371 protein-coding genes, 6 tRNA genes, 3 rRNA genes, 7 pseudogenes and 1 riboswitch (2 of these 388 only partly in view) are annotated in these 461,373 nt (G+C 69.5%); of the genes and pseudogenes, 136 read left to right on the forward strand and 251 right to left on the reverse strand.

Annotated elements, in window-relative coordinates; genetic code table 11:
- Together OHB49_RS12700 and OHB49_RS12705 are read left to right on the forward strand one after the other, a co-directional pair.
- On the forward strand, positions 1-674 hold the 3' portion of the coding sequence (locus OHB49_RS12700; protein ID WP_329160320.1) for a RecQ family ATP-dependent DNA helicase. It extends 1,498 nt beyond the left edge of the window; the window shows 674 of its 2,172 coding nt (coding positions 1,499-2,172); its start codon lies off the left edge, out of view; it ends in the stop codon at positions 672-674.
- Positions 675-891: 217 nt separating this feature from the next.
- Positions 892-1,515 carry a hypothetical protein gene (locus OHB49_RS12705; RefSeq protein WP_329160321.1) on the forward strand — a complete coding sequence of 208 codons (624 nt, stop codon included), beginning with the start codon at positions 892-894 and terminating at the stop codon, positions 1,513-1,515.
- Positions 1,516-1,581: 66 nt separating this feature from the next.
- On the opposite strand, the gene OHB49_RS12710 is transcribed toward OHB49_RS12705, so the two are convergent.
- The 3 genes from OHB49_RS12710 to OHB49_RS12720 all read right to left on the reverse strand — a co-directional run bounded on the left by OHB49_RS12710 (position 1,582) and on the right by OHB49_RS12720 (position 3,716).
- On the reverse strand, positions 1,582-2,202 hold the full coding sequence (locus OHB49_RS12710) for a hypothetical protein (RefSeq protein WP_329160322.1): 621 nt from the start codon (positions 2,200-2,202) through the stop codon (positions 1,582-1,584).
- A 60-nt stretch (positions 2,203-2,262) separates the two neighbouring features.
- Positions 2,263-2,973 (reverse strand): ribonuclease HII, encoded by a 711-nt coding sequence (locus tag OHB49_RS12715; protein ID WP_329160323.1) that lies wholly within the window; start codon positions 2,971-2,973, stop codon positions 2,263-2,265.
- A 116-nt stretch (positions 2,974-3,089) separates the two neighbouring features.
- A complete protein-coding gene (locus tag OHB49_RS12720; protein WP_329160324.1) occupies positions 3,090-3,716 on the reverse strand; it encodes a TetR/AcrR family transcriptional regulator in 627 nt (208 codons plus the stop codon).
- Between the two features lie 251 nt (positions 3,717-3,967).
- Between OHB49_RS12720 and OHB49_RS12725 the strand changes: the two genes are divergently transcribed.
- On the forward strand, positions 3,968-5,521 hold the full coding sequence (locus OHB49_RS12725) for an MFS transporter (protein WP_329160325.1): 1,554 nt from the start codon (positions 3,968-3,970) through the stop codon (positions 5,519-5,521).
- Between the two features lie 174 nt (positions 5,522-5,695).
- On the opposite strand, the gene OHB49_RS12730 is transcribed toward OHB49_RS12725, so the two are convergent.
- From OHB49_RS12730 to OHB49_RS12745, 4 genes are all read right to left on the reverse strand, one after another.
- Positions 5,696-7,477: a DUF4153 domain-containing protein gene (locus OHB49_RS12730; RefSeq protein ID WP_329160327.1), complete on the reverse strand. Its 1,782-nt coding sequence runs from the start codon at positions 7,475-7,477 to the stop codon at positions 5,696-5,698.
- Positions 7,478-7,660: 183 nt separating this feature from the next.
- Positions 7,661-8,572 carry an ADP-ribosylglycohydrolase family protein gene (locus tag OHB49_RS12735; protein ID WP_329160329.1) on the reverse strand — a complete coding sequence of 304 codons (912 nt, stop codon included), beginning with the start codon at positions 8,570-8,572 and terminating at the stop codon, positions 7,661-7,663.
- Positions 8,573-8,584: 12 nt separating this feature from the next.
- A complete protein-coding gene (locus tag OHB49_RS12740) occupies positions 8,585-9,244 on the reverse strand; it encodes a histidine phosphatase family protein (RefSeq protein WP_329160330.1) in 660 nt (219 codons plus the stop codon).
- Between the two features lie 152 nt (positions 9,245-9,396).
- Positions 9,397-10,002: a YdbC family protein gene (locus OHB49_RS12745; protein WP_052189799.1), complete on the reverse strand. Its 606-nt coding sequence runs from the start codon at positions 10,000-10,002 to the stop codon at positions 9,397-9,399.
- Positions 10,003-10,082: 80 nt separating this feature from the next.
- Here OHB49_RS12745 and OHB49_RS12750 point away from each other — a divergent pair, with 80 nt between their 5' ends.
- Positions 10,083-11,063, forward strand: coding sequence for a DUF1152 domain-containing protein (locus OHB49_RS12750; protein WP_329160333.1), 981 nt, complete (start codon positions 10,083-10,085; stop codon positions 11,061-11,063).
- A 128-nt stretch (positions 11,064-11,191) separates the two neighbouring features.
- On the forward strand, positions 11,192-11,728 hold the full coding sequence (locus tag OHB49_RS12755; protein WP_329160335.1) for a TerD family protein: 537 nt from the start codon (positions 11,192-11,194) through the stop codon (positions 11,726-11,728).
- Between the two features lie 206 nt (positions 11,729-11,934).
- Here OHB49_RS12755 and OHB49_RS12760 read toward each other — a convergent pair whose 3' ends face one another.
- Together OHB49_RS12760 and nrdR are read right to left on the reverse strand one after the other, a co-directional pair.
- A complete protein-coding gene (locus OHB49_RS12760; protein WP_329160338.1) occupies positions 11,935-14,838 on the reverse strand; it encodes a vitamin B12-dependent ribonucleotide reductase in 2,904 nt (967 codons plus the stop codon).
- 160 nt (positions 14,839-14,998) lie between these two features.
- A complete protein-coding gene (nrdR, locus tag OHB49_RS12765) occupies positions 14,999-15,511 on the reverse strand; it encodes a transcriptional regulator NrdR (protein ID WP_030974103.1) in 513 nt (170 codons plus the stop codon).
- A 541-nt stretch (positions 15,512-16,052) separates the two neighbouring features.
- Between nrdR and lexA the strand changes: the two genes are divergently transcribed.
- Positions 16,053-16,847, forward strand: coding sequence for a transcriptional repressor LexA (lexA, locus tag OHB49_RS12770; RefSeq protein ID WP_030974105.1), 795 nt, complete (start codon positions 16,053-16,055; stop codon positions 16,845-16,847).
- Between the two features lie 136 nt (positions 16,848-16,983).
- Here the strand turns inward: lexA and OHB49_RS12775 are convergent, their stop codons facing one another.
- From OHB49_RS12775 to OHB49_RS12795, 5 genes are read right to left on the reverse strand one after another with little or no spacing between them, the layout of a single operon-like run.
- Positions 16,984-18,954 (reverse strand): ATP-dependent DNA helicase, encoded by a 1,971-nt coding sequence (locus OHB49_RS12775; RefSeq protein WP_030974107.1) that lies wholly within the window; start codon positions 18,952-18,954, stop codon positions 16,984-16,986.
- Positions 18,955-19,004: 50 nt separating this feature from the next.
- Complete coding sequence (locus tag OHB49_RS12780) at positions 19,005-20,864, reverse strand: IucA/IucC family protein (protein WP_329160341.1); 1,860 nt, start codon at positions 20,862-20,864, stop codon at positions 19,005-19,007.
- A 60-nt stretch (positions 20,865-20,924) separates the two neighbouring features.
- Positions 20,925-21,806, reverse strand: a complete 882-nt coding sequence (locus tag OHB49_RS12785; RefSeq protein WP_329160343.1) for a GNAT family N-acetyltransferase — start codon at positions 21,804-21,806, stop codon at positions 20,925-20,927.
- A gap of 45 nt (positions 21,807-21,851) precedes the next feature.
- Positions 21,852-23,747 (reverse strand): IucA/IucC family protein, encoded by a 1,896-nt coding sequence (locus tag OHB49_RS12790; protein WP_329160344.1) that lies wholly within the window; start codon positions 23,745-23,747, stop codon positions 21,852-21,854.
- A 29-nt stretch (positions 23,748-23,776) separates the two neighbouring features.
- Positions 23,777-25,168: a diaminobutyrate--2-oxoglutarate transaminase family protein gene (locus OHB49_RS12795; RefSeq protein WP_329160345.1), complete on the reverse strand. Its 1,392-nt coding sequence runs from the start codon at positions 25,166-25,168 to the stop codon at positions 23,777-23,779.
- Between the two features lie 354 nt (positions 25,169-25,522).
- Here OHB49_RS12795 and OHB49_RS12800 point away from each other — a divergent pair, with 354 nt between their 5' ends.
- Positions 25,523-26,746 (forward strand): trypsin-like serine peptidase, encoded by a 1,224-nt coding sequence (locus tag OHB49_RS12800; protein ID WP_052189801.1) that lies wholly within the window; start codon positions 25,523-25,525, stop codon positions 26,744-26,746.
- Positions 26,747-27,006: 260 nt separating this feature from the next.
- Positions 27,007-28,179: a trypsin-like serine peptidase gene (locus OHB49_RS12805; protein ID WP_329160348.1), complete on the forward strand. Its 1,173-nt coding sequence runs from the start codon at positions 27,007-27,009 to the stop codon at positions 28,177-28,179.
- A gap of 78 nt (positions 28,180-28,257) precedes the next feature.
- On the opposite strand, the gene hflX is transcribed toward OHB49_RS12805, so the two are convergent.
- The 6 genes from hflX to miaA form a co-directional block, all read right to left on the reverse strand.
- Positions 28,258-29,778 carry a GTPase HflX gene (hflX, locus tag OHB49_RS12810; RefSeq protein ID WP_030974119.1) on the reverse strand — a complete coding sequence of 507 codons (1,521 nt, stop codon included), beginning with the start codon at positions 29,776-29,778 and terminating at the stop codon, positions 28,258-28,260.
- A 144-nt stretch (positions 29,779-29,922) separates the two neighbouring features.
- Complete coding sequence (locus OHB49_RS12815) at positions 29,923-31,374, reverse strand: M1 family metallopeptidase (protein WP_329160350.1); 1,452 nt, start codon at positions 31,372-31,374, stop codon at positions 29,923-29,925.
- Between the two features lie 102 nt (positions 31,375-31,476).
- Positions 31,477-33,642 carry a RelA/SpoT family protein gene (locus OHB49_RS12820; protein ID WP_329160351.1) on the reverse strand — a complete coding sequence of 722 codons (2,166 nt, stop codon included), beginning with the start codon at positions 33,640-33,642 and terminating at the stop codon, positions 31,477-31,479.
- A 142-nt stretch (positions 33,643-33,784) separates the two neighbouring features.
- Positions 33,785-34,657: a diaminopimelate epimerase gene (dapF, locus tag OHB49_RS12825; protein WP_329160353.1), complete on the reverse strand. Its 873-nt coding sequence runs from the start codon at positions 34,655-34,657 to the stop codon at positions 33,785-33,787.
- A gap of 118 nt (positions 34,658-34,775) precedes the next feature.
- A complete protein-coding gene (locus OHB49_RS12830) occupies positions 34,776-35,213 on the reverse strand; it encodes a hypothetical protein (protein ID WP_093777337.1) in 438 nt (145 codons plus the stop codon).
- 107 nt (positions 35,214-35,320) lie between these two features.
- Positions 35,321-36,259, reverse strand: coding sequence for a tRNA (adenosine(37)-N6)-dimethylallyltransferase MiaA (gene miaA / locus OHB49_RS12835; protein WP_030974127.1), 939 nt, complete (start codon positions 36,257-36,259; stop codon positions 35,321-35,323).
- Positions 36,260-36,583: 324 nt separating this feature from the next.
- On the opposite strand from miaA, the gene OHB49_RS12840 reads away from it, so the two are divergent.
- Positions 36,584-36,811: an antitoxin gene (locus tag OHB49_RS12840; RefSeq protein ID WP_329160355.1), complete on the forward strand. Its 228-nt coding sequence runs from the start codon at positions 36,584-36,586 to the stop codon at positions 36,809-36,811.
- 98 nt (positions 36,812-36,909) lie between these two features.
- Here OHB49_RS12840 and OHB49_RS12845 read toward each other — a convergent pair whose 3' ends face one another.
- Entirely contained in the window at positions 36,910-37,632 is a 723-nt protein-coding gene (locus tag OHB49_RS12845; RefSeq protein ID WP_329160357.1) for a class III extradiol dioxygenase subunit B-like domain-containing protein, read from the reverse strand.
- Between the two features lie 122 nt (positions 37,633-37,754).
- Entirely contained in the window at positions 37,755-39,257 is a 1,503-nt protein-coding gene (gene miaB, locus OHB49_RS12850) for a tRNA (N6-isopentenyl adenosine(37)-C2)-methylthiotransferase MiaB (RefSeq protein ID WP_329160358.1), read from the reverse strand.
- Between the two features lie 97 nt (positions 39,258-39,354).
- Here miaB and OHB49_RS12855 point away from each other — a divergent pair, with 97 nt between their 5' ends.
- Positions 39,355-40,353 carry a TAXI family TRAP transporter solute-binding subunit gene (locus OHB49_RS12855; RefSeq protein WP_030974136.1) on the forward strand — a complete coding sequence of 333 codons (999 nt, stop codon included), beginning with the start codon at positions 39,355-39,357 and terminating at the stop codon, positions 40,351-40,353.
- 156 nt (positions 40,354-40,509) lie between these two features.
- On the opposite strand, the gene OHB49_RS12860 is transcribed toward OHB49_RS12855, so the two are convergent.
- Together OHB49_RS12860 and OHB49_RS12865 are read right to left on the reverse strand one after the other, a co-directional pair.
- Positions 40,510-41,904, reverse strand: coding sequence for a sensor histidine kinase (locus tag OHB49_RS12860; RefSeq protein WP_329160360.1), 1,395 nt, complete (start codon positions 41,902-41,904; stop codon positions 40,510-40,512).
- Positions 41,905-41,919: 15 nt separating this feature from the next.
- Positions 41,920-42,612 (reverse strand): response regulator transcription factor, encoded by a 693-nt coding sequence (locus tag OHB49_RS12865; protein WP_329160362.1) that lies wholly within the window; start codon positions 42,610-42,612, stop codon positions 41,920-41,922.
- A gap of 349 nt (positions 42,613-42,961) precedes the next feature.
- On the opposite strand from OHB49_RS12865, the gene OHB49_RS12870 reads away from it, so the two are divergent.
- From OHB49_RS12870 to OHB49_RS12905, 8 genes are all read left to right on the forward strand, one after another.
- Complete coding sequence (locus OHB49_RS12870; RefSeq protein ID WP_030974142.1) at positions 42,962-43,747, forward strand: amino acid ABC transporter ATP-binding protein; 786 nt, start codon at positions 42,962-42,964, stop codon at positions 43,745-43,747.
- A gap of 51 nt (positions 43,748-43,798) precedes the next feature.
- A complete protein-coding gene (locus tag OHB49_RS12875) occupies positions 43,799-44,641 on the forward strand; it encodes a glutamate ABC transporter substrate-binding protein (RefSeq protein ID WP_329160365.1) in 843 nt (280 codons plus the stop codon).
- A gap of 75 nt (positions 44,642-44,716) precedes the next feature.
- A complete protein-coding gene (locus tag OHB49_RS12880; protein WP_030974146.1) occupies positions 44,717-45,382 on the forward strand; it encodes an amino acid ABC transporter permease in 666 nt (221 codons plus the stop codon).
- Positions 45,379-46,290 carry an amino acid ABC transporter permease gene (locus OHB49_RS12885; protein ID WP_329160366.1) on the forward strand — a complete coding sequence of 304 codons (912 nt, stop codon included), beginning with the start codon at positions 45,379-45,381 and terminating at the stop codon, positions 46,288-46,290. Before OHB49_RS12880 ends, OHB49_RS12885 begins: the two co-directional genes overlap by 4 nt.
- 183 nt (positions 46,291-46,473) lie before the next feature.
- Positions 46,474-48,090, forward strand: coding sequence for an FAD-dependent monooxygenase (locus OHB49_RS12890; protein ID WP_329160367.1), 1,617 nt, complete (start codon positions 46,474-46,476; stop codon positions 48,088-48,090).
- Between the two features lie 47 nt (positions 48,091-48,137).
- Positions 48,138-48,209, forward strand: a complete 72-nt coding sequence (locus OHB49_RS12895) for a putative leader peptide (protein WP_309544753.1) — start codon at positions 48,138-48,140, stop codon at positions 48,207-48,209.
- 73 nt (positions 48,210-48,282) lie between these two features.
- Positions 48,283-48,846 (forward strand): cysteine dioxygenase, encoded by a 564-nt coding sequence (locus tag OHB49_RS12900; RefSeq protein WP_329160369.1) that lies wholly within the window; start codon positions 48,283-48,285, stop codon positions 48,844-48,846.
- Positions 48,843-49,250 (forward strand): rhodanese-like domain-containing protein, encoded by a 408-nt coding sequence (locus OHB49_RS12905; protein ID WP_329160370.1) that lies wholly within the window; start codon positions 48,843-48,845, stop codon positions 49,248-49,250. The genes OHB49_RS12900 and OHB49_RS12905 overlap by 4 nt, the downstream gene beginning before the upstream one ends.
- Before the next feature lie 62 nt (positions 49,251-49,312).
- On the opposite strand, the gene OHB49_RS12910 is transcribed toward OHB49_RS12905, so the two are convergent.
- Together OHB49_RS12910 and OHB49_RS12915 are read right to left on the reverse strand one after the other, a co-directional pair.
- The gene (locus OHB49_RS12910) at positions 49,313-51,856 is read right to left on the reverse strand and encodes an FtsX-like permease family protein (protein ID WP_329160371.1); all 2,544 of its coding nucleotides are present in this window, start codon (positions 51,854-51,856) and stop codon (positions 49,313-49,315) included.
- Entirely contained in the window at positions 51,853-52,491 is a 639-nt protein-coding gene (locus tag OHB49_RS12915) for a helix-turn-helix domain-containing protein (RefSeq protein WP_329160372.1), read from the reverse strand. The genes OHB49_RS12910 and OHB49_RS12915 overlap by 4 nt, the downstream gene beginning before the upstream one ends.
- A gap of 205 nt (positions 52,492-52,696) precedes the next feature.
- Between OHB49_RS12915 and OHB49_RS12920 the strand changes: the two genes are divergently transcribed.
- On the forward strand, positions 52,697-53,335 hold the full coding sequence (locus OHB49_RS12920; RefSeq protein ID WP_329160374.1) for a DUF6197 family protein: 639 nt from the start codon (positions 52,697-52,699) through the stop codon (positions 53,333-53,335).
- Positions 53,336-53,450: 115 nt separating this feature from the next.
- On the opposite strand, the gene recX is transcribed toward OHB49_RS12920, so the two are convergent.
- Together recX and recA are read right to left on the reverse strand one after the other, a co-directional pair.
- Positions 53,451-54,128 carry a recombination regulator RecX gene (gene recX, locus OHB49_RS12925; protein ID WP_030974161.1) on the reverse strand — a complete coding sequence of 226 codons (678 nt, stop codon included), beginning with the start codon at positions 54,126-54,128 and terminating at the stop codon, positions 53,451-53,453.
- A 3-nt stretch (positions 54,129-54,131) separates the two neighbouring features.
- The gene (gene recA / locus OHB49_RS12930; RefSeq protein ID WP_030927082.1) at positions 54,132-55,265 is read right to left on the reverse strand and encodes a recombinase RecA; all 1,134 of its coding nucleotides are present in this window, start codon (positions 55,263-55,265) and stop codon (positions 54,132-54,134) included.
- Between the two features lie 267 nt (positions 55,266-55,532).
- Here recA and OHB49_RS12935 point away from each other — a divergent pair, with 267 nt between their 5' ends.
- Complete coding sequence (locus OHB49_RS12935) at positions 55,533-56,441, forward strand: SDR family oxidoreductase (protein ID WP_329160378.1); 909 nt, start codon at positions 55,533-55,535, stop codon at positions 56,439-56,441.
- A gap of 86 nt (positions 56,442-56,527) precedes the next feature.
- Here OHB49_RS12935 and OHB49_RS12940 read toward each other — a convergent pair whose 3' ends face one another.
- Both OHB49_RS12940 and OHB49_RS12945 read right to left on the reverse strand, forming a co-directional pair.
- Positions 56,528-57,700 carry an AI-2E family transporter gene (locus OHB49_RS12940; RefSeq protein ID WP_329166459.1) on the reverse strand — a complete coding sequence of 391 codons (1,173 nt, stop codon included), beginning with the start codon at positions 57,698-57,700 and terminating at the stop codon, positions 56,528-56,530.
- A gap of 183 nt (positions 57,701-57,883) precedes the next feature.
- Positions 57,884-58,078 carry a DUF3046 domain-containing protein gene (locus tag OHB49_RS12945; RefSeq protein WP_030974167.1) on the reverse strand — a complete coding sequence of 65 codons (195 nt, stop codon included), beginning with the start codon at positions 58,076-58,078 and terminating at the stop codon, positions 57,884-57,886.
- A gap of 79 nt (positions 58,079-58,157) precedes the next feature.
- Between OHB49_RS12945 and OHB49_RS12950 the strand changes: the two genes are divergently transcribed.
- The gene (locus tag OHB49_RS12950; protein WP_329160380.1) at positions 58,158-59,072 is read left to right on the forward strand and encodes a hypothetical protein; all 915 of its coding nucleotides are present in this window, start codon (positions 58,158-58,160) and stop codon (positions 59,070-59,072) included.
- A 114-nt stretch (positions 59,073-59,186) separates the two neighbouring features.
- On the opposite strand, the gene OHB49_RS12955 is transcribed toward OHB49_RS12950, so the two are convergent.
- The gene (locus tag OHB49_RS12955; RefSeq protein WP_329160382.1) at positions 59,187-60,461 is read right to left on the reverse strand and encodes a PucR family transcriptional regulator; all 1,275 of its coding nucleotides are present in this window, start codon (positions 60,459-60,461) and stop codon (positions 59,187-59,189) included.
- Between the two features lie 150 nt (positions 60,462-60,611).
- On the opposite strand from OHB49_RS12955, the gene OHB49_RS12960 reads away from it, so the two are divergent.
- Positions 60,612-61,907, forward strand: coding sequence for an alkyl sulfatase dimerization domain-containing protein (locus OHB49_RS12960; protein ID WP_329160384.1), 1,296 nt, complete (start codon positions 60,612-60,614; stop codon positions 61,905-61,907).
- A 100-nt stretch (positions 61,908-62,007) separates the two neighbouring features.
- Positions 62,008-63,354, forward strand: coding sequence for an MFS transporter (locus tag OHB49_RS12965; protein ID WP_329160385.1), 1,347 nt, complete (start codon positions 62,008-62,010; stop codon positions 63,352-63,354).
- A 99-nt stretch (positions 63,355-63,453) separates the two neighbouring features.
- On the opposite strand, the gene OHB49_RS12970 is transcribed toward OHB49_RS12965, so the two are convergent.
- From OHB49_RS12970 to OHB49_RS12980, 3 genes are read right to left on the reverse strand one after another with little or no spacing between them, the layout of a single operon-like run.
- A complete protein-coding gene (locus tag OHB49_RS12970; RefSeq protein WP_030927072.1) occupies positions 63,454-63,759 on the reverse strand; it encodes an AzlD domain-containing protein in 306 nt (101 codons plus the stop codon).
- Complete coding sequence (locus OHB49_RS12975; RefSeq protein ID WP_030974174.1) at positions 63,756-64,538, reverse strand: AzlC family ABC transporter permease; 783 nt, start codon at positions 64,536-64,538, stop codon at positions 63,756-63,758. Before OHB49_RS12975 ends, OHB49_RS12970 begins: the two co-directional genes overlap by 4 nt.
- Positions 64,539-64,548: 10 nt before the next feature.
- Positions 64,549-65,430 carry an AraC family transcriptional regulator gene (locus tag OHB49_RS12980; RefSeq protein ID WP_329160389.1) on the reverse strand — a complete coding sequence of 294 codons (882 nt, stop codon included), beginning with the start codon at positions 65,428-65,430 and terminating at the stop codon, positions 64,549-64,551.
- Positions 65,431-65,499: 69 nt separating this feature from the next.
- Here OHB49_RS12980 and OHB49_RS12985 point away from each other — a divergent pair, with 69 nt between their 5' ends.
- The 3 genes from OHB49_RS12985 (at position 65,500) to OHB49_RS12995 (ending at position 71,915) form a co-directional block, all read left to right on the forward strand.
- The gene (locus OHB49_RS12985; protein WP_329160391.1) at positions 65,500-70,191 is read left to right on the forward strand and encodes an Lhr family helicase; all 4,692 of its coding nucleotides are present in this window, start codon (positions 65,500-65,502) and stop codon (positions 70,189-70,191) included.
- A gap of 122 nt (positions 70,192-70,313) precedes the next feature.
- On the forward strand, positions 70,314-71,114 hold the full coding sequence (locus OHB49_RS12990; protein ID WP_329160393.1) for a DNA-formamidopyrimidine glycosylase family protein: 801 nt from the start codon (positions 70,314-70,316) through the stop codon (positions 71,112-71,114).
- 36 nt (positions 71,115-71,150) lie between these two features.
- Entirely contained in the window at positions 71,151-71,915 is a 765-nt protein-coding gene (locus OHB49_RS12995) for an SDR family NAD(P)-dependent oxidoreductase (RefSeq protein WP_329160395.1), read from the forward strand.
- A gap of 166 nt (positions 71,916-72,081) precedes the next feature.
- On the opposite strand, the pseudogene OHB49_RS45840 reads toward OHB49_RS12995, so the two are convergent.
- The 9 genes and pseudogenes from OHB49_RS45840 to OHB49_RS13040 form a co-directional block, all read right to left on the reverse strand.
- Positions 72,082-72,324 (reverse strand): annotated as a pseudogene (locus tag OHB49_RS45840) (hypothetical protein); the annotation flags it as partial.
- Between the two features lie 305 nt (positions 72,325-72,629).
- Positions 72,630-73,013 (reverse strand): helix-turn-helix domain-containing protein, encoded by a 384-nt coding sequence (locus OHB49_RS13005; protein WP_030927058.1) that lies wholly within the window; start codon positions 73,011-73,013, stop codon positions 72,630-72,632.
- A 109-nt stretch (positions 73,014-73,122) separates the two neighbouring features.
- Positions 73,123-73,632: a CinA family protein gene (locus tag OHB49_RS13010; RefSeq protein WP_329160396.1), complete on the reverse strand. Its 510-nt coding sequence runs from the start codon at positions 73,630-73,632 to the stop codon at positions 73,123-73,125.
- On the reverse strand, positions 73,629-74,348 hold the full coding sequence (pgsA, locus tag OHB49_RS13015) for a CDP-diacylglycerol--glycerol-3-phosphate 3-phosphatidyltransferase (RefSeq protein WP_030974183.1): 720 nt from the start codon (positions 74,346-74,348) through the stop codon (positions 73,629-73,631). Before pgsA ends, OHB49_RS13010 begins: the two co-directional genes overlap by 4 nt.
- Positions 74,345-75,823 carry a 30S ribosomal protein S12 methylthiotransferase RimO gene (gene rimO, locus OHB49_RS13020; RefSeq protein WP_329160398.1) on the reverse strand — a complete coding sequence of 493 codons (1,479 nt, stop codon included), beginning with the start codon at positions 75,821-75,823 and terminating at the stop codon, positions 74,345-74,347. The genes pgsA and rimO overlap by 4 nt, the downstream gene beginning before the upstream one ends.
- A gap of 121 nt (positions 75,824-75,944) precedes the next feature.
- Positions 75,945-76,745 (reverse strand): helix-turn-helix domain-containing protein, encoded by an 801-nt coding sequence (locus tag OHB49_RS13025; protein WP_030974187.1) that lies wholly within the window; start codon positions 76,743-76,745, stop codon positions 75,945-75,947.
- 219 nt (positions 76,746-76,964) lie between these two features.
- Complete coding sequence (locus OHB49_RS13030; protein ID WP_329160400.1) at positions 76,965-79,751, reverse strand: DNA translocase FtsK; 2,787 nt, start codon at positions 79,749-79,751, stop codon at positions 76,965-76,967.
- Between the two features lie 168 nt (positions 79,752-79,919).
- Positions 79,920-80,597, reverse strand: a complete 678-nt coding sequence (locus OHB49_RS13035) for a response regulator (protein WP_313939502.1) — start codon at positions 80,595-80,597, stop codon at positions 79,920-79,922.
- A 244-nt stretch (positions 80,598-80,841) separates the two neighbouring features.
- Positions 80,842-86,262 (reverse strand): HAMP domain-containing protein, encoded by a 5,421-nt coding sequence (locus tag OHB49_RS13040; RefSeq protein WP_030974193.1) that lies wholly within the window; start codon positions 86,260-86,262, stop codon positions 80,842-80,844.
- A gap of 403 nt (positions 86,263-86,665) precedes the next feature.
- On the opposite strand from OHB49_RS13040, the gene OHB49_RS13045 reads away from it, so the two are divergent.
- Positions 86,666-89,293 (forward strand): SpoIIE family protein phosphatase, encoded by a 2,628-nt coding sequence (locus OHB49_RS13045; RefSeq protein ID WP_234432897.1) that lies wholly within the window; start codon positions 86,666-86,668, stop codon positions 89,291-89,293.
- A 130-nt stretch (positions 89,294-89,423) separates the two neighbouring features.
- Here the strand turns inward: OHB49_RS13045 and OHB49_RS13050 are convergent.
- The 7 genes from OHB49_RS13050 to thyX all read right to left on the reverse strand — a co-directional run bounded on the left by OHB49_RS13050 (position 89,424) and on the right by thyX (position 99,070).
- Positions 89,424-89,496: transfer RNA gene (locus OHB49_RS13050), tRNA-Thr, on the reverse strand.
- Positions 89,497-89,701: 205 nt separating this feature from the next.
- A 5S ribosomal RNA gene (gene rrf, locus OHB49_RS13055) occupies positions 89,702-89,818 on the reverse strand.
- A 79-nt stretch (positions 89,819-89,897) separates the two neighbouring features.
- Positions 89,898-93,022: ribosomal RNA gene (locus OHB49_RS13060) — 23S ribosomal RNA — on the reverse strand.
- A 296-nt stretch (positions 93,023-93,318) separates the two neighbouring features.
- Positions 93,319-94,844, reverse strand: a 16S ribosomal RNA gene (locus OHB49_RS13065).
- Together the 16S, 23S and 5S rRNA genes with 1 tRNA gene alongside form the textbook arrangement of a ribosomal RNA operon.
- Before the next feature lie 621 nt (positions 94,845-95,465).
- Positions 95,466-97,151 carry a ribonuclease J gene (locus tag OHB49_RS13070; protein ID WP_327127083.1) on the reverse strand — a complete coding sequence of 562 codons (1,686 nt, stop codon included), beginning with the start codon at positions 97,149-97,151 and terminating at the stop codon, positions 95,466-95,468.
- A 129-nt stretch (positions 97,152-97,280) separates the two neighbouring features.
- A complete protein-coding gene (gene dapA / locus OHB49_RS13075; RefSeq protein WP_329160406.1) occupies positions 97,281-98,180 on the reverse strand; it encodes a 4-hydroxy-tetrahydrodipicolinate synthase in 900 nt (299 codons plus the stop codon).
- A gap of 152 nt (positions 98,181-98,332) precedes the next feature.
- Positions 98,333-99,070: an FAD-dependent thymidylate synthase gene (gene thyX / locus OHB49_RS13080; protein ID WP_329160409.1), complete on the reverse strand. Its 738-nt coding sequence runs from the start codon at positions 99,068-99,070 to the stop codon at positions 98,333-98,335.
- A gap of 186 nt (positions 99,071-99,256) precedes the next feature.
- Here thyX and OHB49_RS13085 point away from each other — a divergent pair, with 186 nt between their 5' ends.
- Complete coding sequence (locus OHB49_RS13085) at positions 99,257-99,496, forward strand: hypothetical protein (protein ID WP_329160411.1); 240 nt, start codon at positions 99,257-99,259, stop codon at positions 99,494-99,496.
- Positions 99,497-99,590: 94 nt separating this feature from the next.
- Entirely contained in the window at positions 99,591-100,142 is a 552-nt protein-coding gene (locus OHB49_RS13090) for a hypothetical protein (RefSeq protein WP_313939496.1), read from the forward strand.
- 263 nt (positions 100,143-100,405) lie between these two features.
- Here the strand turns inward: OHB49_RS13090 and OHB49_RS13095 are convergent, their stop codons facing one another.
- The 6 genes from OHB49_RS13095 to eccD form a co-directional block, all read right to left on the reverse strand.
- Positions 100,406-100,900: a tetratricopeptide repeat protein gene (locus tag OHB49_RS13095; protein ID WP_030979824.1), complete on the reverse strand. Its 495-nt coding sequence runs from the start codon at positions 100,898-100,900 to the stop codon at positions 100,406-100,408.
- 14 nt (positions 100,901-100,914) lie between these two features.
- Positions 100,915-101,667 (reverse strand): 4-hydroxy-tetrahydrodipicolinate reductase, encoded by a 753-nt coding sequence (gene dapB / locus OHB49_RS13100; RefSeq protein WP_030979823.1) that lies wholly within the window; start codon positions 101,665-101,667, stop codon positions 100,915-100,917.
- Between the two features lie 23 nt (positions 101,668-101,690).
- Positions 101,691-103,070, reverse strand: a complete 1,380-nt coding sequence (locus OHB49_RS13105) for a M16 family metallopeptidase (RefSeq protein ID WP_030979822.1) — start codon at positions 103,068-103,070, stop codon at positions 101,691-101,693.
- Entirely contained in the window at positions 103,067-105,280 is a 2,214-nt protein-coding gene (locus tag OHB49_RS13110; protein WP_030933195.1) for a polyribonucleotide nucleotidyltransferase, read from the reverse strand. Before OHB49_RS13110 ends, OHB49_RS13105 begins: the two co-directional genes overlap by 4 nt.
- 334 nt (positions 105,281-105,614) lie before the next feature.
- A complete protein-coding gene (rpsO, locus tag OHB49_RS13115; RefSeq protein WP_018551846.1) occupies positions 105,615-105,905 on the reverse strand; it encodes a 30S ribosomal protein S15 in 291 nt (96 codons plus the stop codon).
- A gap of 240 nt (positions 105,906-106,145) precedes the next feature.
- Positions 106,146-107,627 (reverse strand): type VII secretion integral membrane protein EccD, encoded by a 1,482-nt coding sequence (eccD, locus tag OHB49_RS13120; protein WP_329160412.1) that lies wholly within the window; start codon positions 107,625-107,627, stop codon positions 106,146-106,148.
- 187 nt (positions 107,628-107,814) lie between these two features.
- On the opposite strand from eccD, the gene eccCa reads away from it, so the two are divergent.
- Positions 107,815-111,774, forward strand: a complete 3,960-nt coding sequence (gene eccCa, locus OHB49_RS13125) for a type VII secretion protein EccCa (RefSeq protein WP_329160415.1) — start codon at positions 107,815-107,817, stop codon at positions 111,772-111,774.
- Positions 111,775-112,011: 237 nt separating this feature from the next.
- Positions 112,012-112,245, forward strand: coding sequence for a DUF397 domain-containing protein (locus tag OHB49_RS13130; protein WP_030979819.1), 234 nt, complete (start codon positions 112,012-112,014; stop codon positions 112,243-112,245).
- A gap of 69 nt (positions 112,246-112,314) precedes the next feature.
- Here the strand turns inward: OHB49_RS13130 and OHB49_RS13135 are convergent, their stop codons facing one another.
- The 4 genes from OHB49_RS13135 to eccB form a co-directional block, all read right to left on the reverse strand.
- The gene (locus tag OHB49_RS13135) at positions 112,315-112,620 is read right to left on the reverse strand and encodes a WXG100 family type VII secretion target (protein ID WP_030979818.1); all 306 of its coding nucleotides are present in this window, start codon (positions 112,618-112,620) and stop codon (positions 112,315-112,317) included.
- Positions 112,621-112,672: 52 nt separating this feature from the next.
- Positions 112,673-113,023, reverse strand: a complete 351-nt coding sequence (locus OHB49_RS13140; protein WP_030979817.1) for a WXG100 family type VII secretion target — start codon at positions 113,021-113,023, stop codon at positions 112,673-112,675.
- A gap of 260 nt (positions 113,024-113,283) precedes the next feature.
- Positions 113,284-114,507 (reverse strand): type VII secretion-associated serine protease mycosin, encoded by a 1,224-nt coding sequence (mycP, locus tag OHB49_RS13145; protein WP_329160419.1) that lies wholly within the window; start codon positions 114,505-114,507, stop codon positions 113,284-113,286.
- A gap of 46 nt (positions 114,508-114,553) precedes the next feature.
- Complete coding sequence (gene eccB, locus OHB49_RS13150) at positions 114,554-116,104, reverse strand: type VII secretion protein EccB (protein WP_329160421.1); 1,551 nt, start codon at positions 116,102-116,104, stop codon at positions 114,554-114,556.
- Positions 116,105-116,333: 229 nt separating this feature from the next.
- On the opposite strand from eccB, the gene eccE reads away from it, so the two are divergent.
- The 8 genes from eccE to OHB49_RS13190 all read left to right on the forward strand — a co-directional run bounded on the left by eccE (position 116,334) and on the right by OHB49_RS13190 (position 127,729).
- Positions 116,334-117,695, forward strand: coding sequence for a type VII secretion protein EccE (gene eccE, locus OHB49_RS13155; protein ID WP_329160423.1), 1,362 nt, complete (start codon positions 116,334-116,336; stop codon positions 117,693-117,695).
- A complete protein-coding gene (locus OHB49_RS13160) occupies positions 117,695-118,417 on the forward strand; it encodes a hypothetical protein (RefSeq protein WP_329160425.1) in 723 nt (240 codons plus the stop codon). Before eccE ends, OHB49_RS13160 begins: the two co-directional genes overlap by 1 nt.
- Positions 118,418-118,753: 336 nt before the next feature.
- A complete protein-coding gene (locus tag OHB49_RS13165; RefSeq protein WP_329160427.1) occupies positions 118,754-121,522 on the forward strand; it encodes an SCO5717 family growth-regulating ATPase in 2,769 nt (922 codons plus the stop codon).
- Between the two features lie 197 nt (positions 121,523-121,719).
- Positions 121,720-123,600, forward strand: a complete 1,881-nt coding sequence (locus OHB49_RS13170) for an ABC transporter substrate-binding protein (protein ID WP_329160429.1) — start codon at positions 121,720-121,722, stop codon at positions 123,598-123,600.
- A 97-nt stretch (positions 123,601-123,697) separates the two neighbouring features.
- Entirely contained in the window at positions 123,698-124,780 is a 1,083-nt protein-coding gene (locus OHB49_RS13175) for an ABC transporter permease (protein ID WP_030979810.1), read from the forward strand.
- Positions 124,777-125,712: an ABC transporter permease gene (locus OHB49_RS13180; RefSeq protein WP_329160431.1), complete on the forward strand. Its 936-nt coding sequence runs from the start codon at positions 124,777-124,779 to the stop codon at positions 125,710-125,712. Before OHB49_RS13175 ends, OHB49_RS13180 begins: the two co-directional genes overlap by 4 nt.
- A complete protein-coding gene (locus tag OHB49_RS13185; RefSeq protein WP_329160432.1) occupies positions 125,709-126,737 on the forward strand; it encodes an ABC transporter ATP-binding protein in 1,029 nt (342 codons plus the stop codon). Before OHB49_RS13180 ends, OHB49_RS13185 begins: the two co-directional genes overlap by 4 nt.
- The gene (locus tag OHB49_RS13190; protein ID WP_030979807.1) at positions 126,734-127,729 is read left to right on the forward strand and encodes an oligopeptide/dipeptide ABC transporter ATP-binding protein; all 996 of its coding nucleotides are present in this window, start codon (positions 126,734-126,736) and stop codon (positions 127,727-127,729) included. The genes OHB49_RS13185 and OHB49_RS13190 overlap by 4 nt, the downstream gene beginning before the upstream one ends.
- Before the next feature lie 81 nt (positions 127,730-127,810).
- On the opposite strand, the gene OHB49_RS13195 is transcribed toward OHB49_RS13190, so the two are convergent.
- The gene (locus tag OHB49_RS13195; RefSeq protein WP_329160433.1) at positions 127,811-128,407 is read right to left on the reverse strand and encodes a MarR family winged helix-turn-helix transcriptional regulator; all 597 of its coding nucleotides are present in this window, start codon (positions 128,405-128,407) and stop codon (positions 127,811-127,813) included.
- 229 nt (positions 128,408-128,636) lie between these two features.
- Here OHB49_RS13195 and OHB49_RS13200 point away from each other — a divergent pair, with 229 nt between their 5' ends.
- The 4 genes from OHB49_RS13200 to OHB49_RS13215 all read left to right on the forward strand — a co-directional run bounded on the left by OHB49_RS13200 (position 128,637) and on the right by OHB49_RS13215 (position 133,840).
- Entirely contained in the window at positions 128,637-129,458 is an 822-nt protein-coding gene (locus OHB49_RS13200; RefSeq protein WP_329160434.1) for an FAD binding domain-containing protein, read from the forward strand.
- Positions 129,455-129,988, forward strand: coding sequence for a (2Fe-2S)-binding protein (locus tag OHB49_RS13205; RefSeq protein WP_329160435.1), 534 nt, complete (start codon positions 129,455-129,457; stop codon positions 129,986-129,988). The genes OHB49_RS13200 and OHB49_RS13205 overlap by 4 nt, the downstream gene beginning before the upstream one ends.
- Positions 129,985-132,285: a xanthine dehydrogenase family protein molybdopterin-binding subunit gene (locus OHB49_RS13210; RefSeq protein ID WP_329160437.1), complete on the forward strand. Its 2,301-nt coding sequence runs from the start codon at positions 129,985-129,987 to the stop codon at positions 132,283-132,285. Before OHB49_RS13205 ends, OHB49_RS13210 begins: the two co-directional genes overlap by 4 nt.
- A 190-nt stretch (positions 132,286-132,475) precedes the next feature.
- The gene (locus OHB49_RS13215; RefSeq protein WP_329160438.1) at positions 132,476-133,840 is read left to right on the forward strand and encodes an MFS transporter; all 1,365 of its coding nucleotides are present in this window, start codon (positions 132,476-132,478) and stop codon (positions 133,838-133,840) included.
- 77 nt (positions 133,841-133,917) lie between these two features.
- Here the strand turns inward: OHB49_RS13215 and OHB49_RS13220 are convergent, their stop codons facing one another.
- From OHB49_RS13220 to rimP, 9 genes are all read right to left on the reverse strand, one after another.
- Entirely contained in the window at positions 133,918-134,871 is a 954-nt protein-coding gene (locus OHB49_RS13220; protein ID WP_329160439.1) for a bifunctional riboflavin kinase/FAD synthetase, read from the reverse strand.
- Between the two features lie 43 nt (positions 134,872-134,914).
- On the reverse strand, positions 134,915-138,814 hold the full coding sequence (locus OHB49_RS13225; RefSeq protein WP_329160440.1) for a serine protease: 3,900 nt from the start codon (positions 138,812-138,814) through the stop codon (positions 134,915-134,917).
- Between the two features lie 222 nt (positions 138,815-139,036).
- Positions 139,037-139,936 carry a tRNA pseudouridine(55) synthase TruB gene (truB, locus tag OHB49_RS13230; RefSeq protein ID WP_030933272.1) on the reverse strand — a complete coding sequence of 300 codons (900 nt, stop codon included), beginning with the start codon at positions 139,934-139,936 and terminating at the stop codon, positions 139,037-139,039.
- On the reverse strand, positions 139,933-140,397 hold the full coding sequence (rbfA, locus tag OHB49_RS13235) for a 30S ribosome-binding factor RbfA (RefSeq protein WP_030933275.1): 465 nt from the start codon (positions 140,395-140,397) through the stop codon (positions 139,933-139,935). The genes truB and rbfA overlap by 4 nt, the downstream gene beginning before the upstream one ends.
- A 100-nt stretch (positions 140,398-140,497) precedes the next feature.
- Positions 140,498-140,791 (reverse strand): DUF503 domain-containing protein, encoded by a 294-nt coding sequence (locus OHB49_RS13240; RefSeq protein ID WP_326606046.1) that lies wholly within the window; start codon positions 140,789-140,791, stop codon positions 140,498-140,500.
- 137 nt (positions 140,792-140,928) lie between these two features.
- Positions 140,929-144,042 carry a translation initiation factor IF-2 gene (infB, locus tag OHB49_RS13245; protein ID WP_329160441.1) on the reverse strand — a complete coding sequence of 1,038 codons (3,114 nt, stop codon included), beginning with the start codon at positions 144,040-144,042 and terminating at the stop codon, positions 140,929-140,931.
- Between the two features lie 149 nt (positions 144,043-144,191).
- A complete protein-coding gene (locus tag OHB49_RS13250; RefSeq protein ID WP_078853069.1) occupies positions 144,192-144,470 on the reverse strand; it encodes a YlxR family protein in 279 nt (92 codons plus the stop codon).
- Between the two features lie 221 nt (positions 144,471-144,691).
- Positions 144,692-145,732, reverse strand: a complete 1,041-nt coding sequence (gene nusA / locus OHB49_RS13255) for a transcription termination factor NusA (protein ID WP_030979797.1) — start codon at positions 145,730-145,732, stop codon at positions 144,692-144,694.
- A gap of 2 nt (positions 145,733-145,734) precedes the next feature.
- Positions 145,735-146,241 carry a ribosome maturation factor RimP gene (gene rimP / locus OHB49_RS13260; RefSeq protein WP_329160442.1) on the reverse strand — a complete coding sequence of 169 codons (507 nt, stop codon included), beginning with the start codon at positions 146,239-146,241 and terminating at the stop codon, positions 145,735-145,737.
- Positions 146,242-146,418: 177 nt separating this feature from the next.
- On the opposite strand from rimP, the gene OHB49_RS13265 reads away from it, so the two are divergent.
- From OHB49_RS13265 to OHB49_RS13275, 3 genes are read left to right on the forward strand one after another with little or no spacing between them, the layout of a single operon-like run.
- Positions 146,419-146,934 (forward strand): hypothetical protein, encoded by a 516-nt coding sequence (locus OHB49_RS13265; RefSeq protein ID WP_030979795.1) that lies wholly within the window; start codon positions 146,419-146,421, stop codon positions 146,932-146,934.
- Positions 146,931-147,440, forward strand: coding sequence for a ferritin-like domain-containing protein (locus OHB49_RS13270; protein WP_329160443.1), 510 nt, complete (start codon positions 146,931-146,933; stop codon positions 147,438-147,440). The genes OHB49_RS13265 and OHB49_RS13270 overlap by 4 nt, the downstream gene beginning before the upstream one ends.
- Before the next feature lie 29 nt (positions 147,441-147,469).
- The gene (locus OHB49_RS13275; protein ID WP_329160444.1) at positions 147,470-148,375 is read left to right on the forward strand and encodes an aminoglycoside phosphotransferase family protein; all 906 of its coding nucleotides are present in this window, start codon (positions 147,470-147,472) and stop codon (positions 148,373-148,375) included.
- 88 nt (positions 148,376-148,463) lie between these two features.
- Here the strand turns inward: OHB49_RS13275 and OHB49_RS13280 are convergent, their stop codons facing one another.
- The 10 genes from OHB49_RS13280 to OHB49_RS13325 all read right to left on the reverse strand — a co-directional run bounded on the left by OHB49_RS13280 (position 148,464) and on the right by OHB49_RS13325 (position 160,949).
- Positions 148,464-150,164, reverse strand: coding sequence for a proline--tRNA ligase (locus tag OHB49_RS13280; RefSeq protein ID WP_313939472.1), 1,701 nt, complete (start codon positions 150,162-150,164; stop codon positions 148,464-148,466).
- Positions 150,165-150,243: 79 nt separating this feature from the next.
- Entirely contained in the window at positions 150,244-150,813 is a 570-nt protein-coding gene (locus OHB49_RS13285; RefSeq protein WP_329160445.1) for a GNAT family N-acetyltransferase, read from the reverse strand.
- A gap of 118 nt (positions 150,814-150,931) precedes the next feature.
- Entirely contained in the window at positions 150,932-151,777 is an 846-nt protein-coding gene (locus tag OHB49_RS13290; RefSeq protein ID WP_329160446.1) for a GNAT family N-acetyltransferase, read from the reverse strand.
- A gap of 174 nt (positions 151,778-151,951) precedes the next feature.
- On the reverse strand, positions 151,952-153,106 hold the full coding sequence (gene ispG / locus OHB49_RS13295; RefSeq protein WP_329160447.1) for a flavodoxin-dependent (E)-4-hydroxy-3-methylbut-2-enyl-diphosphate synthase: 1,155 nt from the start codon (positions 153,104-153,106) through the stop codon (positions 151,952-151,954).
- Between the two features lie 208 nt (positions 153,107-153,314).
- Positions 153,315-154,625: a M50 family metallopeptidase gene (locus OHB49_RS13300; RefSeq protein ID WP_329160448.1), complete on the reverse strand. Its 1,311-nt coding sequence runs from the start codon at positions 154,623-154,625 to the stop codon at positions 153,315-153,317.
- Positions 154,622-155,875, reverse strand: a complete 1,254-nt coding sequence (gene dxr, locus OHB49_RS13305) for a 1-deoxy-D-xylulose-5-phosphate reductoisomerase (RefSeq protein ID WP_329160449.1) — start codon at positions 155,873-155,875, stop codon at positions 154,622-154,624. Before dxr ends, OHB49_RS13300 begins: the two co-directional genes overlap by 4 nt.
- Positions 155,876-156,098: 223 nt before the next feature.
- Positions 156,099-156,971: a hypothetical protein gene (locus OHB49_RS13310; RefSeq protein ID WP_329160450.1), complete on the reverse strand. Its 873-nt coding sequence runs from the start codon at positions 156,969-156,971 to the stop codon at positions 156,099-156,101.
- Between the two features lie 29 nt (positions 156,972-157,000).
- Positions 157,001-157,585, reverse strand: coding sequence for an LppU/SCO3897 family protein (locus OHB49_RS13315; RefSeq protein ID WP_329160451.1), 585 nt, complete (start codon positions 157,583-157,585; stop codon positions 157,001-157,003).
- A 79-nt stretch (positions 157,586-157,664) separates the two neighbouring features.
- Positions 157,665-158,912 (reverse strand): 3-phosphoshikimate 1-carboxyvinyltransferase, encoded by a 1,248-nt coding sequence (gene aroA, locus OHB49_RS13320; protein WP_329160452.1) that lies wholly within the window; start codon positions 158,910-158,912, stop codon positions 157,665-157,667.
- 90 nt (positions 158,913-159,002) lie between these two features.
- Entirely contained in the window at positions 159,003-160,949 is a 1,947-nt protein-coding gene (locus OHB49_RS13325) for an acyl-CoA dehydrogenase family protein (protein WP_030980514.1), read from the reverse strand.
- A gap of 720 nt (positions 160,950-161,669) precedes the next feature.
- Between OHB49_RS13325 and OHB49_RS13330 the strand changes: the two genes are divergently transcribed.
- On the forward strand, positions 161,670-162,722 hold the full coding sequence (locus tag OHB49_RS13330; RefSeq protein ID WP_329160454.1) for an alpha/beta hydrolase: 1,053 nt from the start codon (positions 161,670-161,672) through the stop codon (positions 162,720-162,722).
- Between the two features lie 261 nt (positions 162,723-162,983).
- On the opposite strand, the gene OHB49_RS13335 is transcribed toward OHB49_RS13330, so the two are convergent.
- The 3 genes from OHB49_RS13335 to OHB49_RS13345 all read right to left on the reverse strand — a co-directional run bounded on the left by OHB49_RS13335 (position 162,984) and on the right by OHB49_RS13345 (position 169,989).
- Positions 162,984-164,333 (reverse strand): PP2C family protein-serine/threonine phosphatase, encoded by a 1,350-nt coding sequence (locus OHB49_RS13335; protein WP_329160456.1) that lies wholly within the window; start codon positions 164,331-164,333, stop codon positions 162,984-162,986.
- Positions 164,334-164,854: 521 nt separating this feature from the next.
- Positions 164,855-166,537, reverse strand: coding sequence for an acetolactate synthase AlsS (gene alsS / locus OHB49_RS13340; protein WP_329160458.1), 1,683 nt, complete (start codon positions 166,535-166,537; stop codon positions 164,855-164,857).
- A 686-nt stretch (positions 166,538-167,223) separates the two neighbouring features.
- The gene (locus OHB49_RS13345; RefSeq protein ID WP_329160460.1) at positions 167,224-169,989 is read right to left on the reverse strand and encodes a helix-turn-helix transcriptional regulator; all 2,766 of its coding nucleotides are present in this window, start codon (positions 169,987-169,989) and stop codon (positions 167,224-167,226) included.
- A gap of 133 nt (positions 169,990-170,122) precedes the next feature.
- Here OHB49_RS13345 and OHB49_RS13350 point away from each other — a divergent pair, with 133 nt between their 5' ends.
- Positions 170,123-170,545, forward strand: a complete 423-nt coding sequence (locus tag OHB49_RS13350; RefSeq protein ID WP_329166460.1) for a transposase — start codon at positions 170,123-170,125, stop codon at positions 170,543-170,545.
- Here the strand turns inward: OHB49_RS13350 and OHB49_RS13355 are convergent.
- The 3 genes from OHB49_RS13355 to OHB49_RS13365 form a co-directional block, all read right to left on the reverse strand.
- Complete coding sequence (locus OHB49_RS13355; RefSeq protein WP_329160462.1) at positions 170,506-171,951, reverse strand: aldehyde dehydrogenase family protein; 1,446 nt, start codon at positions 171,949-171,951, stop codon at positions 170,506-170,508. The genes OHB49_RS13350 and OHB49_RS13355 overlap by 40 nt on opposite strands.
- Positions 171,952-172,147: 196 nt before the next feature.
- Positions 172,148-173,719, reverse strand: a complete 1,572-nt coding sequence (locus OHB49_RS13360) for a PucR family transcriptional regulator (RefSeq protein WP_329160464.1) — start codon at positions 173,717-173,719, stop codon at positions 172,148-172,150.
- 172 nt (positions 173,720-173,891) lie between these two features.
- Entirely contained in the window at positions 173,892-176,321 is a 2,430-nt protein-coding gene (locus tag OHB49_RS13365) for an ATP/GTP-binding protein (RefSeq protein ID WP_329160465.1), read from the reverse strand.
- 257 nt (positions 176,322-176,578) lie between these two features.
- Here OHB49_RS13365 and gabT point away from each other — a divergent pair, with 257 nt between their 5' ends.
- Positions 176,579-177,919 (forward strand): 4-aminobutyrate--2-oxoglutarate transaminase, encoded by a 1,341-nt coding sequence (gene gabT / locus OHB49_RS13370; RefSeq protein ID WP_030978901.1) that lies wholly within the window; start codon positions 176,579-176,581, stop codon positions 177,917-177,919.
- A 123-nt stretch (positions 177,920-178,042) separates the two neighbouring features.
- A pseudogene (locus OHB49_RS13375) lies at positions 178,043-178,255 on the forward strand (phosphatase PAP2 family protein); the annotation flags it as partial.
- Positions 178,256-178,338: 83 nt separating this feature from the next.
- Here the strand turns inward: OHB49_RS13375 and OHB49_RS13380 are convergent.
- From OHB49_RS13380 to OHB49_RS13390, 3 genes and pseudogenes are all read right to left on the reverse strand, one after another.
- A complete protein-coding gene (locus OHB49_RS13380; RefSeq protein WP_329166830.1) occupies positions 178,339-178,770 on the reverse strand; it encodes a hypothetical protein in 432 nt (143 codons plus the stop codon).
- Positions 178,771-178,775: 5 nt separating this feature from the next.
- Complete coding sequence (locus OHB49_RS13385) at positions 178,776-179,255, reverse strand: recombinase family protein (protein ID WP_329166462.1); 480 nt, start codon at positions 179,253-179,255, stop codon at positions 178,776-178,778.
- A gap of 51 nt (positions 179,256-179,306) precedes the next feature.
- Positions 179,307-179,669: pseudogene (locus OHB49_RS13390) on the reverse strand (recombinase family protein); the annotation flags it as partial.
- Between the two features lie 204 nt (positions 179,670-179,873).
- On the opposite strand from OHB49_RS13390, the gene OHB49_RS13395 reads away from it, so the two are divergent.
- The gene (locus tag OHB49_RS13395; protein WP_329160466.1) at positions 179,874-180,446 is read left to right on the forward strand and encodes a phosphatase PAP2 family protein; all 573 of its coding nucleotides are present in this window, start codon (positions 179,874-179,876) and stop codon (positions 180,444-180,446) included.
- On the opposite strand, the gene OHB49_RS13400 is transcribed toward OHB49_RS13395, so the two are convergent.
- The 8 genes from OHB49_RS13400 to OHB49_RS13435 all read right to left on the reverse strand — a co-directional run bounded on the left by OHB49_RS13400 (position 180,431) and on the right by OHB49_RS13435 (position 190,225).
- A complete protein-coding gene (locus tag OHB49_RS13400; protein WP_329160468.1) occupies positions 180,431-182,254 on the reverse strand; it encodes a chitinase in 1,824 nt (607 codons plus the stop codon). The two genes, OHB49_RS13395 and OHB49_RS13400, sit on opposite strands and share 16 nt — an antisense overlap.
- A 136-nt stretch (positions 182,255-182,390) precedes the next feature.
- Positions 182,391-182,897 (reverse strand): hypothetical protein, encoded by a 507-nt coding sequence (locus OHB49_RS13405; protein WP_329160470.1) that lies wholly within the window; start codon positions 182,895-182,897, stop codon positions 182,391-182,393.
- 139 nt (positions 182,898-183,036) lie between these two features.
- A complete protein-coding gene (locus tag OHB49_RS13410; RefSeq protein ID WP_329160472.1) occupies positions 183,037-184,452 on the reverse strand; it encodes an NAD(P)/FAD-dependent oxidoreductase in 1,416 nt (471 codons plus the stop codon).
- A gap of 23 nt (positions 184,453-184,475) precedes the next feature.
- Positions 184,476-185,279: an ABC transporter permease gene (locus OHB49_RS13415; protein ID WP_313939428.1), complete on the reverse strand. Its 804-nt coding sequence runs from the start codon at positions 185,277-185,279 to the stop codon at positions 184,476-184,478.
- Positions 185,279-186,211, reverse strand: coding sequence for an ABC transporter permease (locus OHB49_RS13420; RefSeq protein WP_030978894.1), 933 nt, complete (start codon positions 186,209-186,211; stop codon positions 185,279-185,281). The genes OHB49_RS13415 and OHB49_RS13420 overlap by 1 nt, the downstream gene beginning before the upstream one ends.
- Positions 186,208-187,359, reverse strand: a complete 1,152-nt coding sequence (locus OHB49_RS13425; protein ID WP_329160476.1) for an ABC transporter ATP-binding protein — start codon at positions 187,357-187,359, stop codon at positions 186,208-186,210. Before OHB49_RS13425 ends, OHB49_RS13420 begins: the two co-directional genes overlap by 4 nt.
- A gap of 58 nt (positions 187,360-187,417) precedes the next feature.
- Positions 187,418-188,668 carry a polyamine ABC transporter substrate-binding protein gene (locus OHB49_RS13430; RefSeq protein ID WP_329160478.1) on the reverse strand — a complete coding sequence of 417 codons (1,251 nt, stop codon included), beginning with the start codon at positions 188,666-188,668 and terminating at the stop codon, positions 187,418-187,420.
- 42 nt (positions 188,669-188,710) lie between these two features.
- Complete coding sequence (locus OHB49_RS13435) at positions 188,711-190,225, reverse strand: gamma-aminobutyraldehyde dehydrogenase (protein ID WP_329160480.1); 1,515 nt, start codon at positions 190,223-190,225, stop codon at positions 188,711-188,713.
- Between the two features lie 215 nt (positions 190,226-190,440).
- Here OHB49_RS13435 and OHB49_RS13440 point away from each other — a divergent pair, with 215 nt between their 5' ends.
- Positions 190,441-190,980: an NADAR family protein gene (locus tag OHB49_RS13440; RefSeq protein WP_443079656.1), complete on the forward strand. Its 540-nt coding sequence runs from the start codon at positions 190,441-190,443 to the stop codon at positions 190,978-190,980.
- Positions 190,981-191,062: 82 nt separating this feature from the next.
- Here OHB49_RS13440 and OHB49_RS13445 read toward each other — a convergent pair whose 3' ends face one another.
- On the reverse strand, positions 191,063-191,758 hold the full coding sequence (locus OHB49_RS13445) for a DUF4190 domain-containing protein (RefSeq protein WP_329160483.1): 696 nt from the start codon (positions 191,756-191,758) through the stop codon (positions 191,063-191,065).
- 133 nt (positions 191,759-191,891) lie between these two features.
- Here OHB49_RS13445 and OHB49_RS13450 point away from each other — a divergent pair, with 133 nt between their 5' ends.
- The 6 genes from OHB49_RS13450 to OHB49_RS13475 all read left to right on the forward strand — a co-directional run bounded on the left by OHB49_RS13450 (position 191,892) and on the right by OHB49_RS13475 (position 197,746).
- Positions 191,892-192,926, forward strand: a complete 1,035-nt coding sequence (locus tag OHB49_RS13450; RefSeq protein ID WP_329160484.1) for an adenosine deaminase — start codon at positions 191,892-191,894, stop codon at positions 192,924-192,926.
- Positions 192,927-192,949: 23 nt separating this feature from the next.
- Positions 192,950-193,654 carry a glycerophosphodiester phosphodiesterase gene (locus tag OHB49_RS13455; RefSeq protein WP_329160485.1) on the forward strand — a complete coding sequence of 235 codons (705 nt, stop codon included), beginning with the start codon at positions 192,950-192,952 and terminating at the stop codon, positions 193,652-193,654.
- A gap of 64 nt (positions 193,655-193,718) precedes the next feature.
- Positions 193,719-194,534, forward strand: a complete 816-nt coding sequence (locus tag OHB49_RS13460) for an SAM-dependent methyltransferase (RefSeq protein ID WP_392751130.1) — start codon at positions 193,719-193,721, stop codon at positions 194,532-194,534.
- Positions 194,535-194,547: 13 nt separating this feature from the next.
- Entirely contained in the window at positions 194,548-195,753 is a 1,206-nt protein-coding gene (locus tag OHB49_RS13465; protein ID WP_329160487.1) for a sensor histidine kinase, read from the forward strand.
- Entirely contained in the window at positions 195,750-196,478 is a 729-nt protein-coding gene (locus tag OHB49_RS13470) for a response regulator transcription factor (RefSeq protein WP_329160489.1), read from the forward strand. The genes OHB49_RS13465 and OHB49_RS13470 overlap by 4 nt, the downstream gene beginning before the upstream one ends.
- Before the next feature lie 74 nt (positions 196,479-196,552).
- The gene (locus tag OHB49_RS13475) at positions 196,553-197,746 is read left to right on the forward strand and encodes a serine hydrolase domain-containing protein (RefSeq protein ID WP_329160491.1); all 1,194 of its coding nucleotides are present in this window, start codon (positions 196,553-196,555) and stop codon (positions 197,744-197,746) included.
- Between the two features lies 1 nt (position 197,747).
- On the opposite strand, the gene OHB49_RS13480 is transcribed toward OHB49_RS13475, so the two are convergent.
- The 3 genes from OHB49_RS13480 to OHB49_RS13490 form a co-directional block, all read right to left on the reverse strand.
- Entirely contained in the window at positions 197,748-198,293 is a 546-nt protein-coding gene (locus OHB49_RS13480) for a hypothetical protein (RefSeq protein ID WP_329160493.1), read from the reverse strand.
- 54 nt (positions 198,294-198,347) lie between these two features.
- Entirely contained in the window at positions 198,348-199,511 is a 1,164-nt protein-coding gene (locus OHB49_RS13485; RefSeq protein WP_329166465.1) for a polyamine ABC transporter substrate-binding protein, read from the reverse strand.
- A 179-nt stretch (positions 199,512-199,690) separates the two neighbouring features.
- The gene (locus tag OHB49_RS13490) at positions 199,691-201,130 is read right to left on the reverse strand and encodes a gamma-aminobutyraldehyde dehydrogenase (protein ID WP_030978871.1); all 1,440 of its coding nucleotides are present in this window, start codon (positions 201,128-201,130) and stop codon (positions 199,691-199,693) included.
- A gap of 178 nt (positions 201,131-201,308) precedes the next feature.
- Between OHB49_RS13490 and OHB49_RS13495 the strand changes: the two genes are divergently transcribed.
- From OHB49_RS13495 to OHB49_RS13515, 5 genes are all read left to right on the forward strand, one after another.
- A complete protein-coding gene (locus tag OHB49_RS13495; protein WP_030978870.1) occupies positions 201,309-201,800 on the forward strand; it encodes an Lrp/AsnC family transcriptional regulator in 492 nt (163 codons plus the stop codon).
- The gene (locus OHB49_RS13500) at positions 201,785-203,164 is read left to right on the forward strand and encodes an aspartate aminotransferase family protein (protein ID WP_329160497.1); all 1,380 of its coding nucleotides are present in this window, start codon (positions 201,785-201,787) and stop codon (positions 203,162-203,164) included. The genes OHB49_RS13495 and OHB49_RS13500 overlap by 16 nt, the downstream gene beginning before the upstream one ends.
- A gap of 280 nt (positions 203,165-203,444) precedes the next feature.
- The gene (locus OHB49_RS13505) at positions 203,445-204,182 is read left to right on the forward strand and encodes an ABC transporter ATP-binding protein (RefSeq protein ID WP_030978866.1); all 738 of its coding nucleotides are present in this window, start codon (positions 203,445-203,447) and stop codon (positions 204,180-204,182) included.
- Complete coding sequence (locus OHB49_RS13510) at positions 204,164-205,348, forward strand: hypothetical protein (protein WP_030978864.1); 1,185 nt, start codon at positions 204,164-204,166, stop codon at positions 205,346-205,348. Before OHB49_RS13505 ends, OHB49_RS13510 begins: the two co-directional genes overlap by 19 nt.
- Before the next feature lie 217 nt (positions 205,349-205,565).
- The gene (locus OHB49_RS13515) at positions 205,566-206,684 is read left to right on the forward strand and encodes an LOG family protein (RefSeq protein WP_329160500.1); all 1,119 of its coding nucleotides are present in this window, start codon (positions 205,566-205,568) and stop codon (positions 206,682-206,684) included.
- Between the two features lie 25 nt (positions 206,685-206,709).
- On the opposite strand, the gene OHB49_RS13520 is transcribed toward OHB49_RS13515, so the two are convergent.
- The 5 genes from OHB49_RS13520 to rlmN all read right to left on the reverse strand — a co-directional run bounded on the left by OHB49_RS13520 (position 206,710) and on the right by rlmN (position 212,549).
- A complete protein-coding gene (locus OHB49_RS13520; protein ID WP_093778696.1) occupies positions 206,710-207,162 on the reverse strand; it encodes an SRPBCC family protein in 453 nt (150 codons plus the stop codon).
- A gap of 146 nt (positions 207,163-207,308) precedes the next feature.
- The gene (locus OHB49_RS13525) at positions 207,309-208,334 is read right to left on the reverse strand and encodes an ABC transporter ATP-binding protein (RefSeq protein ID WP_329160503.1); all 1,026 of its coding nucleotides are present in this window, start codon (positions 208,332-208,334) and stop codon (positions 207,309-207,311) included.
- A 22-nt stretch (positions 208,335-208,356) separates the two neighbouring features.
- Positions 208,357-209,970: an ABC transporter permease gene (locus OHB49_RS13530; protein ID WP_329166466.1), complete on the reverse strand. Its 1,614-nt coding sequence runs from the start codon at positions 209,968-209,970 to the stop codon at positions 208,357-208,359.
- A 116-nt stretch (positions 209,971-210,086) separates the two neighbouring features.
- Positions 210,087-211,217 carry a thiamine ABC transporter substrate-binding protein gene (locus OHB49_RS13535; RefSeq protein WP_329160505.1) on the reverse strand — a complete coding sequence of 377 codons (1,131 nt, stop codon included), beginning with the start codon at positions 211,215-211,217 and terminating at the stop codon, positions 210,087-210,089.
- Between the two features lie 225 nt (positions 211,218-211,442).
- Positions 211,443-212,549, reverse strand: a complete 1,107-nt coding sequence (gene rlmN / locus OHB49_RS13540) for a 23S rRNA (adenine(2503)-C(2))-methyltransferase RlmN (protein ID WP_329160506.1) — start codon at positions 212,547-212,549, stop codon at positions 211,443-211,445.
- A 207-nt stretch (positions 212,550-212,756) separates the two neighbouring features.
- Between rlmN and OHB49_RS13545 the strand changes: the two genes are divergently transcribed.
- Together OHB49_RS13545 and OHB49_RS13550 are read left to right on the forward strand one after the other, a co-directional pair.
- Entirely contained in the window at positions 212,757-213,098 is a 342-nt protein-coding gene (locus OHB49_RS13545) for a DUF6233 domain-containing protein (protein WP_326605987.1), read from the forward strand.
- Between the two features lie 38 nt (positions 213,099-213,136).
- Positions 213,137-213,358 (forward strand): hypothetical protein, encoded by a 222-nt coding sequence (locus OHB49_RS13550; protein ID WP_329160507.1) that lies wholly within the window; start codon positions 213,137-213,139, stop codon positions 213,356-213,358.
- 187 nt (positions 213,359-213,545) lie between these two features.
- Here the strand turns inward: OHB49_RS13550 and OHB49_RS13555 are convergent, their stop codons facing one another.
- From OHB49_RS13555 to rpsB, 5 genes are all read right to left on the reverse strand, one after another.
- A complete protein-coding gene (locus OHB49_RS13555; protein ID WP_329160508.1) occupies positions 213,546-214,634 on the reverse strand; it encodes a phosphatidate cytidylyltransferase in 1,089 nt (362 codons plus the stop codon).
- On the reverse strand, positions 214,634-215,191 hold the full coding sequence (gene frr / locus OHB49_RS13560; RefSeq protein WP_030928366.1) for a ribosome recycling factor: 558 nt from the start codon (positions 215,189-215,191) through the stop codon (positions 214,634-214,636). Before frr ends, OHB49_RS13555 begins: the two co-directional genes overlap by 1 nt.
- A gap of 181 nt (positions 215,192-215,372) precedes the next feature.
- The gene (gene pyrH, locus OHB49_RS13565; protein ID WP_030928369.1) at positions 215,373-216,149 is read right to left on the reverse strand and encodes a UMP kinase; all 777 of its coding nucleotides are present in this window, start codon (positions 216,147-216,149) and stop codon (positions 215,373-215,375) included.
- Between the two features lie 160 nt (positions 216,150-216,309).
- Positions 216,310-217,146, reverse strand: coding sequence for a translation elongation factor Ts (tsf, locus tag OHB49_RS13570; RefSeq protein WP_329160510.1), 837 nt, complete (start codon positions 217,144-217,146; stop codon positions 216,310-216,312).
- Positions 217,147-217,248: 102 nt separating this feature from the next.
- On the reverse strand, positions 217,249-218,190 hold the full coding sequence (gene rpsB / locus OHB49_RS13575; protein ID WP_329160512.1) for a 30S ribosomal protein S2: 942 nt from the start codon (positions 218,188-218,190) through the stop codon (positions 217,249-217,251).
- A 359-nt stretch (positions 218,191-218,549) separates the two neighbouring features.
- Here rpsB and OHB49_RS13580 point away from each other — a divergent pair.
- Positions 218,550-218,930, forward strand: a pseudogene (locus OHB49_RS13580) (peptidoglycan DD-metalloendopeptidase family protein); the annotation flags it as partial.
- A gap of 212 nt (positions 218,931-219,142) precedes the next feature.
- On the opposite strand, the gene OHB49_RS13585 reads toward OHB49_RS13580, so the two are convergent.
- The 24 genes and pseudogenes from OHB49_RS13585 to proS all read right to left on the reverse strand — a co-directional run bounded on the left by OHB49_RS13585 (position 219,143) and on the right by proS (position 240,368).
- On the reverse strand, positions 219,143-219,700 hold the full coding sequence (locus OHB49_RS13585) for a TetR/AcrR family transcriptional regulator (protein WP_329166467.1): 558 nt from the start codon (positions 219,698-219,700) through the stop codon (positions 219,143-219,145).
- A gap of 93 nt (positions 219,701-219,793) precedes the next feature.
- Positions 219,794-220,630, reverse strand: a complete 837-nt coding sequence (gene whiG, locus OHB49_RS13590; protein WP_030978833.1) for an RNA polymerase sigma factor WhiG — start codon at positions 220,628-220,630, stop codon at positions 219,794-219,796.
- 242 nt (positions 220,631-220,872) lie between these two features.
- Complete coding sequence (gene dprA / locus OHB49_RS13595; protein ID WP_443079522.1) at positions 220,873-222,153, reverse strand: DNA-processing protein DprA; 1,281 nt, start codon at positions 222,151-222,153, stop codon at positions 220,873-220,875.
- Positions 222,150-222,665 (reverse strand): annotated as a pseudogene (locus tag OHB49_RS13600) (ATP-binding protein); the annotation flags it as partial. The gene dprA and the pseudogene OHB49_RS13600, both read right to left, overlap by 4 nt.
- 322 nt (positions 222,666-222,987) lie before the next feature.
- Complete coding sequence (locus OHB49_RS13605) at positions 222,988-223,299, reverse strand: hypothetical protein (RefSeq protein WP_329160513.1); 312 nt, start codon at positions 223,297-223,299, stop codon at positions 222,988-222,990.
- 84 nt (positions 223,300-223,383) lie between these two features.
- On the reverse strand, positions 223,384-223,851 hold the full coding sequence (locus OHB49_RS13610) for a hypothetical protein (RefSeq protein WP_329160514.1): 468 nt from the start codon (positions 223,849-223,851) through the stop codon (positions 223,384-223,386).
- Positions 223,848-225,956, reverse strand: a complete 2,109-nt coding sequence (locus OHB49_RS13615) for a hypothetical protein (protein ID WP_329160515.1) — start codon at positions 225,954-225,956, stop codon at positions 223,848-223,850. Before OHB49_RS13615 ends, OHB49_RS13610 begins: the two co-directional genes overlap by 4 nt.
- Positions 225,953-227,836, reverse strand: coding sequence for a hypothetical protein (locus OHB49_RS13620; RefSeq protein WP_329160516.1), 1,884 nt, complete (start codon positions 227,834-227,836; stop codon positions 225,953-225,955). Before OHB49_RS13620 ends, OHB49_RS13615 begins: the two co-directional genes overlap by 4 nt.
- Positions 227,833-229,317 carry a site-specific integrase gene (locus tag OHB49_RS13625; protein ID WP_329160517.1) on the reverse strand — a complete coding sequence of 495 codons (1,485 nt, stop codon included), beginning with the start codon at positions 229,315-229,317 and terminating at the stop codon, positions 227,833-227,835. Before OHB49_RS13625 ends, OHB49_RS13620 begins: the two co-directional genes overlap by 4 nt.
- Before the next feature lie 71 nt (positions 229,318-229,388).
- Positions 229,389-230,504 (reverse strand): annotated as a pseudogene (locus OHB49_RS13630) (YifB family Mg chelatase-like AAA ATPase); the annotation flags it as partial.
- Entirely contained in the window at positions 230,504-230,863 is a 360-nt protein-coding gene (locus OHB49_RS13635) for a YraN family protein (protein ID WP_030978826.1), read from the reverse strand. The pseudogene OHB49_RS13630 and the gene OHB49_RS13635, both read right to left, overlap by 1 nt.
- A 130-nt stretch (positions 230,864-230,993) precedes the next feature.
- Complete coding sequence (locus OHB49_RS13640; RefSeq protein ID WP_003965949.1) at positions 230,994-231,302, reverse strand: DUF2469 domain-containing protein; 309 nt, start codon at positions 231,300-231,302, stop codon at positions 230,994-230,996.
- Between the two features lie 64 nt (positions 231,303-231,366).
- A complete protein-coding gene (locus OHB49_RS13645) occupies positions 231,367-231,855 on the reverse strand; it encodes an NUDIX hydrolase (protein ID WP_030978824.1) in 489 nt (162 codons plus the stop codon).
- A complete protein-coding gene (lepB, locus tag OHB49_RS13650; RefSeq protein ID WP_329160518.1) occupies positions 231,845-232,597 on the reverse strand; it encodes a signal peptidase I in 753 nt (250 codons plus the stop codon). Before lepB (OHB49_RS13650) ends, OHB49_RS13645 begins: the two co-directional genes overlap by 11 nt.
- Before the next feature lie 50 nt (positions 232,598-232,647).
- Positions 232,648-233,544: a signal peptidase I gene (gene lepB, locus OHB49_RS13655; protein ID WP_313941691.1), complete on the reverse strand. Its 897-nt coding sequence runs from the start codon at positions 233,542-233,544 to the stop codon at positions 232,648-232,650.
- A complete protein-coding gene (gene lepB / locus OHB49_RS13660) occupies positions 233,477-234,520 on the reverse strand; it encodes a signal peptidase I (protein ID WP_030978813.1) in 1,044 nt (347 codons plus the stop codon). Before lepB (OHB49_RS13660) ends, lepB (OHB49_RS13655) begins: the two co-directional genes overlap by 68 nt.
- A complete protein-coding gene (lepB, locus tag OHB49_RS13665; RefSeq protein WP_030978811.1) occupies positions 234,513-235,280 on the reverse strand; it encodes a signal peptidase I in 768 nt (255 codons plus the stop codon). The genes lepB (OHB49_RS13660) and lepB (OHB49_RS13665) overlap by 8 nt, the downstream gene beginning before the upstream one ends.
- A gap of 45 nt (positions 235,281-235,325) precedes the next feature.
- Positions 235,326-235,676 carry a 50S ribosomal protein L19 gene (rplS, locus tag OHB49_RS13670; protein ID WP_030928567.1) on the reverse strand — a complete coding sequence of 117 codons (351 nt, stop codon included), beginning with the start codon at positions 235,674-235,676 and terminating at the stop codon, positions 235,326-235,328.
- Between the two features lie 128 nt (positions 235,677-235,804).
- Entirely contained in the window at positions 235,805-236,626 is an 822-nt protein-coding gene (gene trmD, locus OHB49_RS13675) for a tRNA (guanosine(37)-N1)-methyltransferase TrmD (RefSeq protein ID WP_329160519.1), read from the reverse strand.
- Positions 236,626-237,195: a ribosome maturation factor RimM gene (gene rimM / locus OHB49_RS13680; RefSeq protein ID WP_093778612.1), complete on the reverse strand. Its 570-nt coding sequence runs from the start codon at positions 237,193-237,195 to the stop codon at positions 236,626-236,628. The genes trmD and rimM overlap by 1 nt, the downstream gene beginning before the upstream one ends.
- Before the next feature lie 79 nt (positions 237,196-237,274).
- Positions 237,275-237,514 (reverse strand): RNA-binding protein, encoded by a 240-nt coding sequence (locus tag OHB49_RS13685; RefSeq protein WP_005311361.1) that lies wholly within the window; start codon positions 237,512-237,514, stop codon positions 237,275-237,277.
- A gap of 2 nt (positions 237,515-237,516) precedes the next feature.
- Entirely contained in the window at positions 237,517-237,960 is a 444-nt protein-coding gene (gene rpsP / locus OHB49_RS13690) for a 30S ribosomal protein S16 (RefSeq protein ID WP_030928571.1), read from the reverse strand.
- A gap of 157 nt (positions 237,961-238,117) precedes the next feature.
- Positions 238,118-238,711, reverse strand: a complete 594-nt coding sequence (locus OHB49_RS13695) for a hypothetical protein (protein ID WP_030928573.1) — start codon at positions 238,709-238,711, stop codon at positions 238,118-238,120.
- Positions 238,712-238,952: 241 nt separating this feature from the next.
- The gene (gene proS, locus OHB49_RS13700) at positions 238,953-240,368 is read right to left on the reverse strand and encodes a proline--tRNA ligase (protein ID WP_329160523.1); all 1,416 of its coding nucleotides are present in this window, start codon (positions 240,366-240,368) and stop codon (positions 238,953-238,955) included.
- Positions 240,369-240,614: 246 nt separating this feature from the next.
- On the opposite strand from proS, the gene OHB49_RS13705 reads away from it, so the two are divergent.
- Complete coding sequence (locus OHB49_RS13705) at positions 240,615-241,475, forward strand: methyltransferase domain-containing protein (protein ID WP_030978801.1); 861 nt, start codon at positions 240,615-240,617, stop codon at positions 241,473-241,475.
- Between the two features lie 65 nt (positions 241,476-241,540).
- Here OHB49_RS13705 and ftsH read toward each other — a convergent pair whose 3' ends face one another.
- Positions 241,541-243,454 (reverse strand): ATP-dependent zinc metalloprotease FtsH, encoded by a 1,914-nt coding sequence (gene ftsH, locus OHB49_RS13710; RefSeq protein ID WP_329160525.1) that lies wholly within the window; start codon positions 243,452-243,454, stop codon positions 241,541-241,543.
- 143 nt (positions 243,455-243,597) lie between these two features.
- On the opposite strand from ftsH, the gene yhfZ reads away from it, so the two are divergent.
- From yhfZ to OHB49_RS13750, 8 genes are all read left to right on the forward strand, one after another.
- Complete coding sequence (gene yhfZ, locus OHB49_RS13715; RefSeq protein ID WP_030978799.1) at positions 243,598-244,536, forward strand: GntR family transcriptional regulator YhfZ; 939 nt, start codon at positions 243,598-243,600, stop codon at positions 244,534-244,536.
- A gap of 96 nt (positions 244,537-244,632) precedes the next feature.
- On the forward strand, positions 244,633-245,019 hold the full coding sequence (locus OHB49_RS13720; RefSeq protein ID WP_329160526.1) for a PRD domain-containing protein: 387 nt from the start codon (positions 244,633-244,635) through the stop codon (positions 245,017-245,019).
- A gap of 37 nt (positions 245,020-245,056) precedes the next feature.
- Positions 245,057-245,413: a DUF2620 domain-containing protein gene (locus OHB49_RS13725; RefSeq protein ID WP_030978796.1), complete on the forward strand. Its 357-nt coding sequence runs from the start codon at positions 245,057-245,059 to the stop codon at positions 245,411-245,413.
- A gap of 47 nt (positions 245,414-245,460) precedes the next feature.
- Positions 245,461-246,795, forward strand: a complete 1,335-nt coding sequence (locus OHB49_RS13730) for a YhfT family protein (RefSeq protein WP_329160528.1) — start codon at positions 245,461-245,463, stop codon at positions 246,793-246,795.
- Between the two features lie 36 nt (positions 246,796-246,831).
- A complete protein-coding gene (locus OHB49_RS13735) occupies positions 246,832-247,791 on the forward strand; it encodes a phosphotriesterase family protein (protein ID WP_329160529.1) in 960 nt (319 codons plus the stop codon).
- Positions 247,792-247,793: 2 nt separating this feature from the next.
- Positions 247,794-248,930 (forward strand): aminotransferase class V-fold PLP-dependent enzyme, encoded by a 1,137-nt coding sequence (locus OHB49_RS13740; RefSeq protein ID WP_329160530.1) that lies wholly within the window; start codon positions 247,794-247,796, stop codon positions 248,928-248,930.
- Positions 248,931-248,932: 2 nt separating this feature from the next.
- Entirely contained in the window at positions 248,933-250,096 is a 1,164-nt protein-coding gene (locus OHB49_RS13745) for an alanine racemase (protein WP_329160532.1), read from the forward strand.
- A 10-nt stretch (positions 250,097-250,106) separates the two neighbouring features.
- A complete protein-coding gene (locus OHB49_RS13750; protein ID WP_329160534.1) occupies positions 250,107-251,348 on the forward strand; it encodes a phosphopentomutase in 1,242 nt (413 codons plus the stop codon).
- Between the two features lie 77 nt (positions 251,349-251,425).
- Here OHB49_RS13750 and ffh read toward each other — a convergent pair whose 3' ends face one another.
- The 5 genes from ffh to nsdA all read right to left on the reverse strand — a co-directional run bounded on the left by ffh (position 251,426) and on the right by nsdA (position 259,133).
- Positions 251,426-252,976, reverse strand: coding sequence for a signal recognition particle protein (gene ffh, locus OHB49_RS13755; protein WP_329160535.1), 1,551 nt, complete (start codon positions 252,974-252,976; stop codon positions 251,426-251,428).
- Between the two features lie 134 nt (positions 252,977-253,110).
- Positions 253,111-255,564, reverse strand: coding sequence for a [protein-PII] uridylyltransferase (locus OHB49_RS13760; protein ID WP_329160537.1), 2,454 nt, complete (start codon positions 255,562-255,564; stop codon positions 253,111-253,113).
- A gap of 31 nt (positions 255,565-255,595) precedes the next feature.
- The gene (locus tag OHB49_RS13765; protein WP_030978780.1) at positions 255,596-255,934 is read right to left on the reverse strand and encodes a P-II family nitrogen regulator; all 339 of its coding nucleotides are present in this window, start codon (positions 255,932-255,934) and stop codon (positions 255,596-255,598) included.
- On the reverse strand, positions 255,931-257,289 hold the full coding sequence (locus OHB49_RS13770; protein WP_329160538.1) for an ammonium transporter: 1,359 nt from the start codon (positions 257,287-257,289) through the stop codon (positions 255,931-255,933). The genes OHB49_RS13765 and OHB49_RS13770 overlap by 4 nt, the downstream gene beginning before the upstream one ends.
- Positions 257,290-257,657: 368 nt before the next feature.
- Positions 257,658-259,133, reverse strand: coding sequence for a transcriptional repressor NsdA (gene nsdA, locus OHB49_RS13775; protein WP_329160539.1), 1,476 nt, complete (start codon positions 259,131-259,133; stop codon positions 257,658-257,660).
- A 424-nt stretch (positions 259,134-259,557) separates the two neighbouring features.
- On the opposite strand from nsdA, the gene OHB49_RS13780 reads away from it, so the two are divergent.
- On the forward strand, positions 259,558-260,259 hold the full coding sequence (locus tag OHB49_RS13780; protein ID WP_329160540.1) for a bifunctional DNA primase/polymerase: 702 nt from the start codon (positions 259,558-259,560) through the stop codon (positions 260,257-260,259).
- Between the two features lie 33 nt (positions 260,260-260,292).
- Here OHB49_RS13780 and ftsY read toward each other — a convergent pair whose 3' ends face one another.
- Positions 260,293-261,507: a signal recognition particle-docking protein FtsY gene (ftsY, locus tag OHB49_RS13785; protein ID WP_030978772.1), complete on the reverse strand. Its 1,215-nt coding sequence runs from the start codon at positions 261,505-261,507 to the stop codon at positions 260,293-260,295.
- Positions 261,508-261,616: 109 nt separating this feature from the next.
- Here ftsY and OHB49_RS13790 point away from each other — a divergent pair, with 109 nt between their 5' ends.
- Both OHB49_RS13790 and OHB49_RS13795 read left to right on the forward strand, forming a co-directional pair.
- Positions 261,617-262,987 carry a purine-cytosine permease family protein gene (locus OHB49_RS13790; protein WP_329160542.1) on the forward strand — a complete coding sequence of 457 codons (1,371 nt, stop codon included), beginning with the start codon at positions 261,617-261,619 and terminating at the stop codon, positions 262,985-262,987.
- An 82-nt stretch (positions 262,988-263,069) separates the two neighbouring features.
- Positions 263,070-264,029 (forward strand): LLM class flavin-dependent oxidoreductase, encoded by a 960-nt coding sequence (locus tag OHB49_RS13795; RefSeq protein ID WP_329160545.1) that lies wholly within the window; start codon positions 263,070-263,072, stop codon positions 264,027-264,029.
- Between the two features lie 75 nt (positions 264,030-264,104).
- On the opposite strand, the gene OHB49_RS13800 is transcribed toward OHB49_RS13795, so the two are convergent.
- The 4 genes from OHB49_RS13800 to OHB49_RS13815 all read right to left on the reverse strand — a co-directional run bounded on the left by OHB49_RS13800 (position 264,105) and on the right by OHB49_RS13815 (position 270,608).
- On the reverse strand, positions 264,105-265,523 hold the full coding sequence (locus OHB49_RS13800; RefSeq protein WP_329160547.1) for a sugar porter family MFS transporter: 1,419 nt from the start codon (positions 265,521-265,523) through the stop codon (positions 264,105-264,107).
- A 234-nt stretch (positions 265,524-265,757) separates the two neighbouring features.
- On the reverse strand, positions 265,758-269,378 hold the full coding sequence (gene smc / locus OHB49_RS13805) for a chromosome segregation protein SMC (protein ID WP_329160549.1): 3,621 nt from the start codon (positions 269,376-269,378) through the stop codon (positions 265,758-265,760).
- A 296-nt stretch (positions 269,379-269,674) separates the two neighbouring features.
- Positions 269,675-269,887, reverse strand: coding sequence for a hypothetical protein (locus tag OHB49_RS13810; RefSeq protein ID WP_018551753.1), 213 nt, complete (start codon positions 269,885-269,887; stop codon positions 269,675-269,677).
- Positions 269,888-270,326: 439 nt separating this feature from the next.
- Positions 270,327-270,608, reverse strand: a complete 282-nt coding sequence (locus OHB49_RS13815; protein WP_329160551.1) for an acylphosphatase — start codon at positions 270,606-270,608, stop codon at positions 270,327-270,329.
- Positions 270,609-270,753: 145 nt separating this feature from the next.
- Here OHB49_RS13815 and OHB49_RS13820 point away from each other — a divergent pair, with 145 nt between their 5' ends.
- Both OHB49_RS13820 and OHB49_RS13825 read left to right on the forward strand, forming a co-directional pair.
- Positions 270,754-271,704 (forward strand): CAP domain-containing protein, encoded by a 951-nt coding sequence (locus tag OHB49_RS13820; protein WP_030978760.1) that lies wholly within the window; start codon positions 270,754-270,756, stop codon positions 271,702-271,704.
- 97 nt (positions 271,705-271,801) lie between these two features.
- Positions 271,802-272,200, forward strand: a complete 399-nt coding sequence (locus OHB49_RS13825; RefSeq protein WP_329160553.1) for a winged helix-turn-helix transcriptional regulator — start codon at positions 271,802-271,804, stop codon at positions 272,198-272,200.
- A gap of 22 nt (positions 272,201-272,222) precedes the next feature.
- On the opposite strand, the gene mutM is transcribed toward OHB49_RS13825, so the two are convergent.
- The 8 genes from mutM to recG form a co-directional block, all read right to left on the reverse strand.
- The gene (gene mutM / locus OHB49_RS13830; RefSeq protein ID WP_030978756.1) at positions 272,223-273,077 is read right to left on the reverse strand and encodes a bifunctional DNA-formamidopyrimidine glycosylase/DNA-(apurinic or apyrimidinic site) lyase; all 855 of its coding nucleotides are present in this window, start codon (positions 273,075-273,077) and stop codon (positions 272,223-272,225) included.
- Between the two features lie 101 nt (positions 273,078-273,178).
- On the reverse strand, positions 273,179-274,006 hold the full coding sequence (gene rnc, locus OHB49_RS13835) for a ribonuclease III (RefSeq protein WP_030978754.1): 828 nt from the start codon (positions 274,004-274,006) through the stop codon (positions 273,179-273,181).
- A gap of 19 nt (positions 274,007-274,025) precedes the next feature.
- The gene (gene rpmF, locus OHB49_RS13840; protein WP_003965982.1) at positions 274,026-274,199 is read right to left on the reverse strand and encodes a 50S ribosomal protein L32; all 174 of its coding nucleotides are present in this window, start codon (positions 274,197-274,199) and stop codon (positions 274,026-274,028) included.
- Between the two features lie 2 nt (positions 274,200-274,201).
- The gene (locus OHB49_RS13845) at positions 274,202-274,870 is read right to left on the reverse strand and encodes a YceD family protein (RefSeq protein ID WP_030978751.1); all 669 of its coding nucleotides are present in this window, start codon (positions 274,868-274,870) and stop codon (positions 274,202-274,204) included.
- A 154-nt stretch (positions 274,871-275,024) separates the two neighbouring features.
- Positions 275,025-276,119, reverse strand: coding sequence for an ATP synthase F0 subunit B (locus tag OHB49_RS13850; protein WP_329160555.1), 1,095 nt, complete (start codon positions 276,117-276,119; stop codon positions 275,025-275,027).
- 98 nt (positions 276,120-276,217) lie between these two features.
- A complete protein-coding gene (coaD, locus tag OHB49_RS13855) occupies positions 276,218-276,697 on the reverse strand; it encodes a pantetheine-phosphate adenylyltransferase (RefSeq protein WP_199822945.1) in 480 nt (159 codons plus the stop codon).
- Between the two features lie 26 nt (positions 276,698-276,723).
- Positions 276,724-277,308: a 16S rRNA (guanine(966)-N(2))-methyltransferase RsmD gene (gene rsmD, locus OHB49_RS13860; RefSeq protein ID WP_030978747.1), complete on the reverse strand. Its 585-nt coding sequence runs from the start codon at positions 277,306-277,308 to the stop codon at positions 276,724-276,726.
- A gap of 185 nt (positions 277,309-277,493) precedes the next feature.
- Positions 277,494-279,704 carry an ATP-dependent DNA helicase RecG gene (gene recG / locus OHB49_RS13865; RefSeq protein ID WP_329160558.1) on the reverse strand — a complete coding sequence of 737 codons (2,211 nt, stop codon included), beginning with the start codon at positions 279,702-279,704 and terminating at the stop codon, positions 277,494-277,496.
- Here recG and OHB49_RS13870 point away from each other — a divergent pair.
- Positions 279,704-279,871, forward strand: coding sequence for a hypothetical protein (locus OHB49_RS13870; RefSeq protein ID WP_158711277.1), 168 nt, complete (start codon positions 279,704-279,706; stop codon positions 279,869-279,871). The genes recG and OHB49_RS13870 overlap by 1 nt on opposite strands.
- A 145-nt stretch (positions 279,872-280,016) precedes the next feature.
- Here the strand turns inward: OHB49_RS13870 and OHB49_RS13875 are convergent, their stop codons facing one another.
- A complete protein-coding gene (locus OHB49_RS13875) occupies positions 280,017-281,654 on the reverse strand; it encodes a DAK2 domain-containing protein (protein WP_329160561.1) in 1,638 nt (545 codons plus the stop codon).
- Between the two features lie 258 nt (positions 281,655-281,912).
- Here OHB49_RS13875 and rpmB point away from each other — a divergent pair, with 258 nt between their 5' ends.
- A complete protein-coding gene (gene rpmB / locus OHB49_RS13880) occupies positions 281,913-282,098 on the forward strand; it encodes a 50S ribosomal protein L28 (RefSeq protein WP_030928661.1) in 186 nt (61 codons plus the stop codon).
- 83 nt (positions 282,099-282,181) lie between these two features.
- Here rpmB and thiD read toward each other — a convergent pair whose 3' ends face one another.
- Complete coding sequence (gene thiD, locus OHB49_RS13885) at positions 282,182-282,994, reverse strand: bifunctional hydroxymethylpyrimidine kinase/phosphomethylpyrimidine kinase (protein WP_030978742.1); 813 nt, start codon at positions 282,992-282,994, stop codon at positions 282,182-282,184.
- Between the two features lie 42 nt (positions 282,995-283,036).
- The gene (locus tag OHB49_RS13890) at positions 283,037-284,008 is read right to left on the reverse strand and encodes a thiamine-phosphate kinase (RefSeq protein ID WP_030978740.1); all 972 of its coding nucleotides are present in this window, start codon (positions 284,006-284,008) and stop codon (positions 283,037-283,039) included.
- Positions 284,009-284,326: 318 nt separating this feature from the next.
- On the opposite strand from OHB49_RS13890, the gene OHB49_RS13895 reads away from it, so the two are divergent.
- Together OHB49_RS13895 and OHB49_RS13900 are read left to right on the forward strand one after the other, a co-directional pair.
- Positions 284,327-284,560, forward strand: coding sequence for an Lrp/AsnC family transcriptional regulator (locus OHB49_RS13895; protein WP_030928667.1), 234 nt, complete (start codon positions 284,327-284,329; stop codon positions 284,558-284,560).
- Positions 284,561-284,580: 20 nt separating this feature from the next.
- Positions 284,581-285,069, forward strand: a complete 489-nt coding sequence (locus OHB49_RS13900; RefSeq protein WP_030978738.1) for a DUF3515 domain-containing protein — start codon at positions 284,581-284,583, stop codon at positions 285,067-285,069.
- A 58-nt stretch (positions 285,070-285,127) separates the two neighbouring features.
- Here OHB49_RS13900 and OHB49_RS13905 read toward each other — a convergent pair whose 3' ends face one another.
- The 3 genes from OHB49_RS13905 to OHB49_RS13915 all read right to left on the reverse strand — a co-directional run bounded on the left by OHB49_RS13905 (position 285,128) and on the right by OHB49_RS13915 (position 288,118).
- On the reverse strand, positions 285,128-286,285 hold the full coding sequence (locus OHB49_RS13905) for a D-alanine--D-alanine ligase family protein (RefSeq protein ID WP_030928671.1): 1,158 nt from the start codon (positions 286,283-286,285) through the stop codon (positions 285,128-285,130).
- Between the two features lie 73 nt (positions 286,286-286,358).
- On the reverse strand, positions 286,359-287,369 hold the full coding sequence (locus OHB49_RS13910) for an NAD(P)H-dependent glycerol-3-phosphate dehydrogenase (protein WP_030978735.1): 1,011 nt from the start codon (positions 287,367-287,369) through the stop codon (positions 286,359-286,361).
- Positions 287,366-288,118: a lysophospholipid acyltransferase family protein gene (locus OHB49_RS13915; RefSeq protein WP_329160567.1), complete on the reverse strand. Its 753-nt coding sequence runs from the start codon at positions 288,116-288,118 to the stop codon at positions 287,366-287,368. The genes OHB49_RS13910 and OHB49_RS13915 overlap by 4 nt, the downstream gene beginning before the upstream one ends.
- A gap of 151 nt (positions 288,119-288,269) precedes the next feature.
- On the opposite strand from OHB49_RS13915, the gene cofC reads away from it, so the two are divergent.
- Positions 288,270-288,953 (forward strand): 2-phospho-L-lactate guanylyltransferase, encoded by a 684-nt coding sequence (gene cofC / locus OHB49_RS13920; protein WP_030978731.1) that lies wholly within the window; start codon positions 288,270-288,272, stop codon positions 288,951-288,953.
- A 10-nt stretch (positions 288,954-288,963) separates the two neighbouring features.
- The gene (locus OHB49_RS13925) at positions 288,964-289,167 is read left to right on the forward strand and encodes a hypothetical protein (RefSeq protein ID WP_030928676.1); all 204 of its coding nucleotides are present in this window, start codon (positions 288,964-288,966) and stop codon (positions 289,165-289,167) included.
- A gap of 119 nt (positions 289,168-289,286) precedes the next feature.
- Here OHB49_RS13925 and OHB49_RS13930 read toward each other — a convergent pair whose 3' ends face one another.
- The 4 genes from OHB49_RS13930 to leuC form a co-directional block, all read right to left on the reverse strand.
- On the reverse strand, positions 289,287-289,952 hold the full coding sequence (locus OHB49_RS13930; RefSeq protein WP_329160569.1) for an HU family DNA-binding protein: 666 nt from the start codon (positions 289,950-289,952) through the stop codon (positions 289,287-289,289).
- Positions 289,953-290,095: 143 nt separating this feature from the next.
- Entirely contained in the window at positions 290,096-290,323 is a 228-nt protein-coding gene (locus tag OHB49_RS13935) for a hypothetical protein (RefSeq protein ID WP_030978727.1), read from the reverse strand.
- Between the two features lie 104 nt (positions 290,324-290,427).
- Positions 290,428-291,021 carry a 3-isopropylmalate dehydratase small subunit gene (gene leuD, locus OHB49_RS13940; protein ID WP_030978725.1) on the reverse strand — a complete coding sequence of 198 codons (594 nt, stop codon included), beginning with the start codon at positions 291,019-291,021 and terminating at the stop codon, positions 290,428-290,430.
- Positions 291,022-291,026: 5 nt separating this feature from the next.
- Positions 291,027-292,451 (reverse strand): 3-isopropylmalate dehydratase large subunit, encoded by a 1,425-nt coding sequence (leuC, locus tag OHB49_RS13945; RefSeq protein WP_329160570.1) that lies wholly within the window; start codon positions 292,449-292,451, stop codon positions 291,027-291,029.
- A 174-nt stretch (positions 292,452-292,625) separates the two neighbouring features.
- Between leuC and ndgR the strand changes: the two genes are divergently transcribed.
- A complete protein-coding gene (gene ndgR / locus OHB49_RS13950) occupies positions 292,626-293,342 on the forward strand; it encodes an IclR family transcriptional regulator NdgR (protein WP_030928691.1) in 717 nt (238 codons plus the stop codon).
- 55 nt (positions 293,343-293,397) lie between these two features.
- Here the strand turns inward: ndgR and OHB49_RS13955 are convergent, their stop codons facing one another.
- Positions 293,398-293,904: a DUF4188 domain-containing protein gene (locus OHB49_RS13955; protein WP_313939361.1), complete on the reverse strand. Its 507-nt coding sequence runs from the start codon at positions 293,902-293,904 to the stop codon at positions 293,398-293,400.
- Between the two features lie 99 nt (positions 293,905-294,003).
- Between OHB49_RS13955 and OHB49_RS13960 the strand changes: the two genes are divergently transcribed.
- On the forward strand, positions 294,004-294,645 hold the full coding sequence (locus OHB49_RS13960) for a MerR family transcriptional regulator (protein WP_329160572.1): 642 nt from the start codon (positions 294,004-294,006) through the stop codon (positions 294,643-294,645).
- Between the two features lie 90 nt (positions 294,646-294,735).
- Here the strand turns inward: OHB49_RS13960 and OHB49_RS13965 are convergent.
- The 9 genes from OHB49_RS13965 to OHB49_RS14005 form a co-directional block, all read right to left on the reverse strand.
- A tRNA-Glu gene (locus OHB49_RS13965) sits at positions 294,736-294,808 on the reverse strand.
- 24 nt (positions 294,809-294,832) lie between these two features.
- Positions 294,833-294,904 (reverse strand) — tRNA-Gln (locus tag OHB49_RS13970).
- 12 nt (positions 294,905-294,916) lie between these two features.
- A tRNA-Glu gene (locus OHB49_RS13975) sits at positions 294,917-294,989 on the reverse strand.
- A gap of 60 nt (positions 294,990-295,049) precedes the next feature.
- A tRNA-Glu gene (locus tag OHB49_RS13980) sits at positions 295,050-295,122 on the reverse strand.
- Between the two features lie 24 nt (positions 295,123-295,146).
- A tRNA-Gln gene (locus OHB49_RS13985) sits at positions 295,147-295,218 on the reverse strand.
- Between the two features lie 87 nt (positions 295,219-295,305).
- Positions 295,306-296,025: an HAD family hydrolase gene (locus OHB49_RS13990; protein ID WP_329160574.1), complete on the reverse strand. Its 720-nt coding sequence runs from the start codon at positions 296,023-296,025 to the stop codon at positions 295,306-295,308.
- 96 nt (positions 296,026-296,121) lie between these two features.
- Complete coding sequence (gene gltX, locus OHB49_RS13995; RefSeq protein WP_329160577.1) at positions 296,122-297,633, reverse strand: glutamate--tRNA ligase; 1,512 nt, start codon at positions 297,631-297,633, stop codon at positions 296,122-296,124.
- A complete protein-coding gene (locus tag OHB49_RS14000) occupies positions 297,626-298,411 on the reverse strand; it encodes a fumarylacetoacetate hydrolase family protein (protein WP_030978713.1) in 786 nt (261 codons plus the stop codon). Before OHB49_RS14000 ends, gltX begins: the two co-directional genes overlap by 8 nt.
- 82 nt (positions 298,412-298,493) lie before the next feature.
- The gene (locus tag OHB49_RS14005; protein WP_030978711.1) at positions 298,494-298,682 is read right to left on the reverse strand and encodes a hypothetical protein; all 189 of its coding nucleotides are present in this window, start codon (positions 298,680-298,682) and stop codon (positions 298,494-298,496) included.
- A 579-nt stretch (positions 298,683-299,261) separates the two neighbouring features.
- Here OHB49_RS14005 and OHB49_RS14010 point away from each other — a divergent pair.
- The 8 genes from OHB49_RS14010 to OHB49_RS14045 all read left to right on the forward strand — a co-directional run bounded on the left by OHB49_RS14010 (position 299,262) and on the right by OHB49_RS14045 (position 309,795).
- Complete coding sequence (locus tag OHB49_RS14010; protein ID WP_329160581.1) at positions 299,262-302,990, forward strand: nitrate- and nitrite sensing domain-containing protein; 3,729 nt, start codon at positions 299,262-299,264, stop codon at positions 302,988-302,990.
- 9 nt (positions 302,991-302,999) lie between these two features.
- A complete protein-coding gene (locus OHB49_RS14015) occupies positions 303,000-303,413 on the forward strand; it encodes a roadblock/LC7 domain-containing protein (RefSeq protein WP_024495006.1) in 414 nt (137 codons plus the stop codon).
- 134 nt (positions 303,414-303,547) lie between these two features.
- Positions 303,548-303,955 (forward strand): DUF742 domain-containing protein, encoded by a 408-nt coding sequence (locus OHB49_RS14020; RefSeq protein ID WP_030978706.1) that lies wholly within the window; start codon positions 303,548-303,550, stop codon positions 303,953-303,955.
- A complete protein-coding gene (locus OHB49_RS14025) occupies positions 303,936-304,517 on the forward strand; it encodes a GTP-binding protein (RefSeq protein ID WP_073738725.1) in 582 nt (193 codons plus the stop codon). Before OHB49_RS14020 ends, OHB49_RS14025 begins: the two co-directional genes overlap by 20 nt.
- 360 nt (positions 304,518-304,877) lie before the next feature.
- Positions 304,878-308,054, forward strand: a complete 3,177-nt coding sequence (locus OHB49_RS14030) for a sensor histidine kinase (protein WP_329160582.1) — start codon at positions 304,878-304,880, stop codon at positions 308,052-308,054.
- 10 nt (positions 308,055-308,064) lie between these two features.
- Positions 308,065-308,478, forward strand: coding sequence for a roadblock/LC7 domain-containing protein (locus OHB49_RS14035; protein ID WP_030980891.1), 414 nt, complete (start codon positions 308,065-308,067; stop codon positions 308,476-308,478).
- A gap of 89 nt (positions 308,479-308,567) precedes the next feature.
- Positions 308,568-309,233 carry a DUF742 domain-containing protein gene (locus OHB49_RS14040; protein WP_030980890.1) on the forward strand — a complete coding sequence of 222 codons (666 nt, stop codon included), beginning with the start codon at positions 308,568-308,570 and terminating at the stop codon, positions 309,231-309,233.
- Positions 309,214-309,795, forward strand: a complete 582-nt coding sequence (locus OHB49_RS14045) for a GTP-binding protein (protein ID WP_014048542.1) — start codon at positions 309,214-309,216, stop codon at positions 309,793-309,795. The genes OHB49_RS14040 and OHB49_RS14045 overlap by 20 nt, the downstream gene beginning before the upstream one ends.
- Before the next feature lie 85 nt (positions 309,796-309,880).
- Here the strand turns inward: OHB49_RS14045 and OHB49_RS14050 are convergent, their stop codons facing one another.
- From OHB49_RS14050 to OHB49_RS14060, 3 genes are all read right to left on the reverse strand, one after another.
- Positions 309,881-310,087, reverse strand: a complete 207-nt coding sequence (locus OHB49_RS14050) for an acyl-CoA carboxylase subunit epsilon (protein ID WP_093772301.1) — start codon at positions 310,085-310,087, stop codon at positions 309,881-309,883.
- Between the two features lie 63 nt (positions 310,088-310,150).
- Positions 310,151-311,734, reverse strand: coding sequence for an acyl-CoA carboxylase subunit beta (locus OHB49_RS14055; protein WP_030928728.1), 1,584 nt, complete (start codon positions 311,732-311,734; stop codon positions 310,151-310,153).
- A 528-nt stretch (positions 311,735-312,262) separates the two neighbouring features.
- Positions 312,263-316,135 (reverse strand): endo-alpha-N-acetylgalactosaminidase family protein, encoded by a 3,873-nt coding sequence (locus OHB49_RS14060; RefSeq protein WP_329160584.1) that lies wholly within the window; start codon positions 316,133-316,135, stop codon positions 312,263-312,265.
- A gap of 348 nt (positions 316,136-316,483) precedes the next feature.
- On the opposite strand from OHB49_RS14060, the gene OHB49_RS14065 reads away from it, so the two are divergent.
- On the forward strand, positions 316,484-317,710 hold the full coding sequence (locus OHB49_RS14065; protein ID WP_329160586.1) for a glycoside hydrolase family 64 protein: 1,227 nt from the start codon (positions 316,484-316,486) through the stop codon (positions 317,708-317,710).
- Between the two features lie 70 nt (positions 317,711-317,780).
- Here OHB49_RS14065 and OHB49_RS14070 read toward each other — a convergent pair whose 3' ends face one another.
- Positions 317,781-318,305 carry a hypothetical protein gene (locus OHB49_RS14070; protein ID WP_030971215.1) on the reverse strand — a complete coding sequence of 175 codons (525 nt, stop codon included), beginning with the start codon at positions 318,303-318,305 and terminating at the stop codon, positions 317,781-317,783.
- A 238-nt stretch (positions 318,306-318,543) separates the two neighbouring features.
- On the opposite strand from OHB49_RS14070, the gene OHB49_RS14075 reads away from it, so the two are divergent.
- The 6 genes from OHB49_RS14075 to OHB49_RS14100 all read left to right on the forward strand — a co-directional run bounded on the left by OHB49_RS14075 (position 318,544) and on the right by OHB49_RS14100 (position 323,224).
- Positions 318,544-319,161 (forward strand): YceI family protein, encoded by a 618-nt coding sequence (locus tag OHB49_RS14075; protein WP_030971217.1) that lies wholly within the window; start codon positions 318,544-318,546, stop codon positions 319,159-319,161.
- A 130-nt stretch (positions 319,162-319,291) separates the two neighbouring features.
- Complete coding sequence (locus OHB49_RS14080) at positions 319,292-319,945, forward strand: class I SAM-dependent DNA methyltransferase (RefSeq protein WP_030971219.1); 654 nt, start codon at positions 319,292-319,294, stop codon at positions 319,943-319,945.
- A gap of 373 nt (positions 319,946-320,318) precedes the next feature.
- A complete protein-coding gene (locus OHB49_RS14085; RefSeq protein WP_329160590.1) occupies positions 320,319-321,680 on the forward strand; it encodes an SGNH/GDSL hydrolase family protein in 1,362 nt (453 codons plus the stop codon).
- Positions 321,681-321,827: 147 nt separating this feature from the next.
- The gene (locus OHB49_RS14090; RefSeq protein WP_329160593.1) at positions 321,828-321,953 is read left to right on the forward strand and encodes a hypothetical protein; all 126 of its coding nucleotides are present in this window, start codon (positions 321,828-321,830) and stop codon (positions 321,951-321,953) included.
- Positions 321,954-322,000: 47 nt separating this feature from the next.
- Complete coding sequence (locus OHB49_RS14095; protein ID WP_329160595.1) at positions 322,001-322,900, forward strand: aldo/keto reductase; 900 nt, start codon at positions 322,001-322,003, stop codon at positions 322,898-322,900.
- A 150-nt stretch (positions 322,901-323,050) separates the two neighbouring features.
- Positions 323,051-323,224, forward strand: a complete 174-nt coding sequence (locus OHB49_RS14100; protein ID WP_158711173.1) for a hypothetical protein — start codon at positions 323,051-323,053, stop codon at positions 323,222-323,224.
- Positions 323,225-323,399: 175 nt separating this feature from the next.
- Here OHB49_RS14100 and OHB49_RS14105 read toward each other — a convergent pair whose 3' ends face one another.
- The 9 genes from OHB49_RS14105 to OHB49_RS14145 all read right to left on the reverse strand — a co-directional run bounded on the left by OHB49_RS14105 (position 323,400) and on the right by OHB49_RS14145 (position 336,414).
- Entirely contained in the window at positions 323,400-324,770 is a 1,371-nt protein-coding gene (locus OHB49_RS14105) for a hypothetical protein (RefSeq protein ID WP_329160599.1), read from the reverse strand.
- A 62-nt stretch (positions 324,771-324,832) separates the two neighbouring features.
- The gene (locus tag OHB49_RS14110; RefSeq protein ID WP_329160601.1) at positions 324,833-327,946 is read right to left on the reverse strand and encodes a glycoside hydrolase family 3 protein; all 3,114 of its coding nucleotides are present in this window, start codon (positions 327,944-327,946) and stop codon (positions 324,833-324,835) included.
- A gap of 153 nt (positions 327,947-328,099) precedes the next feature.
- Complete coding sequence (locus tag OHB49_RS14115; protein ID WP_329160604.1) at positions 328,100-329,518, reverse strand: GH1 family beta-glucosidase; 1,419 nt, start codon at positions 329,516-329,518, stop codon at positions 328,100-328,102.
- 28 nt (positions 329,519-329,546) lie between these two features.
- Entirely contained in the window at positions 329,547-330,560 is a 1,014-nt protein-coding gene (locus OHB49_RS14120; protein ID WP_329160606.1) for an ABC transporter ATP-binding protein, read from the reverse strand.
- Positions 330,557-331,531, reverse strand: a complete 975-nt coding sequence (locus OHB49_RS14125; RefSeq protein ID WP_329160608.1) for an ABC transporter permease — start codon at positions 331,529-331,531, stop codon at positions 330,557-330,559. Before OHB49_RS14125 ends, OHB49_RS14120 begins: the two co-directional genes overlap by 4 nt.
- A 3-nt stretch (positions 331,532-331,534) precedes the next feature.
- The gene (locus tag OHB49_RS14130; protein ID WP_329160610.1) at positions 331,535-332,515 is read right to left on the reverse strand and encodes an ABC transporter permease; all 981 of its coding nucleotides are present in this window, start codon (positions 332,513-332,515) and stop codon (positions 331,535-331,537) included.
- Entirely contained in the window at positions 332,512-333,549 is a 1,038-nt protein-coding gene (locus OHB49_RS14135) for an ABC transporter ATP-binding protein (RefSeq protein WP_329160612.1), read from the reverse strand. The genes OHB49_RS14130 and OHB49_RS14135 overlap by 4 nt, the downstream gene beginning before the upstream one ends.
- A gap of 20 nt (positions 333,550-333,569) precedes the next feature.
- Entirely contained in the window at positions 333,570-335,246 is a 1,677-nt protein-coding gene (locus OHB49_RS14140; RefSeq protein ID WP_329160614.1) for an ABC transporter substrate-binding protein, read from the reverse strand.
- Positions 335,247-335,439: 193 nt separating this feature from the next.
- Entirely contained in the window at positions 335,440-336,414 is a 975-nt protein-coding gene (locus OHB49_RS14145) for a LacI family DNA-binding transcriptional regulator (RefSeq protein ID WP_030971241.1), read from the reverse strand.
- Between the two features lie 292 nt (positions 336,415-336,706).
- On the opposite strand from OHB49_RS14145, the gene OHB49_RS14150 reads away from it, so the two are divergent.
- The gene (locus tag OHB49_RS14150; RefSeq protein WP_329160616.1) at positions 336,707-338,575 is read left to right on the forward strand and encodes a lectin; all 1,869 of its coding nucleotides are present in this window, start codon (positions 336,707-336,709) and stop codon (positions 338,573-338,575) included.
- A gap of 73 nt (positions 338,576-338,648) precedes the next feature.
- Here OHB49_RS14150 and cimA read toward each other — a convergent pair whose 3' ends face one another.
- Together cimA and OHB49_RS14160 are read right to left on the reverse strand one after the other, a co-directional pair.
- Positions 338,649-340,256, reverse strand: coding sequence for a citramalate synthase (cimA, locus tag OHB49_RS14155; RefSeq protein WP_329160618.1), 1,608 nt, complete (start codon positions 340,254-340,256; stop codon positions 338,649-338,651).
- Positions 340,257-340,534: 278 nt separating this feature from the next.
- The gene (locus tag OHB49_RS14160) at positions 340,535-341,872 is read right to left on the reverse strand and encodes an MFS transporter (protein WP_329160619.1); all 1,338 of its coding nucleotides are present in this window, start codon (positions 341,870-341,872) and stop codon (positions 340,535-340,537) included.
- A gap of 170 nt (positions 341,873-342,042) precedes the next feature.
- Here OHB49_RS14160 and OHB49_RS14165 point away from each other — a divergent pair, with 170 nt between their 5' ends.
- A complete protein-coding gene (locus OHB49_RS14165) occupies positions 342,043-342,876 on the forward strand; it encodes a hypothetical protein (protein WP_329160621.1) in 834 nt (277 codons plus the stop codon).
- A 14-nt stretch (positions 342,877-342,890) separates the two neighbouring features.
- Here the strand turns inward: OHB49_RS14165 and OHB49_RS14170 are convergent, their stop codons facing one another.
- The 6 genes from OHB49_RS14170 to OHB49_RS14195 all read right to left on the reverse strand — a co-directional run bounded on the left by OHB49_RS14170 (position 342,891) and on the right by OHB49_RS14195 (position 349,673).
- Positions 342,891-343,490 (reverse strand): TetR/AcrR family transcriptional regulator, encoded by a 600-nt coding sequence (locus OHB49_RS14170; RefSeq protein ID WP_329160623.1) that lies wholly within the window; start codon positions 343,488-343,490, stop codon positions 342,891-342,893.
- A 97-nt stretch (positions 343,491-343,587) separates the two neighbouring features.
- Positions 343,588-344,607 (reverse strand): agmatine deiminase family protein, encoded by a 1,020-nt coding sequence (locus OHB49_RS14175; RefSeq protein WP_329160625.1) that lies wholly within the window; start codon positions 344,605-344,607, stop codon positions 343,588-343,590.
- A 19-nt stretch (positions 344,608-344,626) separates the two neighbouring features.
- Positions 344,627-346,309, reverse strand: coding sequence for an urease subunit alpha (locus OHB49_RS14180; protein ID WP_329160627.1), 1,683 nt, complete (start codon positions 346,307-346,309; stop codon positions 344,627-344,629).
- Positions 346,309-347,004, reverse strand: a complete 696-nt coding sequence (ureA, locus tag OHB49_RS14185) for an urease subunit gamma (RefSeq protein ID WP_329160629.1) — start codon at positions 347,002-347,004, stop codon at positions 346,309-346,311. Before ureA ends, OHB49_RS14180 begins: the two co-directional genes overlap by 1 nt.
- 298 nt (positions 347,005-347,302) lie before the next feature.
- Positions 347,303-348,391, reverse strand: coding sequence for a branched-chain amino acid aminotransferase (locus OHB49_RS14190; RefSeq protein WP_030971257.1), 1,089 nt, complete (start codon positions 348,389-348,391; stop codon positions 347,303-347,305).
- Positions 348,392-348,632: 241 nt separating this feature from the next.
- Positions 348,633-349,673 (reverse strand): 3-isopropylmalate dehydrogenase, encoded by a 1,041-nt coding sequence (locus tag OHB49_RS14195; protein WP_030971259.1) that lies wholly within the window; start codon positions 349,671-349,673, stop codon positions 348,633-348,635.
- A 128-nt stretch (positions 349,674-349,801) separates the two neighbouring features.
- Here OHB49_RS14195 and OHB49_RS14200 point away from each other — a divergent pair, with 128 nt between their 5' ends.
- Positions 349,802-351,364, forward strand: coding sequence for a purple acid phosphatase family protein (locus OHB49_RS14200; RefSeq protein WP_329160633.1), 1,563 nt, complete (start codon positions 349,802-349,804; stop codon positions 351,362-351,364).
- A gap of 17 nt (positions 351,365-351,381) precedes the next feature.
- Here the strand turns inward: OHB49_RS14200 and OHB49_RS14205 are convergent, their stop codons facing one another.
- Positions 351,382-351,510 carry a hypothetical protein gene (locus OHB49_RS14205; protein ID WP_093772350.1) on the reverse strand — a complete coding sequence of 43 codons (129 nt, stop codon included), beginning with the start codon at positions 351,508-351,510 and terminating at the stop codon, positions 351,382-351,384.
- 298 nt (positions 351,511-351,808) lie between these two features.
- A pseudogene (locus tag OHB49_RS14210) lies at positions 351,809-351,988 on the reverse strand (LysR family transcriptional regulator); the annotation flags it as partial.
- A 282-nt stretch (positions 351,989-352,270) separates the two neighbouring features.
- Between OHB49_RS14210 and OHB49_RS14220 the strand changes: the two are divergent.
- A complete protein-coding gene (locus OHB49_RS14220) occupies positions 352,271-354,304 on the forward strand; it encodes a phosphocholine-specific phospholipase C (protein WP_329160635.1) in 2,034 nt (677 codons plus the stop codon).
- A 130-nt stretch (positions 354,305-354,434) separates the two neighbouring features.
- On the opposite strand, the gene OHB49_RS14225 is transcribed toward OHB49_RS14220, so the two are convergent.
- Complete coding sequence (locus tag OHB49_RS14225) at positions 354,435-354,980, reverse strand: GNAT family N-acetyltransferase (RefSeq protein WP_329160637.1); 546 nt, start codon at positions 354,978-354,980, stop codon at positions 354,435-354,437.
- A 100-nt stretch (positions 354,981-355,080) separates the two neighbouring features.
- On the opposite strand from OHB49_RS14225, the gene OHB49_RS14230 reads away from it, so the two are divergent.
- Positions 355,081-355,311 carry a hypothetical protein gene (locus OHB49_RS14230; protein ID WP_329160639.1) on the forward strand — a complete coding sequence of 77 codons (231 nt, stop codon included), beginning with the start codon at positions 355,081-355,083 and terminating at the stop codon, positions 355,309-355,311.
- Positions 355,312-355,322: 11 nt separating this feature from the next.
- Positions 355,323-355,625 (forward strand): hypothetical protein, encoded by a 303-nt coding sequence (locus OHB49_RS14235; protein WP_443079523.1) that lies wholly within the window; start codon positions 355,323-355,325, stop codon positions 355,623-355,625.
- A 131-nt stretch (positions 355,626-355,756) separates the two neighbouring features.
- Here the strand turns inward: OHB49_RS14235 and pruA are convergent, their stop codons facing one another.
- Positions 355,757-357,388, reverse strand: coding sequence for an L-glutamate gamma-semialdehyde dehydrogenase (gene pruA, locus OHB49_RS14240; RefSeq protein ID WP_329160640.1), 1,632 nt, complete (start codon positions 357,386-357,388; stop codon positions 355,757-355,759).
- A gap of 51 nt (positions 357,389-357,439) precedes the next feature.
- Positions 357,440-358,366, reverse strand: a complete 927-nt coding sequence (locus tag OHB49_RS14245; protein ID WP_267001528.1) for a proline dehydrogenase family protein — start codon at positions 358,364-358,366, stop codon at positions 357,440-357,442.
- 182 nt (positions 358,367-358,548) lie between these two features.
- Here OHB49_RS14245 and OHB49_RS14250 point away from each other — a divergent pair, with 182 nt between their 5' ends.
- Positions 358,549-359,697: a PucR family transcriptional regulator gene (locus OHB49_RS14250; protein ID WP_329160641.1), complete on the forward strand. Its 1,149-nt coding sequence runs from the start codon at positions 358,549-358,551 to the stop codon at positions 359,695-359,697.
- A 55-nt stretch (positions 359,698-359,752) separates the two neighbouring features.
- Here OHB49_RS14250 and OHB49_RS14255 read toward each other — a convergent pair whose 3' ends face one another.
- Positions 359,753-360,235, reverse strand: coding sequence for a carboxymuconolactone decarboxylase family protein (locus tag OHB49_RS14255; protein ID WP_329160642.1), 483 nt, complete (start codon positions 360,233-360,235; stop codon positions 359,753-359,755).
- Between the two features lie 47 nt (positions 360,236-360,282).
- On the opposite strand from OHB49_RS14255, the gene pdxR reads away from it, so the two are divergent.
- Positions 360,283-361,710: a MocR-like pyridoxine biosynthesis transcription factor PdxR gene (pdxR, locus tag OHB49_RS14260; RefSeq protein WP_329160643.1), complete on the forward strand. Its 1,428-nt coding sequence runs from the start codon at positions 360,283-360,285 to the stop codon at positions 361,708-361,710.
- Positions 361,711-361,781: 71 nt separating this feature from the next.
- Here the strand turns inward: pdxR and OHB49_RS14265 are convergent, their stop codons facing one another.
- The 7 genes from OHB49_RS14265 to OHB49_RS14295 all read right to left on the reverse strand — a co-directional run bounded on the left by OHB49_RS14265 (position 361,782) and on the right by OHB49_RS14295 (position 372,107).
- Positions 361,782-362,369 (reverse strand): TetR/AcrR family transcriptional regulator, encoded by a 588-nt coding sequence (locus OHB49_RS14265; protein ID WP_327126898.1) that lies wholly within the window; start codon positions 362,367-362,369, stop codon positions 361,782-361,784.
- Between the two features lie 83 nt (positions 362,370-362,452).
- Positions 362,453-364,045: a phosphoglycerate dehydrogenase gene (serA, locus tag OHB49_RS14270; RefSeq protein WP_030971280.1), complete on the reverse strand. Its 1,593-nt coding sequence runs from the start codon at positions 364,043-364,045 to the stop codon at positions 362,453-362,455.
- A 273-nt stretch (positions 364,046-364,318) separates the two neighbouring features.
- Positions 364,319-365,320 (reverse strand): ketol-acid reductoisomerase, encoded by a 1,002-nt coding sequence (ilvC, locus tag OHB49_RS14275; RefSeq protein WP_030971282.1) that lies wholly within the window; start codon positions 365,318-365,320, stop codon positions 364,319-364,321.
- A 102-nt stretch (positions 365,321-365,422) separates the two neighbouring features.
- Positions 365,423-365,950: an acetolactate synthase small subunit gene (gene ilvN / locus OHB49_RS14280; RefSeq protein ID WP_030928848.1), complete on the reverse strand. Its 528-nt coding sequence runs from the start codon at positions 365,948-365,950 to the stop codon at positions 365,423-365,425.
- 22 nt (positions 365,951-365,972) lie between these two features.
- Positions 365,973-367,829, reverse strand: a complete 1,857-nt coding sequence (locus OHB49_RS14285) for an acetolactate synthase large subunit (RefSeq protein ID WP_329160649.1) — start codon at positions 367,827-367,829, stop codon at positions 365,973-365,975.
- A 206-nt stretch (positions 367,830-368,035) separates the two neighbouring features.
- Positions 368,036-370,873 (reverse strand): putative bifunctional diguanylate cyclase/phosphodiesterase, encoded by a 2,838-nt coding sequence (locus OHB49_RS14290; protein ID WP_030971286.1) that lies wholly within the window; start codon positions 370,871-370,873, stop codon positions 368,036-368,038.
- 283 nt (positions 370,874-371,156) lie between these two features.
- Complete coding sequence (locus OHB49_RS14295) at positions 371,157-372,107, reverse strand: 2-hydroxyacid dehydrogenase (RefSeq protein WP_329160651.1); 951 nt, start codon at positions 372,105-372,107, stop codon at positions 371,157-371,159.
- Between the two features lie 133 nt (positions 372,108-372,240).
- Here OHB49_RS14295 and OHB49_RS14300 point away from each other — a divergent pair, with 133 nt between their 5' ends.
- The 3 genes from OHB49_RS14300 (at position 372,241) to OHB49_RS14310 (ending at position 374,814) form a co-directional block, all read left to right on the forward strand.
- Positions 372,241-373,197, forward strand: coding sequence for an aldo/keto reductase (locus OHB49_RS14300; protein WP_329166471.1), 957 nt, complete (start codon positions 372,241-372,243; stop codon positions 373,195-373,197).
- A gap of 87 nt (positions 373,198-373,284) precedes the next feature.
- Entirely contained in the window at positions 373,285-374,535 is a 1,251-nt protein-coding gene (locus OHB49_RS14305; RefSeq protein WP_443079524.1) for a PQQ-dependent sugar dehydrogenase, read from the forward strand.
- A gap of 12 nt (positions 374,536-374,547) precedes the next feature.
- Positions 374,548-374,814: a DUF6191 domain-containing protein gene (locus OHB49_RS14310; protein WP_037852177.1), complete on the forward strand. Its 267-nt coding sequence runs from the start codon at positions 374,548-374,550 to the stop codon at positions 374,812-374,814.
- Positions 374,815-374,878: 64 nt separating this feature from the next.
- Here OHB49_RS14310 and OHB49_RS14315 read toward each other — a convergent pair whose 3' ends face one another.
- The 16 genes from OHB49_RS14315 to OHB49_RS14390 all read right to left on the reverse strand — a co-directional run bounded on the left by OHB49_RS14315 (position 374,879) and on the right by OHB49_RS14390 (position 396,685).
- Entirely contained in the window at positions 374,879-378,013 is a 3,135-nt protein-coding gene (locus OHB49_RS14315) for a helix-turn-helix transcriptional regulator (protein ID WP_329166473.1), read from the reverse strand.
- 58 nt (positions 378,014-378,071) lie between these two features.
- Positions 378,072-378,245 carry a hypothetical protein gene (locus OHB49_RS14320; protein WP_199919181.1) on the reverse strand — a complete coding sequence of 58 codons (174 nt, stop codon included), beginning with the start codon at positions 378,243-378,245 and terminating at the stop codon, positions 378,072-378,074.
- A 256-nt stretch (positions 378,246-378,501) separates the two neighbouring features.
- Entirely contained in the window at positions 378,502-379,125 is a 624-nt protein-coding gene (locus tag OHB49_RS14325; RefSeq protein WP_329160655.1) for a hypothetical protein, read from the reverse strand.
- An 85-nt stretch (positions 379,126-379,210) separates the two neighbouring features.
- Positions 379,211-379,765 (reverse strand): GNAT family N-acetyltransferase, encoded by a 555-nt coding sequence (locus tag OHB49_RS14330; protein ID WP_030971306.1) that lies wholly within the window; start codon positions 379,763-379,765, stop codon positions 379,211-379,213.
- Positions 379,766-379,844: 79 nt separating this feature from the next.
- Positions 379,845-382,064 carry an MMPL family transporter gene (locus OHB49_RS14335; protein ID WP_329160659.1) on the reverse strand — a complete coding sequence of 740 codons (2,220 nt, stop codon included), beginning with the start codon at positions 382,062-382,064 and terminating at the stop codon, positions 379,845-379,847.
- A 231-nt stretch (positions 382,065-382,295) separates the two neighbouring features.
- Positions 382,296-384,404, reverse strand: coding sequence for a phosphocholine-specific phospholipase C (locus tag OHB49_RS14340; protein ID WP_329160661.1), 2,109 nt, complete (start codon positions 384,402-384,404; stop codon positions 382,296-382,298).
- A gap of 141 nt (positions 384,405-384,545) precedes the next feature.
- Entirely contained in the window at positions 384,546-385,835 is a 1,290-nt protein-coding gene (locus tag OHB49_RS14345) for an SLC13 family permease (RefSeq protein WP_199919182.1), read from the reverse strand.
- A 78-nt stretch (positions 385,836-385,913) separates the two neighbouring features.
- On the reverse strand, positions 385,914-387,422 hold the full coding sequence (gatB, locus tag OHB49_RS14350) for an Asp-tRNA(Asn)/Glu-tRNA(Gln) amidotransferase subunit GatB (protein ID WP_329160665.1): 1,509 nt from the start codon (positions 387,420-387,422) through the stop codon (positions 385,914-385,916).
- Positions 387,423-387,438: 16 nt separating this feature from the next.
- Positions 387,439-387,678: a hypothetical protein gene (locus tag OHB49_RS14355; RefSeq protein ID WP_030930926.1), complete on the reverse strand. Its 240-nt coding sequence runs from the start codon at positions 387,676-387,678 to the stop codon at positions 387,439-387,441.
- Positions 387,675-389,177 carry an Asp-tRNA(Asn)/Glu-tRNA(Gln) amidotransferase subunit GatA gene (gene gatA / locus OHB49_RS14360; RefSeq protein WP_030971311.1) on the reverse strand — a complete coding sequence of 501 codons (1,503 nt, stop codon included), beginning with the start codon at positions 389,175-389,177 and terminating at the stop codon, positions 387,675-387,677. The genes OHB49_RS14355 and gatA overlap by 4 nt, the downstream gene beginning before the upstream one ends.
- A gap of 5 nt (positions 389,178-389,182) precedes the next feature.
- Positions 389,183-389,479 carry an Asp-tRNA(Asn)/Glu-tRNA(Gln) amidotransferase subunit GatC gene (gene gatC, locus OHB49_RS14365; RefSeq protein ID WP_015036350.1) on the reverse strand — a complete coding sequence of 99 codons (297 nt, stop codon included), beginning with the start codon at positions 389,477-389,479 and terminating at the stop codon, positions 389,183-389,185.
- A gap of 169 nt (positions 389,480-389,648) precedes the next feature.
- The gene (locus OHB49_RS14370) at positions 389,649-391,829 is read right to left on the reverse strand and encodes a putative bifunctional diguanylate cyclase/phosphodiesterase (protein ID WP_030971313.1); all 2,181 of its coding nucleotides are present in this window, start codon (positions 391,827-391,829) and stop codon (positions 389,649-389,651) included.
- A 257-nt stretch (positions 391,830-392,086) separates the two neighbouring features.
- Positions 392,087-394,282 carry an NAD-dependent DNA ligase LigA gene (ligA, locus tag OHB49_RS14375; protein ID WP_030971315.1) on the reverse strand — a complete coding sequence of 732 codons (2,196 nt, stop codon included), beginning with the start codon at positions 394,280-394,282 and terminating at the stop codon, positions 392,087-392,089.
- 30 nt (positions 394,283-394,312) lie between these two features.
- Positions 394,313-395,338 carry a methionine synthase gene (locus OHB49_RS14380; RefSeq protein WP_329160669.1) on the reverse strand — a complete coding sequence of 342 codons (1,026 nt, stop codon included), beginning with the start codon at positions 395,336-395,338 and terminating at the stop codon, positions 394,313-394,315.
- 90 nt (positions 395,339-395,428) lie between these two features.
- On the reverse strand, positions 395,429-396,118 hold the full coding sequence (locus OHB49_RS14385; protein WP_030971319.1) for an SDR family oxidoreductase: 690 nt from the start codon (positions 396,116-396,118) through the stop codon (positions 395,429-395,431).
- A gap of 27 nt (positions 396,119-396,145) precedes the next feature.
- Positions 396,146-396,685 (reverse strand): TIGR00730 family Rossman fold protein, encoded by a 540-nt coding sequence (locus OHB49_RS14390; RefSeq protein WP_030971321.1) that lies wholly within the window; start codon positions 396,683-396,685, stop codon positions 396,146-396,148.
- A gap of 89 nt (positions 396,686-396,774) precedes the next feature.
- Between OHB49_RS14390 and OHB49_RS14395 the strand changes: the two genes are divergently transcribed.
- Both OHB49_RS14395 and OHB49_RS14400 read left to right on the forward strand, forming a co-directional pair.
- On the forward strand, positions 396,775-397,110 hold the full coding sequence (locus tag OHB49_RS14395; RefSeq protein WP_329160674.1) for a DUF427 domain-containing protein: 336 nt from the start codon (positions 396,775-396,777) through the stop codon (positions 397,108-397,110).
- Positions 397,111-397,206: 96 nt separating this feature from the next.
- A complete protein-coding gene (locus OHB49_RS14400; protein ID WP_030971332.1) occupies positions 397,207-398,007 on the forward strand; it encodes an alpha/beta fold hydrolase in 801 nt (266 codons plus the stop codon).
- 57 nt (positions 398,008-398,064) lie between these two features.
- On the opposite strand, the gene mnmA is transcribed toward OHB49_RS14400, so the two are convergent.
- A complete protein-coding gene (gene mnmA / locus OHB49_RS14405; protein ID WP_030971334.1) occupies positions 398,065-399,201 on the reverse strand; it encodes a tRNA 2-thiouridine(34) synthase MnmA in 1,137 nt (378 codons plus the stop codon).
- A gap of 61 nt (positions 399,202-399,262) precedes the next feature.
- Here mnmA and OHB49_RS14410 point away from each other — a divergent pair, with 61 nt between their 5' ends.
- Positions 399,263-399,943 (forward strand): N-acetylmuramoyl-L-alanine amidase, encoded by a 681-nt coding sequence (locus tag OHB49_RS14410; RefSeq protein ID WP_329160678.1) that lies wholly within the window; start codon positions 399,263-399,265, stop codon positions 399,941-399,943.
- A 21-nt stretch (positions 399,944-399,964) separates the two neighbouring features.
- Here OHB49_RS14410 and OHB49_RS14415 read toward each other — a convergent pair whose 3' ends face one another.
- The 3 genes from OHB49_RS14415 to OHB49_RS14425 form a co-directional block, all read right to left on the reverse strand.
- Entirely contained in the window at positions 399,965-401,134 is a 1,170-nt protein-coding gene (locus tag OHB49_RS14415) for a cysteine desulfurase family protein (protein WP_030971338.1), read from the reverse strand.
- Positions 401,135-401,289: 155 nt separating this feature from the next.
- Positions 401,290-401,622 carry a DUF4190 domain-containing protein gene (locus OHB49_RS14420; protein ID WP_329160680.1) on the reverse strand — a complete coding sequence of 111 codons (333 nt, stop codon included), beginning with the start codon at positions 401,620-401,622 and terminating at the stop codon, positions 401,290-401,292.
- 57 nt (positions 401,623-401,679) lie between these two features.
- Positions 401,680-401,871 (reverse strand): hypothetical protein, encoded by a 192-nt coding sequence (locus tag OHB49_RS14425; RefSeq protein WP_158711174.1) that lies wholly within the window; start codon positions 401,869-401,871, stop codon positions 401,680-401,682.
- A gap of 113 nt (positions 401,872-401,984) precedes the next feature.
- Between OHB49_RS14425 and OHB49_RS14430 the strand changes: the two genes are divergently transcribed.
- Positions 401,985-402,614, forward strand: coding sequence for a TetR family transcriptional regulator (locus OHB49_RS14430; protein WP_329160681.1), 630 nt, complete (start codon positions 401,985-401,987; stop codon positions 402,612-402,614).
- A gap of 272 nt (positions 402,615-402,886) precedes the next feature.
- Here OHB49_RS14430 and OHB49_RS14435 read toward each other — a convergent pair whose 3' ends face one another.
- The 10 genes from OHB49_RS14435 to OHB49_RS14480 form a co-directional block, all read right to left on the reverse strand.
- Positions 402,887-403,732, reverse strand: a complete 846-nt coding sequence (locus tag OHB49_RS14435) for a thioesterase family protein (RefSeq protein WP_030971345.1) — start codon at positions 403,730-403,732, stop codon at positions 402,887-402,889.
- A gap of 88 nt (positions 403,733-403,820) precedes the next feature.
- Positions 403,821-404,492: a trimeric intracellular cation channel family protein gene (locus OHB49_RS14440; RefSeq protein WP_030971347.1), complete on the reverse strand. Its 672-nt coding sequence runs from the start codon at positions 404,490-404,492 to the stop codon at positions 403,821-403,823.
- Positions 404,493-404,510: 18 nt separating this feature from the next.
- Positions 404,511-405,887 (reverse strand): ABC transporter ATP-binding protein, encoded by a 1,377-nt coding sequence (locus tag OHB49_RS14445; RefSeq protein WP_443079657.1) that lies wholly within the window; start codon positions 405,885-405,887, stop codon positions 404,511-404,513.
- Positions 405,888-405,934: 47 nt separating this feature from the next.
- Complete coding sequence (locus OHB49_RS14450) at positions 405,935-407,023, reverse strand: ABC transporter ATP-binding protein (protein WP_313939288.1); 1,089 nt, start codon at positions 407,021-407,023, stop codon at positions 405,935-405,937.
- Entirely contained in the window at positions 407,020-408,030 is a 1,011-nt protein-coding gene (locus tag OHB49_RS14455) for an ABC transporter permease (RefSeq protein WP_030971355.1), read from the reverse strand. The genes OHB49_RS14450 and OHB49_RS14455 overlap by 4 nt, the downstream gene beginning before the upstream one ends.
- Positions 408,031-408,175: 145 nt before the next feature.
- Complete coding sequence (locus OHB49_RS14460) at positions 408,176-409,927, reverse strand: ABC transporter substrate-binding protein (RefSeq protein WP_030971357.1); 1,752 nt, start codon at positions 409,925-409,927, stop codon at positions 408,176-408,178.
- A 57-nt stretch (positions 409,928-409,984) separates the two neighbouring features.
- Positions 409,985-410,983: an ABC transporter permease gene (locus tag OHB49_RS14465; protein WP_030971359.1), complete on the reverse strand. Its 999-nt coding sequence runs from the start codon at positions 410,981-410,983 to the stop codon at positions 409,985-409,987.
- A 500-nt stretch (positions 410,984-411,483) separates the two neighbouring features.
- Positions 411,484-412,266, reverse strand: a complete 783-nt coding sequence (locus tag OHB49_RS14470) for an enhanced serine sensitivity protein SseB C-terminal domain-containing protein (RefSeq protein ID WP_329160687.1) — start codon at positions 412,264-412,266, stop codon at positions 411,484-411,486.
- A 186-nt stretch (positions 412,267-412,452) separates the two neighbouring features.
- Positions 412,453-413,223, reverse strand: a complete 771-nt coding sequence (locus OHB49_RS14475; protein ID WP_030971362.1) for an enhanced serine sensitivity protein SseB — start codon at positions 413,221-413,223, stop codon at positions 412,453-412,455.
- Between the two features lie 80 nt (positions 413,224-413,303).
- A complete protein-coding gene (locus tag OHB49_RS14480; protein ID WP_030971364.1) occupies positions 413,304-413,984 on the reverse strand; it encodes an AAA family ATPase in 681 nt (226 codons plus the stop codon).
- 158 nt (positions 413,985-414,142) lie between these two features.
- A riboswitch (glycine riboswitch) is annotated at positions 414,143-414,240 on the forward strand.
- Between the two features lie 141 nt (positions 414,241-414,381).
- On the opposite strand from OHB49_RS14480, the gene gcvT reads away from it, so the two are divergent.
- The 7 genes from gcvT (at position 414,382) to OHB49_RS14515 (ending at position 423,971) form a co-directional block, all read left to right on the forward strand.
- Positions 414,382-415,497, forward strand: coding sequence for a glycine cleavage system aminomethyltransferase GcvT (gcvT, locus tag OHB49_RS14485; RefSeq protein ID WP_329160689.1), 1,116 nt, complete (start codon positions 414,382-414,384; stop codon positions 415,495-415,497).
- A 69-nt stretch (positions 415,498-415,566) separates the two neighbouring features.
- Positions 415,567-415,944, forward strand: a complete 378-nt coding sequence (gene gcvH, locus OHB49_RS14490; RefSeq protein ID WP_030931004.1) for a glycine cleavage system protein GcvH — start codon at positions 415,567-415,569, stop codon at positions 415,942-415,944.
- A gap of 20 nt (positions 415,945-415,964) precedes the next feature.
- Positions 415,965-417,224 carry a serine hydroxymethyltransferase gene (glyA, locus tag OHB49_RS14495; protein WP_030971368.1) on the forward strand — a complete coding sequence of 420 codons (1,260 nt, stop codon included), beginning with the start codon at positions 415,965-415,967 and terminating at the stop codon, positions 417,222-417,224.
- Between the two features lie 156 nt (positions 417,225-417,380).
- Positions 417,381-418,763, forward strand: coding sequence for an L-serine ammonia-lyase (locus OHB49_RS14500; protein WP_030931010.1), 1,383 nt, complete (start codon positions 417,381-417,383; stop codon positions 418,761-418,763).
- A gap of 315 nt (positions 418,764-419,078) precedes the next feature.
- Positions 419,079-421,478 carry a SpoIIE family protein phosphatase gene (locus OHB49_RS14505; RefSeq protein ID WP_329160692.1) on the forward strand — a complete coding sequence of 800 codons (2,400 nt, stop codon included), beginning with the start codon at positions 419,079-419,081 and terminating at the stop codon, positions 421,476-421,478.
- A 184-nt stretch (positions 421,479-421,662) separates the two neighbouring features.
- On the forward strand, positions 421,663-422,544 hold the full coding sequence (locus tag OHB49_RS14510) for a peptidase S1 (protein ID WP_329160694.1): 882 nt from the start codon (positions 421,663-421,665) through the stop codon (positions 422,542-422,544).
- Positions 422,545-423,101: 557 nt separating this feature from the next.
- Entirely contained in the window at positions 423,102-423,971 is an 870-nt protein-coding gene (locus tag OHB49_RS14515) for a terpene synthase family protein (protein WP_420706673.1), read from the forward strand.
- Positions 423,972-424,245: 274 nt separating this feature from the next.
- Here OHB49_RS14515 and OHB49_RS14520 read toward each other — a convergent pair whose 3' ends face one another.
- Positions 424,246-424,461, reverse strand: coding sequence for an EF-hand domain-containing protein (locus OHB49_RS14520; protein ID WP_018102550.1), 216 nt, complete (start codon positions 424,459-424,461; stop codon positions 424,246-424,248).
- 140 nt (positions 424,462-424,601) lie between these two features.
- Here OHB49_RS14520 and OHB49_RS14525 point away from each other — a divergent pair, with 140 nt between their 5' ends.
- On the forward strand, positions 424,602-425,243 hold the full coding sequence (locus OHB49_RS14525) for a GNAT family N-acetyltransferase (RefSeq protein WP_329160695.1): 642 nt from the start codon (positions 424,602-424,604) through the stop codon (positions 425,241-425,243).
- A 49-nt stretch (positions 425,244-425,292) separates the two neighbouring features.
- Here OHB49_RS14525 and OHB49_RS14530 read toward each other — a convergent pair whose 3' ends face one another.
- The 6 genes from OHB49_RS14530 to OHB49_RS14555 form a co-directional block, all read right to left on the reverse strand.
- Entirely contained in the window at positions 425,293-426,492 is a 1,200-nt protein-coding gene (locus OHB49_RS14530) for a YncE family protein (RefSeq protein WP_329160697.1), read from the reverse strand.
- A complete protein-coding gene (locus OHB49_RS14535) occupies positions 426,492-427,328 on the reverse strand; it encodes a polysaccharide deacetylase family protein (RefSeq protein WP_329160699.1) in 837 nt (278 codons plus the stop codon). Before OHB49_RS14535 ends, OHB49_RS14530 begins: the two co-directional genes overlap by 1 nt.
- A 423-nt stretch (positions 427,329-427,751) precedes the next feature.
- On the reverse strand, positions 427,752-428,267 hold the full coding sequence (locus OHB49_RS14540) for an ATP-binding protein (protein WP_329160700.1): 516 nt from the start codon (positions 428,265-428,267) through the stop codon (positions 427,752-427,754).
- Between the two features lie 251 nt (positions 428,268-428,518).
- A complete protein-coding gene (locus tag OHB49_RS14545; RefSeq protein ID WP_093772437.1) occupies positions 428,519-429,286 on the reverse strand; it encodes an enoyl-CoA hydratase/isomerase family protein in 768 nt (255 codons plus the stop codon).
- Positions 429,287-429,373: 87 nt separating this feature from the next.
- On the reverse strand, positions 429,374-430,627 hold the full coding sequence (locus OHB49_RS14550; RefSeq protein ID WP_030971387.1) for a L,D-transpeptidase: 1,254 nt from the start codon (positions 430,625-430,627) through the stop codon (positions 429,374-429,376).
- A 233-nt stretch (positions 430,628-430,860) separates the two neighbouring features.
- Positions 430,861-432,120, reverse strand: a complete 1,260-nt coding sequence (locus tag OHB49_RS14555; RefSeq protein WP_329160705.1) for a L,D-transpeptidase — start codon at positions 432,118-432,120, stop codon at positions 430,861-430,863.
- A 152-nt stretch (positions 432,121-432,272) separates the two neighbouring features.
- On the opposite strand from OHB49_RS14555, the gene glgX reads away from it, so the two are divergent.
- Positions 432,273-434,540 (forward strand): glycogen debranching protein GlgX, encoded by a 2,268-nt coding sequence (glgX, locus tag OHB49_RS14560; RefSeq protein ID WP_329160707.1) that lies wholly within the window; start codon positions 432,273-432,275, stop codon positions 434,538-434,540.
- A 38-nt stretch (positions 434,541-434,578) separates the two neighbouring features.
- Here glgX and OHB49_RS14565 read toward each other — a convergent pair whose 3' ends face one another.
- From OHB49_RS14565 to OHB49_RS14580, 4 genes are read right to left on the reverse strand one after another with little or no spacing between them, the layout of a single operon-like run.
- Entirely contained in the window at positions 434,579-435,229 is a 651-nt protein-coding gene (locus OHB49_RS14565; protein WP_030971393.1) for a response regulator, read from the reverse strand.
- Between the two features lie 52 nt (positions 435,230-435,281).
- Positions 435,282-436,565: a sensor histidine kinase gene (locus tag OHB49_RS14570; protein ID WP_329160710.1), complete on the reverse strand. Its 1,284-nt coding sequence runs from the start codon at positions 436,563-436,565 to the stop codon at positions 435,282-435,284.
- Between the two features lie 30 nt (positions 436,566-436,595).
- Positions 436,596-437,375 carry an ABC transporter permease gene (locus OHB49_RS14575; protein ID WP_030971396.1) on the reverse strand — a complete coding sequence of 260 codons (780 nt, stop codon included), beginning with the start codon at positions 437,373-437,375 and terminating at the stop codon, positions 436,596-436,598.
- Position 437,376: 1 nt separating this feature from the next.
- Positions 437,377-438,309 carry an ABC transporter ATP-binding protein gene (locus OHB49_RS14580; protein WP_329160714.1) on the reverse strand — a complete coding sequence of 311 codons (933 nt, stop codon included), beginning with the start codon at positions 438,307-438,309 and terminating at the stop codon, positions 437,377-437,379.
- A gap of 142 nt (positions 438,310-438,451) precedes the next feature.
- Here OHB49_RS14580 and OHB49_RS14585 point away from each other — a divergent pair, with 142 nt between their 5' ends.
- The 5 genes from OHB49_RS14585 to OHB49_RS14605 all read left to right on the forward strand — a co-directional run bounded on the left by OHB49_RS14585 (position 438,452) and on the right by OHB49_RS14605 (position 448,606).
- The gene (locus tag OHB49_RS14585) at positions 438,452-440,368 is read left to right on the forward strand and encodes an ABC transporter ATP-binding protein (protein ID WP_329160716.1); all 1,917 of its coding nucleotides are present in this window, start codon (positions 438,452-438,454) and stop codon (positions 440,366-440,368) included.
- A 158-nt stretch (positions 440,369-440,526) separates the two neighbouring features.
- Positions 440,527-442,455, forward strand: a complete 1,929-nt coding sequence (locus tag OHB49_RS14590) for an ABC transporter ATP-binding protein (RefSeq protein ID WP_443079658.1) — start codon at positions 440,527-440,529, stop codon at positions 442,453-442,455.
- A gap of 61 nt (positions 442,456-442,516) precedes the next feature.
- A complete protein-coding gene (locus tag OHB49_RS14595; RefSeq protein ID WP_329160720.1) occupies positions 442,517-444,307 on the forward strand; it encodes an ABC transporter ATP-binding protein in 1,791 nt (596 codons plus the stop codon).
- Complete coding sequence (locus OHB49_RS14600) at positions 444,304-446,112, forward strand: ABC transporter ATP-binding protein (RefSeq protein WP_329160722.1); 1,809 nt, start codon at positions 444,304-444,306, stop codon at positions 446,110-446,112. Before OHB49_RS14595 ends, OHB49_RS14600 begins: the two co-directional genes overlap by 4 nt.
- Before the next feature lie 469 nt (positions 446,113-446,581).
- Entirely contained in the window at positions 446,582-448,606 is a 2,025-nt protein-coding gene (locus OHB49_RS14605; protein ID WP_329160723.1) for a M4 family metallopeptidase, read from the forward strand.
- 109 nt (positions 448,607-448,715) lie between these two features.
- On the opposite strand, the gene OHB49_RS14610 is transcribed toward OHB49_RS14605, so the two are convergent.
- Positions 448,716-449,948 carry an alginate lyase family protein gene (locus OHB49_RS14610; protein ID WP_329160725.1) on the reverse strand — a complete coding sequence of 411 codons (1,233 nt, stop codon included), beginning with the start codon at positions 449,946-449,948 and terminating at the stop codon, positions 448,716-448,718.
- A 202-nt stretch (positions 449,949-450,150) separates the two neighbouring features.
- Complete coding sequence (glgP, locus tag OHB49_RS14615) at positions 450,151-452,754, reverse strand: alpha-glucan family phosphorylase (RefSeq protein ID WP_329160727.1); 2,604 nt, start codon at positions 452,752-452,754, stop codon at positions 450,151-450,153.
- A gap of 872 nt (positions 452,755-453,626) precedes the next feature.
- On the opposite strand from glgP, the gene OHB49_RS14620 reads away from it, so the two are divergent.
- The 4 genes from OHB49_RS14620 to glgB form a co-directional block, all read left to right on the forward strand.
- Positions 453,627-455,693, forward strand: a complete 2,067-nt coding sequence (locus OHB49_RS14620) for an alpha-1,4-glucan--maltose-1-phosphate maltosyltransferase (protein WP_329160729.1) — start codon at positions 453,627-453,629, stop codon at positions 455,691-455,693.
- Entirely contained in the window at positions 455,690-457,396 is a 1,707-nt protein-coding gene (treS, locus tag OHB49_RS14625) for a maltose alpha-D-glucosyltransferase (protein WP_030971416.1), read from the forward strand. Before OHB49_RS14620 ends, treS begins: the two co-directional genes overlap by 4 nt.
- A gap of 331 nt (positions 457,397-457,727) precedes the next feature.
- Positions 457,728-459,146 carry a maltokinase N-terminal cap-like domain-containing protein gene (locus OHB49_RS14630; RefSeq protein WP_030971418.1) on the forward strand — a complete coding sequence of 473 codons (1,419 nt, stop codon included), beginning with the start codon at positions 457,728-457,730 and terminating at the stop codon, positions 459,144-459,146.
- Positions 459,147-459,245: 99 nt separating this feature from the next.
- Positions 459,246-461,373 carry the 5' portion of a 1,4-alpha-glucan branching enzyme gene (gene glgB, locus OHB49_RS14635; protein ID WP_329160733.1) on the forward strand. The gene runs 320 nt beyond the window's last position, so 2,128 of the gene's 2,448 nt are visible here — the first part of the coding sequence; its start codon is at positions 459,246-459,248; the stop codon falls past the right edge of the window.

Consider the following 461,373-nt stretch of genomic DNA (forward strand, 5'->3'; position numbering starts at 1 on the left):
CGGCCGCTCTGGACACCGCCCGAGGCGAGCTCGGCAGGCCCGGTGTGGAGGTGGAGCCCCGCAAGATGTGGCCGACCGGTCTCGCCGCGGTGGGCGTCGATCTCAAGGGCCGTATCCCGGCGGGCGAACTGTCCTTCTCGGGGCGCGCCCTCGGCCGGCTCTCCGACATCGGCTGGGGCAACCGGCTGCGTCCGATGCTCGCGGCGCAGACGCAGGACGCCCCGGTACCCGACGATGTGGCGAGCGCGGTGGTGACAGTACTGGTCGACTGGGCCAAGGCGCCGGGTGGCTGGGCATCCGGCACCGCCGATGCCGCACCCCGGCCCGTCGGCGTCGTCACGGTCGCCTCGCACAGCAGGCCACAGCTCATCCAGTCACTCGGCAGCCGTATCGCCGAGGTCGGCCGGATGCCACTGCTCGGCAGCGTCACCTACGCGCCAGGAGCGGCCGAGGTACGGATCTCCCGGACCAACAGTGCGCAGCGGGTGCGGGCTCTGCACGAGGCGCTCGTCGTGGAGCCGGAGCTGGCCGAGGCGTTGGCGTCGGCGGGGGGCCCGGTACTGCTCGTGGACGATCTCTCGGACACCGGCTGGACGCTTGCCGTGGCATCCCGGCTGCTGCGCCGGGCAGGGGCGGAGGGAGTGTTTCCGCTGGTCCTCGCTGTTCAGGCGTGAGACGGGGCGTCACCCGTCCACGATCTGGGCAGGGATATCCGTGTCATTCCGGCTGATTCCCGTCAGCCTCGCCAATTGCTCGTTGCCGCCTGCCGATACGCCAGCGAGAATTGAACTCGCTCCCCGCACGGTCCTTTCGCGGCCCGGAAGGGCTGTGCCGCGGTGCGCCCCCACCCGACCCTGCCCGCACCGTGGGCGCGTATGCGAAGGGAGGACCGTGACCTTCGGATTCGCTCCGTCCGCAGCCACTTCGGTGTCCGCCGACTCCGCCAACCGCCTTGCCAGAATGCTCGAACCGGCCGAATGGGCCGCTGCGGGCATACCGTTGCTGCGCAGCCCGCGCGAGGTCGTCAGCGGACTGCACGCCCGGCACCGGCCGACTCCAACAACTGCCGTCGTCGCCGTACTCGACCATGAGGAACGCCTCACGGCCAGCGCGTCGTTCACCCGCCGCTCCGTAGCCGCGGACGGCTGGGAGTTCCGTAACGCGCTGCTGGCGCATCTGCGCCGGGTCATCCCGCACGATCTGCGACGCCGCACGCCCGTCCGGACTGCGGTACTGCTCTACTGCCGCGAGGGGGACGAGCGATGGACGGAGGAGGACGGGGCGTGGATGTGGGGTCTGCGAGACGCCTGCACGCTGCACGGCCTTCGGTGCGGCGCGTACATCACGCTGACCCATGGCGGGTGGCAGGTGCTGGGCGAGGGCCGCGGTGGCCGTCGGCCCAACTCCACGTCAGCGCCTTCGTCTCTCGCCGACACGGTGGGTGATCGCGACCCGTTCCCGCTGCGCACCGGTGGCGGGGCGACGGAGGCACTGCGCCGTACCGCGGCCCGCTGACCCGAGCCGTCGGCCCGGCCGCCCCGTCGGGCAGCCGGGTCACCACGGTCGTACGTGCCTAACGGCTCAGACGCCGACGCCGAGCACGGTGTTGATCTGCTGCGGGTCACCGCAGACGATCAGCAGCGCCCCGGCGCGCTTCTGCGCGAGGAGCAGCGCACGGGCGGCGGCGTCATCGGCTGCTCCGTTGACCGCGACGATCACCACGGGACGGGCCTGCACCCGGTCCGCGCCCTCGGCACCGGCGAAGAAGACATCCTCACCGGCCTCGTGCTGGGCCCAGTAGGCGGCCTCTCCGAAGGACAGCTCGTGCGCGGCCCACGGGTGATGTTCGCCGGTGGTGAGCACCAGGATGTCGCCCGGTGCGCGTCCGGAGTCGAGCAGCAGATCGACTGCCTCGTCGGCGGCGTCGAGCGCACCGCCGGCCGAGGCCGGGATCAGCTGGATCTGCGGCACCGAACGGTTCTCCGAGCGGGCCGCCGGGGACTGACCGGCGGTGGGGTGCGGGCGCTGCGCCGGGGGCGCGGGCCTCGCGGGACCGGGCCCCGGACGACCGGGGCGCGGCGTGGCCGCGGAACGCGGACCGGGTACGGGACGGGGGGTCGGCGCGGTACGGCCTGTGGCCGAAGTGACGCGGGGACCCTGGGCGCTCTCGTGAATCTGAGGCTCCTCGGGGATGAGAGGCATGGGTGGTTGTCTATCAAATGCCGACGCGATGAGCATCAGCGGGTGGGCACAAATGCGCGATCAGAAGTCGAAGCCGAGCTGGCCCCCGCTTTCCAGTGCGGCCGCCTCGGCGGAGAAGCGGACCTTCTTCAGGTGCTGCCACTTGGGCAGCGCGTCGAGGTAGGACCACGAGAGGCGGTGGTGGGGCGTGGGTCCCAGCGCCTCCAGAGCGGCCCTGTGCACGGGAGACGGGTAGCCGGCGTTGGCACCGAAGGCGAAGGGGGCGTACTCCCCGGTTTCCGCACCCAGTTCGGCCATCATCGCGTCCCTGTGGACCTTCGCGATCACCGAGGCGGCCGCGACCGCGACACAGGACTGGTCGCCCTTGATGACGGTTCGGACCGTCCAGGGCTCGCCCAGGTAGTCGTGTTTGCCATCGAGTATCACCGCGTCGGGGCGCACAGGCAGCGCTTCGAGGGCGCGGACAGCGGCGAGGCGCAGGGCCGCGGTCATCCCGAGGTCGTCGATCTCCTGCGGCGAGGCGTCTCCGAGACCGTAGGCGGTGACCCAGCCCTCGAGCAGCGGCGCCAGCTCGGCGCGGCGCTTGGGGCTGATCAGCTTGGAGTCGGTGAGTCCGGCAGGAGGCTTGCGGAGGCCGGTGACGGCCGCACATACGGTGACCGGTCCCGCCCACGCTCCGCGTCCGACCTCGTCGACACCGGCGACGGTCTTGGCACCGGTGGTAGCGCGCAGTGAGCGCTCGACAGTGTGCGTGGGTGGTTCGTACGGCATGGCGCCAGCCAGCGTACGCCGACGAGAAGTCCGAGAACACCCCGGGGCGCCGGACCGTTGTGCCGTCCGCGACGCCTCCACCGGGATGCTCACGGCCCGGCCGCCGGCCGTCGCGTTCAGTTGCCGGAGGAGCGGAACAGCGGCACCACGACCTGATCGATCATTTCGGCGAGCTCCCTGTCCGTCCATTCGCTGCCGCACACCTTGCTGCGGTACATCATCATCGCGGGGATCACCTCGAAGGACAGCTCGCTCGTGGCATCGGAGCGGACGTCGCCGCGCGCGATCCCTCGGCCTACCACTTCCCGTAGGAGCTCGGTCGAGGGCTGGATCACCCCTTTGAGGATCACCGACTGGAACCGCTCGGCGGAGCTTGCGTCGCACTCGTGAAGTACGGAACGCAGCGCGCATCCGGGCTTGGAAAGCATTGCGTCGCGCAGCCGTCGGCAGAGCTGGTAGAGATCTTCGCGAACGCTGCCGAAGTCGGGCGCCTCGCCGAGGGCCGGCAGTGCCGTCTGCAGTGCGTCGACCACCAGGTCCTCCTTCGAGGGCCATCGCCGGTAGACCGCCGCCTTCCCTGTCTGGGCCCTGGCGGCGATGCCCTCCATCGTCAGCCCGTTCCAGCCCACCGTGCTCAGCTGTTCCAGCGCGGCATCGAGGATCGCGCGTTCCAGTACGGGCCCGCGGCGGCGCGGTGATGCCATCGACGGCCGAGCGGCGGCCGCCGAGCGCGAAGTAACCATCAGCTTTTCTCCATCGAAACAGGTCGGACGGTGGGGCCCGTCGGGACGGTGAGGCGGATCCAGACGTCGGGGCGGACCAAGACACATCGGAACCGATCGTCGCCAGACCGAGCAGACCCGGACCGAGCGATTCCGCCGGCATCCCGGCAACGGCAGCTTCAGTGAACGCTTGCGTTCACTGACGGGGACTCACTACCGTTGACGAGACAGTGAACGCTTCCGTTCACTAATTCACTTGTGGGGGATCCATAGTGACAACCTCTCAGTTAGAAGCACAGAGTCCGCCGGGCGCGGCCCGACGGCAGGGGCGACGAGGGATCGCCCTCGCGGTCATCGCCGCATGTCAATTGATGGTTGTGCTCGATGCCACGATCGTCAACATCGCGCTTCCGCACGTCCAGGACGCGCTCAGCTTCTCCACCACCGATCTGTCCTGGGTCCTCAGCGCCTACACGCTCACCTTCGGCGGACTGCTTCTCCTCGGCGGCAGGGCCGGTGACATCCTCGGCCGACGCCGGGTCTTCATAGCCGGAATCCTGGTCTTCACCCTTGCTTCCCTGCTGGGTGGACTGGCCCAGGAGCCCTGGCAATTGCTCGCGGCCCGGGCCCTCCAGGGCGTGGGTGGAGCCATCGCCTCACCGACATCACTCGCCCTGATCACCACCACGTTTCCCGAAGGTCCCGAGCGGAACCGCGCGTTCGGAGTCTTTGCCGCAGTTTCGGCGGGCGGCGGCGCGATCGGCCTGCTGACCGGCGGAATGCTCACCGAATGGCTCGACTGGCGATGGGTCTTCTTCGTCAACGTACCGATCGGTGTGCTGATCGCGGTCCTGGCACCCATGTACATCAACGAGTCCGAGAGGCATCCCGGCCGCTTCGACGTCTCGGGCGCACTGACCTCGACCCTCGGCATGGCCTCGCTGGTGTACGGATTCATCCGGGCTTCCGAGGAGGGCTGGCGGGACTCCCTCACCGTGGGGTCCTTCGGCGCCGCGGTGGTACTCCTCGCCGCATTCGTACTCATCGAGATGCGGGCGAAGGAACCGATCACCCCACTGCGGATGTTCGCCGACCGCAACCGGTCGGGGACGTACCTCATCATGCTCAGCCTGGCCGCCGCCATGGTCGGCATGTTCTTCTTCATCGTCCTGTTCGTACAGAACGTGCTGGGCTACAGCCCCATCGAGTCGGGTCTGGCCTTCCTGCCTGTGACCGTGGCCATCATCACGGGCGCAGGCCTGTCGCAGCGACTGCTCCCGGTGCTGGGCCCCAAGCCGTTCATGATCACCGGTTCGACACTCACCGGAATCGGCCTCTTCTGGCAGACATTCATCTCGTCCGACAGCTCCTATGTGAGCGGGGTGCTGGGGCCGATGCTCCTGTTCGGCTTCGGTATGGGCCTCAACTTCGTCACGCTGACCCTGACCGCTGTCTCCGGGGTCGCGCAGCACGAGGCCGGTGCGGCGTCCGGACTGCTCAATGCCAGCCAGCAGGTGGGTGGTTCGCTGGGGCTGTCCATCCTGGTGACGGTCTTCGGCACGGCGAGCCGCAACGAGGCGGAGAAGCAACTTCCGTCGTTCATGGCGCAGGCGACGCCGGAACAGAAGGCGAAATTCGCCGAGACGCACGAGTTGCCCGCACCCTGGGGACACGAGGTGCTCACACAAGGCATTTCGACGGCGTTCACGGCAGCGGTGGCGATGGCCGCACTCGCCCTGCTGACTGCGGTGTTGGTGATCCGGGTACGCAGGAGCGATTTGGATGCGTTGAGCGGCAAGGCGTCCGCGGGTGGTCCTGGAGCCTAGCGTCGCAGGCCGGTGCGGGCACCGGTTAACCGGGCGGCGCGCAGGTGAAGCACGCGCGTCGGCGCAGGTGCAGGCCGTCCACGGGGTGCGGCCTGCACCTGCCCGGATCGCCGGGTACGGCTCAGCAATCCGGATCAGTACGGGTCGTAGGGGCGTCATCCGTAGGCGGCGTAATCAGTACGGGTCGTACGTATCGTCTTCGTAACCGCCTCGATCACCGCCGTCCTCACCGCTTCCAAGACCCTCGCAGTCCGTCACGAGAGCGTTCGCGCTCCGGTTCTCCAGAATGTCGCGTGCCCGCGCCTCGCCCCAGCTGGTGGCGTACCAAGGAGCGTCGGACACGCGCAGCGTGCGCTGGATCTCGCCGAGAGCACAGGACCGCAGCGGTTCGGGCAGTGTGTCGAGGGCCGGTACGGCGTCGGCCGAGAGGCCACGGAGGTAGTCGATGTCGATCGCGTGATCGTTGCGGTAGCGCTGAACATTCTGTTCCGCGATCAGCCCGTCGGGCGAGACCAGACCGAACACGAGCACACCGACGGCCGCGCTCGCCGCCACGGCGCGCGGCAGCAGCCGGGCGCCGAACACGCCCGCCGCCATGATCAGGATCAGCACCACGCCCAGCCACAGCTCCACCGCGGCCACGGATATCCGCAGACGGGTCAGACCGTACGCATCGACGTACAGCTCCATACGCCGCAGTGCGGAGGCCACCACCACAAGGGTGAGCAGGCACAGCGCGCCGAGGACGATCCGCACGAGAGTGCGGTCGCGCGCTTCACCACGAGGGGCCCAGCGCAGGGCGAGTGCGATCACGAGGAGCGTGAGCAGCGTTGCCCACAACAACTGCCAGAAGCCCTGGCGGGCGTATGCCGAGTAGCTGAGATCGGTCTCGGCCATCACCTTGTCGTATCCGCCGAGCAACACGGTGAGCTGGATGGCGATGAAGACGGCGAAGAGCAGATTCAGCACGATGAGCGGAAGCGCCCACTCCAGCCGGCCTCGGGCCTTGCCCGCCCGCACGGTGATGCGGTCCCAGTGGATGGGGGCGGCGGCGGTGTACGCGGCAGTGAGCGCACCGACCAGACCGACCACGAAGAGGAAGAACCGCCAGGGGGTGTCGCCCAGCGACACGTCCGGCATCAAATTGCCGAGCACATCGGCGAACGCGGCATCCGCGCTTGCGAACAGCGCTCCGAAGACGATGAGCAGGACAACGGCCACCGCGGTGGACCGGAAGGCGACACCCCATCGACCGCGAGAACCAGCCATCCGGTCGCGAATGCCCAGTCCTCCCCATCTCACTCCCTCGACGGCGGAGGAGAACAGGCCCACCGAACCGAGGAACACCCCGAGCCAGCTGCGGCTGCCGTGCAGGGCGAGCGAGCCCAGCGCGGCGGCTGACACCACTGCGAGGAAGGTGGGCCAGCCCGCGTCCCGGAGCGCCGGGACGATGAGCAGTGACAGACCGCCCAGCGCCCAGACAGCGGACCAGGGGCGGAGCCGGCGACCCGCGGCCTCTGCGGCGAAGAAGGCCGCGAGCGCGGCGGGAATCGCGACAATCAGCAGGTTCAGGCCGAGACCGTCCCCCAGCAACAGACCACTGAGGAGCGCGGTGGCCACGACAGACCAGAGTGTGGCGTTACGGATGGCGACCGGCGGGTCCGGGCGCAGCCGCGCAACCGTGCCGACCTGCTGCTGGCGGCTCTGCCAGGGGTTGGGCGGCGGATGCGATTGCCATCCTTGCTGTGCGTACGCCGGGCTCCTCGGCGGCTCCGGGACGGCTTCGCCGGAATCGGGCACGCTCGGCGCTCCGGAGCTACCGGGCGACTCGGACGGCACCGCATCCACCGACGGCTCCGGCGACTTCGAAGTCTCCGGCGGCGCCGACGGCTCCTGCGGGCGAGACGGCTCGGGCGCCTCCGGCTTCCGGGACGACTCTGACGTGTGATCGGGCATGGGACCCCCTCCCACCGAGTTCCGCTCACACAGCTGCTGAGCAGCGCGAGCACCTCGGCTCTCATTCGGCGCACGATCGTCATGATGATCATTGACGGCGGCGTGGCCGAAAGGGTAGCCCCCCGGTACCGCTCGCAGACATGCGCGGCAGGGATGTGGCAGTACCGTGACAGTCGAGACGTGTCAGCTGCGCCCCGGCCGGGGAAGCCAGCCCGGCAGCTCTTCCGTCTGTGCCGACCAGGCGGCAGGCGGAGCCCCCGCCTTGCTTGCCGCGATGACCCCGCCGACGATTGCGCAGGTCGTGTCGACGTCGCCACCGGCCTGAGCGGTCACCCAGAAGGCCTGCTCGAAGTCGCCGAGGCTCCGGGCCGCCGACCAGAGAGCGAACGGCACTGTGTCATGTGCACTTGTACGACGGCCGTTTCCGAGGACCGCCGCGACGGTTCCGGCATCGCTGTAGTCGAGCATGTCGCGCGCCCGGCGCAGCCCGGCGCCGACCGCACTGCGCGGCACCAGGGCGATGACCCCGTCGAGGAGATCGGTCGGCGTCGGCGGGCCGCCGGGCGCGGCGGCGAGCGAGGCGGCCGCCGCGACAGCCATCGCCCCCACGACGGCCTCGCGGTGCTGATGCGTGGTGTACGAGGAGATCTCGGCCTGATGCGTTGCCTGCTCGGGGTCGTCCGCGTACCAGGCGCCGAGGGGTGCGATACGCATGGCCGAGCCATTGCCCCAGGAGCCCTGGCCCTGGAAGAGCGCGGACGCCAGCTCGCGCCAGTCGCCGCCCTCCCGGACCAGCCGCAGCAGCCGGTTCACAGCAGGGCCGTATCCCCGGTCGAAGTCGTGGTGGTCGGCGAACGAGTGGGCCAGCGCGTCCTGGTCGATGCGGTTGTGCCCGGCGAGCACGGCCAGGACGGAACAGGCCATCTCCGTGTCATCGGTCCATTGCCAGGGGCCGAGCGGCAGTGCGCACTGCTTCAGCAGCGGATAGTTGGCGGGCACAAAGAACTGGGAGCCCAGAGCGTCCCCCACGGACAGCCCCCGCAGGCTGGCCAGGGCGCGTTCGAAGCGTTGGGCGGTAGCGGAGTCAACGGTCATCGCGTCCCCACTCTATCCGGTGATGCCGTACGGCTCAGGGGTACGCCACCGCTCGAACGGCTGGTCAAGCGTGTACCGCCCGTCCTCGCCGAGCATCAGCATTCGTGTCTCCCCGTTGCCGGGGTTGGACAGAGACTCGAATTCGGCCACCGACCAGTGGAACCACCGCATGCAGAACAACCTCATCGTCAGTCCATGAGTGACCAGCAGAACGTTGGGCGGATGGTCGGGGTCCTCGAAGCTCCGGTGCAAACTCTCCAGAAATGCCCCGACCCGGTCGTACACATCGGCGCCGGACTCCCCCTGCGCGAAGCGGTAGAAGAAGTGTCCGTACGCGTCCCGGTAGGACTTCTGCAGTCTCACGTCGTCCCGGTCCTGCCAGTTCCCCCAGTCCTGTTCGCGCAGCCGCGGCTCCTCGCGCACCCGCACCCGCTCCAGGTCGAGCCCGAGGGATCTGAAGGTCTCGTGCGTGCGGCGGTAGGGCGACACGTACACGCTGACCCGCTCCCCGCCGAAGAGATCGCGCAGCCGTACCCCCGTCTCCCTGGCCTGCCGCAACCCCGTCGCGGTCAGCCTCAATGCATGGTCGGGTTCACGCTCGTACACCGTGTCGTCGTCATTGCCCTCGGACTCGCCGTGCCGGACGAGGACAATGCGTTGCGGTCGTGCCATGTAACGACCCTAGATCGAGTCCGGTCCATTCGAGCAGTTGTCCGGAATTCAGCCGACGCATGTTGCCGGCGAAGCGGGACCCCAGGGCATCCGGCACGCCCCCCGCCCCGCCTGGAACCCGCCGGTCGGGGGCCGGCCGAGGTACCGGAGGATCACACCGTCCAGGACGGGTCGAGCTGCACGACGTCCCCCGCCAGCGCCGCCACATCGTCCTCGGTCCCTGCCCGCAGCGAGAGCCTTTCGAGGCTCCCCGGCCGGTACTTGCCGCGCTCGGCACTCGACTGCCACATCGACAGCACCAGGAACTCGTGTCCCGGCGCCTCGCCGAACACCCCACGCAGCATGCCGGGAGAGCCGGCCATCGCCGGATTCCACACCCTCTCCTGCATCAGGGCGAAGTGTTCGACCCGGTCCTCGTGCACCCTGCTGTGCGCCACTCTGACCACATCCGCATCGGTGAAGCGCGGCTCGAAGCCGGTCTTCACATCGAAGCGGTAGTTGAACAGTTTGACCTGGATGTCGCTGTACGTTCCGGACTGTGCGGCAGCCAGCCGGTCGTGCGCACGCGCCATGAACGAGTCGTAGAAGGCCCGGTTCTCCCAGAACGCGAACACATGGGCAACCTCCGGTCGCCCCCGGCTCCAGCCACCCCCCTGTCCTCTGAACCCCGGCTCACCGAGCAGCCCCGCCCACTTTCGCTGCCCCCGCTCGAAACCGCGACGGTCCATCACGGTGCAGCGAATCCACTTGACCAGCACCGCGCCATCGTACGGCGCCGAACGTGGCGTGGGTCACGCTCTGACGGAGTACGTCCGAACCAGGCGCCGCGAATCACAGAATGATCTCCATGACGCCCCCGCCCGCCAACCCTCTGTTCGCCAACACCCTGTTCGCCCGCCTCGACTCCGCGGAACGCATCCTCGTGGCCGGGGCGGGCGGCGGCTTCGACATCTACGCGGGGCTTCCGGTGGCACTCTCCCTGCTGCATCAGGGCAAGGACGTCCGGCTCGCCAATCTCTCGTTCAGCGCTCTCGAAGGGCTTCCCGTCGATGCCTGGCTCGCGCCCGATGTCGCGGTGATCACCCCCGAAACGTCGCTCCACCAGCCGTACTTCCCGGAACGCACGCTCGCCCAGTGGCTCGAACTGCACCACTACCCGAGCACCGTGCACGCCTTCGCCCGGGTGGGAGTGCAGCCACTGCGGGCCGCCTACCGAGCGCTGATCGAGCGGTACGACATCGACGCGGTCGTCCTCGTCGACGGCGGTACGGACATCCTGATGCGTGGCGACGAATCCGGACTCGGCACCCCGGAGGAGGACCTCACCAGCGTCGCGGCGCTCGCCGGAATCGACGTACCGGAGCGCCTCGTTGTCTCCATCGGCTTCGGAATCGACGCCCATCACGGAGTGAGTCACGGACTCGTCCTGGAGAACATCGCAGCCCTGGAGCGCGATGGCGCCTTCCTGGGCGCCTTCTCGGTCTCCCGTACGACCCGCGAGGGCGCTCTCTTCGTCGACGCGGTCGCCCATGCCCAGAAACACACCCCCGACCACCCGAGCATCGTCAACGGATCGATCGCCGCAGCGGTCCAGGGCGCTTTCGGGGACGTCCATTTCACCTCGCGCACCCGGGGCAGCGAGCTGTTCATCAACCCGCTGATGTCGCTCTGCTTCGCCTTCGAACTGGAGGGGCTGGCCCGCAACTGCCTGTATCTCGACCGCATCGAGCACACCCACCTGATGCGCCAGGTCAGCAGCGCGATCGAGCTCTTCCGCGAGGAGATCAGCCGGCGTCCGCCGCGCCGTATACCGCACTGAACTGCACAGGAATCGACATTGGCGCGATTCCGTCGCCCGATACCAAGCCGGTTGGATCCACGGACGGTTGCGGACATGATCGGGTGGTACGACCGGTCCGACGGCCCAGCGGCAAGGAGGGAAGTCCGATGAGCACGCCCAACAAGGACCTCGCGAAGGTCGAAGTCAGGCTCAAATGGGACCCAAGTCCTCCGGGTGCCCCCGCCCATGACCTCGACATCATCGCCGCGACCTACCCGGCGGACGAGCCGTACGGCAGCCCCTCGTATCTGGTGCACTTCGACAGCCGTTCGCCGGACGGCACCATCACACTGAACCGCGACAGCAGGACCGGCCAGGGGCTCGGCTTCGACGAGGTGATGACACTGGAACTGAACCGGCTGTCGGCCGCGCACGCCCGCGTCGTCGTCGGGGTCGCCATTCAGCAGCGGGACGGCCGAAGGATCTTCGACGACATAGCGAGCACCGGCGTGCAGATTCGTGAGGGATACACAAGTCTGGCGGAGGACGACTTCTCCTCGGTCGGCGGCGCCACCGCGGCAACGGTCGCCGAGTTCGTCCGGGACGGTTCGGGCGGCTGGGAGTTCCACGAGACGATCCGGGGCTTCGACGGCGACCCCGGTTCGTTCGCCGCGACGATGGGAAGCCGCACGCCCGGAACATGACGCCTCGGCAGGCAACAGGGGCAGGGAGCCGACTCGTCGAGCAGGTCCAAGAGCATCACACCGCAGCACGCACAGACCCGCGCCCTTTCCGCGCGATCCGATGCATCAGACACCACAGCCCTGGGGATCAGACGCCGAGGGCGGTGGAGCCCGGTATCGACTCCACCGCCCTGACCAGCTAGTTCATGCCCAGCAGGTCCCGAATATCAGCTGCAACCGCTGGTAGAGCCGCAGCCCTCGCAGATGTAGCAGGATCCGGCGCGCTGCATCTTCGTGCCGCAGGAGAAGCAGAGCGGCGCGTCCGCGCTGATGCCCAACTGCATCTCGACGAGCTCCGCCGAGGTGTGCGCCGTCCTCGGGGCAGGCATCTCCGTCTCCTTCGGAGGAGCGACCGCCTTCAGCGGCTCCGTCCGGATCGGGGCGGACTGGGCCAGGCCCTCGACGTCCATCTCGTCGTCCTCGAGGGACGGCTCGTACGAACCCGTGTCGAGGTGACGCTGACGCTCCTCGGCCGAGTGGATTCCGAGCGCCGAGCGGGTCTCGAAGGGAAGGAAGTCCAGCGCCAGGCGGCGGAAGATGTAGTCGACGATCGACTGCGCCATCCGCACGTCCGGGTCGTCCGTCATGCCGGCCGGCTCGAAGCGCATGTTGGTGAACTTCGAGACGTACGTCTCCAGCGGGACGCCGTACTGCAGACCGACCGAGACGGCGATGGAGAAGGCGTCCATCATGCCCGCGAGGGTGGAGCCCTGCTTGGACATCTTCAGGAAGACCTCACCGAGACCGTCGTCCGGGTAGGAGTTGGCGGTCATGTAGCCCTCGGCGCCGCCCACCGTGAACGAGGTGGTGATGCCGGGACGGCCCTTGGGGAGACGCTTGCGGACCGGGCGGTACTCGACGACCTTCTCGACCGCGGCACGGATGGTGTCTTCCGCCTTGGCGGTGACCTCGGCCTTCTTCTTCTCCTTGGTCTTGGCGGAGAGGGGCTGACCGACCTTGCAGTTGTCGCGGTAGATGGCGAGCGCCTTCACGCCCATCTTCCACGCCTCGAAGTAGACCTCTTCGACGTCCTCGACCGTGGCCGTCTCCGGCAGGTTCACCGTCTTGGAGAGTGCGCCGGAGATCCACGGCTGGATGGCCGCCATCATGCGCACGTGGCCCATCGCGGAGATGGAGCGCTCGCCCATCGCGCAGTCGAAGACCTCGTAGTGCTCGGCCTTCAGACCGGGAGCGTCGATCACATTGCCGTGCTCGGCGATGTGGGCGACGATCGCCTCGATCTGCTCCTCCTGGTAACCCAGGCGGCGCAGGGCCTGCGGGACGGTGCCGTTGACGATCTGCATCGAGCCGCCGCCGACCAGCTTCTTGAACTTGACCAGGGCGAGGTCCGGCTCGAGGCCGGTGGTGTCGCAGGACATCGCGAGACCGATGGTTCCGGTGGGCGCGATGACCGAGGCCTGCGCGTTGCGGAAACCATTCTTCGCGCCGAGGCGGATGACGTCCTGCCAGGCCTCCGTGGCGGCGGCCCAGATCGGGTTGTCCAGGTCGTCCATGTGGACGGCCGCGGCGTTGGCGTCGGCGTGCTGCTTCATGACGCGCTGGTGCGGCTCGGCGTTGCGAGCGTAGCCGTCGTACGGGCCGACGACCGCGGCAAGCTCCGCGGAGCGCTTGTACGAGGTGCCGGTCATCAGCGACGTGATGGCACCCGCGAGGGCGCGGCCGCCCTCGCTGTCGTACGCGTGGCCGGTCGCCATCAGCAGGGCGCCGAGGTTGGCGTAACCGATGCCGAGCTGACGGAAGGCGCGGGTGTTCTCGCCGATCTTCTGGGTCGGGAAGTCGGCGAAGCAGATGGAGATGTCCATCGCGGTGATGACCAGCTCGACGACCTTGGCGAAGCGCTCGGACTCGAAGGACTGGCTGCCCTTGCCGTCGTCCTTGAGGAACTTCATCAGGTTCAGCGAGGCCAGGTTGCACGACGTGTTGTCCAGGTGCATGTACTCGCTGCACGGGTTCGAGCCGTTGATCCGGCCGGACTCGGGGCAGGTGTGCCACTGGTTGATCGTGTCGTCGTACTGGATGCCGGGGTCGGCGCAGGCCCAGGCGGCCTCGGCCATCTTGCGGAAGAGGGACTTGGCCTCCACCTCTTCGATGACGTCACCGGTCATCCGGGCGCGCAGCCCGAACTTGCCGCCGGACTCCACGGCCTTCATGAACTCGTCGTTCACACGGACCGAGTTGTTGGCGTTCTGGTACTGGACGGACGTGATGTCGTCGCCGCCCAGGTCCATGTCGAAGCCCGCGTCGCGCAGGGCGCGGATCTTCTCCTCCTCCTTGACCTTGGTCTCGATGAAGTTCTCGATGTCGGGGTGGTCGACGTCGAGAATGACCATCTTGGCCGCGCGACGGGTGGCGCCACCGGACTTGATCGTTCCGGCGGACGCGTCGGCGCCGCGCATGAAGGAGACAGGACCGGAGGCGTTGCCACCGGAGGACAGCAGCTCCTTGGAGGAGCGGATACGGGAGAGGTTCAGGCCGGCGCCGGAGCCGCCCTTGAAGATCATTCCCTCTTCCTTGTACCAGTCGAGGATCGACTCCATGGAGTCGTCGACGGCCAGGATGAAGCAGGCGGAGACCTGCTGCGGCTGGGGCGTGCCGACGTTGAACCAGACCGGCGAGTTGAAGCTGAAGATCTGGTGCAGGAGGGCGTACGCCAGCTCGTGCTCGAAGATCTCGGCGTCGGCCGGAGAGGCGAAGTAGTTGTAGTCCGCGCCCGCCTTCCGGTACGTCTTCACGATCCGGTCGATCAGCTGTCGCAGTCCGGTCTCGCGCTGCGGCGTGCCGACAGCTCCGCGGAAGTACTTGCTGGTGACGATGTTGACCGCGTTCACCGACCAGAAGTCGGGGAACTCGACGCCACGCTGCTCGAAGTTGATCGAGCCGTCGCGCCAGTTGGTCATGACGACGTCACGGCGCTCCCACGCCACCTCGTCGTACGGATGCACGCCGGGGGTGGTGTGGATTCGCTCGATACGCAGGCCCTGCTTGGTCGCAGTCGACTTGGATCCCTTGGCTCGGGAACCTCGTGCCGGGCCGCTCGCCGTCTCTGTCATGCCGCCTCCCATATGTGGGCAAAAACGCCCTGCAGTGCCCAGAACTTCCCGGGGCACAATCTGTGTCTGATGCTTCGGACGCCGCGCGCAGCACCCGGAGCAGATCTATGTAGCCGCCCTGCCGCTGATCGATACACCTGTGTCGGTCAGCCGGTGTCGCTCAGTCGGCGGCGACGGCGGGAACGGGGACCTCCAGGGTCTCGCCGGTCCCGCATCCCTCCACGGGAGGCCGCCGCTCGCGAAGTTGCACGATGGCGGCCTCGAAGTCTTCGAGTGTGTCGAACGCCCGGTACACGGACGCGAAGCGCAGGTATGCGACGAGGTCGAGTTCCTGCAAGGGGCCGAGTATGGCCAGACCCACGTCGTGGGTGGTCAGCTCGGCGCTTCCGGTGGCGCGCACCGCCTCCTCGACCCGCTGGCCGAGTTTGGCGAGGGCGTCCTCGGTGACGGGTCGCCCCTGGCATGCCTTGCGCACGCCGGAAATGACCTTGGTACGACTGAAGGGTTCGGTGACTCCGCTGCGCTTCACCACCATCAGCGAGCAGGTCTCCACCGTCGTGAAACGGCGGGAGCAGTCGGGGCACTGACGGCGACGGCGGATCGACGTGCCGTCATCGGTGGTGCGACTGTCGACGACCCGGCTGTCGGGGTGCCTGCAGAAGGGGCAGTGCATGGCTCCCAACCCTCCTTCACAGCACGACTGAATGGCCTCTTCAGGCCCCGCCAGGGGCCCTCGAAGCAGCCATAAGCATAGGCGATGGTCACGGTCTCGATCGACCAGGGACCACAACTTCTGGGTGGCTGGAACAATCCAACCACTAGATCTTGGGTTTGGTCGCGCATTCGGCCCTAGCGCGTGTCGCGCGTCCCGGGCGGCACAGGCAGCGTACGACCGACTACGAGGTTACGGGACACGCTCGACCGACCGGATCGCGGGGCGCCCGACGCCGGACCGGAACGGCGGCCGGGAGACCACCCCGCGTGGCAGCGCCGCAGCCGCGGACGCTAGCGTGATGAGCCGAATTGCCGGTCGTGCACGGCACGCGTCGGACCCGCCCGCGCCGGGTGGGAATCCGGCCCGCGCTTCGCTCATACACCTAGCAATGAACACGGCACAGACTTTTATTCGTTTTTCACTCGAACGTGTGTTTGGCGCAACCTTTCGAAAGCTACTACCGTTGTCCAGCTAGGGAGAACATTCGAGAGGGGCCGACGTGACCACCACCGCAGACAGTGCCACCATCACTGCCCAGGACCGCTCCCAGAGCCGACTCGAGCCGGTGCATGCCATGAATGACTCAGTCAGGAACACGGAGGGGCCTGAGCCGGCGCGCCCAGCGCGCTCGCTCCCCGGCCGACCTCCAGGAATCCGAGCGGACAGCTCGGGGCTCACGGACCGGCAGCGGCGAGTGATCGAGGTCATCCGCGACTCGGTGCAACGCCGGGGGTACCCACCCTCGATGCGAGAGATCGGCCAGGCGGTGGGGCTGTCCAGCACGTCCTCCGTCGCCCATCAGCTGATGGCTCTGGAGCGCAAGGGCTTCCTCCGCCGCGACCCTCACCGTCCCCGGGCGTACGAGGTCCGCGGTTCGGACCAGCCCAGCACGCAGCCGACCGACACGAGCGGCAAGCCCGCCGCATCGTACGTACCACTGGTCGGCCGGATCGCAGCCGGCGGACCGATCCTCGCCGAGGAATCGGTCGAGGACGTCTTTCCGCTCCCCCGCCAGCTGGTCGGGGACGGCGAGCTGTTCGTCCTGAAGGTCGTCGGTGACTCGATGATCGAGGCGGCGATCTGCGACGGCGACTGGGTCACGGTGCGCCGTCAGCCCGTCGCGGAGAACGGCGACATCGTGGCCGCCATGCTGGACGGCGAGGCGACGGTCAAGCGCTTCAAGCGGGAGGACGGCCATGTATGGCTGCTCCCGCACAACTCCGCGTACCAGCCGATCCCTGGCGACGAGGCGACCATCCTCGGCAAGGTCGTGGCGGTGTTGCGGCGGGTGTGAAGCTCGCCGGTTCCGACCGGGCCCCGGGATCCACTGCGCCGATCCCGGGGCCTGCTTGTGCGTCCGGGCGGTCGAAACGCTTCCGGGAGCAGTGGTGGTCACCAAGAACGAGCAGGGGCCTTCGGCTCGTTCGGAATCACTGCTCGTCGGCCTTGGCGGCGGCGTCGATCGCAGCGAGTGAGCGGCGCGCCTGGTTGCGGTCCGTCGTGTACCAGAAGTCGGGCAGCGAGGCCCGGAGGTAGCTCCCGTATCGGGCATTGGCCAGCCTCGGGTCCAGTACCGCGACCACTCCCTTGTCTCCCGTGGCCCGCACGAGACGGCCGGCACCCTGGGCCATCAGCAGCGCGGCATGGGTCGCCGCGACGGCCATGAACCCGTTGCCGCCCGCCTCCTCGACCGCCTTCTGCCGCGCGCTCATCAGCGGGTCGTCGGGTCGGGGGAACGGGATCCGGTCCATGATCACCAGCTGGCAGCTGGCCCCGGGGACATCGACGCCCTGCCAGAGCGAGAGCGTGCCGAAGAGGCAGGTCTCGGGGTCGGCGGCGAAATTCTTGATCAGCTCCCCGAGTGTTTCCTCGCCCTGCAGCAGGATCGGCTTGTCGAGCCGGCCACGCAGCTCCTCGGCGGCCGCCTGCGCGGCCCGCATGGAGGAGAAGAGCCCGAGCGTGCGCCCGCCGGCAGCCTCCACCAGTTCGGACAGCTCGTCCAGCATGTCGGTACGGGAACTCTCCCGGCCGGGCGTGGCCAGGTGCCGGGCGACGTACAGAATGCCCTGCCGTGGGTAGTCGAAGGGCGATCCGACGTCGAGGCCCTTCCACTGCGGGATGTCGTCCCCCGCGGTGCCCTCGGGGGCCAGTCCCAGGGAAGCTCCCACCCCGTTGAAGTCCCCGCCGAGCTTGAGCGTGGCCGAGGTGAGCACGACCGAGCGGTCGGCGAAGAGCTTCTCGCGCAGCAGGCCGGAAACGGAGAGCGGGGCAACGCGGACGGATGCGCCGAAGCGGTCGTGGCGCTCGTACCAGACGACGTCGTACTCGGACCCCTGGGTGATCCGCTCGGCAACACCGTGGATCGTCTCCACCGACGCCAGCGCCTGCTTGCGGACGGCGTCCTCGTCCTGGACGGACTTGTCCCGGGTGGAACCCAGCGCCGAGATCACCGTACGAGCGGCGTCCCGGAGCGCCATCAGTGCGTAACCGAGGTCTTCGGGAACCTCTTCCAGGCGGCCGGGGAGCGCCAGCTCCATCACCCGCTCGAACCCCTCCGACGCGGTCTGCAGGGCGTCGGCAGCCTTCTCGTTGACCAGCTTCGCCGCGCGCCGCACCGCCCTGTTCACCTGGCCGGGGGTGAGCTCTCCGGTGGCCACTCCGGTGACCCTGGAGACCAGCTCATGGGCCTCGTCGACGATCAGCACCTCGTGCTGCGGGAGCACCGGAGCACCCTCGATCGCGTCGATGGCGAGCAGTGCGTGATTCGTGACGACGACATCGGCGAGCTTGGCGCGCTCGCGGGCCATCTCCGCAAAGCACTCCGCACCGTAAGCGCACTTGCTGGCACCCAGGCATTCCCGGGATGAGACGGAGATCTGCGCCCAGGCCCGGTCGGAAACGCCTGGGGTGAGGTCGTCGCGGTCGCCGCTCTCGGTCTCGTCCGACCAGTCCCGCAGCCGCAGCAGATCCTGGCCGAGCTTGCTCGACGGAGCCGCAGCTTCGAACTGGTCGAAGAGCCCCTCTTCCTCTTCCTGCGGCACGCCTTCGTGAAGCCGGTGCAGACAGAGATAGTTCGAGCGCCCCTTGAGCATCGCGAACTGGGGCCGGCGGCGCAGTAGGGGGTGCAGTGCGTCGACCGTACGCGGGAGGTCGCGCTCCACGAGCTGGCGCTGCAGCGCCAGGGTCGCCGTGGCGACCACGACCCGCTCCCCGTGTGCCAGTGCGGGCACCAGGTAGCCGAGGGACTTGCCTGTCCCTGTGCCGGCCTGGACGAGCAGGTGGGAATTGTCGTCGACGGCCTCGGCGACTGCCTCGGCCATGGCGGCCTGGCCAGGCCGCTCGGTACCGCCGACGGCGGTCACGGCGGCGTGCAGGAGCTCGGGGAGGGATGGCTTCGTCATAGCGCGACCAGCCTACGGGGCACCACTGACAACGACGGTCACTCCCGGACTCATGCGGAGGGATGGAGCGGGTTCGGAACGGTGCCGTGAACCGCGGCGTGCGGGCGCTCGGACCGGTCACGGTAACCGTCCCGGTACAGGCGGTTGCGGTTCAGGCAGAGGCGCTCGATGCGTGGCGTCAGCATGTCGAACATCTCGAACCTCTCCTTCAGCTCGGGAAAGCGGGCGTGGTGTCGCAGGATTTCGGCCCGCACGAGTGACCAGAATTCGGCCTCCGGGACCCCCAGCTGTTCCTCGCAGAGGCGGGACAGGAAGCGGAAGACGCCGACGAAGAGCCCCGAGTGGATGAACTGCGTGAGGAAGCCGGGCTCCTCGGTGAGCAGGATGCCACGCACGTCTTCCGGCATCGTCGCGTGCTCGGGCAGCGGCTGGGCGCTGATGTTCACATCGTCGACGAAGTCCTTGATCGCCAGCCGTACGGGCACGTCCTGGTCGTCGAAGACGACGATGGCGTTCTCGCCGTGCGGGGAGAAGACCGTTCCGTACTGGTAGAGGAAGTGCAGCAGGGGTGGGAGCAGCGCTGCGAAGAGCCGGGTCAGCCATGCGGTGGGGGTCAGACCCGAGCGGGTCACGAGCTCGGCGGTGAAGGCGCGGCCCTGCGCATCCGTGTGGAGCAGCGAGGCAAGGGTACGGGCGCGCTCGCCGGGCATGAGCCGGGGATGGAGCGGCTCGCGCCAGATCGCACCGAGGATCTCCTTGAACTGGTACGGCGCCTCAGGGAGATGGTCGTAGAGCGGATGCTCGACGGTCACGGAGGCCACCTCGCCGAGCAGAACGACACGGCAGGTGTCGCGCAGGAACGGGTCACGGTCTCGCAGGCCCTGGACCCAAGCGGTGACGGCGGGGGCCGCGAGCGTGCGCTCGGTCGGGAGGCCTCGCCAGACCAGCGTGTTGAGGATCGACAGAGGCAGTTTGACGGTGTGCCGGTCGGGGCGCCCCAGATTGGTGAACGTACGGATGGACTGCTGCGGCAGCCGGAGGTCGTCGTCGGTGTGCAAGGGGACGATGTCTCCGGCGGCGATGGCCGGTGCGAACAGCGGAACGATCCACTCGTCCCACTGCCAGGGGTGCACGGGAAGAAAGAGGTAGGCGCTGGGGTCGAGATCGCGGGCGCGGAGCTCGGCGGCGAAGGATGTGAGTACCGAGGCGTCCAGTTCCTGTGCGTAGAGCTGCTCGGGAGTCGCGAGGCCGGTCACACCCCGGTAGCCGCCGATCCGGGTACTGACAGCGATCCACGGCAGCTTGACCGGTCTGCGGGCTTCCGGGGTGAAGCGGGAGGCGTCGGCGGCGGAGAACCCCAGCCGTCCCTTGTTGGCGACGAGCCAGGGGTGGCCGGTCTGGTGTCCTTCGAGCTCCGCATAGTCGAGCTCGGCGAGTCGGGCGGCGGTGAAGGTGGTGTGGTCCAGCCGGGCATCGGCGGCGAGCGTGGTGGTGATCTCTCGGATGAGGTGGCCGAGGGTGGCTCCGTCGAGGTGGAGCAGGCGCCGTGCGCGGGCGAGGAACTGCAGCGGATCACGGAAGGGGACGGTCCGGGTCCTGCCGTCCTTGCCGGTCTCGCCAGGAGCGTTCCGATCGCTTGCGCGCATCGAGTCGGCGGCGACGTGCCAGCTGCCGTAGACGCCCCGTCCGGCTCGGAAGCTCAGCGTTGCGCCGTCGTCCAGCGCGAGGGTGTATGTGTCGCTCCCGCCGGGCTGAAGGGCCGGCTCGATGACTTCCTCGTACGCGAACTCGCCGAGCATTTTCGCGAGCAGCCGGGTGGCGACTCGGTCCCAGACCGTCCGGTTCAACTCTGGAGTACTGAGCAGCTCGGGCGACTCCGCTGACTCATGGTTCGCAGGATATGGCGGCACGGGGACTCCTCGGGACGGAACCGATGGGGTTCGAGCGGTGTATGTAATGCAGCAGGCCGATCACAGCTGGGCTCGGTGGGCTCGGTCGCGGATCATCAGAGCGGCTTGCTTGTCGGGGAGTTCGACTTCCGCGGAGAACCGGAAGCCGGCGCTCAGAAACGCCGAGACGGAGGGGGTGTTGCGCAGGTCGGGTTCCGCCACGACGCGCGCGCACTGCGGACGGTTGTCGAGTACAAGGTCGGAGACGGCCCGGAGAAGGGTGGTACCGATGCCGCGCCCGCGGTTCGTCACGCCACCGATGAGGAGGTGGACTCCGGTGTCATTCGGTCGGGCAGGGTAGTGACGCGCCAGCGGGTCGAGGTCCGCGCGGTAGATCTCCCAGTAGCTCATGGGGACGCCGGACAACACACCCAGGCAGGGGACGCTGCGTCCGTCGCCGTCGAGTTGGGGGCGCAGATGGGCGGCAGTGACGGCTTCTTCCCCGCCCAGTTCCCAGAACGCGGCGACTGCGGGGTCGTTCATCCACCGGCTGATCACCGCGAGATCGCGTTCCAGCCGTACGGGGACGAGCTGAAACACTCCGGCCGGCGTGGTGACCGGCCTCCACTCGGCCGGGTTGTCGAGCAGGTCGGAAGACTCCAGCCTGCTCGTGACACCAGGCGTGCCAGGGCCTTGGTTCGGGTGCGCGTCCGCAACCGTGCCTGTGCTCACGTCCTCCCCCTCGGTCGACGTGGATCCGCCCCGAGCCAGGGACTCCTTCAGGGACAGGGGTCCGTCGAAAGAAGCGGGGATCGGCTTCGGCGTTACCGTTGCCGGTTTGTCTTCCCCGAACAAGGCGAGGAATTCGTCGGGGAGTTGCAGGTCCAGGGTGTCCTCGGCGCCGGTACCGGCTCGGGAGGCAGGGCCGGTTCCGGCGCCGGTGTGCTCATCGGCGGGAGGCACGGTGATGCCTCTCCTCTCAGCAGTTCAGGCGGGGGTCATGTTCCTTCAGGCGCAGAGGGGGTTGGCGATGGTGACGTAGACGGACTGGGTGTCGACCGGGCCGACGAGTTCATCGAGGCCGTGCAGCCGGGTCAGCAGGTTGGCCTTGCACCGTAGGTTCGGCTTCTCCAGCAGTTGCGCGGGAAGCGGGGTGCCGAGGCCGGTGACTCCGCCGAGGAAGCGGCGGAGCGCGGCGATCAGCACCTGCTCATCGGCGAGGCGCTGGGAACCGAAGGCTCCGATGAGACCGAAGAGGTTGTTGATGCCTAGGTAGTAGGCGAAGCGCTCATCGGTGACCGAGTCGGAGACGAAGGTGTCGCTGACGGCTCCGATGCCCGGGAGCCTGTGCTCGAGGTCCGCGCGATGGGACTCGCGGAAGTAGTAGCCCTGGTTGTCCCGGTAGCGGCCACCGACAGGCCAGCCGTCGGCGTCGAGCAGCACCAGTGTGTTCTGCTGGTGGGCTTCGAGGGCGACGCCTGCTGTGGCGTCGAGCCAGAGCACGGGGCGTACGACGCGGTCGAGGTAGCGCAGGAACCACTCGGCAGCGACGGCTCCCTTGCTTCTGCCGGTGGCCGCGGCGAGGCGGACGACGACATCGGCGAGGCGTGAGTGCACGCCTGGCTGGTCGGGCCAGGGGCGCGGGGCCGTGAGGCCGGCGATGCACACCGCATCGTCGAGCGGGTGGAACGGGTTGTGGCGCACCATAACATCCAGACCGGAGACGGGTTCGCCGTCCGGCGCGTCGACGGCGAGCCATGCGGGGTCACGGACGATGTCGAAGCCGGGGTGGACGGCGTGCCACTGCGTGGCGAGCCCGCTGCGGAGCAGCCGGTGGACCTCCACCCCTCGGTGGAGTTCCTTGCGGAGGTTCTCACGACGGGAGTTGGTGATGCGTACGCCGAGGGAGAGCTTGAGCATGACGTCGGCACCGGGCTGGTGAACGGTCCGGACGGAGGAGGTGGGGTACCAGCGCTTGCCGTGCGGTCCCAGGTCGTGGAGGAGCTTCGCATCGAGCAGCGCTGCGACTTCGGGCCGGTGGCTCAGTTCGCGGGCCTGCCAGGGGTGGAGCGGAATCGGTGTGGTGTTCCGGGGTAGTTGCAGTCCCTCCGCGTGCTGGGCGACCAGGTCCTCCGCCGGTACGGGGCGCCCCCCCTCCGTCCAGGAGGACTCGGTGGCCAGCACGGAGCGATCGACAGCCATCCAGTGCAACGGGAAGGAGCCGTGCAACTCGGGTGAGTAGAGGCGGGATTCGGCCTCGGAGAGGCCTTCGCGGCTCTTGGGGCTGGGGTGCAGGGGGTGTCCGAGCAGAAGTGACTGCTCGGCGGTGAGGAAGAGGTCGGCGTCGGCGGGAGCCGTGGGTGTACGGCGCCGCTCAGCGATGAATCCGGCCGTGCGGCGTACCGAGTCGGCGACTCTGGCCACCATGTCGGCGCCCTCGTTCCGGTCCGCCTCGCGGCCCAGGAGGACCGCGACCGTGACGGCATCGGTGGTCGGCGCACCGTCGCGTGCCTCCTCCAGGACGGGCCGGCCGAAGCGGTGCCATCCCGTGGCGGACCAGTAGAGAACGGGGACGAGCAGAGCCGTCCCGCTGGCGGGCAACGGGATGCGAAGGGTGTCCCGGTCCGGTCGGGGCAGGTCGTTCTCCCGGACCCAGCAGCGCAGCAGGTTCTCGACACCTGCCGTATCTGCGGCCATGAGCGGGTCCGGGTGATCGAGCAGATCGGCAGTTCCGGTGCCGGTCGGTGGTACCTGTACCTGTGGGGTGCACCGACCGCCGCGAGGCGCGGCCTTCTGACGCGGCACGATCGTCTGCTCGACTGCGAGTCGGCCGACGAGCCCGGCCTGTCCTCGCTGCTGGCCGTCGGGAAGGCCGTCGGCCTCGGGCGCGGGGGTGGGGTTCACGGCGGTCTTCCTTGTGAGGGTGTCCGGGGTCAGCGAGCCGACCCGGTCATGGTTCGGCGGTGCGGCAAACGCTCGGCTGCTGCCAGGGCATCGGCGAGGCGGTCGAGGACCGCGGTTGCCTGTTCGTCGGTGAGCGTCAGGGGAGGGAGCAGGCGTACGACGGCGGAGTGGCGTCCGCCGAGTTCGACGATGAGACCGCGGCGCAGGCATTCCTGCTGCACTGCGGAGGCGAGGACCGGGTCGGGCGGGGCTTCAAGGCCGCCGCCGGTACCCCCGGCGGGGATGTCGGCCTCGGGGTCGACGAGCTCCACACCGATCATCAGGCCCCGTCCGCGGACGTCTCCGATGCACGGGTGGTCGATCGCCAGTGCCTGGAGGCGGGCGAGCATGCGGGCGCCCAGCGTCGCGGCACGCTCGGCGAGCCGGTTCTCACGAACGTAGGCGAGGGTGGCCGTACCGGCGGCCATCGCGAGTTGGTTGCCGCGGAAGGTGCCTGCGTGGGCGCCTGGATGCCAGGTGTCGAGTTCGGAGCGGTAGACGATCACAGCGAGCGGAAGGGAGCCGCCGATGGCCTTGGACAGCACCATCACGTCGGGGACGATCCCGCTGTGCTGGACTGCCCAGAAGGCGCCGGTCCGGCCGACGCCCGTCTGTACCTCGTCGGCGATCAGGGGGATGGACCGGGCTGCGGTGATCCGGCGCATCCGGCGCATCCAGCCGTCGGGGGCGGGGTTCACGCCGCCCTCGCCCTGTACCGGTTCGAGGATCATTCCGGCCGGCGCCGGCGCTCCGCCCTTGGGATCGTCCAGGAGACTCTCGGTCCACCGCGCGGCGACCTCGGCCCCCCGTTCGCCGCCGATACCGAACGGGCAGCGGTAGTCCTGCGGAAAGGGAAGCCGGGTGACCCGGACGTCCTCGGCGCCGCCCGAGGCCGCGAGGGCTCCCGCCGTCATCCCGTGGTACGCACCGGTGAAGGCCAGAAGCCCGCTGCGCCCGGTCGCGGCACGCACCAGCTTGAAGGCAGCTTCGACCGCGTCCGTGCCGGCCGGCCCGCAGAACTGGATCCGGGCGTTGTCGGCGAACTGCGGCGGGAGTGTGGCGAACAGCTCCGTGGTGAAGGCGTCCTTGACCGGGGTTGCCAGGTCGAGGACGTGCAGGGGCGCACCCGAGTCGATGACGTTCTTGATCGCTTCCAGAACGACCGGATGGTTGTGCCCGAGGGCCAGCGTGCCCGCTCCGGAGAGACAGTCGAGATAGCGTCGTCCGTCCGCGCCTTCGATGGTCAGCCCGCGGGCCCGTACCGGCACGATCGGCAGTGACCGCGCATAGGTACGGGCGGCCGACTCGCGCAGCGACTGCCGGCGCAGGATCCCCTCGTGCACCGAGGGTGGTGCCAACGGTGCAGGTTCGGTCACGGCCACGGCTGTTGGTCCTCCCGCTGTAACAGTTGCGTTGCACGTCAGTACGTTTCCGCAAGGACGGACTGCTGAGTTGAACGCTGTCCGCAAGCCCCGCGTACGTACCAACGACGCCGGACGCAGGGGATCACGGGTAAATCGGAAGATCCTGGCGGAGACGGAACCGTGGCCCTGCCGCGATCCGTCCCCACCGGCACCGGCATAGTGGGGGACCGCGCCGGGACTTCGGGCAACTTTTCGGATTCCTTGGTGCGTTGGCAACGAAGCGTTCGGAGCGGCGTCCGGGGCAGCACCTCAGCGCACTGTCCGAGTGCAGTACAGAAGTATTGAGTTACGAAGTCCCAGGGGGATCACCACATGCGACTCATTCGACCAGTTCTTACGGCACGTCAGGGGCGGGGAGCGCGTCGCGCGCCCTCCTCGCTGCTCGCCGTGGCCGCGGTCACGGCCGTTCTCGCACTCACCGCCACCGCCTGCGGGCCGAGTGAGGAGAAGGCGAGTGCCGAACCCAGCAGCTCCGCCGACCAGTCCTCCGACAACAAGATCGTCATTCCGGACGATCTGAAGGACCGGCTCAAGGAGCACGGGATCGACCTCGACCAGTGGAGGAACGGCGAGTGGAAGAACTGGGACAAGGACAAGTGGCTGCGTGAGGCCAAGGACTTCGTCAACCCGATCATCGAGGACCTCTGGGACCCGGAGCGCATGCGGGATGCCGACAAGGCGCCCGAGCAGCCGGTCGACAACGACATCTCGGGCGACGCCGGCGTGACGGATCCGACACCGGCACCGGTGCGGGCCACGAACGCGCAGACTCCGTACCACGACAGCGCCGCGGAGTCCGGGAAGCTCTTCTTCGACGGCCCCGAGGGCTCCATGGTCTGCTCCGCGACCGTGGTGAAGGACCCGGCGCACCCCGGGAAGTCCAACATGGTGTGGACGGCCGGGCACTGTGTGCACGCGGGCAAGAAGGGCGGCTGGTACCGCAACATCGCCTTCGTGCCGTCCTACAACAACAGCGGTCTGTCGATCGCCGAGCTGCAGAACGCGCCCAAGGAGCAGATAGCCCCCTACGGCGTGTGGTGGGGCCAGTGGGCGCAGACGTCCGACCAGTGGATCGCCGACGGCGGCCCGACCGGTGGCCAGGGCGCTCCGTACGACTTCGCGGTACTGCATGTCGCCCCGGAGAAGGGGGCGACCGGAAAGTCGCTGGAGGAGACGGTCGGTGCGGCGCTGCCCGTCGACTTCAACGCTCCGGCCGTGCCCAGGATCGACAGCATGACGGCAACCGGCTTCCCGGCCGCGCCGCCGTACGACGGTCAGAAGCTGCTGCAGTGCAAGGACAAGCCGGGCCGGCTCTCGCTCACGAGGGAGGACCCGACGATGTACCGCGTCGGGTGCACCATGACCGGCGGCGCCTCCGGTGGCGGCTGGGTCGCGGCAGGCCAGGACGGCAAGCCCGCCCTCGTATCGAACACGTCCATCGGCCCGGTGACGGCGGGTTGGCTGGCCGGGCCGCGTCTCGGCAAGGAAGCGAAGGGCGTCTACGACGCGGTCAGCAGGAAGTACGCCGGGCAGTGACCCGTACGAACTGGCCGCCGCCGACTTGTGGGTGACGGCCAACCAGGGGCCCTCGGTGCGACGACAGTCCACCGGAGGCCCCTGCGGACCGGGCAGTCGTCCGGCTCGCAGAGGACCCTGGCATCCGGTACCCCGGTGGCGAAAGCCGTGCACCGGACCGTCATAGGGTGTCTCTGCACATTCGGTGGTCGCCCATCCGACCACCTCTTCGCATGACACGTTCATGGCAATTCTCAGAGATTTCAGGGGGAATCTTTTCCATGCGATCCATACGTCCGCTGCTGGCCGCGACCGGCCTCGTCATCGTGCTCGCGCTGTCGGCCACAGCCTGTGGTCCGAGCGAGGACGAGGCAGCCGACAAGCCGGCCGCCACCGAATCCGCCGGTGGCAACGACGGCAGCGGCGGCATCCCCGCCGATCTGGCCGAGACGCTGAAGAAGCACGGCGTCGACCCGGAGAAGTGGAGGAACGGCGAGTGGAAGAACTGGGACAAGAACAAGTGGCTACGTGAGGCCAAGGACTTCGTCAACCCGGTGATCGACGGGCTGTGGAAGCCCGAGCGGATGAAGTCCGCCAAGGACCCGGCGAAGACGATGGCGGCCGGTGACTTCTCCGGCGACCAAGGCGTCACCGACCCGGAGCCCGCACCGGTCAAGGCCCGGCCCGAGGACCTTCCCTACCACGACCACGCGGCCCCGGTCGGCAAGGTGTTCTTCGACTCCCCCGAGGGCTCCATGGTCTGTTCGGGCACGGTCGTCAAGGACCCGAAGAACCCGGGCAGGTCCAACCTGGTGTGGACGGCCGGACACTGTGTCCACGCCGGTGCGAAGGGCGGCTGGTACCGCAACATCGTCTTCGTGCCCGCGTACAACGACAAGGGAAAGTCCGCCGCCGCACTGGAGAACGCCCGGCCGGAGGAGATCGCCCCGTACGGTGCGTTCTGGGCCGACTGGGCCACGTCCTCCGGCGAGTGGATCGCCCGTGGCGGTCCCACCGGCGGCGAGGGTGCTCCGTACGACTACGCGGTGCTGCACGTGAAGCCGGAGAACGGCACGAAGTCCCTGGAGGAGACCGTGGGCAACGCCCTGCCGGTCAACTTCGACGCCCCCGAGATCTCGCAGATCAGCGCCATGGGCGCCTGGGGCTACCCGGCCGCTCCCCCGTACGACGGTCTGATCATGCATAAGTGCGTCGACCGTCCCGGCCGACTCTCCATCAGCCCCAGCACCCCGACGATGTACCGCATCGGCTGCACCATGACCGGCGGTTCCTCCGGCGGCGGCTGGTTCAGCGAGGGCGCCGACGGCAAGCTGGCTCTGGTGTCCAACACCTCTATCGGCCCGGTGACTTCGGGCTGGCTCGCAGGACCCCACCTGGGCGAGGGCGCGCAGCAGATCTTCACGATGATGAGCGTCAAGTTCGCCGGTCAGTAGCAGGATCCCCGTTCACGCTCGAAGGCCCGCTCCCTCATCTCGAGGGAGCGGGCCTTCGGTCCGTGCGGAGTCGTGCTGTCAGTGCGCCGCGAGCGCGAACGTTGCGAGGTCCGCGGCCAGTTGCTCATGCACCCGCGCCTTGAGCAGCGTGCCCTCCGAGGTGTGCTCCTCGGAGATCACTTCGCCGTCGGCGTGCACCCGGGAGACAAGTCCGCCCTGGGTGTACGGCACGAGCGCCTCGATCTCGACCGACGGCCGCGGCAGTTCGGTGTCGATGAGCGCGAGCAGCTCCGCCATACCGGCACCGGTGCGCGCCGAGACGGCGATGGCGTGCTTCTCGATCCGCAGCAGGCGCTGCAGGACCAGCGGGTCGGCCGCATCGGCCTTGTTGATCACGACGATCTCGGGCACGTCCAGCGCACCCACATCGCGGATCACTTCGCGCACCGCGGCGAGCTGCTCCTCCGGCACCGGGTGGGAGCCGTCCACCACATGCAGGATCAGGTCGGATTCGCCGACCTCCTCCATGGTGGAGCGGAACGCCTCGACGAGGTGGTGCGGCAGATGCCGTACGAACCCGACCGTGTCGGCCAGGGTGTAGGTCCGGCCGCTCGGCGTCTCGGCCCGGCGGACGGTCGGGTCCAGCGTGGCGAACAGTGCATTCTCCACAAGGACGCCCGCGCCGGTCAGCCGGTTGAGCAGCGAGGACTTGCCGGCGTTGGTGTAGCCCGCGATGGCGACCGAGGGCACCTTGTTGCGCTTGCGCTCCTGACGCTTGATCTCGCGGCCGGTCTTCATCTCCGCGATCTCCCGGCGCATCTTCGCCATCTTCTCGCGGATCCGACGCCGGTCCGTCTCGATCTTGGTCTCACCGGGACCACGGGTCGCCATGCCGCCACCGCCGCTGGACCCGCCACCGCCCATCTGCCGGGACAGCGACTGACCCCAACCGCGCAGTCGCGGCAGCATGTACTGCATCTGAGCGAGCGAGACCTGCGCCTTGCCCTCTCGGGACTTGGCGTGCTGGGCGAAGATGTCGAGGATCAGGGCGGTCCGGTCGACCACCTTGACCTTGACGACGTCCTCGAGATGGATCAGCTGGCCGGGGCTGAGCTCACCGTCGCAGACGACGGTGTCGGCCCCTGATTCGAGGACGATGTCACGCAGTTCCAGCGCCTTGCCGGAGCCGATATACGTAGCGGGGTCGGGCTTGTCGCGACGCTGGAAGACGGCATCGAGCACCTGGGCGCCCGCCGTCTCCGCAAGCGCGGCAAGCTCCGCGAGCGAATTCTCCGCGTCCTGCACGGTCCCCGAAGTCCAGACGCCGACCAGCACCACGCGCTCCAGGCGCAGCTGTCGGTACTCGACCTCGGTGACGTCCTCGAGCTCGGTGGAGAGGCCCGCCACACGCCGCAGCGCGGCACGCTCGGAACGGTCGAACTGTTCGCCGTCCCGCTCTCCGTCGATCTCGTGGCTCCAGGCGACGTCCTCTTCCATCAGGGCGTCGGCCCGAAGGCTCTCGGTGAGGCTCTCGGTGACGTTCTCCGTGGCACTCTGCGCGTTCTGCGCGTCCTGGGGAAGGGAAGAAGAGGAGGTCATTGGATCCTTACGTCGATAGAAGTCCGTTACATCAGTCACAACGTGTGACCTTCCTGGATGATTCCCTCGGGGGAGAATCTCCGGTCCGGCCGCCGCGGCGACCCGTCGATAGTGGCATGGCCCGGCCGGACCCGTCACCCGGGTTTACCCCCGTCCGGCGGGCTGTGTGCTGTGCCAGTCCGGGTGCCCCGGCATCGGCGGAGTCTTCGTCCCGTACAGCCAGCCGTGGAAGAACGCGGTCAGGTCGCGCCCCGCGATCTGCGACGCCAGCCGGACGAAGTCCTTCGTGGTCGCGGTGGAATCGCGATGGGTGCTGACCCAACGGCGTTCCAGCTGGTCGAACGCGGGCTCGCCGATCTCCTGGCGCAGCGCGTAGAGGACCAGTGCGCTGCCGTCGTACACGGCCGGCCGGAAGATGCTGATCTTCTCGCCGGGCGCCGGGGCGGCGGGGCGGGCGGGCGGGCCTCCGGCGGCGCGCCAGCTGTCGGACCTGGTGTACGCGTCGCGCATCCGGCGTTCCAGCGGCCGCTTGGCGTGTTCCTCGGCGTAGCGGGCCTCGTACCAGCTGGCATGTCCTTCATTGAGCCAGAGATCCGACCACGACTGCGGGGAGACGCTGTCGCCGAACCACTGGTGTGCCAGCTCGTGCACCATGAGCGACTCGACGTACCACTCGGGGTAGATGCCTGAGGTGAACACGGACCGTTCGAAGAGCGTGAGCGTCTGGGTCTCCAGCTCGAAGCCGGTCTTCGTGTCGGCGACCAGCAGTCCGTATGTCTCGAAGGGGTAGGGGCCGACCTGCCGCTCCATCCACTCCAGCTGCCCCGGCGTCTTCTTCAGCCACCGTTCGAGGACCTTGGCATCGGCGGCCGGCACCACGTCCCGAACCGGCAGTCCGTGGGGGCCGGTCCGCTCAAGGACAGTGGAGCGGCCGATGGAGACCTGGGCCAGCTCGGTGGCCATGGGGTGTGCGGTCCGGTAGGTCCAGGTGGTCGAGGAGCCGTGTCGGACCTTGCCTGCGGGCAGGCCGTTGGCGACCACCGTCAGTTCCTTGGGTGCGGTGACCCGGAAGGTGAAGTACGCCTTGTCGGCCGGGTGGTCGTTGCTGGGGAAGACCCGGTGGGCGGCGTCGGCCTGGTTGGCCATGGCGAGGCCGTCGGAGGTGCGCACCCAGCCGCCGCTGTTCTGGTCGCCGCTCGGGTCGCTGGTGTGCCGGACGGTGATGTGGAGCGGCACTCCGGCCGGAAGCCTGCCGGGGGCTTCCACTACGAGGTCCTCGTCCGCGGTGGCGAAGTCGGCCCGCAGACCGTTGATGTCGACAGTGCGGACAGTGCCGCGGTCGAAGTCGAGGTTGATCCGGTCGAGCGGCTCGGTGGTCAGCGCGTCGATCGTGGTGACGGCGTCCAGTGGCTTGTTGTTGCCGTGATAGGTGAACCCGACGTCGTACGAGAGGACGTCGTAGCCCGGGTTGCCGAGGTGAGGGAAGAGCGAGTCTCCGATGCCGAGCGGCACGGGTGCGGGCAGGGTGGCGGCAACGAGGGTGGCCGAGGCAATGGCAAGCAGGGCGGCCCGCAGGCGGCGGGGGATGAACGGCATGGACTACGGCTACCAGCGACGACCGCCGGGTCCGGGTGCGGCGCGCGCCGCGCCACTCGAACGAGGGGCCGGTGCGGCGGCCGGGCGCTGCGAGGCGGTGGTTCAGACGGCGGCGGCCGGGTGCTGGGCACGGCTCACGTCGTACACCCCCGGCACGTCACGCATCGCGCGCATCAGCGCGGGCAGTCCGGCGGCGTCCGGGAGCTGAAGGGTGTAGGTGTGCCGGACGCGCTGCTCGCTGGGTGGCTCGACGGTGGCGGCGATGATCGCCGCGTCCGCTGCCGCGATGGCCTCGGTGAGATCGGCGAGCAGCCGCGGGCGTCCGAAGGACTCGGCGACGAGGGTGACCCGGCAGGCCGCCGCATCGCCCCAGCCGACCGCGACGGGCGTCCGGCCGGCGGCCAGCATCCTGGCCACCGCGGGACACTCCTGCCGGTGCACGGTGACGGCGCCGCCGCGCACGGTGAATCCGGTGACGGCATCGGGCGGTACGGGGGTGCAGCAGCCCGCCAGACGTACGGTGGCGTCCGGCCGGCCCACGACCACGGTCGCCGCGCGGTCGGCGGACCGGTCGCTTCCGGAAGGTGCCGAGGCCATGGGTTGCGGGTCGGGTCTGCGGCCTGCGGGCCGGCTGCCGTAGGAACCCTGGGGGGCCTGCGGGTGGGCGCCGAGCCAGCCGGTGATCGCGATGCGCGCGGCGGGCGTACGGGCGTGGTCGAGCCAGTCGGGTGAGGGACCGGACGTCGCGTCCTCGGCCAGCAGCAGCTGCACGGTGTCTCCGTCGCTGAGCACGGTGGAGAGCCTGGCGAGCCGGCCGTTGACCCTGGCTCCGATGCAGCTGTGCGCCTCGTCGCCGTACTGCGCGTAGGCGGCATCGACGCAACTGGCCCCGGCGGGGAGGCCGAGGGTGCCGCCGTCGGTGCGGAAGACCGTGATCTCGCGGTCCTCGGCGAGGTCGGCGCGGAGTGTGGTCCAGAAGGTGTCCGGGTCGGGGGCGGACTGCTGCCATGCGAGGAGCCGGGAGAGCCAGCCGGGCCGGGTCGGGTCGGCGCGCTCGCCGTCCGCGGGTTCGGCCGTCTGCGGCGCGGAGGTGCTGTCCGCGGTGTAGGGGTTGCCGAGCGCGATCACGCCCGCTTCGGCGACCTTGTGCATCCGATGCGTACGGATGAGGACTTCGGCGACCGCGCCCCCCGGGCCGACGACAGCGGTGTGCAGCGACTGGTACAGGTTGAACTTGGGGGCCGCGATGAAGTCCTTGAACTCGGAGATCACCGGGGTGAAACAGGTGTGGAGTTCGCCGAGGACGCCGTAGCAGTCGGCGTCCTCGCCGACAAGCACCAGCAGGCGGCCGAAGTCGGTGCCACGCAGTTCGCCGCGTTTGATCCGGACGCGGTGCACCGAGACGTAGTGCCGTGGCCTGATCAGGACTTCGGCGGGAATGCCGGCGTCCCGCAGCACGGCTCTGACGTTCTCGGCGATGGCGGAGAGAGGGTCGTCGGTGACCGTGGCGCCCGCTTCACCCGAGGCGGCCGAACCTGGTGACGCTGCGGCGATCAGTGCCCGGGTGTGTTCGTACTCCTCGGGGTGGAGGATCGCGAAGACAAGGTCCTCCAGCTCGGTCTTGAGCGCCTGTACCCCGAGCCGTTCGGCGAGCGGGATCAGCACATCGCGGGTGACCTTCGCGATCCTCGCCTGTTTCTCGGGGCGCATCACCCCGAGGGTGCGCATGTTGTGCAACCGGTCGGCGAGCTTGATCGACATCACCCGGACGTCGTCCCCGGTGGCGACGAGCATCTTGCGGAATGTCTCGGGCTCGGCCGCCGCACCGTAGTCGACCTTCTCGAGTTTGGTGACGCCGTCGACGAGGTAGCAGACCTCTTCGCCGAACTGCTCCCGCACCTGATCAAGGGTTACCTCGGTGTCCTCGACGGTGTCATGGAGGAGGGACGCGGTGAGCGTCGTCGTCTCGGCGCCGAGTTCGGCGAGGATCAGCGTGACCGCGAGCGGGTGCGTGATGTACGGCTCACCGCTCTTGCGCATCTGCCCCCGGTGGGAGGACTCTGCCAGGACGTAGGCCTTGTGCAGGACGGTCAGGTCGGCGTCCGGATGATGGGCCCGGTGGGCCTCGGCGACATGGCCGATCGCGTCGGGCAGCCGGTCGCGGGAGACGGGTCCGAGCAGGGCGACCCGGCCGAGTCTGCGAAGATCGATCCGGGGACGGCCTCGTCTGCGGATGGGAGCACCTGGGTCGGTGGCCTCTGCGCTCATGGGGGCACCTCCGGCAAACGTCGACCGGCGGTGGGAAGGTGCGGACGCGCCTCCGGGCCGGTGCTTGATGCTACCGACCCCACCACGTGGCGGAGTCCGGCTCTCGCTCAGCGTGAAACGGATCACCCATTCGAGCGAAGCTTCAGCCGGTCACCGTTTCGAGCCAGGCCGGATCGATCATGCCTTCGGCGACGATGACAGCGGCCCCGGTCATCTCGATCTCACCGTCCGGCTGCTCGGTGATCAGCAGGGTCCCGCCGGGCAGATCGACCCTGTACGTGACCGGAGTGCCCGTCTGCGCGGGGTCGGCGCCGTCCCTGCGGGCTGCGGCGACGGCCACCGCGCAGGCGCCGGTGCCGCAGGAGCGGGTCTCGCCGGAACCGCGCTCGTGAACCCGCATGGCGACGTGGCGCGGTCCGCGGTCCACGACGAACTCGATGTTGACGCCGTCGGGGTAGACGGCTGCGGGGGTGAACGGCGGTACGGAGCGCAGCTCCCCGGCGTGCGCCAGGTCGTCGACGAAGGCGACCGCGTGGGGGTTGCCCATATTGACGTTCCGGGCGTCCCAGCTGCGGCCGTCCACCGTGACGGTGACGCCCGCGCCGGGGAGCAGGGCGCACCCCATGGAGACCGTGATGTCGCCGCCCTTGGCGATGTGGACCTTCTTCACGCCACCCCGGGTCGCGACCGCGAGATCGCCCTCCTCGACGAGCCCGGCGTGCTGCAGATAGCGGGCGAAGACCCGCACACCGTTGCCGCACATCTCGGCGATGGAACCGTCGGCATTGCGGTAGTCCATGAACCACTCGGCCTCGCCCGCCATGGCTCGCGCCTCGGGATGCGCGGCAGACCGCACGACGTGCAGCAGACCGTCACCTCCGATACCGGCCCGGCGGTCGCAGAGCCGGGCGACGACGGATGCGGGCAGGTCGATGGCGTCGTCCGGGTCGGGAACGATCACGAAGTCGTTCTCGGTGCCGTGGCCCTTGAGGAAGGCGATCTGCGAGGTGCTCACAGGGCAACTGTACGAGGCCGCACCGACAGCGGGCGAAGGCGGGCCACCAGTCGACGGGCAGGGCGGACGGCAGGGACGAGACGGGCCGGCAGGTGAGCCGCCGCGCCCGGGATCCGCGTCAGCGCAGTCGGGCCACGCGCCACACGGCCAGCGCCACCAGCACCCCGCACACGGCCACGTACAGCGCGATCACGCGCCAGTCGGGGCGCTCGCCCATGCCCCTGGCGGGCAGGCCCGGCCAGGTGTGCCCGACCCTGCGGGCGGCCATCATGCCCCAGCCGGCGGCGCAGCAGCTGATCAGCAGTCCCAGCATGGCGACGACCGCACCGCCGTCGCCGAACTCGAAGGCGAGCGGGAAGGCGAACATCAGCGAGCCGACTGCCGCGAGCATGACGATCGGGGCGAGCTGCCAGATCCGCAGACGGCGAGCGGGCCGCAGCTCGACCTCCACCTCGGGGGTCACCTCGAGCTCGTCGGGCCCGTCAGGGCTCAGACGTCCCGCCTCGTGCTGCGTGTCCGGTGCGTCTTGTTCTGTGTCGCGAGGGCCGGCCTCCATCGCCACGCGCCCTCCCAACTCGGACTCCACTGGTCGATCGATGCTCGATGATGGCACGCTCCCGGTCACCGAAATGACGGGCAGGGCTTCCCGATGCCATCACGTGATCAGGCTGTAACCGCTCGTTCGACCAACGCCAGCGCCTCGTGCGGGAGTTCCCGGCGGTGGTCGGCGGCACCATTCAGCCACCGGACACGCGGGTCGCGGCGGAACCAGGAGTCCTGACGGCGCGCGAAGCGTTTGGTGGCGCGTACCGTCTCGGCGCGCGCCTCGTCCTCGGTGCACTCCTGCGCCAGTGCGGCAAGCACCTGCTGATAGCCCAGCGCACGGGAGGCGGTTCGCCCTTCGCGCAGCCCCTGCGCCTCCAGGGCGCGCACCTCGTCCACGAGCCCGGCCTCCCACATCCTGTCGACCCGGAGGGCGATGCGTTCGTCGAGTTCGGGGCGGGCCACGTCGACCCCGATCTGAACGGCATCGTAGACCGCTTCGCCGCCCGGAAGATTGGCGGTGAACGGCTTGCCGGTGATCTCGATGACTTCGAGGGCCCGGACGATGCGCCGCCCGTTGCTCGGCAGGATGGCCCGGCCCGCCTCGGGGTCCGCGGCGGCGAGCCGGTCGTGCAGCGCACCGGAGCCGTGCTCCGCCAGTTCCCGCTCCAGCCCGGCGCGTACGCCGGGGTCCGTACCGGGGAACTCCAGGGCGTCGATGGCACCCTTCACGTACAGCCCGGAGCCGCCGACGAGGACGGGGGTGCGGCCCTCGGCGAGCAGCCGGTCGATCTCGAGGCGGGCCAGTCGCTGGTATTCGGCCACGCTGGCGGTCTCGGTGACGTCCCAGATGTCCAGCAGCCGGTGGGGTACGGATCCGCGCTCTGCGAGCGTCAGCTTGGCCGTGCCGATATCCATCCCCCGGTAGAGCTGCATGGAGTCGGCGTTGACCACTTCGCCACCGAGCTGCTGGGCGAGAAATACGCCCAGATCGGACTTTCCGGCTGCGGTGGGACCGACGACGGCGATGACCCGCGGTGCGGGAGATGGACTTCTCACCGCCCCAGTCTCGCAAACCTCCGGCCTCCTTCCCGAACCAGCTACGTGCGGGCTTCCCGAGCGGGCTACGTGATGGTGCGAGGCCGGAGGCGTTCGCCGCCGCGGCGCACACACGAGCCGCGAGTGGCGCAATGGGGCTCCCGGTCGGCGCGGGATCACGCTCGCCCGAGTAAAATATTGAGTAGATATGGGCGTTGTTCAACCGTTTCGCCGGTCGTCCTCACGGACGGTCAGGGAAGCCACAGCCGCCATCACAACGACTGGACGAGACGGAGAGGACGCCCGCACTCAGCCCCCCAGCAGAGAAGGTGTCCGATGGGCCTCATGGACAGTCTGAAGGCCAAGCTCAGCCCGGCAAGGGACAAGGTCGGCGATTTCGCGCAGCAGCATGAGGACAAGATCGACCAAGGACTCGACAAGGCTGCTCGGACGGTCGATCAAAAGACCAAGGGCAAATACACCGACAAGATCGAGTCCGGCACACGAAAGGCCAAGGATGCGGTCGAACGGCTGTCCCACAAGAGCGAGGGCGGTATGCCGCCCACTCCCTGATCTCGACACCCTCACGTCATGTCACGCACCTGACGCCCGTGGAGCCGCGTCGCTCCACGGCCGTCGGGTGTCCGGCACCGGCTCCGTGTGACGCGGTCTCAGAACCAGGTGGCGACCATGTATCCCACACCGTACGGGGCGTCCTCGTAGAGCAGCCGACCGCTCAGACCGGCCCCCTCCGCTGCGCCCGCCAGCACCTGCCACGGCGCCCGGCCCACCGCCTTCAGTTCGTACGCCAGCGACTCGTCCAGCGCGTTCAGCGTGGCGAGGTCCGCGGCCGCGAGAGCCCGTGACGCCTCGGTGTCGAACGAAACGGCGCGCTCGTCCAGGTAGCCGGGCGCCTTGAGCGTGCGGCAGGCGCTGCCGTCACCCATGACCAGCAGAGCCACCCGGTCGGCCCTGGCCGCCAGCTCCCGCCCGGCGTTCGCGCAGCGCTCGGCTTCGAGCGCCTCCCCCACCCCGAGACCCTCGACCGGGGCGTCGGCCCAGTCCGCACGGGCAAGCAGCCACGCGCCGACGGCGAGGGACGGTGGAAGCGGACGCTCCACCCGAGCGTCGGCAGGGTCTCCCCCGAGCCCCAGCCGTACATCGAGATCGACGCCGAAACCCTTGAAGGAGCCCTGGGTCCCCTCGGGATGCGGACCACGCCCGTCGACGTCCGCGGGCCCGATCACTATCAGCAGGTCGGGGCGGGCCGCGGCGAGCACGCCCAGGGCGTCGATGCACGCGGTCCTCGCGGCGTCGAGCTCGGAGGCGGCACCGGCGGCGACCTCGGGTACCAGCAGGGGCGGACAGGGGCAGACAGCTGCGGCGACAAGCATGCTGGGCAGCGTACTGCGTCGACTGTTTCCCCTGGTCATACGGCCTGAGGATTCCTGCTGCCCGCGGATTCGCGTCGCCCGCGAGCTCCTGCAGCCCGCGGGTCGCCGCCTTCTGATGCTGGTCAGTCGCACCCGCAGCCGGGAGCCGACGCGGCCGGCAGCGGGGCCAGGGCGCCGATGCCGGGCAGCCCCAGCATCACCCCGGCCGGCTTGGCCGCCTCGGCGGCGGTGCGCTTCTCCCACGCGTCACCGGAACGGGTGCGTCGTACGCTCAGCGGCGCACCCTCGGCGAGCAGGTGGTGCGGGGCGGCGTAGGTGATCTCGACTGTCACCACATCGCCCGGCCGCACGTCCTCGTCCGGCTTGGTGAAGTGGACCAGACGGTTGTCGGGAGCGCGGCCGGAGAGCCGGTGGGTGGCGCCGTCCTTGCGGCCCTCGCCCTCCGCGACCATGACCTCCAGGGTCCGGCCGACCTGCTTCTTGTTCTCGTCCCAGGAGATCTCCTCCTGGAGGGCGGACAGGCGCATGTACCGCTCCTGGACGACCTCCTTCGGGATCTGCCCCTCCATCTCGGCAGCCGGGGTTCCGGGGCGCTTGGAGTACTGGAAGGTGAAGGCGTTCGCGAAGCGCGCCTGGCGGACCGCGTGCATGGTCTGCTGGAAGTCCTCCTCGGTCTCGCCGGGGAAGCCCACGATGATGTCGGTGGAGATGGCGGCGTCCGGCATCGCGGCGCGCACCTTCTCGATGATGCCGAGGAACCGCTCCTGCCGGTAGGAGCGTCGCATCGCCTTCAGGATCGTGTCCGATCCCGACTGCATCGGCATGTGCAGCTGCGGCATCACGTTCGGTGTCTCGGCCATCGCCGCGATCACGTCGTCCGTGAAGTCGCGGGGGTGCGGCGAGGTGAAGCGGACCCGCTCCAGGCCCTCGATCTTCCCGCAGGCCCGCAGCAGCTTGGAGAAGGCCTCTCGGTCCCCGATGTCGGAGCCGTACGCGTTCACGTTCTGACCGAGCAGGGTGATCTCGGAGACACCCTCGGCGACCAGCGCCTCGATCTCGGCCAGGATGTCGCCGGTCCGGCGGTCCTTCTCCTTGCCGCGCAGCGCCGGGACGATGCAGAAGGTGCAGGTGTTGTTGCAGCCGACGGAGATGGAGACCCACGCCGCGTAGGCGGACTCGCGGCGGGTGGGGAGGGTGGAGGGGAACGCCTCCAGGGACTCGGCGATCTCGATCTGCGCCTCCTCCTGGATACGGGCGCGCTCCAGGAGCACCGGCAGCTTGCCGATGTTGTGTGTGCCGAAGACGACGTCGACCCACGGGGCCCGCTTGACGATCGTGTCGCGGTCCTTCTGCGCGAGACAGCCGCCGACCGCGATCTGCATCCCGGGCCGCTTCGTCTTCATCGGGGCGAGCCGGCCGAGATTGCCGTAGAGCTTGTTGTCGGCGTTCTCCCGCACCGCGCAGGTGTTGAAGACGACGACATCGGCGTCACCGTCGGCGCCCTCGGGCGCACGTACGTAACCAGCGCCCTCCAGCAGCCCCGACAGCCGCTCGGAGTCGTGGACGTTCATCTGGCACCCGTAGGTGCGCACCTCGTACGTTTTCAAACCCTCTACCTCGCTCATCTCGTCCACCAGGGTACGAGGTCCCACGGCCCTCTCGCCGCCCCCTCCACAGGCCCGGCTCTGGCCATCGCGCTCAGTGACCTGGCAGGATCGCGCCATGCTCGATGCACTGTCCCGTACCGGCCGGCGGCGAGCCCTCCAGGGGGGCGCCGCGACTGTCGTCGTTCTCGGGCTGCTGCTGTGGTGGGTGCTGCCGCTCGGGGAACCCACCCCGAGCGGGTCGCTGACCTTCAGCACCGGGGTGCGCAGCGGGGTCTACCAGCGCTACGGCGAGCGGCTCAGAGGGGCGCTCGCCAAGGACATGCCAGAGGTGTCGATACGGCTGCAGACCTCGGAGGGCTCCCAGCAGAACATCGAGCGGGTGGCCACGGGGAAGGCCGACTTCACCATCGCCACGGCCGACGCCCTGGCCACGTATCTGCGGGACGACAAGCCGGGTGCCGAACGACTGCGCGGCTGCGTGCGGCTGTACGACGACTACATCCAGCTGGTCGTGCCCCGGGACTCCGACGTGCAGCAGGTCTCGGATCTCATGGGCAAGCAGGTCGGGGTGGGGCAGCCGGGTTCGGGCGTGCGGCTGGTCGCCGACCGTCTGATGACGGCTGCGGGTCTTGATCCGACGCATGACATCACTCCGGTTCCGGCCGGTATCGACACGATGCCGAAGCGGCTGGAGAACGGCCTGCTCGACGCGTTCTTCTGGTCCGGCGGGCTGCCGACCACCGCGGTTCAGGAGTTGTCGGACCGGTTCGCGATCAGGCTTGTGCCCTTGGAGGACCCACTGATCAAGCAGCTTCAGGCCGGCGGCGGGTCGACCCGCTACTACCGCTCGGCCATGATGCCTGCCGACGCCTATCGCAACGCGCAGCAGGGGCAGGCCGTGCCGACGGTGGCGGTCGCCAATGTGGTGGTCACCACGGACCGTACGGACGCCGCGATGACCGAGGCGTTCACCCGGACCGTGATCGACAGCCGGGACCGCATCGGACGCGAGGTGCACGCGGCGCAGCTGGTGGACCTGCGGACGGCGATCTACACGAATCCACTGCAGCTGCACGACGGGGCGAGGCGCTACTACCGCTCGGTCAAACCCTGACACAGGGGAGGTGGCGTCCCGCGCACCTCGGCCCGGTCGAGCCTCCCAGTACGGAGTGGCGTCCCCGTACCCCCGTGCTCTCCGCGTCTCCCGTGCTCTCCGCTCGGCCGCTCGAAGGCGGTCCCCCGCGTACTGTCAGCGGTCCCCCGCGCGCCGTCAGCCGTGCGGGCCGTTGCGCGGGACCGTCACCGTCACCCGCAATCCGTGAGGCTCGTGCGGCGCGTACGTGAGGGAGCCGCCGCCCGCAGCGAGCAGGGCGCGCGAGATGGAGAGCCCGAGGCCGGATCCCCGCACGTTCTGATGCCGGGTACTGCGCCAGAAACGGTCACCGATCCGCTCCAGTTCCTGGTCGGTCAGGCCCGGCCCGCGGTCCGCGACGACCACTGTGACGTCCTCCCGCCCGGAGGCGACCGTCACACGGACCTCCTCACCGGCGGGGGTGAACTTGCACGCGTTGTCGATGACGGCGTCGAGGGCGCTCGACAGCGCAATGGGGTCCGCCCAGGCGGTCACGGCGGATGCCCCGTCCGCTGTCAGCCGTACCCCGTTCTCCTCCGCGAACGGACGCCACGAGGCGACCCGTTCGGCGGTGAGCGCGCCGATGTCCGTGAGCTGGAGATCGGCCGCGGCGTGCTCGGCCAGTGCCAGGTCCAACAGGTCGTCCAGAACCTGACCGAGCCGCTTGCCCTCCGTACGGACGGAGGCGATCTCCTCGTTTCCCTCAGGAAGTTCGAGCGCGAGGAGCTCGATGCGCAGCAGTAGCGCGGCAAGGGGGTTGCGCAGCTGGTGCGAGGCGTCGGCGACGAAGGCGCGCTGCTGCTCCAGCACTTCTTCGACGTTGTCCGCCATCTCGTTGAACGACCGGGCCAGGCGTCTGAGTTCCGGGGGTCCTCCGGAGGCCGCCACCCGGGATCTCATCCGGCCGCTGGCTATGTCGTGCGCCGCCGTGTCCAGGGTCTGCACGGGCAGCAGGACCCAGCCGGTGAGCCGGATCGCGGCACCGACGGCCACCAGCATCGCGACCACTTCGCCGACCGCGATCAGCAGCCAGCCACGTATCGTCCGGGAGCGCATTTCGCTGGTGGGCGAGTCGAGGACCACGACGGCGACCACATCGCCGTCCCGCACGACGGGCGAGGCGACGACGACCCGGCCACGCTGCCAGGGCCAGACCTGTGGCGGATCGTGGCTGCGGCGCCCGAGCAGCGCCTCGCTGAACGCCTCGCGCCCCTCGCCCTCGACCGGGAGCCGCCAGGTTGCCGGAGCCACCGCCATGGCGCTGCGGTCGCGATAGAAGACGCCGGCCCGGATCCCGTACACGGAGTCGTACGTCTCGAGTTCGGCCTGGAGCGTGCGACGCCGTTCATCGGTGCCGCTGGTCTGTTCGGCGACGAACTGGGCCAGCGCGGCGAAGCGTGCGGTGTCGTCGATGCGATCGATCACGACGCGCTGCTGCTGAGCGGCGGCCACGCTGACGGCCAGCGGGAAGCCGAGGGCGAGCAGCACGCCCGCCATCAGGATGATGAGCAGGGGAAGGAGACGGGTACGCACCTGGGACGTACGCCCTTACGCGGACGGGGCGACGAGCCGGTAGCCGACCCCCCGCACGGTCTCGATCAGTGCGGGCAGCCGCAGTTTGGAACGCAGGGACGCGACGTGCACTTCGAGCGTGCGGCCCGTTCCCTCCCAGCTGGTGCGCCACACCTCGCTGATGATCTGCTCGCGGCGGAACACCACACCCGGTCGCTGGGCGAGCAGCGCGAGCAGATCGAACTCCTTGCGGGTGAGCTGGACTTCGGTGCCGTCGACGCTGACCCGGCGGGTCGGGAGCTCAATGTGGACATGGCCCAGCTGCAGGGCGGCGACGGGCGTCGGCACCGTGTCCTCCCCGGCCGACTTGCGCCTGCTGACCGCGTGGATGCGGGCGAGCAGTTCGCCGGTGTCGTACGGCTTGACGACGTAGTCGTCCGCTCCGAGGTTGAGGCCGTGGATCCGCGACCGGACATCGGCCCGCGCGGTCACCATGATCACCGGCGTGGAGGTGCGCTTGCGGATCTTCCCGCACACCTCGTAGCCGTCCTGGTCGGGCAGTCCGAGGTCGAGGAGCACGACCCCGAAGGGTTCCGTGTCCGTGGGCAGAAGGGCCTTCAGGGCCTCCTCGCCACTGCGCGCGTGCACGACCTGGAAACCGTGCCGGGCGAGCACCGCGGACAGGGCGGCCGCCACATGGTTGTCGTCCTCGACGAGCAGCAGCCTCATGGCCCCCCTTCCTCTCCGCGATGCGGTCCATCTCCCGCGGCGCTGTCTTCAAGCGCTTCCGTGCGCTTGTCCATACTTCCCGGTACTTCCCCGTACCGGGGTGTTTCACGTCATGGTCTATCAGGGCATCCACGCCGATGACCGGTAGGTCAGTCAAGAGCCCGCCCATTACATCGAGGTTTCCGTTATGCACCCGGTACGCCCCCGCTACCTCTTCCGCCGTCCCGTTCACGCGGTGTGTCCGGTTGCCGCCGGATCGTTATGCTCAATTTCCGCTCAGATGTAATGACGGTGGTCGCACTGCGTCATTAGGGTCCTTCCCAACCGAGGAGGACGGAGCAAGAAGCCGATGAGCGGAGTTTCAGTGACCAAGGCCGCCGAGGATGCCGTACCTGCGGCGAACGACCTTGTCGTACTGAGCAACGTCAACAAGCACTTCGGCGCGCTGCATGTGCTCCAGGACATCGACCTGACCATCGCCCGGGGCGAGGTCGTGGTCGTCATCGGGCCTTCCGGGTCCGGGAAGTCCACGCTGTGCCGCACGATCAACCGCTTGGAGACGATCGACTCGGGCGCGATCTCTATCGACGGCAAGCCGCTGCCCCAGGAGGGCAAGGAGCTGGCCAGGCTGCGTGCCGATGTCGGCATGGTCTTCCAGTCGTTCAATCTCTTCGCGCACAAGACGGTGCTCGAGAACGTGATGCTGGGGCAGCTCAAGGTCCGCAAGGCGGACAAGAAGGCTGCCGAGGACAAGGCGCGGTCGCTGCTCGACCGGGTGGGCGTGGCGACGCAGGCCGACAAGTACCCCGCCCAGCTCTCCGGCGGTCAGCAGCAACGAGTGGCCATCGCACGGGCGTTGGCGATGGACCCCAAGGTCATGCTCTTCGACGAGCCGACCTCGGCACTCGACCCGGAAATGATCAATGAGGTGCTGGAGGTCATGCAGCAGCTCGCCCGGGACGGCATGACCATGGTCGTCGTCACCCATGAGATGGGCTTCGCGCGCTCGGCGGCCAACCGTGTCGTCTTCATGGCGGACGGGAAGATCGTCGAAGAGGCGACGCCCGACCAGTTCTTCAGCAACCCGCGCAGTGACCGGGCCAAGGACTTCCTCTCGAAGATCCTTCACCACTGATCTCCGGATCAGCTGTTCACTCACATCGCGTCAACTCTAGGGAAGTTCACCATGCAGCTTCGTAAGGTCACCGCCGCATCGGCCGCCGTGCTCGCGCTCGCTCTCACCGCCACCGCCTGTGGCTCCTCCGACGACGAGGGCGGCGACTCGGCGGGCGGCGGCAAGAAGATCACGATCGGCATCAAGATCGACCAGCCCGGTATCGGTCTGAAGACGCCCGACGGCAAGTACACCGGTTTCGATGTCGATGTCGCCACGTACATCGCCAAGGAACTCGGCTACGACGCCAAGGACATCAACTTCAAGGAGACCAAGAGCGCCGACCGCGAGACGGCGATCGAGCGCGGTGACGTCAAGTTCATCGCCGCCTCCTACTCGATCAACGACGAGCGGCTGCAGAAGGTCGACTTCGCGGGCCCGTACCTGCTGGCGCACCAGGACATCCTCGTCCGCGCCGACGACTCCTCGATCAAGTCCCCGGCCGACCTGAACAGCAAGAAGCTGTGCTCGGTGACCGGCTCCACCTCGGCTCAGAACGTCAAGGAGAAGCTGGCGCCGAAGGCCCAGCTGCAGGAGTACGGCGGCTACTCCGAGTGCCTCACCGGCCTGGAGAACAAGGTCGTCGACGCACTGACCACCGACGACAGCATCCTGGCCGGTTTCGCCTCGCAGAAGGACTTCCAGGGGAAGTTCAAGCTGGCCGGCTTCAAGATGAGCAACGAGAACTACGGCATCGGCCTGAAGAAGGGCGACGCCGACCTCAAGAAGAAGATCGACGACGCGCTCACCAAGATGGTCTCGGACGGTTCCTGGGACGAGGCGGTGAAGGCCAACTTCGGTCCGGCGAACTACAAGAACGAGCAGGCCCCGAAGATCGGCAACATCGTCAAGTGAAGCAGGGCTGACCCGGCGCGCCGTCCGTGAACGGCGGCGCGCCATGCCCTCCTACACGCGGAAGCGCGGGAGATCGTGTTCGACTTTCTTGAAGGTTACGACCTGTTGGGAGCCTTCTGGGTGACGGTGCAGCTCACCGTCTACTCCGCCCTCGGCTCCCTCATATGGGGAACGCTGCTGGCCGGCATGAAGGTCGGCCCGGTCCCCTTGATGCGCGGATTCGCCACCGCCTATGTGAACGTCGTCCGGAACATTCCTCTGACCGTCATCATGGTCTTCTCGTCGCTGGGTCTCTTCCAGACGCTCAGCATCAAGCTCGGGGCCAGCGATTTCACGGACATCAACTTCCGGCTCGCGGTCCTCGCGCTGATCGTCTACACCTCGGCCTTCGTCTGTGAGGCGCTCCGGTCGGGCATCAACACCGTGCCGGTCGGCCAGGCGGAAGCAGCGCGTGCGCTCGGTCTGAGCTTCACGCAGGTGCTCCGTCTGATCGTCCTTCCGCAGGCCTTCCGCTCGGTCGTCAATCCGCTGGCCAACGTGCTGATCGCGCTGACGAAGAACACCACGGTCGCCACCGCAATCGGCGTGGCCGAAGCGGCATACCTGATGAAGGAAATGATCGAGGCCGAGGCGCAGCTGATCCTGATCGCCGCCGTCTTCGCGTTCGGATTCGTCTGTCTGACCCTCCCGACCGGCCTGATACTCGGCTGGGTGAGCAAGAAGGTGGCGGTGAAGCGATGACTTCCGTCCTCTACGACGCCCAGGGGCCGCGCGCCAAGCAGCGCAACATCCTGTACACGGTCCTCTTCCTGCTCGTCGCCGCTGCCGCGGTGTGGTGGCTGTACGACAGCCTGGCCTCCAAGCACCAGCTCGACTGGATCAAATGGAAGCCGTTCTTCACCAGCTCCCAGCCCTGGCAGACCTACATCTGGCCGGGACTGCAGAACACCCTGAAGGCAGCGGCGTTCGCCCTGGTCATCGCTCTGCCACTGGGTGCCCTCTTCGGTATCGGGCGGCTCTCGGACCACCGGTGGGTGCGGATGCCGGCCGGCGTCGTCGTGGAGTTCTTCCGCGCCATCCCGGTGCTGATCCTCATGATCACCGCGAACCAGGCGTACTCCGAGTACACGACGATCAGCAGCGAGTCCCGCCCGCTGTACGCCGTGGTCACGGGTCTGGTGCTGTACAACGCCTCGGTGCTCGCCGAGATCGTACGGGCCGGGATCCAGTCCCTCCCCAGCGGACAGACGGACGCGGCCAAGGCGATCGGTATGCGCAAGGGCCAGACCATGCTGTACGTGCTGCTTCCGCAGTCGGTGACGGCCATGCTGCCCGCGATCGTCAGCCAGCTCGTCGTCATCGTGAAGGACACCGCCCTCGGCGGCTGGGTGCTGACCTTCCCTGAGCTGCTGGCGTCGGTCCGCCCCATGAGTGCGAACTACGGCGCGAACACCATCGCGTGCTTCACGATCGTCGCCCTGATCTACATCGTGGTGAACTTCGCGCTCACCTCGTTCGCGAGCTGGCTGGAGGGCCGGCTGCGGCGCAGGAAGAAGAGCACGGGTGCCGTGGTCGGTGCCGGACCTGGCGGCGGTCTGGAGACCATCGGTGCGCCGACGCTCAACATCGACGACGGACGCGGCGTCTGACGACTCGTCGATAATCTCCCCGCGAGGGGCGCCGGTGCATCCACCGGCGCCCCTCGCCGCGTTCCGGTGTCACTTGACGCAAGCACCGGCAGTGGGTTGCATACGTTCTGTGATCGCCGACCGAACGCTCGCTTCCACATCCGACACCATCCTTACGACCGCACGGGCCCAGGGAGTCGCACCGTGGACCCGGTGATCGTCGCCGGTGCCGGGCCCGTCGGCCTGGTGCTGTCGCTCGCCCTCGCCGCGCAGGGCGTCCCCTCCGTACTTCTCGACGAGGATGCGGGGAAGGAGGAGACACGTCCCGCCCGGACCGTGGTTCTGCGTGAGGACACCGCGGCGCTGGTGGAACGGCTCGGGTGCACGACGCTCCGGGACGAGGGCGTCCGGTGGTCCGGCTGGCGGTCCATGCGGCGCAAGCAGCTGGTACGCGAACTGCCGCTCGGCGACGATTCCCCGTACGGTGATCAGCTGCCGGCCCCGGTCCATGTGCCGCAGCACGCACTGATGCGCGGGCTGCGGGACGCGATCGCCATACAGGATCTGGTGCAGATGGTGCCGTTCAGCCGGATCGACACACTGGAGCAGGACCCGGCCGGCGTCACGGTGCACACCAGGGAGCCCGACTCGACGTGGTGGCGCGGGAGTTACCTGGTCGGCTGCGACGGCGCCAGGTCCACCGTGCGCAAGCTCCTGGACATCAGGTTCCCCGGACGCACGGCGGTGGAGCGGCATGCCGTCGCCGCGCTGCGCACCGAACTGCCCTGGCCCGGCCAGGCCGTGCTGCACCGGCTGCCGCCGTGGCGCAGCGGCGGCGCCGAGGTGACCGCGCGGCCGCTGCCGGACGGCGTGTGGCGGCTGGACTGGCTGCTTCCGCCGCGCGGCGAGCTCGTCACGCCCGACGCCCTGATCACCCGCGTGCGGGACACCCTCGCCGGCTGGTGCGGTGGTGAGACCCCGCCGTACGAACTCCTGGACACGGGCGTCTACACGCTGCACCACCGGCTGGCCCGGCGCTGGCGCGTCCGGCGGGCCTTCCTGGCCGGGGACGCCGCACATCTGCTGGGCGCCCTGGGTACGCAGGGGCTCGACGAGGGGCTGCGGGACGCCGAGAACCTGGCCTGGAAGCTGGCACAGGCCTGGCATCACGGCGCCTCAGACGTACTGCTCGACAGCTACCAGACGGAGCGCCGGGCCGCGGTCGCCTCGCGGCTACGCGCCGCGGACCAGTCGCTGCCGATACTGCGTGGTGGCGGAGGTCTGCGGACATTGGTTCCGGGGGGCGCACGCGGGCACGATTCGCTGCTCGCCGACGGTCATCTGGGCTGCGGCCCGCTCGGTGCGCCCCCCTCGTACACGCACTCCCCCCTTGCACCTCCACGCGCCGAGGCGCACACAACGGTCGGTACGCCCCCCGGTGCGCCGGTTGCCGACGTGCGGGTGACGGCGCCCGACGGCACGACCGTACGACTGCGCGAGCGGCTGGGGCAGGGGCATCTGCTGGTGCTGCTGGTCGCTCCGGGGACCGGGGTGTGGGACCGACGGCACTGGCTGATGGCGGGCGTGATGCCCCGGCTTGTCGAGGCGGTCGACGCCTTGCCGGTAAGGGGCGAGCTCCTGGTGACCGAGGCCTACCCCGGGGCATCGGCCCACACCGTGCTGCTGGTCCGGCCGGACGGACACCTGGTGGCGTCGTTCGGCGGGGTCCGGCCGACTGAACTTTTCGCGGCGGCGGACGCGGCGCGCGGCGGTGAGCCACGTGCGTCCGTTCGCGCCGACCGGACCGCAGACATCAATTGACCCCCGCGGCGGCACATGGTGTACTCCGAAACGTGACCGACACCGATGTGCGCCTGTGGCGGAGGGTCCATATGGACCTCGTCCGCTACGCGGGCTGCGTGTGTCGTCCGTCCTGCTGAAGCGCCTCTTCCTGCTGCGGTGTGCGCCCTGTCGCACCCCGGGCATCACACGCGAACTCTCAGGACGGTCCCTGTGTCTTCCTCTCCCCCTCCTTCGCCTTCCCTGCGCACGCCTGTCTCCGGTCCACACTCCGGTGCCGGACCTGGCCCGACAGCCGCGGAACTGCTCGAATACGTCCGCCGCACGGCCGCGGACACCGATCTCATCGCCGCACTCCCCCTCGATCCCGAAGGCCGCACCTGGATCCGGCTCGACGGGCCCGGTGGCAGTGAGGCCTGGCTGATCGGATGGCCGCCGGGCACCGGCACCGGCTGGCACGACCACGCCGAATCGCTCGGTGCCTTCAGCACGGCGGCCGGCGCCCTGAAGGAGCAGTCGCTCGCGGTGCGGCTGCCCACGGACGGCTGGAAGACACTTGAACTGGCCGAAGGCGTCGATCGGTCCCGGCAGCTGCCGACCGGTCAGGGCAGGGCGTTCGGCCGGCACCATGTGCACGAGGTGCTGAACGAGTCCGACACCGATCACGCCGTCTCCGTCCATGCGTACTATCCGCCGCTGCCACAGATCCGGCGCTACAGCCGCACGGGCGCGGTACTCCGTCTTGAGCACGTCGAGCACCCGGAGGACTGGCAGTGAGCGGCGACCGGAACGGCGGTACGGAGCGGGTGGGAATCGACGAGCTGCTGGAGCGGGTCCGGGCCGGATTCGACCGGATCGGTCCGCACGAGGCGGCCGCCGCCGCCGACGACGGGGCCCTGCTGGTGGATATCCGCTATGCGGAGCTGCGCGACCGGGACGGACTGATTCCGGGGGCGCTGGTCGTCGAGCGCAATGAGCTGGAGTGGCGGCTCGACCCGCAGGGCAGCCATCGCGCACCGGAGGCGGTCAGCCATGACCTGCGGGTGGTGGTGGTGTGCAACGAGGGCTACGCGTCGAGTCTCGCGGTCGCGTCCCTGCAGCAGTTGGGGCTGCACCGGGCGACCGATCTGATCGGCGGGTTCCAGGCGTGGCGGGCGGCGGGGCTCCCGGTCGACGTCTGACGGGTGACAGTCGCGGCTGCCGTGCCCGCTCGGGACACCGGCCGCACTGCGCCTCCGTCGTGTCATTGCTGGGAAGCAGCCACCTCCACCGGGCCGGCCTTCAGTGCCACCCGGCCGGGCAGCGCGGAGGCGACCAGGACCAGCAGCGCGGCTGCGCCCACCACCGTCGCGTACACCACCGGCATGACGGTGGGCGCCGCGCTGCCGGTCATGCCGATGCTGAAGGCGGTGAGTACGGCGAGTGCGATGCCGGTGCCGAGGACGGCGGCGATCAGCAGGACCGACAGGGCCTCGATACGGAGCATTCGCAGGACCTGGCGCCGGGTGGCACCCGCCAGGCGGAGCATGGCGAACTCCTTGATCCGTTCGGACACCGACATGGCAAGGGTGTTGACGACCGCGATCGCGGTGAAGGCCAGGATCAGACCCATGGCGAGATAGTTGACCTCGGCGTTCTCCTGCTGCCGGTCGGCCTGGAGCCGGTCGGCAGTGGCAGGGGCGAGCACGGCGATGCCGGGCCACTTCTTCAGCGCGGCAGCGAGTCGGCCGCGGTCGCTGTCCCCGGCGACCAGAACCGTGGCAGCGAGGGGGTTGTCCATATGACGGGCGACCAGGTCGTGGGGCAGGGTCAGGTCGCCGAAGCCCAGGCCGCGGGCGTAGACGGCGGCGACGGTGAGGGTGGCGGGCGTCCCGTCGCCGAGGTGCAGTTCCAGTGTGCTGCCGGGGTGCAGTCCCAGCCGCTCTGCGGCGAGTTCACTGACCGCGGCGGTGCCGGGATCCGCCGCGAAGTCCGCGAGCGAACCGCCGGTCACTTCAGGATCCCAGGTGCGGCTCAGACCGGCCTGCGTGACGCCCTGGGCCTGGTACTTGTCGAGTCCGACCCGGACGGTGGTCCGTACGACCTCGGTGGCGGCCGTGACGCCCTGGGTCGTACGGACGGTCTCAGCGGCGACGGACGGGATTCCGGGGCCCTGCGCGGCCAGGACCCAGGTGGCACGGGTGCCTTCTCGGGCCTGGGTGCGGGCGGCACTGCCGAGGGTCGGCTGGACGAAAAGAACCGTGCAGGTCATCCCGATGAGCAGGGTGAGCGGGGTGACGACGGCGGCCATCCGGGTTGAGTTTCCGCGGATGTTCGCGGTGGCGAGAGTGCCGCCGAACCCAGCCAGTCGGAGCGGTCCCGCGAGCAGCGCCGACGCCATCCTGATGAGGAGCGGGCCGAGCAGCGACACTGCCGTGGCCAGCACCACGACGGACAGGAAGGTGACGGGGGTCGAGGCCGCCTCGGTATGGAGGCTGCTGAGTACGGCGACGAGGACTCCGCCGCCCGCGAGCAGCACCAGACCTGCGGCGATGCGGCCCCGGACCGGCCGGTCGCGCTCGACCGCGGACTCGGCCATGGCTTCGGCCGGGCGGATACGGGCGATCCGGCGGCCGGAGATCCTGGCGGCTGCCCAGGCTCCGAGGAGGGTGACAGCGACGGCGGCGAAGGCCGGGAAGATGCCCGCGGTGCGTTCCAGGTTCGCGGGGATCGCCCCCATGTCGATGAACCGGCTGTGCAGCCAGGTGGCGAGCGGCAGTCCGGCCAGCGAGCCCAGTACACCGGCCGCCGCTCCGACGATCAGCGCCTCACGGCCGAGGAGACGGCGTATCTGGCGCGATGTGGCGGCGATGGCGCGCAGCAGTGCCAGTTCTCGGTGGCGCTGCTGGATGGAGAGCGCAAAGGTGCCTACGACCACGAGGATCGCGACGAGGAGTGAGGTACCGCCCATCGCGCCACCCATCGAAACGAGCTTGGTACGGGCGCCCCCGGCGTCCAGGAACTCGACCGGACCGCGGTCGCCACCCATGGTCACCTGTGCGGTGGTGCCCTTGAGTGCTCGCTGAACACGCCGCTTCAGCTCGGTGAGGTCCGTGCCGGGCGCGGGCAGCACGCCGAGGGCGGTGACCTGGCCGGGGCGGGCAGCGAGTCGCTCGGCCTCGGCGGCGAAGAAGAACAGGGAGGTCTGCTGCTGGAGCTCACCGCGGCCGGCCGGGGCCGCGATGCCGCTGATGCGGTACCGCCGGGGGGCACCGGTGGACTGCACAGTGAGCCGGTCCCCTGGCTTCAGGCCGGCCCGCTCGGCGAACCCTCGGTCGATCACGATGTCGTCTGCGGTGGCGGGAGCTCGGCCTGTGGTGAGCGTGAACGGGGTGATGGAGGCAGACGCCCAGGAGTGTCCGTACGAAGGCCGGTCAACGGGCTCGGTAACGGGCTCGGCAAGGAAGGTGAGCTCGGGAATCACCTTGCGCACGCCTTCCAGGGGCCGGATCCGGTCGGCGGTGGCCGCGGGGAGCCATGCGCGCTCGGCGACGGGTTTCGCCTTGTGCTTGGCCTTCGTCTCTCCGTTGCCCTTGTGCTTGACGGTGGTCCGGTGGACGTTCTGGTCGGCGGAGACGACGAGCGGAGCCGCGGCATAGCGCTCGGTGGCGATCCTTCCGCGCAGTCCGGTCTCCAGGAGGGTGCCGCAGGCGGTGATGAGGGCGGCGGCGCACATCAGCGCCAGCAGGGCGCCCAGGAACCCGCCCTTGCGGTCCCGAATTGTCCGCAGGGCATAGCGCAGCATCATGATGCGTCCGTCTCTCTTCTGTTGTCGTCCGCGTCGTCGTTCGCAGGGGGCTGGAGCAGGGCCGGAAAGGCAAGCAGCCGGGTGTGGACCGTGCGGGCGCCCGGCGGGATGTCGGCGTCGGGCCGCTTGTAGCGGTTCATGAGGGCGATGAACTCCTCGAAGAACGCGCGGAGTTCGGGGAGCGTGAGCTGGATGGAACCCCGCGAGTACGGGAACGCATCGGCCCACTCGCCCAGTTCGCCCCCCGACTCGCCACTGTCGCGCTGGAGGCGCTCGAAGAGGGCGAGGTCGGCGGCGTATGCATGGCGGTTCAGCTCGTCCATGACGAGCCGCACCTCGGGGCTCTGACGGGAACGGGGCGGGAAGCGCCGGTCGCCGGGAACGGCCCGCCACCACCTCGCCCGCCGGCCGCCCGGTTCCTCGGCGGCGGCGTCCTCCACGAAGCCGTACCTGGCGAGTTCACGCAGGTGATAGCTGGTGGCCCCGGTGTTCAGAGCCAGGGCGCGGGCAAGGATCGCGGATGTCGCCGGGCCGTGCAGGGTGAGGCGCTGAAGGATCTGCTGGCGTCGCGGCTGAGCGAGGGCCTTGAGAGCGGCCAGCTCCGTGATTTCGGTACCGCCGGGCTTCTCTGCCATGTGTCACACACTGCTCTGTGCACAGATGCCTGTGCACTGGAGCATGCCCGCGTCTTCGTGCGGGGGCTGGCCCCCTGTCGGCGGCTCCCATGTCCCCCGAATCCGCCCCGACACACCCGAACGCCTCACCCCAGTGGAGCAAATTCGCCATAAGGCGGACATTTGCCCCAATACCTAGGACTGACATGACGGAGACGTCGCACCCATGCCGACCACCACCCTCACCCCCGACCAGCTCGACCGTCAGGCCGCACGTCTCCACGACACGGAGGCCTGGCAGCAGATCGTCGCGGGCTGGGACATCACCACCCCCGAACCCGTGCGTCCTGTCTCACCCGGCAGCGCGCCGCACCCGCCGGACCGGCACCCGGCCGACTGGCGCGATCTGCTGTCCGTGCCCGTCGACCAGCTGATCGCCGACTCGGTGCGCGCCCTGCCCCCGGCCCCGCCGCGCGAGCGTCCACTCCCCGGACGAATCGGCGCGATCCTCCCGGACCGGCTCCATGCCTGGCGTCGCATCGGGCAGCCTGAACTGCGGCCTTCCACCCACCTCGCCTACGCACGGCAGATCCTGACCGAGTGGGGCTGGCAGAACACCCCGTACCGGCTGCGGAACGCCCGCGGCGCCCGCTGCATCTGCGGCGCCCTCCTCACCGCGCACCGCCTGGGCTACGGCTCTCTCGACACCGTGGACCGGGCCGGCGCCTGGCTCATCGCGGAACTCCGCTCGCAGGGCTGGACCGATCTCATCGGCCCCTGGAACCGCCACCCCAGCCGCACCACATCGGATGCCCTGGCCCTGCTGGACGCCACCATCCGTCGCGCCTCGTTCGCCGGACACTGACACCTGGCGCGCCACCCACCGCGCAACGGCCCCGCCTCCCGCGCCCGGCTTCCGTCCCCCGCCGCATCTCTGCGCGCACCCCCCGGTGCGCCCACCGTCAGCGATGCGCCCACCGTCAGAACGGCTCTTCGAGACCTTCCGTGTCCTCACCCTCTTCTTCGAGTGCCTGACGCACCACACGCAGGGCCATCCCCTCCCCGTACCCCTTGCGCGCCAGCATGCCCGCCAGGCGGCGCAGACGCCTGTCACGGTCCAGGCCGCGGGTGGAGCGCAGCTTGCGCGCGACGAGCTCCCGGGCGGTCTCCTCCTCCTGCTCGGAGTCGAGCTGCCCGATCGCCTCGTCGATCACCGCCGAGTCCACCCCCTTGGTGCGCAGTTCCCGCACAAGAGCACGGCGGGCCAGGCCCCGGCCATGGTGTCGGGATTCCACCCAGGCATCCGCGAACGCCGCGTCGTCGATGAGCCCGACGTCCTCGAAGCGCGACAGCACCTCTTCGGCCGCCTCGTCCGGGATCTCCCGCTTGCGCAGTGCGTCCGCAAGTTGCTTGCGGGTGCGTGGGGTCCCGGTGAGCAAACGCAGACAGACGTTGCGCGCCTGCTCGACCGGGTCTCGCGGCTCCCCCTTCTCGGCCCTCGACGAGGAAGGGGAGCCGCTGCTCCTGGAGCGGGAGCGGGCCCGACGGCCCGCGCCTTCGCCGAACCCTGCGCCCGAGCCGGTGCCGTAATCGGGACCGGCGCCGGGGTCGGGGGCGGGCTCGGCATCGCTGCCCGGCCACTCCGTACGACGTGTCACGGTCTAGCTCTTGGCCGCCGCAGTCTTGGCCGGCTTCGCCTTGCCCGCCGGAGCGGGCACCGACTTCGCCGCACTGTCGGCCGCAGCCGCCGCGCCGCCCGCCGCGTCCGCCCCCGGTTCGGCGGACAGAGCCGCCTCCGGCCTGACACCGATGCCCAGCTTCTCGAGGATCTTCTTCTCGATCTCGTTGGCGAGGTCAGGGTTGTCCTTGAGGAAGTTGCGGGCGTTCTCCTTGCCCTGGCCGAGCTGGTCGCCCTCGTACGTGTACCAGGCGCCCGCCTTGCGTACGAAGCCGTGCTCCACGCCCATGTCGATCAGGCCGCCCTCACGACTGATGCCCTGGCCGTAGAGGATGTCGAACTCGGCCTGCTTGAAGGGCGGCGCAACCTTGTTCTTGACGACCTTGACGCGGGTGCGGTTGCCGACGGCGTCGGTGCCGTCCTTCAGCGTCTCGATACGACGGATGTCGAGGCGCACCGATGCGTAGAACTTCAGCGCCCGGCCACCGGTCGTGGTCTCCGGGGAGCCGAACATCACACCGATCTTCTCGCGGAGCTGGTTGATGAAGATCGCGGTGGTCTTGGACTGATTGAGCGCGCTGGTGATCTTGCGGAGTGCCTGGCTCATCAGTCGGGCCTGCAGACCCACGTGCGAGTCGCCCATCTCACCCTCGATCTCCGCACGGGGCACGAGTGCCGCGACCGAGTCGATGACGATCAGGTCGAGAGCGCCCGAGCGGACCAGCATGTCCACGATCTCGAGCGCCTGCTCACCGTTGTCCGGCTGGGACAGGATGAGGTTGTCGATGTCGACACCGAGCTTCTTCGCGTACTCGGGGTCCAGGGCGTGCTCCGCGTCGATGAAGGCCACCGAGCCGCCGAGCCGCTGTGCGTTCGCCACCGCGTGCAGCGTCAGCGTCGTCTTACCGGAGGACTCCGGCCCGTACACCTCCACCACACGGCCGCGCGGCAGTCCGCCGACGCCGAGGGCGACGTCGAGTGCGGTCGACCCGGTGGGGATCACCTCGATGGGCTCGTTCGGCCGCTCACCGAGGCGCATCACCGCGCCCTTGCCGAATTGCCGTTCAATCTGTGCGAGTGCGGCGTCCAACGCCTTCTCGCGGTCGGTTCCTGCCATGGGTTCCACCCGATTTGCTTGAGTCGATCGCTTCACGTCAAAGACGCTAACCCCTGCCACTGACAATGGGCCTCGACGTCCTCCCGGCCTGTGGACAACTCCACGGTCGGGCCCGGGAAAACCCGGCCGGAATCCCATGAGAATGGATGTTCGATTTTGGTGTCAAGCACACCGCGCCGGACCGACCCGCCCCCAGGATAGCGCTCTAGCACTCTACACTTGACGAGTCAAGATCAAGTGGTCAACATCATGCTAGATTCCGGCCGTATGGGGACATCGCTGGCAGGGAAAGTGGCCCTGGTAGCCGGCGCCACGCGAGGTGCGGGCCGTGGGATCGCCGTTCAGCTGGGAGCGGCCGGAGCGACCGTCTATGTCACCGGGCGGACGACCACGACCCAGCGGTCGGAGATGAACCGCCCGGAGACCATCGAGGAGACCGCAGCTCTCGTGGACGAGGCGGGCGGCCACGGGATCCCGGTCCGGGTGGACCACCTCGTGCCCTCGGAAGTCAGCTCGCTCGTGACGCGCATCCGGCGCGACCAGGGCCACCTGCACGTCCTCGTGAACGACATCTGGGGAGCCGAGATCGAGTGGGACAAGTCGGTCTGGGAATCCTGCCTGGAGACGGGTCTGCACACCCTGCGTCTGGCCGTCGACACACACGCCATCACCAGCCATTACGCGCTTCCGCTCCTCATCGAGCAGCCAGGGGGCCTGGTCGTCGAGGTGACCGACGGCACCGATGAGTACAACGCCGCCCACTACCGGGTCTCCTTCTTCTACGACCTGGCCAAGGCGTCGGTGAACCGGATGGCGTTCGCCCTCGCGCACGAGCTGAAGCCCCACGGCGCGACCGCGGTGTCGCTCACGCCCGGCTGGCTGCGGTCCGAGGCGATGCTGGACGCCCATGGCGTCACCGAAGCGAACTGGCGCGACGCGATCGCCCACGCACCCCACTTCGCGATCTCCGAAAGTCCGGCCTTCGTCGGCCGCGCCGTGGCCGCGCTCGCGCAGGACCCCGGGGTGGCGCGCTGGAACGGGCAGTCGCTGTCCAGCGGGCAGCTGGCGCGGATCTACGGCTTCACCGATCTGGACGGCAGTCGGCCCGATGCCTGGAGGTACGTCCCCGAAGTCCAGGACGCGGGCCGGCCGGCCGACGTGACGGGCTATCGCTGAGCACTGCGAGACCTCCGCACCCCCCGGACTCGCGCGCCCCGTCGGCGCTCCCGCACGGCGCCGGAGCTCCCGCGTCGCGCCGTCGCTCAGACCCGCGGCCGCGGACCCGGGGCTTCCGGTCGCTCCGCATCCTCTTCGTCGTTGTTCCCGGGAGCCCGGGTCGCGCTGCGCAGCCGCGAGAACACCGACTCACCGCGCCGCCGCTGGTGACGGCCGTGCACCCGTGGGTCGTCCGTCACGTCGTAGCGCTTCACATAGGCACCCAGGAACGCCTGCAGCGTCGCAACGGCCGGGATCGCGATCAGCGCGCCCACGGCGCCCATCAGCGCCGTACCGGCGATGACCGAACCGAAGGCGACCGCCGGATGGATGTCGACGGTCCTGGAGGTGAGCTTGGGCTGCAGCACATAGTTCTCGAACTGCTGGTAGATCACCACGAATCCGAGCACCCACAGGGCGTACCAGGGGTCGATGGTGAACGCGATCAGCATCGGCAGGGCGCCCGCCAGATACGTACCGATCGTGGGGATGAACTGCGAGACGAGACCGACCCAGACCGCGAGGGCCGGCGCGTAGGGCACATCGAGGAACACCAGCAGGATGTAGTGCGCGATCCCGGAGATGAGAGCCATCAGCCCGCGCGAGTAGAGATAGCCACCGGTCTTGTCGACCGCGATCTCCCAGGCCCGCAGGACTTCGGCCTGCCGAGCCGGCGGCAGCACGGAGCACAGACCGCGGCGCAGCCGGGGACCGTCGGCCGCGAAGTAGAACGAGAACAGGGAGATCGTCAGCAGTCGGAACAGCCCGCCGAGCACAGTGGTGGAGACATCGAGCACACCGGTCGCACTGTTCTGGACGTACTTCTGCAACCAGTCGGAGTGCAGCAGGCTGTCCTGCACCTCGACCCGGGAGAGGTCGGTGTGAAAGTTCTGGTTGACCCAGTTGATCACCGAGTCCAAGTACTTGGGGAACTCCTCGACCATCTCGACGATCTGGCCCGCGAGCATTGATCCGAGCAGTACGACGAACCCGGCCCCGGCGATCAGGATCACCAGGAACACCAGGAAGGTCGCCAGGCCGCGACGCATGCCGCGCGCCGACATCCGGCCTACCGCGGGTTCTATGGCGAGCGCCAGGAAGAAGGCGATCAGCACATTGATCAACAGCCCGATGAGCTGGTCGAACGCCCAGCTGCCGAGCCGGAAGCAGGCATAGAGCGCCAGGGCGAGGACCATGGCGCGCGGCAGCCACGCAGGCATTCGGGCCGACCCGACGCCGGACGGCTGGGTCGGTGGCGCGGCCGGCGGGACGGGCGGAGTCGGGACGGGCGGGGTCTGGGCGGTCTCGTCTGTCAGTGCCACGGACCCAGTCTCGCCCACGGCTGTGACAGCCGGCCGCCCGCCCCGGAGAGCGGGTGCGGTCCCGCGGGGACGAGCAGTTCGTCAGCGCTTGTCGGCGGGGATGCCGACCGCCGTGCAGACGCCGCGCCAGACGTCCTTCGCCTCCCAGCCGGCGGCCAGCGCCTGGTGCACCGTCCGCCCGCCGAGCTCGGCCATCACATGGTCGTGCGCAAAGGAGTCGGCGTACCCCGCGCCGAAGTGGTCTTCCATCCGTTCCCAGAAAATCGTCAACCGCATGACTTCAGTATCCCGCTCCTGAGAGTGCTGCCGTGCCGGTACGACATGTCGAGAGCGCTTACCGGCCTACGGTCGGTCCATGGCTGGAACAGGAGCAAGCCCCCTCAACCGCGCCGAGCAGTTCATCTGGCTCACGGCCCGTGTCCTCGAACAGCGGCGGTTCGCCCACCACTTCCTGGCAGGTGGTGCCGACGCCGTGGAGACCGCGCTCACCGCCTATCTCAACGAGGACGGCGGATACGGTCACGCACTCGAACCCGATCTGCGGGGCCCCGTCAGCCAGCCGCTGCACACGGCCCATGCGCTGAACGTTCTCGATTCCATCGGGCGCTGCAGCGGTCTGCGGGTGGAACGGATCTGCCGCTTCCTGACCGATGTGTCGACCAAGGAAGGTGCGCTGCCCGCCCTCCTGCCCTCGCAGCGAGGCTATCCGGCCGCGCCGTTCATCCCGCTCGTCGACGACCCGCCGGCGGAGCTGCTCGCCACCGGTCCTGTCGTCGGGCTGTTGCACCGTAATGCGGTCTGGCACGCCTGGCTCTTCCGGGCCACCGACTTCTGCTGGGCGGCGGTCGACGCACTGGAGCACTCGCATCCGTACGAGATCGAGGCGGCGGTCGCCTTCCTGGACGGTGCACCGGACCGGGCGCGGGCGGAGGCCGCGGCGGACCGCCTCGGACGGCTGGTGCGGGAACAGCGGCTGGCCGTACTGGATCCGGAGCGGCGCGCGGAGTACCCCGTGGCGGCCGGATATGCGCCGGGTGAGCAGCACTTCCCGTACGACTACGCCCGCACACCCGATTCGCTCGCCCGTCGCTGGTTCACCGACGAGGAGCTGGAACGCTCCCTCGACCATCTGGCGTCGGAGCAGCAGGCGGACGGCGGCTGGCCGTTGAACTGGCGGCAGTGGGCGCCGGGCACAGCTCTGGAGGGTCGGCCGCTGGTGACGCTCAAGGCGCTGCTGACGCTGCGGGCCCACGGCCGCAGCCTCGGCTGAGCGCCGGGGCGGAGACACACCGCCAACCGTCCTTGAGCGGGCCCACGGACGGCCGTGACCACGCCGTCCGACGCGGGCCGTCGGTCGTCGGCCGGACGGCCGCCGCCGGGTCGCTCATCCTGCGCCGTGTGTGCCGTCGGTGCCGTGGCCGCTGTCGTGGAGCAGCAGGGCCGCGATGGCGAGCGCGGTGCCGCGCGGCGACACCAGATCGAGCCCGGTCAGCTCGGCGAGCCTCGCCAGCCGGTTGTCCACGGTGTTGGGATGCAACCCCAGCAGCGCCGCGGTGAGGCGCCTGTCCTGCTGGTGTGCCAGGTGGGTCCGCAGGGTCCGCAGCAACTCGGGGCGGGCGGCGGCGGGGTCCAGCAGGGCGGCTATCCGGCGGCTGCCCGGACCGGGGCGCGACAGCTGGAATTCGAGGAGCACGTCGTCGAGGCCGTGCAGTCCCGGCGGCAGCCCGCACGCCCGGGCGACCCGGATGATTTCCACAGCCGTACGGGACGCCTCGGGGACCGCCCCGGGTGCTTCGGCCGGAACTGCGGCGACCCGGACGTCGGCGCCGCAGGCACGAGTCAGCCGCCGGGCCAGATCGCCGGGTGGTTCGCACTCCTGCGGTACGACAGCACGGCCTGCGCCCGCGTCGAACAGGAAGAGCAGCTCTGTACCGAATGTCTGGTCGAGCACCGTCTGGATGCGCCGCATCCGGCGCCTTACGGTCACCGGGCTGCCGGTGCCGGATCTGCCGGACCCCGCGTTCCCGGTATCCGCACCGCCCGGCCCCGTGCTCCCGGGCCCCGCACCGGGTTCCGACGGTTCCAGCACGACGGCGAGCACGAGCGCGGGCCCGTCGAGGCCGAGCTGCGCCGACAGGGAGTGACCGGGTTCCAGAGTCCCGTCGAGGAACCCTCGCACCAGGGAGCGGCGCTGCTCCCGCTGTTCCGCCTCCAGCGCCGAGCGCTCATCCATGTAGGTCTCGGCCACCGCACCGACCAGCGAGTGGTGCGACTGGAGCAGCAGATCGACGAGCTCGATGAGCGCACCCTCCTCACCGGGTTGTGCTGCCTCGCGCAGCGCCTGCCACAGGACGTACATACCGAGTGCGTGACTACGCAGCAGCAGGTGCAACGGCATCCCCTCCTCGGCGCGCTGCGCGGCACGCTCGCGGAAAAGCCGGAGCCCGCCGGGGCTGGGGTGCGGTTCGGTGGCCCGGCGCAGGAAGAGACGTACGCCGTGCCGGGCGGTCGCGGCGATCTCGAGGTCCTTCACATCGTCCGGGAGCCCGGTGTAACCGGGGAGCTGCTCGAAGGAATCACGGGCCATGTGCCGCGCCAGCTCGTTGACCCGGGGCTCGCAGCGCAGGGCGAGGGCCCTGGCCGCATCGGACAGTGGCATGGCTGTTCTCCCTGCACCCGAGTGGCCTTAGTGACGCGTCACAGTACGCAGGGCGAAGCGGTGTGACGAGGGCGGGTGTCGGAGGTCACTTCGGAGCCCGAGACTCGGGTTCCGGGCGATCTGCCGTACAGCATCGAAGGAGCCGCAGGTATGACCGAGCACAAGCCGACGGACTATCTCAGCTATATCGACCGGGTGTGGCAGGGGGAGGACACACTGCTGCCGCATCTGTCCGGTGCGTACTCGGGCGCGGGCCTGGTGACCGTTCGCGAACGGGTCGGCTTTCTGCCCGCCTTCGCCAATGTGGCGGTCTTCGACACGGGTGCCGGGCTGGTGCTCGTGGACTCCGGGGACTTCCGTACGGCAGGGCCACTGCACGAGGCGGTCGGGGCCTTCAGCGAGCAGCGGGTCGGCACCGTCGTCTACACCCACGGTCATGTCGACCATGTCCTCGGTGTCGCACCGTTCGACGCGCAGGCGGACAGTGAGGGGCGCGAGCGGCCTGAGGTGATCGCGCACGAGGCGGTCACCGCTCGCTTCGACCGCTACATCAGTACGGCGGGCTACAACACCTGGATCAACCGCAGGCAGTTCGGCGTACCGTCGTTGAACTGGCCGTCCACCTACCGCTATCCCGACACCACCTATCGCAGCCGGCTGACTGTCGAGCGCGGCGATCTGACCTTCGAGCTGGTGCACGCCAAGGGTGAGACGGACGACAGCACCTATGTGTGGGTCCCCGAGCTCAAGACCCTGTGCACCGGTGACCTCTTCATCTGGAACACCCCGAACGCGGGCAACCCCCAGAAAGTGCAGCGGTACCCGGAGGACTGGGCGCGGGCGCTGCGCGCCATGCAGGAGCTCGGCGCCGAACTCCTGCTCCCCGGCCACGGAGTGCCGATCGTCGGCAAGGACCGGATCCATCGGGCGCTCGACGACACGGCGCGGCTCCTGGAGTCGCTCTGCGAGCAGACCAGGGATCTGATGAACGCGGGCCACCGCCTCGATGCCGTAGTGCACGGCGTACAGGTGCCGCATGAGCTGCTGCAGAAGCCCTATCTGCACCCCGCCTACGACGAGCCGGAGTTCGTCGTACGCAACCTGTGGCGGCTGTGGGGTGGCTGGTACGACCAGAACCCGGCTCATCTCAAGCCGGCCCCGGACGCCGCAGTCGCCACCGAGTTCGCGAACGCCGCAGGCGGCGCGTCCGCACTGGCACAGCGGGCGGTGAAGCTGTTGGAGGGGGTGAGCTGCGGCTCGCGTCGCACCTTGCGGAGACCGCCGCCCTTGCGGCCCCGGCTGATGTGGAAGTGGCGCGGATACGGGCGCAGGTGTACGCGAAGAGGGCGGCGTCCGAGACATCCACCATGGCCCGCGGGGTGTTCAACTGGGCGGCCGCGGAGTCGGCGGCGGTGGTGGAGGGCACCGACCTGGAGACCGAGCTGACGCGCTCTCCGGACGGCCGGAAGCGGGCCGCCGGAATGATCAGCGTCGGAGTTGCGGACGAGGATGCCTGCGGCTGCGGCGAGGCGCCGGGGGAGCACGGGTGACCGCCCCGGCGGGAGCCGCCGCACCGCTGCAGTCAGGCATCGGGGTGGAGGGCCCGGAGCGGCTGCGCCGGGGGGCCTGGGGCACCACCTGGCTGTTGCTCACCTTCATGCTGGTGAACTTCGCCGACAAGACCGTCATGGGCCTGGCCGCCGACCCGATCCGCGACGAACTCGGACTGACGCGGGGTGAGTTCGGTACGGCGCAGTCCGCCTTTTTCGCCCTGTTCAGCCTGGCCGCGCTCGGGGTGTCGTTCCTGACCCGCCGGATCCGTACCACCGTGCTGCTGCTCGGGATGGCGTTGCTCTGGTCCGTGGCGCAGCTTCCGATGCTGCTCGGCGCCGCCGGGTTCGGGACACTGCTGGCGACCCGGGTGCTGCTCGGTGCGGCCGAGGGGCCCGCGGCACCGGTGGCGGTGCATCATCTGCACGGCTGGTTCGGGCAGAAGGAGCGGACCCTGCCGACCGCCGTGCTGATGGTCGGCGCGGCAGGCGGGGTGGCGGTGTCCGCTCCGTTGCTCACCGTGGTGATCGATGGGTGGGGATGGCACTGGGCCTTCGGCATCGTGGGGCTGGTCGGCCTGGTGTGGGCGCTCTGCTGGTACGTACGTGGCGAGGAGGGGCCGCTCGCCCCTGCTCGAGGGCGGGCCGCCTCGGACCGCGGAAGCAGTGCTTCCGTTCCGTACCGGGGTCTGCTGCTCTCCGGTACCTGGCTGACGGCAGCCTTCGGGGCGTTCGCCGCCTACTGGCTGCTCTCCGCCGGCCTGACCTGGGCGCCGGACTATCTGCACGAGGTGTCGGGGCTGAGCCTGAAGCAGTCAGGGGCGGTGGTGACGGCAACGGCCATCGGCAACGCCGTGGTACTGCTGGGACACGGACTGCTGGCGCGGCGGGCGTCCCGGAAGGAGACTGCGCCGAAGCTGCCCGTGGGGCTCGGCGGTGGTGTGGTGATGTGTGTGGCCGCTCTGTCGATCGCGACGTTCGCCGAAGTGGACGCGGTGGCCGTGAAGATCGCACTGATGGTCGGCCCGATGGCACTGACGAATGTGATCCTCACGATGTCGCAGACAGCCGTCGCGCGGATCGCACCGTCCGGGCAGCGCGGGGTGGCCCTGGGCGCCCTGGCCTTCGTCTACGCACTCGCCGGCATCCTTTCGCCGCTGGTCACCGGCCGGATGGTGGATGCGGCGTCGTCCGTGCCGACGGGCTACCACTCGGCGTACCTGCTGATGGCGGGGCTGGTGGCGGCGGCCGGTGTGCTCGCCGTCTGCTTTCTGCGGCCGGAGAAGGACGCGATGCGGCTCGGCGTGCCGGAAACACCGGCGGTGGGCATTCCTGTGCACTGAGCCGTCGATGGTGGCCGGTGCAAGGGGCTCGGTCCCAGGGGCCGAGCCCCTTACACACCACACCTCTACGGGCGGCCCTGTCCTGCTCCGCACGGACCTCTACCCGAGCGCACGCACCCCTGCCGTGACGACCACGGCAGCTCCCACGACCACCAGGAAGGGAGCACGCAGGACCAGGGCGAGTGCCGCGGCGGCCAGTCCCGCGCCCCTGGCATCCAGCACCAGCTGCTGTCCGTCTCCGAAGGTCTGCTGCGCCGTGAGGGCCGCCAGGAGCGCCACCGGCAGGAGTGCGGAAAGACGCTGGACGAGTGGGCGTTCCAGTGCGCCTGCGGGCACCAGCAGTCCCAGCAACTTCGCGAGATAGCAGCCGACGGCAGTGAGTGCGATCGCTGTCCAGACGTTCATCGGCCGTCCTCCGTCGGGGTCGCCGCCATGGCGGGGGTGTCATCGGGCGAACCGTTCCTGCGCCCCATCAGGAAGAGAACGGCAGGCGCGGCCAGCGCGGAGAGCAGTACCGGTACACCCGCGGGCAGCACGGGCAGCAGACCGAGAGCGAGCAGGACGGCGAGCGCGGCGGTGATGCGCTCCGTCGTGCTCCTCAGCATGGGTGCGAGCAGGGCGAGAAAGACGGCGGGGCTCGCGGCGTCCAGTCCCCAGCTGTCGGTGTCGCCGAGCGCCTCCGCGCCAAGGGCTCCCAGCAGTGTGGTCAGGTTCCACAGCACGTACAGCGTGATTCCGGTGACGGTGAAGCCGATCCGCGCGGCCCGCCGGGTGGGCTGGGCCAGCGTCACAGCGGTCGTCTCATCGATCACCCACTGCGCGGCGAGGGGTCGCAGCGCGCGCGGGAGCGCCAGCAGTTGCGACAGCCGCAGGCCGTAGAACGCGTTGCGTACGCCGAGGAAGAACGCCCCGGCAGCCGCCGTGTACGGATTGCCGCCCGCCGCGAGCGCGCCTACCAGCGCGAACTGCGAGGCGCCTGTGAAGACGAGGAGGCTGAGCAGGCAGGTCTGGAGCAGGCTGAGGCCCGAGCCTGCCGAGGTGACTCCGAAGGCGAAGCCGGACAGCCCCACGGCGATACCGACGCCCAGGGCGTCGCGCACGACGGCCGCATCGGACTTCACCTCACCGGCGGCTGTCTCGGCCGGTTCACCGGTTATCTCTGGGGATGTTGTCTGTTCTGGCACAGACGGAACGCTACGGGGAGAGATCGGGACCGGTCTTGTACGTTCTTGCGCGTTCGCGCTGGTAGGCGCCCGGCGGCACCCCCACAATCCGGGTGAAATGGCGGTTCAGGTGCGGCTGATCGGTGAAGCCGACCTCGGTCGCGGCGACCGCGGGCGCCACACCCGCATCCAGCATCCGCCGCGCCAGCCTCACCCGGGCATCGGTGAGCCAGGTGTGCGGCGGCATCCCGTACTGCTTCTTGAACGCCCTCAGCAGGGCGAACGGGCTGGTTCCGAGTTCGACGGCCAGCACCTCCAGAGTCGGCGGCTCGGCCATCCTGCTCTCCAGCACCGCACGCGCCCGCGCCGCGTCACGGGCGCCCGCCGACCGGGGCGAGCGGGTGGGCAGCACGCTGCCATGGCTGCTGAGCAGCCGCGTCACCAGGATCCGCAGGACGCTGTCGGCGGCGAGCGCGTTGCCCTCCTCGGCCGCCCGGTGCACCTCGCCGATGAGCCGGGCCGATTCCGGGTCGACGACACTGGTCTCGGCGAAACCGACAGTGCCGCGCAGGCGCGTCGTATCGGCGGCGATGTCGTTGATCACCTGTGCGGACGGGTACAGCGTGGCGTACACCCAACCCTCGGGGACACCGGCCCGCGCGGTGTGCGGAACCTCCGGATTGATCATGACGACGACACCCGGGCCTGCGTGCACGGTGCCGCCGGGCAGTCCGACGTCCTCGACCCCCCGCGTGATGGTGCCGAAGACGTAGCCCTCGTGGCTGTGGCGCGGGAAGGTGTGGCGCACGTACCGGGCGCGCAGAAGATCGAGGTCGGGCAGTTCCGCGTACTGCCAGTACCTCGCCCACTCTCCCGAGGCCGAGCCGAAGCCCGAGCCTGATCCTGCCGCCATTCCCGAATTCTCGCAGGTACCGACCGCTGTCACCGTCCGTTGTCAGTGGTCGGGTGCACGATGGGGGACATGGCCGGCTCTGCGCTCGATTCGTTCTCCCCCGCCACCCGCGGCTGGTTCTCGGGTGCCTTCAGCGCGCCGACATCCGCGCAGGAAGGTGCCTGGCGCGCCATCGGCGAGGGTTCGGACGTGCTGGTCGTCGCGCCCACCGGATCGGGCAAGACGCTCGCCGCGTTCCTCGCCGCGCTGGACCGGCTGGCCGCGGTCCCGCCGCCCGCCGAGGCCAGGAAGCGCTGCCGCGTGCTCTACGTATCGCCCCTGAAGGCCCTCGCGGTCGACGTGGAGCGCAATCTGCGCTCACCGCTGACCGGGATCCGCCAGGAATCGGTGCGGCTCGGGCTGCCCGAGCCCGACGTGCGGGTGGGCATCCGCTCGGGGGACACGCCGCCCGCCGAGCGCCGCTCGATGGCGACCCGGCCGCCGGACATCTTGATCACCACCCCCGAGTCGCTGTTCCTGATGCTGACCTCCTCGGCTCGGGAGGCCCTGTCCGGGATCGAGACGGTGATTCTCGACGAGGTGCATGCAGTGGCCGGTACGAAGCGGGGCGCCCATCTCGCCGTGTCGCTGGAGCGTCTCGACGAGCTGCTGCCGCGTCCGGCACGGCGGATCGGCCTGTCGGCGACGGTCCGTCCGGTCGACGAAGTGGCGCGGTTCCTCTCGCCGCAGCGGAAGGTGGAGATCGTCCAGCCGCCGTCCACCAAGCGGTTCGATCTGTCGGTGGTCGTGCCGGTGGAGGATCTGGGCGAGCTCGGCGGTTCGCCCGCCACCGACCCGGATCAAGGGGGCCAGGCGGAAAAGCCGTCGATCTGGCCACACGTCGAGGAGCGGATCACCGACCTCGTCCAGGCGCACCGCTCCACCATCGTCTTCGCCAACTCCCGCCGTCTCGCCGAGAGACTGTGCAACCGGCTCAACGAGATCGCGTACGAGCGGGCCACCGGCGAGACGCTGTCGGAGGCCCACTCCCCCGCCGAGATCATGGCCCAGTCCGGTGCGGCGAAGGGCGCCCCGGCGCTGCTCGCCCGCGCACACCACGGTTCGGTCTCCAAGGAGCAGCGCGCCCAGGTCGAGGAGGACCTGAAGGCAGGCCGGCTGCCTGCCGTGGTCGCCACCTCCAGTCTGGAGCTGGGCATCGACATGGGTGCGGTCGACCTGGTGGTCCAGGTGGAGTCGCCGCCGTCGGTCGCCTCCGGACTGCAGCGGGTCGGCCGTGCCGGGCACCAGGTCGGTGCGGTCTCCACCGGAGTGGTCTTCCCGAAGTACCGCGGCGACCTGGTCCAGGCGGCAGTGGTCACCGAGCGGATGCGCACGGGCTCGATCGAGGCACTCCGGATCCCGTCCAATCCGCTGGACGTGCTGGCCCAGCAGCTCGTCGCCATGGTCGCCCTGGACACCTGGCAGGTGGACGATCTGCTGGCCGTGACCCGACGTGCCGCCCCTTTCGCCTCGCTGCCGGAGTCGGCGTTCACGGCCGTGCTGGACATGCTGGCCGGCCGCTATCCGTCCGATGCCTTCGCCGAGTTGCGCCCGCGCGTGGTCTGGGACCGCGTCGCCGGTACGGTCACGGGCCGCCCCGGCGCCCAGCGGCTCGCGGTCACCTCCGGCGGCACGATCCCCGACCGCGGGCTCTTCGGGGTCTTCCTCGCCGGGGCCGACCCCAAGAAGGGCGGCGGCCGGGTCGGCGAGCTGGACGAGGAGATGGTGTACGAGTCCCGGGTCGGCGATGTCTTCACGCTGGGCACCACGTCCTGGCGGATCGAGGACATCACCCGCGACCGGGTCCTCGTGTCACCGGCCCCCGGGGTTCCGGGACGGCTGCCGTTCTGGAAGGGCGACCAGCTGGGCCGCCCGCTGGAACTGGGCCGTGCCCTGGGCGCGTTCCTCCGCGAGATCGGCGGAATGTCGTCCGAGGACGCCAGGTCGCGGCTGCTCGCCGCCGGTCTCGACACCTGGGCCGCCGACAACGTCCTGTCGTACATCGGCGAACAGCGCGCCGCCTGCGGCCATGTCCCCGACGACCGGACCATCCTCGTCGAGCGATTCCGCGACGAGCTGGGCGACTGGCGGGTTGTCGTGCACTCCCCGTTCGGCGCGCAGGTCCACGCTCCGTGGGCGCTGGCGCTGGGAGCCCGTCTCGCCGAGCGGTACGGCATGGATGCCCAGGTGATGCATGCCGACGACGGCATCGTGCTGCGGCTGCCCGACGCCGACATGATGGGCCTGGACCTCCTGGACTTCGATCCGGCCCAGGACCTCACCCTTGACCCGTCGCAGAACTCGTCACAGAACTCGCCACGGGAGCCGGCCCCGTCGGCCGCAGCGGCGTACGACAGCGATCAGCCGCCCGTCGGCGCCGCCGATGTCGTCTTCGACCAGGGCGAGATCAACCAGATCGTCACCGATCAGGTCGGCGGATCCGCCCTGTTCGCCTCCCGTTTCCGCGAGTGCGCGGCGCGCGCCCTGCTGCTGCCCCGCCGCAGCCCGGGCAAGCGCACCCCGCTCTGGCAGCAGCGTCAGCGCGCCGCCCAGCTCCTCCAGGTGGCCTCGGAGTTCGGTTCCTTCCCGATCGTCCTCGAAGCGGTCCGCGAATGCCTGCAGGACGTCTTCGACGTTCCCGGCCTCACGGAACTGATGGGCGATCTCGAAGCGCGCCGCGTCCGCCTGGTCGAGGTGACCACCCAGGAGCCCTCGCCCTTCGCCCGCTCGCTCCTCTTCGGCTATGTGGCGCAGTTCCTGTACGAGGGCGACTCTCCGCTCGCCGAACGCCGGGCGGCCGCGCTCTCCCTCGACTCCCGTCTCCTCGCCGAGCTCCTGGGCCAGGCCGAACTGCGCGAGCTGCTCGACGCCGAGGTGCTGGGCGAGCTGGAGCAGGAGCTCCAGTGGCTGACCGAGGACCGCCGGATCAAGGACGTCGAAGGCGTCGCCGACCTGCTCCGCGTCCTCGGCCCGCTCACCGACGCCGAGTTGGCCGAGCGCGGTGCCGAGCAGCCGTGGGCCCCGGAGCTGGCATCGGCCCGCCGGGCCATCCGGGTCCGGATAGGCGGAGCCGACCACTGGGCGGCGATCGAGGACGCGGGCCGACTGCGTGACGCGTTGGGCACGGCCCTCCCCGTCGGCGTCCCCGAGGCGTTCACCGAACCGGTGAAGGACCCGCTCGGCGATCTCCTCGCCCGCTACGCCCGTACGCACGGCCCGTTCACCTCCACCGGCGCCGCCGCCCGCTTCGGCCTGGGCACCGCGGTCACGGACGGTGCGCTGCAGCGGCTCGCCGCGTCCGGCCGGATCGTCCAGGGCGAGTTCCACCCTGCAGGCATCGGCCAGGAATGGTGCGACGCCACGGTGCTGCGTCGGCTGCGCCGCCGGTCCCTCGCCGCGCTCCGGCACGAGCTGGAGCCGGTCCCGCCCGCCGCCCTCGCCGGCTTCCTTCCGCAGTGGCAGCATCTCGGCAACAACAGCCTGCGCGGCATCGACGGACTGGCCCGCGCCATCGAACAGTTGCAGGGTGCCCCCGTCCCCGCATCGGCGCTGGAGAAGCTGATCCTGCCCGGCCGGGTCACGGGGTACGTCCCCGCCCTGCTCGACGAACTCACCACCACCGGCGAGGTGATCTGGGCCGGCGCGGGCGCCCTACCCGGCAAGGACGGCTGGCTGTCCCTCTACCTCGCCGACAGCGCGCCTCTGCTCCTCCCGCCCCCGCACCCACTCGAACTCAGCGCGCTGCACGAATCCGTTCTGACCACCCTGACCGGCGGGTACGGACTGTTCTTCCGGCAGATCGCCGATCAGGTCCGCGCCACCACCCACCCGGACTGCACCGATCCTCAACTGGCCGACGCCATCTGGGAGTTGACCTGGTCCGGCCGGCTGACCAACGACACGCTGGCGCCACTTCGTTCGCTCCTCGGCTCCGGACGTACGGCAGGATCGACCGCCCACCGCGCCAAGCGCAGCATCCCCCGAGGCCGTTACGGCTCGCTCACCGCCGCCGCCCGTCCCGCGTCACGCACCGGTCCGCCCACTGTCTCGGGCCGCTGGTCCCTGCTGCCGACCGCCGAGCCCGATCCCACGCACCGCGCGCACGCCCTGGCGCGCACGCTCCTGGACCGTCACGGCGTCGTGACCCGCGGCGCGGTCCAGGCCGAAGGCGTCGAGGGCGGCTTCTCCGCGACGTACCGCATTCTCTCCGCCTTCGAGGACAACGGGCAGGCCCGCCGCGGCTACGTGGTCGAGGGCCTGGGAGCGGCCCAGTTCGCCATGGACGGAGCGGTCGACCGGCTCCGTGCGGCGTCCACCGCCCGCGACCGCACGGAACCGGGAGCGGCGCTCCGCGCCCTGGTCCTCGCCGCCGCCGACCCGGCCAACGCGTACGGCGCTGCCCTGTCCTGGCCCGAGCCCCCGGACGGGGCCGGACACAGACCGGGGCGCAAGGCCGGCGCCCTGGTGGTCCTGGTCGACGGCGAACTGACGCTGTACATGGAGCGCGGCGGCAAGACCCTGCTCGCCTGGCCGACGGATCCGGAGGACCCCTCACTCCGGGCGGCGGCCGAGGCGCTGGCCACCGCAGCCCGCGCGGGGGCGCTCGGCACGGTCACGGTGGAGCGCACCAATGGCGCCTCGTCCCTGACCTCGCCGTTGGGCCGCACGCTGGAGGCGGCCGGCTTCCTCGCCACCCCAAGAGGTCTCCGTCTGCGGGCCTGACCCCACGCCTCGCCCGGCCCCACACGCCTCCACCCCACCGGCCCCCGCATCCCCGCGCCCGCCCACGGCCCCTCGCACCCCGCACCCCGCCCCCCCCCGCCCCCACCACGCATCATGGAGACATGCCCGAAGGAGATACCGTCCTGCAGACCGCCAAGCGTCTGCACACTGCACTGGCGGACCAGGTCCTCACCCGCTCCGACCTGCGCGTCCCCCGGTTCGCGACCGCCGACCTCACCGGCCGGACCGTCCTCGGCACCCTTTCGCGTGGCAAGCATCTCCTCACCCGGATCGAGGGCGGCCTCACTCTCCACAGCCATCTGCGGATGGACGGTTCCTGGCGCGTCTACGCCCCGGGTGAGCGCTGGCGCGGCGGCCCGGCCCATCAGATCCGCGCGATTCTCTCCACCGCGGACCACACAGCGGTCGGTTACCGGCTGCCCGTCCTGGAACTCCTCCGCACAGTCGACGAGGAGAAGGCGGTCGGCCATCTCGGCCCCGATCTGCTGGGCCCCGACTGGGACCCCGACACCGCGCTGCACAACCTGCTCGCCGCCCCCGCCCGCCCCCTCGGTGAAGCCCTCCTGGACCAGCGCAACCTGGCCGGCATCGGCAACATCTACAAGGCCGAACTCTGTTTCCTCGCCCGCGCCACCCCCTGGCTCCCCGTCGGTGACCTGCCCGCCACCACCGCCGTGCGCCTGGTCGCCACGGCCAAGCAGCTCCTCGAAGCGAATCGGGACCGACCGGTCCGCACGACCACCGGTTCCCGGGCCCGCGGGTACGTCCCGACTGAGCGGCTGTGGGTGTACGGCCGGACCCACCGCCCCTGCCTGAGGTGCGGTGCCCCCATCCGTGCGGCGGAGCAGGACACCCGTCCCACGTATTGGTGCCCGCGCTGCCAATCGGGCCCCACACCATAGTTGACGCACCGTCAGATGCGGTCGTACGGTCCGGACATGCCTCTCACCGCGTACGACCTCACCGGCCGCTCCGCGTTCATCACCGGCGCAGCCGGCGGCATCGGCCGCGCCAGTGCCGTCCTGCTCGCGGAGGCGGGAGCAACCGTCCACTGCGCGGACCGCGACGGGACAGGCCTCCTGGAAACGCAGGAGATGATCACCAAAGCGGGTGGCGCAGCCCACACCCATCAGCTCGATGTCACCGACCGCAGTCAGCTCCGGGACGCGGTGGCCGCAGCGGGCGGCCTCGACATCCTGGCCGCCGTCGCCGGAATCATGCACACGAGCAGCGTCCTGGAGACGGCGGACGAGGACCTCGACCGCGTCCTCGCCGTCAATTTCAAAGGCGTTCTGTACGCCTGCCAGGAGGTGGCCCGCAGCATGATCGCGCGCGGCGCACCCGGCTCACTGATCACCATGGCCTCGGGCGCGGTCGACGCCGCAAGCCCGGGCCTGCTCTGCTACAGCGCCGCCAAGGCGGCGGTCGTCCAGCTGACCAGGACCCTGGCGACCGAGCTCGGGCCTCGTTCCATCCGCGTCAATGCTGTCGCGCCGGGCTGGATCCGTACCCCGATGACCGCCAAGCACGACGCGGAAGTGCAGCATCGGACAGAGACCGCGATGGTCCGGATCTCTCCGCTCGGCCGGGTGGGTGAGGCAGAAGATGTCGCCCACACGGTCCTGCACCTGGCGTCCGACGCGTCGGCCTTCATGACCGGCCAGATCCTCCGCCCGAACGGCGGCGTCGCCATGCCCTGGTAGTACGCCACGCCTCGGCAGCGAGCCGCGTTCCGGCGGTGCCCCACACTCCGGCAGTACGCCACACCTCGGCAGCGAGCCGCGCCCCGGCGGTGCCCCACACTCCGGCAGTACGCCACACCTCGGCAGCGAGCCGCGCCCCGGTGGCGCCCCACACTCCGGCAGTACGCCACGCGCTGCCGGCACGACGTATCCCGACCGCGAACCACCCGGCCGTGTCGCCGTCAGCCCCGGCCGCTGCGGTCGGACCGGCGCTCGCGGCCACATGGACAGGCAGGAGACTCAGCCCCCAACCGCCCGCTGCCACCGCGCCCTCGACCAGCCCTACGCGTTCCGGCTCCAGCAGCAGCCGCAGCACAGCCCACCACCACACCCCGCCGAGAACGAGCGCGGGCACCCATCGACGTACCATGGCTGCCTCCTCCGACCGAACCTAGTCCGGCCCGATCACCCGGCGGGAGAGCGCACCGGTGCAGTACCGGCGCGCGCGGCGCGGACGAGCCTCCATTCGTAGGGCCTCATGACCTCACAGTCATCGACGCCTCACCCACGATGGCACATATGAGTTGAAACCGTAATTCGGGAAATTCAGCTAATAGGCAGACCTCTCGAGCGCCTCATCCCGCACATCGCCCGTCCGAGCCTCCGCACACACAGAAGCCCCGACCGACCCCAGAAGGGGCCGACCGGGGCTCCGGTGCACACCGAGTGCGCGGGTCAGGCGGCGACGACATCCACCGCTTCCGCGGGTGCCTTGATTGTCACCCGTCCCGTCGGCACACCTGCCACCGACGTCACGGAGACGGAATTGAGCATGGGGCGCACCGGTACAGGTACCGGATCGCCGGCTGCTGCCGACTCGGCCAGCTCAGCCAGCGACAGCTCATCGCTCACTTCACGCATGAGCTCGGACATCCGTACGTCAAGCGCGTCGCAAATGGCGGAGAGCAGCTCGGAGGATGCCTCCTTCTGCCCCCGCTCCACCTCGGAGAGATAGCCGAGCGAGACTCGGGCGGACGAGGAGACTTCGCGCAGAGTACGGCCTTGGCGCTGGCGCTGCCGACGCAGCACGTCACCAAGCAGGCGACGGAGCAGAATCATCGGTGGCTCCCTCCTCGGACCGCGTAGCCGCATCCTTCACGCCCCACCGTACCGCCTTGCGCTGCGGCCGTGCGGGGAGCGATGTCGTGTTCACTCAGGGCTGCAAACATCAATTCCCCCCGTTGTGTTCCGTATCCTGTGCGCTCGCATTCTCGCCGAGTTCGCCGGAGAGCAATTCGAGCACGCTCCGTACACTCTCTCTACGGATGTCCGTCCGGTCGCCGTTCAACCGCAGCGCGGCCACTTTCTCCGCGCCGTCCGGCCCCGCGACCGCCACGTAGACCGTTCCGACGGGCTTGCCGTCCTGTGGCTCCGGTCCCGCGACGCCGGTGGTCGACAAACCCCAGTCTGCACCGAGAACGCGTCGCACACCTGTCGCCATCTGCCGCGCGACCTCGGGATCCACCGCACCGTGCGCTGCCAGCAGGGCCCCGTCCACAGCCAGCACGTCCCGCTTCAGGGGCGTGGCGTACGCCGTCACGGACCCACGGAAGGATTGCGAGGCACCGGGTACGGAGGTCAGCTCCGCCGCGACCAGGCCGCCGGTCAGCGACTCGGCGACGGCGAGAGTCTCACCACGCTCCACGAGCCGCTGCAGCACCCGGGCCGCGGAAGTCACCGCTCGGCCTCCGCGGAATCCGAAGCACCGGCGGACGCGGATGCCCCGGAAGCCCGGTCGGCCGCAGCAGCCCGCTCAGCCGCCAGCCCCTTGCGCCGCAGCACAACCGCCTGACGTACATAGTCGAGCCCGGTGACGACCGTCAACACGACGGCCACCGCCATCACCCAGAAGCGCATCGTGGCCAGCGGGCCGGTCAGCGCCAGGACATACATCCCGACGGCCGTCCCCTGCGCCAGTGTCTTCATCTTCCCGCCGCGACTGGCCGGAATCACCGCATGCCGTATCACCCAGAACCGCATCAAGGTGATGCCGATCTCGCGGAAGAGGATCACGCCCGTGACCCACCACGGCAGATCGCCGAGGTACGACAGACAGATCAGCGCCGCACCCATGATCGCCTTGTCGGCGATCGGGTCCGCGATCTTCCCGAAGTCGGTGACCAGGTTGTACGTGCGCGCCAGGTGACCGTCGAAGAGGTCGGTGATCATGGCGACGGCGAACGCGGCCCAGGCGAACGAGCGCCAGGCCGGGTCGTAGCCGCCGTTGTGCAGGAGCAGCATGACGAAGCCGGGCACCAGCAGCAGCCGCACCATGGTCAGGATGTTGGCGATGTTCCACAGGCTGGCCTGATTGACGGCCGCAGTGCCCAGCTTGCCGCCGCGGACCGGCTTCGTGCCGGATCCGCCTGCCGCGGATGCCGGGACTCCGGTCATCTGGCTGCCTCCGCAAGCTCGGAACACTCGGCCACCAGGTCCACTCCCTCGGTGCCCACCACCTTTGCCTCGACCATACGGCCCGGCACGAGGCCCTCGCGCCCGGTGAAGAGCACCTGGCCGTCCGTTTCGGGGGCCTGATGCGCCGCACGCCCCACGGCGCGCGGCTCGTCGTCCGTGGGGTCGACCGACTCGACCAGCACGTGGAGGGACTCTCCGAGCCGCTCCTCCGCGCGCTGGGTTGTCAGCTCCTCGGCCAGCTGCGAGATGTGCGCGAGCCGCTCCGCGATGACGTCGGCACCGAGCTTGTTCTCGTAGCCGACCGCCTCCGTGCCCTCCTCGTCGGAGTACCCGAAGACGCCGATGGCATCGAGCCGCGCACCTGTGAGGAAGCGTTCCAGCTCCGCGAGGTCGGCCTCGGTCTCCCCGGGGAAGCCCACGATGAAGTTCGACCGTGCACCGGCCTGCGGCGCCTTGCCGCGGATGGTGTCCAGGAGCTCCAGGAAGCGGTCGGTGTCCCCGAAGCGGCGCATCGCGCGCAGCACCCCGGGGGCGGAGTGCTGGAAGGAGAGATCGAAGTACGGGGCGACCTTCGGCGTCGACGTCAGCACGTCGATCAGACCGGGTCGCATCTCGGCCGGCTGCAGGTAGCTGACCCGGATCCGCTCGATCCCGTCGACGTCGGCGAGCTCCGGCAGCAGCGTCTCCAGCAGCCGGATGTCGCCGAGGTCCTTGCCGTACGAGGTGTTGTTCTCGGAGACCAGCATGACCTCCTTGACGCCCTGCTCGGCGAGCCAGCGGGTCTCCTGCAGAACGTCCGAGGGGCGGCGCGAAATGAAGGAGCCGCGGAAGGACGGGATGGCGCAGAAGGAGCAGCGGCGGTCGCAGCCGGAGGCGAGCTTCACCGAGGCGACCGGGCTGGTGCCCAGCCGGCGGCGCAGCGGGGCGCGCGGCCCGGAGACCGGCGCCACCCCGTCCGGGAGGTCCGCAGGGGCCGGGGCGGCCTCCTGGGCGTGCCCGGGCAGCGCGACCGCGGCGTCCTGCCGCTCCGCCGGGCTGATCGGCAGCAGCTTGCGCCGGTCACGCGGGGTGTGCGAGGCGTGGATGCCCCCGTTGAGGATGGTCTGGAGGCGGTCGGAGATGTCGGCGTAGTCGTCGAAACCGAGGACCCCGTCGGCTTCCGGCAGGGCTTCGGCAAGATCCTTGCCGTAGCGCTCGGCCATGCAGCCGACCGCGACCACGGCCTGGGTCCGGCCGTGGTCCTTCAGATCGTTGGCTTCGAGAAGAGCATCGACGGAGTCCTTCTTGGCGGCCTCGACGAATCCACAGGTGTTGACGACGGCGACATCCGCGTCGGAGGCATCCTCGACGAGCTCCCAGCCGTCCGCTGCCAAGCGGCCTGCGAGCTCCTCCGAGTCCACCTCGTTACGGGCGCAGCCAAGAGTGACAAGGGCGACGGTACGGCGTTCGGGCATGGGCTCAAGACTACTTTGTCCTGGCACTCACCCCGCCGAGCAGGGTTCCGCCCTTACAGGGAGTGACAATGACGCGAGCGCCCGGCAGGATTGCCGGGCGCTCGCGGTGTACACATTGCCGTCAGCCGACCTCGGGGTCGCCCTTCGTGTACGAGAGCCGTTCGACCTGGCCCGGCTGGAACTTGTCCTCGACCTTCTTGCCGTTGACGAAGAGCTCGATCGAACCGGCGTCACCGAGGACGAGGTCGATCCGCTCCTTGTCCTGGAAGGTCTTGGACTGGCCCTGCAGCAGCAGCCCGTCGAAGAGCTGCCGCCCGTTGTGGTCCTTGGCGGAGATCCAGCTCTTGCCCTGACTGGCGCTGAGCTTGACCGTGACCTTGTCCCGCGGGGCCGCGGCGATGGCGCTGTCGGACGGTACGGGCTTGGGGTCGGTGGTCTTGGTGGGCTTGGGTTTGGGGCTGGTTGTGTTGGGCGTCGAACCTTCCGCGACCTGCGTGGACGTGCCGCCGTCGTCACCACCCTTGAAGAAGGTGAAGCCGACGAAGCCGACCACGGCGACGATCGCCGCGACCATGGCCGCGGTCCAGTTGGGCCGACGGGGATCGGAGCGGATCCGTTCGGCTTCAAACATCGGCGCCGCCGGCGTGGGCGCGGGACGGCCGCCGTGCTCGGCGTCGTACTGCGAAACCAACGGTTCCGGGTCGATGGAGACGGCGCGCGCCAAGGTGCGGATATGGCCGCGGGCATACACGTCGCCGCCGCAGCGGGAGAAGTCGTCCTCCTCGATCGCGTGCACGATGGGGATGCGCACCCGGGTGGACGAGCTGACCTCTTCGACCGTGAGACCTGCGGCGATACGAGCCTGCTGAAGCACTCGACCGATCGAAGGCCGGTCGTCTTCGGGGGAGTTGCCGATGGACACGGGGGCGCCTTTCGAGCGTGAGCCACCTGCTGGGTGTTCAGTCTAGGGGGGGTACGAAAGGGTGAGGCAACCGGGAGCAAGGACTTTGTACGCCATCGGATTCGAACACCATCGGATGCGAACGCCGTCCCATTCGCCGGACGCCCTCTGGAAGAACATCCTGCTGCCCCTTCCCTCAAGTTGACGTGCGACCCGGCGAAACGGTTGCCCATCAGACCCTTACGAAGCAGTTTCCCCGCGGATCTGTGCCAACACCTCGTCCAGTTCATCCGGTTTCACCATGACATCGCGCGCCTTGGACCCCTCGCTCGGTCCGACGATGTTCCGCGACTCCATGAGGTCCATGAGCCGGCCGGCCTTGGCGAAGCCGACCCGCAGTTTGCGCTGGAGCATCGAGGTCGAACCGAACTGGGTGGAGACGACCAGCTCGGCGGCCTGGCAGAGCAGATCCAGGTCGTCGCCGATGTCCTCGTCGATCTCCTTCTTCTTGGCGCCGCCGACCACCACGTCCTCGCGGAAGACGGGCGCCATCTGATCCTTGCAGTGTTGGACGATGGCCGCGACCTCGCCCTCCGTGACGAACGCGCCCTGCATGCGGGTGGGCTTGTTGGCCCCCATCGGCAGGAACAGTCCGTCCCCCTTGCCGATCAGCTTCTCGGCGCCGGGCTGGTCGAGGATGACGCGGCTGTCGGCGAGCGAAGAGGTCGCGAACGCGAGCCGGGAGGGCACATTCGCCTTGATCAGACCGGTGACGACATCGACCGAGGGCCGCTGGGTGGCGAGCACGAGATGGATGCCTGCGGCGCGCGCCAGCTGGGTGATGCGGACGATGGAGTCCTCGACGTCGCGCGGAGCGACCATCATCAGGTCGGCCAGCTCGTCGACGATGACCAGCAGATACGGGTACGGGGAGAGCTCCCGCTCGCTGCCTTCCGGCAGCTTGACCTTGCCGTTGCGCACGGCCTGGTTGAAGTCGTCGATGTGCCGGTATCCGAACGCTGCGAGGTCGTCGTACCGGAGGTCCATCTCCCGTACGACCCACTGCAGTGCCTCGGCGGCGCGCTTCGGGTTGGTGATGATCGGCGTGATCAGGTGCGGGATGCCCTCGTACGCGGTCAGCTCGACGCGCTTGGGGTCGACCAGCACCATCCGTACGTCCTCCGGCGTCGCCCGCACCATGACCGAGGTGATCAGGCAGTTGATGCAGGACGACTTGCCGGAACCGGTCGCACCGGCCACCAGCACGTGCGGCATCTTCGCGAGGTTGGCCATCACGTAGCCGCCCTCGACGTCCTTACCGAGCGCGACCAGCATCGGGTGGTCGTCCTCGGCCGCGTCCGCGAGGCGCAGCACGTCGCCGAGGTTGACCATCTCGCGGTCGGTGTTGGGGATCTCGATGCCGACGGCGGACTTCCCCGGGATCGGGGAGATGATCCGGACGTCGGGGCTGGCGACGGCGTACGCGATGTTCTTGGCGAGCGCCGTGATCCGCTCGACCTTCACAGCAGGGCCGAGCTCCACCTCGTAGCGCGTCACCGTCGGTCCGCGGGTGAAGCCGGTGACCGCGGCATCGACCTTGAACTCGGTGAAGACGTTCGTCAGGGAGGCGACGATCGTGTCGTTGGCGGCGCTGCGGGTCTTGCCCGGGCCGCCGCGTTCCAGCAGGTCGAGCGAGGGCAGCGCGTACGTGATGTCCCCGGAGAGCTGCAGCTGCTCGGCGCGGGCCGGCAGCGGCTGGGACTGTGAGCGGTCGGGCGCGGGCTTCGTCAGATCGGGTACGCCGTCGAAGAGCGCTGCACTCTTCTCCGGCTTCCCCGCCCCCTGGGCCTGCTCCGCCTCCCGGGCGCCGGGCACCGGGGTGCCCGGCCGTTCACGGTCCCGCTCGACGGTGACGCCCTGGGTGAGGTCGGCGACGATCGGCGAGGGCGGCATGCCGTTGAGAACCGCCCCGTCGAGCGCCGCGGCCGCGGCCGCGGCGACGTCCACCGCGTCCATGGTGCGGTTCATCGCAGGCTGCACGGACGGCCTGCGCGGCCTGCGGCGCTTGGAGAGCGCCTCGGCCTCCGCCTGCTCGGGGTCGTACTCCTCGGGCGCCTCGGAGCGGCGCGCGGAGGAGCGTCGTGAGCGGGCGGGCAGCGCGTCGCGCCACTGCTCGTCGTACCGCTCGTCGTCGCTCTCGTCATCCGCCTCGGGGTCGTACTCCGGGTCGACGATCCCCAGCTTGGAGCCGAGCAGTCGCAGCCGCTGCGGAATGGCGTTCACCGGGGTCGCGGTGACGACGAGCAGTCCGAAGACGGTGAGGAGCAGGAGCAGCGGTACGGCGAGGACCTCGCCCATGGTGTAGATCAACGGCTTGGAGGCGGCCCAGCCGATCAGGCCGCCCGCGTCCTGCATCGCCTCGCTGCCGTCCTCGCGGCCCGGCGATCCGCACGCGATGTGCACCTGGCCGAGTACCCCGATGACCAGGGCGGAGAGTCCGATGACGATACGACCGTTGGCCTCGGGCTTCTCGGGGTAGAGGATCAGCCGCACGGCGATCGCGCCGAGCAGTATCGGGACGAGCAGATCGAGCCGGCCGAAGGCGCCGGTGACGAGCATCTCGACGAGGTCGCCGACGGGGCCCCGCAGATTCGACCAGGTGCCCGCGGCGACGATCAGCGCGATCCCGAGCAGCAGAAGGGCGACGCCGTCCTTGCGGTGTGCGGGATCGAGTCCCTTGGCGCCGCGCCCTATGCCCCGGAGCATCGCGCCGACGGCATGGGCTGCACCGAGCCAGATGGCGCGCACCAGCCAGTACACACCCCCGGTGGGTGACGGTGCGGGTCTGGGGGCAGCCGCCTTCTTGGCCGACGCCTTCTTGGCCGGTGCCTTCTTCGCGGGCGCCGTCTTCTTCGCGGCGGCTTTCTTCGCGGGCGCGGCTTTCTTCGCCGGACCCGCGGTACGGCCGGGACGCTTCGCGGTGCCCGCCGTGCCCTGGGAACCCTTGCCGGACGTACGTGAGGCCATGGTGCCGAGGTTACCGGTGTCGGCGGCCGTGAACACGTGCGCCTCTGGGTTCACCCGACCGTGTCGCCGCACGGAGGCCGGAAACTGACGCGCCCTCACGGTGGACGGGCCGTCAGCGTCCCGACCCCGAACGTGGCTTGGGGGTCGGGGAGTTCCGCGGAGGGCGTGTTACGAAGGAAGCGCGGCCGTGCCGCTCCCGGTGCCCGGCTCCAGCGCGTCGAGCGCACGCCGCAGTCCGGTCAGCTTCCGCTCGAGATGGGCGGCAGTGGCCACCGCCGCGGCGTCCGCCGACTCGTCGTCGAGCTGCTTGGAGAGGGCCTCCGCCTGCTCCTCGACGGCCGCGAGGCGCGCCGAGAGTTCGGCCAGCAGACCGGCGGGCTCCTTGTCCTGGTCCGCGCTCGGCCGACCGCCGCCCTCGAGCTGGAGCCTGAGCAGTGCGGCCTGCTCGCGCAGTTGGCAGTTCTTCATGTAGAGCTCGACGAAGACCGAGACCTTGGCGCGCAGCACCCAGGGATCGAACGGCTTCGAGATGTAGTCCACCGCGCCCGCCGCGTACCCCCGGAAGGTGTGATGCGGACCGTGATTGATCGCGGTGAGGAAGATGATCGGGATGTCCCGGGTCCGCTCCCGTCGCTTGATGTGCGCGGCGGTTTCGAAACCGTCCATGCCTGGCATCTGGACGTCCAGCAGAATGACCGCAAAGTCGTCCGTCAGCAGCGCTTTGAGCGCTTCCTCCCCTGACGATGCCCGTACCAGGGTCTGATCGAGCGCAGAGAGGATGGCCTCCAGCGCCAGCAGATTCTCCGGCCGGTCATCGACCAGGAGGATCTTGGCCTTCTGCACCATGGCCCGTCCTCCTCGCCCCGGAATCGCACCGGGCGCCGCCCCAGGGGACGACTCCCTTGCGCCGTCCGTCCTTGTGCCGGTCATGGTAGCCGCACCCCGCCCGTCACCACACCCTGTCACCGCGATGTCACTGTGCACATACCAAAAACGCGGTGGGAGACCAGAAGGTTCCCCGTCCACCGCCCTCTCACACCCCTTCGAGCACAGTCGATCAGCAACTTATCGTGATCCGCTCAATCGACGATCACTCTCCGCGCATCCACTGCTCCATGACGGAGAGCAGATGGTCGGGATCAACCGGCTTGGTGACATAGTCGGAAGCACCGGAATCGATCGCCTTCTCCCTGTCGCCCTTCATCGCCTTCGCGGTCAGCGCGATGATGGGCAGCCCGGCGAACTGCGGCATCCGGCGGATCGCCGTCGTCGTTGCATAGCCGTCCATCTCCGGCATCATGATGTCCATCAGCACAACCGTCACATCATCGTGCTGCTCCAGGACTTCGATGCCCTCGCGCCCGTTCTCCGCATACAGCACCGAGAGACCGTGCTGCTCCAGCACACTGGTCAGCGCGAAGACGTTACGGATGTCGTCGTCGACGATCAGCACCTTCTCGCCATCGAACCGGAACACCTTGCGGGCCTCGGGCTCCTCCTGACCGGCCGCCGCCCACGACTCCTGGGGCGGCGCGGTGCTCCTCGCCGACAGCGCCGGCCTCTGCTCCCTTCCGCCGAGCGCCTTGCGGCGATGCCGGAACAGCCCTGCGGAACCGACCTGACCGTGCGGTGCCGACAGACGGGTGGCCGCCCCCGCCTCCGGAATCAGCCCTTCCTCGACCGCCTGGCCATGCGCCTCGATGGGACCGGGACCGATCTGCGGGTAGCCCTGCGGCGGCAGCTCACTGGGGTGCAGCGGCAGATACAGCGTGAAGGTCGAGCCACGGCCCGGCTCGCTCGCCGCATGGATCTCGCCGCCCAGCAGCCGGGCGATCTCCCGGCTGATGGACAGCCCGAGCCCCGTACCGCCGTACTTGCGGCTCGTCGTACCGTCCGCCTGCTTGAACGCTTCGAAGATCACCAGCATCTTGCTGGACGCGATCCCGATACCGGTGTCGGTGACCGAGAACGCGATCAGATCGGCGTCGGCGTCCCGCAGCGAACCGGCTTCGAGGAGCTGTTCACGGATGGCGTTCGGCACATCGGCGCCGGCAGGCCTGATCACCAGCTCGACGGCGCCGCTGTCGGTGAACTTCACCGCGTTGGACAGCAGATTGCGCAGCACCTGCAGCAGCCGCTGTTCGTCCGTGTGCAGCGTCGCGGGCAGCTCCGGCGACACCCGTACGGAGAAGTCGAGCCCCTTCTCCGCGGTGAGCGGCCGGAACGTCGCCTCCACATAGTCGACCAGCTGGACCAGTGCGATCCGGGTCGGGCTGACGTCCATCTTGCCCGCCTCGACCTTCGACAGATCCAGGATGTCGTTGATCAGCTGGAGCAGGTCGGAACCGGCCCCGTGGATCGTCTCGGCGAACTCCACCTGCTTCGGCGAGAGATTGCCCTCGGCGTTGTCCGCGAGCAACTTGGCCAGGATGAGCAGCGAGTTGAGCGGCGTACGCAGCTCGTGCGACATGTTCGCCAGGAATTCGGACTTGTAGCGCATCGAGACGGCGAGTTGCTCGGCGCGCTCCTCCAGGACCTGCCGGGCCTCCTCGATCTCGGTGTTCTTCACCTCGATGTCGCGGTTCTGCTGTGCCAGCAGCTCGGCCTTCTCCTCCAGTTCGGCGTTGGAGGCCTGCAGTGCCTTCTGCCGGTTCTCCAACTCCTCCGAACGATCCCGCAGTTGCTCGGTCAGCTCCTGCGACTGCTCCAGGAGCTTCTCCGTCTTGGTGTTGACACTGATCGTGTTGACGCTCGTCGCGATCATCTCGGCGAGCTGGTTGAGGAAGTCCCGCTGAATGTGGGTGAACGGCTGGAACGAGGCCAGCTCGATCACACCGAGGACCTGCCCCTCGAAGAGCACCGGCAGCACGATCACATGCGCGGGCGGAGCCTCGCCCAGCCCCGAGGAGATCTTCAGATAACCCGGCGGCACGTTGTCCACCTGGATCGTCCGCTTCTCCTCCGCCGCCGTGCCGATGAGCGTCTCACCCGGCCGGAACGACGTCGGCATCGATCCCGCGGAGTAGCCGTAGCTGCCCCGCATCCGGAGCACATATGCGCCTTCCTTGTCGGCCTCCGCGCCCATCGCCTCGATGTCGCCGGTCGGCACGGCCAGGAAGAACGCCCCGTGCTGCGCCGAGACGACCGGGGTCAGCTCGCTCATGATCAGCGAAGCGACGTCCTCGAGATCGCGACGCCCCTGCATCAGACCGGAGATCCGGGCGAGGTTGCCCTTGAGCCAGTCCTGCTCCTTGTTGGTGGCCGTGGTGTCGCGCAGGTTGGCGATCATCGTGTTGATGTTGTCCTGCAGGGCCTGGATCTCGCCGGCCGCGTCCACGTCGATCTTGAGGTTGAGATCGCCGCGGGTCACCGCGGTGGCGACGGCCGCGATGGCTCGCACCTGACGGGTCAGGTTCCCGGCCATCTCGTTCACGGACTCGGTGAGATCGCGCCAGGTGCCGTCCACGTCCCGGACCCGCGCCTGACCGCCCAGCTGCCCCTCGGTGCCCACCTCGCGGGCCACCCGGGTCACCTGGTCCGCGAAGGACGACAGCTGGTCGACCATCGTGTTGATGGTGTTCTTCAGTTCCAGGATCTCGCCGCGGGCGTCGATGTCGATCTTCTTGGTGAGATCGCCCTTGGCGATGGCGGTGGTGACCGTGGCGATCTGGCGCACCTGACCGGTCAGGTTGGACGCCATCGAGTTCACCGACTCGGTCAGGTCCTTCCACGTGCCGGAGACGCCCGGGACCCGCGCCTGGCCGCCCAGCTCACCCTCCGTGCCCACCTCACGGGCGACTCGCGTCACCTCGTCGGCGAACGACGACAGCGTCGTCACCATCGTGTTGACGGTGTCGGCGAGCTCGGCGACCTCGCCACGGGCCTCGACGGTGACCTTCTTGGTGAGGTCGCCGTTGGCGACCGCGGACGAGACCCGGGAGATGTTCCGCACCTGGCTGGTCAGGTTGTTGGCCATCAGGTTGACGTTGTCGCTGAGGTCCTTCCAGATGCCCGTCGCACCTCGCACCCGGGCCTGGCCGCCCAGGATGCCCTCGGTACCCACCTCGCGCGCGACTCGCGTCACCTCGTCGGCGAAGTTGAGCAGCTGGTCCACCATCGTGTTGACGGTCGTCACCAGCTCGAGGATTTCGCCCTTGGCGTCGACGGTGATCTTCTTCGAGAGATCGCCCTTGGCGACCGCTGTGGTGACCTCGGCGATGTTGCGGACCTGCAGGGTCAGGTTGTTCGCCATGCCGTTGACGGACTGGGTGAGGTCCTTCCAGGTACCGGACACGCCCTGTACCTCGGCCTGGCCGCCCAGAATGCCTGCTGTGCCCACCTCACGGGCGACCCGCGTCACCTGCTCCGCGAAGTTCGACAGCTGGTCCACCATCGTGTTGAGGGTGTTCTTCAGCTCCAAAATCTCGCCGCGGGCGTCCACGTCGATCTTCTGCGACAGGTCACCGCGCGCCACCGCGGTCGCGACCTGTGCGATGTTACGCACCTGGGCGGTGAGGTTCCCCGCCATGCCGTTCACCGAATCGGTCAGATCGCGCCACACACCGGCCACGCCGGGCACCTGCGCCTGGCCGCCGAGCCGCCCGTCCGTGCCCACCTCACGTGCCACCCGGGTCACCTGCTCGGCGAAGGCGGAGAGCTGGTCGACCATCGTGTTGATGGTGTTCTTCAGCTCCAGGATCTCGCCGCGGGCGTCCACGTCGATCTTCTGCGACAGATCACCCCGCGCGACCGCAGTCGTCACCTGGGCGATCTGACGCACCTGCGAGGTCAGGTTCCCCGCCATGAAGTTGACGGAGTCGGTGAGCTCCTTCCACGTACCGGAGACACCGTCGACCCGCGCCTGGCCGCCGAGCCGGCCCTCCGTGCCCACGTCCCGCGCCATCCGGGTCACCTGGTCGGCGAAGGACGACAGCTGCGCCACCATCGTGTTGACGGTGTTCTTCAGCTCCAGCATCTCGCCGGCCACATCCACGGTGACCTTCTGCGACAGATCGCCGTTCGCGACCGCCGTCGTCACCTGCGCGATGTCCCGCACCTGACCCGTCAGGTTCCGGAACGCCGTGTTCACCGAATCGGTGAGGTCCTTCCACGTACCCGCCGCACCCGGTACCTCGGCCTGTCCGCCCAGCCGGCCCTCGACACCGACCTCCCGGGCGACCCGGGTCACTTCGGAACCGAAGGACTGCAGCTGGTCCACCATCGTGTTGACGGTGTTCTTCAGCTCCAGCATCTCGCCGGCCACATCGACCGTGACCTTCTGCGTCATGTCACCGCTGGCCACCGCCGTGGTCACCTGAGCGATGTCCCGCACCTGCGTCGTCAGGTTCCGGAAGACCGTGTTCACCGAATCGGTGAGGTCCTTCCACGTACCCGCCGCACCCGGAACCTGCGCCTGACCGCCGAGCAGACCCTCGCCACCGACCTCGCTCGCCACCCGCGTCACTTCGTCCGCGAAGGTCCGCAGCGTCTCGGTCATCTGGTTGATCGTCTCGGCGAGCTGCGCCACCTCGCCGCGCGCACTGACCGTGACCTTCTGCGACAGGTCACCGTTGGCGACCGCCGTCGTCACCTCGGCGATGCCGCGCACCTGCGAGGTGAGGTTTCCGGCCATCGTGTTGACGGAGTCGGTGAGGTCCTTCCACACCCCGGCCACCCCGGGCACCGTCGCCTGACCACCCAGCTCGCCCTCCGTGCCCACCTCACGGGCGACCCGGGTCACCTCGGAGGAGAACGACGACAGCTGGTCGACCATCGTGTTGACGGTGTTCTTCAGCTGGAGCATCTCGCCGGCCACATGGACGGTGACCTTCCGCGACAGATCACCCTTGGCGACCGCCGTCGTCACCAGCGCGATGTCCCGCACCTGCGCGGTGAGCCGGTACGCCATGGTGTTGACGGAGTCCGTGAGGTCCTTCCAGGAACCGGACATTCCGCGCACCTGGGCCTGCCCGCCCAGCTTGCCCTCGGTACCCACCTCGACCGCCACCCGCGTCACCTGCTCGGTGAACGCCGACAGCTGGTCGACCAGGTTGTTGACCGTACGAGCCACCTTCAGGAACTCGCCACGCAGCGGTCGCACGGTCTCGTCGGTCGTGTGCGACCGGAGCTCCATCCGCTGTTCGAGATCACCGTCGGCGACCGCCGAGAGGACCCGTCCGACCTCCGACACCGGCCGCGCCAGATCATCGACCAGCTCGTTCGAGGCATCGATGGCAGCGGCCCAGGAGCCCTCGCAGGCCCCCGTCTCCAGCCGCTCGGTCAGCTTCCCCTCGCGCCCGACCACGCGACGTACACGTGCCAGTTCGCCGGTGAGATGAAGATTACGGTCGGCGACCTCGTTGAAGACCGCCGCGAGCTCCGTCATCACGCCGTCGCCCGACACGGTCAGACGCCGACGGAAGTTCCCGTCGCGCATCGCCACCAGGCCCGCGAGCAGTCTGTTGAGCGCCGCCGCATCGACGTCGATCGTTCCATTGCGCTGTTTCTTCACGGACTGTCCGCCTTTTGTGCGCGTGCCTGATCCCCGCGCCGCCACGCCAGACTCCACCGTGTCCCTCCCGCAGGGGTTGACCGTATCGCTCGGGCCTTTATCTGGGAGCTTGCCCAGTTCCACATTGGCTCACCGCCACTGCCCACCGTTGACGGGTGACCATGCGGACGTCAAATCGTTGAAACGTACCAGGCCGAAACGGATCGAGGTGGAGCCTCCAACGGTTGTCCATCATCCCTCCGTTGGGAAGCCCACACTTGTCCGCTCACCGACCACATCCTGGTCGCCCTTGTCCGAACTCGGCCCTCGTGTACCCGGGACCGACACCGAGCGTCTAGCCTGGCTAAGCGAATCGAAGCGGCGAGAAACGGGCACAGGACTCGGGGAAGCGACGAGACACCATATGGGGAGTGCTGTGATCACCGCGCGCGCGGCTGCCACCTTCGACCCGGTCGGGCGCTCCGTCGCGACCGCTCGCGCCTTCGTGCGTGACACCCTTCAGGGCTGGGGGTACACGGACATCGTGGACGACGCGGTCGTCCTCACCAGCGAGCTCGTGACCAACGCGGTGGTGCACGCAGGCACCGCCGCCGACGTGCTGTGTCTGCGTACGGAGGACGGCGTCCGGGTCGAGGTCTCCGACCACTATCCGGAACGGGAGATCCCGCTCCAGAGCACCGGTCTGGACTTCGGCAGCCCGGACCGGGAGAGCGGCCGCGGTCTGCTGCTCTGCGCGGCGCTCGCTTCCCGGTGGGGCGTCGAGTACTCCCCGACCCACAAACACGTCTGGTTCCAGCTCGAACTCCCCGAACGTCCGGTGGGCATCCGCTCCGCCGGCCCCCTGCTCCCCACGGCTCTCCTCCCGGTCGCCGACGAACGCGTCCGGGTCGCCGTCGTCCAGATCGACAGCTCCGGTTCCATCGCTGCCTGGAACGACGACTGCACGTACCTCTTCGGCTACAGCGCGGATCAGGTCACCGGTAAGCAACTCACCGACTTCATGGCGTGGCCGCACACTCCCGGCACCAACACAGGCATCGCCGACGCGCTCCAGCTCTCCCGCTGGGAGGGCAGTTACGGGATCCGCGGCGCCGACGGCCGCACCATCCCGGTCTATGCCTCGCACCTCAGAGTCCGCGACACCCAGGGCGAACCGTCGACAGTCTGTCTGCTCGTCCGCGACTACGAACGCGCCGTGCTGCAGTCCCCGGTCCGCACCCCCGTCTCCGACGTCGGCGCCGAGAGCCGCACCACGGACCCGTTCGAGGTCTTCATCGGCTCCCCCGCCCCCGACGACCTCGACGGACTGCTCCAGCGCACCGTCGAGCGGGCCCGCGACATGCTCGACGCGGATTCGGCCTTCCTGCTGCTGGCCACGGACGACGAGACGGAGCTGGAGGTACGGGCCACGACCGGCCTCCCGTCCGCCCGTCAACGCTTCGCCCGGGTCCCTGTCGAGGCCGGCACCGGCCGGTACGGTTCCGCCCGGATGCCCGCCGTCCACGAGGACCTCACCGCCGTGCCCGGGGCCGTACCCCTGCTCGGCGGGACCGGCATGCGCTCCGTCGTCACCGTCCCGCTCAAGGTCGAAGGCCGGCTCACCGGCTCACTCGGTGTCGCCGCCGAAGCGCCGGGCCGGTACACCAACGAGGAAGCCCTGCGCCTCCAGTTCGCCGCTGACCGCATCGCGCTCGCCGTCGAATCGGCCCGCCTCGGCGAACTCGAACGGCTGCGCCGCGGTTCGCTGTCCTTCCTCGTCGAGGCCTCCGACCTCCTTGCCGGCACGCTCGACCGGGACCAGACACTGGCGCTGATGGCCCAGATGACGGTCCCCACCCTGGCCACCTGGTGCGCCGTCTACACGATCGCCGACCAGTCCTCGGAGCCGTACCTCTCGTATGTGCTGCACGAGGACGAGGAGCTCATCGACGGCCTCAAGGCACTGCTCTCCAAGATCTCCCCGCCGGACCCCGTGCCGACACCCGGCGCCCGGGTCTGGACGGCACCCTCCGAGGCCGCCCACGAGGCGGCCCTGCGCACCTCCATGCGCAGCCTCGGCCTCAGCGAGTCCACCGCTCTCGGCGCCGGCATCCGCACGACGCTGGCGACCGCGGCCGCGGTGGGCGGCGAGACGGTGGTCCTGCCGCTCGTCGCCCGGAACCGCGTCATCGGCATGCTCACGCTCGGCAAACCGTCCGACGACCACTTCCGCCAGGAGATCCTCGAACTCGCCGAGGACCTGTCCCGCCGTGCCGCCCTCGCCCTCGACAACGCCCGGCTCTACTCGGAGCGCATGGCGATCAGTCAGTCCCTGCAGCGCAGCCTGCTGCCGCCGGGCCTCCCCGATGTGCCCAATGTCGAGATCGAGGTCATCTACCGGGCGGCCGGCGAGGGCAACGAGGTCGGCGGCGACTTCTACGACGTCTTCCCGATCCGGGACGGCGCATACGGCTTCGCCATCGGTGACGTCTGCGGTACGGGCCCGGAGGCCGCGGCCGTCACGGGCCTCGCCCGCCACGCCCTGCGCCTGCTCGCCCGCGAGGGCTTCGGCGGCCCGGCCGTCCTGGAACGTCTCAACGCCGCCATCCTCGACGAGGGTTCCCGCAGCCGCTTCCTCACCCTCCTCTACGGAGAGCTGTGGCCCCAGAAGGACGGCAGCGCCCTGCTCAAGGTGGTGTGCGCCGGTCATCCCCTGCCACTACGCCTGCGCCAGGACGGGACGGTCGAGGCAGCAGCCGAACCGCAGCCGCTGCTGGGCGTCATCGAGGACCTCGAACTGTACGAGCAGACGGTCACCCTCAGCCCCGGCGATGTCCTGCTCTGCGTGACGGATGGCGTGACAGAACGCCGTGAAGGTACCCGCATGCTGGGAGACGACGGCCTGGCCGACGTTCTCACCACGTGCACGGGCCTCACGGCCGGAGCGGTGGCGTCCCGTGTCCTGCGGGCCGTCGAACGCTTCGCCGCCGAACCGGCCTCCGACGACATGGCCATCCTGGCGATGCGGGTCCCGGAACCGCACACGGCCTGACGGCGACTCATCGGTGAGCTGCTCGCCGCCCCCGGCACCGGCAACCCGGACCACCTCCAGAAGAGTGAGCCTGAAGGCACCGGACATGCGAAAGGCCCCCGCCATCGGCGGGGGCCTTTCGCATTACCTGAGCCCCAATACGGAATCGAACCGTAGACCTTCTCCTTACCATGGAGACGCTCTACCGACTGAGCTATTGGGGCCTGTTGCGCGGTGGCAACGGGATAGAGCATACCCCGAACTCAGGGAGATTCATAACCACGCGCGGCGCAAGTCCAAGCCTTCTTGTCGACCCCTGCCTTCGCCTGCCGCACGGTCCGATACGGTGTGCCGGCACACCGGGGTGCTGGCACACGATAAACGCAGAAAAGCCCCGCACCAGAGGTGCGGGGCTTTCCCGGAATAATTGTTCGGCGGCGTCCTACTCTCCCACAGGGTCCCCCCTGCAGTACCATCGGCGCTGAAAGGCTTAGCTTCCGGGTTCGGAATGTAACCGGGCGTTTCCCTAACGCAATGACCACCGAAACACTATGAAATTAACCAACACCGGGCAACAACACGGCCGTTCGTTATTTCAGAACTAACACAGTGGACGCGAGCAACTGAGGACAAGCCCTCGGCCTATTAGTACCAGTCAGCTCCACCCGTTGCCGGGCTTCCACATCTGGCCTATCAACCCAGTCGTCTACTGGGAGCCTTAACCCCTCAAAGGGGGTGGGAACACTCATCTCGAAGCAGGCTTCCCGCTTAGATGCTTTCAGCGGTTATCCTTTCCGAACGTAGCCAACCAGCCATGCCCTTGGCAGGACAACTGGCACACCAGAGGTTCGTCCGTCCCGGTCCTCTCGTACTAGGGACAGCCCTTCTCAATATTCCTACGCGCGCAGCGGATAGGGACCGAACTGTCTCACGACGTTCTAAACCCAGCTCGCGTACCGCTTTAATGGGCGAACAGCCCAACCCTTGGGACCGACTCCAGCCCCAGGATGCGACGAGCCGACATCGAGGTGCCAAACCATCCCGTCGATATGGACTCTTGGGGAAGATCAGCCTGTTATCCCCGGGGTACCTTTTATCCGTTGAGCGACAGCGCTTCCACAAGCCACTGCCGGATCACTAGTCCCGACTTTCGTCCCTGCTCGACCCGTCGGTCTCACAGTCAAGCTCCCTTGTGCACTTACACTCAACACCTGATTGCCAACCAGGCTGAGGGAACCTTTGGGCGCCTCCGTTACTCTTTAGGAGGCAACCGCCCCAGTTAAACTACCCATCAGACACTGTCCCTGATCCGGATCACGGACCCAGGTTAGACATCCAGCACGACCAGAGTGGTATTTCAACGGCGACTCCACAACCACTGGCGTGGCTGCTTCAAAGTCTCCCACCTATCCTACACAAGCCGAACCGAACACCAATATCAAACTGTAGTAAAGGTCCCGGGGTCTTTCCGTCCTGCTGCGCGAAACGAGCATCTTTACTCGTAGTGCAATTTCACCGGGCCTATGGTTGAGACAGTCGAGAAGTCGTTACGCCATTCGTGCAGGTCGGAACTTACCCGACAAGGAATTTCGCTACCTTAGGATGGTTATAGTTACCACCGCCGTTTACTGGCGCTTAAGTTCTCAGCTTCGCCGACCCGAAAGTCAGCTAACCGGTCCCCTTAACGTTCCAGCACCGGGCAGGCGTCAGTCCGTATACATCGCCTTACGGCTTCGCACGGACCTGTGTTTTTAGTAAACAGTCGCTTCTCGCTGGTCTCTGCGGCCACCCCCAGCTCATGGAGTAAATCCAATCACCAGTGATGGCCCCCCTTCTCCCGAAGTTACGGGGGCATTTTGCCGAGTTCCTTAACCATAGTTCACCCGAACGCCTCGGTATTCTCTACCTGACCACCTGAGTCGGTTTAGGGTACGGGCCGCCATGAAACTCGCTAGAGGCTTTTCTCGACAGCATAGGATCATCCACTTCACCACAATCGGCTCGGCATCAGGTCTCAGGCTCATGTGTGACGGATTTGCCTATCACACGCCCTACACCCTTACCCCGGGACTACCACCGCCCGGGCTGGACTACCTTCCTGCGTCACCCCATCGCTTACCTAGTACAAGTCTGGTTCGTCGGCTCCACCACTACCCTCAACTCCGAAGAGATCGGGCCGGCTTCACGGACTTAGCATCGCCTGATTCAGTATTGGGCGTTTCAAAGCGGGTACCGGAATATCAACCGGTTGTCCATCGACTACGCCTGTCGGCCTCGCCTTAGGTCCCGACTTACCCTGGGCAGATCAGCTTGACCCAGGAACCCTTAGTCAATCGGCGCACACGTTTCTCACGTGTGTATCGCTACTCATGCCTGCATTCTCACTCGTGAACCGTCCACAACTCGCTTCCGCGGCTGCTTCACCCGGCACACGACGCTCCCCTACCCATCCCAGCAGGCGTTGGCCCTTAATGCTGGAATGACACGACTTCGGCGGTACGCTTGAGCCCCGCTACATTGTCGGCGCGGAATCACTTGACCAGTGAGCTATTACGCACTCTTTCAAGGGTGGCTGCTTCTAAGCCAACCTCCTGGTTGTCTCTGCGACTCCACATCCTTTCCCACTTAGCGTACGCTTAGGGGCCTTAGTCGATGCTCTGGGCTGTTTCCCTCTCGACCATGGAGCTTATCCCCCACAGTCTCACTGCCGTGCTCTCACTTACCGGCATTCGGAGTTTGGCTAAGGTCAGTAACCCGGTAGGGCCCATCGCCTATCCAGTGCTCTACCTCCGGCAAGAAACACACGACGCTGCACCTAAATGCATTTCGGGGAGAACCAGCTATCACGGAGTTTGATTGGCCTTTCACCCCTAACCACAGGTCATCCCCCAGGTTTTCAACCCTGGTGGGTTCGGTCCTCCACGAAGTCTTACCTCCGCTTCAACCTGCCCATGGCTAGATCACTCCGCTTCGGGTCTTGAGCGTGCTACTAAAACGCCCTATTCGGACTCGCTTTCGCTACGGCTTCCCCACACGGGTTAACCTCGCAACACACCGCAAACTCGCAGGCTCATTCTTCAAAAGGCACGCAGTCACGACTGTCGCTCCGAAGAACAACAGCGACGCTCCCACGGCTTGTAGGCACACGGTTTCAGGTACTATTTCACTCCGCTCCCGCGGTACTTTTCACCATTCCCTCACGGTACTATCCGCTATCGGTCACCAGGGAATATTTAGGCTTAGCGGGTGGTCCCGCCAGATTCACACGGGATTTCTCGGGCCCCGTGCTACTTGGGTGTCTCTTAAACGAGCCGTTAATGTTTCAGCTACGGGGGTCTTACCCTCTACGCCGGACCTTTCGCATGTCCTTCGCCTACATCAACGGTTTCTGACTCGCCTCACAGCCGGCAGACTGTGAAAAAGAGATCCCACAACCCCGCATGCGCAACCCCTGCCGGGTATCACACGCATACGGTTTGGCCTCATCCAGTTTCGCTCGCCACTACTCCCGGAATCACGGTTGTTTTCTCTTCCTGAGGGTACTGAGATGTTTCACTTCCCCTCGTTCCCTCCACACTGCCTATGTGTTCAGCAGCGGGTGACAGCCCATGACGACTGCCGGGTTTCCCCATTCGGACACCCCCGGATCAAAGCTCGGTTGACAGCTCCCCGGGGCCTATCGTGGCCTCCCACGTCCTTCATCGGTTCCTGGTGCCAAGGCATCCACCGTGCGCCCTTAAAAACTTGGCCACAGATGCTCGCGTCCACTGTGCAGTTCTCAAACAACGACCAGCCACCCATCACCCCACCCCTAAGGGCGAGTTCACTGGGGCCGGCAACTGAAGGCAACCTTGCGGCCATACCCTCAGACACCCAACAACGTGCCCGACACGACCGACCATCCCCCACGTTCCACGCCGAAGCAGTACTAGTGAAAAACAACCTGTCGTGCCGAATAGTCAACGTTCCACCCATGAGCTAACCACCGTCGAACATTTGCCGACGTAGTGGCTCTGGATTCCTTGCGGAATCTAGATGCTCCTTAGAAAGGAGGTGATCCAGCCGCACCTTCCGGTACGGCTACCTTGTTACGACTTCGTCCCAATCGCCAGTCCCACCTTCGACAGCTCCCTCCCACAAGGGGTTGGGCCACCGGCTTCGGGTGTTACCGACTTTCGTGACGTGACGGGCGGTGTGTACAAGGCCCGGGAACGTATTCACCGCAGCAATGCTGATCTGCGATTACTAGCAACTCCGACTTCATGGGGTCGAGTTGCAGACCCCAATCCGAACTGAGACCGGCTTTTTGAGATTCGCTCCGCCTCGCGGCATCGCAGCTCATTGTACCGGCCATTGTAGCACGTGTGCAGCCCAAGGCATAAGGGGCATGATGACTTGACGTCGTCCCCACCTTCCTCCGAGTTGACCCCGGCAGTCTCCTGTGAGTCCCCATCACCCCGAAGGGCATGCTGGCAACACAGAACAAGGGTTGCGCTCGTTGCGGGACTTAACCCAACATCTCACGACACGAGCTGACGACAGCCATGCACCACCTGTATACCGACCACAAGGGGGGCACCATCTCTGATGCTTTCCGGTATATGTCAAGCCTTGGTAAGGTTCTTCGCGTTGCGTCGAATTAAGCCACATGCTCCGCTGCTTGTGCGGGCCCCCGTCAATTCCTTTGAGTTTTAGCCTTGCGGCCGTACTCCCCAGGCGGGGAACTTAATGCGTTAGCTGCGGCACCGACGACGTGGAATGTCGCCAACACCTAGTTCCCAACGTTTACGGCGTGGACTACCAGGGTATCTAATCCTGTTCGCTCCCCACGCTTTCGCTCCTCAGCGTCAGTAATGGCCCAGAGATCCGCCTTCGCCACCGGTGTTCCTCCTGATATCTGCGCATTTCACCGCTACACCAGGAATTCCGATCTCCCCTACCACACTCTAGCCTGCCCGTATCGACTGCAGACCCGGGGTTAAGCCCCGGGCTTTCACAACCGACGCAACAAGCCGCCTACGAGCTCTTTACGCCCAATAATTCCGGACAACGCTTGCGCCCTACGTATTACCGCGGCTGCTGGCACGTAGTTAGCCGGCGCTTCTTCTGCAGGTACCGTCACTCTCGCTTCTTCCCTGCTGAAAGAGGTTTACAACCCGAAGGCCGTCATCCCTCACGCGGCGTCGCTGCATCAGGCTTTCGCCCATTGTGCAATATTCCCCACTGCTGCCTCCCGTAGGAGTCTGGGCCGTGTCTCAGTCCCAGTGTGGCCGGTCGCCCTCTCAGGCCGGCTACCCGTCGTCGCCTTGGTAGGCCATCACCCCACCAACAAGCTGATAGGCCGCGGGCTCATCCTTCACCGCCGGAGCTTTTAACCCCGTCCCATGCGGGACAGAGTGTTATCCGGTATTAGACCCCGTTTCCAGGGCTTGTCCCAGAGTGAAGGGCAGATTGCCCACGTGTTACTCACCCGTTCGCCACTAATCCACCCCGAAGGGCTTCATCGTTCGACTTGCATGTGTTAAGCACGCCGCCAGCGTTCGTCCTGAGCCAGGATCAAACTCTCCGTGAATGTTTTCCCGTAATCGGGAGACACATCACGAGAGCGGGACGATCAGCCGGAATAAGACCGACCGTCCACAGCGTCCTCGCTGTGTAATTGCCTACCGGAACCACAAAGGCCCAGCAGGACTTTCAAAGGAACCACCAACCTGCCGAAACAGGCCGGGGTATCAACATATCTGGCGTTGACTTTTGGCACGCTGTTGAGTTCTCAAGGAACGGACGCTTCCTTCGTACTCACCCTCTCGGGCTTTCCTCCGGGCTTTTCCCTTCGGTCTTGCGTTTCCGACTCTATCAGACTCTTTCGTGTCCGATTCCCGGTCGAAGCGGGTTCCGCTTTCCAGTTCTTCGCTTTCGCGTTTCCCTTTTCGGCGGTTCCAACCTTACCAGACTCTTTTTCGTTCCGTTTCCGGTCCGAATTTGATTCCGGTGGCCTTTGGAGTGGCCTTTGCCTTTCGGCGGACCCGACTTTATCAGAAGTTCCGAGTCGGAATTCCCGCCCCCTGCGGGGTGACCTCCACGCACGAGTGCGCGGGGTGCTTCCCGGTCAGGCGGAGCCGTAAACGTACTGGAGCGGGGCGCCCCGATGCAAATCGGGGGCCCCGCTCCGGAGTTCGCTCCTGTCGGGGCGTCAGACCTCGACGACGACGGGAAGGATCATCGGGCGCCGGCGGTAGGTGTCGGAGACCCACTTGCCCATCGAGCGGCGGACCAGTTGCTGGAGCTGGTGCGGCTCCACCACGCCGTCCTGGGCGGACTTGTTGAGCGCTTCCTCGATCTTCGGCACGACGGCGGTGAATGCCGCATCGTCGATACCGGAGCCCCGGGCCTGGATGTAGGGACCACCCGTGATCTTGCCGGAGGAGCTGTCGACCACGATGAAGACCGAGATGATGCCCTCGTCACCGAGGATGCGACGGTCCTTGAGGGAGGTCTCCGTGACGTCTCCGACCGAGAGGCCGTCGACGTACACATAACCGGCCTGGACCTTGCCGACGATCTTGGCCTTGCCGTCGACGAGGTCGACGACCACGCCGTCCTCAGCGATGACGATGTGGTCCTTGGGTACGCCGGTGAGCGCACCCAGTTCGGCGTTGGCCCGCAGGTGACGCCATTCGCCGTGGACCGGCATCAGGTTCTTCGGCTTGCAGATGTTGTAGAAGTACAGCAGCTCGCCGGCCGAGGCGTGGCCCGAGACGTGGACCTTGGCGTTGCCCTTGTGGACGACGTTGGCACCCCAGCGGGTCAGGCCGTTGATCACGCGGTAGACCGCGTTCTCGTTCCCCGGGATCAGGGACGACGCGAGGATCACCGTGTCGCCCTGGACGATCCGGATCTGGTGGTCGCGGTTGGCCATGCGGGACAGTGCGGCCATCGGCTCGCCCTGGGAACCCGTACAGACCAGCACGACCTCGTCGTCCGGCAGGTCGTCGAGGGTCTTGACGTCGACGACCAGGCCCGCGGGGACCTTCAGATAACCGAGGTCACGGGCGATGCCCATGTTGCGGACCATCGAACGGCCGACGAAGGCGACCCGGCGGCCGTACTCGTGTGCCGCGTCGAGGATCTGCTGGATGCGGTGCACGTGGCTGGCGAAGCTCGCCACGATGATGCGCTTCTGGGCGTTCGCGAAGACCGTGCGCAGGACGTTGGAGATGTCCCGCTCGGGCGGTACGAAGCCGGGGACCTCTGCGTTCGTCGAGTCGGAGAGGAGAAGGTCGATGCCTTCTTCGCTCAGTCGGGCGAAAGCGTGCAGGTCGGTGAGACGACCGTCCAGCGGAAGCTGGTCCATCTTGAAGTCACCGGTCGCGACCGCCATGCCCGCGGGCGTGCGGATGGCGACCGCAAGAGCGTCCGGGATGGAGTGGTTGACCGCGATGAACTCGCAGTCGAAGACGCCGATGCGCTCGCGCTGGCCCTCGGCGACTTCGAGGGTGTACGGACGGATGCGGTGCTCCTGGAGCTTCGCCTCGATCAGGGCGAGGGTCAGCTTGGAGCCGATGAGCGGGATGTCCGGCTTCAGCCGCAGCAGATACGGGACACCACCGATGTGGTCCTCGTGGCCGTGCGTGAGGACGATGCCCTCGACGTCGTCGAGACGGTCCCGGATCGTGGTGAAGTCCGGCAGGATCAGGTCGATTCCGGGCTGCTCCTCCTCAGGGAAGAGCACTCCGCAGTCGACGATGAGCAGGCGGCCGCCATACTCGAATACCGTCATGTTGCGGCCGATTTCGCCGAGGCCGCCCAACGGGGTGACGCGGAGGCCACCCTTCGGGAGCTTCGGCGGGGTGCCGAGTTCGGGGTGCGGATGACTCAAAAGACTCTCCTTACCACGCACGCCACGTACCGCTGAGGCACGTGGCGCGCATGTCATTCGTGCACTTGCTGTTGTCTGTGTTGTCGCTGTTGCGAGTTTTCTTCGCGTATTCAGTTGTGAAGTCTGTGGTTACAGCTGTACCCCACCGGCGGCGAGATCGATCTTGAGCTGCGCCGATTCCTGTGCGGTGAGTTCCACCAGAGGGAGGCGCAGCGGGCCGGCGGGCAGGCCCTGGAGGGCGAGCGCGGCCTTGGTGGTGATCACGCCCTGGGTGCGGAACATGCCGGTGAAGACCGGCAGGAGCTTCTGATGGATCTCCGTGGCCTTCTGGACGTCTCCACCGAGGTACGCCTCGATGAGGGCGCGCAGGTCGGGGGTGACGACGTGGCCGACGACGGAGACGAAGCCGATGGCGCCGACCGAGAGCAGCGGCAGGTTGAGCATGTCGTCGCCGGAGTACCAGGCGAGGCCGGACCGGGCGATGGCCCAGCTGGCGCGGCCCAGGTCGCCCTTGGCGTCCTTGTTGGCGACGATGCGCGGGTGCTCGGCGAGCCGGACCAGCGTCTCTGTGTCGATCGGCACACCGCTGCGGCCGGGAATGTCGTAGAGCATCACCGGCAGACCGGTGGCGTCCGCGATGGCCGTGAAGTGGCGGAAGAGGCCTTCCTGCGGCGGCTTGTTGTAGTACGGCGTCACCGCGAGAAGGCCGTGGGCGCCGGCGCGCTCGGCCGTGCGGGCCAGCTCGACGCTGTGGCGGGTGTCGTTCGTGCCGATGCCGGCGACGACATGGGCCCGGTCCCCCACGGCTTCCAGGACAGCCCGTACGAGCTGGTCTTTCTCCGCGTCGCTGGTGGTCGGGGACTCGCCGGTGGTGCCATTGATGATCAGGCCGTCATTGCCTGCGTCCACCAGATGGGCGGCGAGCCGCTGGGCGCCGTCGAGGTCGAGTGCGCCGTCCGCCGTGAAGGGCGTGACCATAGCGGTGAGGACCCGCCCGAAGGGGGTCTGCGGAGTGGAGATCGGAGCCATGGGTAACACGCTACTCGTTGCTAAGCGCGCGGTGTCCCCTCGGGGGGACAAGGGATAGGAGCCCGGCACTGCCTGCTCGGGGGTTCAAGCAGTGCCGGGTCCGTTTGATCAGCCTAGATGAACTTCACGAAACGCCGCAATACGGACACCGCCTACGGGGCTACGCGTCCATTTTTGTTGAAGGCTGCATGGGTGAGCGGCATGAGCTGCGCCCACTGCTCCTCCATCTGTTCACCGACCATTTCGATCTCCCGCTGGGGGAAGGACGGCACCTTCGCCAGCTCGTGCTGGGTGCGCAGGCCGAGGAAGTGCATCAGCGAGCGGGCATTGCACGTCGCGTACATCGACGAGAACAGCCCCACCGGGAGCACGGCGCGGGCGACCTCGCGGGCCACTCCGGCGGCGAGCATCTCCTGGTAGGCCTCGTACGCCTGGCGGTACGAGTCCTCCATCACACGGCCCGTGAGCTCCTGCTGGGCCGCGGTGCCCTCGACGAACTCGTACTTGCCGGGGCGGCCCTCCTGGACGAGTTTGCGAGCCTCACCGGGGACGTAGAAGACCGGCTCCAGCTCCCTGTAGCGGCCCGATTCCTCGTTGTACGACCAGCCGACCCGGTGGCGCATGAACTCGCGGAACACAAAGATCGGGGCGCTGATGAAGAACGTCATCGAGTTGTGCTCGAACGGGGACCCGTGGCGGTCGCGCATCAGGAAATTGATGAGCCCCTTCGAACGCTCCGGGTCCTTGCTGACCTCCTCCAGGGACTGCTCTCCGGCCGTGGAGACACGGGCGGCGAACAGGACGTCGGAGTCGGCCGCGGAGTGCTTCACCAGCTCGACGGTGACATCGTTGCGGAAGCTGGGCTTTGCGGGCTCGGGGGTCTCGGTCACCGGCGGGGTCCTTCCAATTGCGTCGCTCGGGCGGCGCCCACTCTACGGGCCGCCACCGACATCGAGGCGCGGAAGGCCCGTCCGGGGATTTCTTCGGCCAATCAGGTGATTCGGGGCACCGAATGGGCGCGCCGTGCGTCTGACTCTGTAGCAGCACCTGTAACAGAGATCAAGGAGAGCTTCCTCATGTTCCGCCGGCGTGAAGCCGTCCCGTTCGCCTTCGTGGCCGAGGCCGACCGATTCCGTAGCAACGTCACGCCACCGCCCCGGGAACGCGCCACCGCCGCCCAGCTGGCGGGCCGTTCCCTCGTAGGACTGACGGTGCTCGCCGGCCTTGCCGGATCACTGATCCTCGGTCTTCCCGCGCTTGCCCCGGCCGACGCTCCCTCGCACACTCAGCAGACCGAAGCCGCGCACGGCCCCTGACTCGTACGGGGCCCCTGGGGTGGTAGTGGCGGTGGCCTGCTAGATAGCCTCACCGGGCACAGCAATCGAGCGTGCTTGTGAGTGAGGATCAGTCGTGCCCCTGCCCTTTCTGACGGCCGACCGCGCGTTTGACGCGAGCGCTGAGGACATCGCGCTGCCGTTCGACGACCACGACAGCTGGCGGCGCCCCTACCGCCCCGGGCCGTGGCGGGTCGCCGCGGCGGCCACCCTGTTGTTGCTCGCCTCGTACGTGCTGATCGCAGGAATGATCATCGCGTTCGCAGGGGCGCTGCCCGGTGCCGCGGCATGCCTCGGGCTCGCCCTTGTGGTGATCCTCTGTGCCCTGCGGATGCTTCGGGTCGGCGCCTGGGTGAGCCGGCACGGAGTCCGGCGGGTGGGCTTCTTCATAACGACGACCGTGCCGTGGAACCGGGTCACCGCTGTCCGTACGGTGCAGCAGCCGGTGAAGTGGCTCGGATTCCCGCGCACGGTGCAGGGACAGGCCCTGATCGTCGTACGTCTGGGTGGCGAGGCCGTTCCGCCGCTGCTCACCGACAGCAACGCGGACTTCCTGGGGCGCAGCGAGGCCTTCGACCGGGCCGCGGACACGATAGAGGCCTGGGACGACGAGTACCGGCTCAGCTAGGGTCTTTCGTTTGGATCAGGCTGGATCAGGGAGCGGGGTCCGGTGCGCGCAGCTGCAAGGCGGAGGAAGGACCCCACGCGGAGCGAATGGGGTCTCCCCCGCTCGAGCGAAGCCGAGAGCTCGGGGAAGACTGACGACAACGCCGCAGATGTGCGTGCCAGACCCCGCGAGCCCAGCGCGATCCAAACGAAAGACCCTAGTGCTCCGAGCCCGCCCGGCGGCCGGTTCTGTCCGCGGTTGCCGGACGAGCCCGGAGGATGTCCTCAGTCGCCGGACGAGCTCGACGTGACCGACGGGGCCGATGCGGCCGCCCGGTTTGATGTGCTCATGTGCAGGGCGATGGCGCGCTGCATGGCCTTGCGGGCGCGCGGGGTGTCCCGGGCGTCCTGGTAGGCGACGGCGAGCCGGAACCAGCAGCGCCAGTCGTCCGGGGAGTCCTCGGTCTCCTCGCGGCGCCGCACGAAGACGGCGTCGGCCGAGTCGCGGTCGATACGACCGGCCGGGGTTCGGACCAGCTCGTCGACGGGCAGGCCGCCCTCGGCGTCCAGCTCTGCGGCGAGGGCGTTGGCCCTGCGGACGAACTGCGTGTTCTTCCAGAGGAACCAGATGCCGATCACCGGCAGGATCAGCACCGCGACCCCGAAGGTGACCGTGAGCAGTGTGCCGTGCTCGATGAGCAGCAGGCCACGGCTGCCGACCAGGGCGAAGTAGAAGACCAGGACGGCGGCGGTGACGGAGTAAGTGATCTTTGCGCGCATGGCGGTGGGCTCAGTCAGTTCAGGTCGAGGAAGTGTTCCAGGCCGAAGGTGAGGCCCGGAGTGGTCACCACACGGCGTGCACCCAGCAGGATGCCCGGCATGAAGCTGCTGTGGTGCAGGGAGTCGTGGCGGATGGTGAGGGTCTCGCCCTCGCCGCCGAGCAGCACCTCCTGGTGGGCGAGGAGGCCACGGAGCCTGATCGCGTGGACCGGGACGCCGTCGACGTTCGCACCGCGGGCGCCGTCGAGCGCCGTGGCCGTGGCGTCGGGCTGCTGGGCGCAGCCGGCCTTCTTCCGGGCTTCGGCGATCAGCTGGGCAGTGCGGGTGGCGGTGCCGGAGGGGGCGTCGACCTTGTTGGGGTGGTGCAGTTCGACGACTTCGACGGACTCGAAGTAGCGTGCGGCCTGCTCCGCGAACTTCATGGTGAGAACGGCGCCGATGGAGAAGTTCGGTGCGATGAGCACACCGGTCTCCGGCGCGCCGGAGAGCCAGGTGTTCAGCTGCGCGAGCCGTTCGTCGGTCCAGCCGGTGGTGCCGACGACCGCGTTGATTCCGTGCCGAATGCAGAAGTCGAGGTTTCCCATCACCGACGCGGGTGTGGTGAGTTCGACCGCGACCTGGGCGCCGGTCTCCGCGAGCGTCTCCAGCTTGTCGCCGCGGCTGAGTGCGGCCACCAGTTCCATGTCGTCGGCGGCCTCGACGGCTCGTACCGCTTCGGATCCGATACGGCCCTTGGCGCCGAGAACGGCCACGCGCAGCTTGCTCATTGCTCTGCTTCCTTACGGGTGGATTAGGAGACCGCTTCGTCGAGGCGGCCGGCCTGCTTGTCCTTGAGCGGACCGATGACGGAGAGCGAGGGGCGCTGTCCGAGTACCTCGCCGGCCACTGCCCGGACGTCGTCCGGCGTGACCTGCGCTATCCGGCTCAGCATGTCGTCGACCGACATCTGCTCGCCCCAGCACAGCTCGCTCTTGCCGATGCGGTTCATCAGGGCGCCGGTGTCCTCCAGGCCGAGGACGGTGGAGCCGGAGAGCTGGCCGATGGCGCGGCCGATCTCTTCGTCGCTCAATCCGTCGGACGCTACCCGGTCGAGTTCGTCGCGGCAGATCTTCAGGACGTCGTGGACCTGGCTGGGCCGGCATCCCGCGTACACGCCGAAGAGCCCGCAGTCGGCGAAGCCCGAGGTGTACGAGTACACGCTGTAGGCGAGGCCGCGCTTCTCCCGTACCTCCTGGAAGAGGCGGGAGCTCATTCCACCGCCCAGGGCGGTGTTGAGTACGCCGAGTGCCCAGCGGCGGTCGTCGGTACGGGCGAGGCCCGGGACGCCGAGGACGACATGGGCCTGCTCGGTCTTGCGGTTCAGCAGCTCGACCCGGCCCGCGGTGCGCAGGGTGCGGGAGCCTTCGCGGGGTGCGACCGGGACGGCTTCCGTGCGGGACAGGGCACCGGCGCGCTCGAAGGCCTTGCGGACCTGGCGTACGACCGTGGCGTGGTCGACGTTGCCGGCGGCGGCGACGACCAGGTGGGTGGGGTCGTAGTGCTTCTTGTAGAAGCGGGCGATCTGGCCGCGGTTCAGCGCGTTGATCGTGTCGACGGTGCCGAGGACCGGGCGGCCCAGGGGCGTGTCGCCGAGCATCGTGTGCGCGAACAGGTCGTGCACGCAGTCGCCCGGGTCGTCCTCGGTCATCGCGATCTCTTCGAGGATGACGCCACGCTCGGCGTCGACGTCCTCGGCGGCGATCAGCGAGCCGGTCAGCATGTCGCAGACGACATCGATGGCCAGCGGCAGGTCGGTGTCGAGGACCCGCGCGTAGTAGCAGGTGTACTCCTTCGCCGTGAAGGCGTTCATCTCGCCGCCGACCGCGTCGATCGCGGACGAGATGTCGAGGGCGCTGCGCTTGGCCGTGCCCTTGAAGAGGAGGTGCTCGAGGTAGTGCGTCGCGCCGTTCAGGCTGGGCGTTTCGTCGCGTGATCCGACGTTGGCCCAGATACCGAAGGTGGCGGAGCGTACGGAGGGCAGGGTCTCGGTGACGATCCGGAGGCCGCCGGGGAGGACCGTGCGGCGAACGGTGCCGATGCCGTTGGTGCCCTTGAGAAGCGTTTGGGTACGGGCGACGGCCCGCGCCTCCGAGGAGGTGCGGGCCGTCGCCACGGAACTACGGGACGTCACTTGGCAGCGTCGTCCTTCTTCTCGTCCTCTTCGCCCTCGATCACGGGGATGAGGGAGAGCTTGCCGCGGGAGTCGATCTCGGCGATCTCGACCTGGACCTTGGCTCCGACCGCGACCACGTCCTCGACGTTCTCCACACGCTTGCCACCGGCGAGCTTGCGGATCTGCGAGATGTGCAGCAGGCCGTCCTTGCCCGGCATGAGCGAGACGAACGCACCGAAGGTGGTGGTCTTGACGACCGTACCCAGGTAACGCTCGCCGACCTCCGGCATGGTCGGGTTGGCGATCGCGTTGATCGTGGCGCGCGCGGCCTCGGCCTGCGAGCCCTGCTGGGCACCGATGTAGATGGTGCCGTCGTCCTCGATCGTGATGTCGGCGCCGGTGTCCTCCTGGATCTGGTTGATCATCTTGCCCTTGGGGCCGATGACCTCACCGATCTTGTCCACCGGGATCTTGACGGTGATGATCCGCGGGGCGTTCGGGGACATCTCGTCCGGGACGTCGATGGCCTCGTTCATCACATCGAGGATGTGGAGGCGGGCGTCGCGGGCCTGCTTCAGCGCGGCAGCCAGGACCGAGGCGGGGATGCCGTCGAGCTTGGTGTCGAGCTGGAGCGCGGTGACGAACTGCTTCGTACCGGCGACCTTGAAGTCCATGTCACCGAACGCGTCCTCGGCACCGAGGATGTCGGTCAGGGCGACGTAGTGGGTCTTGCCGTCGATCTCCTGGGAGATCAGACCCATGGCGATACCGGCGACGGCGGCCTTGAGCGGCACACCGGCGTTCAGCAGCGACATGGTGGAGGCGCAGACCGAGCCCATGGACGTCGAGCCGTTGGAGCCCAGCGCCTCGGAGACCTGGCGGATCGCGTAGGGGAACTCCTCGCGCGACGGCAGCACCGGCACGATGGCGCGCTCGGCGAGCGCACCGTGGCCGATCTCGCGGCGCTTGGGCGAGCCCACGCGGCCGGTCTCACCGACGGAGTACGGCGGGAAGTTGTAGTTGTGCATGTAGCGCTTGCGGGTCACCGGGGAGAGGGTGTCCAGCTGCTGCTCCATGCGGAGCATGTTGAGGGTGGTGACGCCCAGGATCTGGGTCTCGCCACGCTCGAACAGCGCCGAGCCGTGCACGCGCGGGATGGCCTCGACCTCGGCGGCGAGCGTACGGATGTCCGTGACGCCACGGCCGTCGATGCGGACCTTGTCCTTGATGACGCGCTCGCGGACCAGCTTCTTGGTCAGCGCGCGGTAGGCACCGGAGATCTCCTTCTCGCGGCCCTCGAACTGCGGGAGCAGCTTCTCGCCGGCGATCTCCTTGATGCGATCCAGCTCGGCCTCGCGCTCCTGCTTGCCGGCGATGGTGAGCGCCTTGGCGAGCTCGGTGCTGACGGCGGCGGTGAGCGCCTCCAGGACGTCGTCCTGGTAGTCGAGGAAGACCGGGAACTCGCCGGTGGGCTTGGCAGCCTTGGCGGCGAGCTCCGACTGGGCCTTGCAGAGGGCCTTGATGAACGGCTTCGCGGCCTCGAGACCGGCGGCGACGACCTCTTCGGTCGGGGCCTCGGCGCCGTCCTTGACCAGCTGGATGGTCTTCTCGGTGGCCTCGGCCTCGACCATCATGATCGCGACGTCGCCGTCCTCCAGGACGCGACCGGCGACGACCATGTCGAAGACGGCGTCCTCGAGCTCGGTGTGCGTCGGGAAGGCGACCCACTGGCCCTTGATCAGAGCGACACGGGTGCCACCGATCGGGCCCGAGAAGGGCAGGCCGGCCAGCTGCGTGGAGCAGGAGGCGGCGTTGATCGCGATCACGTCGTACAGGTGATCGGGGTTGAGCGCCATGATCGTCTCGACGATCTGGATCTCGTTGCGCAGGCCCTTCTTGAAGGAGGGGCGCAGCGGCCGGTCGATCAGACGGCAGGTGAGGATCGCGTCCTCGGAGGGGCGGCCCTCGCGGCGGAAGAAGGAGCCGGGGATCTTGCCCGCGGCGTACTGCCGCTCCTCGACGTCCACCGTGAGGGGGAAGAAGTCGAGCTGGTCCTTCGGCTTCTTGGAAGCCGTGGTGGCCGACAGCACCATGGTGTCGTCGTCCAGGTACGCAACGGCGGAGCCGGCGGCCTGCTTGGCCAGGCGGCCCGTCTCGAAGCGGATGGTGCGGGTGCCGAAGGTTCCGTTGTCGATAACGGCCTCGGCGTAGTGGGTCTCGTTCTCCACTAGCGTTTTCTCCGATACATATCGTCTTCTCGCCCCCACGCCCGTGTGGCGGGGGACGGTGCGGAGAAGCGCTCCATCGGCGGGCCGGTCTTCGATCGAAGCACCCGGGTTGCTCTGTCCGGGGGCCACTACCGAGGACCGGCGGCGGGGAGGCTGCTTCTTCCGCTCGTCTGCGGGACGTTCCGGGACCAGGTTACTGAGATTCGGCTCAGCTTGGCATTCCGGTCGACCGGGCGAGCCGGTCACGTCCCTTACATGCTGTTGCACGCACACCTGTACGTACAACAAAGGGAGCGGTTCCCTCAGTCGTGGGAACCGCTCCCTTCACGGCGTCTTACTTGGCGCCGCCGGCCGCACCGCGGCGGATGCCGAGGCGGTCGACCAGGGCACGGAAGCGCTGGATGTCCTTCTTGGCCAGGTACTGCAGGAGGCGGCGACGCTGGCCGACCAGGATCAGCAGACCACGGCGGGAGTGGTGGTCGTGCTTGTGCGTCTTGAGGTGCTCCGTCAGGTCCGAGATGCGACGGGAGAGCATGGCCACCTGGACCTCGGGGGAACCGGTGTCGCCCTCCTTCTGCGCGAACTCGGTCATGATCTGCTTCTTCGTAGCGGCGTCGAGCGGCACGCGGTACTCCTCTTGGTGTTCGATGCGCCCACGAGTGCCCCTGGTCTTGATCTCAGGGGGTCTTCCGTTACTCGAGGACGAAGGTCCGATGAGCGCAGCCCTCAGGATGATCCGGGGGCGCGTACACAAACGGCCGTCACACAGCGTACCAGGCCGGAAGAGCCGGATTGCCCGGGGCATCCGGGTACCGCTTCGTCCTCAGTCGCCGGACGGACTCAACCGTACCCGGCTGGGGTCGGTTCAGCTGGTGAGGGCTCTCGCTCTGGCGAAGACGTCCAGTACTGCCAGGCAGAGCGGGACCAGGGAGAGGAGGAGGGCGCTCTCCGTGAGATCGAGGAGGCGGCCCCAGAACGGGGAGAGGCCCTTGCGGGGAATGATCAGGCCGATCGCAGTCAGAAGTGCGGCGCCGGCGGCCACGGCCGCGGAGAGCCAGACCGTACGGATGTCCAGGGAGCCGCTGTCCCCGTACCGGGCCAGCTCCCTCACCAGGTCGGCCGGCGGGTTCAGGGAGAGGCCGAGGATCAGCAGTGCGACCGCGCCGATGCCCGCCACCAGGACGCAGGCGACCTGCGAGGTGTAGCGGAAAAGACGGGCACGCAGCAGCATCGCGAGGCCGGCGGCGAGGGCGAGGAGACGGCCCCAGACGTTGCCGGAGAAGCCCAGGACGGCGGCGGAACCGACGACGACGGCCGCGCAGCCCCCCACCAGGCCGAGCAGCATCTCGTGGCCGCGGCGGGCCTGGGCGGCGATGCGGTCGGCGTCGACGGGGACGCCTTCGGGATCCGGAGAGGTGTTCGGGTCCGCGAAGCTGTCGTCGTAACCTCCCGGAGCGGTGCGTGGCGACGCGTAACCGATGGGCAGCCGGGCGAAGCGGGCGGAGAGGCCGGGCAGGAAGGCGACGAGGCCGAGGGCGACCGGGGCGCAGACCGCAGCGGTCCCGGTGGCGGAGACCCCGGTGAGGATCGCCACGAAGGTGGCGAGGGTGCCGACGGTGGCGACGAAGGTCGCCGCGACGAACGGGGCGTCGCCGCTCGGGGTCAGAGCGACCAGGACGACGGACGCGACCAGGACGGACACGCAGCCGAGCAGGAACTGCAGCCGGCCGGGGCCCTGGCCGGCGTCCGGACCGATGATGCCGGAGCCTGCGATGAGTACGAGGGGCAGCGCGCCGAGGCCGAGCGCGACCGCGGTGGCGCGGTCCCCGTAGACCCGGGCGCGTACCCCCGCGAACGCGGTGAGCAGCAGTCCGGCGGAGCCCGCGATGATGCCGGGCAGGCTGTGCATGTCGTGCCGGAAGGGGTCGGCGAACCAGAGGACGAAGCCCATCAGCACGAGGAGCAGTACGCCACCCAGCAGACCGGCGCCGCGCAGCAGTTCGTCGCTCCACAGGTGGCGGTCCCGGGTGACGGCCGAGGCGACGGCGTCCGACACGTCGTCGAAGACGGCGGGCGGCAGTGACTGCGCGAACGGGCGCAGGCTGAGCAGTTCGCCGTCGAGCACCTGCTGGGCGGCGAGCGTGCGCGCGCCGTCGAGCACCGTGCCGTCGCGGCGCACCAGGTGGTAGCCGGTGGGGTTGCCGGCCGCCTGGGTCTGGCCGGTGAGTCGGAGGATCTCCGGGTAGATGTCGGCGACTGCGATGTCCTCCGGCAGGGCGACGTCGATCCGGCTGTCGGGCGCCACGACAGTGACGCGGCAGAAGCCCGTCGCTGCAGTCGTACTCACGTGTCTGGTCCCCCTGATTCGCGGTTGCGCACGGTGCGCGCGCCACCCTACCGGGAGGAGGAAAGGTCATCGGCAAGTAGGATCACCGTCGCGCGGAGGGACGTCCGCAAGCAAAGGCAGCCACGGGGGGCTTCGGTGCGGGTTCGACCGGTCTTCCGCCCGTCCGTACCGAGGGATTGATGTTCCGGTGAGCCAGATCGTCGTGAAACGACCTCCGCGGTCCCTGCCGCCCGAAGTGCCCACGGACGAGTTGACGTTGGAGGCCCCTCCCGAACTGCCGCGCGGGCAGCAGGAGGGCATGCTGATGCAGATCCTGCCGGTGCTCGGCATGGGTTCGTCGGTGGTCTTCTTCTTCTCGCCGCAGGCTCCTCCGTTCATGCGCATCATGGGCGTTCTGATGCTTGTCTCGACCGTCGGCATGGTGGTCGCGCAGCTGGTCCGGCACCGCCGCGGTACGCAGGGGCAAATGGCAGATGTGCGGCGCGACTACCTCAAATACCTGGCGCAGACGCGGCGTACGGTGCGCCGGACCGCGCGCGCCCAGCGCGACGTTCAGCTGTATCTGCAGCCCGCTCCCGAGCAGTTGTGGTCGGTGGTCGCCGAGGGCAGCCGGGTGTGGGAGCGGCGGGTCGGGGACAACGACTTCGGACAGGTACGGGTCGGGCTCGGGGCGCAGCAGCTGTCGACTCCGCTGATCGCCCCGGACACCGCGCCGGTGGACGAGCTGGAGCCGATGTGTGCGGGGGCGATGCAGCAATTCCTCGCTGTGCACGGGGCGTTGGACGGTCTGCCGATGGCCGTGTCGATGCGGGCCTTCTATCACGTGACGGTCTCCGGGCAGCCGGAGGCGGCGCAGTCGGCGGCGCGGGCGCTGGTCGCACAACTGGTGACGCTGCACTCCCCCGAGGACCTGATGGTCGCCGTGGTGGCGGCGCCCGGTGCGGTGCCACGCTGGGACTGGACCAAGTGGCTTCCGCATGCGCAGGTGCCCGGGCAGGTCGACGGGGCCGGTACGAAGCGGTTGATCGGCGACGATCTGGGTGAGCTGGAGCAGCTGCTGGCGAGCCGGCTGGAGGGGCGGCCGCGGTTCGGGCGGGAGAGCCAGCCGCTGCTGGACCAGCCGCACATCGTGGTGGTCCTCGACGGCGGGATGGTGCCGCCGGATTCGTTGTTCGCGGCGGCCGAGGGGCTGCAGGGCGTGACGATCGTCGAGGTCGTCCCGGGTGAGCTCGACGAGCCGCGCGGCGGTCTGTCGGTGGTGGTGCGGCCGGGGCTGCTGCGGCTGGAGTCGGGGGCGGGGCTGGCGTACGAGGGCGTCCCTGACGGGCTGTCGCTGCCCGCGGCCGAGGCGCTGGCCCGGCAGCTCGCACCGCTGCGCATGGGCGGGGGCGACGACGACGAACCGCTGCTCGCCAACCTGGACTTCACGGATCTGCTGAACCTCGGCGATGCGGGTGCGGTCGATGTGGCGCGCACCTGGCGGCCGCGGTCGGTCTCCGAGCGGCTGCGGGTGCCGATCGGGGTCGGCGAGGACGGACAGCCGGTGATGCTGGACCTCAAGGAGGCCGCGCAGGAGGGCATGGGTCCGCACGGGCTGTGTGTCGGCGCGACCGGTTCCGGCAAGTCCGAGCTGCTGCGGACGCTGGTCCTGGGGCTCGCGGTCACGCACTCCTCGGAGACGCTCAACTTCGTGCTGGCGGACTTCAAGGGTGGTGCGACGTTCGCCGGGATGTCGCACATGCCGCACGTGGCGGCGGTCATCACCAACCTGGCGGACGATCTGACGCTCGTCGACCGCATGGGTGACGCGATCCGCGGCGAGCTGCAGCGGCGGCAGGAGCTGCTGCGGTCGGCCGGCAACTACGCCAACATCCACGACTACGAGAAGGCGCGGGCGGCGGGCGCGGCGCTGGAACCGCTGGCCTCGCTGGTCCTGGTCATCGACGAGTTCTCCGAACTGCTGACCGCCAAGCCGGACTTCATCGACATGTTCATCCAGATCGGTCGCATCGGCCGCTCGCTGGGTGTGCATCTGCTGCTCGCCTCGCAGCGCCTGGAGGAGGGCAAGCTACGCGGTCTGGACACCTACCTCTCGTACCGGATCGGACTGCGGACCTTCTCGGCCGCCGAGTCGCGTACGGCGCTGGGGGTGCCCGACGCCTACCACCTCCCGTCGGTGCCGGGTTCCGGCTATCTCAAGTTCGGTACGGACGAGATGACCCGGTTCAAGGCGGCGTACGTGTCGGGGACGTACCGCACGGGCGGGCCCGATCTGCCGGTCGGCGCGCTGCCGGTCGAGCGGCGGCCCGCGGTGTTCAGCGCACTGCCGGTGCCGGTGGTGTACGCGGCGCCGGACCCGGCGCACGTGGTCGCCTCGCGGACGAGTGCGGAGGAAGACGCGCTCTCGGACACGGTGCTCGATGTGATCGTGCGGCGCCTCGAGGGGCAGGGGGTGCCCGCCCATCAGGTGTGGCTTCCGCCGCTCGACCGGGCGCCGACGCTGGACCAGCTGCTGCCGGGGCTCGCGCCGACCGCGGACCGGGGGTTCACGGCGACGGAGTACACGCGGCCGGGCGGGCTGACCGTTCCGCTCGGTCTCATCGACAAGCCGTTCGAACAGCGGCGTGAGGTGCTGTACCGGGACTTCTCCGGTGCGGCGGGTCACATGATGGTGGTCGGCGGTCCGCAGTCCGGCAAGTCGACGATGATGCGGACGCTGATCTCGTCGTTCGCGCTCACCCACACCCCGCACGAAGTGCAGTTCTACGGGCTCGACTTCGGTGGTGGCGGACTGGTCTCACTGGCGGAGCTGCCGCACGTGGGCGGGATGGCGTCGCGACTGGATCCGGAGCGGGTGCGGCGTACGGTCGCCGAGGTCGCGGGGGTGCTGAACCGGCGCGAGGAGTTCTTCCGCGCCCACTCCATCGACTCCGTCGCCACATACCGGCGCAAGCGCGCTCTCGGTGAGCTGCCGGGCGAGCCGTGGGGCGACGTGTTCCTGGTCGTCGACGGCTGGGGCGGCTTCCGGGCCGAGTACGAGATGTTGGAGCAGGTCGTCACGGACATCGCCTCGCGTGGTCTCGGCTACGGCGTCCATGTGGTGATCACGGCCGCCCGGTACATGGAGGTACGTGCCGCGCTCAAGGACCAGATCCTCGGGCGCCTCGAACTGCGGCTCGGCGACGTCATGGACTCCGAGTTCGACCGCAGGGTCGCGGTGAACGTGCCGCAGGGAGTGCCGGGACGCGGCCAGGTTCCGGAGAAGCTGCACTTCATGGGTGCACTGCCGCGCATCGACTCCACCAGCAGCGCGGCGGATCTCTCCGACGGCACGGCGGCCTTCGTCGAGACGGTGAAGTCCAACTGGGCGGGCCCTTCGGCGCCCGCCGTACGGCTGCTGCCGCGGAAACTGCCCGCCGGGCAGTTGCCGAAGGGCTTCGAGTTCCCGCAGCGCGGGATCGCGATCGGTATCGACGAGACCGACCTGGAGCCGGTGTTCGTCGACTTCGAGACAGATCCGTTCTTCCTGATCTTCGGCGAGAGCGAATCGGGGAAGACGAATCTGCTGCGTCTGATCGCGAAGCAGATCGCGGAGCGCTACTCCCCCGACGAGGCGAAGCTCGTCGTCGGCGACTACCGGCGGGCCCTGCTGGGTGCGCTGCCGGAGAGCCATCTGCTGGAGTACGCGCCGATGGCGAGCTCCATGCAGATGCACATGGAGGCGCTGGCCGGTGTGTTCTCGCGCCGGCAGCCGCCGACGGATGTCACGCCGCAGCAGTTGCGCGACCGCAGTTGGTGGACCGGTCCGCAGATCTTCATCATCGTCGACGACTACGACCTGGTGGCGACGAACGCGGGCAACCCGCTCGCCCCGCTCGCGGAGTATCTGCCGTTCGCCCGCGACACGGGTGTCCGGTTCATCATCGCGCGCAACTCGGCGGGGGCCTCGCGATCGATGTACGAGTCGTTCATGCAGCGCATCAAGGAGCTCGGGGCGCAGGGCGTGGTGCTGTCCGGCGATCCGTCCGAGGGCGATCTGATCGGGCCGGTGCGGGGGCATCCGATGCCGCCGGGACGCGGGTACTTCGCCTCGCGTCGGCGGGGGAACCCGCTGGTGCAGATCGGGCGGCTGCCGGAGCAGCGCTGAACCGACGGGACCGGGAGATCTTCCCCGCCGACGACGGGGTGGACCAGTGCCTCAGCAACGTCGCGGGCAACCGCACCCGCGTCGCATGCATGGTCCGACGAGGTTGCCGTGGGGCGCACGCGGTCTCTACCACCGCGGGTCGGAAGCTGTCCATACCGGGCCTGTGGGGCGCGGGAGCGGGGATAGTCTGCACGCGGGCGACGAACATGTTCCGCCGCAGGAGAGGAAAGGCATCTGATGGGCACGCAGCAGGAGAAGGACGAGCTGTACGCACTCGACATCTCGGGGGTCGAGTGGCTGGGTGCGCCCGGTACGGAAGAGGCCGAGGAGCGCGTCGAGATCGCGCATCTGCCGGGCGGGGCCGTGGCGATGCGGTCCTCGCTGGATCCGGAGACGGTGCTGCGGTACACGGAGGCCGAGTGGCGGGCGTTCGTACTGGGGGCGCGGGACGGCGAGTTCGACCTCACGTAGGACGCCGTACGTACAGGAGAAGGGGCACGCTGCGACGAGCGTGCCCCTTCTGCGTGTGCGGTGCCGCGGTCAGTACGCCTCGGTGAACAGGCGCGAGGCCTTCACGTCCGTCGAGCGGTAACTGTCCTTGCCGGACTCGATGATCTTCGCGACGTGCTCCAGGCGGGTCTTCATGTGCTCCGCCTTGCCCTTGTACTTGGACTGGAGGTGCACGTACTCCCCGTGTGCCTCACCGTCCCAGGTGTCGGTGACGACCTTCAGTGCCGCGTCCATCTCCTGGAGGTCCTTGATGATGTTCTGCGAGACCACACGGATGCGGTTCGCCATCTCCTGGACGCTCTCGTACCTGACCTTGGTGTTCGGGTCGGTCGCCATCTGTCTGCTCCTCGGTGCTCGGCGTGTGTACGGAAGGGTGCTGCGGCGCGGCTCAGATGCCGTTCAGCCCGGAGGTGTTGCCGGACGACGCCGGCTCCTTCACCGCGTTGAAGGCCGCGCGGACCTCGTCGTCGTTGGCGTTGCTGAGGTTCTTGGTCTGGCCCACCGCGTTGAGGAGCACGTTGAGGAGCCGGCGGATCTCGTCGTGGTCCTCGTTGATCACGATCTGTGCGGATGTGAATCCCGAGGCGCCGACACCCGTCCATCCCGCGCTGACCGTCGCGAGGATGTCGGCCAGCTCCCTGGACTGCTTGGACACCTGCTCCGCGGTTTCGATGATCTTGTTCTTCGCCTGGACGATCGGATCGTCGGCGAGTCCGAAACCACCTGCGGGGTTGGTCATCCGGAGGTCCTATCTCTGAGTTCCCGGTCCTGTCCGCCCATCGCGGCCAGGGTTCCTGCCTGCCCCGTGTGCTCCGGTCGCGGAGTCGGGGAAGTGCGGGGACGGGGAAGGGCGTGGCAGTGTTCCCACGCCCCGAAATCGGATGCGACCACTTCTCGTTCCCCCGTCACACACGTGAAGTCAGCTACCACCCTAGTCACTTCGTCATCTCTCCCCAACTGCGCTTTATGGGGAGGGATCCACTTCACCGGGTGATGCCGTCATCGCAAACCGCGTCGCCGCCGGACATCGCGGACGACCGTCGCGGTGCCGGCGACCACGGAGATCAGTACGCCCGCTATGGCCAGGGCGTAGGTCGCGTACCGCTCGCTGCGTTCCTGCGAGGTCTCCGACAGCGACAGATGCGCGGGCGAGGGAGCCTGGGCCCGGGGCGGGGCCGGGTCAGGATGCGGGGCATCCTGCGGGGTGTCGTCGCCGGAGAGTGCGCGGACCGGGTCGACGACGCCCCAGCCGACGAAGTCGTCGTGGCCGGTGACGGAGCGTTCGGCGGTCTGCTCGATCCGGGCGACGATCTGGGGCGCGGTCCATTTCGGGTACTTGGCGCGCATCAGGGCGGCGACCCCGGCGACGTACGGAGCGGAGAAACTGGTGCCGTTGTCGGTGCACTGGCCGTTACCGGGGACGGTGGAGACGATGTCGACGCCGGGTGCGGCGACGCCGACGAACGTACCGGCCTGGGAGAAGGCGGCGCGCTCGTTGTTGCGGTCCGACGAGGCGACGGCGAGGACGCCGCCGAAGGCCGCCGGATAGGTGTTCCTCAGCTTGCCGTCCATGCCGTTGTTGCCCGCGGAGGCGACCACGACGACGTCCTTGGTGAGCGCCCTGGCCACTGCCTTCCCCAGCGTGGAATCCGGGGTCAGCGACTTCGTCGTGTCCTGGGAGATGTTGATGACCTGCGCGCCCTCGGCGATCGCGTGGCCGATCGCGGCGGCCATCGTGGTGTCCTTGCCGCTGTTCTTCTCGTCGTTCTGGCGGATCGGGATGATCGTGGCCTCGGGCGCCAGGCCGACGAAGCCGGTGCCCTTGCGGGGGCGGGCGGCGATGATGCCGGCGACCTTGGTCCCGTGGCCGACCTCATCCACGGTGCCGTCGCTCTTGCCGCCCTTGAGGTAGTCGGCGCCCGCGGAGGCGTCGACGGCGGTCTGGAGCTGCGGGTTGGTGTTGTCGACACCGGTGTCGATGACCGCGACGCGGACGCCCTTGCCCTTGGTGTCCTGCCACAGTTCGTCGAGCAGGACCCGCTGCAGCGACCAGGGGCGGCCCTCGTACTGCTTCTTCATCGGGAAGGCGCATTCGCCGCTGCCGTCTATCCCGACGTCGCTCCGGTCGCCCGGGCGCTCCTCGGCGTACGCCGCCTGGGGCGCCGCCAGTGCGGCCAGCGCTGCGGTGGCCGCCGTCAGCAGGGCCGTCTTCCGGTACAACATCTGTTCCTCTCCCCCGAGTTCTACGAGCCGTTCGCGAATATCCCGGTCAGGAGCCCTGGGGCTGGCGAGCGCTGTTGGTGTCGAGTCGCGGGCCCTTGGACAGGAACTCTGACCAGGCGAGCGGGACGAGAGAGGGCGTCACCTTCTCGTATCCCAGCCTGATCTGGGCCTGGCTGGGCTCGGGGCGGCCGTCCGTCCCGCTCTGCTGCTCGCCGGCGCCGATGTCGGAACGCCTGGAATCGCTGTCGCCGTTCGCCTGAACGGCGTACCGCAGTCCGGTGTCGGTCACCAGGAAGAGTGAGCCGTCGGGGCTGGTCTGCTGCCCTCGTACCTGGGTGTAGAGGAGACCGCTGCCGGGGGTGACGTAGGTGCTGGTGCCACCTGCGCTGATGGAGGCGGGGTACGCGGTGCCCGCCCAGGTGCTGAGCGTCGGGCGGCCGTTGCCGTCCACCTTGCGCAGCACGCTGCAGATGGTGTCCCGGTCGCCGCTGCCACCCTCGATGGCGTTCACCTGGCCGGTCCTCCGCGTGGGCCAGCGCCCCGCCTGGCCGGTGAAGGCGGCAGGGTCGGGAACGAACTTCTGGAGTCCGACGGCGCGCGCCTCGCTCTTCAGGTTGAGCACGGCCGTCTGCGGGGAGTTGATCAGCAGCCAGGCGGTGAACTCGGAGACCGGCTGGACCTTGCCGTCGAGGACCACGTAGTGGGTGGTGCCTTCGCCGGTACGGGTCCGCAAAACCATGCCGACCCGGTTCTCCTCCGTGGAGAGCTGTCCGTCGATGTGCGCGTCCGCGCCGACGGTGCCGGGGATCTGCGGGAAGACGATCGGGCTGCCTTCGTTCAGGGTGGCCAGCCAGTCGTCGGTGACGGACTGCGGCTGCCGGCTGCCGACGAGGGCGCCGGTCAGGTGGCCGTTGTCGGCAACGGTCTCGTCGATGCGGTATTTCGTGCCACTCGCATCGACGAGATAGCGGGCGCCGGTCTGACCCTTGACGTACAGGACCTCGCCGCCGCTGAGCCTATGGGCGCCTTCGGTCCGCTTGTTGTCGCGCTCGGCGAAGACGAAGGCGGCCTTCTGCACGGTGTTGCCCTTGCCTCCGGGCTGTTCGCAGACGGCCCACCGCTTGGCCGTGCCCGCGTCGTTCGCCTCGGGCAGCCGGTCGGGGGCGTACGGGATGCCGAGGACCGGTCCGCGAGGCGGCTTGCCCGCGTCGAGGATGTCGTCGGGTACCTGGATGACGTCGTACTGCTGCGGGGTGAGGAGCAGTCGGGCGGAGGCGAGGTTCAGTACGGGATGCAGCAGGGTCTTTTTCTTCTTGCCCTTGCCCGTGGTGAGCACGACATAGCGGGTGGTGGACTGCTTGCCGACGATCACGTTGGTGAAGGGCTTGTCCCAGTCCTTGGGTGCGGTGGGCTTGAACATGCCGTAGGCACCGAAGCCCGCGAGGATCAGCGCCCCGGCCACCATGCTCGGGAGGACGGCGCGCAACGGGCGCGGCGCGCCCTCCTCGGTGCCGGTGGGCGAGGGTTGGAGAAATGCCGCCACCGTGCGCTTCTTCGCAAAGGTGTACGCGTTGAGTTCATCCCGCCGTGATGCCATGAGTCTGCGTGTCTCCCGTGTCTCCCCGCGCGGCTCCAGGAGTTCGCGTCCCCCGACCCCTGCGCCGGCCCCCCGGATGCCGGACCGCGCTGCCGGACAGGCCCCTACTATGCCTGCTGACCCCGGGCGGCCGCGGGGCGGGTAGGGTGATCCAGCCGCCAAAGCCCCCGGCGGGACAGGGGTGATCGGGTCGAAACGGGGGCCTTATGAACGGGGGAATGCCGGAATGATGTCTTCCGCGACGCGGACACGTCCGGCCGGGAACGCACCGCCCTCCGCAGCCCACACACCCACCGGAGCGGCGTCCTCCCCGTACCGGCCCGGCGGACCGGCTCGCGGCTCCTCCGGCCCCGGCCAACAGACCCTCCGGCGGGTGAACGGACGCCCCGGACACTTCGGTTCGTTCCGATTGCAACAACTCGTACTGATCGAGATCGCGGCTGCGCTGCTGCTCGTGGCCTGGGTGATCGAGCCGCTGCTGCTGGTTCCGGCCGGCGCGGTCGCCACTGCGCTGGTGCTGCTCGCCGTCCTGCGCAGACACCGCCGTTCGCTGCCCGAGTGGCTGGGCACCGCGATCGCGCTCCGCGCACGCACCCGCAGGGCCGCGTCGCTGGTGCTGCCCGTGGGTACCGAGCCGGGGATCGCGCCCGCCGTCGAGTGCGACCCGGCGCTGCGCACGTACTCGTTCAGCGACCGTGACCGGCGGCCGGTCGGGATGATCGGTGACGGTACGTTCGTCACCGCCGTACTGCAGATCGAGTCGGACGCCACGGCGCTGCGGCCCGACCGGTCCGCGCAGCCGCTGCCGCTGACCCTGGTCCGGGACGTGCTCGACGTCGACGGCATCCGCCTGGAGTCGGCGCAGATCGTGCAGCACACCCAGCCCGCGCCCGCCCCGCATCTGCCCCCGCAGTCCGTCGCGGCGCGCAACTACGCACCGCTGCAGGCCCGGACGGGATCGCCCGCGGTCCGGATCACCTGGATCGCGCTCAAGCTGGACCCGGAACTCTGCCCGGAGGCCGTGCAGGCGCGCGGCGGCGGGGTCGAAGGGGCGCAGAAGTGTCTCGTACGCGCTGCCGATCAGCTGGCCAGCAGACTGACGGGGGCCGGTTTCCGCGCGACGGTGCTGACCGAGCAGGAGTTGACGTCGGCGATCGCGACCTCGGCCTGCGTCAGCCCGTCGGCCATGGAGCAGGCGGGCCGGGCCCACACACCGGCGCGGCGCACCGAGGAGACCGCGCGGACCTGGCGCTGCGACGACCGGTGGCACACCACCTACTGGGTGGGGCGCTGGCCGCAGTTCGGCGGGGCGATGAACGGCGGCGGGGCGTCGATGCCGCAGCTGGTCGCGCTGCTCACCTCGCTCCCGGCGCTCGCCACGACCTTCAGCCTGACGCTGGGACACGGCGACCGGCAGGAGGTCTCGATCGCCGGCCACGTCCGGATAACGGGGCGCAGCGACGAGGAACTGCTCACCGCCCGGCATGAGTTGGAGCGCACCGCGCGTGGCGTGAAGACATCGCTGGTACGACTCGACCGCGAGCAGCTGCCCGGCGTGCTCGCCACGCTGCCGCTCGGGGGTACCCGCTGATGTCCGTACCCACCAGTGCCCGCGCCCGGCTGGGCTTCGGGCTGATCGGACCGCGTCGCAGCCGGCACACGGTCTCCGTCGAGCAACTGGCCTCGATGGCCCTGCCGGTCGGCGACGACGGCATGGTGATCGGCGTGGACGCCGAGGGGCGGCCCGCCGTGCTCGGCATCAACCGGCCGACGCCGTACGACGTCACGCTGATCGGCGGGCTGTGGACGGCGCAGGTGCTCGCCCTGCGGGCGGCCGCCATCGGTGCCCGGATCGTCGTGGAGACCGGCCGGGCCCACGCCTGGACGGGACTCGCACAGGCGGCCGGGGGTGGCCAGCCGTGCATTTCGCTGCACGACGTGGGGCGGGTGCCACCGCAGGGCGCCTCGGCCGGCAGCCCGGTGCTCGTGGTGCGGGACTGCGGGATGCGGCCGCCGCGCGGGCGAGTGGTGTCCGGGCCCTGGCAGTCGGTGGTGACGCTGCTTCCGTATCTGAGTCCGGTGGCGCCCGCGTTGATGAAGAAGGCGTCCCTGGTGGGGATTCAGCGGGTATCTCCTGATGAAGCCACACAGATCGGGCGAATCGCACATCTGCCGGCGACCGCGACGCAGGCGCTGTCGACGCTGGCGGACGGGGTCACCCTCTGGTGCACGGAACGGGACCGGCAGTTCGTGATGACGCAGGCCACCGATGCGGAGACCGGGCTGCTGGGCGGCGCACGACGGATGGACTGAGCCTCGCAAGCGTGCGGGGTACTACCGACCCCGGGCAAGGCGCACGGAATGTTCACATATCCGTATGCAGATGTACGAGTTTGACCGCTTCGCTCTTCACGCTCTGCCGTACTCGGTTCACTTGGGGGCTACGCGTGACGTACTGGACAGCTCTTGCGGTGCCCTACGGCCTGCCGGAGGGGGCCCGATGACGATTAGGGTGGGTGGGGGCGCGGCAGAAGAACCTGCGGGCAGGCAATGCGCGTCCCAAGGGGGAGAGCCGGGCGGTTCGGAATACGGGAACGGTCGCCCCCACCCACCACGGCACAAGGGTGCTCGACCACACCAGGAGGCAAAGTGAACGGCGATCGGGACGAAATCCGAGAGGGCTGGAGCAGGCCCGTCGACGAGTCGTCCGACGCGGAGCCCGCCGAGATGACGGGTGAGTTCACCATCGACTACACCCCGCCCGCCTGGTACACGCAGAACGCGTCCGGGGACTCCTCGGGCGGGGCCGGATCGCACCTGGCGCCGCCTCCGCCGCCCAACGGGGCGCCGGTGTCCGTGCCCGGGCTGCCGGCCGGGGGCGGCTTCGAGCCCACCTGGGCTCCGACGCCGCCCGCACCCGCACCGCCGGTGGCACCGGTCGAGCCGACGCCCCCTGCTGCTGCCGCTGTCGCCGATCCCTCCTCCCCCGCACCCGGGGCGGGGGAGGCGAGTGGTGCGCCGGCTCCCTTCGGAGGCGGAGACCTGGAGAGCGGCGCGACCATGCGGTTCTCGCCGGCCGCACTGAAGCGGGAGATCGCGGAGCGGGAGGCTGCGGCCGCGGAGGCCGCGGACGCCGCTGTGGCCGCGACCGCGGCTGCGACAAATGCCCCGACGGCGGACGGGGCCGCTACCGGTGATCGTGGCCGGGACGGTGGCGCGGCCGATGCGGGCACTACCGCCGGATCCGATTCCGTGCAGCCTTCCGACGCGGCGACCGACGACGGCAACGGCGATGCGGATTCGGTGACCGATGCGGTCAGGGACTCCGTTACGGACGAAGTTCCGGCCGACGTTCCTGCCGACGCCGACGAGCCTGTCGGCCCTGCGCCCTCGGACGCCATTTCGGATGCGGTGCCGCAGAACGCCCCGCCGGCTGCTGCGCCGCCGACCCCTTGGACCCCGGCACCGCCCGCGCAGGGCGGGCTGCCGCCGCTGCCGCCCGCCTTCCAGCCCGCCGCGCCGCAGCCCGACGCGCCCCAGCCGGCGCCGCAGTGGCCGGCGACGGGGCCTGCCCAGACGAACCAGGCGCCCGGCGGTTACGGGTTCCCGAACCCCGGGCAGGCTCCGCAAGCGCCTCAGCCACCGCAGGCACCTCAGCTGCCCGCCCAGCGGAACGCCCCGGCGCCGCAGAGCGGTTACGGATTCCCCCCGCAGCCGCAGGCGCCCGCCCAAGGAGTGCCGCTGCCGCCGCAGGTTCCGCAGCACCCCGCTCCCCCCGCGCCGCCGGCGCCGCCGGCGCAGGGCGCATACGGGTTCCCGCAACCGCCTCAGGTGCCGCAGTCACCGCAGTGGCCCGCACAACAGAGCGCCCCGCAGCCGCCCCAGGGCAACCAGCCGCCGGTCCAGGGCGCACCCAATCTGCCCGCGCCGGTCGCGCCCCAGCCGCCCGCCCACCAGCAACAGCCCCAGCCACCCCAGCAGCAGCACCCGCAACAGCAGCCGCCGCAGGGTCCGCCCGTCGACCCGCGCACCGGCGCGGCCTGGCCCACCCCGGTCACCCATGACCAGCGCGAGCGTTCCGTGCCCGGCGCGCCCCTCGGTTACACGGCGGCCGTGGAGCTGTCCTCCGACCGCCTGGTCCGGGGCAAGCAGAAGGCCAAGAGCAGTCGCGCGCCGTCCGCCGCGTCCCGCTTCAAGCTGGGCAACAAGAAGGAGGAGGCCGAGCGGCAGCGCAAGCTCGACCTGATCCGTACACCCGTGCTGTCGTGCTACCGGATCGCGGTCATCAGCCTCAAGGGCGGGGTCGGCAAGACCACGACGACCACCGCGCTCGGCGCGACCCTGGCCACCGAGCGCCAGGACAAGATCCTCGCCATCGACGCCAACCCGGACGCCGGTACGCTCGGCCGCCGCGTGCGTCGCGAGACCGGGGCCACCATCCGCGACCTGGTCCAGGCGATCCCGTACCTCAACTCGTACATGGACATCCGCCGATTCACCTCGCAGGCGCCCTCCGGTCTGGAGATCATCGCCAACGACGTGGACCCGGCGGTCTCGACGACCTTCAACGACGAGGACTACCGGCGCGCGATCGATGTCCTCGGCAAGCAGTACCCGATCATCCTCACCGACTCGGGTACCGGTCTGCTCTACAGCGCGATGCGCGGAGTGCTGGACCTCGCCGACCAGTTGATCATCATCTCGACGCCGTCGGTCGACGGTGCCTCCAGCGCCTCCACGACGCTGGACTGGCTGTCGGCGCACGGGTACGCGGAACTGGTGCAGCGCTCGATCACCGTCATCTCCGGGGTCCGCGAGACCGGAAAGATGATCAAGGTCGATGACATCGTGCAGCACTTCGAGACGCGCTGCCGGGGCGTGATCGTCGTACCGTTCGACGAGCATCTGTCGGCCGGCGCCGAGGTCGATCTGGACATGATGCGCCCGAAGACCCGTGAGGCGTACTTCAATCTCTCCGCGCTGGTCGCCGAGGACTTCCCGCGCGCCCAGCAGCAGCAGGGCCTGTGGACGTCGGACGGCAGCAACCCGCCGCCGCAGTTCGCCCCGCCGATGCCCGGACACCAGATGCCCGGTCAGCAGCCTTACGCACCGCAGCAGACGGGCCAGCCGTATCCGCCTCAGCAGCCCCAGCAGCCCTACCCGCCCCATCAGCCGTACGGGGGACAGCAGCCGTATCCCCCGCACCCCGGTCCCGGTGTGCAGCAGAACGGGTGGCAGCAGTCGCTGCCGTCCCAGGCCCAGTCCCCGGCGAGCCCGGCCGGCCTGCCCGCGGCGCAGCAGCACGGTGGTCAGCCCGGCTTGCCGGCACAGCAGGACCACCCCGAACTGCAAGGCCCCGTCCCGCCCGCAGGCTGGCAGCAGCACCCTCCGCAGCCGCCGTCAGCGCCTCAGCAGTAAGGCATCAGAGGTCTGAACCAATGAGGGCCCGCACCGTCCCGACGGTGCGGGCCCTTTGGGCATTCCTGCAGCCCACACGCCGTTTGGGGCACCGTTGACGCGACTCGACCAGCGCTGGTAGACCTTCGCTTCACCAGTTGGCGAACCAGAGATCAACCCGCCTTCTCCGTGCGAGTCATGACGCGAGGTCCCTGTCCATGGTCACAAGAGTCCCACCACCCTCCGCTCAGCCACGCTCACGTATGCGTATCCTCCTGGCATCCGGTGCCGCGGCCCTCGCGTTGGCGGCCGGATCGATCGTCCCCGGGATGCCGCTCGGCGCCGCCCCGCAGCAGGCGCAGGCCGCCGACAACGGCAAGACGACGCTGACCGTCGCGGTCGCACAGAGCGTCGACTCACTGAGCCCGTTCCTCGCTCAGCGGCTGATGAGCACCAGCGTCCACCGGCTCATGTACGACTTCCTCACCAACTACGACCCCAAGGACAACCACACGGTCCCTGGTCTCGCCACCAAGTGGGAGCCGTCCGCCGACAAGCTGACCTGGACGTACACCATACGGTCCAACTCCAAGTGGTCGGACGGGCAGCAGACCACCGCCGAGGACGCGGCGTGGACCTTCAACAAGATGATGACCGACGAAGGCGCCGCCACCGCGAACGGCAGCTTCGTCGCGAACTTCAAGAAGGTGACGGCGCCCAGCCCGGAAAAGCTGGTCATCGAGCTGAAGCAGCCTCAGGCCACCATGGCCGCACTCGATGTGCCGATCGTGCCGAAGCATGTCTGGGAGAAGGTCGGGGACTTCTCGAAGTTCAACAACGACACCAAGTTCCCGATCGTCGGCAACGGGCCGTACATCCTGACGGACTACAAGGTCGACCAGTATGTGAAGCTCAAGGCCAACAAGAGCTTCTGGCGCGGCGCGCCCAAGTTCGACGAGCTGGTCTTCAAGACGTACAAGGACCAGGACGCCGCGGTCGCCGCCCTGCGCAAGGGTGAGGTCTCGTTCGTCGCGGGCGCCCCCGCGCTCACGCCCGCCCAGGCCGCGTCCCTCAAGGGCGACAAGAACATCAAGGTCAACGAGGGTCCGGGTCGCCGCTTCTTCGCGCTGGCCACCAACCCGGGCGCGCAGACCAAGGACGGCAAGAAGTTCGGCGACGGCAACAAGGCCCTGCTCGACCAGCAGGTCCGCCAGGCGCTCTTCCTGTCGATCGACCGCAAGACCATCATCGACAAGGTCTTCCAGGGCCACGCCGTCGAGGGCCAGGGTTACATTCCGCCGCGTTTCTCGGACTACTTCTGGCAGCCGTCCGACAGCCAGAAGCTGTCGTACGACCCCGACCGGGCGGCCAAGCTCCTCGATCAGGCGGGGTACAAGCTCAAGGGCGACCAGCGTGTCGGCAAGGACGGCAAGCCGCTCGACCTGCGCATCCTGTGCCACGCCACGGACCCGAACGACAAGGCGATCGGCAAGTACCTCAAGGAGTGGTGGGGCAAGCTCGGCATCGGCCTGAAGGTCGACTGCCGCGACGACGTCTCGGTGCCCTGGTACGCGGGTGAGTACGACCTCGCCTTCGACGGCTGGTCCGTCAACCCGGATCCGGACTTCGTCCTGGGTATCCACACCTGCTCGGCCCTGCCCGCCAAGGCCAAGGAGAGCGCGGCCACGGACAACTTCATCTGCGACAAGACGTACGACGAGCTGTACAAGAAGCAGCTCGCCGAGTACGACCCGGCCAAGCGGGCGGACATCGTCAAGCAGATGGAGTCGTGGATGTACGACTCCGGGTACATGAACATCATCGCGTACCCGAACGCGGTCGAGGCGTACCGCACCGACCAGATCAAGTCCATCACCACCATGCCCGAGGCAGCCGGCAACATCTACGGCCAGGACGGGTACTGGAGTTGGTGGTCGGCCGTTCCGGCGGCCGCCGACGGCAAGAACGGTTCGGCCGCGGACAGCGGTGGCAGCTCCACCGGTGTCGTCATCGGCATCCTCGTCGCCGTGGTGGTGGTCGCCGGTGGCGGGTTCCTCCTCGCGCGGCGCCGCCGCAGCACGGCGGAGGAACGCGAATAATCACGCGAACGGGATGAGAGGGACCGGCAGGGGGCCACGACATCGCAACCCCCCTGCCGGTCCCTCCAAGTGCAGCACGAGTAACGAGAGTTCCCCCATGACAGCTGACAGCACTCCGGCGCTCGTGCAGAACGCGGATGCGGACACCGACGGCCGGGCTCCGGCCGGGCCGTCGGTCGCCCGCGACGCACAGGCGCGCAACATCAAGGTCTATCTCCAGTACGTGGCGGCAAAGATCGCGGGAGCGGTCATCTCCTTGTTCGCCGTTCTGGTCACCAGCTTCTTCCTCTTCCGCCTCATCCCCAGCGACCCCGTGAAGCAGATGACCGGCGGCCGCCGCGTCTCCGCCGAGCAGCTCCAGTCGCTCCGACACCAGTTCGGCCTCGACCAGCCGCTCTGGAAGCAGTTCACGAGCTACGTGGGTGACGCACTGACCGGGGATTTCGGTACCTCGTTCCAGTTCCACACCCCCGTCATCGACAAGATCACCGAGGCGCTCCCGGCGACCCTGCTGCTCACCGGCACGGCGTACGTCCTCTACACGGCGCTCGGCATCTGGCTGGGCACCCGTACCGCCTGGCGCAACGGCTCCCGCAGCGACCGCTTCAATACCGCGTTCGCGCTCACGCTCTACTCGGTGCCGTCGTTCTGGCTGGGTCTGCTCCTGATCATCGTCTTCTCCGTGGGCATCGGCCCGATCCCCGGCATGTTCCCGACGGGCGGCCTGGAGTCGGGCGGCGAGACGGGCGTCGCCTACGTCCTCGACGTCGCCCATCACCTGGTGCTTCCCGTGATCACGCTGGTCGCGGTCGGCTATGCGCAGACACTCCTCGTGATGCGTTCCTCGCTCCTCGACGAGATGGGCAGCGACTATCTGACGACAGCCCGTGCGAAGGGGCTCCGTGACGATGTCGTACGGCGCAAGCACGCCGTCCCGAACGCGATGCTGCCGACGTTCACACTGATGTTCGTGAACCTGGGTCATGTGGTGGCGGGCCAGATCCTGGTCGAGACGGTGTTCTCCTGGCCGGGACTCGGCGGTCTCTTCTACCAGGCGCTGAGCGTGCCCGACCTTCCCCTCGTCCAAGGGCTGTTCTTCGTCTTCGCCACCGCGGTGATCCTGGCGAACACCCTCGCCGACGTGCTGTATCCGCTGCTCGATCCCCGGGTGGGCCGATGACGACCGAACCGTTGCCCGTGCAGAACGAAGCGGGCGTGACCAAGACCCCGCGCGCCCTGGCCCGGGCCCGCAAGCGCCAGTCGCTGGCCCGCTTCTGGCGGGAGTACCGGACACACCGGGGCGGCCTGTGGGGGCTGGCCGGGCTCATCCTGATCGCACTGATCGCGATGTTCGCGCCCACACTGGCCGGCGCCGACTCGCAGAGCGTCACCGATGCACCGGGGGGCGCGCTCGAATCGCCCAGCGGAGAATTTCCGCTGGGTACGGACCAGTTCGGGCGCAGCGTCCTGGCACTGCTGGTGTGGGGCGCCCGCGTCTCGCTCACGGTGGGGCTGCTCGCCGCATTCCTGTGCGTGGCGATCGGGACGGTCGTCGGGATCGTCGCCGGCCACTTCCACGGCTGGTACTCGACGGTTCTGATGCGCGTCACCGACTGGTTCCTGGTGATGCCGACCCTCGTTCTCGCGATCGCGCTCGCCACGGTGATGGACCGCTCCATCTGGACGGTCATCCTCGCCATCGGCGTGACGACCTGGCCGACCACGGCCCGTCTGGTCCGCGCCCAGACGCTCGCCGTCGAGTCCCGTCCCTACATCGAGCGCGCCCGGGCCCTGGGCGGCGGCCACGGGCACATCATGGCCCGCCACGTCCTGCCGAACGTGATGCCGCTGGTGCTCGCGCAGACCACGCTCGTGATCTCCAGCGCGATTCTCACCGAGGCCACGCTCGCCTTCCTCGGCCTCGGCGACCCGACCATCACCTCCTGGGGCGGCATGCTTCAGGACGCACGCGAGGCGGGCGCCGTGAGCGCCGGCGACTGGTGGTACCTGGCACCGCCCGGCATCGCCATCGCCCTGGTGGCGCTGTCGTTCACACTGTGCGGGCGTGCCATCGAGTCCGTCCTCAATCCCAAGCTGGGGGTGGCCCGTTGAGTACACCGAGCACACAGAAGACCCCCTTGCTGGAGGTACGCGACCTCTCGGTGACGTACGCCGGCGGAGCGCAGGCGGTCCGGGGCGTGAACCTCACCGTCGACGCGGGCCGGAAGCTCGGCATCGCCGGTGAGTCCGGGTGCGGCAAGTCGACGCTCGCACTCGCGCTGCTGCGGCTGCTGCCCGCCCGGACGAAGGTCACCGGCGAGATCCTGCTGAACGGCGAGGATGTCCTCGCCATGAAGTGGGGCCAGGTCAGGGCCGTGCGCTGGGCGGGTGCCTCGATCGTCTTCCAGGGGGCGATGCACTCGCTCAACGCCGTGCACCGCATCGGTGACCAGATCGCCGAGCCGATCCTGTTGCACAAGAAGGCGACACCGGCCGGCGCGAAGAAGAAGGCCGGTGAACTCCTGGAGCACGTGGGGCTGCCGGCCGCACGCGCGAACGCGTATCCGCACGAGCTCTCCGGCGGTCAGCGGCAGCGCGTGATGATCGCGATGGCGCTGGCCTGCGACCCGGACCTGATCATCGCGGACGAGCCGACGACGGCCCTCGATGTGATGATCCAGGCCCAGATCCTGCGGCTGATCGAGCAGCTGGTGTCCCAGCAGGACCTCGGTCTGATCATGATCAGCCATGACCTGGCGGTGCTCTCGGACACCTGCGACCGGCTCGCGGTGATGTACGCGGGCCGGGTCGTGGAGGAGGGCCCCTCCGCCGCGGTCTTCGAGGACGCGCAACACCCCTACAGCAAGGCCCTGTCGGGCGCCTTCCCGCGGATCGGCGACCGGTCCTCCCGGTTCGCGCCCCGCGGGCTGCCCGGTGACCCGCCGGACCCGTCGGCGCTGCCGGCCGGCTGCACGTTCCATCCGCGCTGTCCGGTGGCACTGGACTCCTGCACCACGCAGGACCAGGAGCTGCGGGACGCCGGCGCGGCACGGCGGGCGGCCTGTGTGCTGGTGGAGCCGGGGGCGGCCGACGCCTCGCTCCCGCAGGGCGCCGAGGAAGCAAGGAGCACATCATGACCACCACCACTCCTCTGCTCAGCGCGGAGGGACTGAAGGTCACCTTCCCCGGCCGGCGCGGTGCCGCCACGGCGCGCGCGGTGGACGGCGTCGACCTGGACATCCGGCCCGGCGAGATCGTCGCACTGGTCGGCGAGTCCGGGTGCGGCAAGACGACGCTCGCCCGCTCCCTGTTGGGGCTGGTGCCCCCGACCTCCGGGGCGGTCACCTTCGACGGCAAACCGCTCAACTACGCGGGCCGCGCGCTGAAGGCGTACCGCAAGCGGGTGCAGCTGGTGCTCCAGGACCCCAGCGGTTCGCTCAACCCGCGGCACACGGTGTACGAGGCGGTGGCGGAGGGCCTGCGGATCCACGGGTACGCCGGTGACGAACGGGCCGCCGTCGCGGAGGCCCTGTCGCGGGCCGGGCTGCGGCCCCCCGAGCGGTTCTTCCTGCGCTACCCGCACGAGCTGTCGGGCGGCCAGCGCCAGCGCGTCGTGATCGCGGGCGCCCTCGTCCTGGAACCGGAACTCATCGTGGCCGACGAGCCGGTGGCCTCGTTGGACGCGTCGGTGCGTGGCGAGATCCTGGCCCTGCTGCTGCGGCTGAGGGACGAACTGGGCCTGTCGGCCCTGGTGGTCACGCACGACCTCGGTCTGGCGTGGAACATCGCCGACCGGGTCGCGGTGATGTATCTCGGCCGGATCGTCGAGACGGGCGAGGTCGAGCAGATCCTGACGGCCCCGCAGCATCCCTACACCCAGGCACTGCTGTCGGTGCTGCCGGAGGCCGAGGGCGATCCGGTGATCCTCACGGGTGAACCGCCGGACCCGTCGAAGGTACCGTCCGGCTGCCGCTTCCACGCGCGCTGCCAGATCCTCGCCTCGGGCGAGGCGGAGCGGGCAGGGGTGGCGGACGCGTGCCGTACGAAGGATCTTCCGGTGCTCGCGGGGGGCGGCGAGACGCAGGTGGCGTGCCACTGGGCGCACGCGGTGGTGGGCGCGCAGCCGTAGGGCGGTGGCCCTCCGGTCGGCCGGGCGTCCGGCCGACCGCTCCGGGCCGGACGCGGCCCCGTCCCGGCGATGCCTCAGTGCTCAGATACTGACTGCCGGCGGCTTTTCGACCCGGGCCGGCTGCCCGGCCGCCCCGGTGGCCGTCCCGGGGTCGGGCGGTGTCCGTTCCGCCGTCTCCAGGGAGCGTTCCAGCTTGCCGAGGAGCCGGCCCAGCTGACGTCGCTCGGCCTCCGTCAGCTCCGCCAGCATCCGCTCCTCGTTGGCAAAGTGCGCGACCGCGACCACATCGGCGATCTCGATGCCCCGGTCGGTGAGCCGCGCGTACACGACCCTGCGGTCGCCGGGATCGCGTTCCCGGGTCACCAGACCGGCCTTCTCCAGCCGGTCCAGACGCAGTGTGATGCCGCCGGTGGTCACCAGGGAAATGTCGGCGAGTTCACCGGCGGTCCGTCGGTAGGGCGGCCCTGACCTGCGCAGAGTCGCGAGCACATCGAAGGCCGCCATGTTCAGGTCGAAGCAGTCGAAGAGATCGGACAGCAGCCCCTGGTAGCGCAGGAAGCTGCGGTGGAGCCGGCCGAGGACCTCCATCGGAGAGGCGTCGAGACCGGGCAGCTCCCGCTTCCACTGCTCCAGAATGAGGTCGACCGCGTCGGGGCTGCTGGAAGCTCTACGAGTCATGTGCGGTGGGAGGACGGCGCCGGCGCCGGGACCCCGCGCCTCCTTCCGGGAATGGAGCGTGCGGTGCGGTAGTGACCGCCCACGATACAACCGGCGCCCGGAGCCGGACCCTTGTGGTGGCTATCACCAAGTGCTAGAAATCTCAGCATTAGCTGTTTCAGTTCTTAGATAACTCTCCGTGGTGACATCGGCGATCGACCGCTGCGCCGCCCCAGGAGGCACGGTCCGCATGCTCCTGCTCCCCACCGGGATGGTGGCGCCCACCCAGCGCACCATCCCCGACTTCGTCCTGGAACGTCCCGTGACGGCGGCCGAGGCCGTGGCGGCGGGGGCGACCCGCGGTGCGGTCTATGCACAGGGCTGCAGCGACCTCTTCGCGCAGTTCCGCGAGGGTCTCGACTGCCGGACCCTCGTTTCGCTGGAGCGCATATCCGAGCTCGGTGCGGTCGAGTGGGACGGCTCGACGCTGGAGATCGGCGCCGGGGTCGACCATCACGCCGGCTCGCACGACGCCCGGGTGCGGGCCGCCCTGCCGGGCCTGGCCGCGGGCTGGGGCAGCATCGCCACCCAGCGGATCCGGCGACGGGCCACCCTCGGCGGGAATCTGATGGCGCGACGTACCCGGTACGAGATGTCGGTGATGCTGGGCGCGCTCGACGCGGAGCTGGACTTCCTGACACTCGACGGGACGGTCACCGTCTCGCCGGCCGCACTGTGGGACCGGGCGGAGCCGCCGGGCGGTCTGCTGCGCACGGTCAGGATCACCGACGTACGTCAGGTGTGGTTCGGGTACGAGCGCTCGATGCGCCCGCTGATGACGGTGGCCGCAGCGGTCCGCGCGGGGACGGTCACGATGGCGGTGGGCTCCGAGTACACCCGTCCGTACACCGTCGGCGCCCCGCTGGGCACCGACCCCACCGAGATCGCGGCCGCACTGCCCGAGGCGATCGGCGACGCGGCCGGGAGCGCCCGCTACCGGCGCCATGTCGCCGCCGTGCTCCTCGGACGGCTGCTGGAACGACGCACCACCGGAGAGGGAACCCCCCGATGAACAGCGACATGACCGGCGACACGGGCACCCGGCTCACCATCGACTTCGCCGTCGACGGCCGGCCGCGTAGCGAGCGGATCGCACCCAACACCGTCCTGCTCGATCTGCTCCGCGACCGCTACGGCATGACCGGTGTCAAGGCGTCCTGCGAGCGCGGCGTCTGCGGCGCCTGCACCACACTGATCGACGGGACTCCGTCCGCCTCCTGCAGCGTCTTCGCGTTCAGCGTCGACGGCCGCGCGGTGGAGACGGTCGCGGGACAGGCCACGGGCGGGGAACTGAGCCCGGTGCAGCGCGCCTTCGCAGAGTGCGGCGGCTTCCAGTGCGGCTACTGCACCCCCGGCATGATCATGCTGACCACCGCCCTGCTGAGGGAGAACCGGGAGCCGGACGACGAGACGATCCGCTCCTGGATCTCCTCCAATGTGTGCCGCTGCACCGGCTACCAGATGATCATCGACTCGGTACGCCGGGCGGCCGAACTGATCCGTGACGACGAGCCGGCCCGTGACATCGAGGACGCCCGATGAGCAGATCCCGTATCGGCACGAACGACCGCCGCACCGACGCGACCCTCAAGGTCACCGGCGCCGCGCAGTACACCGCCGACGTCCGGCTCCCCGGCATGCTGCACGCCAAGGTGCTCCGCAGCCCGCACGCCCACGCCCGCCTGGTGTCGGTCGACAGCGCCAAGGCCCGCGCGCTACCGGGCGTGCACGCCGTGCTGACCCGCGACGAGCTCGACGGACTCGACCCCACCTACGGCTACTTCATCAAGGACCAGCCGATCGTCGCCCTGGACCGGGTGCGGTACGCGGGCGATGTGGTGGCGGCCGTCGCCGCCGAGTCCGAGGCGGTGGCGCTGCACGCGCTGGAGCTGATCGAGGTGACGTACAAGCCGCTGCCGGCCGTCCCCGACATCGAGGCCGCTCTCGCACCCGACGCCCCGGAGCTGTTCGAACAGGCACCGCCCGGCATCGTCCCTCCGTACGGAACAGGCGCCTCCGGTCAGCTCCGGCCGCGGCCCAACGTCTGTTACGAGTTCCGGTACGAGACCGGCCCGGACTCCGTCTGGGACGACTGCGACCACATCTTCGAGGACTCCTTCACCTTCTCCCGGATGAATCACTTCCATCTGGAGCCGTTCGTCACGGTCGCGGATGTGCGCGGCGAGGAGATCGAGATCTGGGCCTCCACCCAGAACCCGTTCCCGCTGCGCAAGGAGTTGGCGCGGGTGCTGCGTACTCCGGAGAGCCGGATCCATGTCCATGTGCCGTATGTGGGCGGCGGGTTCGGCTCGAAGCACAACTGCAAGACCGAGCCGATCGCCATCCTGCTGTCGCGGGCGGCCGGCCGGCCGGTGCGCTACTGCCTGACGACGGAGGAAGGTTTCCTCACGCTCAGCCAGCACGCCGCCGTCCTGAAGGTGAGGACGGGCGTCATGGCGGACGGGACGTTCGTCGCGCGCGAGAGCGAGGTGCTGCTGGACGCGGGAGCGTACTCCGACGGCAGCCCGCTCGTCGCGGAGAAGGCCTGCTACCGGATGCCGGGACCGTACCGCTGGCAGCACATCCGTTCCTCCTCGTCGTGCGTGATGACGACGACCACCCCGGCGGGGCCGTTCCGCGGCTTCGGGGCGACGCAGGCCACCTGGGCGTCCGAGAGCCAGGTCGACATGATCGCCGAGCGGCTCGGGATGGATCCGTACGAGCTGCGCATGAAGAATCTCAAGCGACTCGGGGAGCCGTTCGTGCCGGGCGAGAGCGGGATCGACAGCGATCTCGCCGAAGGCCTGGACGCGGTCGCCGATGCGCTCGGCTATCAGGGGCGCGAACGCGTACCCCGTCGCGGGATGGGGCTGGCCATCGGTTTCAAGGACGGCGGCGGGGTGAACAAGCCCGCGCAGGCCCGGGTGAAGATCACGGCCACCGGCTCGGTCTATGTCAGCTCCGGCACGGTCGAGATCGGCCAGGGCGCCTCCACCTCGCTGTGCCAGGTCGCAGCCGAGGTGCTCGGCACGGATCTGGAGCGGGTGCGCTACGCGCCGGTCGACACCGATGTCACTCCCTACGACCAGGGCACCAACGCCTCGTCCGGGATGACGGTGATGGGCACCGCGGTACTCAGGGCGGCCCAGGACGCGAGGTCGAAGGTGCTCGCCTTCGCGGCTGAGCAGCTCGGCTGCGATCCGGCCGAACTGACCCTGCGGGACTGGACGGTTCGGCGCGGGGAAGACGCACCGGTTCCGCTGCCGGGCCTGGTCGCGAAGGTCTTCGGCGGTACGGGGTACGAGTTCCACGGCGAGGGGTTCTTCAAGGCGCCGCTCTCCTCCGACGCCCCGCTGGAGTCCCCCTGCCTCTTCTGGGAGATCGGCTGGGCGGGCGCGGAGGTCGAGGTCGACCCGGACACCGGAAAGGTGACGGTCCTGCAGCTGGTGGCGAGCGGCGATGTCGGCCGGGCCGTCAACAAGCTGCTCTGCCGCGGTCAGGACGAAGGCGCTGCCGTGATGGGGCTGGCGCAGGCGATGTTCGAGGAGATGCGGTACGAGGACGGGGCACTGCTCAACGGTGAGGCGCTGGACTACCGGGTGCCGATGGCCGAGGACCTCCCAGAGCGTTTCGTGTCGATCACCCAGGAGCAGGGGCACGGGCCCGGCCCGTTCGGCGCCAAGGGGGCCGGCGAGGGCGCGATGGTCCCGGTCGCGGCGGCCGTCGCCAATGCGGTGCAGGACGCCACGGGTGCGCGCGTGACCACCCTGCCGCTCACCCCCGAGCGGGTCTTCGACGCGCTCCAGGCACTGCCGCGGGAGCGCACACAGCTGCACTGACCCGCACCGCCCCAACCGGCTCATGGCTCATCCGCCATGGGCCGGTGAGTCACGCCTGCACCTCGTCCACTATCAAAATGCCTGTTCAGACAGGGTTCACTTCGTTATGAAATTTAAGCGCTTAGTTGTTGACCCCTAAGACACTTCTTTCTAGGGTCGCCGCAACTCCTCTGTTCGCGGAAGGATCCCCATGTCAATCGTGGCCACCGGCCCCACCGTGAGCTCCATCTCGGCCAGGCTCGAACGCCTGCCGAGCTCTCGCTGGCACATCAAGGTCCGCACGCTCATCGGCGCCGTCACGTTCTTCGAGGCGTTCGATCAGCTGCTGACCGCCTCCGCACTGCCCGTCCTGACCGAACAGTGGAAGCTGAGCACCGGCCAGGGCACGCTGATCGTCACCAGCGGTTCGGTCGGCATGCTGCTCGGCGCACTAGTCGCCGGCTGGCTCGGCGACCGCATCGGCCGGGTCCGTACCGTCGCGCTCGGCGTGGCCGTGACCGCACTGGCCAGCCTCGCCGTCGCCGTCTCGCCCGGCTTCGCCCTGTTCACCGCCTTCCGGTTCGTCCAGGGGCTCGGCATCGGCGGAGTCGTACCCGTCGCGGCCACGTACATCAACGAGATAGCGCGCGCCGACCACCGCGGCCGGTTCGTGCTGCTGTACGAGCTCATCTTCCCGGCCGGTCTGGCCTCGGCGACCCTGGTGGCCAGCTGGGTGGTGCCCAGCTTCGGCTGGCGTGTGATGTTCCTGATCGGCGCCCTGCCCGTGCTGCTGGTGGTCGTCCTGCGCCGCCAGGTCCCCGAGTCGCCACGCTGGCTGCTCTCCCGCGGCCGGGTCGAGGAGGCCGAGCAGGTCATCGCCCGGATCGAGCAGGACGTCGAGAGGTCCATCGGCGCGCAGCTGCCGGAGCCCGGGCCGGCGACCGCCGTCGAGACGACCCGCGGCGGGCTGCGCGACCTGTTCACCGGCCGCTATCTGCGGCGCACGGTGGTCGTCTCGGGTCTGTGGTTCGTCGCGTACTACGTCAACCACGGCATCGCGACCTGGCTGCCCTCGCTCTACACCAAGACGTTCGGCCTCGATCTGCGCACCGCGCTGAACTACTCGCTGCTGAGCAATGTGACCGGGCTGATCGGCTGTCTCCTCGTGGCCCTGATCATCGACCGGGTGGGCCGCCGGATCTCGCTCACCATCGGGCTCGGCGGCGCGGCGGTCGCCCTGCTCTCGCTGGCCGTCTCCGGTGCCACCTCCGGCGGGCAGGTCGCGGTCTGGGCGTCGGTCGCGACGCTCTTCGTCTTCGCGACCAATGTGAGCCTGTACCTCTACACACCGGAGCTGTACCCGACCCGCAGCCGTGCGCGCGGTGCGTCGTTCGGCGGGGTGTGGAACAGGCTCGGTGTCATCCTCGGACCGATCGTGGTGGGCGCCATCATCGGCTCGGGGGGCAGCCTCACGATGGTCTTCACCCAGCTGGGCTGCATCGCCGTGGTGGGTGCGGTGATCGCACTGTTCGCGGTGGAGACCAAGGGGAAGACGCTGGAGGAGCTCAACTCCTGAGCCGCCTCCCGATGCACCTACGGCTCCGGCCGGGACCGCTCTGCGCGGTCCCGGCCGGAGCCGTAGGTAGAGAAGGATCAGCCGCGGTCGTACGCCGCGACCAGCTCGCCGGCCCGCTTCACATCGGCGGCGATCGCCACCAGCAGGTCGTCGAGCGAGTCGAACTTCGCCATCCCGCGGACGTACGCGAGGAAGTCGACGGAGACATGGAGTCCGTACAGATCAAGACCCACACGGTCGATCGCGTACGCCTCCACCGTCCGCTCCGTGCCGTCGAACTGCGGGTTCGTGCCGACCGAGATCGCGGCGGGCATCGTCTCGCCGTTCGCGTTCAGCCAGCCCGCGTACACGCCGTCGGCGGGGATCGCGGTGTGCGGCAGGGTCTCCACGTTCGCCGTCGGGAAGCCCATGTCGCGACCGCGCTGTGCGCCGCGGACCACGATGCCCTCGACGCGGTGCGGACGGCCCAGGATCTCGGCGGCGCCCGCCACATCGCCCTCGGCGACGAGCCGGCGGGTGAGGGTGGAGGAGAACGGCTCGCCGCCGCCCGCCTCGCCGCTCACATGCAGATCGATGACCTCGACGCTGTAGTCGTACGTCGCGCCGAACTCGGTGAGAAGCTGCACGTTCCCCGCGGCCTTGTGGCCGAAACGGAAGTTGGGACCCTCGATGACGAGCTGCGCGTGCAACTTGTCGACCAGCACCTTCACGATGAAGTCGGCCGGCGCCAGCTTCGAGAACTCGGTCGTGAACGGCAGGATCAGCAGCGCGTCCACTCCCAGCCCGGCCATCAGCTCGGCGCGACGGTGGTGCGGGGCCAGCAGCGGCGGATGGCTGCCGGGCCGTACGACCTCGCTGGGGTGCGGGTCGAAGGTCACGACGACCGAGGGCACGCCCAGCTCCCGCGCGCGGTCCACGGCCCTGCCGATGATCAGCTGGTGTCCGCGGTGCACCCCGTCGTAGGAGCCGATGGTGACGACGCTGCGTCCCCAGTCCTGGGGGATGTCCTCCAAGCCACGCCAGCGCTGCACTGTGACCGCTCCTCGCCCGAACCTGTGTACGTGGGTTTACCTCTTATGCAGGTCTAAGACTGCCATGCCCCCGGCCCGGCGCCTGCATCGGCATCGTCATCGCGGTGGACAGGGTCTCCACGGTCCGCCGCGCGCCGGGGCCGACGACGACCGCCCACTCCTGCGGCGCATCGGCCAGCCATCCGGTGACCAGCTGGGCGAATCCGGGCACGTCACGGGCCAGTTCGACCAGTCTGCGGTCGAAGCGGGCCGCTCCTTCGGGGGTGCGGACGAGCAGCATCCCGGTGCGGTGGACCAGCGCTCGGGTACGGACCGGCGCACGCCGGGCGGATCCGGTCGCCGCTGCACAGAGCAGTGCGTCGAGCACGACCGGGTCACGGTGGGCGCCCTGCTCGAACTCCAGCAGCACCTCCAGCAGCTCGGCGCGCAGCGCACCGGAAGCCGGGGTGCCGGGCACGGCCAGCACCCCGGCGAGCGCGCCACGCACGGGTGCGGGGGCCGGACGGTCCCGCAGCAGACCGCTTATCAGGGGCAGCAGCAGGGCGCGGGCGGCGGGCCCGTGCTCCAGCCTGTGGTCGATGTACTCAGCGACATGCGCGCCGCCTTCCGGATGGCTGTCGACGTACGCCCGCACCAGACCGGCCGCGTGCAGGGCCAGCGCCGGGGCGTCGATCGCGGCGAGTGAGCGCAGCACCTCGCCCGCACCGTCCCCGGGCCGGGTGAGCGCCTCCCGGAACGCGGCGATCACCGGCTCGCGACGGGTCGGCAGGGCGACGACGAGCTCGGCCGCGGACAGATGCGGATCGCCCTGCACGAAGACCCGCAGAGCCTGCGGCAGATAGCGGTCCCGGGTCTGCGGATCGCGTACGAGGAGGGTCAGCGCGGCTCCGTGCAGGTCGACGTCGGCGGGGTGGGCCAGCAGGGCGAGCGCGGAGCGGCGCAGCAGTGCACGGTGGGCTTCGGCGGTGGCATGCGGTGCGGCGAGAAGCCCGTACGTGGCGGCGGCGCCCCGCCGGGCCCGCCGGCCGCCGTCGCGGGCCCAGCGCTCGACAGCCCGGCACAGCGCGGCCGGATCGTCCTCGGCCAGCGCGGTGAGCAGCTCGTCGGCGCGCGGGTGGACGGTCGCGACGAGGGCGTCGGTCAGATCGTCGACGGCGAGGTCACGACGGGCGAGGAGGAGAGCCTGCGCGGCGGCGGCGACGGTGGGCCGCATCGCCACACCGTCCTCGGCGGGCAGCGGGCGCTCATCGGTGAACCAGCGACAGAGCAGGGGCTGCACGATCCGGGGCCTGGCGACGAGCCGCCTGGCCACCACATCCAGGAACCGCTCCTCGCCGCTGTCCCCGCCCTCGTCACGACACGCGACGGCCCGGCCCCGCCGACCGTCGCGGTCGCCGTCCCACCCGTCTCCGCGCGGCGGGCCGTCCGCGGGCACCAGCCGCCGCAGCAGGTCGATCCGGTCCGCCTCGGGCAGCCGCAGCCGCCGCCAGAACCACGGTCCGAACTCGGCGTACGCCCCCAGGCGGCGTCGGCGATGTCCCGGGCCGGGCGGGACATCGCGGGCGCCTTCTGGCCCCCCAGTCCCTCCCTCGACGCCGGACCGCCGGACGATGCGACCGGCGAGAAGCCGCAGCACCTCCACATACGGCCCGGCATCGGGCACCCGGAGCAGTGTCTGCGACAGGAGGTGAGCGGCCCACCAGGAGGCGTCGCGGAGCGGGCCGGCGTCCCCGGCCCCGCCGGGCCGAGCAGCGCCCTCGTCCGGACCGGCCGCAGCCGTCGGGATCACGGTGCCCTGCCGCCGGACTGCTGTGGCCGGGTCGTCCGTCCTTGTGGACAGCAGGTCGAAGGCCTCGACCAGATCGGCCGGCCGGTCCATGGCGTCGATCAGATCGGCCAGCCGGTCGGACAGCGCGGCAGCACCTTGCCTGCGACCCAGGAGCAGGAGGGCCTGGATCACCGGGCCGATCCGATGCCGCGGTACGGGGAGCGTGTGAGGCTCGCGCGAGGGCGTCGCTCCGGAAGCCGCGTCGGCCCGCCGCTCCTGCCCCCGTACAAGTCCCCGCTCGGAGGCAGCCGACGCCCGGCAGCCGGGATGCGGGCTCCGCTGCGCCGGAACACATTCCTCCGCCACCCTGGCCCCACCGCCCGGAACCTCCTCGTACCACCGGTGCACCAGCGACCGCAGCGCCCTGTCCAGGTCCAGGTGGGCGCCCTGCACCCAGTCCCCCAGCTCCTCGTGCACGAAGCGGTAGCCCGCGCCCGCGGGGACCAGCAGGCCCTCGGTGAGGACCGCCGACGCCCATCCCGTGCGCCAGGGGAAGATCCCCTCGAACGCCGCGCGGTCCAGCTCCCCCTGCCCCGGCCCGAGACAGCGCCGCGCCGCTTCGTGGACCTGCCCCGTCACCCGGGCGGCCAGCCGTCGCACCGCCGTGCCCCTGAGCGTCGGACGGGACGCCGCGGCGATCCGGACCGCGACGCGCAGGCACATCAGGTCCAGGTGGGCGGCGAAGACGTCGTCCGTGTCCGGCTGCCCGGCCACGTCTCCGGGGAGCGCCGCGCGTACCTCGGCGAGCAGGCGCAGGGTGAGCGGATGCCGGTCGTGGCCGGGAGCGAGGGCGCCGGCCGGGATGGCATACCGCTCCCGGGCGCGCTCGGCCTGGCTCGCGGTGAGGTCGGCGAGCCGGACGGCGGTCGGCAGCCGACGGGCCGGCCTGGCGGGACGGTGCAGCGCTCCGGGCGGGTAGAGCGCACCGGCCGTCTCCCAGTGTTCGGGCCGGCAGGCGATCACCAGCCGTGCCCGGTTGCTCCGCAGCCAGTCGGCCGTTCGTTCCGTCCACCGGTCCAGCCGGTGAGCGAGGACGGGCGGCATCTCCTCGGGGCCGTCCAGCAGAACGAGCAGCGGACGCCCGGAATCGGCAGCGAGCCGGGCCACCCGCTCGGGGGTGGCCGTCGCCATGTCACCGCCGGCCCCGGCCGCCGTGACGATCCGCCCGGCCTGCCCGAGCGTGCGGGAGATCGCGTCGGCGACCGAGGCATCGTCGGCCAGCAGATCGGCGCCGCGCAGCCAGAGGGTGAGGGCGGGGTCGCAGCCGCGGGCCCGGCGGGCGGCGAGCGCGGCCAGTTCGGTGGTGCGACCGGTGCCGGGCTCCGCGACGAGGCCGAGCACGACCGCGGGGCTTTCCCCGGCGGCCGTGAACGCCGTGAACTCCGCGGTGACGTCCGGGCGTTCGACCGGGTCGGGCCAGGCGCCCGGGCCTCCGGCCCCGATGGACATCGCGGCGAGCTGCAGGGCACCGGCAAGGTTGAGGTCGCGTCCGTATCCGGGGACGGTCGTCGCATTGCGCCGCAGCAGCGCGCTCAGCGGCTCGACGGTGCTCGCGCCCACCAGCGGCACGGCGAACCCGGCGGCGGTGTGTCCGCCGCGCAAGGCGGTGCCCACCACGGCGATGACCGCACCGCTGTCCGGATCGAGCACGGGCCCGCCGACCGCCGCCCCGCGCAGCCGCAGGGCGTCTCTGCCGTCCGTGCCGAGCGCCAGCTCCATCGCGGTGCCGACCCGGTAGGAGCGGTCGGTCGCGGTGTACGTCACCGGGGCCACACCCAGCACGCGCGCCTCACGCCAGCCGTGGGCGGCGATGCGTACGTACGTACCGGCCTCGATCCGGTCCCGCAGGACGATCGGCAGCGGCTCCACGCCGAGCACATCGAGTCCCCCGGTGTGCACCAGCGCGAGGTCCAGCTCCGGGAGCGCGGTGATGGCGTCGGCCGCGACGCGGCAGCTGCGGTCGCCTGTCCCGTGCAGGACGAGTCGCAGCAGGCCGTCGACCGCTTCGTGGCTGGTGACGACCGTGCCGCGGTCGTCCGCGACGAACCCCGTCCCTCGCGGCCGGCCGGCCGGATCGCAGATGCGCACCAGCGTCGACCGGTCCCCGCTTCCCATGGTCCGACGTTAGGTCGGCAGTGATCGGCGCGAGAACCACTCGGAGCAAACGCGCCCCCAAGTGCACCCCTGGTTCACTCCGAGCGCCTGCTCGTGGGGGTGAATTCGTGGGTTCCGGTGGACAGACACTCCGAGGGGGATCGTGGAGCGGGTACGGGGGGCTGCCCGCTCCACGATGGGGATCCGGCGTCCGGTGGCGATCCCGCCACCGACGGCCCGCCGTCAGCCGAAGACGGCGAGGCTCTTGGCCTTGCCCTTCTGCTCCTCGACCAGTACCAGGAAGGTTCCGTCGGGCCCGAAGACCGCGACCGGGCCCGGCGGGTACGAGGGCATGTCCAGCCGCACCCCGTTCAGCAGCAGCTTGGCCCGCTTCTCGTCCACGTCCCAGCGGGGGAACGCGGCGGCGGCCGCCTCCGCGACCGGCATCACGGTCAGCTCCTCCTGGTGCTGATCCAGCGTCCGCGCCGCATCGAGACCGTACGGACCGACGCGGGTGCGCCGCAGTGCGGTCAGATGCCCGCCGACACCCAGCCCGGCGCCGAGGTCACGGGCGAGGGCGCGGATGTACGTACCGGAGGAGCAGACGACGGAGACGACCAGGTCGACGACCGGGGTCCCGTCCTCCGCGACCGCCTCGCGGACGTCGTAGACGTTGAAGGACGAGATCGTCACCGGCCTGGCCGGGATCTCGAACTCCTCGCCGCCGCGCACCCGCGCGTACGACCGCTTGCCGTCGATCTTGATGGCGCTGACCTTGGACGGCACCTGCATGATCGCCCCGGTCAGCGCCGCGACACCGGCGTCGATGCCCTCACGCGTGACGCCCGACGCATCGGTGGACGAGGTGATCTCGCCCTCGGCGTCGTCCGTGACGGTGTCCTGGCCGAGCCGGATCGTGCCGAGGTATTCCTTCTCGGTCAGTGCGAGATGGCCGAGAAGCTTGGTGGCCTTCTCGACACCGAGAACGAGAACGCCGGTCGCCATCGGGTCCAGCGTGCCGGCGTGCCCGACGCGACGGGTGCGGGCGATACCGCGCATCTTGGCGACGACGTCGTGCGAAGTGAAGCCGGACGGCTTGTCGACGATGACAAGGCCGTCCGGCGTCCTGTTCTGCTGTGTCATTCGGAGGCTGAGCCCTCGTTCTCGTCGGACTCGTCCGCTTCGTCCTCCGGCTTGCGGTACGGGTCGGCGTCGCCGGCGTACTTCGCACCGGTGGACACCTCGCGGACCTCCGCGTCCTTGGCCCGCGCCTTGTCGAGGAGGTCCTCGATGGTGCGGGCGTTGTCCGGCAGGGCGTCCGGGACGAAGGCCAGGGTCGGCGTGAACCGGACCCCGGTCTGCCGGCCGACCTCGGAGCGGAGCACGCCCTTGGCGCTCTCCAGCGCGGCGGCGGAGGCCGCCCGCTCCTCGTCGTCGCCGTAGACCGTGTAGAAGACCGTGGCCTCCCGCAGGTCGCCGGTGACCCGGGCGTCCGTGATGGTCACGAATCCGAGCCGCGGATCCTTGATACGCCGGTCCAGGGTCTCCGCGACCACGACCTGGATGCGATCGGCCAGCTTGCGGGCCCGCGCGTTGTCGGTCACCGGTCCGTCACTCTTCCTTCTGGGTTGCTTACGGTCCGACGCTTCCGGGGTCCGACGCCTGCGCGTCGGACGGTGCCGCGTCGAACAGTTCTGACGTTGTTCAGTCTTCGTCGCTGTGCAGCCGCCGTCGAACCGACAGCAGCTCCACCTCGGGCCGGGCGGCGACCAGCCGCTCGCACCGGTCCAGTACGTCTGCGAGGTGTCCGGTGTCCCCGGAGACCACGGCAAGGCCGATCTCTGCCCTGCGATGGAGATCCTGTCCGCCCGTCTCCGCCGCACTCACCGCGTACTTGCGCTGCAGCTCGGCGACGATCGGCCGGACGATGGAGCGTTTCTCCTTCAACGACCGTACGTCGCCGAGGAGCAGATCGAAGGACAGTGTCCCCACATACATGTATGTCCGGATGTCCCGCCGGTTCGGGTTCGCGCCCTGCCAGTGCTTGGCAGGGACACAAGAACCGTACACGGAACGGCCGGGGCCGATCGACGGAAATAAGACCCGTCGACCGGCCCCGACTGTTGAGGTACGGGTCAGCCTCGCGGCTTCTCGCGCATCTCGTACGTCGCGATGACGTCGTCGATCTTGATGTCGTTGAAGTTTCCGAGGTTGATACCGCCCTCGTAGCCTTCGCGGATCTCAGTGACGTCGTCCTTGAAGCGGCGCAGACCGGAGATGTTGAGGTTCTCCGCGATGACCTTGCCATCGCGCAGCAGGCGCGCCTTGGTGTTGCGCTTGACCTCGCCGGAGCGGACCAGCACACCGGCGATGTTGCCCAGCTTGGACGAGCGGAAGATCTCGCGGATCTCCGCCGTACCGAGCTCGACCTCTTCGTACTCCGGCTTGAGCATGCCCTTGAGGGCCGCTTCGATCTCTTCGATCGCCTGGTAGATGACCGAGTAGTACCGGACGTCCACGCCTTCGCGCTCGGCCATCTGCGCGGCACGCCCTGCGGCGCGCACGTTGAAGCCGATCACGATGGCGTCGGAGCCGGTCGCCAGGTCGATGTCCGACTCGGTGACCGCACCCACACCGCGGTGCAGGACCCGGATGTCGACCTCTTCACCGACGTCGAGCTGGAGCAGCGAGGACTCGAGAGCCTCCACCGAACCGGACGCGTCGCCCTTGATGATGAGGTTGAGTTCCTGGACCAGACCGGCCTTGAGCGCCTCGTCCAGGTTCTCCAGGGAGAACCGGACACCCTTGCGGGCGAAGTTGGCGTTGCGCTCACGGGCGGCACGCTTCTCGGCGATCTGACGGGCCGTACGGTCCTCGTCGACCACCAGGAAGTTGTCGCCGGCGCCCGGGACGTTGGTGAGACCGAGGACGAGGACGGGGGTGGACGGACCCGCTTCCTCGACGTTCTCACCCTTGTCGTCGAGCATCGCGCGGACTCGGCCGTAGGCGTCGCCGACCACCATCGTGTCGCCGACCCGCAGGGTGCCTCGCTGGACCAGGACGGTCGCAACGGCACCGCGGCCGCGGTCGAGGTGGGACTCGATCGCAATACCCTGCGCGTCCTGCTCGGGGTTGGCCCGCAGGTCGAGCGAGGCGTCGGCGGTGAGGACGACGGCCTCCAGAAGAGCCTCGATGTTGAGGCCCTGCTTGGCGGAGATGTCGACGAACATCGTGTCGCCGCCGTACTCCTCGGCCACCAGACCGAACTCGGTGAGCTGACCGCGCACCTTGGTCGGGTCGGCACCCTCGACGTCGATCTTGTTGACCGCGACCACGATCGGCACGTCGGCCGCCTTGGCGTGGTTCAGCGCCTCGATCGTCTGGGGCATCACACCGTCGTTCGCCGCCACCACGAGGATCGCGATGTCGGTGGACTTCGCACCACGGGCACGCATGGCGGTGAACGCCTCGTGACCCGGGGTGTCGATGAAGGTGATCCTGCGGTCCTCACCGTTGACCTCGGAGGAGACCTGGTACGCACCGATGTGCTGCGTGATGCCGCCGGCCTCGCCCGCAACGACGTTCGTCTTGCGGATCGCGTCCAGCAGTCGGGTCTTACCGTGGTCGACGTGACCCATGACGGTCACGACCGGCGGACGCGAGACCAGAGCCTCTTCGCCGCCCTCGTCCTCGCCGAACTCGATGTCGAAGGACTCGAGCAGCTCGCGGTCCTCCTCCTCCGGGCTGACGATCTCGAGGACGAAGTTCATCTCATCCGCGAGCATCTTCAGCGTCTCGTCGGAGACGGACTGCGTGGCAGTGACCATCTCGCCGAGGTTCATCATCACGCCGACGAGCGACGCCGGGTTGGCGTTGATCTTCTCCGCGAAGTCGGTGAGGGAGGCACCGCGCGACAGCCGGACAGCCTGTCCGTTGCCGCGAGGCAGCATGACGCCGCCCACCGACGGGGCCTGCATGGCCTCGTACTCCTGGCGCCTCTGCCGCTTCGACTTGCGACCACGACGCGCGGGACCGCCGGGACGGCCGAACGCACCCTGTGTGCCACCACGGCCACCGGGGCCGCCGGGACGTCCACCGAAGCCGGGACGACCGCCGAAACCGCCGCCACCACCGGGACGGCCTGCGCCGCCACCGCCACCGCCACCGCCGCCACCGGGACGACCGGCGAAACCGCCGCCACCGCCACCGGGACCGGCCGGACGGCCGGCGAAGCCGCCGCCACCGGGACGACCTGCACCGCCACCGCCACCGGGACGGCCTGCGCCGCCACCGGGACCACGGCCACCACCGGGGCCACCACCGGGACGCGGGCTCGCAGCGGGACGCTGCGGCATCATGCCGGGGTTCGGACGGTTACCACCGGGCGCACCGCCCGGACGCGGAGCCTGCGGACGGGGCATGCCGCCCGGAGTCGGACGGGCACCGCCCTGACCCTGCGGACGCGGGGCGCCACCGGGGCCGCCCTGCGGACGCGAGGCGCCCGGACGCTCCTGGCCGCCACCGGGACGCGGGGCGCCACCGGGACGGGGTGTCTGCGGGCGGGCCATGCCCGTCGAGCCACCGGAGGTGAAGGGGTTGTTGCCCGGACGGGGACCCGCCGGACGGGAGCCGCCGGGGCGCGGGGCGCCCTGGCCTGCGGGACGGGCCGGACGGTCGCCGCCACGGCCACCGTCACGCTCGCCGCCACGGCCACCGTCACGCTGACCGCCGGCCGGAGCCGGACGGGCGGGGCGAGGACCGGGGGTGGCACCCGCGGGACGCGGGGCCTGCTGCGGCGCGGCCGGCTGGGCCGGGGCCGGAGCGGAGAACTCTGCTGCGGGCACCGGGGTGACCGGAGCGGGCTTCGGCGCGGGCTTGGGACCCGGACGCGGGCCCGCCGACGGCGCGGAAGGCGCGGCAGCGGTAGGGGTGCTGCTGGGGGCCTCGGCTGCGGCCGGCTTGGGGGCCGGGGCGCCGGGCTTCGGGGCAGCGGGACGTGCCGCAGCAGCCGGGGAGGGCGCTGCGGGCTTTACGGGCGCGGCCTTGCGAGGCGCGCCAGGCTTGGCAGCGGACTTGCCGGCGTTGCCGCCGGGCCCCTGCAGTGCGTCAGTCAACTTGCGTACAACCGGCGCCTCGATCGTCGAGGACGCCGAACGGACGAATTCACCGAGTTCTTGGAGCTTGGCCATGACGACCTTGCTCTCGACGCCGAACTCCTTGGCGAGTTCGTATACCCGGACCTTAGCCACTTCGCTCCTTTTAGGTCCGGGTTACCGCCGGACCGTCGCTACTTCATGGGCGTACTCATCGCGTACTCATCGAGTGCTCATCGCAATCTCGACCTACTTCCAACTCGCGAGGTACCTGACCGCACGGGGTCCCGTGCCGTTCTCGTTTCTTACGGTGTCACCCGCTCGACGTACCGCTGCACTTCCGCGGAATCGAGCGGCCCCTTGGCCTTGAAGGCCCGGGGGAATGCCCGGCGGCGAACCGCCAGGTCCAGACAGACAGTGACGGGGTGCACATATGCACCCCGGCCGGGCAGCCTACCGCGAGGATCGGGGACGCAAGCATCCTCGTCCACCGCGATGCGCAGCAGCTCGCTCTTGGCCGCTCGCTCCCGGCATCCCACACAGGTTCGCTCAGGGCAAACGCGGGCGTGCGTCCGGCCAGACACAGTTAAGTCTACCTCCCCGCACCGACCTCACCCCTTTGGGGCAAAAATCGAACGGATGTTGTCGTGTTCTCGGCGGCATGGAGCGTGGATCTATTCCTCGGGGCCCATGTCGGGCCCGTGCTCCTGACCGTTCCGGGTCCATTTCCCGGACCGGACGGGTCCGCCGTCCGGACGGGCGCCGGTCCACTCCTCGGACCGGCGCCGGCCGATTCCGTACCGGATCAGTACCGGTCGGACCGGTCGCGGGCGCGCTCGGCCCGCTCCCGGTCGGCGATGTCCCGCTCGGCGTCGGTCTCGGTGTCCGGGCGGATGTCGATGCGCCATCCGGTGAGACGGGCGGCGAGGCGGGCGTTCTGCCCCTCCTTGCCGATGGCCAGGGACAGCTGGTAGTCGGGGACGGTGACCCGGGCGGACCGCGCTCCGAGGTCCACGACCTCGACCTTGCTCACCCGGGCGGGCGACAGGGCGTTGGCGACCATCTCGGCCGGGTCGTCCGACCAGTCCACGATGTCGATCTTCTCGCCGTGCAGTTCGGCCATGACGTTGCGGACACGGCCGCCCATCGGGCCGATGCAGGCGCCCTTGGCGTTCAGGCCCGAGCGGGTCGAGCGGACCGCGATCTTGGTGCGGTGGCCGGCCTCGCGGGCGATCGCGCAGATCTCGACGGAACCGTCGGCGATCTCCGGGACCTCCAGCGCGAAGAGCTTCTTGACCAGGCTGGGGTGGGTCCGGGACAGGGTCACGGACGGACCGCGCACCCCCTTGGCGACCCGTACGACATATGAACGAAGCCGCAGACCGTGCGTGTACTCCTCGCCCGGCACCTGCTCCTGCACCGGCAGGATCGCTTCCAGCTTGCCGATGTCGACCAGGACGTTCTTCGGGTCCTTGCCCTGCTGGACGACGCCGGTGACGACATCGCCCTCGTGGCCCGCGTACTCGCCGAACGTCTTGTCGTCCTCGGCGTCACGCAGCCGCTGCAGGATGACCTGCTTGGCGGTCGTCGCGGCGATCCGGCCGAAGCCGGACGGGGTGTCGTCGAACTCCTTGGGCTCCTGGCCCTCTTCGAGGTCGGCCGGGTCCTCCTTCGCCCACACCGTCACATGGCCGCGCTCGTTGAGCTCCACGCGCGCGCGGCGGTAGCTCCCGTCGGTGCGGTGGTAGGCGATGAGGAGGGCCGACTCGATCGCCTCGACGAGCACGTCGAAGGGGATCTCCTTGTCCTGTGCCAAGCCCCTCAAGAGCTTCACATCGATGTCCACGGCTACGCCTCCTCTTCCTTCTTGTCCTTGCGGTTGAATTCGATCTCCACGCGTGCCTTGGCGATCTCGTCGAAGGCGACCCGGCGGGACGTGGGCCTGCGGCCCTTGACGCCCGGCACCTCGAGGTCCAGCCCGTCGTCGTCGACCGCGATGATGCGGGCCACCAGTTCGCCGGCGGCTCCCTCGGTGGCCAGCTGCAGCTTCACCAGGCGGCCGGTGGCGCGTACGTAGTGGCGGTGCTCCGTCAGCGGACGGTCGGCACCGGGAGAACTCACTTCGAGGACGTACTCGTCCTCGCCCATCGCGTCGGTCTCGTCGAGCTTCTCGGAGATCGCGCGGCTCAGCTCGGCGCAGGCGTCGAGCTCCACGCCCTCGTCCGAATCCACGATGATGCGCAGCACACGACGGCGGCCTGCCCGGGACACCTCGATCTCCTCGAGATCCAGCTCCTTGGCGCTGACGAGCGGTTCGAGCAGCCCGCGCAGCCTCTCGCTCTGGGTGGTGCTCATCCGGGTGACTCCTCGGCCGCGTGTGCTGTTGTGTGGTTCGTCGCGTGTCAGGTCAAAGGGTATCCGGTCCCGAGGGGTGTTGCCGTCCGCCGGCCGCTCAGCCGCGGGTACGCTCGCCTGCGGTGATCACTTCAGGACAGATCCTGTCAGGACAGATCGACACCCGAAGGAGAACAGGTGCGGCGCACGGGGACGACGCGCAGGGGTGCGCTCACCGCGACGGGAGCGATCGCCCTCGGGGCGACGCTGGCCGGCTGCGGGGGCGACGGCGGCGACGGCCGGGAGGACACCACGATCGCCGACGCGCGGGCCGCTGCGGCCCAGGTGGAGAACACCTTGCGGCTGACGGCCGCCACCACGAGCCGGAAGCTGCTCGTCCAGTACGACCAGGTCGTCAAGGCGTATCCCGGGACCGAGGCCGGACTCACACCGCTGCGGGACGCCGTACGGGCGCACACGACGGCGCTGTCGCAGAGCGCGGGCGGGGCGCTCGCCCTCTCGCACCCGCCCGCCACCGACGCCAAGGCCGCCGTCGAAGAACTGGCCGCGGCGGAGCGCCGTACCGCCGCCGCGCATACGGCGACACTCCTGAAAGCCCCTCCGGAGCTGGCCCGGCTGCTGGCGTCGATCGCCGCGGCGGGCGCCGCCCATGCCTACCTGCTGACCGAGCTGGCCAAGGAGACCTCGTCATGAGCGCGCAGACGCTGCAGGCGGCGCAGGCATCGCTCGCCGCCGAACATGCGGCGGTGTACGGGTACGGGGTGGTCGGCGGCCGGGTCGCCGACGGCCGCCGGGCGGAGGCCACTGCGGCCTACCACGCGCACCGGGCCCGGCGCGACGCGCTGGTGCGGACCGTGCGGGACCTGGGCGGTGAACCGGTCGCTGCGGATTCCGCGTACGCTCTGCCGTTCGCGGTGCCGGACTCCGCGGCGGCGGTGAAACTCGCCGCACTGCTGGAGGACCGGATCGCGGACGTCTACTCCGATCTCGTACGCGCTGCCGGAGGGCCGCTCAGACGAGAGGCCGCGGATGCGCTGCGGGAGGCCGCGGTGCGTGCGGTCCGCTGGCGGGGCAGCGGCGTAGCCTTTCCGGGGCTTGCCGAGCGGTCCGCCGACGGAACCACCGGGACGGACCGGCCGACCGGGACCGATGCGAAGGCAGGGACCACTGCGAAGGCCGGGGCAGGTCCGACGCACTGAAGAAGGCTCTGAAAGGGAACACAGCACGTATGGGTTTCGAACCGCCGCAGCGTCTGGTGCGAGCGCTCGGCGAGGTGTACGGGGATCCGGCCGCCGCCGACTGGCTCGCCCGGCTTCCCGCACTGACCGCCGAGGCTCTGTCCGCGAACGGACCGGAGCTGACCGTGGAGCGGGTGGCGGCGCCCGGTGGGCGCAGCAGCCTGGTTCTGCTGGTGCGGCGCTCCGACGGCACCCCGGCGGCGCTGAAGATCGCTCCGTCCGGGGCCGCGCCCGAGCTGGAAAGCGCGGCACTGGCGCACTGGAACGGCTGGGGTGCGGTGCAGCTCATGGGCTCCGACGGCGGCGTGCTGCTGCTGGAGCGGCTGCATCCCGAGGTCTCGCTGCGTTCGCTGCCGGAGGCGAAGGCGCTGCTGGAGGCGGCGGGGACGGTGCGGCGGCTGTGGGTCGAGCCGCCTGCCGGACACTCCTTCGAGACCGTCGAGGAGCGGACCGGCCGCCAAACGGAACCGATGCGGGCTGCCGCGAAGGCCGACCCGATGCTGGAACCGCTGGTCTCAGCGGCCCTGGCGGCTCGCGAGGAGCTGGTCGCCCACTCCCCCGAAGTCCTGCTGCTGCACGGCAACTTCCGCCAGAGCAAGGTGCTGGCCGGCGAACGGGCGCCCTGGCTGACGGTCGGGCCGGAGCCGCTGGTCGGCGAGCGCGCCTACGATCTGGCGCGACTGGTACGTGACCGGGTGGAGGACCTGATCGCGTCCCCCGGCGGCGCGGCGACCGCCCGTCGCCGGGTCAACAAGCTCGCGGATTCGCTGGACGTGGACCGTGAACGGCTCCATGGCTGGACGCTGTTCCGTGCGGTGGAGTCGGGCACCCGGGCGCTGGCGGTCGGCCGTCGCCAGGAAGGCGAGCTGACCCTGGAGTTCGCCGGCTGGCTGTAGCCGTCACGACGGAGCCGCCCTGTCACGAACGGGCGAGGGCCCCCGCGCTGTCGGACAGCGCGGGGGCCCTCGTCGGTCTGAGCGGGCGTCAGCCCTGCACGGTGAGACGGGCGATCGCCTCGTCGACCGTCAGCTCCTCGCGCTCGCCCGTACGGCGGTCCTTGAGCTCGAGGACGCCCTCGGCCGAGCGGCGGCCCGCGACCAGGATCTTCGGCACACCGATCAGCTCGGCGTCGGTGAACTTCACACCGGGCGAGACACCGGCGCGGTCGTCGACCAGGACCCGGACGCCCGCGGCGCCGAGCTTCTCGGCGACCTCGAGGGCCAGCTCGGTCTGGAGCGCCTTGCCCGCGGCGACGAGGTGGACGTCGGCCGGGGCGATCTCGCGCGGCCAGCACAGGCCCTGCTCGTCGGCGGTCTGCTCGGCGAGTGCGGCGACGGCGCGGGAGACGCCGATGCCGTAGGAGCCCATGGTGACGCGGACGGGCTTGCCGTTCTGGCCGAGCACATCGAGCTGGAAGGCGTCCGCGAACTTGCGGCCCAGCTGGAAGATGTGGCCGATCTCGATGGCACGGTCCAGCTTGAGGCCGGTGCCGCACTTGGGACACGGGTCGCCCGCCTCGACGACAACGACGTCGAGGTAGTCGTCGACCTCGAAGTCGCGGCCGCAGACGACGTTCTTGGCGTGGGTGTCGGGCTTGTTGGCGCCGGTGACCCAGGCGGTGCCGGGGGCGATGCGCGGGTCGGCGATGTAGCGGACCTTCTCCAGGCCCTGCGGGCCGACGTAGCCGCGGACCAGGTCGGGACGGCCCACGAAGTCCTCGCCGGTGACCAGCTCGACGACGGCCGGGGCCAGGTGCTCGCCGAGCTTGCCGAGGTCGACCTCGCGGTCGCCGGGGACGCCCACGGCGACGATCTCGCCGTCGACCTTGACCAGAAGGTTCTTCAGCGTCGCGGAGGCCGGGATCCCGAGGTGGGCGGCGAGCGTCTCGATGGTCGGGGTGTCCGGGGTGTCCAGCTCCTCGACGGGGCCGTGCGCCGAGCCGTCCACGGGAGTGGCCTTGAAGGTCACGGCCTCCGTGTTGGCCGCGTAGTCGCAGGCGGGGCAGTCGACGAAGGTGTCCTCGCCGGCCGGGGCGGGCGCCAGGAACTCCTCGGAGGCCGAGCCGCCCATCGCGCCGGAGACCGCGGAGACGATGCGGTGGTCGAGGCCGAGCCGCTCGAAGATGCGGATGTAGGCGGCGCGGTGCAGCTGGTAGGCCTCGATGAGGCCCTCGTCGGTGGTGTCGAAGGAGTACGAGTCCTTCATCTGGAACTCGCGGCCGCGCAGCACACCGGCGCGGGGGCGGGCCTCGTCGCGGTACTTGGTCTGGATCTGGTACAGGATCACGGGCAGGTCCTTGTAGGACGTGATCTGATCCTTGACGACCTGGGTGAAGATCTCTTCGTGGGTGGGGCCGAGGAGGTACTCGGCGCCCTTGCGGTCCTTGAGCCTGAAGAGCAGGTCGCCGTACTCGTCGTAACGGCCGCTCGCGTCGTACGACTCCTTGGGGAGCAGCGCCGGCAGCAGGACCTCCTGGCCGCCGATGGCGTCCATCTCCTCGCGCACGACGCGCGTGATGTTCTCCAGGACCTTCTTGCCCAGGGGCAGCCAGGTCCAGATTCCGGCGGCGGTGCGGCGTACGTAACCGGCCCGGACGAGCAGCTTGTGGTTGAGCGTCTCGGCGTCCGCCGGGTCGTCGCGCAGTGTCTTGATCATCAATCGGGACATGCGCTGGACCTGGGCCATGATGAACTCCTGCTCGGAAGGGTGATGTGCAGGAGGTTAGCCGGGTGGTACGGGCGGGCGGAAATCGATTGGCGCCGTCCTAGGCCCGGCGGCGCAGCGGAAGAGGCGCTCCCATCACCGCGTACGGCTTGGGAGCGCTGGGAAACAGCACCTGTCGGGCCAGGTCCCGGTAGCCGAGCGTGCGATACAGGCCACGTGCCGGGCTCTCCGTGTCGATGGCGGAGAGGATGGAACGGGGCTGCTCGACCGCATCCGTGATGGTGGTGATCAGCGAGCGGCCGATGCCCTGGTTCTGGAACTCCGGGTGGACATGCAGTTCGGTGATCACGAACGAGTCGTCGAGCCAGTCCTCGGAGCCGGTGGCGCGCAGATACGGCTCGACGACGGTGGACCACCAGTGGCCGCGCTCGTTCGGCATGCCGTACACGAACCCGATGAGCCGGCCGTCCGCGGTGGTGGCTCCGAGGGCCCGGGCGCACGGATGCTCCAGGTGTCTGAGGACGATGTGCCGGCGTACGTCGACCTCGTTCCGCCCGAGGCCGAAGGCGACGGCCTGTACGGCCAGCGCCTCGTCCACGCGTGCGGCTAGATCGATCGGCCCGACCAGGACACTCGGAGTGTGGGCACCGCCCCCGGAAACTGCTGCCATGCGCCGAACCCTACTGTCCACGCCGGTCTGCGGGATACGCGCCCGGGACGGCCGGGCGAACCTTCGGACCGGCCGGAACGGTCGCGGGGGCCCGCCGGAGCTGCTCCCTCCGGCAAGCTCAGAAGAGCACACTCATGAACGCGCCGACCTCACGGAAGCCGACCCGGGTATAGGCCTTGCGGGCCGCGGTGTTGTAGTCGTTCACATACAGGCTGACGACCGGTGCGACGTCGGCGAGTGCGTGGCGCAGGACCGCCGCCATACCGGTCTCGGACAAGCCGCGGCCACGGTGTTCGGGGGCGACCCAGACACCCTGGATCTGGCAGGCCTGCGGGGTGGCCGCGCCGATCTCCGCCTTGAAGACGACCTTGCCGTCCTCGATACGGGCGAAGGAGCGGCCGGCGCCGATGAGCTCGGCGACGCGTGCCTGGTAGAGGAGTCCGCCGTCACCGGCCAGCGGGGAGATACCGACCTCCTCGGTGAACATCGCGACACAGGCCGGCATCAGGACGTCTATCTCGTCCTTGCGGATGCGACGTACAAGAGGGTCGGGTGTCACATCGGCGGCGGGGCTCTCGGTGACCATGAGCGGCTGGTTGGCCCTGACCTCTCGGGCGGGTCCCCAGCCGGGTTCGAGGAGCCGCCACAGCTGCGCGGTCGCTTCGGCGGGACCGACGATGGAGGAGCAGCGGCGGCCCGCCCGGCGGGCCCGGTCGGCGAAGGCCCTGACGGCCTCGGGGGTGGCGCAGATGGGGACGAGATTGGCGCCGGAGTAGCAGAGCGACCGCAGTCGGCCGTCGGCGTACCAGCCCCACATCTCGCCGCCGAGGCGCCATGGGTCGAGTCCTGCGATCTGAACCCGGGACGTCACAAAGGCGTTGGCGACGGGCTCGCTCTCCAGGATGGCGAGCGCTGCGCCGAGGTCGCTGGGTTCGAGGACCCGGGTGGTGGTCTGCGTCAACACGAGGGGGCCTCACCATGCGGTCTGCTGATTTCCGCACTGTACCCAAAGAGGCTGGGAGACGCCGCCCCATGGCTGTCACCGGTATCTTCGCCCCGCCGTGAGGTCTCTCACGACTGTGCCCCGCCGGGCGGTTCGTTCGCCGGGCGGGGCACAGTCATGAAGTGGGGATCGGCCTCAGCTGATGGAGACCTCGGGCTCGCCGGAGGCGATGCCGTCCTTCTCCATCTGCTCGGCGATCTTCAGGGCTTCCTCGATGAGCGTCTCGACGATCTTCGACTCGGGAACCGTCTTGATGATCTCGCCCTTGACGAAGATCTGCCCCTTGCCGTTCCCCGACGCCACACCCAGATCCGCCTCACGGGCCTCACCCGGACCATTGACGACACAGCCCATCACGGCAACCCGCAACGGCACCTCCATGCCCTCAAGACCCGCAGACACCTGATCCGCCAGCTTGTACACATCCACCTGCGCACGACCGCACGACGGACACGACACGATCTCCAACCGCCGCTGCTTCAGATTCAACGACTCCAGAATCTGCAGACCGACCTTGACCTCCTCGGCCGGCGGCGCCGACAACGACACCCGGATCGTGTCCCCGATCCCCTCACTCAACAACGCACCGAACGCCACCGCGGACTTGATCGTCCCCTGGAACGTCGGCCCCGCCTCCGTCACCCCCAGATGCAACGGGTAATCACACTGAGCCGCCAGCTGACGGTACGCATTCACCATCACCACCGGATCGTTGTGCTTCACCGAGATCTTGATGTCCCGGAACCCGTGCTCCTCGAACAGCGACGCCTCCCACAACGCCGACTCCACCAGAGCCTCAGGCGTCGCCTTCCCGTACTTCCTCAACAACCGCGCATCCAACGAACCCGCATTCACACCGATCCGGATCGGCGTCCCCGCATCGTTCGCCGCCCGCGCGATCTCCTTCACCTTGTCATCGAACTGCTTGATGTTCCCCGGATTCACCCGCACCGCAGCACAGCCCGCATCAATCGCCGCGAACACATACTTCGGCTGGAAATGAATATCCGCGATCACCGGAATCTGCGACTTACGCGCAATCGTCGCAAGCGCATCCGCATCATCCTGCGTCGGACACGCAACCCGCACGATCTGACAGCCCGACGCCGTCAGCTCCGCGATCTGCTGCAACGTCGCACCGACGTCCGACGTCCGGGTCGTGGTCATCGACTGCACCGACACCGGCGCATCCCCACCGACCGCCACCGACCCGACCTGGATCTTGCGGCTGACCCTCCGGTCGGCGAGCTTGGTCGGAACGGACGGCATTCCGAGAGAAATCGCAGTCATGCGCTGAGCATCCCCAAGGTGTGGATCAAGGTCCCGAGATCGGCGGGCTCCGACCTTCGAGGTTACGCCACGGGTGAGATCCCGGAGCACACCGCATCCCCATGTGAGCACAAACGTGGGCGGCCGGACACCGGGTGTACGTCCGGCCGCCGCCTGTGGTGCACGCGATACGGGCGGCGCGCAGGGTGCGAACCGCGCACCCGGCCGGTCAGGAGATCTTGACCGGGTTGACGATGTCGGCCACCAGGACCAGCAGTGTGAAGCAGATGAAGACACCGGCGACGACGTAGGCGACCGGCATCAGCTTGGCCACGTCGAAGGGGCCGGGGTCGGGGCGCTTGAAGACCCGCGCCACGTTGCGTCGCACGGACTCCCAGAGCGCCCCGGCGATGTGCCCGCCGTCGAGCGGCAGCAGGGGCAGCATGTTGAAGAGGAACAGCGAGAGGTTGAACCCCGCGAGCAGGAACAGCATCATCGCGATCTGGTTCGTCGCAGGGACGTCCAGCGTCATCACCTCGCCACCGATCCTGGCCGCACCGACCACGCCGACCGGGGAATCCGCTGCGCGCTCCCCGTCTCCGAAGGCCGCGTTCCACAGGCTCGGGATCTTGGACGGGAGGGCGATGATCGAGTCGACGCCGTTCTCGATCATGTCGCCCATGCGGACGACCGAGTCGCCGAAGGAGAGCGGGACGATGTCCGTCCGAGCGGCGAAGCCGAGGTAACCGGCCGGGACGAACTTGCCGGGGACCACTTCGCCGTTGGAGTCCTTCTCGGCCACCGAGTTCTTCTGCAGCACGGCGTGGAGGGTCTTCTCCTGGCCGTCGCGCCGGACGGTGATGGTGGCGGGGCCGATGGTCTCGCGGATCCGGTCGGAGAGGGTGGCCCAGTCGTCGACCTTCCGGCCGTCGAAGGCGACGATCTTGTCGCCCTTCTTCAGTCCGGCGGCCTGCGCCGGCGAGACCGGGTCGCCCTTCTTGCAGGCGTCGCGCTTCTCGCTCTGTGCGATCACGCACTTCTGGACACCCGCGACCTCGGTGGTCTGGGTCTGGAAGCCGAAGCTCATCGCGACCCCGAGGAAGATCGCGACAGCCAGGATCAGGTTCATGAACGGTCCGGCGAACATCACGATCACGCGCTTCCACGGCTTGCGCGTGTAGAAGAGACGCTTCTCGTCACCCGGTTCGAGTTCCTCGAAGGCGGCCTCTCTGGCGTCCTCGATCATGCCGCGCCACGGCGAGGTGGAGCGCGCTTCCAGCCGTCCGTCCGGACCGGGCGGGAACATGCCGATCATGCGGATGTAGCCACCGGCCGGAATCGCCTTGATCCCGTACTCGGTGTCGCCCTTCTTCCGCGACCAGACGGTCGGTCCGAAGCCGACCATGTACTGCGGGACGCGGATACCGAAGAGCTTCGCGGTCGACAGGTGACCCAGCTCATGCCAGGCGATCGAGAACAGCAGGCCGATGGCGAAGACGACGATGCCCAGAATCGTCAACAGGACCGTCGTAATACTCATGCGCGCGCCTCCGCTGTCGCTTTCGCCGAGAGTTCCCGAGCCCGGGCCCGCGCCCAGGTCTCCGCTTCGAGGACGTCTGCGACCGTGAGTGAAGTTCCCGTCGGCGGTGTGCCGTGTTCGGACACCACCGCCGTGACCGTATCCATGATTCCGTTGAACGGCAGCTGTCCCGCCAGGAAAGCGTCCACGCACTCCTCGTTCGCGGCGTTGAACACCGCCGGGGCGGTGCCGCCGAGCGTGCCCACGTGCCTGGCCAGTCCCACGGACGGGAAGGCGTCGTTGTCGAGCGGGAAGAACTCCCAGGTGGAGGCCTTCGCCCAGTCGAATGCCGGTGCCGCGTCCGGGACCCGCTCCGGCCAGCCGAGGCCGATGGCGATCGGTCCGCGCATGTCCGGCGGGGTGGCCTGGGCGAGGGTGGAGCCGTCGGTGAACTCCACCATGGAGTGAACGTACGACTGGGGGTGGACGACGACCTCGATCCGGTCGAACGGGATGTCGTAGAGGAGATGGGCCTCGATGACTTCCAGTCCCTTGTTGACGAGGGTGGCGGAATTGATCGTGATGACCGGGCCCATGGCCCAGGTCGGGTGCGCGAGGGCCTGCTCGCGCGTGACGTTCGCCAGCTCGCTCTTCGTCCGTCCCCGGAAGGGGCCGCCGGAGGCGGTGACGACCAGCTTGCGCACGTCGGCACGGGTGCCGGCGGCGAGCGCCTGGAAGAGCGCGGCATGCTCGGAGTCGACCGGGATGATCTGCCCGGGCTTGGCCAGTGCCTTCACCAGCGGGCCGCCGACGATCAGCGACTCCTTGTTGGCGAGGGCGAGCGTGCGGCCCGCCTCGAGCGCGGCGAGCGTGGGGGCGAGGCCGATCGAGCCGGTGATTCCGTTGAGGACGGTGTGGCAGTCGCTCCCGGCGAGCTGCGTGGCGGCGTCGGGACCCGCCAGGATCTCGGGCAGCGGCTCCCCGGCCCCGTACTGCTCGCGCAGCGCCTCGCGAAGGGCCGGCACCGCGTCCGGTGCGGCGACGGCCACGGTGCGCACCTTCAGTTGCCGCGCCTGCTCGGCGAGGAGGGCAACCCGGCCGCCTGCGGCGGAGAGCGCGGTGACGCGGAAGCGGTCGGGGTTGCGCAGCACCAGGTCGATGGCCTGGGTGCCGATGGACCCGGTGGAGCCGAGGATGACGAGATCCCGGCGGCCTTCCGCTGCGTCGAAGACGAGATGCGGGTCGGCGAGGGGGGCAGGGCTGTCGCTCATGCCCCCCATTGTTGCCGCATCGGCCCAGCGGGTTGACAGCGCGTCCCGCAGAATTCCGGGAGGAGCAGCTCCGGCAGCGTTCCTGTGAATGCCGGCAGCCGCCGGGCCACGGCCCACCGGGCTCGGTCCACGAGGAGCTCGTCGCACCGCCGCCCGAGCCCGGCCGGCAGGCCGGAGGCGATCGCATACGGGGCGTACCCGAGCAGCTGGGCGAGCCCGGCGATCATGCCGCGCGGAACTTGGTCCACTGCGCGGTCATGACGTCCTGCGGGATGCCGCCCATGTCCTTGGTGCCGGGGATCTCGCCGCGGAAGGCGAGGGTGGTGGAGCCGGAGCGGACGACGGTGAGGTATTCGTACAGCTTCAGCTTCCCCTTCACGTCGAGGATGGTGAAGCGGAAGGCCTCGGCCTCGTCCGCCTCGGCCGCGAAGTCGGGTGCCTCGGCGGGCTCGACCTTCAGATACTTCGCGCTCGCAAGGGCCCGCTCCTCGGTGAATCCCCCGGCGCAGTCCTTGCCGGCCTTGTCGAGCGCCTTCATGACCTCGGCCGCATCGCCGTCGGGGTACGACCGGAGGGTGACATCGACGGTGATGCCGAGCATCTCGTCGGGGATGTCGACCTTCCGTTGGACCTGAGCGGCGGGGTCGTGGTCGCTGACGTCAGCGGCGAGACTGACCAGCGGCTGGCAGCCGGCGGGATCTGCGGTGTAGGCGTCGCCGAGTGGGCCGCCGAGGGTGTACTCGGAGGCCGTGTACTTGCCGACGGTCTGCCCGTCGGTGAACGAAGCCGCCTTGAGCTGTGCCTCGCTGAGCGCCTTGGGCCCGTGGGCCGCCGCCGAGGGCTTGCCGTCCTTCCCTGAGCCGCCGGACCCGCCCGGACCGCCCGAACTGTCCTTGTCACTGCTGCACGCGGTTGCTCCCAGAGCCATCACGACTGCAATCGTCACGGCCGCGGCCCGGCGCCACCGTCCGCGCTGGATACCCACCCCGAACATCCCTGCCCCCATTTCGCTGTTGGTGATGCCGGCTCTCTGCAGGTTCTGCAGGTCGTGCTGGAGTTCGTCGTTCTTGATCGACGCCCCCCGATTGTCCTGCATGCCCACAGGTCCGGTCCTGCCGAGCACGCCTACTTCGACATCGGGTGCGCGCACAGGGTCTTGTTCTCGGCGCTGTAGTCCAGGTACAGCAGCCAGTCCTTGCCCCAGCACTTGTCTCCGGCCGAGATCCAGAACTCGGCCTCGGGCGAGCTGCATCCGACCTCTTCCAGGTCCTGCTCGGGCCACTCCGCGTTGTTACGGACACAGTCTCCGGCCGTGAACGTGGGCCGGGTGTCGGGGATCAGCTCGGGTACGACGAGAGTGGCGAGCGCCAGGACCAGGACGGTCATGATGGCGAGCGCGGGCGGGCGGGCCAGGACACGGCGGCCGGGGGCGAGTTGAGGACGCAGATTCCCCACCGGATGGGGCAGGGAGCGGATCCGGGAGCGGGCGCCGATGTTCATCAGCATGGTGACCGGAGCGGCGAACACGGACAGCAGCCCCCACCAGCCCTGCCACAGGGTGTTGGACGTCATCCTGCGGTAGGTGGCGGTTCCGCAGGTACGGCAGAAGGCGCCTTCCTCGGTCAGGAATCGGAGCGTGATGACCAGACCCTGGTGCCCGCGCACCACGGTGTGGACGGCGGGTATCGCACCGCAGATGTGGCACGACACGACGGATCCGAAAGGAGGAAGCGGGTGTTGGGGCGGCGTTGACATGAGAACTCCCGGGAACGGCGTGGGCCCAGGAACCCTAACGGTTCGTGAGTTCCGCGAACTCCGCGAACGCCTCGTGAAACTGCGGGAACGTCTTCCGTACGCAGCCGGGGTCGTCGTACGTGATACCGGGAACCCTCAGGCCCGTGACGGCGAACGACATCACGATGCGGTGGTCGCCGTGGGTGACGATCTCTGTGGGGTGCGGTGTGCCGGGGTGGATCTGGATCCAGTCCGGACCGGTCTCGACGGTGATGCCCATTTTCCGGAGGTTCTGCGCACAGGCCTCCAGCCGGTCGCACTCCTTCACCCGGGTGTTGCCGACGTCCTCGATGCGTACCGGACCCGAGGCGAAGGGCGCGAGTGCGGCCAGCGTCGGCATGGTGTCGGAGATGTCGCGCATGCTGACCGTGAGTCCGCGGAGCGTGCCACCGGATCGGACGGTGGTGGAATCCGGGGTGCTGCGCACCTCGGCGCCCATGCGGCGCAGTACGTCGACGAACCGCAGGTCGCCCTGGAGCGCGTCCTTGCCGAGACCGGCGACGGTGACCTCGTGGCCGGTGAGGGCTGCCGCGGCGAAGAAGTAGCTCGCGGTGGATGCGTCGGGTTCGATGGCGTAGGGCGTGGCCCGGTAGCCCCCGGGCGGCACGGTGAAGACGTTGTCGTCGTGGCCGCCGCGGGTCACCTCGACGCCGAAGCAGCGCATCATCGCGAGGGTGATCTCGATGTACGGAGCGGAGACCAGGTCGGTGACGGTGATCCGGAGCCCTTCCGCCGTCAGCGGTCCGAGCATCAGCAGTGCGGTGAGGTACTGGGAGGACTCCCCCGCATCCAGGGTGAGTTCGCCGCCCTTGATCCCGGATGCGGTGACCCGCAGCGGGTGGTGGCCCTCGGCTGTCTCGTGGCGCAGATCGACGCCGAGCGTGCGCAGCGCCTCGGTGAGCGGGGCAAGGGGCCGGCGGCGCATCTGCGCGGAGGCGTCGAAGCGGTACGTGCCGGAGGCGGCGGCCGCTGCGAGGGTGGGCAGGAAGCGTGCCGTGGTGGCGCCGTCGCGGCAGTAGATGTCGGCCTCGGTGGCGGCGGGTCCGGCCGGGCGGCCCTCGATGTGCCAGCGGTCCGATTCCTTCACCACGTCGTAGCCGAGGCGTGCAAGACCCTCGGCGAAGCCCTCGGTGTCGTCCGAGCACAGGGGGCGTACGAGGGTGCTGGTGCCCTCCGCGGCGGCGGCCAGGAAGAGGGCGCGTGCGGTGACGGACTTGGAGCCGGGGATGTGGATGACGGTCACGGGTCCCCATCCTGCCGTGCGGCTCGCGGCCGGGCGGGGTGCGTCCAGCGAGTGGACGCGCCCCGCCCGGCCGGCCCGGATTTCCGACGGTCAGCGGATGGTGCGGTGAACGTTTTCCCTGGTGGCCGGGCCGGGGGTGGCATCGGCGATCCAGGGGCCTTCGCCGCTGGGGTCGACGACCCCCTCCTCCAGCCAGGTGTACGCACCGTTCAGGACGGCGTCGACCACACGCCGGTCGAGGTCGTCCGTGTTGGACCAGAGGCGGTTGAAGAGTTCCTCGGTCCGGATGCGGGACTGGTGGCAGAAGGCGTCTGCGAGTTGGTAGGCCTCCCGGCCGTGCTCACCGGTGGTACGCAGATGTTCGGCTCGGACGCAGGCGGAGCTCATCGCGAAGAGTTCCGCTCCGATGTCGACGATCCTGCCGAGAAAGCCCTGTTTGGTCTCCATGCGGCCCTGCCAGCGCGACATCGCGTAGAAGGTGGAGCGGGCCAGCTTGCGGGCGGAGCGTTCGACGTAACGCAGATGGGTGGAGAGGTCCGGGTGGCCGGACGGATGGAACTCGTTGTAGGTGCGCGGGAGTTGTCCCGGGCCCGCGACCAGTTTGGGCAGCCAGCGGGCATAGAAGCCGGCCGCGTTCGCTCCCGCCTTCGCCTTGGCGGAGAGCGGCTTGTCGGGGTCGATCAAGTCACCCGCGACCTTCAGATGGGCGTCGACGGCCTCACGGGCGATCAACAGATGCATGATCTCGGTGGAGCCCTCGAAGATCCGGTTGATCCGCAGGTCCCGCAGGAGTTGCTCGGCAGGGACGGCACGCTCGCCCCGGGCGGCGAGGGAGTCGGCGGTCTCGAAGCCCCGGCCGCCACGGATCTGGACCAGTTCATCGGCCATCAGACAGCCCATCTCGGAGCCGTACAACTTGGCCAGGGCCGCTTCGATCCGGATGTCGTTGCGGTCCTCGTCCGCCATCTGGGAGGCGAGATCGACGACGGCCTCCAGGGCGAAGGTGGTGGCCGCGATGAAGGAGATCTTGGCGCCGACGGCTTCGTGCCGGGCAACCGGCCTGCCCCACTGTTCGCGGACCGCCGACCATTCGCGGGCGATCTTCAGACACCACTTCCCGGCGCCGACACACATGGCGGGCAGGGACAGCCGTCCCGTGTTGAGGGTGGTGAGCGCGATCTTGAGGCCGGCACCTTCGGGGCCGATACGGTTGGCGGCCGGGACCCGGACGCGGTGGAAGCGGGTCACACCGTTCTCGATCCCGCGCAGCCCCATGAAGGCGTTGCGGTTCTCCACGGTGACACCCGGGGCATCCGCCTCCACGACGAACGCAGTGATGCCGCCCTTGTGGCCGACCGACTTCGGGACACGGGCCATGACGACCAGCAGGTCGGCGACGACACCATTGGTCGTCCACAGCTTCACACCGTCGAGGATGTAGTCCGAACCGTCCGGAACGGCCGAAGTGGCGAGCCGGGCAGGGTCGGAGCCGACATCGGGCTCGGTGAGAAGGAACGCCGAGATGTCGGTGCGGGCGAGCCGGGGCAGGAACGTGTCCTTCTGCTGCTGGCTGCCGAAGAGCTTCAGCGGCTGCGGTACGCCGATGGACTGGTGGGCGGAGAGCAGCGCGCCGATCGCCGGGTTGGCGGAGCCGACCAGGGAGAGCGCCCTGTTGTAGTAGACCTGGGTCAGTCCCAGGCCGCCGTACTTCGGGTCGATCTTCATCCCGAGGGCGCCGAGCTCCTTGAGGCCGTTGATGACCTCGTCGGGGATCTTCGCCTCACGCTCGATCAGGGCGCCGTCGATCTTGGTTTCGCAGAAGTCGCGCAACCGGGCGAGGAACGCCTCGCCGCGCCGGACGTCGTCGGCGGCCGGCAGTGGATGCGGATGGATCAGGTCCAGCCGGAAGCGGCCGAGGAAGAGTTCCTTGGCGAAACTGGGCTTGCGCCAGTCCTGCTCGCGTGCGGCTTCGGCCACTTGACGCGCTTCACGCTCGGTGACCTTGGGCGTGTTCTTTGGAGCGGATGGTGCGGTCATGAGGAGCTCACCTCGCCGCGTTGTCGGTGGGCGGACCCGGCCGGTCCGCGCCGAGCGCGCATGCGCGCCTGCCGAGGCATACCAACCGGTGCTACTCGTCCGTATGTACCCGATTCCTGCCGCCCTCACCAGCCCTCCGACGCCGATCGGGTCGCGAGCCACTCCAGTGGCGCGTTCAACTGGCGAACTGCGGCCGGGCCGGTCGGAGGGGGAAGCAGAAACGGCCGGAGCCCCCGCACAGTGGGCCCCTTGCGGCGCGCTGACCTGCGGCTTTGCTCTGACCTGCGCGAACTCTCAGCGCTTCGGCCCGCCCTGGCCCGTCCTGGGCCGCCTCAAGTCGTTTCAGCCCGCCCTCGTGCTCCCACGGGAGCACCACAAGGCGCGATGGCGAAGTACGCCCTGACCTGCAGGTATCGGCGTTGAGGGCCGACGGGCAGCGGATGGGGCGAAACCGATCCCCGCAGGTAGCAATCCTCCGTCAACCTCACTCAGAACCATCGCGCAGAACTCGGCGCCTGTGAGAGGACTTCTGCGAGAACTGACCTGGACAATCTCCTCTGCCACTGGACTGGCAGGACGGCTCTGACAACCGGTCATCTGTGAGAGGACGGGGGATCCGGGTCACCCACACACAGCGGGCGGAGCATTCATGGTGCCTTGCACTACGGGGGCCTGGGGCGCGCCGGTCGGGCGGGGACAGCCTTCGCTGACGCTGTGACCATGGCGGATCTGCGCCGACAGGACGGGCACCGTGGCCCCGGGTGCCGATGCAGCGGCCTGGCACTAAGGTCGGGTGAACGGTTCGGGACGTGTCGCTGGCTGAAGCGCGGTTCGCTTCCGATTTGTGCGCTGGCCCTTCATCCTTTTGAGGACGCGTTCCCCGGTGAAGCTGTAGCAAGGAGGCTTCTGATGAAGGCGTCCACTACACGGCGGCAGTTCATCCCGATGACTCTGGCGGTGGCCACGGTCACCGTTGTAACCATGACTGCGGCGTCCCCTCCTGGCGGCGCCACGGCAGTCAGGCATCCGGCTGCCAAAGCAGCGGACAATGCGCAGGCGAAGCCCACGGTGGTGTTGGTGCACGGGGCCTGGGCGGACGCGTCGAGCTGGAACGGCGAGGTCGACATCCTGCGCCGCGCGGGCTACACAGTGCGTGCCATCGGGAACCCGTTGCAGAACCTGACGACCGACTCGCTCACGGTCAAAGACTTCCTCAAGAGCATCTCGGGGCCGATCGTGCTGGTGGGGCACTCCTATGGCGGGTCGGTGATCACGAACGCCGCGGCAGGAGTGAGCAACGTAAAGGCGCTCGTGTACGTCGACGCGGCCGCTCCGGCGGTCGGGGAGACGACGGGGCAGCTCAGCGGCTCGACGTCCGCGCTGTCGGGGCCACCGTCCAAGCTGTACGACGCCGTGTCGTACGCGGACGCCACCGCCAAGGCGTCCAACCTCTACCTCAAGAAGGACGTATTCGTCACAAAGTTTGCCAGCAGCGTGCCACGCGACCAGGCGATCAACCTGTGGGCCACCCAGCGGGCTGCCAGCACAGTGGCCTTCAGCACCCCCTCCAAGGCGGCGGCATGGAAGACGATCCCCTCCTGGTACTTCATCAGCAGCGGGGACCAGATCATCACGCCGGAGTCGGAGAAGAAGATGGCGCATCGCGCGGGGGCGAAGGTAACTGTCTACCCAGGCGGTTCGCATCTGACCCTGGTATCCGATCCGGCTGCCGTCAGCAAGGTCATTCGGTCGGCGATCGCAGCGGTGAAATGACGTAGCGCGGTGTGGGGCAGCGCGGGTGGCTGTTTCAACGGCGGTACTTTTCGAGAATGCGGAGGCTAACTCCGCTTCGTGAAGCGGGAGCCCCCTCGCCGAGGATGGAGGCGGCTGCCGAGGGTCGGGCCCGTCGGAAAGTATGGTCGGCCACCTGCACCCGCTCGGCCTCGCCGCCGAGCGCGGCCGCAGCGACGGGCGCGCACACCAGCGTCGCCAAGCTCGCGCACGCCGCCGCCACCGGCCGAAAAGGGGGCATCATCAGCACGACGAACCGTCGATCCCGAGAAGGCCTGACCACCAAGATCCACCCATCAAACGGATCTTGCCCAGAGCGCGAACGACGCCACGCTGACCGCTGCTTCGCAGGAGGTGGCGGTCTTGTCGTACCTGGTCACAATCCCGCCGAAATGTTTGAGGGTCGGGACTCGCATGGTGGCTGTCCTCGTCGGCACCCGCCGTGGACGGTGCGGCCCGGCGGCGCACCGCGACCATGGCGACGTCGTCCTGGACCTCCCCGCCCGCATGGACGGTCAGGTCGCTCATGAGGCGCTCGATCAGGTAGCGCGGCTCGTCCTCGGCGAGGAGCGCGAAGCGGTCCAGCGCCGGGTAGAAGACGCCCGCCGGGTCGCGGGTCTCGAGGAGGCCGTCGGTGTGCAGGAGCAGCGTGTCCTCCGGCTCGAATTCGAAGGTGTTGACCTGATAGGCCGCTTGATCGCCGCCCAGGCCGAGCGGTGGTGCCGGTTGCGGCACTTCGAGGAGGTCCACGTCTGTGCCGTGAGAGCGCATCAAGTCGGGGTGGCCGCAGCTGATCACGTGGACGACGTGGAAGTCGTCGGGTATCTCCAGGACCAGAGCGGTGATGAACCGCTCCGAGGCGTTGCTGTCCGTCTGGCCGGCCTGGTCGACACGGCGGCGCACGCCGGCGTCCAGGGAGAGGGCGACATGCTCCAGTTGCACGTCGCGGTGCGCGGCTTCGCGGAACGCACCGATGACGGCTGCGGCGTCGTCGACTGCCGCCAAGCCGTTGCCCTGCACGTCACCGATCAACATTCGGACCGTGCGGTCGACGCGTTCGGCGGCGTACACGTCTCCGCCGATGTGTGCGTGGGCGGCGGCCGAGCGATAGGCAGTGGCGATTTCCAGATCTGCCAGGCGACAGGGCAATGGGGGCAGCAGCGCCCTTTGCGCTGTCTCCGAGACGGAGCGCACCGCATGAAGCGTTCGATGGTCCACGTCCCGCAGGCGCCGGAACACGAGGACCAGGACGCAGACGACCAGCAGGCCCAGGAAGTCGATCGGGAGGATCGGTGAGCTGGGCAGACCGTCGTCGACGTCGACCGCGACCACGCCGAGACAGGCCAGGGCGGTCATACCGACGGTGGTACGCGTGTTGTCTGCCGCGGCGGTGAGAGCCGGCACCGCCATCAGCAGCACTACCAGGTGGACGTCCGCGGGGACGATCACGCCCCCCAGGGTGACGCCGAGCAGGACGGCCGAGGCGACCACGACCGCGATGAGCGGTCGTAGCCGTACCGCCGAGAAGCTGACTGCAAGTCCCGCGGCAGTCGCGCGGCCCGTGCTTGTCATGATGTGTGTCTGCGTCGTCATGAGAACCTCCTGCTTGTCATGATGTGTGTCTGCGTCGTCATGAGAACCTCCTGCCACGTACGACATGGGGCTGGTCCGGCTGGCATGACAGGTGTCCTGTGGGGCCGGAGGGTGGCCTCGGTCGGCGTCATGTCATTCGCGTCGCCTCGCTGCGGCTGATCGGGCACCGTGGGCCGGGTCGACCGACCGGACCAATTTGCTTGCTGATCGACAGTCACCACAGTGGACCGCAGGCGTTCGGTCAGGCCGAGGGTCTGCCGTTCCCGCCATGTGACGGCCGCACCGCGACTGCGCAGCGGGGTCTCCAGGGTGCCGGGGGTTCCGGGAGTCGGCGCGGTGCTGTTGCTCATGAGGATCTCCATGCTCTGGCGCCACGGCGCGGTCGGTCTCCCCCGACGCGGTGTAAGACTGTCCGGTGGGCCCGGCGGCTTCCCGGCTGCGAGCAGCGAGCCCTAGCGGCGCCGTGTCCGGGGGCCTCGGCGTACCGAGGGGGCGGCGCCGGAGCCGCGGTCGTCGGCCCGTCATCTCGGATTCCTGTCGTGGAGTTGCGCGAAGAGTTCTGTGTTGTGTGCGTAGTCGACCGGGACGTCGATGACCGTGATGCCGGGGTCGCAGAGTCTGCCCGGGTCGAGAGACCTGCGCAGTTCGGTCTCGAAGGCGTCCATGGTCTCGGTCCGGATTCCTCTGGCGCCGAACGCGCGGGCGTACTGGGTGATGTCGTAGTCGCCCGACCGGACACCGGAGGCCCTGCCGTATTTGCGATGCTCCTGGAAGGCCACCATGTCGTAGGCGTTGTCGCGCATGATCACATGCGTGGCGTGGAGGCCCAGACGGGTGGCGGTCTCTATTTCCGGTGCGCTGGACAGGAACCCGCCGTCCCCGGAGACCGACACCACCTGTGTCCCCGGCCGCAGCAGCGCGGCGGTCATCGCCCGTGGCAGGGCGACTCCAGGTGTCTGCGGGCCGTTGGGGAGCAGGATGCGGCGCGGCTGGTGTCCGCGGAAGTGACGGGCCATGTAGGTGTGCGGGCCTGTGTCGGACACCACGGTGGCGTCGTCCTCCACATTCTCTGCGATCTTCAGGATCACCGCGGCGGGATTGAGGCCGGCAGCGTTGGCCGGGACCGCCCTGGCCTCTTCTTCGATACAAGCCAGGGCGGCGCGCTGTTCGGCCAGGGCAAATCGGGTGTGGTCGCTGATCGGCATCCCGGACAGCTCCCCTGACAGCTCACCGACCGTCGCGGCCACATCGCCCTGCAGTTCCAGAGTGGGCTGGTAGTGGCTGCCGATCTCGGCGGGCAGTGCATCGATGTGGACGATCGCACGGGCCGGGTCGGTGTTCCACAGGCCCGGGTCGTACTCCACGGGGTCGTAGCCGACGGTGATCAGGACGTCGGCATGTGTCACCACGACGTCCCCAGGCTGATTGCGGAAAGGGCCGATCCGGCCGGCGTACTGCTCCTCCAGTGTGCGCGGGACGATGCCCGCCGCCTGGGAGGTCTCCACCACGGGCAGGCCTGTGACACGGATCAGTTCGCGCAGCGCGGCGCAGGCCTCGGGATCCGCACCACGCAGCCCGACCAGCAGGACGGGCTGCTGCGCGGCGCGGATGATCTGGGCGGCACGGTGGATGCATTCAGCGGGAGCGGGGCCCGGAGAAGGGTGCCTGTGCGGCTGTACGACGGTTGCGGCGGTGAGCGCGCCTGCGACGTCGGCAGGCATCACCACCGCGGCCGGACCGCGAGGTGGGGTGACCGCCGCCCGCAGGGCGTTGGCTATGGCTTCGGGGACGTTGTCGGGGTCGTGGACTTCGCAGGTATAAGTGGTGACCAGTCTCAGTGCGGCGATGGCGTCCAGCGACCGCTGGGCTCGCTCGAACCGGTCCCGGCGGGTCACAGCCCCGCACACAGCAATCACCGGGTACTGCTCAGTCGTCGCAGTGAGCAGAGCGGTCATCAGATTGGTGGTGCCGGCTCCTGAGGTGGCCAGGACCGCTCCGGGGGTGCCGGTCAGCAGCCCGACAGTGGCGGCCATCACGGCAGCGTTCTGTTCGTGGCGGCACATCACAAGTTCGGGGCCTCCGACTGCCAGGGCATCGTGAACGGCGTCGATCGTGGCTCCGGGGACACCGAAGACGTACGGCACGCCGTACTGCGAGAGGGTCTCGACCATGCGCTGGGCCGCGCCGACAGGTGGGGTGGGCATGTGCCCGCCGCCTTTCTTGATTGTTGGGTTTGCGCAACGGTGGTGGCAGTTGCTGCGCGGGGTGTGGTGCCGCCGCCGGGCCGGTCAGTGCGGGTCCGGTCGGCGCTCGGCCGGGGCCGTGCCGTCACCCGCCCTCCGCCCGGCGGGGTCTGCGTGCCCGTTTCGGCCGTGCTCTGGTGCGTGGCGAGGAACAGGGCGGTCGGGCAGGCCATGTGCAGCTCGGGGTGGATGCCGATGTCCCTGGTGCCGCTCGTGAGCAGCCAGTCCAGAGAGGTCGTCGAGGACGAGCATCGCTGTCAAGGTGGTTGAAGGCGCCCGAGCTCAAGTCGCCGCCGTGCGCTGGGGGCTTACAGATCGTCACCTGGCCGCCGCATGCCGTCGAGTAATGCGGCGAAGGCCGGGTGCTCCCCTGGAGCCGCTTCAGGACGATGGTGCTGCCTGAGCGGGTCGCGGGCGAGCAGGAGGCATGCCCACTGGTGGAATACCTCGTAGCAGGACACAGGGAGAATCAGGTGAGGTCATCGGCGTGATCATGGCGGTCCGCTCGCTTTCCGCGGTGTGTCGCGCGAGGCGCGGGCCGACGGTGTGCCGCCGGCCCGCGCCGGTGCCGCTTCACTCATAACGGTAGGCACACGCCCCCACCCGAGGGCACCACGTGAATGCGTAGTCGTGCTTGGGTCGCGGCGTCAGGGCCGGTCTGTGTCTCCGGGGATCGGCTGGCCGTCCTGCAGCAGCCGGGCAAGCTGAGTACGCGTGGTGACCTTGAGCTTGCGGAAGACTTTGCGCAGGTGGTAGTCGACCGTGCTGGCGCTGATGAGCAATCGCGACGCGATCTCGGGGTTGGTAGCTCCCTCGGCCGCCAGCATCGCAACACGTCTTTCCTGGGGAGTGAGCTGCTCGCCGAACCGAGACCGACGCTTGCGGGTGGGCTCGCCGGCCGCTGACAGTTCGCTGCGGGCCCGTTCGGCGAAACCGTCCATGCCATACCGCACGAACATCTCGTGTGCCTGCCGCAGTTGGTCTCGTGCCTCGAGGTGGCGGCGTTCGCGCCGCAGCCACTCCCCGTACAGAAGATGGACACGGGCCACCGCGGCGCGCAGGCCGGTGCACTCAAGCCGTTCCAAGGCCGTGCGGTACAGGTCCTCGGCGTCCGTGCCAACGGCGAGCAGCGCCCGGCAGTGTGCCTCGATGCCTGCGGCCCAGTGGCTGGAGCAGGGCCTGGTCGTCCGGCACAGCTCCCTCAGCGCCTCGTCGGCCAGGTCCTGGTGTCCGGTACGTACGGCCGCCTCGATGAGCTCGGCCAGTGCCCAGTTGCGGATCCGCTGGACGCTGGAGTCGGCGCCGGCCTGGCGGGCGGATTCGAGCGCCTGATCGTACCGGCACGCACCGTTGTGGAGCACGGCGGTGGCCCACTGCAGGTAGGTCAGCGCCATGCCTTCGCCCCGCGCCATCGCGTCCCGGGTCGCGGTGCGGATCGCGGCAGCGGCCTCATCATCCCGGCCGCGGAAGACGGCGAGCCCCACCTCTGTGTAGGGGACCGGGCCGGCTCCGGTCATGAAAGTGACGTCGGCGGCCGTCTCGGCCAACGACGCGGCCTGCAGGAGTTCCCCGCCCAGCAGGTGCAGTCCCGCACGTGTGGCTGCGGCAACCGGGAGGATGCTGAGTGCTCCTCGTTCCTCGCAGGATCGCAGCAGCCGCGTGGACAGCAGTCGCCATGCCTCGTCGTCCCACAACAGCCCGGCGCCGTGGCCGGCCAGCCACAGCCAGTACAGCTCTTCCTCAGGGGCCAGTTCCTCCGTGGTGAACGCCGACACCGCCTTGCCCAACACCGGAACTGCGGCGTCGCGGCCTTCGACGATCAGGAGCGTCAGCCCGTCCAGCAAGAGGTCGGAGGCGCGTGGCACGGACGCCGCAGGCACCCGGCGAGCGCTGTGGGCAACCTCCGTTATCCGGCACTCGTCGCCCAGCCGGCCGGCGAGCATCGCTGCGGCCAGGGCCTGCAGGTAGACATCCCTTGCACGGGAAGCGTCGATGGACTCGAAGCGGCGGGCCGCGCGCAGCAGCACGGGGGTGGCTCCGCCGCCGAAACTGCGGGCAAAGGCGATCTGTCCTCGCAGCAGCTCACTGTTGGCGGCCCGCAGCTCGTTCTCGGGCCCCCGGTCGGCCAGGGCAAGGAGGTCCAGAGCGCTGTCGTACGCGCCGGCCTGCTGTTTGGCGCGTGCCGCACGCAGCGCCCGCTCTGCCCTGGCGGCGGGGTCGGCCGTGAGCGCGACCGACCGCTCCAGGAATGCCGCGGCGGCAGCGATACCGCCGCGTGCCAGAGCCCGGTGAGCCGACCGCTCGAGCTCCGCTGCGGCTTCCTCGTCGAAGCCGACGGCAGCCTGCGCACGGTGCCAGGCCCGCCGGTCCGGTTCCGAAGGACCGGTGACATCGGCCAGAGCCCGGTGCGCGGCCCGTCGCTGCGACGGCGGCATCGCCTGATAGACGGCCGACCGCACCAGGGGATGGCGGAAGACCACCTGCGTGCCGATGGACAGCAGCCCGTCGGCCTCGGCCGCCGTCGCGGCCGAGACCCCGATTCCCAGACGGGCGGCCGCGCGCCACAGCAGCGCGGAGTCGCCGGTCGGCTCCGCCGCGGCTACCAGGAGCAGCATGCGGGTGGCCGGCGGGAGGCGGAGGACTCTGCTACGGAAACTGTCCTCGATGCGCCCCGGCACAGCTGTGGTGTCCGTCGGACCGAAACCGCATACGAACCCGGCAGCCGTCATGGTCCGGGGCAGTTCGAGCAGGGCCAGCGGATTGCCGCGGGCCTCCGCCGCGATCCGCTCCACGATTCCCTCGTCGATCGGCACGTGCAGAACCGAGTGCAGCAAAGCACGGGCGTCGCCAGGGCCGAGGCCGGTCAGCACCACCTCCTGCAACCCGCCCAGACCACCACCGGCAGTGGCGAACACGAGGCCGAGGGGCTCCGCACCGACGCGGTGCGCCACAAACATCAACGCCTGGGCCGAACCGGGATCGAGCCACTGGGCATCGTCGATCACACAGATCAGCGGTTGGCGGGCCGCCGCCTCGGACAACAGGCCCAGTACGGCCAGGCCCAGCATGAAGCGGTCGGGCGCCGCTCCTGTCCGCAGCCCGAATGCCGCAGCCAGGGCGTCCTCCTGCGGTCCAGGCAGGTGCTCCAGCGTGGCCAGGAACGGCGCACAGACCTGGTGCAACGCCCCGAAGGGCAGCTCCACCTCCGCCTCCACACCGGCGGCCCGCACGACGCGGAAGCCGACCGCAGTCGAAGCCATGTGGTCAAGCAGTGCGGATTTGCCGATACCGTGCTCACCGCGGACCACGAGAGCGCCACCTCGACCGGCTTTGACGGCGTCCTGCCAGCGGTCGAACAACGCAGATTCAGCACGCCGACCCAGAAAAACCGCGGGACGCCCCGGCAACACCATGTTTCCAATCTAGCTGCGGCATCCGGTCCACACCTCTCCGACCTGGGCTCATCCTGTCGAACGCAGCCGTGGCAAGGCCCGACAGCAGCCGCAACACCGACCGCTTCGGACCGCAGAGCCGCGGCGGCTACCCCTGCTGGAGTTAATGACCCTGGTGGAGACCGGGACCCGGGCCCTGATCGGCGTGGTGTTCGGCCCGACCAGAGAGGGCGAGACCGACTATGCCCGCCGGCTGCTGCACCACCTGCGCCCGGACATGCTGGTCCTATGGGACAAGAGCTTCGACGCCAACGCCTTCCTCGCCGCCGTGGCTGGCACCGGCGCCCGGTTCCTGGGCCGGATCCACGCCAACCGCCGCACCCCCGTCCGACCATCGCCACAGGTCAGGGTGCAGATACGCAGAAACGGCCGGAGCCCCCGCACAGTGGGCTCCGGCCGTTCTTCTGCCGCCTGTTGTCGTGCTGTCCAGGCGGATTACAGGCGGCTGAGGTGGACCGGTTCGATCCTGCTTACGGACTACAGGGCGAGGCCGGTGAGGACCAGCACGCGCTCGTAGGTGTAGTCGTCCATCGCGTAGCGAACACCCTCGCGGCCGACGCCGGACTGCTTGGCTCCGCCGTACGGCATCTGGTCGGCGCGGTAGGAGGGGACGTCACCGATGATGACGCCGCCGACCTCGAGGGCGCGGTGGGCGCGGAACGCGGTCTGCAGGTCATGTGTGAACACACCTGCCTGCAGGCCGTACTTGGACGAGTTGACGGAGGCGAAGGCCTCGGCCTCGCCGGCCACCTTCTGAATGGTGAGCACCGGTCCGAACACCTCCTCAGAGGCGAGGGTGACGCCGTCCGGGAGCTCCGTCAGCACGGTCGGCGCGTAGGTCGCACCGTCCCGCTTGCCGCCGGCGAGAAGCTGGGCGCCGGCCTGCACGGCCTCGTCGACCCAGGACTCGACGCGCTTGGCGGCGTCCTCGTTGACCAGCGGGCCGACATCGGTCGCGGCGTCGGACGGGTCGCCGGTGACCTGGGCCTCGACGGCCGCGACGATCTTCGGGACGAGCCGGTCGTAGACCGCGGCGTCCGCGATGACGCGCTGCACCGAGATGCAGGACTGGCCGCCCTGGTAGTTGGAGAAGGTCGCGATGCGGGTCGCGGCCCAGTCCAGGTCCTCGTCGGAGGCGTAGTCGCCGAGGACGACCGCCGCGCCGTTGCCGCCGAGCTCCAGGGTGCAGTGCTTGCGCGGCACCGACTCCATGATCGAGTAGCCGACCGGGGCCGACCCGGTGAAGGAGATCACGGGCAGCCGCTCGTCCTGCACGAGGGCGGGCATGCGGTCGTTGGGCACCGTGAGCACGGACCACGAACCGGCCGGAAGGTCCGTCTCGGCCAGCAGCTCACCGAGGATCAGCGACGAGATCGGGGTGGCCGGGGCGGGCTTCAGGATGATCGGGGCGCCGACGGCGATGGCCGGGGCCACCTTGTGGGCGCTCAGGTTCAGCGGGAAGTTGAAGGGCGCGATACCGAGGACCGGGCCGCGCGGGAAGCGTCGGGTCAGCCCGAGACGACCGGTGCCACCGGCGTCGGTGTCGAGGCGCTGGGCCTCGCCGCTGTTGAAGCGGCGGGCTTCCTCGGAGGCGAACCGGAACACGGAGACGGCGCGGCCGACCTCACCGCGTGCCCACTTGATGGGCTTGCCGTTCTCGGCGGAGATCAGCTGGGCGATCTCCTCGGTGCGCTCCACGAGACGCCGTACGACGTGGTCGAGTGCGGCGGCGCGGACATGGGCAGGCGTCGCGGCGAACTCCTCGCGCACGGCGTGCGCGGCGGCGACGGCCTCCTCGATCTGCGCGTCGGTCGGCACGCTGACCGTGCCGACGAGACGGCCGTCCCAGGAGTTGGTGACGTCGAAGCTGTCCTCGCCGGTGGCCTGGCGGCCGGCGAGCCAGAAGGCGTGGGTGGAAGTCATGGAGGTTCCGGCCCTTCGGAGTCGTGGGGTGTCCTGTCCCCCACCGTAGGGCCGTACCGTCGGCCTGGCGTTTGTCCGGTGCGGAGCAGAAGCGGCCAGGCATGCGCCGGTTTGTCTGATGACCCGGACCTCCTGGACGGTTCATCGCGACCGACCGGCGAGCAGTTACCTGCCCACGGCCCGGACGGGCTTCATCTCACGGCGTCGTCGGGGAACTCGTGGCTTTCAGTGCCAGCCACAGCTCCATCCGCACATCCGGGTCGTCCAGGGAACGGCCCAGGATCTCCTCCACCCGCCGCATCCGGTAGCGCAGGGTGTGGCGGTGCACGCCCAGGTCGGCCGCGGCTGCGTCCCACTGGCCGTGGTGGCTGAGCCAGGCGCGCAGCGAGGCGACCAGGTCGCCGCGGCCCTTCGCGTCGTGTTCGCGCAGGGCGCGGAGCATGCCGTCCGCGAAGGCCCGGACCGCGTCGTCCGCGAGCAGCGGCAGGACCGATCCGGCCGCCAGCTCCTCGTGCTCGACCATGGCCCTGCCCCTGCGGCGGGCGACCGAGAGTGCCTGTTCGGCCTGCTTGTACGCGGCGGAGACGGCGGTCGGACCCGCCGGTGCGGACAGCCCGACGACCACCTCGGTGTCCTCCGGCGCCGCCTGGTCGTGCGGGGTTCCCTCCTCCTGGGCCGCCGCGTACGCCGCGCAGGCGGCGACGGCCGCGCCGCCGTCCGCGGCGAGGACGACCAGCCGTTCTCCTTCGGGGACCATCAGCAGGGCCTCCCCGGACCGGGCGGCCGCCGACTCCATCGCCTCGCCGAGCAGTACCGGTGTCGCCGGATCGGACGCCTCCGCGATCAGCAGGCGGAACGGGGCGTCGAGCAGCCCTCCGTACAGGTCTCCGGCAACGGCCCGCGCATGGTCCGGCTGGCCGGCGAGGAGCATCCGGAGTACCGCACCGCCCAGTCGCTGTTCGGCGCCCTGCAGGGCGCGGGAGCGGGCGGTGGTGAGGGTCAGCAGGGCGACGGCCGAGTGCACGGCGTACCGCTCGGCGGTACCGAGGGCCGACCCGGTGCCCACGGCCAGGGCGCCGCGGGCCCGGCGGCCGGTGCCCAGGGTCTGGAGCTCGACCCGGTCGTCGGAGTCACCGACGACGACGCTCGCCGGGGTGGGGCGGTCTCGCAGCCGTTCCACATCGGGGGTGAGCCGGGCCGCTCTGCGGGCCGCCCAGTCGGGGGCGGCGGCCACGACGGCGCCGGAGGCGTCGTACAGCGCGGCCCAGCCGTCGACCTGGGCGGCGAGTCGGCTGAGAAGTTCGCCGGGCCCCTCTCCGGCGAGTGCGGCCTTGGTGAGATCGCGCTGGGCCTCGAAGCCCGCCGTCACGGCCCGGTACTGGTCGGCGGCGATCGCCGAGGAGACGGCCTTGGCGATGGCGAGGAAGGCGGTGCGGCGTGGGACCTCGAGGAGCGGTAGTCCCGCCTCGTCGGCGGCGTCGATCAGCGGCTGCGGCACCTCGTCGTAGTTGACGCCCACCGCGAAGCCGAGCCCGACGACTCCGGCGGCGGCCAGCCGGCGCACGTACCGACGCATCGCTTCGGGGTTCTCGGCGTCGAGGTTGGTGGCGGTGATGAGGAGGAGTTCGCCGCCCTCCATGTACGGAACGGGGTCGGCCAGCTCGCTGGCGTGCGCCCAGCGCACCGGCGCGTCGAGCCGGTCCGCCCCCGCACGCACAGTGAGTTTGAGCGCCGAATGCTGGACGAGCGAGGCCAGAGTGGGGGGCATGGGACCGCGGGACCTTCGGGAGTCGATTTCGCCGTCCCGTACGAACGGCTCCACCCGATTCTGCCAGGACGGCAGGGTCGGCGGTAACCGCTCTCAGTGACCCGGCACCGCCGCGGCCCACCGGACCCGCTGCGGTGGACCCGGCCCGCACGTCATGGCCCCCGGCCCCGGTTCAGCCGTTCAGGTTCACCAGCAGGGGCGGAGCGTGCTCCCCTCGTACCGTCGTCAGAGACAGCACCGCGTGTCCGGCCGGGACTCGATGGGCCAGTTCGGAGGCCGACCAGCGTTCGCGCTCGACCTGGCGCACGGTCACCGCGTCGGTGGTCACCGCCTTGCCGGTGACCAGCTTGCGGAAGGCGTGGATGGCCCGGGTCATCGGCTGGTCGGCGAAGACCGTGCGCTGGGTGACGTCCCGGGTCTCGACCCATTCCGTACCCCATGCCTCGGCGAAACGCTTGCCGTCCCAGGTGGTGATCCCGGAGAACGCCATCCGGCAGCCGACCGCGCCCAGCAGCGCCGTGTGCAGGCTCTCCGGGACGTCGTCGAGGGTGCGCAGCGTGAGTACGGCCCCGGCGTGCGCCGAGCGCAGTCGCTGGATGCCACGGACGGTGTCGGGGGTCAGCGTGCGGGTCGCGTCGTCGAGGACCAGGCACGCGAAGAGGGAGCGGGCGGCGCGGGCGGCGGCGCTCGCCGTGAACTGGGCCAGGATCAGACGGGCCAGCATCCGCGACGCCTCGGCGTGACCGCGTTCGGGCAGATCGATGCGGACCCTGAGCGGGTGCTCCAGGGCCCGCAGGGAGAACGGGCGGGCCTTGCCCGTGGTGTCGAAGAAATCGGCGAACGCGGGCCGGTCGAGCAGCGCGACCCGGTCGGCGAGTGCGGGTCCCGGGTCTCCGGGCGCGCCGGACTGGCGGGCGCGGGCGTCGAGTTCGCGGTGCATGCTCTGCCCGCCCGCCGCGTCGACGGCCTCACGCAGGGCCGCGAGCGCGGCCGGGACACCGTCCAGCAGCTCCCGCAGTTCGGGGACGGAGGGAAAACGGCCGTGGGCGGCGCGGTAGGGGCCCAGGAGCTGCGCGAGGGCAGTTGCGGCTCGTCTGCTGTCCACTTCGGGGAGGTCCCCGACGAGCCCCTCGGCCAGGACGGCCGCGGCTTCGTCGGGGTCGGTGGTGCCGCCGTAGAGATCGAGGTCGTGGACGGAGGCCGGGTCGCCGAGCTTGACCACGACGTCGAACCCCTCGTCGGCTCCGAGCCGGGTGCCGGTGGCGCACACCGCGACGACGGCGGCCCGCCCGGCGAGCGCCTGAAGGGCGAGGGATTCGACGACGGGCCTGATCAGTGCGCGGCTCTTGCCCGCCCCCGGCGGTCCGACGGCGAGCAGCGAGGTGCCGAGCAGTCCGGGGTCGAGGGCGATTCCGCTGCCGCGGCGCACATAGGGGTTGCGCTCGTTGTCGTCGACCGTGCCGAGCCTGACCTGGTCGACGAGCAGATCGTGCCGGGCGGAGCGGACCGGGAGATCGCGCGCGCCGGAGGGATGGGTGCAGGCGGCGGCGCCGTTGCGCAGCACGGTGTCGGTGAAGGCGGGCAGCCGGGTGCTGTCGGCACGTACGGAGGTCCAGGCGCGTCGGATACGGGCGTAGTCGACGTCGTTCATCCGGCCCGACCGGGCCTCCTGGGCGAGCCTGGCGGCGGCCTGGTCCTGTCCCGCGGCGCGCAGGTCGGGCCACTCGGCCGGATCGTCCGCGCCGCCCGCCGTCCGGGCCTCCGCGTCGTGGCCTGCCTCGCGGGCCGTGCCCCGGTCCGCGGTTCCACGCGCGCTCGGGGTGCCCGCCCCTGCCGTCGGCGGCTGCGGCGGGCGGGAGCCGTCGGCGTTCCTGCGGCGCAGCCGGGACCATCGGCCCAGCTTCGCGAAGGGCCACACGATCACCAGGGTGATCAGGGCGTACAGCGTGTACGTGACCACGGTGGTCAGAGTGCGGTCGGTGCCCATCCACGGGCCGGCCACGAAGCTGAAGGTGAGCTCCATGCCCGGCACCGTCCCCGTCCACACGAGGATCCAGACCAGCAGCGCACCGGCAGCCGCACCGGCCGCGCGGGCGGCGGGTCCTCGGCCGGCGACCGAGCGTTCGAAAGCGGCGGGCCAGTTACCCAACCGGCCGAACCCGTAGACGAAGGCTCCGATGATCAGCAGACGGTAGATGTCGAGCGCGCGTACCGCCCCATGGGTCAGCGGCTGATCGCCGAACGGCCCCCACCAGTCGTCGGGAGTGAACAGCTTCAGCGGGACCCGCCAGTACGGGATGTATCCGTTGCGCCAGAGCGACCACACGAGGATGCAGGCAAGGAGCGAGATCACCGCTCCGCTGAGCAGCGTGCGGTCGGGCGTGCGCTCCGCCTCCTCGGCGGGCCGGTCGCTGTGTCCGGACCGCCAGACACCCGGTTCCGCGAGGGGCCTGGGGATGCGCAGCCAGTCCCCGAGGGAGGGGCCGGTGGCCGGTGCGTGGCCCGGCATGGGCGGCAGTACGGGCGGTGGCGAGCCAGCCGGCCGCGGCACCGAATGACCGGAGCGGGTGCCGCGTGAGTCGTACGTGCCCTCGGTGTCCATGTGCTGTCCCTCGTCCCCTGACCAGCGCCGACCGGTAACCACGGGCGCAGGCGCCCCGATCCCCTCAATCTAGTGCCCAGTAGCACCCCGTCAGACGCTGTCGGGCGGGAAGTCCCGCCACCGGTCGCCGGGCCGTCGCTATGTCCGTGACGGACAACCGCGTCGGGCCACTTCTCCCGAACGGAACATGCCGGACCCCCGGCCTCGCCCCTAGCCTGCAGACAGAGAAGCGTCCGAAACACCCCCAGGAGCCCCTCATGACCGCAATTCCGCAGGAGCGCCGCGTCGTCACTGCCATTCCCGGCCCGAAGTCGGTGGAGCTGCAGGCCCGCCGTCTCGCGACGGTCGCCGCAGGTGTGGGCTCCACCCTGCCGGTGTTCACCGCCCGCGCAGGCGGCGGCATCATCGAGGACGTGGACGGCAACCGTCTGATCGACTTCGGCTCCGGCATCGCCGTGACGTCGGTCGGCGCCTCCGCCGAGGCCGTCGTGCGCCGCGCCTCCGCGCAGCTCGCCGACTTCACCCACACCTGTTTCATGGTCACGCCGTACGAGGGGTACGTCGAGGTCTGTGAGCAGCTGGCAGAGCTGACGCCGGGCGACCACGCCAAGAAGTCCGCGCTCTTCAACTCGGGCGCCGAGGCCGTCGAGAACGCCGTGAAGATCGCCCGCGCCTACACCAAGCGCACCGCGGTCGTCGTCTTCGACCACGGCTACCACGGCCGGACGAACCTGACGATGGCGCTGACCGCCAAGAACATGCCGTACAAGCAGGGCTTCGGTCCGTTCGCGCCCGAGGTCTACCGGGTTCCGGTGGCGTACGGCTACCGCTGGCCGACCGGTGCGGAGAACGCCGGTGCCGAGGCTTCGGCCCAGGCCATCGACCAGATCACGAAGCAGATCGGCGCGGACAACGTCGCCGCGATCATCATCGAGCCGGTGCTCGGCGAGGGTGGCTTCATCGAGCCGGCGAAGGGCTTCCTCCCGGCGATCGCGCAGTTCGCCAAGGACAACGGCATCGTCTTCGTCGCGGACGAGATCCAGTCCGGCTTCTGCCGTACCGGCCAGTGGTTCGCCTGTGAGGACGAGGGCATCGTCCCCGACCTGATCACCACCGCCAAGGGCATCGCGGGCGGTCTGCCGCTCTCCGCCGTGACGGGCCGCGCCGAGATCATGGACGCCGCGCACGCGGGCGGCCTCGGCGGTACGTACGGCGGAAACCCGGTGGCCTGCGCGGGTGCGCTCGGCGCCATCGAGACGATGCGCGAGCTGGACCTGAACGGCAAGGCCAAGCGCATCGAGGAGGTCATGAAGGGCCGCCTCGCCGAGATGCAGGCGAAGCTGCCGAACGGCGATGTCATCGGTGACATCCGTGGCCGTGGCGCGATGATCGCGATCGAGCTGGTGAAGGCCGGCACGAAGGACCCGAACCCGGAGGCCGCCGCGACGCTCGCGAAGGCCTGCCACGCGGAGGGCGTGCTCGTCCTCACCTGTGGCACGTACGGCAACGTGCTGCGCTTCCTGCCGCCGCTGGTGATCGGCGAGGACCTGCTGAACGAGGGACTCGACGTCATCGAGCAGGCTTTCGCCCAGATCTGATCCGATCCTGGCACCGATACCGACCGGGTCCACGTGAGGGCCTGTGAAGAACGTGTGGGGGGCCCATGGCGGGATCCGGTTCCCGCTGTCGGTCCCCCGCCGGCTGCCGTACGGTTCCTGCAGATGAGAGAAACACCCCGCTCGCAGGGGACTGCGGGTGAAACCGGGTCGGAGCATCCCCAGCACCGTCCTGGTCGTGCCATCGCGCACACCACTGGAGCCTCCGGCTCCGGAACTCCTCACCGATCGGATGGCCGCTCGCCCCAAACCCCCCGGGGCGCGCGGCAAACCGATCCAGCGGCACGATTGCGGTTCTTTACTGCGGTAAGTAACTGGATCAGCCCGCAACGCCGAAGGGCGGAAGCTACCCCCCCTGCTTCCGCCCTTCGGCTTGCCACACAACTCCCGCGTACGGCAAATCAGGCACGCCGGAACTCCACCCGCTCGATCAGGTCACCGCGCTTGCCAGGTGCGGGGGAACGGGTCAGGCGGACCTGACCAAGCATTGTCGGCGTAAACAGCAGTGCAGCGATGGCCCGTTGAGCGGAAACAGGTGTCCGGAGCCATCGTGTAGTCACATTGCCTCCCGGGCGGAACAGCGTGCTCAGCGCAGTGGGACGGGACAGCTCACGGACCTGGTCCTCAAGTTCCTTGATCTTGCCCTCCAGACGCTCCACGGACCGGGCCAGGATGCGGGCCTCGGCCAGCGTCTCCGACTTGGCCTCTTCCATCTCCCTGAGATCAGCACGGCCCTTGGCCAGCTGATCCCGTAAGGCTGCGGCCTGAGAGTCATTGCCGTCGTCAGAGGAATCTTCGTAAGCATCCGGCCGGTTCAGGTGGGCTACAACCACGCGGGTCAGATCTCGTCCACGCCCGCCTTGTCCACACGCACACAGCCCTTGCCCTTGCAGACGTAGGCGGCTGTATCGCGCTTGTACGAGACGGTGATGGGGCCGGAGCACACGTCGCAGACGACGGCTCCGGTGAACTCGTGCCGTGGTGCGCCCGAATTGCCCGTGAACCGGGACGGTTCGGCCAGCATCGCTTGCACCTCGTAGAACAGCTCGTCGCTGACCAGCCGTTCCCACGACGCCTCGACTGTCGTGCCCTTGGTGGAGCGCAGCCCGATGTAGGCAACGTTCAGGGCCAGGTCACGCATGGTCTCTGGTGAAATCGTCTTGCCCCGGCGGCCGGTGATCCCCTTCGCCGCCCAGTCCCGTGCGATGGCCCGGAAACTGTGACCGGCCCGTGTGCGGGTGAACAGCTCGACAACCAGCGGCGCCTCGTCTGGGTGGGCGTACTGACGGACCGGCACGAGCTTGCCCTTGAGCGTCACGTAATCACGCTTGAACCCGAAGGGGCAAATGCCGTGTGGCTTGCCGTCGCGGGCATTGGCATTGAGTCCACGGAGCGTGCGGCCACTGATCTTGGCGGACTCGTACTCGCTGTCTACGGCGTCTTCCAGCAGGGAGCGGCGATCACGCGGGTTGCCCGGGTCGTACAACCGGCTGTGGGTCGTGACATAGATCCGTACGCCGCGATCTTCACACAGCTCGATCAGGGTGACCCACTCCCCCACCCGGCGAGAACCACGCGATGACTCCCACAACATAAGCACCTCGGCGCCGAACTGGCCGCTCGTCAGCTCGCCCATCAGCCGGTCGTAGCCGTCACGCCCCTTGGTGGCGTAACGGGAGGCGCTCCCCTGGTCCTGGTACGGCGTGCCGAGCGCGAAGCCTTCTCGGTCGGCGGCCCGCTTGTTGTCCTGGCGCTACTCCGGGATGGAGCGCTCCCCCTCGGCGGACACCCGCAGATACTCCCGGGCGGTCAGCGCGGCTGCTGGCAGGCTGTTCATATGACGCCCTCCCCGATTCAGCGGTACCCCCACAGGAGGACCCCCAAGCAAGGTGCTACCCCTCCTGTTCCTGGGTGGTCGGTTCTTCGCATTTCTCTGGTGCCGTCGCTGCTCGCGGTCTTCGCACTCGTCACCTGGCAGGTCGCTGCCGACGGCCCCCTGCTCGGACCGGACGAGCAGATCAGCCGGGCCCTCGTCGGACACGGCCTTGCCCGGCTCACCGAACTCCTCGCCGATCTCGGCAATATGCAGGTCGCGCTCCCGGTGCTGGGCTGCGCGATCGTCTGGGCACTGGTGCGCGGCGCGCGCTGGGAGCCGTTGTACGCGGCGCTCACCATGGCGGCGGTGCCTCTGCTGGTCGTCCCGCTGAAGGACTGGATCGCGCGCCCGGGACCGCTGACCGACGCCACCGGCTACTACCCCTCCGGCCATGCGACGACGGCCGCGGTGGCGTACGGGGCGGCGGCGCTGCTGATCGCGCCGTACACGAAGCGGTCATGGATGATGCCCGTCGCCGCTGTCCTGCTGACAGTGGCGACGGGCATCGGTCTGGTGCTGCGCGGCTATCACTGGCCGCTGGATGTGCTCGCCGGCTGGTGCCTGAGCGGGCTGTTGCTCTTGGCGCTCAGCTGGTCGAGCGGTCGGTCACGGCGACGTCAGCCGCCGAAGTAGGCGTCGAAGTTCTTCGAGAACTCACCGTTGTTGAAGCGGTCCCAGTTGATCGACCACGTCATCAGTCCACGCAGTGCGGGCCAGGTCCCGTGCGTCGCGTACGAACCGCAGTCGGTCTTCTTCGTCAGGCAGTTCAGCGCCTTGTTGACCTCGCCGGGTGTGGTGTAGCCGTTGCCCGCCTGGGTGGAGGCGGGAAGTCCGACGGAGACCTGGTCGGGGCGGAGCGCGGGGAAGACCTTGGTGGTGTCCCCGGCCACCGGGAAGCCGGTGAGCAGCATGTCGGTCATGGCGATGTGGAAGTCGGCGCCGCCCATCGAGTGGTACTGGTTGTCCAGACCCATGATGGAGCCCGAGTTGTAGTCCTGGACGTGCAGCAGGGTGAGGTCGTCACGCAGGGCGTGGATGACCGGGAGGTAGGCGCCGGCGCGCGGGTCCTGGCCGCCCCAGGGTCCCGAGCCGTAGTACTGGTAGCCGAGCTGCACGAAGAACGTCTCGGGGGCCATGGTCAGCACGAACTTGTCGCCGTACTTGGCCTTGAGGGTCTTCACCGCGGAGATCAGGTTGACGATGACCGGGGTGGTCGGGCTGCGGAAGTCGGTGTCGCCGGTGTTCAGCGAGAGCGAGTGGCCCTCGAAGTCGATGTCGAGACCGTCCAGGCCGTAGTCGTCGATGATCTTGCTGACGGAGGAGACGAAGGTGTCACGGGCGGCGGTGGTGGAGAGCTGCACCTGACCGTTCTGGCCGCCGATGGAGATCAGCACCTTCTTGCCCGCGGCCTGCTTGGCCTTGATGGCCGCCTTGAACTCGGCCACGGACTCGACGTTCGGGCACTCGGTGACCGGGCAGAGCGAGAACCGGATGTCGCCCGAGGTGACGGAGGTCGGCTCACCGAAGGCCAGGTCGATGACGTCCCAGGAGTCGGGGACGTCCGCCATCCGCGTGTAGCCGGAGCCGTTGGCGAAGCTGGAGTGCAGATAGCCGACCAGCGCGTGGGTGGGGAGGCCGGAGCCGCCGCCTCCGCCGCCCGCCGTGGTGGTGGCGGTGACGGCTGCGGACTTGGCCGACTCACCGGCGGAGTTGGTCGCGGTGACCTGGAAGCTGTACACGGTCGAGGCGGCCAGGCCCGTCACGGTGGCGGACGTCCCGGTGACGGAGAGGACCTTCGTACCGCCCTGGTAGACGTTGTAGCCGGCGGCCCCCGTGGAGCCGGTCCAGGAGAGGGCGACGGAGGAGGAGGTGGTCGTGCCGGCCCTCAGCCCGGCGGGGGTCGCGGGGATCGCGACGGGGTCGCCGCCGGGGCCGACCAGGGTGAGGTCGTCGGCGTAGTAGGTGGGGGTGCCGTACCACCCGTGGGTGTAGATCTTCACGGACGTCGTCGCGGCACCGGTCTTGAACGTGGTGGTGAGCTGCGACCAGCCGGGAGAGGACTGCGTCCAGGTCGACACATCGGTGGTGCCGGTTCCGGATGCGCCGAGGTAGACATAGCTGCCCTGCACCCAGGCGCTCAGCGTGTACGTGGAGTCCGGCTTGACCGTGACGGTCTGGGAGCACTCGGCGTTGTCGCTGCCGGCCGGTGTCGCCTTGAGTGCGGAAGTTCCGCCGTGGGTGGGTGTGCTGACGGCGGCTCCGCTGCCGCCCGTACAGCTCCAGCCGTCCAGACCGGCCTCGAATCCGCCGTTGCGCGCCAGATCGGTGTCGGCCGCCGCGGCGGACGGCGCCGAGGCCGCCAGGCCACCGGCGACGAGCAGAGCCGCCGAGAGGGCGGCCAGAAGTCCGGAAAATCGGGCGGGGGGTCCCGTGCGTTCCACAACGGCCTCCGTGCAGGGGGGAATTGAGTGTGGCGCCACAACATGGTCCAGACCAATCAGGTTGTCAAGACCTCTGGCACCATCCGGGACCCGCCACAACGGACGTCAGCCCCACCACCTCACTCCCGGCGCCCGTTCAGCCCCCGGCGCCCCACCAGCCACCCCCGCCCCTGCCGCCGCTCAGGCCGCCACCCCGGGCCGTGGCCGTCGCCGCCGCGGCCTCATGCATCGCCAGCTCCAGCAGAGTCGCGTCGGTCAGCGTCCCCGAACCGTCGGGCGGTATCAGCCAGCGCACCCCGCCGGACGCCCGCCCCGGGTACGGCACGAGGATCCAGGCCCCGAGTCCCACTCCCCGCACCCCCGTTCCGATCCAGCGGGCGACCGTACCCGGCGGCACGAAGAAGCCCATGCGGGCGTCGCCGAAGCCGGAGAGGACCGGCCCCGGCCGGTCGACGAGACGGGTGAGCACATCGAACGTCGGATAGCCGAGCTCCCGCGGAAGAATCAGTACGTCCCAGCGCCTGCCTGCGGGAAGGAGCGCAATCCCCTGGGGACTGCGCTCCCATTCCCACCTGCACGCAGCCGGATCCGGTGCCACCGAGGCGAGCCAATCGACTGCCGCCCTTACCTCCGATCCAGTCATGGCCGGCCTCCCTTCCGTGCGCACCGACAGTGCGGACACACGGCGAGAGAGGGGGTTCGGCCCGGATCATTACGCGAGTCGGGACCACCGGTCGAATGTGAATTGGGTCATATGGTGTCCGGTGTCTCCCGGACCTGGGTCAGCTGTCGAAGCCGAGCCCCAGCCGGTCCATGGCGCGCAGCCACAGATTGCGCCGGCCCCCCTGGCTGTCCGCCCTGGCCAGGGACCTCTTGGTGAGTTCGATCCCGGCCCAGGCGAACGGCTCCGGCGGGAACGGCATCGGCCTGGTGCGCACCATCTCCAGACCGGTCCGCTCGGTCCGTTCGCCGGAGAGCAGATCGAGCATCACATCGGCGCCGAACCGGGTGGCTCCGACGCCGAGTCCGGTGAATCCGGCGGCGTAGGCGACCCGCCCCCGGTGGGCCGTACCGAAGAAGGCGGAGAAGCGGGAACAGGTGTCGATCGCACCGCCCCAGGCGTGACTGAAACGTACCCCTGCCAGCTGCGGGAAGCACTCGAAGAACTGACCGGCGAGCTTGAGGAACGTCTCCGGCCGCTGGTCGAGATCCGCGCTGAGCCGGCCGCCGTACGGATAGATCGCGTCATAACCGCCCCACAGGATCCGGTTGTCCTCGGACAGCCGGAAGTAGTGGAACTGATTGGCGCTGTCGCCCAGTCCCTGCCGGTTCTTCCAGCCGATGGAGGCGAGCTGGTCGGCGGTGAGCGGCTCGGTCATCAGCGCGTAGTCGTAGACCGGGACGGTGTACGGGCGCACTCGCTTGACCAGCGACGGGAAGATGTTGGTGCCGAGTGCGACCCGGCGGGCGAGGACCTTCCCGTACGGCGTGCGGACCGCCATCCCGGTGGTGGTCCTGGCCAGTTCGAGGCCCCGGGTGTGCTCGTACACCCGCACCCCCAGATCGAGGCAGGCCCGCTTGAGGCCCCAGGCCAGCTTGGCGGGGTGCAGCATGGCGACTCCGCGCCGGTCCCAGAGTCCGCCGAGGAAGGTCGGTGAGTCGACTTCCGCGCGCAGTGCCTCCCGGTCGAGGAATTCCACTCCGGTGAAGCCGAGCTTCTCGGCTTCCTGGTGCCATTCCCGCAGTTCTTCCAGCTGATGCGGTTCGGTGGCGACATCGATTTCGCCGGTGCGCTCGAATGCGCAGTCGATGGAGTAGCGGGTGACGGCCGCCTCGATGGCGTCGAGGTTCTGCTCGCCCAGCTCTTCCAGCTTCCTGATCTCGTCCGGCCAGCGTTCCAGGCCGTTGGGGAGGCCATGGGTGAGGGAGGCGGCGCAGAATCCGCCGTTGCGGCCCGAGGCGGCCCAGCCCACCTCGTGCCCCTCGATCAGTACGACGTCCCGTTCCGGATCGCGCTCCTTGGCGATCAGCGCGGTCCACAGTCCGCTGTATCCGCCGCCGACGACGAGCAGATCGCAGTGCTCGTCGCCGGTGAGCGCGGGAAGCGCGTCGGGCCTGCCGGGGTCGTCCAGCCAGAACGAGACCGGCCGTGCGCCGGAGAGTGATTGTGCAGCAGTACGCATGGCAGCTGGGGCCATGGTTTCCAACTCCTTCAGGGCTTTCAGGGTCGTGCGCTGTTTTTTCGCCGATTCGAGACGAGCTGGCCGGCGACGACCACCAGAACGGCGATGACGAACATCGCCGTGCCGATGACGTTGATCTGCACGGGCGTGCCGCGCTGGGCCGAACCCCAGACGTACATGGGGAACGTCACGGTCGAACCCGCGTTGAAATTGGTGATGATGAAATCGTCGAAGGAGAGCGCGAAGGCGAGCAGCGCTCCCGCGGCGATTCCGGGGGCGGCGATCGGCAGGGTCACCCGGACGAAGGTCTGCACGGGTCCCGCGTACAGATCGCGGGCCGCCTCCTCCAGCCGCGGGTCCATCGACATCACGCGTGCCTTGACCGCCGTCACGACGAAGCTCAGACAGAACATGATGTGTGCGATGAGGATCGTCCAGAAACCCAGTTGGGCGCCCATGTTGAGGAAGAGCGTGAGCAGCGAGGCGGCCATGACGACCTCGGGCATCGCCATCGGCAGGAAGATCAGCGAGTTGATCGCGCCGCGCGCCCGGAAGCGGTAGCGGACCAGCGCGAAGGCGATCATCGTGCCGAGCGCGGTCGCGCCGATCGTCGCCCAGGTGGCGATCTGGAGGGAGAGCGAGAGCGAGCCGCACATGTCGGCGACGCCGCAGGGGTCCGTCCAGGCGTCCAGCGAGAAGCGCTGCCAGGCGTAGTTGAAGCGCCCGTTCGGCTTGTTGAAGGAGAACACCATCACGACGATGTTCGGGAGGATCATGTAGGCGAGGGTCAGCAGACCCGCGATGACGATCAGATGGCGGCGGAGCCAGCGCAGTACGGGCATCAGACCAGGTCCTCCGTCCCGGAGCGGCGGATGTAGACGGTCACCATCAGCAGGACGACCGCCATGAGGATGAAGGAGAGCGCGGCCGCCATCGGGTAGTCGAGGACGCGCAGGAACTGGGTCTGGATGACGCTGCCGACCATCTTGGTGTCGGTGGAGCCCAGCAGTTCGGCGTTGACGTAGTCACCGCTGGCCGGGATGAAGGTCAGCAGCGTGCCCGAGACGACACCCGGCATGGAGAGCGGGAACGTCACCTTGCGGAAGGTGGTGGCGGGGGTGGCGTAAAGATCGCCGGCCGCCTCGTGCAGCCTGCCGTCGATCCGTTCCAGCGAGGTGTAGAGCGGCAGGATCATGAACGGCAGGAAGTTGTACGTCAGACCGCAGACCACGGCCATCGGCGTGGCCAGTACCCGGTTGTTCTCGGTCCAGCCGAGCCAGCTGGTGACGTCCAGGACGTGCAGGGCGTTCAGTACGTCGACGACCGCGCCGCCGTCCGCGAGGATCGTCTTCCAGGCGAGGGTACGGATAAGGAAGCTGGTGAAGAAGGGCGCGATGACCAGCACCAGCACCACATTGCGCCAGCGGCCCGCCTTGAACGCGATGAGATACGCGAGCGGGTAGCCGAGCAGCAGGCAGAGAATCGTCGCGGTGCCCGCGTACAGCAGGGACCGGATGAACTGCGGGTAGTACTCGGACAGCGCGTCCCAGTAGGTCTGGACGTGCCAGGTGACCTCGAACCCCTTCTCCAGGGATCCGGTCTGTACGGAGGTCGATGCCTGGTAGACCATCGGCAGGGCGAAGAAGACGACCAGCCAGAGGATGCCGGGGAGCAACAGCCAGTACGGGACGAGCCGCTTTCGGGTGGAGGCCTTGCGTACGGGGAGTTCGGCGGGGTCCTTGGGCGGCGCGGGCGGCGCTTCGGTGACGGTCACGTCGCGTCCTCCACCGTCTCGACACCGGCGTCGATGTCCTGGGCCGCGTCAAGGCCGAAGGTGTGCTCCGGGTCCCAGTGCAGGACGACCTCGGCGCCGCGGGTGAGTCCCGCGCGGTGCCCGACGTTCTGCTCGTACACCTGCAGTGCCTTGCCGGCCGGGCTCTCCACCACGTACTGCGTGGAGACGCCGATGAAGCTGGAGTCGACGATCCGGCCGGTCACCCGGTTGCGTCCGGCGGCTATGGTGTCCGCTTCGCCGGCGGATGCGAGGGAGATCTTCTCCGGGCGGATGCCGACCAGGATCCTCCCGCCGATGGCGGTGGGGGCCGAGCATCGCCCGGCGGGCAGTCGCAGTGTGCTGCCGCCCGCGCCGACGAGGATGTCCGTGCCGGACTCGGTGATCTCGCCCTCGATCAGGTTGGAGGTGCCGAGGAAGTTGGCGACGAAGGTCGTCTTCGGGTTCTCGTACAGGTCGGCGGGGGCGCCGAGCTGCTCGACGCGGCCCGCGTTCATCACCGCGACGGTGTCGGCCATGGTCATGGCCTCCTCCTGGTCGTGGGTGACATGGATGAACGTGATGCCGACCTCGGTCTGGATGCGCTTGAGCTCCAGCTGCATCTGGCGGCGCAGCTTCAGGTCGAGGGCGCCGAGCGGCTCGTCGAGGAGGAGCACCTGCGGGTGGTTGATCAGGGCGCGGGCGACGGCGACGCGCTGCTGCTGGCCGCCGGACAGCTGGTGCGGCTTGCGCTTCGCGAAGTCGCCGAGCTGAACGAGCTCCAGCATGTCGTCGACCTGCTTCTTCACCGACTTGATGCCGCGCCGGCGCAGACCGAAGGCGACGTTCTCGGTGACGTCCAGGTGCGGGAAGAGCGCGTAGCTCTGAAAGACGGTGTTGACGGGCCGCTTGTACGGGGGCAGGTCGGTGATGTCCCGGCCGCCGAGCGAGATGGTGCCGGTGGTGGCCTCCTCCAGCCCCGCGATCATCCGCAGGGTGGTGGTCTTGCCGCAGCCGGACGCTCCGAGCAGGGCGAAGAAGGAGCCCTGGGGGACGGTCAGGTCGAGCGGTTGGACGGCGGCGAAGGAACCGTACGTCTTGCTGATCCCGGTGAGGCGGACGTCGCCGCCTTCTGTCTGCTGCTGTGTCATGGGTCGCAGTCCCAGTGGTGTCAGGGGGAGATCGGGCGAGAGGGAAAAGGCACCGCGGTCAGGCGCCGATGAGCTTGGCGAACTTCTCCTCGTACGCCGTCTCTTCCTTGCTTGTCAGCGAGCGGAAGGCGTGCGATCGGGCCGCCATCTCCTTGTCGGGAAGGATGAGTGTGTTGGCGGCCATCGCCTTGTCGATCTTGGTGAGTTCCTCGCGGACACCGTCGACCGGACAGACGTAGTTGATGTACGCGGCGAGCTGGGCGGCGACCGGCGGCTCGTAGTAGTAGTCGATGAGCTTCTCGGCGTTGGTCTTGTGCCGGGCCTTGGCGGGGACCAGCATGTTGTCGCTCGACGTGATGTAACCGGCGGCCGGGATCGCGTACTTGATGTCCGGGTTTCCGGACTGGAGCTGGATGATGTCGCCGGCCCACGCGATGCAGGCGGCGATGTCACCCTTGTCGAGGTCCGCGGTGTAGTCGTTGCCGGTGAAGCGGCGGATCTGCTTCTTGTCGACGCCCTTCTGGATCCGGCCGATCGCCGCGTCGAAGTCGGCGTCCGTGAACGTCCCGGGGTCCTTGCCCATGTCGAGCAGGGTCATGCCGACGGAGTCACGCATCTCGGAGAGGAACCCGACCCTGCCCTTGAGGGAGGGGTCGTCGAGCAGCTGCGTGATGGAGTCGACCTTGCGCCCGCCGGTCGCCTTGGAGTTGTAGGCGATGACGGTCGGAATGCCCGTCCAGGGGTACGAGTGGGCGCGGCCCGGGTCCCAGTCGGGGGTGCGGAACTGGGACGACAGGTTGGCGAAGGCGTGCGGCAGGTTCACCGGGTCGAGCTTCTGGGCCCAGCCGAGCCGGATGATCCGCGCGGCCAGCCAGTCGGTGACGATGATGAGGTCGCGGCCGGTGTCCTGGCCCGCGGCCAGCTGCGGCTTTATCTTGCCGAAGAACTCGACGTTGTCGTTGATGTCCTCGGTGTACTTGACCTTGATCCCGGTGCGTTTCGTGAACGCCTCCAGCGTGGGCCGGTGCTTCTCGTCCTCACTGACGTCCATGTATTCGGTCCAGTTGGAGAAGTTGATCTGCTTCTCCTTGGCCGAATGGTCGTCCGAGGCCGCTGCTGCGTCCCCCTCCCGCTTCGCGGGCGGGATGCCGCATGCGCTCAGCGTCCCCAGTCCGCCGAGCGCGAGCGCGCCCATGCCGGAGGCGCGGATGAGCGAACGCCGGGTGAGGGCGCCTCTGCCATTGGTCAGACTGCGCCGCATCGCGGCCAGCTGCGCCGAAGAGAGGTGCTCGGGCTCGTACTGCTCCATGCGCATTGCCCTTTCGGGTGGGAATGGCCGTGGTCGGCCGGGCTATCGGTCCCCGAAGATCGTGCGGTGCCAGTCCTTGCGGGCGACCGCGGTGTTGTCGTACATCACATGCTTGACCTGTGTGTACTCCTCGAAGGAGTACGCCGACATGTCCTTGCCGAAGCCACTGGCCTTGTATCCGCCGTGCGGCATCTCGCTGATGATCGGAATGTGGTCGTTGACCCAGACGCAACCCGCCTTGATCTCGCGGGTGGCGCGGCCCGCCCGGTACACGTCCCGGCTCCAGGCGGAGGCGGCGAGTCCGTACGGGGTGTCGTTGGCGAGAGCGATGCCCTCGTCGTCGGTGTCGAAGGGCAGCACGACCAGGACCGGACCGAAGATCTCCGACTGGACGATCTCGCTGTCCTGGGCGGCTCCCGCGACCAGTGTCGGCCGGTAGTACGCGCCGTCCTCGAGGACGCCGCCGGGGGCCTCGCCACCGGTGACGACGGTGGCGTACGCACGGGCACGCTCGACGAATCCGGCGACCCGGTCCCGCTGGGCATGGCTGATCAGCGGGCCGAGGTCGGTCGACGGATCGAAGGGGTCACCGAGCCGTACGGTCTCCATCAGCTCAGCGACCCCTTGGACGAAGGCGTCGTAGAGCGGGCGCTGGACGTAGGCGCGGGTGGCGGCGGTGCAGTCCTGGCCGGTGTTGATGAGCGCTCCGGCGACCGCGCCGTTGACGGCGGCGTCGAGGTCGGCGTCGTCGAAGACCAGGAAGGGGGCCTTGCCGCCGAGTTCGAGGTGGAGGCGCTTGACGGTGGCGGTGGCGATCTCGGCGACCCGCTTGCCCACCGCGGTGGAGCCGGTGAAGGACGTCATCACGACGTCCGGGTGACCGACGAGGTGCTCGCCCGCGTCCTTGCCCGCCCCGGTGACGATGTTGATCACACCGTCCGGGATGCCGGCCCCGGTGGCCGCCTGCGCGAACATCAACGAGGTCAGCGGGGTGATCTCGGCGGGCTTCAGCACGATCGTGTTACCTGCCGCGATCGCCGGGAGGATCTTCCAGGCGGCCATCTGGAGCGGGTAGTTCCACGGGGCGATGGAGCCGACGACACCGATCGCCTCACGGCGTACGTACGAGGTGTGGTCGCCGTCGTACTCGCCCGCGGACCTGCCCTCCAGATGGCGGGCGGCGCCCGCGAAGAAGGAGGTGTTGTCGATGGTGCCCGGAACGTCGAACTCGGTGGAGAGCTTGATCGGCTTGCCGCACTGGAGCGACTCGGCGTACGCGAAGTCGTCGGCCTGCTCGGCGAGTGCGGCGGCGAAGCGGTGCATCGCCTCGGACCGCTCGGCCGGCGTGGCGCCGGACCAGCCGGGGAAGGCTTCCCGGGCGGCAGCGACGGCCGCGTCTACATCGGCGGTGCCCGCCAGTTCGTATGTGTGGACGGTCTCGCCCGTAGCCGGGTTCACAATCGCGTGACTGCGTCCCGATGTACCGGACCGCAGACTTCCGCCGATGTACTGCGCGCCGTCCGCGAAGCGGTCCTGCACCTGGAAGCCGTTGCCCATGACGCTCTCCTCCGCCGCTGTCCCCGTCGACCGGGGCGGCGTAGCTTCTGCTCGAATTGAGTGCCGATCCTGACAGAGGACACCGAGCCCAACAAGTGATTCCGTTGTTGCCTTTTGGTTACGCAACGGAATCTGTCGACCATGTGTCGCGTCGGTACGGAAATCCCCGTACGGAGTGTCAGTGGCGGATGCCACACTCGCATGTCATGGAGCACATGAATGATCTTGTGGCGCGGACCCGTCGCGGCGAGAAGGTGAAGTACCTGCGGTTCTGGGGACACCGACCGCTCCCGGACGGGCGGATAGGTGCGAGCTGTCTCAGTCAGTGGTGGCCGTCGCCGTTCACTGTCGACGGCGTGGCGTACGCGTCGGCCGAGCACTGGATGATGGCCGGCAAGGCGCGGCTCTTCGGCGACGAGGAGGCGGAGCGCCGGGCCGTGTCCGCGAGCAGCCCCGCAGCAGCGAAGAAGGAGGGCCGGCTGGTCCGCGGCTTCGACGAGTCCGTGTGGGAGCGGGAGCGGTTCGCCCTGGTGGTGGCGGGCAGCGTCCACAAGTTCGGCCAGAACTCCGAGCTGCGGGACTTCCTGGTGAACACCGGGGACCGGGTGCTCGTCGAAGCCAGCCCCGTGGACCGGATCTGGGGCATCGGGCTGGCGGCGGACGATCCGCGTGCCGAGGACCCGGCCGGCTGGCGCGGGCTGAATCTGCTGGGGTTCGCGCTGATGGACGCGCGGGCGGAGCTGCGCGCCGTGTGAAGCGGCCCGCGGGACGGTGGGTTCCCCCATCGCCCCGCGGGCCGTACGTTCCCCTGCGGCTGTGCCGCTTCCGAGCTGCGCCTCAGCGTGCGTCGTCGACGACCAAGGATGTGCCGTAGTCGTCGTAGGGGTAGCTGTCGTCATTGTTGAGGTCGTCATTGGCTATCGCCCAGATCAGGAAGCCCAGGAAGGCCCCGCTGATGACGATGCCGATCGAGCCCAGAATGACGCCGGCCAGCGCCATGCCGCCGTTGGTCGCCTCGCCCCGCTTGGCGCGACCGCGGCCTATGAGACCGAAAATCAGCGCGAGGGCGCCGAGGACGACGCCGAGCCCCCACATGCAGAAGCCGATCACGGCGACGATGCCGAGAACCATCGACGCGATACCGAGTCCGTTCGCGGGTCCCGGTCCGCCCCAGGGCGCCTGGCCGTAGCCGGGGTATCCCGGGTAGCCGCCGTACTGCGGCGGCGGTGCGGCCGGGTAGCCGTACTGTCCCACGGGCGGCGGGACCGCCTGGCCCGGGCCGTTCGGCGCGATCGGCGGCGGCGGTACGTCACCGGGGACCTGGCCCGCGCCGGCGCCCGGTGCGGCGCCGAACCCGGCGGTTGGCACGGGGCCCGGTGCCGCACCGGGCATCGAGGTAACCGTCTGCTGGTCGTGCACGGCAGGCGGACGAGGATCGCCGGCCGGCTTCTCCAGCGGCACTCTGCTGTCCGGCGGAGCCCAGGGATCGCGTGGCGCCGCCCCGCCCCCTGGCTGCTCTGTGTTGTCTGACATGGGCCTCCCCCATCGTGGTCCCGTCATGCTACGGCCCGCTCCCACCGGCCCGGGCCCGGCCTACGATGATCCCCGTCCCGCCCCGGGCCGCAATGCGCCTGGACCGCTCGAACCTCACTTTCCGGAGGATCCGATGACCGATCTGCACCCCTTTATCGCGGGGCTGCCCAAGGCCGAACTGCATGTCCACCATGTCGGATCCGCCTCTCCCCGCATCGTCGCCGAACTGGCCGCCCACCACCCGGACTCCAAGGTCCCGACGGATCCCGAGGCGCTGGCCGACTACTTCTCCTTCACCGACTTCGCTCACTTCATCGACGTCTATCTCTCTGTCGTGGACCTGATCCGCACCCCGGAGGACGTCCGGCTGCTGACCTTCGAGGTCGCCCGTGACATGGCCCGCCAGAACATCCGGTACGCGGAGCTGACCGTCACCCCGTTCAGCTCGACCCGGCGCGGGATCCCGGAGCAGGGCTTCATGGAGGCCATCGAGGACGCCCGCAAGGCCGCCGAGGCCGAGCTCGGGGTCGTACTGCGCTGGACCTTCGACATCCCCGGCGAGGCCGGTCTGGAAGCCGCCGAGGAGACCACCCGGCTCGCGGTCGGGCTGCGGCCCGAGGGGCTCGTCGCGTTCGGGCTCGGCGGCCCGGAGATCGGTGTGCCCCGCCCGCAGTTCAAGCCCTATTTCGACCGGGCCATCGCCGAGGGCCTGCACTCCGTCCCGCACGCCGGGGAGACCACGGGCCCGCAGACCGTCTGGGATGCCCTCACCGAGCTGCGCGCCGAGCGCATCGGCCACGGCACCAGCGCCACCCAGGACCCGAAGCTCCTGGACCACCTCGCCGAGCACCGGATTCCGCTGGAGGTCTGCCCGACCTCGAACATCGCGACCCGCGCCGTCACCGACCTCGACCGGCACCCGGTCAAGGAGATGGTGGACGCCGGCGTCCTGGTCACCATCAACAGTGACGACCCGCCGATGTTCGGCACGGACCTCAACAACGAGTACGGGGTGGCGGCCCGTCTCCTCGGCCTGGACGAGCGGGGTCTCGCCGCACTCGCGAAGAACGCGGTGGAGGCCTCGTACCTCGACCCGGCCGGCAAGCGGACGCTGGCCGCCGAGATCGACACGTACACGACGAGCTGGCTGGAGGGCACCGGCCGGTGACCGGAGGCGGTGACAATGGCCCCATGGCCACCTCTGTCACCGCCGTGGCTCACCGCGGCGATCCGTACCGTGTCCGCGAGAACACCCTCCCGTCGATCCGCTCCGCGATCGAACGGGGGGCGGACGCGGTCGAGGTCGATGTCCGGGTCACCCGCGACGGGGTGCCCGTCCTGCTGCACGACTCCACGCTGGAACGGCTGTGGGGCCACGACCGCAGGCTGGACGGGCTCACCCACCAGGAGCTCACCGAAATGACCGCGGGCGGTGTGCCCACCCTGCGCGAGGCGCTGCTCGCCGCCGGAACGCACCGCCTCATGGTCGACCTGCCCGGCTCCACCGACGACTCGGTACGCAGGACCGTCGGTGTGGTCCGTGAGTGCGGAGCCGGGGAGCGCACGTACTACTGCGCGGGCCCCGAGGCCATGCTGCGGGTGCGCGCGGCCGATCCGTCCGCCGAGATCGCCCTGACCTGGACGACCCTCGCGCCGCCGCGTGCCGGTCTACTGGACGTGGTGAAGCCACGCTGGCTGAACTACCGGTTCGGTCTGGTGAGCCGGGAGTTGACGGACCGTATCCACCGGGACGGGCTGCTGGTCTCGGCCTGGACGGCCGACACCAGGCGCACCATGCGCCGTCTGATCGCGCACGGCGTCGACTCGATCACCACCAATCGGGTCGACGCCCTGCACGGCCTGCTCGCCAACTCGACTGTCACTGATCTCCGTTGATCGATCCGGCATGATGGACGGTGCCTCATCGACCGCGATGTCGCCCGGCGCCGGAGGAGCAGATGTGACTGATGTGACCGATCCGCGGAGCAACCACCTTTCCCCCCAGGTCCGTTCCGACATCGCCCACAACGCCCGGGTCTGGAACTACTGGCTGGGCGGCAAGGACAACTACCCCGTCGACCGCGCGGTCGGCGATCAGGTCACCGGCATGTACCCGAGCATCGGTGAAGTGGCCCGCGCCGACCGGGCGTTCCTGGGGAGGGCGGTCCGTCATCTGGCCGGTGACGTGGGGATCGGCCAGTTCCTGGACATCGGCACCGGACTGCCGACGGCGGACAACACCCACGAGGTCGCACAGCACACCGCGCCGGACGCCCGCATCGTGTACGTCGACAACGACCCGATCGTGCTCGCGCACGCCCGCGCGCTGCTCACCAGCTCGCCGGAGGGTGCGACCACCTACATCGACGCGGACGCCCGCCACCCGGAACGGATCCTGCAGGCGGTCGAACCGACCCTGGACCTGAGGAAGCCGGTCGCGGTGATGATGCTCGGCGTCCTGAACTTCGTTCTCGACACGGACGAGGCGCGGGGCATCGTACGGAAGCTGATGGACGCGATGCCGTCCGGCAGCTATCTGGTGCTCACCCACCCCACGCTGGAGCTGGGCGGCGAGGGCAACGAAGCGGCGATGCGGTTCTGGAACGAGAACGCCACACCACCGATCACCGCCCGCAGCCGTGCCGAGTTCGCCTCGTTCCTGGAGGGTCTGGAGCTCGTCGGGCCCGGCATCGTGTCGTGCGCTCGCTGGCGCACCGGCCCGGCCACGGTGGGGGCCGAGGTCGCCCAGTTCGGCGCAGTGGCCCGGAAACCCTGACGGCGCCCGTCCCATGCATCTACGTGGCATCGGCCCGAGGGCACTCGGGGCCGGCCCCCGGACCGTGGACCTGTTCATCACGCTGCTGGTGCAAGCCGCGGTGACCATGCCGTTCGTCGTCCCGCGCGGGCCGGACCTGCCCGAGGCGACGTGGGCGGCGTACGGACTGACCACCCTGACCGTGCTGCCGCTGGTCGCGCGGCGGCGGATTCCGGTCGCCGTGCTGATCGCTGTGCTCGCCGTCGGCGGCCTGTACAAGTTCACGCTCGACGGGCCGGGCCAGCCGCTCCCGTACGCCGGACTCGTGGCCTTCTACACGGTGGCCGAACTCTCCTCACCGGTGAAGCGGCTCGGGGTCGCGGCGCTCACGACCGTGGCGGTGCTGTCCTCGCCCGGACGCAACAGCAACGAGATGAGGGAGCTGCTCTTTTCCCTCTTCGTGTTCGGCGCGGCCTATGCCTTCGGCCGGTTCACCGTCACGCGCAAGGCGTACCTGCGGGCGGTGGAGGACCGGGCCCGGCAGCTGGAGCTGACACACCGCATCGAGACCGAGCAGGCGGCGGCCCGCGAACGGGCCCGGATCGCACGGGAGATGCACGACATCCTCTCGCACGCGGTGAGCCTGATGATCGTGCAGGCGGAGGCCGGTCCGGTGGCCGTGCGCACGGCGCCGGAGCGTGCGGAGGCGGCGTTCGACGCGATCTCGGAGACGGGGCGGGACGCCATGGTGCAGCTGCGCCGGATGCTCGGCGTGCTGCGCGAGAACGAGAGCCCGCGCGACGCGCCGCGGGAACCCCAGCCCACGCTGGCCGGGCTGCCCGGCCTGGTCGAGCGAGTACGCGGCAGCGGCCTGGAGATCTCGTACGAGGTCACGGGTCCGGCCCGGCCGCCCGGCCTGGACGTCGAGGCCACGGTGTACCGGATCGTGCAGGAGTCCCTGACGAACGTCGTCAAGCACGCCGCCGCCGACACCGTCCGCGTACAACTGGCCTATGAAGCCGCAGCGTTGACCCTCACGGTCACCGATGACGGGCGCGGTCCCGGGACCGTCACCGGAATGGGCCTGATCGGCATCCGGGAACGCGCCTCGGCACACGGCGGCACCGCCCGCACAGGCGCGGGTCCGGGTGGCCGGGGATTCCGGGTCCGGGTGACGCTTCCGCTTGCGGCCATGCAGACGGACGTGCACGGCGATGCGCCTGCAGAGGTGGAAAGTTGACGATCCGTGTGGTGGTGGCCGACGACCAGGAGCTGGTACGCAGCGGATTCGCGATGATCCTGGACGCGCAGCCGGACATCGAGGTGGTCGCGGAGGCGGGCGACGGTGCCGGGGCGATCGACGCGGTACGCCGGCTGGCGCCGGAGGTGGCGCTGCTCGACATCCGGATGCCCGGCACGGACGGCATCGAGGCGTGCCGCACGATCAGCGCGGAGACCGACTGCCGGACGGTCATGCTCACCACCTTCGACTCCGACGAGTATGTCTACGAGGCGCTGCACGCGGGTGCGAGCGGCTTTCTGCTCAAGGACGTCCGCCGCGACGATCTGGTGCATGGAGTACGAGTGGTGGCGGCCGGGGACTCGCTGCTGGCGCCTTCGGTGGCGCGCCGGCTGATCGCCGACTACACCGCGCGCCCGGCGGCCTCGGCCGTACCGCCGTCCGCACGGCTCGACGTCCTGACCGCCCGCGAACGCGAGACGCTGCTGCACCTGGCACGCGGTTTGTCGAACGCGGAGATCGCGGCCGCACTCGTCGTCAGCGAGCACACGGTGAAGACCCATGTGGGCCATGTCCTGTCCAAGCTGGGCCTGCGCGACCGGATCCAGGCGGTCATCTGCGCGTACGAGTACGGTCTCGTCTCTCCCTCGCCGGAGGGAGAGACGTCTCCCTCCTCCCCCGCACAGGCGAGGAGAACTCATGGCGAGGACCGCTCGTCCAGGTGATCCGCCGGGGCACGCGGATCAACAGGATGGAGTCCACCAGCAGTTACTGATTCCACTCCCCGGAGGCACCGGACATGAACGCCCGCATCACCCGTACCGCCGTCGCCACCGCCCTGGTCCTCGGCGTCGCCGCCGGCCCGGCCGGACCGGCGCTCGCGGCAGCCCCCGCTCCGGTGGCCACCGTGACGACCATCCAGGAGGCGCCGGACGCCAAGGCCCTGCGCGCCGCGATCGCCGGGCTGCCGAAGGCCGACGCCACGGCCGCGCTCGTACGGGTCGCGGGCACCGACGGCAACTGGCAGGGCAGTTCCGGAGTCCACGACCTGGAGTCCAACCGTCCGGCGGACCCGGACGCCCGCTTCCGGGCCGGCTCGGTCACCAAGGTCTTCACGGCCGCCGTCGTGCTCCAGTTGGCGAGCGAGGGGAAACTCGACCTGAACCGACCGGCCCGGCACTATCTGCCGGAGTTGATCCCGGCGAGCTACCGGAAGGTCACGGTGCGGCAGCTGCTGAACCACACCAGCGGCATCCCGTCCGTCGGCTCCGGCGGCGACACCCTGGACGAGTGGTACGCGCACCGCTTCGACCTGCACGACGCGGCGGACACGGTACGCGAGGCCACGTCCCACGAGCCGGACTTCGCACCCGGCACACAGCAGCGCTACGACAACATCGGCTACACCGTGGCGGGCCTGCTCATCGAGGAGGTCACCGGCCACACCTACGCGGCGGAGGTCTCCCGCCGCATCCTGAAGCCTCTGCACCTCAAGGACACGTACTTCCCCGACACCGACCCGACGATCCGCGGCCCGTACAACCACGGCTACCAGATCTTCACCGGGGCCGACGGGACCGGCGAGCTGCGTGATGTGTCGGTGTGGGGGGCGACGGACGCCTGGGCGGCGGGTGACCTGATCTCCACCACCGCCGATCTGGAGCACTTCATCCGGGCCCTGTTCCGCGGGCAGGTGGTGCGCGGGCCGCTCCTGGAGGAGATGTTCACACTGCCCGGCGCATCGGTGCGCGAGTACGGCACGGGCGAGCCGGCCGCATACAGCGCGGGTCTGTCGGTCGTGAAGCTGGGTGGGCGCGAGGTGTGGGGCAAGACGGGTGGCCGCTGGGGCTACAACACGGCTGTCGTGGCCACCCGTGATCTCTCCCGGACACTCGTCTACAGCGTCAACGCGACGGACGCGAAGGGCGAGGGCATGAACGCCACGGCGTTGAACATCGTGGTGGCCGCCTTCGGTGCCCCGTCGGCCGGGTGACTCAGACCGCTGGAGCCGCCGCCGGGCCGGCCACCGGATCCGGCGTCCGCTCCATCGCCTCCAGCCGCTTGATCATCCGGCGCACGACGAGCAGCGGGATCACCCCGATGACACCGAACGACATGTCGATGATCGACCACCAGAAGGGGATCCCCCGGACCGGTCCGCAGATCAGCGCGAGCGGGATGATCCCGGCGCAGGCGATCATGCCGAACTCGATGACCCAGATGTTGCGGACCGGGTCGCGGTACGGACCGTAGAAGGCGACGGCGATGACGAGATGCGCGAAGGCCAGCCAGTCGGTGCCGTAGAGCACGAAGGGGTACTTCGCGTCGGCCTCGTCCAGACCGGTCCGGACCCGGGTGATCCACTCCATCAGAGCCGGGAAGTGCTCGGGCACGGGCGAGGCCGAGGCCCTCAGCAGGTCCTCGGTCCAGTGGAGTTCATGGACGAGCGGGAAGGCGGTCAGCCCACTCAGCACCAGACAGACGATAAAGACGACCAACCACACGCGTATGCGCCTCAGCAGGGCTCTTCGCTCGCTCATGCCCGCAGCGTACGCCCGGGTTTACCCGCCCTTTACGCTGCCCCCGCACCGTCCTCAGAGGCCGACGATGGAGTTCCACTTCTTCGCGAACTCGGTGCGTTCCTCGGACGTGATGTCGCGGGCGATCGCGAGCCGTCTGCGCATCGCGTCGTCCGGGAAGATCAATGGATCCTCGGCGAGGGCGGCGGTCTCCTCGTCCTTGGCCGAGGCCAGAACCTCGCGGGCGGCCGGGACGGGACAGACGTAGTTGACCCAGGTGGCGAGTTCCGCGGCGACCTCGGGCTCGTAGTAGTAGTCGATCAGTTTCTCGGCATTGCGCTTGTGACGGGCGAGGTTGGGGATCATGAGCGATTCCGCCCAGAGCTCGGCCCCCTCCTCGGGCACCACGAACTCGATCTCCGGGTTGTCCGCCTGGAGTTGGATGACATCGCCCGAGTAGGCCTGGCAGGCGAGCACATCGCCGGTGGACAGATCCTTGATGTAGTCGTTGCCGGTGAAGCGGCGGATGTGCTTCTCCTTCACCAGCTTCTCCACCTGGTCGCACGTCGTGTAGAAGTCGTCCCGCGTCCAGCGGGTGATGTCGACGCCGTTGCCCTGCATCAGCAGGGCGAAGGACTCGTCGAGCCCGGAGAGCAGCGTCACCTTGCCGCGCAGGTCGGCTGCCCAGAGATCGCTCGTGTGCTTGATCTCGCGGCCGAGTTTCTTGCGGTTGTACGCGATGCCGGTGATCCCGGACTGCCAGGGGACGCTGTGCGTCCGGCCCTGGTCGAAGGCGGGCGAACGCAGCTGCGGGTCCAGGTACTTGGCGACGTTGGGCTGCTCGGTCCGGTCCATCTCCTGCACCCAGCCGAGCCGTACGAACCGGGCGGCCATCCAGTCGCTGATGACGATCAGGTCCCGGCCGGTCTGCTGGTGGTTCATCAGCGCAGGGCTGATCTTCCCGAAGAACTCGTCGTTGTCGTTGATCTCCTCGGTGTACCTGACGGAGATCCCGGTGCGCTCGGTGAACGTGTCGAGGGTGGGCCGCTTGGACTCGTCCTCGTCGTCGGTGTCGATGTACAGCGGCCAGTTGGCGAACCGCAGCGTGTGGTCGGTGCCGGAGAAGTCGCGTCCGGCACGGTCAGCGGGCCGCACATACGCGGCGGGCACTCCGCAGCCGGCCAGCGTGGCACCGGCGGCTCCCGCCCCGAAGGCGCGCAGCAGGGACCGGCGGGACATGGGGTGGTTCGGGATCGCTCGCACCTGCGCAGGATGCCGGTCGGCGGGTTCGGCGGACAATGGACCATTCGTCCAGCGGCATGTGCTCCACCCGCACACCCTGTCGATGCCCCGTCAGGAGCGGGGCACGGAAACGGCCCCGGGCCGGAGCCCGGGGCCGCCACCGCATGCAGGGAGGGTCAGCCGTCGAGAGACGTCATGACGTGCTTGATGCGCGTGTAGTCCTCGAAGCCGTACGCGGAGAGGTCCTTGCCGTAGCCGGACTTCTTGAATCCGCCGTGCGGCATCTCGGCGACGAGCGGGATGTGGGTGTTGATCCACACGCAGCCGAAGTCGAGGTTCTTGGACATCCGCATCGCCCGCGAGTGGTCCTTGGTCCACACCGAGGAGGCGAGGGCGTACTCGACGCCGTTCGCGTACTCCACGGCCTGCGTCTCGTCGGTGAACGACTGGACGGTGATGACCGGACCGAAGACCTCGTTCTGGATGATCTCGTCGTCCTGGCGCAGGCCGGAGACGACGGTCGGGGCGTAGAAGTAGCCCTTGTCACCGACCCGGTGGCCGCCGGCCTCGACCTTGGCGTGGGCGGGGAGCCGCTCGATGAAGCCGCTGACCTGCTTCAGCTGGTTGGCGTTGTTGAGCGGGCCGTACAGCACGTCCTCGTCGTCAGGCTGCCCCGTCTTCGTGTCGGCGGCGGCCTTGGCGAGCGCGGTGACGAACTCGTCGTGGATCGACTCGTGGACGAGGACGCGGGTCGCGGCCGTGCAGTCCTGGCCGGCGTTGAAGAAGCCCGCGACGGAGATGCCCTCGACGGCCTTGGCGATGTCGGAGTCCTCGAAGACGACGGCGGGCGCCTTGCCGCCGAGCTCCAGGTGGACGCGCTTGACGTCCTTGGCGGCGGACTCGGCGACCTGCATGCCGGCCCGTACCGAACCGGTGATGGAGGCCATCGCCGGGGTCGGGTGCTCGACCATCGCGCGGCCGGTGTCCCGGTCGCCGCAGATGACGTTGAAGACGCCCTTGGGCAGGATCTGGCCGATGATCTCGGCGATCAGCACGGTCGACGCCGGGGTGGTGTCGGACGGCTTGATGACGACGGTGTTGCCCGCGGCGAGCGCCGGGGCGAACTTCCAGACGGCCATCATCATCGGGTAGTTCCACGGCGCGACCTGCGCGCAGACGCCGACCGGTTCGCGGCGGATGATGGAGGTCAGGCCCTCCATGTACTCGCCGGCCGAGCGGCCTTCGAGCATCCGCGCGGCACCCGCGAAGAAGCGGATCTGGTCCACCATCGGCGGGATCTCTTCGGTGCGGGTGAGTTCGAGCGGCTTGCCGGTGTTCTCGGACTCGGCGGCGATCAGGTCCTCCGCCCGCTCCTCGAAGGCGTCCGCGATCTTCAGCAGGGCCTTCTGGCGCTCGGCGGGCGTGACGTCGCGCCAGGCGGGGAAGGCGGCGGCCGCGGCGGCCATGGCGGCATCGACATCGGCCTGGCCGGACAGCGGCGAGGTCGCGTAGACCTCTTCCGTCGCCGGGTTGACCACGTCGATGGTCCGCCCGTCCGCGGCGTCCCGGAACTCTCCGTTGATGTAGTTGCGCAGACGGCGCACCTCGGTGGTCACAACCACCCCTCCTGTCGACACGTCCAATGGGTGAGATGTCCAGCCTAGTCGTTGGGGTAACGCTTTCGACATACCCAACTGCCGCGAACTTCGGATTCAGTTAGATCAAGGCCCTCAAACAACGAATTTCATCGATCCGGGGTTGCCAGACAGACGAGTCCCGGTGCAGAGTGGATCCGTGGCCAGTCGCAGCGCAGACTCCAGGACCGGGAACGGATCGTCACCATCGGTCGATGCCGTGTCCCTCGCAATCATCGAGCAGCTCCAGGAGGACGGGCGTCGTCCGTACGCCGCGATCGGCAAGGCCGTTGGCCTCTCCGAGGCGGCTGTACGGCAGCGCGTTCAGAAGCTCCTCGACCAGGGCGTGATGCAGATCGTCGCCGTCACGGACCCGCTCACCGTGGGGTTCCGGCGGCAGGCGATGGTCGGCATCAATGTCGAAGGCGATCTCGATCCCGTCGCGGAGGCGCTGTCGGCCATGGCCGAGTGCGAGTACGTGGTGATGACCGCGGGCTCCTTCGACCTGATGGTGGAGATCGTCTGCGAGGACGACGACCACCTGCTGGAAACGATCAACAAACGCATCCGGGCCATCCCCGGCGTGCGCTCCACCGAGAGTTTCGTCTACCTGAAGCTCAAGAAGCAGACCTATATGTGGGGAACCCGATAGCCGTGAGCAAGGACCTCAGCCGAACCGCGTACGACCACCTGTGGATGCACTTCACCCGCATGTCGGACTACGAGAACGCGCCCGTTCCCACCATCGTGCGTGGCGAGGGCACCTACATCTACGACGACCAGGGCAAGCGCTACCTCGACGGCCTGTCCGGCCTGTTCGTGGTGAACGCCGGTCACGGCCGTCACGAGCTCGCCGAGGCGGCGTACAAGCAGGGCCAGGAGCTGGGCTTCTTCCCGGTGTGGTCCTACGCTCACCCGAAGGCGGTCGAGCTGGCGGAGCGCCTTGCCGACTACGCGCCGGGTGACCTCAACAAGGTCTTCTTCACCACCGGTGGCGGCGAGGCCGTCGAGACGGCCTGGAAGCTCGCCAAGCAGTACTTCAAGCTCAAGGGCAAGCCGACCAAGTACAAGGTCATCTCGCGTGCCGTCGCCTACCACGGCACCCCGCAGGGCGCCCTGTCGATCACCGGTCTGCCGGCCCTGAAGGCCCCGTTCGAGCCGCTGGTTCCCGGCGCGCACAAGGTACCGAACACCAACATCTACCGCGCCCCGATACACGGCGACGACCCGGAGACCTTCGGCCGCTGGGCCGCCGACCAGATCGAGCAGGAGATCCTGTTCGAGGGCGCGGAAACGGTCGCCGCGGTCTTCCTGGAGCCCGTGCAGAACGCCGGTGGCTGCTTCCCGCCGCCGCCCGGGTACTTCCAGCGCGTGCGCGAGATCTGCGACAAGTACGACGTGCTGCTCGTCTCCGACGAGGTCATCTGCGCCTTCGGCCGCCTCGGCACGATGTTCGCCTGCGACAAGTTCGGCTATGTGCCGGACATGATCACCTGCGCCAAGGGCATGACGTCGGGCTACTCCCCGATAGGCGCCTGCATCGTCTCGGACCGCATCGCCGAGCCGTTCTACGAGGGCGGCAACACCTTCCTGCACGGCTACACCTTCGGTGGCCACCCGGTCTCCGCGGCGGTCGGCCTCGCCAACCTCGACATCTTCGAGCGCGAGGGTCTCAACCAGCACGTGCTGGACAACGAGAACGCGTTCTTCACGACGCTGCAGAAGCTGCACGACCTGCCGATCGTCGGCGACGTCCGCGGCAACGGCTTCTTCTACGGCATCGAGCTGGTGAAGGACAAGGTCACCAAGGAGACCTTCACCGACGAGGAGACCGAGCGCGTCCTGTACGGCTTCCTCTCCAAGGCGCTGTACGAGAACGGCCTGTACTGCCGGGCCGACGACCGCGGCGACCCGGTCGTCCAGCTCGCCCCGCCGCTGATCTCCGACCAGTCGACGTTCGACGAGATCGAGTCCATCTTGCGGTCGGTGCTGACGGAGGCCTGGACGAAGCTCTGATCCGAACGGTGATCCGGCTCGTGAGTCGATCGGCCGATCGACCACGGATCGACTGACCGATTGACCACGGTCGGATCATCGCTCATCCCTGCTTCCAGCAGTCATTTCATACGGTCCACGCGGCCCGGATGCGCCCATTCGAGTGGGATGGAGCGCACCCGGGCCGCGTGGTGCCGTGATGCCGTGGTTCGAATCCTTACGGTGCCCAGTGACCGATCGGCCCCCTCTTCGTTCCCCCGTACAGGGGACGGGAACTCTGATCTGAACCGAGGTGTACGCCATGGTGGCTCCGCCGGACAACGATGTGATCTGGGCGCGTTCCCTGCACCACTCCCACAACGGCTCACCCGCGCTCGGCGGGGTCTCCCTGGGGGTCCGCGACGGTGAGATCCTCGCCGTGACCGGCCCACGCGGCAGCGGCAAGACGACTCTGCTGCACTGCCTCTCCGGTCAACTGGTGCCCCAGCAGGGCGAGGTGTGGTTCAACAGCGTCCCGGTCCACACCATGGGTCCGCGGCTGCGCGAGCGGCTGCGCCGGGACCGGTTCGGCTGGATCGCGCCCGAGCCCCAGCTCGTACCGGAGCTGAACACCTGGGAGAACGCGGCGCTTCCCCTGCTGCTGCGCGGCGCCTCGCACCGGGCCGCGAAGAAGGTCGCCATGGAGTGGCTGGAGCGGCTCGACATCGGCACGTGCGCCAAGAAACGACCGCACACGCTGCTCCAGGGGCAGCGCCAGCGGATCGCCGTGGCCCGCGCGCTGGTCGGCACGCCCACGGTGATCTTCGCCGACGAGCCGACCGCGACACTGCACCGCGCCGACCGCTCCCATGTGCTGCGAACCCTCACGAGCGCGGCCCGCTCGCACGGCATCACGGTCGTGCTCGCCACCCATGACGCGGAGGTCGCCTCGCTCGCCGACCGCACGGTCCCGCTGCTGGACGGCCGCCGCGTCACCACCGTCGCCCTGCCCTCCGTGTCCGATACGGAAGGCCACGCGGCGTGCTCGCTCTCCGTCTAGCCCGCGGCACCCATCCGCTGGTCCAGGTGCGGCGGCTGCTGGTCGCGGCCGCCTCCGCCGGAGTCGGCTTCCTGCTGCTGTGCACCCTGGGGTACGCGTCCACGCATCCGGCATACTCGACCACCGCGGCGCTGCGGCTGCTGTGGTGCTTCGTACCACTGGCCGCCACCGTGCAGTTCGCGGTCGCGGTCGCCCGCACGGATCCCAGTACGCGCCCGCGGCCAGGACTGTCCGCCGTCGGTCTCGGACCGTTCCGGCTCAGCGTGCTGGCCGCGGTCTCCACCGCCGTGTCCTGCACCCTCGGGTCGATGGTGGCGCTGCTCCTCTTCCTGCATCTGCGCGGCGATCTGACCGGGCTGCCCTTCGACGGCGCGGCGGCCGGACTGCTGGGCGCAGGCGCCCCGTTGCCGGTGGCCGCGGCCCTCATGCTGCTGGCGCTGGCACCGGTGACCGCGGCGACGGCAAGCGCGATGGCGCTGCGCACCCGGCCGGTGCAGGCAGCCATGCCGGACGACGACGAGCAGGAGATCGCGCCGGACGAGCAGATGCCGGCTCCGGCACCGGCGCCGACCGGACTGCCGTGGGGTGTGGCGCTGACAGCAGTCGGTCTCGCGATCGAGGCGTACTCGAGCCGTGATGGCGCGGGCAGCGCGTTCCCCCTGCCGGGAAAGCTCGACACCACCCCGGCATGGGTGCTGGCGGGATGGTCACTGACCGCGCTCGGTCTGGCCATGGCAGGCCCCGGACTGACGCACTTCGCCGGACGGCTGCTGCAGGCGATGCGCCCCGGAGCCGTACGCCTGCTGGCCGGAAGAATGCTGATGGACGAGGCGCACCGGATCGGCCGCCCGCTGGGCGCGGTCTGCGCGGTGCTCTCCGCGGTGATCGCGGCTTTCGCGCTGTACGGGACGGGGCCGCGTCCCTTCGGCCCGCTCACCGCACTTGGCGCCGTACTGGTACTGGGATGTACGACGGCAACGCTGCTGACCTCCGCCCTGGAGGCGAAGCAGGCCCGCGCCCATATGGTTCGGATGCTGCTGCGGCTCGGTGCGCCGGCCTCGGCACTGCGGGCCGCGACGGCCCTGCGCGTCGCCATCCTGCTGGTGGTTTTCGCCCCGATCACGTGGGCGATCGCGGAACTGGCCGCGCTGCCGCTGACCGGCTGAGGGGCCGTCGGCCGGCCGTGGAGACGCGGTCGACGGTCAGCCGAGGTGCCGGTAGGCAACCACTGACTGCCACGATCCCGGTCCGCCCCGCGCCAGGCCCTGCGGCCCCACGCGTGCGAGCCCCGCCCCGCCCCGCCCCGCCCCGCCCCGCCCCGCCCCGGGGACATGTGACCGTACGAAGGAGCTGTACGCCCCGGCCGGTACGTAGCATGACAGCGTGGACAACCCGGATGACAGCATTCCTGCACCCGGCATCGAGATCGAGTCGGTCGCCGAGTTCGACGCCGCGGCCGCTGCGGGAACACTGGCCGGACACCGCATCCAGTCCGTCGATCTGACGGACCGTAGCGCCGCGCTGCTCGCCGCCGACACGTCCGGCGCCGTCTTCCTCGGCTGCCGGATGACGCGTGAAGCGGCCGCGAAGGTGCGCGCCGAGGGAGCGTTCGTCTTCCCGCCCGTGCCGGGGCTGCCCTTCGACCCGTACCGCGGCCTGCTCTACTCCCCCGACGCGCTCTACGCAGGACTCGCGGACGGAGGCTACGAGGCGACGCCCGACGCCCGCGCGTACCGCTGGTTCCAGCAGACCCGGGCGAACGGCGACACCTTCGCCTCGATGCTGCGCGCGCTCCACGACGACGCGGTCTCCGACGCGCTGGACGAACTCCTCACCGGGGCCCGGGTGGTCGGGGTGATGGGCGGTCACGCAACGCCCCGCGGCAGCGCCGCGTACGCGGCCGCGGCCCGGCTGGGCAGAACGCTGGCGCGCAGCGGACTGACGGTGGCCACCGGCGGTGGTCCCGGGGCGATGGAGGCGGCGAACCTCGGCGCCTACGCGGCTCCGCATCCCGATCCGATGCTGGACAAGGCCTGCGAACTCCTGGCGCACGTGCCCTCGTTCACCCCGTCGGTCACCGAATGGGCGCTGGCCGCCTTCACCGTGCGGCAGCGGTGGCCGGCCGGCGGCGGCTCGGTCTCGATCCCCACCTGGTTCTACGGTCACGAGCCGCCGAACCCCTTCGCGGACCACATCGCCAAGTACTTCGCCAACGCGCTGCGCGAGGACGGGCTGCTCGCCCGCTCCACCGCGGGCGTGATCTTCCTGCCGGGCGCCGCCGGAACCGTGCAGGAGATCTTCGACAACACGACGCCGAACTACTACGGCTCACGCGGCGCACCGACGCCGATGGTGCTGGTCGGCAGCGCCCACTGGACGGACGAACTGCCCACCTGGCCGCTGCTCCGGGCGCTCGCCGCGGGCCGGCCGATGGAGTCCCGTATCGCACTCGTCGACACGGTGGACGAGGCCCCCGAGGCACTCGCCCGGCTGACCGGCTGAGGGGCGCGCCGGGAGCCTGCCCGGTTCAGACCGCCGCGAGCCGGTTGACCAGCGCGTCGAAGAAGGCCTCCCAGCCGTCCTCGGCCGCCGCGTACTGCTCGGGCGTGAGATTGCCGCCGCGCTGCTGGAAGACCATCTCGGTGGTCTTGCGGCCGCGCTCGGCGAAGGTGACGGTGACGATCTCGCCCTCGATGTCGGCGGGCGCGCCGGCGTCCTTCAGCGTGAAGACCAGCCGCTCCGGCGCGACCACCTCGCGGTAGACCCCGTGGAACGGCATCTCGGTGCCCGGCACCACGATGACCAGGCTCCACGTGCCCCCCGGCCTGACGTCCATCGACACCCGGTCGAGCGGCACATCGGCATCGCCGCCGTACCAGGCGGCGAAGTGCTCGGGGGTCGTCCAGGCCGCGAAGACCTGTTCCCGTGGGGCGTCGAAGACGCGGGTGATGTCGATGCCCTCGCGTGCCGTTCCAGTCATTGTCCCTGCCCTTTTTTCGGAGTCGTTCCGGATCTTCCCCGGTCGCATGAGGTGTTCCCCGAAACGGCCGAAACTGCTCTTCCGGGACACCCGGTAGTGGTCCTCACCGCGTGGCGTCGCGAGCGGCACCGACCCGCCGCCCACGATCAGCCGGCGGCGGGCAGCACCACCGTCTCCGACGCGTCGAACGTCACGCCGACCTTCGCACCCTCCTGGGGGGTGTTCCGCAGCGGACACTCCGCCTCCAGGAGCGGACCGCTGTCGGGGTGCAGTGTCACGGCGACATGATTGCCCCGGAAGGTGCGGGCGCCGACCGTACAGGGCAGGCCCTCCGCCGGATCACCGATCCGTACACCCGCCGGACGCACCAGCAGAGCGCATGGGCCCTGCGGCGCCCCCTCCGGCACCGGCACCCTGCCCCACATCGTCGCCGCGGCCGCGCCGGTCACCGTCGCATCCACCACATTGTCGAAACCCAGGAACCGCGCGACGAACGCGGAGGCGGGGCGTTGCCAGACCTCCAGCGGAGTGCCCACCTGGGCGATGCGCCCGTCGCGCATCACGACGACCCGGTCCGCGAGGGCGAACGCCTCGCCCTGGTCATGGGTGACGGCGAGCACCGTCGTACCCAACCGGGCGAACAGCGTGCGCAGTTCGACGACGAGGCGTTCGCGCAGGCTGCGGTCGAGCTGGCCGAGCGGTTCGTCGAGCATCAGCAGTTTCGGTCGCGGGGCGAGCGCCCGCGCGAGAGCGACGCGCTGCTGCTCGCCGCCGGACAGCGCGGCGACAGCCCGTCGTCGGCTACCGGGCAGGCCCACCAGTTCGAGGAGTTCGGCGACCCTGCGGTCCTGGTCACCACGGGTCACTCCGTGCATCCGCAGCCCGAAGGCGACGTTGGCGCCGACGTCCCGGTGCGGGAAGAGCTGATGATCCTGGAACATCAGCCCCAGACCACGCCGGTGCACCGGTACGTCGTTCTGGTCGACGCCGTCGAGGAGCACCCGGCCGCCGTCCGGCGGGTGCAGTCCGGCGACCACCCGCAGCAGTGTCGACTTGCCGCTGCCGCTCGGCCCCAGCACGCAGACGATCTCGTGGTCCGCGACCTCCAGATCCACCGCGTCGAGCGCCGCCCGCTTCCCGAAGAGGACGGTGGCGCCTTCCAGTGTCAGCATGTCCAGAACACCCCGAGCATCTTCAGAACTCCCCGGACCGGTCCGGGCGGATACGTTCGAGCAGCAGCAGCGACACCGCGCACACCAGCATCAAAATGGTGCTGAGGGCCATCGCCTGGCCGTAGTTGAGCTCCCCGGACCGCCCGAGCAGCCGGGCCACGGCGACCGGCAGCGTCGGGTTGTCGGGCCGCGCGATGAACACCGTCGCTCCGAACTCGCCGAGCGACACGGCGAACGCGAAGCCCGCCGCGACCAGCAGCGCCCGCCTCACCAGCGGCAGGTCGACCTCGCGCCAGGCCCGCAGCGGTGACGCGCCGAGCACCGCCGCCGCCTCGCGCAGTCGTCCGTCCACCGCCCGCAGGACAGGCAGCATCGTGCGTACGACGAACGGCACACCGACCAACGCCTGGGCCAGCGGCACCAGGATCCAGGTGGTCCGCAGATCCAGCGGGGGCTTGTCCAGCGTGATCAGGAAGCCGAAGCCGACGGTGACCGCGGAGACCCCGAGCGGCAGCATCAGCAGCGCGTCGAAGCCGCTGACGAGCCGCCCGGCACGCCTCGTCAGCGCCGCCGCCGCGAGCCCGCCGACGACCAGCGCGATCACGGTCGCGACCAGGGCGTACTGCAGTGAGTTCCAGATCGCTTCGAGCGGCGCGACCAGGAAAGTGCCGCCGCTCGCGTCCGCGGACCGCAGGGCGCGGTAGTAGTCGAAGCCATGACCGCCGGGCACGTCCAGCGAGCGCTCCACCAGCACACCGAGCGGCAGCAGGATCAGCACCAGAACGGTCAGCAGGACCCCGCCGAGCAGCGCCCGCTGCCCCGCGCCACGCGGCCTGCGGGCGGTCTGCGCCGGGTCGACCAGCTTCAGCGCCGTCTCCCTGCGCCGCACGGTCCAGGCGTGTACGGCCAGGACCGCGCCGACGGCGGCGAACTGCACCATCGTCAGCACGGCGGCCGTGGGGAGGTCGAGCAGCTGGGCGGTCTGCCGGTAGATCTCCACCTCCAGCGTGGAGTACGCCGGACCGCCGAGGATCTGCACGACCCCGAAGGAGGTGAACGTGAAGAGGAAGACCATCAGCGCCGCGGCGGCCACCGCGGGCGCGAGGGCCGGCAGCGTCACCCGCCGCCACGCCGCGAACCGCCCGGCACCCAGCACCCGGGCGGCCTCCTCCTGCCGTGGGTCGAGCTGCGACCACAGCCCGCCGACGGTCCGTACGACCACCGCGTAGTTGAAGAAGACATGGGCGAGCAGGATCGCCCACACGGTGGTGTCGAGCCGTACGCCTGCCAGCTCGTCGAGGAAGCCGCCACGCCCCAGCAGCGCCAGGAAGGCCGTCCCGACGACGACGGTCGGCAGGACGAACGGCACGGTGACGACCGCCCGCAGCAGCTGTTTGCCGGGAAAGTCGAAGCGGGCGAAGACATAGGCGCCGGGCAGCGCGATCAGCAGGGTCAGCGCGGTCGAGGCGAGCGCCTGCCAGGTGGTGAACCAGAGGACGTCGAGGATGTCCGGCCGGCGCAGCACCTCGCCGATCCGGCCGAACTGCCAGACGCCGTCGGCCTTCAGCCCGCGGCCGACGATCGCGACGACGGGGTAGGCGAAGAACACGGCGAAGAACGCGACGGGCACGGCCATCAGTCCGAGCCGCACCGCGCCCCCGCGCCACGCCCTCGGGCGCGCGGCGCTCACGCGCCCCGGCCGGGCGCGCGGACCTTCCTCGCGCTTGCCCGGGCCGGGTGCGGGCGTCTTCGCTACTTCACTACGAGCGAGGACCACGACTGGACCCACTGCTCACGATTCTTGGCGATGGTGTCGGGGGCCACGGTGGCCGGCTTGTCGACCGTCGCGCCGAACTCGGTGAAGATCTCCGGCAGCTTCGCGTCCTTGGTGACCGGGCTCACGAACATGTTGAGCGGCATGTCCTCCTGGAACTTCTTGCTGATCAGGAAGTCCAGCAGAGCCTTGCCCCCCGCCTCGTTCTTCGCGCCGTTCAGCAGCCCCGCGAACTCGATCTGGCGGAAGCAGGTGCCGGTCGCGACCCCCGTCGGGGCCTCGGTCGGCTGCGGCTTCGCGTACAGCACCTCGGCCGGCGGGCTGGAGGCGTACGACACGACGAGCGGCCGGTCGGCCTTGGCCTTCTTACCGCCCGCGGAGCCGGAGAACTCCTCGTTGTACGCCTGCTCCCAGCCGTCGACGACCTTGACGCCGTTGCTCTTCAGCTTCTTCCAGTAATCCTGGTAGCCGTTCTCGCCGTAGGTGGCGACGGTGCCCAGCAGGAAGCCGAGCCCGGGCGACGAGGTCGCGGCGTTCTCCGTGACGAGAAGGTTCCTGTACGTGGGCTTCGCCAGGTCGTCGAAGGTCGTCGGCGGCGCGAGCTTCCTGTCCGCGAAGTACTTCTTGTCGTAGTTGATGCAGATGTCGCCGGTGTCGATCGGCGTGACCCGGTGCTTGGCCGCGTCCAGCTGGGTGTCGGCCGCGACCCGGTCGCTGCCCTTCGCTTCGTACGGCGTGAACAGACCGTTGTCGAGGGCGCGGGAGAGCAGCGTGTTGTCGACGCCGAAGAACACATCGCCGCGCGGCGAACCCTTGGTCAGGATCTCCTGGTTGAGTGCGGCACCGGCGTCACCGCTCTTGAGCACCTTGACGGTGTAGCCGGTCTCCGCGGTGAACGCCTTCAGTACGTCCTTGGAGGCGTTGAAGGAGTCATGGCTGACCAGGGTCACGGTCTTGGACCCGGAGCCCTTCGTGCCGCCGGACCCGGAGGCCGAGCCGTCGGAACTGCCGCAGCCGGCGAGTGCCGTGACACCGAGCGCGGCCGCGACGGCCGTCGCCGCAAGCTGCTTGGTGCGGCGTGTGGTGCTGGTGGTACTGGTGGTGCTCATTGTTGATTCCTCCTGGGTTTGACCAGGAAGAGACGCGGCCCTGCCCGCCGGGAGGCGGGCAGGGCGCAACAGCATGAGTTGATGACCGAACTTCCTACCCGGAATGACCCGGGCGAGGTTCAGAGGGTCTGCGGCCAGCCTGTCATCGGTGCCGCACTCTCAGCGCTGTGGCGCTCCCCTGTCGGAATATGAAATTGATTTCGGCCCAGATTACACGGGCCGTTTTCAGCGCTCGGATGCCGCCAGCTGCCCGCACGCACCGTCGATCTCCTGACCACGGGTGTCCCGCACGGTCACGGGCACCCCGTGGGCGGCGATCGCCTCGAGGAAGGCCTTCTCGTCCTCGGGCCGCGAGGCCGTCCACTTCGAGCCGGGCGTCGGGTTCAGCGGAATCAGGTTGACGTGCACGCGCTTGCCCTTGAGGAGCCGGCCGAGCACGTCACCACGCCAGGCCTGGTCGTTGATGTCGCGGATCAGCGCGTACTCGATGGAGATCCGGCGGCCGGACTTCTCCGCGTACTCCCATGCCGCGTCGAGCACCTCGCGCACCTTCCAGCGCGTATTGACCGGAACGAGCGTGTCCCGCAGCTCGTCGTCCGGTGCATGCAGCGAGACCGCGAGCCGGCACTTGAAGCCCTCGTCGGCGAAGCGCAGCATGGCCGGCACCAGACCCACGGTGGAGACGGTGATCCCGCGCTGCGACAGACCGAGGCCGTCCGGCTCGGGGTCGGTCAGCCGGCGGATCGCGCCGACCACCCTCTTGTAGTTGGCCAGGGGCTCGCCCATGCCCATGAAGACGATGTTGGAGAGCCGCGCGGGCCCGCCCGGCACCTCTCCGTCGCGCAGCGCCCGCATGCCGTCCACGATCTGGTGGACGATCTCGGCGGTCGACAGATTGCGGTCCAGACCGGCCTGCCCCGTCGCACAGAACGGGCAGTTCATCCCGCATCCGGCCTGCGACGAGATGCACATCGTCACCCGCTCCGGGTACCGCATGAGGACGGACTCGACCAGCGTCCCGTCATGCAGCTTCCACAGCGTCTTACGGGTGGTGTCGTCGTCACAGCTGATGTGCCGGACCACGGACATCAGGTCGGGGAACATCGCCTCGGCGAGCTTCTCCCGCGAACCGGCCGGGATGTTGGTCCACTCCGCCGGGTCGTGCGCGTACCGCGCGAAGTAGTGCTGCGACAGCTGCTGCGCACGGAAAGGCTTCTCGCCGATCGCGGCGACGGCTTCCTTGCGCTCGGCGGGCGTGAGGTCGGCGAGGTGCCGCGGCGGCTTCTTGGCTCCGCGGGGCGCGACGAAAGTGAGTTCTCCGGGCTTAGGCATGGTTCCTCCAGTGTTGCAGACACGCCGTGGTACCAGCGGCCTTCGCCGGCTCAGGCGGGACGAGGCTCGACCGCGACCGGTCGCATTGGCCCTTGTAGGTGGCCGTTGACGGCCCACAGACGGCCCGGACCGCGCGCACGACAGTGACCGATCGCACCAAAGGCGAGTGGTACGCACAGCAGCCCACCGAGACCTAGAATCGAATACGTGTCCGAAAACCTCTCTCGTCTGGATCGCCTGCGCATCGTGCGCGAGTGGCAGGCGTACCAGCTCGGCCGAACCGATCGGACCATCGCCGAGCTGGAAGAACGCGAGGCCGCAGCCGCCCGGGCAGCACGCACCCTGCCGCCGCCGGCACCCGACTGGAAACTCTCCCTGCAGCGCGCGGGCGGCACGTCCCATGCCGACGCCGTCCACACCGGCGACTGCGGCATGGGAGGCAAGAGAACGAAACCGATGACCCGGGAGCAGGCCCTGCGTGCGCTCGCGGAAGACGGCATCACGGCCTGCCCCTACTGCCGGCCGGACAGAGAGCTTGGAGTGCTGTGAACCGAAGACCGTCAGAACCTGAGGACACACCTGAGGACATGAGCGAAGCACCCATCGTCATCCATCGCCCAGCCGGAACGGGTGGCCGTCGGGTGACCATCCGCGCCCAGGTCGCGGGCCTCGCCCGCAGCGACAACGACGTGATCGAGTTCCTACGCCGCGCCGGCCTGCCCGACGCCGGTGACGTACTGGACGACCCACGATGGGTGCAATGGCAGGGCGGCAGCCCACACGACTACGGCGCGGGCCTCTGCCAATGAGACTGCCGGCCCACAGGTGGGCTGACACCCGCTACAGGAGTTGGATCGCCGGTTGGCTACTTCCATGCACCGGGCTCTGGCATGGTTCTTGCAGTCTCGCAGACAGAAGAGTGAGGGCCAGCCGCCCTGTGGACAACGGACCCTCACTCGTAAAAACACAGGTCAGGATGGGTGACGAACCGACTGTTCAGCTGGAGCCGACGAAAAGCACCAGTAGCAGCCAGACCACCGGAGCGGTCGGCAGCAGCGAGTCCAGCCGGTCCATGATCCCGCCGTGACCCGGCAGCAGCGTGCCCATGTCCTTGATCCCGAGATCCCGCTTGATCATGGACTCACCCAGATCGCCGAGGGTGGCGCTGGCGGCGACGGCGAGGCCGAGCAGCAGACCCTGCCACCAGCTGCCACCGTCGATCAGGAACTCCATGCACAGCGCACCGGCGACCATCGCGAAGGCGACCGCCCCGAACAGGCCCTCGCGGGTCTTGCCGGGGCTGATCCGCGGCGCGAGCTTGTGCTTGCCGAAGCGCCAGCCGACGGCGTACGCCCCCGTGTCACTGACCACGGTCAGCAGCAGGAAGGTGAGGACCCGCTGCGGCCCGTCGTCCGCGCTCAGCAGCATCGCGACGAAGGTGGCCAGGAACGGTACGTAGAACGCGGCGAAGACTCCGGCCGTGACGTCCTTGAGGTACCCCTCCGGCGGTTCGGTCATCCGCCAGACGAGCACCGCCAGGGCGGTCAGCGCCATCGCGACCCACGCGCCCTCGGCGCCGCGGACATAGCCGGCCACGATCATCGCCGCGCCGCCGACCGCGAGCGGTACCAGCGGCGCCTTGATGCCCTTGCGCTCCTCCAGCCGGGAGGTGAGCTCCCAGAGGCCGACGACGACGGCGATCGCTATCACGCCGATGAAGACGGCCTTGACGATGAAGAGCGAGGCGACGATGACGGCACCGAGCCCCACGCCGACCCCTATGGCGGCTCGCAGATCACGGCCCGCACGTTTCTTCTGCGGGGGCGGCGGGGTGGACATGGGCTCCTGCGGCTTCTCGTCACGGAACAGGGGGCCACCGCCCCGGCGGGCGGCTCCCCCGTCCCGCTCGTCACGGGCGTCACGGTCGTCAGCGTCTCTACCTGCGTCGGGAACGTCAGGCACGATGGGCATGGGCCGAGTGTGCTGGGCGTCATGCACATCGTATGCAGGACCCGCCGGAGCGGCCTGCATCTCGGGCACACCCCAGTAGCCGGCCTGCGGGGCGCCCCAGGAAGAGTCGTTCATCAGACTTCGAGCAGCTCGGCTTCCTTGTGCTTGAGCAGCTCGTCGACCTGCGCGACGTACTTCGCAGTGGTGTCGTCGAGCTCCTTCTCGGCGCGGCGCACCTCGTCCTCGCCGGACTCCTTGTCCTTGACCAGCTTGTCCAGGGTCTCCTTGGCCTTGCGGCGGACGGCCCGGATCGAGATCTTGGAGTCCTCGGCCTTCGTCTTCGCGACCTTGATGTAGTCGCGGCGACGCTCCTCGGTGAGGTCCGGGAAGTTCACCCGGATGATATTGCCGTCGTTGCTCGGGTTGACGCCGAGGTCGGAGTCGCGGATCGCCTGCTCGATGTTGCGCAGGGCGCTCTTGTCGAACGGCGTCACGACGGCCATCCGCGGCTCGGGAACCGAGAATGAGGCCAGCTGGTTGATCGGGGTCAGCGCGCCGTAGTAGTCGGCGACGATCTTGTTGAACATCGCCGGGTGCGCACGGCCGGTGCGGATCGCGGCGAAGTCCTCTTTCGCGACCACGACGGCCTTCTCCATCTTCTCCTCGGCCTCGAGGAGGGTTTCTTCGATCACCACGTGCTCCTGCGTGTCTAGAGTGGGCCCGGCTTGCTCCGGCCCGGCGGGTCCTGCGTCGCGTCCTCACCTGCACGGTGTCCGACCGGCAGGCCGTTGTCCATCCTTCGGGGCCTCTCCAGGAGTGTTCCCGAAGAGACCCGGGACTGCACCGGGGTCCCCCGGAGCGGTCCCCCGGTTCTCAGGCCCGGGTGCCCTGGTCGCTCACGAGCGTGCCGATCTTCTCACCCTTGACGGCACGGGCGATATTGCCGGCCGCGGTGAGCTCGAAGACAAGGATCGGCAGCCGGTTGTCACGGCAGAGCGTGATGGCGGTGGCATCGGCGATCTTGAGATCGCGGGCGAGCACCTCGCTGTACTCCAGAGCGTCGAACTTCACCGCGTCGGGGTTGGTCTTGGGGTCGGAGTCGTAGACACCGTCCACACCGTTCTTGCCCATCAGCAGACCCTCGGCGTCGATCTCCAGGGCGCGCTGGGCCGCAGTGGTGTCGGTGGAGAAGTACGGCATGCCCATACCGGCACCGAAGATGACGACGCGGCCCTTCTCCAGGTGGCGCACGGCGCGCAGCGGGATGTACGGCTCCGCGACCTGGCCCATGGTGATGGCGGTCTGGACCCGGGAGTCGATGCCCTCCTTCTCCAGGAAGTCCTGGAGCGCGAGGCAGTTCATGACGGTGCCGAGCATGCCCATGTAGTCGGAGCGCGCCCGGTCCATGCCGCGCTGCTGGAGCTCGGCGCCGCGGAAGAAGTTGCCGCCGCCGATGACGACCGCGATTTCGGCACCGCCCCGGACGACCGCCGCGATTTCCCGGGCGATGGCGTGTACGACGTCGGGATCGACACCGAGCCCCCCGCCGCCGGCGAACGCCTCGCCGGACAGCTTCAGCATGAAGCGCCCGGGCACCTTGCCGTCCTCGCGCTTCTGGTCACCTTTTGCGGCGTCCGCGCCCTTGTTCATGGAGTTTCTCCTCGTGCACATACGAAGAAGGCCATTGCCGGTGGGTCTGGTGTCCCTCAGCGGCAATGGCCTCCTCGTCAGATCTGCGGTCGTACGGCAGGTGTGCGGCCGTACGACTGCACTAGACCCTATCGGGGTCCACCGTTTTTCGCGGACGGACTCAGATGCCGACCTTGATGCGCGAGAAGCGCTTCAGGGTGACACCGGCCTCGTCCAGGACCTTCTGGACAGACTTCTTGTTGTCCTTGGCGAAGGCCTGCTCCAGGACGACGACGTCCTTGAAGAAGCCGTTGACGCGACCCTCGACGATCTTCGGAAGGGCGGCCTCCGGCTTGCCCTCCTCGCGAGAGGTGGCCTCGGCGACACGACGCTCGTTCTCGACCGTCTCGGCCGGGACCTCGTCGCGGTTGAGGTACTTCGGGGCGAAGGCGGCGATGTGCTGCGCGACGTCCTTGGCGACCTCGGCGTTCTCCTTGTCCAGCTCGACGAGCACGCCGACCTGCGGCGGGAGGTCGGGCATGGTGCGGTGCATGTACGCAGCCACGTAACCGCCGGTGAACTGCGCGAAGCGGTCCAGGACGATCTTCTCACCGAGGTTGGCGTTGGCCTCGTCGACGTACGCCTGGACGGTCTTGCCGGCCTCGATCTCGGAGGCGAGCAGCACAGCCAGGTCGGCCGGCGAGGTCGCGGCGACGTGGGCGGCGAGCGCGTCGGCGACGGCGAGGAACTTCTCGCCCTTGGCGACGAAGTCCGTCTCGCACTTGAGCTCGAGCAGGACGCCGGAGGTCTTGTCCTCGGAGATGAGGGAGACAACGGCGCCGTTCTCGGCAGAACGGCCCTCGCGCTTGGCGACGCCCTTCTGGCCCTTGATACGGAGGGCCTCGACGGCCTTGTCGACGCTGCCGTCGGCCTCGTCGAGCGCCTTCTTGCAGTCCATCATGCCGGCGCCGGTGAGCTCACGGAGCTTCTTGACGTCAGCGGCGGTGTAGTTCGCCATGAGTCTGTGATTCTCTCTCGAAGTCTGAAAGATCTACGGGTGAACGGCGGGGGCGGTGCTTGTGGCACCGGCCCCCGCCGTCATTCAGCCGTGACGCAGTGGTCAGGCCTGCTCGGCGTCCGCGGCCGGAGCCTCGGCCGGAGCCTCGGCAGCGGCCGGAGCCTCGGCAGCGGCCGGAGCCTCGGCAGCGGCCTCGGCCGGCGTCTCGGCGGCGTCCGCGACCTTCTCGGTCTCGGCGGACGTCTGCACCTCGGCGTCGTCCTTCTTCTCACCCTCGAGCAGGTCGCGCTCCCACTCGGCGAGCGGCTCGCCGGCGGCCTTCTCGCCCGGCTTCGAGTCGCCGGTCGCGGCGCCGGAACGGGCGATGAGGCCCTCGGCGACGGCGTCGGCGATCACGCGGGTGAGCAGGGTGACGGAGCGGATCGCGTCGTCGTTGCCCGGGATCTTGTAGTCGACCTCGTCGGGGTCGCAGTTGGTGTCGAGGATCGCGACGACCGGGATGTGGAGCTTGCGCGCCTCACCGACGGCGATGTGCTCCTTCTTGGTGTCGACGATCCAGACGGCGCTGGGCACCTTCTGCATCTCGCGGATACCACCGAGGGTCTTCTCCAGCTTGGCCTTCTCGCGGGAGAGGACCAGGAGCTCCTTCTTGGTGAGGCCGGAGGCGGCCACGTCCTCGAAGTCGATCTGCTCGAGCTCCTTCAGACGCTGAAGGCGCTTGTAGACGGTGGAGAAGTTGGTGAGCATGCCACCGAGCCAACGCTGGTTGACGTACGGCATGCCGACGCGCGTCGCCTGCTCGGCGATGGCCTCCTGGGCCTGCTTCTTCGTACCCACGAACATGATGGAGCCGCCGTGAGCGACGGTCTCCTTGACGAACTCGTAGGCGCGGTCGATGTACGACAGCGACTGGAGCAGGTCGATGATGTAGATGCCGTTGCGCTCGGTGAAGATGAAGCGCTTCATCTTCGGGTTCCAGCGACGGGTCTGGTGACCGAAGTGGACGCCGCTTTCCAGCAGCTCCCGCATCGTGACGACGGCCATGGCCGTACTCCTTGAGGTGCTCGGTTGTCGCGACCGCAGGATTGCTGTCGCGCCTGACGCCCCGACGCGCCGTGCCACTAGGGACCGAGGAGCGCGGCCACCGTCCGCAGAGAGGGAGGTGGCGGGGCGTGCGAAGTCGACCCGGTGACCCGGATCGCCACAAGAAGTGTACGGGACCCGTCGGGTGCCGGGTGACGGCGATGTCCACAACCGGCCGGTAGTCCACAGATCCGGTCCGTGATCCCCGTGGATCCGCCGGATGCGGGACGGTTCCGGTCATGCGATACACACCTGAACCGCCTGGTGCCCGGCGCGGTGGGCCGAGCCGTCCCTGTCGGGCGCGGACCCTGCTCGCGGCGATGGCCCTGGCCGTATTCACTTTGCTGTGCGGTGCGCACGCCGCCACCGCTGCCGACTCCGGGCCCGGCACCGAGCGCGTGTGGCCGCTCGAGGGGCGCCCTGCGGTCGTACGGGGGTGGGAACCGCCGGCCAGTGCCTATGGACGGGGGCACCGTGGCGTCGATCTCGCCGCCGGGCCCGGTGCGCCGGTGCGCGCCGCCGCGTACGGCCGCGTCTCGTTCGCAGGGCGCGTCGCGGGGCGCGGGGTTGTCGCGATCGAGGTGGCGGGGACGGGTGATCAGCCGCTGCGCACGACTTACGAGCCGGTGCGCGCGCTGGTCGAGAAGGGCGAGGAGGCCGTCGCGGGGCAGGTGGTCGCAGTCCTGGAGGCCGGACCGTTCCACTGTGCGTCCGGGTGTCTGCACTGGGGGCTGCGGCGCGGTGACGCATATCTGGACCCGCTGACCCTGCTGCCGCCGTCACTGCTTCGACGCGGCCCGTCCCGGCTGCTGCCTGTGGTCGGCGTACCGGAACCGAGGCCGGACACGCCGGGCGCCATCGGATACGCGGCCCCTGCCGCGCTGCTCGCCACCGCGGCCCTCCGGTCCGGGCGTCAGCCCTTGACGCCCCGCAGGACCATGGCGACAACGGTATCCGCGATCACGTCCGGTGCCTCTGCCACGCTCAGCTCGATACGGCGCACGGCGGCGTCCACCGAACCCTGCAGGAGCATCGCCGCCAGCCTCGGCTGCTCGTGGCCGAGGTCGCCGAGCGCCTCGACGATCATGGCGATCAGCCCGCCGTGCGCGGCCCGGATCTTCTCGCGTGCGCCCGCGTCCAGCTCGCTCGCGGAGATGGCGACAACCGCCCGGTGCCGCCGGTCCCCGACCAGGTCGAGCTGGCGGCGCACATACGCCTCGATCTTTCCCTCAGGGGTCCCGGCCCGCTCCATGGCGTGCTCGACCTCGGCCGCCCAGACGGGGAAGTCGACGGCGCACAGCTCCTCGACGACGGCCGCGCGGGAGCGGAAGTACTCGTAGACGGAGGACCTGGCGAGGCCTGTGCGCTCGGCGAGAGCGGGGAAGGTCAACGCCTCCGTACCACCCTCGGACAGCAGGGATCGGGCGGCGTCCAGGAGGGCGCCGCGCTGCATGGTCCGGTGCTCGGCCACGGAGGCCGCTCGAATCCTGGGCACGGCTCCACTCTACGGCGGCACCTGTGGGAGAGGGGGACGTGCGGCACCGATCGCCGGCCGGACACCGTCTCAGCGTCCGGCGTCGGCCAGTTTCGCGCGAAGCTGCAGCACCGATTTGGTGTGGATCTGGCTGACCCGGCTCTCGGTCACCCCGAGCACGTTGCCGATCTCGGCGAGGGTGAGGCCCTCGTAGTAGTAGAGGGTGACGACCGTCTTCTCGCGGTCCGGGAGTGTGTTGATCGCCCGGGCGAGCAGCCGTCTGAGCTCACGGCCCTCGGCAACCTCCACGGGATTGTCGGCGGCGGTGTCCTCCAGCGTGTCCATCAGGCTCAGCCGGTCACCGCCCTCGCCGCCGACATGCAGGAGCTCCTCCAGCGCGACCACGTTCGCCAGCGACAACTGGCTGAAAACCGCGTGCAGTTCTTCCAGCGTGATGCCCATCTCTGCGGCGACCTCCGGCTCGGAGGGGGTACGCCGCAGCTGCGCCTCCAGCGTGGCGTAGGCGCGCTCGACAGCCCGTGCCTTCTGCCGCACGGAGCGCGGGATCCAGTCCAGCGCCCGGAGTTCGTCGATCATCGCGCCACGGATGCGGGTGATCGCGTACGTCTCGAACTTGATGGCCCGTTCGATGTCGAACTTCTCGATCGCGTCGATCAGTCCGAAGACTCCGGAGGAGACGAAGTCCGCCTGCTCGACGTTGGACGGCAGTCCCACGCTCACCCGGCCCGCGACGTACTTCACCAACGGCGAGTAGTGCAGGATCAGCTGCTCCCGCAGCCGCTCGTCGCCCGTGGACTTGTACGAACGCCACAACTCGTCGAGCGACGAAGGGGCAGGAGGGCGCACAGTGCCACGCGCAGCCGGTGGTACTGGCGCACGGTCAGACCCGGAGGTGTGCTGGGGCATGTGGTGCCTTGAGCCGTTCTGCTGTGGACTGCTGGGGGACTTGTGTCTGGGCCGGAATCCTTGTGAGCGTAGCGTGACTGAAGTGTTGCGGTGCGCGAAGGATAGAGGATCGGCGCCGGGCACTTCCGGACGAATGGACATGACTGCGCTCCGGAACCGTCACCGCGTGGGTCGGTCCCGGAGGCGTCATTGAAGGATCCGCCGAGGTCATCGGCATCACCTTTTCACCCGAATGCTCCAGGTCAAGGACCGCCTCGCCGCGGGCCGCCATTGCGTGTCGGGCGCGGCGTCAACTGCCAGCCTTCGCCGGCGCGTTCGACGAACCCCAGTGAGTGCAGTTCGTACAATCGGCCGAGTGCTTCGTCGGCGCTCGTTCCCGCGGTGCGGGCGATGTCCCTTCCGCTGACGGAGCCGTGGGAGGGCAAGGCGTCGAGAACCCGGGCGGAGGCGGCGTCCAACAGGTCCCTGGCAAGCACGGGGCCGCGCCGGGCCGGGGCGAGGTCACCGATCTCCCCCACCAGTTCGGCGACTTCCGCGGCGTCGGTGACCAGGACTCCCTCGCCCCTGAGGAGTTCGTGGACCCCGGCCGACAGACCGCTGGTGGCGGGACCCGGCACGCCCATGGTGAACCGGCCCAGCCGTTGCGCACTGCGTGCGGTGACCAGTGAGCCGCTGCGGTATTCGGCCTCGACCACGACCGTCCCCCGGGTCAACGCGGCAATCACCCGGTTCCGGAGGATGAATCTGCTGCGCGTCGGATGATCGGCCGGTGGCAGCTCTCCGATGACCAGCCCCTGTTCCGCCACGCGCCCGATCAGCTCGGCATGCCCACGGGGATAGGCGACGTCCACCCCGCAGGCCAGCACCGCCATGGTCGCCCCGCCGGCCGAGAGGGCGCCGCGATGGGCCGCCCCGTCCACCCCGAACGCGGCGCCCGAGACCACCACCCAGCCCAGCTCCGCCAGCCCTGCCCCGAGACTCGCCGCCATATGTGCCCCGTACGGAGTACACGCCCGGGCGCCGACCACCGCGACCGAGCGCAGCGCCCAGAGCCGCAGATCGGGCCGGCCCCGAACCCAGAGGCCGGTCGGCCGGGAGTCGCCCAGGTCGTCGAGTTGGCTGGGCCACTCACGGTCGCCGGGGCAGACGAAGCGGCCGCCCACGGCGGCGACCGACGCCAGGTCCCGCTCGGGGTCGACGGCCTCGGCCCGCAACCGGTAGCCGGCCAGCCGCTTCGCCGTCATGCCCCGAAGCTGTTCCGCGGTCCCGTCCCGGGCCGTGATCCGCCGTATCAGTTCGGCGGCACCGACTTCGCGCAGCCAGCGGCCCCCGCGTTCGTCGCCCGGCTCGAGGACGCGGGTCAGGGCGGCCCGCGCCAGGCGCTCCCGGTCGCCCACCGCCGGTCGTGCCCATCCTGTTTCCCGGCTCCGCTCCCGGACGCCCGGCGTGCTGATGCCCTGTCCCTCGTCAAGGCCGTCCAGCGCCCTGATGCCCGGTCCGGCGTCGAGGCCGCCCGGCGTCATGAAGCCCGGTCCAGCACCGAGGCCCCGCGCGAAATCCCCGTCCGCAGCTCCAGGGCCACCGCGATGTCGAACGCCTCCGGGCGATCGGCGCCGCGCAGATCTGCGAGGGTCCATGCCACCCGCAGGACCCGGTCCAGTCCCCGCGCGGTGAGCAGTCCGCGCTCCATGTCCCGCTCCGCCTCCATGAGCGCCCCCGGCGCCGCGAGCAGCCTGGTCCGTAGCTCATGGCCGGGGACCTCGCTGTTGGTGGTCCAGGGTGTGCCCGTGAGCCGGTCCGCCGCCCGCGACCTGGCCTCCCGTACCCGGGCGGCGACATCGGCCGTCGACTCGCCGCGGCCGCCCCGCCCCATCAGGTCCTCACGGGTGACCGGAGCGACGACCACACGCAGATCCACCCGGTCGAGCAGGGGCCCGGAGAGTCTCGCCTGATAGCGACGGACCGACGAAGGCGGGCATTCGCAGGCGGCGCCGGTGAGGGTGTGGCGTCCGCACGGACACGGGTTGGCGGCCAGCTTGTGGACAGGGTTTGAGGTTGACCGTTGACCCTTCTCTCAGTCGGTTGGATGCCGCCTTGAGCCTGAGCACGATAGGTGTGCCGCGCTTGCTGTTCACGTTCATCAACCGCAGCGGTTTGAGCCCTCACTGATGAGGATCTCTGAACTCGGCCAAGGACGCTCTTCCCCCCACTTCGTTGCAGCTTGAAGTGAGTGGGAGATGTGGGGGGCGAAGAGCACATGTGAGGGCCCGGCGACCGAAGGTCGCCGGGCCCTGTTGATCGGTGACGGTCAGGCGAAGTCGTTGCCTGAGGTGTTCAGGGGGTCCGCCGCAGGGAGGTTAGCCGCGGGTCAGCATGACCACGGAAACAGGCACCGCCACCATCCCGCAGATCGCCATGAACCCGCCGACGAAGCGCAGGAAGCTCTCAGGCACGGTGCGGGCTTTGGCCTGCTGCCGGGGGTTCCCCTCCAGGCCGTTCACTACGAGGGCATGAATCCCAGCAGCCCCTCTCTTCGTGGCAAAGGCTCCCCCCATGAAGATCGCTGCGAGCCCCCAGACCAACAGGAAGACAGCGCCCGCGACGGGGTCGCTCTGACCGGCAAGAAGCAGCATGATCGAATCTTTCACTGCCAGGGCCACAAGCGTCAACGGGCTGCCATGACAACAACCCGTTCCGTGCAATAAGCGCGGTAGACGCCAAGAACGATGCGAATCTGACAACAGTTGTCGTGCTCAGCGGTCCAGAATCCCCCTGGTCAGGGTGCTGGATTGACGATAATTAGCTCGCTCCGTGTCACGCCTGTTGGGGATTGTGTTGAGCCTGGTGACGTTGGCTGCGGCTTCGAGTTCCTGCCTCAGTTGTTGGTTCTCGAGTGCCAGCCGTTGGATGCGGGCGGCAGCCAAGGTGAGGTGGTCGGTCAGTTCTCGGTTTCTGCGTTTGAGCTTGGAGTTTCTGGCCACGAGGGTGTCGAATCGGCTGGGGAAGCTGGCGTCTTTCGAGTCGGTCGGCTCCGCCCGGAGGGTCGAGATCTCCCTGGCGATGTCGGGGTAGTGGCGGCGGAACGTGGTGTTGCGCATCCCGAGCCGGCGGGTGAGGGCGAGAACGCTGGGCCGGGTGCCGTTGTTGGATGCCTGCTGCTGGAGTTCTTCCAGGGCTGCCCGGACTCGGGCTTCGGAGGGGATGTCGACCCGGCGGGTCATGTGAGTTCCGGTTGTCCGGTGTGGCGGTTCAGGAAGTTCTCGATCTCAGCTTGGCGCTGGTTGAGCCGATGCTGCAGGAGGGGCGGTGGCGCGGGACGGGTGGCCAGTCGGCTGTCGATCCGGTCGACCTCCTGGCGCCATGCGGTGACGTTGTCGCCGGTCAGGGCAACGCAGCGGCAGGCGAGTGGCTGGCAGAGGCCGTGGTCTGGGAGGCCTTCGGCTCGTCCGCGGCGGGCGCGTTCGCAAAGGGCCTTCTTGTGGTCGTGAACGCAGGTGATGTAGATGCCGGGATAGACGGCAGGGTCGTCGCGGCCCATGATCCGTTTGAGTCGTCGTTCGTCGGTGACGACGGTGCCCTGGAAGCGAGCGCGGTGCCCGAAGTTTTCCAGTCGGCGGGCTGCTTCGTCCGCTGCGGGGCCAGCGAGTTCGGTGTGCTCGTGGGCGTCGATCATGGTCAGCAGGTGCTCGCCGCGGGCAAGGGCCTGCTCGCTTTCGACCTCGGCGCGGAAGCCGCTGTCGCTGGTGCCGGCGTAACCCTCGAAGACCTGGACACAGTGGTGCCGATATTGCAGGGCTCCGGCGATGGATCCGCCTGGGCGGCGAGCGATGAACCAGGCCAGGGTCCGGCGAAAGTGCGAGCTCTGCAGCCGGAAGGTGCGGCTGTTGACGGTGGGGATAGCGTCGCCTCGTTCGTGCTCATGGCAATAGCCGTTCACCCAGTCCACGAACTCGTTGAGGCGCGTGTTCGTGGTGCTGGCGACCAGCGCTTGCTCATCGCGAACTCGGCGACTGCCGCAGCTGTGCGGGAGGCGGGTGAACAGCAGGTCGATGCTGGCGGGCTGGAGGGCCTCGAGAACTGCGATGGCTCGTGCCGCCCGTTCGCCGACGTTCCAGGTCGCCGGGACGCCTCGGGAATCGTCCTCGCCCTTGAAGGCCAGGCTGGCGACTTTCCAGCGGTAGGGCTTGCCGTCGGTGTCGCGTTCGACGCGCAGGCAGCCCCGACGGAGTTCCTTGATCTCGCTGTCGCGCATGCCGCTGAGGAAAGCGGTGATCACGTAAGCCGCCGTCTGGAGGTGCCGGGCGACGATCGCGAGGCTGTTCCAGAGCCTCTGGTCGGTGACGATCTCGGAGATCCAGGAGGATCCGTCGAGCGTTCCCTGGATGTAGATGTCCAGGGATGCGCTCGTCGAGACGCCGACGGCGGAGACGGTTTCGTCGAGCAGTGAGTCGAGCCAGCGGCGGCGGTGTCGGCGGTCGAAGAGGCTCCGGTTGCAGCCGATCTGCTGGGCCAGGAAGAGCAGGTTGACGCCGCCGTTCCAGCCCGGCAAGGGGCGGCCGCTGCTGATGTAGGTCTGCAGCATGTCCCTGATCGCGCGGTCTTGCTCGCTGTCAGGCTTCCCCGAAAGGGCGGGCGGGCTGAAGCGGAGTCGCTGCCACTCCTGATCTGCGCCAAGGATGTCCGCGGCGAAGTCATCGATGAACCGCGTCGCCCAGACGAAGAGCGGCCCGAACACCTCCTCCGGGATGCGGTCGGTGGCGTTCTCGCGGCGGCGCTCGCCCTTCTGCTCTCCCCAGCCGTCGACGTGCCAAGGGTCGAAGGACAGCGGATCATCGAGGCACTGGCGCCAGTGCCAGAGTTTGCGGACCTTCGCGCGGGCTCGCTGACGAGCAGTCCACGACTCGGGGAACTGCGCGAGGAGGTAGTGCTGGTAGTCCAGCAGGTCGGAGCCGACCAGGGTGGACAACGAGCGGCATCGCGGGTGCGGCCGCTCGTCCAGCCATCTGAAGAAGCGGATGAGCTCCGCGAGGAGCACGTAGATGCTGTCGATCGCGCCGCGTCGCTCTCCGGGTGGGAGCGGGCCGGAGAGCATCGTGTAACACAGTTGCTTGGCGGTCGGCCGGAACGGCTCCGGGATCCGGCGGAAGTCGAGGATGAGGGCCCGGCGGCCCTTCATGTGAAGCGCCGGCCGCAGCCGCCAGACCTCGTCGCTGAAGCGGGAGGTCTCCGCCAGATCAATGCCGGGACGCAAGGGCCGGCCGTGGAGAACGAACGGGTCTGGAGCCGAGTTCGAAGTCGCTGCCGTGGACAGCTGAAGGAAGGTCATGGCATTTCCCAGGGGTCTTCGATCAGATCCAACATGGCGTCGGCGGGCTTGCGAAGCTCAGCTTCAGCGAGTTCGGCGGCGCTGAACTTGGCGAGGATGTCGTAACGGATGGCGACCCAGGCGGGGCCATAGCGAAACCACCACTGCCCTTCGTCCATCTGCTGGCGACGTTCGGTAAGAGCGTCGGTCAGGGCCAGCAGCCTAGGCAGGTGGTCGCGGGTGACCAGGCAGTTCCCGCAGTGGAAGCACTCGAGGAACGAGGCCTCGCATCGGCTCTGGGTGGCCGGGTGCCGGTCGTGGTCACCGCATGCTGTCCAGCCCGTGTCCAGGTCCCCGGCGGCCGCCTGCCGGGCGGCCGCCGGGGACAGGCCCGCGTCGCGGTGGAGGACGTCCGCGTCAGTCGGCCCGGTGACCACCTGCAGCCCGCCTCCCGCGGCGTTCAGCACCTGTTGGTGGGCTCGCAGGGCCGCCTGCTCGGCGTCGACCAGGGCCTCGCCGAGAACCTGGTCGGCCCAGTCGAGGACGATCGGATCCCTGCCGAGGTAGTTGCGGAAGAGGACGGGCAGGCTGTTCGTCTTCGCCGCCGAGGGCAGATGGCCGCCCAACCGGCGGGTGCGGCGGACCTCGGTGCTGGTCTTGACCCGGTTGAGCTTCACCTGCAGGGGCTCCGGCTCGGCGCCCTCGGTGGTGTCGGCGAGGACGGGACGCTGACGGTTCGCGGCCCACTGTGACGGGAGCATGGAGGCGCCCCAGAGCTTGCTGGCGAACGGATGTAGGTGCTCGGCCGTGGCGTCGACTTGCCCGTTGTGGATGTTCCTCCAGACGCAGATCAGCCGGTCGGAGCCGCAGGCCTGCCGGCTGCGGGCCATCAGGCCGTGCAGCAGTAGATAGAGGCCGCCGGGGGTGTGCAGGGCCCGTTCCGGCGGGCCGATCTCCCAGGTGACCGTCTTGAACCACTTGCGCTGTCCCTGGCGGCGCTTGGTCACCGTCAGTTCCACCGCCCGTCCGTCCAGGATCCGGTGCTCGGCTGGGAGTTCCTTGATGGTCTCGGAGTTGCGTTCGGTCATCGCGACCATCAGCACCATGATCGGCGGCAGGTCACGCAGGACGACGTAGAGGTTTTCGGCAAGGTCGATCCGCCGGCGCATGAAGTCGGGTCCGCTCAGTCTCGGGACGCGGCCGGTGTCGGCCATGTCCGCGAGGGTGGCCGCGAGCCATCGTTCGTTGTCCCGCGATCCCGCAGGATCGTGGCGATGAAGGAGTACCCGTTGTTCGCCGGCGTGGATCCTGTCGCGGATTCCTGCGACGTCGGCGCGCGCGGCGGCCAGCAGCCGGGCGAACTCGCCGTCGGAGTAGCCCGGAACCCCGAAACCTCTCGGCCTTCGGCGCCGCTGATTCACCATCTCCTGCGTCGTGGCGGACAGCCGCGGGCCGATGCTGTCCATCCCGAGCACGAGCTTGACCGCTTGCCAGTCCCCCAGGGCCGAGAACTCGGTGGTGGCGGCCGTCCGGTGCTGGATGAAGGCCTCGACATGTCCCGGAGTGAGGTCCTCGGGCCTGGTCGGAGGGCTGAGGTGGGAGGCCAGGAATGTCATGAACCGCATGAGTGAGCCCCACGAATGCGTGGCCGAGGTCATCGTCCGCAGTCCGCCGCCCGGGCCGATTCGCTGGGCGAAGGCCTCGGCAAGGGGGATGCGCCAGCCCTCCAGGGGCACTGAGGCGACGCCGAATCGTGCCTGTCGTCCGTCGTCGCCCTGGAAGAGCACGACGGTCTGCCCTGCCGGCCCCGTCTGCACTGAGGACGCTGGGGTGTACTCGCCGTGCGGTAAGGCGGCCGCGCGGCCCGGCCCGGTGCTGCCGCGGCCGCGGCCGCGGGTCATCGTCCGTCCCTCACGGGCTCGGCCTCGGTTCCGTCGCCAGCAAGCTCGGAAAGCGGGGTGTCGCGAGGGTCCTCCCAGGTGTCGGGGACCAGAGCCATGCGTGTCTCCATCTCAAGTTCCTGTAGGGCATGCAGGTAAATGAGCGTCGTGACCACCGAGACGTGCCCCAACCTGCGGCGAACCCAGTCCAGCGGGTCACCAAAGATCCGGACGTAGTGGCCGCGCTGGTTGTCACTGAGCTCGCCGAGCTGGGCGATGTGGGCTCGCTGCAGCTGCTCGAGGGTGACCACCGCGAAGGAATGGCGCAGCAGATGGGCGTGTGCTGCCACCGGCGCTCCGGCCCGCCGGCACCGGTCGTTGGCCGCGGCGAACATCGCCTTCCAGCCGGACACCGACATCGGCAGGCCGTCCTCGTTCAGCCAGAGCATCGCCGGTTCCAGGCCGTCCGGGGTCTCCCGCATCAGCCGTCGCCGTGCCGCCGGGCTAAGGTCCCGCAGCCGCAGCCGGTGGCTGCTGCCCGCGGTCCACCGACGGACCACCTCCGGACGCTGCGGGTCCTCGATCACCAGTGGGCGCCGAATCCGCTGGTAGCGGCCAGCGGCTCGGGCGGCCTCAACCACGTCGGCCCGGTCCCATTCCAGGTAGGCGACCAGTTCCTGGACGACGCTGTGCGGGACGTAGATCCACCGGGCCGAGTGGTTCTTTGCGATCGTCCCCGGCAGCCAGAACCGCTGATAGCCGCCCAGCCCGGAGCCCATAGGAATTTCGAAGACCGTGAGATGGGCCTGTTCAGACAGCCGCTGACCAGTCCGAACCATGAAGTCGGTGAAGGTCGCGTTCCTTGCCGCCCAGCGGCCGCGGAACCGTGGCGAGGGCAGCCCGTCCGTGCCATAGCCGCGGAGTCCGACGTCCCGCCAGAGCCGGTAGGCGATCGGCGTCATCCACTCGATCCGTTCCCCGTTTTCGTCGTGGGCGTAGGTCGCCGGGACCGAGCCCGTCTCCCGGCCACCAACCACTGACCCCATCGGCGCCGGCCTGCGTGCCCGCTGCGGGATCGGAACCTCGGCGGCATAGCCGCGGCGGACGGCCCACTCGTAGAACTGGTTGACCAGCGACACCTCCTGATTCCAGGTGCCGCCCATCACTCCGGGCCCGTCATCGTCCCGCCGACGCCACTGGTGGAACGCAAGATGATCGGCCTCCGTCGCCGACCGCCACGACGTGCCAGCCCGTGCGACGGTCAGGAAGTTCAGCCAGCGGGCCAGGGCGCGCGCACGATTGGCGTTGCTGTTCCACGGCGCGGTCAGGAGATTCGCCTGAAAGAAGTACGAGTTCAACACGGCGTCGTACTCGAATCGAGGAGACAGCAGGAACGGCAGGCCGTCCGGCAGCCCCAGCTGATCCAGCCAGGACTCATGGTCGTCGGGCAGTCCTTGCAGGAAGTACGGCCGGGTCGCGGGCTCGGGAAGGTCCCGGCTCACGAAGTGCACGCTCCACGTCGATCTGCTCAGCACCCGCGGAAGCTACACCGGTCAGTGACCGGCTATGCACAAGCCAGCACCATCAGGAAGCGGGCGGGCAGCCGCACCACGCCGGCGCTGCGCGCCACCACCACATGCCCCGACTCCAGCGGCTGGCGCAGCGCGTCCAGGGCCCGCACGGAGAACTCCGGTGCCTCGTCCAGAAAGAGCACACCTCGATGGGCCAGCGAGACCGCACCGGGCCGCGGCAGTCCATTGCCTCCGCCGACCAGCGACTGCATGGTCGCCGAGTGGTGGGGTGCGCAGTACGGCGCCCGGGAGACCAGCGGTTCGCCAGGGGGCAGGATGCCTGCCACCGAGTGCACCGCGGTCACTTCGAGGGATTCCTGCCTGGTCAGCGGCGGCAGAATGGCGGACAGCCGCTCGGCCAGCATGGTCTTGCCGGCGCCCGGCGGTCCGGACAGCAGCAGATGGTGACCGCCCGCCGCAGCGACCTCCAGGGCCTTTCGCGGCGTCTCCTGGCCTGCGACGTCCGCCAGGTCCGGCCGGTGTCCGTCGCCCTGCGCGGAGCCCATCGCCAGTCCGGTACCGATGCCCGCGCCCGGCACCATCAGCCCCGCGAGCATGGTGTCGGGCCGCCCTTCCTCGCGGATCTCCGGCTCGTCGGGCACCGGTTCGTCGCTGAGCACGGCGATCAGCTGCCGCAGGCTCCGTACCCCGAGGACCGACACCCCCGGCACCAGCGCCGCTTCACCCGCGGTCTGTTCGGGCACGACGACCTTGCGGTACCCGGCCTCCGCCGCGGCGAGTACAGCGGGCAGCACTCCGCGCACGGGCCGCACCCGGCCGTCGAGCCCGAGCTCCCCGATCATCACCACATCCGCCATGGCCGCAGGGGCGATCCGCTCGGCCGCGCCCAGCACGGCACACGCCACGGCCAGGTCGAATCCGCTGCCGCCCTTGGGCACGGAGGCCGGGGAGAGCCCGACCGTGAGTTTCTTCTGCGGCCACTCGGCCCCGGAGTTGACCACTGCGGCCCTGACCCGGTCCCGGCTCTCCACCAGGCTCTTGTCCGGCAGCCCGACCAGGGTGAACGCCGCCACCCCGGGCTCCAGGTCCGCCTGGACCTCCACGACCACGCCGTCGACGCCGACCAGCGCCACGGAACACGCCCGCGCGAACCCCATCAGGCCACCCCCCGCGCGTGCTCGGCGACCGGCGCTCCGCGCCTCGGCACCACCACGCCGACCAGGTCGATCCGCACCCCGCCCGGCGGCGGACCGCCGTTCAGGTCGAGCCAGATCTCGGCCAGCCGTCGCAGCCGGTCCGCCTTGACCGGGGTGACGGCCGCCATCGGATGCTCGAACGCCCCTGCCCTGCGGGTCTTGACCTCGCAGACGACCAACGCGTCGCCGTCCTTGGCGACGATGTCGATCTCACCGGCGCGACAGCGCCAGTTCCGTGCCAGTACGGCCATGCCGGCATCGATCAGCAGCCGCGCCGCCAGATCCTCGCCGTATCGCCCGAGTGCCCCCCGTGCGTTCATATCGGCACCACCTCCGGCACCGACTCTGTCCTGTCCGACCCCGACCGGTGGATCTTGGTGGACAACTCGGCGACTGTGGACAACTCGGCCACCCGTGAGGGGGACCGACCGGAGGGACGCCCTCGGCGGCTCAGCCGCCCGGCAGTTCGAGGTCGCTCTTGTTGAGCTCCTCGATGTTGACGTCCTTGAACGTCAACACGCGTACCTGCTTGACGAATCGGGCGGGCCGGTACATGTCCCAGACCCAGGCGTCCGCCATGGATACCTCGAAAAACACCTCACCCTGGACCGAGTGCACCTGCATCTCGTAGTCGTTGGTGAGGTAGAAGCGCCGTTCGGTCTCGATCACATATTTGAACAGACCGACGACATCGCGGTACTCCCGGTAGAGCTTCAGCTCCATCTCGGTCTCGTACTTCTCGAGGTCCTCGGCGCTCATTGGCATGTTCCCCTTCAGCCGTGCGTCCACCTATTGTGCGCCAGGCTCCGGCACCCCTGGACGCTTAGGCGATTTCGGGGGCCAGAACCAGTGGCGTACGCGGCGGACCCTCTTCGAGCAGCGTGCGCAGCAGCTCGGCGAGTCTGGTCGGGTACACCGTCTCACGCGCCACCGACAGTTCGGCGGAGGTCCACCACCTCAGACCCGCGACACTGCGCTGTTCCAGCCCGGTCAGCCCGCTCAGGTCCGTCGTGGTCTGCGTCGTACGTGCCAGGAAGTACCACTCGTCCTGATCCCACCGCCGCCCGTCGAACGGGAACGAGCAGATCCGCTGCCAGAGCACCGGACCCAGCTCGACATCGGTGATCCCGGTCTCCTCGGACAGCTCGCGCAGGGCCGCCTGCTCCCGGCTCTCGTCACCCTCCAGCCCACCGCCGGGGGTGAACCACCAGGTGCTCGTGGGGTCCTCCGGTTCATATCCGTGCACCAGCAGAATGCGGTCGTCGGGGTCGAGCAGGACCACCCGAGCCACCTTCCGCTTCTCAGTGGGCACCAGCAGGCACCCTTCGGTCCTGCCCGTTCCTCCTGCGTGCGGACCGCGCGGCGATCGGACCGTACGCGGTGCCTCCGAAGATGAGAACCACGCCCGCCACCACGGCCCCGAGCTGAAGCTTCAGGGGGCCGGGGGCCGACACCCCACCGGGGAGAGCGGCAAACGTCTGCGGTCGCTCGATCATGCCGTCCATCGGCCAGGCGATGGCGTCCACCCTGGCCTGCACGTCGCTGCGCGGCACCGACCCCTGTCCCGGGTCGTCCAGATGGACCCGGGAGTCCAGGGAGCCGCTGCGCTCGTCCCCGAGAAGGAAGAGCTGTCCCTTGGGCACGTTCGCCGTGAAGTTCTTCACCGAGGCGAGGCCCTCTGTCTGCAGATACGGTTCATCGATGGGCTTGCCGTTGACGGTGAGCCGGCCGCTCTTCTCGCAGCAGGCGATCTTGTCACCGCCGACTCCGACGACCCGCTTGACCATCGGCATGTTGTTGTCCCATGCCGGGTCCGTGAAGACCACCACGTCGCCGCGGCGCACCTCGCTGCCGTCCACGCGCTCCGCGAGGACCCGGTCTCCCGCATTCACCGTCGGCGTCATCGACTCGGTCGGCACGATGTACGGCTTGTACACCAGCGCGCCCCAGGCGAACCCGCCGAGGAAGAGCACAAGGCCGACAGCCACGGCCAGCCCCGACAGCATGCTGCCGAGCCGGCCGTGGCCGTCACCCGTACGTCCTGTTCCACTCATCCCAGCGTCCCCCACTCGGAGATCGACAATCGCTGATCCGAGTCGGCACCCTACCCGGCGGTATGCCTGTTGGTCAGCCTCTTACGGCGCCACAACACGAGGGGCAGCGCTCCGGCTACCCCGAGTGCTCCCGGCACCAGCCCCGTCGCCGCGTTGATCCCCGGCTGGTCGAATGTGCTCGGGATCGGCAGCGTCGCCCAGCGGTTGATCGGCCATGCGACCACGATGGCCCGGCCGACGACCTCGTCCGTGGAGACCGTGCCCTGACCGGGCAGCTCCTGGTGGTAGCGGGAGTCGAGGGAGTTCTGCCGGTGGTCACCCATCACCCAGATGCGGCCCTCGGGCACCTTGATCGGACCGAACGGCTCGTCGTTGCAGGGGGTGTTGCCCGGGTAGATGAACGACGTCTCGTTCAGCGCCACGCCATTGACCGTGACCGGGCCGTTCTCCTTGCACTCCACCGTGTCGCCGCCGATCGCGATGACCCGCTTGATCAGGTCCTTCTCCTCGGCGGACGGCATCAGTCCGATGAAGCTGAGGAACTTTTGCGCCACATTCGGTGCCGGCGCCTGGGCACTCTCCAGCCAGCCGCCCGGGTCGTGGAAGACCACGACCTCGCCCCGCTGAGGTTCCGAACCGAACCACGGGGTCAGCTTGTCGACCAGCACCCGGTCGCCCCGCTGGAGCGTGTCCTGCATCGAGTCCGAGGGAATCGAGAACGCCTGCACCAGGAACGTCTTGATCAGCAGCGCCAGAATCAGCGCGATGCCGATGAGCAGGGGCAGCTCCTTCCAGAAGGAGCGTGGCTTCCCCGGAGCCGTACCGCCGCTGTCCGGGGAGTCGCCGTCACTCTCCGTCCGGCCCGCCACCTCGGAGGATTCACCGTTCTCCGGATGCTCCGCCCGGTCCTCGGGTTCGTCGTGTCCGGATCGTGCGCCGACCGCCAAATCCCCCACATCCACTCCTCACTCCGTGCCACCGCCCGCGACCCATTCGGCGCAGGCCCACCACTCCCATAACGAGCGGGAGTTCCGCAGGGGTCGGGAGCCGGACCATTCCATTGAGATCCTGGGAGGACACACTATTCGACAGTCCGTACGCAGCCGCTGTCCCGGCGCGCGCGTCCGGCACCGAGGCAAATGTCTGCGGCTCCTCCAGCCTCCGCCAGTGGCCGAAGGGCCAGGCGATGACGACGGCCCGTCCCACGACCTCGTTCTCGGAGACCGTGCCGTGATCGGGCTCGTCCAGATGGAAGCGCGAATCAGCTGAATTCGAGCGATGGTCGCCCATCACGAAGATTCGGCCGGCCGGAACCTTTACCTCGAATTTGAGTGTGGAGGGCGGATTACCCGGATGCAGATAGGGCTCATCGAGCGCAACACCGTTGACGGTGACCTTGCCGTCCTTGTCGCAACACTTCACGGTGTCGCCGCCGACGGCGACCACACGCTTGATCAGATCCTGTTCGTCGTCGGACGGCAGCAGCCCGATGAAGGTCAGTCCTTCCTTCACCTGTTTGACGACGACGGGCGGATCCTTCTTGGCGACGTTCTCCTGCCGGAGCCAGCCGCCCGGATCCTTGAAGACGACGACGTCGCCGCGCCGGGGTTTTGCACCGAACCACGGGGTCAACTTGTCGACGAGCACCCGGTCGCCGATCCGGATGGTCTGCTCCATCGATCCGGACGGGATCACGAAGGCCTGCACGAGGAAGGTCTTGAGAACGAGCGCTATGAGCAGCGCCACGGTGATCAGGAGGGGGATCTCCTTCACGGCCGACCTGCGCCGCCGCCTTTTGACCTTGCGGGCCAGCTTGCGCCGCTCCGCCCGGGTCGGGAGCGACCGCGATGCCGTCGGCCTGCTGCCGGTCGGCAGCGGCGTGCCGGGGTCCGAGGCGCGGCTGTCGCGCCCGCGGTTACCCATGGGTCCCGTCCGGTATCCGTACGCCGTCGAAGGCACCGGTGTCCGGTAGCGGGCCCAGCCGGCCCAGCGGCCAGCCGATCCAGTCCACCCGGCCGATCACCCGGTCGACCGGCACCATGCCGCCGCCCGGCTCGCCCAGATGGTCGCGGGAGTCCCGGGAGTTGCTGCGGTGGTCGCCCATCATCCACAGCGCGCCGTCGGGGACGACGATGTCGAATGCCGCCCTGGACGGGGCGTCGCCCGGATACAGGTATTCCTCGTCCACCGGCCGGCCGTTCACCTCGACCCTGCCCCGCCTGTCGCAGCAGACCACCCGGTCACCACCCACGCCCACCACCCGCTTCACGAAGTCGGTCTCGGCGGGCTCCGCCAGCCCCAGGGATGCCGCTACGCCGTGTGCCAGCGCGGTGACAGGGTTCGCCTCGGGCTTCTTCTGTACGAAGGATCCGGTGCCGTCGAAGACGACGACGTCGCCGCGCTGCGGTACGGAGCCGAAACGGTACGCCAGTTTGTTCACCAGCACCCGGTCCCCCACCCGCAGCGTGGACTCCATCGAGCCACTGGGGATCAGGAAGGGCTGCAGCACATAGGTGCTGAACAGCAGCAGGAAGACCGCGCAGACGGCGCCGAGCGCGGCTGCCCGCCGCCACGACATCGTGGCGAACCGGTCCGGGATATGCGAAGAGCGCGACCTCTCCTCCGACCCTGCTTCGGGTGCGGAGGAGCGGTCGCGCTCCGTGGGCTTTGCTTCCGTGTCCATCGCAGCCAGAGCTTATCCGGCCGTGCTGTGGACCTGGGAGCTAGCTCACCTGTCGCGCTTCTCCTTGATCTTCGCGGCCTTGCCGCGCAGCTCACGGAGGTAGTACAGCTTCGCGCGGCGGACGTCACCGCGGGTGACGAGCTCGATCTTCTCGAAGATCGGGCTGTGCACCGGGAAGGTGCGCTCGACGCCGACGCTGAAGGAGACCTTGCGGACCGTGAAGGTCTCGCTGACGCCGGAGCCCTGGCGGCGGATGACTACGCCCTTGAACTGCTGGATACGGGAGCGGTTGCCCTCGATCACTCGCACGTGGACGTTGACGGTGTCACCGGGGCGGAACGCCGGGACGTCCGTACGCAGGGAGGCGGCATTGACGCCATCGAGCAGGGAAGCCATGTTGTCTGCTTTCTTCGCCGATGCCACAGGTCATCGACGGGAGATCGTAAGGAATCTGGGTGCTGATCGCGTCGGGCGGGCGTCGTTCCCCCTGTGGCAGGGGCGCACACCGGACGTACAGCAGCGGCTTATTCTTCCATGCCTTCGGGCCTGCGCCAAAATCGGCCGCCGGGCTCCGGCGACCAGCCGAGGATGGAGAGGATCTCGCGGTCCTTCTTGTCGAAGGCGCTCGCCTCGCAACGCTCGATGAGATCGGGCCGGTTGACCGCGGTACGGCGGAACGCCTCGTCCCGCCGCCAGCGTGCGATCTTCCCGTGGTGACCGCTGAGCAGGACGTCCGGGATGCCTCTGCCACGCCACTCCGGCGGCTTGGTGAAGACCGGGCCCTCCAGCAGATCGGCCATGGCGCCGGGTGCGAAGGAGTCGTCGCGGTGCGACTCGGCGTTGCCGAGCACACCGGGCAGCAGCCGGGCCACCGCTTCCGTGATGACCAGCACGGCGGCTTCCCCGCCGGCCAGCACATAGTCCCCGATGGAGACCTCGACGACCGGCATGCGGGTCGCGTACTCGTCCATCACCCGGCGGTCGATGCCCTCGTAGCGGGCCGGGGTGAAGATCAGCCATGGCCGCTCGGAGAGCTCCACGGCGAGCTCCTGGGTGAACGGACGGCCGCTGGGTGTGGGTACCACGAGCACCGGGGAGTGCGCCCCGGCCTCGAACCCGTCCGCCAGGGTCTCGTCCAGGGCGTCACCCCACGGCCCGGTCTTCATCACCATGCCGGGACCGCCGCCGTAGGGCGTGTCGTCCACCGTGTTGTGCCGGTCGTACGTCCAGTCCCGCAGATCGTGCACGTGCACATCGAGGCGGCCGCGGGCGCGGGCCTTGCCGACGAGCGAGACGTTCAGCGGTTCCAGGTACTCGGGGAAGATCGTGACGACGTCGAGCCGCATCAGGCGTCGTTCCCCGGCTCGGAGGCCTCTTCGTCGCGCGAGGAGACGATCACTGCCTGGCTGTCGTCGATCAGGCCGGGCGGCGGGGTGATGACCGCGCGCTGCTCCTCCAGATCGATCTCGGTGACGATCTCCTCGACGAACGGGATCATCACCTCGCTGCCGTCCGGGCGCTCCACGATGAAGAGGTCCTGGGACGGCAGGTGCGAGATCTCGGTGATCCGGCCGATCTCGGTGCCGTCGGCGAGGACCACGTCGAGGTCGATGAGCTGGTGGTCGTAGAACTCCTCGGGGTCCTCCGGGAGCTCCGCCGGGTCGACGTCGGCGATCAGCAGGGTGTTCCGGAGGGCCTCGGCCGCCGTACGGTCCCGTACTCCCTCGAAACGCAGCAGCAGCCTGCCACTGTGCACCCGTCCGGTCTCGATCGTCAGCGGCCCGTTCGCTGCCGGGTCGGTGGTCAGGCGGGCACCGGGGCCGAGCCTGAGCTCCGGCTCGTCCGTACGCACCTCGACGGTGACCTCGCCCTTGATGCCGTGGGCGCGGCCGATCCGCGCAACTACCAGCTGCACCTTGTGTCTCTCCTGTCATACGACGACGGGCCGGGGCGGGCGCATGGCCCTCCCCGGCCCGTGCCGGTGTTCAACTCTGTCAGCGAACCTGGTCCACATCGACGAGGTCGACGCGGATGCCACGGCCGCCGATGGCGCCCACGACGGTTCGCAGCGCGCGTGCGGTGCGGCCGTTGCGGCCGATCACCTTGCCGAGGTCATCGGGATGGACCCGGACCTCGAGCACACGACCACGGCGCAGGTTGCGCGAGGCGACCTGCACATCGTCGGGGTTGTCGACGATGCCCTTCACGAGGTGCTCGAGAGCCTCCTCGAGCATGCTCAGGCCTCGGTCGACTCGGCGGGCGCGGCAGCGTCAGCAGCCTCGTCCGCCTTCTTGTCGGCCTTCTTCGCCTTCTGCGTGATGGCCTCGCCCTTGGACTCCTCGCCGGTGTCCTTGGCCAGGGCCTCGAACAGGGCGCGCTTGTCGGCCTTGGGCTCCGGCTGCAGCAGCGGCGCGGGGGCGGGGAGGCCCTTGTGGGCCTGCCAGTCACCGGTGAGCTTCAGGATCGCGAGAACCGGCTCGGTCGGCTGGGCGCCGACGGACAGCCAGTACTGCGCGCGCTCCGAGTTGACCTCGATGCGCGAGGGGTTCTGCACCGGGTGGTACAGGCCGATCTCCTCGATGGCCCGGCCGTCACGGCGGGTACGGGAGTCGGCGACGACGATGCGGTAGTGAGGCGAACGGATCTTGCCCAGACGCTTCAGCTTGATCTTGACTGCCACGGGAGTGGTGTCTCCTGGTCTATGACGTGGTTGGGCACAACGAAGATGCCACGTGGGGTTGCGGTACTCGGGTGCCCGATGGACGCGTCAGCCGGAGGCGAGAGGGTTCCTGTGCGGCTGTCGAGTACAGCTAGCCATTGTGCCACACCACATCGGGTCACCCCACCGCGACCGCCGCTTCCGGGATGCGGAAGGGCTTTCCGCAGCCACCGCAGACGATCGGCGCCTGGGCGAGGACCGACGGTACGACCCGGACGTTGCGTCCGCAGTCGCAGACGGCCTTGACGCGCACGCCACCTCCGGAGGAGCCGTGCCGTGCGGCCGGCCCGCGGAAGGAGCGTTTGGTGTCGGCGGCGGTGGCGACCGTGTGCGCCTTGAGGGCGCGCTGCAGTCGCTCGATCGTCGGGCGGTAGCGGCGCTTGGCCTCGGGGTTGAGCGTGACCAGCGAGAAGCCACTGCTGGGGTGGGGCTCCTCGGCGTGGTCGAGACCCAGCTCCTCGGCGATCGCGAGGAATCGTCTGTTGTGGTAGCGGCCGGCGCGGGAGGTGTCACGGACACCTCGGGCGGCGGCGATGCCATGGACTGCCTCATGCAGCAGTCGCTCGAAGGAGAGCTCGGCGCCACAGGCGGACGACGACTCTCCGATCAGGGACTCGGGCGCGGCAAGATCGGGCAGCTCGGGGTGGTACCGCTGAATATCGGCCCACGCCTGCGCCAGCTCTGCGGCAAGTACAGGTGGTGTCGTGCTCACGTCGTGACAACGAGCCTGAGTGCCCCGGTGTTCCGATTCCGGGCCATCCCAAATATTTTGCACGTACCAGTCAGTTGCCATTCATGTGTCCTGACGAGGGCAGGTGCGCTGATCTGCGGAGAACCCTCGCAGCTCGCACGAAGCCGGTACGTAGTGACGTGTACGCCGTGACGCGTACGCCCCGGCGCGCAGACAGCGCATGCGCGCCGGGGACGGACGGTTCCGGGAACACCGTCGGGCGTCAGTAGGCGCGGGCCACGACGGCGACAGTACCGGGGGCGTCGTCGGACTGAGGCACCGACCCGTCCTCGGCCAGCAGACACCGTACCGAGGCTCCCTGCTCCGCGAGCCGGGCCTCCCCCGCCGGGCCCAGGACGTCCCACGGAATGCGGGCCCAGCCGCCCGCGGCCGCTGCTTCTGCGGCCTCCTCGACGGTGGCCGCCTCGCTGGTACGGGAGGTGCGGCGGGCCCGGGACTCACGCAGCAGGGTCGCCTGGTCCTCCTCCAGAACGGCCGGCAGCAGCGTTGCCAGCGCCTCGATCGGGACCGGTTCCTTCCCGCCGGGGATGCGGCGGGCCAGCATCGCCGTTCCGTTCTCCAGATCGCGCGGGCCGACTTCGATCCGTACCGGTACGCCCTTCAGCTCCCAGTCGACCGCGCGCCGACCGAAGGGGGTCTCCGTGCGGTCGTCGAGGTGCACCCTGATCCCGGCGGCGCGCAGCCGGTCGCCGATGGAGCGGACCGCGGTGAGTACCGCGTCGTCCCCCTTGATCGCGAGGACGACCACCTGGACGGCGGCCAGCCGCGGCGGGACGCGGAGCCCCTGGTCGTCGCCGTGCGACATGATCAGGCCGCCGACCATCCGGGTCGAGGTGCCCCAGGAGGTCTGCCAGACCAGCTCCCGCCTGCCCTCCTTCGACAGGTACTCGGTGTGGAAGGCCTTGGCGAAATTGGTGCCGAGCTCATGGCTCGTACCCATCTGCAGGGCCTTGCCGTCGCCCATCATCGCTTCGAGGGTGAGCGTGTTGACGGCGCCCGCGAACCGCTCCCTCGGGGTCTTCCGGCCGAGCACCACGTCGATGCCGAGGACCTCGGTCATGAAGTCCGCGTAGACGTCCCGGTGGATGCGGGCGGCGTACTCCCGGGCGTCCTCGTACGTGGCGTGGGCGGTGTGGCCCTCCTGCCAGAGGAACTCTGTCGTACGGAGAAAGACCCGCGGGCGCATCTCCCAGCGGACGACGTTGGCCCACTGGTTGATCAGGAGGGGCAGATCCCGGTAGCTCTGGACCCATTTCGAGAAGTACTCATTGATGATCGTTTCGGACGTCGGCCGCACCACCACAGGCTCTTCGAGGTCCTTGCCGCCGCCGTGGGTGACGATGGCGAGCTCGGGTGCGAAGCCCTCGACGTGCTCCGCCTCGCGTGTCAGGTAAGACTGGGGGATGAAGAGTGGGAAGTAGGCGTTCTGGGCGCCCGCATCCTTGATGCGGGCATCCATCTCCTGCTGCATCCGCTCCCACAGGCCGTATCCGTACGGTCGGATGACCATGGTGCCGCGCACCGGACCGTTGTCCGCGAGTTCGGCCTTGTTGATCAGATCCTGGTACCAGCGGGGAAAGTCCTCGGCCTGGGGTGTGAGAACGGGTGCCTTTGCCATGGCGCGCATCGTACGGCGACATCTCGCTCCGCACGGAGTGACGGGACCGGCCCTCGTGGCCTGTATCCGGGGGCGCACGACGTGTCCCCCGGCGCGCACGACCGTAGCTCGCAACCATTGCCCTCCGACCCCTGGACGAAGCCGCGGATGCGGAGTTCTCTGACTTACGGGGGAGTGCGGGCGCGCAGACACACGGGGGCCGTCCACTCGGGTACGACCGACTTCTCGGCGGATTGGGGCGCTTTCATGACACCAACGCTCGTCCGGCACCACAGGCAGGCGGATGCATCCGCCCCGGTGGATCCCGGAACCCGGGCCCGTGACTGGGCCGAGATCCAGGAGCGCATGCTCGCACCGCTGTACGAAGCGGTGTACGAGCGGCTCGAAATCGGAGCCGGTACGCGGCTGCTCTCCCTCGGCTGCGGCTCCGGGCTCGCGCTGCTGATGGCCGCCGCCCGTGCGGCGCACGTCACCGGAGTCGACACCGACCGTGAGCGTCTTGCTCTGGCCCGCGAACGGCTGCTGCCCGACCCCGGACCCGAGCGGGCCCGGGACGGTCTGCCGGTGCTCCTCGACGGTGATCCGTCCGTCGCCGCCCGGCCCGAAGGCCCCCCGTACAACCTGCTCACCGTGTTCACCCCGATCGGCTGCTCGGCGGGCGACTCCGAGGGGCTGAAACCGGAGCTGGAGTCCGCTGTTCCGCTGGTCGCCCGCGGCAGTTCGGTGGTGCTGACCGGATGGGGTCCGCCCGAGCGGTGTGCCACTGCGGCGGTGCTACGGGTGGCGACCCGGCTCGGTGACGGGGTGCGGGCGCCCCGCGCGGGAGGCTGGCGCCCGGCGCGCCGGGACGATCTGGAGGAGGTCGCGTTCCGGGTCGGGCTCAATCCGAACGGCTCGGGGCGGGTGGCGTGCCCGTTCGGGTACGCGGACATGGACAGCGCGGTGCGCGGGCTGCTGTCGACCCGGCTGTTCGACGCGGCGGTACGGGCGACGGACCGGTCCCAGGTGGAGAAGGAGGTCGCGGAGGCACTGCATCCGCACCGGCGCCGGGACGGCACGGTCTGGATGCCGAATGTCTTCCGCTATCTCGTCTGCACCACTCCCTAGAAGGGCGCTGCACTCCCTGGAAGGGTGTTCCGCAGAAGGGCGTTCCGCGCTCGGCCGGGCGGCTCTCAGTGCTTGGCCAGGCGCGCGACGCCCGCCGCCCGGTAGGCCGCCTCCTCGTCCAGCGTCTCGTTCTGCAGCAACGCGGACGCCAGCCTGTCCAGCTTCTCCCGGTGCTCGCGCAGCAGCCGCTGCGCCTCGATGTAGCACTCGTCGACGATGCGCCGCATCTCGTGGTCCACCGCGTCCAGCGTGGCGGGCGCCGCCGAGAGGCCGTACGCCTGCTGGGCGTCGCCCGGGATCGCCGTCAACCTGCCGACCCTGTCGCTCATCCCCCAGCGCCCGACCATCCCACGCGCCAGATTGGTGACCTGTTCCAGGTCGCTCTCCGAACCCGTGGTGACCACTCCGTAGACCAGGTGCTCCGCGGCCATGCCACCGAGGGCGCCGATGATGCGGCCGCGCAGATAGTCCTCGGTGTACGCGTACTTGTCGGCCTCCGGCGTCGAGAGGGTGACGCCGAGGGCCCGGCCGCGCGGCACGATGGTGACCTTGCGGACAGGGTCGGCGCCGGGCTGGAGCATCCCGAGGAGGGCGTGGCCGCTCTCGTGGTACGCGGTCCTGCGGCGCTCCTCCTCCGGCATGACCAGCGGTCGTTCGGCTCCGAGCTGCACCTTCTCCAGGGCGTCCGACAGGTCGGCCTGGTTGACCTCGGACTGCTTGCGCTTGACGGCGAGCAGGGCGGCCTCGTTGGCGAGGTTGGCGAGGTCCGCACCGGTCATGCCGGGGGTCGTGCGGGCCACCTGGCCGAGGCTCACGTCCTCGGAGAGCGGGATCTGCCGGGTGTGGATCTTCAAGATCGCCTCCCGGCCGCCCCGGTCCGGTGGGCTCACCTGGACGATCCGGTCGAAGCGGCCGGGCCTGGTGAGCGCCGGGTCGAGGACATCGGCCCGGTTGGTCGCGGCGAGGACGACGACGCCTTCCGATCCGGAGAAGCCGTCCATCTCGGTGAGGATCTGGTTCAGCGTCTGTTCGCGCTCGTCGTGGCCGCCCATGCCGGAGCCGCCGCCGCGGGCCCGGCCGATGGTGTCGATCTCGTCGATGAAGACGATGGCGGGGGCGACCTTGCGGGCCTCGGCAAAGAGTTCCCGTACCCGGCTCGCGCCGACGCCGACGATCATCTCGATGAACTCGGAGGCGGAGGCGGAGAAGAACGGCACCCCGGCCTCGCCCGCGACGGCCCGCGCGAGCAGCGTCTTGCCGGTGCCGGGCAGGCCGGCGAGCAGCACTCCCCCGGGCATCCGGGCGCCCATCTTCCGGTACTCCTGCGGGTTCTTCAGGAAGTCGACGACATCGTTGAGTTCGCCCTCGACCTCGTCGATCCCGGCCACGTCCTCGAAAGTGGTGCGCTTGGCGCCCTCCAGTTCGACCGGTCTGGGCGGGGCCTTGCGGCCCAGTGCGCCGGCGCCGCCGAATCCTCCGGACATCCGGCGGGCGATGAAGACCCAGAGCAGGACGAGCAGCAGGATCGGGGCAAGGGAGATCAGCAGATTGGCGAGGAAGCTGCGCTGCTGGACAACCGGTTCCGCGGTGACGGTGACATCGTCCTTGATCAGCTCGGCCCAGAGGTTGTCGTCGGCGAAGGCGGGCCGCTGGGTGACGAACTTGGTGTACGTCTTGTCGCTGCCGGGGACCTTCGCCTCTTTCCTCAGCTGCCCCTGGATGGCGTCGCCCTTGGAGTAGATCTTGGAGACGTTGCCCGCCGTGACCTGCTTGCTGAATTCCGTGTAAGCGATGGTCGGCTCGTTCCTCCCGTTGAAGAAGGAGAGCACCAGGTTGGTGATCAGATAGACGGCCAGCGCGGTCAGCAGCAGTCCGCCCCAGCCGCCCGGCATCTTCCGGCGCGGCGGAGGGGGCGGTGGGGCGCCCTCGGAGCGCCACGGCTGGTCGGTCCGATCGCGTGGCGGTACAGGACTGGTCACGCGCGCTCCTCTGCCGACGACCTTGAAGCGACATTAAGCACCAAAGCTCCCGGGGGGCCCGCCCGGTGGGCCCATGGGGGGACATCGGCGCGCGGACGCGTGAACCCTTGTCAATATCCAGAATCCTGTTTACTGTTCGATTCGTGAACGTCACCGACGAACGCTTCCTCACCCGCAACGGCCTCGCCGCCCGGCAGCTCGCCGTCCTGCTCCTCAACCATGAGTCGGACACCCGCATGCCCCGGGTACGCGACTTCGCCGAGGAGCTGGGCTGCGGAAACGGCACCGTGCAGGCGGCGTTGCAGCTGCTGGAGGAATCCGGCGCCATCGAGACGACCGCCCGCGGCCACCTCGGCACCTTCCTCGTCCGCTCGGACCGCTCCGTGCTCTGGAGGCTCTCCGGCCTCGGCACCCTGCTCGCCGCGATGCCCCTGCCGTACTCACGCCGGTACGAGGGTCTGGCGACCGGGCTGCGCGGCGCCTTCGAAACGGCCGGCGCGCCGTTTGCCATCACCTTCATGCGCGGCGCCGGGGCCCGTACCGCCGCACTCCTCGAAGGCAAGGTCGACCTGGTCGTCCTCTCCCGCTTCGCGGCCGACCAGCTGATCGCCGAGCATCCGGTGGAGCTGGTCGCCGAGCTCGGCCCCGCCACGTATGTCGGTGCGCACGGCATGCTGCTGCGGCACGGCGCAGACCTCGACTCCCCCGGGCTGCGGGTGGCGGTCGACCACGCCTCCGAGGACCTGCGGATGCTGGTCGAGCGAGTCTTCGCCGGCCGCGAGGACATCGAGTGGCGCGAGGCCTCGTACATGCAACTGCCCGACCTCTTCGCCCGTGACGAGGTCGACGCCACCGTCTGGAACCTGGACGAGGTGCAGGACCGGATCGGGCTCGGGGTCGACGTGCTTCCGCTCGGCGACGAGGTCACCCGCGAGCTGTCGCTGCGCAACTCCAGCGCGGCGATCATCGGCCGGACCGGCGGAGCGAAGGCCCTTGCCGCCGTCCGGGAGTCGCTCGATCTCTCGCTGGTGACCCGGCTGCAGACCGAGGTACTGAGGGGCGAGCGCGTGCCCTCGTACTGATCCGGTGGATCCGGTGAGACCGACCCCGGCCACCTGTGGCCTCGGACGATCTGAAAATACAAAATCCTGGTTTCTGTCGATTATAGGAGGATCATCGTGGACGACCAGCTCGCATTGCGGATCCGGCTCTTCCGTGAAGGAGGCCAGGTCAAGCCCGAAGTCGCCGACTTCGTCGCCGCCGAACTGGCCGCCCTCGAAGCCGACGGGCGCACCGTCACCGAAGCCAGCGCCGGAATGCTGACCAGTCACCTGATGATGGCCCTCACCCGGCTCCTCGACGGCCAACCGATCGAGCAGTTCCTCACCGACGACCAGGTCGCCGCCGAACTGGCCGGACATCCCCACGCCGTCGCGCGCGCCCGCGCCATCTCCGCGCGGGCCGAGCAGGAGCTCGGAGCGGCGCTCCCCGACTCGGAGATCAACTTCCTCGGCATGCACCTCGCCGTGCTCGCCCAGCACTCACCGGCCGCCCCGGCCTCCTGACCCACCCCGTCCAACCCCAGACAGAGAAGGACCAGCCATGACGAAGATCCTCACCGGCGGTGTCGGCAAGGTCGAGGTCACCGACACGATCAAGCAGCTCGCGATCGACGGCATCGACATCGTCGCCTCCAGTGACATGGACGCCGCGATGAAGCTGCGCGTCGGACAGGCCGACTACTACCTCGGCACCTGTCACACCGGCGCCGGCGCCTCCCTCGGCGTACTCGTCGGCCTGATGGGCTCGGCCGCCTGCCACACCTTCGGGCGCAGCATCCCCTCCGAGGACGAGGTCGCCGCCCTCCTCGCCGACGGCAAGAAGGCCTTCGGATTCTCGATGGACCAGATCGACGTCATCGCCCCCCTCATGGCGCGCGCCATCGCCGCCCGCGGCTGACCCCGGCCACCTCTTCCTGAACACCCCGGGCACGAAGGAGTGACCCTGTGAGCACCACACTCGCCGCCGGAGCCGGCCTCGATTTCACACTGGCCCAGCAGCTGACCGTGATAGCCCTCTGTGCGCTGACCGCGTACATCTCGCACATGGCGCTGGCCGTCTTCAACGACGGCGTACGCCCGTTCCTGCTGGACTTCATCCAGGGGCGCACCACGCGCAGCGCCACGACGGCGGTCTCCTTCGGACTGTCCGCCGGGTTCATCTTCGGACTCGGCGCACCCATGGCGCTCTCCACCGGTGTGCTGAATCCGTGGCTCGTCTTCCTGCCCACCGACATCCTCGGCATGCTGGCGCCGAAGAAGTGGCTCGCACCGATCCTCGGCGGCGCCTGGGGTGCGGTCGTCGTCTTCGGCCTGAACGGCGCGAACGACGTGGCACACGATCTGCCGGTCGACTTCATCACCGCGATGCAGCAGATGTCGACGCCGATCCTGTTCCTCTTCACGCTGTTCCCGGTGCTCGCGATCACCAAGCAGTTCGGCCGCAAGTGGGGCGGCGTCGCGGGGGGTCTCGAACTCGCGCTGGTCGTCCTCACCATGAAGGTCTGGCCGAAGATGTTCGCCGGGGCGCTGGCCATGGCCATCGGCGTTCTGATGCTGATCGCCCTGGCCATCGCCAAGGACATGAAGCAGCGCAAGGCCGACAAGGCCGCGGGCGTCACCGAGATCGTCCTGGACGACGACCCGATGGCCTCCCTGTTCAGCGCGAGCGCGGCCCGGCTGCGCAGGTATCTGCCGCTCTTCATGGTGCTGGGTGCCGGAGTCTGTGTGCTGGCGCAGATGCATATATTCGGCGGCGGCGAGGCGACCAGCTTCCTGATCGCCAAGGGGCAGTACACGGAAGCCGCCCAGGTCGACTTCTACCGGGTCTTCGGCTTCATCCCGCTGATCGCGACGACCGCGCTCGCGTCGGGCGCGTACGGCATCGCGGGGTTCACGCTGGTGTACCCGATCGGCTATCTGATGCCGAACCCGTTCCTCGCCGCGATCGTCGGCGCCGCCGTGTTCGCCCTCGAGATCCTGGCCCTCTCCTCCATCGGCAAGGTCCTCGGCAAGCTGCCCAGCGTCCGCGACTCCTCGGAGCACCTGCGCAGCGCGATCGGCGACACGCTGCAGCTCGCGATCCTCTTCGGCTCACTGATGGCCGCCAACGCCATGGGCGGCGGACTCGGGATCCTCGTCGTCGGCGGGCTCTACCTGCTGAACGACGCGATGGGCCGGCCGGTCGTGCGGATGGCCGCCGCTCCGGCAGCGGTGATCGTCGGCGGAATCCTCCTCAACGTCCTGTACTGGCTCGACCTGTTCACCCCGATCAAGGGCTGAGGCCGGGTCACGTACGCCAGGAAGGAACTCTCCACGATGCACACCACCGTCCCGCAGCCCGTGCTCCGTACGGTCGTCGGCGATCTCGTCCCCGGCTCGGTGCGCGGCCCCGCCCTCGCTCATGAGCACCTCGTCCTCGACCTCGACCACCGGGGCGACGGTGCGGCCGTCCTCCACCCGGACCGGCATGCCGCGGCCGTCACCGCCGAGCTGGCCGCCCTCCGGGAGGAGTTCGGGCTCGGCCTCGTCGTCGAGCTGACCTGCCGCGGCATGGGCCGGGACGCCGCCACCCTGGCCCGGATCGCCCGGGACGCGCAGGTCGCCGTCGTCGCCGCCACCGGGTGGTACTACGAGCCGTTCCACACCCCCGAGATCGCCGCCGCCGACATCGACGAGCTCACCGCAACCCTCGTCCGCGAGATCGGCACGGGCATCGGCTCCACCGGGATCCGCCCCGGCGTCCTCGGAGAGATCGGCAGCCACGGCGACACACCCACCGCCGCCGAGACGAAGGTGCTGCGGGCCGCCGCGCGGGCCGCGGCCGCCACCGGGCTGTCCGTCGCCACCCATGCGCAGCTCGGCCGTGGCGGCCTCGCCCAACTGGAGCTCCTCACCGCCGAGGGCGTGGAGCCGCACCGCATCAGCATCGGCCACCAGGACCTTCTCGACGATCCGGCCGTGCACCGGGAGCTCGCGGCGAGCGGTGCGTATGTCGCGTTCGACACCGTCGGCAAGGACAGCTACCAGAGCGACGACACCCGGCTGCGGCTGCTGCTCGCCCTGCTGGAGGCCGGGCATGCCGACCGGGTTTTGTTGAGCTGCGACATCTCGCGCCACGGCTACCTGCGCACGGAGGGCGGCCAGGGGTACGGGCATCTCTTCCGGAGCTTCCTGCCCAAGGCCCGCGCCGCCGGCGTCGACGACGGCCTGATCGACCTGATGACCCGCTGCAATCCGCTGCGCTTTCTCACCGGCGCCGGCGTGGAAGAGATCTGATCATGAACCCGGCACTACCGCAGACATTCCCCCTCGCGACCGTGGCACTGGACGACGCGATCGCCCGGCAGTTCCGGCTGCTGGAGGCGACCGCCGCCCACTTCGAAGGCCCCCAGCTCTTCGAAGCGGACGCCGGCGTCGTCCCCGGTCTCGGTCGTCCCCGCACCACCGCCCGCGTCGAAGCGGTCCTGGCCGACTTCTTCGGCGCCGAGGACGCCGCGTTCGTGCAGGGCGCGGGCACGGGCGCGATCCGCGCGGCGCTCAACGCCGCCGTACTGGCCGGGGATCCGCTGCTCATCCACCGGGCGCCCGTCTACCGCACCACCGAGGTCACCCTGCGCGGCATCGGTGTGCGGACCGTCGAGGTCGACTTCAACGACGGTGCCGCACTGCGCGAGGCCCTGGCGTCCGGCCGGTTCCGGTGGGCGTACGTCCAGCACACCCGGCAGCGGCTCGCCGACTCGTACGACCCCGCCGAAGTCCTCGCCGCCTGCCGGGCCGCCGGCGTGCGCACGCTCGTCGACGACAACTACGCCGTGATGCGCACCCCCGCCGCGGGGGTGGAACTGGGCGCCGACGCCTCCTGCTTCTCGCTGTTCAAGCTGCACGGTCCCGAAGGCGTCGGCGTCGTCGTCGGAGCCCGCGATCTCGTCGAACACATCCGGCGCGACAACTACTCCGGCGGCGGCCAGGTCCAGGGCCACCAGGCGCTCGACGCCCTGCGCGCCCTGACCCACGTACCGGTGATGTGGGCCGTCCAGTCCAAGGTCGGTGCCGAGGTCGCCGAGCGGCTGGCGGCCGGGGAAGTGGCCGGCGTCGCCGAGGTCCGGATCGCCAACGCCCAGGACCTCTGTCTGCTGGTCCGCCTGGACCGGCCGGTGGCGAAAGAGCTGCCCGCCGTCGCCGCACGCTTCGGGGCGGCGCCCTACCCCGTCGGCTCCAACTCGCGCTACGAGATCGCGCCGCTGTTCTACCGGATGTCCAGCTCTGCGCTGGACGACGCACCCGAGCTGGCCGACTGGACCGTACGCATCAACCCCATGCGGGCGGGGGCGGATCTCGTCGTCGACATCCTGCGCCGCTCGCTCGACGCACTGGGCGACCGGCCTGCCGAAGTGAACGACCCGAAGGACGCCTGACCGTGTTTCTCGACACCGTGCTCACCCGCAACCCGGAGCTCGTCGATGCCGCGGCGGCCCTCCACCGGCGTGGTGAGATCCCGCCCGACACCTATGTGATGGACCTCGACGCCGTCGAGGCCAACGCCGAACTCCTCGCCGCCGAGGCCCAACGGCTCGGCCTCTCCCTCTGGTTCGTCGTCAAACAGTTCGGCCGTAACCCCGAGCTGATCAGGGCCGTCGCCCGGCACATCCCCAAGTACGCCGCCATCGACCCGGCCGAGGCCCGCATCCTGCACGCGACGGGCGCCCGGGCCGGCAACCTCGGCCACCTCGTCCAGATCCCCCGCCGTGCCCTGCCCGAGATGCTGGCCTGGCGCCCGGAGACCGTCACCGTCTACGACCTGGCCAATGCCCGGGCCGTCTCCGAGGCCGCCCAGCGGCTGGGCCTGGTGCAGGACATTCTCGTACGGCTCGAAGGCGCCGAGGGCACCGTCTACCCGGGCCAGGAGGGCGGTGTCCCGCTCCCCCGCCTGGACGCGTTCGCCGAGGCCGCCGAGCGGCTGCCGGGCATCCGGATCGCGGGCGTCACCGCCTTCCCGTGCGTCCTGTGCGACCCGGCGACCGGAACCCCGTACGCCACCCCCAACTTGACGCTCGTCCTGAAGGCCCGCGAGCTCCTGGCCGCCCGCGGGCACGAGGACCTCAAGCTGAGCGCCCCGAGCGCCACCTCGATGGCCTCGCTGCCGTTGCTCGCCGCCCACGGCGCCACCCACGGCGAGCCCGGCCACGCCCTCACCGGCACGACCCCGCTGCACGCACTGGACTCCGGCCAGCCCGAGAAGCCCGCCTATGTGTACGTGAGCGAGATCGCCCACACCCTCGACGACGGTCGCCCCGCCCTCTACGGCGGCGGCTTCTACGCCCGCTCCCACATCGGCAGCGCCCTGCTGCCGCGCACCGGCGCACGCCTCGGCGTGCAGGGCGCTCCCGCCGAGAACATCGACTACTACCGGCTGCTCGACGCCCCCACCGACGGCCAGGACGTCCGGCTCGGCGACACCGCGCTGCTCGCCTTCCGTACCCAGATCTTCGTCACCCGCTCGACCGTCGCCGTCGTCGCCGGACTCTCGTCCGGAACCCCGCGGCTGTGCGGGCTCCACGACGCCCAGGGCCGGGCCCTGTAAGGAGCACACCATGGCCAAGACCGTCATCGTCGTCGTCGACGGATTCGGCATCGGCGCCATGCCCGACGCGGGCACCCTGCGCCCCGGTGATCTCACCGCCGACACCTGCGGGCATGTCCTCGACCACTGTCGCGAGGCCCTCGGCCGTCCGCTGCGGCTGCCGGTGCTCGGCTCGCTGGGGCTCGGTCTCGTCCACCCGCATCCGGATCTCGCCCGCCGCACCCATCTGCCCGTCGCCGCGGGCCGGGCCGCCCTGGGCTACCCCGGCGCGGACACGTTCGCCGGCCACCAGACGATGATGGGTGCGGACTTCAGCCGGGTGACGGTGGCCCGGCTCGGCGACCATCTGGACGAGGTGACCACGGCTCTGGAAGCGGCCGGGCACCGCGTCGCACCGCTGGACGGCCGGCCGCTTCTCGTCGTCGACGGCGCGGTGCTCGTGCACGACAACCTGGAAGCCGACCCCGGCATCAACTGGAACGCCTCCGGCCGTCTGGAGGACCTCCCCTTCGACGGACCGGGCGGGATCCTCGCCATCGCCCGTACGGTACGCGCGGTCGCGCCGGTCGCCCGGGTCATCGCGGTCGGCGGTCACGCGGACGGCCCGCTTCCGCAGTTCGTACGCCTCGGCGACGCGGGCACCGTAGGCCTCGACACCCCCGCCACCGGCTTCTACCGCAACGGCGGCCTCGCCGTGCAGCACCTCGGCGCCGGCATCGATCACACCCGGCAGCTGCCCGACCTGGCCGCCCGCGCCGGGATCCCGGTCACCCTGGTGGGCAAGGCCGCCGACATCCTGGCCTGCGACGCGGCCGAGCGGCACCCTGCCGTGCAGACCGCGGACGTGCTCACCCACACCCTCGAAGCGGTACGCGCGCCCGGCGACGCGCTCGTCGTCGCCAATGTCCAGGAGACCGACCTGGCGGGACACCAGCAGGACGCCGAACGGTACGGCCGTCTGCTGGAGCAGGTAGACGCGGGGCTCGCCGCGCTCCTGGCGCTGCTCGACGCCCCCGGCGACCGGCTGATCGTCACCGCCGACCACGGCAACGACCCGACCATCGGGCACGCCTACCACACCAGGGAGTACGTCCCCGTGCTGATCCACCGGCCCGGTGCGGACGGTGTGGAGCTGCTGCCGGACGCGGGCAGCCTGGCGGACGTCGGCGCCACCGCCGCCGTATCGCTGGGGCTCGACCCGGCGGGGCTGGCCAACGGGACGACACTGCGGCCGGGGCGGCACGCGGCCTGAGCACGCGGGGCACACACGAAAGGGGCGCCCGCCTTCCCGGCGGGCGCCCCTTTCGCATACGGGCCGAGCGTGGAGCGTCAGCCCATGAACTTCTTGAACTCGTCCGGCAGCTCGAAGTTCTTGTCCTCCTGGGCCGGCAGGCCGAACGCGCCGCCCTGCGCCGCCGCCTGCTCGCGGCGGGTCGCCGCGGCCTGCTCCTCGGCCTTGCGCTTCATCGGGTTGCCGCTCTTGCGCTTGCCCTTGGCCTGCTTGATCTGCTTCTTCTGGCGACCGGGACCGCCACCCATGCCGGGCATCCCCGGCATACCCGGCATGCCGCCGCCCTGCGCCATCTTCGACATCATCTTGCGCGCCTCGAAGAACCGCTCCACCAGGTTCTTCACGGCGGACACCTCGACACCCGAACCCTTGGCGATACGGGCCCGGCGCGAGCCGTTGATGATCGTCGGCTCCTGACGCTCGTACGGCGTCATCGACTTGATGATCGCGGCGGTACGGTCCACGTCCCGCTCGTCGATGTTGTTGATCTGGTCCTTGATCTGCCCCATGCCGGGCAGCATCCCGAGCAGCTTGGAGATGGAGCCCATCTTCCTGACCTGCTCCATCTGCGCCAGGAAGTCGTCGAGCGTGAAGTCCTTGCCCTTGCTGGACGCCAGCTTGGAGGCCATTTTGGCGGCCTCTTCCTGGGTGAAGGTCTTCTCCGCCTGCTCGATCAGGGTGAGCAGGTCACCCATGTCGAGGATGCGCGACGCCATGCGGTCGGGGTGGAAGGCGTCGAAGTCCTCGAGCTTCTCACCGTTCGACGCGAACATGATCTGCTTGCCCGTGACATGGGCGATCGACAGGGCGGCACCACCGCGGGCGTCACCGTCGAGCTTGGAGAGCACCACGCCGTCGAAGCCGACACCGTCGCGGAAGGCCTCGGCGGTGTTGACCGCGTCCTGGCCGATCATCGCGTCGACGACGAAGAGGATCTCGTCGGGGCTGACGGCGTCGCGGATGTCCGCGGCCTGCTGCATCAGCTCCTGGTCGATACCGAGGCGGCCCGCGGTGTCGACGATCACCACGTCGAACTGCTTGGAGCGGGCGTGCTCGATGGAGTCCTTGGCGACCTGGACCGGGTCACCGACGCCGTTGCCCGGCTGCGGGGCGTACACGGCGACACCGGCGCGGTCGGCGACGACGCTCAGCTGGTTGACGGCGTTGGGGCGCTGGAGGTCACAGGCGACGAGCAGCGGCGAGTGGCCCTGGCCCTTGAGCCAGACACCGAGCTTTCCGGCCAGGGTGGTCTTACCGGCACCCTGCAGACCGGCGAGCATGATCACGGTGGGCGGGTTCTTGGCGAACCGCAGTCGCCGGGTCTCACCGCCGAGGATGCCGACGAGCTCCTCGTTGACGATCTTGACGACCTGCTGGGCAGGGTTCAGCGCCTGGGAGACCTCGACGCCGCGCGCCCGCTCCTTGACGTTGGCGATGAAGGCACGGACAACGGGAAGCGCGACATCGGCCTCGAGCAGGGCGATACGGATCTCGCGTGCCGTGGCGTCGATGTCCGCCTCGGACAAGCGGCCCTTGCCCCGGAGGTTCTTGAAAGTCGCGGCAAGGCGGTCGGAGAGAGTATCGAACACGGCGCTCGTCGGTCCTCAGGGTCGGGGTCGGGTGCAGGTCAGTCGTCCCCCAGGGTATCCGGACACCGGGAAACACAAAGCCCTCGCCCGCATACTCGTGACGGACGAGGGCCTCTCCACGTGATCGCGGAAGCTCAGCTCAGGGCCCGCTGCACCTCTCCGGCCAGCTCGGCGGCCCGCACATCGCCCAGCGGCTCGCCGTCCGCGCCTGTGACATAGAACGCGTCCACCGCGTTCGCCCCCAGCGTCGACACGTGTGCGCTGCGCACCCGCACCGCGCTCTGCTCCAGTGCCCGGCCGATCCGGTGCAGCAGCCCCGGGGCGTCCTGGGCCCTCACCTCGATCACCGTCGCCAGCCGGGAGCCGGCCGGTGCGACCGTCACCCGGGGCGGCGGGGCCTTCACCCCGCGGCGCCGGGGATAGGCGGCTTCGCGTTCGGCGAGGCGGGCCTGGATGTCGAGGGAGCCGTCCAGGGCGCGTACGAGATCGGCGCGGAGCCGGGTGGCCTGTGGCAGGGAGCCGTATTCGGCCGCCACCCGCCAGCTGAGCAGAAGGACGTCGACGCACTCACCGAGTTCGGTGGGGAGCTCGACGGCCCGCAGGTCGGCGGCGCGGACGGTGAGGCGGTGCAGGGCGAGTACTCCGGCGGCGGCGGGCAGGACGCCGGGGCGGTCGGGGACGGCGATGAGGAGTTCGACGCCGACGGGTTCCGGTTCGCCGTCCCCGTTCGCGGGTTCGGCCTGGGCGTGCAGGGCGAGGACGGGTTCGCCGGTGCGCAGTGCCTCGATGGCGAGGCGTTCCTGCTCGGCGCTGGGTTCGGCCGGTTCGGGTTCGTCCGGGGTCTCGCCCGCGAGAACGGCGGCGACGCGCTTGACCAGGTCGGTGACGAGGGAGGCACGCCAGGTGGACCAGGCGGCGGGCCCGGTGGCCAGCGCGTCGGCCTCGGTGAGGGCGTGCAGGAGTTCCAGCGTGGACGTGGTCCCGACGGCGGTGGCGACGGACCGGACGGTCGCCGGGTCGTCGAGGTCACGGCGGGTGGCGGTCTCGACGAGCAGCAGATGGTGCCGTACGAGGGTGGCGATGACGCCCACGTCGTGCTGGTCGAAGCCGATCCGGGCGGCGAGGTCGCGGGCGATGACCTCGCCGGCGACGGAGTGGTCGCCGGGCCAGCCCTTGCCGATGTCGTGCAGCAGGGCGGCGACGAGGAGGAGGTCGGGACGGCCGACGCGGCGGGTGAGGGAGGAGGCCCGGACGGCCGCCTCGACGAGGTGGCGGTCGACGGTCCAGGTGTGGACGGGATTGCGCTGGGGCCGGCAGTGGACACGTTCCCAGTCGGGCAGCAGCCGGGTGATCAGCCCTTCCGCTTCGAGGGCTTCCCAGACGGGGACGGTGGCCTCCCCCGCGCCGAGCAGGGTGACGAGTTCCTCACGGGCCTCGGCGGGCCAGGGCACGGGCAGCGGGCGCGCGACGGTGGCGAGGTGGCGTACGACATGCCGGGAGATCGGCAGTTCGGACTGGGCGGCCGCGGCGGCCGCGCGCAGCACGAGCACCGGGTCGCGTTCGGGGCGGGCGGTGCGGGCGAGGACGACTTCGCCGTCGGCCTCGACGACGCCGTCGGCGAGCGGGGTGCGCTCCGGGGCGACCGCCTTGCCACCGCCCAGCATGGCGCGCAGCCGGGGGCGCACGGACCGGGCGCGGAGCACGCGGTTGACCTCGCGCCAGGTGACGTCGGTGGCGTACGAGACGGTGCGCGCGGCCTCGTACACCTGGCGCAGCAGTGCGTCGGCGTCGAGGAGGCCGAGGGCGGTGGCGACCTGGTCCTGTTCCTGGAGGGCGAGGCGGTCGGTGGCACGGCCGGTGGTCAGGTGCAGGGCGTCACGGGCGTCCAGGAGTACGCGGCGGGCCTCGGCGAGGCCTTCGCGGGGCGCGTCGGCGACCCAGGAGGCGGCGACGGCGCGCAGAGCGGTGGCGTCGCGCAGTCCGCCGCGGGCCTCCTTGAGGTCTGGTTCGAGGAGGAACTGGAGCTCGCCCTGGCGCTCGGCCCGTTCGCGGCAGAGTTCGTCGAGGGCAGGGAGGCGTTTGGGGGCGAGGTTGCGCCAGTCGGCGAGGATCGTGGTGCGCATCGCGGCGACCAGGCCGAGGTCTCCGGCCACGGGCCGGGCGTCGAGCAGTCCGAGCTGCACCTTGAGGTCCTCGTCCGCCGTCTTCCTGGCTTCGGCGGGGGTCCGCACGGAGTGGTCGAGCGCGAGGCCGAGGTCCCAGACGGGGTACCAGATGCGGTCGGCGAGGGAGGCGAGGGCGCCGGCGTCGGCATTGCCGTCGTGCAGCAGCAGGAGGTCGAGGTCGCTGCGCGGGGAGAGTTCGCCGCGGCCGTAGCCGCCGACGGCGACGAGGGCTGCGCCGCGGACGCCGGTCGCCTCGGCGGCGGCGGTGAACAGGGCGGTCAGCCAGTCGTCGGTGAGTGAGGCCAGGGCCGCACGGCGCGGCGGCCCGGACTGCGCCTTCTCCTGGAGGAGGCGCAGTCGGGCCGCCGCGTAGCCGCTGGGTCCCGAGTCTTCGGAATCGGTGGTCACTTCAGTGCTCGTCACCCAGCTGCCTTTCAGTTTGCGAGACCGTCGGTCAGAGTGCGTCCGGGCCGCGTTCACCCGTACGGACCCGTACGGCTGTCTCGACGGGGACGCTCCAGACCTTGCCGTCTCCGATCTTGCCGGTTCGGGCGGCCTTCACCACGACATCGACGAGCTGTTCGGCGTCCTCGTCCTCGACCAGTACCTCGATACGGATCTTGGGGACGAGGTCGACGGTGTACTCGGCGCCCCGGTAGACCTCGGTGTGGCCGCGCTGGCGACCGTATCCGCTGGCCTCCGTGACCGTGAGGCCCTGGATGCCGAAGGCCTGCAGGGCCTCCTTGATCTCGTCGAGCCGGTGCGGCTTCACGACCGCCGTGATGAGCTTCATGCGTCCACCTTCTTGGTCTGCGCTGCTGCCGTCGAGTCCGATACCGGTGCGGAGCCCGTGGTGCGCGGGGCCGCACCGCCGCCGGCGCCGCTGAAGTCGTACGCGGTCTCGGCGTGTTCGACCTGGTCGATGCCGGAGATCTCGTCGTCCTCGTCGACCCGCATGCCGATCGTCCTGTCGAGGAGGAAGGCGAGGACCGCGGAGACGACCAGAGAGTACGCGAGGACCGCGAAGACACCGACGGCCTGCTTGCCGAGCTGGTCGAGACCGCCGCCGTAGAAGAGACCCTTGGCGTCGGACTGGACGCCGCCGGTGGCGAAGAAGCCGATGAGCAGGGAGCCCACAACACCGCCGACGAGGTGGACGCCGACGACATCGAGGGAGTCGTCGTAGCCGAACCTGTACTTGAGGCCGACCGCCATGGCGCAGAGCACACCGGCGATGGCTCCGACGGCGATGGCGCCGAGCGGGCTGATCGCGCCGCCGGACGGGGTGATGGCGACCAGGCCTGCGACCGCGCCGGAGGCGGCGCCGAGGGTGGTGAAGGAGCCGTGGCGCAGCTTCTCGTATCCGAGCCACGCGAGCATCGCGGCGGCGGTGGCGACCTGCGTGTTGACGAACATCACCGCGCCGACGCCGTCGTCGTTGCCGAGCCACGAGCCGGCGTTGAAGCCGAACCAGCCGAACCACAGGAGACCGGCGCCGAGCATGACGAGCGGCAGGCTGTGCGGCCGCATCGGGTCCCTCTTGAAGCCGACCCGCTTGCCGATGACGAGGATCACGCCGAGGGCTGCCGCACCGGCGTTGATGTGGACGGCCGTACCACCGGCGAAGTCGATGACGCCGAGCTCGAAGAGCCAGCCGCCGGCGCCCCAGACCCAGTGCGCGACCGGGAAGTAGACGACGGTCACCCACAGGGCGACGAACAGCGCCCAGGAGGTGAACTTGACGCGGTCGGCGAGGGCACCGCTGATCAGCGCCGGAGTGATGATCGCGAACATCAGCTGGAAGACGGCGAAGACGTAGACCGGAATCGTGTAGCCGTCCCAGAGCTGGGTGATGCCGATCCCGCTGAGGCCTGCGAAGTCCGAGCTCCAGCCGATGAACGAGCCGATGTCGGTGCCGAAGGCGAGACTGAATCCGTACAGCACCCACAGGATCGTGACGATCCCGAGGCTGATGAAGCTCATCATCAGCATGTTGAGGGTGCTCTTGACGCGGACCATGCCTCCGTAGAAGAAGGCCAGACCCGGAGTCATGATCATCACCAGGGCCGAGCAGATGAGCATGAACCCGGTGTTGGCGGCAGACAGCGTCGGGGCGTCTGCGGCAAGCGTCGTGATGCCTGGGGGCATCGGCGTCTCCTCGTCGTCGGTGCGGCCGCGTGCGGGCAAAACCTGCGGGACCACTTGCGGGACCACTGTGGAAAAGGTGCGGGCCGGTTATGCGCCATGAGGTTCGCCCAGCGCGGTTTCCGCCGATGCCGCACGATGTTTCGCCGCAGTGACGAAGAGGTGTGTCGTGTTACGTCCCCATGAATCGTGAGTGGCGTATCCGGGGCCGGGCCTACCCTGCGGCCGGGGCCGCATACGGTGCGGTTACGACTCTGGAGTACGGGAACGGGAACGCGAACCGGCCACGCCGATCACCCACTGACCTGGCAAGGGGGAGCCGAGATCGGTCTGTCGGGGTGCTCGTCGTGGCCGGAGTGCTGGGTGCCCGGTCAGATCGCTTCAGCGGTCTCGGGCAGCTGTTCGGTGAGCAGATCGGTGAGCCTGGCGACCTCGGGGATGTCTCCGAAGTCCCTGGCAGCGGTGTCGACGGTCTTGCGCAGCCGCGTGTTGACGCGCTCGGAGCGCACCTTCTTGGCAACCCGCAGGGCCTTCTCGGCCAGCAGCGTGGACTGCTCGGGTTCGCGCTTGAGGAGGTGCACCGTGGCGAGACCGACCAGGTTCAGTGCGTACGACCGCTGGTGCTCGTCGTCCTCGCCGAAGAGCTCGACGGCCTTCTCCATGATCGGCTCGGCGAGCGAGGCGTACGTGGGGCTCCGGCCGGCGACATAGGCCAGGTCACGGTACGAGTGGGAATTCTCGCCGTTGAGCTCGGCCTCGGAGAAGAAGCGGATCCAGTCGGGCTCGGGCTCGCCGTCGATCCCGGCGTCGAGGAAGGTGTCCTCGGCCATCCGGACGGCCCGCTTGCACTTGCTGGGCTGGCCCATGTTGGCGTAGGCGCGGGCCTCCATCGCATACAGCATGGCCTGGGTGCGCGGGGTGGCGCAGTCCCGGCTGCCGTACTGGGCGAGATGGATGAGTTCGAGGGCGTCGTCGGGCCGTCCCAGGTGGATCATCTGACGGCTCATGCTGGACAGGACGTAACTGCCCAGCGGTTTGTCGCCGGCTTCCTTGGCGGCGTGCAGCGCGAGGACGAAGTACTTCTGGGCGGTGGGCTGGAGGCCGACGTCATAGCTCATCCAGCCCGCCAGCTCGGCGAGTTCGGCCGCGCACCGGAAGAGCCGCTTGGCGGTGGCCGCGGGCTGCGGTTCCTGCAACAGGTCGGTGACCTCGTGGAGTTGGCCCACGACGGCCTTGCGTCGCAGGCCGCCGCCGCACTGGGCGTCCCACTGGCGGAACATCACAGTGGTGGACTCCAGCAGGTCGAGCTCGGGGCTGGAGAGGCGGGAGGGACGCCGGTCCGCCGCGGACGGCTCCGGATCCGCCGGGGTCGCGGCGGCGACCGGCACCAGCCACCGCTGCATGGGCTCGATGAGGGCCGGGCCCGCGGCGAGGGCGAGCGAGGTGCCGAGGAATCCGCGGCGGGCGAGCATCAGGTCGCTGCGGGAGAACTCGCTGAGCAGCGCGACGGTCTGCGGGCCTGCCCAGGGCAGGTCGACACCGGCCACCGACGGTGACTGATGGGCGGAGCGCAGCCCGAGGTCCTCGACGGCGACGACGGTGCCGAAGCGCTCCGAGAAGAGCTCGGAGAGGATGCGCGGAATCGGCTCACGCGGCTGTTCACCGTCGAGCCAGCGCCGGACCCGGGAGGTGTCCGTGCTGATGTGGTGGGCGCCCATCTGGCGCGCCCTGCGGTTCACCTGCCGTGCCAGCTCGCCCTTGGACCAGCCGCTGCGCACGAACCATGATCCCAATTGCCCGTTGGGGCGCTTACCGGCATTCGTATCGCCTGCGCCGCTGCCACTCACTGGAACGCCCCCATCCCGCTGAATACGTGTCGCGCGAACCACTATCAGAATGCCGTGGGCCCAAGCCGTCCGTACGGCGGTTGTGCACCATCGAACAGGAAATCGACTTGCCTCCGGCATACCCATCGGCGCACATACTTCCATGGTTCGTGTACCGACGGTAATCCTACGATCACCCGTCCGGCGAGCGTGATTACAGAAACGCCACCATTCGCCACCCCATCGAATGAACGCGTTCACCGTCGGGCGCGATTCACTTGACAGACGGCGATCAGTAGCAGACGCAGTGACGCACACAGGGGCGCGCGGGCCGTGCCGCACCACCACAGGTTCATGCGTGCGCTGCTCGGTCGACGGGGCGACGGAATGTAACGACCGCACTCCTCGTCGTAACCACCGGCGAGCCGGACCCGTTGGAGGGGGCATGGGCTTCACGATCGGCGGCATCCGTGAGATGCGATCCGGCGCACGGCGTCGAGGCCGTACGGCCGAGTGCACCGCGGTGGCCGAATACACAGGGCTGTGGGGCTGGGCCGTCGCGCCGGGAGCGCGGGCCGCGGCCGGCCGCTGCTCGTGCGGCGACAACGGCTGCGCCTCCCCGGGCGCACATCCGCTGGACTTCGCCGACGAGGTGCCCGCCGGCGCCACGCTGGCCATGGCTGCGAGCGCGTGGGCCGAGGTGCCGGGCGCGTCGATGCTGCTGCCGGTGGGGCGCACGTTCGACGTCCTCGATGTCGCCGAACCGGCCGGGCGCCGGGCGCTGGTACGGCTCGAGCGGATGGGTCTGCCGCTCGGCCCGGTGGCGGTGACACCGTCCGGGCGGGCCCAGTTCTTCGTCGCGCCGGGCGCCGCCGCCGAACTCCCTCAGCTGCTGTACCGGATGGGCTGGGACGACGCGGATCTGGATCTGCGGGCGCTCGGTCCCGGCTGCCACATCACCGCCCCGCCGTCCGACGAGGGCGGTCTCGGCCCGGCCCGCTGGCTGCGTCCGCCGGTCCTCGACACGTCGGGCAGGCCGCCGCAGGCGCGGCTGTTGCTGGGCACGCTGGCCTACATCTGCCATCGCTCCCGGGGCCTGAAACCCAATTGCCGGACGGGCTCGAAAGTGAACCCGTCCGGCAATTGAGGACGAAACAGCGATCGGGCGGACCCGAGGGCGTCAGTCGCCGATCAGCGCGTCGACGAACGCCTCCGGCTCGAACGGAGCCAGATCGTCCGGACCCTCGCCCAGACCCACCAGCTTCACCGGTACGCCCAGCTCGCGCTGGACGGCGATGACGATGCCGCCCTTGGCGGTGCCGTCCAGCTTGGTGAGGACGATGCCGGTGATGTCGACGACCTCGGCGAACACCCGAGCCTGAACCAGGCCGTTCTGCCCGGTCGTGGCGTCGAGGACGAGCAGGATCTCGTCGAGCGGGCCGTGCTTCTCGACGACACGCTTGACCTTGCCGAGCTCGTCCATGAGCCCGGTCTTGGTGTGCAGCCGGCCGGCGGTGTCGATGAGCACGACGTCGGCGCCCTCGGCAATGCCCTCCTTCACCGCGTCGAACGCGATCGACGCCGGGTCGCCGCCCTCGGGTCCGCGGACCGTGCGGGCACCGACGCGCTCGCCCCAGGTCTGGAGCTGATCGGCGGCGGCGGCACGGAACGTGTCGGCGGCGCCGAGCACGACGCTGCGGCCGTCGGCGACGAGGACCCGGGCCAGCTTGCCGGTGGTGGTGGTCTTGCCGGTGCCGTTGACACCGACGACCATCACGACGCCGGGGGTGTCGACACCGCTCTCCGTCTTGACCGCACGGTCGAAGTCGGTGCCGAGCAGGGCGAGGAGCTCCTCGCGCAGCAGTGTGCGCAGCCCCTCGGGGGTACGGGTGCCGAGGACGCGGACGCGCTCGCGCAGCCGCTCCACCAGCTCCTGGGTGGGTGCGACGCCGACATCGGCGGTGAGCAGGGTGTCCTCGATCTCCTCCCAGGTGTCCTCGTCCAGATTGTCGCGGGACAGGAGCGTGAGGAGCCCCTTGCCGAGGGTGCTCTGCGAGCGGGCGAGCCGGGCGCGCAGCCGTACGAGACGGCCCGCGGTGGGCTCGGGGATCTCGAGCGCGGGGACAGCGGGTGCCTCCGGCTCGGCGACTGCCGGGGCTTCCGCGACGGGAGCCTGGACGTCGGGGGGCCCGACCTCCTCGATGGTGCGGCGCGGTTCCTCGCGCGGTGTCTCGGCCTCCTCGCCGACATGGGGTTCGGCGGGAGGAGTGAGGGTCGGTGTGCTCGACGGTGTCGGGGGCAGCTGCTTCTTCTTGCGGCCGCTGACCACGAGCCCGCTGACCAGGCCGGCCACGACCAGGGCGGCGATGACTACAGCAAGGATGACGAATTCCATAACCCACCCAGTATCAGTCACGGCCGCGCCCGCGGGCGGCACCGGAGGATCGCCCAGGAATCCGACGGAGCGTTATGCACCTTTTGGCGGTAAAGGTACGCTCCCGTTCGTGGAGACCCGCGGCCTGGAACCCGTCCCCGACAGCGAGCGCACCGGTCGGGTCCGCACCCTCTTCCCCACCTGGGCCGCCGCCAACATGACCGTTCTGCTGCTCACCGTGGGCGCGGGGCTCGTCGTCTTCAGCGGCCTGAATCTCTGGCAGGTGTTGATCGTCGCGGTCACAGCGCCCGTCGTCAGTTACGGACTGGTCGGCCTGGTCTCGGTCGCCGGGCAGCGGGGCGGTGCGCCAGGCATGGCGCTCTCCCGGGCCGTCTTCGGGCAGCGCGGCAATCTGCTGCCCGGTGCGCTGATCTGGATCGCCCGTTGGGGCTGGGAGACCGTGAACGCGGTCACCGGTACGTACGCCCTGCTGGCCGTGCTCGATCTGCTGTTCTCCGTCCGCTCCACCACAGCGCTGATCATGGCGGTGCTGGTGGCCTTCGTGGCGAGCAGCTTTCTGGTGTCCGGGCTCGGGGCGGGCGCGCTGCGGGCGTGCTCCACCTGGTCGGCATATCTCTTCGGCGGGTTCAGCGCCCTCGCGCTGATCCACCTGGGGGTCGGCACCGACTGGCGGGCCGTCCTGGACAGACCGGCCGGACCGACGGCGCTGATGATCGCCGGGATCGGCACCCTGGCGGCCGGCGGCATCAGCTGGGTACCGTCCGCCCCGGACTTCACCCGATATCTGCCACGCACCACTCCCCGTCGGGCGGTGGTCGGGGCGACCGTGGGCGGTGCGGTGCTCGTCTCGCTGCCGCTGGTGCTGATGGGTGCGGTGATGGCGGTGGGCACTCCGGGCCTGGCCACCAGCAGCGATCCGGTCTCCTTCATCGGCACGCTGCTGCCGGACTGGATCTCGGTGCCATATCTGCTGATTGCCGTGGTGGGAATGGTGCTGATCAACGCGATGTCGATGTATTCGGCCGGCTTCACCGCGCAGACGCTGGGATTCATGATCCCGCGCACCTGGGCGGTCGGGGTGAATGCGGCCATCAGTCTCCTCCTCGGCGGGTTGCTGATGATGGCGACGAGTAGCTTTATCGATCCGTTCGTCTCCTTTCTGACGTTGCTCGCGGTGACGTTCTCCGCCTGGATCGGCGTCTTCGGCGTGGATCTGCTGCGGGGGCGCACCTACGATGCGACGGCCCTGCTGGACACCTCTCCCGCCGGTGCCTACTGGTACACCGGCGGCTTCTCCGTGCCCGCCGTGGCCGCGTGGGGTTCGGGGCTGGTGGTCGGGCTGCTGCTGACCGGCGTGGAGTGGTTCACCGGCCCGCTCGCCACCACCTGGATCGGGCGCCACGGCCTGGGCTGGGCCGCCACCATCGCCGTCTCCGGCGCCCTGTACGCCCTGCTGCCGCGTCCGGCCGGGGCGCGGTGACGGTACACCTCTACACTTCTGACGCTACGTCAGCTACTGTCCCGGCGCGCCAAGCCCGCCCGGCGAAAAGGGGACACCCGTCATGGCCTTCACAGTGGTCCGGTTCAACCTCGTCGATCCCGCCGCCACCCCCGACTCCCTCTCGGCCCGCTACCGTGCGGCGCTGGAGATGGCCGCGTACGCCGACCGGCACGGCGTCGACACCGTGCAGACCGAGGAACACCACGGAGCCGCCGACTCCTGGCTGCCCTCCCCCTTCGTCTTCGCAGGAGCGGTCTTCGGCGCCACGGACCGGATCGCGGTCACGATCTCGGCGATCATCGGCCCGCTGCACGACCCACTGCGGCTTGCGGAGGACATCGCGGTCCTCGATCTGCTGAGCGGCGGCCGGCTGGTGACGGTCGCGGGCATCGGATACCGGCCCGAGGAGTACGAACAGGCGGGTGTCGAGTGGGGCAGGCGCGGCCGGCTCCAGGACGAGCTGCTGGAGACCTTGTTGCAGGCGTGGACCGGCGAACCGTTCCCGTACCGCGGCCGTACGGCCCAGGTCACTCCCCGCCCGTACACCCAGCCGCATCCGCTGCTGCTGGTGGGGGGCAGCTCGCGGGCGGCGGCGCGGCGGGCGGCCCGGCTGGGGCTGCCGTTCTTCCCCAGCGCCCATCTGCCCGAGCTGGAGGCGTACTACCACGAGCAGCGCGCGGCCCACGGCACGGAGGGGTTCTGCATGATGCCGGCGGCCGAGACGCCCTTGCTTCATGTCTCGGAGGACCCGGATCGGACCTGGGCCGACTACGGTCAGCACTTCCTGCACGAGGCACGGACGTACGCCTCCTGGCAGTCGAAGGACATCCGCTCGGCCGTACGCTCGGCAGCCACGACGGTGACGCAGTTGCGGGACGAAGGGGTCTACCGGGTCGTCACCCCGCAGCAGTTGGCCTCACTGGAGGCGGACAGCCTGGTGCTGCATCCGCTGTGCGGTGGGATGCCGGTCGAGGAGGGGTGGCGCAGCCTGCGGTTGTTCTGCGACGCACTCGCACGATGACGTGGGCGGATGCGCGCGTCCCCGGCTCGCGGGCGCGGGCCGGGGACGCGTGGTCGAGGAGAGGGGCAGCGGGGATTAGCCCATCTCCTCCAACGCCTTGCCCTTGGTCTCCTTCACGAACTTGAGCACGAAGGGGATCGAGAGCACGGCGAAGCATGTGTAGATGATGTAGGTGCCCGACAGGTTCCAGTCGGCCAGGCTCGGGAAGCTCGCGGTGATCGCCCAGTTGGCGATCCACTGGGCGGAGGCGGCGACACCGAGTGCGGCGGCGCGGATCCTGTTCGGGAACATCTCGCCGAGGAAGACCCAGACCACGACGCCCCACGACAGGGCGAAGAAGAGCACGAAGACATGGGCCGCGACGAGGGCGACGACGCCCTGGGCGGTCGGGAGTTTGCCGTTGACGAGATCGGCGGAGAAGGCCCAGGCCTCGAAGGCCAGCGCGATCGCCATACCGACGGAGCCGGCCAGCGCGAGCGGTTTGCGGCCGACACGGTCGACCAGGAGCATCGCGATCACGGTACCGATGATGTTGACGATCGATGTGGTGAACGACCAGAAGAACGAGTCGGTCGGGTCGATGCCGACGGACTGCCACAACGTCGCCGAGTAGTAGAACGCCACGTTGATGCCGACGAGCTGCTGGAAGACCGAGAGGCCGATACCGACCCAGACGATCGGCAGGAAGCCGAAGCGGCTGCCGAGCAGGTCCTTGAAGGTGGACTTGTGCTCACGGTGCATGGCCGTCTCGATCTCCAGGACGCGGGCGTCGAGGTCGACGCTCCCGCCCTCGACCTCACGGAGGATCTCCCGGGCCTGGTCCTTCTTGCCGACCGAGATCAGGAACCGCGGCGACTCGGGGATCGCGAACGACAGCAGCCCGTACAGGAGCGCGGGAACGACCATCACACCGAGCATCCACTGCCAGGCTTCCAGGCCGCCGATCGTGCCGCGCTGCTTGCCGTCGGCCATCTGCAGGATGCCGAAGTTCACCAACTGCGAGATGGCGATGCCGATGACGATCGCCGCCTGCTGGAAGGAGCCGAGCCGGCCACGGTAGGCGGCCGGCGACACCTCGGCGATGTAGGCCGGGCCGATGACCGAGGCCATACCGATGGCGAAGCCGCCGATGATCCGCCAGAAGGCGAGATCCCAGAGGGCGAACGGGAGCGCGGAGCCGATGGCGCTGATGGTGAACAGCACCGAGGCGATCCGCATGCACCGGATGCGGCCGATCCGGTCGGCGATACGGCCCGCCGTGGCGGCGCCGATGGCGCAGCCGATCAAAGCGATCGCGATGACCTGGGCCAGGGTTCCGGAGCCGATGTCGTACCGGTCCCGGATCGCCTCGACGGCGCCGTTGATCACGGCACTGTCGTAGCCGAAGAGGAAGCCACCCATCGCAGCGGCTGCCGTGATGAAGATGACATGGCCGAGGTGTTCCGGATGGGCTGCTCGGGCTCCGGATCCCGGTGTCTGCGATGTGCTGGTCACATGAACTCCTGGTGCCTGGCCGCGTCGTCAGGCGTGGGGGGGCGAGTCGTCAGGCGTGGGGGGGGGCGAACTCTTCTCAAGTGGCGCACAACTCTTCAGCCGCCACCACTTGAAGTTAAAAACGACGTTTCAGAGAGTATGCGTTCAAGTTTCGAATTCAAAAATCGAGCATGGTCCGCTTCTACCCAGGACCGCCCATCAGGTGCGTTGAAGGTTTGAAGAATGAGTAAAGCTTCAGCGCAGTCGCTGGCTGATGACCTTGGAGACCCCGTCACCCTGCATCGACACGCCGTACAGCGCGTCGGCGACCTCCATCGTCCGCTTCTGATGCGTGATCACGATGAGCTGCGAGCTCTCCTGGAGCTCCTCCATGATCCGGATCAGTCGCTGCAGATTGGTGTCGTCGAGCGCTGCCTCGACCTCGTCCATCACATAGAACGGGCTCGGCCTCGCCTTGAAGATCGAGACCAGCAACGCGACGGCCGTCAGGGACCGCTCGCCGCCCGACAGCAGGGAGAGCCGCTTGACCTTCTTGCCCGGCGGGCGGGCCTCGACGTCGACACCGGTCGCCAGCATGTTGTCCGGATCGGTCAGGACGAGCCGGCCCTCGCCGCCCGGGAAGAGCCGTGAGAAGACGCCCTCGAACTCGCGGGCCGTGTCCCGGTATGCCTCCGTGAACACCTGCTCGACCCGCTCGTCGACCTCCTTGATCACCTGCATCAGATCGGCCCGGGTCTTCTTCAGGTCTTCGAGCTGCTCGGAGAGGAACTTGTGCCGCTCCTCCAACGCCGAGAACTCCTCGAGGGCGAGCGGATTCACCTTCCCGAGTTGCTGGTACGCCCGTTCGGCGGACTTCAGCCGCTTCTCCTGCTCGGCCCTGACGAACGGTTTCGGCTGGTTGCGCGGGTGCTCCGGGTCCTCCGGCAACTCCTCGCCCTCCGCCGCCGGCGACGGCGGCACCAGCTGGTCGGGGCCGTACTCGCCGACCAGCCCGGCCGGCTCCACGCCCAGCTCCTCGAGGGCCTTCGCCTCCAGCTGCTCTATCCGCAGCCGCTTCTCGGCGCCCAGCACCTCGCCGCGGTGGACGGAGTCGGTCAGCTTGTCCAGCTCGCCCTTGAGCTCACGGCCGTGGCCGCGCTCGGCGGTCAGCTCCCGCTCACGCTCCGCCTTCGCCGCCTCGGCCGCGACCCGCTCCTCCTCGGCCCGTACGACGGACACCTCGACGTGGGCGAGAAGCTGACGGGCGCCGGACGCGACGGCGGAGGCGACCGCGGCCTCGTGGCGCAACCGGGTGCGGCGTTGCTCGGCGCGGGCGCGGGCCTCGCGTTCGGCACGGGCGCCGCGGTCGAGGGAGTCGGCGCGTCCGGCGAGCCCCTTGACACGTTCCTCGTGGGTACGGACCTGGAGGCGGGCCTCCATCTCGGTCTGGCGCGCGTTGGCCCCGTCGGCGGCGAGCCGGTCGCGCACGGAGTTGTCGGGCTCCTCCTCGACCGGCATCTCCTCGGCCACGAGCAGCCGCTCGGCGAGCTCCTCGGCCTCCTCGGTCGCCCGCTCCAGGGCGTCCTGGGCGCGAGCGGCGGAGGCGGCCGACCGCTCGGCCTCACCCGCGGCGCCGCGCGCCTGCCCGGCGAGCCGCCCGAGCTGCTGGGCCACCCCTGACTTCTCCCGCTCGGCGGCCCTGCGCCGTTCCGCCAGCTCCTCGACGAGTTCGGCGCAGGCGCTGCGCCGCTCCCCCGCGAGTCGCTGGGCCTCGGCCAACTCGGTGCACCGGACGGCCAGTTCCGCCAGCTCGGCGGCGGCCTCGTCGACGGACGCCTGCACTTCGAGAAGACTGGGCGCGCCGGCGGACCCGCCGTGCGCGAAGTGCGCCCCCAGAACATCTCCCTCGCCGGTCACGGCGGTCAGCTCGGGATGCGCGGCAACGAGATCCTCGGCGTCCTCCAGCGTGGGGACGACCACCATGCCCCGCACGAGCCCGCGCACGGCGCCCATCAGCTCGGCAGGACCCTGGACAAGATCGGCCACGGCCGGCGGGGCGTCCGGGCCCGCGGCGCGAGGCACCGGGCCGGACGCCCCGGCGAGCCCGGCAACACCGTGGGCCGGGGTGTCCTGCCCCGGTACGTGCCCCGCGCCCGCAGCGCCCCCCAGCAGCAACGCCGCCCGCCCCGCGTCCTGCTTGCGCAGAAGGCGGATCGCGTTCGCCGCCGTGGCCGGATCCGTCACCGCCACCGCGTCCGCCGCAGCGCCCAGTGCCGCCGCCACCGCCACCTCGTGGCCCGCGGCCACCGTCAGGAGTTCCGCGGCCGGGCCGAGCAGACCCGACAGACTGTCCTTCGAGGCGAGCAGCACCCCCGTGCCGTCCTTGCGGCGCAGGCCCAGGGCCAGTGCCTCGTGGCGGGCCGCCACCGCCGCCCGCTTGCGTTCCGCGCCGGTGGCGGCCTCCCGGGCGGCCGAGAGGGCCGCATCCGCCTCCGCCAGCTCCCGCCTGGCGGCGTCGTGGCGCTCGCCCAGCTCCGCGTCACCCGCGTCCAGGCCCTCCACCTCGGCCTTGAGCTGCTCGTACTCCTCCTGCGCTGCGACCGCCCGCTCCTGCGCCTCGTCGCGCGAGGCGGCCAGCCGGTCGATCTCCGCCTGCGCCGAACCGGCCCGGCTCCGGGCCGCGTTGACCTGTCCGGTCAGCCGCGCCAGACCTTCGCGCCGGTCCGCGATGGCTCGGGCCGCGTCCTTGAGCCTGCGTTCTTCGGCGACCAACTCCCGTTCCAGTTCGGCCCGGTGGGCGGCGGTGTCCTCCAGCGCGTGCTCCGCCGCTTCCAGCGCGGCCTCCAGCTCCGCCTCCTGCTCACGGATCCGGGCGGCCTCGCGCTCCATGTCCTCCGGGTCGCGACCGCGCCGCTCCTCCTCCGGTGCGGCGGTGGCACTCTTCACCCGGGCATCTGCGAGCGAGATCGTGCCGCGCACCCGTTCGGCCAGCTGCGAGAGCTCGTACCAGGTCTGCTGGGCGCGCTGCAGCCGCGGCGCCAGCCGCCGTACCTCGTCCTCCAGCTCCGCCTCACGTGCCAGAGCCGCCTTGAGCTCGGCCTCCGCCGCTTCCCGGCGCTGCTTCAGCGCGGCTTCGTCGGCGATCTCGCTGCGCAGCGCGGTGCGCAGCCGCACCAGGTCGTCGGCGAGCAGCCGCAGCCGGGCGTCGCGCAGATCGGCCTGGATGACGGCGGCCCGCCGGGCCACGGCCGCCTGCCGGCCCAACGGTTTCAGCTGCCGTCGCAGTTCGTCCGTCAGATCCTGGACGCGGGCCAGGTTGGCCCCCATCGCGTCCAGTTTCCGCAGCGCCTTCTCCTTGCGCTTGCGGTGCTTGAGTACGCCCGCGGCCTCCTCGATGAACGCGCGCCGCCCCATCGGATCGGCATGGAGTACGGAGTCCAGCTGGCCCTGCCCGACGATGACGTGCATCTCCCGGCCGATGCCGGAGTCCGAGAGCAGTTCCTGGATGTCCAGGAGCCGGCAGGTGTCGCCGTTGATCTGATACTCGCTGCCGCCGTTGCGGAACATGATCCGAGTGATCGTCACTTCGGCGTATTCGATGGGCAGTGCGCCATCCGCGTTGTCGATGGTCAGCGACACTTCGGCGCGTCCGAGCGGCGGCCGCCCGGTGGTGCCGGCGAAGATCACGTCTTCCATCTTGCCGCCGCGCAGAGATTTGGCTCCCTGCTCACCCATGACCCAGGAGAGCGCATCCACCACATTGGACTTGCCGGAACCGTTCGGACCGACGACGCAGGTGATCCCCGGTTCGAACCGCAGGGTCGTGGCGGAGGCGAACGATTTGAAACCACGCAGGGTCAGGGCCTTGAGATGCACGCCGCCGGACTCTACCTTTCGCTCTCGGTTTCGCTGATGAAGGTGCAGGGCACATCAGACGGTAAGGGAAGAGGTGTACATCCGGGGGCGGTCCGGCGCAGGTCAGCGAGACAAAGAAAGAAGGGACGCCGAGGCGCCCCTTTAAATCTTGCTGCTGTGCTACGTGACGGATCAAGAACGCGGCGGATCAATAGCGCGACAGATCAGAGCGATGATCTTCAGTGATCCGGTGACGATCCGGTGATGAACTCAGACGGCTGACGCAAGCAGCCCGACCGGCCCCTGTGGGCCTTCGATCAGGTCAGCGCCGGCTCCGCCTGGGGTACGTCGATGTCGATGCTGTCGAGCAGCGACTCTTGGTGCTGGGCGGCGGCGTTGAGCGCGTCGTTCTCGTCCTGAATCCGTACGAGCTCGGATTCAAGATCCTGGACGCGCTGCTGGAGCCGTCGCATCTCGGCGAGGAGTCGCGGGTCGGAACCGCCGACGTAACCGAGAAGCGCCTTTGCCATGATGGATGGTCCTCCACACTGAGTGACCGACCGATGCGGTGTGGGTCGTGAGGGAATCGCACCCGCGGTGCTCGGCAGCGCTCTGTCATCACTGCGGTTCTGCTGCCAACCAGCTCTGCCAAACAGCTAAGGTGCGCGGGGTTTTCAGCGTCTCACCAAAAAGTTTGACGGTCAACACGATCACACCCTGTAGAGGCGGGCGTCCCTGGGGCGCGCGGCTTGACGATCATGCGGCGCGACTCTCCTGCGGGGCCCTGAAGGGCGTGGAGATCATCCTTACTGCCGCAGCCTGGCATGCCAACCGATTCTTGGCAACCACCCGGTCCTTCCGCAGGTCATTTCATGTGTACGCGGATCAGTGGCGCACACCGTCACGCCCCGCCGCCCGTCGAACACGGTCCGAACACGGCCCCGAATTCGGTCGGCATTCGGATCACGATCAGCGGATGGCAAATCCCTCGTAACCACCGCGCGGGGTGTCCCAGATCTCAGTGACTCCGTCCACGCGGCCGGGTGTGTCGTCGGACCGCAGCCACTCCAGCAGACGGTGGCAATTCTCACGTCGCCCTTCGGCGACAACCTGCACCCGACCGTCGTCGAGATTGAGCGCGAATCCGGTGAGGTCCCCGATCTCCAAAGCATTTGCCCTGGTGAACCAGCGGAACCCTACTTGCTGTACTCGGCCGCGTACCCAAGCAGTGAGTCGCACATCTTCGTTCATGCCAGAACGCTAACCGGCCAATTGCTCAACGGGCACTTCCGCCCCATAGGCCATGGCGTACAGTCCGGTCGCAATAGCCTCACCTGATCGGGTGAGGCATGTTGACGCCCGGAGTGGCGTCCAGATCGCCAGAAGGGGACAGCAGATGGGCCGCCATCGACGCTCCGCCGCAGGTCCCGAAGCAGGTCCGGCCGCCGACCCGTACAAGGCCGCGACCACCCGCCGTCAACGGGGCGCCCGCCGCAGGAAGCGGTCCGCCATGCATCTGCGTACCGGACTGGTCGGCGTCTCCGCGGCCATGGCCGTCGGAGCCGTGGCCGTGGCTTCCGGACTGCTGCCGGGCGGCGCCGGCTACCACGTGAGCGGCGGCACGGCCGCCGACCAGGTCCGCGCGGACGGGGCGCCGGACCTGCTGACGCAGGGCGGTTCCACCACTGCACCGGCCGACCGCGGCATGTCGTCGGCCTCGGCCAGCCGCGGTACAGGGCGTTCCCAGGGGCCGGAGGGGTCGCCCTCCCCCTCGTCGACCCCGTCCGCCTCGCCTTCGGAGAAGGCCGAGCGGACGAAGCAGGCGGAGAGGACGGAGGAGAGCGCTGCTCCCTCGGCGGCCGACAGGACCGGCGCCGCCCCGGCGACCAAGACCCCGACGGCCAAGGCCTCGACGACGCCGAAGACGTCGGCCGCCGCTCCGACCCACCAATCCTCGCCCCCGGCTGCCGGCACCTCCGCACAGGCGGCCGTGCTCGCCCTGGTCAACGAGGAGCGCGCGAAGGTCGGCTGCAGCCCGGTGACGGCCAGTGCCTCGCTCGCCTCGCTGGCCCAGGACTTCAGTGACGACATGGCGGCCCGCGGCTTCTTCAGCCACACCGACCCGGACGGCCAGACCCCCTGGGACCGTGCCACCAAGGCCGGCGTGACGGGGCTCGGCGGCGAGAACATCGCCCGCGGCCAGGCCGACGCACAGGCCGTGATGGCCTCCTGGATGAACAGCGAAGGCCACCGAGCAAACATTCTCAACTGCGACTACAAGACACTCGGTGTCGGAGTTCACTACGGCTCCGGCGGCCCCTGGTGGACGCAGGACTTCGGCTTCTGACCCGCCGGACACCCACCCCGGAGCCGTCCAGGCCTCAGCGATTACGCCCGCACAGCGCACTCCAGAAGTGAGCGCTGTGCGGGCGTAAGCTGTTTCCATGGACGAGAGCACGCATCGGGACGGCACCGACAGCCTGCCGTTCGACGTGTTCTCCCGGCAGTGCCCCTCGCGCGGCACGCTGGAACATGTCACCGGACGCTGGGGCAGTCTGACGCTGACCGCGCTCCACGATTCCGGTTCCCGCTTCAACGAGCTGCGGCGCAGGGTCGACGGGGTGAGCGAGAAGATGCTCTCCCAGACGCTTCACGCTCTGGAGCGGGACGGGCTCGTCCACCGGGAGGCGCAGCCCACCAACCCGCCGCGTGTCGACTACGAGCTGACTCCCTTGGGACGCGAGGTCGCCGACCGGCTGCGCCGGCTGATCGAGCTCGTCGAGGGCCGGATGCCCGAGGTGCTGGACGCCCGCAACCGTTACGACGAGGCCCGCGAGAGCTGAGGGCTCCGCGGCCGGACGCCCCTCAGGGCCGCGGCGGCCGCTGGCAGCGCGGGCAGAAGTAGCTGGAGCGGTTCATCCACGGGCGGCGGCGCATCGGCGTACCGCAGCGGTGGCAGGGCTCGCCCTCGCGCCCGTAGGCGTCGAGGGACCGGTCGAAGTAGCCCGACTCGCCGTTCACATTGACGTAGAGGCTGTCGAAGCTGGTGCCGCCCTGGTCGAGCGCCGCGTTCATCACGTCGCGGACATGACCGAGCAGCTCGGCCGACCTGGGCCGGGTCAGCGTCGCGGTGGGCCGGTCGTAGTGCAGCTTCGTGCGCCAGAGCGCCTCGTCCGCGTAGATGTTGCCGACGCCGCTGATCAGCGACTGGTCGAGCAGCGCGCGCTTGACCGTCGTACGGCGCAGCCGCAGCGCGGTGTGGAACGCGGCGTCGTCGAACGCCGGGTCCAGCGGGTCGCGGGCGATGTGCGCGATGGTGTCGGGCAGCCCGTCGGGGGTGTTCTCGTGGAGCGAGAGCCCGCCGAAGGTCCGCTGATCGACGAAGCGCAGTTCGGTGCCGAGGGTGTCGTCGAAGCGGATCCGGATCCGCAGGTGCTTCTCGTCGGGGGCGTCCTGCGGCTGTACCAGCAGCTGGCCGCTCATGCCGAGGTGGCCGAGGAGCGAGGAGGACACCTCGTCCAGTGGCACCCAGAGGTACTTGCCGCGGCGCATGGCCCTGCCGAAGCGGCTGCCGCTGAGCCGGGCCGCGAAGTCCGTGGAGCCCGCGATATGGCGGCGGACGGCGCGCGGGTGCAGGACCTCGACGTCGGCGACCGTGCGGCCGGTGATCCAGCGGTCGAGACCTCGCCGTACGACTTCGACCTCGGGCAGCTCGGGCACGGTGCAGCTCCTTCAGTTCCTTCGGAACAAGGTTACGTACCTGTCTTTGATTCCGGACACGGCAAACCCCCCGGTGCACAGGGCACCGAGGGGTCGACGCGTCAGGCCGGAGCGACGTCCGTGGACGGCGACGGGTCGGCAGGGGTATCGGCGGCCCCTCCGTCGGCAGCGGCGGCCTTGGCCGCAGCTTCCCGTTCCTCCGCGGCGGCGCTGATCTCACGCCAGGCGGACTCGGCCGCCTGCTGCTCCGCTTCCTTCTTGCTACGGCCGGTGCCGGTGCCGTACGAGACACCACCGACGCGAGCAGCAGCAGTAAAGGTCTTCTCGTGGTCCGGGCCGGTCTCCGTGACGAGGTACTCGGGGACTCCGAGGCTCTCGCTCGCGGTGAGTTCCTGGAGGCTGGTCTTCCAGTCCAGGCCGGCGCCGAGGTTGGAGGACCTGTCGATCAGCGGGTCGAAGAGCCGGTGGACCAGCTCCGAGGCCACACTGAGGCCCTGGTCGAGATAGACCGCGCCGATCACCGCTTCAAGGGTGTCGGCGAGGATGGACGCCTTGTCCCTGCCGCCCGTGCCCTCTTCGCCCCGGCCTAGCCGGATGAAGGAGCCGAGTTCGAGGCCGCGGCCCACCTCAGCAAGTGCACGCGAGTTGACCACCGCGGCCCGCAACTTGGCCAGCTGGCCTTCGGGCAGGTCGGGGTGGGTGCGGTACAGCGTGTCCGTGACCACCAGGCCGAGCACCGAATCCCCGAGGAATTCGAGCCGCTCGTTGGTGGGCAGACCGCCGTTCTCGTATGCGTACGAGCGGTGGGTCAGCGCACGCACCAGAAGGGCGGACTCGAGGTGATACCCGAGCCGCCCTTCCAGAAGCGTGTGGGACGAGGCTGTGTTGACGTTGTCTGCCTGCTTCTTGGCGTGGGACAACTCAGACATCGGGCCTCTCACCAGCCGCTCAGACCTCGAGGACCTGGCGCTTGTTGTACGTGCCGCAGCTCGGGCACGCGATGTGCTGCAGCTTCGGCTCCTGGCAACGCTCGCACGAAACCAGAGTGGGGACCGCAGCCTTCCACTGCGACCGGCGGTGGCGCGTGTTGCTGCGCGACATCTTCCGCTTCGGAACAGCCACGGCTACTTCTCCTGCTTCTCGTCGACGCCCGCTTCGGCGCCGCCCATGTTGTCCTTCTCGCCGTCCGAAACGGTCTCGGCGAGTCCTTGCAATGCCGCCCAACGAATGTCGACGGCATCGTGGTGGTGACCGGGGTTCTCGTCCAGCCTGATTCCGCATTCGGAACACAGACCGGCACAGGACTCCCGGCACACCGGCTGCATCGGCAGTGCGAGCACCACCGCATCACGCAGCACCGGCTCGAGGTCGAACAGGCCGTCCTCGATGAAGAGCCTGTCCTCGTCGTCCTCGGCGTCGTCGGCCGGTTCCGCTTTGATGCGGCCCCGGTCATCGGCGTCAGGGTACGAGAACATCTCCTGGAAGTCCGCCGCAACCTCTTGGCGCAGCGGCTCCAGACACCTTACGCACTCCCCCTCGGCCGACGCACGGGCGGTGCCTGTGACAAGCACCCCTTCCATGACCGATTCGAGGCGGAGGTCCAGTTCCACCGGTGCGCCTTCCGGCACACCGATGACCCCGTCGATACCGAGGTCCTTGGGGGCGTCCACCGAGCGGGTCAGCCGCAGGAGGGCACCGGGACGCCGACCCAGCTCGTGCGTATCGAACACGAGAGGGTTTCGGTGGTCGAGGTGGCCGTTCAGGGCTTTTCCTGCTTTCGAAATCGTGTGCATGGCGCATCGCGCACCGTGGGAGGGGCCGACCGGTTCGGAGTCGAAGCGGGCAGCCGGGATCGCAGTCATACTCGCGACCGAAGGACCAGGATACTGGACGCGTAACCCTGCTCCCAATCGGGTCCGATTCCGGACCCGAATCGACCTGAATCGGTCAGCGCTCCTGCTCGTACCGGCGGAGCTGGTCGAGGTCGATCATGCTGGTGTCGAACAGGCTGGTCTCGTCGAGGGCGCTCTCGCCCTGCTGGTGAAGCCCCTGCTGCGGGAGGGGCTGGTGCTGCCAGCTGTCGTACCCCTGCGTCTGGCCCTGGTCGTAGCCCTGAGCCTGCAGCTGCGCGTGGCCCTGGTCGTAGCCCTGCTGCTGATAGGCGGCGTACGGGTCGGGCTGCTGCTGGTAGCCGTACATGTCCTGCTGGGGCTGCTCCTGGTACGCGTACGTCTCCGCGTAGCTCGGCTGGGCCTGCGCCGGGAAGTGCGGCTGGACCGGCTGGGGCACCGGCTGCGGCTCCGGGGCGGCGAGCTCGGCGAGACCGGCCCAGTGGTCCTCGTCGCTGGTGTGGCCCTGGCTGCCCGCGGCGTCCTGGGCGGCCATGTGCGCGCCGAGCTCGTCGGTGGCGACCCGGCCGTGCAGCTTCTGCCGGCCGCGGCCGACCGCCTCCAGGGTCTTGGCCAGCACGGCTTCGAAGGCGCCGAGCTTGGTGTCGACGTAGTCGTCTGCGCGACGCTGCAGTGTTGCCGGGTCGGTGCTGCGCTCCGGGGCCTCGGCGAAGTCCGGGTCCTCGTACCCCTGTTCATCGAAGGCCTGGCCGCGGCCGAGGAGCTTCTCACGGCCACGGTCGACGGAGCCGATCGTCTTGGTGAGGACGACCTCGAAGTTGGCGAGCTTGCTGTCGACGTACTCGTCGGCCTCGGCGCGGACCTCGTCGGCCTCCCGGCGGGCCTCGTCGAGGATGCGGTCGGCCTCGGACTGGGACTGCCGGGCGATCTCGGTGTCGGAGACCAGTGAGCCGCGCTGGGCGTGGGCGGACTCGATGATCCGCTCGGCCTCCTGGCGGGCCTGCTCGACCAGCTGCTCCCGGCCGCCGAGGAGCTCCTGGGCGTGGGCGAGCGAGCCGGGGAGGGCCTCACGTACCTCTTCGAGCATCGCGAGCAGCTCGGCGCGGTTGACCACGCACGACGCCGACATGGGCATGGACCGGGCGTTCCCGACCGCTTCGACGATCTCGTCGAGCTTCTTCTGCACGTCCACCGTGTGCTCGCCACTCTCTACTGCTGATTGGAGACGGACGGGACGACTGTACGGCCAGTCGGCGCCCGTCCGACACCTGGTGACGGGCTGTCAGTGCTTCACTCCTGGGCGAGCCGGTCCACGAGGGCCCGGTGGACCAGCGGCGGCAGCAGGTGCGAGACATCGCCGCCCCAGGTCGCGACCTCCTTGACCAGGGAGGACGACAGGAAGCTGTACGTGGGGTTGGTCGGTACAAAGAGCGTCTCGACGCCGGAGAGGCCGTTGTTCATCTGGGCCATCTGCAGCTCGTAGTCGAAGTCACTGACGGCTCGCAGGCCCTTCACGATGGCCGGGATGTCGCGCTGCTTGCAGAAGTCGACCAGGAGGCCGTGGAAGGACTCGACCTGGACGTTGCCGAAGTCGGCGGTGACCTGGCGGATCAGCTCGATCCGCTCATCGACCGTGAACAGGCCCTTCTTGGACTGATTGATCATCACCGCGACATGTACGACGTCGTACAGCTTCGAGGCGCGGCCAATGATGTCGAGGTGTCCATTGGTGATGGGGTCGAACGACCCCGGACAGACGGCGCGGCGCAACTTGAGTCCCTCGCTCTCCGGTGCGGTCATCGTGCGTCTTCGCACGTAGAGGCGGCGCGACCGTACCAAAGCGTCCCCTCGCCGTAGCGACGGGCCCGCAGTGGCTCGAATCCCTCGGGCCACTTGAATTCTCCGCCTCTGGTGCTCCGTTCCACGGTGACGAGGGCAGCGTCCGTGAGCCAGCCCTGGGCGCGGAGTGTGAGCAGTATCTCGCCAAGATCGTCGTCGGTGACGACGTACGGCGGGTCCAGGAAGACCACGTCGTACGGGTCCGCGGGCGCCGGTCCTGTCACGATCTGTTCGGCTTTGCCGGTACGGACTTCGGCACCGGGCAGGCCGAGCGTGCGGACGTTGTCCCGGACCGTGCGGGCGGCCCTGGTGTCTGCCTCGACGAGAAGGGCGTGGACCGCGCCGCGGGAGAGCGCTTCGAGGCCGACGGCGCCGGAGCCCGCGTACAGATCCGCGATACGGATGCCCTCCAGGGTGCCGAGGAGCGCCTCCCAGGTGGAGAAGAGGCCCTCGCGTGCGCGGTCGGAGGTGGGGCGGGTGCCGGTGCCGGGCGGGACGGCCAGGCGGCGTCCGCCGGCCGAGCCGGCGATCACGCGGGTCATGGGTGTCTGAATCCTCGGGTCGGGGTGGCCCGCCGGGGTGGGGCGGGCGCCGTGCGTCCCACGATATGGCTTCGGGCCCGTTCGGGCCCGGGGGCCCCGTCGGACACCTGGGTCTCCCCCGTCCTCAGCCGTTGTCGTCCGTCCGGTGCCCGGCTGCCCTCTCCTCCTGCGTTCAGACCTTGCGCTCAGCCCTTGTCGAGGTACTCCTCGCGCTCCTTGTCGAGCAGTGCGTCCAGGGCGGTGCGCAGCTCGGGCAGGTCTGTCAGCTCCGGGTCGGCGGCGACGACGGCGACGGCCTCCTCGCGGGCGGCGGCGATGACCTCCTCGTCGTCGATGACGGTGAGCATCCGCAGGGACGAGCGGACACCGGACTGGGCCTGGCCGAGGACATCGCCCTCACGGCGCTGTTCGAGGTCGATCCGGGACAGTTCGAAGCCGTCGAGGGTGGCCGCGACGGAGGACAGACGGGCCCGGGCGGGGCTCGCCTCGTGCGCCTCGCTGACCAGCAGGCAGAGGCCGGCGGCGGAGCCACGGCCGACGCGGCCGCGCAGCTGGTGGAGCTGGGAGACGCCGAACCGGTCGGCGTCCATGATCACCATCGCGGTGGCGTTGGGGACGTTCACCCCGACCTCGATGACGGTCGTCGCGACGAGGACGTCGACCTGGCCCGCGGCGAAGCGGCGCATCACGTCGTCCTTGTCGTCGGGGTTCATCCTGCCGTGCAGCACCGCGATGCGTAGACCGGCGAGGGCGCCCTTGGTGAGCTGCTCGGCGATCTCCAGGACGGCGAGCGGCGGGCGCTTGTCGCCGTCGTCCTCGGGCGGCTGCTTCTTGCCCTTCTTCTTCTCGGACTCGTCGTCGGCGTCGTCACCGATCCGGGGGCATACGACATACGCCTGATGGCCGTTCTCCACCTCCTCGCGGACCCGCTCCCAGGCGCGGGCGAGGAAGTGCGGCTTGTCCTTGGCGGGGACGACATGGCTGGCGATCGGCGAGCGGCCGGCCGGCAGCTGGTCCAGCACGGACGTCTCCAGGTCACCGAAGACGGTCATGGCGACGGTACGGGGAATGGGTGTGGCGGTCATGACCAGCAGGTGCGGCGGCTGCTTGCCCTTGGACCGCAGGGCGTCACGCTGCTCGACACCGAAGCGGTGCTGCTCGTCCACGACGACCAGTCCCAGGTCATGGAACTGCACCTTGTCCTCGATCAGCGCATGCGTGCCGATCACGATCCCGGCCTCGCCGGTGACCAGGTCCAGCAGCGCTTGACGGCGGGCCGCCATGCCCATGGAGCCGGTGAGCAGCACCACCTTCGTGCCGAGGTCGGAGCCGCCCAGCATTCCTCCCTCGGCCAGCTCGCCCATCATTTCTGTGATGGACCGGTGGTGCTGCTGGGCCAGCACCTCGGTGGGGGCGAGCATCGCGGCCTGTCCGCCCGCGTCGACGACGGCGAGCATGGCGCGCAGCGCGACCAACGTCTTCCCGGAACCGACCTCGCCCTGCAGCAGCCGGTGCATCGGGTGCTCGGTCGCCAGGTCGTCGAAGATCTCCTTGGAGACCTTCTCCTGGCCCTCGGTGAGGGTGAACGGCAGCTTGGCGTCGAATGCGTCGAGCAGCCCGCCATGGGCGGGGATCCGCGCCACCGCCGGAAGTTGGGTGTCCGCGTACCGGCGGCGGGCGAGCGCGACCTGGAGGACGAACGCCTCGTCCCACTTCAGCCGGTCCCTGGCCTCGGCGATGTCCGCCTTGGTCTGCGGACGGTGGATCTTCAGCAGCGCCTCGGGCAGCGGGGTGAAGCCACGCCCCTCGCGCAGGGAGGGCGGCAGCGGGTCGACGGCGTCCCGGGCGCTGGGCAGCACGGTGTCGACGGCCTTGGCGATCCGCCAGGAGTCGAGCTGCTTGCAGGCCGGATAGATGGGCAGCAGCTTCCCGGCGAAGGCGTCCACCGCCTCCGTGGCCTCGTCGGCGTCCGTGGCGTCGAGCAGCTGGTAGGTGGGGTGGGCGAGCTGCATCTTCCGGTTGAAGACGGAGACCTTGCCCGCGAACATCGCCCGGCGCCCGGGCAGCAACTCCTTGTGCGGCTTGTGCACGCCATGGCCGAAGAAGACCAGCTGGAGCCGGCCGCTGCCGTCGGTGAGGGTCACCTCCAGGCGTTTGCCCTTGCCGTTGTTGAACATCATGATCCGGGCGTCGGCGACCTGGGCGACGACGGTCACATGCTCGTCCAGCGGGAGGTCGGCCAGCGCGGTCAGCTTGCCGCGCTCCTCGTACCGCCGCGGGTAGTGGTGCAGCAGATCACCGACCGTATGCAGGTCGAGGTGTTCGGCCATCACCTTCGCGGTGGCACCGCCGAGCAGCTTCTTGAGGGGTTCGTCGAACGCAGACACGCGATCCATTGCACACCACACCACTGACAGAAGTCGCCCGCACCACCGGAATCCCCTGGTGCGGCGGCCGGCTGCTGCTTCAGCTGGGGCGGGCGGCGGAGGCGGCAGCCGTACTGGCGGCCGGGCTGCCCGACATCACGGCCGAGGACCATGCGGACCGGACGCCGCACAAGTAGGGACCGGGCCCGCCAGGTGCCCGTTCTCTCCGCAATCGGCGGACGAGCTGGATTTCATCGCCCGGCGGGCAGTTGACCGGCGCTTTCAAGCCCGTCCGGCGATCGGGACGACGCTTCACGGGCGGCGGCGCCGCCCGTATCCGCCCTACTCCACGCCGATCAGCAGCGGCGTTCCCTGTCCGCCGCCCCGGTACACCACCGTGTCCACCGCCAGATAGCCCTCCCGCACATGCTCCTCCAGGGCGTCGGCCAAGGCGTCCGGTACGTCCTCGCCCAGTACCAGAGTGACGAGTTCACCGCCCGCCGCGAGCATCCGGTCGATCACCGCCCGGGCCGTGCTGGGGACGTCCTCGCCGATGACCGCCACATCGCCTTCGATCAGGCCCAGGATGTCGCCGGCCTGGCAGATGCCCGCCATGGTCCAGGACTGCCGTTCGGCGACGGCCAGTTCGCCGTAGCGGGTGGCACCGGCCGCAGCGGTCATCGCCACCACGTCCTCGTCGAAGCTGCGGTCCGGTTCGTGGACGGCGAGCGCGGCGATGCCCTGGACGGCGGCCCGGGTCGGGATGAGGGCGACCCGGATGCCCTCGGTACGGGCCTGTTCGGCGGCGGCCGCCGCCGTGTGGCGCAGCTCTGCGTCGTTCGGCAGGAGCACCACCTCGCGGGCGTGCGCGCGGCGGATCGCGTCGACCAGTTCACCGCTGGCCGGCGGCTCCCCGGGCCGGGCGAGCACGGTGGTCGCACCGGCCTCGGAGCAGAGGCCGGAGAGCCCGGGGCCGGGAACCACTACGACGACACCGCGCTGCGAGGGTTCGCTGTGGGGCAGGTGGACCCGGTCGGCGCCGAAGTGGGTGATCCGGATCCGGTACGGCCGGCCGGCCTCGACCCCGGCCTCCACCGCCGCACCCGCGTCGTCGACATGGACGTGGACGTTCCAGAGCCCGTCCCCGCCGACCACGACGAGCGAGTCACCGAGCCCGTCGAGCCGGGTGCGCAGCCGGTCGACCGCGTCGTCCCCGGCCTCCAGCAGATAGATCACCTCGAAGGCGGGGCCGTCCTGCGGTCCGCGCGCCGCGCAGTCCTCGGCCGCGGCAGTGGTCACGGGGGCGATGTCGGGGGCCACCCAGATGCCGTGTTCGGGCGTCTCCCCGGAGACCGCTTCGACGAGGGCCTCGAGGACGGTCACCAGACCCCGTCCTCCGGCGTCCACGACGCCCGCCCGCCCGAGGACGGCCAACTGTCCGGGGGTCTCGTCCAGCGCAGTGCGTGCCCCCTCGTACGCGGCCTGCACGACCGCCTGCGCACTCGGGTCGCCCGCCGTGCGCCCGGCGGCCTCGGCGGCCGCGGTGGCCACCGTCAGCACGGTGCCCTCGACGGGGTGGGCGACGGCCTGCCTGGCCGCGGTCGCGGCCCGGGTCAGCGCGAGCCGCAGATGGTCCGCGTCGTGCCCGTCGGCCAGCACCCCCGCCATGCCGCGCAGCAGCTGCGCCAGGATCGTGCCGGAGTTCCCGCGGGCGCCGATCAGCGCCCCGTGCGCCATGGCCCGTACGGCATCGGCGAGGGCGGGCACGGACGCGCCGGTCTCGTGCCCGGCGAAGACCGCTTCGACGGCCCCTGCCGCGGACTCCACCGTCAGATAGAGGTTGGTCCCGGTGTCCCCGTCCGCGACGGGATAGACATTGATCGCGTCGATCGCCGCACGCTCCCGGCCCAGTGCTTCCAGGGCCAGCGAGCACCAGGTACGCACCGCGACGGCGTCCATGTCGTCGGCGGTCTGCGGCACGTGGTGTTCCTCCTGGAGAGCGGCCGTGGGCGGCTGGCTGAACCGCAGAGTAGTCCGGTCCGGTGGGCCCGGCAGGGACAGGGGCGGGGCGGACGGCGGCGAAACCCATGGTAGTTTCGTTCTACCGACGCAGCCGTTGTATGCTGCTTCGGTTGCCCGATGAGAGTCGGGCCATTCCTCCGGTACCGCCACTTCAGTCAAATGATTCCGGCGCGCCGGAATTCACTGTAAGTGCATCTGAAGTCTTTGGAGTGACCCGTGGCTGCCAACTGCGACGTCTGCGGCAAGGGGCCGGGCTTCGGCAACAACATTTCGCACTCGCACCGCCGTACGTCCCGTCGCTGGAATCCCAACATCCAGCGCGTGCGTGCCGTGGTCGGTCGGACGCCGAAGCGGCTCAACGTCTGCACCTCGTGCATCAAGGCCGGCAAGGTCGCGCGCTGACGTTCCCGTCGTAGCGCAGCCTTCCGGTTGCCCAAAAAGCCGGTCCACCTCGGTGGACCGGCTTTTTGCTGTGCGCCGGTCCCTTACAGCCGCCACCCGTGGTCGACGGGGCCGATCCCGGCGCCCAGCGGGAAGCCTGCCGCGATCGCCCCGGTGACGTACTCCTTCGCGGCCCGTACCGCAGTCGGTACGTCCTGCCCCCGGGCCAGCCCGCAGGCGATCGCGGAGGCCAGGGTGCAGCCCGTGCCATGGGTGTGCCGGTTGTCGTGCCGGGGGGCACGCAGCCAGTGCTCCTCGGTGCCGTCCGTGAGCAGGTCGACCGGTTCGCCGGGCAGATGCCCGCCCTTGATGACGACCCAGCGCGGTCCGTATCCGAGGATCTCCCCGGCGGCCCGCCGCATTCCGGACTCGTCCGTGACGGTCACTCCGGTGAGCTGTGCCACCTCGTCCAGGTTGGGGGTCGCCACCGTCGCGACCGGCAGGAGCTTCTGCCGTACGGAATCGAGGGCTTCGGCGGCCAGCAGCGGATCGCCGTGCTTGGAGACCCCGACCGGGTCGACGACGACCGGGGCGTCGGTCGCCGCGAGAAGTGCGGCGACGGTCTCCACGAGTGCGGCCGACGCCAGCATGCCGGTCTTCACCGCCTGGACCCCGATGTCGTCGACGACGCTGCGGTACTGGGCCCGGACAGCCTCCACGGGCAGCTCCCACGCGCCCTGGACACCCAGCGAATTCTGCGCCGTCACCGCGGTGATCACGCTCATGCCGTGCACGCCGTGCGCCAGCATCGTCTTCAGATCGGCCTGAATGCCCGCACCGCCGCCGGAATCCGATCCGGCGACGGTGAGTACACGGGGTGGTACGAGCGGTGCGGCGGGGGATGCAGATATGGGCATACCCCGAAATCTACTCCGGGCGCCGGAGCTGCCGGGCGCCCCCTAAGGGCTGTCCTCGATACCACCGAAGTGGTCCCAGCCGCCCTTGCTGGTCCAGGGCGCGCCGTCGACCGTCACCTGGGGCAGCGCCGACGGGTTGAGGACCTCGCCGATCACCTTCCAGCGGGCGGGCAGCTTCACGTCCGCCGGGAACGTGGCGACGATCGCGTGGTCCTCTCCCCCGGTGAGCACCCACTGCAGCGGATCCACGCCGACCGCCTGGCCGATGTCGGACATCTGCGAGGGGATGTCGATGAGACCGGAGCGCAGATCGATCCGGACCTTGCTGGCCTCGGCGATGTGCCCGAGGTCGGCGACGAGCCCGTCGCTGACGTCCGTCATGGCGGTGGCGCCGAGCCCGGCGGCCGCGGGGCCGGCGTGGTACGGCGGTTCGGGGCGCCGGTGGGCCTCGACGAAGGCGCGCGGCGAGCGGAAACCGCGGGAGAGCACCGCGTACCCGGCGGCGGACCAGCCGAGCCAGCCGGTGACGGCGACGACGTCGCCGGGGCGGGCGCCGGCCCGGGTGACCGGTTCGTGGTTGCGCAGATCACCGAGTGCAGTGATCGCGACGGTGATGGTCTCCCCGCCGACCACGTCACCGCCGACCACGGCCGCCCCCGCGACCTGGCATTCGTCACGGATGCCGTCCATCAGCTCGCCCGCCCAGGTGACCGGGAGTTCGGCGGGGACGACCAGGCCGAGCAGCAGCGCGGTGGGCACGGCGCCCATGGCGGCGATGTCGGCGAGATTCTGCGCGGCGGCCTTGCGTCCGACGTCGTACGCCGTCGACCAGTCGCGGCGGAAGTGCCGTCCCTCCAACAGGATGTCGGTACTGGCCACGACCCTGCGGTCGGGAGCGGCCACGACCGCGGCGTCGTCGCCGGGTCCGAGCCGTACCGCCGGAGTGGTGGTGAGGCGGGAAGTGAGCTCCCTGATGAGCCCGAACTCCCCCAACTCGCCCACGGTTCCCTTCACCGAGTCTCACCTCTCATCTATCGCGCCGGACGGGCGTCCGGCCTGGATCGGCGGCCGGGGGCCGGGACCGTGGCCCGGCCGTCGGATGCAGTCTGCTCCGGTTGTCGCCGGCATGCCTGTCCCCCATCCGGACCGCTGCACTTGCGGTCGCGAGCCGTCACTGCTGTCGGTACTGTCAAGAGATACGTCAACCGCTGCCATCCGTACGCCACGCGGTGGGACGTCATCCGGTCCGCAGGTCTCCCCGCGGCCCGTGGCAACGCGATACCGTGGCGTCTCTTTCCCCCACATGATCCTCGTGGCCGCCCTGGAGGTTCCGTGGTACAGGCGTACATCCTTATCCAGACCGAGGTGGGCAAGGCGTCGACCGTCGCCGAGACCATCACGAAAATCCCGGGAGTGATCCAGGCAGAGGACGTCACCGGCCCCTACGACGTGATTGTGCGCGCGCAGGCCGACACAGTCGATGAACTCGGACGCATGGTGGTCGCCAAGGTCCAGCAGGTGGAAGGCATCACCAGAACCTTGACCTGCCCGGTCGTTCATCTGTAGCCCCCTTATACGCTGGGCCGGTGACGTCCTTCCGCCGCCGGCTTCGCCGCCCCGTGTTCCTCGGCCCGTCCGCTGCCGTTCTGCTGCTGGCCGCGGCGGGCTGCTCCACCACGGACGCCCATGCGTCGATCACGGTTCCCACCCCGACGCCGGAAGCCGCAGCCTACTGCCGTGCACTGCACAAGGAGCTGCCGAAGACCGTCGCCGGACAGGAGCGCAACGACCCCGGGCCGAAGTCGGAGCTGACCGCCGGCTGGGGGGACGGGGCGATCGTACTGCGCTGCGGCGTCGACCGGCCCGCAAAGATGGACGATCCGATGGCGAAGGGGGCCGAGGCGGACGGCGTCAACTGGCTGCTGGAGCAGCCGGAGGACGCCGGTCCGCGCTTCACCACCACCTATCGCAAGGCGTATGTCGAGGTATCGCTCTCGACGGCGTACGCGCATGACATCAGCCCGCTGGCAGCGTTCGCCGCCGCCGTCAAGAAGACGGTCCCCAGCAGCATCTAGAGAGTGTCGTCCGCGCGGTCCGGCCCGGTGCCTGTGCGCACATCCGGCCCGGTGCTTCTCAGCGCAGGCCGGTCGGGCGGGTCAACGCTGCCTGGATCAGCCGGTCCACCAGCTCCTGGTAGCTCACGCCGCTCTCCTGCCACATCCGCGGGTACATGGAGATCGGGGTGAAGCCCGGCAGCGTATTGATCTCGTTGATCACGAAGCTGCCGTCCTCGGTGAGGAAGAAGTCGGCGCGCACCAGGCCCTCGCAGGACGCCGCCTCGAAGGCCTCGACCGCGAGCCGCTGGACCTCGGCCGTCTGCTCCTCGGTGAGCGGGGCGGGCACGATCCCGGACGCCGAGTCGATGTACTTGGCCTCGAAGTCGTAGAAGTCGTGCGCGGTGACCGGCGGGATCTCGGCGGGCACGCTGGCGCGCGGTCCGTCCTCGAACTCCAGCACCCCGCACTCGATCTCGCGGCCCCGCAGCAGCGACTCGACCAGGAACTTGGGGTCGTGGCGGCGGGCTTCCTCGATCGCCTCGTCGAGGCCGGAGAGGTCGTCGACCTTGGTGATACCGATGGACGAACCTGCCCGGGCGGGCTTGATGAAGAGCGGCCAGCCGTGCTCACCGGCGAAGTCCACGATGCGCTTGCGGGCACCGGAGCGGTCGGTGTCCCACTCACGGGGGCGGATCACGACGTACGGACCGACGGGCAGCCCGAACGAGGTGAACACCCGCTTCATGTACTCCTTGTCCTGGCCGACCGCCGAGGCGAGCACACCGGCGCCCACGTACGGCACCCCGGACAGCTCCAGGAGCCCCTGGAGGGTGCCGTCCTCGCCGTACGGGCCGTGCAGGACGGGGAAAACGACGTCGACCTCGCCGAGCGCCTTCGGGACCGAGCCGGGCTCGCTGTAGACCACCTCGCGGCTGCCGGGGTCGACGGAGAGCACCACGCCGCCCTCGCTGGACTCGGCCAGTTGTGCCACGTCCGGCATCTTCCGGTCGGTGATGGCCATCCGCTCGGGCTCGTCGGCGGTGAGCGCCCAGCGGCCGTCCGTCGTGATGCCGATCGGCAGGACGTCGTACTTCGTCCGGTCGATGGCGTTCAGGACGGCACCTGCGGTGACGACCGAAATGCCGTGTTCGGAGCTGCGGCCGCCGAACACGACGGCCACACGCGGCTTGCGGAGCTGCTGCTCCGGGCTCTGGGGGAGGTTCTCGCTGCTCATATCGCGTTGAGCGTACCTGCTGGTACGGGTCACGTCAGCGCCCCCGGGGCCGACCCGCGTACGGAGCATCCACTCAGTGGCGCTCGGCCTTCGCGCTGCGCGACATCAGCTCGCCCAGTGCGACCATCGGCGGCTTGCCCTCGTGGACGATGGAGACGACCGTCTCCGTGATGGGCATGTCGATCCCGTGCCGGCGTGCCAGATCGCGCACCGATTCACAGGACTTGACGCCCTCGGCGGTCTGCTTGGTGACGGCGATGGTCTCTTCCAGCGTCATGCCGCGGCCGAGGTTGGTGCCGAAGGTGTGGTTGCGCGACAGCGGCGAGGAGCAGGTCGCCACCAGGTCGCCCAGGCCCGCGAGTCCGGAGAACGTCAGCGGGTCGGCGCCCATGGCGAGGCCGAGCCGGGTGGTCTCGGCGAGGCCGCGGGTGATGAGCGAGCCCTTGGCGTTGTCGCCGAGGCCCATCCCGTCGGCGATGCCGACGGCGAGACCGATGACGTTCTTGACCGCGCCGCCCAGTTCGCAGCCGACCACATCGGTGTTGGTGTACGGGCGGAAGTACGAGGTGTGGCAGGCGGCCTGGAGGCGGCGGGCCACCGACTCGTCCTGGCAGGCGACGACGGCCGCGGCAGGGCGGCGTTCGGCGATCTCCTTGGCCAGGTTGGGGCCGGTGACGACGGCGATGCGGTCCACACCGACCTTGGTGACGTCCTCGATGACCTCGCTCATCCGCTCGGCGGTGCCGAGTTCGACGCCCTTCATCAGCGAGACGAGCACGGTGTCCGGTCCGAGGTGCGGGGCCCAGTCGGCGAGGTTGGCGCGCAGTGTCTGCGACGGCACGGCGAGCACCGCGAAGTCGGCGCCGCGCAGCGCCTCCGCGGCGTCGGTGGTGGCCCTGATGGACTCGGGGAGTTCAATTCCCGGCAGATAGTCGGGGTTGGTACGGGTCGTGTTGATCGCCTCGACGGCCTCGGCACGACGGCCCCAGAGAGTGACCTCGCCACCGGCGTCGGCGAGGATCATGCCGAACGCCGTACCCCATGAGCCGGTTCCGAAGACGGCTGCTTTTACGGGGTGCGTCACTTGGGTCCCTTCCCTTCGGCCTTGCGCCGCTGTTCGGCACGCGCCTTGCGGTGGTCGTAGAGCTGGGCGGGGGCCTTCTCGCCGCGTACGACTTCGAGCTGGGCGGTGACCGCGGCCATGATGACCTCGGTCGCCTCACGCAGGACGTCGGGCGTCGGCTCCTTGTCGTGGAACCGGGAGAGGTCGACGGGCGGTCCGGCCTGCACCTGGAGCGTCTTGCGGGGGAAGAGCCGGAGCTTCTGCTCCTTGGCGTACGGCGGCATCGCGAGGTTGGCGCCCCACTGCGCGACGGGAATGACCGGGGCCTTCGTCATCAACGCGACGCGGGCGGCGCCGGTCTTGCCTGCCATCGGCCACATGTCGGGGTCGCGGGTGAGGGTGCCCTCCGGGTAGAAGGCGACGCATTCACCGCGCTCGATGGCGTCGACGGCGGCCCGGAAAGCGTCCAGCGCATTGGTCGTCTCGCGGTACACGGGGATCTGTCCGGTGCCGCGCAGGATCATTCCGACAAAGGGAGTCTTGAAGAGGCCCGCCTTGGCGAGAAGCCGCGGCACCCGGCCGGTGTTGTACTGGAAGTGACCGTAGGAAAGCGGGTCCAGATACGAGTTGTGGTTGACCGCAGTGATGAATCCGCCGTCGGCCGGGATGTGTTCCATTCCCCGCCAGTCACGCTTGAACAGAACCACCAGCGGTGGTTTTGCGATGGCCGCCGCCAGGCGGTACCAGAAGCCGATTCTGCGGCGGGACACTCGGACACCTTCCTCTACGGACCTGACGAGCTGCCTGGCCCATGGGCGGCCAATTCTGGCCCCAGGCCCCTGCTCTGTCGAGAACACCGTACGCCTCGCCTCCGGGACCGAACCTCCGGGTTGTCACACCGGCAGGCGAGAATGAGCGGCGATGTGCATCGAGGGGGAGATCGCCACGAACACCGACCCGACCGGCCTGTGGTCCCTGGTCGTCCCGTTGAAGCCGCTGGCACAGGGCAAGAGCAGGCTCACGGGGGCGGCCGGCGTCATGCTGCGCCCCCGGCTCGCCCTGGCCTTCGCGCAGGACACCGTGGCTGCCGCGCTGTCCTGCCGGGCCGTACGGGATGTGGTGGTCGTCACGGACGACCCGGTGGCCGCGGCCGCGCTCGCGGCGCTCGGGGCGCGCACCGTTCCCGACGAACCGGCCGCCGGGCTCAACGCCGCACTCGTCCACGGCGAGCGGGCGGTGCGCGACCGGCGGCCCGCCGCCGCGGTCGCGGCGCTGAACGCGGATCTGCCCGCACTGCGACCCGCGGAATTGGCCCGGGTCCTCGATTTCGCAACCGAATTTCCTCGCGCATTTGTTACGGATGCGACAGGAATCGGCACGACATTTCTTTCGGCTACGTCCGGGGTGGAATTGCGTCCGGCTTTCGGTGGCCCGTCCAGGGCTCGGCATCTTTCCTCCGGCGCGGTGGAAATCACGTCAGCCGGTATCGATTCGGTCCGCCAGGACGTGGACACCGGCGACGATCTGCGGGCGGCCGTGCGCCTCGGGGTCGGCCCGTACACGGCGGACCGCTGGGCCGCGGGCGTGCCCGCGCGGGACCGATAGGCTGCCGTTCATGCAGGCGACCTCGTACACGTACGACCCCGAGACCCGCACCGGCAGTGTGCTGCTCGACGACGGCACCCCGGTGGAATTCGACGCCCCGGCCTTCGACGCGGGCGGCCTGCGGCTGCTGCGCCCCGGGCAGCGGGTGCGGATCGAGGTCGCGGGCGAGGGTGCGGACCGGCGGATCACCCTGGTGACGCTGCAGACGTTCTGAAGGGCGCCTCGGACCACCGGGCCCCTCCGGCAGCGGGCCGGGCCCCGAACAGCCCGCGGGCCGGGCTCCCCATGGGGAGCCCGGCCCGGCGCGTGTGAGAAGCCCTGCGCTGCTCGGTCTCACTTCTTCCGCGCGACGGCCTTCTTGGCCGTGGTCTTGCGCGCCGTGGTCTTCTTCGCGGGCGCCTTCTTCGCCGTGGTCTTCTTGGCGGGCGCGGTCTTGCTGGCGACGGTCTTCTTGACGGCCGTGGTCTTCTTCGCCGCCGCGGCCGTGGTCTTCTTGGCCGGCGTGGTCTTCTTGGCCGCCGCGGTGGTCTTCTTCGCGGTGGTCTTCTTGGCGGCGGTGGTCTTCGCCGCGGTCACCGCCTTCTTGGCGGTGGCCTTCTTCGCCGTGGCCTTCTTGGCAGTGGCCTTCTTGGCGGCGGCCTTCGTGGTCGTACGGGTGGAAGCACCGCCCGAGAGGCTGCCCTTGGGCGCCTTCTTCACGGCCACATCGTGCTTGGGGAGCTTCTTCGAGCCGCTCACCAGGTCCTTGAAGCCCTGTCCCGCGCGGAAGCGGGGCACCGAGGTCTTCTTGACCCGTACGCGCTCACCCGTCTGCGGGTTGCGGGCGTAGCGAGCCGGCCGGTCGACCTTCTCGAACGAGCCGAAGCCGGTGACCGAGACACGGTCCCCGGCGACAACGGCACGGACGATCGCGTCGAGTACCGCGTCGACAGCGTCTGCGGCCTGCTGGCGGCCGCCGACCTTGTCGGCAATCGCTTCTACGAGCTGCGCCTTGTTCACGTCTTCCCCTTCGGAGACATTGCCAGAACGAAAGTGTTCAAGCGTTTTCGCACGTTAGGCAGATATATACCGCAAATCAAACACGAAACGGGCTAATCACCCTAGTGCCGCAACGAAGTCGACCGCTGCGCAGTTCCGCAGAGTCAGTCACCTTCGGGGAATCGGCCCTCATCGAGGTCCTTCATCAACCGGTCCAGACGCCTTGCCGCATCCGGTAGATCGTGCTTCGCCGCGGCCGTGACGACCAACAGCTTCCGGGACAGCGCCATCCTTACGCCCTCCGGGACTTGCAGTGCGCGCACTCTTGCGTGCGCTTCCTTCAATTGGTCGGCGACTTGGCCGTAAAGCTTGAGTTGGCTGTCGCGTTCCATGCACCGATTGTGCCATCTGGGGCGAGTTGTCGCCCGACGGGGTCTCAACAAGCGACTGCGCCCTCTACCAGAAGGTAGAGGGCGCAGTACTGGAAACGCGCTGCTCAGGCGTTAATTGTACGCGGCTTGAAGGTCGGCCTTGCCGCCTCATAAGTCGCGATGTCCGCTTCGTTCTGAAGGGTGAGGCTGATGTCGTCCAGCCCGTTCAGCAGTCGCCAGCGGGCGTTCTCGTCGAGCTCGAAGTCGGCGGTGATGCCCTCGGCGCGGACCTGGCGCTCCTCCAGGTCGACGGTGATCTCGACCTTCGGGTCGGCCTCGGTCAGCTCCCAGAGTGCGTCGACCACCTTCTGGTCGAGCACGACGGTCAGCAGGCCGTTCTTCAGCGAGTTGCCGCGGAAGATGTCGGCGAACCGGGACGAGATGACGGCCTTGAAACCGTAGTTCTGCAGGGCCCAGACGGCGTGTTCACGGGACGAGCCGGTACCGAAGTCGGGACCTGCCACCAGGACCGTGGCGCCGTCCCGCTCGGGGCGGTTGAGGACGAAGTTCCCGTCCTTGCGCCAGGCCTCGAAGAGTCCGTCCTCGAAGCCGTCGCGGGTGACCTTCTTCAGCCAGTGGGCGGGGATGATCTGGTCGGTGTCGACGTTGCTGCGGCGCAGCGGGACAGCCCGGCCGGTGTGTGTGGTGAAAGCTTCCATGATTCTCAGACTCCGGCGGACGTACGGGCGTCGGACAGGTCGGCCGGCGAGGCCAGGTGGCCCAGCACGGCGGTGGCGGCGGCGACCTGCGGGGAGACCAGGTGAGTACGGCCGCCCTTGCCCTGCCGGCCCTCGAAGTTACGGTTCGAGGTCGAGGCGGAGCGCTCGCCGGGGGCCAGCTGGTCGGGGTTCATACCGAGACACATCGAGCAACCCGCGTGCCGCCATTCGGCGCCTGCCGCGGTGAAGACCTTGTCCAGGCCCTCCTCGACAGCCTGCAGGGCGACCCGGACCGAACCGGGGACGACCAGCATCCGTACGCCGTCGGCGACTTTGCGGCCGTCCAGGATCGAGGCCGCGTTACGCAGGTCCTCGATGCGGCCGTTGGTGCAGGAGCCTACGAAGACGGTGTCGACACCGATCTCGCGCAGCGGCTGCCCAGCGGTCAACCCCATGTATTCCAGGGCCTTTTCGGCGGCGTTCCGCTCCGAGGCGTCCTCGTACGAAGCGGGGTCGGGGACGTTCGCCGACAGGGGCGCACCCTGACCGGGGTTGGTGCCCCAGGTGACGAACGGGGCCAGTTCCGCGGCGTCGATGACCACCTCGGCGTCGAAGACCGCGTCCTCGTCCGTGCGCAGCGTCTTCCAGTACGCGACGGCGGCGTCCCAGTCCTCGCCCTGAGGGGCGTGGTCGCGGCCCTTCAGGTAGTCGAACGTGGTCTCGTCCGGGGCGATCATGCCGGCCCGGGCGCCCGCCTCGATCGACATGTTGCAGATGGTCATCCGGGCTTCCATCGAGAGCTTCTCGATGGCCGAGCCGCGGTATTCGAGGATGTAGCCCTGGCCGCCGCCGGTGCCGATCCGGGCGATGATCGCGAGGATCAGGTCCTTGGCCGTCACGTCGTGGGGCAGTTCGCCGTCGATGGTGATCGCCATCGTCTTCGGACGGGCCAGCGGCAGCGTCTGGGTGGCCAGCACGTGCTCGACCTGGCTGGTGCCGATGCCGAACGCCAGCGCGCCGAACGCGCCGTGCGTGGAGGTGTGGGAGTCGCCGCAGACGACCGTGGTGCCGGGCTGGGTCAGCCCCAGCTGCGGGCCGACCACGTGCACGACGCCCTGCTCGACGTCGCCCAGCGGGTGCAGCCGTACGCCGAACTCCGCGCAGTTCTTGCGCAGCGTCTCCAACTGGGCGCGGGAGACCGGGTCGGCGATGGGCTTGTCGATGTCGAGGGTCGGGGTGTTGTGATCCTCGGTGGCGATGGTGAGGTCGAGGCGCCGCACCCGGCGTCCGGCCTGACGGAGGCCGTCGAAGGCCTGCGGGCTGGTCACCTCGTGCAGCAGGTGCAGATCGATGAAGAGGAGGTCGGGCTCACCTTCGGCGCGCCGGACGACATGGTCGTCCCAGACCTTCTCCGCGAGTGTCCTACCCATCGCTTTCCCTCCGGCCGGCGTCTTCGCCGGCCCAACTAGAGATTCGGTGCGCCGCCGTCCGGACCCCCGTGCGGGGCGGTGGCTTCGGGCCGTTGTATGGCCGCCCCTACAGGTTCGCAACTTCTGCCGAAAATTGAACTTGCGTTTCACAGAGTGAGACGCGAGTATCGTCGTATGGACAACTCTAGCGGCGTCGGCGTTCTCGACAAGGCAGCTCTGGTATTGAGCGCCCTGGAGTCCGGTCCGGCCACCCTCGCCGGGCTGGTCGCGGCGACCGGGCTCGCACGACCCACGGCCCATCGACTGGCCGTGGCACTGGAACACCACCGGATGGTGGCGAGGGACATGCAGGGCCGTTTCATCCTCGGCCCGCGGCTGGCGGAGCTCGCGGCCGCGGCCGGCGAGGACCGCCTGCTGGCGACGGCCGGCCCGGTGCTCACACACCTGCGCGACATCACCGGCGAGAGCGCGCAGCTCTACCGCAGGCAAGGCGACATGCGGATCTGTGTGGCGGCCGCGGAGCGGCTGTCCGGACTGCGGGACACCGTGCCGGTCGGCTCCACACTCACCATGAAGGCCGGCTCGTCGGCCCAGATCCTGATGGCCTGGGAGGAGCCGGAGCGCCTGCACCGCGGCCTCCAGGGCGCCCGCTTCACGGCGACAGCGCTTTCCGGCGTCCGGCGGCGCGGCTGGGCCCAGTCGATCGGCGAGCGGGAGCCGGGCGTCGCCTCGGTCTCGGCGCCGGTGCGCGGCCCGTCGAACCGGGTGGTCGCCGCCGTCTCGGTCTCCGGACCGATCGAGCGGCTGACCCGCCACCCGGGCCGGATGCACGCCCAGGCGGTCATCGACTCGGCCGCGCGGCTGAGCGAGGCCCTGCGCCGCAACGGCTGACGTACTCGGTTCCCCCCTGATCCGAAAGGCCGCCCCAGCGTCGTGGCGGCCCCGCTCAGCCCTTCCGCTCCGTGACCGAGCGATGCGCGAGACGATCCGCCGCGCGACGGCCCCGCCCCTCGACGGGCAGCACGCCGGTCACCGCAGCCAGTCCGTACGGCGGCATGTCGGCGTAGATCGACTCGTACGATCCCTCAGGTGCGATGTACGTCTCGTGCCACAGCCCCACGTGCTGCCTGGACTTCTTCTCCTTGCGGTTCATCATCGCCCAGGCCTTGCGGTGGAACATGTCGGGAGCGCTCGCGTACGCGTACAGCTTCTCCTTCGACTCCCAGTACTGGACGACGTAGTACGTCCTCGGCGACCCGGTGAGCAGCGTGTAGCCGAGCAGTCCGCGACTCCTGTCCCGGCTCAACTCCCGCAGCATGCGCGGCATTGCGGCGAGAACCGGCAGCCAGTGGTGCACGCCCCAGAAGTGGTTGATGCGCATCCCGATGAGCAGGACGACCACCTCCCCCTCAGCGGCCGCGGTCGTCCGCCCCGGTATCGGCTTGGCAAACATGCAGTGCCCCCTGTCTCGTGGCGACCATTGGAGAGCGTCACTATCCAATGATTGGATAGTGGCACTGCCCAAGGGGTGGCGCAAGGGAAGGCACCGGACATGCGACTGTCGGAACTGAGCAAGCAGAGCGGCGTCACGACCGCGACGATCAAGTACTACCTGCGTGAGGGGCTGCTGCCGCCCGGTGAACGCGTCAGTGCGACCCAGGCCGAGTACGACGAGAGCCATCTGCGCCGACTCCGTCTGGTGCGGGCGCTGATCCAGGTCGGCCGCCTTCCGGTGGCAACGGCACGCGAAGTACTGGGACATGTCGACGACGAGGCACTCGGCCGGACGATCCGCCTCGGCGCGGCGCTGTGGTCCCTGCCGCACGGCCCCGAGCCGGACGAGGAGGCCCCGGAGACGGCCGAGGCGCGCCACGAGGCCGACCGGCTTCTCGACCGGCTCGGCTGGGCGTTCGTGAAGGATCTCGGCTCACTGGACCCGGTCCATCGCGCACTGGTTGCGTCGATGGCCACCCTCATCCGGCTCGGCTACCCGTGTGACATCGAGTACTTGGCGGAGCAGGCCCGCCTCATGGAGCAAGTGGCCGTCCACGACCTGGACATGATGGAGTCCTATCCGGCGGGCGCTGAGCAGGTGGAGATGGCGGTCGCCTCGGTGGTGCTCTACGAACCGCTGCTGCTGGCGCTGCGCAGGCTGGCCCAGGAGGAGGAGTCGGCCCGGCGGTACGGTCTCTGAACACAGCGGGTCCCCGCGCACAACGGGCCCCGGACATACGACCAAGGGCCCTTCACCGAAGTGAAGGGCCCTTGGTCTTCTGCTCTGTTGTACCCCCGACCGGATTCGAACCGGCGCTACTGCCGTGAGAGGGCAGCGTGCTAGGCCGCTACACAACGGGGGCGTGTTTTACAGATGAAGCTCTGCGCTGGGCTACCAGGACTCGAACCTAGAATGACGGTACCAGAAACCGTAGTGTTGCCAATTACACCATAGCCCATGGTGTTACAAGTACCCCCGACCGGATTCGAACCGGCGCTACTGCCGTGAGAGGGCAGCGTGCTAGGCCGCTACACAACGGGGGCCCTAGCGATCCTGCATCGAAATCGTGGGTGCGACCCAGGTGATCTCGCGGGAAGGATCTGTACCCCCGACCGGATTCGAACCGGCGCTACTGCCGTGAGAGGGCAGCGTGCTAGGCCGCTACACAACGGGGGCGTGTTTTACAGATGAAGCTCTGCGCTGGGCTACCAGGACTCGAACCTAGAATGACGGTACCAGAAACCGTAGTGTTGCCAATTACACCATAGCCCACCAAAACTCAACCCCCAGAGGGGATTTTGTTCGGTTTGCGCTTCCCGGCCGGATCTTTCGGCCCGCTCGGGCGGCGCAGGAAGAACATTACCTGAAGGTGTCCGGCGCTCCAAAACGGGTATTGCCCGCCAACAGTCCGGGGAGCTGATCAAGTCCGGTGATCCGGACCAGCTCGGGCCGCCCGCCACGCCCGTCCCTGTCCAGCCAGACCCCCTTCAGTCCGGCCGCCACCGCCCCACCGGCGTCGATGTCCGGGTGGTCGCCGACGTACACGACGTCCTGCGGCGCCAGCCCGAGCGTGTCGCAGGCGGCGTGGAACGCCCCGGCCTCGGGCTTGGAGATGCCGAGCTCCACCGCGCACACCACGGCCTCGAAGCGGTCCCGCACGCCGAGAGTGCGCAGCTTGCGGTCCTGGTTGTGGATGCTGGAGTTCGACAGGACGCCATGCCGGTAGCGGTCGGCCAGCAGGTCCAGAGCCGGCACCGCGTCCGGGAAGAGCGCCCAGGCGGCCTCGTAGTGGACGACGTGCCGGCCGAACCAGGCGTCGGCCTCCGCGTCCGTCAGCGAGCGCCCGAGGAACGCACGGACCCGGTCCCGGCGCTGTCCCTGGAAGTCGGTCTCCCCGGCGGCGAAACGCACCCACTGCACGTCGGTGATGGCCCGCCATGCGTCGAGTGCCTGCTCGACGGACGCGTATCCGGCAGGCAGGCCCTCGCTCGCCAGGTGTTTGCGCATACCGACACGGTCGGCGCCCGTGTAGTCGAAGATCGTGTCGTCGATGTCCCAGATCACGGCTCGGATCGGCATGAGGCCACGCTACCGCTCAACCGGGGCTCGGCCACGCGGAAGGGGGCGACCACCGGATGAACCGGTGACCGCCCCCTTCCGGCGTACAGGAGACGCTTACGCGGCCAGCTTGGCCAGTGCCGCGTCGATCCGGGCGACCGTCTTCTCGCGCCCCAGGATCTCGAGGGACTCGAAGAGCGGCAGACCGATCGTGCGGCCGGTGACGGCGACGCGGACCGGGGCCTGGGCCTTGCCGAGCTTCAGGCCGTGCTCCTCACCGGCGGCGAGGATCGCGTTCTTGAGCGCCTCGGCGTTCCACTCGGACTCGATCAGCTTGGCCCGGGCGGTGACGAGCAGGGCGTCGGAGCCCTCCTTCATCGCCTTGGCCCAGGACGCCTCGTCCTCGACCGGCTCGTCGAGGAAGAGGAAGTCGACGTTGGCCGTGATGTCCGAGAGGACGGTGACACGGGTCTGGGCGTAGGGGGCGATGGCCTCGAACCGGGCGGCGTCGAAGGCCTCCGGGGCCCACGGCGCGAACGGGGCCTTCAGCCAGGGACCGCACGACTCGGTGAAGGTCTTCACGTCGAGCATGCGGATGTGCTCGGCGTTGATGTGCTCGCACTTCTTCAGGTCGAAGCGTGCCGGGTTGGCGTTGACGTCCTTGATGTCGAACGCCGCCACCATCTCCTCGACGGAGAAGATGTCGCGGTCCTCGGCGATCGACCAGCCCAGCAGGGAAAGGTAGTTGAGCAGTCCCTGAGGGAGGAAGCCGCGCTCGCGGTAAAGGTTGAGCGAGGCCTGCGGGTCACGCTTGGAGAGCTTCTTGTTGCCCTCGCCCATGACGTACGGCAGGTGCCCGAAGACAGGGGTCTCCTTGGCGATGCCCAGCTCGATCAGCGCCTTGTAGAGGGCGATCTGGCGCGGGGTGGAGGAGAGCAGGTCCTCGCCGCGCAGGACGTGGGTGATCTCCATCAGCGCGTCGTCGACCGGGTTGACCAGCGTGTAGAGCGGGGCGCCGTTGGCCCGGACGATGCCGTAGTCCGGCACGTTCTCCGGCTGGAAGGTCAACTCGCCGCGGACCAGGTCCGTGAAGGTGAGCGCCTCGTCGGGCATCCGGAAGCGGACGATGGACGTCCGGCCCTCGGCCTCGTACGCGGCGGTCTGCTCGGCGGTCAGGTCGCGGCAGTGGCCGTCGTAGCCGGACGGCTTGCCGGCGGCGCGGGCGGCCTCGCGGCGGGTGTCGAGCTCCTCGGTGGTGCAGTAGCAGTGGTACGCGTACCCGCCGGCGAGAAGCTTCTCGGCGACGTCCTTGTAGATGTCCATGCGCTGCGACTGCCGGTACGGGGCGTGCGGGCCGCCGACCTCGGGGCCCTCGTCCCAGTCGAATCCGAGCCAGCGCATCGAGTCGAGCAGCTGGTCGTACGACTCCTCGGAGTCGCGGGCCGCGTCGGTGTCCTCGATCCGGAAGACCAGGGTGCCGCCATGGTGCCGGGCGAAGGCCCAGTTGAAGAGGGCGGTGCGGACCAGGCCCACGTGGGGGTTGCCGGTCGGGGAGGGACAGAACCGTACGCGGGGGGGTACCCCCTGCTCGAGCGAGGTCGAGAGCTTGGGGGAGTTCGTGTTAGCCACGCTTGATCACCTTGTTGGTGAGAGTGCCGATGCCTTCGATGGAGACGGCGACCTCGTCGCCGACATGCAGGGGTCCGACCCCTGCCGGAGTGCCGGTGAGGATCACATCGCCCGGGAGCAGCGTCATCGCCTCCGTGATGTGGACGACCAGGTCCTCGATGGAGCGGATCATTTCGCTCGTACGGCCCAGTTGACGTTGCTCACCGTTGACCGTGGCCTGAATGGCGAGGTCGCTGGGGTCGAGGTCGGTCTCCACCCAGGGGCCCAGCGGGCAGGACGTGTCGAAGCCCTTGGCCCGGGCCCACTGCTTCTCGCGCTTCTGGGCATCGCGGGCGGTGACGTCGTTGGCGCAGGTGTAGCCGAAGATGACGTCCTTGACGCGCTCACGCGGCACTTCACGGCACATCCGGCCGATGACCACGGCCAGCTCGGCCTCGTAGTGCACTTCGTTGGAGAAGGAGGGGTACTCGATGGCGTCCCCGGAGCCGATCACCGACGTGGTGGGCTTGAAGAAGGCGACCGGTACGTCCGGGACCTCGTTGCCGAGTTCTGCGGCGTGCTCCGCGTAGTTGCGGCCGATGGCCACGACCTTGTTGGGGAGCACGGGCGGCAGCAGCCGGACCTTGCTCAGCGGGACCTTGGTGCCGGAGAGCTCGAAGTCGGCGTACGGGATGCCCTTGATGATGTCGAGGACGAGGTCACCGGAGTCGACGGTGCCGTCGCCCTCGACCGCGCCGAAGGCGACATTGCCGTCGATGGAGAACCTGGCGATGCGCACGGGATGCTGTCGCCCCTCACTTGCTGGCTGGCTGAAGACTGACGCCCCAGGCTAACGCGGGTGAGGGGGACAATCGCGCGCATTACTCGGCGGTGGCGGCCATGGCCGGGGCTTCCATCAGGATGGTGCGACGCGGGTTGGCCGTCTGCGTCGGCAGGTCGACGGCGTGCTCCGGCTGTTCCGGCGTCTGCAGCACTTCGGCGTCCTTGAGGTGCGCCAGCGTGGTGCGCCGGGGGTTGGCAATGTTGCGGAACATCATCGTCGTCTTCATCTGCCGTCAAGACCCTGTCGGTACGGGCGCCGCCGGGAGGGGCGCCGGTTGTCGGATTTGCCATCCCTGTAAAGCGTCAGGCTAAACATCCAATTCCCTCCGGATCCCCGGAAGGGACGACGATCATCATGTGAGTTTGCTCACGAAGCAGTCGACAATTACCTCATTCCGGACGCCCGATCTTGATCGAAGAAACGGACATTGCATCACTGAATGAACCATTCCGCTGCTGATCATGTCGACTGGGACACCCCCGACCTCCACCACATGCGCGCGTGATGAACCGGTTTGCCCCTAAACACTCTCTACGACTTGTTACCCAGCCATCACAACGTGTCACTCCGGTCACAGCGTGACGCGGGGCCCTTGTTGGAGATCCGGCACTGTGCTGGAATTCCACGCACCGCCGCGGGTTTCAGGCCGGCGCGCAGGGGCGCAACGCAGCGCCGAGTGGCGGCGGGAAGGGGAAGAGCGCCGGTCACTCACGACCACCATGGGGCGGGAAAAGACGCCCCACGACGCCGACACCGTCCCGCCCGTCTACGCGGGGGGACGCCTGGTCCAGAGGTTGCGACGCTAGTGCAGGGACGTTTCAAGAGGGATGGCAGCGCTGCGGCGGAACAGGAGCCGCACGGCGGGACCGACCGCGGTTCCTCGCCCCAGCACGCCCAGAACCCCGGACCGGCCGCGGCCGGCGACAGCAGCGAGCGCGCCCCGCGCTCGGCCGGCCCGGCGAGCACCAGCGCCGGTCCGATCACCCCGCTCGTGCCCCGGGGCGCCGTCAACACGGGCTCGCGAATAGCTCTGCGGAACTGGCGCATCAGTACGCGCCTGGTCTCGCTGCTCGCCCTTCCTGTAGTCGCCGCGACCACCCTGGGTGGTCTGCGCATCAACGACTCCATGAACGACATCCAGCAGCTGGACCACATGCAGCTGCTCACCCAGATGACCAAGCAGGCGACCACGCTCGCCCAGGCGCTCCAGGAGGAGCGCGACCGGTCGGCCGGTCCGCTGGCCAACGGGGTCAAGGCCGACGACCCCAAGGTCGCCGAGCCGCGCAAGAGGACCGACCGGGCGAAGTCCGCGTTCTTCGAGGCGACGAACGAGATCGGCAACACCGACGACGACGAGGCTCTTGAGGGCATCCACTCGAGCGTCGCGCAGATCGCCGGCCAGCTCGGACAGATCCGCGACATACGCAAGGACGCGTACGCGAAGGGCAGCCCGAGCCTCCAGACCGTCGACGCGTACAGCCAGCTGATCACCTCGCTGCTGAGCCTCTCGCAGGACATGGCGCAGGCGACCAGCAACCCCGAGATGATCAAGCGGACCCGTGCCCTGGCGGCGTTCTCCTCCGCCAAGGAGTACGCGTCGGTCCAGCGGGCGATCATCGCCGCTGCGCTGCCGGGCGGCGGTGTCCGAAAGGGATCGCATCTCGACCAGAACGACCGGCAGTTCGGCCGCGCCGCTCTCCACAAGGAGACGCTGGCGCTGAAGTCGTTCGACGTGACCTACACGGCCTCGGGACAGAACGCCGAGGAACTGACGGCGACGCTGGAGAACGGCAACAACCCGGAGATCAAGGCCGCCGACACCTACGCGCAGAAGGTGCTCGACAGCCCCACCGGCATGGCGGGCACGGCGGAGCGTTCGTACCTGGACTGGTACGACCAGAGCACCACCAAGATCCAGGCGATGAAGACCATCGAGGAGACTCTCCTCGGCCAGATGGAGGGCAAGGCCCGCGAGCTTCGCAACCAGTCGCAGCGCGAGGCCATCATCAGCGGTGCGCTCATCCTGCTGGTGCTCGGTGTCTCGCTGATCGGCGCCTTCGTCGTCGCCCGGTCCATGATCCGCTCGCTGCGGCGGCTGCAGGACACCGCCACCCGGGTCGCCCAGGACCGTCTGCCGGAGCTCGTCAAGCAGCTCTCCGAGGCCGACCCGCAGGACGTCGACACCTCGGTCGAGTCGGTCGGTCTGCACTCCCGTGACGAGATCGGCAAGGTGGCCGCGGCCTTCGACGACGTGCACCGCGAGGCCGTCCGCCTCGCCGCCGAGCAGGCGCTACTGCGAGGCAACGTCAACGCGATGTTCACCAACCTCTCGCGGCGTTCGCAGGGTCTCATCCAGCGTCAGCTCTCGCTCATCTCCGAACTGGAGTCCCGCGAGGCCGACCCGGACCAGCTGTCGTCCCTCTTCAAGCTCGACCACCTCGCGACCCGTATGCGCCGTAACGGCGAAAACCTCCTCGTCCTCGCGGGCGAGGAGCCGGGCCGCCGGTGGACCCGCCCCGTCCCGCTGGTCGACGTTCTCCGTGCCGCCGCCTCCGAGGTGGAGCAGTACGAGCGCATCGAACTGGCCGCGGTGCCCGCCACCGAGGTCGCCGGCCGTGTGGTCAACGACCTCGTGCACCTGCTCGCCGAGCTGCTGGAGAACGCCACGTCGTTCTCCTCCCCGCAGACGAAGGTCCGGGTCACCGGTCACGCACTGCCGGACGGGCGAGTGCTCGTGGAGATCCACGACACCGGTATCGGCCTCTCCCCCGAGGACCTCGCGGCGATCAACGAACGGCTCGCTTCGCCGCCCACCGTGGATGTCTCGGTCTCGCGCCGCATGGGTCTGTTCGTGGTCGGCCGGCTGTCCCTGCGTCACGGCATCCGGATCCAGCTGCGGCCGTCCGACTCCGGTGGCACGACCGCGCTGGTCATGCTCCCTGTCGATGTCGCGCACGGCGGCAAGCAGCCGGCACCGAAGCCGGCCGCGGGTCAGCAGCGCGCCGCCGGCAACGGCGCCGTTGCCGGCACCGGAAACCGGCCGGGCCTCGGCGCGGCTGCCGGTGCGCAGCGCGGACAGGTCGGTGCGGGCTCCGGTCCGCGGGCCGCACTGCCGGCGCGTGACGGCGGCGGTCCCCGCCAGCCGCAGAACCAGCAGGGCCAGCCGAATCAGCAGGGTCAGCCGCCTCAGCCGAACCAGCAGCGTCAGCAGAACGCCGGGTTCCAGGGTGCCGGGCTCTCCGGCACCGGCCCGCAGGACTTCGGGCGGCAGGAGCCGCCGCGTCAGGGCGGCGGGCTGTCCGGCGCCTTCGGCGGTGGCGCCCGGCTCGGCGCACCGGGCGGTCAGGGCGATCCCGGCCGTACGGACCAGGGCCAGTCCAACCTGTTCGGTCAGAGCCGGCCGGGGCAGTACGACCAGCCCGGTCAGCCCGGCCACCAGAACGGTCCGGCCGGACGGCAGGCGCCGCAGCCGCAGCAGGCCCGCCACAACGCCCCCGACAACCAGGGCGGTTTCCAGCAGTCCGGCGGCCCGGGCAACCCCGGCCGTCAGCTGCCGCCCGTCGGCGGTCCCCGTGCCGAACTGCCCGGTGGCAACCCGCAGCCGCAGCGCCCGCAGACCACCAGTTGGGGCACCGAGAACCCGTCGGTGCCGCGGCGCAACCCCCTCGACGCCCCGCGCGGTCACGAGGAGCCCGAGTCCACCGGCCAGTTCCAGCGGCCGATGAACCCGGCCATGGGCCAGCGTCCCCCGCTGGACGACCGGCAGGGCCCCGGCTCCACCGCCGAGTTCGCCCGTCCGGACTTCTCGGCCCCGGCCCCGCAGGCCCACTTCCCGCAGCACCAGGACCCGGCGGGCACCGCGCAGTTCGCCCGTCCGGACTTCGGCCGTCCGCAGCCGTCGCAGGACCAGGGGCTGCCGGCTCCGCGTCCGCGCGGCCGGGACAACGAGGACTTCCGTGCTCCGCGTCCGGCCGCAGCTCCCGCGGCTGAGGGGCAGTATCGTCCGGTCCTGCCGCCGCAGCCGCAGCCCGAGGCGCTGCCTCCGGCGGGCCCCGGGGACGGTCGTACGCCGCTGTACGACACCCTGGAGACGAACTGGTTCCACGGCCCGCAGCAGGGCGGTCAGCAGCCGCCCGCCGGGCCGCAGGCACCGTCCGTCCCGCAGCAGGCCCCCCAGGACCGTCCCGCTGCCCCGATGCCGCGTCGCGGTGCGGGTGACACGGGCGCCACCACCAGTACTTGGCGTAGCTCGCCGAACGACGATCTCGTCCGGCAGGCGGAGCGGGCCAAGAAGCCCGCAGCAGGCGGAATTACCACTTCCGGTCTGCCTCGCCGGGTGCCGCGTGCCAATCTGGTGCCGGGCACCGCCCAGCAGCAGAGCCACCAGTCGGGACCTCAGGTTTCGCGTGCGCCCGATGATGTGCGCGGGCGACTGACCAATCTCCGCCGGGGTATCCAGCAGGGTCGGCAGGCCAACAACGGCTCGTCGACCGGCAGTTTCCCACTCGGCCCCACTCACCAGCAGGAGCGTTAGTTGAGCCCGATGAGTCAGGCCGCACAGAATCTGAACTGGTTGATCACCAACTTCGTGGACAACACCCCCGGGGTGTCGCACACGGTGGTGGTGTCCGCCGACGGACTCCTGCTGGCCATGTCCGAAGGATTCCCGCGGGACCGTGCCGACCAGTTGGCGGCCGTCGCTTCCGGGCTGACCTCGCTGACCGCGGGCGCCTCCCGGATCTTCGAGGGCGGCGCCGTCAGCCAGACCGTGGTGGAGATGGAGCGCGGGTTCCTCTTCCTGATGTCCGTCTCGGACGGCTCCTCGCTGGCCGTGCTCGCCCACCCGGACGCCGACATCGGTCTGGTCGGGTACGAGATGGCCCTGCTGGTCGACCGCGCGGGAACAGTCCTGACCCCCGATCTCCGCGCCGAGCTCCAGGGCAGCCTGCTCCACTGAGGCGGCCATGAACCGGTGACCGACGCGATCCCCCCAGGTACCGCACTCCCACCATCGACCGTCCGGCCGCTTCAGCCCCCCACCGGCCCCTTCAGACGGCAAGCCGACACTCAGCTGTCACGCCCGGAGGATTCATGACCCCGCCACCCGCCTCACCCGATCCGTACGGCGCACTGCACCACGCGTCGTACGAAGGTGAAGGCGACCAGCCGCTGGTCCGTCCGTATGCCATGACCGGCGGCCGGACCCGGCCGCGCTACCAGCTCGCCATAGAGGCACTGGTCTCGACCACGGCCGACCCGGCGCACCTGGGGACGCTGCTCCCGGAGCACCAGCGGATCTGCCACCTCTGCCGTGAGGTCAAGTCGGTGGCCGAGGTGTCGGCGCTGCTGTCGATGCCGCTCGGTGTGGCCCGGATCCTTGTCGCGGATCTGGCGGAAGCCGGCATGGTGGCGATCCACCAGCCGGGTAACGGAGAGGCCGGCGGCGCGCCGGATGTGACACTGCTCGAAAGGGTGCTCAGTGGACTTCGCAAGCTCTAGCGGCGGTGCGGCCCGGGCCACCACCTCGGCAAAGATCGTGGTGGCGGGTGGTTTCGGCGTGGGTAAGACCACGTTCGTCGGTGCCGTTTCGGAGATCAACCCGCTGCGTACGGAAGCCGTGATGACGTCCGCGTCCGCGGGCATCGACGATCTGACGCACACCGGCGGCAAGACCACCACGACGGTGGCCATGGACTTCGGCCGTATCACCCTGGACCAGGACCTGATCCTGTACCTCTTCGGTACGCCCGGTCAGGACCGGTTCTGGTTCATGTGGGACGACCTCGTCCGCGGCGCGATCGGCGCCGTCGTCCTCGTCGACACCCGGCGTCTCGCCGACTGCTTCCCGGCCGTCGACTACTTCGAGAACAGCGGACTGCCGTTCGTCATCGCCCTCAACGGCTTCGACGGACACCAGCCGTACACCCCCGACGAGGTGCGCGAGGCCCTGCAGATCGGCCCCGACACCCCGATCATCACGACGGACGCCCGCCACCGCGGCGATGCGAAGAGCGGCCTGATCACGCTCGTCGAGCACGCGCTGATGGCGCGGCTCAAGTAGCCGAAGGCTCGCCGCAAGTCGGTATGGGGATACGGAAGTTGCTGTAGTCGCACGGGGGTGGACTGTGTCCTTTGACACGATCCACCCCCGCGTTCATAACGTTTCGACAGAGAATTACTCCGGCTTCAACACCCGATGCATTCGTCTGGTGTCGCTGTGCTCACATGAGCCCCGCCTTTTGACGGGGCTCGCTCTTTATGCCCGTTTTATCTGAGGCTTGGACCACTCGGAATGGCTGATTCCGACTGTTTGGAACGCGGCCGGTCCCCGTGCTGCAATTCGACGAAACTCCCGAGTAAGTACGGCCCTGAACGAGAAACGGCACAGCGTAGGTGCCGACGCCGAGAGGTTGTTGGTCGAGTGAGGCGTAGCAACGAGGGCTCCGCGGCGCAGCAGGAGCGGGGCAACTTCACCCCGCCGCCGCGCATCGCGGCGCCACCCGCCGAAGTGTCCGAAGAGGCACCGGCCGGCGGCAGCACAAGTCGGCTGTCCCCGCGCAACTGGCGGGTGCCCACCCGGCTGAACGCGATCCTTCTGATCCCTGTCCTGGTCGGCCTCGTCATGGGCGGCTTCCAGGTGAAGGGGTCGATCGACACCTGGAGAGAGGCCCAGGACGCCGAGAAGACCGCGCTGATCGTGCGCGCGGCCTCGGTGTACGGACAGGCACTGCTCAACGAGCGTGACCTCTCCGCCCAGCCCCTGCTGTCGAACAAGCGCGACGCAGCCGTCGTCGGCCAGGTGTACGCCGCCACGGACGCGGCCGCCGCCAAGTTCGACGAGGCCGTGCAGGGCATGCCGAAGAAGCAGGGCCTGGAGCGCCGCCTCCAGCTCTTCAAGCAGGAGGAGCCCAAGCTCCCCGACCTGCGCAAGGCCGCCTACGCCGAGGCCATGGACCCGGTGAAGACGGAAGAGGGCTACGTCAAGGTCCAGCACTCCCTGATGGAGTTCTGCAACGAGCTCGGCCTGGGCACCGGCAACATCACGAGCTACGGCCGTACGGTCTACGCGATCGAGCTGGCCAAGGCCGCAGAATCGCTTCAGCGCTCCATCGGTATGCACCTGCTGGTGCGCCCGAGCCAGGAGGGCGTCAAGTTCAACGCCCAGGTCAAGGCGTTCGGCTCGTACAACTACCTGGAGCAGATCGCCCTCGGCGAGTTCGTCTCCGGTGGCACGGAGGCCGACGCCGCCCGCCTGAAGCAGGTGATGGCCGCCAAGGCGGCCGACGGCGCCAAGAAGCTGAAGTCCGCAAAGGCGCAGGCGGACGCGGCAGGTGTGCCGTTCGTCGCGCCGCCCAGCATCGACGGCTCGGTCTTCGACGGGATGGCCCAGCAGATCGGTCAGGGTCAGCAGCCCGACAAGCTGGCCCAGAAGGGCATCACGCCTGCGACCTGGATGGCCGCCTCCACCGCCAAGTTCGACGGCTACACCACGGTCGAGGACGAGCTCGTCGACAAGGCGGTGACCGAGGCGGCGGACATCTCGTCGAGCGCCAAGACCGACGCCATCGTCAACGCCGCGATCGTGCTCGTGGCCCTGCTGGCCGCCTTCATCCTGGCCGGCCTCGTGGCCCGCCAGATGAGCCGCTCGATGCGCCAGCTGCGTACCGCCGCCTTCTCGATCGCCGAGCAGCGGCTGCCGATGCTCGTCGACCAGCTGTCGCGGACCGAGCCGGGCCGGGTCGACACCCGCGTCCAGCCGATCCCGATCACCACCCGGGACGAGATCGGCGAGGTCGCCCGCGCCTTCGACCAGGTGCACCGCGAGGCGGTTCGGCTCGCTGCCGAGCAGGCCATGCTCCGAGGCAACGTCAACGCGATCTTCACCAACCTGTCGCGCCGCAACCAGTCGCTGATCGAGGGCCAGCTGACCCTCATCACCGACCTGGAGAACAACGAGGCCGACCCGGACCAGCTGGAGAGCCTCTTCCGGCTGGACCACCTGGCCACCCGTATGCGCCGCAACGGCGAGAACCTCCTCGTCCTCGCCGGCGAGGAGCCGGGCCGCCGCTGGAACCAGCCGGTTCCGCTGGTCGACGTCCTGCGGGCCGCCTCCTCCGAGGTGGAGTCGTACGAGCGCATCGAGCTCTCCGGCGTTCCGGAGACCGAGATCCACGGCCAGGCCGTCACCGACCTCGTGCACCTGCTGGCCGAGCTGCTGGAGAACGCCACCACGTTCTCCTCGCCGCAGACCAAGGTCCGCGTCACCGCGACCCGGCTGCCGGACAGCCGCGTGATGGTCGAGATCCACGACAAGGGCATCGGCCTCACGGCCGAGGACTTCGCGGACATCAACCACAAGCTGGCCAACCCGCCGACGGTGGACGCCGCGGTGTCCCAGCGGATGGGTCTCTTCGTGGTCGGCCGGCTCGCCGACCGGCACGGCATCCGGGTCCAGCTGCGCCCCTCGGGCGAGCAGGCCGGAACCACCTCGCTGGTCATGCTGCCGGACGCGATCACGCACGGCGGCGGCGGCGAGCTCGAACCGCTCGCCGCCCAGGACGACTTCACGGTCTCCTCGATCATCCCGCGGCAGCAGGCCTTCGAACCGCTTCCGCACCAGCCCCAGATGCGTACGGCGGCGGAGCTCGGCTTCGACGATTCGCGCTACGAGGACCCGACGGTCGACCCCGCACAGCTGGACCCGGTGGGCCGCTCGCTGATGCGTGAGGAGCGCCGGGCCGCGCTGGAGGCCCAGGCGGGCGGCGAACGCCCGCAGTTCCAGGAAGACGCGTTCCAGGGCAATGCGTACCGGGACGCCTCCTACGCCGAGGACACGTACGCACAGGACCCGCAGCAGGAGCAGCAGTACGCGCAGGCGGCGTACGACAGTTCCTACGACGCGTACAGCGGCTACGCCGAGCAGTCCGACTACCCGTCGCAGGGCGGCTATACGGAAGCTGCATATGCCGCTGCCGAGAGCACTCAGCGAGGCTACGAGGACCAGTTCGCCGCCCAGCCCCACCAGGGAGAGTGGGCAGATCAGGGTGCGTACCAGGGTGCGTACGAGCCCATACCGCAGGCCGAACCGGAATCTGTCCCGAGCGCTCCCGCCGAGCCGCAGGAGCGCGTAGGCTTCGACCGTTCGGGTCCCACCCCGAACGTCGGCAGCGAGATGACCGATGCCGGTCTGCCGCGCCGGGGCGGTCAGCAGCACTGGCAGCCCACGGGCCGCGGAAACGACCAGTCCGTCGCAGCACAGCAGCAGCCGCAGCAGCAGGAACTGCCGCAGCGGCCGTCGCCCGCGCCGCAGGACGGGAACGGCTCCGACGACTGGCGCTCGACGAACGACGAGCGCTGGGAGCGGGCCGACAAGCTCCGGGAGCCGAAGGCGGGTGGGGTCACCCCGTCCGGACTTCCCCGGCGAGTGCCCAAGGCCAATCTGGTCGAGGGCACGGCGGAGCAGACCCAGCAGGGCGGCCCTCAGGTCTCCCGCGCCCCTGAGGACGTCCGGGGCAGGTTGAGCAACCTGCGACGGGGCATTCAGCGGGGTCGTAACGCTGGTTCGGACACAAGTAATACCTACAACCAGGAGCGTTAGTGTGAGCCCGATGAGCCAGGCGGCGCAGAATCTCAACTGGTTGATCACCAACTTCGTGGACAACACCCCCGGGGTGTCGCACACGGTGGTGGTCTCCGCCGACGGACTCCTGCTGGCCATGTCCGAAGGATTCCCGCGGGACCGTGCCGACCAGCTGGCGGCCGTCGCTTCCGGCCTGACCTCGCTGACCGCGGGCGCCTCGCGGATCTTCGAGGGCGGCGCGGTGAATCAGACAGTTGTGGAGATGGAGCGCGGATTCCTCTTCATCATGTCCATCTCCGACGGATCTTCGCTGGCTGTTCTCGCCCACCCCGACGCCGATATCGGTCTGGTTGGGTACGAAATGGCCCTTCTGGTCGATCGTGCAGGCACGGTCCTCACCCCGGACCTCCGTGCCGAACTGCAGGGAAGTCTTCTTAACTAGTAGACAGACAGTGCGTTATGCGTCACCGCACCATAAGGTGCGGTGGCGCGGCCCCACTGGGATCGGGACCGGCAGTCGGAGGAGGAATTGTGGCAACACCCCCAGGCGGACACCAGTACGACGGTGGTCAGCAAGTACCGGGCGAGCACGGGGACAACCGTTACAACTTCCCCTCCACACCCAGCAGACAGGGCTCGCAGCAGCCTTATGAGCCCCAGCAGCCGTACCCGCGCCGGCAGACGCAGGACGGCGGGTGGCAACAGGCACAGGGCGGCGGGTGGCAGCAGGACGGTGGCTGGCAGCAGCAGCCGCCGCAGCCCCCTCAGCGCCCGCATCGGATCGAATCGCCCCAGCAGCCTCGTATCCAGACGGTGCAGCCGCGGCGGCCCGCCGAGCCCGCCGCTCCCGCCGCCCACAACCCGCTGGTCCGTCCGTACGCCATGACCGGCGGCCGGACCCGACCGCGATACCAGCTCGCCATCGAGGCGTTGGTCAGTACCACGGCCGATCCGTCGCGGCTGCAAGGGCAGTTGCCCGAGCACCAGCGGATCTGCCGGCTGTGCTTCGAGATCAAGTCGGTTGCCGAGATCTCGGCGCTTCTCACGATCCCCCTCGGCGTTGCCCGGATCCTCGTAGCCGACCTGGCCGAGGCCGGACTCGTCGCTATCCATCAGCCCGGCGGCGACGAGTCCGCCGGCGGCCAGCCAGATGTGACACTGCTCGAAAGGGTGCTCAGTGGACTTCGCAAGCTCTAGCGGCGGAGCAGCCCGCTCCACTACCTCCGCGAAGATCGTGGTGGCAGGGGGCTTCGGCGTGGGTAAGACCACGTTCGTCGGTGCCGTTTCGGAGATCAACCCGCTGCGCACCGAAGCCGTGATGACGTCCGCGTCCGCGGGCATCGACGATCTGACGCACACCGGGGACAAGACCACCACGACGGTGGCCATGGACTTCGGCCGTATCACCCTGGACCAGGACCTGATCCTGTACCTCTTCGGTACGCCCGGTCAGGACCGGTTCTGGTTCATGTGGGACGACCTCGTCCGCGGCGCGATCGGCGCCGTCGTCCTCGTCGACACCCGGCGTCTCGCCGACTGCTTCCCGGCCGTCGACTACTTCGAGAACAGCGGACTGCCGTTCGTCATCGCCCTCAACGGCTTCGACGGACACCAGCCGTACACCCCCGACGAGGTGCGCGAGGCCCTGCAGATCGGCCCCGACACCCCGATCCTGACCACGGACGCCCGCCACCGCGCGGACGCCAAGAGCGCGCTCATCACGCTTGTGGAGCACGCGTTGATGGCGCGCCTGCGGTAGGCTCCGGCAGCCATACGAAGAGGCCCCGCACTCCCGAGGGAGTGCGGGGCCTCTCGCGTGCTGCGGGCCGTCTGCTGGGCCGTTGTCAGCCCTGCCAGGAGTGCGGGGCGCGGAAGCCCGGGGTGCGCTCGAGGCGGCGCCAGCCGGCGTGGGTACGGCCGCGGTGGGCCGGGGCGGCGGCGGGGGTGGCAGCTGCGCGGGCGAGCAGGACCGCGGTTATCGCGGCCAGCTCCTCGGGGTCGGCAAGACCCTTCTCGACGCGCAGCACGGACTCGGCAGGAGTGGTGCTCATGGATGTCTCTCCGTCTTCTCGGCAGTACGTGGCGGGCTGTGCGGGGTGGTGCACCGGCCGCTGCTACTGCGGGGGGTTGCCGTGCTTGCGGGACGGCAGATCGGCGTGCTTGGACCGGAGCATCGCGAGCGAGGCGATCAGCACCTCGCGCGTCTCGGCAGGGTCGATGACGTCGTCGACCAGTCCGCGCTCTGCGGCGTAGTACGGATGCATCAGTTCGGCCTTGTACTCCTTGACCATGCGGATCCGCATGGCCTCCGGGTCCTCGGCGTCGGCGATCTGCCGACGGAAGATGACGTTGGCGGCACCTTCGGCGCCCATGACGGCGATCTCGTTGGTGGGCCAGGCGTAGGTCAGGTCGGCACCGATGGACTGGCTGTCCATCACGATGTACGCACCGCCGTACGCCTTGCGCAGGATCAGCGAGATCCTCGGCACCGTGGCGTTGCAGTACGCGTAGAGCAGCTTCGCCCCGTGCCGGATGATTCCACCGTGCTCCTGATCGACGCCGGGCAGGAAGCCGGGTACGTCCAATAGAGTGATGATGGGAATGTTGAATGCATCACACATCTGGACGAAGCGGGCCGCCTTCTCGGACGCCTCGATGTCCAGGACCCCCGCCAGGGACTGCGGCTGGTTGGCGACGATGCCGACGACCTGACCGTCGAGCCGGGCCAGGGCGCAGATGATGTTGCGGGCCCACCGCTCGTGGATCTCCAGGTAGTCGCCGTCGTCGACGAGCTCCTCGATGACCTTGTGCATGTCGTACGGGCGGTTGCCGTCGGCGGGCACCAGGTCGAGCAGGACGTCGCCGCGCCGGTCGGCCGGGTCGTCGCTCGCCACGGTGGGCGGGTTCTCCCGGTTGTTCGACGGGAGCATCCCGATCAGGTAGCGGACCTCGGCGATGCAGGTCTCCTCGTCGTCGTACGCGAAGTGCGCGACGCCCGAGGTCTCGGCGTGCACATCGGCGCCGCCGAGCCCGTTCTGCGAGATCTCCTCGCCGGTGACCGCCTTCACGACGTCCGGCCCGGTGATGAACATCTGGGAGGTCTCGCGGACCATGAACACGAAGTCGGTGAGGGCGGGGCTGTAGGCCGCGCCGCCCGCGCACGGACCGAGCATCACGCTGATCTGCGGGATGACACCGGAGGCTCGGGTGTTGCGCTGGAAGATGCCGCCGTATCCGGCGAGCGCGCTGACGCCCTCCTGGATCCGGGCCCCTGCGCCGTCGTTCAGCGAGACCAGCGGGGCACCCGCCGAGATCGCCATGTCCATGATCTTGTGGATCTTCGTGGCGTGGGCCTCACCCAGTGCGCCGCCGAAGATGCGGAAGTCGTGCGCGTAGACGAAGACCGTGCGGCCCTCGACCGTGCCCCAGCCGGTGATGACACCGTCGGTGTACGGCTTCTTCTCCTCCAGGCCGAAACCGGTCGCCCGGTGCCGGCGCAGCTGCTCGACCTCCTTGAACGAATCCGGGTCCAGGAGCAGCTCGATGCGCTCACGGGCCGTCAGCTTGCCCTTGGCGTGCTGCGCCTCGGTCGCCCGGTCACTCGGTCCGCGCCGCGCCTGCTCACGCAGTGCCAGCAGTTCGGCCACCCGGCCACGGGTGTCTGTCGGCTCGCCCGGGGTTTCGTCCACAACGGTCATGTATCGACCCTACGAAGCCGACCAAGAGAAACGTGCCGTCGACTCTGCACAGTCTCCCGACCCGTTTCCTGGTGGAGCCGGACAGAACCCTTGCGCCATGCAGGCGAACCACCAGCCCACGACCGTCCCCTTTTGTGCGGGCTCCACAAAGGCTCACTGTGTCGTACTGCACATACCGGTGGGTCCCGGGGTACACACCGATGGTCCCCGGGGCGTCCATCCCCAGTGCGTCCTGCGCCTGTCGGATGTCATCCGGACGGCCCACGACCGGTTCGCCCAAGTGGGTGACGGTCGGCCTCGCGGAAGGCGTCCCGCACGGCTGCGGGCATGACGTCCGGGGCGTCCGGACGGAGCGGGACCCGGGAGCCGGACCCGACAGTGGTGGAACCAGCCTCTGATCCGCTTCTCCCCCGCACCGCCCTGGCGGACACAGTGGAGTGCGGTGAGAATACCCCGGCCGTACGGGAAGGGGGTGGGACCGGGATCGGCCCCACCCCTCTCACTGCTCACTGCTCACTGCCGGCTCATTCAGTTTCCGCAGTGGAACCGCGCGTCGCCCCAGTCCGCGTGGTCGTTGCCGTTGCCGTCGCCGCCGTCCGCGGCGACCAGCTCGACATACTTCGCACCGGTGACGTCCGCCGTGAGCGACCAGGCGGTGTCGGCCGCCTTGAGGACCGGCGACTTCACCTTCTCCGTCCCGTCGGCCCTGACGCTGAACTGCACACTGCCCGCGGTCTTCTGCACATCGTCCACGCCCACCTCGGCGGTGAACGACGTGCACTTGCCGCCCAGGTAGTAGCGGATGTTCGCCGGGGCGTGGCTGCCGAGGCCCTTGGCGTAGACGGTGCCGCCGATCGTCAGCGGAGTGCCGTCGCCGACGCCCGTCTCACCGTTGGAGAGATCGCGCTCGACCGGTCCCCAGCCGTTGCTCGACGCCGTCCAGTCCAGGTCGCTGGCCCAGCTGTCCGTGGTGGGCGGCGGCGGCAGGGTCCGTACGGACGTCTGCGCACCGAGGGTCCGCTTCGCCCCGCCGACCGTGTAGGACACCTCGGCGCCCAGGCTGTACGTCCGGTACTCGGCGTCCACCGGCGGGGTGACCTGCCAGTTGACGGTGACCTTGGCGCCCGCCGCCACGGAGTCGAAGGTGACGGCGCCCACGGGCTCCGCCTTCCAGCCGTCGGGGACGGTGAGGCCGACCGACACGTCGGTCGCGGCCGTTGCCTCGTAGTTGGTGAAGCCGGCCTTGACGACGTTGGCCGTGCCCGGCTCCAAGGTCTCGGCGGCGGGGTCGACGCTGAGCGTGCCGCAGGCGGCCTGCTCACCCGCGGGGGCCTGGCCGAGGTCGGTCACGGTGAACCCGTCGAGGACGAAGTCGGCGCCCTCCGGTGCGTCGTCGCGCTTGCGGAGCCCGGTCCAGGTGTCGCCGCAGGCCGCTGTGACGGTCTCGGCGAAGTGCCCGGTGGTGCGCTGCTGCCCGATCGCGGTGGTCCGGGTCTCGACCGAGTCGGGGTTGCCGTCGGCCGTGATCCGGTCGTAGCCGTCCACCCACTCGTAGGCACCGGCGTGACTGGACTGGTAGTCGTACTCGATCTTGTACCGGTGGCCGTCGGCCATCGGCACCGTCCAGGGCGCGGTCCGGTAGACGAGTCCGCTGTTCTCCTCGTGGGCCTTGAGGGACTCCTTGCCGCCGATCACGTCGTCGACGAGCTTCCCGTTCCAGCCGGCCTGGGTGTACGGGGCGTGCAGCTGGGAGATGACGGTCCGGGGGTCGGTGGAGCCGCCCGCGTCGCCCTTGAGGAAGGGGCCCCAGCCCTGGTCGACGTCCTCGAAGTCCTCGTACACGACGGTGTTCTTCTTGGTCGCCGGGGCGTTGGAGACGATCCGGACGTCATCCGCCCGCACCGTCGCGGCGCTGCCCTTGGCCGCTTCGATACGGAACGTGGTGCGGCCGTCCGCGGGGGCGGTGAAGTTCACCTTGGCCCGCTGGAAGTACGTGCCGTGCCAGTCCGAAGCGGCGACGTAGTCCTCGGCCGTGGAGCGGTCCACGGCTACGGACCTGCCGCCGATCGAGAGCGTCGTGTGCCGGGTCTTCCCGGGCTGGACCTCGATCAGCGCGGAGGCGGTGTAACGCGCGCCGGGCCTGAGGCCGGAGATGCGCTGCGCGACGGCGGCCGTGCCGTCGCCGGAGAGCTTCGCGCTGTTGCGGCCCTGGTCGTCGCTGTCACGCGCGACGGTGCCGGTCTTCGACCAGTCGTCGAGCCCGTTGTCGTTGAAGCCGGGGTCGTCGACCGCGCTGCCCTCGCCCCACTCCGGGTCGGCGGCTGCGGGTGCGTGGTCCGGGTAGAGGACGTACGGCTGTCCGGCGGTGGCCGTCAGCGTGATCTTCCCGTCGACGGGCCGGACCGTGCCGGTCTTGACCCGGCCGTTGTCGGTGAGCTTGTAGACGGTGTACGCGCCCTTGGACGGCGCCGGCCAGCTGCTCGTACCACCGGACTTGCTGTAGTGGTACAGCTTCTTGCCGCCGTCCCAGGGCAGCAGGTAGTCGGTGCCGCTGAGCACCTTGCGGCCGTGGTCGTAGAAGGTCCGCCTGCCGTCCTCGACCGTGCCCCGGACACCGCCGGTGAAGGTGATGTCGTTGCCGTCCCAGCGGGTGATCTTCTGCTGCTGGAGGTACTTTGCGGGCAGGTTGCGCTGCCAGATGTTGTCGTAGAAGGCGTTCCAGTCGGTCTCGCCGGTCCAGCCCTCGAACTCGTCGATGGCGGTCTGGCCGAGGACCGGGTCGTTGTTCCAGACGTCCTTCTCGCTGTTGCGGATGAACCGGATGATCTGCGAGTTGAGTCCCTTGTTGGTGGCGCCGCCGTAGTCGAGGTCATTGGCCCAGTGCGACCACAGCGAGCCGCGCTCGAACTTGTCGGCCCACTCGGTCGCGACGTTCCAGCCCTGCTTCTGCACGGACTGCAGGGTCTTGTCGGCGATCCAGCCGTGCGTGTAGTAGACGTCGATGTAGAGCAGGCTCAGGTTGGGGTCGGTCTCGTCGCGCAGCTGCTGGAAGCGGCGGGCCAGGTTGCCGCTGTTGATGTCGCTGCGCTGGTCGATGTAGTAGCTCTGACCGAGCCAGTTCCAGCCGGGCTTCGTCTTGTCGACGAGCTTCTCGTCGAAGGCGCGGGCGTCCGCGTACGCCTCGGTGGCGTTGACGTGGACGCCGAACGTGGCGCCCCACTTCTTGCCGTCCTTCAGCAGCGTGTTGAGGTCCTTCAGCCCGCCGGCGCGCTTGTTGTAGTTGCCGCCGTAGTCGGGGTGGGCGGAGTCGTGGCCCTCGGAGGCGTACCCCTTGAGCAGCGCCAGCTGACCGAGGCCGTCGGTGGCGAGCGAGACCCGCTTGACGTCGTCGAGGGTGCGCAGGAACGGGTGGGTGGCCTGGCTGGCGAAGTTGAACGGGATGTGGGTGATCACCCGGTTCGCGGTGTCGTCGCTGCCGGGCGCGGTGACGCCGATGGTGCGGAACGCGACGGCGCCGTCCTGCCAGTCGACGGTCTTGTCGCCGTTGGCGTCGGGGGTGACGACGACCTTGGCCCAGGGCAGGTTCGCGCCGCTCTCCGGCTTCGGTGCGCCGTCGCCGCGATAGGTCCACTGCCCGGACCAGACGCCGACCCGGACGGTGCCGTCGTCGGCCTTGCGGGCCTGGTGCCAGAACCGGGCGTCATCGCCCCCGGTGGCGCCGGACGGCTTGTCGTACGAGGAGTTGGACTCGACGGCCGCGGCGAGCGAGCCGGTGTTGACGATCGCGTACGAGGCGCCGACCGGCGCCTTGTCGGCGGCGGTGTCCGCGGTGACCTGGGCGAAGACGTCGGCGGTCTTCGTCGAGTCCGGGTCGAGGCGGGTGAACGCGGTGGCGGCGCCGGTCTCCGTGGAGCCGACGGAGACCAGGTCGTGGCCGGGGATGTCGATGGTGCCGACCCGGAACGCCTCGGTGTCGCGGACGGCCGTCACCTTGAAGGTGGTGGTGCGTCCGGAGACCGAGAGCGAGGCGTCGATCTCGACACCGGGCAGGTCGGGGAAGGTGAGCGTGTACCGCGCGGTCGTGGCGGTGACCTCGGGCGCACCCTTCGGCTGCACCGCGTGCGCGGCACCGTTGAGGGTGACGGCGGTGACCGCCCGTGTACTGCCGAGCAGTTGGTTGCCGCCGGCCCGGTCGGTGTACGACAGGACGCGCGGGAAGTCGTCGGCGACAGCGACCGAGAGCTGCGGGGATCCGATGACGACGGCGTCCGCGGGGACGGCCGTGCCGGCTACGGCGGGGGGCGGGGTGGCGGCTGTGGCGGGGAGTGCGGTCCCCACGAGCGCCAGGACGGCGGCTGAGGCGGCGGCGACAGCGCCCGCCGAAGTGAATCTTCGCGACATGTGCCCTGAGTAGTCCCCATGTCGGGACACCGTCAACGACGTGGGACCCCGATGTGCGTGCCAGTCCAACAACCGCGATGCGTAAGTCCAAGTGACCGGTGTGCGGGCCAGGCGGTCGCGGTGTTCACTTCCTGACCGCGCAGCCAGGACTCATCCAGCAAACGTCCGCCAATTACCGTTCACACACGACGAGTTGTGAAGAAATTCCATTCTTGAGAGCGCTCTCAGTCACAACCCTTGACGCTGATGGCGGCCGTCGCAAGAGTGGTGCGCACCGCGGACGCCCCTTGTCCCACCTCCCCGCACGATCGTTCCCGTCCGCGGCCCCCACACCTCAGGAGTCCCCCCGTGATCTCGCGCAGACTGTTCCTGACGGGCGCCGCCGCCACCGCGACCGCGCTCACCTACCCCGCCTGGGGAAGCGCCCTCAGCCCGCACGCGTCGGCGGCCGCCGCCACCTGCGAACTGGCCCTGGAGAACCGCTCGCTGCCCGGCACGGTCCACGCCTACGTCACCGGCCATGAGCAGGGCACCGACCGCTGGATGCTGCTGCGGGCCGACGGCAGCGTCTACCGCCCCGACTCCCCCGCCGCACCGCAGACCCCGCTGCCGGTCGACTGCGCCATCCCGCTGAAGCCGGCCGGTGCCGGGCCCGTCGTTCTGACACTTCCTCAGATGTACGGCGCCCGCGTCTACTTCGTACGCGACGACAAGCTGGACTTCTTCCTGAACCCCGGCCCCGCGCTGGTCGAGCCGGCGTTCGCGACGTCCGCCGACCCGAACTACGGGCGGACCTGGTCGTTCTGCGAGTTCACCTTCAACCCGCAGCAGCTGTACGCGAACATCAGTTACGTCGATCTGGTCACCGCGCTGCCGATCGGTCTCACGCTGGCGGGCGACACGACGCACACGGTCGCACCGCTTCCGAACGGCGCCGTACAGCGGATCGCCGACGCCCTGACCGCCCAGGCGGCGGCCGACGGACAGCCGTGGGACAAGCTGGTGACCCGTGGCACGGACGGCAACGTGCTGCGGGTGATCTCGCCGCAGAACCTGATGGCGCCGTATTTCGACCGGCCGGACCAGATGCCCTTCCGGGACCTGTTCACCGCACAGGTCGACCAGGTCTGGGAGAAGTACCGGGGTACGGACCTGCGGATCGACCTCCAGGGCGGCCGGGGCGTACGGGCCGGCCGGGTCGTCGGTGACGTCCTGACCTTCGACGGCGGCCACACCTTCACCAAGCCGGCGTCGAAGGACATCTTCACCTGCAACCACGGGCCGTTCACCAACAACCCGGGCGACTCCGACGACAAGAAGGCGCTGCTGGCGCGACTGGCGGCGGGCTTCAACCGGTCCCTCATGCTCTCGCACCCCGACCAGCCGAACGGCACGACGGTGGCGGACTACTACCAGGGCGCGGTGACGAACCACTGGTCGCGCGTGGTGCACGCGAACACCCCGATCGGGTACGCGTTCCCGTACGACGACGTACGCCCCGACGGTGAGCCGGACGTCTCCGGAGCGGCGAACGACGGCAACCCGCGGCGGTTCACGGTGAGCGTGGGCTCCTGAGCCCAGGGAGAAGAACAGCCAGGTGCCCCCGCCCGAGATCTTCCGGGCGGGGGCACCTGCGCGTACGGGCTCAGCAGCCGCCGCAGTTGTAGTACAGGACGTCCCAGTGGTTGCCCTCGTCCGCGTAGATGTTTCCGGAGCCGGACTGGTACTGGGGAGCGCCGTCACCACGGAGCCCTATGTAGCTGAAGGCGCTGTGGATGTAGTTGGTGAGACAGGTGGACTTGCCGTAGTCGAGCTTGTACCCGTTCCAGTGCGAGTACGTACCGCTGGCGTGCCCGGTCTCGGTGCCGCCGGTGATGTTGAGCGCGCAGCCGGTCGCGCTCTTCAGGGTCTGGGCCCCCTGGGCGGTGGCGAGGTTCAGCTGATCGAAGGACGTGCAGGTGGCGTTGTTCCGGTTCGAGCAGCCGCCGGAGGACGACCAGGTGATACCGGACGAGCTGAACCGGGACGTGGCCTGTGCGTGCGTGAGCTTGGTGACGGCGTGGGCCTCGGTGGCGCCGCTGCCGAGAACGCCGATACCGGGGGCGAACAGGGCGCCGAGGACGAGGGCGAGGGCGGTCAGGACGGGGCGCAGTGTCATACGGGACACCATGGGGGACTCCTCCTGCTCATGACAACAAGGGCAGGGAGATAGTGCCCGAGTTCTACGCGCGTCCGCCAGAGGGCATCAGGTGTCGACGGGGCGAACGTCGTCACCCCTGCGGACGCGCCTCCGAAATCAGCCCCGCCCCAGATGTTGAACTTTGAACAAGGTGTGGCTACAGTGGATGTCGTTGAAGGTTAAACAATGACCTCGACCCCCGCTCGATCACGTCCCCCGAGGAGGAGCCATGGCTCTGTTCAACCGCAAGTCCGCCGCCGCCCCGTCCACCACCGCCACCGCCGTGGACCCGGCCCTGGCCGCGCTGACCGGCACGTACACGATCGACCCGTCGCACAGCAGCATCGGCTTCACCGTGCGTCACGCCATGGTCACCAACGTCCGCGGCTCCTTCGGCGACCACGAGGGCACGCTGACGCTGAACGGCCACAACCCGCACCACTCCGCCGCCTCCATCGACGTCAAGATCGCCAGCGTCGACACCGGCATCGCCGACCGCGACGGGCACCTGGTCAGCGGCGACTTCTTCGACGCCGAGAAGTTCCCGCTCATGACGTTCCGCTCCACCCGGGCCGAGCAGCTCGGCGGCGACCAGTACCGCATCACCGGTGACCTCACCATCAAGGACATCACCCGTCCGCTCGCGATCGACCTGGAGTTCAACGGCTCCGCCACCGACCCCTACGGCAACGAGCGCGTCGGCTTCGAGGGCAGCGCGGAAATCCTCCGCTCCGACTGGGGCCTGACCTGGAACGCGGCGCTGGAGACCGGCGGCGTGATGGTCAGCGACAAGGTCAAGCTGAACTTCGACATCTCCGCGATCAAGGCCGCCGCGGCGCAGGCCTGATCCTCGGAGGCACTCCGACTCGAGCGCGCCCGCCTTCCACTCCCCCGCCGGGGAGGGAGGCGGGCGCTCGGCATTTCCTTCCCTCTCGGTTCCAGCGCTTGCCCGTGCGGGGAGTAATAGGGTCTGCGGCGTGGTCGAGCCTTCCTACCTACGCGAAACCCGGGCGTCGTACGACACCGTTGCCGTCGACTACGCCGAGCTCGTACCCCCCGCATTCGAGGCCGATCTGCTGGGGCGCTCGATGCTGGGCGCATTCGCCGAACTCGTGCAGGGAGCCGGTGGCGGCCCGGTCGCCGACGTGGGGTGCGGACCCGGCCACGTGACGGCACATCTCCGCTCCCTCGGCCTGGCGGCATTCGGCGTGGATCTGTCGCCGGGAATGGTCGAAGTGGCCCGGCGGGACCACCCGGGCCTGCGGTTCGACATCGGGACGATGACAGCCCTGGAGTCGGCGGACGGCGCGCTCGGCGGCATCGTCGCCTGGTACTCCATCATCCACACGCCACCGGAAGTGCTGCCGACGGTGTTCGCGGAGTTCCACCGGGTGCTGGCCCCTGGAGGCCACCTGCTGCTCGGCTTCCACGTCGGCGACGAGCGACGGCGCAAGGAGAAGGGGTACGGCGGCCACGCGATGAGCCTCGACGTCCACCTCTTGCCACCCGACCGCATCGCCGAGTCCGCGACCCGCGCCGGGCTCGTGGTGGACGCCACGCTGATCCGTGAGCCGGAAAGCGCGCCCATTCCCCAAGCCTGCCTTCTGGTGCGCAAACCGAGGAATTCATAACCGTCGGACGACAGCGGATCGATTCGGGCAGGTCGCGCGTCACGGCATCAATTCCTCGGTGTGCCGGAATTTTCTGAGACGCCCCCGGGAGCCGGCGGGAAATCCGCGGAGCCCTCGCGCCGCTCGAATGCGGACAACCCGGGTTCTGCGCACTCCGCGCTCCGGCTACGCATGCGTCACAGCTATTTGACGATCAGTCAGTTTTCGCTGCAGGGGTCTTGCGTCACATCGCCCCCTTTCCAACCTTTCGAAAGTTTCGACACTTCACCGACTCAAGTCGGATCCTGTAAGACTTCTTGACACCCAGTAACCAGCCCGTTTACCGTCACCGCCACAGCGTGCATGGATCATTGTGATGGAGGGGACGCAGTCCATGGCCCGAAAGTTTTCGATCGCCGGCCTGACCGTAACAGTGGCTCTCGCGGCCACAGTGACGACGGCCTCTGCTGTGGGAGCCGTGGGCACGGAGGGCGCCCACAAGGCACCGGGTCTGTCCGTCGACGCAAAATCGCAGCAATTGCACAACCACTGGGTGAATACCTGGACGTCGATGCCACAGTTGACGGAGCCCGCCAATATGCCGCCCGCGCCGTTCACGCAGGACAATCTGGTCCTCGCCGACAGCACCCTGCGGCAGACCGTCCACATGGCGGTCGGCGGACGGCAGATGCGACTGCGCTTCTCCAACGCGTTCGGAGGCGCGGCGCTCCCCATCACCGCGGTCTCGGTCGCGCTTCCGGCCGGCGGGCGGGCCGGCGACAGTGCGATCCAGTCGGGGACCTCCCGGAAGGTGACCTTCCACGGCCGGTCGTCGGCGGTCGTTCCGGTCGGGTCGGAGATCGTTTCCGACCCGCTGGACTTCGAGCTGGAGCCCGGGTCCAACCTTTCCGTGACGATGTACCTGGCCGAGGGCCAGGCGTCCAACTCCATCACCTCGCACCCCGGTTCCCGGACCACGTCGTTCGTGCGGGCCGGCAACCATGTCGAGGACACGGACCTGGCCGGGGCGGCATCGACCGCGCACTGGTACTTCCTGAGCGGCGTCGAGGTGTGGTCCAGGAGCACCACTGCGGCAGCTGTCATGCTGGGCGACTCGCTGACCGACGGCCGGGGCTCCATCACCAATATGAACAACCGCTGGCCGGACCAGCTGCAGGACAGGTTGCGGTCGCACCGGGACACCACCGACACCGCGATCCTCAATCAGGCGGCCGGCGGCAACCGGGTACTGAACGACGGTCTGGGCCCCAACGCCCTGTCACGGGTGGACCGTGACGTACTGTCACAGAGCGGCGTCGAGTGGCTGCTCGTCTTCGAAGGCGTCAACGACATCGGCACGGCCGATGCCTCGGAAGCCGCCCAGAAGCAGGTGGCGGACGATCTGATCGCGGCCTACGACCAGATCATCGTCCGGGCACACACGCACGGGATCCGGGTGTACGGGGCGACGCTGACGCCCTTCGGCGGCAACACGCCGTACGACGACCCGGACGGATACCGGGAGCAGGCCCGGCAGGCGGTCAACAAGTGGATTCGCACCAGCGGCCGGTTCGACAGCATGATCGACTTCGATCGTGTGGCGCGTGACCCGCAGAAGCCGGGACAACTCCTGCCGACGTACGACGACGGCGACCATCTGCACCTGAACCCGACCGGCTACAAGGCCCTGGCCGACGCCGTTCCGTCCCGGCTGTTCCGGCAGGAGCCGCTTCCGCAGGGCTTCGGCTTCAACTAGACCTCGGCCCACGCCGGTTTCGGCCCGCCGCCGACAGCCGCATCACGTCTGTGATGTGGCTGTCGGCGTCGGGTTTTCGGGCGTCGAAAAGTCGGAAGCACGGGCGGCCACTGGACGGACCGTCAGCCCGAGCGATACCCTGCACACATGAAGATCCGAAAGAAGGACACACCTTCTAGGGCGAAGTTATCAGCTATCGAGCAGGAGCGCAAGCCATCGCGGCTCGCGCTGTACGGCTCGCGTGAATCACCCGCCAACTCCCTCGCCACGTGACGAAGTCGCCCTTCGTACGTTCCCAACTCCACCTGAAGGGTTACCTCATGGCCTCTGAGACGACCACCGCGACAGCCTCGGGCAGCTGGAAGCTCGGTGACCTGACCGTTAACCGGCTCGGATTCGGCGCGATGCGCCTGACACAGATCGGCAAGGCGTTCAGCGCCGACAGTCCGTCCAGCGATCGCAGCCGGTCGATAGCAGTGCTGCGCCGCGCGATCGATCTCGGTGTGAACCACATCGACACCGCCGCGTTCTACTTCTCGCCGCTGCGCTCCGCCAACGAGCTGATCAATCGGGCGCTGGCGCCGTATCCCGAAGATCTCGTCATCACCACCAAGGTCGGTCCGGTGCGGGACGCTTCAGGCGCGTGGCGCACGCCGGCGAGGCCCGACGAACTGCGCGGCCAGGTCGAGGAGAACCTGCGCCAGCTGGGCCGCGACCACCTCGACGTGGTGAACCTGCGCGTCATGGGCCAGGAGTCCGTCTCCGAGCACTTCGGCGCGCTGGCCGAGCTGCGCGAGGCGGGGCTGGTCCGCCACCTCGGAGTCTCCGGTGTCACACCGGAACACCTCGCCGAGGCACAGGCCATCGCCCCGGTGGTCTGCGTGCAGAACCGGTACGGCATCGACGCGCACAGCGCGGACGACGACGATCTCCTGCGGGCCTGCGGCGAGATGGGCATCGCGTTCGTGCCGTTCTTCGCGATCGCCGGCGTGGGACGCGAGCAGGGCGCGAGCGCCGGGTGCGACGACGAACTGCTCGTCGTCGCCCGCGCACACGGAGCCACGGTCGCGCAGGTCCGGCTGGCCTGGACGCTGCACCAGGGCCCGCACGTCCTGGCCATACCGGGCACCGGCGATCCGGACCACCTGACCGCCAACGTGGCAGCCGGAGCGCTGCGGCTCTCGCGGGACGAACTGGCAGGTCTCACCAGGAACCGTTGACCCCATTGGGCTCCCTGGAGTCGCTGGTTGTACGAACACGGTGTGGTCTGGCTTTGCGCACCGCGATGAGAAGCGGGCGCCGGCTGGGGCGGCCCGTGCTGAAACGCCGGGACGGCTCCTGCCCGTGTAGACCGAGAAACGGAGAAGTCAATGCCGCACAACGAGGGTCAGCGCGTGGAGTACCTGGACCAGGAGAACAAGAAGTGTCAGGGCGAGATCACCAAGGTCAGCGGCAGCGGACCGGCGACCACCTACACCATCAAGAACGAGAAGACGCACCGTGACGACAAGGTCCGGGAAATGCAGATCGAGCAGGATCTGTAACAACTTCTCCCCCCGCTGATGCGCTGCCCCACCCGCCTACGCCGGGTCCGGGCAGGCCGCTGATCCTGGGAAGGTACGAGGGCGTCCGCACCCGCGGTGAAGCGGCTGTGCGGGCGCCCTCATCGCTGTGCCCGGGGACTTTCCGGCGGAGCCTGCCGGTGCGCGGCCTCGGCTCTCAGAAGCCCCCGCCACCGAAGTCGCCGCCCCCGCCGAAATCGCCACCTCCGCCGAATCCCCCGCCGTCGCCCCCGCCGCCGAAGTCGGACGGGTCGAAGTCGGAGCCGGAGTAGTCACCGCCGGAGTAGTCGCCACCCCCGAAGTCGCCACCGCCGTAGTCCGCCGCGTAGGCCGGGGACGAGAGCATCGAGCCGAGCAGGGTGCCCACCAGCAGGCCGGGGAGCAGGCCGCCGCCGAAGTATCCGCCCGCCCAGGGACCGTAGGCCGGGCCCGCCTCCCAGTACGGGCGGCGCCGGCCGTCGCCCGTGTCGACCGTGCGGCTCAGCGGGTCCTCGCCGTCGCGCAGCCGGATCTCGTCCACGCCGCAGACCGGGACCTCGCGCGGTGCGCCGCCGGACGGCGTCCACAGGGCATCGGCCACCGAAGGGCCGTGGCGCGGGTCGAAGAAGCACGGTGGGCGCCGGTCCGGGAGGGGATCGCCTGTGCGGCGGGCTTCCAGGACGGCCAGGGAGAAGCGGCCGTCCTCCAGGGCCTGGGTGACCTCGCGCACGTCGGACGGGTGCTGGGCCTTGTCCATACGGGACTTCGCGCTTTCGTACGAGTCGAGTGCCCGCTCGTAGTCGGCGCGCATCGCGTCGTCGGCGCCCGCCTCCGCCGGGTGGAAGTCGAGGCGGTCGAGGGTCTCGCCGTATGCGGTGATGTCCTCGTCCACGACGACCCGCAGCTTGTCGAGCGCCGCCCGTTCCTCCTCCGCCTTGCGGCGGCGGTTGCGGCGGACGATCGCGTACGCGGTCCCACCGCCGATCACCGCGAGCGCACCGACCGTGATCAGTGCGGTCACGCCGGATCCCGTGCCGTTCGAGCCGCCGCTCCAGGAGGCGGGGGCGTGGCCGCGCGCCTGGGCGACGGCCTGGTCGACGAAGGTGGTGAGCTGGGTGGTGGCGTCAGTGGCGGTGCCGGGGGCCTGCAGCGCCACGGAGAGGTTCTGGCGGGCCGTGACGGACATGACCGACCGGTCCGCGCCCAGCTTGAACGTGTCGCCGAGGCGGATTCCGTACACACCGGTGATCCCGGTGTCGTTACGCAGCGTCCGCAACACCGTGGCCTCGGGGAACGCGGAGGTCCGCGGCAGCACAGCCACGAAGACCGGCTTGTCCGCGTCCTTGATCTTCTTGGTCAGGGCGTCGGCCTGGCCCGCGGACAGCTGGTCCGCCGCCGCCGGATCGACGTACACCGGGCCCTGGCGCAGGGCCCGGGCCACATCGTTGATCGTCGTGGCGCTCGGCGCAGCCGGGGCCATGGCGAGCATCGCTGCCGACAGCATCAGCAGCAGGCCGGCCAGCAGGGTCGGGAACAGCCTGTTCCGCATATAACGACGCTAACCCAGGTGGGCGACAAATGCTCCGCCCACCTGGGTCAGCCCCGTCTCTGTTACCGCTGCACGGCCCGGTACGCCGTCCTCAGCTGGGCCACCGCCCCGGTCAGATCACCGGTGAGCAGCAGATGGTCCGCGTCGGCGAACGGCTTGGACACCGCCGCGGTCGGCTTCCCGCCGGCCTTCTGCTGCACCAGCAGGCGGGCCTGGTCGACGATCGCCTTGCCGGCCTCGGACTTCCCCAGTCCGGCCTTCTCCGCGATGTGTGCGGCTACGGCGAGCGCGCCCAGAGTCAGTTCGCCGCCCGTCGGGGCCTTCTTCAGCGTGGTCAGGCCCCAGCCGTACGGGAACTGCGGGTCGTACGTCGCGTCGCCGACGTTGATCGGCAGCTGCGACTCGGACTTCGGCCAGGTGACCGGCAGCTGTCCGGTGAAGGCACGCTTCCCGTACAGCACGTCGGCCACTCCGTCGCCCTCGGTGCCCGGCAGCCAGGACGCGACGAGTGCGTCGATGTCACCGAGCCGGTCACCGATGAGCTGCGGGCGGCCGGAGACCACCAGGACCGCGCACTTCATCGCGGCGCAGACCTTGTCGATCGCGGCCTTGTCCGCCGCGGTCAGCTCCAGGTCGTTGCCGTTGCCGACGTCACCGATGCCTTCGGCGTACGGGGTCTCACCGACCACGACCACACCCACGTCGTAGCCGTCCGTGGATGCCGAAGCGTCCTTGGAGTAGGTGACCGAGGCCGCGTCCGTGGCGTCCTTCTTCATGGCCTCCAGGATCGTCGTACCCGTGGTGATCCTGCCCGAAGAGCCCTGCCAGCTGACGGTCCAGCCGCCGGCCTGGTTGCCGATGTTGTCGGCGTTCGACCCGGCGACGTACACCTTCTGGGATGCCTTGAGCGGCAGCACTCCGCCGTCGTTCTTCAGCAGGACCTGCGACTTGGCCGCCGCCTCGCGGGCCACCGCGCGGTGTCCGGCCGAGCCGACCTGGTCGATGTCGGCCGTGTCCGCGTACGGCTTCTCGAAGAGGCCGAGGCGGAACTTCTGGGTCAGGATGCGGGTGACCGCGTCGTCGATCCGGGCCTGGCTGATCCGGCCCGCGGTGACCTCGTCCTGGAGAGTCTTCGTGAAGTCCTGGTACGCCGTCGGGACCATGATCATGTCGAGTCCGGCATTGATGGACGTACGGACGTCGCTGGCGTAGTCGCCGGGGATCTGGTCGATGGCCTGCCAGTCACTGATGACGAAGCCCTCGAAGCCCATCCGGTCCTTGAGCGCGCCGTTGATCATCTCGGCGTCGGCGTGCATCTTCACCGGGCCCTGGTCGTCGCCGAGGATGTCGAGCGATGAGTACGACGGCATGACCGTGCCGACGCCGCGCTTGACGGCCTCCTCGAACGGGGCGAGGTGCACGGCTTCGAGCTCCTGCCGGGTGACCTTCGTGACGCCCTGGTCGATGGTGTACGAACCGGTGGTGGACGAGCCGAACTCCGTACCGCCGTCGCCGACGTAGTGCTTGGCGGTGGCCAGGACCTTGTCGTTGCGGTGCAGGTCCTTGCCGGAGGCGCTGCCCTGCATGCCCTGGATGACCGTCTCCATGGACTCGACGAGTGCCGGGTCCTCACCGTACGACTCGTAGGAGCGGCCCCAGCGCTCGTCGCGGGTGACGCAGAGGCAAGGTGCGAAGTCCCACGGAATACCCGTCGCGCGGACCTCGTCGGCGGTGACCGCACCGGTCCGCTCGGCGAGCTTCGGGTCGCGGCCGGCACCGATGCCGATGTTGTGCGGCATGATCGTGGAGCCGATGACGTTGTTGTGCCCGTGCACCGCGTCCACGCCGTAGATCAGCGGGATCTGGAAGCGGGTCGCCTGGGCCCGGAGTTGGTAGGCGTCGACCATCTTCGCCCACGCCTCGGGGGTGTTCGGCGTCGGGACGGAGCCACCGCCGGAGAGCAGCGAGCCGAGGTCGTACGTGGCGATGTCACCCTGCGACTTCAGTGCGTTGCGCTCGGCCTGCGTCATCTGGCCGGCCTTCTCGGCCGGCGACATCCGGGAGAGGAGGTCGGCGACGCGCTTCTTCACCGGGAGCTTCGGGTCGAGGTACGGCAGCCCATGGGCGTCGATGACGACCTGCGGGTTCTCCTTGGGCGGCTTGGCGCCGGTGACGGTGAGTTCGAGCGGGATCGTCTCCGCGGACTCGGCTGCGCCGTCCTTCCTGGTGGCCACCGAGATCCGGTGCGAGGTCCCGGACGCGGTGCCTGCCGGGAAGGTGTACGTGCCGGTGACCGGCGTGTAGTCCTTGCCGGCCTCGGCGCTGCCGCCCTTGGTCTCGTACGCGACGGTGACGGGTTCCTCGATCGGTACGGAGCCGGTGGTGGCGACGGAGACATCGATGTCCGCCGTGCCGCCCTCCTTCACCGTATGGACCGCCGCGTCCGTGACGACGCTCGCCTTCAGGGCCGCGTCGGCCTTCCCGTACAGCTCCACACCGTCCATGGCGAACGAGCCGGGGGCCCCGGTCGGCAGCGTGACGGCGTAGCCCCACATCTCGTCGAGGCCGAGGACCTGGTCGATGCCGCCGACGGGCTGGTAGTCGGTGCGGTACGTGAAGTCGGTGAACGGGATCTCGACCTGGTGCCAGCCTTCCCAGTCGTCGGTGAACGACGTGGTCCACAGCTCGGACGCCTCGCCGTTGGCGCCGCCGTCCTTGATCTCGAAGTTGATCCTCTTGCCCGAACCGGGCGGCAGCGGCGCGGTGTTCTGGCCGTACCACCAGAAGCGGATGCCCTTGTGGGCCGACCAGTCGTGGGCGGGCTGATCGGCGGCGAAGTCGTGGCTGAGGCCGCCGTAACCGCTGATGTTGTACGTACCTTCGAGGACCTTGGCGCCCTCGGGGGCGTCGGCCCGGTCCTTCAGGGTCAGGGTGGGCGGGTCGTCGGAGTCGCCGCCCCAGGTGAAGATGCCGTCGGCGGGCTGGTTGGCGAACGGGACCTCGCCCTCGAAGCGGTCGACGAGGACGGGCGCCGGGTCGTCCGCCGTCGCCGCTGTGGTGGCGGCGCTGGCGCTCGGGACGGCTCCGGCGAGCAGACCGGCGAGGACGGTGACGGCGGCCAGTGCGGCCGTCGTCGGTCTGGCCCGGTGGCGGGCGCGGTGGGTGCGTGGTGGCATTGCGGCTCCTTCGGACACTGAAAGGTGCTTCTGCTGCTTCTTCTGCTCGACTCGCATCCAGTCGGTCTCCGCGTTCACGCCGGCCTGCGCGATGCGGTCGACGCCGGGCTGCGGGACAGCCGGCAGGGCTGGGAGACCTGGTTGTTGCCGCAGTTACGCGCCGCGGGTGAGGCGGATCGTGTCGCGGTACCACTTGGCGCTGTCCTTGAGCGTCCGCTCCTGGGTGTCGTAGTCGACGCGGACGATGCCGAACCGCTTGTCGTAGCCGTAGGACCACTCGAAGTTGTCCATCAGCGACCAGGCGAAGTAGCCCCGGACATCGGCTCCTTCGGCGCGGGCCGCAGCGACGGCGGCGATGTGGTCGGCGAGGTAGGTGGTGCGGTCGGCGTCATGGATCTCGCCGTCCTCGGAGACGGTGTCGTCGAACGCGGCGCCGTTCTCGGTGATGACGGTCGGGATGCCGTAGTCCTTCTGCAGCCGCACCAGCAGGTCGGTGAGGGCGGTGGGGGTGATCTCCCAGTCCATGGCGGTACGCGGCAGGTCACGCTCGATGCCACGGGTGACCGGCAGGCCGTCGGCGTCCACCGGGGACCCCTCCTCCGTGACACCGGAGAAGAGCGTGCCGCGGTAGAAGTTGACGCCGAGGACGTCGAGCGGGGTGGAGATGATCTCCAGGTCGCCGTCCTGGACCGGGAGTTCGACGTTCTGCAGGGCGAGGTCCGCGATGACGTCCTCGGGGTAGGCGCCCTTGACCACCGGGTCCAGGTAGAGGCGGCGGCCGAGCCCGTCGGCGCGCCGGCAGGCCTCGGCGTCCTCGTGGCTGTCGGTCTCGGGGGTGGCGGTACCGAGGTTGAGCGTGATGCCCAGTTCCAGGTCGTTTCCGCGGGCGGCGGCGGTCTCGCGGATGTACCGGGACGCGAGTCCGTGGCCGAGCAGCAGATGGTGGACCGCGTGGATCGCCTCGCCGAAGTTCGTACGCCCGGGGGCCTGGTTGCCGTACGCGTACCCGAGCATGGCCGAGCACCACGGCTCGTTGAGCGTGGTCCAGTGCTTGACCCGGTCGCCGAGCGCGTCGTAGGCGAGGGCGGCGTACTCGGCGAAGCGGTAGGCGGTGTCGCGGGCCGGCCAGCCGCCCGCGTCCTCCAGCTCCTGCGGAAGATCCCAGTGGTAGAGGGTGATCCAGGGGGTGATGCCCTTGGACTCCAGCTCGTCGATCAGCCGCTTGTAGAAGTCGAGGCCCTTGGCATTGGCCGGGCCGCGGCCGCCGGGCTGGATACGCGGCCAGGCGAGCGAGAAGCGGTACGTGTCGACGCCCAGGTCCGCGATCAGCTGCACGTCCTCGGGCATCCGGTGGTAGTGGTCACAGGCCACATCGCCGTTCTCGCCGCGGACGACCATGCCCGGCACCCTGCAGTAGGTGTCCCAGATCGACGGGGTTCTGCCGTCCTCGGCAGCCGCTCCCTCGATCTGGTAGGCGGCGGTGGCGACGCCCCAGCGGAAGTCGGCGGGCAGACCGGTCACGGGCTCGGCGGTGATCTCGCGAGCGTATCCCTGGGGGATGACGAGGTTCATGGTTCTCCTGTGGTGTGCTGTGGGGTCGCTACGAGCGGGGGGCGACGGTGACCGGGGCCGGCTGATGCAGCCAGCAGGCCACTGTGCGGGAGCCGTCCCCTTCCGGCCGGTCGAGCACCGGCACGTGGGTGGCGCACGGCTCGAGTGCCTTGCCGCAGCGGGGGTGGAAGGCACAGCCGGCCGGCATCGCGGACAGATGCGGTGGTGAGCCGGGGATGCCGGTGAGTTCGCGACGGGGGCCGTGCAGAGCCGGGAAGGAGTGCAGCAGGCCGTCGCTGTAGGGATGGTGGGGGTTCTGATAGATGTCGGAGGAACCGGCCTCCTCGACGATCCGGCCGCCGTACATGATCGCGATCCGGTCCGAGAACTCGATCAGCAGCGAGATGTCGTGCGTGATGAAGACGACCGAGAAGCCCAGTTCCTCGCGGAGCTTGACCAGCTGGCGCAGGATCTGGCGCTGCATGACGACGTCCAGGGCCGTCGTGGGCTCGTCCATGATGACGATCTCGGGCTCCAGCGCAAGCGCCATCGCGATCATCACGCGCTGGCGCATACCGCCGGAGAGCTGGTGCGGGTAGGCGGAGAGCCGGTCCGCGGAGATGCCGACCAGCGACAGCAGCTCCTTCGCGCGTGCGGTGCGTTCGGCCCGGTCCATCTCCGGGCGGTGCGCCTTGAGCACGTCGGTGAGCTGGCTGTGGACCGTGTGCACCGGGTTGAGCGAGTTCATCGCTCCCTGGAAGACGATCGACAACTCCTGCCAGCGGAAGGCGCGGAGCTCGGGGGCGGTCAGGGTCAGCAGGTCGAGCGCTTCGCCGTCGCGCCGGTGGTAGTGGACCTCGCCGCCGGTGATCACTCCGGGCGGCGAGAGGAGGCGGGTGACGGCGTACGCCAGGGTGGACTTGCCGGAGCCCGACTCGCCTGCCAGGCCGAGGACTTCGCCCCGGTGCAGGGTGAGGTCGATGTCGCGCAGCGCGTGCACGGCGGCGTCCCCGGTGCCGTAGTCCACGTTCAGGCCGCTGATGGTGAGGACGGGCTCGCTCATGAGCGGGTCTCCTTGTCGTGCGTACCGCGCGCCACGGGGGTGAAGCCGACCCGCATCCGGACCTTCCGGGACGCGCCCGTCTCCGTACGCAGCCGCGGGTTGACGAACTCGTCGATGCCGAAGTTGATCAGGGCGAGCGACATGCCGAGCAGGGCGATGCAGAGTCCGGCCGGGACGAACCACCACCACGCGCCCTGGGCCAGTGCCTGGTTGGACTGCGCCCAGAACAGGACGGTCCCCCAGTTCCAGTTGGAGATGTCGGCGACGCCTATGAAGGCGAGGGTGATCTCGGACAGGATCGCGAAGATCACCGTGCCGACGAAACCGGACGCGATGACGGCCGTCAGATTCGGCAGGACCTCGAAGAGGATGATCCGCCAGGTGGACTCACCAGTGGCGCGGGCCGCTTCGACGTAGTCCCTGCGGCGCAGCGACAACGTCTGGGCGCGCAGGACGCGCGCGCCCCAGGCCCACGAGGTGAGGGCGATGACGGTGGCGATCAGGAGGTCGCCCGTGTCGGAGACGAGACTGGCGATGATGATGATCAGCGGCAGCCCCGGAATGACCAGGAAGACGTTGGAGAGCACCGAGAGCAACTCGTCGGCGGTGCCGCCGAGGAAGCCGGCGCTGACGCCGATCAGTACAGACAGGATCGTCGCGAAGATGCCGGCGACGAAACCGACGACCAGGACGCCGCGGGTGCCGACGAGGATCTGCGAGAGCACGTCCTGTCCGGTCTGTGTGGTGCCGAACCAGTGCGCGCCGGAGGGTGGTTGGAGCAGTGCATTACTCATGGTGTCGGGGTCGTACGGGGCGATCCACGGCCCGATGACGGCGATCACGACGAAGAAGAGCAGGATCCCGAGGCCGACGACGGTCTTGCGGCCGCGCAGGAAGCGGAGCCTGCGCTTGCTCGGCGCCGGGGTCTCGGTCGCGTCGAGTACGGCGACCTCGGCAGCGGTGACGGCCATGTCCTAGGCCTCCCTTCGGGTACGGGGGTCGAGGACCATGTAGATCACGTCGGCGAGGAGGTTCGCCGCGAGGACGGAGAGCGTGATGATCAGGAAGATGCCCTGCATCAGGGGGTAGTCCTTGGCAGCCACACCCTGGAAGAGCTGGTAGCCGATGCCCGGGTAGGAGAAGACCATCTCCACCAGCAGCGTGCCGCCGACGATGAAGCCCAGGGAGAGGGCGAAGCCGGAGATGTTGGGCAGGATCGCGTTGCGTGCCGCGTATCCGAACATCACCCGCCGCTCGGAGAGCCCCTTGGCCTGGGCGACCATGACGTAGTCCTCGCTGGACACCGTCACCATCATGTTCCGCATGCCCAGGATCCAGCCGGCCATTGCGCTGAGCACGATCGTCAGGCCCGGCAGCGCGGCGTGATAGAGCGCGCTGGAGACGAACGGCCAGTCGAAGGCCGGCACCAGGGCGTTGTCGTATCCGCCCGAGGCCGGGAAGAGCGGCCACTTCACGGCGAACAGCGCGATGGCGATGAGTCCCAGCCAGAAGTACGGAATGGCGGAGATGAACGTGGTGACGGGCAGCAGGCTGTCCATCCAGGAGCCGCGCCGCCAGCCGGTGAAGACGCCGATGCCGGTGCCGAGCGCGAAGCTGATCAGGGTGGTGACGCCGACGAGCGCCAGCGTCCACGGCAGCGACTGACTGATCACCTCGCTGACCGGCGTCGGGAAGAAGGTGAAGGACAGCCCGAGGTCGCCGTCCAGCAGATGCGACCAGTAGTCGGTGTACTGCTCCCAGAGCGACATGTGTTTGTCGAGACCGAAGAGCGCCGTGAGCGAGTCGATGGCGCTGGTGTCCAGCTGGCCCTGGAAGCGGGAGAGGAGCGCCTGAACCGGGTCCCCGGGCATCAGGCGCGGGATCAGGAAGTTGATGGTGATCGCGGCCCACGCGGTGACCAGATAAAAGGCGAGCCGTTGCAGCAGATACTTCACTTCGCAGCCTCCTTCTGGTGGTCGTCGGCGGCTTCCGCGTACAGCCAGCAGGCCGCCCACTGGCCGTCCGCCAGGTCGAAGCGCGGCGGCAGTTCGGTGCGGCAGCGCTCCATCGCCTTCGGGCACCGCGGGTGGAAGCGGCAGCCGGCCGGCGGGGCGATCAGCGAGGGCGGTTCGCCACTGCCGGTCTCCTCCTGTTCCTCCTCGGCGACCACCCGGTCCGGGTCGGGTGCCGAGGCGATGAGCAACTGGGTATAGGGATGTGCGGGGCGCTGGGTGACGGTCTCGCTGTCCCCGCCCTCGACGATCCGGCCCGCGTACATCACCAGCGTGGTGTCCGCGAAGTAGCGGGCGGAGGCGATGTCGTGGGTGATGTAGAGGATCGCCAGATGGAGGCGTTCCTTGAGGTCCCGCAGCAGATTGAGGACGCCGAGCCGGATGGAGACGTCGAGCATCGAGACGGGCTCGTCGGCCAGGAGGACCTTCGGGTCGGCGCCGAGCGCACGGGCGATGGCGACGCGCTGGCGCTGGCCACCGGAGAGCTCGTGCGGGAACTTGTCGAGGTACTGGGCGGCAGGGGTGAGCTGCACCCGTTCCAGCAGTGCGGCGAGTTCGGTCCCGGTCGCCTCCCGGCCGTGGATCTTCAGCGACCGGGTGAGGTGGTAGCGCACGGTGTGCACCGGATTGAGCGAGGCGAACGGGTCCTGGAAGATCAGCTGGACCTGTCGTACGTACGAGCGGAAGGACCGGCCACGGCCCGCCTTCACCGCCTTGCCGCCCAGCCGGATCTCACCCTCGGTGAGCGGATACAGCTGGGAGAGCAGCCGGGCGACGGTGGATTTCCCGGAGCCGGACTCCCCTACCAGGGCCGTGACGGTGCCGCGCCGCAGTTGCAGCGAGACGTCGTCGACGGCGTGGACGGTGCGACGCCGGCGCGAGACGAGATCGCGGCCGGTGCGGCGGACGGGGAAGTGCTTGGTGACTCCGCGTGCTTCGAGCACGATGTCGTCGATCTGATCGGTGGTGGTGGTCATGGCCGGTCCGTTTCCCCGTACTACTTGGAGGGCTTGAGCTTCAGCACGATCTGCAGCGCTGAGGGCTGGGTGTGCTGCGGCGGGGCGTACGGGTCGGCCTCGGTGGGCCAGCCCACCCAGTTCTTCGTGGAGTACTCGGCTCCGATGGGGGCGGCGGCCGTCGGGATCATCGGCGCCTGCTCGACCATGATCTTCTGGAGCTTGTTCATGGCCGCGGTGCGGGTGGCCTCCTCGGTGGCGTTGGCGAAGTCCTTGAGCGCCTGGGTCGCCTCGGGGCTCTTGAACCGGCCGAAGTTGCCTGTCTGGGAGGCCTTGCCGATGGGCTGGAGGATCGCGCCGTCCATGATGTTCTGGTACATGTCGTACGGGGTCGCACCGCTGTTGGTCCAGTGCAGGGTGGCGTCGAAGTTGCCGTTGGCGACGTCCGCGCCCCAGGCCTCGGCGGTCTGCGTCTTGACCTTCGCCTCGATGCCGAGTTGCTTGATGTTGTCCTTGATGATGGAGAGCCCGGTGATGTAGTCGTTCCAGCCGGCCGGGTCGGTGAACGTGAGCTTCACCGGCTTGCCGCTCGGGTCCTTGAGCACGCCGCCGGAGAGCTTGAACCCGGCCTCGTCGAGGATCTTCTTGGCGCCGGCCACATCGGGTGCGGTCGTGGCGCTCTTGTACTCGGGCGCCAGGAACGAGTCACCGGCGGGCAGCGGGATGCCGGTCGGGTTGGTGATCTCCGGGTAGAGCGTCGCCTCGGCCTGGGTGTAGATCGCCTTGCGGTCGACGACCATCGCCATGGCCTTGCGCAGCGCCGGGTTGTCGAACGGCTTGCGGGCGGTGTTGAACCACAGTCCGTGGATGCCGAGGCCCGAGGGGAACCACAGCTTGTGGTTCTTGGGGTCCTTGTTGATGAACAGCTGCTTGTAGTTCGGCATGAAGACGAACGACCACTCGAGCTTTCCGCTCGCCAGCGCCGTGGTCGCCGCGCTGTTGTCGTTGTACGCGCTGTACCGCAGCTCCTTGACCTTCGTCGCGCCCTTCCAGTACGTGGGCGTGGCGGTCAGCGTGGTGGTCTGCGGGGTGAACGTCTTGAGCTTGTACGGGCCGGAGCCGACCGGGTTCCGGTTGGGCCAGGTCTCCGGGTCCTTGACGCCTTCCCAGATGTGCTTGGGAACGATGAAGGTCTGGATGATCTTGTTCTGGTTGACGTACTGGGAGTCCTTGAAGGTCAGGACGACCTTCTTGCCCTCGACGGCGACGCCGTCGAACGGGATGCCGTTCCAGTTGAGCGCCGAGTGCGTCTTCAGCAGGTTGAACGTGTACGCGACGTCATCGGCGGTCAGCGGCTTGCCGTCGGCCCACTTCGCCTTGGGGTCGAGGCTGAAGGTGACCTTGGTGAAGTTGTCCTCCCACGTCCAGTCGGTCGCCAGCCACGGCTCGGCCTTGTCCGCGGGCTTGATCTGGTTCGTCATCGCCAGCGGCTCGTAGATCATGTAGCGGTAGCCGAGCGTGGCGCCGGCCGAGGTGTTCAGGAACGGGTTGCTGTTGTTGGTCTGCGGTCCGTCCGGCTTGCCCAGGGTCAGCACGCCGGAGGCGCCGCCACCCCCTTTGTTGGCACCCGAGTTGGCGGACGAGCAACCGGTGGCGAGCGCGACCACGACGGTGGCTATTGAGAGCGCTCTCAGTGCGGGGCGGCGGCGTGCGGACATGGCGACTCCAGGAAGGACTGCGGTTCCGGAGGATCCGGGACGGAGGGCGGTCGGCGCTCGGCGCGCCGGGTACGGGTGGTGCGGTTACTGCGGGTGGTACCGATGGTGCGGTGGTGCGGTTGGTGCCGAGGTGCGCGGGGAGGCGCGTGGGCGACAAGGGGTGCGGCGGCCGGGAGGGAGCCCGGCGGGACCGCTACGGCGCCGAGAGGCGCACGACCAGTTCGGTGGGCAGCACGACCGGTCCGTCGGGGGTGGCCGTGCCGCCGAGATGGGAGAGCAGCAGCCGCGCAGCCGTCTCACCCATCTGCCGGGTGGGCTGGCGCACGGTGGTCAGCGGTGGTTCGGTGTGCTCGGCCATCGGGATGTCGTCGAAGCCGACCACGGCGATGTCGTCGGGCACCGACCGGCCGGCCGCGCGCAACGCCCGCAGCACGCCCGCCGCGCTGATGTCGTTGTGCGCGAAGACCGAGTCGAACTGCGCGCCTTCGGCGAGGAGTTGTTCCACCGCCTGTCGACCGGACCGTTCGGTGAAGTCCCCGTGGACGACGAGATCGGTCTGCAGGACCGTACGGAATCCGTCCAGCCGGTCGCGTACACAGCCGAAGTGCTGGGGGCCCGTGAGGACCAGGGGCCTGGTGCGTCCGGCGGCCAGCAGATGGCGGGCGGCGGACGCGCCTCCTTCGTGGTTGGTGGTCACGACGGAGGGGAACTCGGGGTGGTGGCCGCGATCGTCGATGAGCACGATCGGCAGGCCGCCACGGTGCAGTGCGGTGAGGTGGTCCAGGGTGTTCTCGGGTTCGACGACGACGAGTCCGTCGAAGGCCCGCGCCGACACCTGGCTGGTGAAGCGCTCCACGGACTCGGCACCCCGGTTGCAGGTGAAGAGCAGCAGCCCGTAGTCGGCGGCCTCGACGGTGTCGACGACACCTTGGAGCACTTCGCCCATCCACGGCCAGGTGAGCGAGGGCACCAGCATGCCGACCGTACGGCTGCTGCCGCGGGCCAGTCCGACGGCACCCGAGCTGGGTACGTAACCAAGTGTTGCGATCACTTCGCGAACACGGGCTGCCGTTGAACCGTCCACCTCACCTTTGGCGTTGATGACCCGGGACACGGTCGTCTTGCTGACGCCGGCCTCACGGGCGACATCGGCGATGGTGACACGCATCGGGGGGCCTCCAGGACAAGGCGGGACAGGGTGCGGCACCGGTACCGCAACCGGTACCGCAACCGGTTCCGGAACCGGTACCGGCGTTGCGGCGTGAGTTAACCCCGCTGGAACAGTGCCGTCAATACTTCACGTCGACATTGGTCCGTACCCATATCCCCAGCAGGCAGGACGCGTTGCGCATTCAAGTTGTGAACACACGCCCCCTTGACGCGAGCCCTCAACAGCAGTTCACTCACGCCTCGATCGACGGCAACTCCCCCACAGTCCCTGCCGAGAAAGGCAGCAGCCCATGATCAGATCAAGCAGAGCCGCTCGCGCGCTGGTCGCCGCAGTGCTCGCGACCGCGGGTCTCAGCGGGCTCTCGTCCGGAACGGCGCAGGCCGCCGGTGAGACCGTGAACATCGCGCTGACCACGACGGACGACGCCGGTGGCCGACATGTCACCCGCGGCCTGGAAGCCCAGACCCCGATCGCCTTCGGCGCCGGGAACGGTGGCAGCGGCACGAACATCACGGTCGACGAGAACACCCGCTACCAGACGTTCACGGGCGGCGGCGCCTCGTTCACCGACACGGCCGCGTACTTGATGAAGAGCAGCGGGGCGCTCAGCCAGGCGACCCGCGACGCGACGATGAAGAAGCTGTTCTCCCCCACCGAGGGCATCGGGCTCTCGTTCGTACGCAATCCGATGGGCGGCTCGGACCTCGCCAGGACCGGCTACACGTACGACGACGTACCGTCCGGCCAGACCGACCCGTCGCTGGCGAAATTCTCGATCGCACACGATCTGGAGGACGTGCTCCCGCTGACCAAGCAGGCCGAGCAGCTCAACCCGGCGCTGACGACGGTCGCGTCGCCGTGGACCGCGCCGGCCTGGATGAAGGACAGCGGCCAGCTGAACGGCGGCTGGCTGAAGGCGGAGAACTACGGCACCTACGCCGACTACTTCGTGAAGTACCTCCAGGCGTACAGGGACCAGGGCGTTCCGGTCGATTACGTCACCGCGCAGAACGAGCCGACCTGCTGCTCCGGCTATCCGTCGATGAGCTGGAACGGCTCGGGGCTCGCCTACTTCACCAAGACCGAACTGCTGCCGAAACTCCAGTCCGCCGGGCTCGCCACCAAGGTCCTCGCCCACGACTGGAACTGGGACACCTACGACGCCTACGCGGCGGCCACGGTGGACGACCCGGCGGTGCGCAACCACCCGAACTTCGGCGGGGTCGCCTGGCACGGCTACGGCGGTGACGTCACCAAGCAGACCACCGTGCACAACCAGTACCCGGCGATGGACGCCTTCCAGACCGAGCACTCCGGCGGCACCTGGATCGCCGACCAGCAGCGCGAGGACATGCTCAACATCGTCGACTACACCCGTAACTGGGCGAAGTCGGTGACCAAGTGGTCCCTGGCCGTGGACCAGAACCGGGGTCCGCACAACGGCGGCTGCGGCACCTGTGACGGGCTGATCACCGTGCACAACGGGGACAGCAGGAGCGGGCAGGTCGACTACAACATCGAGTACTACACGATGGGTCATCTGACGAAGTTCGTCCGGCCCGGCGCCCAGCGGATCGCCTCGACGGCCAGCTCCACCGTGCCCAACGTGGCATGGCGCAACCCGGACGGCTCGAAGGCGCTGATCGCCTACAACGGCGGTACCTCGGCGCAACAGGTCACCGTCAACTGGGGCGGCCAGAAGTTCACCTACTCCCTGCCTGGCCGCACCTCGGCGACGTTCACCTGGTCCGGCAGCCCGTCCGGCTCCACCGGCGCCTCGGGCGTCCTCTCGGGCCCTGCGGGCAAGTGCCTGGACGTCGCGGGCGGCAGCAGCGCCGACGGGACGGCCGTCCAGCTCTATGACTGCAACGGCTCGGCGGCGCAGCGCTGGACGGTGGCAGCGGACGGTTCCATCCAGGCGTTGGGTTCCTGCCTGGATGTGACGTCCGCGTCGACGGCCAACGGAGCAAAGGTGCAGCTGTACACCTGCAACGGTTCCTCGGCGCAGCGCTGGACGTACAACTCCTCGACGGGCGACGTCGTCAACACGGCCGCGGACAAGTGTCTGGACATCACCGACCAGTCGACGGCGAACGGGGCTCGCGCCCAGATCTGGACCTGCACCGGAGCCGCCAACCAGAAGTGGCATCTCCAGTAACAGGGCCGGTCTGTCCGGGGGGAGGGGCGGGCCCGCGGAGACTGCTCCGTGGGTCCGCCCCTGGCCGGGCCGGCTACTCCGTGGGCTCGACCCCGGCCCGCAGCAGGCCGTAGGTGTACGCGTCCTCCAGCGCCTGCCAGGACGCCGCGATGACGTTCTCCGCGACGCCGACGGTCGCCCAGTCGCCGGTGCCGTCGCCCGTGGTGATGAGCACCCGGGTGGTGGACTCGGTGCCGGTGCGGCCCTCCAGGATGCGGACCTTGTAGTCGACCAGCTCCAACTTGGCCAGCTGCGGATAGATCCGCTCCAGGGCGACGCGCAGCGCCCGGTCGAGTGCGTTGACCGGGCCGTTGCCCTCGGCCGTGGCGACGAGACGCTCACCCTTGGCCCAGAGCTTCACGGTCGCCTCGTTGGCGTGGCTGCCGTCGGGGCGGTCCTCGACGATCGCGCGCCAGGACTCCGTACGGAAGTAGCGGCGCACCCGGCCCTCGGCCTCGGCGCGCAGCAGCAGTTCGAAGGAGGCGTCGGCGGCCTCGTACGTGTAGCCCTTGAGCTCGCGCTCCTTGACCCGCTCGACGACGCGCCCGATGAGCTCGCGGTCGCCCCCGAGGTCGATGCCGAGCTCCTTGCCCTTGAGCTCGATGGAGGCGCGGCCCGCCATGTCGGAGACGAGCATCCGCATGGTGTTGCCGACCAGCGCCGGGTCGATGTGCTGGTAGAGGTCCGGGTCGACCTTGATGGCGGAGGCGTGCAGCCCGGCCTTGTGGGCGAAGGCGGAGACACCCACATAGGGCTGGTGCGTGGAGGGCGTGAGGTTGACGACCTCGGCGATGGCGTGCGAGATGCGGGTCATGTCGGCGAGTGCGCCGTCGGGGAGGACGGCCTTGCCGTACTTCAGTTCCAGGGCGGCGACGACGGGGAAGAGGTTGGCGTTGCCGACCCGCTCGCCGTAGCCGTTCGCGGTGCACTGGACGTGCGTCGCGCCCGCGTCGACGGCGGCCAGGGTGTTGGCGACCGCGCAGCCGGTGTCGTCCTGGGCGTGGATGCCGAGCCGGGCGCCGGTGTCGGCGAGGACGGTGGAGACGACGGCCTGGACCTGGGCGGGGAGCATCCCGCCGTTGGTGTCGCAGAGGATGACGACATCGGCGCCGGCCTCGGAGGCCGCCCGGACGACGTCCTTGGCGTACTCGGGATTGGCGCGGTAACCGTCGAAGAAGTGCTCGCAGTCGACGAAGACCCGGCGGCCCTGCTCGCGCAGGTGGGAGACGGTGTCGCGGACCATCTCCAGGTTCTCGTCGAGCGTGGTGCGCAGGGCGAGTTCCACATGGCGGTCGTGCGACTTGGCGACCAGCGTGATCACCGGGGCACCCGACTCCAGCAACGCCTTGACCTGCGGGTCCTCGGAGGCCTTGCCGCCCGCCCTGCGGGTCGCGCCGAAGGCGACCAGCTCGGCGTTCTTGAACTCGATCTCCTGCTGGGCGCGGGCGAAGAACTCCGTGTCGCGGGGGTTGGCTCCGGGCCAGCCGCCCTCGATGAAGCCCACGCCGAAGTTGTCCAGGTGCCGGGCAATGGTCAGCTTGTCCGCGACCGTCAGGTTGATGCCTTCACGCTGTGCACCGTCGCGCAGTGTGGTGTCGAAGACATGGAAGCTGTCATCGGTGGCCTTGGCCTTGGTGGTCATGCTGATCTGACTCCTGTCGGATGAGTGGATCCGGACGATCGGGCTCCACTTGCCCCCATCATCGCGCGCGCATCGGCCCGGCCGAGGTGAGGGCCGGAAAACGAAAAAACCCCTCGCGGGTGCGAGAGGTCTGCGCGCGGGTCTGGGGCACGGTGGCCGCTCCGCATCTGGTGGTACGGGACGGTCACTGCGGACCGGCGCGCCTGTTGCCAATAATCATGACGAACAAGGACACGGAGGCAGTCTCGCACAGCACCGCCTCCGTGCCGTCGGCCGTCTCAGGATGCGGGCGTGACGCTCGTCGCCCCGGACTGCTCCGTCGCCTGCCCGGTTTTCGGGTCGGCCGCGCCGACCCGGCCCAGGTCGATGTCGCGGGTCTCGCGCATCGTCAGATAGACGACGAGGGAGACCGCGGCGCAGCCCGCCACGTACCAGTAGAAGCCCGACTCGATACCCGCGTCCTTGAACCAGAGCGCCACATATTCGGCGGTGCCGCCGAAGAGGGCGTTGGCGAGGGCGTACGGGAGGGCGACACCGAGTGCGCGGATGCCGGTCGGGAAGAGCTCGGCCTTCACACAGGCGTTGATCGAGGTGTAGCCGGTGACGACGACCAGAGCGAGCAGCGCCAGGCCGAACGCCGGCCAGAAGGTCCCCGCGTTCTTGAGCATCGTCATGATCGGCACGGTCAGGAAGGTGGAACCGACGGCGAAGGTGATCAGCAGCGGGCGGCGGCCGACCCTGTCGGAGACCATGCCGGCCAGCGGCTGGATGCACATGAAGACGAACAGGGCGCAGAAGCTGACGAGCGAGGCGGTGGACTTCTCCATGCCGGCGCTCTTGGAGAGGAACTTGGTGAGGTATGTCGTGTACGTGTAGTACGCGACGGTCCCGCCCATGGTCAGCGCCATCACCAGGAACGCCTCGCGCTTGTGCTTCCACAGCGCCTTCAGCGTGCCCCGGTCCTGCTCGGCGGCCGCGCCGGACTCGGCGTACACCTCGGTCTCCAGCATGGAGCGGCGCAGATAGAAGACGATGGCCGCGCCGAGCGCACCGACGACGAACGGGATGCGCCAGCCCCAGCTGTGCAGCGCCGCGTCGGACATGTTGCGCTGCAGGACGATCTGCAGGCCGAGGCCGACGAGCTGTCCGGCGGTCATGGACACGTACTGGAAGCTGGAGGCGAAGCCGCGCCGGTGGGGTGCGGACGCCTCGGTGAGGTAGGTGGCGCTGGCTGCGTACTCGCCGCCGACCGAGAGGCCCTGGAGGAGCCGGGCCACCAGCAGGACGGCCACGCCGCCGTACCCCGCCACGGCGTAGGTCGGCGCGATGGCGATGAGGATCGCGGAGGCCGACATGAGGGTGACGGTGAGGGTCAGCGCGGCCTTGCGTCCCCTGCGGTCACCGATCCGGCCGAGCAGCCAGCCGCCGACCGGCCGCATGAAGAAGCCGACGGCGAAGATGCCCATGGTGTTCATGAGATTCGCGGTCTCATTGCCTTCGGGGAAGAACGAGTCCGCGAAGTAGACCGCGAAGGTCGCGTACACGAACCAGTCGAACCACTCGACCATGTTGCCGGCGGAGCCGACCCAGATTTTCTTCCACTGCTCTCGTCCCATGGTCTGTCACCGTGCCCCAACGGCCAGGAACGTAACAAGAGTGCATAGGGCAACGATCATGCGTACTTACGTGCGTTGCGTTCACGGCCGGGCGAACAGCCGCGGCGACGGCGGTCCGGACTACCCGATCGGCGGCGGGGCGGCGCGGTCGCCGGTGGTAGGGATCCACGGTGACCTCGCAGCCGCCCACCGGCCCGCCGTCCGGCCCGCTGTCCCCACCGCCGCCGCCCGGTCCCGGACCGGGGCCGGGGCCGGGGCCGGGGCCGGGCGGCGGTTCGGGCCGGGGCCCGTCCGGCCGGCGCTCCCCCCGCGACCTGGTGCTGATCGCCGCCGGCGCGGCGGTGGTGGCGCTGGGGCTGGTCGTGCTGCTGCGCGCCATCGGCGACGACAGCCCGGGCGGCGGTTCCTCGACCCCTGCGGGCACCGGCGCGACCACGACCCCGCAGGCCCACAGGGTCGTACGGAGCGCCGCGCTGACCCCCGCGGACTGGGGCCCCGGGTTCGTCAAGTCCGCTCCGTACGAACGGGATCCGCTGGCGGAGACGGTGGTGCGGAAGAACTGCACACTCGCCGCGAAGCCGAACAGGACTGGCACGCTGGCCGCGCTCGGGCGGCGGTCCCGGAAGGCCGCGCCCTACGAGAACGGACTCTCCCGGATCCGGGTGTACGCGGACACCACCACCGCGAAGAAGTTCCTGACCGACGGCAAGAACGCCGTCGGCCGCTGCCCGAACCAGCGGGACGGCAAGGCCCGCTGGAAGGACATCCGCGAGACCACCCCGCCGGACCTGCCCGGCTTCGACGACCTGGTGACCGAGCAGGGCACGCTGGTCAGGTACAACGACGGCTCGGCCGCGGACATCCGTTATGTCCTGCTGACCGGCCGCACCGGCGCCACCGTGATGACCAGCTATCTGTCCGGCCCGCCCGAGGTGGTGCAGCAGATCCACCAGGGCGCCGAGGACGCGTTCGCGCTGATGCGCAGCCGACTGCCGCAGCGGTGAAACGGGCGGCGGCGTCAGGCGAGCGACTCGTCCAGGAACTCCCGTACATGGGCGAGGATTCCGCCCCGGTCGGTGCCCGGCAGGCCGATCGCCACATGGATGCTGAACCCGTCGAGCAGGGCGCGCAGCCGGGTCGCGTACCGTTCGGCGTCGACGGCCCGGAACTCCCCGTGCGAGGCGCCCTCCGCCAGTAGCGCCACCAGGTCCCGGTGCCAGGCCCGCTCGATCGCGGCCTGCCGGGCACGTGCGTCGGCGTCCGCGTTCTGCGAGCGGTTCCAGACCTCCAGCCAGAGCGTCCAGTGCGGATCGCGGTGGCCGTCGGGGATGTACAGGTCGACGTACGCGTCGAGCCGCTCACGGACCGGGATCTGCCGGGCCAGCAGTTCCCTCCGCTGTGCTCCGAGCCTGCCCTCGCTCCACTCCAGGGCCTGGAGCAGCAGCTCGTCCTTGGTACGGAAGTAGTAGAGGAGATGCCCGCTGCTCATGGAGACCTCACGGCCGAGACCGGCCATGGTGAGCCCGTCCAGACCGCGTTCGGCGATGGTGGCCATGGCGGCGGCCAGCACCTCCTCCCGGGGCGGGGCGGTGTTGCGGCGGCGCGGGCCGGGGGTCATCGGTGGGCTCCCACGGTCCAGCCGTCCGGCACCGGGTGGATGCGCCGGAGCACGTGGCCCTGTGCGGCGTGCCGGACGTCGCTCTCCATGCAATCCATCAGACCCTCGGCTGCTGCTGCGTGATGCAGTGGATGCCTCCACCACCCGCGAAGATCGTACGTGCGTCGACCAGGGTCACGGTCCGCTCGGGGTAGAGGCGGCGGAAGATGCCCGCGGCGATCTCGTCGCGGGGGTCGTCGAAGCCGCACAGCACCACGCCGCCGTTGCAGACGTAGTGGTTGATGTACGAGTAGTCGACCCAGTGACCGTCCTCGTCCCGCACCACGGTCGGGGCAGGGACCTCGACGACCTCCAGGGGACGGCCCCGGGCGTCGGTCCGGGACCTGAGCATCTCCACGTTCTCCTTGCAGAGCTCGTGGTCGGGGTGGGACGGGTCCGGCTGGGTGTGGACGACGACGACTCCGGGGCCGGCGAACGCGGCGACGATGTCGACATGGCCGAGGGTACCGAAGCCGTGCGGCGGGTAGTCGCCGGTCAGACCGCACTTCAGCCAGATCGCCTTCGTGGTGCCCAGTCTGGCGTGGATCTCGGCCTCGACCATTTCCTTGGTCCAGCCCGGGTTGCGTTCCTTGCCGAGCTGGACGGTCTCGGTGAGCAGGACGGTGCCCTCGCCGTCGACGTGGATACCGCCGCCCTCGTTGACCAGCGGTGAACTGTGCACGGGGACCCCTGCGAGATCCGCGACATGGCGGGCGATCTTCGCGTCGTGTTCCCAGGTCGCCCAGTCCTGTGCGCCCCATCCGTTGAAGACCCAGTCCACGGCCGCCAGTCGGCTGCCGTCGGTGACGAAGGTCGGACCGATGTCACGCATCCAGGCGTCGTCCAGTTCGCGCTCGACCAGATCGATGTCCGGGCCGAGTGCGGCGCGGGCGCCCTCCGCCTGGCCGGGACCGACGACCATGGTGACCGGTTCGAAGCGGCGCACGGCACGGGCCACCGACGCCCATGCCCTGCGGGACTCGGCGAGGTCGTCACCGGTGAACGTGACGTTGGGCCCCGGCCAGGCCATCCAGGTGCGCTCGTGCGGGGCCCACTCGGGCGGCATACGGAAGGTCATGTCGTCGGACTCCTCGTCCTTACAGGAAATAGAGGCGGTTGAGGGAGATCGATTCGGCGGGTCCGGAGCGCACCGGTTCACCGTCCAGCGTGACCAGGCCGCTGTGCCCGTCCACCGCCACGTCCCCGATACGGGAGTTGAGCCGGAGATCGGACGGGCCGATCCCCCGGGTGCCGCGTACGGCGACCCTGCGTCGTCGCGTCGGCATCAGGTCGGAGCCCAGCTCGGTCGCGGCCTTTGCCACGAAAGCCACCGAGAGGTCCGCGGGGGTCGCTCCGTACGCTCCGAACTGCGGTCCCAGGACGAGGGGTTCACAGGTGTCGGTCGCGGCGTTGGGGTCGCCCGTCACCCCGTAGGCCGGGAAGCCCGACTTCAGCACGAGCTGCGGCTTCGCGCCGAAGTACTGCGGCTTCCAGAGCACGATGTCGGCGAGCTTGCCCACCTCGATCGACCCGATCTCGTGCGCGAGACCGTGCGCGATGGCGGGGTTGATCGTCAGCTTTGCCATGTAGCGCAGCACCCGGGCGTTGTCGTCGTGGGCGCCGTCGCCCTCCATCGGGCCCAGCTCGGCCTTCATCTTCCCGGCCATGGCGAAGGTGCGGCGCACGGTCTCGCCCGCGCGGCCCATCCCCTGGGCGTCCGACGAGGTGATGCCGATGGCGCCGAGGTCGTGCAGCACGTCCTCGGCACCCATCGTTCCGGCCCTGATCCGGTCCCGTGCCATCGCGGCGTCCCCGGGCAGGTCGGTCTTGAGGTCGTGTACGGAGACGATCATCCCGTAGTGCTCGGCGACCGCGTCCCGGCCGAACGGAAGGGTCGGGTTGGTGGAGGAGCCGATCACGTTGGGGACGCCCGCCATCTTGAGGACGTTCGGTACGTGGCCGCCACCGCAGCCCTCGATGTGGAAGGCGTGGATCGTCCGGCCGTCGAGGACGCGCAGGGTGTCCTCGACGGAGAGGCATTCGTTCAGCCCGTCGCTGTGGAGGGCGACCTGTACGTCGTGCTCCTCGGCGACCCGCAGGGCCGTGTCGAGCGCCCGGGTGTGCGCGCCCATGTCCTCGTGCACCTTGAAGCCGGACGCGCCGCCTTCGGCGAGCGCCTCCACCAGCGGCGCGTCGTCGGAGGACGAACCGCGGGCCAGGAAGCCGATGTTGACCGGCCAGGCGTCGAAGGCGTTGAAGGCGTGGCGCAGCGCCCACGGCGAGTTGACGCCGACGCCCCAGACGGGGCCGAACTCCTGGCCGATGACCGTGGTGACACCGGAGGCGAGCGAGGCCTCCATGATGCGCGGCGAGAGCAGATGGACATGGGTGTCGACGGCGCCTGCCGTCGCGATCATGCCCTCGCCGGACACGATCGTGGTGCCCGTACCGACGACGACGTCCACACCATCGAGCGTGTCCGGGTTCCCGGCCCGTCCGATCGAGCAGATCCGGCCTTCGCGGATGCCGATGGAGACCTTCCGGATGCCCAGCGCGGCGTCGATGACCAGCACATTGCTGATGACGACGTCACAGGTGTCGCGTACGGCGGCGGCCTTGAGGTGCAGGCCGTCGCGCGCGGTCTTGCCGAAGCCGGCCAGGAACTCGTCGCCGGGCGCCTGCGCGTCCGACTCCACGCGCACCACCAGTCCGGAGTCGCCGAGGACGACCCGGTCGCCGGCGCGCGGTCCGTGGACCGATGCGTATGCGTAGGGGTCCATCAGGCGTCCTCCGCTCCGAGATAGCCGCAGGCCGCCGCACGCCGCAGGGCCTCTTCCTTCGCTCCGGGCGCGTCCAGCGGACCGTCGACCAGGCCCGCGAAGCCGATCGCGATCCGGGCGCCACCGATCGGCAGCAGGCCGACCTCGGTCTCGCCACCCGGATCGAAGCGGACCGACGCTCCGGCGGGGACGCACAGCCGCATTCCGTACGCCGCGGCCCGGTCGAAGTCGAGCCGCGGGTTGGCCTCGAAGAAGTGGAAGTGCGAGGTGACGCTGACCGGGACGGTCGCGGTGTTGCGCACGGTCAGCCGCAGTTCGGGCCGGGGCTCGGCGTGCGGCGGTGCGGGCAGCACGGCGCCGGGCGCGGCGTTCGCCGGCCGGACTCCGGTGCCGGCGCCTATGGGGTCGGAGACGACGGCGAGCCGGGATCCGTCGTCGAAGACGGCCTCCACATGCACCTCCGTGACCACGTCCGCCACGCCGGGCAGGACGTCGTCGGGTCCCAGCACGCTGCGCGCGGCCTCGATCGCCTCCGCGAGCCGCCGCCCGTCCCGGGCCGCCTCGCAGACGGTGTCCGCGATGAGCGCGGTCGCCTCGGGGATGTTGAGCCTCAGTCCACGCGCGCGGCGCGCCCGTGCCAGTTCGGCGGCGCCGAAGAGCAGCAGCCGGTCACGCTCGGTCGGGGTCAGTCGCACGTCACCACACCTCCTATTTGAGCATCACTCTAATCATGAATTCCCCCTATGAGAACCGTTGGATGGCGCCGTACCCAACGTCACATAGAGCGGTGCTCAAATTGGCTGACAGGGGTCGCCCCATGCCGATGGAACAGCGCGGAGTCGACACCGTCGCGGAACCGGCGCAGCGCTCCACGCGACCTCGTCCCGACAGCCGTCCGCTCGGGGCCATCGGTACGCGGGGCAGCCGCGCGCAAAAGCGACTTCGCCCGCCCTGGCGGCTGCCGGGGCGGGCGAAGTCGTACCGGACCGGGAATCACCCGAGCGGGTGCATCCAGCCGTGGGTGTCCTCCGCGATACCGCGCTGGACGTCGAGGAGCCGGTCGCGCAGCTTCATCGTGACCTCGCCGGGCTTGCCGTCGCTCTGGGTCCACTCGCCGCCCGCGGACTTGACGATGCCGACGGGGGTGATGACGGCGGCGGTGCCGCAGGCGAAGACCTCGGTGAGGGTGCCGTTCTCGGTGTCGGCGCGCCACTGGTCGATGGAGACCCGGTCCTCCTCGGACTCGTAGCCGAGGTCACGGGCGACCCGGAGCAGCGAGTCACGGGTGACACCGGCGAGCAGCGAGCCGGTCAGGGCCGGGGTGACGATCTTGTTCCCGTACACGAAGTACAGGTTCATGCCACCGAGCTCCTCGACCCACTTGTGCTCGACCGCGTCGAGGTAGGCGACCTGCTCGCAGCCCTTCTCGGCGGCCTCGGCCTGGGCGAGGAGGGACGCGGCGTAGTTGCCGCCGGTCTTGGCGTCGCCCATGCCACCGGGGACGGCGCGGACCCGGTTCTCGGAGAGCCAGATGGAGACCGGCTTCACACCGCCGGGGAAGTAGGCGCCGGCGGGCGAGGCGATGACGATGAAGAGGTACTCGTTGGCGGGCTTCACACCGAGGCCGACCTCGGACGCGATCATGAAGGGGCGCAGGTAGAGCGACTCCTCGCCGCCGTGCGCCGGAACCCATGCCTTGTCCTGCTGGACCAGCACGTCGCACGCCTCGATGAACGTCTCCACCGGCAGCTCGGGCATGGCCAGACGGTGCGCGGACCGCTGGAAGCGCTTGGCGTTGGCCTCGGGGCGGAACGTGGCCACCGATCCGTCGGGCTGGCGGTAGGCCTTGAGCCCCTCGAAGATCTCCTGCGCGTAGTGCAGGACGTTGGTGGCGGGGTCGATCGACAGCGGGCCGTAGGGGACGAGCTGGCCGTCGTGCCAGCCGCGGCCTTCGGTCCACTTGATGATCACCATGTGATCGGTGAAGTAGCGGCCGAATCCGGGGTTGGCCAGGATCGCCTCGCGCTCCGCGTCGGACAGCGGGGTGGAAGAAGGCTTGAGCTCGATCGTGGGCGTCGTCATGAGTGCGTGTCCTTCACCGGTTTTGTGTGTGAGGGACCGCGCTCACGCCGCTCCTGTCAGACAGGTGCTAGGACGTCCGAGCTTTACCACAAGCCACGGCCCCGTTCGATTATCGCTCGAGGGGGGCCATGCACGAAATGACGTGATTGCGGTCCAGGGATCGATGGTGGCACCCGGGACCACACAGGAGAAGCCGCCGGGTGCGGTTGCGACCCGGCGGCTTCGAAGTGGAGTCGTCGGGTCAGCCGGCTACGCGTACCGCGAGCGCGTCGCCGATCTCCGAGGTCGTGCGAGGGGTGTCGCCACGTTCCGCGAGGTCGGCGGAGACGGCGTCCTCGATGCGCCCGGCCTCGGCCTCGTAGCCGAGGTGGCGCAGCAGGAGGGCGACGGAGAGGATCGCGGCCGTGGGGTCGGCCTTGCCCTGACCCGCGATGTCCGGGGCGGAGCCGTGGACCGGCTCGAACATCGAGGGGAACTCGCCGCTCGGGTTGATGTTGCCCGAGGCCGCGACGCCGATGCCGCCGGAGACGGCCGCGGCGAGGTCGGTGATGATGTCGCCGAAGAGGTTGTCGGTGACGATCACGTCGAAGCGCTCGGGCTGCGTGACGAGGAAGATCGTCGCCGCGTCCACGTGCAGGTAGTCGGTGGTGACGTCCGGGAACTCGGCCGCGACCTTGTTGAAGATGTTGGTCCACAGGTGCCCGGCGTAGGTCAGCACGTTGTTCTTGTGGACCAGCGTCAGCTTCTTGCGCGGGCGGGCCTGGGCGCGGGCGAAGGCGTCGCGGACCACACGCTCGACACCGAACGCGGTGTTGACCGAGACCTCGGTGGCGACCTCGTGCGGGGTGCCGGTGCGGATCGAGCCGCCGTTGCCGGTGTACGGGCCCTCGGTGCCCTCGCGGACCACGACGAAGTCGATCTCCGGCTGACCCTTGAGCGGGGTCGCGACACCCGGAAGGAGCTTCGACGGCCGCAGGTTCACATGGTGGTCGAAGAGGAAACGGAGCTTCAGCAGGAAGCCGCGCTCCAGGACGCCCGACGGGACCGAGGGGTCACCGATCGCGCCGAGCAGGATCGCGTCGTGCTGCTTGAGCGCCTGGACATCCGCGTCGGTGAGCGTCTCACCGGTCGCGTGGTAGCGCTTGGCACCGAAGTCGAACTCCTTGGTCTCCAGCTTCACATCCTGCGGGAGAACAGCATTGAGAACCTTGAGGCCCTGAGCCACGACCTCCTGGCCGATACCGTCACCAGGGATCACTGCGAGATTGATGCTGCGAGACATGTCGGCACCTTACTGCTCGTCCCACCCCATGACATTTTACGTCCACCATACGGACACATGGGGCGCTGTACGTGTACCGTTCATCCATTCGAAGGGAAAGCGTCAGCCGCCGGGTGGATGTTCTGGCCATGGACATCCCTCGCTTCGGAATTCCCGAGAAGCTCGCCGACCGAATGAGCATGGCTGAGCAGCACGACTACCTGCGCACCCGGCTCACCCGGCGTGGCGCGCTCCGCGCCGGTGCGGCGACCGCGGCCGTCGTCGGCGCCGGGCTCGCCGCCTCGCCCGCCTACGCCGCGCCCACCGTGCTCTCCTCGCGCAGCTCCTCCACCCAGGTGGACGGTTCGCTGGTCGCCCCGTTCGGCCGGCATCTCGCGTACGGCGCCGACCCGAAGACGCAGATGCGTGTCTCCTGGCAGGTTCCGTTCGCCGTCAAGCGCCCGTACATCCGGATCGGGCTCAAGCCGTGGGCGCTGAGCCGGAAGATCGACGCCGAGGTGCGGCACCTGACGACCCCGCTGCTGAACGACGGCAAGATCGCGGCCGCCGAGCAGTTCTACGTACACGCGGGACTGGACCGGCTGCAGCCCGGCACGACGTACTACTACGGCGTCGGCCACGACGGCTTCGACCCGGCCGACACCCGCAACCTGGGCACTCTCGGCACCTTCACCACCGCGCCCTCGCACGCCGAGCCCTTCACCTTCACGGCCTTCGGCGACCAGGGCGTCAGCTACCACGCCCTCGGCAACGACCAGCTGATCCTGGGCCAGAACCCGGCCTTCCACCTGCACGCGGGCGACATCTGCTACGCCGACCCGTCCGGTTCCGGCCAGACGAGCGACACGTACGACGCCCGCACCTGGGACCAGTTCCTGGCGCAGACGGAAACCGTTTCGAAGACCGTGCCCTGGATGGTGACCACCGGCAACCACGACATGGAGGCCTGGTACTCGCCGGACGGCTACGGCGGCCAGAACGCCCGCTGGTCGCTGCCGGACAACGGCCCCGACCCGGTGGGCCAGCCCGGCGCCTACTCGTTCGTGCACAGCAATGTCGGCGTGGTCGCGCTCGACGCCAACGACGTCTCGTACGAGATCCCCGCCAACTTCGGGATCAGCGACGGCGGACAGACCCGCTGGCTCGACCGGCGCCTCGGTGAGCTGCGAGCCCGTCACGACGTCGACTTCATCGTCGTGTTCTTCCACCACTGCGCCTTCTCGACGACCAACGCGCACGCTTCGGACGGCGGGGTGCGGGACGCCTGGGTGCCGCTCTTCGAGAAGCACCAGGTGGACCTGGTCATCAACGGCCACAACCACGTCTACGAGCGCACCGACGCGATCCTGAAGAACGCGGTCGCGCGGAAGGTGCCGATCGGCGAGCGCACCGACCCGACGCGGGACGGCATCGTGTACGTCACGGCGGGCGGCGCGGGCAAGGCGCTGTACGACTTCCCGGCGCCGGACACGTACGAGGGGCACGTCAAGGACCAGGAGAGCGTGAACACGTACCACGTGGTCAAGGGTGGCGGCAGGGCCACCGAGACCGTGGAGTGGTCGCGGGTGCGCTACACCGGCTTCTCGTTCCTCGCGGTCGAGGTCGAGCCCGGGCGGCACGCCCGGATGAAGGTCACCGCGCTCGCCGAGTCGGGCGAGCGCATCGACCACTTCGAGATCAGCCGCGGATGAGCTGAATCCCGCCGGTCTCAGTGACCGGTGGAGCCGCCGTTGTCCCTGCGGTCGAGGGCTCGCTGCAGGGCGGCGGCGGCATTCTGGCGCTCCGACTCGGTCGGGCGGTGGGTGTGACGGACGCGGCGGACAGTCGTCTCGGCCATGGTGGATCGACTCCTTGAGATCGCGAGGATTTCGAGATCGAAAAATCGTGAACGTGATTTCGAGATCGGGATTTCGAGGCGCCGGAAGGGGCGGGGAGCGGATGCCGCAGGGGTTGCCTGCATCGGGGCACGTGCTCACGACCGCCAGTCGCTGGATCTAGCGAGACGTTCGGCTTCTACAAAGCTAGGGCAGCTCGGCCGGTCTGTCTCCACAATTACTCGGACTTCCTACTATCTGAGACGGAGGTTTGGCGCCGCCCACCCGCAGTTCTCGGATCAGGGCCCGCGCGGCCGGCGATCATGCCTGCTCAGAGGTGGTGACATGGCCGACCGGCCGGCTCGGCCGTTCCGGTTCGAGAGCGGTGATCCCGACGTCGTCGGGTACTCCCTCCAGGGAGAGCTGCGGCATGATCGCCATTCCGAGACCACGGGACACCATCGAGAGCACCGCTCCGTCGTCCTCGGCCTCCACCGTCGCCGCAAGGACTCCGGGCCTCCACCGGCCCGGGCGAGGCTCTGGCCGAGGAATCTGCACCTGTCCGTCGATCCGTACTTCCGTGAGGAGATGGACGGCGGCCGGGAGCTCGGCACCCCGCTGGAGGGCCGGACCGTCGGCCGGGTGATCGCCGACCAGGCCCGGACAAGAAGTTGACCGACTGTTCACCTTTTCCGCGCCGCACATCTCTGGCCCCTGCCGGCCATCGCCGGGACCCTTGCGCTCGGTGTGCCACCGGGGCACACGCGTGGCGAAGGTGGACGGATGCGACCGGTCAGTCGGAGAAGTTTTGTGGCACTGGGCGCGGGTGCGGCGGCGGGCGCAGCGATACCCGGGGCGGCCGGACCGGCTTCGGCCGCCGCTGCGGCCGCCTCGGCGTCCGGGACCATCACCGATGTGAAGCATGTGGTGATCCTGATGCAGGAGAACCGCAGCTTCGACCATTACTTCGGCAGGCTCAAGGGGGTGCGCGGCTTCTCCGACCGGGCCGCGATCACCCTCCCCGGCGGACAGCCGGTCTTCAATCAGCCGAACGGGCTCGGCCGCCAGTACCCGTGGAGGCTGAGCGCCACGCCCGCCGCGGGCGGCGCCGACGGCGAGACACTCGCCCAGTGCAACGGCGATCTGCCGCACAGCTGGTCCTCCCAGCACGCCGCGTGGAACAAGGGCCGGCTCGACAACTGGGTGTCGGGGGTGGGCAACGTCCGTACGCTCGGCTACCTCGACCGCAGCGACATCCCGTACCACTACGCGCTGGCCGACAACTACACGATCTGCGACGGCTATTTCTCGTCCGCCCTGAGCGCCACCGGCCCCAACCGGACCTATCTGTGGAGCGGCAAGGTCGACTCGTCCAGCCACGACGGCGGCGACGAGTCGGGCCTGACCTGGGAGACGTACGCCGAGGCCCTGGAGCGGGCCGGGGTCAGCTGGAAGGTCTACCAGAACGCGCAGGACAACTACGGCGACAACGGTCTCGCCTACTTCAAGAAGTTCACCGACGCCGCCCCCGGCAGCCCGCTGCACGACCGGGGCATGGCATCCGTGCCCGCCACCACCGGCTCGACACCGGACGACATCGCCGCCGCCATCAAGGCCGACGCGCTGAACGGCACGCTGCCCCAGGTGTCCTGGGTGGTGGCGAACCAGGCCTTCTCCGAGCACCCCTACGCGCCGCCCGGTGACGGCGCGCACTTCGTCGACCTGGTGTACCGGGCGCTCGCCGCCAGTCCCGAGGTCTTCGACTCGACGGTCATGTTCCTCGACTACGACGAGAACGACGGCTTCTTCGACCATGTGCCGCCCCCGGCGCCGCCCGCGAACACGGCCGGCGAATTCCTGAACGGCGTCCCGTACGGTCTCGGCTTCCGCGTCCCCATGCTGGTGATGTCGCCGTGGACCCGCGGCGGCTGGGTCAGTTCCGAGGTCTTCGACCACACCTCGGTGCTGCGCTTCCTGGAGACCTGGACCTCGGCCATCGGCAAGCCGGCCGCCTGCCCGAACATCAGCGCCTGGCGTCGCAAGGTCACCGGTGACCTGACCGGGGTCTTCGACTTCGCGCATCCGGTGTACGGAGTGCCCTCGCTGCCCTCCACCGCCAAGGTGATCGGCATCGGCACCTGCGCCCCACTGCCCAACCCGGCCCCGCAGACCAACGCGCTGCCCGCGCAGGAGCCCGGCACCCGCCCGGCCCGTGCACTGCCGTACCAGACGAACGGGAACCTGGACCGGCTGGAGTTCGGTACCGCCGGGAAGATCCTGGCCTGGTTCTCCATGGCCAACCAGGGCGCCCCCGCAAGGAGCGCCGCGCACTTCTCGATCCAGCCGACCGCGTACCGCTCGACCGAACCCTGGCAGCACACGGTCGACGCGGGCGGGACGGCGTCCGACTCCTTCAACATCGGTACGGGGTACGGCGACGGGAAGTACGACATCACCATGACCGGCCCCAACCGGTTCCTCCGCCGCTTCACCGGGGATGCCACGAAGGCCGGCAAGGGCCTGGAGGTCGCCGCCCGATACGCCGCCGCACCGGACACCGGCAGGACCGCCATCTGGTTCCGGCTGTCCAACGCGTCCACGGCAGCGGTGAAGTTCACCCTCAGATCGAACAACTACCGTGCCGACGGCCCGTGGACGTACACCGTGCCGGCCGGCGGTTCCACGGAGGACTACTTCAACGCCGTCGCCGGGCAGAACGGCTGGTACGACTTCACGGTCACGGCCGACACGGACAGCACATGGTCGCGCCGGTACACGGGCCACATCGAGACGGGGGCGGCGAGCATCAGCGGCTGACCGGTCAGGACCTGACAGTCACGCCCCGGCTGTCAGGCCCTGCAGGCCCACCCCCCTCAGCAGCTGCAGCCGCGTCCTTCTGCTTGCAGCGCCCCGCGGCCCGGGACGCGGGGCGCTGCCGCGGGTCCCGTCACAGCACATCGCCGTCGCGCCAGTCGAAGATCAGCTTCCGGGACGGGGAGGGCAACGGGCGTCCGGCCGCGCCACGGACGTACGTGCTGCCCTCCTCGTCCGGCAGCGGCACCACGCCGCTCAGCCCCTGCACACCGATCTGCCCCTGCCACACCTGCCAGCCGCGCGCCGCGTACAGCGCGGCCCCGGTCTCGGAGGCGGACAGTGCCCCGAAGGCGTACGCCCCGTCGATGACCCGCTCCAGCGCCGTCATCACCCGGTCGCCGAGCCCCTCGCGCCGCCGGTCGGCGCGGACCGCCACGCCCTCGACGTATCCGATGCGGTACGAGCGGTGGGCGTGGATCACCCGGCGCTGGACGACACTCCCATGCGCGAGGAGCCCGCTGCCGTCGCGTGCGTAGGTGTGGATGCCGCCCAGGGTGTGGTCCCAGTCGTCGTCGCTGAAGCCGCCCTCGAAGGCGGTGTCGAGCAAGGCGCGGATCCCGTCGCGGGCGGTCGGGGTCAGCTCGTAGGTGTGCACGGTGTGCCACAACGGCTCAGTCATGTCCCCCAGCCTCTCAGGCACCTGCGCCCACAGGTACTCAGCGCACATCTGAGTAGCTGCCACGTGTCGAAGAGCGGTGCGCCGAAGGAGAGTTGGGTCCATGAACGGCCTTTACACGCTGAAGCCGTGGTACGCGGACCGGCTCTCCGGTGTCCGCGCCACGCTCGTCCGCCGTGAGGTGTCGCCCGACACCCTCACCGCCGTCGGTGTGGCCTCGGCGGCCGGTGCCGCCGCCGCACTGGCCTGGCTGCCCGCCGGCCTCGCCGCCCTGCCGGTCGCCGTACTGCTCGCGGCCCGGCTCGCCTTCGCCAACCTCGACGGGCACCTTTGACCACGGAGGGGATGCGGGTCGAGGTCCGGCACGAGCTGGCACTCGATGGGGCCCCGGCGGTGCGCCACCAGCCGTGGAACGGCATCCCGTTCAAGGTGTACGGCGCCGAGGCGGGCCGGGCCGGGACCGGGGCGGCGGAGTGGCTCGCCGCGTCGGCGACGGCGCGCGGTGCACGGACCCTGACTGTGGGACTGGGCTTCGCCGGGTTCGGACTGCTGATGCGGCGTCACCGGCGGCAGTACGGCCGGTATCTGGTACTGCTCGGCGGCGGGTTCGCGACCGGCCTGTCGCTCATCGTGCACGGCTGGCACTGAACGCCGACACAGTAGGAGATTGATGCTTCCTGCACCGAGGGGCGGAAATGGAATCCGCCCCCGACCGGCTGGGGAGCCGGGCGGGGGCGGGATCTGTGGCGAGGTGCGGGTGCGCCGCACCCCGGAGGGCGTCAGCCCTGGTGGGGGTAGGTGTAGTCGGTCGGCGGGACCAGCGTCTCCTTGATGGCGCGGGTCAGCGTCCAGCGCTGCAGGTTCTGCGGGGCGCCCGCCTTGTCGTTCGTGCCCGAGGCACGGCCGCCGCCGAAGGGCTGCTGGCCGACGACAGCACCGGTCGACTTGTCGTTGATGTAGAAGTTGCCCGCCGCGTAGCGGAGCTTCTCCATCGTGTACGCGGCCGCGGCGCGGTCGCCCGAGATGACCGAGCCGGTCAGCGCGTAGTCGGAGACCGACTCCATCTGCTCCAGCATCTCGTCGTACTTGTCGTCCTCGTACACGTGGACCGCGAGGATCGGGCCGAAGTACTCGGTCGTGAAGACCTCGTTGGCCGGGTCGGCGCACTCGACGACCGTCGGGCGGACGAAGTAGCCGACCGAGTCGTCGTACGTGCCACCTGCGACGACGGTGCAGGACGCATCGGTCTTGGCCCGGTCGATCGCGGCCTTGTTCTTGGCGAACGCACGCTCGTCGATGACGGCGCCGATGAAGTTCGACAGGTCGGTGACGTCACCCATGGTGATCGAGTCGACCTCGGCCGCGAACTCCTCCTTGAAACCGGAGTTCCAGATGGAGGCCGGGACGTACGCCCGGGAGGAGGCCGAGCACTTCTGGCCCTGGAACTCGAAGGAGCCACGGGTCAGCGCGGTCTTCAGGACGGCGCGGTCGGCGCTGGGGTGCGCGACGACGAAGTCCTTGCCGCCGGTCTCGCCGACCAGACGCGGGTAGGTGCGGTAGTTGGCGATGTTGTTGCCGACCGTCTTCCACAGGTGCTGGAAGGTCGGGGTCGAGCCGGTGAAGTGGATACCGGCCAGGTCGCGGTGGTTCAGGGCGACCTCGGAGACGGCGATGCCGTCGCCGGTCACCAGGTTGATGACGCCCTTGGGCAGACCGGCCTCCTCCAGGAGCTGCATCAGCAGCACGGCGGAGTGGGTCTGCGTCGGGGACGGCTTCCACACCACGACGTTGCCCATGAGAGCGGGGGCGGTGGGCAGGTTGCCCGCGATGGCCGTGAAGTTGAACGGCGTGATCGCGTAGACGAAGCCCTCCAGCGGGCGGTGGTCCATGCGGTTCCACACACCCGGGGAGTTGGCCGGGGGCTGCTCGGCCAGGATCTGGCGCGCGTAGTGCACGTTGAAGCGCCAGAAGTCGACGAGCTCGCACGGGGTGTCGATCTCGGCCTGCTGGGCGGTCTTCGACTGGCCGAGCATGGTCGAGGCGGCCAGCGTCTCGCGCCAGGGGCCCGACAGCAGCTCGGCGGCACGAAGGATGATCGCGGCGCGGTCGTCGAACGACATCGCACGCCACGCCGGGGCAGCGTCGAGGGCGGCGTCGATCGCGTCCCGGGCGTCCTGCTCGGTGGCGCCGGCGAACGTACCGATGACAGCCTTGTGGTTGTGCGGCTGTACGACGTCGAATCGCTCGCCGCCACCCATCCGCTTCTCGCCGCCGATGGTCATCGGCAGGTCGATCGGGTTCTCGGCGAGCTCCTTGAGCTTCGCCTCCAGACGGGCGCGCTCCGGGGAACCCGGGGCGTAGGAGTGGACCGGCTCGTTGACCGGCGCGGGGACCTGGGTCACAGCGTCCATGAGTGCCTTGTCTCCTTGCTTCAGCGGGGTGGGGGCAGCGGGGCGGGCGGGTCAGCCCTTGGTGAGGATGGAGCGGGCGAAGAACAGCAGGTTGGCCGGCTTCTCCGCGAGGCGGCGCATGAAGTAGCCGTACCAGTCGGTGCCGTACGCGGTGTAGACACGCATCCGGTGGCCCTCGGCCGCGAGGCGGATGTGCTCGTCGCTGCGGATCCCGTAGAGCATCTGGAACTCGTACTCGTCCAGTTTGCGCCCGGCCTTGCGGGCGAGCTCCTGCGCGATGGCGATGAGCCTCGGGTCGTGGGACCCGATCATCGGGTAGCCCTCGCCCTCCATGAGCGTCTTCAGGATGCGGACGTACGCCTTGTCGATCTCCGCCTTGTCCTGGTACGCAACGGAGGCGGGCTCCTTGTAGGCGCCCTTCACGATGCGGACGCGGCTGCCGGCGGCGGCGAGGCGGCGGGCGTCGTCCTCGGTGCGGAACAGGTAGGCCTGGATGACACAGCCGGTCTGCGGGAAGTCCTTCCGCAGCTCCTCGTGGATGGCGAACATCGAGTCGAGGGTGGTGTGATCCTCGGCGTCCAGGGTGACCGTGGTGCCGATCGCGGCGGCGGCCTCGACCACCGGGCGGACGTTGGCGAGCGCCATCTCGTGGCCGCCCTCCAGCGCCTGGCCGAACATCGAAAGCTTGATGGACATCTCGGCCCTGGTGCCCAGGCCGAGGTCCTTCAGGCGGTCGATCAGCTCCAGGTACGCGTCGCGCGCGGCGGTGGCCTGCTCGGGCGTCGTGATGTCCTCGCCGACGACGTCGAGAGTGACCTCGAGGCCCTTCCCGGTGGCGTCCTTGATGATCGGGACGACCTGCTCGACCGTCTCGCCGGCGATGAACCGGTCGACGACCTGCTTGGTCCCCGGAGCAGCCGAAATGAAACGGCGCATCTTGTCACTGCGCGACGCAGCGAGGATCACGGGAGCCAGCACGGGGCACCTCCAACGGAAAGATATGAACGAGGGCCGTATCGGCAGGAACTGAATCAGACCGGTACAGCACGGAGAACCACCGTGAAATCTAAGGATCCCTCCGATCCTGTGCCATCGACAGCTGTCACGCATCCATGTCCTGGATCTCAGACATATGTCTGAAGGGGTGGGAGAATGGTCGGGTGAAGGGCGATTACCAGGAGCTGGTCGACGAGATCTCCGCACTGCTCGGCGCCCCCGCGACACTGGAGAACCGGGACTTCGGTCTGGTCGCCTTCGGGGCGCACGACAGCGACGACGACTCGGCGATGGACCCGGTCCGCACCCGGTCGATCCTCACCCGTCGCTCGACACCCGCGGTCCGCGCCTGGTTCGAGGGCTTCGGCATCGCCCGCGCCACCGGCCCGGTCCGCATCCCCGCCGCTCCGGAGGCCGGGGTGTTCCGCGGCCGGATCTGCCTGCCGGTACGCCATCGGGGTGTCGTGCTCGGCTACGTATGGCTGCTCGACGCGGACCCGGGGCCGACCGACGGACAGCTGACCGCAGCGATGGACGTGGCGGCCAGGATCGGGGCGCTGCTCTCCGACGAGGCGCGGGCCGGCGCGGACCTGTCCCGGGAGTTCGGCGCGGTCCTGACGGCCGGCCGGGGCTGGCAGCGCGACATGGCGGTGGCCGCGCTGCGGGAAGCGCTGGGCCCGGACGCGGACGGGCTGCACACGGTGGTCTGCGTGACCCCGTGGCCGGACGAGACCCCGTCGGCCCGTACGGTGCCGTCCGCGGCGGCACTGTCCACGATCCCGTCACCTGCGGGGGCGGGCACCCTGTCGCTGGCCGCACTGATCCGACTGCGCTCCCCCGACGTACTGGACCCGGCGACGGCGGCGGCGGGCCGGCTGCGCACCACCGCGGGGCTGACCTCCACCGCCGGGGTCGCGGTCCCGCGCCGGGGCCTGCCCGAGCTGGCCGCGGCCTGGCACGAGGCCTCGGCGGCGGCCCGCGCGGCGGCTGCGGAGTCGCGCTTCGGCCCGGTTGCCGACTGGTCGGCCATCGGCCCGTACCGCCTGCTGACCGCGCTCCCGCCGACGGCGGACACCACCCCGGACCCCGCTGTGCGCCCCCTGCTCACCCCGCCGCACACGGACCTGGCCCGCACCGCCGAGGTGTTCCTCGACTGCGCGGGCCAGGCGAGCCGCACGGCGGCCGAACTCGGCATCCACCGCCAGACGCTGTACTACCGGCTGTCCCGGGTCGAGCAGCTCACCGGTCTGGATCTGAACGACGGCGAGGACCGGCTGCTGCTGCACCTGGCCCTGAAGAGGGCGCGGCTCTGAGGGCTGGACATCCTCGGCGGACACCCCCTGGGGCGGGGCCGGAGAGCGCCGCCGTTCAGTGGGCCCCCCGCTCGTCCGTACCGGCCACCTTCGCGGTGCTCAGAGCGATGCGGTTCCAGGTGTTGATCGTGAAGATCAGGGCCAGCAGCCCGGCCAGCTCGGGCTCGTCGAAGTGGGCCGCCGCGCGGGCGTAGACGTCGTCCGGGACGCCGCCGCGGGAGACCAGGGTGACGGCCTCGGTGAGCGCGAGTGCCGCCCGTTCCTTCTCCGTGAAGAAGTGAGCGGCCTCCGGCCAGACGGCGACCATGTGCAGCCGCTCCTCGCTCTCACCCGCCTTGCGGGCGTCCGTGGTGTGCATGTGCAGGCAGTACGCGCACCCGTTGAGCTGGGAGGACCGGATCTGGACCAGTTCGACTAGCGAGGGGTCCAGGCCCTGCCGAGCGGCGGCGTCGAAGCCGATGAGGGCCTTGAACGCCTTCGGGGCGGCCTTGGCGAAGTCGACTCGGGCGGTTCGGGTGACTGCTTCGGTGTTCGTCATGACCACTACGCTACGGAGCCGGGCGACCTCCCGTAGGGTGCATTCCGATGTCGGAATCATGGGTCAATTCGGCGGAGCGGATCGGCAGTGACCTACTGCTGGAGCTGGCAGGTCCGGGCAGTCGCCGGGCCGTTCTCATCCGCGCGCTGCGCGACGCGGTCCGGGCGGGACGGCTGCCGCCCGGCACCCGGCTGCCGCCCTACCGCTCACTCGCCGCCGACCTCGGCCTGGCCCGTAACACCGTCGCCGACGCCTACGCCGAACTGGTCGCCGAGGGCTGGCTGACCGCCCGTCAGGGGTCCGGCACCCAGGTCGCGCACCGCGCCGCGGCCGCCGCTCCTGCCCGGATCCCGAAGAAGGCGCCGTCCCGCCCGGCCCCGCCCGTGCACAACCTTCGTCAAGGGCAGCCGGACGCCGCGTCCTTCCCCCGTGCCGCATGGCTCGCGGCCTCCCGCCGTGCCGTGAACGCCGCGCCGAACGACGCCTTCGGCCCCGGTGACCCACAGGGCCGCATCGAGCTGCGCCGCGCGCTGTCCGGCTATCTGGCGCGCGTCCGCGGGGTGCACTGCTCCCCCGAACGGATCGTGATCTGCTCCGGCTTCGCGCACGCCCTTCGCCTGCTGTTCGGCGGCGGTGTGCTGCGCGGCCCGCTGGCGGTGGAGTCGTACGGGCTCGGTTTCCACCGCTCGCTGCTGGTCGCCGCCGGGGTTCGTACGGTCCCGCTGACGCTCGACGAACACGGGGCCCGCACCAGCGAGTTGACCGGACTGCCGGGCGTACGGAGTGTGCTGCTCACCCCGGCCCACCAGTTCCCGACAGGCGGTCCGCTGCACCCGGAGCGGCGTACGGCCGTGGTCGACTGGGCCCGTACCCGCGGCGGTCTGGTCCTGGAGGACGACTACGACGGGGAGTTCCGTTACGACCGTGAGCCGGTGGGCGCCGTCCAGGGCCTCGGTCCGGACCGGGTCGTCCACCTCGGCTCCGTCAGCAAGAGCCTCTCCCCCGCCATCCGCCTGGGCTGGATGGTGCTGCCCGAGCATCTCGTCGGCGCCGTGCTGGCCGCCAAGGGGGAACGCGAGGGCTGGGCGAGCGTCCTGGACCAGCTCACGCTCGCCGACTTCATCGAATCCGGCCACTACGACCGGCACATCCGCCGGATGCGGCAGCGCTACCGGCACCGCCGTGACCAGTTGGTCGCCGCCCTGGCCGCACACGCCCCGCACATCGCGCCCACCGGCATCGCCGCCGGACTGCACGCCGTCCTGCGGCTGCCGCCCGGCACCGAACGCTCCACCGTCAAGGCCGCCGCCTGGCAGGGCCTCGGCCTGGACCCGCTCGCCGACTTCCGTCATCCGGCCGCCACCATGCCCGCCGAGGACGGCCTGGTAGTGGGCTATGCGACGCCGCCGGACCATGCGTACGGCGCGGCCCTGGAGGCGCTGTGCCGGGCCCTGCCACCACCGCCCGGCGCCTGACCGGGCCGGGTCGGTCACATCTCAGCCCGTCCGGCGATGGAGGACACCGCGTGGCCGAGGCCACGCGATCGCTACGACACCCGTCCCTCGAGCACCGCCTTCAGCCCGTCCGTCAGGTCCTGCGCCGATGGCGCCGAGTCGCGGTCCATCATCCACTGCACCATCACACCTGCCAGCAGCGCCTGGCAGAACAGCCCGGCGACCCGCGCCCGCTCCGGGTCGGTCTCCGGGTCGATGCCCAGCATGTTCTCGGCGAGCCCGTTCCGGCCTTCGCGCTGCGGGCCCGCCAGAGCCTTCTGCAGCTCGGGGTCGGAGTCGACCCGGGACACGACCTCCATCTGGAGTTGCCAGACGGCACGTGTCCGTTCGTAGCTGCCGATCACCCGCTCCCAGACGTCGCGGAACTGGTCGAGAGGCGCCTGGGCGGAACCGTCGCCGCGCCCGGCGTCATCCGGCTGCTTGGTGAGCAACTCGCCCCACTCCTCCGTCACCTTGAGGAAGGCGAGATTGAGCAGGGCCTCCTTGGAGCCGTAGTGGTAACCGATGGAGGCGAGGTTGGTGCCGGAGGCCGCAACGATGTCGCGGGCCGTCGTCCGGGCGTACCCCTTCTCCAGCAGGCAGCGCTTGGCGCCTTCGAGCAGATCCTCACGGTGTCCCATGAAAGCAGCGTACCCGGCATGCAGACGTTTGTGTAAGACGCACGTCTACATGCCGGGTACGCCGGCCCGCACAGGGTTTGCGATCAGTCCGTGAGGTTCACCGAGCGGGCCGAGGCAGCGCCGATCTCCTCGGCGATCTCGCTCAGGACCGCAGCCGGGACGTCGTCGTCGACGGTGAGGACGACCAGCGCCTCGCCGCCGGCGGCCGCCCGCGAGACCTGCATGCCGGCGATGTTGAGACCGGCCTCGCCGAGAATCTTGCCGACCGCGCCGACGACACCGGGACGGTCCTCGTACCGCAGGACGACCATGTGGTCGGCGAGCGCCAGGTCCACATCGTGCTCGCCGATCGCGACGATCTTCTGGAGGTGCTTGGGGCCGGCCAGCGTGCCGGAGACCGCGACCTCCTCGCCGCTCGCCAGCGTGCCGCGGACCGTCACCACATTGCGGTGGTCCGGCGACTCGGAGCTGGTGGTGAGGCGGACCTCGACACCGCGCTCCTGCGCGAAGAGCGGGGCGTTGACGTAGGACACCGTCTCGTCGACGACGTCCTCGAAGACGCCCTTGAGCGCGGAGAGTTCGAGCACCTTGACGTCGTGCTGGGTGATCTCGCCGTACACCTCGACATCGAGGCGGGCCGCGACCTCGCCCGCGAGCGCGGTGAAGATCCGGCCGAGCTTCTCGGCGAGCGGCAGGCCAGGACGTACGTCCTCGGCGATGACGCCGCCCTGCACGTTGACCGCGTCCGGCACGAGTTCACCGGCGAGCGCGAGGCGGACGGACTTGGCGACCGCGATGCCCGCCTTCTCCTGCGCCTCGTCGGTGGAGGCGCCGAGGTGCGGGGTGCAGACGACCTGGTCGAACTGGAACAGCGGGGAGTCCGTGCAGGGCTCCTTCGCGTACACGTCGAGACCGGCGCCGGCGACGCGGCCCTCCTTGAGGGCGGAGGCGAGCGCCTCCTCGTCGACGATGCCACCGCGAGCGGCGTTGACGATCCGCACCGAGGGCTTCACCTTGTGCAGCGCCTCGTCGCCGATCAGACCGAGCGTCTCGGGGGTCTTCGGCAGGTGCACGGTGATGAAGTCGGAGACTTCCAGCAGCTCGTCCAGCGTGAGGAGCTTGACGCCCATCTGCGCGGCGCGGGCCGGCTGCACATAGGGGTCGTACGCGACGATCTTCATGCCGAAGGCCGACATGCGCTGCGCGACCAGCACGCCGATGCGGCCGAGGCCGACGACACCGAGGGTCTTCTCGCTCAGCTCGACGCCGGTGTACTTGGAGCGCTTCCACTCGCCGTTCTTGAGGGCGGTGTTGGCCTGCGGGATGTTGCGCGCGGTGGCGACGAGCAGACCGCAGGCCAGCTCGGCGGCGGTGACGATGTTGGACGTCGGGGCGTTGACGACCATCACGCCGGCCTTGGTGGCCGCGGACACGTCGACGTTGTCCAGACCGACGCCCGCGCGGGCGACGACCTTCAGCTTCTTCGCGGCGGCGACGGCCTCGGCATCGACCTTGGTGGCGGAACGCACCAGGATGGCGTCGACATCGGCGATCGCGGGGAGGAGTTCGGCGCGGTCCGCGCCGTTGCAGTGCCGGATGTCGAAATCCGGCCCCAGGGCGTCAACCGTGGCAGGCGACAGCTCTTCAGCGATGAGTACGACAGGTTTCGAGCTCACGTGAGTCCTCACAAGTCCAGTGCGGACGGCCGTCCCGACGGCCGCAGGCGGTGGAGGGGCTTGCCGCGTGGAAGACGCACGACACTGTGGGCCTGACGCGTGTATGTGTGGAGAAGTGTAGTCATGCGCGAGGGCGCATTCTGCGCCCCGATGGAAGGATCACCCACATGGGGCTGGACGACTTGTACACACGTACGGCGCCACCTTCTTCCAGCGGTGATGCGGGGGATGCGCCGCGGGGCGGGTCCGAAGACCCGCCCCGCGGCTTAGGACTTACGCGTCCTCGTCGTTCACCCAGCTCATGAGCTTGCGCAGCTCACGGCCGGTGGTCTCCAGCAGGTGGTCGCTGTCGGCCTTCTTGTACTCGTTGTACTTGGGCAGACCGTTGTGGTACTCGGCCATCCAGTTCTTGGCGAAGGTGCCGTCCTGGATCTCGGCGAGGACCTTCTTCATCTCGGCCTTGGTGGCATCCGTGATGATTCGCGGTCCGGTGACGTAGTCGCCCCACTCGGCGGTCTCCGAGATCGACCAGCGCATCTTCTCCAGGCCGCCCTCGTACATCAGGTCGACGATGAGCTTCAGCTCGTGGAGGCACTCGAAGTAGGCGATCTCCGGCTGGTATCCGGCCTCGGTCAGCGTCTCGAAACCGGCCTTGACCAGAGCGGCGGTGCCACCGCAGAGGACGGCCTGCTCACCGAACAGGTCGGTCTCGGTCTCCTCGGTGAAGGTCGTCTTGATGACGCCGGCGCGGGTGCCACCGATGCCCTTCGCGTACGACAGGGCGAGCGCCAGGCCGTTGCCCGTGGCGTCCTGCTCGACGGCCACGATGCACGGAACGCCGCGGCCCTCCTCGTACTGACGGCGGACCAGGTGACCCGGGCCCTTCGGGGCGACCATGCAGACGTCGACGTTGGCCGGCGGCTTGATGAAGTCGAACCGGATGTTCAGGCCGTGGCCGAAGAACAGCGCGTCGCCGTCCTTGAGGTTGTCCTTGATGGACTCCTCGTAGACCTGGGCCTGGATCGGGTCCGGGACGAGGATCATGATGACGTCGGCCTCGGCGGCGGCCTCCGCCGGGGTCACCACGCGCAGGCCCTGCTCCTCGGCCTTGGCCTTGGACTTGGAGCCCTCGTGCAGACCGACACGGACGTCGACACCCGAGTCACGCAGCGACAGCGCGTGGGCGTGGCCCTGGCTGCCGTAGCCGATGACCGCGACCTTGCGGCCCTGGATGATGGACAGGTCGGCATCGTCGTCGTAGAACAGCTCGGCCACTGGGTCTTCTCCTTGGTGTGCAGGTGTTGCGTCCCACCGTACGGCGGGGTGCGTCAATTACGTTTTCGGGTCTCGCCATACGAGCGGCGAGAGGGGTGGCGGCTAGGCCGTACGGTCGAGGGCGCGCAGCGAACGGTCGGTGATCGAGCGCGCGCCGCGCCCTATGGCGATGGTGCCGGACTGGACGAGCTCCTTGATGCCGTACTGCTCCAGCATCTTGAGCATGGCCTCCAGCTTGTCGGCGCCGCCGGTCGCCTCGATCGTGACGGCGTCCGGGGAGACGTCCACGGTCTTGGCGCGGAACAGCTTGACGATCTCGACGATCTGGGAGCGGGTCTCGTTGTCGGCGCGGACCTTCACCAGGACGAGCTCACGCTGGATCGCAGCGGACGGCTCGAGTTCGACGATCTTCAGTACGTTGATCAGCTTGTTGAGCTGCTTGGTGACCTGCTCGAGGGGCAGGTCCTCGACCCCCACGACGATGGTGATGCGCGAGATGTCGGGGTGCTCGGTGGTACCGACCGCGAGCGAGTCGATGTTGAAGCCGCGTCGGGAGAACAGGGCCGTGATCCGGGCGAGGACACCGGGCTTGTTCTCGACCAGGACGGAGAGCGTGTGCTTGGTGGACATGGAGTCGGTCTCTCTCTGTCTCTCAGTCGTCTTCGTTGTCGCCGAAGTCGGGGCGGACGCCACGGGCGGCCATGACCTCGTCGTTGGAGGTGCCGGCGGCGACCATCGGCCACACCATGGCGTCCTCGTGGACGATGAAGTCGATGACGACCGGGCGGTCGTTGATCGCGTTGGCCTCCGCGATGACCTTGTCCAGATCGGCCGGGTCCTCGCAGCGGATCGCGTAGCAGCCCATGGCCTCGGACAGCTTGACGAAGTCCGGCACGCGGGTGCCCTTCGCCGGGGCGCCCTCGGTGTCGGCGCCCGAGTGCAGCACGGTGTGGGAGTACCGCTGGTTGTAGAACAGGGTCTGCCACTGGCGGACCATCCCGAGCGCGCCGTTGTTGATGATCGCGACCTTGATCGGGATGTTGTTGAGCGCGCAGGTGGTGAGTTCCTGATTGGTCATCTGGAAGCAGCCGTCGCCGTCGATCGCCCAGACCGTACGGTCCGGCATGCCGGCCTTGGCGCCCATCGCGGCCGGGACCGCGTAACCCATCGTTCCGGCGCCGCCGGAGTTCAGCCAGGTGGCGGGCTGCTCGTACTGGATGAAGTGCGAGGCCCACATCTGGTGCTGGCCGACGCCTGCCGCGAAGATCGTGTTCTTGGGGGCGAGCTCACCGATGCGCTGGATGACCTGCTGCGGGGAGAGGCTGCCGTCCTCGGGGAGGTCGTAGCCGACGGGGTAGGTGTCGCGCCAGCGGTTGAGGTCCTTCCACCAGGCGGCGTAGTCGCCGGTGTGTCCCTCGGTGTGCTCGGCCTGGACAGCCTGGACGAGGTCGGCGATGACCTCGCGGGCGTCACCGACGATCGGCACGTCGGCGGTGCGGTTCTTGCCGATCTCCGCCGGGTCGATGTCGGCGTGGACGATCTTGGCGTACGGGGCGAAGCTGTCCAGCTTGCCGGTGACGCGGTCGTCGAAGCGGGCTCCGAGGGCGACGATCAGGTCGGCCTTCTGCAGCGCGGTGACGGCGGTGACCGAACCGTGCATGCCCGGCATTCCCACGTGCAGCGGGTGGCTGTCGGGGAACGAACCGAGCGCCATCAGGGTGGTGGTGACGGGCGCTCCGGTGAGCTCGGCGAGGACCTTCAGCTCGGCGGTCGCCCCGGCCTTCATGACACCGCCGCCGACGTACAGCACCGGCCGCTTGGCCTGGGTGATGAGCTTGGCGGCCTCACGGATCTGCTTGGCGTGCGGCTTGGTGACCGGACGGTAGCCGGGCAGGTCCTGGGTCGGCGGCCAGCTGAACGTGGTCTGCGCCTGCAGGGCGTCCTTGGCGATGTCGACGAGGACGGGACCCGGACGGCCGGTGGAGGCGATGTGGAAGGCCTCGGCGATCGTGTGCGGAATGTCCTCGGCCCGGGTGACCAGGAAGTTGTGCTTGGTGACCGGCATCGTGATGCCGCAGATGTCGGCTTCCTGGAAGGCGTCCGTGCCGATCGCCTTGGAGGCGACCTGGCCGGTGATCGCGACCAGCGGGACGGAGTCCATGTGCGCGTCGGCGATCGGGGTGACCAGGTTGGTGGCGCCCGGGCCGGAAGTGGCCATGCAGACACCGACCTTGCCGGTGGCCTGCGCGTAGCCGGTGGCGGCGTGTCCGGCACCCTGCTCGTGACGGACCAGCACATGACGGACCCGCGTGGAGTCCATCATCGGGTCGTACGCCGGAAGGATGGCGCCGCCGGGAATGCCGAATACCGTGTCGGCCCCCACCTCCTCAAGAGACCGGATGAGGGACTGCGCACCCGTGACGTGCTCAACGGTGGCGGAGGACGATCCGCCGTTACGGGCCCGCGGCTGGGGATGATGGGCCCCGGTGGCCTGCTCGGTCATCGGCATTCTCTTCTCGAAGCTGAGGGTTTTTGCGGGGTTTTGAGGTGTGCCAGTGCAACAAAAAACCCCTCGTGCCGTGAGGCAAGCGAGGGGAGCGCGCCGGTGCGGTCTGCAGAGTGTCAACGAGGGACTCTGCTTCAGCCGACGCGCTTTCCAAGTACGAGAATTCGGGTGCGCATGGCATTGACCCTCTCTCCGACGCGCACAGCGTGTCAAGTAGGTGGGATAGGCATCTCAGAATGTGGTCCGCTGAGCAGCGGAATCGAGCCGCCCGTCAGGACGGGCTGAGCAGCGGGGCCGCCAGGCACCGGGAACTCGCCGCGCACCAGCGTGCGGCGCAGACGGTACTCGTCCAGCGGCCCGGAGAAGGCCATCCCCTGGCCGTGCGTACAGCCCATGGCGCGCAGCGCGAGGACCTGTTCCGGCACGTCGACCCCGTCGGCCACCGACTGCAGGCCGAGGTCGCAGGCGATCCTCAGCAGCCCACTGGTGATCTTGTGCAGGCGGGCCGATTCCACGACGCCCTCGACGAGACCACGGTCCAGTTTCAGTACGTCGATGGGGAGCCGGCGCAGCGCGTTGATCGCGGCGTAGCCGCTGCCGAAGCCGTCGAGCGCGATCCGCACGCCGAGCCGGCGCAGCCCGACGAGACGCTGTTCGAGCTCGTCGAAGGAGACCCGGGGGTCGTTGTCGGAGACCTCGATCATCAGCGCCCCCGAGGGCAGGCCGTGCCGGGTGAGAAGCGCCTCGACGGAGCCGAACGGCATCGCCCTGTCCAGCAGCCTGCGGGCGGACAGCCGGACGGCCACGGCGACCTGGTGCCCGGCCCTGGCCCGGTCGGCGGCCTGCTCGACGGCCTCTTCGAGGAGCCAGCGGCCGAGCTCCGCGGTGCGGTCGCTGTCCTCGGCGACGCGGAGGAACTCGGCGGGGGTGAACAGGATTCCCTGCGCGGAGCGCCAGCGGGCCTGTGCGGCGACGGCGGCGACGGTGCCGGTGGCGAGATGGACCACGGGCTGGTGGAGCAGGGCGAACTCGCCGTCCCGCAGGGCGGTGCGCAGCCGGGCCGCCAGCTCGGATCGGCGTACCACTTCGGCCTGCATCTGCGGAGCGTACAGCTCGACGCGGTCCTTGCCGGCCGCCTTGGCGCGATACATGGCCAGGTCGGCGTTGCGCATGAGGTCGGTGGGGGTGATGGCGGACTCGGCGAAGGCGACCCCGATGGAAGCGGCGACGCGGACCTCGCCGCCGCCGATCCGGTACGGCTGGGAGAGCGCGAGGCGCAGCCGGTCGGCGATCTCGTGGACCTGGCACTCCCGGGCGCCCTGGTCGTGCGCGCCGTCTCCGAGAATGAGCGCCGCGAACTCGTCGCCGCCGAGGCGGGCCGCGGTGTCCCCGGCCCGCACGGACTCCTGGAGGCGGCGAGCGGCCTGGACGAGCAGCTCGTCGCCAGCCTGGTGGCCGAGACGGTCGTTGACCGCCTTGAAGCCGTCGAGGTCGATGAAGAGCACCGCGGTGCCGGGGTCACCGGAGCGGCGGCCGCCGAGAGCCTGGCGGACCCGCTCGGTGAACAGGGCGCGGTTGGGCAGGTCGGTGAGCGGGTCGTGCTCGGCGTTGTGCTGCAACTGGGCCTGCAGCCTGACCCGTTCGGTCACGTCCCGGCTGTTGAGGATCAGCCCGCCCTGGTGGCGGTTGACGGTGGACTCGACGTTGAGCCAGTCTCCGGTGCCGGATCGGAACCGGCACTCGATCCGGGTGGTGGGTTCCTCGCTGGGCGGCGCGGCCAGAAACCGCCGTACTTCGTGGACCACGCGCCCCAGGTCCTCGGGATGGATGATCGAGGCGAGCTCGGCGCCGATGAGATCGTCGGCCTCCCGCCCGTAGACACCGGCGGCGGCAGGGCTGACGTACCGGAGTACGCCGGTGGGGGCGGCGATCATGATGACGTCACTGGACCCCTGGACCAGGGAGCGGAAGTGGTTCTCCTTCTGCGCCAGCTCCTGGGTGAGCGCGATGTTGTCGACGAGCATGATGCCCTGCCGTACGACCAGGGCGAGCACCACCATGCAGCCGGTGAAGACCACGACGCGGTCGACCCGGCGGCCCTCGATGACGTTGTAGAGGATGCCGAGGGTGCAGACGGCCGCGGCGAGATACGGCGTCAGCGCGGCCAGTGAACCGGCGATCGGCCGGCTGGTGGTGCGCGGGGCCGGGCGCTGCTCGACAGCGTTGTCTCCTGGCCGGTTCGCACCCCAGGGGGCGTACGCGAGGAGCAGCGAACCGGCGAACCAGCCGGCGTCCAGCAACTGGCCGGAGTGGTAGGTCTGGCGGAGCAGCGGCGAGGTGAACAGCGCGTCGCAGAGGACCGTCAGAGCGAGGGCGGCGATGGCCGTGTTCACCGCGGAGCGGTTGACGTTGGCCCGCCGGAAGTGCAGGGCGAGCACCATGGAGACCAGCACGATGTCCAGCAGCGGATAGGCCAGCGAGAGCGCCGCGCGGGCCACGCTCGCCCCCTCGGCGTCGGCGAGATGCGCCGTGTGGGCGAGCGCCAGGCTCCAGGAGAGCGTGAGGAGCGATCCGCCGATCAGCCAGGAGTCCAGCACCAGACAGACCCAACCGGCCCTGGTGACAGGGCGCTTGGCGAGGACGAGCAGTCCGACGATGGCGGGCGGCGCGAAGCAGAGGAAGAAGACGTCGGCCGGCGACGGGCTGGGCACATCGACACCGAGCACGACTTCGTACCAGCCCCAGACGGCGTTCCCCCCGGCGGCCATCAGCGAGGAGAGCGAGAACAGCAGCCAGGCGGGCCGGAACCGGTCGCAAGCGAAGCGCGCGTAGAGGAAGCAGGAGACGGCCGCGATCAGGGCAGCGGCACTGAGGCCGAAGTCACCCATGACGAGGGCCAGCTCGGACGAGCCCCAGCCGAAGGCCGCCCCCACGGCGTAACCGCCGCAGACCAGGCCGAGAAGGATCTGTGAGACCGCCCCGGATGCCCCTCCGACGGTCGACTGTCGGGAGAAGAACGCCCCGAGAGCGCTCGCCGGGGCGCTCACCGAGGTGTCCCCGATGCCGTCGGGCGGGTGAGGGCGCGGCACGATGGGCGCCCAGGTGGTCTCCGTCGACCGCCCTGCCGCGTCGGATCGTTCGCCCATCGGCCCCGCATCGCCCGTCGCCCCCCTCGCGTTCCGCTGCCACCCCGCGCCGTCCCTTCCACGGCGCAGCCCCCATTCGGGACGATACACCAGACTCGTCACACAGGGACATAGTTCCTCTACTCTCCGTGACGACCTGGGCAGTTGTCGACACTCTGCGCAGCAGAACGGATTCGCAGCGTGGTCAGTCGGTGGTGAGCACGACGTTCTGCACCGGCTCCCCCGCGGCGAACCGGGTGAGCTGTCCGGCCAGCAGTCGCTTGGCGCGCGGCAGGAACGCCGAGGTGCTGCCGCCCACATGCGGAGTGATCAGGACGTTCGGAGCATGCCAGAGGGGGTGGCCGGCGGGCAGCGGTTCCGGATCGGTGACATCGAGTGCCGCGCGCAGCCGCCCGGACTCGAGTTCGGACAGCAGGGCCTTGGTGTCCACGACTCCGCCCCGGGCGACGTTCACGAGCAGCGCGCCGTCCGGCATCGCGGCGAGGAAGTCGGCGCTCACCAGCCCTTGCGTGGAAGGGTTCAGCGGGGTGGACAGAATGACGATGTCGGCTTCGTGCAGCAGTGCCGGCAGGTCGTCGAGTGTGTGTACGGGGCCGCGTGCTGTTGTCCGCGCGGAGCGCGCGACGCGCGCCACCCGCGCACACTCGAAGGGCGCGAGCCGGTCCTCGATGGCGGCGCCGATCGATCCGTACCCCACGATCAGAACGGACTTGTCGGCGAGCGCCGGGTAGAAACCTGCCCGCCACTCCTCCTTGTCCTGACCGTGGACGAACCCGGGGAAGCCGCGCAGCGAGGCGAGGACCAGAGCGAGGGCGAGCTCCGCCGTCGAGGCCTCGTGAACCCCCTTGGCATTGCACAGCCGCACCCCGGCGGACAGCCTGCCGAGCCCCGGCTGGACATGGTCGATGCCCGCCGAGAGCGTCTGGACGACCTGGACCGCCCTCATACCGGCGAGCGGGCGGACCGCGATCTCCGGCCCCTTCATGTAGGGAACGACATAGAAGGCGCAGTCCGCGGGGTCGGCGGGGAAGTCCTGCTCGCCGTCCCAGAGACGGTAGTTGAGACCCTCGGGGAGCCCTTCGATCTCTTCGGCCGGAATCGGCAGCCATACATCGGGAGTCGTCGTAGAAGTCATGGTCAGGAGGCTATGCGAAGTACCCGAGACGGCAGAGGTTACTTTTGGGTGCGGTGCGGGGTCCCGTGACGGTGGGGCCGAGGGAGGGTTCGGGGAGTTGGAGCGCAGGAGTCTCGGTGCGGCGGCGCTCGCCGTGGGTGCGGTCGGGCTCGGCTGCATGCCGATGAGCTGGGCGTACAGCGCGTCCCAGCAGCACGGTGACCGTGCGTTGCGGACGGTGCACGCCGCGCTCGACGCGGGCGTCCAGCTGCTCGATACGGCGGACATGTACGGCCCCTTCACCAACGAGCTGCTGATCGGGAGGGCCCTCAAGGGGCGCCGCGCCGATGCCTTCGTCTCCACCAAGTGCGGGCTGCTGGTGGGCGATCAGCACATCGTGGCCAACGGCCGTCCCGGCTATGTGCGCCGGGCCTGTGACGCCTCGCTGCGGCGGCTGCAGACCGACGTGATCGATCTGTACCAGCTGCACCGGGCCGATCCCGAGGTGCCGGTGGAGGAGACCTGGGGCGCGATGGCGGAGCTGGTCACCGCCGGGAAGGTGCGGGCGCTGGGGCTGAGCGCGGTCGGGGCGCGGGCCTCGCGCCGGCCGGGAGCGCGGATGCACGACGGAACGATTCGCCAGCTGGAGCGGGTGCAGCAGGTCTTTCCGGTGAGCGCGGTCCAGGCGGAGATTTCGGTGTGGTCGCCGGAGGCCCTCGACACGCTGCTGCCGTGGTGCGAGGCGCGGGGTGTGGGGATGCTGGCGGCGATGCCGCTGGGCAACGGCTACCTGACGGGCACGCTGACGCCGGGCCAGGGCTTCGAGCCGGACGATCTACGGGCCCGGCATCCGCGGTTCACGGCCGAGATGATGGCGGCGAACCAGCCCGTGGTGGTGGGGCTGCGGCGGATCGCCGAACGGCACGGGGCGACTCCGGCACAGGTGGCGCTGGCGTGGGTGCTGCGCCAGGGCCCGCATGTGGTGCCGGTGCCGGGCACGAAGCGGGAGCGGTGGGCGGTGGAGAACGCGGGGGCGGCCGCGCTGGAGCTGACGGCACAGGACCTGGCTGAGATCGCGCGGCTGCCGCGGGCGCTGGGATCGTGGGACTGAGCGCAGAAACTCGGTGGTCATGCGGAACCCGGGGCGGGGCTGCGGTGTAAGAACAGTAGTCAGGCAGCCTTTGAAGGGATCGGTGCTGTGCGCGTTTCTGTATTCGGATCCGTAAGAGCCCGGGTGGAACGCCCGCGAGGGTTTCCCGCTGCACGCCGCGCGTTGGTGACCGCGGTCGCGGTGGGCTCACTGATCATGTCGGCGGGGTGCTCGTCGAGCGACGGTTCAGGGAGCACGGGAGGCGACGCGGCGAGCACGGCAGACCCACCGCCCTCCTCCCCCGCTGTGTCCTCCTCGACCTCCACCCTGCCGCCGCCGGCCTCGTTGCCGCCCGCGAAGGGCTCGGTGAAGGTGGCATCGACGCTGACCGAGGGACTCGCCTCACCATGGGGTCTGGCGGAGCTGCCCGGCGGCGATCTACTGGTGTCCTCACGCGACGAGAGAACGATCACGCGGGTCGACGGGAGAACGGGGAGCAAGACGCTGCTGGGTACGGTGCCCGGAGTGTCGCCCGCCGGGGAGGGCGGGCTGCTGGGCATCGCGATCTCGCCGACGTACGCCTCGGACCATCTGGTGTACGCGTACTTCACGACCGGGTCCGACAACCGCATCGCCCGCATGCGGTACGACGAGCACGGTGACGCCGGCCGGCAGCTGGGCGCTCCGCACACGATCCTGCAGGGCATCCCGAAGGGCAACATCCACAACGGGGGCCGGATCGCCTTCGGCCCGGACCACATGCTGTATGCGGGGACGGGTGAGACGGGGAACACCGGCCTGGCGCAGGACAAGGCGTCCCTGGCGGGCAAGATCCTGCGGATGACGCCGGAGGGCAGACCGGCACCGGGCAACCCCGAACCCGGCTTGTTGATGTATTCGTACGGGCACCGCAATGTGCAGGGGCTGGCCTGGGACAGCCGGAAACAGCTGTGGGCGTCCGAATTCGGGCAGGACACGTGGGACGAGCTGAATCAGATCGTTCCCGGTGGGAATTATGGCTGGCCGACGTACGAGGGGAAGGTCGGGAAGAAGGGTTTCGTCGACCCCGTGGCACAGTGGAAGACGTCCGAGGCGTCCCCGAGCGGGATCGCCTTCGCCCAGGGCTCGATCTGGATGGCGGGCCTGCGCGGTGAGCGACTCTGGAGGATCCCGCTGTCGGAGAACCCGGGCAAGGAACCTCTGGCCGCCCCGCAATCGTTCCTGAAAGGTCAGTACGGCCGGCTGCGCACCGTGCTCGCGGCGGGCGGCAACAGACTCTGGCTGGTCACGAGCAACACAGACACCCGCGGCACACCGGAACCGGGAGACGACAGAGCCCTGGTGCTGGAGGTGCGGTAGCGGCTACGGCAGGTGAAAGGGCGCGAGCCGGTGTTCAACTTCTTCGAGGAACTCTTTGCCCCGGGCCGCAAGCACGCCGCGGAGGAGCAGAAACGCCTGGAGCTGTCTCGGGTGGACCTGGGCGTGGGCGATCCCGGCCGCGGCCCGATAGACCTCGCGTCGGGAAAAGTGACGGTCCGCCTTCCGGAGCCGGAGGACGAGGACACGGACGGGAACGGGGACGAGGACACGGACGGGAACAGGAACGGGGACGCTGCATCAACCCCGTCCGACGATTGACGACAGACGGGCGGGCGGCGGGGACCTCCACCGCACCCGCACCCGCACCCGCACCCGCACCCGGCTAGGACACCTCGTGGGCACGGTACAGACGGAGGCGGTGGGCGAGCGCCGCCGCCTCGCCGCGGCTGGAGACGCCGAGCTTGGCGAGAATGTTGGAGACGTGCACGCTCGCGGTTTTGGGTGAGATGTAGAGCTCCTCGGCAATCCTCCGGTTCGTGTGCCCGGCGGCGACGAGCCGGTGCACGTCCTGCTCGCGCCGCGTCAGCCCGAATGACTCCACCGCCGCGGCCGCCGCGGCCTGGAGCTGCTCCTCGGCGTGCTCGCGCTCCGCCGCCCTGTCCATGGTGGCGTCGTCGGCCGGGACGGTGACGGCGGTCGGGATCTCGTCGACCGAGGTGGCGAAGGTGATGCGGGCGCGGCCGGCCAGCAGCTCGATGGTCTCGGTCAGCGGACGCGCACCGAGCCGTTCGGCGGTGCTGTGGGCGTCGCGCAGGAGGCTGGTGGCCCTGGGCCGGTCGCCGGAGGCGATGAGGAGGGCTTCGGCCCAGCGGTGGTGGACCTGCGCCAGTTCGTAGGGGCGGTGCAGGGGGGCGAAGGCGGCGGCCGCACGGGACCAGTCGTCGGGGGTGTCGGTGCCCTCGGCGCGGGCCAGCTCGGCGTTGATCAGCAGACCGTGAGCGGCCCAGACCGGGACGAGCATCGGCAACTGCTTCAGGTGCTTACGGATCAGGGCGAGGATCGCCGGACGCCCGGGCTCAGTGGCGGGCAGGCCACGGGCGTCCGCCTCGGCCGTGGCGGCGATCTGGAGCAGGGGCAGCGCGTACCGCTGGGTGCCGGGCGGGAAGCCCAGTTCCGCCTGGGCCTCGAATGCGGCCCGCGCCTCGGGAAGGCGGCCCTGCTGTACGGCAAGGGTCACGGCGTGACGGACCGGGGCGATGAGGTGCTGGGGCTGTGGGTCGCGGGAGCCGAAGTAGCGTTGGCTCAGAGCCAGTTGCACCTCGGCCTCGGCGAGGTCACCGCGAGCGAGGGCCAGCTCGGTGCGGCGCGAGGCGACGAGGCCGTGCGCCTTGCGGGACTGGGCGGCCCGGGCGGCCACGTCGATGGTGGCCTGGCTCTCCTCCCAGTGGCCGAGGGAGAAGTACGACATCGCCTGGTTGGAGCGGACCCAGGCCTCCGTGTCGGGGATGCCGTGGCGGTGGCAGACCTCGATCCCGTGGTCCGCGGCGGCCACGGCCTCCAGGGAGCGTCCCATCGCTTCGAGTGTGGAGGGGAGGTTGATGCTGGCGCGGCCCATGATGCCGACGAGGTGGAGTTCATCGGCGCGGTCGCGGACGGCGTACATCTCGGCGATGCCCTCGTCGACGGCGCCGGCGTCGGCGGTGAGCCAGCCTCGGGTGAGCCGGGCGTGCAGCTCGATGTACTCGTCGCCGACGAGTTGGGCGTACTCCACGGCCCGGTCGGCGGCGGCGAGTGTCTCGGCGCCGGGGCGGTGCAGGGCGCCCCAGCCGGCCACGCTCATGAGGACGTCGGCGTGGACGGCGGACGGTGGCAGACCGCGGACCAGGTCCTGGGCCGTGGCCAGTTCCTGCCAGCCGTCACCGCGGGTGAGGGCCTGCACCAAGTGGGAGCGCTGGACCCAGAACCAGGCGGCACGCAGCGGGTCCGCCTCGCCGTCCAGGATCCGCATGGCCTTCTTGGAGATGGCGAGGGCTCGTTCACGGTCGCCGCCGAAGCGGGCGGCGACGGTGGCTTCGGCCATCAGGTCGAGGTAGCGCAGCGGGGTGGTGTCCGGTTCGCAGCCGCACGCCGGGTAGACCTCGGCGTAGTCGATGGGGCGCAGGGTGCGGCGCACCTCGTCGGGGACGTCGTCCCACAGCTCCATGGCCCTTTCCAGCAGCCGCAGTTGCTCGGAGAAGGCGTAGCGGCGGCGGGCCTCGACGGAGGCCTTCAGCACGGCGGGGAGGGCCTTGGCCGGATCGTGTGCGCCGTACCAGTAGCTGGCGAGGCGGGTGGCGCGCTCACCCGCGCGGACGAGGGTGGGGTCGGCTTCCAGCGCCTCGGCGTAGCGGCGGTTGAGCCGGGAGCGTTCCCCGGGCAGCAGATCGTCGCTGACGGCCTCGCGGACCAGCGAGTGCCGGAAGCGGTAGCCGTTGCCCTCCGGTGTGGTGAGCAGGAGGTTGGCGCCGACGGCTCCGCGCAGCGCCTCGATGAGATCGTCCTCGGCGAGGCCGGAGACCGCGGCCAGCAGTCCGTACTCGACGGTGGAGCCGCCCTCGGCGACGATCCGGGCGATCTTCTGGGCGTCTTCGGAGAGCGCTTCGACACGGACGAGAAGGAGGTCGCGCAGCGAGTCGGAGAGTCCGGAGCTGTCGCCGCACTCCAGGCTGCAGGCGAGCTCTTCGACGAAGAAGGCGTTGCCGTCGGACCGTTCGAATATCTCGTCGACGAGGTCGGGTTCGGGGGTGGCCGCGAGGATGCCCGTGAGCTGGCGACCGACCTCGGCGCGGTTGAAGCGGGCGAGTTCGATCCGGCGGACGGTGCGGAGCCGGTCCAGTTCGGCGAGCAGGGGGCGCAGGGGGTGGCGGCGGTGGATGTCATCGGCCCGGTAGGTGCCGACCACTACGAGGCGGCCGCTGCGCAGCGTGCGGAAGAGATAGGCGAGCAGGTGCCGGGTGGAGGCGTCGGCCCAGTGCAGGTCCTCCAGGACGAGGACGACGGGCCGGTCGGCGGAGATGCGTTCCAGCAGCCGCGCGGTGAGCTCGAAGAGGCGGGCGGTTCCGTGCTCGTCGGTGGCGTCCCGGTCGGCTTCGCCGAGTTCGGGGAGCAGCCTGGCCAGTTCGCCCTCCTGTCCGGCGCAGGCTGCGGCCATTTCGTCGGGCAGGGTGCGGCGCAGGGCGCGCAACGCCGTCGAGAACGGGGCATACGGCAGCCCGTCGGCGCCTATCTCGACGCAGCCGCCGACGGCGACGACGGCCTCGCGTCGGCCGGCCGCCGTCAGGAATTCCTCGACCAGCCGTGTCTTGCCGACGCCCGCCTCGCCACCGATGAGCAGCGCCTGCGGCTCTCCGCCCGGGGCTCCCGGAAGGCCGGGAAGCCCGGCGGTGGCGCGGGCGAGCGCATCGGTGAGCGAGGTGAGTTCGCCTGCGCGGCCGACGAACACGGGACTGACGGACCTGGTCTCCACGCCGCCGAGCATCGCACATGGGTCCGACACGGTGGCGGTGGGAAGGAAATCGGCGCTCATCGCACGCTCGTCACGCGGCGCGGACGAACCGATTCCGGAACGTACTCACCACCCCTTCGTCCTCCTGGCGCCCTGACCGGCGTGCGGCGCGGCGGGCTCGGCGGGCCTGCCGGACGACGCGCTCCAGCTCGGCCCTGCGGAGGAGTTCGGCTTCGTGGATCTTGTGGAGCTCGTACGCGTACATGTGCTTCTCCCGGATGACGACGGCCTGTTGAGGCCTGTGGAGGGGCAGTCGGTGTGCCGGCCCGGATCTGCCGGGCCCGGCTTCTGCCGTGCCTCTACTGTCGTCTCCCAGGGGGTGTCGCCACATCGGGCGAGTTCCGCATCTCTACGGAGTGGGGGCCTTAGGCGCACGCGACGGTTGCCGCATGCGGACCTAGGCCCCCCGAGTGGATGCCTTAGGGCACCGCTGGTTGTTGCGTACTGCTCAATCGTGGCTCTCAGCCGGCGGCTGCGCTCGCCGCCGGCAGGGCGACGATGAGGTCGAAGTACATGCCGACGGAGATCAGTACGCCGAGGACGCCGAGCGCGATGCCGGCGGTCGCGACGGCGCGGACCCAGCCGGGCTGCGGATCCTTGGCGGGTGCGCCGAAGGCCGGGCGGACCAGGGCGAAGACGCCGACGAGCAGGGCCAGCAGGGCGAAGAGGCCGTTGACGAGGGCGGTGGAGTGCCAGGCGTCACCGTAGATCTCGGAGATCTGCCGGGCCACGGAGCCGCCGGAGGCGGTCTTCATCTGTCCCAGCAGGGTCTCGCGCTCGGCGACGACCCGGCCGGTCCAGGCGCCGGTGAGACCGACGACGCCGAGGCCGGCGGCGACAACGGCCGCGGCGGCCGCGGCAAGCCCGGACGGCCCCCGGTCGGAGTCGTCGTCCTCGAAGTCGTCCTCGAGGTCGTGGTCCAGGTCGGAGTCCCGGTCCGCGTCGGCGTCGAGGCCGCTGCCGTCGCTCACCGCTCGCTCGCCCTCGGCTTCGATCGCCCCTTTGTCGAGGTGGTCCGCCACCTTCTCCTCGTGGTCGCCTTCGGCGGTGGGAGCTATGGGGGTCTTGGAAGTCGTGGGGTTCATGGGCCGCACGCTAGGCGGCCCGGATGAGAACGCCCTTAACGGCCACGGCCGGCCCGGCGGGCCCGCCCGGCTCCTCCGCCCCGCCTCAGCCCCGCTGAGCGCGCCACTCGGGTGCCAGGACGGACCATATCTCCGAGTCGTGCCTCACTCCGCGGTACGGATAGTTCTGGCGCAGCACCCCGTCGCGCGTCATCCCGAGCCGCTTCGCGACCGCGACACTGCGGGTGTTGGCGGAGGACGCCACCCACTCCACACGATGCATGCCACGCTCCTCGACCGCCCAGTCGATCAGCTTCCGCACCGCCCGGGTCACCAGGCCGCGCCCCTCCCCCGCCGACTCCAGCCAGCAGCCGACCTCGCAGTTCCCGGACTCGGTGTCGAAGATCCGGAAGAGGACGCCGCCGACGAGGGTGCCGTCCAGCCAGATGCCGTACAGCCGACCCGTGTCCGCCGCCTGCTTGTCGGCGTACCGCTGCAGCAGGGCGCGCGCCGATTCGAGATCGGTGGCGAAGGCGGCGAAGGGGATCCACGGGTCGACGAGTTCGCGTGCCCGGTCGATGTGGGCGAGGAACTCCTCCGCCTGCCAGATCTCCAGCGGGCGCAGTTCCGCACCGTCGTCACCCAGGGATACCGCGAACATCATGCTCCTTCGATGTCGTTCGATGTCGGTCGCAGGAGGTCGGCCCCGAGAGGTCCGCCCCAAGAGACCGCATGAGATCTCAGTGGACGCGCTGAGCGACCGATTCGTCGTCCTCGCTGCTGCGCGCCCCGGAAATCCTCGCATGTGTCTCCCAGCATTCGGGCGGCTCGATGCTGATGCGCGGCAGCCGCCGTTCCAGCCAGCGCGGCAGCCACCAGTTCGCACCACCCAGCATGTGCATCAGCGCGGGTACCAGCAGCGTCCTCAGGACAAAGGCGTCGAGCGCCACCGCCGCCGCGAGCGCGATGCCGAACATCGCGATGACCCGGTCCCCGCTGAGCACGAAGGCCAGGAAGACCGAGATCATGATCACCGCGGCGGAGTTGATCACCCGGCTGGTCTCGGCGAGACCGACCCGGACCGCCCGCCGGTTGTCGCCGGTCTCCAGCCACTCCTCGTACATCCGGCCGACCAGGAACACCTGGTAGTCCATGGAGAGCCCGAAGAGCACGGACACCATGATTACCGGCAGGAAGGGTTCGATGGGGCCGGCGCTGCCGAGTCCGAGCAGCTCGCTCCCCCACCCCCACTGGAAGATCGCGATGACGACACCGAACGAGGAGGCGACGGCGACCACGTTCATCGCGGCCGCCTTCAGCGGAATGCCGATCGACCGGAAGGCCAGTAGGAGAAGCAGACAGCCGAGCCCTATGACGACCCCGATGAAGAGCGGAAGTTTGCCGACGATGACCTGCGCGAAGTCGTCGTAGCCGGCTGTCACCCCGCCGACATGGGCCCGGAGCGAGGTGTTCTCCTCGGCGTGCGGCAGGACGTCCGTGCGCAGCCGGTCGACGAGGGCGCTCGTCTGCTGGGACTGCGGCGACGACTTCGGGACGACGGTGACGAACGCCGTGTCGCCGCTGTTGTTGTACGTGACAGGGCTGACCGATGCCACCCCGTCGGTGGCACGCAGCGTGGCGGGCAGTGCGTCCATCGCGAGCCGGTCGTCGGCGCCGTCGAGCTCCGCGGCGATCGTCAGCGGCCCGTTGACGCCGGGCCCGAAACCGTCGGCCAGCAGGTCGTACGCCTGCCGGGTGGTCGACGACGAAGCGTTGTTGCCCTGGTCGGAGGTGCCCAGATGCAGTGAGAACGTCGGCAGTGCGAGGACCAGCATCACCGCGGCGGCGGCCACGCCGAGCAGCTTGGGGTGCCGTTCGACGAAGGCTGACCAGCGCGCGGCGAAGCCTGGGGGCAGTTCGGGCTGCGGTCCCTGCTCGGCGAGCTGTCTGCGTTCGCGCCGGCTCAGTGCCCGCATCCCGACGAACGACAGCAGTGCGGGCAGCAGCGTCACCGAGGCGGCGACGGTCAGCACGACGGTGAGCGACGCGGCGATGGCCACGCCGTTGAGGAACCCGAGCTGCAGGATCAGCATGCCGAGCAGTGCGATACAGACGGTGGCCCCGGCGAAGACGACGGCACGCCCCGTCGTCGTGACGGCGTTCTGCGCCGCATCGGCGACCGGCAGACCGCGCCGCAGCCCTCTGCGGTGCCGGGTGACGATGAACAGGGCGTAGTCGATGCCGACGCCGAGCCCGATCAGCATGCCCAGCATGGGGGCGAAGTCGGCGACGGTCATCAGGTGCCCGAGCAGCACGATGCCCGCGTACGCCGTTCCGACCGAGACGAGGGCGGTGGCGACGGGCAGCAGGCTGGCGGCGAGCGAACCGAAGGCGAGGAAGAGGACGACCGCGGCGACGACCACCCCGATGGCCTCGCTGAGGTGGGCGGACGACGCTTCGGTGAGGGCGGCCACGGAGCCACCCACCTCCACCTGGAGCCCGTCACCGGCGGCTTCCTTCGCGGTGTCGACGACGGTCCGGGCCTGTTGCACCGGGATGTCGTCGGCCTGCTGGTCGAAGGTGATCGTGGCGTAGGCGGTGTGTCCGTCCGCGCTGATCTGCCCGACGCCCGAGGCCCCGTAGGGGCCGGTGACGTCTCCGACACCCGGCAGCTCCTCGATCGCGTGCAGTGTCCGCGTCATCGTCTGTACGACGTCGGTGGCCCGGACGGTGGATCCGGTGGTGTGCCAGACGACGGTGTCGGTGTCGCCGCCGAGGTCCGTGAAGCCGTCCTTGAGCAGCTGGGTGGCCCTGCCCGCTTCCGTGCCGGGCACCTCGTAGTCGTTGGAGTACGCGGAACCCGCCATGCCCGCCGCGGTGGCCGCGCCGCCGAGGGTGAGGAGCCAGATGAGAACAGCGAGGAGACGGTGCGTGATGCACCAGCGGGCGATGGCAGCCAACGACGTGCTCCCTGGTGGTTCGTGGATCTTTTTCGGGAGATCTGATGAACAGCCCGCAAAGAACACATGACCTGAGAACCGTCACTCTGGCAGCCACTGTTGATCATTTGCCCTTTTCGTGGCGATGCTCACAGTGTCTGATTATTCCCTTACATGCCCGGTGTCCCGGCCACCTCCCACCCTCCCGCGCGTCCCCGTCCCGTTCGGCACACCCACGACGGCCCGTTCCGGTCAGCCGGAGACGCTCGCCCGGCCGTTCTCGATGTGTCCCATCAGCCGTCGGCGGAAGACATCGTCCCCGTCGACCGTGACGGCCAGGTCGTACCAGCCGTGCGCGTCGGCCGCCGAGTGGACGACCGTACGGCTCCGCCCCGGCTTGACCTTGATCGTCCTCGTCCAGTCCCGCAGGTCTGCCTCGTCGACATAGCCCAGCGGCCGGACGGTGTAGGTGAGTGTCCGCCGCCCCGTGTTGCGAAGGGTGAGGTGCAGATCGCGCTCGTGGACGTCGACCCAGGTGGCGACCTCGGGTCCTCCCTCGGCGGATCCGGCGAACTCGCGGCGGAAGCCGTTCGGCCCGGTCACCGTGAACCGGTACGCCTCACCGGTAACGGGCACCGTCCAGATCGCCGTGCCCCTCACGTCCCGGTGCTGCGGGACGGGGAACTCGCCCGCGTACGGGTAGAGCGCGAAGTGCGCCGACGAACGGCCCGTGTTGCTGAGGGCGACCCGCACCGCCCCGTCCACGATCTTCGCCTGCGCGTCCGGCTGGTACGGCAGCGGACGGGCGGGCCGGACACCGGGCTCCTGTACAGGCATCTGCTGGACGGCGGGCGGCTTCGGCGCCCAGCGTCCGCTGAACGGCGGGATGACGCCCGGCTGCTCCACCTCGGGCCGGCGCCGTCCGCGCGTGAAGTCGAACGCCGACGTCAGATCACCGGTGACCGTGCGCCGCCAGTCGCTGATGTTCGGTTCCTGCACGCCTGTCCACCGCTCCAGGAATCGGATCACGGAGGTGTGGTCGAAGACCTCGGAGCAGACGAAGCCACCCACGGTCCACGGCGACACGACGAGCAGCGGCACGCGCATTCCGAGGCCGGTGGGCTTGGACTCCCACTGCTCATCGGTCACCTCGGGCGGCGCGACCGGCGGCGGGACATGGTCGAAGAAGCCGTCGTTCTCGTCGTAGTTGATGATGACGGCGGTGTGCCGCCACACATCGGGGTGCCTGCCGAGCGCGTCCAGGACCTTGTAGACGATCGTCGCGCTGTGGATCGGGGAGGAGACGCTCGGATGCTCGGAGTCGACCGCCGACGGCACCAGGTAGGAGACCTCGGGCAATGTGCCCGCCGCGACGTCCTCGGCGAACGCGTCGGCCAGCGTGCCGGTCTCGACCCGGCGCAGCGCTCGCTCGAAGAGGCTGCGTTCGGCCTCGGTGAGCGTGGCGACCCCGTCCTCCAGCAGTCCGAGCAGCCGCTCGCGCTCCGCCGCGTCGTCCGTGTCACGGACTGCCGCGTAGAAGGACTCCATGTAGGTGTGGCCGCCGGTCTTCGCCAGCGCCTTGCGGGCGATCGCCTTGAACGTGGCGAAGAACTCGATCTGGTTGTCGGTGAAGTTCTCCCACTCGGTGTACGTCTTCCAGCTGTGCCCGGCCTTCTCCAGCCGTTCCGCGTACGTGCTCCAGCCGTATCCCGGGTGGGTGCCCTCGCTGTACGCGTCGTTGCCGACCGCCCGCTTGCCGTTCGCCTCGAAGCCCGTCTTCCCGCTCCACAGGTGGTTTCGGTTGGGGCTGGTGGAGGTGTGGATGGACGAGTGGTAGGCGTCGCAGACCGTGAAGGTGTCGGCCAGTTCGTAGTGCAGCGGGATGTCGCGGCGGTCGTAGTACGCCATGGTGGCGGCCGTCTTCGCGGTCACCCAGCCGTTCATCCAGCCGCCGGCCCACGCCTTGCCGCCGCCGCTCCAGGAGTGGTCGAGGGCGCTGATGTACTGGAGGTCCTTCTTCTGCATCGCGGCGGCGTCCCGGACCGGGAACGGCAGCACGGAGGTACCCGATGCTCCCGGCTGCTCGAAGACGGGCTTGCCGGAGGGCAGTTCGATCGCGTTGCGGTCGCCGAAGCCGCGTACGCCGCGCAGAGTCCCGAAGTAATGATCGAAGGAACGGTTCTCCTGCATCAGGATCACCACGTGCCTGATGTCCCCGAGCCCGCCGGACCCCGCCGAGCGCGCCGGCTGCGCGGCGAGCGCGGCCTGCAGCGACGGCGGCAGCAGCGACCCGGCCGCCGCGGCACCGAGGGCGCCGCCGCCGAGCGCGAAGAGTCGTCGCCGTGAGATGTCCGTGGTCAAGTTGAGCCTCCCGAGTCCGGTCGTACAGCCGGGAAACTAATCAAGCCAAGTGGCGGCAGAAAGACCACCGCGCGGCCCGGCGGTGAACGTCCAGCAGGCCGCCTCGGAGAGCCCGAAGCACCTGCCCGTCCGCGGTACCGGTCACACCCCGATCGTATGCAGCGCTCCCCACAGCGCGACCGTCGACGCGGCCAATGTCAGCGGTACGGCCAGCAGCCCCAGCCGGGTGAAGTGGCCCAGGTCGGGCGCGGCGCCGTGGGTGTGCAGGATGCGGCGCCAGAGCAAAGTGGCGAGCGAGCCGACATAGGTGAGGTTCGGCCCGAGATTCACCCCGATCAGGGCGGCGAGCAACGGCCCGGGCCCGGCCGCCGCGACGACCGGGAGCAGGGCGAGGATCGCGGGCAGGTTGTTGATCAGGTTGGCCAGCACCGCCGCCACCGCGGCCACCGCCAGCAGCGCAGGCAGTGACGAACCGTCGGGCAGGAGCGCGCCGATCCCGGCGCCGAGACCGTGCTCGACGACGGCCGCGACGACGACGCCCAGGGCCAGCACGAAGAGGCAGAACATCGGGTTGGCGGCGTGCACCAGCCCCTTGACCGTGGTTCTCCGCTGTCCCAGTGCCCGGATCCCGAGGACGGTCGCTCCGGCCAGCGCGGCCCACAGCGGTTCCGCGCCCGCGAACGACGTGACGACGAAGCCCGCCAGTGTCAGGGCGAGGACGACGAGCGTGAAGACAGGGACGCCGGTCGGTTCCTCGTCCGGATCCGGCGGGTGCGCGCCCGCTGCCAGGTCGTCGGCGAAGACGCGGCGGAAAATGACGTACTCGACGGCGATGGCAGCCAGCCACGGCAGGGACATCAGCGCGGCGAAGCGGGTGAAGGAAAGGCCGCTCGCGGTGAACGCCAGCAGGTTGGTGAGGTTGGAGACGGGAAGCAGCAGGGACGCCGAGTTGGCGAGATGCGCGCAGGCGTAGACGTACGGGCGGGGGCGGGCGCCGACACGGGCGGCGGTGGCGATGACGACGGGCGTCAGCAGGACCACCGTGGCGTCCAGGCTGAGAACGGCTGTGATCAGCGCCGCCACGACGAAGACCCCGCCGAGCAGCGGCTCGGTCCGCCCCCCGCAGAGGCGGGCGACCATATGGCCGGCGGCCGTGAACAGTCCTTCGTCGGCACAGAGCTGCGCCAGCACGAGAATGGCGGCGAGGAAGCCGACGACCGGCAGCAGGCTGCCGATCTGGGCCCGTGCGTCCGCGAACGGCACCGCGCCCAGGACCACCACCAGCACGGCGGCGGGTACGGCGACCGTCGCCTCGGGCAGCCCCCGGGGTCGTACGACGGCGAACGCCAGCACCGCCAGGAGCAGCGCGACGGAGACGATCTCGGCGGTGACGGTGTTCAGCGGACTCTCTCCGGAAGCGCAAGGAATCATGAAGGGGCGGTGCACCCGTTGGCCGGGTGCACCGCCCCTTCACCTGAATACGTACGCAGCCGCAGCTGCGCGAAGGACTCAGCCCTCGACGCCGAGCTTCTCCAGGATCAGCTCGCGCACCCGGGCCGCGTCCGCCTGGCCGCGGGTGGCCTTCATGACCGCGCCGACGAGCGCACCCGCCGCCGCGACCTTGCCACCGCGGATCTTGTCCGCGACGGCCGCGTTGGCGGCGATGGCCTCGTCCACGGCCGCGCCCAGCGCGCCCTCGTCCGAGACGACCTTCAGGCCCCGCTTCTCCACGACTGCGTCCGGGTCGCCCTCGCCCGCGAGGACACCCTCGATGACCTGGCGCGCCAGCTTGTCGTTGAGGTCGCCGGAGGCGACGAGCTCGGTCACCCGGGCGACCTGCGCCGGGGTGATCGCCAGCTCGTCCAGGGCGACACCGGTCTCGTTGGATTGCCGGGCGAGCTCGCCCATCCACCACTTGCGGGCCTGGTCGGACGGGGCACCCGCCTCGGTCGTGGCGACGATCAGGTCGACCGCGCCCGCGTTGAGGATCGACTGCATGTCGAACTCCGAGACGCCCCACTCCTCGCGCAGCCGGTTGCGGCGTACCCGCGGCAGCTCGGGAAGCCCCTTGCGCAGCTCCTCGACCCAGTCGCGGGCCGGGGCCACGGGCACCAGGTCCGGCTCCGGGAAGTAGCGGTAGTCCTCGGCGTTGTCCTTGATGCGGCCGGCCGTGGTGGAGCCGTCCTCCTCGTGGAAGTGCCGGGTCTCCTGCACGACCTTGGCGCCGGAGTTCAGCACCGCGGCGTGGCGCTGGATCTCGTAACGGGCGGCACGCTCGACGGAACGCAGCGAGTTCACGTTCTTCGTCTCGGAACGGGTACCGAACGTCTCGGTGCCGTTGGGGCGCAGCGACAGGTTCACGTCGCAGCGCATCTGGCCCTGCTCCATGCGGGCCTCGGAGACGCCGAGCGCCTTGATGAGCTCGCGCAGCTCGGCGACGTACGCCTTCGCGACCTCGGGGGCGCGCGCGCCCGCTCCCTCGATCGGCTTGGTGACGATCTCGATGAGCGGGATGCCCGCACGGTTGTAGTCCAGCAGGGAGTGGGACGCGCCGTGGATACGGCCGGTGGCGCCGCCGACGTGCAGCGACTTACCGGTGTCCTCCTCCATGTGGGCGCGCTCGATCTGCACCCGGAAGATCTCCCCGTCCTCCAGCTGGACGTCCAGATAGCCGTCGAAGGCGATCGGCTCGTCGTACTGCGAGGTCTGGAAGTTCTTCGGCATGTCCGGATAGAAGTAGTTCTTCCGGGCGAAGCGGCACCACTCGGCGATCTCGCAGTTCAGCGCGAGACCGATCTTGATGGCGGACTCGACGCCGATGGCGTTGACGACCGGCAGCGAGCCGGGCATGCCGAGGCAGGTCGGGCACGTCTGCGAGTTCGGCTCCGCGCCCAGCTCGGTGGAGCAGCCGCAGAACATCTTGGTCTTGGTGCCGAGCTCGACATGGACCTCCAGGCCCATGACGGGGTCGTACGTCGCGAGGGCGTCCTCGTACGGCACCAGGTCAGTGACAGTCACGGTGAAACTTTCCCTCTCAACCCAGCAGTACGTCGTCGTCGCCCAGGCGCTTCAGCTCTCGGTAGAGCAGAGCGATGCCGGTGGCGATGGCGGCAGCGGAGACGACGGCGTCGACCAGCCGGAGCGTGTCGTGCTCGGAGCGTGCCTTCTTGGCCTGCTTGAGCACGCTGACCGCACCGAACGCGGTGGTGCCGATGGACAGGTACGTACCGGTCTTGGACTTCTTGAAGCCCTTGGCCTTGGTCAGTGCGCTCACAGTGACGGAGCCTCCTCCAGCAGCGGGTGCCCCCACTTTTCCACGAAGGCGGCCTCGACGGCGGCCCCGACCTTGTACAGCCGGTCGTCCTTCATGGCGGGGGCGATGATCTGCAGACCGACCGGCAGACCGTCCTCCGGTGCCAGACCGCAGGGCAGCGACATCGCGGAGTTGCCGGCCAGGTTGGTCGGAATGGTGCACAGGTCGGCCAGGTACATCGCCATCGGGTCGTCGGCGCGCTCGCCGATCGGGAAGGCGGTGGTCGGCGTCGTCGGGGAGACGATCACGTCGACCTGCTCGAAGGCCTTCTCGAAGTCCCGGGTGATGAGCGTGCGGACCTTCTGCGCCGAGCCGTAGTACGCGTCGTAGTAGCCGGAGCTGAGTGCGTACGTACCGAGGATCACGCGGCGCTTGACCTCGTCGCCGAAGCCGGCCTCGCGGGTGAGCGCGGTGACCTCCTCGGCGGACTTCGTGCCGTCGTCGCCGACCCGGAGGCCGTACCGCATGGCGTCGAAGCGGGCCAGGTTCGAGGAGCACTCGGACGGCGCGATCAGGTAGTACGCCGACAGACCCAGGTCGAAGGACGGGCAGTCCAGCTCGACGACGGTGGCACCGAGCGACTTCAGAAGCTCGACCGACTCGTTGAAACGCTGGACGACACCGGCCTGGTAGCCCTCGCCGGAGAACTGCTTGACGACGCCGATGCGCATGCCGTCGACGCTGCCGTTGCGGGCGGCCTCGACGACCGGCGGGACCGGGGCGTCAATGGACGTCGAGTCCAGCGGGTCGTGTCCGGCGATCACCTCGTGGAGCAGCGCCGCGTCCAGGACCGTGCGGGCGCACGGGCCACCCTGGTCGAGGGAGGACGAGAAGGCGACCATGCCGTAGCGCGAGACCGCACCGTAGGTGGGCTTCACGCCGACCGTGCCGGTGACGGCGGCGGGCTGGCGGATGGAACCGCCGGTGTCCGTGCCGATGGCGAGCGGGGCCTCGAACGACGCGAGGGCGGCCGAGGAGCCACCTCCGGAGCCGCCCGGGATCCGGGTGAGGTCCCACGGGTTACCGGTCGGGCCGTAGGCGCTGTTCTCGGTGGAGGACCCCATGGCGAACTCGTCCATGTTGGTCTTGCCGAGGATGACGACGTCGGCGGCCTTCAGCTTCTTGGTCAGGGTCGCGTCGTACGGCGGGACCCAGCCCTCGAGGATCTTCGAGCCGACGGTGGTCGGCATGGTCTTCGTGGTGAAGATGTCCTTCAGCGCGAGCGGGACACCGGCCAGCGGGCCGAGCTTCTCGCCCGCGGCCTTCTTCGCGTCGACGGCACGGGCCTGCGCGAGCGCGCCCTCACGGTCGATGTGCAGGAAGGCGTGGACCTTCTCGTCGACCGCGTCGATCCGGGCCAGGTGCGCCTCGGTGACCTCGACGGCCGTGAGTTCCCCGGAAGCGATCTTCGCGGCGATCTCGGCGGCGGTGAGCTTGATGATGGAGCTGTTGTCCGTCATGGCTTTTAGTCCTCCCCCAGGATCTGCGGCACCTTGAAACGCTGCTGCTCCTGGGCCGGGGCGCCGGAGAGCGCCTGCTCGGGGGTGAGCGACGGACGGACCTCGTCCGCGCGCATGACATTCGTCAGCGGCAGCGGGTGGGAGGTCGGCGGTACGTCTTGGTCGGCGACCTCGGAGACGCGGGCGACCGCGCCGATGATGTCGTCGAGCTGACCGGCGAAGTGATCGAGCTCTTCGCCCTTCAGCTCCAGACGCGCCAGCCGGGCGAGGTGGGCGACCTCCTCGCGCGTGATGCCAGGCATGCAGCGATCCTCAGGGGTGAGTGTTGTGGTTTTGGCCCCAATCCTATGGGGTCCGGCGCTCACGGGGCCGCCACCCACGGAACACTCGCCTCCGGTCAGCCTCCGGCCGTGCCCGTATCGGGGACGATCGGCTCGATTCCGCCGCCGGGATCCGGGCCGCCGGGCCCGCTCATGTCGTCGCCGGGCGCGACTGCGCGGGCCGCCCCGGCTGCCGCTGCTCCAACTCGGCCACCGCGGCCGTCACGCCCGTCACCCCCGATGCGGCGGCAGCGGCCGCGGCGGCCGCCGCCTCCAGCTCCGCCGGCCGCCGCCAGCCGTGCTCGCCGCGCGCCCGCAGCCACGCCGTCGTCTCCTGCGGCGGCATCGCGGCCGCGACCAGCCACCCCTGCACCGCATCGCAGCGCAGGTCCCGCAGCCGCTCCCACGTCTCGTCGTCCTCGACGCCCTCCGCGACGACCAGCAGGCCGAGCGAGTGGGCCAGATCGATGGTGCAGCGGACGATCTCCGCGTCCTCGTTGTCGACGGCCAGCCGGGCGACGAAGGACCGGTCGATCTTCAGCTCGCTGACCGGCAGCCGGCGCAGGTGGACCAGCGAGGAGTACCCCGTACCGAAGTCGTCGAGGGACATCTTCACGCCGTGCGCGGTCAGGCCGGCCAGCGTGTCGGCGGCGCGCTGCGGGTCCTCCAGCAGCACGTGTTCCGTTATTTCCAGCTGGAGGGAGCCGGCCGGGACGCCGTGCCGGGCGAGCTGGGCCGCGACGCCGCCCGCGAAGCCCGGGGTGTGGACGTCGCGCGGGGAGACGTTGACCGCGACCGGGACGAACAGCCCCTGCGCCCGCCACCGGGCGACCTGGGCCAGCGCCGTCTCCAGCACGTACTCGGTGAGGTGCGGCATCAGACCGGAGGACTCGGCGATGGCGATGAACTCGTCCGGAGGGACCCGGCCGCGCTCCGGGTGCACCCAGCGCACCAGCGCCTCGAGCCCGGCCACCTGGCCGTCGAACCGGACCTTCGGCTGGTAGTGGAGCTCCACCTCGCCGGCGTCCAGCGCGCGCCGCAGGTCCCCGAGGAGTCCGAGCCGGTCCGGGGTGTTGCTGTCCCGCTTCGACTCGTACACCTCGACACCCGTACGGTCCCGCTTGGCCTGGTACATCGCCACGTCCGCCCGTCTGAGCAGCCCTTCGGCGTCCAGCGCGTGGTCGGGGTAGACGGCGACTCCGGCGCTGGCCTCCAGCACCAGCGTGAGGCCGTCGAGGTCCAGTGGTGAGGAGAGCTCGGCGACCAGATGGCGGGCGACGCGCTGGGCACTGGTGGTGGAGTCCGCGGTCGGCAGCAGTACGGCGAACTCGTCGCCGCCGAGCCGCGCGGCCTCCGCTCCGCGCGGCAGGGCCAGCCGGAGCCGCTCCGCAATCTGCAGCAGCAGCCGGTCCCCCGCGAGATGGCCGAGGGTGTCGTTGACCGCACGGAACCTGTCGAGGTCGATCAGGACGAGCGCGGATCTGGCGCCGATGTTCTCGGCGTCCTCCAGTGCTGTCCATGTGCGCTCCAGCAGCCACTGGCGGTTGGGCAGTCCGGTCAGCGGGTCCCGCAGCTGCTCCTCGGCCCGGGCCCGGGCGATCCAGAGGGTGGAGTCCAGGGCGATCAGCGGAACGGCGAACAGCGGCAGCAGTACGGGCGTGGCGATCGCGACGACACAGATCAGCGGGGCGAGCCCGAGGAGTGCGACCGCGACGAGCCCCTGGCGCAGCAGGGCGGTGCGGGCGATGGTCGGCAGCCCGCCCCCCTGGGGTGCCCGTGCATACCAGAGGAGGGCCCTGGTGACGACGAGATACGTGGAGGCGGCCAGAACGACTTCCGGGACGGCGTCGATGCCCCAGTCGAGAGGCTTCCAGGGCGACTCGACGGTGCGCAGGTCGCCGAACGCGGCGAGGACCAGGGCCGCCGCACCTATCCCCAGGATGTCCACCGCACCGTGCAGCAGCCCCTGCCACCAGCGGTGTCTGCGGGCCATCCCGACGAGCACGACGACGACCAGGCTGACCAGGCCGGCGGGCACCCAGCCGTAGAGCAGCAGCACGGCGAGGGTGAGGGCGGCACCCGATCCGGTGCCGCCCCACCAGCGGTCCCGCCCGAGTGCGACGAGATGGCCGACGATGATCCCGGTGAGTACGGCGAGCGACCAGCCGGCCGCACCGTTCGGGAAGAGTGCGTGCCCGGCGCTCACGGTCCGGTAGAAGCCCGTCGCCAGCTGAACAGTGGCGATCAGTAAAACGGCGGCACCCACTTTGGGCATGAGGCCGAGGAAACCTTGCAGCCGCGACACCGGTGCGGCGCTCTCGGTCGGTTTCATTCCGTCCCTCTCACAGCCGGCGGTGCCGATGTCACCTGGTCGTCCCGCTCCCATGCCACCACGAACCCATGACCGTCACGCACCCGGGCACGGCAGGCGCACATCTCAACAGTAGGCCGCGGAACGCCCGTGCGGGCAGCGCTCTACAGCTCTTGCCCGAATGCGAACTGACCATCATTCAGCATCTGGTATGCGCCGAACGGGTGAACCGGGCTTCCCGGTCATGCCGTTTGCCGTTCGGGCCCGCCGCGGCTCGGCTACTCCTCGGCCGGTCCGGCGACCGGTACAGCCGCCTCGCGTGCCGCGTCAGGCCCCTGTTCGAGCAGTACGGCGAAGCCCGCCCCGTCCAGAACCGGAACCTTCAGTTGCATCGCCTTGTCGTACTTCGAGCCCGGATTGTCGCCGACCACCACGAAGGAGGTCTTCTTCGAAACGGATCCTGTCACCTTTGCCCCACGGCTCTGCAGGGCCTCTTTCGCGCCATCCCTGGTGTGGTCGGCCAACGTGCCCGTGACGACGACGGTGAGCCCTTCGAGCGGACGCGGCGCGTCGTCCTCACCCGCGCTCTCGTCGGCCATCCGGACCCCGGCCTCCCGCCACTTGCGCAGGATCTCCCGGTGCCAGTCCTCCGCGAACCACTGGGTGACCGAGGCGGCGATGATGGGTCCGACGCCGTCCGCTGCGGCCAGCTCCTCCTCGGTCGCCGCCTCGATGCGGTCCATCGAACGGAACTGACGGGCCAGCTCCTCGGCCGCGACCGGGCCGACATGACGGATCGAGAGCCCGGTGAGGATCCGGGCCAGCGGCGCCTGTTTGGCGGCGGTGATCGATTCCAGCATCGCCACGGCGTTCTTCTTCGGCTCGCCGTGCTGGTTGGCGAAGACCAGGGCGGTCTTCTCCTCGCCGGTCTTCGGGTCGTGCTTGGGCAGTCCGCTGTCCATGTCCAGGACGTAGGCCCGGATCGGCAGCAGCTGCTCGATCGTCAGCCCGAAGAGGTCGCTCTCGTCGCGCAGGGGCGGCTCGGTGGGCTCCAGCGGCTTGGTCAGGGCGGCCGCCGCGACATAGCCGAAGTGGTCGATGTCCAGGCACTTGCGGCCCGCGAGATAGGCGACGCGCTCTCGCAACTGCGCGGGGCAGAAGCGCGCGTTGGGACAGCGGACGTCGATGTCGGCCTCCTTCATGGGCCGCAGTTCCGTCCCGCACTCGGGGCAGTGGGTCGGCATCACGAACGCCCGCTCGGTGCCGTCCCGCAGATCGACGACCGGGCCGAGGATCTCCGGGATCACATCGCCCGCCTTGCGGATCACCACCGTGTCCCCGATGAGGACGCCCTTCTCCTTCACCACGTTCTGGTTGTGCAGGGTGGCGAACTCGACCTCGGAGCCCGCCACTTCGACGGGTTCGACCTGTGCGTAGGGAGTGACCCGGCCGGTGCGTCCGACACCGACCCGGATGTTCACCAGCTTGGTGTTCACCTCTTCCGGCGGGTACTTCCAGGCGATCGCCCAGCGCGGGGCGCGCGAGGTGGAGCCCAGCCGGCCCTGGAGCGCGATCTCGTCGAGCTTGACGACGACGCCGTCGATCTCGTGCTCCACGGAGTGCCGGTTCTCGCCGAAGTGCGCGATGAACTCCCTGACACCGTCGAGGGAGTCGACGACCTTGTTGTACTTCGCGGTGGGCAGGCCCCATTCGTGCAGCAGCTCGTAGGCATGCGAGAGCCGGTCGATCTCGAGGCCCTCACGGGCGCCGATGCCGTGCACCACCATGTGCAGCGGGCGGGCGGCGGTGACCTTCGGGTCCTTCTGGCGCAGTGAACCCGCCGCCGCGTTGCGCGGGTTGGCGAACGGTTTGTCGTCGGCCGCCACCAGCCGGGCGTTGAGCTCCTCGAACGCCTCCATCGGGAAGAAGACCTCGCCACGGATCTCGACCAGCGCGGGGATCCGGTCGCCCTTCAGCCGGTGCGGGATCTCGGCGATCGTGCGGACATTGGGGGTGATGTCCTCGCCGGTGCGGCCGTCGCCGCGGGTCGCGGCGCGGGTCAGCAGCCCCTGCTCGTACGTGAGGTTGACCGCGAGGCCGTCCACCTTGAGCTCGCACAGGAAGTGGTGGACGCCGGCGCCGACGTCCTTGGCGACGCGCTCGGCCCAGACCGCCAGCCCCTCGTCGTCGAAGGCGTTGTCCAGGGAGAGCATCCGCTCGCGGTGCTCGACCGAGGTGAACTCCGTCCGGTACGGCCCGGCGACCTTCTGGGTCGGCGACTCGGGCGTACGCAGTTGCGGGTACTCGTCCTCCAGGTCCTGCAGCGAGCGCATCAGCCGGTCGAACTCGGCGTCGCTGACGACCGGCTGGTCGTTCACGTAGTACCGGAAGCGGTGCTCCTCGATCTGCTCCGCAAGGAGCGCATGCCGCTGCTGCGCCTCCGTGGGCACTTCCGTTTTCTGTCCGCCGGCCATCGTCTCGTCCTCCCGTTACCCGATACCCGCTTACTCAGGGTTGTCTGCGAGCGATCTCGCGGCCCGGGCGCAGTGGGCGAGGGCGGCGCGCGCATACGCGGGCGACGCACCTGCGAGCCCGCACGACGGAGTGATCACCAGCGACTCGGCAAGAGTCCCCGGATTCAGCCCCAGCCTGCGCCACAGCGTCCTGACACCCATGACGCTACCGCCCGGGTCCGACAATGCGTCCGAAGCCGGGTCGGTGCCGGGCACCACCCCGAGGAAGAGCTGCGTACCGCCTTCGACCGCTTCCCCGATCGCCTCCTCCTCACGCTCGGTGAGCAGTGAGAAGTCGAACGAGATGCCGTCGGCACCGGCCCGGCGCAGCAGCGCGAACGGCACGTCGGGCGCGCAGGTGTGCACGAGCGTCGCCTCTTCCCCGTTCGCCGCCAGGACGTCGCGGAGCGTGCCCTCCACCACCTGCCGGTCCACGGCCCGGTAGGTGCGGTAGCCGCTCGCCGTCCTGATGTGCCCGCGCAGTACGCCGGTCAGGGACGGTTCGTCGAGCTGGAGGATCACCCGGGCGCCGGGCATCCTGCGTCGTACCTCCGCGAGATGCCCCAGCAGCCCCTCGGCCAGCGAGGCCGCCAGATCGCGGCAGGCACCCGGGTCGCCGAGCACGGCCTCGCCGCCCCGCCGTTCCAGTGCGGCGGCGAGCGTCCAGGGACCGACGGCCTGGACCTTGAGCGGTCCCTCGTACCCCTGGGTGAACTCCTCCAGGGCGTCGAGGTCCTCACCCAGCCAGGAGCGGGCCCGCCGGGTGTCGCGGCCCGGCCGGTCACTGATGCGCCAGCCGCTGGGCTCGACATGGCCGTACATGTCGACGAGCAGTCCGATGGTCCGCCCGATCATGTCGGCACCGGGCCCGCGTGCGGGCAGTTCCGGCAGATGCGGCAGGCCCGCACCGTCCGCGAAGGACCCGGTGACGGTCTTCGCCGCCTCCCGCGCGTCTCCCCCGGGCATGGATCCGATCCCGGTCGCGCGGCACCCGCTGAACTTGCTTTTCTCGGTCACGCAGGAAGCCTACGGTCCGGGCCGCCGGGCCCGTCGCGGGCCCGCCCGGCGCCGGAGGACCCGGCGTCCGCGGACCCGGCGTCCGGGGCTTCAGCGCCCGGGACGGACCGTGAGGTCGTTGACCTCGGCGTCGCGCGGCAGGTCGATCGCCATCACGATGGTGGTCGCCACGGACTCCGGATCGATGAACCGGGAGGCGTCGTACTCCTTGCCCTCCTGCTGGTGCACCTTGGCCTGCATGGGGCTGGCAGTACGTCCGGGGTAGACGGAGCTCACCCGGACGCCGTTTCCGTGCTCCTCCTGGCGCAGCGAGTCGGCGAGCGCCTTCAGCCCGTGCTTGCTCGCGGCGTACGCGCTCCACTCGGCGTTTGCGCTGAGCCCGGCGCCCGAGTTCACGAACACGACATGGCCCTGGGCCACGCGCAGTTGCGGCAGGAAGAGCCGGGTCAGCTCGGCCGGGGCCACCAGGTTGGTGTTGAGCTGGAAGTGCCATGCCTTGGGCGTGAGCTCCCCGACCTGGCCCAGCTCCACGACGCCCGCGATGTGCAGCAGCGAGTCGATCCGCTCCGGGAGCGACTGCTGCGCGAACGCCCAGGACAGCCGGTCCGGGTTGCCGAGGTCGCCGACGAGCGTGCGGGCTCCGGGGTGGAGCGCGGCCAGCTCCTTGGCGCGGCCCGCGTCACGGGCCAGCAGCACGAGTTCGTCACCGCGCTCCAGGAGACGGCGGGCGACAGCTGCTCCGATGCCGGAGCCGGCGCCGGTGATGAGGTGAGTGGACATGCGCCCATGGTCGCATCCGGCCGGTGGCTACTGGATGCCGGACCACTCCTCCAGGTAGGCCAGCGCGCCGACCCCGTCCTTTGCGAAGAACACCAGCTCGGTGAGGGGAAGGGGCAGGAAGCCCTCGTCCTCCATGCGCTGGAACTGCAGACGCAGCCCGTCGTAGAAACCCGCCGTGTTCAGCAGGACGACCGGCTTGTCGTGCTTGCCGTGCTTCTTCAGCTCCAGGATCTCGGTGGCCTCGTCGAGCGTCCCCATACCGCCCACCATGATCACGACGGCGTCGGCCTTCTCCAGGAGCAGCGCCTTGCGCTCGGCGAGATCGCGTGCGATCACCATCTCGTCGGCGTCGGTCCGGGCCTGGGCGGCCATGAAGTCCACCGAGACCCCGACGAGCCGCCCGCCCGACTCCTGCACCCCGTCGGCGACGACCTTCATCAGCCCGCTCTCCGACCCGCCCCAGACCAGTGTGTGTCCGCCGCGGCCGAGCAGCTCGGCGAACTCGCGGGCGGGCCGGGTGTAGCGGTCGTCGAGGTCGGCGGCGGAGAGAAAGACGCAGATGTTCATGCGGCAACGGTAAGTGCGCCCACTGACACTCCACGGGACGGGGGGTTGTTCCGGGGAAGAATCCGGCGCACGGCACGGCTGAACAAGACATGACTTCCACCACAGGACACGTGATCACCGTCGAGCCCGGCACCGAGCATGTGCGCGTGGTGCGTGACGGTCAGCTGCTCGCCGAGAGCCGCCGTCCGCTCGTACTGCGCGAGACGGGCTGTCCGGTCCGCTACTACCTGCCGCCCGAGGACGTCCGCACGGAACTGCTCACGGCGTCGGACACCCACACCCACTGCCCGTTCAAGGGGGATGCCTCCTACTGGTCGCTGCCGGGCGTGGCCGATCTCGTGTGGGCCTATCCGGACCCCAAGCCCGAAGTCGCCGCGATCAAGGACCACTTCTGCTTCTACGACACCGAGACGGTCTCCGACTGATCGCCGGACACCGTGCTGAACTGCGGAGTTGAAGAATCTCGAAGAACTTCCCCGCCGCAGCGATGAGTTCTGCGGCGCGCCGCAGTCCATCTGCACATGGACAAGACTCCTTCCCGTGACGGCACTTTGATCGCCCACCGGCGCAGAGGTGACGGGCCGCCCGTGATTCTGGTGGGCGGGGCGCTGAGTACTGCGGCGACCGAGGAACCGCTGGCGGAACTTCTGGCGTCGCGGTTCAGCGTCGTGACCTATGACCGGCGCGGCCGCGGCTCCAGCGGCGACGGTGCGCCGTACGCGGTCGAGCGCGAGGTCGAGGATCTGGCGGCGATGATCGATCGGGTCGGTGGCCGGGCCTCGGTGTTCGGGATGTCGTCCGGCGGCGCCCTGGCGCTGGAGGCGCAGGCCTCGGGGCTGCCCGTCGACCTGCTCGCGGTGTACGAACCGCCGTTCGCCCCGGACGCACCGGGCCGTCGGGCCAAGGCGCGCTATGCGACCCGGCTGCACCGCCTGCTGTCGGCCGGGGACCGGGCGGGGGCACTCGAGTTGTTCCTGTCGCTGGCGGGGATCCCCGCCGACATGATCGCCCGGATGCGGCACGCCCCTCTGTGGCACGGCCTCGAAGCAGCGGCGCACACCCTGGCGTACGACGACGCGATCCTCGGCGACGGCACGGTCCCCGCCGAGCGTCTCGGGTCCGTCACCGCGCGCACCATGGTGATCACAGGGGGATTCAGTCCCACCCCGATGCGCACCCTGACCCGCGTCCTCGCGGAAGCGATCCCGCGCGCCCGGCACCGCACGCTGACGGGCCAGACACACGATCTGGCACCGCAGGTGGTCGCACCGGTGCTGGCGGAGTTCTTCTCGAAGGACGTGTACGTCAGCCGGGCGTCGTAAGTCCCGCCCACGACGCCTCGTCGCAGCCCGAGCCCGGCCCGCTTCGAAGGAACCGCTTCAGCTCCGGCCGACCGCGGCTTCGGTGCGCCGAACCGTCGTCGCGATCGTCGCCGAGCCGACCACGCGCGTCCCGTCGTACAGCACGACCGCCTGGCCGGGGGCCACGCCCCGTACCGGCTCGGTGAAAGTGACGTTCAGCGTGCCGTCCACGAGCTCGGCGGTCACCTCGGTCTCACCGCCGTGGGCGCGGAGCTGCGCGGTGTACGTGCCGGGGCCGGCCGGGGCCGTGCCGCACCAGCGGGGCTTGATCGCCGTCAGCGCCGTGACGTCGAGGGCCTCCACCGGGCCGACCGTCACCGTGTTGTTCACCGGGGAGATGTCGAGGACGTAGCGCGGCTTGCCGTCGGCGGCGGGGTGGCCGATGCGCAGGCCCTTGCGCTGGCCGATGGTGAAACCGAAGGCGCCCTCGTGGGTGCCGAGCCTGTTGCCGGACTCGTCGAGGATGTCGCCCTCGGCCTTGCCGCCGAGGCGGTCGGCCAGGAAGCCCTGGGTGTCGCCGTCGGCGATGAAGCAGATGTCGTGGCTGTCGGGCTTCTTCGCCACGGCCAGGCCACGGGCCTCCGCCTCGGCGCGGATCTCGTCCTTGGTGGTGAGGGTGTCGCCGAGCGGGAACATCGCGTGGGCGAGCTGCTTCTCGTCCAGGACACCGAGGACGTACGACTGGTCCTTGGCCATGTCCGAGGCTCGGTGCAGCTCGCGGCTGCCGTCCTCGTTCAGCACGACGGTGGCGTAGTGGCCGGTGCAGACGGCGTCGAAGCCGAGCGCGAGCGCCTTGTCGAGCAGCGCCGCGAACTTGATCTTCTCGTTGCAGCGCAGACACGGGTTGGGCGTGCGCCCCGCCTCGTACTCCGCGATGAAGTCCTCCACGACGTCCTCGCGGAAGCGTTCCGCCAGGTCCCAGACGTAGAACGGGATACCGATGACGTCCGCGGCGCGGCGGGCGTCGCGGGAGTCCTCGATGGTGCAACAGCCGCGCGCTCCGGTACGGAACGACTGCGGGTTCGCGGAGAGGGCGAGGTGCACACCGGTCACGTCATGGCCCGCCTCGGCGGCGCGGGCCGCGGCGACGGCGGAGTCGACACCGCCCGACATGGCGGCGAGCACACGGAGGGGGCGCTGGGAAGTCTGAGTCATAGCTCCACCAGGGTACGGGGCGCCGGGAACCGAAAGCTCTCGGATACGCGTTGTCGATCTCATGGGGACCAAGGAGACGGCAGGCGCCGGGCGGTCGGCGGGGGCCAAGGCGGAGCACGGCATCAGCCGGCGCGGGTTGCTGATCGGCGCTGCTGTCACGGCGGTGGGCACGGCGGCGCTGGCCCGGGAGAAGCTGGAGCATGCCTGGTGGCGGCTGCCCGGTGTGGAGAAGCCCCGCAAGCCCGGCGAGCTGGATTACGCACGGGCACAGTGGACAGCGGCGTCCCCGGCGAACTGGCGGCGGGCGGACCGCCCTGCGGACTACGCCATAGACCGGGTCGTCATCCATGTGACCCAGGGCAGCTTCCGCGGCGCGGTCAGGGTCTTCCAGGACCCCGGCCACGGTGCGGCGGCGCACTACGTGGTGCGCAAGGACGGTCATGTGACGCAGATGATCCGTGAGCTGGACGTGGCGTTCCACGCGGGGAACAAGTCGTACAACGAGCGCAGCGTCGGCATCGAGCACGAGGGGTTCGTGGACCAGCCGCAGGACTTCACGGCCGCGATGTACGAGGCGTCGGCGCGGCTGTCGGCCGCGATATGCGGGCGGTACCGGATACCGGTGGACCGGACGCACATCATCGGGCATGTGGAGGTGCCCGGCACCGACCACACCGATCCGGGTCCGCACTGGGACTGGGACCGGTACATCGAGCTGGTGCGGGCAGCGGGCGCCCGGTGACAGCGGGGCCCGCCGCCCGGTTCAGCTGAGCCCCGCCGTCCGCGCGCGCTCGACCGCCGGCCCGATCGCCCGGGCGACGTCCTCGACGTCCTGCTTGGTCGATGTGTGTCCGAGCGAGAACCGCAGCGTGCCGCGCGCCAGGTCCGGGTCCGTGCCGGTGGCCAGCAGTACGTGGCTGGGCTGGGCGATTCCCGCCGTGCAGGCGGAGCCGGTGGAGCATTCGATGCCCTGGGCGTCCAACAGCAGGAGCAGGGAGTCCCCCTCGCAGCCGGGGAACGTGAAGTGGGCGTTGGCCGGGAGCCGTCCGCCGGGGGCCGGATCGCCGCCGAGGATGGCGTCGGGAACGGCCGCGAGCACGGCCGCGACCAGTTGGTCGCGGAGTCCGCCGATCTCCCGGGAGAACTCCTCGCGGCCGTCGGCGGCGAGCCGGCCGGCCACCGCGAAGGCCGCGATGGCGGGCACATCCAGGGTCCCGGAGCGCACATGCCGCTCCTGGCCGCCGCCGTGCAGCACGGGTACGGGGGTGTAGGCGCGGCCGAGCAGCAGCGCGCCGATGCCGAACGGGCCGCCGATCTTGTGCGCGCTGACGGTCATGGCGGCCAGTCCCGACCGGGCGAAGTCGACCTCCACCTGACCGAAGGCCTGCACCGCGTCCGAGTGCATCGGCACATCGAACTCACCGGCCACGGCTGCCAGTTCACGCACCGGCATGATGGTGCCGATCTCGTTGTTGGCCCACATCACGGTGACCATCGCGACATCGTCGGGGTTGCGCGCGATCGCCTCGCGCAGCGCGTCCGGGTGGACGCGGCCGTAGGCGTCGACGGGGAGGTATTCGACGGTCGCACCCTCGTGTTCGGCGAGCCAGTCGACGGCGTCGAGCACGGCGTGGTGCTCGACGGGACCGGCGAGTACGCGGGTGCGCCGGGGGTCGGCGTCGCGGCGGGCCCAGTAGAGGCCCTTCACGGCGAGGTTGTCGGCCTCGGTACCGCCGGAGGTGAAGACCACCTCGCTGGGGCGTGCGCCGAGGGCGTCGGCGAGGGTCTCTCTCGACTCCTCGACGGTACGGCGGGCCCGGCGCCCGGCGGCGTGCAGTGAGGACGCGTTACCGGTGACGGCGAGCTGGGCGGTCATCGCCGCGATCGCCTCCGGAAGCATCGGCGTGGTCGCGGCGTGGTCGAGGTAAGCCATGGTGGGCTCGATTCTACGAGCCCGGGGTGGGGCGTATGCCGGGCGCATCGCGGTCCGTACCCGCGCACGGCGGACAGGTGTCGTGTCACCTGCCCGATCCGGAGCCCGAACCGGAGCCCGATCCGGCCGGGGGCGGCGCCACAGGACGCCGTCGGTCAGCTGCCGAAGCTCCAGGAGACGGTGCCGTTTCCGGTGACCAGGAAGGCCAGGACGACGAGGTCGGCGATGCCGAGGGCGAGTCCGAGGAGGGCACGGCCGCGGCGGGTGGTGGAGCGGGCAAGGGCGATGACCGCCATCACGACGGCGATCGGGCCGAGCACGATGTTCATCACAAGGAGGCCGATCAGCCCGAGCACGAAGGAGGCGACGGCCAGACCGTCGGCGTCCCGGGTGCTCTTCCTGCGGCCGACGGGCCGTGCGGCGTCACCCCCGGTGGTGGCGGCTTCCGTGCCGGTGCCGACGCGGCGGGCGAATGCGGTGAGTGTCATGGTGCGGGCTCCTTCATCTCTGTGATTGGCTCGAACGTCGGATCGGAACAGGCCCGATCAGTGGGACCGGCGGTGCGCACTCAGCCGCTCACGGACCGCGAAGATCAGCAGCCAGCAGCCGATCGCGGCGGCGAGGGCGAGGGTCAGCGGGAGCGGAATCTGGACCACCGCCCCGAGGACGACCCCCAGCAGGAGCAGGGCGGCGACGAGGATGACCATGTTCGGCCTTTCTGCGAGTTCTCGGGGCACTCGGACACTCTGCGCTCTGAGCACCCATTTGAGAGTACGAGTGTTCACTGACTTGTCAGTCTAGACCCGTCCACCCCTTCCATGGTCCGGAGAACAGTTGTTTACTGAATGGCATGAGTCACACCGTCGGCATCCGCCAGACCCAGAAGCTGAAAACCCGTCAGGCGCTGCTGGGCGCCGCGCTCCAGCTGCTGGAGCACCAGAGCCTGAGCAGCCTGGGACTGCGCGAGGTGACGCGGGCGGTGGGCGTCACGCCGACCGCCTTCTACCGGCACTTCGACGACACCGCCGCGCTCGGCGTGGCACTCGTCGAGGAAGCGCTCGGCAGCCTGCACGGGGTGATCGGCGCGATCCTCGCCGAGACGGGCGACAGCGAGGCCCGGCTGGACCGCAGCGTCGAGCTGATCACCCGTCATGTACGTGCGCAGCCCGCCCACTTCCGCTTCATCGCCCGTGAACAGCACGGCGGCGTCGGCCAGGTCCGCGAGGCCATAGCGGCCCAACTGCGGCGATTCGCCGAGGAGGTGGCCGAGGCGCTCGCCGCCGAGCCGGAGTCGCGGGGCTGGAGCGACGAGGACCTGCTGATGCTGGGCGGTCTCTACGTCGACCACATGGTGATCACGGCCTCCGCGATGTTGGACGCCGGCCCGGCCGGCGAGGCCCAGGTGGCCGAGGTCACCCGTCGGCGGCTGCGGCTCGTCACCCTCGGCAGACGCCACTGGCTGGACGGCACCGGCGCCTAGCTGCGGGGGTGCCGGCATCTCGTACAGGAGGACACCCCGGCCGCTACGCCCACCCGCTGTCCGCAGGCGGAACGGTCGGCTCCGCGCAGAGCCGGGCGCCGCATCGAGACCGAGCGCGGAGGCTTCGACATGCTCGACACGCTCGACGGGGACCGGCCCGCGGGTCCGGAGCAGCAGGATCGAGATCAGCCGGTCGGATGTCACGTCGCCCGAGGTCCCGGACCACCTGGCGCACTCACGTCAGGTGGTCCGGGAGCCCGGGGCGGCGTGGTTCAGCTGCGCGGGGCGCGGGCCAACTGGCGGGACTGGGCGACCAACCGGTCGGCGCTGTCCCAGACGTCCGCGTCCTCCTCCAGGAAGCCGCCTGCGAGGTTGCGGGTGGTGATGGAGACACGCAGCGGGCCGGGGGCCGGGCGGCAACGGATGTGGGTGGTGAGCTCGATGGTCGGCGTCCAGCCCTTGAGCCCCAGCTCGAACGAGGTCGGCGGCAGCGCGTCGACGGTGAGCAGCAGGGAGTACGGGTCGGCGTCGCGCCCGTCCGCGAGGCCGAACCAGCCGCGCATCTCGCCCTTGCCCGACGGGGCGCCGATGGCCCAGCCGACGGTCGACGGGTCGAGCTTGATGTTGAGCCGCTCGGTGATCGCGGAGCTGCCGGGGATGGGCGCCGGGCCGTCGCCCGGGCCGAAGCACTGCTCGATCGGCGCCATGGCCGGCGGTTTCACCGAAGTGCGGATGTCGTCGGAGAGGGAGTCCAGGTCACCGTACGTGCCGAGGACCCGGATGCGCTCGACCTCGGTGCCGTCCTCCGCGTACTGGAAGAGCGACGCCTGACCGGTGGAGAGGGTACGGCCGGTACGGACGACCTGCGTCCGGATCACCGCGGGGCCGGGAACCGACGCGGTGAGGTAGTGCGCGGAGACCGAGAAGGGGTCGGGGTGCGGCAGGGCCTCGCCGAGCGCGCGGCCGAGCATGGCCAGTAGATACCCGCCGTTGACGGCGTGGATGATCGTCCAGCCCGCGGAGAGTTCGGCGTCGTAGACGCCCTCTTCGCGAAGGGTGACGGCGGTGTCCCTGTCGAACTCGCTGTCGCCGATGAGTGCCTGAGCTGCCTGTGCCATGAAATGCACCGTACACCGATTGTATTACTGAGCGGTAGCTTTTTTGAGTCGGCGATGTGTCGGCGTATCCAACTCGAGCCATGGCCGGTCAGGTGGCGGCGGAGCCCTCCTCGGCCGCCGCCGAGGAACGCTTGTACGCGCGGGGCGCCCGCCAGTGGAACCGCATCGCCAGCAGCCGCAGAACAAATGCGGTGATCACGGCGGTGCCGCTGGTGAAGGCGTTGATCGTGCCGAAGCGGATGCACAGCACGATCATGGTCGCGCCGACCATCGCGGGCACGGCGTACAGGTCGCGGTCCCAGCGCAGCAGCGACGGCGTCTCATTGGCGAGTACGTCACGCAGCACACCACCGCCGACCGCGGTGGCCAGGCCCAGGGCCGCCGAAGCGGTGAGGCCCAGGCCGTAGTCGTACGCCTTGACGGTGCCGGTCACACAGAACAGCCCGAGGCCCGCCGCGTCGAAGACGTTGACCGCCACCTGGATGCGCTCGACGTGCGGATGCAGGAAGAAGACCAGGCCGGCGGCGAGCAGCGGGGTGAGGAAGTAACCGAGATCGGTGAAGGCGGCGGGTGGCACCGCCCCGATGATCAGATCACGGAACAGCCCCCCGCCCAGCGCTGTCACCTCGGCGAGTACCGCGATGCCGAAGACATCGAAGTTCTTGCGTACGGCGAGCAGTGCGCCGGAGATCGCGAAGACGAAAATTCCGACGATGTCGAGCGCATGCTGGACGGAGGGCGTGAACAGTTCGTTGAGCACCGGGCAATTGTGCCGGTACTACTGCTTGGGGCTGTCCTCCGAGGTCCCGGACGGCGTCGCGGCGTCGTCCGAGGACGGCGCGGCGGTGTCGTCGCCGTCGGTCGTGTCGTCGGCCGCCGAGGCCTCGGCGGCCTCGGTGGCGTCAGCGGCCTCCGCGACCTCAGCCGATCGGGCGGCCTCCGCGACCTCAGCCGACTCAGCCACCTCGCCGGCCTCCGAAGACTCGGCGACCTGAGCAGGCTCCGCGACCTCGGTCGGCGCAATGTCCTCCGAGGGCTCCGCGACCTCGGCCGCCACCGCCTTCGTCACCGAAACCACCTCGACCGCCTCCCGCGCCGCGGCCAGTACCTGCTCGCCCGGCACCTGGTCCGGCGCGTTCTCCGGGTGGTGGCAGGCCACCTGGTGGCCGGTCTTCAGGGCGATCAGCGGGGGCTCCTGCGTCTTGCAGATCTGCGTCGCCTTCCAGCACCTCGTGTGGAAGCGGCAGCCGCTCGGCGGCGAGATCGGCGACGGCACATCGCCCTTGAGCAGGATCCGCTCGCTCTTCACGCCGCGCCGCCGCGGGTCCGGCACCGGCACCGCGGACATCAGGGCCTTGGTGTACGGGTGCATGGGCGCCTCGTACAGCGACTTGCGGTCCGTGAGCTCGACGATCTTGCCGAGGTACATCACGGCGATGCGGTCCGAGACATGGCGGATGACCGAGAGGTCGTGCGCGATGATCACGTACGTGAGCCCGAGCTCGTCCTGGAGGTCGTCGAGCAGGTTCACCACCTGCGCCTGGATCGACACGTCCAGCGCCGAGACCGGCTCGTCGGCGACGACCAGCTTCGGCCGCAGGGCGAGCGCGCGGGCGATGCCGATGCGCTGGCGCTGGCCGCCGGAGAACTCGTGCGGGTAGCGGTTGTAGTGCTCGGGGCTGAGCCCGACCAGCTTCAGCAGCTCCTGGACGTGGTTCTTCAGACCGCCCTCGGGCTGGACGCCCTGGAGCCTGAACGGCGCGCTGACGATCGTGCCGATCGTGTGGCGCGGGTTCAGCGAGGAGTACGGGTCCTGGAAGATCATCTGGACGTCGCGACGCATCGGCCGCATCTGGCCCATGGACAGATGGGTGATGTCCCGGCCCTCGAACTCGACCTTGCCGCCGGTCGGTTCCAGCAGCCGGGTGATCAGCCGGCCCATGGTCGACTTGCCGCAGCCGGACTCGCCGACGACGCCCAGGGTCTCCCCCGGGTACACCTCGAAGTCGATGCCGTCGACGGCCTTGACCGCGGCGCTCTGCCGGCCGAACAGACCCTTGCGGATCGGGAAGTGCTTGACCAGGCCCTCGACCTTGAGCAGCGGCTCGCGCGGGGCGGTGGCCTGCTCCGGGATCGTCACGTCCTTGTCGAGCACGATGGGATCCTTCTTCTCGCTCACGTCGCTCACCTCATTCGCCTCGCTCACAGCTTCGGCGCAATCTCTTCGGTCCAGATCCGGGTGCGCTCCTCGGGTGCCATGTGGCAGGCCGAGTAGTGCCCGTCGCCGACCAGCTTCAGCTCGGGACGCGTGGTGCGGGTGATGTCGCCCTTGGGGACGTCCGCGTACGGGCAGCGCGGGTTGAAGGCGCAGCCGCTCGGGATGTTGATCAGCGACGGCGGCTGGCCCTTGACGGGGATCAGCCGTTCGGTCTGCTCGCGGTCGATGCGCGGCATCGAGGTGAGCAGCCCCCAGGTGTACGGGTGCTGGGCCTGGTAGAAGACCTGCTCCGCGGGACCGCGCTCGATGCACCGGCCGCCGTACATCACCAGCAGCTCGTCGGCCATCTCGGCGACGACACCCAGGTCGTGCGTGATCATGATGACGGCGGAGCCGAACTCCTTCTGCAGGTCCCGGATCAGGTCCAGGATCTGCGCCTGGACGGTGACGTCCAGGGCGGTGGTCGGCTCGTCGGCGATCAGCAGCTCGGGATTGTTGACCAGCGCCATCGCGATCATGGCGCGCTGGCGCATACCGCCGGAGAACTCGTGCGGATAGGCGTCGACCCGCTTGTGCGGTTCGGGGATGCCGACCCGGTCGAGCATCTCGATCGCACGCGTACGGGCGATCTTCTTGCTGACCTTGTTGTGGACCCGGTAGGCCTCCACGATCTGCGCGCCGACCGTGTAGTACGGGTGCATCGCGGAGAGCGGGTCCTGGAAGATCATCGCCATCTTGCGGCCGCGCAGTTCGCGCACCCGGTCGGCGGTGGCCCCGATCAGTTCCTCGCCGTCCAGCCAGACCTCGCCGGAGATCCGGGCGTTGGGGGCCGTGCGGTGCAGGCCCATCACGCCGAGCGAGGTGACGGACTTGCCGGAGCCGGACTCGCCGACGATGCCGAGGGTCTGCCCCGGCTTCACATCGAAGCTGACGCCGTCGACCGACTTGACCAGGCCGTCGTCCGTCTGGAAGTGGATGCGCAGATCCCGTACGGAGAGGAAGGCCTCGTCGTCGCCGGAACGCCGGCCGGCCACCGGCTCGCCCGGCGCCTCGGTCTTGGAAACCTCACTCACGAGAGCCTCACCCTGGGGTCGATGGCGGCGTACACCAGATCCACCAGCAGATTGCAGATGACGATGAAGAAGGCGGCGACGAGCGTCACGCCCATGACGATCGGAAGGTCGTTGTCCTGCACGCTCTTGACGGCGTACTGGCCGAGTCCGGGGAAGGAGAACACGGTCTCGGTGATCACGGCGCCGCCGAGCAGCAGACCGAAGTCCATGCCGAAGATGGTGACGATGGGGGTCAGCGCGGCCCGCAGCCCGTGCTTGCCGATGACCCGGCTCTCCTTGAGGCCCTTGGCGCGGGCCGTACGGATGTAGTCCTCGCCCATGGTCTCCAGCATTCCGGCCCGGGTGAGCCGGGCGTAGAGCGCGGAGTAGAGGAAGGCGAGCGAACACCACGGGATCAGCAGATTCCACGCCCAGTCGGCCGGATTGTCCGTGAACGCGACGTAGTTGACACCTTCCCAGATCGGCCACTGCACGGTGAGGACGCCGAGCGCCAGCATGCCGGTGAAGAAGATCGGGAGGGAGACGCCGGCCAGGGCGACGCCCATGAAGAAACGGTCCAGCAGCGAACCCCGCTTGAGGGCGGAGACGACGCCGATGGCGATGCCGCTGACCAGCCAGATCACGGCGGCACCGACGGCCAGCGAGAGCGTCACCGGGATGCGCTGGGTGAGCTGCGGCCAGACCTCGACGTGACGCTTGAAGGAGTAGCCGAAGCACGGGGCGTGGCACTGCGAGGCGTCGGGGCCGAACTTGTAGGTGGCGCCGACGAAGATCTGCTTGATGAAGTGCCAGTACTGCGTGTAGAGCGGCTGGTCGAGACCCAGGTTGTGCTTGACCGCGGCGATGGACTGGGGATTGGCATCCTTGCCCACATACTGCGCGGCGAGCTGGTCCATCGTCTGCCCGGCCAGCCGGGGGACGAGGAAGAAAATCGCGAAGGTGACTGCGCTGACGATCAGCAGCAACAGCACCGCGCCGAAGACGCGTCGAATGATGTACGCAGCCACAGCTGTCCGGCGGCGGTGTCCGCCGGCCGGGCGCTCCGAGGAGCACCCGGTCCGGCGGACACCGAAACCTTCACCTGCCTTTCGAACTTTCGGGGGTACGGGGGTCGCCCCCCGAATGAATCAGCCCGGCGGACAGGCCCGGCAGTTACTTGGAGGAGCCCATCAGCAGGTAGTCGTACATGCCGAGGTATGCCTGCGTGACCGTGACGTTGGTCGCGGAGACCGGACGCAGCAGCAGGTTCTTGCGGTAGACGAGCGGCACGGCGGACGCGTTCTCGGCGACCAGCTTGTCGATGTCGCCCCAGGCCTTCGCGCGGGCGGTGTCATCGGTGTTGGCGATGGCCGAGTTGAGAGCCTTGTTGATCGCCGGGTCGTCGAGTTCCTGGACGTTGTTGCCACCGGTCGGCTTGATGGCCGAGCCGTTGATGATCTGGTCCAGGAAGCCGAAGCCGGTCGGCCAGTCGGCGCCCCACGCGGTCATGATCATGCCGAGCTTGTGCTCGTGGACGTAGCTCGGGTTACCGGCGAAGTTCTGGAAGTACTTGCCGCCCGGGAACGTCTTGATGTTGGCGGTGACGCCGATCTTCTTCAGGGACGCCTGGACCGCGGTGACCATCGACATCTCGGCCGGACGGTCGGAGCGGGCGGAGATGTTGGTCTCGAAGCCGTTGGGCTGACCGCACTCCTTCAGCTCGGCCTTGGCCTTCTCGATGTCGCCCTTGTGACCCTCGGTCTCGTACAGGTCGAACTTGCTGTAGCCACTGACGGTCGGCGGCAGCAGCGTCGTCGCGACGTCACCCTTCGGGTCGCCACCCTGGGCGGCCTGGACCGACGCCTTGTCGATACCCCACTGCACGGCCTTGCGGCAGTGGATGTTGTCGAACGGCTTCACGTGCACATTCAGACCGATGTACGAGGTGGCGCCCGCGTACGGGTTGTCCGTCTGCTTCTTGAGCTTCTGGTCGGTCAGGACCTTGGGCTGCGTGGCCGGGGCCACACCGGTGCCGGCCGCGTCCACCGTGAGGTTGTCCGCGAGAAGGTCGTTGTCGACCGTCTCCTGCTTGACCTTGAAGCGGATGTCGATCTTGTCCGGCAGGGCCGGGCGGATCGGGTCCGTCTTCGGGTCCCAGTTCTCGTTACGGACGAGGCTGGCGCTCTTGCCCTCCTCGTACGAAGCGAACTTGTACGGGCCCGAGGACACGATGTGCTGGACGTACTCGGCGCCCTTGTCCTTCGCGGCCGGCACGGGGGCCGTCTGCGAGAAGGTCGCGAGGTAGTCGAAGTCCGCGAAGGCGTCCTTCAGCTTGAAGACGATGGTGGTGTCGTCCGGGGTCTCGATGGACGCAATGCCGTTCTTGTCCTTGTACGGACCCTTGTACTTGTCGCCGCCGATGAGGTGCGCCTTGAAGTACGTCGGGCCGTTGGACAGCGCCTCGGGCGAGAAGTTGCTTCGCTCGATGGCGTACTTGACGTCCTTCGAGGTGATCGGCGAACCGTCCTCGTACTTCAGGCCCTTCTTCAGGGTGTACGTCCACGTCTTCGCGTCGGCGCTGGGCTTGCCCAGCGACTCCGCGAGGTCCGGGACGACCTCCAGACCGGCGCCGCCGGCGGCCGGCTTGAAGCTGGTCAGCGTACGGCCGTAGAGGCGCGCGAAGTTCTGCACCCAGCCGTAGTACGTGTTGCCGGGGTCGAGGGAGTCCGGCTCGTCCGACAGTGCGAGGGAGAGCGTGCCACCCTTCTTGTCGGACTTGTTGACTACGGAGGTCAGCGCGGCGTCGGTGGCGCCACTGCTGCCACCCTTGCTCTTGCTGTCGCTGTCCGAACCGCCACAGGCGGTTGCCCCCAGCGCGAGTGCCACAGCTGTGGCGATCGCAGCTGTCGCTCTTTTGGTCTTCACCTGAGGAATGCCCCCTCGATCGATGGTTGCGGCAGAAGATTTGGCAGGTGCCGCGGATTACTTGCTGCGCGGGTCGAGGGCATCACGGAGCCCGTCACCCAGCAGGTTGAACGCCAGAACGGTGATGAAGATCGCCAGACCCGGCACGATCATGTACTGCGGATCGGCCTGATAGATCTCGGCGGCCGTGGAGAGCATGCCTCCCCAGGAGGCCTGCGGCGGAGCGATTCCGACACCCAGGTAGCTGAGCCCCGCCTCGAAGAGGATGTTCGTCGGGATCAGCAGCGTGGAGTAGACCAGGATCGGCGCGACCAGGTTGGGCAGCAGCTCCCGCATCAGGATGAACGGGCCGCGGGCGCCCAGGCTTCGGGCCGCCTCCACGAACTCCCGCTCGCGCAGGCTGAGTGTCTGGGCGCGGACGATCCGGCCCATGTACGGCCAGCTGAAGAAGCCGATGACGAAGATCAGCACCGCGATCCTGAGCGGCAGCCCCGACAGTCCGAACGCTCCGTCCTGCAGCGACGCCGAGATGGAGATCGCGAAGAGGAGCAGCGGGAAGGCGAGGAAGACGTCCATCGTGCGGCTGATGAGGCTGTCGGCCCAGCCTCCGTAGAAGCCTGCGGTGACGCCCATGATCACACCGATGATCACGGAGACCAGAGTCGCGCCGCCCGCGACCAGGAGGGACACCCAGGAGCCCTCGATGATGCGCGACAGGATGTCGCGTCCGTACTGCGGATCGACACCGAGGGGATGGTCCCAGCTCATGCCGCCCCAGGCGCCCTTGGGCGACAACAGGGCCGGGTCGATCAGGTCCTGGTGGAACTCGTTGGGGTCGAGACCGAACATCGCCTGGATCGGCTTGGAGAGCACGGCCAGCAGCACGAGCAGGATGACAACGATGCCGCCCGCGACAGCCACCTTGTCGCGTTTGAAGCGGTTCCAGGCGATCCGTCCTAGCGAACGACCCTCGATCTGTGAGGCCTTGACGCCCTTCAGTACAGACTCGGGCTGAGAACCGGCCTGCGATTCAGTGGTCTCTATGGGTGCGGTCATCGTCCCTCGTGCTTGCCCGTGCCGACGGTTGCCGACGATGCTTGGCGGCCGCCCGGGTCGACGGTGCGGTCCGTTGCTGCCGTGTTGCCGGGTGGTTCAGGTGGTGCCAGGGGACGCGTCCTGTTCCGGAGCGCTCTGCACCGGATCCGACATCCCTCTGTCCGGGGAGTCTTCAACGCGCCTGCGATCACCCGCCAGACCTGACGGGGAATGTTTGCTCAAACGTGATGAGGTCAGAAGGGTTCCGTAATCCGGACAGCGTTGTTCCAGGAGCGGTTTCAGGCTTTCCAACCACCGCTGTTTTCCAGCCAGTTGCCCCGGGATCCACGGGAAGCGCCGGATGCTCCGGTAGGCAGGAAATGCCCTGACTTGGGCTTCCGTGACGTCATTTGCCGGTGGCTCAACCGATTTCGGCGGATCGGCGCACAGTCCGGGTCAACTCACCGGACGCGCCTGCCCGTCGGGGGCGCGGCGGGACGATCCCGGGCGCCGCCGGTCAGCTACCCGAAGGGGTACCCGTAGGCGGAACCGGCTGCGGGCGGCGGACCGGCCTGGGCGTGTGCCTCGCGGTCGTAGAACGGGCGGGCGTTGGCACGCAGCCACATCGCGACCGGGTCGTACTCGTCGGACATGGCGACCGTCGAGACGGGAAGCCCGTCGGGGACCGCGCCGATCGACTGCTGCATCATCGCGCGCACCGTGTCGACGGAGGACTGACTCGTGTCGTAGAGATCGAGACCGATGGCGAGATAGGGGACACCGAGCGCCGGCTGCACCCAGGCGCGGCGCAGCGAGCGGATCGCAGGGGTGTGATGGGCGTTCTGCGACAGCAGTGCGTAGAACTGCGGGATCTCGATGGCCGGCTCGGTGAGCCGGAGCGGCCCCGCGGGCATCCGGTCGAGGCCGGTGGCGATCCGTCTCAGATCCAGCCAGGGAATGCCGACGCCGCCGCCGGGGGCGTGCGGATTGAGCCAGATGCCCCAGCGGTCGGGGAAGAGGGCGCGGGCGATGTCGACGCCGGTGACCACCTCATGGGACCGGTTCCAGCCGCTGGCCGCGAGTTCCTGGGCCGAGGTCACACAGGGGGCGTAGCCGAGCCCGTCGATCTCCATGTTCCCGTACTGGGCGTCCGGCGATCCGGCCTGGCCGTGCCAGAGCAGCATCCAGATCCGGTCCTGGGCGACGGCACGCAGCAACGCCTCGTACGCGTCGTAGCGCCCGGGCGTCACTTGACGCAGCATGTGCTCGACCTGCCCGGCCGCCGCGGTGCCTGACGCACTCACCCTGGGTCCCGCCCCTCTTCGATCCACTGTGTCGGCCTGCCGCTCCCGGGGCACACGGGTGCGGCACGGTGGCCGAGGCACTAGCCATCAAACCAGCTTAAGCGGCGTCCCTGACACCGACTTGACGTCACAGGCCGACGGGTCGCGCACCGGCCGCCGGGCTCGGGCAAGGGGGTAACCGGCCGCTCAGTGGCCCTCGCGCTGGTAGAACGGCCGGATCCTGGCCCGCATCCAGTCGGCGACCGGGTCCTGTGCCACGTCCAGCAGGACCAGGTTGACCGGCCAGGGCACCTCGACACGGCCGAGCGCGCGCCCCAGGGCGTCCATCGGGGCGTTGCGTCCGGCGCCGTCCCACGTCGAGAACTCGACACCTATGAAGAGGACGGGGTCGCCGCCCTCGATGCTGGCCAGCGTGCGGCGGGCGGTGCGCACGACACCGCTCTCCTCGAATTCTCCGGCCGCGGCCGCGAGGAAGTCGACGGGCTCCTCCTGCCAGGCCGGCTCGTACAGCCGGACACGGCCGCCGCTGGCCGGCCCGTCCAGAGAGGTGCGTCCGGCGCGGCAGAGCTCGGCGACGGCGGGCGGCGGCAGCGGCATGCCGACGGCGCCCCCCGGGTTCACCGCGATGCCGAGCTGCGGGGGCAGTCCGCGGGCGAATTCGCGGGCAGGCGCCACAGTGAAGGACATATGGGTGCCGACGCAGCTCAGGAACTGCTGTTCGGAGCTGAAGACGGGGACGTACGCCGCACCCTCGATCTCCACCGTGGGCAGATCGAGCGACGGGGCGTCGGGACCGCCGCCGTTGGGAAGCGGCACCCAGAGGTGACTGCGGCCGAGCACTTCGACGAGCCGGCCGCCCGCCTCCGGGCTGCCGAGCGAGGCCCCGAGCACCTCTTCGAGCTCATTGGCCGGCCATCCGCCCTGCGGATGGGTCTGGACCGGTGCCGGAATGTCCACTGCTTCCCCTTCTCGCCCCATGGCTTGCCGCAGAACAGTAACTCCGGCGCGCCACTCCGCGCTGACCGTCGGCACAGACCTCAGGGGCTGTTGTCGGCGAACGTGATCCGGGCCAGCATCCCGGCCGCCTCCCGGTCCAGCAGCACCGCCGAGCAGCAGCCGGGCGGCAGGACGCCTGCCTCGGTGTCCCGCAGCAGCCTGCTGATGGCTCTGCGGTGCCGGGCGAAGGCGTAACCGGAGACTCCACGTCCGCGCTCGCGCTGGCCGTCCTTCGCCACCTGCGGGGTGACGTCCAGCAGCACGAGGTGAAGGACACTGCCGCGGCGTCGCGCGTCCCGGGCCAGCCAGCCCCGTACCCACGCCTGGGTGCCGCAGTCGTGGACCACGACCGAGTCACCGGAGCGCAGCGCCCGCCAGAGCCCCCAGTAGTGGGCGACACGGACCAGCGGGCGGTAGAGGGCGTACGGGAGTAAGCGGGGCACTCGCTGCGCCCAGCGGTCCCGGGTGTCCTGGGAGTCGATGGCCCGCACGGTCACCGCTCGCCGGATGAGCGTCGATTTGCCGCTGCCCGGCAGCCCGGAGACCACCACCACGTCGCCCGCGGCGAAGTGCAGGCCGCGCGGACTGCGCCCGGCGCGCTCGCGCAGATCGCGCACGACGGGTGCGTGCGTGCCGAGCCTTTCCCGGACCGGTGTGCCCGGCTGTGCGGTCATCGCGCCGTGCGCGACCCCCGCGGTCGTCGCGTACCGCTGCAACGTCATTGCCCTCCCCCTGTCGGTCGCCCACGCCTGCCCTCGAAGTGTAAAGAAAAGGCAATGCGAGACAACCGTCCCACCGTTCGTTTCCCTCACGGGGTACCGACGCCCCACTCTTCCGCAATGCGTGCGATGATGACCCGGCCAACTGCATAAAGGCCGCTTGAATCCGCGCGGGAGAGTTCCGGCGATCGACTGTGCCGGGCGCCGAAGGAGCAAGATCCTCCCTTGAATCTCTCAGGCCCCGTACCGCGTGGATGAGGCAGATCTGAAAAGCGAGCCGCCGTGGCGGCTCCACCCAAGGTGCAAGCCGAACCCGTCAGGGTCTCTCGGCGAACCTCTCAGGTTCCGATGACAGATGGGGAGGGATCGTCCTCGCCGTCATGCCCTGGGAGCCACACCTATGAGCAACGCCCCCCGTCTCACCGCCCTCGACGCCCTGCACCGCTCGTTGGGCGCGACGATGACCGACTTCGCGGGCTGGGACATGCCGCTGCGGTACGCGAGTGAGCGCGACGAGCACAACGCGGTGCGCACGAAGGCGGGCCTCTTCGACCTGTCGCACATGGGCGAGATCACCGTCACCGGCCCGCAGGCGGCGGCGTTCCTGAACTTCGCGCTGGTCGGCAACATCGGCACCGTCGCCGTCGGCCGCGCCCGCTACACGATGATCTGCGCCGAGGACGGCGGGATCCTGGACGACCTGATCGTCTACCGCCTCGGTGAGACCGAGTACATGGTCGTCGCCAACGCCGGGAACGCCCAGATCGTGCTGGACGCGCTGACCGCCCGCGCCGACGGGTTCGACGCCGTGGTGCGCGACGACCGCGACGCGTACGCGCTGATCGCCGTCCAGGGCCCCGAGTCCCCCGCCATCCTGGCCTCGGTCACCGACGCCGACCTGGACGGTCTGAAGTACTACGCGGGTCTGCCCGGCACCGTCGCCGGTGTGCCCGCGCTGATCGCCCGTACCGGCTACACCGGCGAGGACGGCTTCGAGCTGTTCGTCGCCCCCGAGCACGCCGAGCAGCTCTGGCAGGCCCTCACCGCGGCGGGCGCCCCGCACGGCCTCATCCCGTGCGGTCTGTCCTGCCGTGACACGCTGCGCCTGGAGGCGGGCATGCCGCTGTACGGGCACGAGCTGACCACCGAACTGACGCCGTTCGACGCCGGTCTGGGCCGGGTCGTGAAGTTCGAGAAGGAGGGCGACTTCGTCGGCCGCAAGGCACTGGAGGCCGCCGCCGAGCGCGCCGAGAGCGCCCCGCCGCGCAAGCTGGTCGGCCTGATCGCCGAGGGCCGCCGGGTGCCGCGCGCCGGTTTCCCCGTCGTCGCCGAGGGGCAGGTCATCGGCCAGGTCACCTCCGGCGCCCCGTCCCCGACCCTCGGCAAGCCGATCGCCATCGCGTACGTGGACGCCGCGCACGCCGCGCCCGGGACCGCGGGCGTCGGAGTGGACATCCGCGGCAGCCACGAGCCCTACGAGGTCGTGAGCCTGCCGTTCTACAAGCGGCAGAAGTGACGCAGTCGCGTCTCAGCCCGTAAGACCACCGTTCATCAGCACTCCCCCGCGTACAGGAGAATTCAGGTCATGAGCAACCCCCAGCAGCTGCGTTACAGCAAGGAGCACGAGTGGCTGTCGGCCGTCGAGGACGGTGTGGCCACGATCGGTATCACCGAGTTCGCGGCCAACGCGCTCGGCGACGTCGTCTACGCCCAGCTCCCCGAGGTCGGTGACACGGTGACCGAGGGCGAGACCTGCGGTGAGCTGGAGTCGACCAAGTCCGTCAGCGACCTGTACTCGCCGGTGACCGGCGAGGTCACCGCCGCGAACCAGGACGTCGTGGACGACCCGGCGCTGGTGAACTCCGCTCCCTTCGAGGGCGGCTGGCTGTTCAAGGTACGCATCACGGAAGAGCCGAAGGACCTGCTCTCCGCAGACGAGTACTCCGAGTTCTCCGGCAACTAAAGACCCCAAGGGACCACCTGATGTCGCTTCTCAACTCTTCCCTCCACGAGCTGGACCCGGACGTCGCCGCCGCCGTCGACGCCGAGCTCCACCGTCAGCAGTCCACTCTCGAAATGATCGCCTCGGAGAACTTCGCTCCGGTCGCGGTCATGGAGGCCCAGGGCTCCGTCCTCACCAACAAGTACGCCGAGGGCTACCCGGGCCGCCGCTACTACGGCGGCTGCGAGCACGTCGACGTGGTCGAGCAGATCGCCATCGACCGGATCAAGGCGCTGTTCGGCGCCGAGGCCGCGAACGTCCAGCCCCACTCGGGTGCGCAGGCCAACGCCGCCGCGATGTTCGCGCTGCTGAAGCCGGGCGACACGATCATGGGTCTGAACCTGGCCCACGGCGGTCACCTGACCCACGGCATGAAGATCAACTTCTCCGGCAAGCTCTACAACGTGGTCCCGTACCACGTGGACGACACCGGTGTCGTGGACATGGCCGAGGTCGAGCGTCTGGCCAAGGAGTCCAAGCCGAAGCTGATCGTCGCCGGCTGGTCCGCGTACCCCCGCCAGCTGGACTTCGCCGCCTTCCGCCGCATCGCGGACGAGGTGGGCGCGTACCTGATGGTCGACATGGCGCATTTCGCGGGCCTGGTGGCCGCGGGTCTGCACCCCAACCCGGTGCCGCACGCCCATGTCGTCACGACCACCACGCACAAGACCCTCGGCGGTCCGCGCGGTGGCGTCATCCTGTCGACGCAGGAGCTCGCCAAGAAGATCAACTCTGCCGTCTTCCCCGGTCAGCAGGGTGGTCCGCTGGAGCACGTGATCGCGGCCAAGGCGGTCTCGTTCAAGGTCGCGGCGACCGAGGAGTTCAAGGAGCGCCAGCAGCGCACCCTGGACGGCGCCCGCATCCTCGCCGACCGTCTGGTGCAGCCGGACGTCACCGAGGTCGGCGTCTCCGTCCTCTCCGGCGGTACCGACGTCCACCTGGTCCTCGTCGACCTGCGCAACTCCGAGCTGGACGGCCAGCAGGCCGAGGACCGGCTCCACGAGCTCGGCATCACGGTCAACCGCAACGCCATCCCGAACGACCCGCGGCCGCCGATGGTCACCTCCGGCCTGCGGATCGGTACTCCGGCCCTGGCCACCCGCGGCTTCCAGGCCGAGGACTTCACCGAGGTCGCCGAGATCATCGCGTCGGCCCTGAAGCCCTCGTACGACGCGGACGACCTCAAGGCCCGCGTCACCGCGCTGGCCGAGAAGTTCCCGCTGTACCCCGGCCTGAAGTAGTCCGGGAAGCGGTTCTGTACGTTTGAGGCGGGGCACCGCGCACACTGGACAGTGAGCGCGGTGCCCCATCCCTTGTCCCGCTGCTCTTCGGACCGACCGGTCCGTACCGCACCACCCGGCAGACAACGACGTCTACCAACCCCTTAGGAGTCACCCGTGGCCATCTCGGTCTTCGACCTGTTCTCGATCGGCATCGGCCCGTCCAGCTCCCATACGGTCGGCCCGATGCGCGCGGCCCGTATGTTCGCGCGCCGGCTGAAGAACGAGGGCCTGCTCGCCCACACCGCCTCGATACGCGCCGAGCTGTTCGGCTCGCTCGGCGCCACCGGACACGGCCACGGCACGCCCAAGGCCGTCCTGCTCGGCCTGGAGGGCGAGTCCCCACGTACCGTCGACGTCGAGTCCGCCGACGACCGGGTGGCCGAGATCCGTGCCTCCGGGCGGCTCAACCTCCTCGGCATGCACGAGATCGACTTCGACGCCGACGAGCAGCTGGTCCTGCACCGCCGCAAGGCACTGCCGTACCACGCCAACGGCATGACGATCTTCGCGTACGACCACGAGGGCGCCCCGCTGCTGGAGAAGACTTACTACTCCGTCGGCGGCGGCTTCGTCGTGGACGAGGACGCGGTGGGCGAGGACCGGATCGTTCTCGACGACACCGTCCTCAAGCACCCCTTCCGCACCGGCGACGAACTGTTGCGGCTCGCGAGGGACACCGGACTGTCGATCTCCTCGCTGATGCTGGAGAACGAGCGCGCCTGGCGCACCGAGGACGAGATCCGCTCCGGTCTGCTCGACATCTGGCGTGTCATGCAGGCGTGCGTGTCGCGCGGCATGTCCCGCGAGGGGATCCTGCCCGGCGGCCTCAAGGTCCGCCGCCGCGCCGCGAACACCGCACGCCAGCTGCGCGCCGAGGGCGACCCACAGGCCCACGCGATGGAGTGGATCACCCTCTACGCGATGGCGGTCAACGAGGAGAACGCCGCGGGCGGCCGCGTCGTCACCGCCCCGACCAACGGCGCCGCGGGCATCATCCCGGCCGTGCTGCACTACTACATGAACTTCGCGGCAGGCGGCGCCACCGAGGCCGAGAAGGAGGACAGCGTCGTCCGCTTCCTCCTCGCGGCGGGCGCCATCGGCATGCTGTTCAAGGAGAACGCCTCGATCTCCGGCGCCGAGGTCGGCTGCCAGGGCGAGGTCGGCTCCGCCTGCTCGATGGCCGCGGGCGCCCTCGCCGAGGTCCTCGGCGGCTCGGCCGAGCAGGTCGAGAACGCCGCCGAGATCGGCATGGAACACAACCTCGGCCTGACCTGCGACCCGGTCGGCGGCCTCGTCCAGATCCCGTGCATCGAGCGCAACGGCATGGCGGCGGTCAAGGCCGTCACCGCGGCGAAGATGGCGCTGCGCGGCGACGGCACCCACAAGGTCTCCCTCGACAAGGTCATCAAGACCATGAAGGAGACCGGCGCGGACATGAGCGTGAAGTACAAGGAGACCGCGCGCGGCGGGCTCGCAGTGAACATCATCGAGTGCTGAGACGAGTGCTGAGAAACAGCATCTGATCAGGGGATTCTCATCCATCAGCGCTGCCACGGGCTTCCCCGCCCGCAGGGCGGATCACGCTGGAAAGTCCTCGGAACAGAGCTGGAGGTTCCCTGACAGGTCCCCGGGCCCGCCGGGGGCTGCTTGCGCTGCGCCGTGCCGAGCGCCACGGCATATTGGGTAGGTGGCCCCCAGGAACTCCACGTTCCCTGCGGTAGCGGATGACGCCGGTGGGGTGCGACGGGCACAGTGGACCGGGCGTGGCCGGGGGTGCGCCGAGGTGTCGTCCGTAGGGAGGCACTGGCACGGATGAGCACACGTGATGATCCCGCCGGTTGCCAGGACGGGTCGGTTGCGGCTCAGGGCGCACGGCTGGTGGTGGATGACCACGGGGTCGTGGTCGAGTGGAGCTCGCAGGCGCAGACGTTGCTCGGCTATCCGGCCGAGGAGGTGCTGGGGCGCCGGGTGACGGTCCTGCTGACCTGGCCCGGCGAGCGCACGGATCCGGGGGCTTCCGAGGTGAGGAAGTCTGCCGGTGAGCCGGCGGTCCGGCATCGGTCCGGGCAGGGGCTCGCGGTCGGCATCCAGGTATGGCCCATGGTGGGTGAGGGCGGTGCCGTGTGGTGGTCCGTGCTGCTGACCCCGGCGGGGGATTCCGGTGGGCCGAGTATCGACAGCGCGGTACTGCGCGCGGTACTGACCCAGTCCCCGCTCGGCCTGCAGGTCCTTGATCCCGATCTGCGGCTCATGCGGTTCAACACCGCCGCGCCGGGTGCGCGCGGCCTGCTGGGCGAAGAGGTCATCGGCCGGCCGATTCGCGAGGTGGCGCCGGGTCTGGTCGACGACGCGCTGGAACGGATGCTGAGAGACGTCCTGGACACGGGTCGGCCCGTGATCGACGTCGAGCACACCGGGCGGCCACCCTCCGACCCCGATCACGAGCACACCTATTCCGTCTCGCTCTACCGTCTCCAGGACCGCGCCGGCGGCGTGCTCGGCCTGCTGGCGGCGTCGACCGACATCTCCGAGCGGCATCGGGCTCGCGCGGGCCTGGACCTGCTCCTCGACGCGAGCACCCGCATCGGCACCACCTTGGACGTGGGGAAGACGTGCGAGGAACTGGTCGGGATCGCGGTGCCGAGCCTGGCCGACATCGCCGTCGTGGACATCCTCGACGAGGTGCTGGAGGGGAGGGCTCCGCAACCCGGTCCGGTGAGTGCCCACGCCGTGCTGCGACGTGCGGCCTTCAGATCCACCGAAGGGGAACACGCATCGGTCGCCTACCGTGTCGGAGAGGTCAACCTGTCGTATCCGCGGTCCTTCCGGGACTGCCTCGCCGATCTGCAGCCCCGCCTCGTGCAGCACCTGGAGATCGACAGCGAGTGGGCCGTACACGACGCCCGGCGCGCCGAGCTGATCCGCCGGACCGGAGCCCATTCGCTCATGGTCGTACCACTCACCGCCCGCGGGGTCGTCCTCGGCCTGGCCAGCTTCTACCGGACCGCGACACCGGCCCCGTTCGAGGAGGACGTCCTCGCCCTCACGGCGGATCTCGGCACCCGGGCGGCCCTGTGCATCGACAACGCGCGCCGGTACACCCGTGAACGCACCGCCGCCCTCATCCTGCGCTCCAGCCTGCTGCCGCAGGCCCTCCCTGCCCAGAACGCCGTCGAAGTCGCCCTGCACCACGTGTCCGCCGCCGCAGGAGACTGGTACGACGTGATCCCGTTGTCCGGGGCCCGCGTGGCCCTCGTCGTCGGACACGTGCCAGGACACGGCATGCATGCCGCCGCCGCCATGGGCCAACTGCGCACCGCCATCAACACCCTGGCCGCCCAGGACCTGGCCCCCGACGAACTGCTCGCAGACCTCGACGACCTGGTGACGGGCGCCGCCGGCCGCGGCGTGCCCTCGACCGGCACGCACCCGACGCGCGAACAGGCGATCGGCGCAACATGTGTGTACGCGGTCTACGACCCGATCTCCCGGCGCTGCACGCTGGCACGCGCCGGCCACCCCGCCCCCGTCATCGCTTCGCCCCAGGGCGTGGTGGGCATACCCGGCATTCCTGCCGGACCGGCCCTGGGAAGCGGCCGCCCGCCCTACGGGACGAGCGAGCTGGAGATCCCCGAGGGCAGCACCCTCGCCCTGTTCACCAGCAGCCTCATCACAACCCACGACAGCGACCCGGAACACGGTCTGACCCGACTGCGCCACGTCCTGGGCAACCCGCTCCCCGCACTCCAGGACACCTGCGACGCCATCATCCGTGCCCAACACCCCCTCACGCTCGACAACGACGTCGTCCTGCTCCTGGCCCGCACCCGCGCCCTCGCCGCCGACCAGGTCGCGTCGTGGACCCTGCCCAACGACCCCTCCGTCGTCGCCAACGCCCGCAGCCTCACCAGCCGGCAACTGGCCACCTGGGGACTGCAGGAACTCGACTTCACCACCCAACTGTTGGTGAGCGAACTGGTCACCAACGCCATCCGCTACGCCACCGGCCCCATCCGGCAACGCCTGATCCGGGACCGGACCCTCATCTGCGAAGTCACCGACGACAGCAGCACAGCCCCCCACCTGCGCCAGGCGGATCTCGCCGACGAAGGTGGCCGCGGCCTGTACCTCGTCGCACAACTGGCCGCCCGCTGGGGTACCCGCTTCACCACCCGCGGAAAAACCATCTGGGCGGAACAGGCCCTGCCCTGAACCGTCGGCCCTGAAGAACCCGGCCCTGCGGATCGGCCGCTGCCCGCGGCATGTGCGCCCGGCGCACGCCCTCTGACCGGGTGACAGTGCACATCATCTTTCCGCGCCCATCGTTGATCTTGCGAGTAATCCCACTTCGGGGACCGTCCCGTGGTTCCCCGGCCGACTCGATGGAGAACCATCAATGAACTCCAGAATGCTCACCATCGCCGCTGCGCTGACCGTCGCCGGTCTCATCGGGGCCGGGTCCGCCGCGGCGGCGCCCGGAACGGTCTCGGGCGCCGGCGGCAACCGCATCGGAACGGTGCGGTCCGACGGCGACGCGCACGTCAAGGAGGGCGGCCTCAGCGCCATCTGGACCCTGGAGAGCAGCGACATCAAGCAGATCGCGCTCTCCGGCGACCGCATCGGCGTCCTCAAGGGCAACGGCGACGCGTACGTGAAGGACGGCGGCCTCACCGCCGCCTGGGTCAAGGAAGCCTCGAACGTCAAGCAGATCGCGCTCGCCGGCAACCGCATCGGCGTCCTCAAGGACAACGGCAACGCGTTCGTGAAGGACGGCGGCCTCACCGCCGGCTGGGTCCACGAGGCCGCCCAGGTGAAGGAGCTGGAGCTCTCCGGCGACCGCATCGGCATCGTCCAGGGCAACGGCGACGCATTCGTGAAGGACGGCGGCCTCAGCGCCGCCTGGGTCTACGAGGGCGACAACATCGTCGACATCGACCTGGCGGGCAACCGGATCGGGGTGTTCACGGGCGACGGCAGGGCGTACGTGAAGGACGGCAGCCTCAAGGCCATCTATGCGAGGGAGGGCAGCGACGTCATCCAGCTCGAACTCTCCGGCGACCGCATCGGCATCCTCAAGGACAACGGCAAGGCGTACGTGAAGGACGGACGTCTCAACGCCGCCTGGGCCCACGAGGCGGACAACGTCATTCAGATCGCCCTCTCCGGCAACCGCATCGGCATCCTCAAGGGCAGCGGCAGGGCGTATGTGAAGGACGGCGGCCTGACCGCCGCCTGGGTCCACGAGGCGGACAACGTCACCGAGCTCGCCCTGTCCTGATCCCTGACCCTCGTCCGGGCACGGGGGTCCGGACGAGGGCACTCCTCCTGCCGGTCGCGGCGGGGACGGCGCCCGGGCGATCCGGCCTGACCCGACGCCCTGACCGGCAAGTCTCTCGACTCAACGGTTCACCAACTGCTCATAAGTGAGCAGGCGTTCATGGCGATCAAGCACTTTCGGTCACAAACTGCTTCCATCCACCGCTCTCTCAGGGTTCACTGGATGTGACGAGTGGTGACGCGATCGCTGTCCGTATGCGGTCCGCCGCCGTGGCCGACCGGCCCGGCTCCGAAGCCCCGGCGGAGGAAAGAGGACAGCGATGAGCTCTCCCGGAATCGATCGCCCGCGCGCCTGCACTGATTCGTGAAAGCGACTCATTCCCATTCCCTGTTCGCAACGTTCAGACGAGGGGCACCATGAGCAAAATCACGCTTCCAGAATTCCATATGCCGTTCGAGAGCACGGGCTGCAATCCAGGCATTCAGGCAACCAGACAATCCGCCTGGAAGTGGGCGGCCGAAAACGATCTCGTCCTGTCTCCGGTGGCTCAGAAGAAAATGATCCGGACACGCCCGGAGCTCTGGATATCCCTCATATTCCCGGCGGCCTCACAGGAACACCTCGATCTTTTCTGCCAGTGGCTCTTCTGGGCGTTCCTGGTGGACGACGAGTTCGACGACGGCCCGGCCGGCCGCGACCCGCACGTGTGCGAGGAGGCCATCGCCCGGCTGGTGGACGTGCTCGACGGGACCAGCGCGCCGAACGTCCCCATGGAGCACGCTCTCGACGGTCTGATGATGCGGACCTGCGCGGGGAGGTCGCCGCGCTGGGTCCGGCAGTTCCGCCGGGACACCGTCGGCTGGCTGTGGACGTACTACGCGGAGGCCGTCGACCGGGCCGCGGGCCATGTGCCGAGCACCGCCGACTTCGTGAAGCACCGCCGCGACTCGGTGGCCATGCAGCCGTTCCTCGACCTGCACGAAATCACTGCCGGAATAGATCTCCCGGAATCCGCTCGCTCCCTTCCCGCGTATATCGCACTGCGCAATGCGGTGGCCGATCACTCGGGACTCTGCAACGACATCTGCTCATTCGAGAAAGAAGCCATGCTCGGTTACGAGCACAATACCGTCCGGCTCATTCAGCGAGAGCGCGGCGGCACGCTACAAGAGGCCGTCGACGAGGCCGGTAAATGGCTGGCGTGGATCGCCGACCGGGTGCAACGAGCGGAAAAGGAACTCGTCGAGGAGATAGAGGCCGCACGCATCGACGGCCCGGCACGCGCCGCCCTCGAGCGCTGCGTCCAGGACTACCGGGGGCTCGTCCGCGGAGACTTCGACTACCACGCACGGGCGGAGCGGTACACCCGCCCCGACCTGATGGAGGTCGACGAACAGCACTCCCTGTCCCGGAACTTCGCCGCCTGACCGGCCGGGAACGGGGCACCGGGCCAGGCCGGATCCGGACCGGCCTGATCCGGCCTCACCCGGGTGAGGCCCCCGCCGAGGCGGTCGTCCAGGGGCGCCGGTTCCGTCACCGGTGCCCGGCCGGCTGCCCGAGGAGCACGGCCGCTGCGCGCGGACAGGTCCCTGAACTGTTCCGCCCGGTCGCCCGCCCGGCGGAACGTGTCCGGTCCGGAAAGCTGAGGGGTTACGCGTCCGGCGGCCCCCGGCCGACCACGGCCGGGGGTCCTCCCGGCGATCAGCCCTTGTTCTGGGCAGCCCAGAACTCGTCGAAGGTGAGCAGACCGTCACCGTTCGCGTCGTGGGAGTTGATCACGGCCTGGGCCACCGGCTCGGTGACGTAGGGGTCACCCAGCTGAGCCATCACACTCTTGTACTCGGCGGCCGATATCAGCCCGTCGCCGTTCAGGTCGTACCGCTCGAAAGCCTTGCGCGCCGACTCGATGTCCGCCACTGTTCCGCCCCTTCATCATGCCTAACTGACGGGGGTCAGATTAACGGGCGCGACCGGCGCCGATCGCGGCGGCCGGTCGTCCATCATGGGTGGGGTGTCCGCGGACGGCGGGCGGGGTCCAGGACCGGGGAGTGGGACGCTTGACGAAGGACGCACTGGATCAGACCCTGACAGCTGCCGCGCACGGGCGGTTCCCCCCGCCGGACGGGGGCACGACGGTGGTGGCACAGCCGAACGCACGGGACGCCGGGGTGCTGGCCCTCACCGCGCACTCGGTGGTGTTCACCGATGAGGATCCGGCATGGGTACGGGCCACGCTGGCCGCCACCCCCGGTGATCCGCTCGCCGCGACGATGAACCCGTACTTCCTGGGCGCGCTGCTGGCCCGTACCGGACGGCACATGAACACCATCGATCTACTGACGGTCGCGGGCGCGCTGCCGGGGGACCCGGACATCGGGCTCCGGGAGATCGAGGACCCGGAACATCCGCGGGTGGCACGGGCCATGAAGTACCGCGACGAGGTGCGGGTCTGGGCCACCGAAGGCGGTGTGCTGATTCTGGGCCGCGGGGTCGCCGGACGCTGGGAGACGGCGATCGAGGTGGCCGAGGAGGCGCGCGGCCGGCGGCTCGGGGAGCGACTGGCGCGAGCGGCCCGGCAGTTGGTGCCGGACACGGTGGTGTGGGCGCAGCAGTCGCCGGGGAACGCCCGCAGTGTGCGGACGTTCCAGGCGGCGGGCTACCGGCCGGTGGGCTCGGAGGCCCTGCTGATCGCGGGCTGACCCGCGGGCCCCCGGCTGATGGACGGAGGACGCCGGGGTGGCCGGGCGATCAGCGGAAGACTCCGGTGTGGCCGAGCGAGTAGCGGCCCGGCTGCGGATAGACGGCGAGTCCATGAGGACCGCTGCCCACCGGGATACGGGCGAGCTGCTTGCCGGTGGCCGTGTCGATCGCGTACACCTCGGCGTTGTAACGCCCGGACAGCCAGAGGACCTTGCCGTCCGCCGAGACGCCGCCCATGTCTGGGCTGCCACCGTTCGGCAGGTGCCACTTCTTCGTCAGCTTCTTCTTCGCGAAGTCGAAGACGGAGATGGAGCCTTCCCCACGGTTGGTGACGTACATCTCCTTGGAGTCGCGGCTGACGTACAGACCGTGGGCGCCCTTGCCGGTGCGCAGCAGCGTCGGTCTGGTGAACTTGTGCCCGTCCAGCACCCAGATGCCGTTCGCGATCATGTCCGCGATGTAGAACGTCCCGCCGTCCGGCGACAGCTTCACGTCCTGCGGCATCGCGCCCTTGAGCGGCAGCTTCTGCCGGCCGACGACCTTCATCCTCGCCGTGTCGACCTTGAGGAGTTCGCCGGAGAACTCGCAGGAGACGATGAAGTACCGGCCGTCCGCGGAGAAGTCGGCGTGATTGACGCCCGCGCAGTCGACCGGAACGGTCCTGGCCTTCTTCATGGTGTGCGCGTCGCGGAAGACCAGCTGCCGGTCCATCGAGGCCATCACGATGGCGTACTTGCCGTTCGGCGTGAAGTAGAGGTTGTACGGGTCGGAGACCGCGATCGTCCGGCCGGCCTTCCCGGTGGCCGGGTCGATGGCCGTGAGGCTGTCGCCGAGGTCGTTGTTGACCCAGAGTGTCTTCAGGTCCCAGGACGGGACGACATGCTGCGGCTGGTGGCCGACCGGGATGGTCTCGATGACTTTGTACGTCTTCGGGTCGATGACCGACACGGTGTTGGACTTGGTGTTGGGTACGTACACGCGCGCCGGGAAGTTCTTGACGACCGGTGACATCATTCCGGCCCGGTCGGCCGCGTACACGTCGTCGGGATCGAGCACCGGCGGCATCCCGGCGAGCCCGGGCGGGGTGAGGCGCTCGGGGGTGGCGTTGTTCGGGACGACGGGCGGGGCGGCGGCCTCGGTGTCGTCGGCCTCGGCCTTCCCCTTCTCGGCGGGGGCGCCACAGCCCACGAGGACGGCGATGAGGACGCCCCCGAGCAGGGCCGCGGTGCGCTTGGTGGAGGGAAGCATCAGGTCAGCAGCTCCGTGGTCGTCACCGCGCGCAGTTGTCGGCGGTCGATTTCGGTGAGGAGGACAGGCAGGGCGGCAACCGTGTCCGCGTAGCCGAAGTGCAGGCTCACCACCGATCCGTTGCGGATCTCCCCGGCGATCTTTCGGGTGACGGCCGCGGCGCCTGGAGAGGTGAAGTCGAGGGAGTCCACGTCGTACGAGAGGACGTGCGGGTAGCCCGCCCTGCGCGCGAGTCGCTGGACGAGCGGGGTGGCATGCCGGCTGCGTGAGGGGCGGAACCAGGTTCCGATGGAGCCGGTGAGCCGGCGCAGCCGCTGGGCGCAGCCGGTGATCTCCGCGTACGCCGCCGCCTCGCCCATCGCCGAGATGTCGACATGGCTCTGGGTGTGGTTGCCGAGGTCGTGCCCCCCGTCCAGGATCCGGCGGGCCATGTCGGGGTGCTCGTCGAGCCAGCTGCCGACGGCGAGGACGGTGATCCGGACGTGAGCACGTTCCGCCTCTGCGAGCACGGCCCGGGCGATGGCCGGGTCGCCCTGGCCGTGGAAGGTCAGTGCGACGCGCGGGCGATTGCGGGGGCCGTGCTCGATCTGGACCGGCTGCCCGGGGAAACGGTGCGGGGTGGGCGCGGGTCGCGGAACCGGGGGCCGCGCACCCGCGTCGCTCTTGCCGGTGGCCTGTCCAGGGGCGTCCGCGGGCGTCTCGGCAGAGGTCTTCGTGGAAGTGTCGGCGGCGCCGTGTCCATCCGTACATCCGGCCGCAAGGGCGCCGGTCAGAGCTGCCCCTGCGCCCGCGCGCAGAGCGCTGCGGCGGTGCACCGATGTCTCGGAGGCGTTCATGAGCAGAACAGTAGGGGCGCAATGCCAGGAAGATAAAAATTGACCCCATTCATACCGATTCAGAGGAGCCTGGAGTACGTCGCAAGCAACCCGGTTGCTCGATGAATCACCCGTCGAACCACATAGTCATTCATGCATTGCCAGGCCAGTGACTCATCACACCTACGATTCAACGCAGAAATGTCCCAATATGTCAGGCTACGACAGATTAGCGCTTTTGGCTCCGCGGTCGCCCATCTGCCATAGTCGGTTCCACGACCCCCATTGACCCGGGCCAGGTCGTCTTACGCGGCCGTGAACACACCCCCCATTTCACGGTCCCCACACAGAAGCCCCCGAGGCGCCGCACCACGGCAGACCGGGGGCTTCTGTGCGTCGTCCGGACGGGCGGGGGAAGCCGGGGGCCCGGCGGGCCCGACCGGTTCAGCGATCGGAGATCCGCATCTCGAACCAGGTGGTCTTGCCGCGCGGCAGCAGATCCACCCCCCACCGGTCGGAGAGCTTGTCGACGAGGAAGAGGCCGCGGCCGCTGATGTCCATCTCCTGGACCGGCATGAGACACGGCAGTCCGCGCGAGGGGTCGCGCACCTCGATCCTGATCCAGCCTCGGCGGCGCAGCATCCGGAGCCCGAAGATGCGGGCGCCGGTGTGCCGCACCGCGTTGCCGACGAGTTCCGAAACGAGCAGAACGGCATGCTCGGCAGTCTGCGGGGAAAGCGCCCACTGCCGGAGCACCACGCACGAGGTGAGCCGGCGGGCGGTCGCCGCGGACTCCGGACGGGACGGCAGCCGGACCTCGCCCTCCGTCGGATTTCCGAACAACTCCAGCGCCTTGAACGCCTGTTCGTCCTCGACAGCCGACATCCAGCGTGCCGCAGTCGCACCGCCGCGCTGTCGCGGCTGTTCCACACCCTCCAGGCCCGCCATGGACACCATCATGGCCGCACGGCGGGCACTCCGGGGCCGTTCCCAGGGAATACCTCCCCCGGAAGAAGGCATTCCGAGCAGGTCGTTAGGCATATGCCAGCGGCAGAATGCACGTCTCGACACCCTCTCCGACCTGCACATATGTGCCGCCCGAGCGGGATTGCCCGGATCACCGGAGTGCTGAGCCTTAAGGTTGCCTTAAGGCTCAGCTAATCCGCCCACACGGATGAACCCACGGCCGTCTGTGCCCAACTGACCTTCGGTCAGAGGAACTTCGCCTTGCCCGGACCCTCTTCGACAAAGCTGCGCATCCCGCGCTCACGGTCCTCCGTGGCGAACAGACCGGCGAACCAGTTCCGCTCGATCGTGAGCCCGGTGTCGATGTCGGTCTCCAGCCCCGCGTCGATGGACTCCTTCGCGGCGCGCAGCGCCAGGGCGGGTCCCTTGGCCAGCCGCGCGGCCCAGGCATGCGCCTGCTCGTACACCTCGGCCGCCGGCACCACCCGGTCCACCAGACCGATCGTCAGGGCCTCCTCGGCCTTCACATGACGGCCGGTGAAGATCAGGTCCTTGGCCTTGGACGGGCCGACCAGCCGGGCCAGCCGCTGGGTGCCGCCCGCGCCGGGGATCAGACCGAGCATGATCTCGGGCTGGCCCAGCTTGGCGTTGTCGGCAGCGATCCGGAAGTCGGCGCAGAGCGCCAGTTCGCAGCCACCACCGAGCGCGTAGCCGGTGACCGCGGCGACGACCGGCTTGGGGATCCGGGCCACCGCGGTGAAGGAGTCCTGCAACGCCTTGGACCGTACGACCATCGCCGTGTGGTCCATCGCCTGCATCTCCTTGATGTCCGCGCCCGCCGCGAACACCTTCTCGCCGCCGTAGAGGACGACGGCGCGCACGTCGTCGCGCCGGGTCGCCTCCTCGGCGAGTTCACGCAGCCGGTCCTGGGTGGCGACATCCAGGGCGTTCATGGGCGGGCGGTCCAGCCGGATCGTGCCGACGCCGTCGCTTGCTTCGAGGGTTACGGTCATGGGAGGCAGGTTAACCGGCGCTAACGACGGCGGGCCCGGTGCTGTTGGTCACAGCACCGGGCCCGCCGTCGTGTCGTACGTCAGGAACTACTTGGTCCACTCCGCCCAGCTCATGTTCCAGCCGTTGAGACCGTTGTCCGGCTGGATCGTCTTGTCCTGGGACTTCTTCACGACCACGACGTCGCCGATGATCGAGTGGTTGAAGAACCAGGCCGCCGGGGTCGTCTTGCTCCAGCCACCGCGTACGTCCTGCAGACCGACGCAGCCGTGGCTGGTGTTGGTCGAGCCGAACACACCGGGCCCGCCCCAGTAGTTGCCGTGGATGAACGTGCCCGACGTGGACAGCCGCATCGCGTTCGGCACGTCCTTGATGTCGTACTCACCGCCGAAGCCGACGGTGTCACCGTTCATCCGGGTCACCTTCAGCTTCTCGCTGATGACCATCTGTCCGTTGTACGTGGTGGTCGCCGGGGCGCCCGCGGAGATCGGGATGTCCCTGATCTGCTTGCCGTCGCGGACGACCTTCATGCGGTGCGTGCTCGCGTCGACAGTGCTGACCTGGCGGCGGCCGATGGTGAACGAGATCGTCTTGGCCTGCTTGCCGTAGACCCCGGGGCGTCCCTCGACCCCGTCGAGGTTCAGCTTCACGGTCACCTTGGTGCCCGCCGCCCAGTAGTCCTCGGGTCGGAAGTCGAGCCGGTCGTTACCGAACCAGTGGCCCTCGACGGGGACGGACGGCTCCGCCGTCACCTCGATGGCCTTCTCGACGGCGTCCGGGTCGGTGATGCCGCGAGTGAAGTGGATCGAGACGGGCATGCCGACGCCGACCGTGGAGCCGTCCTCCGGCGTGTACTGCCCGATGAAGGTGTTCTTCGGGACCAGGGTGGTGAAAGTGGTGTCCTTCGCCGACTGACGGCCCTTGGAGTCCTTGGCGACCGCGTGGACGCTGTACTTCGTCGCCGCGGCCAGGTGCTGCTCGGGCTCCCAGCTCGTGCCGTCCGCCGCGATCTTGCCCTCGACCTCGGCGCCCTTGGGGTCGGCCACCTTGACCGTGGTCAGCTTGCCCTGATCGGCCGAGATCTTCAGCGCCCCGCTGGTGGCGACGGAGTCGGCGCCGTCCTTCGGTGCGATGGTCACCACCGCCTGCGAGGCGGTCGTGTCCTCGTTCTTGCCCCCGCCGGTGTTCTTGCCCTTGCTCCCGGCGTCGGTGTCTCCCCCGCCGCATGCCGTCACCAGCAGCAGCAGCGCTCCCAGCACCAGGGCCAGCAGTCCGGTGGCCCCCCGACCACGCCGCCCGCCGTTCGTCCCGACCGATGTCCCCGATATCGGCTGCCCGTTCAATGTGGTCGTCTCCCCTCACACGGCCTGGCCCCGCCAAGGCCCAGGGAGCCCGCAGGCTCCCACCCCCGCGCGCTGCTCATGCGCGCTCAGCGAAAGATAACCACACCGACCGTGGGGAGATCTCCCCTCGGATGTCACCGTTCAGTCCCAAGTTGAAACGGAACTTCCCCAGGTGACGCACGGTTCGAAGCGCTGGGGCGGGGGTGTCCGGTGCGAGTCCGGCCGATCCGGGGTCAGTGGAGCGCGGAACCCGCCTTCCACTGGATCCAGCTCAGATTCCAGCCGCCCAGACCGTTGTCCGGAGCCACCTTCTTGTCCTCGGAGTTGACGACCTCGACCACGTCCCCGACGATCGTCCGGTCGAAGAACCAGCCGGCCGGGGTGTCCCCGCCACCGCCCTTCACATCCCGCAGCCCGACACAGCCGTGGCTGACGTTCGCCGAGCCGAAGACCCCACCGCCCGCCCAGTAGTTGCCGTGCACGAAGGTTCCGGAGTCGGTGATCCGCACGGCGTGCGGAACGTCCTTGATGTCGTACTCACCGCCGAAGCCGACGGTCCTGCCGTCCATCCGGGTCACCTCCTGCATCTCGGTGACCACCATCTTCCCGTTGTACGTGCTCGTGGCCGGGGCGCCCGCCGTGATCGGGACCTTGGACAGCAGCCGGCCGTCGCGGCGTACCTCCATGGTGTGGTCGGCCACGTCCACTCTGGACACCTGCGAGCGGCCCACCGTGAAGGTGACCGTCTTCCGCTGGGTGCCGAACACACCGGGCGCGCCCTCCACATCGTGCAGCGCCACCGCGACGGTGACCTCGGTGCCCGGCTTCCAGTAGGCGGCCGGTCGGAAGTCCAGCCGGTCGCCGCCGAACCAGTGCCCCACCACATCGACCGCAGGCTCGGCGGTGATCCGGATGGCCCGCTGCACCGCCGCACGGTTCTTGATGACGCGGTTGAAGTGGAAGGAAACGATCATGCCGGTGCCGACGGTCGACCGCTCGTCCGGCTCGAAGCTGCTGGTGAAGCGGTGCTGGGGGACCGCGGTGGTGAAGGTGGAGTGGCGGGCCGAGCGGCGCCCCGCACCGTCCAGGGCCACCACGTCGACGCTGTACTTGGCGGCCAGGCTGAGCCGGCCCGAGGCGCCGCGCGGAGTCCAGGAAAGGCCGTCCTGCGAGATCAGACCCTGCATCTCGCGCTGTCCCGCGTCCTTGCCCCGCTCTGCGTTCGCGGGCTGCTCCGCGACCTCGATCTGCGTCACCTTGACGTGCTCCAGCCGCCCGTCGGAAACCTTCACCACGACCCGGGCGTCGGGCCTGATGTCCCTGGCCCCGTCCTGCGGGGTGATCCTGATCGCGTACGGCGACGACCCCGGCTTCCCGCTGATGAATGGTTCCGAGTCGGTGCAACCTGTCAGTACGGCCAGTACGGCGAGCAGTCCTGCCCATGTCAGCACGGTGGCCGGGTTCGCTCCCGCATTCTTCGCATTGTGGTTCACGTTCCCCCAACGACCGGAGCGGCCGGGTGGAAACGTGAGTGCGGGCCCCACCCTGGGCAGAACAGAGGGAGGACCACACTCGAGGAGCCACGGCCGGGACACCGTGCGCTCCTCTTCGGTGCCGGGTCCGGACGAGCCGCGGGAGGCTGAGAGTGTCGAGCGCAGCCGAGCAGGAGACAGTGCCAGGGCCGGTCAGGGAGGCGGTGGAGCGGACAGCGGAAGAGGCGGGGACCAGCCCGGCGAGCGGGCCGGCCCCCTCCGGCGGGCACCAGCAGCCGGCCGTGTGGCCCGGTGCGCCGATGCCGCTCGGGGCCCGCTTCCGGGTGGGGCCCGACGGGGTGGCGGGCACCAACTTCGCGCTCTGGGCGGGCGGCGCCGAGGCAGTCGAGCTCTGCCTCTTCGACGAGGAGGGGAACGAGACGCGCCTTCCGCTGACCGAGCTCACCCATGAGGTCTGGCACGGTTTCGTGCCGGGCGTGCGGCCGGGTCAGCGGTACGGCTACCGGGTGCACGGCCGCTGGGACCCGTGGACGGGTGCCCGGTGGAATGCGGCGAAGCTGCTCCTCGATCCGTACGCACGGGCCGTGGACGGCTCGTTCACCCTGCCGGCCGAGGTGTACGGCCATGTGAGGGACTGGCCGCAGCAGCACGTCGCCGACACCGTGCGCGACGAACGGGACTCCGCTCCGTTCGTGCCCAAGGGTGTCGTCGTCCACGACGACGACGACTGGGCGGAGGACCGGCGGCCCAAGACCCCATGGGCGGACTCCGTCATCTACGAGCTGCATGTGCGCGGCTTCACCAAGCTGCACCCGGGGATCCCCGAGGAGCTTCGCGGCACGTACGCCGGTCTCGCTCATCCGGCGGCCATCGGCCACCTGCAGCGGCTCGGGGTGACGGCGGTGGAACTGCTGCCGGTCCATCAGTTCGCCCATGAGGACCATCTGCTCCGGCGCGGGCTGCACAACTACTGGGGCTACAACTCGATCGGCTACTTCGCCCCGCACGCGGACTACTCGGCCAGCGGTACGGGAGGCCAGCAGGTCGGCGAGTTCAAGCGGATGGTGCGGGCGCTGCACGACGCCGGGATCGAGGTGATCCTCGACGTGGTCTACAACCACACGGCGGAGGCGAGCGAGCTGGGGCCGATGCTGTCGCTGCGCGGCATCGACAACCGCGGCTACTACCGGCTCCAGTCCGACGCCCGCAGATACGCCGACTACACCGGCTGCGGCAACACCCTGCACGTGGTGCAGCCGCACGTGCTGCGGCTGATCACGGACTCGCTGCGGTACTGGGTCACGGAGATGGGCGTCGACGGCTTCCGCTTCGATCTTGCGGCGGCGCTGGCCCGCTCGATGCACGACGTCGACATGCTGTCCCCGTTCCTCGCGGTGATCGCCCAGGACCCGGTGCTGCGCCGGGTGAAACTGATCGCCGAGCCGTGGGACGTCGGCAACGGCGGCTACCAGGTGGGCGCGTTCCCGCCGCTGTGGACCGAGTGGAACGACCGGTACCGGGACGCCGTGCGGGACTTCTGGCGCGGCGCCCTGCCCGATGTGCGGGATCTGGGCTACCGGCTGACCGGATCCAGCGATCTCTACGCATGGGGCGGCCGCCGGCCGTACGCCTCGGTCAACTTCATCACCGCGCACGACGGCTTCACCCTGCGCGACCTGGTCAGTCACGAGCAGAAGCACAACGAGGCCAACGGGGAGGGCAACCGGGACGGCACGTCGGACAACCGGGCCTGGAACTGCGGCGCCGAGGGCGAGACCGACGACCCCGGTATCAACGCGCTGCGCCGCCGCCAGCTGCGCAACCTGCTCACCACGCTGCTGCTGTCGACCGGGGTGCCGATGCTGGTCGCGGGCGACGAGATGGGCCGTACGCAGGGCGGCAACAACAACGCGTACTGCCAGGACAACGAGGTGAGCTGGCTGGACTGGTCCCTGCTCGACCAGCCCCAGTGGCGCGAGCTGACCGAGCTGACGGCCCGGCTGCTCGCTCTGCGCCACACCCATCCGGTGCTGCGCCGCCGGGCGTTCTTCTCCGGCCGGGCGCAGGCCGCGGACGGGCTGCGGGACCTGGCGTGGTTCACCCGGCAGGGCAAGGAGATGACGGAGACGGACTGGTACGCACCGGCCGCGACAGTCGGTCTCTATCTCTCCGGGCGCGACATCCCCGGCCGGGACGCGCGCGGCGAGCAGGTCACCGACGACAGCTTCCTGGCGATCCTGCACGCTGCCGACCGTCCGATCGGCTTCCGGCTGCCGGGGCCGCCGTGGGCGCAGGCGTACGAACTGGTGCTGGACACGTCGCAGGAGGACCAGTCGACCGCGCCGGCGACGGTGCACCGGGGCAACGAAGTACTGACGGTACCGGCGAGGGCGGTGTTGCTGCTGCGCGTCAGGGAGTGAACGGGAGCGAAGGGGCGAAGGTACGGATGGCGGGTGGCTCAGCCGAGGATGCCGCGGTCGTAGGCGACCGCGACGGCCGCGGCACGGTCCTTGGCACCCAACTTGCCGAAGATGTGGGTGAGATGGGTCTTCACTGTTGCCTCACTGATGAACAGTTCGGCGGCGATCTCCCGGTTGGAGGTGCCCTTGGCGACGAGTTCGAGCACCTGGCGCTCGCGTGCGGACAGCGACTGGTCGGCCGCGCCGGCGGGCATGCGCACCCGGGTGATCAGCCGGGAGGCGACCGCGGGAGACAGCACGGTGCGGCCGTCGGCGGCGGCGCGGACGGCGGTGAACAGCTCGTCGCGGGGCGCGTCCTTGAGCAGGTAGCCGGTGGCTCCCGCCTCGATCGCCGGGAGGGTGTCGGAGTCGGTGTCGTACGTGGTGAGGACGAGCACCTTGGAGCGGGCACCGCGCCGGGTGAGTTCGGCGATTGCCTCGACTCCGCCGCCGCCCGGCATCCGCAGGTCCATCAGGACGACGTCGGGATCCAGGCGGGCGGCGAGATCGACTCCTTCGACGCCGTCGGCCGCCTCGCCGAGGACCTCGAAGCCCGGGGCCGACTCGAACATGCCGCGCAGACCGTCCCGTACGACGGGGTGGTCGTCGACGACGATGAGGGTGATGGTGCGTGCGGTTCCGTCAACCATGGCGGTTCCACCGTACGCGCTACACGGATACGCGTTGCCGGATGCGCGGTGTTCATCGCTGAGGAACCAGGGGGACGCGGGCGCAGACCGCCGCCCCGTTGCCCGGTTCCGACTCCACCACGACGGCTCCCGCCATGCGTTCGGCGCGGGCACGCATGCCGCCGAGGCCGAACCCGTCCGAGCCCCGGTACGGCGGCAGGGCGACCGGGTCGAAGCCGCAGCCGTCGTCCCGTACGTCCAGGGTGACTTCGTCGCCCATGAAAGAGAGCGTGACGCCGACCCGGGTTGCCCCGGAGTGACGGCCGACGTTGGAGAGGGCTTCCTCCGCGATCCGGAGCAGGGTGGAGCCGACCTCGTCGTGCAGCGGCTCGGCGGTGCCGGTGACCGTGCACTCGGCGCGTACACCCGTACGTTCCGCCCAGCTCGCGACCGTCTTCCCGAGCGCCTCGGGGAGGTCGTCGTGGGCCAGTGCGGCGGGGACCAGGTTGCTCACGGACCGGCGTGCCTCGCCGAGGCTGTGGCGGGCGAGCGCGGCGGCGCGGTCGAGGTGCACCCGGGCCAGCGCAGGATCGGACTCTGCGGTGGAGGTGACCACCTGGAGCTGGGCGATGATGCCGGTCAGCCCCTGGGCGATCGTGTCGTGAATCTCCGCGGCGAGCCGGCTCCGTTCGTCGGCGACCCCCGCCTCGCGGGCCTGGACCAGGAGTTGGGCATGCAGGCCGGCGTTCTCCGCCAGGGCCCGTTCGAGACGGGCGTTGGCGGACTCCAGTTCGTCGATGGTGTCGAGCTGGGTACGGGCCTGCTCGGCCTGCCGGGTGTCGAGCTGCGCGAAGACGAGGACGAGGGTGCTGTGCAGGGCGAGCAGGATGCCGAAGGCCGTCCAGTTCGTCAGTGTGTCCGGCGGGAAACCGCTGCCGCACTGGGAGCCCGCCATGGTGACGGCGGTGGCCAGCATCCCGACGCGTGCGGCCCGCTTGGAGAGGAGGCGCGCCGCGTCGAAGTAGCCGAGGAGCGCGAACATGGAGAAGAACGGGTTGCTCCAGGTCAGCACGAAGGCGAGAACGGTGCGCACCACGAAGTAGACCGACGGGGCCCACGACCGCCCGGCAGGCCGGTGCCGGATCCGGCTCCACCAGAGCTGGAGCATCAGCGCCACCGGGACCAGCGCCCCGGCCACGTACATCCCGGTACGGCTCATGATGAGGTCGGCGGACATCGCCGAGACGACGGTGGCCAGCCCGAGCAGACCGTACGGCCCGTACCGGAAGAACTGTTCCCACCCCTGCTCGGCCGTAGTGACCGCTGCGGTACTCCGGCCGGTGCGCCCCGTTCCCATGAGGTCAGTCTGCCCCGGGGCCCGGCCGCGTCACTCCCACCGGAACCAACGGGTCGCCGCTGCGGCCAGCAGGGCGGTCCACAGGGCCATCACTCCCAGATGCGCCCAGCTCGGCCAGCCGCCGGAGGCCGCTCTGTCCAGTGCCTGGGAGGCCGCGCCGAACGGGGTGCACTGGACGATCCGGCGGAGGGTGTCCGGCATCGCCTGGACCGGTACCCAGACCCCGGCCGTGAACATCATCACGAGGTAGACGACCGAGCCGACCGCGGCGGAGACCTTGGTGGTGGCGGAGAGCGCGCTGACCACCGCCCCGAGGGAGAGAACGCTCGCGGCCGCCAGGAGCAGGGCCAGCAGATAGCCGACGGGCTGACCGGGCAGCCGCACGTCGAAGGCGATGCGGCCGACGGCCATGACCAGCACGGCCGAGCCCAGGGCGGCGGCGCCGTGGAGTGCGATCTGCGCGGTGAGCAGGGCGGACGGCCGCACCGGAGTGGTCGACATGCGGCGCAGGATGCCGCGTTCGCGATAGCCCGTGAGGACGGGCGGCATGGCCTGCAGCCCGGCCATGATCATGGCGAGCAGTACGGCCACCGGTACATACAGGTCGATGACGCGGCGGCCGCCGAGGGCGTCGTCGGGATGCCGGAAGGACGGGACCAGCCCGAGGATCGTCATCAGGACGGTGGGAAACACGAGGACCCAGAAGAGGCTGCCGGGCTCGCGGAGGAAGAGCCGGGTCTCGTACTTGAGGACGGCGAGAGAGGGGCTGCCATGGGCCGGAGAGGTTGATGCGAGGGAGGTGGTGGGCATCTCAGGCCGCCGTTTCCTTGTTTGCTTCGGGTTCTGGCTCTGTCTCGGTGAGGTCGAGGAAGGCGTCGTCCAAGGTCGCTTCGCCGACCCGCAGTTGGTGTGCGGTGATCCGGTGCAGGGCCAGCAGCGAGATCACCGCGTTGACGGTCTCGTCGGTGCCGTTGATGACGATCCGGTCCCCCTTCTGCTCGGCCGACGCCGCTCCGGGGAGCTCCGCCAGATCGCCGGCGGCGAGGGGTTGCGAGGGAGTGAAGGAGATGGTGGTGGTGCTGCCGGCTCTGCTGATCAGGCCGGACGGGGTGTCGAGGGCGACGACCTTCCCCTTGTCGATCACGGCGACCCGGTCGCAGAGCCGCTGGGCCTCCTCCATGAAGTGGGTCACGAGAAGGACGGTCACGCCACTGTCCCGTACCTCTTCGATCAGTCGCCAGGTGTCACGGCGGGCCCGTGGGTCGAGTCCGGTGGTCAGCTCGTCGAGCACCACGACCTGCGGGTTGCCGACCAGGGCGAGAGCGATGGACAGCCGCTGCTTCTGACCGCCCGACAGCTTGGCGAACCGGGTGGTGAGCTTGGTGTGCAGACCGAGTCGTTCGGCCAGGGCCCGCCAGTCGGCGGGGTGCGGATGGAAGGCGCTGTGCAACTCCAGCGCCTCGCGCACCGTGAGCTTGGCCTGCAGCTCGCTCTCCTGGAGCTGGGCTCCCAGCAGTTGCGTCACCGGCCCGTGATCGGCAACGGGGTCGAGTCCGGCGACCCGGACCGTGCCGGCGTCGGGGACGCGTAGTCCCTCCACGCATTCGACGGTCGTGGTCTTGCCCGCGCCGTTGGGGCCGAGGATCCCGAAGATCTCCCCCTCGTCGACGGCGAAGCTCACTCCGTCCACCGCGGGGCGCCCGGCGTAGGCCTTGCGCACCCCGTTCACTTCGATGATGGCCATGGGTACGAGGGTCCTGCCGGGCGGGCCCGCGAGGCATCGTCCATCGCGCTCGAAACGGCATCAGCCGATCGGTTGATGGCGGGTACGACTGCGAGGAAAACCAGATGAGGGATGTCAGTGGTGAACCGTAGGCTCGCCCCTGATGCCCGAAAACCATGTAGAGCCCAAGGACCGGTCCGCCGCGCACTCCCTGCTGCGGCTGTGGCCTTACGTGAAGCCTGTACGGATCCGCCTGTTCGGCGCGGCCGCCGTGGCGGTCGTCGCCTCCTGCCTCGGCCTGGTGATACCCCTCGTACTGAAGTGGATCGTGGACGGCCCGGTCGCGCACCACGATCCGGGCGGAGTCTGGCTCGGCGCGCTCTACCTGCTGTTGCTGGGCATCGTCGAGGCGCTGCTGTTCGGGCTGCGGCGGTGGCTGGTGGCGCGGCCGCTGGCGGGCGTCGAGGCGTCGATGCGGGCCGACCTGTACCGGCATCTGCAGCGGCTGCCGGTGGCCTTCCACGACCGGTGGCCATCGGGTCAGCTGCTGTCGCGCGGCACCACGGATCTGATGCTGCTGCGCATGTTCCTGGCCTTTCCGCTGACGTTCCTGCTGGTCAACGCCACCACGATCCTGGCCGGTTTCATCATTCTGCTGGTGCAGCAGTGGACGCTGGGATTGGTGCTGCTGGCTCCGGTGGTGCCGCTGGTGATCCTCTGCTCGGTCTTCGAGACGAAGTACGCGGTGGTGGCGCGCAAGGCCCAGGACCAGGTCGGCGATCTGACGACGGTGGTCGAGGAAAGCGTGCTCGGCATCCGCATCATCAAGGGTTTCGGCCGGCACCGCAGCCAGGCCATGGCCTTCCGTGGTCTCTCGCAGCGGCTGCGCGGTACGGAACTCGACAAGGCACGGCTGCTGGCCGGCATCTGGGCGTTCATCACCACCATCCCCGAGCTGGCGATCGGGGCGGCGCTGGTGCTCGGCACGATCCAGGTCGCGGACGGCGGACTGTCGGCGGGCACGCTCGTCGCATTCCTGTCGACGGCGCTGGCGCTGCGATGGCCGGTCGAGTCGATCGGCTTCCTGCTGGCGATGAGCCAGGAGTCGGCCACGGCGACCGAGCGGTTCTTCGAGGTGATGGACGTGGCGGAGGAGCGTGAGACGGCCGGGGAGGCGAACGAGGAGCCGTCCGCGGGGACGTCCACGAAGCCGTTCCCGGAGCCTTCCGCGGACGGCGGAATGGTCTTCGAAGGCGTCGAGTTCCGCTACCCGGACGCGGAGGCCGGGTCCGTACCCGTACTGACCCGGATCGATCTACGGATCCGCCCCGGCGAGACGATGGCCCTGGTCGGGGCCACCGGATCCGGGAAGACGACGCTCACCGCGCTCGTACCGCGACTGCACGACGTCACCGCCGGGCGGATCACGCTGGACGGTACCGACATCACCACCCTGCCGCGCGAACGGCTGCGTGAGCTGGTGTCCGTGGCGTTCGAGGAGCCGACACTCTTCTCGGCGAGCGTCGGGGAGAACGTTCTCATGGGCGCCGAGGGTGCCGGCGAGGACGAGCTGCGGCGGGCGCTGTCGATCGCGCAGGCCGACTTCGTGTACGACCTGCCGCACGGCATCCACACCCAGGTCGGCGAGCAGGGTCTCAGCCTCTCCGGCGGTCAGCGGCAGCGCCTCGCACTGGCCCGCGCCGTCGTCGGGAAGCCGCGCTTCCTGGTGCTCGACGACCCGCTCTCGGCTCTGGATGTGCATACGGAGACGCTGGTGGAGGCCGCCCTGCGACGCGTACTGGAATCGACCACGGCCGTGGTGGTCGCCCACCGGCCGTCCACGGTGATGCTCGCCGACCGGGTGGCGCTCTTGTCGGAGGGCCGGATCAGCGCGGTCGGCACCCATCAGCAACTGCTGCGCAGCAACGCCGAGTACGCCTGGCTGATGTCCGGCGCCGGAGGCTCGGTGTCCGCTGAACCCACCGACGACATGACCGCCGGGGACGCGAGTACCGCATACATGTCCGACACCGGCGTGCGTGCCCTGGACGTCCCTGCCGAGGAGGGCAGTGCCCGATGACCGATGCGACAACAGGGTGTCCCACAGGGACGGACGACGACGAGAACCGCTCCGGGCCCGGCCCGGAGTCGACGGCCGCCGGCACGACGGGCGCGGTGACACACCCGGTTACGAGCTCCGGCGCGGGCACGACCACGGTTGCGGGCGCGGCTACGGCCATGGAGATCAAGGTCCGCGACCTGAAAGGCGCGGGTGCGGGGACAGGTACCGGGCAGGGCGGCGGCCCGCTGACCAAGGCTCGGGCCACCGACCCGGAACCCGACTCCGCCGTCGACGCCGGGGGCGGGGCCGGGGCCGGGGACCCCTTCGACCGCGACGACCTGCCCACGCCTCGCGGCGCCACCCGCACCCTGCTGGTGTCCCTGCTCGGCCCGCTCAGGGGCCGGGTGGTGGTGGCCGCGCTGTTCCTGCTGATCCAGCAGGCAGCCGTCCAGGCCGGCCCACTGCTCGTCGCGTACGCGATCGACCGTGGCGTGCCGGCGTTCCGGGACAAGGACTACGGGCCGCTGATCGCCGTGGCCATCGGATACGCACTGTGTTCGGCGGCCGCGGGAAGCATGCAGTACGCGTTCATCCAGTCCTCCGCCCGGATCAACCAGGACGTGCTGCTCGATCTCCGCGGGCGGATCTTCCGCCATGCGCAGGCGCTCAGTGTCGACTTCCATGAGCGCTACACCTCGGGCCGGCTGATCTCCCGCTCCACCACGGATGTGGAGTCGCTGCGGGAGCTGCTCAGCGAGGGCCTGCAGGAACTCATCGGCGTGGTGCTCTCCTTCGTGTCCATCTCACTGCTGCTCCTGTGGCTGGACTTCGATCTCGGTGCGGTCGCCGTCCTCTCCTTCGTACCGCTGTATGCGCTGGTGCGGCTCTACCAGCGGCGGGCCGGTGTGATCTTCGCTGCGCGGTCCACGGCGATCGCGGCGGTCATCGTGAAGTTCGCGGAGACGATGAACGGAATCCGTCCCGTCCAGGCCTTCCGCCGCGAGCGCACCAACGACTCCGAGTTCGACGAGCTCAACCAGCGGCACTGCCGGACCAACGGCAACGCGCTGCTGGAGATGGCGCGCTACGTCGTCGGCTCCCGGCTGGTCGCCAACACGGCGGTTGCCGGGATCGTGCTGTGGGGTGCGTACCGAGTCGCCTCCGGCGCTCTCGCACTCGGCGTGCTTGCGGCGGCCGTGCTCTATCTGCGACGGCTGTACGACCCGATCGACCGGCTCGGCATGTTCCTCAACTCCTATCAGTCGGCCGCGGCTTCGCTGCAGAAGATCGCCGGCCTGCTGGCCCAGACCCCCACCGTGCCGGAGACCGCGAACCCGCGGGAGCTGCCCGCCCGCACGGGTGGGCAGCCGGGCCGGGACGTCGTCTTCGACTCGGTGAGCTTCGCCTACCGAACGGGCGGCGAAGTGCTGCCCCGCTTCGACTTGACGATCCCGGCAGGGCAGACCGTGGCCGTGGTCGGTTCGACCGGCGCCGGGAAGTCCACGCTCGCGAAACTGCTGGCCCGGTTCTACGACCCGACCGACGGACGGGTGCTGCTGGACGGGACCGATCTCCGGGATCTCGCCACGCGCGAACTGCGGCGCGGTGTGGTGATGGTGACCCAGGAAGCGTTCCTGTTCTCCGGGACGGTCGCCGAGAACATCGCCATCGGCCGTCCGGACGCCACCCCCGAGGAGATCGAGCAGGCCGCGAAGGCGATCGGAGCGCACGACTTCATCAGCAGTCTGCCCGACGGGTACGACACGGACGTACGGAAGAGGGGCGGGCGGATCTCGGCCGGCCAGCGCCAGTTGGTCGCCTTCGCCCGCGCCCTGCTCGCCGACCCGGCGGTGCTGATTCTCGACGAGGCGACGAGCTCCCTCGACATCCCCGGCGAGCGGGCGGTGCAGCGTGCCATGGACACGGTGCTGCACGGCCGCACCGCGGTGGTGATCGCCCACCGGCTGTCGACCGTGGAGATCGCGGACCGGGTGCTGGTGATGGAGCACGGCCGAATCGTGGAGGACGGCTTCCCGTCCGAACTCATCGGGGGGACAGGACGGTTCGCGGGGCTCCACCGCGCCTGGCGGGAGAGCCTGGCCTGAGACCGACCGCGGGTGATGGTCTCCCCGTCGGCCTCCCGCAGCGACGGTCTAGGGTGCGTACATGACTGAGCCCGTGGATCACCCGGTCGGCCCGTATGCGGACCAGGAGACCCCGGACCTCCGCAGCCCCGGGCGGTATCTGTGGTGGCTGGTCACCCGTCAACGGCGCCGCGTTGCCGCCGGGGCGCTGCTCGGCAGCTCCTGGATGATCTGCCTGACCCTCCCGCCGTACCTGCTGTCGCGCGCCATCGACGACGGGCTGCGGCCCGGGGGCCGCTCCGCGCTGGCCGGCTGGGTCGCGGCACTGGTGGGTGTCGGGGTACTCAACGCCTGGCTGGCCATCATGCGGCACCGCACGATGACCAGGGTGCGGCTCGACGGTGCCTTCCGTACGGTGCGGGTGGTGGTCGCCCAGGCGACCAGGCTGGGCGCGGCGCTGCCGCGCCGGGCCACGGCCGGCGAGATCGTCACCATCGGGTTCGGTGACGTCGCCAGGATCGCCGATACGCTGACCGCCACCGGGCCCGGCGTCGGCGCCGTCCTCGCCTATGTCGTCGTGGCCGCACTGCTGTTGACCGTCTCGCCACTGCTCGCCGCGGTGGTGCTGCTGGGCGTGCCGCTGCTCGCGGTGCTGGTCGGCCCGCTGCTGGGCCGGCTTCAGGGAGCCGAGTCGGCGTACCGCGACCGGCAGGGCAGCCTCGCCGCCCGTTTCGCCGACATCGCCGGCGGTCTGCGTGTCCTCAACGGCATCGGCGGCAAGGACGTCTACGCCGAGCGCTACCGGCGCGGTTCGCAGGAGCTGCAGGCGGAGGGGTACCGGGTCGGGGTGGTGACCAGCTGGATCCAGGCACTCGGCGTCGGCCTGCCCACCCTGTTCCTGGGCGCCGTGACCTGGCTGGCGGCCCGGATGGCCGCGCAGGGCGAGCTCACCGTCGGCGAACTGGTCGCGGTGTACGGCTACACGGCGGTTCTCGTCGTGCCTGTCTCCTTCTTCATCGAAGGCGGCTACGACATCAGCCGCGGTCTGGTCGCCGCGCGCAGAGTCACCCGCTTCCTGTCCCTGGAGCCCGAATCGACGGTCCGGGAGGCGTCTTCGCCGCCTCTGAACGGGCCCGAGTCGCCCGCCGTCCTCCACGATCCCGAGTCCGGGGTCGAGGTGGTCCCCGGGTCGCTGACCGCTCTGGTCGGCGCCCGGCCGTCGGACTCCGCGACGGTGATCGACCGTCTCGGCGGCTTTGCCGCGTCGGCAGCGACCTGGGGCACCGCACGCCTCGACGAGATCGAGTCGGCCCAGGTCCGCGCGCGGATTCTCGTCGCGGACAACGAGGCCGACCTGTTCGCCGGCACGCTGCGCGATGTCGTCTCCGGCAGCCGGGACCGGGGCGACGAGGCGCTCCGCCGTGCCGTCCACGCTGCCGCGGCCCAGGACATCGTCCGCGGCCTGCCCGACGGGCTCGGCTCCGCCATCGACGCCCAGGGGCGCAATCTCTCCGGGGGCCAGCGGCAGCGTGTCCGTCTCGCCCGGGCCCTGCTGGCCGATCCCGAGATCCTCCTGGCGGTCGAGCCGACCTCGGCTGTCGATGCTCACACCGAGGCAGCCATGGCGTCCCGGCTGCGCACGGCACGGTCCGGTCGCACCACGGTCGTCACCAGCACCTCCCCCCTCGTGCTGGACCGGGCCGACACCGTGTACTACCTGGTCGACGGCTCCGTCGCGGCCGTCGGCTCCCATCGCGAGCTGCTGGACGGGCAACCCGGTTACCGCCTGCTGGTGTCCCGTGGTGCGGACGATGACGACTCCGTCCCCGCGGGCGACGGGTGCGGCCCCGCGCCCCAGGAGGCCACCTCATGACTGCCTCTTCGTCCGGTGCCCCGGCAGAGCTCCGGCCGCCGTCCGGGGCTCTGCCGGTCGCCGAACCGTTCCGGATCCGTCGCGCGGCGGTCCGGCTCGTCCGGCAGGACGGCCGCGCCTTCGCTGTGCTGCTCGCGCTCAACGCGCTGGCCGCCGGCGCCGGACTCGTCGCCCCGTGGCTGCTCGGCCGTGTCATCGACGAGGTCAGGGCAGGGGGCGGAGTCGGCACCGTGGACCGGCTGGCGCTCACCATCCTGGTCTTCGCCCTGGCGCAGCTCCTGCTGGCCCGCTACGCCGGCCTGGTCGGACACCGTTTCGGCGAACGGACCCTGGCCCGCGTCCGCGAGCAGTTCGCCGACCGCGCACTGGCGCTGCCCGCCTCGATGGTCGAGCGAGCCGGCACGGGTGACCTGACGACCCGCGGCACCACGGATGTCGCGGCGGTCGGCACCACCCTCCGCGACGTCGGCCCCGATGTGCTGATCGCCGCGGTCCAGGCGCTGTTCATCCTCGGGGCGGTCTTCGTGCTCAACCCCTTGCTCGGTGCCTGCGGCGTGCTCGGGCTGCTGGGCATCTGGTTCGCCGTCCGCTGGTATCTGCGCCGGGCGCTCACCGCCTACCTCGCCGAGGGGGCGGCCAATTCCGCACTGGGGGAGCAACTGGCGGCCACCGCCGCGGGCGCCCGCACCGTCGAGGCGCTCGGGCTGCAGGAGAGCCGTATCGACGCCTGTCACCAGGCGATCGAGGAGTGCCGGCGCACCCGGACCCGCACGCTGTTCCTGCGCAGCGTGCTCTTCCCTGCCGTGGACATCTCGTATGTCGTTCCCGTGGCCGGTGTCCTGCTGATCGGTGGTGTGCTGCACGGCCACGGCGCCATGAGCCTGGGTGCGGTGGTCGCCTCGGCCCTGTATCTGCGGCAGCTCTCCCAGCCGCTGGACACCATCCTGCAGCGGGTCGAACAACTGCAGAGCAGCAGCGCGTCCTTTGCCAGGGTCGAGGGGATCGGGGTGGTGCCGCAGGTGCCCCCGGCCCGCTCCCGCACGCCGGCGGACGACCGGATCGCGGTGACCGGTGTGCACTACGCCTACGGCGGCGGGGGCGATGACGCCGACGTCCTGCACGGAGTCGATCTGACGGTCCGGCCCGGCGAGCACCTGGCGATCGTCGGCCCGTCCGGCGCCGGCAAGACCACGCTGGGCAGGCTGCTGGCCGGCGTGGACGTGCCGCGCACCGGCTCGGTGACGGTGGGCGGGGTGCCGGTGGCCGACCTGACGCCCGACCGGTTGCGCCGCCAGGTCGTCCTCGTCACCCAGGAGCACCATGTGTTCCTCGGCACGGTCCGGGACAACCTGCGGATAGCGGCGCCGTCGGCCACCGACGCCGAACTGCGTGCGGCGCTCGCCGCCGTCGGCGCCGAGTGGGCCGGCGAGCTCCCGGACGGTCTGGACACCGATCTGGGCCATGCGGGACACCGCCCGGACGGCGCTCAGGCGCAGCAACTCGCGCTGGCACGTGTCGTGCTGGCCGACCCCCACACGTTGATACTCGACGAGGCCACCGCGCTCCTGGACCCGAGGACCGCACGGCACACCGAGCGGGCGCTGGCCGCCGTCCTCGAGGGCAGGACCGTCATCGCCATCGCGCACCGCCTGCAGACGGCCCATGACGCGGACCGGGTGGCCGTCATGGAGGACGGCCGGATCACCGAGCTCGGTGCCCATGACGATCTGGTGGCCGCCGACGGCGCCTACGCCGCACTCTGGCGTTCCTGGCATGCCGACCGGCCTCATTCGCCGTCGTCGTGAACCTGTCGCGGAGCCGGTCCTCCGCGACAGGGCTGCGGAGAGAGCGGCGGCTGCCGCCACGGCCGCGCCGTGGGGCGTCTCGCGCTCGGCGGCGGGTGCGTCGGGCAGCGTCCGGCGAACGCCCCGGCCGCGGACGGTTCGGAACGAGCCACAGTTCGAGGCCATTTCGGCAGCCGGGCGCTACCCCGTACCCAGCTCGCTGTTCGAACACGATGCATGCGAGCCCGACTTCGATCGTTCTACGAATCAGGCCTGCACCCGGACCCTGGATGGCGTCGCGGTGATGATCGGTGAAACGTCCGCTTAACGAACATGACGTTTCCGGCAACGGACGAATTCTGGCCAACTTGTTGACGCGGTCCTGACAGAGGCGTCCATCTACTGACACTCTTCCCCCGTTCTGCGCACTGCCTGCTCTGCCCGGACGGCTCACCCAGCCGCCGGTACCCCCCTCGCAGAAGGAGTCCGCGTGAGATCCACGCCCAGCCGTCGTGCCACCGCGACCGGCGCTCTGATAGCCGCAGCAGCCCTCCTCGCCGCAGGAATCCAGACCGGCACGGCAGCCGCCGCGCCCGACAGTGCCGCTGCCGCCCCGGCCGCCACCCGTGCCGATCACGGGGCACTGGCCAAGCAGCTCACTCCCTCCCAGCGCGCCGAGCTGATACGCGAGGCCAACGCGAGCAAGGCAGCCACGGCCAAGGAGCTCGGTCTCGGCTCTCAGGAGAAGCTCGTCGTCCGCGATGTCATCCAGGACAACGACGGCACCACGCACACGCGTTACGAGCGCACCTTCAACGGACTTCCGGTCCTCGGCGGGGACTTGGTCGTCCAGGAGTCCAAGGCCGGTGAGACCGAGAGCGTCACGAAGGCGTCCAAGGCCTCCTCCGCCCAGCTGAAGGCCGTCGACACCGCCGCCGATGTCGCCCCGGCCAAGGCGGAGTCGCAGGCTCTCGGTGCGGCCAAGGCCGCCGGCTCCAAGAAGACCGTCGCCGACCGGGCACCGCGCAAGGTGGTCTGGATGGCCCAGGGGAAGCCGCAGCTCGCCTACGAGACCGTCGTCGGCGGACTCCAGGACGACGGCACCCCCAACGAGCTGCACGTCATCACCGACGCGTCCACCGGTGCGAAGCTCTACGAGTGGCAGGCCATCGAGACCGGCACCGGCAACACCCAGTACAGCGGCCAGGTCACGCTCGGCACCGCACCGTCGTACACGCTGACCGACACGACACGCGGCAACCACAAGACGTACAACCTGAACCACGGCACGTCCGGCACCGGGACGCTCTTCTCCGGCTCCGACGACATCTGGGGCAACGGAAGTCCGTCGAACGTCGAGACGGCCGCGGCGGACGCGCACTACGGTGCGGCCGAGACCTGGGACTACTACAAGAACGTGCAGGGCCGCACCGGTATCCGGGGCGACGGCGTCGGCGCGTACTCCCGCGTCCACTACGGCAACAACTACGTCAACGCGTTCTGGGACGACAGCTGCTTCTGCATGACCTACGGGGACGGCAGCGGCAACGCCGCACCGCTGACCTCCCTGGACGTGGCCGCGCACGAGATGACGCACGGTGTCACCTCCGCCACCGCCGGCCTGGTCTACAGCGGCGAGTCCGGTGGTCTCAACGAGGCGACCAGCGACATCATGGCCGCCGCGGTCGAGTTCTACTCCAACAACGCCACCGACAAGGGTGACTACCTGGTCGGCGAGAAGATCGACATCAACGGCGACGGCACCCCGCTGCGCTACATGGACAAGCCGAGCAAGGACGGTGCGTCCAAGGACGCCTGGTACTCCGGCATCGGCGGAGTGGACGTCCACTACTCCTCAGGTCCCGCGAACCACTTCTTCTACCTCCTCTCCGAGGGCAGCGGCGCCAAGACCATCAACGGCGTCTCGTACAACTCCCCGACTTCCGACGGCCTGCCGGTCACCGGCATCGGCCGCGACAAGGCCGCGCTGATCTGGTTCAAGGCGCTCACCACCAAGTTCAGCTCCACGACGAACTACGCGGCGGCCCGCACCGGCACCCTCGCCGCGGCCGGTGAGCTGTACGGCACGACCAGCGCCGAGTACAAGGCGGTGGCCGACGCCTGGGCCGGCGTCAACGTCGGCTCGCGCTCCGGTGGCGGAGGCGGCGGCACCGTCTTCCAGAACACCACCCACGTCGCCATCCCGGACGCCGGCGCGGCCGTCACCAGCTCGGTCAACGTCACCGGTGTCACGGGCAACGCGCCCAGCACCCTCCAGGTCGGGGTGGACATCACCCACACCTGGCGCGGTGACCTCGTCATCGACCTCGTGGCCCCGGACGGCACGGCCTACCGGCTGAAGAACTCGTCGTCCAGCGACTCGGCGGACAACGTCCAGACGACCTACACCGTCAACGCGTCTTCCGAGGTCGCCAACGGCACCTGGAAGCTGAAGGTCCAGGACGTCGCCTCGCAGGACACCGGCACCATCAACAGCTTCAAGCTGACCTTCTGAACCCAGCAGCACGTTCAGGGCAGTCGATGAGCGGAACCGCCCGGGAGGGACTCTCCTTCCTCCCGGGCGGTTTCGCCGTTCCGCGAAGCGGCTTGCCTCCGGATGCCCGTCAGTTGGGGTTGTTCGCGTGGGTCAGGGTCTCCCAGGCGACGAACAGATTGTTGGATCCGGCCGGCCTCTGCTGTTCGGTGAGGGTCTGGGTGTTGGTCATCGCGATACCCATCCGGTTGTGCAGGGCGTTGAAACCCACTTCGGTGATCGGGCCGAGGTTGTCCTTGAGCGTGCCACCGCACAGCGTCGACGGGACTGCCGCACCCAGCTGGTACTTGGCGTGGAGGCCCAGTGCGTGGCGCAGGCGTTCGGCGATCTCGGGGTAGAGGTCCTGGCCCTGGATTCGGCTGGTCTCGGCGATGTGGGAGATGGCGGAGATGCCGTAGCCGGTGTGGGTGAGATCGCGGCAGGTCTCCTGGGAGAGACCGTCCATGAAGGTGGACTGTCCCTGCCAGTAGCCGATGATCTCGTCGCGCGTGTCGAGGCCGCTGCCCGGTGCGGTCTTCGGCAGGGCGCCATCGGCGGCGATGTAGATGTACGCGGGGACACGTCCGCGGAACTTCGTGACGGCCTTGTCGTAGGCGGTGCGGTCCTCGAGGAAGACCGCGATGCCGATCGCGGCCTCGGTCATGCTCAGTTCCCAGTTCCCGTTGCTGTTGGAGCCGTTGATGACCTTGGGGAGGTAGACGTTGCGCAGCATGGTGGCGAAACGGCCGGAGTTCGGCCAGCTGCTGTACGTGTACTTGATGATCTCGGCGGCCCGCGGCCAGGAGGAGCCGGCCCAGCCGGTCTGAAGCGGGGCGTTGCTGTTGGTGTGGTCCTGGATCACGGCCGACCAGGCGTCCATGATCTCGATGGACTTCTGGGCGTAGCGGCTGTCCTGAGTGATGTACCAGGCCAGCGCGAGGGTGTAGGCGGCTATCGCGTCCTCGCGCTCGTCGGTGCAGCCGTAGTTGGGGTTGGAGTACGAGCCGCACTCCACGATGGCGCGTGGCTTTGCGGTGCGGGTGAGCGAGGCGTACTTGCTGGCCAGCATCTGGTCGTACGCGCTCTTCCAGGGCTGGGCTCCGGCCTGCACCTTGGCGCGGACGAAGTCGAGCTGGGGGCGGCTGACGAGGACGCCGGGGTGGGTGAAGGTGGCCGGGGCCGCGGCCGTGGCGGCCTTCACCGCTTGCGGGGCGACGGCGGGTGCGGCTCTGTTCGCCGAGGCCGGGGCCATGAAGACCGCGGTGAGCAGGGCGGCCAGTGCTGTGGCGAGGCCGAGGCCGCGCCCGATGGATCCGGTACGCATGTGGGGTGCCTTCCGGTGCGTAGGAGGTTCAGCAACTCTCTTCAGAACCAGTTCAGTTCACAGACATGAACATCGAGTCGAGTTGTGAACTCTGCAATGAGTGAGGAACCTAAATGCATCCCATGGACACGTCAAGGCATAGCGTTCAGAAAGCGAAGGAGCCCGGCACCTCGCAGGTGCCGGGCTCCAGGGGGACGGGTCATCAGCGCATCAGCACGCCCGCACCGTCTCCCGTCGCTTCCGTCGGCAGGGCGACCAGGCCCAGTTCCGCGCTGGTCGCGAGCAGCGGGTGGGCAGGAAGCACCCGCACGGTGTAGCCGTAGGGCCCCGTGCGGTCGAGGGCGAGTGGCCCCTCGTACAACCAGCGGCCCTCCAGATCCTGACCACCGGTCGGCTTCAGCGGGAATACCTGGGCGTCCGAGATCGCGTCGGCGGAGTCGACCCGCCCGGCCACCGCCTGCACCTCCACATCGTCCGGCTCCAGCGCTCCGAGGGCGATCCGGACCCGCAGCGCCAGCGTGGACCCCAACTCGGCCGAACTGCCCGCAGTACTCGGCGCCACGGCCTCCACGTGGTCGACGGCGACCCGCGGCCAGGCCGCACGTGCCCGGGCCTTCCAGTCCGCGAGTTCCCGCGCCGTGGCGGCGTCCAGGGAGCGGTGGGCCAGCGCGGCCGGTGCGTACAACCGCTCCACGTACTCACGCACCATGCGTCCCGCCAGAACCTTGGGCCCGAGGGAGCCCACCGTGCGGCGGACCATCTCCACCCAGCGCTCGGGCAGCCCTTCGGCGCCCCGGTCGTAGAAGCGTGGTGCGACCCGCTCCTCGATCAGTTCGTAGAGGGCATTCGCCTCCAGCTCGTCGCGCCGGTCCTCGTCCATGGCGGACCCGTCCGCGGTCGGGATCGCCCAGCCGAAGTCCGGTTCGAACCACTCGTCCCACCAGCCGTCGAGCACCGACAGATTGAGACAGCCGTTGAGGGCGGCCTTCATCCCGCTCGTGCCGCACGCCTCCAGAGGGCGCAGCGGGTTGTTGAGCCAGACGTCGCAGCCCGGGTAGAGCTTCTGTGCCATCGCCATCCCGTAGTCGGGCAGGAAGACGATGCGATGGCGGACCCTGGGGTCGTCGGAGAACCGCACCAGCTCCTGCACCAGCCGCTTTCCACTGTCGTCGGCAGGGTGCGCCTTGCCTGCGACAACGATCTGAATCGGCCGGGTCGGGTGGAGCAGCAGTTCCATCAGCCGGTGACGGTCGCGCAGCATCAGGGTCAGCCGCTTGTACGAGGGCACGCGGCGGGCGAAGCCGATGGTCAGTACGTCCGGGTCCAGCACACCGTCGATCCAGCCGAGTTCGGCCAGCTCCGCGCCCCGTGTGCGCCACGAGGCGGAGAGCCGTTTGCGCACCTCGGTCACCAGCTGTTCGCGCAGGTTCCGCCGCAGGTCCCAGATCTCCCGGTCCGGGATCCCGGCCGCCGCGTCCCAGCGTCCCGGCGTGCCCCCGTACCGGTCCCGGAGTTCGAAGATCTCGGGCGCGACCCACGTGGGGGCGTGCACGCCGTTGGTCACCGAGGTGATCGGCACCTCCGCGGCGTCGAATCCTGGCCACAGCCCCGCGAACATCTTCCGGCTGACCGCGCCGTGCAGGGTGGAGACACCGTTGGCACGCTGGGCCAGCCGCAGACCCATGACCGCCATGTTGAAAAGGCCGGGCTCACCGCCGGGGTAGGTCTCCATACCCAGCTGCAGGATCCGTTCGACGCCCACACCCGCCAGTTCACCGTCGTCGCCGAAGTGGCGGGCGACGAGCTCCCGGTCGAAGCGGTCGATTCCGGCCGGCACCGGGGTGTGGGTGGTGAAGACCGTGCCGGCCCGCACCGCCTCGACCGAGGAGTCGAAATCCAGCCCGGTGCCGGAGAGTTCACGAATGCGTTCCAGCCCCAGGAAGCCGGCGTGTCCCTCGTTGGTGTGGAACACCTCCGGCTCGGCGTGCCCCGTGAGCCGGCAGTAGGTCCGTACGGCCCGTACCCCGCCGATGCCGAGCAGCATCTCCTGCAGCAGACGGTGCTCGCTGCCGCCGCCGTACAGCCGGTCGGTGACATCGCGCTCGCCGGGCGCGTTCTCCTCCACGTCGGAGTCGAGCAGGAGCAGCGGGATGCGGCCGACCTGGGCCTGCCAGATGCGGGCGTGGAGCGAGCGGCCGCCAGGGAGGGCCAGTACCACTTGGCTCGGTGTTCCGTCCGCCTCGCGCAACAGGGTGAGCGGCAGTTCGTTCGGGTCGAGGACGGGATAGTGCTCCTGCTGCCAGCCTTCGCGCGACAGACTCTGGCGGAAGTAGCCGTGCCGGTAGAGCAGCCCCACCCCGACGAGGGGTACGCCCAGGTCACTGGCGGCCTTCAGATGGTCCCCGGCGAGGATGCCGAGTCCGCCGGAGTACTGGGGAAGGGCTGCGGCCACGCCGAACTCGGGTGAGAAGTACGCCACGGCGGCGGGCAGTTCCGTGCCCTGCGCCTGCTGCTCCTGGTACCACCTCGGACCGTCCAGATACTCCTGGAGGGCGCCGGACACCTCGTTGAGCCGGTGCAGGAACTGCTCGTCCCTGGCCAGCTCGGCGAGCCGCCCGGCGGAGACGGCGCCGAGCAGACCCACAGGGTCGGAGTCCGCCGCCCGGCTGCCCTCCGGGGCGACGGCCTGGAAGAGCTCACGTGTCTCGGTGTGCCAGGACCAGCGCAGGTTACGGGCGAGGTCGCTGAGCGGTTGAAGGGGATCGGGGAGGACGGGACGCACGGTGAATCGACGAATGGCCTTCACGTATTCCACCTTTACAGGGGACGTACGAATCCGAGGGGACGCACCACGGTGTGCGCCCTCTCCGTCACCCTCGACGGTAGCGGTGAGCCGCACTGCGAAACCACGGCGCGCGACCGGCTCACAGCGGACGACGCCCGGTGAGCCGCTCGCCCCGGCCACGCCCCCGACCGAAGCCCGGCAGGCATGGGTCCCCTCCGTATCACTGCCCTCTTGGAGCAAATCGCTGCACATCCGCCACGGGGGTTATGGCCGATTCCACCCCCTCCGGTGGCCTTGTGGCACCTCATTCCACAAGGAAGGCTGCCGTGTGGCACGTACGGGGTCGGGGGCGGACCGGCCGACCACCGGCGCGACTCCGTGCGGCGAGTTCCACGTCGAGGAGGAGGTTTCGGCTCATGGGACCGGCACGACGACGCCCGACACCCGACGTCCGGCACGGCCCGCCCGAGCACCGGTGAGGCCGACCACGCCGCCCCGTCACCAGGGACGGAGCCCGGCGAATTCAGACCTTCACAGCTACGCCCGAGTAGTTAACAAACCACCGGATTGGCCCCCCGAGAACGGTGGGAAGGCTTCTGCGGTACACAGCCCGAATACCGCCCGAATGTGGATCATCTGCGTTCCAGCAGCGGCTCGTATGCAGTGCGTACGGGTCAGGTGTGCATCCGGTCCCACTCGTACACCACACCCGTGCCCCAGCCATTCGAGTGCCATTCGAGTGAACGCGGACAGGAGCGACCATGCTCACACCCCATCAGCCGACAACGGAGCAGCTAGAAAGGACGGACCCCCACAGTCGCGGCGTACTCGCTCAGCCCTTCCCGGCCTCGCCGCGCCCCGTGCAGCCCGAGCTCCAGTCCCCAGGTGATTCCATGATCGGTCGTATTCCCGTCCTCGACGTCCGCCCGCTCGTCGACTGCGGCAGAAGGCCCGCGAAGGCCGTTGCCGGAGAGACCTTCCAGGTCACGGCCACCGTGTTCCGTGAAGGCCATGACGCGGTCGCCGCCAATGCGGTTCTGCGGGACCCGAGCGGACGAACCGGCCCGTGGACACCGATGCGCGAGCTCGCCCCCGGCTCCGACCGCTGGGGCGCCGATGTCACCCCCGATTCCGAAGGACGCTGGACGTACACGGTCGAGGCCTGGAGCGATCCGGTGACCACCTGGCGCCAGCATGCCCAGATCAAGATCCCGGCCGGCATCGACTCCGCGCTGGTCCTGGCCGAGGGCGCCGCACTGTACGAACGGGCCGCCGAGGGCGTACCCAAACGGGACGGGCGCGAGGCGGTGCTGGCCGCGGCCGACGCGCTTCGTGACGAGTCCCGTCCGGCCGCCGCCCGGCTCGCCGCCGCGCTCGCTCCCGAGGCCACCGCCGCACTCGCCCGCCACCCGCTGCGCGAGCTGGTCACCGCGGCCCGACCGCTCCCCCTCGTAGTCGAGCGCCGACGGGCCCTGTTCGGTTCCTGGTACGAGCTGTTCCCCCGGTCCGAGGGGGCCAGGATCGAACCGGCCGAGCCGCTGAAGGCGACCAAGGCCGCCAAGAGGGGCAGGACGGGGAAGGCTTCGGCCAGGACGGAGGAGCAAGAGCAGGGAAGGATCATCAGCGGCACGTTCCGTACCGCTGCCGAGCGGCTTCCCGCGGTCGCCGCCATGGGGTTCGACGTCGTCTATCTCCCGCCCATCCACCCCATCGGAACCACCCACCGCAAGGGCGCCAACAACTCGTTGTCCCCCGGCGCCCACGATGTCGGGGTGCCGTGGGCGATCGGTTCTGCCGAGGGCGGTCACGACGCAGTACACCCCGAGCTCGGCACGCTCGACGACTTCGACCACTTCGTCGAGACCGCCCGCACCCTGCGCATGGAGATCGCGCTGGACTTCGCGCTCCAGTGCTCCCCCGACCATCCGTGGGTGGAGACGCACCCCGAGTGGTTCCACCACCGGCCGGACGGCACCATCGCCTACGCCGAGAACCCGCCCAAGAAGTACCAGGACATCTATCCGATCGCCTTCGACAAGGATCTGCGCGGCCTCGTCGCGGAGACCCTCCGCATCCTCCGGTTCTGGATGGACCACGGTGTACGGATCTTCCGTGTCGACAATCCGCACACCAAGCCGGTGGTCTTCTGGGAGAAGGTGATCGCCGACATCAATCGCACCGACCCCGATGTGATCTTCCTGGCCGAGGCGTTCACCCGCCCCGCGATGATGCACACGCTCGCGACGGTCGGATTCCAGCAGTCGTACACGTACTTCACCTGGCGCAACACCAAGCAGGAGCTCACGGAATACGTCACCGAGCTGTCCGGCGAGGCGGCCTCCTACATGCGGCCCAACTTCTTCGTGAACACTCCGGACATCCTGCCGGGCTATCTCCAGGAGGGCGGACGTCCGGCCTTCGAGGCCCGGGCCGTGCTCGCCGCGACGCTCTCGCCGTCCTGGGGCGTGTACGCGGGGTACGAGCTCTGCGAGAACACCCCGGTACGGGCCGGCAGCGAGGAGTACCTGGACTCGGAGAAGTACGAAATCCGGCCCAGGGACTGGGAGTCGGCGGAGCGGGAGGGCCGTTCCCTGGCTCCGCTCATCACCTCGCTCAACCGGATCAGGCGCCGCCACCCCGCCCTGCAGCAGCTGCGCGAGGTGCACTTCCACGCCGCCGACAACGACGCACTGATCGTGTACAGCAAGCGCTCGGGTTCGAACATCGTTCTGGTGGCCGTCAACCTCGACCCTCACCACACCCAGGAGGCCACGGTCTCGTTGGACATGCCGCAACTCGGCCTCGACTGGCACGAGACCGTGCCGGTGCGCGACGAGCTCACCGGCCACACCTATCACTGGGGCAGGAACTTCTATGTGCGCCTAGAGCCGGGCGTCACGCCCGCGCACGTCGTCGTCCTGCGACCGTCCCCGCCGACCGGAGGGTCACCCACACCATGATCGTCAATGAGCCTGTCCACGACAAGTTCGAGGACACCCCCGCCAAGGACCGCGATCCCGACTGGTTCAAGCGCGCCGTCTTCTACGAAGTCCTCGTCCGGTCCTTCCAGGACTCCAACGGTGACGGCATCGGCGACCTCAAAGGTCTCACCGCCAAGTTGGACTACCTGCAGTGGCTTGGCGTCGACTGTCTCTGGCTGCCGCCGTTCTTCAAGTCACCGCTCCGCGACGGCGGCTACGACGTCTCCGACTACACCGCGGTACTGCCGGAGTTCGGCGATCTCGCCGACTTCGTGGAGTTCGTCGATGCCGCGCACCAGCGCGGCATGCGCGTGATCATCGACTTCGTCATGAACCACACGAGCGATCAGCACGACTGGTTCCAGCAGTCCCGCAGCGACCCCGACGGCCCGTACGGCGACTACTACGTCTGGGCCGACGACGACAAGCAGTTCCAGGACGCCCGGGTCATCTTCGTCGACACCGAGACGTCCAACTGGACCTTCGACCCGGTGCGCAAGCAGTACTACTGGCACCGGTTCTTCTCCCACCAGCCCGATCTCAACTACGAGAACCCGGCGGTGCAGGAGGAGATCATCTCCGCACTCCGCTTCTGGCTGGACCTCGGGATCGACGGCTTCCGCGTCGACGCCGTGCCGTACCTCTACCAGCGGGAGGGCACCAACTGCGAGAACCTCCCGGAGACCCACCAGTTCCTCAAGCGGCTCCGCAAGGAGATCGACGCGCACTACCCGGACACCGTGCTGCTCGCCGAAGCCAATCAGTGGCCGGAAGACGTCGTCGACTACTTCGGCGACTTCCCGGCCGGCGGCGACGAATGCCATATGGCCTTCCACTTCCCGGTGATGCCGCGGATCTTCATGGCCGTACGGCGCGAGAGCCGCTACCCGGTCTCCGAAATCCTGGCGAAGACCCCGGAGATCCCGTCCGGCTGTCAGTGGGGCATCTTCCTGCGCAACCACGACGAGCTCACACTCGAGATGGTCACGGACGAAGAGCGCGACTACATGTACGCGGAGTACGCCAAGGATCCTCGGATGCGGGCCAACATCGGCATCCGGCGGCGGCTCGCGCCCCTGCTGGACAACGACCGCAACCAGATCGAGCTGTTCACGGCACTGCTTTTGTCCCTGCCGGGCTCCCCGATTCTGTACTACGGGGACGAGATCGGGATGGGGGACAACATCTGGCTGGGCGACCGGGATGCCGTGCGGACGCCGATGCAGTGGACGCCGGACCGGAACGCGGGATTCTCCTCCAGCGATCCGGGGCGCCTCTATCTCCCCACGATCATGGACCCGGTCTACGGCTACCAAGTGACCAATGTCGAGGCGTCGATGGCCTCCCCGTCGTCGCTGCTGCACTGGACACGGCGGATGATCGAGATCCGTAAGCAGAACCGGGCGTTCGGTCTCGGCTCGTACAGCGAACTGCCGTCATCGAACCCCGCCGTGCTCGCCTTCACCCGTGAGTACAAGGACGATCTCGTCCTGTGCGTGCACAACTTCTCGCGGTTCGCGCAGCCGACGGAGCTCGATCTGCGGTTGTTCAACGGGCGTCATCCGGTGGAGCTGATCGGTGGGGTGCGGTTCCCCGCGATCGGTCAGTGGCCCTACCTGCTGACTCTCGCCGGGCACGGGTTCTACTGGTTCAGGCTGCGGAAGGACGCGCCGCCGAGCTGATGCGGCGTCAATTTCCATCGCTGATCGCGGGGCGGTTTCCGCCGCCCCGCACGGGGCAGTCTCCCCCACATCGAGCTCTTCAGGGCTCTTCAGGGCTCTTCGGGGTTCTTCAGGGCTCTTCAGGCAGTTACGGAACTTCGGGGCCCTTCGGGGCGGCTCCCCCGGAGTCGTTCGGGAGTCCTTCCGGGGGCCTCGCGCCTTTTCGAGGCCCTCACGTCGAGTCCGTACGGACCATCCTGACCCGACACGTCCCGCACAGCCGGACAGCTATTGCCGCAATCCGGGACACTCTTCGCATCCTGTGGTGTGCCCGGGGAAAGGACGCGATGCCATGTCGGAGGCTGCATCCACTCGGGTCGCCCTCGCGAACAGCACAGCCCTGCTCCCGTCACTCGCCCCACTGCTGCATGAATGGCTGCCCCGGCAGCGGTGGTTCGCGGGCAAGGGGCGGCCGGTCACGGCCTTCTCCCTTGTCTCGGCGACCGAAATACTGCCGGTGGACGCCGATTCCACCGGCATCGGCCAGGGGACCGGCCCCGGGACGGGGCCGGGGCTGCTCCATCTGCTGATCCGGGTCCACCAGCCGACCCTGCCCGCCCAGTCGCCCGACGACTGCTACCAAATGCTGCTCGGGGTACGGTCCACGCTGCCGCCACGGCTCGCCCCGGCCCTCATCGGCCATGTGACGGGCGGTCCGCTGGCCGGCCGGACCGTCTACGAGGGGCTGCACGATCCGCGCCTCGCCGAACTCCTGCTGGAACGGCTCCGTACCCCCGGCACCCTCGGCACCCTGCGCTTCGACCGGGGCGCCGCCCCCATCCCGGCCGGGCTCACCCCCCGCGTGCTCGACACCGAACAGTCCAACTCCTCCCTCGTTTTCGGCAACGCCTACATCTTCAAGATCTTCCGCCGGGTCTTCCCGGGCACCAACCCGGATCTGGAACTCCCGCTCGCGCTCTCCCGGGAGGGCTGCGGGCGGGTGCCGGAACCCGTCGCCTGGTTCGAGGCGACAGCCCCGGAGCCCCTCACCCTCGGCGTTCTCCAGCCGTTCCTGCGCGGCGCGGAGGACGGCTGGCAGCTGGCGCTGCGCGCGCTGGGCTCGGGTCATGACTTCACCCGCGAGGCCCGCGCCCTCGGACGGGCCACGGCCGAGGTGCACACGGCGCTCGCCACCGCCCTGCCGACGCCCGTGCTGGGCAGCGCCCAGACCGAGCATCTCGCCGCCGGAATGCTGCAGCGGCTGGAGGCGGCCGCCCAGGCCGTTCCGGCTCTCGTGCCCTACGTCCCCGGGCTGCGCACCGCGTTCGACGCCGTTGCCGCGCTGGGTCACAAGGGCCGCAGCTGGGCCGCACAGCGCGTCCACGGCGACCTCCATCTCGGCCAGACGCTGCGCGCGGCCGACGGTTTCTGGTCACTGATCGACTTCGAGGGCGAACCGGCGCGCCCGCTCCTGGAACGCCGCCGTCCGCAGCCGCCGGTGCGCGACATCGCGGGCATGCTCCGCTCCTTCGACTACGCGGCCCGCTCGCACCGGCCCTGGAACGCGGAGTGGGCGGCCCGCTGCCGCGCGGCGTACTGCGACGGGTACGCGGAGGCCGCGGGCGTCGATCCGCGCAGCGAACCGGAGTTGTTGCGGGCCCACGAGACCGACAAGGCGGTGTACGAGGTGCTGTACGAGGCCCGGCACCGGCCCGACTGGCTGCCGGTCCCGATGGCCGCGATCCACCGCCTGGCCGCCGCCGTCGACTGATGCCCCGCGCGGTGCGCGCCTACTTCGGCCGGGCGGATTCCTCCCTGCCCGGGCCACCTGATTCCCGCCTCACCAACACCCCTCGAGGAGGCTGTCCCTGTGACCGCCCGCAAGCCGCCCCGCAAAGCGCCCGATCCCACCGCGACCCCATCAGCGCCCGCTGCCGAGCCGACCCCAGCGGCCAAGCCGGCCCCCGCAGCCCCAGCGGCCAAGCCGGCGCTCTCAGGCTCCACGGCCACTGCGGCGCCCTCGGCACCCGCGGGCTCGGCGACCTCCCCGGCCAAGCGGAAGAAGACAGCGGAGAAGCGGGCCGATGCCTCTCCCCCGCGGCCGCGGCGTGGCGGCGGTCGCGGCCTCCGGCCGGTGCGGGCCCTCGACGACGCCGACCGGGGACGGCTGCTCGCCGGTGAGCACCATGCCCCGCACGACCTCCTCGGCGCGCACATGGTCCGCGGCGGTGTGGCGATCCGGGTGCTCCGTCCGTACGCGCGATCGGTGACCGTGCTCGCCAAGGGGCTGCGGACCGAGCTGCACGACGACGGCGACGGCCTCTTCTCCGGTCTGCTGCCGATGCCGTCCGTCCCCGAGTACCAACTCCTGGTCGGCTACGCGGACAACGAGATCGAGGTCCATGATCCGTACCGCTTCCTGCCCGCGCTCGGCGATCTCGATCTGCATCTGATCGGCGAGGGACGGCACGAGGAGCTGTGGACCGCCCTCGGCGCACAGCCCATGGAGCATCAGGGGGTCGCAGGTACGCGGTTCACCGTCTGGGCGCCCAATGCCCGCGGTGTGCGGGTCATCGGGGACTTCAACTACTGGGACGGCACGGGCTTCCCGATGCGTTCGCTCGGTTCCACCGGGGTCTGGGAGCTGTTCCTCCCCGCGATCGGCGAGGGTGCGCTCTACAAGTTCGACATCTGCCGCCCCGACGGTACGCACACGGTGCGCGCCGACCCGATGGCCCGCCGCACCGAGGTCCCGCCCGCCAACGCCTCGGTCGTGACGGCCTCGCACCATGAGTGGCAGGACCAGGAGTGGATGGCGCACCGCGGGGACGTACCCGTGCACGAGGCGCCGTTGTCCGTGTACGAGGTGCATCTGCCGTCCTGGCGGCCGGGACTCACGTACCGCCGGCTCGCCGAGCAACTTCCGTCCTATGTAAGGGATCTGGGGTTCACACATGTGGAGCTGATGCCGGTCTCCGAGCACCCCTTCGGCGGCTCCTGGGGCTATCAGGTAACCGGCTTCTTCGCCCCGACGTCGCGCATGGGCACCCCTGACGACTTCCGGTATCTGATCGACGCGCTGCACCGGTCCGGCATCGGCGTCATCGTCGACTGGGTGCCCGCGCACTTCCCGCGCGACGACTGGGCGCTCGCCGAGTTCGACGGCCGCCCGCTGTACGAGCACTCGGACCCGGCACGCGCCGCGCACCCCGACTGGGGCACGCTCGAGTTCGACTTCGGTCGCACGGAGGTGCGCAACTTCCTGGTCGCCAACGCCACTTACTGGTGCGAGGAGTTCCACATCGACGGACTGCGGGTCGACGCCGTCGCCTCGATGCTCTACCTCGACTACTCGCGCGAGGACGGGGGATGGTCTCCGAACGAGCACGGCGGCCGGGAGAATCTGGATGCTGTCGCCTTCCTCCAGGAGATGAACGCCACCGTGTACCGGCGCAATCCTGGCGTCGTCACCATCGCAGAGGAGTCCACCGCCTGGGACGGCGTCACGCGCGCCACCCACCATGTCGGCCCCGGCGGCTTCGGCGGGCTCGGCTTCGGACTGAAGTGGAACATGGGCTGGATGCACGACTCCTTGGAGTACGTCTCGAAGGAGCCGGTGCACCGCAAGTACCACCACAACGAGATGACCTTCTCGATGGTGTACGCCTACAGCGAGAACTACGTGCTGCCGATCTCGCACGACGAGGTGGTGCACGGCAAGCGGGCGCTGGTGTCGAAGATGCCCGGCGACTGGTGGCAGCAGCGTGCCAACCACCGGGCGTACCTCGGTTACATGTGGGCGCACCCGGGCAAGCAGCTGCTGTTCATGGGGCAGGAGTTCGCCCAGGGCGCCGAGTGGTCGGAGGGCCACGGCCCGGACTGGTGGCTGCTCGACCCGTCGTACGCGGCGGAGGCGGACCACCGGGGCGTCCGGGACCTGGTGCGTGAGCTGAACGCGGTGTACACGGCGACACCGGCGCTGTGGCAACGGGACACCG

It is taken from the genome of Streptomyces sp. NBC_01717, from assembly GCF_036248255.1.
In the GTDB taxonomy this organism is placed as follows: Bacteria; Actinomycetota; Actinomycetes; order Streptomycetales; family Streptomycetaceae; genus Streptomyces.

Coding starts and splice junctions, on each gene's coding strand:
- OHB49_RS12710 (WP_329160322.1), bottom strand. CDS start 2,202: ATGCCTCTCATCCCCGAGGAGCCTCAGATTCACGAGAGCGCCCAGGGT.
- OHB49_RS12715 (WP_329160323.1), bottom strand. CDS start 2,973: ATGCCGTACGAACCACCCACGCACACTGTCGAGCGCTCACTGCGCGCT.
- OHB49_RS12720 (WP_329160324.1), bottom strand. CDS start 3,716: ATGGTTACTTCGCGCTCGGCGGCCGCCGCTCGGCCGTCGATGGCATCA.
- OHB49_RS12730 (WP_329160327.1), bottom strand. CDS start 7,477: ATGCCCGATCACACGTCAGAGTCGTCCCGGAAGCCGGAGGCGCCCGAG.
- OHB49_RS12735 (WP_329160329.1), bottom strand. CDS start 8,572: ATGACCGTTGACTCCGCTACCGCCCAACGCTTCGAACGCGCCCTGGCC.
- OHB49_RS12740 (WP_329160330.1), bottom strand. CDS start 9,244: ATGGCACGACCGCAACGCATTGTCCTCGTCCGGCACGGCGAGTCCGAG.
- OHB49_RS12750 (WP_329160333.1), top strand. CDS start 10,083: ATGATCTCCATGACGCCCCCGCCCGCCAACCCTCTGTTCGCCAACACC.
- OHB49_RS12755 (WP_329160335.1), top strand. CDS start 11,192: ATGAGCACGCCCAACAAGGACCTCGCGAAGGTCGAAGTCAGGCTCAAA.
- OHB49_RS12760 (WP_329160338.1), bottom strand. CDS start 14,838: ATGACAGAGACGGCGAGCGGCCCGGCACGAGGTTCCCGAGCCAAGGGA.
- nrdR (WP_030974103.1), bottom strand. CDS start 15,511: ATGCACTGCCCCTTCTGCAGGCACCCCGACAGCCGGGTCGTCGACAGT.
- OHB49_RS12775 (WP_030974107.1), bottom strand. CDS start 18,954: ATGACGAAGCCATCCCTCCCCGAGCTCCTGCACGCCGCCGTGACCGCC.
- OHB49_RS12800 (WP_052189801.1), top strand. CDS start 25,523: ATGCGACTCATTCGACCAGTTCTTACGGCACGTCAGGGGCGGGGAGCG.
- OHB49_RS12805 (WP_329160348.1), top strand. CDS start 27,007: ATGCGATCCATACGTCCGCTGCTGGCCGCGACCGGCCTCGTCATCGTG.
- hflX (WP_030974119.1), bottom strand. CDS start 29,778: ATGACCTCCTCTTCTTCCCTTCCCCAGGACGCGCAGAACGCGCAGAGT.
- OHB49_RS12815 (WP_329160350.1), bottom strand. CDS start 31,374: ATGCCGTTCATCCCCCGCCGCCTGCGGGCCGCCCTGCTTGCCATTGCC.
- OHB49_RS12820 (WP_329160351.1), bottom strand. CDS start 33,642: ATGAGCGCAGAGGCCACCGACCCAGGTGCTCCCATCCGCAGACGAGGC.
- OHB49_RS12830 (WP_093777337.1), bottom strand. CDS start 35,213: ATGGAGGCCGGCCCTCGCGACACAGAACAAGACGCACCGGACACGCAG.
- OHB49_RS12840 (WP_329160355.1), top strand. CDS start 36,584: ATGGACAGTCTGAAGGCCAAGCTCAGCCCGGCAAGGGACAAGGTCGGC.
- OHB49_RS12845 (WP_329160357.1), bottom strand. CDS start 37,632: ATGCTTGTCGCCGCAGCTGTCTGCCCCTGTCCGCCCCTGCTGGTACCC.
- miaB (WP_329160358.1), bottom strand. CDS start 39,257: ATGAGCGAGGTAGAGGGTTTGAAAACGTACGAGGTGCGCACCTACGGG.
- OHB49_RS12855 (WP_030974136.1), top strand. CDS start 39,355: ATGCTCGATGCACTGTCCCGTACCGGCCGGCGGCGAGCCCTCCAGGGG.
- OHB49_RS12865 (WP_329160362.1), bottom strand. CDS start 42,612: ATGAGGCTGCTGCTCGTCGAGGACGACAACCATGTGGCGGCCGCCCTG.
- OHB49_RS12870 (WP_030974142.1), top strand. CDS start 42,962: ATGAGCGGAGTTTCAGTGACCAAGGCCGCCGAGGATGCCGTACCTGCG.
- OHB49_RS12875 (WP_329160365.1), top strand. CDS start 43,799: ATGCAGCTTCGTAAGGTCACCGCCGCATCGGCCGCCGTGCTCGCGCTC.
- OHB49_RS12885 (WP_329160366.1), top strand. CDS start 45,379: ATGACTTCCGTCCTCTACGACGCCCAGGGGCCGCGCGCCAAGCAGCGC.
- OHB49_RS12910 (WP_329160371.1), bottom strand. CDS start 51,856: ATGATGCTGCGCTATGCCCTGCGGACAATTCGGGACCGCAAGGGCGGG.
- OHB49_RS12915 (WP_329160372.1), bottom strand. CDS start 52,491: ATGGCAGAGAAGCCCGGCGGTACCGAAATCACGGAGCTGGCCGCTCTC.
- OHB49_RS12920 (WP_329160374.1), top strand. CDS start 52,697: ATGCCGACCACCACCCTCACCCCCGACCAGCTCGACCGTCAGGCCGCA.
- recA (WP_030927082.1), bottom strand. CDS start 55,265: ATGGCAGGAACCGACCGCGAGAAGGCGTTGGACGCCGCACTCGCACAG.
- OHB49_RS12935 (WP_329160378.1), top strand. CDS start 55,533: ATGGGGACATCGCTGGCAGGGAAAGTGGCCCTGGTAGCCGGCGCCACG.
- OHB49_RS12940 (WP_329166459.1), bottom strand. CDS start 57,700: ATGCCTGCGTGGCTGCCGCGCGCCATGGTCCTCGCCCTGGCGCTCTAT.
- OHB49_RS12945 (WP_030974167.1), bottom strand. CDS start 58,078: ATGCGGTTGACGATTTTCTGGGAACGGATGGAAGACCACTTCGGCGCG.
- OHB49_RS12950 (WP_329160380.1), top strand. CDS start 58,158: ATGGCTGGAACAGGAGCAAGCCCCCTCAACCGCGCCGAGCAGTTCATC.
- OHB49_RS12955 (WP_329160382.1), bottom strand. CDS start 60,461: ATGCCACTGTCCGATGCGGCCAGGGCCCTCGCCCTGCGCTGCGAGCCC.
- OHB49_RS12960 (WP_329160384.1), top strand. CDS start 60,612: ATGACCGAGCACAAGCCGACGGACTATCTCAGCTATATCGACCGGGTG.
- OHB49_RS12970 (WP_030927072.1), bottom strand. CDS start 63,759: ATGAACGTCTGGACAGCGATCGCACTCACTGCCGTCGGCTGCTATCTC.
- OHB49_RS12980 (WP_329160389.1), bottom strand. CDS start 65,430: ATGGCGGCAGGATCAGGCTCGGGCTTCGGCTCGGCCTCGGGAGAGTGG.
- OHB49_RS12985 (WP_329160391.1), top strand. CDS start 65,500: ATGGCCGGCTCTGCGCTCGATTCGTTCTCCCCCGCCACCCGCGGCTGG.
- OHB49_RS12990 (WP_329160393.1), top strand. CDS start 70,314: ATGCCCGAAGGAGATACCGTCCTGCAGACCGCCAAGCGTCTGCACACT.
- OHB49_RS12995 (WP_329160395.1), top strand. CDS start 71,151: ATGCCTCTCACCGCGTACGACCTCACCGGCCGCTCCGCGTTCATCACC.
- OHB49_RS13005 (WP_030927058.1), bottom strand. CDS start 73,013: ATGATTCTGCTCCGTCGCCTGCTTGGTGACGTGCTGCGTCGGCAGCGC.
- pgsA (WP_030974183.1), bottom strand. CDS start 74,348: ATGACCGGAGTCCCGGCATCCGCGGCAGGCGGATCCGGCACGAAGCCG.
- rimO (WP_329160398.1), bottom strand. CDS start 75,823: ATGCCCGAACGCCGTACCGTCGCCCTTGTCACTCTTGGCTGCGCCCGT.
- OHB49_RS13030 (WP_329160400.1), bottom strand. CDS start 79,751: ATGGCCTCACGTACGTCCGGCAAGGGTTCCCAGGGCACGGCGGGCACC.
- OHB49_RS13035 (WP_313939502.1), bottom strand. CDS start 80,597: ATGGTGCAGAAGGCCAAGATCCTCCTGGTCGATGACCGGCCGGAGAAT.
- OHB49_RS13045 (WP_234432897.1), top strand. CDS start 86,666: ATGGGGAGTGCTGTGATCACCGCGCGCGCGGCTGCCACCTTCGACCCG.
- dapA (WP_329160406.1), bottom strand. CDS start 98,180: ATGGCTCCGATCTCCACTCCGCAGACCCCCTTCGGGCGGGTCCTCACC.
- OHB49_RS13085 (WP_329160411.1), top strand. CDS start 99,257: ATGTTCCGCCGGCGTGAAGCCGTCCCGTTCGCCTTCGTGGCCGAGGCC.
- OHB49_RS13095 (WP_030979824.1), bottom strand. CDS start 100,900: ATGCGCGCAAAGATCACTTACTCCGTCACCGCCGCCGTCCTGGTCTTC.
- dapB (WP_030979823.1), bottom strand. CDS start 101,667: ATGAGCAAGCTGCGCGTGGCCGTTCTCGGCGCCAAGGGCCGTATCGGA.
- OHB49_RS13130 (WP_030979819.1), top strand. CDS start 112,012: ATGGGCACGCAGCAGGAGAAGGACGAGCTGTACGCACTCGACATCTCG.
- OHB49_RS13135 (WP_030979818.1), bottom strand. CDS start 112,620: ATGGCGACCGACCCGAACACCAAGGTCAGGTACGAGAGCGTCCAGGAG.
- OHB49_RS13140 (WP_030979817.1), bottom strand. CDS start 113,023: ATGACCAACCCCGCAGGTGGTTTCGGACTCGCCGACGATCCGATCGTC.
- mycP (WP_329160419.1), bottom strand. CDS start 114,507: ATGTTGTACCGGAAGACGGCCCTGCTGACGGCGGCCACCGCAGCGCTG.
- eccB (WP_329160421.1), bottom strand. CDS start 116,104: ATGGCATCACGGCGGGATGAACTCAACGCGTACACCTTTGCGAAGAAG.
- eccE (WP_329160423.1), top strand. CDS start 116,334: ATGTCTTCCGCGACGCGGACACGTCCGGCCGGGAACGCACCGCCCTCC.
- OHB49_RS13160 (WP_329160425.1), top strand. CDS start 117,695: ATGTCCGTACCCACCAGTGCCCGCGCCCGGCTGGGCTTCGGGCTGATC.
- OHB49_RS13170 (WP_329160429.1), top strand. CDS start 121,720: ATGGTCACAAGAGTCCCACCACCCTCCGCTCAGCCACGCTCACGTATG.
- OHB49_RS13175 (WP_030979810.1), top strand. CDS start 123,698: ATGACAGCTGACAGCACTCCGGCGCTCGTGCAGAACGCGGATGCGGAC.
- OHB49_RS13180 (WP_329160431.1), top strand. CDS start 124,777: ATGACGACCGAACCGTTGCCCGTGCAGAACGAAGCGGGCGTGACCAAG.
- OHB49_RS13190 (WP_030979807.1), top strand. CDS start 126,734: ATGACCACCACCACTCCTCTGCTCAGCGCGGAGGGACTGAAGGTCACC.
- OHB49_RS13195 (WP_329160433.1), bottom strand. CDS start 128,407: ATGACTCGTAGAGCTTCCAGCAGCCCCGACGCGGTCGACCTCATTCTG.
- OHB49_RS13200 (WP_329160434.1), top strand. CDS start 128,637: ATGCTCCTGCTCCCCACCGGGATGGTGGCGCCCACCCAGCGCACCATC.
- OHB49_RS13205 (WP_329160435.1), top strand. CDS start 129,455: ATGAACAGCGACATGACCGGCGACACGGGCACCCGGCTCACCATCGAC.
- OHB49_RS13210 (WP_329160437.1), top strand. CDS start 129,985: ATGAGCAGATCCCGTATCGGCACGAACGACCGCCGCACCGACGCGACC.
- OHB49_RS13215 (WP_329160438.1), top strand. CDS start 132,476: ATGTCAATCGTGGCCACCGGCCCCACCGTGAGCTCCATCTCGGCCAGG.
- OHB49_RS13225 (WP_329160440.1), bottom strand. CDS start 138,814: ATGGGAAGCGGGGACCGGTCGACGCTGGTGCGCATCTGCGATCCGGCC.
- truB (WP_030933272.1), bottom strand. CDS start 139,936: ATGACACAGCAGAACAGGACGCCGGACGGCCTTGTCATCGTCGACAAG.
- OHB49_RS13240 (WP_326606046.1), bottom strand. CDS start 140,791: ATGTATGTGGGGACACTGTCCTTCGATCTGCTCCTCGGCGACGTACGG.
- rimP (WP_329160442.1), bottom strand. CDS start 146,241: ATGAGCACCACCCAGAGCGAGAGGCTGCGCGGGCTGCTCGAACCGCTC.
- OHB49_RS13270 (WP_329160443.1), top strand. CDS start 146,931: ATGAGCGCGCAGACGCTGCAGGCGGCGCAGGCATCGCTCGCCGCCGAA.
- OHB49_RS13275 (WP_329160444.1), top strand. CDS start 147,470: ATGGGTTTCGAACCGCCGCAGCGTCTGGTGCGAGCGCTCGGCGAGGTG.
- OHB49_RS13280 (WP_313939472.1), bottom strand. CDS start 150,164: ATGGCCCAGGTCCAGCGCATGTCCCGATTGATGATCAAGACACTGCGC.
- OHB49_RS13285 (WP_329160445.1), bottom strand. CDS start 150,813: ATGGCAGCAGTTTCCGGGGGCGGTGCCCACACTCCGAGTGTCCTGGTC.
- ispG (WP_329160447.1), bottom strand. CDS start 153,106: ATGACTGCGATTTCTCTCGGAATGCCGTCCGTTCCGACCAAGCTCGCC.
- OHB49_RS13300 (WP_329160448.1), bottom strand. CDS start 154,625: ATGAGTATTACGACGGTCCTGTTGACGATTCTGGGCATCGTCGTCTTC.
- dxr (WP_329160449.1), bottom strand. CDS start 155,875: ATGAGCGACAGCCCTGCCCCCCTCGCCGACCCGCATCTCGTCTTCGAC.
- OHB49_RS13310 (WP_329160450.1), bottom strand. CDS start 156,971: ATGCAGGACAATCGGGGGGCGTCGATCAAGAACGACGAACTCCAGCAC.
- OHB49_RS13325 (WP_030980514.1), bottom strand. CDS start 160,949: ATGACCGCACCATCCGCTCCAAAGAACACGCCCAAGGTCACCGAGCGT.
- OHB49_RS13330 (WP_329160454.1), top strand. CDS start 161,670: ATGGCGGATCTGCGCCGACAGGACGGGCACCGTGGCCCCGGGTGCCGA.
- OHB49_RS13335 (WP_329160456.1), bottom strand. CDS start 164,333: ATGACGACGCAGACACACATCATGACAAGCACGGGCCGCGCGACTGCC.
- alsS (WP_329160458.1), bottom strand. CDS start 166,537: ATGCCCACCCCACCTGTCGGCGCGGCCCAGCGCATGGTCGAGACCCTC.
- OHB49_RS13345 (WP_329160460.1), bottom strand. CDS start 169,989: ATGGTGTTGCCGGGGCGTCCCGCGGTTTTTCTGGGTCGGCGTGCTGAA.
- OHB49_RS13355 (WP_329160462.1), bottom strand. CDS start 171,951: ATGACTTCCACCCACGCCTTCTGGCTCGCCGGCCGCCAGGCCACCGGC.
- OHB49_RS13360 (WP_329160464.1), bottom strand. CDS start 173,719: ATGCCCCCCACTCTGGCCTCGCTCGTCCAGCATTCGGCGCTCAAACTC.
- OHB49_RS13365 (WP_329160465.1), bottom strand. CDS start 176,321: ATGGACACCGAGGGCACGTACGACTCACGCGGCACCCGCTCCGGTCAT.
- gabT (WP_030978901.1), top strand. CDS start 176,579: ATGACCGCAATTCCGCAGGAGCGCCGCGTCGTCACTGCCATTCCCGGC.
- OHB49_RS13405 (WP_329160470.1), bottom strand. CDS start 182,897: ATGACTGGATCGGAGGTAAGGGCGGCAGTCGATTGGCTCGCCTCGGTG.
- OHB49_RS13410 (WP_329160472.1), bottom strand. CDS start 184,452: ATGGCCCCAGCTGCCATGCGTACTGCTGCACAATCACTCTCCGGCGCA.
- OHB49_RS13415 (WP_313939428.1), bottom strand. CDS start 185,279: ATGCCCGTACTGCGCTGGCTCCGCCGCCATCTGATCGTCATCGCGGGT.
- OHB49_RS13425 (WP_329160476.1), bottom strand. CDS start 187,359: ATGACACAGCAGCAGACAGAAGGCGGCGACGTCCGCCTCACCGGGATC.
- OHB49_RS13430 (WP_329160478.1), bottom strand. CDS start 188,668: ATGGAGCAGTACGAGCCCGAGCACCTCTCTTCGGCGCAGCTGGCCGCG.
- OHB49_RS13435 (WP_329160480.1), bottom strand. CDS start 190,225: ATGGGCAACGGCTTCCAGGTGCAGGACCGCTTCGCGGACGGCGCGCAG.
- OHB49_RS13440 (WP_443079656.1), top strand. CDS start 190,441: ATGAATGATCTTGTGGCGCGGACCCGTCGCGGCGAGAAGGTGAAGTAC.
- OHB49_RS13445 (WP_329160483.1), bottom strand. CDS start 191,758: ATGTCAGACAACACAGAGCAGCCAGGGGGCGGGGCGGCGCCACGCGAT.
- OHB49_RS13450 (WP_329160484.1), top strand. CDS start 191,892: ATGACCGATCTGCACCCCTTTATCGCGGGGCTGCCCAAGGCCGAACTG.
- OHB49_RS13455 (WP_329160485.1), top strand. CDS start 192,950: ATGGCCACCTCTGTCACCGCCGTGGCTCACCGCGGCGATCCGTACCGT.
- OHB49_RS13465 (WP_329160487.1), top strand. CDS start 194,548: ATGCATCTACGTGGCATCGGCCCGAGGGCACTCGGGGCCGGCCCCCGG.
- OHB49_RS13475 (WP_329160491.1), top strand. CDS start 196,553: ATGAACGCCCGCATCACCCGTACCGCCGTCGCCACCGCCCTGGTCCTC.
- OHB49_RS13480 (WP_329160493.1), bottom strand. CDS start 198,293: ATGAGCGAGCGAAGAGCCCTGCTGAGGCGCATACGCGTGTGGTTGGTC.
- OHB49_RS13485 (WP_329166465.1), bottom strand. CDS start 199,511: ATGTCCCGCCGGTCCCTGCTGCGCGCCTTCGGGGCGGGAGCCGCCGGT.
- OHB49_RS13505 (WP_030978866.1), top strand. CDS start 203,445: ATGGTGGCTCCGCCGGACAACGATGTGATCTGGGCGCGTTCCCTGCAC.
- OHB49_RS13520 (WP_093778696.1), bottom strand. CDS start 207,162: ATGACTGGAACGGCACGCGAGGGCATCGACATCACCCGCGTCTTCGAC.
- OHB49_RS13525 (WP_329160503.1), bottom strand. CDS start 208,334: ATGCTGACACTGGAAGGCGCCACCGTCCTCTTCGGGAAGCGGGCGGCG.
- OHB49_RS13530 (WP_329166466.1), bottom strand. CDS start 209,970: ATGGCCGTGCCCGTCGCGTTCTTCGCCGTGTTCTTCGCCTACCCCGTC.
- OHB49_RS13535 (WP_329160505.1), bottom strand. CDS start 211,217: ATGAGCACCACCAGTACCACCAGCACCACACGCCGCACCAAGCAGCTT.
- rlmN (WP_329160506.1), bottom strand. CDS start 212,549: ATGCCTAAGCCCGGAGAACTCACTTTCGTCGCGCCCCGCGGAGCCAAG.
- OHB49_RS13550 (WP_329160507.1), top strand. CDS start 213,137: ATGAGCGAAGCACCCATCGTCATCCATCGCCCAGCCGGAACGGGTGGC.
- OHB49_RS13555 (WP_329160508.1), bottom strand. CDS start 214,634: ATGAACGACTCTTCCTGGGGCGCCCCGCAGGCCGGCTACTGGGGTGTG.
- pyrH (WP_030928369.1), bottom strand. CDS start 216,149: ATGAACAAGGGCGCGGACGCCGCAAAAGGTGACCAGAAGCGCGAGGAC.
- tsf (WP_329160510.1), bottom strand. CDS start 217,146: ATGGCGAACTACACCGCCGCTGACGTCAAGAAGCTCCGTGAGCTCACC.
- rpsB (WP_329160512.1), bottom strand. CDS start 218,190: ATGGCCGTCGTCACGATGCGGGAGCTGCTGGAAAGCGGCGTCCACTTC.
- whiG (WP_030978833.1), bottom strand. CDS start 220,630: ATGCCCCAGCACACCTCCGGGTCTGACCGTGCGCCAGTACCACCGGCT.
- dprA (WP_443079522.1), bottom strand. CDS start 222,153: ATGACGCCGGGCGGCCTCGACGCCGGACCGGGCATCAGGGCGCTGGAC.
- OHB49_RS13610 (WP_329160514.1), bottom strand. CDS start 223,851: ATGACCCGCCGGGTCGACATCCCCTCCGAAGCCCGAGTCCGGGCAGCC.
- OHB49_RS13615 (WP_329160515.1), bottom strand. CDS start 225,956: ATGACCTTCCTTCAGCTGTCCACGGCAGCGACTTCGAACTCGGCTCCA.
- OHB49_RS13620 (WP_329160516.1), bottom strand. CDS start 227,836: ATGACCCGCGGCCGCGGCCGCGGCAGCACCGGGCCGGGCCGCGCGGCC.
- OHB49_RS13635 (WP_030978826.1), bottom strand. CDS start 230,863: ATGAACGCACGGGGGGCACTCGGGCGATACGGCGAGGATCTGGCGGCG.
- OHB49_RS13640 (WP_003965949.1), bottom strand. CDS start 231,302: ATGAGCGCCGAGGACCTCGAGAAGTACGAGACCGAGATGGAGCTGAAG.
- lepB (WP_329160518.1), bottom strand. CDS start 232,597: ATGAGTGGAACAGGACGTACGGGTGACGGCCACGGCCGGCTCGGCAGC.
- lepB (WP_030978813.1), bottom strand. CDS start 234,520: ATGGGTAACCGCGGGCGCGACAGCCGCGCCTCGGACCCCGGCACGCCG.
- lepB (WP_030978811.1), bottom strand. CDS start 235,280: ATGGACACGGAAGCAAAGCCCACGGAGCGCGACCGCTCCTCCGCACCC.
- rplS (WP_030928567.1), bottom strand. CDS start 235,676: ATGGCTTCCCTGCTCGATGGCGTCAATGCCGCCTCCCTGCGTACGGAC.
- trmD (WP_329160519.1), bottom strand. CDS start 236,626: ATGCGGCTCGACGTCGTCACGATCTTCCCCGAGTACCTGGAACCGCTG.
- OHB49_RS13685 (WP_005311361.1), bottom strand. CDS start 237,514: ATGCTCGAGGAGGCTCTCGAGCACCTCGTGAAGGGCATCGTCGACAAC.
- proS (WP_329160523.1), bottom strand. CDS start 240,368: ATGGCAAAGGCACCCGTTCTCACACCCCAGGCCGAGGACTTTCCCCGC.
- OHB49_RS13705 (WP_030978801.1), top strand. CDS start 240,615: ATGACACCAACGCTCGTCCGGCACCACAGGCAGGCGGATGCATCCGCC.
- OHB49_RS13725 (WP_030978796.1), top strand. CDS start 245,057: ATGACGAAGATCCTCACCGGCGGTGTCGGCAAGGTCGAGGTCACCGAC.
- OHB49_RS13735 (WP_329160529.1), top strand. CDS start 246,832: ATGCACACCACCGTCCCGCAGCCCGTGCTCCGTACGGTCGTCGGCGAT.
- OHB49_RS13740 (WP_329160530.1), top strand. CDS start 247,794: ATGAACCCGGCACTACCGCAGACATTCCCCCTCGCGACCGTGGCACTG.
- OHB49_RS13750 (WP_329160534.1), top strand. CDS start 250,107: ATGGCCAAGACCGTCATCGTCGTCGTCGACGGATTCGGCATCGGCGCC.
- OHB49_RS13765 (WP_030978780.1), bottom strand. CDS start 255,934: ATGAAGCTCATCACGGCGGTCGTGAAGCCGCACCGGCTCGACGAGATC.
- OHB49_RS13770 (WP_329160538.1), bottom strand. CDS start 257,289: ATGCCCCCAGGCATCACGACGCTTGCCGCAGACGCCCCGACGCTGTCT.
- OHB49_RS13780 (WP_329160540.1), top strand. CDS start 259,558: ATGGGCTTCACGATCGGCGGCATCCGTGAGATGCGATCCGGCGCACGG.
- ftsY (WP_030978772.1), bottom strand. CDS start 261,507: ATGGAATTCGTCATCCTTGCTGTAGTCATCGCCGCCCTGGTCGTGGCC.
- OHB49_RS13795 (WP_329160545.1), top strand. CDS start 263,070: ATGGCCTTCACAGTGGTCCGGTTCAACCTCGTCGATCCCGCCGCCACC.
- OHB49_RS13810 (WP_018551753.1), bottom strand. CDS start 269,887: ATGGCAAAGGCGCTTCTCGGTTACGTCGGCGGTTCCGACCCGCGACTC.
- OHB49_RS13815 (WP_329160551.1), bottom strand. CDS start 270,608: ATGAACGAAGATGTGCGACTCACTGCTTGGGTACGCGGCCGAGTACAG.
- OHB49_RS13820 (WP_030978760.1), top strand. CDS start 270,754: ATGGGCCGCCATCGACGCTCCGCCGCAGGTCCCGAAGCAGGTCCGGCC.
- OHB49_RS13825 (WP_329160553.1), top strand. CDS start 271,802: ATGGACGAGAGCACGCATCGGGACGGCACCGACAGCCTGCCGTTCGAC.
- rnc (WP_030978754.1), bottom strand. CDS start 274,006: ATGTCTGAGTTGTCCCACGCCAAGAAGCAGGCAGACAACGTCAACACA.
- OHB49_RS13845 (WP_030978751.1), bottom strand. CDS start 274,870: ATGCACACGATTTCGAAAGCAGGAAAAGCCCTGAACGGCCACCTCGAC.
- rsmD (WP_030978747.1), bottom strand. CDS start 277,308: ATGACCCGCGTGATCGCCGGCTCGGCCGGCGGACGCCGCCTGGCCGTC.
- recG (WP_329160558.1), bottom strand. CDS start 279,704: ATGGATCGCGTGTCTGCGTTCGACGAACCCCTCAAGAAGCTGCTCGGC.
- thiD (WP_030978742.1), bottom strand. CDS start 282,994: ATGCCCATATCTGCATCCCCCGCCGCACCGCTCGTACCACCCCGTGTA.
- OHB49_RS13905 (WP_030928671.1), bottom strand. CDS start 286,285: ATGAGCAGCGAGAACCTCCCCCAGAGCCCGGAGCAGCAGCTCCGCAAG.
- cofC (WP_030978731.1), top strand. CDS start 288,270: ATGTGCATCGAGGGGGAGATCGCCACGAACACCGACCCGACCGGCCTG.
- OHB49_RS13925 (WP_030928676.1), top strand. CDS start 288,964: ATGCAGGCGACCTCGTACACGTACGACCCCGAGACCCGCACCGGCAGT.
- OHB49_RS13935 (WP_030978727.1), bottom strand. CDS start 290,323: ATGGAACGCGACAGCCAACTCAAGCTTTACGGCCAAGTCGCCGACCAA.
- leuD (WP_030978725.1), bottom strand. CDS start 291,021: ATGGAAGCTTTCACCACACACACCGGCCGGGCTGTCCCGCTGCGCCGC.
- leuC (WP_329160570.1), bottom strand. CDS start 292,451: ATGGGTAGGACACTCGCGGAGAAGGTCTGGGACGACCATGTCGTCCGG.
- ndgR (WP_030928691.1), top strand. CDS start 292,626: ATGGACAACTCTAGCGGCGTCGGCGTTCTCGACAAGGCAGCTCTGGTA.
- OHB49_RS13955 (WP_313939361.1), bottom strand. CDS start 293,904: ATGTTTGCCAAGCCGATACCGGGGCGGACGACCGCGGCCGCTGAGGGG.
- OHB49_RS13960 (WP_329160572.1), top strand. CDS start 294,004: ATGCGACTGTCGGAACTGAGCAAGCAGAGCGGCGTCACGACCGCGACG.
- OHB49_RS13990 (WP_329160574.1), bottom strand. CDS start 296,025: ATGCCGATCCGAGCCGTGATCTGGGACATCGACGACACGATCTTCGAC.
- OHB49_RS14005 (WP_030978711.1), bottom strand. CDS start 298,682: ATGAAGACGACGATGATGTTCCGCAACATTGCCAACCCCCGGCGCACC.
- OHB49_RS14015 (WP_024495006.1), top strand. CDS start 303,000: ATGAGTCAGGCCGCACAGAATCTGAACTGGTTGATCACCAACTTCGTG.
- OHB49_RS14020 (WP_030978706.1), top strand. CDS start 303,548: ATGACCCCGCCACCCGCCTCACCCGATCCGTACGGCGCACTGCACCAC.
- OHB49_RS14035 (WP_030980891.1), top strand. CDS start 308,065: ATGAGCCAGGCGGCGCAGAATCTCAACTGGTTGATCACCAACTTCGTG.
- OHB49_RS14050 (WP_093772301.1), bottom strand. CDS start 310,087: ATGAGCACCACTCCTGCCGAGTCCGTGCTGCGCGTCGAGAAGGGTCTT.
- OHB49_RS14055 (WP_030928728.1), bottom strand. CDS start 311,734: ATGACCGTTGTGGACGAAACCCCGGGCGAGCCGACAGACACCCGTGGC.
- OHB49_RS14060 (WP_329160584.1), bottom strand. CDS start 316,135: ATGTCGCGAAGATTCACTTCGGCGGGCGCTGTCGCCGCCGCCTCAGCC.
- OHB49_RS14070 (WP_030971215.1), bottom strand. CDS start 318,305: ATGGTGTCCCGTATGACACTGCGCCCCGTCCTGACCGCCCTCGCCCTC.
- OHB49_RS14075 (WP_030971217.1), top strand. CDS start 318,544: ATGGCTCTGTTCAACCGCAAGTCCGCCGCCGCCCCGTCCACCACCGCC.
- OHB49_RS14085 (WP_329160590.1), top strand. CDS start 320,319: ATGGCCCGAAAGTTTTCGATCGCCGGCCTGACCGTAACAGTGGCTCTC.
- OHB49_RS14090 (WP_329160593.1), top strand. CDS start 321,828: ATGAAGATCCGAAAGAAGGACACACCTTCTAGGGCGAAGTTATCAGCT.
- OHB49_RS14095 (WP_329160595.1), top strand. CDS start 322,001: ATGGCCTCTGAGACGACCACCGCGACAGCCTCGGGCAGCTGGAAGCTC.
- OHB49_RS14100 (WP_158711173.1), top strand. CDS start 323,051: ATGCCGCACAACGAGGGTCAGCGCGTGGAGTACCTGGACCAGGAGAAC.
- OHB49_RS14105 (WP_329160599.1), bottom strand. CDS start 324,770: ATGCGGAACAGGCTGTTCCCGACCCTGCTGGCCGGCCTGCTGCTGATG.
- OHB49_RS14110 (WP_329160601.1), bottom strand. CDS start 327,946: ATGCCACCACGCACCCACCGCGCCCGCCACCGGGCCAGACCGACGACG.
- OHB49_RS14115 (WP_329160604.1), bottom strand. CDS start 329,518: ATGAACCTCGTCATCCCCCAGGGATACGCTCGCGAGATCACCGCCGAG.
- OHB49_RS14120 (WP_329160606.1), bottom strand. CDS start 330,560: ATGAGCGAGCCCGTCCTCACCATCAGCGGCCTGAACGTGGACTACGGC.
- OHB49_RS14125 (WP_329160608.1), bottom strand. CDS start 331,531: ATGGCCGTCACCGCTGCCGAGGTCGCCGTACTCGACGCGACCGAGACC.
- OHB49_RS14135 (WP_329160612.1), bottom strand. CDS start 333,549: ATGACCACCACCACCGATCAGATCGACGACATCGTGCTCGAAGCACGC.
- OHB49_RS14140 (WP_329160614.1), bottom strand. CDS start 335,246: ATGTCCGCACGCCGCCGCCCCGCACTGAGAGCGCTCTCAATAGCCACC.
- OHB49_RS14145 (WP_030971241.1), bottom strand. CDS start 336,414: ATGCGTGTCACCATCGCCGATGTCGCCCGTGAGGCCGGCGTCAGCAAG.
- OHB49_RS14150 (WP_329160616.1), top strand. CDS start 336,707: ATGATCAGATCAAGCAGAGCCGCTCGCGCGCTGGTCGCCGCAGTGCTC.
- cimA (WP_329160618.1), bottom strand. CDS start 340,256: ATGACCACCAAGGCCAAGGCCACCGATGACAGCTTCCATGTCTTCGAC.
- OHB49_RS14160 (WP_329160619.1), bottom strand. CDS start 341,872: ATGGGACGAGAGCAGTGGAAGAAAATCTGGGTCGGCTCCGCCGGCAAC.
- OHB49_RS14170 (WP_329160623.1), bottom strand. CDS start 343,490: ATGACCCCCGGCCCGCGCCGCCGCAACACCGCCCCGCCCCGGGAGGAG.
- OHB49_RS14175 (WP_329160625.1), bottom strand. CDS start 344,607: ATGACCTTCCGTATGCCGCCCGAGTGGGCCCCGCACGAGCGCACCTGG.
- OHB49_RS14180 (WP_329160627.1), bottom strand. CDS start 346,309: ATGGACCCCTACGCATACGCATCGGTCCACGGACCGCGCGCCGGCGAC.
- OHB49_RS14190 (WP_030971257.1), bottom strand. CDS start 348,391: ATGACGACGCCCACGATCGAGCTCAAGCCTTCTTCCACCCCGCTGTCC.
- OHB49_RS14195 (WP_030971259.1), bottom strand. CDS start 349,673: ATGTCTCGCAGCATCAATCTCGCAGTGATCCCTGGTGACGGTATCGGC.
- OHB49_RS14200 (WP_329160633.1), top strand. CDS start 349,802: ATGGACATCCCTCGCTTCGGAATTCCCGAGAAGCTCGCCGACCGAATG.
- OHB49_RS14205 (WP_093772350.1), bottom strand. CDS start 351,510: ATGGCCGAGACGACTGTCCGCCGCGTCCGTCACACCCACCGCCCGACC.
- OHB49_RS14220 (WP_329160635.1), top strand. CDS start 352,271: ATGCGACCGGTCAGTCGGAGAAGTTTTGTGGCACTGGGCGCGGGTGCG.
- OHB49_RS14225 (WP_329160637.1), bottom strand. CDS start 354,980: ATGACTGAGCCGTTGTGGCACACCGTGCACACCTACGAGCTGACCCCG.
- OHB49_RS14230 (WP_329160639.1), top strand. CDS start 355,081: ATGAACGGCCTTTACACGCTGAAGCCGTGGTACGCGGACCGGCTCTCC.
- OHB49_RS14235 (WP_443079523.1), top strand. CDS start 355,323: ATGCGGGTCGAGGTCCGGCACGAGCTGGCACTCGATGGGGCCCCGGCG.
- pruA (WP_329160640.1), bottom strand. CDS start 357,388: ATGGACGCTGTGACCCAGGTCCCCGCGCCGGTCAACGAGCCGGTCCAC.
- OHB49_RS14255 (WP_329160642.1), bottom strand. CDS start 360,235: ATGACGAACACCGAAGCAGTCACCCGAACCGCCCGAGTCGACTTCGCC.
- pdxR (WP_329160643.1), top strand. CDS start 360,283: ATGTCGGAATCATGGGTCAATTCGGCGGAGCGGATCGGCAGTGACCTA.
- OHB49_RS14265 (WP_327126898.1), bottom strand. CDS start 362,369: ATGGGACACCGTGAGGATCTGCTCGAAGGCGCCAAGCGCTGCCTGCTG.
- ilvN (WP_030928848.1), bottom strand. CDS start 365,950: ATGTCCACCAAGCACACGCTCTCCGTCCTGGTCGAGAACAAGCCCGGT.
- OHB49_RS14285 (WP_329160649.1), bottom strand. CDS start 367,829: ATGCCGATGACCGAGCAGGCCACCGGGGCCCATCATCCCCAGCCGCGG.
- OHB49_RS14295 (WP_329160651.1), bottom strand. CDS start 372,107: ATGACTTCTACGACGACTCCCGATGTATGGCTGCCGATTCCGGCCGAA.
- OHB49_RS14315 (WP_329166473.1), bottom strand. CDS start 378,013: ATGCTCGGCGGCGTGGAGACCAGGTCCGTCAGTCCCGTGTTCGTCGGC.
- OHB49_RS14320 (WP_199919181.1), bottom strand. CDS start 378,245: ATGTACGCGTACGAGCTCCACAAGATCCACGAAGCCGAACTCCTCCGC.
- OHB49_RS14325 (WP_329160655.1), bottom strand. CDS start 379,125: ATGAACCCCACGACTTCCAAGACCCCCATAGCTCCCACCGCCGAAGGC.
- OHB49_RS14330 (WP_030971306.1), bottom strand. CDS start 379,765: ATGTTCGCGGTATCCCTGGGTGACGACGGTGCGGAACTGCGCCCGCTG.
- OHB49_RS14345 (WP_199919182.1), bottom strand. CDS start 385,835: ATGATTCCTTGCGCTTCCGGAGAGAGTCCGCTGAACACCGTCACCGCC.
- gatA (WP_030971311.1), bottom strand. CDS start 389,177: ATGACGGACAACAGCTCCATCATCAAGCTCACCGCCGCCGAGATCGCC.
- gatC (WP_015036350.1), bottom strand. CDS start 389,479: ATGCCTGGCATCACGCGCGAGGAGGTCGCCCACCTCGCCCGGCTGGCG.
- OHB49_RS14370 (WP_030971313.1), bottom strand. CDS start 391,829: ATGAAACCGACCGAGAGCGCCGCACCGGTGTCGCGGCTGCAAGGTTTC.
- ligA (WP_030971315.1), bottom strand. CDS start 394,282: ATGGCCGGCGGACAGAAAACGGAAGTGCCCACGGAGGCGCAGCAGCGG.
- OHB49_RS14385 (WP_030971319.1), bottom strand. CDS start 396,118: ATGTCCACTCACCTCATCACCGGCGCCGGCTCCGGCATCGGAGCAGCT.
- OHB49_RS14390 (WP_030971321.1), bottom strand. CDS start 396,685: ATGAACATCTGCGTCTTTCTCTCCGCCGCCGACCTCGACGACCGCTAC.
- OHB49_RS14395 (WP_329160674.1), top strand. CDS start 396,775: ATGACTTCCACCACAGGACACGTGATCACCGTCGAGCCCGGCACCGAG.
- OHB49_RS14400 (WP_030971332.1), top strand. CDS start 397,207: ATGGACAAGACTCCTTCCCGTGACGGCACTTTGATCGCCCACCGGCGC.
- mnmA (WP_030971334.1), bottom strand. CDS start 399,201: ATGACTCAGACTTCCCAGCGCCCCCTCCGTGTGCTCGCCGCCATGTCG.
- OHB49_RS14410 (WP_329160678.1), top strand. CDS start 399,263: ATGGGGACCAAGGAGACGGCAGGCGCCGGGCGGTCGGCGGGGGCCAAG.
- OHB49_RS14415 (WP_030971338.1), bottom strand. CDS start 401,134: ATGGCTTACCTCGACCACGCCGCGACCACGCCGATGCTTCCGGAGGCG.
- OHB49_RS14420 (WP_329160680.1), bottom strand. CDS start 401,622: ATGACACTCACCGCATTCGCCCGCCGCGTCGGCACCGGCACGGAAGCC.
- OHB49_RS14430 (WP_329160681.1), top strand. CDS start 401,985: ATGAGTCACACCGTCGGCATCCGCCAGACCCAGAAGCTGAAAACCCGT.
- OHB49_RS14435 (WP_030971345.1), bottom strand. CDS start 403,732: ATGGCACAGGCAGCTCAGGCACTCATCGGCGACAGCGAGTTCGACAGG.
- OHB49_RS14465 (WP_030971359.1), bottom strand. CDS start 410,983: ATGACCGCACCCATAGAGACCACTGAATCGCAGGCCGGTTCTCAGCCC.
- OHB49_RS14480 (WP_030971364.1), bottom strand. CDS start 413,984: ATGACGTTGCAGCGGTACGCGACGACCGCGGGGGTCGCGCACGGCGCG.
- gcvT (WP_329160689.1), top strand. CDS start 414,382: ATGAGCAACGCCCCCCGTCTCACCGCCCTCGACGCCCTGCACCGCTCG.
- gcvH (WP_030931004.1), top strand. CDS start 415,567: ATGAGCAACCCCCAGCAGCTGCGTTACAGCAAGGAGCACGAGTGGCTG.
- glyA (WP_030971368.1), top strand. CDS start 415,965: ATGTCGCTTCTCAACTCTTCCCTCCACGAGCTGGACCCGGACGTCGCC.
- OHB49_RS14505 (WP_329160692.1), top strand. CDS start 419,079: ATGAGCACACGTGATGATCCCGCCGGTTGCCAGGACGGGTCGGTTGCG.
- OHB49_RS14510 (WP_329160694.1), top strand. CDS start 421,663: ATGAACTCCAGAATGCTCACCATCGCCGCTGCGCTGACCGTCGCCGGT.
- OHB49_RS14515 (WP_420706673.1), top strand. CDS start 423,102: ATGATCCGGACACGCCCGGAGCTCTGGATATCCCTCATATTCCCGGCG.
- OHB49_RS14530 (WP_329160697.1), bottom strand. CDS start 426,492: ATGCTTCCCTCCACCAAGCGCACCGCGGCCCTGCTCGGGGGCGTCCTC.
- OHB49_RS14535 (WP_329160699.1), bottom strand. CDS start 427,328: ATGAACGCCTCCGAGACATCGGTGCACCGCCGCAGCGCTCTGCGCGCG.
- OHB49_RS14540 (WP_329160700.1), bottom strand. CDS start 428,267: ATGATGGTGTCCATGGCGGGCCTGGAGGGTGTGGAACAGCCGCGACAG.
- OHB49_RS14545 (WP_093772437.1), bottom strand. CDS start 429,286: ATGACCGTAACCCTCGAAGCAAGCGACGGCGTCGGCACGATCCGGCTG.
- OHB49_RS14565 (WP_030971393.1), bottom strand. CDS start 435,229: ATGGTTGACGGAACCGCACGCACCATCACCCTCATCGTCGTCGACGAC.
- OHB49_RS14570 (WP_329160710.1), bottom strand. CDS start 436,565: ATGGGAACGGGGCGCACCGGCCGGAGTACCGCAGCGGTCACTACGGCC.
- OHB49_RS14575 (WP_030971396.1), bottom strand. CDS start 437,375: ATGCCCACCACCTCCCTCGCATCAACCTCTCCGGCCCATGGCAGCCCC.
- OHB49_RS14580 (WP_329160714.1), bottom strand. CDS start 438,309: ATGGCCATCATCGAAGTGAACGGGGTGCGCAAGGCCTACGCCGGGCGC.
- OHB49_RS14585 (WP_329160716.1), top strand. CDS start 438,452: ATGCCCGAAAACCATGTAGAGCCCAAGGACCGGTCCGCCGCGCACTCC.
- OHB49_RS14590 (WP_443079658.1), top strand. CDS start 440,527: ATGGAGATCAAGGTCCGCGACCTGAAAGGCGCGGGTGCGGGGACAGGT.
- OHB49_RS14595 (WP_329160720.1), top strand. CDS start 442,517: ATGACTGAGCCCGTGGATCACCCGGTCGGCCCGTATGCGGACCAGGAG.
- OHB49_RS14600 (WP_329160722.1), top strand. CDS start 444,304: ATGACTGCCTCTTCGTCCGGTGCCCCGGCAGAGCTCCGGCCGCCGTCC.
- OHB49_RS14610 (WP_329160725.1), bottom strand. CDS start 449,948: ATGCGTACCGGATCCATCGGGCGCGGCCTCGGCCTCGCCACAGCACTG.
- OHB49_RS14620 (WP_329160729.1), top strand. CDS start 453,627: ATGATCGGTCGTATTCCCGTCCTCGACGTCCGCCCGCTCGTCGACTGC.
- treS (WP_030971416.1), top strand. CDS start 455,690: ATGATCGTCAATGAGCCTGTCCACGACAAGTTCGAGGACACCCCCGCC.
- OHB49_RS14630 (WP_030971418.1), top strand. CDS start 457,728: ATGTCGGAGGCTGCATCCACTCGGGTCGCCCTCGCGAACAGCACAGCC.